Origin of the sequence: Sphingomonas sp. KR3-1, assembly GCF_040049295.1 — a bacterium.
GTDB lineage: Bacteria > Pseudomonadota > Alphaproteobacteria > Sphingomonadales > Sphingomonadaceae > Sphingomonas.
The window spans coordinates 273,102-724,900 of record NZ_JBDZDQ010000001.1; the positions used below are offsets into that span (position 1 = coordinate 273,102).

At 67.1% G+C, this 451,799-nt stretch carries 424 protein-coding genes, 5 tRNA genes and 1 pseudogene (1 of these 430 only partly in view); 184 read left to right on the forward strand and 246 right to left on the reverse strand.

The features are described 5' to 3' along the window. Positions 1 to 366, reverse strand: partial view of an Asp-tRNA(Asn)/Glu-tRNA(Gln) amidotransferase subunit GatA gene (gene gatA, locus ABLE38_RS01470; RefSeq protein WP_348972391.1) — the 5' end (the start) only. Its footprint begins 1,119 nt before the window's first position; only the first 366 of its 1,485 coding nucleotides appear in the window; it begins with the start codon at positions 364 to 366; its stop codon lies beyond the left edge, outside the window. Next, the gene (gene gatC, locus ABLE38_RS01475; RefSeq protein ID WP_348972392.1) at positions 363 to 650 is read right to left on the reverse strand and encodes an Asp-tRNA(Asn)/Glu-tRNA(Gln) amidotransferase subunit GatC; all 288 of its coding nucleotides are present in this window, start codon (positions 648 to 650) and stop codon (positions 363 to 365) included. The genes gatA and gatC overlap by 4 nt, the downstream gene beginning before the upstream one ends. A gap of 204 nt (positions 651 to 854) precedes the next feature. Between gatC and ABLE38_RS01480 the strand changes: the two genes are divergently transcribed. Beyond that, the gene (locus ABLE38_RS01480) at positions 855 to 1,964 is read left to right on the forward strand and encodes a DUF3089 domain-containing protein (RefSeq protein WP_348972393.1); all 1,110 of its coding nucleotides are present in this window, start codon (positions 855 to 857) and stop codon (positions 1,962 to 1,964) included. A 23-nt stretch (positions 1,965 to 1,987) separates the two neighbouring features. On the opposite strand, the gene ABLE38_RS01485 is transcribed toward ABLE38_RS01480, so the two are convergent. Then, the gene (locus ABLE38_RS01485; RefSeq protein ID WP_348972394.1) at positions 1,988 to 2,182 is read right to left on the reverse strand and encodes a hypothetical protein; all 195 of its coding nucleotides are present in this window, start codon (positions 2,180 to 2,182) and stop codon (positions 1,988 to 1,990) included. A gap of 155 nt (positions 2,183 to 2,337) precedes the next feature. Between ABLE38_RS01485 and ruvX the strand changes: the two genes are divergently transcribed. Continuing rightward, positions 2,338 to 2,802, forward strand: a complete 465-nt coding sequence (gene ruvX, locus ABLE38_RS01490) for a Holliday junction resolvase RuvX (protein ID WP_348972395.1) — start codon at positions 2,338 to 2,340, stop codon at positions 2,800 to 2,802. Positions 2,803 to 2,837: 35 nt separating this feature from the next. Here the strand turns inward: ruvX and ABLE38_RS01495 are convergent, their stop codons facing one another. Both ABLE38_RS01495 and ABLE38_RS01500 read right to left on the reverse strand, forming a co-directional pair. Next, positions 2,838 to 3,662, reverse strand: a complete 825-nt coding sequence (locus ABLE38_RS01495) for a hypothetical protein (RefSeq protein WP_348972396.1) — start codon at positions 3,660 to 3,662, stop codon at positions 2,838 to 2,840. Between the two features lie 65 nt (positions 3,663 to 3,727). Beyond that, a complete protein-coding gene (locus ABLE38_RS01500; protein WP_348972397.1) occupies positions 3,728 to 4,258 on the reverse strand; it encodes a hypothetical protein in 531 nt (176 codons plus the stop codon). Between the two features lie 109 nt (positions 4,259 to 4,367). Here ABLE38_RS01500 and ABLE38_RS01505 point away from each other — a divergent pair, with 109 nt between their 5' ends. From ABLE38_RS01505 to ABLE38_RS01530, 6 genes are all read left to right on the forward strand, one after another. Further along, entirely contained in the window at positions 4,368 to 5,357 is a 990-nt protein-coding gene (locus tag ABLE38_RS01505; protein WP_348972398.1) for an aspartate carbamoyltransferase catalytic subunit, read from the forward strand. A 124-nt stretch (positions 5,358 to 5,481) separates the two neighbouring features. Next, positions 5,482 to 6,669 (forward strand): dihydroorotase, encoded by a 1,188-nt coding sequence (locus ABLE38_RS01510; protein WP_348972399.1) that lies wholly within the window; start codon positions 5,482 to 5,484, stop codon positions 6,667 to 6,669. A 53-nt stretch (positions 6,670 to 6,722) separates the two neighbouring features. Then, positions 6,723 to 7,280, forward strand: a complete 558-nt coding sequence (locus tag ABLE38_RS01515; protein WP_348972400.1) for a helix-turn-helix transcriptional regulator — start codon at positions 6,723 to 6,725, stop codon at positions 7,278 to 7,280. 60 nt (positions 7,281 to 7,340) lie between these two features. After that, positions 7,341 to 7,700 carry a hypothetical protein gene (locus tag ABLE38_RS01520; RefSeq protein WP_348972401.1) on the forward strand — a complete coding sequence of 120 codons (360 nt, stop codon included), beginning with the start codon at positions 7,341 to 7,343 and terminating at the stop codon, positions 7,698 to 7,700. Between the two features lie 15 nt (positions 7,701 to 7,715). Further along, positions 7,716 to 8,222 (forward strand): hypothetical protein, encoded by a 507-nt coding sequence (locus ABLE38_RS01525; RefSeq protein WP_348972402.1) that lies wholly within the window; start codon positions 7,716 to 7,718, stop codon positions 8,220 to 8,222. A gap of 30 nt (positions 8,223 to 8,252) precedes the next feature. After that, positions 8,253 to 8,708, forward strand: coding sequence for a winged helix DNA-binding protein (locus ABLE38_RS01530; RefSeq protein ID WP_348972403.1), 456 nt, complete (start codon positions 8,253 to 8,255; stop codon positions 8,706 to 8,708). Here the strand turns inward: ABLE38_RS01530 and ABLE38_RS01535 are convergent. The 4 genes from ABLE38_RS01535 to ABLE38_RS01550 all read right to left on the reverse strand — a co-directional run bounded on the left by ABLE38_RS01535 (position 8,659) and on the right by ABLE38_RS01550 (position 10,449). Next, positions 8,659 to 8,865, reverse strand: coding sequence for a hypothetical protein (locus tag ABLE38_RS01535; RefSeq protein WP_348972404.1), 207 nt, complete (start codon positions 8,863 to 8,865; stop codon positions 8,659 to 8,661). The genes ABLE38_RS01530 and ABLE38_RS01535 overlap by 50 nt on opposite strands. A gap of 140 nt (positions 8,866 to 9,005) precedes the next feature. After that, entirely contained in the window at positions 9,006 to 9,392 is a 387-nt protein-coding gene (locus ABLE38_RS01540) for a DUF1801 domain-containing protein (RefSeq protein WP_348972405.1), read from the reverse strand. After that, a complete protein-coding gene (locus tag ABLE38_RS01545; RefSeq protein ID WP_348972406.1) occupies positions 9,389 to 9,574 on the reverse strand; it encodes a hypothetical protein in 186 nt (61 codons plus the stop codon). The genes ABLE38_RS01540 and ABLE38_RS01545 overlap by 4 nt, the downstream gene beginning before the upstream one ends. A gap of 53 nt (positions 9,575 to 9,627) precedes the next feature. After that, positions 9,628 to 10,449 carry a helix-turn-helix transcriptional regulator gene (locus ABLE38_RS01550; protein ID WP_348972407.1) on the reverse strand — a complete coding sequence of 274 codons (822 nt, stop codon included), beginning with the start codon at positions 10,447 to 10,449 and terminating at the stop codon, positions 9,628 to 9,630. A gap of 131 nt (positions 10,450 to 10,580) precedes the next feature. On the opposite strand from ABLE38_RS01550, the gene ABLE38_RS01555 reads away from it, so the two are divergent. After that, on the forward strand, positions 10,581 to 11,279 hold the full coding sequence (locus ABLE38_RS01555) for a class I SAM-dependent methyltransferase (protein ID WP_348972408.1): 699 nt from the start codon (positions 10,581 to 10,583) through the stop codon (positions 11,277 to 11,279). After that, positions 11,279 to 12,019 carry a siderophore-interacting protein gene (locus ABLE38_RS01560; protein ID WP_348972409.1) on the forward strand — a complete coding sequence of 247 codons (741 nt, stop codon included), beginning with the start codon at positions 11,279 to 11,281 and terminating at the stop codon, positions 12,017 to 12,019. The genes ABLE38_RS01555 and ABLE38_RS01560 overlap by 1 nt, the downstream gene beginning before the upstream one ends. Before the next feature lie 77 nt (positions 12,020 to 12,096). Here the strand turns inward: ABLE38_RS01560 and ABLE38_RS01565 are convergent, their stop codons facing one another. From ABLE38_RS01565 to ABLE38_RS01575, 3 genes are read right to left on the reverse strand one after another with little or no spacing between them, the layout of a single operon-like run. Beyond that, complete coding sequence (locus ABLE38_RS01565; RefSeq protein WP_348972410.1) at positions 12,097 to 13,470, reverse strand: SPOR domain-containing protein; 1,374 nt, start codon at positions 13,468 to 13,470, stop codon at positions 12,097 to 12,099. A 10-nt stretch (positions 13,471 to 13,480) separates the two neighbouring features. After that, on the reverse strand, positions 13,481 to 14,050 hold the full coding sequence (locus tag ABLE38_RS01570; RefSeq protein ID WP_348972411.1) for a hypothetical protein: 570 nt from the start codon (positions 14,048 to 14,050) through the stop codon (positions 13,481 to 13,483). Further along, on the reverse strand, positions 14,050 to 14,760 hold the full coding sequence (locus ABLE38_RS01575; RefSeq protein ID WP_348972412.1) for a ParA family protein: 711 nt from the start codon (positions 14,758 to 14,760) through the stop codon (positions 14,050 to 14,052). Before ABLE38_RS01575 ends, ABLE38_RS01570 begins: the two co-directional genes overlap by 1 nt. A 176-nt stretch (positions 14,761 to 14,936) precedes the next feature. On the opposite strand from ABLE38_RS01575, the gene ABLE38_RS01580 reads away from it, so the two are divergent. From ABLE38_RS01580 to ABLE38_RS01590, 3 genes are all read left to right on the forward strand, one after another. Next, positions 14,937 to 15,875 (forward strand): SPOR domain-containing protein, encoded by a 939-nt coding sequence (locus ABLE38_RS01580; protein ID WP_348972413.1) that lies wholly within the window; start codon positions 14,937 to 14,939, stop codon positions 15,873 to 15,875. A gap of 55 nt (positions 15,876 to 15,930) precedes the next feature. Next, a complete protein-coding gene (locus ABLE38_RS01585) occupies positions 15,931 to 16,728 on the forward strand; it encodes a MipA/OmpV family protein (RefSeq protein ID WP_348972414.1) in 798 nt (265 codons plus the stop codon). A 100-nt stretch (positions 16,729 to 16,828) separates the two neighbouring features. Beyond that, a complete protein-coding gene (locus tag ABLE38_RS01590) occupies positions 16,829 to 17,239 on the forward strand; it encodes a DUF559 domain-containing protein (protein ID WP_348972415.1) in 411 nt (136 codons plus the stop codon). A gap of 178 nt (positions 17,240 to 17,417) precedes the next feature. Here the strand turns inward: ABLE38_RS01590 and serB are convergent, their stop codons facing one another. Then, positions 17,418 to 18,296 carry a phosphoserine phosphatase SerB gene (gene serB / locus ABLE38_RS01595; protein WP_348972416.1) on the reverse strand — a complete coding sequence of 293 codons (879 nt, stop codon included), beginning with the start codon at positions 18,294 to 18,296 and terminating at the stop codon, positions 17,418 to 17,420. Here serB and miaA point away from each other — a divergent pair. From miaA to ilvC, 4 genes are all read left to right on the forward strand, one after another. Further along, the gene (gene miaA / locus ABLE38_RS01600; RefSeq protein WP_348972417.1) at positions 18,289 to 19,218 is read left to right on the forward strand and encodes a tRNA (adenosine(37)-N6)-dimethylallyltransferase MiaA; all 930 of its coding nucleotides are present in this window, start codon (positions 18,289 to 18,291) and stop codon (positions 19,216 to 19,218) included. The genes serB and miaA overlap by 8 nt on opposite strands. Before the next feature lie 80 nt (positions 19,219 to 19,298). Beyond that, complete coding sequence (locus ABLE38_RS01605; protein ID WP_348972418.1) at positions 19,299 to 21,047, forward strand: acetolactate synthase 3 large subunit; 1,749 nt, start codon at positions 19,299 to 19,301, stop codon at positions 21,045 to 21,047. 4 nt (positions 21,048 to 21,051) lie between these two features. Continuing rightward, positions 21,052 to 21,567, forward strand: coding sequence for an acetolactate synthase small subunit (gene ilvN, locus ABLE38_RS01610; protein ID WP_348972419.1), 516 nt, complete (start codon positions 21,052 to 21,054; stop codon positions 21,565 to 21,567). Between the two features lie 77 nt (positions 21,568 to 21,644). Further along, positions 21,645 to 22,664, forward strand: a complete 1,020-nt coding sequence (ilvC, locus tag ABLE38_RS01615; RefSeq protein ID WP_348972420.1) for a ketol-acid reductoisomerase — start codon at positions 21,645 to 21,647, stop codon at positions 22,662 to 22,664. Between the two features lie 36 nt (positions 22,665 to 22,700). Here ilvC and ABLE38_RS01620 read toward each other — a convergent pair whose 3' ends face one another. Beyond that, complete coding sequence (locus tag ABLE38_RS01620; protein WP_348972421.1) at positions 22,701 to 22,841, reverse strand: hypothetical protein; 141 nt, start codon at positions 22,839 to 22,841, stop codon at positions 22,701 to 22,703. 164 nt (positions 22,842 to 23,005) lie between these two features. On the opposite strand from ABLE38_RS01620, the gene ABLE38_RS01625 reads away from it, so the two are divergent. Beyond that, positions 23,006 to 23,608 carry a TMEM175 family protein gene (locus ABLE38_RS01625; RefSeq protein WP_348972422.1) on the forward strand — a complete coding sequence of 201 codons (603 nt, stop codon included), beginning with the start codon at positions 23,006 to 23,008 and terminating at the stop codon, positions 23,606 to 23,608. Positions 23,609 to 23,696: 88 nt separating this feature from the next. Here the strand turns inward: ABLE38_RS01625 and ABLE38_RS01630 are convergent, their stop codons facing one another. Next, positions 23,697 to 26,387: a TonB-dependent receptor gene (locus ABLE38_RS01630; RefSeq protein WP_348972423.1), complete on the reverse strand. Its 2,691-nt coding sequence runs from the start codon at positions 26,385 to 26,387 to the stop codon at positions 23,697 to 23,699. Between the two features lie 229 nt (positions 26,388 to 26,616). Between ABLE38_RS01630 and folE the strand changes: the two genes are divergently transcribed. The 3 genes from folE to ABLE38_RS01645 are packed head-to-tail and all read left to right on the forward strand — an operon-like array spanning position 26,617 to position 28,344. After that, positions 26,617 to 27,237 carry a GTP cyclohydrolase I FolE gene (gene folE, locus ABLE38_RS01635; protein WP_348972424.1) on the forward strand — a complete coding sequence of 207 codons (621 nt, stop codon included), beginning with the start codon at positions 26,617 to 26,619 and terminating at the stop codon, positions 27,235 to 27,237. Next, positions 27,237 to 28,001 carry an SDR family oxidoreductase gene (locus ABLE38_RS01640; protein WP_348972425.1) on the forward strand — a complete coding sequence of 255 codons (765 nt, stop codon included), beginning with the start codon at positions 27,237 to 27,239 and terminating at the stop codon, positions 27,999 to 28,001. The genes folE and ABLE38_RS01640 overlap by 1 nt, the downstream gene beginning before the upstream one ends. Beyond that, positions 27,994 to 28,344 (forward strand): dihydroneopterin aldolase, encoded by a 351-nt coding sequence (locus ABLE38_RS01645; RefSeq protein ID WP_348972426.1) that lies wholly within the window; start codon positions 27,994 to 27,996, stop codon positions 28,342 to 28,344. The genes ABLE38_RS01640 and ABLE38_RS01645 overlap by 8 nt, the downstream gene beginning before the upstream one ends. A gap of 4 nt (positions 28,345 to 28,348) precedes the next feature. Here ABLE38_RS01645 and ABLE38_RS01650 read toward each other — a convergent pair whose 3' ends face one another. Next, positions 28,349 to 29,515 (reverse strand): GGDEF domain-containing protein, encoded by a 1,167-nt coding sequence (locus ABLE38_RS01650; protein ID WP_348972427.1) that lies wholly within the window; start codon positions 29,513 to 29,515, stop codon positions 28,349 to 28,351. 87 nt (positions 29,516 to 29,602) lie between these two features. Then, complete coding sequence (gene leuA / locus ABLE38_RS01655; protein WP_348972428.1) at positions 29,603 to 31,261, reverse strand: 2-isopropylmalate synthase; 1,659 nt, start codon at positions 31,259 to 31,261, stop codon at positions 29,603 to 29,605. Between the two features lie 233 nt (positions 31,262 to 31,494). Between leuA and ABLE38_RS01660 the strand changes: the two genes are divergently transcribed. After that, the gene (locus tag ABLE38_RS01660) at positions 31,495 to 31,887 is read left to right on the forward strand and encodes a BLUF domain-containing protein (RefSeq protein ID WP_348972429.1); all 393 of its coding nucleotides are present in this window, start codon (positions 31,495 to 31,497) and stop codon (positions 31,885 to 31,887) included. Between the two features lie 6 nt (positions 31,888 to 31,893). Here the strand turns inward: ABLE38_RS01660 and ABLE38_RS01665 are convergent, their stop codons facing one another. After that, on the reverse strand, positions 31,894 to 32,115 hold the full coding sequence (locus tag ABLE38_RS01665; RefSeq protein WP_348972430.1) for a hypothetical protein: 222 nt from the start codon (positions 32,113 to 32,115) through the stop codon (positions 31,894 to 31,896). A 283-nt stretch (positions 32,116 to 32,398) separates the two neighbouring features. Between ABLE38_RS01665 and ABLE38_RS01670 the strand changes: the two genes are divergently transcribed. The 5 genes from ABLE38_RS01670 to ABLE38_RS01690 all read left to right on the forward strand — a co-directional run bounded on the left by ABLE38_RS01670 (position 32,399) and on the right by ABLE38_RS01690 (position 37,358). Then, on the forward strand, positions 32,399 to 32,656 hold the full coding sequence (locus ABLE38_RS01670; RefSeq protein ID WP_348972431.1) for an SWIB/MDM2 domain-containing protein: 258 nt from the start codon (positions 32,399 to 32,401) through the stop codon (positions 32,654 to 32,656). A gap of 87 nt (positions 32,657 to 32,743) precedes the next feature. Then, complete coding sequence (locus ABLE38_RS01675) at positions 32,744 to 32,923, forward strand: hypothetical protein (RefSeq protein ID WP_348972432.1); 180 nt, start codon at positions 32,744 to 32,746, stop codon at positions 32,921 to 32,923. A gap of 162 nt (positions 32,924 to 33,085) precedes the next feature. Further along, positions 33,086 to 34,249, forward strand: coding sequence for an NAD(P)/FAD-dependent oxidoreductase (locus ABLE38_RS01680; protein ID WP_348974434.1), 1,164 nt, complete (start codon positions 33,086 to 33,088; stop codon positions 34,247 to 34,249). 238 nt (positions 34,250 to 34,487) lie between these two features. Next, a complete protein-coding gene (locus tag ABLE38_RS01685; protein WP_348972433.1) occupies positions 34,488 to 35,891 on the forward strand; it encodes a methyl-accepting chemotaxis protein in 1,404 nt (467 codons plus the stop codon). A gap of 93 nt (positions 35,892 to 35,984) precedes the next feature. Then, entirely contained in the window at positions 35,985 to 37,358 is a 1,374-nt protein-coding gene (locus ABLE38_RS01690) for a class I SAM-dependent methyltransferase (protein WP_348972434.1), read from the forward strand. Between the two features lie 117 nt (positions 37,359 to 37,475). Here ABLE38_RS01690 and ABLE38_RS01695 read toward each other — a convergent pair whose 3' ends face one another. Continuing rightward, on the reverse strand, positions 37,476 to 37,868 hold the full coding sequence (locus ABLE38_RS01695) for a helix-turn-helix domain-containing protein (RefSeq protein ID WP_348972435.1): 393 nt from the start codon (positions 37,866 to 37,868) through the stop codon (positions 37,476 to 37,478). A gap of 78 nt (positions 37,869 to 37,946) precedes the next feature. On the opposite strand from ABLE38_RS01695, the gene ABLE38_RS01700 reads away from it, so the two are divergent. The 6 genes from ABLE38_RS01700 to ABLE38_RS01725 all read left to right on the forward strand — a co-directional run bounded on the left by ABLE38_RS01700 (position 37,947) and on the right by ABLE38_RS01725 (position 47,413). Beyond that, on the forward strand, positions 37,947 to 38,792 hold the full coding sequence (locus ABLE38_RS01700) for an SDR family oxidoreductase (protein ID WP_348972436.1): 846 nt from the start codon (positions 37,947 to 37,949) through the stop codon (positions 38,790 to 38,792). A 372-nt stretch (positions 38,793 to 39,164) separates the two neighbouring features. After that, on the forward strand, positions 39,165 to 40,910 hold the full coding sequence (locus tag ABLE38_RS01705) for a DEAD/DEAH box helicase (RefSeq protein ID WP_348972437.1): 1,746 nt from the start codon (positions 39,165 to 39,167) through the stop codon (positions 40,908 to 40,910). Then, positions 40,907 to 41,356, forward strand: coding sequence for a YaiI/YqxD family protein (locus ABLE38_RS01710; protein WP_348972438.1), 450 nt, complete (start codon positions 40,907 to 40,909; stop codon positions 41,354 to 41,356). Before ABLE38_RS01705 ends, ABLE38_RS01710 begins: the two co-directional genes overlap by 4 nt. Positions 41,357 to 41,411: 55 nt before the next feature. After that, entirely contained in the window at positions 41,412 to 43,874 is a 2,463-nt protein-coding gene (locus ABLE38_RS01715; RefSeq protein WP_348972439.1) for an aminotransferase class I/II-fold pyridoxal phosphate-dependent enzyme, read from the forward strand. Beyond that, the gene (locus tag ABLE38_RS01720) at positions 43,871 to 44,938 is read left to right on the forward strand and encodes a glycosyltransferase (RefSeq protein WP_348972440.1); all 1,068 of its coding nucleotides are present in this window, start codon (positions 43,871 to 43,873) and stop codon (positions 44,936 to 44,938) included. Before ABLE38_RS01715 ends, ABLE38_RS01720 begins: the two co-directional genes overlap by 4 nt. A gap of 126 nt (positions 44,939 to 45,064) precedes the next feature. Next, on the forward strand, positions 45,065 to 47,413 hold the full coding sequence (locus ABLE38_RS01725; protein WP_348972441.1) for an arylsulfatase: 2,349 nt from the start codon (positions 45,065 to 45,067) through the stop codon (positions 47,411 to 47,413). Between the two features lie 21 nt (positions 47,414 to 47,434). Here the strand turns inward: ABLE38_RS01725 and ABLE38_RS01730 are convergent, their stop codons facing one another. The 9 genes from ABLE38_RS01730 to ABLE38_RS01770 all read right to left on the reverse strand — a co-directional run bounded on the left by ABLE38_RS01730 (position 47,435) and on the right by ABLE38_RS01770 (position 53,721). Continuing rightward, a complete protein-coding gene (locus ABLE38_RS01730) occupies positions 47,435 to 48,448 on the reverse strand; it encodes an inorganic phosphate transporter (protein ID WP_348972442.1) in 1,014 nt (337 codons plus the stop codon). 10 nt (positions 48,449 to 48,458) lie between these two features. After that, entirely contained in the window at positions 48,459 to 49,577 is a 1,119-nt protein-coding gene (locus ABLE38_RS01735; RefSeq protein ID WP_348974435.1) for a DUF47 family protein, read from the reverse strand. 72 nt (positions 49,578 to 49,649) lie between these two features. Continuing rightward, a complete protein-coding gene (gene map / locus ABLE38_RS01740) occupies positions 49,650 to 50,423 on the reverse strand; it encodes a type I methionyl aminopeptidase (protein WP_348972443.1) in 774 nt (257 codons plus the stop codon). After that, positions 50,420 to 50,632 (reverse strand): ParD-like family protein, encoded by a 213-nt coding sequence (locus ABLE38_RS01745; protein WP_348972444.1) that lies wholly within the window; start codon positions 50,630 to 50,632, stop codon positions 50,420 to 50,422. Before ABLE38_RS01745 ends, map begins: the two co-directional genes overlap by 4 nt. 67 nt (positions 50,633 to 50,699) lie before the next feature. After that, positions 50,700 to 51,977, reverse strand: coding sequence for an MFS transporter (locus ABLE38_RS01750; RefSeq protein ID WP_348972445.1), 1,278 nt, complete (start codon positions 51,975 to 51,977; stop codon positions 50,700 to 50,702). A 150-nt stretch (positions 51,978 to 52,127) separates the two neighbouring features. Beyond that, positions 52,128 to 52,204 (reverse strand) — tRNA-Arg (locus ABLE38_RS01755). Between the two features lie 34 nt (positions 52,205 to 52,238). Next, the gene (locus ABLE38_RS01760) at positions 52,239 to 52,670 is read right to left on the reverse strand and encodes a DUF1178 family protein (RefSeq protein WP_348972446.1); all 432 of its coding nucleotides are present in this window, start codon (positions 52,668 to 52,670) and stop codon (positions 52,239 to 52,241) included. 12 nt (positions 52,671 to 52,682) lie between these two features. Further along, a complete protein-coding gene (gene grxC / locus ABLE38_RS01765) occupies positions 52,683 to 52,937 on the reverse strand; it encodes a glutaredoxin 3 (RefSeq protein WP_348972447.1) in 255 nt (84 codons plus the stop codon). A gap of 34 nt (positions 52,938 to 52,971) precedes the next feature. Continuing rightward, entirely contained in the window at positions 52,972 to 53,721 is a 750-nt protein-coding gene (locus tag ABLE38_RS01770) for a ComF family protein (protein ID WP_348972448.1), read from the reverse strand. 42 nt (positions 53,722 to 53,763) lie between these two features. On the opposite strand from ABLE38_RS01770, the gene ABLE38_RS01775 reads away from it, so the two are divergent. From ABLE38_RS01775 to ABLE38_RS01785, 3 genes are all read left to right on the forward strand, one after another. Continuing rightward, the gene (locus ABLE38_RS01775; RefSeq protein ID WP_348972449.1) at positions 53,764 to 54,609 is read left to right on the forward strand and encodes a methyltransferase domain-containing protein; all 846 of its coding nucleotides are present in this window, start codon (positions 53,764 to 53,766) and stop codon (positions 54,607 to 54,609) included. A 114-nt stretch (positions 54,610 to 54,723) separates the two neighbouring features. After that, positions 54,724 to 55,758: a hypothetical protein gene (locus ABLE38_RS01780; protein WP_348972450.1), complete on the forward strand. Its 1,035-nt coding sequence runs from the start codon at positions 54,724 to 54,726 to the stop codon at positions 55,756 to 55,758. Between the two features lie 125 nt (positions 55,759 to 55,883). After that, a complete protein-coding gene (locus ABLE38_RS01785) occupies positions 55,884 to 56,138 on the forward strand; it encodes a hypothetical protein (protein WP_348972451.1) in 255 nt (84 codons plus the stop codon). Between the two features lie 25 nt (positions 56,139 to 56,163). On the opposite strand, the gene ABLE38_RS01790 is transcribed toward ABLE38_RS01785, so the two are convergent. Then, positions 56,164 to 56,571, reverse strand: a complete 408-nt coding sequence (locus ABLE38_RS01790) for a (deoxy)nucleoside triphosphate pyrophosphohydrolase (protein WP_348972452.1) — start codon at positions 56,569 to 56,571, stop codon at positions 56,164 to 56,166. Positions 56,572 to 56,632: 61 nt separating this feature from the next. Between ABLE38_RS01790 and ABLE38_RS01795 the strand changes: the two genes are divergently transcribed. The 3 genes from ABLE38_RS01795 to ABLE38_RS01805 all read left to right on the forward strand — a co-directional run bounded on the left by ABLE38_RS01795 (position 56,633) and on the right by ABLE38_RS01805 (position 57,557). After that, positions 56,633 to 56,818, forward strand: coding sequence for a Flp family type IVb pilin (locus ABLE38_RS01795; RefSeq protein ID WP_348972453.1), 186 nt, complete (start codon positions 56,633 to 56,635; stop codon positions 56,816 to 56,818). Positions 56,819 to 56,948: 130 nt separating this feature from the next. Next, complete coding sequence (locus ABLE38_RS01800) at positions 56,949 to 57,116, forward strand: Flp family type IVb pilin (RefSeq protein ID WP_348972454.1); 168 nt, start codon at positions 56,949 to 56,951, stop codon at positions 57,114 to 57,116. Positions 57,117 to 57,404: 288 nt separating this feature from the next. After that, positions 57,405 to 57,557 (forward strand): hypothetical protein, encoded by a 153-nt coding sequence (locus tag ABLE38_RS01805; RefSeq protein WP_348972455.1) that lies wholly within the window; start codon positions 57,405 to 57,407, stop codon positions 57,555 to 57,557. 20 nt (positions 57,558 to 57,577) lie between these two features. On the opposite strand, the gene ABLE38_RS01810 is transcribed toward ABLE38_RS01805, so the two are convergent. The 3 genes from ABLE38_RS01810 to ABLE38_RS01820 form a co-directional block, all read right to left on the reverse strand. Beyond that, the gene (locus ABLE38_RS01810; RefSeq protein WP_348972456.1) at positions 57,578 to 58,525 is read right to left on the reverse strand and encodes an acetyl-CoA carboxylase carboxyltransferase subunit alpha; all 948 of its coding nucleotides are present in this window, start codon (positions 58,523 to 58,525) and stop codon (positions 57,578 to 57,580) included. Positions 58,526 to 58,721: 196 nt separating this feature from the next. Continuing rightward, positions 58,722 to 59,627, reverse strand: coding sequence for a tyrosine-type recombinase/integrase (locus ABLE38_RS01815; protein ID WP_348972457.1), 906 nt, complete (start codon positions 59,625 to 59,627; stop codon positions 58,722 to 58,724). After that, positions 59,624 to 61,432, reverse strand: coding sequence for a hypothetical protein (locus ABLE38_RS01820; RefSeq protein WP_348972458.1), 1,809 nt, complete (start codon positions 61,430 to 61,432; stop codon positions 59,624 to 59,626). The genes ABLE38_RS01815 and ABLE38_RS01820 overlap by 4 nt, the downstream gene beginning before the upstream one ends. A gap of 193 nt (positions 61,433 to 61,625) precedes the next feature. On the opposite strand from ABLE38_RS01820, the gene ABLE38_RS01825 reads away from it, so the two are divergent. From ABLE38_RS01825 to ABLE38_RS01840, 4 genes are all read left to right on the forward strand, one after another. Further along, the gene (locus ABLE38_RS01825; protein WP_348972459.1) at positions 61,626 to 62,165 is read left to right on the forward strand and encodes a shikimate kinase; all 540 of its coding nucleotides are present in this window, start codon (positions 61,626 to 61,628) and stop codon (positions 62,163 to 62,165) included. Continuing rightward, complete coding sequence (aroB, locus tag ABLE38_RS01830; RefSeq protein ID WP_348972460.1) at positions 62,162 to 63,250, forward strand: 3-dehydroquinate synthase; 1,089 nt, start codon at positions 62,162 to 62,164, stop codon at positions 63,248 to 63,250. Before ABLE38_RS01825 ends, aroB begins: the two co-directional genes overlap by 4 nt. Before the next feature lie 121 nt (positions 63,251 to 63,371). Beyond that, on the forward strand, positions 63,372 to 65,387 hold the full coding sequence (locus tag ABLE38_RS01835) for an ATP-binding protein (RefSeq protein ID WP_348972461.1): 2,016 nt from the start codon (positions 63,372 to 63,374) through the stop codon (positions 65,385 to 65,387). Positions 65,388 to 65,432: 45 nt separating this feature from the next. Continuing rightward, positions 65,433 to 67,316, forward strand: coding sequence for a M1 family metallopeptidase (locus ABLE38_RS01840; protein ID WP_348972462.1), 1,884 nt, complete (start codon positions 65,433 to 65,435; stop codon positions 67,314 to 67,316). Positions 67,317 to 67,452: 136 nt separating this feature from the next. Here the strand turns inward: ABLE38_RS01840 and ABLE38_RS01845 are convergent, their stop codons facing one another. The 9 genes from ABLE38_RS01845 to ABLE38_RS01885 all read right to left on the reverse strand — a co-directional run bounded on the left by ABLE38_RS01845 (position 67,453) and on the right by ABLE38_RS01885 (position 73,962). Continuing rightward, positions 67,453 to 68,220, reverse strand: coding sequence for an anti-sigma factor (locus ABLE38_RS01845; protein ID WP_348972463.1), 768 nt, complete (start codon positions 68,218 to 68,220; stop codon positions 67,453 to 67,455). Next, entirely contained in the window at positions 68,217 to 68,786 is a 570-nt protein-coding gene (locus ABLE38_RS01850; protein WP_348972464.1) for a sigma-70 family RNA polymerase sigma factor, read from the reverse strand. The genes ABLE38_RS01845 and ABLE38_RS01850 overlap by 4 nt, the downstream gene beginning before the upstream one ends. An 8-nt stretch (positions 68,787 to 68,794) precedes the next feature. Beyond that, positions 68,795 to 69,148 carry a cupredoxin family copper-binding protein gene (locus ABLE38_RS01855; protein WP_348972465.1) on the reverse strand — a complete coding sequence of 118 codons (354 nt, stop codon included), beginning with the start codon at positions 69,146 to 69,148 and terminating at the stop codon, positions 68,795 to 68,797. 23 nt (positions 69,149 to 69,171) lie between these two features. Beyond that, positions 69,172 to 70,119 (reverse strand): metallophosphoesterase, encoded by a 948-nt coding sequence (locus ABLE38_RS01860; RefSeq protein ID WP_348972466.1) that lies wholly within the window; start codon positions 70,117 to 70,119, stop codon positions 69,172 to 69,174. Positions 70,120 to 70,189: 70 nt separating this feature from the next. Then, a complete protein-coding gene (locus tag ABLE38_RS01865; protein ID WP_348972467.1) occupies positions 70,190 to 70,828 on the reverse strand; it encodes a 50S ribosomal protein L11 methyltransferase in 639 nt (212 codons plus the stop codon). Then, positions 70,810 to 71,151 carry a DUF423 domain-containing protein gene (locus ABLE38_RS01870; RefSeq protein ID WP_348972468.1) on the reverse strand — a complete coding sequence of 114 codons (342 nt, stop codon included), beginning with the start codon at positions 71,149 to 71,151 and terminating at the stop codon, positions 70,810 to 70,812. Before ABLE38_RS01870 ends, ABLE38_RS01865 begins: the two co-directional genes overlap by 19 nt. Then, positions 71,148 to 72,932, reverse strand: a complete 1,785-nt coding sequence (locus ABLE38_RS01875) for a cation:proton antiporter (RefSeq protein WP_348972469.1) — start codon at positions 72,930 to 72,932, stop codon at positions 71,148 to 71,150. The genes ABLE38_RS01870 and ABLE38_RS01875 overlap by 4 nt, the downstream gene beginning before the upstream one ends. Further along, the gene (locus tag ABLE38_RS01880) at positions 72,932 to 73,357 is read right to left on the reverse strand and encodes an iron-sulfur cluster assembly scaffold protein (RefSeq protein ID WP_348972470.1); all 426 of its coding nucleotides are present in this window, start codon (positions 73,355 to 73,357) and stop codon (positions 72,932 to 72,934) included. Before ABLE38_RS01880 ends, ABLE38_RS01875 begins: the two co-directional genes overlap by 1 nt. Positions 73,358 to 73,398: 41 nt before the next feature. Beyond that, positions 73,399 to 73,962 carry a CvpA family protein gene (locus ABLE38_RS01885; protein ID WP_348972471.1) on the reverse strand — a complete coding sequence of 188 codons (564 nt, stop codon included), beginning with the start codon at positions 73,960 to 73,962 and terminating at the stop codon, positions 73,399 to 73,401. Positions 73,963 to 74,073: 111 nt separating this feature from the next. Here ABLE38_RS01885 and ABLE38_RS01890 point away from each other — a divergent pair, with 111 nt between their 5' ends. Continuing rightward, entirely contained in the window at positions 74,074 to 74,445 is a 372-nt protein-coding gene (locus ABLE38_RS01890; RefSeq protein WP_348972472.1) for a hypothetical protein, read from the forward strand. On the opposite strand, the gene ABLE38_RS01895 is transcribed toward ABLE38_RS01890, so the two are convergent. From ABLE38_RS01895 to ABLE38_RS01920, 6 genes are all read right to left on the reverse strand, one after another. After that, positions 74,429 to 74,983, reverse strand: a complete 555-nt coding sequence (locus tag ABLE38_RS01895) for a lipocalin family protein (RefSeq protein WP_348972473.1) — start codon at positions 74,981 to 74,983, stop codon at positions 74,429 to 74,431. The genes ABLE38_RS01890 and ABLE38_RS01895 overlap by 17 nt on opposite strands. Positions 74,984 to 75,023: 40 nt before the next feature. Further along, the gene (locus ABLE38_RS01900; protein WP_348972474.1) at positions 75,024 to 75,575 is read right to left on the reverse strand and encodes a hypothetical protein; all 552 of its coding nucleotides are present in this window, start codon (positions 75,573 to 75,575) and stop codon (positions 75,024 to 75,026) included. Between the two features lie 81 nt (positions 75,576 to 75,656). Continuing rightward, complete coding sequence (radA, locus tag ABLE38_RS01905) at positions 75,657 to 77,027, reverse strand: DNA repair protein RadA (RefSeq protein WP_348972475.1); 1,371 nt, start codon at positions 77,025 to 77,027, stop codon at positions 75,657 to 75,659. Positions 77,028 to 77,065: 38 nt separating this feature from the next. Further along, positions 77,066 to 77,422, reverse strand: coding sequence for a GFA family protein (locus ABLE38_RS01910; protein WP_348972476.1), 357 nt, complete (start codon positions 77,420 to 77,422; stop codon positions 77,066 to 77,068). A gap of 32 nt (positions 77,423 to 77,454) precedes the next feature. Further along, entirely contained in the window at positions 77,455 to 78,240 is a 786-nt protein-coding gene (locus tag ABLE38_RS01915; RefSeq protein WP_348972477.1) for a PhzF family phenazine biosynthesis protein, read from the reverse strand. 32 nt (positions 78,241 to 78,272) lie between these two features. Then, positions 78,273 to 78,491, reverse strand: a complete 219-nt coding sequence (locus ABLE38_RS01920) for a DUF2945 domain-containing protein (protein WP_348972478.1) — start codon at positions 78,489 to 78,491, stop codon at positions 78,273 to 78,275. A 66-nt stretch (positions 78,492 to 78,557) separates the two neighbouring features. Between ABLE38_RS01920 and ABLE38_RS01925 the strand changes: the two genes are divergently transcribed. Together ABLE38_RS01925 and ABLE38_RS01930 are read left to right on the forward strand one after the other, a co-directional pair. Further along, positions 78,558 to 79,712, forward strand: coding sequence for a glycosyltransferase family 1 protein (locus ABLE38_RS01925; RefSeq protein ID WP_348972479.1), 1,155 nt, complete (start codon positions 78,558 to 78,560; stop codon positions 79,710 to 79,712). Between the two features lie 74 nt (positions 79,713 to 79,786). Then, complete coding sequence (locus ABLE38_RS01930; protein WP_348972480.1) at positions 79,787 to 80,938, forward strand: AAA family ATPase; 1,152 nt, start codon at positions 79,787 to 79,789, stop codon at positions 80,936 to 80,938. A gap of 6 nt (positions 80,939 to 80,944) precedes the next feature. Here ABLE38_RS01930 and ABLE38_RS01935 read toward each other — a convergent pair whose 3' ends face one another. The 3 genes from ABLE38_RS01935 to ubiM form a co-directional block, all read right to left on the reverse strand. Beyond that, the gene (locus ABLE38_RS01935) at positions 80,945 to 81,268 is read right to left on the reverse strand and encodes a DUF2218 domain-containing protein (RefSeq protein ID WP_348972481.1); all 324 of its coding nucleotides are present in this window, start codon (positions 81,266 to 81,268) and stop codon (positions 80,945 to 80,947) included. Between the two features lie 69 nt (positions 81,269 to 81,337). Further along, positions 81,338 to 81,847 carry a PadR family transcriptional regulator gene (locus ABLE38_RS01940; RefSeq protein WP_348974436.1) on the reverse strand — a complete coding sequence of 170 codons (510 nt, stop codon included), beginning with the start codon at positions 81,845 to 81,847 and terminating at the stop codon, positions 81,338 to 81,340. 148 nt (positions 81,848 to 81,995) lie between these two features. After that, a complete protein-coding gene (gene ubiM / locus ABLE38_RS01945) occupies positions 81,996 to 83,162 on the reverse strand; it encodes a 5-demethoxyubiquinol-8 5-hydroxylase UbiM (protein ID WP_348972482.1) in 1,167 nt (388 codons plus the stop codon). 106 nt (positions 83,163 to 83,268) lie between these two features. On the opposite strand from ubiM, the gene ABLE38_RS01950 reads away from it, so the two are divergent. From ABLE38_RS01950 to ABLE38_RS01960, 3 genes are read left to right on the forward strand one after another with little or no spacing between them, the layout of a single operon-like run. Continuing rightward, complete coding sequence (locus ABLE38_RS01950; protein ID WP_348972483.1) at positions 83,269 to 84,591, forward strand: replication-associated recombination protein A; 1,323 nt, start codon at positions 83,269 to 83,271, stop codon at positions 84,589 to 84,591. Next, complete coding sequence (locus tag ABLE38_RS01955; protein WP_348972484.1) at positions 84,584 to 84,931, forward strand: hypothetical protein; 348 nt, start codon at positions 84,584 to 84,586, stop codon at positions 84,929 to 84,931. Before ABLE38_RS01950 ends, ABLE38_RS01955 begins: the two co-directional genes overlap by 8 nt. Then, on the forward strand, positions 84,874 to 85,788 hold the full coding sequence (locus ABLE38_RS01960; RefSeq protein WP_348972485.1) for a hypothetical protein: 915 nt from the start codon (positions 84,874 to 84,876) through the stop codon (positions 85,786 to 85,788). The genes ABLE38_RS01955 and ABLE38_RS01960 overlap by 58 nt, the downstream gene beginning before the upstream one ends. On the opposite strand, the gene ABLE38_RS01965 is transcribed toward ABLE38_RS01960, so the two are convergent. Beyond that, positions 85,785 to 86,435 carry a DsbA family oxidoreductase gene (locus tag ABLE38_RS01965; RefSeq protein ID WP_348972486.1) on the reverse strand — a complete coding sequence of 217 codons (651 nt, stop codon included), beginning with the start codon at positions 86,433 to 86,435 and terminating at the stop codon, positions 85,785 to 85,787. The genes ABLE38_RS01960 and ABLE38_RS01965 overlap by 4 nt on opposite strands. Positions 86,436 to 86,537: 102 nt before the next feature. Between ABLE38_RS01965 and ABLE38_RS01970 the strand changes: the two genes are divergently transcribed. Beyond that, positions 86,538 to 86,613 (forward strand) — tRNA-Thr (locus tag ABLE38_RS01970). Positions 86,614 to 86,649: 36 nt separating this feature from the next. Here ABLE38_RS01970 and ABLE38_RS01975 read toward each other — a convergent pair. Further along, on the reverse strand, positions 86,650 to 87,438 hold the full coding sequence (locus ABLE38_RS01975) for a hypothetical protein (RefSeq protein WP_348972487.1): 789 nt from the start codon (positions 87,436 to 87,438) through the stop codon (positions 86,650 to 86,652). A gap of 373 nt (positions 87,439 to 87,811) precedes the next feature. Between ABLE38_RS01975 and ABLE38_RS01980 the strand changes: the two genes are divergently transcribed. From ABLE38_RS01980 to ABLE38_RS02010, 7 genes are all read left to right on the forward strand, one after another. Continuing rightward, on the forward strand, positions 87,812 to 99,238 hold the full coding sequence (locus ABLE38_RS01980; protein WP_348972488.1) for an autotransporter-associated beta strand repeat-containing protein: 11,427 nt from the start codon (positions 87,812 to 87,814) through the stop codon (positions 99,236 to 99,238). Between the two features lie 22 nt (positions 99,239 to 99,260). Next, on the forward strand, positions 99,261 to 100,673 hold the full coding sequence (locus ABLE38_RS01985) for a class I adenylate-forming enzyme family protein (protein ID WP_348972489.1): 1,413 nt from the start codon (positions 99,261 to 99,263) through the stop codon (positions 100,671 to 100,673). A gap of 216 nt (positions 100,674 to 100,889) precedes the next feature. Then, positions 100,890 to 101,411, forward strand: a complete 522-nt coding sequence (locus ABLE38_RS01990; RefSeq protein ID WP_348972490.1) for a sigma-70 family RNA polymerase sigma factor — start codon at positions 100,890 to 100,892, stop codon at positions 101,409 to 101,411. Continuing rightward, positions 101,408 to 102,361 carry a FecR domain-containing protein gene (locus ABLE38_RS01995; protein WP_348972491.1) on the forward strand — a complete coding sequence of 318 codons (954 nt, stop codon included), beginning with the start codon at positions 101,408 to 101,410 and terminating at the stop codon, positions 102,359 to 102,361. The genes ABLE38_RS01990 and ABLE38_RS01995 overlap by 4 nt, the downstream gene beginning before the upstream one ends. A 290-nt stretch (positions 102,362 to 102,651) precedes the next feature. Next, on the forward strand, positions 102,652 to 105,498 hold the full coding sequence (locus tag ABLE38_RS02000; RefSeq protein ID WP_348972492.1) for a TonB-dependent receptor: 2,847 nt from the start codon (positions 102,652 to 102,654) through the stop codon (positions 105,496 to 105,498). A gap of 110 nt (positions 105,499 to 105,608) precedes the next feature. Next, positions 105,609 to 106,538, forward strand: a complete 930-nt coding sequence (locus ABLE38_RS02005) for an alpha/beta hydrolase (protein ID WP_348972493.1) — start codon at positions 105,609 to 105,611, stop codon at positions 106,536 to 106,538. Continuing rightward, on the forward strand, positions 106,535 to 107,647 hold the full coding sequence (locus ABLE38_RS02010; RefSeq protein WP_348972494.1) for a pectinesterase family protein: 1,113 nt from the start codon (positions 106,535 to 106,537) through the stop codon (positions 107,645 to 107,647). The genes ABLE38_RS02005 and ABLE38_RS02010 overlap by 4 nt, the downstream gene beginning before the upstream one ends. A gap of 77 nt (positions 107,648 to 107,724) precedes the next feature. On the opposite strand, the gene ABLE38_RS02015 is transcribed toward ABLE38_RS02010, so the two are convergent. The 3 genes from ABLE38_RS02015 to ABLE38_RS02025 form a co-directional block, all read right to left on the reverse strand. Continuing rightward, complete coding sequence (locus ABLE38_RS02015) at positions 107,725 to 110,739, reverse strand: TonB-dependent receptor (protein WP_348972495.1); 3,015 nt, start codon at positions 110,737 to 110,739, stop codon at positions 107,725 to 107,727. 91 nt (positions 110,740 to 110,830) lie between these two features. Continuing rightward, positions 110,831 to 111,778, reverse strand: a complete 948-nt coding sequence (locus tag ABLE38_RS02020) for a FecR domain-containing protein (RefSeq protein ID WP_348972496.1) — start codon at positions 111,776 to 111,778, stop codon at positions 110,831 to 110,833. After that, entirely contained in the window at positions 111,775 to 112,311 is a 537-nt protein-coding gene (locus ABLE38_RS02025; protein WP_348972497.1) for a sigma-70 family RNA polymerase sigma factor, read from the reverse strand. The genes ABLE38_RS02020 and ABLE38_RS02025 overlap by 4 nt, the downstream gene beginning before the upstream one ends. A 173-nt stretch (positions 112,312 to 112,484) precedes the next feature. Between ABLE38_RS02025 and ABLE38_RS02030 the strand changes: the two genes are divergently transcribed. Next, positions 112,485 to 113,348 carry a metallophosphoesterase gene (locus ABLE38_RS02030; RefSeq protein WP_348972498.1) on the forward strand — a complete coding sequence of 288 codons (864 nt, stop codon included), beginning with the start codon at positions 112,485 to 112,487 and terminating at the stop codon, positions 113,346 to 113,348. Between the two features lie 3 nt (positions 113,349 to 113,351). Here ABLE38_RS02030 and ABLE38_RS02035 read toward each other — a convergent pair whose 3' ends face one another. The 7 genes from ABLE38_RS02035 to ABLE38_RS02065 form a co-directional block, all read right to left on the reverse strand. Beyond that, positions 113,352 to 114,035 (reverse strand): response regulator transcription factor, encoded by a 684-nt coding sequence (locus ABLE38_RS02035; protein WP_348972499.1) that lies wholly within the window; start codon positions 114,033 to 114,035, stop codon positions 113,352 to 113,354. Beyond that, positions 114,032 to 116,692 (reverse strand): sensor histidine kinase KdpD, encoded by a 2,661-nt coding sequence (locus ABLE38_RS02040; protein WP_348972500.1) that lies wholly within the window; start codon positions 116,690 to 116,692, stop codon positions 114,032 to 114,034. Before ABLE38_RS02040 ends, ABLE38_RS02035 begins: the two co-directional genes overlap by 4 nt. After that, positions 116,689 to 117,288, reverse strand: a complete 600-nt coding sequence (gene kdpC / locus ABLE38_RS02045; RefSeq protein ID WP_348972501.1) for a potassium-transporting ATPase subunit KdpC — start codon at positions 117,286 to 117,288, stop codon at positions 116,689 to 116,691. Before kdpC ends, ABLE38_RS02040 begins: the two co-directional genes overlap by 4 nt. 126 nt (positions 117,289 to 117,414) lie before the next feature. Next, on the reverse strand, positions 117,415 to 119,418 hold the full coding sequence (kdpB, locus tag ABLE38_RS02050; RefSeq protein WP_348972502.1) for a potassium-transporting ATPase subunit KdpB: 2,004 nt from the start codon (positions 119,416 to 119,418) through the stop codon (positions 117,415 to 117,417). 12 nt (positions 119,419 to 119,430) lie between these two features. After that, entirely contained in the window at positions 119,431 to 121,134 is a 1,704-nt protein-coding gene (kdpA, locus tag ABLE38_RS02055) for a potassium-transporting ATPase subunit KdpA (RefSeq protein WP_348972503.1), read from the reverse strand. Positions 121,135 to 121,146: 12 nt separating this feature from the next. Further along, positions 121,147 to 121,236: a K(+)-transporting ATPase subunit F gene (gene kdpF / locus ABLE38_RS02060; protein WP_348972504.1), complete on the reverse strand. Its 90-nt coding sequence runs from the start codon at positions 121,234 to 121,236 to the stop codon at positions 121,147 to 121,149. A 90-nt stretch (positions 121,237 to 121,326) separates the two neighbouring features. Next, the gene (locus ABLE38_RS02065) at positions 121,327 to 121,632 is read right to left on the reverse strand and encodes a hypothetical protein (protein WP_348972505.1); all 306 of its coding nucleotides are present in this window, start codon (positions 121,630 to 121,632) and stop codon (positions 121,327 to 121,329) included. Positions 121,633 to 121,813: 181 nt separating this feature from the next. On the opposite strand from ABLE38_RS02065, the gene ABLE38_RS02070 reads away from it, so the two are divergent. After that, complete coding sequence (locus ABLE38_RS02070; RefSeq protein WP_348972506.1) at positions 121,814 to 123,700, forward strand: potassium transporter Kup; 1,887 nt, start codon at positions 121,814 to 121,816, stop codon at positions 123,698 to 123,700. A gap of 138 nt (positions 123,701 to 123,838) precedes the next feature. Here the strand turns inward: ABLE38_RS02070 and ABLE38_RS02075 are convergent, their stop codons facing one another. From ABLE38_RS02075 to ABLE38_RS02125, 11 genes are all read right to left on the reverse strand, one after another. Further along, positions 123,839 to 127,180, reverse strand: a complete 3,342-nt coding sequence (locus ABLE38_RS02075; RefSeq protein WP_348972507.1) for a TonB-dependent receptor — start codon at positions 127,178 to 127,180, stop codon at positions 123,839 to 123,841. 334 nt (positions 127,181 to 127,514) lie between these two features. Next, entirely contained in the window at positions 127,515 to 128,549 is a 1,035-nt protein-coding gene (locus ABLE38_RS02080) for a LacI family DNA-binding transcriptional regulator (protein WP_348972508.1), read from the reverse strand. A 74-nt stretch (positions 128,550 to 128,623) separates the two neighbouring features. Next, a complete protein-coding gene (locus ABLE38_RS02085; protein ID WP_348972509.1) occupies positions 128,624 to 130,186 on the reverse strand; it encodes a carboxylesterase family protein in 1,563 nt (520 codons plus the stop codon). Next, complete coding sequence (locus ABLE38_RS02090; RefSeq protein WP_348972510.1) at positions 130,183 to 131,511, reverse strand: methyl-accepting chemotaxis protein; 1,329 nt, start codon at positions 131,509 to 131,511, stop codon at positions 130,183 to 130,185. The genes ABLE38_RS02085 and ABLE38_RS02090 overlap by 4 nt, the downstream gene beginning before the upstream one ends. A gap of 45 nt (positions 131,512 to 131,556) precedes the next feature. Then, entirely contained in the window at positions 131,557 to 132,564 is a 1,008-nt protein-coding gene (locus ABLE38_RS02095) for a sugar kinase (RefSeq protein ID WP_348972511.1), read from the reverse strand. Beyond that, entirely contained in the window at positions 132,561 to 133,316 is a 756-nt protein-coding gene (gene kduD / locus ABLE38_RS02100) for a 2-dehydro-3-deoxy-D-gluconate 5-dehydrogenase KduD (RefSeq protein ID WP_348972512.1), read from the reverse strand. Before kduD ends, ABLE38_RS02095 begins: the two co-directional genes overlap by 4 nt. A 92-nt stretch (positions 133,317 to 133,408) precedes the next feature. Continuing rightward, positions 133,409 to 134,251 carry a 5-dehydro-4-deoxy-D-glucuronate isomerase gene (kduI, locus tag ABLE38_RS02105; protein WP_348972513.1) on the reverse strand — a complete coding sequence of 281 codons (843 nt, stop codon included), beginning with the start codon at positions 134,249 to 134,251 and terminating at the stop codon, positions 133,409 to 133,411. 20 nt (positions 134,252 to 134,271) lie between these two features. Continuing rightward, on the reverse strand, positions 134,272 to 135,720 hold the full coding sequence (gene uxaC / locus ABLE38_RS02110) for a glucuronate isomerase (RefSeq protein WP_348972514.1): 1,449 nt from the start codon (positions 135,718 to 135,720) through the stop codon (positions 134,272 to 134,274). A 14-nt stretch (positions 135,721 to 135,734) separates the two neighbouring features. Beyond that, entirely contained in the window at positions 135,735 to 137,045 is a 1,311-nt protein-coding gene (locus tag ABLE38_RS02115) for an MFS transporter (protein ID WP_348972515.1), read from the reverse strand. Positions 137,046 to 137,081: 36 nt separating this feature from the next. Further along, on the reverse strand, positions 137,082 to 137,882 hold the full coding sequence (locus ABLE38_RS02120; protein ID WP_348972516.1) for a 2-keto-4-pentenoate hydratase: 801 nt from the start codon (positions 137,880 to 137,882) through the stop codon (positions 137,082 to 137,084). A 280-nt stretch (positions 137,883 to 138,162) separates the two neighbouring features. Next, positions 138,163 to 139,578: a glycoside hydrolase family 28 protein gene (locus ABLE38_RS02125; RefSeq protein WP_348972517.1), complete on the reverse strand. Its 1,416-nt coding sequence runs from the start codon at positions 139,576 to 139,578 to the stop codon at positions 138,163 to 138,165. Between the two features lie 192 nt (positions 139,579 to 139,770). Here ABLE38_RS02125 and ABLE38_RS02130 point away from each other — a divergent pair, with 192 nt between their 5' ends. From ABLE38_RS02130 to ABLE38_RS02140, 3 genes are all read left to right on the forward strand, one after another. Next, the gene (locus ABLE38_RS02130; protein WP_348972518.1) at positions 139,771 to 143,541 is read left to right on the forward strand and encodes a LamG-like jellyroll fold domain-containing protein; all 3,771 of its coding nucleotides are present in this window, start codon (positions 139,771 to 139,773) and stop codon (positions 143,539 to 143,541) included. Between the two features lie 14 nt (positions 143,542 to 143,555). Then, a complete protein-coding gene (locus ABLE38_RS02135) occupies positions 143,556 to 145,040 on the forward strand; it encodes a DUF885 family protein (protein ID WP_348972519.1) in 1,485 nt (494 codons plus the stop codon). Between the two features lie 71 nt (positions 145,041 to 145,111). Beyond that, the gene (locus ABLE38_RS02140) at positions 145,112 to 147,988 is read left to right on the forward strand and encodes a TonB-dependent receptor (protein ID WP_348972520.1); all 2,877 of its coding nucleotides are present in this window, start codon (positions 145,112 to 145,114) and stop codon (positions 147,986 to 147,988) included. A gap of 57 nt (positions 147,989 to 148,045) precedes the next feature. Here ABLE38_RS02140 and ABLE38_RS02145 read toward each other — a convergent pair whose 3' ends face one another. From ABLE38_RS02145 to ABLE38_RS02160, 4 genes are all read right to left on the reverse strand, one after another. Continuing rightward, on the reverse strand, positions 148,046 to 148,450 hold the full coding sequence (locus ABLE38_RS02145; protein ID WP_348972521.1) for a YbaN family protein: 405 nt from the start codon (positions 148,448 to 148,450) through the stop codon (positions 148,046 to 148,048). An 89-nt stretch (positions 148,451 to 148,539) separates the two neighbouring features. Continuing rightward, positions 148,540 to 148,625, reverse strand: a tRNA-Leu gene (locus ABLE38_RS02150). A gap of 73 nt (positions 148,626 to 148,698) precedes the next feature. Further along, the gene (locus ABLE38_RS02155) at positions 148,699 to 149,361 is read right to left on the reverse strand and encodes a hypothetical protein (RefSeq protein ID WP_348972522.1); all 663 of its coding nucleotides are present in this window, start codon (positions 149,359 to 149,361) and stop codon (positions 148,699 to 148,701) included. A 4-nt stretch (positions 149,362 to 149,365) separates the two neighbouring features. Then, positions 149,366 to 150,874, reverse strand: a complete 1,509-nt coding sequence (locus tag ABLE38_RS02160; protein WP_348972523.1) for a YifB family Mg chelatase-like AAA ATPase — start codon at positions 150,872 to 150,874, stop codon at positions 149,366 to 149,368. Positions 150,875 to 151,002: 128 nt separating this feature from the next. Between ABLE38_RS02160 and ABLE38_RS02165 the strand changes: the two genes are divergently transcribed. From ABLE38_RS02165 to ABLE38_RS02215, 11 genes are all read left to right on the forward strand, one after another. Next, positions 151,003 to 151,722 (forward strand): energy transducer TonB, encoded by a 720-nt coding sequence (locus ABLE38_RS02165; RefSeq protein ID WP_348972524.1) that lies wholly within the window; start codon positions 151,003 to 151,005, stop codon positions 151,720 to 151,722. A 58-nt stretch (positions 151,723 to 151,780) separates the two neighbouring features. After that, positions 151,781 to 152,104, forward strand: a complete 324-nt coding sequence (locus tag ABLE38_RS02170; protein WP_348972525.1) for a hypothetical protein — start codon at positions 151,781 to 151,783, stop codon at positions 152,102 to 152,104. An 87-nt stretch (positions 152,105 to 152,191) separates the two neighbouring features. Further along, on the forward strand, positions 152,192 to 152,326 hold the full coding sequence (rpmH, locus tag ABLE38_RS02175) for a 50S ribosomal protein L34 (RefSeq protein WP_086128886.1): 135 nt from the start codon (positions 152,192 to 152,194) through the stop codon (positions 152,324 to 152,326). Next, a complete protein-coding gene (gene rnpA, locus ABLE38_RS02180; RefSeq protein ID WP_348974437.1) occupies positions 152,323 to 152,664 on the forward strand; it encodes a ribonuclease P protein component in 342 nt (113 codons plus the stop codon). Before rpmH ends, rnpA begins: the two co-directional genes overlap by 4 nt. A 139-nt stretch (positions 152,665 to 152,803) precedes the next feature. Next, a complete protein-coding gene (gene yidD, locus ABLE38_RS02185) occupies positions 152,804 to 153,016 on the forward strand; it encodes a membrane protein insertion efficiency factor YidD (RefSeq protein WP_348972526.1) in 213 nt (70 codons plus the stop codon). 21 nt (positions 153,017 to 153,037) lie between these two features. Next, on the forward strand, positions 153,038 to 154,798 hold the full coding sequence (gene yidC / locus ABLE38_RS02190) for a membrane protein insertase YidC (protein WP_348972527.1): 1,761 nt from the start codon (positions 153,038 to 153,040) through the stop codon (positions 154,796 to 154,798). Then, a complete protein-coding gene (yihA, locus tag ABLE38_RS02195) occupies positions 154,795 to 155,433 on the forward strand; it encodes a ribosome biogenesis GTP-binding protein YihA/YsxC (RefSeq protein WP_348972528.1) in 639 nt (212 codons plus the stop codon). Before yidC ends, yihA begins: the two co-directional genes overlap by 4 nt. After that, on the forward strand, positions 155,430 to 155,771 hold the full coding sequence (locus ABLE38_RS02200) for a gamma-glutamylcyclotransferase family protein (RefSeq protein WP_348972529.1): 342 nt from the start codon (positions 155,430 to 155,432) through the stop codon (positions 155,769 to 155,771). Before yihA ends, ABLE38_RS02200 begins: the two co-directional genes overlap by 4 nt. A gap of 74 nt (positions 155,772 to 155,845) precedes the next feature. Next, positions 155,846 to 156,979: a hypothetical protein gene (locus ABLE38_RS02205; RefSeq protein ID WP_348972530.1), complete on the forward strand. Its 1,134-nt coding sequence runs from the start codon at positions 155,846 to 155,848 to the stop codon at positions 156,977 to 156,979. A 49-nt stretch (positions 156,980 to 157,028) separates the two neighbouring features. Next, entirely contained in the window at positions 157,029 to 158,612 is a 1,584-nt protein-coding gene (locus ABLE38_RS02210) for a methyl-accepting chemotaxis protein (protein WP_348972531.1), read from the forward strand. Positions 158,613 to 158,681: 69 nt separating this feature from the next. Continuing rightward, entirely contained in the window at positions 158,682 to 160,274 is a 1,593-nt protein-coding gene (locus ABLE38_RS02215) for a methyl-accepting chemotaxis protein (protein WP_348972532.1), read from the forward strand. Between the two features lie 139 nt (positions 160,275 to 160,413). Here ABLE38_RS02215 and ABLE38_RS02220 read toward each other — a convergent pair whose 3' ends face one another. The 3 genes from ABLE38_RS02220 to ABLE38_RS02230 all read right to left on the reverse strand — a co-directional run bounded on the left by ABLE38_RS02220 (position 160,414) and on the right by ABLE38_RS02230 (position 164,270). Beyond that, complete coding sequence (locus tag ABLE38_RS02220) at positions 160,414 to 161,697, reverse strand: MFS transporter (RefSeq protein ID WP_348972533.1); 1,284 nt, start codon at positions 161,695 to 161,697, stop codon at positions 160,414 to 160,416. Further along, entirely contained in the window at positions 161,694 to 162,137 is a 444-nt protein-coding gene (locus tag ABLE38_RS02225) for a MarR family transcriptional regulator (RefSeq protein ID WP_348972534.1), read from the reverse strand. The genes ABLE38_RS02220 and ABLE38_RS02225 overlap by 4 nt, the downstream gene beginning before the upstream one ends. A gap of 159 nt (positions 162,138 to 162,296) precedes the next feature. Continuing rightward, complete coding sequence (locus ABLE38_RS02230) at positions 162,297 to 164,270, reverse strand: alpha/beta fold hydrolase (protein WP_348972535.1); 1,974 nt, start codon at positions 164,268 to 164,270, stop codon at positions 162,297 to 162,299. 129 nt (positions 164,271 to 164,399) lie between these two features. Between ABLE38_RS02230 and ABLE38_RS02235 the strand changes: the two genes are divergently transcribed. Then, positions 164,400 to 165,062 (forward strand): glutathione S-transferase family protein, encoded by a 663-nt coding sequence (locus ABLE38_RS02235; protein WP_348972536.1) that lies wholly within the window; start codon positions 164,400 to 164,402, stop codon positions 165,060 to 165,062. On the opposite strand, the gene ABLE38_RS02240 is transcribed toward ABLE38_RS02235, so the two are convergent. Further along, positions 165,059 to 165,505, reverse strand: a complete 447-nt coding sequence (locus ABLE38_RS02240; RefSeq protein ID WP_348972537.1) for a cupin domain-containing protein — start codon at positions 165,503 to 165,505, stop codon at positions 165,059 to 165,061. The two genes, ABLE38_RS02235 and ABLE38_RS02240, sit on opposite strands and share 4 nt — an antisense overlap. Here ABLE38_RS02240 and dapE point away from each other — a divergent pair. Continuing rightward, positions 165,505 to 166,653, forward strand: coding sequence for a succinyl-diaminopimelate desuccinylase (gene dapE / locus ABLE38_RS02245; protein ID WP_348972538.1), 1,149 nt, complete (start codon positions 165,505 to 165,507; stop codon positions 166,651 to 166,653). The two genes, ABLE38_RS02240 and dapE, sit on opposite strands and share 1 nt — an antisense overlap. 81 nt (positions 166,654 to 166,734) lie before the next feature. Here dapE and ABLE38_RS02250 read toward each other — a convergent pair whose 3' ends face one another. The 4 genes from ABLE38_RS02250 to ABLE38_RS02265 all read right to left on the reverse strand — a co-directional run bounded on the left by ABLE38_RS02250 (position 166,735) and on the right by ABLE38_RS02265 (position 171,041). Further along, positions 166,735 to 168,411, reverse strand: coding sequence for an EAL domain-containing protein (locus tag ABLE38_RS02250; RefSeq protein WP_348972539.1), 1,677 nt, complete (start codon positions 168,409 to 168,411; stop codon positions 166,735 to 166,737). A gap of 82 nt (positions 168,412 to 168,493) precedes the next feature. Beyond that, positions 168,494 to 169,057, reverse strand: coding sequence for a Smr/MutS family protein (locus tag ABLE38_RS02255; protein ID WP_348972540.1), 564 nt, complete (start codon positions 169,055 to 169,057; stop codon positions 168,494 to 168,496). After that, positions 169,054 to 170,382 carry a murein transglycosylase A gene (locus tag ABLE38_RS02260; protein ID WP_348972541.1) on the reverse strand — a complete coding sequence of 443 codons (1,329 nt, stop codon included), beginning with the start codon at positions 170,380 to 170,382 and terminating at the stop codon, positions 169,054 to 169,056. The genes ABLE38_RS02255 and ABLE38_RS02260 overlap by 4 nt, the downstream gene beginning before the upstream one ends. 11 nt (positions 170,383 to 170,393) lie before the next feature. Continuing rightward, a complete protein-coding gene (locus ABLE38_RS02265) occupies positions 170,394 to 171,041 on the reverse strand; it encodes a Tim44/TimA family putative adaptor protein (protein ID WP_348972542.1) in 648 nt (215 codons plus the stop codon). Between the two features lie 162 nt (positions 171,042 to 171,203). On the opposite strand from ABLE38_RS02265, the gene secB reads away from it, so the two are divergent. Both secB and murJ read left to right on the forward strand, forming a co-directional pair. Then, positions 171,204 to 171,713: a protein-export chaperone SecB gene (secB, locus tag ABLE38_RS02270; RefSeq protein WP_348972543.1), complete on the forward strand. Its 510-nt coding sequence runs from the start codon at positions 171,204 to 171,206 to the stop codon at positions 171,711 to 171,713. 27 nt (positions 171,714 to 171,740) lie between these two features. Then, positions 171,741 to 173,309, forward strand: coding sequence for a murein biosynthesis integral membrane protein MurJ (murJ, locus tag ABLE38_RS02275; RefSeq protein WP_348972544.1), 1,569 nt, complete (start codon positions 171,741 to 171,743; stop codon positions 173,307 to 173,309). Between the two features lie 21 nt (positions 173,310 to 173,330). On the opposite strand, the gene ABLE38_RS02280 is transcribed toward murJ, so the two are convergent. Next, positions 173,331 to 173,972, reverse strand: coding sequence for a hypothetical protein (locus ABLE38_RS02280; RefSeq protein WP_348972545.1), 642 nt, complete (start codon positions 173,970 to 173,972; stop codon positions 173,331 to 173,333). Between the two features lie 204 nt (positions 173,973 to 174,176). Between ABLE38_RS02280 and trpS the strand changes: the two genes are divergently transcribed. After that, positions 174,177 to 175,166, forward strand: coding sequence for a tryptophan--tRNA ligase (gene trpS / locus ABLE38_RS02285; RefSeq protein WP_348972546.1), 990 nt, complete (start codon positions 174,177 to 174,179; stop codon positions 175,164 to 175,166). Between the two features lie 105 nt (positions 175,167 to 175,271). Continuing rightward, positions 175,272 to 176,327, forward strand: coding sequence for a CAP domain-containing protein (locus ABLE38_RS02290; RefSeq protein ID WP_348972547.1), 1,056 nt, complete (start codon positions 175,272 to 175,274; stop codon positions 176,325 to 176,327). 160 nt (positions 176,328 to 176,487) lie between these two features. Here the strand turns inward: ABLE38_RS02290 and dnaA are convergent, their stop codons facing one another. From dnaA to mutM, 3 genes are all read right to left on the reverse strand, one after another. Beyond that, entirely contained in the window at positions 176,488 to 177,849 is a 1,362-nt protein-coding gene (gene dnaA, locus ABLE38_RS02295; RefSeq protein ID WP_348972548.1) for a chromosomal replication initiator protein DnaA, read from the reverse strand. 491 nt (positions 177,850 to 178,340) lie between these two features. Next, positions 178,341 to 178,604 carry a 30S ribosomal protein S20 gene (gene rpsT, locus ABLE38_RS02300; RefSeq protein WP_183994207.1) on the reverse strand — a complete coding sequence of 88 codons (264 nt, stop codon included), beginning with the start codon at positions 178,602 to 178,604 and terminating at the stop codon, positions 178,341 to 178,343. Positions 178,605 to 178,705: 101 nt separating this feature from the next. Then, positions 178,706 to 179,515: a bifunctional DNA-formamidopyrimidine glycosylase/DNA-(apurinic or apyrimidinic site) lyase gene (mutM, locus tag ABLE38_RS02305; protein ID WP_348972549.1), complete on the reverse strand. Its 810-nt coding sequence runs from the start codon at positions 179,513 to 179,515 to the stop codon at positions 178,706 to 178,708. A gap of 59 nt (positions 179,516 to 179,574) precedes the next feature. On the opposite strand from mutM, the gene ABLE38_RS02310 reads away from it, so the two are divergent. From ABLE38_RS02310 to ABLE38_RS02360, 11 genes are all read left to right on the forward strand, one after another. Next, positions 179,575 to 180,306 carry a class I SAM-dependent methyltransferase gene (locus ABLE38_RS02310; protein ID WP_348972550.1) on the forward strand — a complete coding sequence of 244 codons (732 nt, stop codon included), beginning with the start codon at positions 179,575 to 179,577 and terminating at the stop codon, positions 180,304 to 180,306. 131 nt (positions 180,307 to 180,437) lie between these two features. After that, the gene (ubiB, locus tag ABLE38_RS02315) at positions 180,438 to 181,973 is read left to right on the forward strand and encodes a 2-polyprenylphenol 6-hydroxylase (RefSeq protein WP_348972551.1); all 1,536 of its coding nucleotides are present in this window, start codon (positions 180,438 to 180,440) and stop codon (positions 181,971 to 181,973) included. Beyond that, on the forward strand, positions 181,970 to 183,085 hold the full coding sequence (locus ABLE38_RS02320) for a hypothetical protein (protein ID WP_348972552.1): 1,116 nt from the start codon (positions 181,970 to 181,972) through the stop codon (positions 183,083 to 183,085). The genes ubiB and ABLE38_RS02320 overlap by 4 nt, the downstream gene beginning before the upstream one ends. Further along, entirely contained in the window at positions 183,082 to 183,534 is a 453-nt protein-coding gene (locus ABLE38_RS02325) for a hypothetical protein (RefSeq protein WP_348972553.1), read from the forward strand. The genes ABLE38_RS02320 and ABLE38_RS02325 overlap by 4 nt, the downstream gene beginning before the upstream one ends. After that, entirely contained in the window at positions 183,531 to 184,832 is a 1,302-nt protein-coding gene (locus ABLE38_RS02330; protein ID WP_348972554.1) for a bifunctional phosphopantothenoylcysteine decarboxylase/phosphopantothenate synthase, read from the forward strand. The genes ABLE38_RS02325 and ABLE38_RS02330 overlap by 4 nt, the downstream gene beginning before the upstream one ends. Then, positions 184,822 to 185,631, forward strand: a complete 810-nt coding sequence (locus ABLE38_RS02335) for an alpha/beta fold hydrolase (protein WP_348972555.1) — start codon at positions 184,822 to 184,824, stop codon at positions 185,629 to 185,631. The genes ABLE38_RS02330 and ABLE38_RS02335 overlap by 11 nt, the downstream gene beginning before the upstream one ends. Then, positions 185,631 to 186,077: a dUTP diphosphatase gene (gene dut / locus ABLE38_RS02340; RefSeq protein WP_348972556.1), complete on the forward strand. Its 447-nt coding sequence runs from the start codon at positions 185,631 to 185,633 to the stop codon at positions 186,075 to 186,077. Before ABLE38_RS02335 ends, dut begins: the two co-directional genes overlap by 1 nt. Beyond that, positions 186,074 to 186,436: a hypothetical protein gene (locus ABLE38_RS02345; protein WP_348972557.1), complete on the forward strand. Its 363-nt coding sequence runs from the start codon at positions 186,074 to 186,076 to the stop codon at positions 186,434 to 186,436. The genes dut and ABLE38_RS02345 overlap by 4 nt, the downstream gene beginning before the upstream one ends. After that, a complete protein-coding gene (gene moeB / locus ABLE38_RS02350; RefSeq protein ID WP_348972558.1) occupies positions 186,433 to 187,191 on the forward strand; it encodes a molybdopterin-synthase adenylyltransferase MoeB in 759 nt (252 codons plus the stop codon). Before ABLE38_RS02345 ends, moeB begins: the two co-directional genes overlap by 4 nt. A 37-nt stretch (positions 187,192 to 187,228) precedes the next feature. Next, positions 187,229 to 188,227 (forward strand): NAD-dependent epimerase/dehydratase family protein, encoded by a 999-nt coding sequence (locus tag ABLE38_RS02355; RefSeq protein WP_348972559.1) that lies wholly within the window; start codon positions 187,229 to 187,231, stop codon positions 188,225 to 188,227. A gap of 50 nt (positions 188,228 to 188,277) precedes the next feature. Continuing rightward, positions 188,278 to 189,624, forward strand: a complete 1,347-nt coding sequence (locus tag ABLE38_RS02360) for a nucleotide sugar dehydrogenase (protein ID WP_348972560.1) — start codon at positions 188,278 to 188,280, stop codon at positions 189,622 to 189,624. Positions 189,625 to 189,690: 66 nt separating this feature from the next. Here ABLE38_RS02360 and ABLE38_RS02365 read toward each other — a convergent pair whose 3' ends face one another. Continuing rightward, positions 189,691 to 190,266: a hypothetical protein gene (locus tag ABLE38_RS02365; protein WP_348972561.1), complete on the reverse strand. Its 576-nt coding sequence runs from the start codon at positions 190,264 to 190,266 to the stop codon at positions 189,691 to 189,693. A 227-nt stretch (positions 190,267 to 190,493) separates the two neighbouring features. Continuing rightward, complete coding sequence (gene galU / locus ABLE38_RS02370) at positions 190,494 to 191,366, reverse strand: UTP--glucose-1-phosphate uridylyltransferase GalU (protein ID WP_348972562.1); 873 nt, start codon at positions 191,364 to 191,366, stop codon at positions 190,494 to 190,496. A gap of 113 nt (positions 191,367 to 191,479) precedes the next feature. On the opposite strand from galU, the gene wecB reads away from it, so the two are divergent. Both wecB and wecC read left to right on the forward strand, forming a co-directional pair. Further along, positions 191,480 to 192,616, forward strand: coding sequence for a UDP-N-acetylglucosamine 2-epimerase (non-hydrolyzing) (gene wecB / locus ABLE38_RS02375; protein ID WP_348972563.1), 1,137 nt, complete (start codon positions 191,480 to 191,482; stop codon positions 192,614 to 192,616). Further along, positions 192,600 to 193,898 carry a UDP-N-acetyl-D-mannosamine dehydrogenase gene (wecC, locus tag ABLE38_RS02380; protein WP_348972564.1) on the forward strand — a complete coding sequence of 433 codons (1,299 nt, stop codon included), beginning with the start codon at positions 192,600 to 192,602 and terminating at the stop codon, positions 193,896 to 193,898. The genes wecB and wecC overlap by 17 nt, the downstream gene beginning before the upstream one ends. A 31-nt stretch (positions 193,899 to 193,929) precedes the next feature. Here the strand turns inward: wecC and ABLE38_RS02385 are convergent, their stop codons facing one another. After that, positions 193,930 to 194,865 (reverse strand): SDR family oxidoreductase, encoded by a 936-nt coding sequence (locus ABLE38_RS02385; protein WP_348972565.1) that lies wholly within the window; start codon positions 194,863 to 194,865, stop codon positions 193,930 to 193,932. A 137-nt stretch (positions 194,866 to 195,002) separates the two neighbouring features. On the opposite strand from ABLE38_RS02385, the gene ABLE38_RS02390 reads away from it, so the two are divergent. Together ABLE38_RS02390 and ABLE38_RS02395 are read left to right on the forward strand one after the other, a co-directional pair. Next, positions 195,003 to 195,581, forward strand: a complete 579-nt coding sequence (locus ABLE38_RS02390; protein WP_348974438.1) for a sugar transferase — start codon at positions 195,003 to 195,005, stop codon at positions 195,579 to 195,581. A gap of 119 nt (positions 195,582 to 195,700) precedes the next feature. Continuing rightward, complete coding sequence (locus ABLE38_RS02395) at positions 195,701 to 197,647, forward strand: nucleoside-diphosphate sugar epimerase/dehydratase (protein ID WP_348972566.1); 1,947 nt, start codon at positions 195,701 to 195,703, stop codon at positions 197,645 to 197,647. A 153-nt stretch (positions 197,648 to 197,800) separates the two neighbouring features. Here ABLE38_RS02395 and ABLE38_RS02400 read toward each other — a convergent pair whose 3' ends face one another. The 12 genes from ABLE38_RS02400 to pseG all read right to left on the reverse strand — a co-directional run bounded on the left by ABLE38_RS02400 (position 197,801) and on the right by pseG (position 210,956). Next, positions 197,801 to 198,508, reverse strand: coding sequence for a polysaccharide biosynthesis/export family protein (locus tag ABLE38_RS02400; protein ID WP_348972567.1), 708 nt, complete (start codon positions 198,506 to 198,508; stop codon positions 197,801 to 197,803). A 292-nt stretch (positions 198,509 to 198,800) separates the two neighbouring features. Beyond that, a complete protein-coding gene (locus ABLE38_RS02405; RefSeq protein WP_348972568.1) occupies positions 198,801 to 199,349 on the reverse strand; it encodes a hypothetical protein in 549 nt (182 codons plus the stop codon). A gap of 5 nt (positions 199,350 to 199,354) precedes the next feature. Continuing rightward, on the reverse strand, positions 199,355 to 200,419 hold the full coding sequence (locus tag ABLE38_RS02410) for a hypothetical protein (RefSeq protein ID WP_348972569.1): 1,065 nt from the start codon (positions 200,417 to 200,419) through the stop codon (positions 199,355 to 199,357). Between the two features lies 1 nt (position 200,420). Next, positions 200,421 to 201,542, reverse strand: a complete 1,122-nt coding sequence (locus ABLE38_RS02415; protein WP_348972570.1) for an NAD-dependent epimerase/dehydratase family protein — start codon at positions 201,540 to 201,542, stop codon at positions 200,421 to 200,423. A 156-nt stretch (positions 201,543 to 201,698) separates the two neighbouring features. Further along, on the reverse strand, positions 201,699 to 202,829 hold the full coding sequence (locus ABLE38_RS02420; protein ID WP_348972571.1) for a glycosyltransferase: 1,131 nt from the start codon (positions 202,827 to 202,829) through the stop codon (positions 201,699 to 201,701). 33 nt (positions 202,830 to 202,862) lie between these two features. Then, on the reverse strand, positions 202,863 to 204,257 hold the full coding sequence (locus tag ABLE38_RS02425) for a hypothetical protein (protein WP_348972572.1): 1,395 nt from the start codon (positions 204,255 to 204,257) through the stop codon (positions 202,863 to 202,865). 195 nt (positions 204,258 to 204,452) lie between these two features. Next, positions 204,453 to 204,965, reverse strand: coding sequence for an acyltransferase (locus ABLE38_RS02430; protein ID WP_348972573.1), 513 nt, complete (start codon positions 204,963 to 204,965; stop codon positions 204,453 to 204,455). Positions 204,966 to 204,985: 20 nt separating this feature from the next. After that, positions 204,986 to 206,308, reverse strand: coding sequence for a hypothetical protein (locus ABLE38_RS02435; protein WP_348972574.1), 1,323 nt, complete (start codon positions 206,306 to 206,308; stop codon positions 204,986 to 204,988). 100 nt (positions 206,309 to 206,408) lie between these two features. Beyond that, positions 206,409 to 207,467, reverse strand: a complete 1,059-nt coding sequence (gene pseI, locus ABLE38_RS02440; RefSeq protein ID WP_348972575.1) for a pseudaminic acid synthase — start codon at positions 207,465 to 207,467, stop codon at positions 206,409 to 206,411. 33 nt (positions 207,468 to 207,500) lie between these two features. After that, complete coding sequence (locus ABLE38_RS02445) at positions 207,501 to 209,006, reverse strand: hypothetical protein (protein WP_348972576.1); 1,506 nt, start codon at positions 209,004 to 209,006, stop codon at positions 207,501 to 207,503. Positions 209,007 to 209,178: 172 nt separating this feature from the next. Next, positions 209,179 to 209,823, reverse strand: coding sequence for a formyltransferase family protein (locus ABLE38_RS02450; RefSeq protein WP_348972577.1), 645 nt, complete (start codon positions 209,821 to 209,823; stop codon positions 209,179 to 209,181). Further along, complete coding sequence (pseG, locus tag ABLE38_RS02455) at positions 209,823 to 210,956, reverse strand: UDP-2,4-diacetamido-2,4,6-trideoxy-beta-L-altropyranose hydrolase (RefSeq protein WP_348972578.1); 1,134 nt, start codon at positions 210,954 to 210,956, stop codon at positions 209,823 to 209,825. The genes ABLE38_RS02450 and pseG overlap by 1 nt, the downstream gene beginning before the upstream one ends. Positions 210,957 to 211,040: 84 nt before the next feature. On the opposite strand from pseG, the gene hisH reads away from it, so the two are divergent. From hisH to ABLE38_RS02480, 5 genes are read left to right on the forward strand one after another with little or no spacing between them, the layout of a single operon-like run. Further along, positions 211,041 to 211,670, forward strand: a complete 630-nt coding sequence (gene hisH, locus ABLE38_RS02460; protein ID WP_348972579.1) for an imidazole glycerol phosphate synthase subunit HisH — start codon at positions 211,041 to 211,043, stop codon at positions 211,668 to 211,670. Continuing rightward, the gene (locus tag ABLE38_RS02465; protein ID WP_348972580.1) at positions 211,664 to 212,428 is read left to right on the forward strand and encodes an imidazole glycerol phosphate synthase cyclase subunit; all 765 of its coding nucleotides are present in this window, start codon (positions 211,664 to 211,666) and stop codon (positions 212,426 to 212,428) included. The genes hisH and ABLE38_RS02465 overlap by 7 nt, the downstream gene beginning before the upstream one ends. Before the next feature lie 4 nt (positions 212,429 to 212,432). Continuing rightward, positions 212,433 to 213,197, forward strand: a complete 765-nt coding sequence (locus ABLE38_RS02470) for a glycosyltransferase family protein (protein ID WP_348972581.1) — start codon at positions 212,433 to 212,435, stop codon at positions 213,195 to 213,197. Continuing rightward, positions 213,194 to 214,495 (forward strand): aminotransferase class III-fold pyridoxal phosphate-dependent enzyme, encoded by a 1,302-nt coding sequence (locus tag ABLE38_RS02475; RefSeq protein ID WP_348972582.1) that lies wholly within the window; start codon positions 213,194 to 213,196, stop codon positions 214,493 to 214,495. The genes ABLE38_RS02470 and ABLE38_RS02475 overlap by 4 nt, the downstream gene beginning before the upstream one ends. Before the next feature lie 3 nt (positions 214,496 to 214,498). Then, entirely contained in the window at positions 214,499 to 215,380 is an 882-nt protein-coding gene (locus ABLE38_RS02480) for a phytanoyl-CoA dioxygenase family protein (RefSeq protein ID WP_348972583.1), read from the forward strand. Positions 215,381 to 215,401: 21 nt separating this feature from the next. Here ABLE38_RS02480 and ABLE38_RS02485 read toward each other — a convergent pair whose 3' ends face one another. The 8 genes from ABLE38_RS02485 to ABLE38_RS02520 form a co-directional block, all read right to left on the reverse strand. Then, a complete protein-coding gene (locus ABLE38_RS02485; protein WP_348972584.1) occupies positions 215,402 to 216,706 on the reverse strand; it encodes a DUF4910 domain-containing protein in 1,305 nt (434 codons plus the stop codon). Then, on the reverse strand, positions 216,703 to 217,275 hold the full coding sequence (locus tag ABLE38_RS02490) for a GNAT family protein (RefSeq protein ID WP_348972585.1): 573 nt from the start codon (positions 217,273 to 217,275) through the stop codon (positions 216,703 to 216,705). The genes ABLE38_RS02485 and ABLE38_RS02490 overlap by 4 nt, the downstream gene beginning before the upstream one ends. Then, entirely contained in the window at positions 217,272 to 218,309 is a 1,038-nt protein-coding gene (locus ABLE38_RS02495; protein ID WP_348972586.1) for a hypothetical protein, read from the reverse strand. The genes ABLE38_RS02490 and ABLE38_RS02495 overlap by 4 nt, the downstream gene beginning before the upstream one ends. Before the next feature lie 20 nt (positions 218,310 to 218,329). Next, complete coding sequence (locus ABLE38_RS02500) at positions 218,330 to 219,508, reverse strand: N-acetyl sugar amidotransferase (RefSeq protein ID WP_348972587.1); 1,179 nt, start codon at positions 219,506 to 219,508, stop codon at positions 218,330 to 218,332. Between the two features lie 26 nt (positions 219,509 to 219,534). Then, positions 219,535 to 220,479: an aldo/keto reductase gene (locus ABLE38_RS02505; protein ID WP_348972588.1), complete on the reverse strand. Its 945-nt coding sequence runs from the start codon at positions 220,477 to 220,479 to the stop codon at positions 219,535 to 219,537. Further along, the gene (gene pseC, locus ABLE38_RS02510) at positions 220,466 to 221,641 is read right to left on the reverse strand and encodes a UDP-4-amino-4,6-dideoxy-N-acetyl-beta-L-altrosamine transaminase (protein WP_348972589.1); all 1,176 of its coding nucleotides are present in this window, start codon (positions 221,639 to 221,641) and stop codon (positions 220,466 to 220,468) included. The genes ABLE38_RS02505 and pseC overlap by 14 nt, the downstream gene beginning before the upstream one ends. Before the next feature lie 2 nt (positions 221,642 to 221,643). Continuing rightward, on the reverse strand, positions 221,644 to 222,642 hold the full coding sequence (gene pseB / locus ABLE38_RS02515) for a UDP-N-acetylglucosamine 4,6-dehydratase (inverting) (RefSeq protein WP_348972590.1): 999 nt from the start codon (positions 222,640 to 222,642) through the stop codon (positions 221,644 to 221,646). Positions 222,643 to 222,759: 117 nt separating this feature from the next. Beyond that, positions 222,760 to 224,985, reverse strand: coding sequence for a polysaccharide biosynthesis tyrosine autokinase (locus ABLE38_RS02520; RefSeq protein ID WP_348972591.1), 2,226 nt, complete (start codon positions 224,983 to 224,985; stop codon positions 222,760 to 222,762). Between the two features lie 510 nt (positions 224,986 to 225,495). On the opposite strand from ABLE38_RS02520, the gene ABLE38_RS02525 reads away from it, so the two are divergent. Together ABLE38_RS02525 and ABLE38_RS02530 are read left to right on the forward strand one after the other, a co-directional pair. Further along, the gene (locus ABLE38_RS02525) at positions 225,496 to 226,911 is read left to right on the forward strand and encodes an O-antigen ligase family protein (RefSeq protein WP_348972592.1); all 1,416 of its coding nucleotides are present in this window, start codon (positions 225,496 to 225,498) and stop codon (positions 226,909 to 226,911) included. A 1-nt stretch (position 226,912) separates the two neighbouring features. Beyond that, positions 226,913 to 228,154, forward strand: coding sequence for a hypothetical protein (locus ABLE38_RS02530; protein ID WP_348972593.1), 1,242 nt, complete (start codon positions 226,913 to 226,915; stop codon positions 228,152 to 228,154). Between the two features lie 41 nt (positions 228,155 to 228,195). Here the strand turns inward: ABLE38_RS02530 and ABLE38_RS02535 are convergent, their stop codons facing one another. The 6 genes from ABLE38_RS02535 to ABLE38_RS02560 all read right to left on the reverse strand — a co-directional run bounded on the left by ABLE38_RS02535 (position 228,196) and on the right by ABLE38_RS02560 (position 234,392). Then, positions 228,196 to 229,818 (reverse strand): hypothetical protein, encoded by a 1,623-nt coding sequence (locus tag ABLE38_RS02535; RefSeq protein WP_348972594.1) that lies wholly within the window; start codon positions 229,816 to 229,818, stop codon positions 228,196 to 228,198. Positions 229,819 to 229,904: 86 nt separating this feature from the next. Then, the gene (gene rfbD / locus ABLE38_RS02540) at positions 229,905 to 230,777 is read right to left on the reverse strand and encodes a dTDP-4-dehydrorhamnose reductase (protein ID WP_348972595.1); all 873 of its coding nucleotides are present in this window, start codon (positions 230,775 to 230,777) and stop codon (positions 229,905 to 229,907) included. Beyond that, positions 230,774 to 231,832: a dTDP-glucose 4,6-dehydratase gene (gene rfbB / locus ABLE38_RS02545; protein ID WP_348972596.1), complete on the reverse strand. Its 1,059-nt coding sequence runs from the start codon at positions 231,830 to 231,832 to the stop codon at positions 230,774 to 230,776. The genes rfbD and rfbB overlap by 4 nt, the downstream gene beginning before the upstream one ends. Beyond that, complete coding sequence (gene rfbC, locus ABLE38_RS02550; RefSeq protein WP_348972597.1) at positions 231,829 to 232,404, reverse strand: dTDP-4-dehydrorhamnose 3,5-epimerase; 576 nt, start codon at positions 232,402 to 232,404, stop codon at positions 231,829 to 231,831. Before rfbC ends, rfbB begins: the two co-directional genes overlap by 4 nt. Further along, the gene (gene rfbA, locus ABLE38_RS02555; protein WP_348972598.1) at positions 232,401 to 233,282 is read right to left on the reverse strand and encodes a glucose-1-phosphate thymidylyltransferase RfbA; all 882 of its coding nucleotides are present in this window, start codon (positions 233,280 to 233,282) and stop codon (positions 232,401 to 232,403) included. Before rfbA ends, rfbC begins: the two co-directional genes overlap by 4 nt. 105 nt (positions 233,283 to 233,387) lie before the next feature. Next, complete coding sequence (locus ABLE38_RS02560) at positions 233,388 to 234,392, reverse strand: M48 family metallopeptidase (protein ID WP_348972599.1); 1,005 nt, start codon at positions 234,390 to 234,392, stop codon at positions 233,388 to 233,390. A gap of 528 nt (positions 234,393 to 234,920) precedes the next feature. Between ABLE38_RS02560 and ABLE38_RS02565 the strand changes: the two genes are divergently transcribed. Both ABLE38_RS02565 and ABLE38_RS02570 read left to right on the forward strand, forming a co-directional pair. Continuing rightward, on the forward strand, positions 234,921 to 235,115 hold the full coding sequence (locus ABLE38_RS02565; RefSeq protein WP_348972600.1) for a hypothetical protein: 195 nt from the start codon (positions 234,921 to 234,923) through the stop codon (positions 235,113 to 235,115). A 116-nt stretch (positions 235,116 to 235,231) separates the two neighbouring features. Continuing rightward, on the forward strand, positions 235,232 to 236,005 hold the full coding sequence (locus ABLE38_RS02570; protein ID WP_348972601.1) for a metallophosphoesterase family protein: 774 nt from the start codon (positions 235,232 to 235,234) through the stop codon (positions 236,003 to 236,005). A 66-nt stretch (positions 236,006 to 236,071) separates the two neighbouring features. On the opposite strand, the gene ABLE38_RS02575 is transcribed toward ABLE38_RS02570, so the two are convergent. From ABLE38_RS02575 to ABLE38_RS02585, 3 genes are all read right to left on the reverse strand, one after another. Then, on the reverse strand, positions 236,072 to 236,668 hold the full coding sequence (locus ABLE38_RS02575) for an FKBP-type peptidyl-prolyl cis-trans isomerase (protein ID WP_348972602.1): 597 nt from the start codon (positions 236,666 to 236,668) through the stop codon (positions 236,072 to 236,074). Between the two features lie 96 nt (positions 236,669 to 236,764). Next, positions 236,765 to 236,971 carry a 30S ribosomal protein S21 gene (gene rpsU, locus ABLE38_RS02580; RefSeq protein WP_010545388.1) on the reverse strand — a complete coding sequence of 69 codons (207 nt, stop codon included), beginning with the start codon at positions 236,969 to 236,971 and terminating at the stop codon, positions 236,765 to 236,767. A 183-nt stretch (positions 236,972 to 237,154) separates the two neighbouring features. Next, positions 237,155 to 237,727, reverse strand: coding sequence for a DUF3617 family protein (locus ABLE38_RS02585; RefSeq protein ID WP_348972603.1), 573 nt, complete (start codon positions 237,725 to 237,727; stop codon positions 237,155 to 237,157). Positions 237,728 to 237,824: 97 nt separating this feature from the next. On the opposite strand from ABLE38_RS02585, the gene ABLE38_RS02590 reads away from it, so the two are divergent. After that, entirely contained in the window at positions 237,825 to 239,120 is a 1,296-nt protein-coding gene (locus ABLE38_RS02590) for an MFS transporter (RefSeq protein ID WP_348972604.1), read from the forward strand. Positions 239,121 to 239,154: 34 nt separating this feature from the next. Here the strand turns inward: ABLE38_RS02590 and ABLE38_RS02595 are convergent, their stop codons facing one another. Then, positions 239,155 to 239,862, reverse strand: a complete 708-nt coding sequence (locus ABLE38_RS02595) for a hypothetical protein (RefSeq protein ID WP_348972605.1) — start codon at positions 239,860 to 239,862, stop codon at positions 239,155 to 239,157. Positions 239,863 to 240,066: 204 nt separating this feature from the next. On the opposite strand from ABLE38_RS02595, the gene ABLE38_RS02600 reads away from it, so the two are divergent. Both ABLE38_RS02600 and ABLE38_RS02605 read left to right on the forward strand, forming a co-directional pair. Next, a complete protein-coding gene (locus ABLE38_RS02600) occupies positions 240,067 to 240,813 on the forward strand; it encodes a response regulator transcription factor (RefSeq protein ID WP_348972606.1) in 747 nt (248 codons plus the stop codon). Further along, a complete protein-coding gene (locus ABLE38_RS02605) occupies positions 240,810 to 242,078 on the forward strand; it encodes an ATP-binding protein (protein WP_348972607.1) in 1,269 nt (422 codons plus the stop codon). The genes ABLE38_RS02600 and ABLE38_RS02605 overlap by 4 nt, the downstream gene beginning before the upstream one ends. Before the next feature lie 45 nt (positions 242,079 to 242,123). Here ABLE38_RS02605 and ABLE38_RS02610 read toward each other — a convergent pair whose 3' ends face one another. The 3 genes from ABLE38_RS02610 to ABLE38_RS02620 form a co-directional block, all read right to left on the reverse strand. Next, entirely contained in the window at positions 242,124 to 242,513 is a 390-nt protein-coding gene (locus ABLE38_RS02610; RefSeq protein WP_348972608.1) for a response regulator, read from the reverse strand. 74 nt (positions 242,514 to 242,587) lie between these two features. Next, on the reverse strand, positions 242,588 to 245,053 hold the full coding sequence (locus tag ABLE38_RS02615) for an ATP-binding protein (protein ID WP_348972609.1): 2,466 nt from the start codon (positions 245,051 to 245,053) through the stop codon (positions 242,588 to 242,590). After that, positions 245,053 to 246,192: a GGDEF domain-containing phosphodiesterase gene (locus ABLE38_RS02620; protein WP_348972610.1), complete on the reverse strand. Its 1,140-nt coding sequence runs from the start codon at positions 246,190 to 246,192 to the stop codon at positions 245,053 to 245,055. The genes ABLE38_RS02615 and ABLE38_RS02620 overlap by 1 nt, the downstream gene beginning before the upstream one ends. A gap of 743 nt (positions 246,193 to 246,935) precedes the next feature. On the opposite strand from ABLE38_RS02620, the gene ABLE38_RS02625 reads away from it, so the two are divergent. The 10 genes from ABLE38_RS02625 to ABLE38_RS02670 all read left to right on the forward strand — a co-directional run bounded on the left by ABLE38_RS02625 (position 246,936) and on the right by ABLE38_RS02670 (position 258,876). After that, positions 246,936 to 248,252 (forward strand): UDP-glucose/GDP-mannose dehydrogenase family protein, encoded by a 1,317-nt coding sequence (locus ABLE38_RS02625; RefSeq protein ID WP_348972611.1) that lies wholly within the window; start codon positions 246,936 to 246,938, stop codon positions 248,250 to 248,252. Positions 248,253 to 248,275: 23 nt separating this feature from the next. After that, positions 248,276 to 249,109: a carbon-nitrogen hydrolase family protein gene (locus ABLE38_RS02630; protein WP_348972612.1), complete on the forward strand. Its 834-nt coding sequence runs from the start codon at positions 248,276 to 248,278 to the stop codon at positions 249,107 to 249,109. Beyond that, a complete protein-coding gene (locus ABLE38_RS02635) occupies positions 249,106 to 250,479 on the forward strand; it encodes a glutamate--cysteine ligase (RefSeq protein ID WP_348972613.1) in 1,374 nt (457 codons plus the stop codon). Before ABLE38_RS02630 ends, ABLE38_RS02635 begins: the two co-directional genes overlap by 4 nt. Before the next feature lie 76 nt (positions 250,480 to 250,555). Then, complete coding sequence (locus tag ABLE38_RS02640) at positions 250,556 to 251,449, forward strand: BadF/BadG/BcrA/BcrD ATPase family protein (RefSeq protein ID WP_348972614.1); 894 nt, start codon at positions 250,556 to 250,558, stop codon at positions 251,447 to 251,449. Next, positions 251,439 to 252,320 carry an N-acetylmuramic acid 6-phosphate etherase gene (locus ABLE38_RS02645; protein WP_348972615.1) on the forward strand — a complete coding sequence of 294 codons (882 nt, stop codon included), beginning with the start codon at positions 251,439 to 251,441 and terminating at the stop codon, positions 252,318 to 252,320. Before ABLE38_RS02640 ends, ABLE38_RS02645 begins: the two co-directional genes overlap by 11 nt. After that, positions 252,317 to 253,444 carry an N-acetylglucosamine-6-phosphate deacetylase gene (gene nagA, locus ABLE38_RS02650; RefSeq protein WP_348972616.1) on the forward strand — a complete coding sequence of 376 codons (1,128 nt, stop codon included), beginning with the start codon at positions 252,317 to 252,319 and terminating at the stop codon, positions 253,442 to 253,444. Before ABLE38_RS02645 ends, nagA begins: the two co-directional genes overlap by 4 nt. Positions 253,445 to 253,792: 348 nt before the next feature. Next, the gene (gene cysD / locus ABLE38_RS02655; RefSeq protein WP_348974439.1) at positions 253,793 to 254,734 is read left to right on the forward strand and encodes a sulfate adenylyltransferase subunit CysD; all 942 of its coding nucleotides are present in this window, start codon (positions 253,793 to 253,795) and stop codon (positions 254,732 to 254,734) included. Positions 254,735 to 254,866: 132 nt separating this feature from the next. Next, a complete protein-coding gene (gene cysN / locus ABLE38_RS02660) occupies positions 254,867 to 256,780 on the forward strand; it encodes a sulfate adenylyltransferase subunit CysN (RefSeq protein ID WP_348972617.1) in 1,914 nt (637 codons plus the stop codon). Then, positions 256,780 to 257,514 carry a 3'(2'),5'-bisphosphate nucleotidase CysQ gene (locus ABLE38_RS02665; RefSeq protein WP_348972618.1) on the forward strand — a complete coding sequence of 245 codons (735 nt, stop codon included), beginning with the start codon at positions 256,780 to 256,782 and terminating at the stop codon, positions 257,512 to 257,514. Before cysN ends, ABLE38_RS02665 begins: the two co-directional genes overlap by 1 nt. 210 nt (positions 257,515 to 257,724) lie before the next feature. Beyond that, a complete protein-coding gene (locus ABLE38_RS02670; RefSeq protein ID WP_348972619.1) occupies positions 257,725 to 258,876 on the forward strand; it encodes an SET domain-containing protein in 1,152 nt (383 codons plus the stop codon). Here ABLE38_RS02670 and ABLE38_RS02675 read toward each other — a convergent pair. Together ABLE38_RS02675 and ABLE38_RS02680 are read right to left on the reverse strand one after the other, a co-directional pair. Then, positions 258,873 to 260,723 carry a CHASE4 domain-containing protein gene (locus ABLE38_RS02675; RefSeq protein WP_348972620.1) on the reverse strand — a complete coding sequence of 617 codons (1,851 nt, stop codon included), beginning with the start codon at positions 260,721 to 260,723 and terminating at the stop codon, positions 258,873 to 258,875. The two genes, ABLE38_RS02670 and ABLE38_RS02675, sit on opposite strands and share 4 nt — an antisense overlap. Continuing rightward, entirely contained in the window at positions 260,723 to 262,597 is a 1,875-nt protein-coding gene (locus ABLE38_RS02680) for an EAL domain-containing protein (RefSeq protein ID WP_348972621.1), read from the reverse strand. Before ABLE38_RS02680 ends, ABLE38_RS02675 begins: the two co-directional genes overlap by 1 nt. A gap of 170 nt (positions 262,598 to 262,767) precedes the next feature. On the opposite strand from ABLE38_RS02680, the gene ABLE38_RS02685 reads away from it, so the two are divergent. From ABLE38_RS02685 to ABLE38_RS02695, 3 genes are read left to right on the forward strand one after another with little or no spacing between them, the layout of a single operon-like run. Continuing rightward, entirely contained in the window at positions 262,768 to 263,646 is an 879-nt protein-coding gene (locus ABLE38_RS02685) for a CoA ester lyase (RefSeq protein ID WP_348972622.1), read from the forward strand. Beyond that, positions 263,646 to 266,177, forward strand: coding sequence for a PAS domain S-box protein (locus ABLE38_RS02690; protein WP_348972623.1), 2,532 nt, complete (start codon positions 263,646 to 263,648; stop codon positions 266,175 to 266,177). Before ABLE38_RS02685 ends, ABLE38_RS02690 begins: the two co-directional genes overlap by 1 nt. Further along, positions 266,174 to 266,533 carry a response regulator gene (locus tag ABLE38_RS02695; protein ID WP_348972624.1) on the forward strand — a complete coding sequence of 120 codons (360 nt, stop codon included), beginning with the start codon at positions 266,174 to 266,176 and terminating at the stop codon, positions 266,531 to 266,533. The genes ABLE38_RS02690 and ABLE38_RS02695 overlap by 4 nt, the downstream gene beginning before the upstream one ends. A 41-nt stretch (positions 266,534 to 266,574) precedes the next feature. Here ABLE38_RS02695 and ABLE38_RS02700 read toward each other — a convergent pair whose 3' ends face one another. Beyond that, positions 266,575 to 275,541 carry an Ig-like domain-containing protein gene (locus tag ABLE38_RS02700; protein ID WP_348972625.1) on the reverse strand — a complete coding sequence of 2,989 codons (8,967 nt, stop codon included), beginning with the start codon at positions 275,539 to 275,541 and terminating at the stop codon, positions 266,575 to 266,577. Between the two features lie 485 nt (positions 275,542 to 276,026). Here ABLE38_RS02700 and ABLE38_RS02705 point away from each other — a divergent pair, with 485 nt between their 5' ends. Then, positions 276,027 to 276,632, forward strand: a complete 606-nt coding sequence (locus ABLE38_RS02705; protein WP_348972626.1) for a tail fiber protein — start codon at positions 276,027 to 276,029, stop codon at positions 276,630 to 276,632. Between the two features lie 64 nt (positions 276,633 to 276,696). Here ABLE38_RS02705 and ABLE38_RS02710 read toward each other — a convergent pair whose 3' ends face one another. Then, complete coding sequence (locus ABLE38_RS02710; protein ID WP_348972627.1) at positions 276,697 to 276,990, reverse strand: hypothetical protein; 294 nt, start codon at positions 276,988 to 276,990, stop codon at positions 276,697 to 276,699. A gap of 141 nt (positions 276,991 to 277,131) precedes the next feature. Here ABLE38_RS02710 and ABLE38_RS02715 point away from each other — a divergent pair, with 141 nt between their 5' ends. Then, positions 277,132 to 277,644, forward strand: coding sequence for a GNAT family N-acetyltransferase (locus ABLE38_RS02715; RefSeq protein ID WP_348972628.1), 513 nt, complete (start codon positions 277,132 to 277,134; stop codon positions 277,642 to 277,644). Between the two features lie 3 nt (positions 277,645 to 277,647). On the opposite strand, the gene glmS is transcribed toward ABLE38_RS02715, so the two are convergent. From glmS to glmU, 3 genes are read right to left on the reverse strand one after another with little or no spacing between them, the layout of a single operon-like run. Then, positions 277,648 to 279,471, reverse strand: coding sequence for a glutamine--fructose-6-phosphate transaminase (isomerizing) (gene glmS, locus ABLE38_RS02720; RefSeq protein ID WP_348972629.1), 1,824 nt, complete (start codon positions 279,469 to 279,471; stop codon positions 277,648 to 277,650). Positions 279,472 to 279,501: 30 nt separating this feature from the next. Next, positions 279,502 to 279,909 (reverse strand): hypothetical protein, encoded by a 408-nt coding sequence (locus tag ABLE38_RS02725; RefSeq protein WP_348972630.1) that lies wholly within the window; start codon positions 279,907 to 279,909, stop codon positions 279,502 to 279,504. Continuing rightward, positions 279,909 to 281,267, reverse strand: a complete 1,359-nt coding sequence (gene glmU / locus ABLE38_RS02730) for a bifunctional UDP-N-acetylglucosamine diphosphorylase/glucosamine-1-phosphate N-acetyltransferase GlmU (RefSeq protein ID WP_348972631.1) — start codon at positions 281,265 to 281,267, stop codon at positions 279,909 to 279,911. The genes ABLE38_RS02725 and glmU overlap by 1 nt, the downstream gene beginning before the upstream one ends. A gap of 343 nt (positions 281,268 to 281,610) precedes the next feature. Between glmU and ABLE38_RS02735 the strand changes: the two genes are divergently transcribed. Next, positions 281,611 to 282,285 carry an HAD hydrolase-like protein gene (locus tag ABLE38_RS02735; protein WP_348972632.1) on the forward strand — a complete coding sequence of 225 codons (675 nt, stop codon included), beginning with the start codon at positions 281,611 to 281,613 and terminating at the stop codon, positions 282,283 to 282,285. Here ABLE38_RS02735 and ABLE38_RS02740 read toward each other — a convergent pair. The 6 genes from ABLE38_RS02740 to ABLE38_RS02765 all read right to left on the reverse strand — a co-directional run bounded on the left by ABLE38_RS02740 (position 282,282) and on the right by ABLE38_RS02765 (position 285,998). After that, the gene (locus ABLE38_RS02740) at positions 282,282 to 282,689 is read right to left on the reverse strand and encodes a hypothetical protein (RefSeq protein ID WP_348972633.1); all 408 of its coding nucleotides are present in this window, start codon (positions 282,687 to 282,689) and stop codon (positions 282,282 to 282,284) included. The genes ABLE38_RS02735 and ABLE38_RS02740 overlap by 4 nt on opposite strands. 95 nt (positions 282,690 to 282,784) lie before the next feature. After that, positions 282,785 to 283,192: a DUF4019 domain-containing protein gene (locus ABLE38_RS02745; protein ID WP_348972634.1), complete on the reverse strand. Its 408-nt coding sequence runs from the start codon at positions 283,190 to 283,192 to the stop codon at positions 282,785 to 282,787. Positions 283,193 to 283,341: 149 nt separating this feature from the next. Continuing rightward, positions 283,342 to 284,346, reverse strand: coding sequence for a nucleotidyltransferase family protein (locus ABLE38_RS02750; RefSeq protein WP_348972635.1), 1,005 nt, complete (start codon positions 284,344 to 284,346; stop codon positions 283,342 to 283,344). Further along, entirely contained in the window at positions 284,343 to 285,188 is an 846-nt protein-coding gene (locus tag ABLE38_RS02755) for an HprK-related kinase A (protein WP_348974440.1), read from the reverse strand. Before ABLE38_RS02755 ends, ABLE38_RS02750 begins: the two co-directional genes overlap by 4 nt. Then, positions 285,185 to 285,466 carry an HPr-rel-A system PqqD family peptide chaperone gene (locus ABLE38_RS02760; protein ID WP_348972636.1) on the reverse strand — a complete coding sequence of 94 codons (282 nt, stop codon included), beginning with the start codon at positions 285,464 to 285,466 and terminating at the stop codon, positions 285,185 to 285,187. The genes ABLE38_RS02755 and ABLE38_RS02760 overlap by 4 nt, the downstream gene beginning before the upstream one ends. Positions 285,467 to 285,611: 145 nt before the next feature. Continuing rightward, entirely contained in the window at positions 285,612 to 285,998 is a 387-nt protein-coding gene (locus tag ABLE38_RS02765) for a hypothetical protein (RefSeq protein ID WP_348972637.1), read from the reverse strand. Between the two features lie 121 nt (positions 285,999 to 286,119). Between ABLE38_RS02765 and ABLE38_RS02770 the strand changes: the two genes are divergently transcribed. From ABLE38_RS02770 to ABLE38_RS02820, 11 genes are all read left to right on the forward strand, one after another. Beyond that, complete coding sequence (locus ABLE38_RS02770) at positions 286,120 to 287,316, forward strand: ATP-binding protein (RefSeq protein WP_348972638.1); 1,197 nt, start codon at positions 286,120 to 286,122, stop codon at positions 287,314 to 287,316. Positions 287,317 to 287,461: 145 nt separating this feature from the next. After that, positions 287,462 to 288,457 carry a substrate-binding domain-containing protein gene (locus ABLE38_RS02775; protein ID WP_348972639.1) on the forward strand — a complete coding sequence of 332 codons (996 nt, stop codon included), beginning with the start codon at positions 287,462 to 287,464 and terminating at the stop codon, positions 288,455 to 288,457. 52 nt (positions 288,458 to 288,509) lie between these two features. Next, positions 288,510 to 289,886, forward strand: a complete 1,377-nt coding sequence (pstC, locus tag ABLE38_RS02780; protein WP_348972640.1) for a phosphate ABC transporter permease subunit PstC — start codon at positions 288,510 to 288,512, stop codon at positions 289,884 to 289,886. After that, a complete protein-coding gene (gene pstA, locus ABLE38_RS02785) occupies positions 289,879 to 291,168 on the forward strand; it encodes a phosphate ABC transporter permease PstA (protein ID WP_348972641.1) in 1,290 nt (429 codons plus the stop codon). Before pstC ends, pstA begins: the two co-directional genes overlap by 8 nt. Beyond that, on the forward strand, positions 291,168 to 291,953 hold the full coding sequence (gene pstB, locus ABLE38_RS02790) for a phosphate ABC transporter ATP-binding protein PstB (protein WP_348972642.1): 786 nt from the start codon (positions 291,168 to 291,170) through the stop codon (positions 291,951 to 291,953). Before pstA ends, pstB begins: the two co-directional genes overlap by 1 nt. A gap of 11 nt (positions 291,954 to 291,964) precedes the next feature. Then, entirely contained in the window at positions 291,965 to 292,666 is a 702-nt protein-coding gene (gene phoU / locus ABLE38_RS02795) for a phosphate signaling complex protein PhoU (RefSeq protein ID WP_348972643.1), read from the forward strand. Between the two features lie 17 nt (positions 292,667 to 292,683). Then, on the forward strand, positions 292,684 to 293,376 hold the full coding sequence (phoB, locus tag ABLE38_RS02800; protein ID WP_348972644.1) for a phosphate regulon transcriptional regulator PhoB: 693 nt from the start codon (positions 292,684 to 292,686) through the stop codon (positions 293,374 to 293,376). A gap of 126 nt (positions 293,377 to 293,502) precedes the next feature. After that, entirely contained in the window at positions 293,503 to 293,796 is a 294-nt protein-coding gene (locus ABLE38_RS02805; RefSeq protein ID WP_348972645.1) for a hypothetical protein, read from the forward strand. Positions 293,797 to 293,904: 108 nt separating this feature from the next. Continuing rightward, positions 293,905 to 294,300, forward strand: coding sequence for a Fe-S oxidoreductase (locus tag ABLE38_RS02810; RefSeq protein ID WP_348972646.1), 396 nt, complete (start codon positions 293,905 to 293,907; stop codon positions 294,298 to 294,300). A 170-nt stretch (positions 294,301 to 294,470) separates the two neighbouring features. Further along, complete coding sequence (locus ABLE38_RS02815) at positions 294,471 to 295,364, forward strand: SDR family NAD(P)-dependent oxidoreductase (protein ID WP_348972647.1); 894 nt, start codon at positions 294,471 to 294,473, stop codon at positions 295,362 to 295,364. Between the two features lie 205 nt (positions 295,365 to 295,569). Then, positions 295,570 to 296,679, forward strand: a complete 1,110-nt coding sequence (locus ABLE38_RS02820; protein WP_348972648.1) for a hypothetical protein — start codon at positions 295,570 to 295,572, stop codon at positions 296,677 to 296,679. A gap of 90 nt (positions 296,680 to 296,769) precedes the next feature. Here the strand turns inward: ABLE38_RS02820 and ABLE38_RS02825 are convergent, their stop codons facing one another. Together ABLE38_RS02825 and epsC (ABLE38_RS02830) are read right to left on the reverse strand one after the other, a co-directional pair. After that, positions 296,770 to 297,108, reverse strand: a complete 339-nt coding sequence (locus tag ABLE38_RS02825; RefSeq protein WP_348972649.1) for a DUF2794 domain-containing protein — start codon at positions 297,106 to 297,108, stop codon at positions 296,770 to 296,772. Further along, positions 297,109 to 297,798, reverse strand: a complete 690-nt coding sequence (gene epsC / locus ABLE38_RS02830) for a serine O-acetyltransferase EpsC (RefSeq protein WP_348972650.1) — start codon at positions 297,796 to 297,798, stop codon at positions 297,109 to 297,111. 155 nt (positions 297,799 to 297,953) lie between these two features. Between epsC (ABLE38_RS02830) and ABLE38_RS02835 the strand changes: the two genes are divergently transcribed. The 4 genes from ABLE38_RS02835 (at position 297,954) to ABLE38_RS02850 (ending at position 302,471) form a co-directional block, all read left to right on the forward strand. Then, positions 297,954 to 298,718, forward strand: a complete 765-nt coding sequence (locus ABLE38_RS02835) for a sulfite exporter TauE/SafE family protein (RefSeq protein WP_348972651.1) — start codon at positions 297,954 to 297,956, stop codon at positions 298,716 to 298,718. A gap of 258 nt (positions 298,719 to 298,976) precedes the next feature. Further along, on the forward strand, positions 298,977 to 299,540 hold the full coding sequence (gene ahpC / locus ABLE38_RS02840) for an alkyl hydroperoxide reductase subunit C (RefSeq protein WP_348972652.1): 564 nt from the start codon (positions 298,977 to 298,979) through the stop codon (positions 299,538 to 299,540). A gap of 238 nt (positions 299,541 to 299,778) precedes the next feature. After that, on the forward strand, positions 299,779 to 301,356 hold the full coding sequence (gene ahpF, locus ABLE38_RS02845) for an alkyl hydroperoxide reductase subunit F (RefSeq protein ID WP_348972653.1): 1,578 nt from the start codon (positions 299,779 to 299,781) through the stop codon (positions 301,354 to 301,356). A gap of 209 nt (positions 301,357 to 301,565) precedes the next feature. After that, entirely contained in the window at positions 301,566 to 302,471 is a 906-nt protein-coding gene (locus ABLE38_RS02850; protein WP_348972654.1) for a hydrogen peroxide-inducible genes activator, read from the forward strand. 72 nt (positions 302,472 to 302,543) lie between these two features. Here the strand turns inward: ABLE38_RS02850 and ABLE38_RS02855 are convergent. From ABLE38_RS02855 to ABLE38_RS02905, 11 genes and pseudogenes are all read right to left on the reverse strand, one after another. Next, positions 302,544 to 302,819 (reverse strand): annotated as a pseudogene (locus ABLE38_RS02855) (type II toxin-antitoxin system RelE/ParE family toxin); the annotation flags it as partial. Continuing rightward, a complete protein-coding gene (locus ABLE38_RS02860) occupies positions 302,807 to 303,067 on the reverse strand; it encodes a type II toxin-antitoxin system ParD family antitoxin (protein ID WP_348972655.1) in 261 nt (86 codons plus the stop codon). The gene ABLE38_RS02860 and the pseudogene ABLE38_RS02855, both read right to left, overlap by 13 nt. A gap of 43 nt (positions 303,068 to 303,110) precedes the next feature. Continuing rightward, on the reverse strand, positions 303,111 to 303,551 hold the full coding sequence (locus tag ABLE38_RS02865; RefSeq protein ID WP_348972656.1) for a molybdenum cofactor biosynthesis protein MoaE: 441 nt from the start codon (positions 303,549 to 303,551) through the stop codon (positions 303,111 to 303,113). Then, positions 303,548 to 303,799: a molybdopterin converting factor subunit 1 gene (gene moaD, locus ABLE38_RS02870; protein WP_348972657.1), complete on the reverse strand. Its 252-nt coding sequence runs from the start codon at positions 303,797 to 303,799 to the stop codon at positions 303,548 to 303,550. The genes ABLE38_RS02865 and moaD overlap by 4 nt, the downstream gene beginning before the upstream one ends. Beyond that, the gene (gene pgsA, locus ABLE38_RS02875) at positions 303,799 to 304,353 is read right to left on the reverse strand and encodes a CDP-diacylglycerol--glycerol-3-phosphate 3-phosphatidyltransferase (protein ID WP_348972658.1); all 555 of its coding nucleotides are present in this window, start codon (positions 304,351 to 304,353) and stop codon (positions 303,799 to 303,801) included. Before pgsA ends, moaD begins: the two co-directional genes overlap by 1 nt. Before the next feature lie 155 nt (positions 304,354 to 304,508). Beyond that, a complete protein-coding gene (locus ABLE38_RS02880; protein ID WP_348972659.1) occupies positions 304,509 to 306,524 on the reverse strand; it encodes a glycoside hydrolase family 97 protein in 2,016 nt (671 codons plus the stop codon). Positions 306,525 to 306,547: 23 nt separating this feature from the next. Continuing rightward, positions 306,548 to 307,591 (reverse strand): cupin-like domain-containing protein, encoded by a 1,044-nt coding sequence (locus ABLE38_RS02885; protein WP_348972660.1) that lies wholly within the window; start codon positions 307,589 to 307,591, stop codon positions 306,548 to 306,550. Continuing rightward, positions 307,584 to 309,032 carry a tryptophan 7-halogenase gene (locus ABLE38_RS02890; protein ID WP_348972661.1) on the reverse strand — a complete coding sequence of 483 codons (1,449 nt, stop codon included), beginning with the start codon at positions 309,030 to 309,032 and terminating at the stop codon, positions 307,584 to 307,586. The genes ABLE38_RS02885 and ABLE38_RS02890 overlap by 8 nt, the downstream gene beginning before the upstream one ends. Further along, the gene (locus ABLE38_RS02895) at positions 309,029 to 310,591 is read right to left on the reverse strand and encodes a tryptophan halogenase family protein (protein WP_348972662.1); all 1,563 of its coding nucleotides are present in this window, start codon (positions 310,589 to 310,591) and stop codon (positions 309,029 to 309,031) included. Before ABLE38_RS02895 ends, ABLE38_RS02890 begins: the two co-directional genes overlap by 4 nt. Positions 310,592 to 310,657: 66 nt before the next feature. Then, positions 310,658 to 314,002 carry a TonB-dependent receptor gene (locus ABLE38_RS02900; RefSeq protein WP_348972663.1) on the reverse strand — a complete coding sequence of 1,115 codons (3,345 nt, stop codon included), beginning with the start codon at positions 314,000 to 314,002 and terminating at the stop codon, positions 310,658 to 310,660. 520 nt (positions 314,003 to 314,522) lie between these two features. Next, positions 314,523 to 316,067 (reverse strand): MFS transporter, encoded by a 1,545-nt coding sequence (locus ABLE38_RS02905; RefSeq protein ID WP_348972664.1) that lies wholly within the window; start codon positions 316,065 to 316,067, stop codon positions 314,523 to 314,525. A gap of 58 nt (positions 316,068 to 316,125) precedes the next feature. Between ABLE38_RS02905 and ABLE38_RS02910 the strand changes: the two genes are divergently transcribed. Then, entirely contained in the window at positions 316,126 to 317,139 is a 1,014-nt protein-coding gene (locus ABLE38_RS02910) for a LacI family DNA-binding transcriptional regulator (RefSeq protein ID WP_348972665.1), read from the forward strand. A 178-nt stretch (positions 317,140 to 317,317) separates the two neighbouring features. Continuing rightward, the gene (locus ABLE38_RS02915; protein WP_348972666.1) at positions 317,318 to 318,613 is read left to right on the forward strand and encodes an MFS transporter; all 1,296 of its coding nucleotides are present in this window, start codon (positions 317,318 to 317,320) and stop codon (positions 318,611 to 318,613) included. Positions 318,614 to 318,629: 16 nt separating this feature from the next. Here the strand turns inward: ABLE38_RS02915 and ABLE38_RS02920 are convergent, their stop codons facing one another. Then, on the reverse strand, positions 318,630 to 318,800 hold the full coding sequence (locus ABLE38_RS02920; RefSeq protein ID WP_348972667.1) for a hypothetical protein: 171 nt from the start codon (positions 318,798 to 318,800) through the stop codon (positions 318,630 to 318,632). An 82-nt stretch (positions 318,801 to 318,882) separates the two neighbouring features. After that, positions 318,883 to 319,896: a LacI family DNA-binding transcriptional regulator gene (locus ABLE38_RS02925; protein ID WP_348972668.1), complete on the reverse strand. Its 1,014-nt coding sequence runs from the start codon at positions 319,894 to 319,896 to the stop codon at positions 318,883 to 318,885. A 56-nt stretch (positions 319,897 to 319,952) separates the two neighbouring features. Between ABLE38_RS02925 and ABLE38_RS02930 the strand changes: the two genes are divergently transcribed. Continuing rightward, complete coding sequence (locus ABLE38_RS02930; RefSeq protein ID WP_348972669.1) at positions 319,953 to 320,738, forward strand: kinase; 786 nt, start codon at positions 319,953 to 319,955, stop codon at positions 320,736 to 320,738. Positions 320,739 to 320,960: 222 nt separating this feature from the next. After that, positions 320,961 to 321,821, forward strand: a complete 861-nt coding sequence (locus tag ABLE38_RS02935) for a helix-turn-helix domain-containing protein (RefSeq protein WP_348972670.1) — start codon at positions 320,961 to 320,963, stop codon at positions 321,819 to 321,821. A 344-nt stretch (positions 321,822 to 322,165) separates the two neighbouring features. Here ABLE38_RS02935 and ABLE38_RS02940 read toward each other — a convergent pair whose 3' ends face one another. From ABLE38_RS02940 to ABLE38_RS02950, 3 genes are all read right to left on the reverse strand, one after another. Beyond that, complete coding sequence (locus ABLE38_RS02940; RefSeq protein WP_348972671.1) at positions 322,166 to 342,931, reverse strand: YDG domain-containing protein; 20,766 nt, start codon at positions 342,929 to 342,931, stop codon at positions 322,166 to 322,168. Positions 342,932 to 342,942: 11 nt separating this feature from the next. Beyond that, positions 342,943 to 344,649 carry a ShlB/FhaC/HecB family hemolysin secretion/activation protein gene (locus ABLE38_RS02945; protein ID WP_348972672.1) on the reverse strand — a complete coding sequence of 569 codons (1,707 nt, stop codon included), beginning with the start codon at positions 344,647 to 344,649 and terminating at the stop codon, positions 342,943 to 342,945. Between the two features lie 328 nt (positions 344,650 to 344,977). Beyond that, on the reverse strand, positions 344,978 to 346,138 hold the full coding sequence (locus tag ABLE38_RS02950; protein WP_348972673.1) for a hypothetical protein: 1,161 nt from the start codon (positions 346,136 to 346,138) through the stop codon (positions 344,978 to 344,980). Between the two features lie 154 nt (positions 346,139 to 346,292). On the opposite strand from ABLE38_RS02950, the gene ABLE38_RS02955 reads away from it, so the two are divergent. The 4 genes from ABLE38_RS02955 to ABLE38_RS02970 all read left to right on the forward strand — a co-directional run bounded on the left by ABLE38_RS02955 (position 346,293) and on the right by ABLE38_RS02970 (position 350,717). Then, complete coding sequence (locus ABLE38_RS02955; RefSeq protein WP_348972674.1) at positions 346,293 to 347,036, forward strand: response regulator transcription factor; 744 nt, start codon at positions 346,293 to 346,295, stop codon at positions 347,034 to 347,036. A gap of 16 nt (positions 347,037 to 347,052) precedes the next feature. Continuing rightward, positions 347,053 to 348,939 carry an ATP-binding protein gene (locus tag ABLE38_RS02960; protein WP_348972675.1) on the forward strand — a complete coding sequence of 629 codons (1,887 nt, stop codon included), beginning with the start codon at positions 347,053 to 347,055 and terminating at the stop codon, positions 348,937 to 348,939. A gap of 102 nt (positions 348,940 to 349,041) precedes the next feature. Next, entirely contained in the window at positions 349,042 to 350,007 is a 966-nt protein-coding gene (epsC, locus tag ABLE38_RS02965; RefSeq protein ID WP_348972676.1) for a serine O-acetyltransferase EpsC, read from the forward strand. Then, positions 350,004 to 350,717, forward strand: a complete 714-nt coding sequence (locus tag ABLE38_RS02970; protein ID WP_348972677.1) for a gamma-glutamyl-gamma-aminobutyrate hydrolase family protein — start codon at positions 350,004 to 350,006, stop codon at positions 350,715 to 350,717. Before epsC (ABLE38_RS02965) ends, ABLE38_RS02970 begins: the two co-directional genes overlap by 4 nt. 17 nt (positions 350,718 to 350,734) lie before the next feature. Here the strand turns inward: ABLE38_RS02970 and ABLE38_RS02975 are convergent, their stop codons facing one another. The 6 genes from ABLE38_RS02975 to ABLE38_RS03000 form a co-directional block, all read right to left on the reverse strand. Beyond that, positions 350,735 to 351,121 (reverse strand): hypothetical protein, encoded by a 387-nt coding sequence (locus tag ABLE38_RS02975; protein WP_348972678.1) that lies wholly within the window; start codon positions 351,119 to 351,121, stop codon positions 350,735 to 350,737. Further along, positions 351,114 to 351,521 carry a MerC domain-containing protein gene (locus tag ABLE38_RS02980; RefSeq protein ID WP_348972679.1) on the reverse strand — a complete coding sequence of 136 codons (408 nt, stop codon included), beginning with the start codon at positions 351,519 to 351,521 and terminating at the stop codon, positions 351,114 to 351,116. Before ABLE38_RS02980 ends, ABLE38_RS02975 begins: the two co-directional genes overlap by 8 nt. A gap of 61 nt (positions 351,522 to 351,582) precedes the next feature. After that, on the reverse strand, positions 351,583 to 353,562 hold the full coding sequence (locus ABLE38_RS02985) for a TonB-dependent receptor (RefSeq protein ID WP_348972680.1): 1,980 nt from the start codon (positions 353,560 to 353,562) through the stop codon (positions 351,583 to 351,585). A gap of 96 nt (positions 353,563 to 353,658) precedes the next feature. Further along, a complete protein-coding gene (locus tag ABLE38_RS02990) occupies positions 353,659 to 354,117 on the reverse strand; it encodes a hypothetical protein (RefSeq protein ID WP_348972681.1) in 459 nt (152 codons plus the stop codon). 270 nt (positions 354,118 to 354,387) lie between these two features. Continuing rightward, positions 354,388 to 354,463: transfer RNA gene (locus ABLE38_RS02995), tRNA-Ala, on the reverse strand. A gap of 83 nt (positions 354,464 to 354,546) precedes the next feature. Further along, on the reverse strand, positions 354,547 to 354,864 hold the full coding sequence (locus tag ABLE38_RS03000; protein WP_348972682.1) for a TIGR02300 family protein: 318 nt from the start codon (positions 354,862 to 354,864) through the stop codon (positions 354,547 to 354,549). A 101-nt stretch (positions 354,865 to 354,965) separates the two neighbouring features. Here ABLE38_RS03000 and aroA point away from each other — a divergent pair, with 101 nt between their 5' ends. Genes aroA through ABLE38_RS03020 form a run of 4 tightly spaced genes read left to right on the forward strand, consistent with a single transcriptional unit; the run spans position 354,966 to position 360,402 of the window. Continuing rightward, positions 354,966 to 356,291: a 3-phosphoshikimate 1-carboxyvinyltransferase gene (gene aroA, locus ABLE38_RS03005; RefSeq protein ID WP_348972683.1), complete on the forward strand. Its 1,326-nt coding sequence runs from the start codon at positions 354,966 to 354,968 to the stop codon at positions 356,289 to 356,291. Beyond that, entirely contained in the window at positions 356,288 to 357,274 is a 987-nt protein-coding gene (locus ABLE38_RS03010) for a proline iminopeptidase-family hydrolase (RefSeq protein WP_348972684.1), read from the forward strand. Before aroA ends, ABLE38_RS03010 begins: the two co-directional genes overlap by 4 nt. A 59-nt stretch (positions 357,275 to 357,333) precedes the next feature. Further along, a complete protein-coding gene (cmk, locus tag ABLE38_RS03015) occupies positions 357,334 to 357,972 on the forward strand; it encodes a (d)CMP kinase (protein WP_348972685.1) in 639 nt (212 codons plus the stop codon). A gap of 57 nt (positions 357,973 to 358,029) precedes the next feature. Further along, positions 358,030 to 360,402 carry an HAD family hydrolase gene (locus ABLE38_RS03020; protein ID WP_348972686.1) on the forward strand — a complete coding sequence of 791 codons (2,373 nt, stop codon included), beginning with the start codon at positions 358,030 to 358,032 and terminating at the stop codon, positions 360,400 to 360,402. 38 nt (positions 360,403 to 360,440) lie between these two features. Here ABLE38_RS03020 and ABLE38_RS03025 read toward each other — a convergent pair whose 3' ends face one another. Continuing rightward, positions 360,441 to 360,719 carry a hypothetical protein gene (locus tag ABLE38_RS03025; protein ID WP_348972687.1) on the reverse strand — a complete coding sequence of 93 codons (279 nt, stop codon included), beginning with the start codon at positions 360,717 to 360,719 and terminating at the stop codon, positions 360,441 to 360,443. Between the two features lie 306 nt (positions 360,720 to 361,025). Between ABLE38_RS03025 and rpsA the strand changes: the two genes are divergently transcribed. The 3 genes from rpsA (at position 361,026) to ABLE38_RS03040 (ending at position 363,361) form a co-directional block, all read left to right on the forward strand. Beyond that, the gene (gene rpsA, locus ABLE38_RS03030) at positions 361,026 to 362,738 is read left to right on the forward strand and encodes a 30S ribosomal protein S1 (protein WP_348972688.1); all 1,713 of its coding nucleotides are present in this window, start codon (positions 361,026 to 361,028) and stop codon (positions 362,736 to 362,738) included. Between the two features lie 175 nt (positions 362,739 to 362,913). After that, positions 362,914 to 363,192: an integration host factor subunit beta gene (locus ABLE38_RS03035; protein WP_116838546.1), complete on the forward strand. Its 279-nt coding sequence runs from the start codon at positions 362,914 to 362,916 to the stop codon at positions 363,190 to 363,192. Between the two features lie 82 nt (positions 363,193 to 363,274). Beyond that, positions 363,275 to 363,361, forward strand: a tRNA-Leu gene (locus ABLE38_RS03040). A 46-nt stretch (positions 363,362 to 363,407) separates the two neighbouring features. Here ABLE38_RS03040 and ABLE38_RS03045 read toward each other — a convergent pair. Further along, positions 363,408 to 363,641 carry a hypothetical protein gene (locus ABLE38_RS03045; protein WP_348972689.1) on the reverse strand — a complete coding sequence of 78 codons (234 nt, stop codon included), beginning with the start codon at positions 363,639 to 363,641 and terminating at the stop codon, positions 363,408 to 363,410. A gap of 167 nt (positions 363,642 to 363,808) precedes the next feature. Between ABLE38_RS03045 and ABLE38_RS03050 the strand changes: the two genes are divergently transcribed. Further along, complete coding sequence (locus ABLE38_RS03050; RefSeq protein WP_348972690.1) at positions 363,809 to 365,272, forward strand: ABC transporter substrate-binding protein; 1,464 nt, start codon at positions 363,809 to 363,811, stop codon at positions 365,270 to 365,272. 20 nt (positions 365,273 to 365,292) lie between these two features. Beyond that, a complete protein-coding gene (locus tag ABLE38_RS03055; RefSeq protein ID WP_348972691.1) occupies positions 365,293 to 365,700 on the forward strand; it encodes a DUF4112 domain-containing protein in 408 nt (135 codons plus the stop codon). Positions 365,701 to 365,917: 217 nt separating this feature from the next. Here the strand turns inward: ABLE38_RS03055 and ABLE38_RS03060 are convergent, their stop codons facing one another. Both ABLE38_RS03060 and nadC read right to left on the reverse strand, forming a co-directional pair. Then, on the reverse strand, positions 365,918 to 366,640 hold the full coding sequence (locus tag ABLE38_RS03060) for a ribonuclease T2 (protein ID WP_348972692.1): 723 nt from the start codon (positions 366,638 to 366,640) through the stop codon (positions 365,918 to 365,920). Between the two features lie 11 nt (positions 366,641 to 366,651). Then, positions 366,652 to 367,497: a carboxylating nicotinate-nucleotide diphosphorylase gene (gene nadC / locus ABLE38_RS03065; RefSeq protein ID WP_348972693.1), complete on the reverse strand. Its 846-nt coding sequence runs from the start codon at positions 367,495 to 367,497 to the stop codon at positions 366,652 to 366,654. Positions 367,498 to 367,751: 254 nt separating this feature from the next. Between nadC and ABLE38_RS03070 the strand changes: the two genes are divergently transcribed. Next, positions 367,752 to 368,744, forward strand: coding sequence for a phytanoyl-CoA dioxygenase family protein (locus ABLE38_RS03070; RefSeq protein WP_348972694.1), 993 nt, complete (start codon positions 367,752 to 367,754; stop codon positions 368,742 to 368,744). A gap of 72 nt (positions 368,745 to 368,816) precedes the next feature. On the opposite strand, the gene nadA is transcribed toward ABLE38_RS03070, so the two are convergent. The 21 genes from nadA to ABLE38_RS03175 all read right to left on the reverse strand — a co-directional run bounded on the left by nadA (position 368,817) and on the right by ABLE38_RS03175 (position 386,411). Further along, positions 368,817 to 369,836 carry a quinolinate synthase NadA gene (gene nadA / locus ABLE38_RS03075; RefSeq protein WP_348972695.1) on the reverse strand — a complete coding sequence of 340 codons (1,020 nt, stop codon included), beginning with the start codon at positions 369,834 to 369,836 and terminating at the stop codon, positions 368,817 to 368,819. A gap of 78 nt (positions 369,837 to 369,914) precedes the next feature. Continuing rightward, positions 369,915 to 370,676 carry a hypothetical protein gene (locus tag ABLE38_RS03080; RefSeq protein WP_348972696.1) on the reverse strand — a complete coding sequence of 254 codons (762 nt, stop codon included), beginning with the start codon at positions 370,674 to 370,676 and terminating at the stop codon, positions 369,915 to 369,917. Between the two features lie 60 nt (positions 370,677 to 370,736). Next, positions 370,737 to 371,474 carry a DUF4230 domain-containing protein gene (locus ABLE38_RS03085; protein WP_348972697.1) on the reverse strand — a complete coding sequence of 246 codons (738 nt, stop codon included), beginning with the start codon at positions 371,472 to 371,474 and terminating at the stop codon, positions 370,737 to 370,739. Then, the gene (locus ABLE38_RS03090) at positions 371,456 to 372,325 is read right to left on the reverse strand and encodes an MBL fold metallo-hydrolase (RefSeq protein WP_348972698.1); all 870 of its coding nucleotides are present in this window, start codon (positions 372,323 to 372,325) and stop codon (positions 371,456 to 371,458) included. The genes ABLE38_RS03085 and ABLE38_RS03090 overlap by 19 nt, the downstream gene beginning before the upstream one ends. Positions 372,326 to 372,461: 136 nt before the next feature. Further along, on the reverse strand, positions 372,462 to 373,973 hold the full coding sequence (locus ABLE38_RS03095) for a M56 family metallopeptidase (RefSeq protein WP_348972699.1): 1,512 nt from the start codon (positions 373,971 to 373,973) through the stop codon (positions 372,462 to 372,464). Next, a complete protein-coding gene (locus ABLE38_RS03100) occupies positions 373,970 to 374,338 on the reverse strand; it encodes a BlaI/MecI/CopY family transcriptional regulator (protein WP_348972700.1) in 369 nt (122 codons plus the stop codon). The genes ABLE38_RS03095 and ABLE38_RS03100 overlap by 4 nt, the downstream gene beginning before the upstream one ends. Before the next feature lie 536 nt (positions 374,339 to 374,874). Next, entirely contained in the window at positions 374,875 to 375,204 is a 330-nt protein-coding gene (gene grxD / locus ABLE38_RS03105; protein WP_348972701.1) for a Grx4 family monothiol glutaredoxin, read from the reverse strand. 6 nt (positions 375,205 to 375,210) lie between these two features. After that, the gene (locus tag ABLE38_RS03110; protein WP_348972702.1) at positions 375,211 to 375,450 is read right to left on the reverse strand and encodes a BolA family transcriptional regulator; all 240 of its coding nucleotides are present in this window, start codon (positions 375,448 to 375,450) and stop codon (positions 375,211 to 375,213) included. Beyond that, positions 375,450 to 375,773: a DUF1476 domain-containing protein gene (locus ABLE38_RS03115; protein ID WP_348972703.1), complete on the reverse strand. Its 324-nt coding sequence runs from the start codon at positions 375,771 to 375,773 to the stop codon at positions 375,450 to 375,452. Before ABLE38_RS03115 ends, ABLE38_RS03110 begins: the two co-directional genes overlap by 1 nt. Positions 375,774 to 375,953: 180 nt before the next feature. After that, positions 375,954 to 376,949, reverse strand: a complete 996-nt coding sequence (locus ABLE38_RS03120) for an NADPH:quinone oxidoreductase family protein (protein WP_348972704.1) — start codon at positions 376,947 to 376,949, stop codon at positions 375,954 to 375,956. Next, on the reverse strand, positions 376,912 to 377,541 hold the full coding sequence (gene leuD, locus ABLE38_RS03125) for a 3-isopropylmalate dehydratase small subunit (RefSeq protein WP_348972705.1): 630 nt from the start codon (positions 377,539 to 377,541) through the stop codon (positions 376,912 to 376,914). The genes ABLE38_RS03120 and leuD overlap by 38 nt, the downstream gene beginning before the upstream one ends. 144 nt (positions 377,542 to 377,685) lie before the next feature. Next, positions 377,686 to 379,128, reverse strand: a complete 1,443-nt coding sequence (leuC, locus tag ABLE38_RS03130) for a 3-isopropylmalate dehydratase large subunit (protein WP_348972706.1) — start codon at positions 379,126 to 379,128, stop codon at positions 377,686 to 377,688. Positions 379,129 to 379,208: 80 nt separating this feature from the next. After that, positions 379,209 to 380,048: a c-type cytochrome gene (locus ABLE38_RS03135; RefSeq protein ID WP_348972707.1), complete on the reverse strand. Its 840-nt coding sequence runs from the start codon at positions 380,046 to 380,048 to the stop codon at positions 379,209 to 379,211. 64 nt (positions 380,049 to 380,112) lie between these two features. Continuing rightward, positions 380,113 to 380,955, reverse strand: coding sequence for a c-type cytochrome (locus tag ABLE38_RS03140; RefSeq protein WP_348972708.1), 843 nt, complete (start codon positions 380,953 to 380,955; stop codon positions 380,113 to 380,115). Positions 380,956 to 381,014: 59 nt separating this feature from the next. After that, positions 381,015 to 381,977, reverse strand: coding sequence for an NAD(P)-dependent oxidoreductase (locus ABLE38_RS03145; RefSeq protein ID WP_348972709.1), 963 nt, complete (start codon positions 381,975 to 381,977; stop codon positions 381,015 to 381,017). Positions 381,978 to 382,041: 64 nt separating this feature from the next. Next, positions 382,042 to 382,728, reverse strand: a complete 687-nt coding sequence (locus tag ABLE38_RS03150) for a ferritin-like domain-containing protein (protein WP_348972710.1) — start codon at positions 382,726 to 382,728, stop codon at positions 382,042 to 382,044. A 57-nt stretch (positions 382,729 to 382,785) separates the two neighbouring features. Then, positions 382,786 to 383,667, reverse strand: a complete 882-nt coding sequence (locus ABLE38_RS03155; protein ID WP_348972711.1) for an alpha/beta hydrolase — start codon at positions 383,665 to 383,667, stop codon at positions 382,786 to 382,788. Further along, the gene (locus tag ABLE38_RS03160; RefSeq protein WP_348972712.1) at positions 383,667 to 384,317 is read right to left on the reverse strand and encodes a 3-oxoacid CoA-transferase subunit B; all 651 of its coding nucleotides are present in this window, start codon (positions 384,315 to 384,317) and stop codon (positions 383,667 to 383,669) included. The genes ABLE38_RS03155 and ABLE38_RS03160 overlap by 1 nt, the downstream gene beginning before the upstream one ends. Next, positions 384,317 to 384,631 (reverse strand): DUF5076 domain-containing protein, encoded by a 315-nt coding sequence (locus ABLE38_RS03165; protein WP_348972713.1) that lies wholly within the window; start codon positions 384,629 to 384,631, stop codon positions 384,317 to 384,319. The genes ABLE38_RS03160 and ABLE38_RS03165 overlap by 1 nt, the downstream gene beginning before the upstream one ends. Further along, positions 384,628 to 385,695, reverse strand: coding sequence for an HAD family acid phosphatase (locus ABLE38_RS03170; protein ID WP_348972714.1), 1,068 nt, complete (start codon positions 385,693 to 385,695; stop codon positions 384,628 to 384,630). Before ABLE38_RS03170 ends, ABLE38_RS03165 begins: the two co-directional genes overlap by 4 nt. Then, positions 385,692 to 386,411 (reverse strand): CoA transferase subunit A, encoded by a 720-nt coding sequence (locus tag ABLE38_RS03175; RefSeq protein WP_348972715.1) that lies wholly within the window; start codon positions 386,409 to 386,411, stop codon positions 385,692 to 385,694. The genes ABLE38_RS03170 and ABLE38_RS03175 overlap by 4 nt, the downstream gene beginning before the upstream one ends. A gap of 270 nt (positions 386,412 to 386,681) precedes the next feature. Between ABLE38_RS03175 and ABLE38_RS03180 the strand changes: the two genes are divergently transcribed. The 3 genes from ABLE38_RS03180 (at position 386,682) to ABLE38_RS03190 (ending at position 387,969) form a co-directional block, all read left to right on the forward strand. Continuing rightward, positions 386,682 to 387,200 carry an outer membrane beta-barrel protein gene (locus ABLE38_RS03180; protein ID WP_348972716.1) on the forward strand — a complete coding sequence of 173 codons (519 nt, stop codon included), beginning with the start codon at positions 386,682 to 386,684 and terminating at the stop codon, positions 387,198 to 387,200. 101 nt (positions 387,201 to 387,301) lie between these two features. Continuing rightward, positions 387,302 to 387,598, forward strand: coding sequence for an autorepressor SdpR family transcription factor (locus tag ABLE38_RS03185; RefSeq protein ID WP_348972717.1), 297 nt, complete (start codon positions 387,302 to 387,304; stop codon positions 387,596 to 387,598). Next, complete coding sequence (locus tag ABLE38_RS03190; RefSeq protein ID WP_348972718.1) at positions 387,595 to 387,969, forward strand: ammonium transporter; 375 nt, start codon at positions 387,595 to 387,597, stop codon at positions 387,967 to 387,969. Before ABLE38_RS03185 ends, ABLE38_RS03190 begins: the two co-directional genes overlap by 4 nt. 19 nt (positions 387,970 to 387,988) lie before the next feature. Here the strand turns inward: ABLE38_RS03190 and ABLE38_RS03195 are convergent, their stop codons facing one another. After that, positions 387,989 to 388,741, reverse strand: a complete 753-nt coding sequence (locus tag ABLE38_RS03195) for a glutathione S-transferase family protein (RefSeq protein WP_348972719.1) — start codon at positions 388,739 to 388,741, stop codon at positions 387,989 to 387,991. Between the two features lie 22 nt (positions 388,742 to 388,763). Further along, entirely contained in the window at positions 388,764 to 389,384 is a 621-nt protein-coding gene (locus ABLE38_RS03200; RefSeq protein WP_348972720.1) for an SMI1/KNR4 family protein, read from the reverse strand. A 182-nt stretch (positions 389,385 to 389,566) separates the two neighbouring features. On the opposite strand from ABLE38_RS03200, the gene ABLE38_RS03205 reads away from it, so the two are divergent. Continuing rightward, positions 389,567 to 391,219: a thiamine pyrophosphate-binding protein gene (locus ABLE38_RS03205; protein ID WP_348972721.1), complete on the forward strand. Its 1,653-nt coding sequence runs from the start codon at positions 389,567 to 389,569 to the stop codon at positions 391,217 to 391,219. Positions 391,220 to 391,295: 76 nt separating this feature from the next. Then, on the forward strand, positions 391,296 to 391,535 hold the full coding sequence (locus ABLE38_RS03210) for a hypothetical protein (RefSeq protein WP_348972722.1): 240 nt from the start codon (positions 391,296 to 391,298) through the stop codon (positions 391,533 to 391,535). A gap of 63 nt (positions 391,536 to 391,598) precedes the next feature. Here ABLE38_RS03210 and ABLE38_RS03215 read toward each other — a convergent pair whose 3' ends face one another. Next, entirely contained in the window at positions 391,599 to 392,087 is a 489-nt protein-coding gene (locus tag ABLE38_RS03215) for a helix-turn-helix domain-containing protein (RefSeq protein ID WP_348972723.1), read from the reverse strand. Positions 392,088 to 392,156: 69 nt separating this feature from the next. Between ABLE38_RS03215 and ABLE38_RS03220 the strand changes: the two genes are divergently transcribed. Then, a complete protein-coding gene (locus ABLE38_RS03220) occupies positions 392,157 to 392,963 on the forward strand; it encodes an SDR family oxidoreductase (protein ID WP_348972724.1) in 807 nt (268 codons plus the stop codon). Positions 392,964 to 393,001: 38 nt separating this feature from the next. Here the strand turns inward: ABLE38_RS03220 and ABLE38_RS03225 are convergent, their stop codons facing one another. Both ABLE38_RS03225 and ABLE38_RS03230 read right to left on the reverse strand, forming a co-directional pair. Then, on the reverse strand, positions 393,002 to 393,691 hold the full coding sequence (locus tag ABLE38_RS03225) for a hypothetical protein (RefSeq protein WP_348972725.1): 690 nt from the start codon (positions 393,689 to 393,691) through the stop codon (positions 393,002 to 393,004). An 87-nt stretch (positions 393,692 to 393,778) separates the two neighbouring features. Next, positions 393,779 to 393,982: a CsbD family protein gene (locus tag ABLE38_RS03230; RefSeq protein WP_348972726.1), complete on the reverse strand. Its 204-nt coding sequence runs from the start codon at positions 393,980 to 393,982 to the stop codon at positions 393,779 to 393,781. Between the two features lie 91 nt (positions 393,983 to 394,073). Here ABLE38_RS03230 and ABLE38_RS03235 point away from each other — a divergent pair, with 91 nt between their 5' ends. Then, positions 394,074 to 394,667, forward strand: coding sequence for a class I SAM-dependent methyltransferase (locus tag ABLE38_RS03235; RefSeq protein WP_348972727.1), 594 nt, complete (start codon positions 394,074 to 394,076; stop codon positions 394,665 to 394,667). Between the two features lie 54 nt (positions 394,668 to 394,721). Here ABLE38_RS03235 and ABLE38_RS03240 read toward each other — a convergent pair whose 3' ends face one another. Both ABLE38_RS03240 and thiS read right to left on the reverse strand, forming a co-directional pair. Beyond that, positions 394,722 to 395,480: an alpha/beta hydrolase gene (locus ABLE38_RS03240; protein WP_348972728.1), complete on the reverse strand. Its 759-nt coding sequence runs from the start codon at positions 395,478 to 395,480 to the stop codon at positions 394,722 to 394,724. After that, a complete protein-coding gene (gene thiS / locus ABLE38_RS03245) occupies positions 395,480 to 396,511 on the reverse strand; it encodes a sulfur carrier protein ThiS (RefSeq protein ID WP_348972729.1) in 1,032 nt (343 codons plus the stop codon). Before thiS ends, ABLE38_RS03240 begins: the two co-directional genes overlap by 1 nt. 81 nt (positions 396,512 to 396,592) lie before the next feature. Between thiS and aroQ the strand changes: the two genes are divergently transcribed. The 6 genes from aroQ to ABLE38_RS03275 all read left to right on the forward strand — a co-directional run bounded on the left by aroQ (position 396,593) and on the right by ABLE38_RS03275 (position 401,433). Continuing rightward, complete coding sequence (gene aroQ, locus ABLE38_RS03250; RefSeq protein WP_348972730.1) at positions 396,593 to 397,027, forward strand: type II 3-dehydroquinate dehydratase; 435 nt, start codon at positions 396,593 to 396,595, stop codon at positions 397,025 to 397,027. Between the two features lie 34 nt (positions 397,028 to 397,061). After that, on the forward strand, positions 397,062 to 397,544 hold the full coding sequence (accB, locus tag ABLE38_RS03255) for an acetyl-CoA carboxylase biotin carboxyl carrier protein (protein ID WP_348972731.1): 483 nt from the start codon (positions 397,062 to 397,064) through the stop codon (positions 397,542 to 397,544). A 6-nt stretch (positions 397,545 to 397,550) separates the two neighbouring features. After that, on the forward strand, positions 397,551 to 398,912 hold the full coding sequence (gene accC / locus ABLE38_RS03260) for an acetyl-CoA carboxylase biotin carboxylase subunit (protein WP_348972732.1): 1,362 nt from the start codon (positions 397,551 to 397,553) through the stop codon (positions 398,910 to 398,912). After that, positions 398,909 to 399,247, forward strand: coding sequence for an arsenate reductase (glutaredoxin) (gene arsC, locus ABLE38_RS03265; RefSeq protein WP_348972733.1), 339 nt, complete (start codon positions 398,909 to 398,911; stop codon positions 399,245 to 399,247). The genes accC and arsC overlap by 4 nt, the downstream gene beginning before the upstream one ends. A 145-nt stretch (positions 399,248 to 399,392) precedes the next feature. Then, entirely contained in the window at positions 399,393 to 400,487 is a 1,095-nt protein-coding gene (locus ABLE38_RS03270; RefSeq protein ID WP_348972734.1) for a GGDEF domain-containing protein, read from the forward strand. Between the two features lie 67 nt (positions 400,488 to 400,554). Further along, the gene (locus tag ABLE38_RS03275) at positions 400,555 to 401,433 is read left to right on the forward strand and encodes an AraC family transcriptional regulator (protein WP_348972735.1); all 879 of its coding nucleotides are present in this window, start codon (positions 400,555 to 400,557) and stop codon (positions 401,431 to 401,433) included. Here the strand turns inward: ABLE38_RS03275 and ABLE38_RS03280 are convergent. Then, on the reverse strand, positions 401,415 to 401,966 hold the full coding sequence (locus ABLE38_RS03280) for a hypothetical protein (protein ID WP_348972736.1): 552 nt from the start codon (positions 401,964 to 401,966) through the stop codon (positions 401,415 to 401,417). The genes ABLE38_RS03275 and ABLE38_RS03280 overlap by 19 nt on opposite strands. A gap of 3 nt (positions 401,967 to 401,969) precedes the next feature. Then, positions 401,970 to 402,410, reverse strand: a complete 441-nt coding sequence (locus ABLE38_RS03285; RefSeq protein WP_348972737.1) for a PAS domain-containing protein — start codon at positions 402,408 to 402,410, stop codon at positions 401,970 to 401,972. Positions 402,411 to 402,723: 313 nt separating this feature from the next. On the opposite strand from ABLE38_RS03285, the gene purL reads away from it, so the two are divergent. The 7 genes from purL to bfr all read left to right on the forward strand — a co-directional run bounded on the left by purL (position 402,724) and on the right by bfr (position 408,629). Beyond that, positions 402,724 to 404,943 carry a phosphoribosylformylglycinamidine synthase subunit PurL gene (gene purL, locus ABLE38_RS03290; RefSeq protein WP_348972738.1) on the forward strand — a complete coding sequence of 740 codons (2,220 nt, stop codon included), beginning with the start codon at positions 402,724 to 402,726 and terminating at the stop codon, positions 404,941 to 404,943. Positions 404,944 to 404,979: 36 nt separating this feature from the next. Further along, on the forward strand, positions 404,980 to 405,387 hold the full coding sequence (locus tag ABLE38_RS03295; RefSeq protein WP_348972739.1) for a hypothetical protein: 408 nt from the start codon (positions 404,980 to 404,982) through the stop codon (positions 405,385 to 405,387). A gap of 41 nt (positions 405,388 to 405,428) precedes the next feature. Then, positions 405,429 to 406,118 carry a nitroreductase family protein gene (locus ABLE38_RS03300; protein ID WP_348972740.1) on the forward strand — a complete coding sequence of 230 codons (690 nt, stop codon included), beginning with the start codon at positions 405,429 to 405,431 and terminating at the stop codon, positions 406,116 to 406,118. Positions 406,119 to 406,146: 28 nt separating this feature from the next. Further along, entirely contained in the window at positions 406,147 to 406,584 is a 438-nt protein-coding gene (locus ABLE38_RS03305) for a hypothetical protein (RefSeq protein ID WP_348972741.1), read from the forward strand. After that, positions 406,585 to 407,817: a DUF418 domain-containing protein gene (locus ABLE38_RS03310; RefSeq protein ID WP_348972742.1), complete on the forward strand. Its 1,233-nt coding sequence runs from the start codon at positions 406,585 to 406,587 to the stop codon at positions 407,815 to 407,817. It begins immediately after the preceding gene. Positions 407,818 to 407,873: 56 nt separating this feature from the next. After that, entirely contained in the window at positions 407,874 to 408,044 is a 171-nt protein-coding gene (locus ABLE38_RS03315) for a (2Fe-2S)-binding protein (RefSeq protein ID WP_348972743.1), read from the forward strand. Positions 408,045 to 408,146: 102 nt separating this feature from the next. After that, on the forward strand, positions 408,147 to 408,629 hold the full coding sequence (gene bfr, locus ABLE38_RS03320; protein ID WP_348972744.1) for a bacterioferritin: 483 nt from the start codon (positions 408,147 to 408,149) through the stop codon (positions 408,627 to 408,629). Positions 408,630 to 408,938: 309 nt separating this feature from the next. Here bfr and ABLE38_RS03325 read toward each other — a convergent pair whose 3' ends face one another. The 5 genes from ABLE38_RS03325 to panB form a co-directional block, all read right to left on the reverse strand. Then, positions 408,939 to 409,349 (reverse strand): Hpt domain-containing protein, encoded by a 411-nt coding sequence (locus ABLE38_RS03325; RefSeq protein WP_348972745.1) that lies wholly within the window; start codon positions 409,347 to 409,349, stop codon positions 408,939 to 408,941. 104 nt (positions 409,350 to 409,453) lie between these two features. After that, positions 409,454 to 410,824 carry a ribosome biogenesis GTPase Der gene (der, locus tag ABLE38_RS03330; protein ID WP_348972746.1) on the reverse strand — a complete coding sequence of 457 codons (1,371 nt, stop codon included), beginning with the start codon at positions 410,822 to 410,824 and terminating at the stop codon, positions 409,454 to 409,456. A gap of 220 nt (positions 410,825 to 411,044) precedes the next feature. Further along, a complete protein-coding gene (locus tag ABLE38_RS03335; RefSeq protein ID WP_348972747.1) occupies positions 411,045 to 412,367 on the reverse strand; it encodes a PQQ-binding-like beta-propeller repeat protein in 1,323 nt (440 codons plus the stop codon). Continuing rightward, positions 412,364 to 413,074 (reverse strand): tetratricopeptide repeat protein, encoded by a 711-nt coding sequence (locus ABLE38_RS03340; protein ID WP_348972748.1) that lies wholly within the window; start codon positions 413,072 to 413,074, stop codon positions 412,364 to 412,366. Before ABLE38_RS03340 ends, ABLE38_RS03335 begins: the two co-directional genes overlap by 4 nt. 76 nt (positions 413,075 to 413,150) lie before the next feature. Next, on the reverse strand, positions 413,151 to 414,008 hold the full coding sequence (panB, locus tag ABLE38_RS03345) for a 3-methyl-2-oxobutanoate hydroxymethyltransferase (protein ID WP_348972749.1): 858 nt from the start codon (positions 414,006 to 414,008) through the stop codon (positions 413,151 to 413,153). A gap of 123 nt (positions 414,009 to 414,131) precedes the next feature. On the opposite strand from panB, the gene ABLE38_RS03350 reads away from it, so the two are divergent. The 4 genes from ABLE38_RS03350 (at position 414,132) to ABLE38_RS03365 (ending at position 415,703) form a co-directional block, all read left to right on the forward strand. Continuing rightward, the gene (locus ABLE38_RS03350; RefSeq protein WP_348972750.1) at positions 414,132 to 414,548 is read left to right on the forward strand and encodes a hypothetical protein; all 417 of its coding nucleotides are present in this window, start codon (positions 414,132 to 414,134) and stop codon (positions 414,546 to 414,548) included. 1 nt (position 414,549) lies between these two features. Continuing rightward, positions 414,550 to 414,972, forward strand: a complete 423-nt coding sequence (locus ABLE38_RS03355; RefSeq protein WP_348972751.1) for a hypothetical protein — start codon at positions 414,550 to 414,552, stop codon at positions 414,970 to 414,972. Then, on the forward strand, positions 414,965 to 415,171 hold the full coding sequence (locus ABLE38_RS03360) for a helix-turn-helix transcriptional regulator (protein ID WP_348972752.1): 207 nt from the start codon (positions 414,965 to 414,967) through the stop codon (positions 415,169 to 415,171). Before ABLE38_RS03355 ends, ABLE38_RS03360 begins: the two co-directional genes overlap by 8 nt. An 85-nt stretch (positions 415,172 to 415,256) precedes the next feature. Next, positions 415,257 to 415,703: a surface-adhesin E family protein gene (locus ABLE38_RS03365; RefSeq protein ID WP_348972753.1), complete on the forward strand. Its 447-nt coding sequence runs from the start codon at positions 415,257 to 415,259 to the stop codon at positions 415,701 to 415,703. A 3-nt stretch (positions 415,704 to 415,706) separates the two neighbouring features. Here ABLE38_RS03365 and ABLE38_RS03370 read toward each other — a convergent pair whose 3' ends face one another. From ABLE38_RS03370 to rplO, 19 genes are all read right to left on the reverse strand, one after another. Continuing rightward, on the reverse strand, positions 415,707 to 416,054 hold the full coding sequence (locus tag ABLE38_RS03370; protein ID WP_348972754.1) for an ArsC family reductase: 348 nt from the start codon (positions 416,052 to 416,054) through the stop codon (positions 415,707 to 415,709). Between the two features lie 318 nt (positions 416,055 to 416,372). Then, the gene (locus ABLE38_RS03375; RefSeq protein WP_348972755.1) at positions 416,373 to 416,783 is read right to left on the reverse strand and encodes a GNAT family acetyltransferase; all 411 of its coding nucleotides are present in this window, start codon (positions 416,781 to 416,783) and stop codon (positions 416,373 to 416,375) included. Beyond that, positions 416,780 to 417,034 carry a hypothetical protein gene (locus tag ABLE38_RS03380; RefSeq protein ID WP_348972756.1) on the reverse strand — a complete coding sequence of 85 codons (255 nt, stop codon included), beginning with the start codon at positions 417,032 to 417,034 and terminating at the stop codon, positions 416,780 to 416,782. Before ABLE38_RS03380 ends, ABLE38_RS03375 begins: the two co-directional genes overlap by 4 nt. Next, positions 417,031 to 417,654, reverse strand: coding sequence for a hypothetical protein (locus ABLE38_RS03385; RefSeq protein WP_348972757.1), 624 nt, complete (start codon positions 417,652 to 417,654; stop codon positions 417,031 to 417,033). Before ABLE38_RS03385 ends, ABLE38_RS03380 begins: the two co-directional genes overlap by 4 nt. Before the next feature lie 62 nt (positions 417,655 to 417,716). Continuing rightward, positions 417,717 to 418,289: a DNA-3-methyladenine glycosylase I gene (locus tag ABLE38_RS03390; RefSeq protein ID WP_348972758.1), complete on the reverse strand. Its 573-nt coding sequence runs from the start codon at positions 418,287 to 418,289 to the stop codon at positions 417,717 to 417,719. Continuing rightward, positions 418,286 to 419,461 carry a crosslink repair DNA glycosylase YcaQ family protein gene (locus ABLE38_RS03395; protein ID WP_348972759.1) on the reverse strand — a complete coding sequence of 392 codons (1,176 nt, stop codon included), beginning with the start codon at positions 419,459 to 419,461 and terminating at the stop codon, positions 418,286 to 418,288. The genes ABLE38_RS03390 and ABLE38_RS03395 overlap by 4 nt, the downstream gene beginning before the upstream one ends. A 53-nt stretch (positions 419,462 to 419,514) precedes the next feature. Continuing rightward, positions 419,515 to 421,071: a glutamine-hydrolyzing GMP synthase gene (gene guaA, locus ABLE38_RS03400; protein WP_348972760.1), complete on the reverse strand. Its 1,557-nt coding sequence runs from the start codon at positions 421,069 to 421,071 to the stop codon at positions 419,515 to 419,517. Positions 421,072 to 421,142: 71 nt separating this feature from the next. Then, entirely contained in the window at positions 421,143 to 421,751 is a 609-nt protein-coding gene (locus ABLE38_RS03405; protein WP_348972761.1) for a hypothetical protein, read from the reverse strand. Between the two features lie 47 nt (positions 421,752 to 421,798). Beyond that, the gene (locus ABLE38_RS03410) at positions 421,799 to 423,880 is read right to left on the reverse strand and encodes a prolyl oligopeptidase family serine peptidase (RefSeq protein ID WP_348972762.1); all 2,082 of its coding nucleotides are present in this window, start codon (positions 423,878 to 423,880) and stop codon (positions 421,799 to 421,801) included. A gap of 278 nt (positions 423,881 to 424,158) precedes the next feature. After that, entirely contained in the window at positions 424,159 to 424,581 is a 423-nt protein-coding gene (gene rplQ, locus ABLE38_RS03415) for a 50S ribosomal protein L17 (protein ID WP_348972763.1), read from the reverse strand. Between the two features lie 174 nt (positions 424,582 to 424,755). Beyond that, positions 424,756 to 425,292, reverse strand: a complete 537-nt coding sequence (locus tag ABLE38_RS03420; RefSeq protein ID WP_348972764.1) for a DUF2846 domain-containing protein — start codon at positions 425,290 to 425,292, stop codon at positions 424,756 to 424,758. 18 nt (positions 425,293 to 425,310) lie between these two features. Next, positions 425,311 to 425,961 carry a hypothetical protein gene (locus tag ABLE38_RS03425; protein ID WP_348972765.1) on the reverse strand — a complete coding sequence of 217 codons (651 nt, stop codon included), beginning with the start codon at positions 425,959 to 425,961 and terminating at the stop codon, positions 425,311 to 425,313. Between the two features lie 149 nt (positions 425,962 to 426,110). Further along, positions 426,111 to 427,184 carry a DNA-directed RNA polymerase subunit alpha gene (locus ABLE38_RS03430; protein ID WP_348972766.1) on the reverse strand — a complete coding sequence of 358 codons (1,074 nt, stop codon included), beginning with the start codon at positions 427,182 to 427,184 and terminating at the stop codon, positions 426,111 to 426,113. 96 nt (positions 427,185 to 427,280) lie between these two features. Then, positions 427,281 to 427,670, reverse strand: a complete 390-nt coding sequence (rpsK, locus tag ABLE38_RS03435; protein WP_010545745.1) for a 30S ribosomal protein S11 — start codon at positions 427,668 to 427,670, stop codon at positions 427,281 to 427,283. A gap of 14 nt (positions 427,671 to 427,684) precedes the next feature. After that, positions 427,685 to 428,053, reverse strand: coding sequence for a 30S ribosomal protein S13 (rpsM, locus tag ABLE38_RS03440; protein ID WP_348972767.1), 369 nt, complete (start codon positions 428,051 to 428,053; stop codon positions 427,685 to 427,687). A 396-nt stretch (positions 428,054 to 428,449) separates the two neighbouring features. Beyond that, complete coding sequence (locus tag ABLE38_RS03445) at positions 428,450 to 429,139, reverse strand: response regulator transcription factor (RefSeq protein WP_348972768.1); 690 nt, start codon at positions 429,137 to 429,139, stop codon at positions 428,450 to 428,452. A 555-nt stretch (positions 429,140 to 429,694) separates the two neighbouring features. After that, entirely contained in the window at positions 429,695 to 430,348 is a 654-nt protein-coding gene (locus tag ABLE38_RS03450; protein ID WP_348972769.1) for an adenylate kinase, read from the reverse strand. 39 nt (positions 430,349 to 430,387) lie between these two features. Further along, positions 430,388 to 431,749, reverse strand: coding sequence for a preprotein translocase subunit SecY (gene secY, locus ABLE38_RS03455; RefSeq protein ID WP_348972770.1), 1,362 nt, complete (start codon positions 431,747 to 431,749; stop codon positions 430,388 to 430,390). Between the two features lie 166 nt (positions 431,750 to 431,915). Further along, on the reverse strand, positions 431,916 to 432,467 hold the full coding sequence (gene rplO, locus ABLE38_RS03460) for a 50S ribosomal protein L15 (RefSeq protein WP_348972771.1): 552 nt from the start codon (positions 432,465 to 432,467) through the stop codon (positions 431,916 to 431,918). A 189-nt stretch (positions 432,468 to 432,656) separates the two neighbouring features. Here rplO and ABLE38_RS03465 point away from each other — a divergent pair, with 189 nt between their 5' ends. Continuing rightward, the gene (locus ABLE38_RS03465; RefSeq protein ID WP_348972772.1) at positions 432,657 to 434,348 is read left to right on the forward strand and encodes an ATP-binding protein; all 1,692 of its coding nucleotides are present in this window, start codon (positions 432,657 to 432,659) and stop codon (positions 434,346 to 434,348) included. Between the two features lie 68 nt (positions 434,349 to 434,416). Next, positions 434,417 to 434,728 carry a hypothetical protein gene (locus ABLE38_RS03470; RefSeq protein ID WP_348972773.1) on the forward strand — a complete coding sequence of 104 codons (312 nt, stop codon included), beginning with the start codon at positions 434,417 to 434,419 and terminating at the stop codon, positions 434,726 to 434,728. Between the two features lie 91 nt (positions 434,729 to 434,819). Here ABLE38_RS03470 and rpmD read toward each other — a convergent pair whose 3' ends face one another. From rpmD to rpsL, 24 genes are all read right to left on the reverse strand, one after another. After that, positions 434,820 to 434,999, reverse strand: coding sequence for a 50S ribosomal protein L30 (gene rpmD, locus ABLE38_RS03475; RefSeq protein WP_044333362.1), 180 nt, complete (start codon positions 434,997 to 434,999; stop codon positions 434,820 to 434,822). A gap of 5 nt (positions 435,000 to 435,004) precedes the next feature. Next, positions 435,005 to 435,733: a 30S ribosomal protein S5 gene (gene rpsE, locus ABLE38_RS03480; RefSeq protein ID WP_348972774.1), complete on the reverse strand. Its 729-nt coding sequence runs from the start codon at positions 435,731 to 435,733 to the stop codon at positions 435,005 to 435,007. 2 nt (positions 435,734 to 435,735) lie between these two features. Next, complete coding sequence (gene rplR / locus ABLE38_RS03485; protein ID WP_348974441.1) at positions 435,736 to 436,095, reverse strand: 50S ribosomal protein L18; 360 nt, start codon at positions 436,093 to 436,095, stop codon at positions 435,736 to 435,738. Continuing rightward, positions 436,095 to 436,628: a 50S ribosomal protein L6 gene (gene rplF, locus ABLE38_RS03490; RefSeq protein WP_348972775.1), complete on the reverse strand. Its 534-nt coding sequence runs from the start codon at positions 436,626 to 436,628 to the stop codon at positions 436,095 to 436,097. Before rplF ends, rplR begins: the two co-directional genes overlap by 1 nt. Then, positions 436,628 to 437,023 carry a 30S ribosomal protein S8 gene (gene rpsH, locus ABLE38_RS03495; protein WP_213981421.1) on the reverse strand — a complete coding sequence of 132 codons (396 nt, stop codon included), beginning with the start codon at positions 437,021 to 437,023 and terminating at the stop codon, positions 436,628 to 436,630. The genes rplF and rpsH overlap by 1 nt, the downstream gene beginning before the upstream one ends. Positions 437,024 to 437,033: 10 nt before the next feature. After that, positions 437,034 to 437,339: a 30S ribosomal protein S14 gene (gene rpsN / locus ABLE38_RS03500; protein ID WP_348972776.1), complete on the reverse strand. Its 306-nt coding sequence runs from the start codon at positions 437,337 to 437,339 to the stop codon at positions 437,034 to 437,036. Positions 437,340 to 437,358: 19 nt separating this feature from the next. Then, complete coding sequence (gene rplE / locus ABLE38_RS03505) at positions 437,359 to 437,943, reverse strand: 50S ribosomal protein L5 (protein ID WP_348972777.1); 585 nt, start codon at positions 437,941 to 437,943, stop codon at positions 437,359 to 437,361. Continuing rightward, entirely contained in the window at positions 437,936 to 438,253 is a 318-nt protein-coding gene (rplX, locus tag ABLE38_RS03510) for a 50S ribosomal protein L24 (protein WP_348972778.1), read from the reverse strand. The genes rplE and rplX overlap by 8 nt, the downstream gene beginning before the upstream one ends. Then, positions 438,253 to 438,621 (reverse strand): 50S ribosomal protein L14, encoded by a 369-nt coding sequence (gene rplN, locus ABLE38_RS03515; protein ID WP_086128650.1) that lies wholly within the window; start codon positions 438,619 to 438,621, stop codon positions 438,253 to 438,255. Before rplN ends, rplX begins: the two co-directional genes overlap by 1 nt. Positions 438,622 to 438,681: 60 nt before the next feature. Continuing rightward, the gene (gene rpsQ, locus ABLE38_RS03520; RefSeq protein WP_086128649.1) at positions 438,682 to 438,954 is read right to left on the reverse strand and encodes a 30S ribosomal protein S17; all 273 of its coding nucleotides are present in this window, start codon (positions 438,952 to 438,954) and stop codon (positions 438,682 to 438,684) included. A gap of 11 nt (positions 438,955 to 438,965) precedes the next feature. After that, a complete protein-coding gene (gene rpmC / locus ABLE38_RS03525; RefSeq protein WP_277768563.1) occupies positions 438,966 to 439,169 on the reverse strand; it encodes a 50S ribosomal protein L29 in 204 nt (67 codons plus the stop codon). Positions 439,170 to 439,173: 4 nt separating this feature from the next. Further along, on the reverse strand, positions 439,174 to 439,605 hold the full coding sequence (gene rplP / locus ABLE38_RS03530; RefSeq protein WP_086128647.1) for a 50S ribosomal protein L16: 432 nt from the start codon (positions 439,603 to 439,605) through the stop codon (positions 439,174 to 439,176). Positions 439,606 to 439,621: 16 nt separating this feature from the next. Continuing rightward, positions 439,622 to 440,329 carry a 30S ribosomal protein S3 gene (gene rpsC, locus ABLE38_RS03535; protein ID WP_348972779.1) on the reverse strand — a complete coding sequence of 236 codons (708 nt, stop codon included), beginning with the start codon at positions 440,327 to 440,329 and terminating at the stop codon, positions 439,622 to 439,624. After that, positions 440,329 to 440,706 (reverse strand): 50S ribosomal protein L22, encoded by a 378-nt coding sequence (gene rplV / locus ABLE38_RS03540; RefSeq protein ID WP_348972780.1) that lies wholly within the window; start codon positions 440,704 to 440,706, stop codon positions 440,329 to 440,331. The genes rpsC and rplV overlap by 1 nt, the downstream gene beginning before the upstream one ends. Beyond that, complete coding sequence (gene rpsS / locus ABLE38_RS03545) at positions 440,706 to 440,984, reverse strand: 30S ribosomal protein S19 (RefSeq protein ID WP_086128644.1); 279 nt, start codon at positions 440,982 to 440,984, stop codon at positions 440,706 to 440,708. The genes rplV and rpsS overlap by 1 nt, the downstream gene beginning before the upstream one ends. A 3-nt stretch (positions 440,985 to 440,987) precedes the next feature. Next, positions 440,988 to 441,839 carry a 50S ribosomal protein L2 gene (gene rplB / locus ABLE38_RS03550; protein WP_348972781.1) on the reverse strand — a complete coding sequence of 284 codons (852 nt, stop codon included), beginning with the start codon at positions 441,837 to 441,839 and terminating at the stop codon, positions 440,988 to 440,990. A 4-nt stretch (positions 441,840 to 441,843) separates the two neighbouring features. Then, entirely contained in the window at positions 441,844 to 442,158 is a 315-nt protein-coding gene (locus ABLE38_RS03555; protein ID WP_348972782.1) for a 50S ribosomal protein L23, read from the reverse strand. Further along, on the reverse strand, positions 442,151 to 442,765 hold the full coding sequence (gene rplD / locus ABLE38_RS03560) for a 50S ribosomal protein L4 (RefSeq protein WP_348972783.1): 615 nt from the start codon (positions 442,763 to 442,765) through the stop codon (positions 442,151 to 442,153). Before rplD ends, ABLE38_RS03555 begins: the two co-directional genes overlap by 8 nt. A 2-nt stretch (positions 442,766 to 442,767) precedes the next feature. Further along, positions 442,768 to 443,526 (reverse strand): 50S ribosomal protein L3, encoded by a 759-nt coding sequence (gene rplC / locus ABLE38_RS03565; RefSeq protein ID WP_348972784.1) that lies wholly within the window; start codon positions 443,524 to 443,526, stop codon positions 442,768 to 442,770. 387 nt (positions 443,527 to 443,913) lie between these two features. Then, a complete protein-coding gene (rpsJ, locus tag ABLE38_RS03570) occupies positions 443,914 to 444,225 on the reverse strand; it encodes a 30S ribosomal protein S10 (RefSeq protein ID WP_029936463.1) in 312 nt (103 codons plus the stop codon). Positions 444,226 to 444,397: 172 nt separating this feature from the next. Further along, positions 444,398 to 445,588, reverse strand: coding sequence for an elongation factor Tu (gene tuf / locus ABLE38_RS03575; protein WP_348972785.1), 1,191 nt, complete (start codon positions 445,586 to 445,588; stop codon positions 444,398 to 444,400). Between the two features lie 93 nt (positions 445,589 to 445,681). After that, a complete protein-coding gene (gene fusA, locus ABLE38_RS03580; RefSeq protein ID WP_348972786.1) occupies positions 445,682 to 447,775 on the reverse strand; it encodes an elongation factor G in 2,094 nt (697 codons plus the stop codon). Between the two features lie 101 nt (positions 447,776 to 447,876). Then, a complete protein-coding gene (gene rpsG / locus ABLE38_RS03585; protein ID WP_116838647.1) occupies positions 447,877 to 448,347 on the reverse strand; it encodes a 30S ribosomal protein S7 in 471 nt (156 codons plus the stop codon). Positions 448,348 to 448,410: 63 nt separating this feature from the next. Continuing rightward, a complete protein-coding gene (rpsL, locus tag ABLE38_RS03590; RefSeq protein WP_086129340.1) occupies positions 448,411 to 448,782 on the reverse strand; it encodes a 30S ribosomal protein S12 in 372 nt (123 codons plus the stop codon). A gap of 277 nt (positions 448,783 to 449,059) precedes the next feature. Here rpsL and ABLE38_RS03595 point away from each other — a divergent pair, with 277 nt between their 5' ends. Further along, entirely contained in the window at positions 449,060 to 449,614 is a 555-nt protein-coding gene (locus ABLE38_RS03595) for a hypothetical protein (protein WP_348972787.1), read from the forward strand. Between the two features lie 5 nt (positions 449,615 to 449,619). Then, positions 449,620 to 450,111 carry a polymer-forming cytoskeletal protein gene (locus ABLE38_RS03600; protein WP_348972788.1) on the forward strand — a complete coding sequence of 164 codons (492 nt, stop codon included), beginning with the start codon at positions 449,620 to 449,622 and terminating at the stop codon, positions 450,109 to 450,111. Between the two features lie 58 nt (positions 450,112 to 450,169). On the opposite strand, the gene ABLE38_RS03605 is transcribed toward ABLE38_RS03600, so the two are convergent. Beyond that, positions 450,170 to 450,769 (reverse strand): DUF4142 domain-containing protein, encoded by a 600-nt coding sequence (locus tag ABLE38_RS03605; protein WP_348972789.1) that lies wholly within the window; start codon positions 450,767 to 450,769, stop codon positions 450,170 to 450,172. Positions 450,770 to 450,867: 98 nt separating this feature from the next. Here ABLE38_RS03605 and ABLE38_RS03610 point away from each other — a divergent pair, with 98 nt between their 5' ends. Further along, complete coding sequence (locus ABLE38_RS03610) at positions 450,868 to 451,323, forward strand: GFA family protein (protein WP_348972790.1); 456 nt, start codon at positions 450,868 to 450,870, stop codon at positions 451,321 to 451,323. Positions 451,324 to 451,347: 24 nt separating this feature from the next. On the opposite strand, the gene ABLE38_RS03615 is transcribed toward ABLE38_RS03610, so the two are convergent. Beyond that, on the reverse strand, positions 451,348 to 451,665 hold the full coding sequence (locus ABLE38_RS03615; protein WP_348972791.1) for a DUF3140 domain-containing protein: 318 nt from the start codon (positions 451,663 to 451,665) through the stop codon (positions 451,348 to 451,350). Between the last annotated feature and the right edge of the window lie 134 nt (positions 451,666 to 451,799).

Consider the following 451,799-nt stretch of genomic DNA (forward strand, 5'->3'; position numbering starts at 1 on the left):
GAGCTTGCCCAGCATGCCCGCGCCCGCATCCCACAGCTTCTGCGAGACGGTCGATTCATAGACCGGCTTGAAGCCCTCGAGGATGTGGCTCGCCGCGGTGGTCTGCACGCCCTTGGTGCAGAACAGGTCCTTCATGCCGAGCGGCACGCCGGCGAGCGGCTTGAGCGTCTCGCCCTTCGCCACGGCTTCGTCCGCGGCGGTGGCGGCGGCGATCGCGTGCTCGGGGGTCTCGACGATGAACGCGTTGAGCGCCTTGGCGCGGCTCACCTTGACGATGAACGCATCCGCCACTTCGCGCGCCGAGAACTTGCTCGTGCGGATGCCGTCGCGCAGTGCCGCGACGCCCAGATCGGTAATGTCGCTCATTCGACCACCTTCGGCACGGTGAAGAAGCCGTGCTCGCCCTGCGGCGCGTTCTGCAGCACCGCGTCGCGCTGGGCGCCTTCGGTCACCACGTCTTCGCGCAGGCGCAGGCTGTTGGGGATCACGGCGGTCATCGGCTCGACCGACGAGGTATCGACCTCGCCGAGCTGCTCGATCCAGCCCAGGATGTTGTTGAGCTCGGGCGCGAGGCGCTCGGCATCGGCATCGCTGATCGCGATGCGAGCGAGGCTCGCCACCTTCTTCACGGTTGCGGTATCGACGGACATGGGAGGCGCCTAACAGCCACGCCTCCCGCCTTCAAGCACCGGTTGCTTGAAAGGCCGCCCCTGCGGGTCGCCAAGCCACACCTGCCGCATCTCGACCAGAATGGCCCGATCCGCAATCGCGGTTGCATCGGGCGAAATCGTGCCCCACGGGAATGCGATTGCAACAAAGCGGCTTTATGCTGCATTGCACAATGGAGAATGGGCTTGGCCCGGAAGTTCCTCTATGTCGTCGTAGGACTCATCTTGCTCGCAACGGCTGCCATGTTCGCCTATCGCCTCTGGGGCGTCGAGCTGCTCCGCCAGGCAATGGTGCCCGGCGTCGAGGTGGCGAAGCTGTCCGCGCCCGGCGACTATAGCAAGGCCGATCTCTGGCTCGCCCGGCCCGACAAGCCCGGCAACCCGGCGCTATGGACGCCCGCCGGCTTCAAGCCCGCGGACAATCCGCCGGCTGCGGTGTTCTTCATCCACCCCACCTCGTTCCTCGACCGCTCGCAGTGGAACGCGCCGCTGAACGACGCTGCCGCCAATGCCCGGGCCGAGCTGTTCCTGCGCGGCCAGGCCAGCGCGTTCAACTCCACCGGCCTGGTCTGGGCGCCGCGCTACCGCCAGGCGACCTTCGGCGCCTTCCTCACCTCCAAGACCCAGGCCCAGCAGGCGCTCGACTTCGCCTATCGCGACGTCGAAGCGGCGTTCGACCAGTTCCTCAAGGAAGCCGGCAACCGCCCGATCATCCTTGCCGGCCATAGCCAGGGCGCGCTCCACCTCACCCGCCTGCTCGCCGAGCGCGTCGCCGGCACGCCGCTGGCGAAGCGAGTCGTCGCGGCCTATGTCGTCGGCTGGCCCGTCTCGATCACCGCCGACCTGCCCAGAATGGGCCTGCCCGCCTGCTCGGGCCCGGACGAGAGCGGCTGCATCCTCTCCTGGCAGAGCTTCGCCGAGCCCGCCGATCCGTCGCTGATCCTCGACACGTTCGACCAGACCAGCGGCTTCACCGGCCAGCCACGCAAGGGCACGCCGATGGTCTGCACCAACCCGATCACCGGCAAGCCGAACGACAGCGCGTCCGCCGAGGCCAATCTCGGCGGGCTGATGCCGAGCAAGGACCTGACCAGCGCGGTGCTCCAGAAGAACCTCGTCTCCGCCCGCTGCGATGGCCGCGGGGTGCTGCTGATCGGCGCCAATCCACCGGACCTCGGCCCCTATGTGCTGCCCGGCAACAACTATCACGTGTTCGACTACAGCCTGTTCTGGGCCAATGTCCGCGCCGATGCCGAGCGGCGATTGAAGGCCAGGCGCAAGCTCTGGCCGTTCTGAGGCTCAGATCCGCCGCCGATATCTTATTTGCCTAGGTCGAGGATCGCGATGGCCGTCCAGGGTATAAGCCGCAGGCCGGTGACCGGGGGCTGCCCTTCCAAGGCGATGCCGCGCTCGTCGAACGCCGTCAGCATTCCCGAAATGGTGCCGTCGTCGTGAAAGGTTACCTTCACGGTCTTGTCGCCGTTCTGCCGGAAATAGTTGGTAAGCGCTTCCATCATAAGGAATCCTCCGCGAGAGCGTCATTCGACAATATTGGAAGTGTAGGCAGCACGTCGCCTCGCTTGCCAGTACAATTCCGTGGCGCCGCGCGATATTCCGTGCCTGAGATCCCGACTTTCGCAAGGAAGGAGATTGGGGCTAGAGGAAGCACGTGATCACCACCGTATCCGCAGACTTCCGCGCCACGCTCCCCGCCGGCGGCCGCCTGATCGGCCTCGATGTCGGCACCAAGACGATCGGCACGGCGCTGTGCGACGCCGGCTGGAGCTTCGCCAGCCCCGCCGAGCTGGTTCGCCGCACCAAATTCTCCAAGGACAAGGCCGCGCTCCAGGCGCTGATCACCGCGCAGCAGGTCAAGGGCCTCGTCATCGGCCTCCCCCTCAACCTCGACGGCACCGACAGCCCACGCACCCAGTCGACCCGCGCCTTCGCCCGCAACATGGACGATCTCGGCCTGCCAATCCTGCTGTGGGACGAGCGCTGGTCCACCGTCGCGGTCGAGCGCACGCTGATCGAGCAGGATTTCAGCCGCGCCCGCCGCGCCGAGATGATCGACAACATGGCCGCAGCCCACATCCTCCAGGCGGCGATCGACGCGCTGGTGAATGTGAGCTAGCGATTCCCCGGCAAAGGCCGGGGAACGAGAAGGCTTCACCAGCGCCGGTCGAACCGGGCGATCAGCCCGTCGAGCGTCCGCGCCACCCGCTCGCCGCGCTCCCGCATCTTGTAGGTCGTGCAATCGGCATCCACCGGCTGAAGCCGCGCGCAGAAGCGCCGCACGTCCGCGCCGAGCATCGCGACATCCGCGCCGATCCGTTCTAGATCCGCCCGCGCACGCTTCCGCGCCCGCCGGCCCAGCACGGCCTCCACTCGCCCACGATGCGCGCCCGCCGCCTCGGCAAACCCGTCCGCCAGCGCCGTCATCTCCGCAACGAACCCCAGCGACACGGGGTGTGCCGGCGCATAGCCCAGCGCGTCGTCGCCATGCACGGCATTGGCTCCCACCCGCACGGTCGCCTGCGCGAGATAGAGCCGTGCCAGCCCCGCCAGCGTGTCCTCCGCCAGCCCGACCAGCGCCGCGGTATCGGCGAGCAGCGCCGCATGCCGCTTGTCGCCCGCCGGCGCATAGACCGTCACCAGCCGGGCGAACCGCGCCGCACCCGCCGCCTGCAGCTCGATCGCCCGCCGCGCCCGGATCAGCCGCTCGAGCGGCGCCGCGCCATTCTCCCGGAAGAATTCGCGCGACAGCGCCACGACATTCTCCCCGCAATCGCGGTGCGCCTGCAGCGCCGCCAGCGCGAGCATGCGCCGCATCGGCTGCCAGCGCGCCCGTTCCACCCGGGCGAGCCACCAGGGCAGCAGCGCGAGCACGCACACCAGCCCGAGCGCGAAGAACAGCGCCCCGACCTGAAACGCCGCCCACCACGCCGGATCGCGCGTCATCCAGCCGACAAAGGAAGCCCACCACCCCTGCACGCCACGCTCCCCCCGAAACGCTAAGCGGGCCTCCACCTATCTACGTTTTGCGGCAGTCGCGAGACTCAGGCGGCGGGCCCCGGCTCCGCCGGCGGCACCACGACAAAGCAGTTCTGCGTGGATCGATGCAGGCGGTTCGGCCCGAACAGGAAAAAGCGAACCGCGTAAGGCAGGTTCGGCGCCAGCGCGTCCGTCGAAACCGGCGCGGTATAGTTCAGCGTCTCGTCGGCCACCGCGATATTCTCGCCGAAATAATAAGGCAGCGGGATCACCATCCGGTCTCCCTCAGCCAGGTGCCGGTCGATCCGCGCGAAGTCGTTGGTATATGCGCATTTTCGCGGATCGCCGTTCTGCTGGATCAAGGCATTCACGGTGGCGATCGGCGATTCATCCTCCGGGCCGATCACCAGCAACGCGTTGGAAATCCGCTTGTCGCGGAAACCCTTGTTCTCAACCGTCGTGCCGAGCAGCACCCAGCCCTTCTCGACGCTCACCGAGAGCGAGATGCGCAAATAGGCCGAGAGTTCGTCCAACAGCCGCCAGCCGAGCGCCGCCAGCCCCCCGATCGCGCCGAGTATCTGCAGGACTCCGAGCATGGCGACACCCTCCCTATCGGCACCGGAATAGCATGCGACCCAGGATAGGCGTCAAACCGCATCTCTGAACCTTGCGCCCCGGCTCCCGCAGGTCTAGGCGACGGCTTTAATGCAAGCCTCAGATCATCGCCCCGCAGCCCAGATACAGGGCCGCGCCGTCTTCCCGCACCGGCACCTCACCGGCATTGCGGGGCTCCAGCCGCACGAGATCATGTTCCTGCTCGACGAGGCCGAGCAATGGATCGAGGCGAACCGCAGCCGCGCGCGCAACGATCGCCGGCTCGACGGCATCACCCAGATCAACGCCTTCTTCGAGAATTCCACCCGCACGCTCCTCTCCTTTGAGATCGCGGGCAAGCGGCTCGGCGCGGACGTGGTCAACATGCACGCCGCGCAAAGCTCGGTGAAGAAGGGCGAGACGCTGATCGACACCGCGGTCACCTTGAACGCGATGCGCGCCGACGTGATCGTTATCCGCCACATGGCCTCGGGCGCGGTGCAGCTGATCGCCGACAAGGTCGATTGCCCGGTGCTCAACGCTGGCGACGGCTGGCACGAGCACCCCACCCAGGCACTGCTCGACGCGCTCACCATCCGCCGCCGCCGCGGCAGTGTCGCCGGCCAGCGCGTGGTGATCTGCGGCGACCTGCTTCACAGCCGGGTCGCCCGCTCGAACATGCTGGCGCTGACCTCCCTGGGTGCGGAAGTCCGCGTCGTCGCCCCCTCCACACTGATGCCGCCCGCGATCGAGGGGCTCTACGTCACGCCCTACACCGATTTCGACGCCGCGCTCGAGGGCGCCGACGTCGTGATGATGCTCCGCGTCCAGAACGAGCGGATGGCCGGCGGTTTCATCCCCTCCAGCCGCGAGTTCCATGCCCGCTACGGCCTCACGCTCGAGCGGCTCGCCCGCGCCAAGCCCGACGCGCTGGTCATGCACCCCGGCCCGATGAACCGCGGCGTCGAGATCGATTCCTCCGTCGCCGACCATCCCGAGCGCAGCGCGATCACCGAGCAGGTCGAGATGGGCGTGGCGGTCCGCATGGCCTGCCTCGACGTCCTGACCCGAGCCGAGCGCGGCGTGGAGGGCTGGGCATGACGCACATGTTACCGTCATCCCGGCGAAAGCGGGGACCCAGTTCCTCTGCTTTCCCGCTTCACAACGGTCGTATTTGGCGGTGCCCCAAGGAGCTGGGCCCCCGCTTTCGCGGGGGTGACGAAGAATGAAGATCTTTGAGAACATCAAGCCCGTCGGCTTCACCGGCGATTTCGCCTTCGACGGCGAGACCATCGCCTCCCCCGCCCCCGGCGCCGAGCGGATCGACGGCAAGGGCCTCACCCTCGCCCCCGGCATCGTCGATCTCGGCGTGTTCGCTGTCGATCGCGCCGCCTGCCGCGCCGGCGGCATCACCCGCGTCGGGCTGATGCCCGATCAGTCGCCGATCCTCGACGATCCCGGCATCATCCGCCGCGCCGCGCTGATGGGGAAGCCGGACCTGTGGGTCCACCCGCTGGCCGCCGCCACGCGCGGGCTTCAGGGCAGCGACCTCGCCGAGATGGCGATCAACGCCGGCGCCGGCGCCAAGGCCGTCGCCACCGGCCGCCGCTGGATCGCCGATGCCGGGGTGATGCGCAAGGTGCTCGCCTATGCGCAGGACTGCGGCCTCACCGTGATCGCGCATGCCGAGGATGGCGGCCTCGCCGGCGATGCGGTCGCGACTGAAGGCCTCACCGCCACCCTGCTCGGCCTCCCCGCCGCGCCCGCCATCGCCGAGGCGCTGGCGATCGCGCGCGACACGATGCTCGCCGAGGATACCGGCGCGCGCCTCCATTTCCGCCAGGTCACCACCGCCGCGGGGCTCGACCTGATCCGCCAGGCCAAGCGTCGCGGCGTGCAGGTCACCTGCGGCGTCACCCCCGCGCACTGGCTGCTCTCGGACATCGACCTCAGCGACTATCGCACCTATGCCCGCCTCTCGCCGCCGCTGCGCAGCGATGCCGACCGCCAGGCCGTCCGCGCCGCGCTAGCCGACGGCACGATCGACGTGATCGCCTCGGGCCATGACCCGCGCGGGCCCGAGGGCAAGCGCCTGCCCTTCACCGATGCCGAGGACGGCATGTCGGGCGCCGAGACCCTGCTCTCGCTCTCGCTCGGCCTGGTCCGCGAGGAGCTGCTCGGCATGGAACGCCTGTTCGAACTGCTGGCCGCCAACCCGGCGCGCATCCTCGGCCTCTACGCCGGCACCCTCGCTCCCGGCACGCCCGCCGACGTCATCCTGTTCGATCCTGAGGCGCCGTGGATCGTCGACAGCACCAAGCTGAAGGCCCGCGCCGGCAACACCCCGTTCGACGGGCTGCCGGTCCAGGGCAAGGTCCACCGCGTGTTCAAGGGCGGGCGCGAGATCGAATAGAACCGCATCGCCGGTGGTTCACGAGCCGGCCAAGCCCCGCTAAAGCGGATGCATTGGCGCATCTGCGCCGCAGGGTGGCGCACAAGTCTATGGATTCCTCAGCATTTGATCGGCTCACCGAGCGGCAGAAGGAATGCCTGCGCCTGGTCGCTGCGCCGGCCAATTCGAAGCGGATCGCGCGCGAGCTCGGCATCTCGAGCCATACGGTGGACGAGCATATCCGCGGCGCGCTGGCGACGCTGGCGGTGTCGGATCGGATGGAGGCGGCCCGGGCCTTCCTCGCGTACGAAGGCGGCCGCCCCCCTCAAATGTTGAGTAGTCAATCCGGTGGAATGGCGGCAGGCACCGGCGCCGGTCCATCAAACCCCTCGTTCGGGAAGCCGGACGAAGACCGAGACGCGACCCTGCCGGAGCTTCCGGCGCCGATGGAGGCGGTTCACCCTCCCGCGGCATCGCTCTGGCCTTCGCTCCCCTTCCCTACCCCGGGGAGAATGCGGAATGACCTAGACCGTACCGCAAGACTGTTCTGGATCGGCGCCGGCATCGCCCTGCTGATCCTCACGGCGAGCCTCTATCTGGCGCTCGCCGTCCGATATAGCGGCTCGCACTAGAGCCTTTCTCACCCACTGACAGCGAAACGCGCCGGCATGCGTCGGCGCGAAGGGGGATTTATGCGCCAACAGATTATCGAAGCCGGCCAGATGATTGCCGCGGACCTGCTCATGCTCGAGGGGCAGATTGACGAGACGATTGCCAGCGGCGGCCGCCTGCCGATGACCATGATGGCCGCCAGGGCGCATGCGAAGCTGCCCGCGTCCGTCGACCAGGAAGCCCTGCGCCACGCCGCCAAGGCCTTCGAGCTGATGGTCCAGGCGCGCCAGCACGTCGTCCAGGCCCATGCCCGCTATGCCGAGGTGCAGAAGGAGCTCGGGATGGAAAGCGTCGCTTTCGGCGACCAGTATCTTTGCCCGGGCGAAAGCGGCTCCGCGCCGAGCGAGCCGGCAATCCGCCTTGCCGCTTCGCGCGGCTGATGTTCTCGTTGAGGCTTGACCGGCCCGGACCCCGCGTGGTCCGGTGTCGGCATGTGGCACGTCATGCTCTTCTACTTTCTCCTGGCCGGGAGCTCGGCCTATGCACTGTGGAAGGGCGGCGCGCCCGAGCGCATCGCCGCGGTGATCATCCTGCTCGCCACGCTGTTCACGCTGCTGGTGGCGCCGGACAAGTCATGGGTGTTCGGTTCGGTCCATGCGGGGATCTTCCTGGTGGACCTCAGCATGTTCGTCGCGCTGGTGGCGCTCGCGCTGCATGCGGACCGCTTCTGGCCGCTCTGGATGAGCGCGATGCAGGGATTCGGCGTGTTCGGCCACATATCGGTCTGGCTGGCGCCGTCGATCAAGCCGGTCGTCTATGCGGCGACGCATGCCATAGCGAGCTACCCGATCCTGATCCTGCTAGCCTTCGCGACCTATCGCCATCTGCGCCGCGTCTCGGCAAACGGCGCCGACCCGTCATGGGCCGAACCCTCCTATGCGCCGATGCGCGCCGGAGCCTAGCGCCCGCCGACCAGATCGAGGAGGACGGCAATGCCCGACTCTCCTGAACGAGACGAAGACGACGCGCTGTTTCGTGCCGCGCGCGACCTGGTTGCGGGCGAGCAACCCGACGGGCTGCAGGCCGAGCATCTGGATCGCGCGATCGCCCGCGGCGGGATCTCCGCGCTGGACCGCGCCCGGGCGCTCTACGACCTGCGGCGCTCGCGCGAGCATTTCTTCAAGGGCAATGCCGATCTCTTCGGCGAACCCGCATGGGATATCCTGCTCGATCTCTTCATTGCCGGGGAGATGGGCAAGCAGGTGTCGGTCACCAGCGCCTGCATCGGCGCGAACACGCCGCCCACCACCGCGCTTCGCTGGCTCAGCCTGCTCGAGGAGCGCGGCCTGGTGCAGCGGATCCCCGATCTGCATGACCGGCGCCGGGCATTGATGCGCCTTACTCCGAAAGGCGATCAATCGCTCCGCGCATATCTGGAGACGTGCTGACCATTTCCGCCAGGTCGACATGCGCGCTGAGGATGTCGATGCCGGTTCCGATATGGACGGCGGCCAGCGGCTGGCCGACCGACTCGGCGACGCGAATCAGTTCTTCGCCAATCGCGATCGCCCGCCGGCACAGTTCGATCTCATGCGCAATTTCCATGGGGGGTCGGGTTTCCTTCAGCCGGGGCCGGCGTCGATCAGATATCAGCACTATGTCCGCGCGCATCCTGCCGAAAACGCGCGCTTGTGCCGTTTTGAACCCATCACGCCACGCGCCGGACCGCAAGCCCGGGTGAATCCCTATTTCTTCCGCGCCGGCTTCGCCAGATTCGCCGCCACCGCCTCCTGGATCAGCGCCGTCAGCGCCGCTGCGTCGATCTCAGCGCCTTCCGCGAAATCGATCGCGCGGCGGACATTTCCCTCGAGGCTCGAATTGAACAGCCCGGTCGGGTCCGCCAGCGCCGCGCCCTTGGCAAAGGTCAGCTTCACCGCCGCCTTGTAGGTCTCGCCCGTGCAGATAATCCCGGCATGCTCGAACACCGGCACGCCGCGCCACTTCCACGTCTCCTCCACCTGCGGATCGGCCGCGTGGATGATCGCGCGCAACCGGGCGAGCGTCTCGCCGCGCCAGTCGCCCAGCGCCGCGATGCGTTCGTCGATCAGCTCGGAGGGCGTCTTCTCGGTCATGCGTTCCTCGCCAGATAGGGCCGCGCGAACATGTAGAGCCCGGTCGGCAGCAGCACCAGCAGCGGAATCACCGCGAGCAGCCCCAGCCACTGCGCATTGCTCTTCAGGATCACCGCGACGATGTTCACGATCGCGGCGATGCTGAACACGAAACCGCTCCAGCGGTGGATCTGGCGTAGCATGGCACTCCTCTCAAATAACCATTGGGCTATGATTTCTCATAACCACTCAGTTATCAGTGAGTCAATCCCGCGGCGGAATGCCGCTCGGCCATGTAGCGCCCCGGCGAGGTGCCCAGCACCTTGCGGAACATCGTCACGAAGCTCGGCACGCTCTCATAGCCCAGCTTCGCCGCCACCTGCTGGATCGAGCTGCCGCCCGATAGCCACTTCACCGCCAGCATCACGCCGAGCTGCTGGCGCCAGCGCCCGAAGCTCATCCCCGTCTCACGCAGGATCGTCCGCGCCAGCGTCCGCTCGCTCAGCCCTGCCCGCTTCGCCCAGACATCCAGCGTGCCCCGGTCGGCCGGCGCGGCGAGCATCGCCTCGGCGATCCGGCGCAGCCGCGAATCACTCGGCATCGGCAGATGGAGGTCCTCGACCTGGGCGTGCGCCAGCTCGTCGAGCAGCACCGCCACCATCCGTCCGTTCGCGTCGCTCTCCTCATAGAGCACCGGCAAATGCGCGCAGCGGACGAGCAGTTCGCGCAGCAGCGGCGTCACCGAGATCGCGCAGCAGGTCATAGGCAGGTTCGCCGCCACCTCGGGCGCGACGAAGGCATTGTACCCCTCCAGCCGCCCCGTCGCCTTGATGCTGTGCAGCGCATCGCCGGGGATCCACACCGCGCTGCGCGGCGGCACGATCCACAGCCCGCCTTCCACCTCACAGGTCAGCGCTCCGCGATGGACGAGCAGCACCTGCCCCTTGCGATGCCGGTGCGGCTCGAGCTCGAACGCCCCGACATCGGTCATCGCCGCGCCATAGGTCACCACCGGACGCGGCACCTCGTCGGGATCGAGCCAGCTCTCCTTGTCGGCCTTGCTGGTCAGGATCGGCATGGCCAGGCCCTTCTGCGATAACTGGCCGTTTTGGATAACATTCTGTCCAACCTTCGGAATGACGCCGTTGTTGCGAGCGATTATCACTTTGCAACATCGCGGTCGAGAGCGGCCGCACGAAAGGGAAGACAGTGACGACATTGACCGACGCGCCGGTAGCCGGCCTCCTCGAAACGCTCCATCGCGAAGCCACTGCCACCGACGAGGCGCATTTCCGCGCGATGATGGACAAGGTCGAGGCGCAGGACGGCAATATCGACGCGCTGGTCGCCAATATCCTCGCCGAGGAGCGCGCCGACCTGACCGCGGTCTATCGTGGCTATGCCGGCAATTTCCTCGCCGTCTCGCCGGTCTTCGGCCGCTTCCTCTATGCGATGGCCCGCGCCCGCAACGCGAAGCGGATCGTCGAGTTTGGCACGTCGATGGGCGTCTCGGCGATCTACCTCGCCGCTGCGCTGCGCGACAATGGCGGCGGCATGCTGATCGGCAGCGAGATCGAACCGGCCAAGGCCGCCCGCGCCCGCGCCCATCTCGAAGCCGCCGGCCTCGCCGACCTGGTCGAGATCCGCGAGGGCAATGCGCTGGAGACCCTCGCCGATCCCGGCGGCCCGGTCGACCTGCTGCTCGTCGACGGCGCCTTCTCGCTCTACCTCCCCGTGCTCAAGCTGATCGAGCCGCACCTCGCGCCCGGCGCGGTGATCCTCGGCGAGAACGCCTTCGACCCCGCCTATCAGGACTATGTCCGCAACCCGGCCAATGGCTATGTCTCGCAGCCCCTCCCGGTGGATGAGGGCCGCGGCAACGAATTCACCGTAAGGATCGCCGCCTGATGCTCGCCCCCGACTCCCCCGAACGACCCGCCGCGGCCAGGCCAGGCCGGATCAGCCAGGCGCTGCTCCGCCTGCTGATGAAGCCCGCCGCGATCATCGCCAATGAGGAGCTGAGCGACCGCTTCCGCCTGATCACGATCGAAGGCCCCGCCCTTGCCGGCATCACCTGGACCCCGGGGCAGAAGCTGCAGGTGTCGATGGGCTCGGCGTTCCAGACGCGCACCTACACGCCGATCGAGTGGAATGCCGTGGCCGGGCGCACCTGCATCCTCGGCTATGCGCATGGCGAGGGTCCTGGCAGCGCCTGGGTGCGCGGTGCCCGCCCGGGCGACGCCTGCGACCTGCTCGGCCCGCGCGGCTCGCTCGACGCCGGGCGCCTGCCCGGCCCGCTGGCGGTGTTCGGCGACGAGACCGCGATCGGCCTCGCCTATGCGCTCGCCCGCAAGGAGCGCGCCGTCGCCAGCCATTTCGAAGTCGATGATGCCGAAAGCACCTGCCGGGCCGCCGAGCAGCTCGGCCTCGCGCACATCGCGCTGTACCCGCGCAGCGCGGGCGACGCGCATCTCGCCCGCATGGAGGCCGCCCTCCCCGATCTCGTCGCCTCGGGCGCGTCCTTCGTCCTCGCGGGCAAGGCCGGCACCGTCCAGCGCCTGCGCCACGCCCTCAAGCGCGACGGCGTCTCCCCGGCGCGCGTGATCACCAAGGCCTATTGGGCGCCGGGAAAGACCGGGCTCGACTAAGCCCTTGCCGCCACGACGAAAAAGGCCGGGGCGTCGCCGCCCCGGCCTTTCCTTTTCCCGATGGGAGAGGGAAACTCTTAGCGCGAAGCCACGCGCACGCCCGGCTTCACCCAGCTCGCCAGCGCGTCGCCGGCGCCGGTGCGGACGAAGCAGGTCTGGCCGCCGGCCTTCACCTGGCGGCACAGCGCGTCGGCGCCGCTGCGGTCATAGCCGCCGACCGACAGGCGATAGAAATTGCCCGCCTTGGTCGAGACCTTGGCGCCATACGGAGTCTGGCCCGAAAGCGCGGGAACGCGGTTGCCGAAGCGGCCCCAGGCGTCCTTTGCCACCGCCGGGTTCGCATAGGCGCCGAGCTGGACGTAGAAATTGCCCTTGGCCGGCTTGGCCGAGACGATGGCGACGCGCGGCGCACGCGCACCGACGGCGGCGACCGGCACCGGCGCGCGGACGGCGGCGACGGGCACCGCCTGCACCACTTCGGCGCGCGGGCCGAACACGACCCCGGCATTGGTGCCGGCAACCGGATTGGCCTCGGCAGCCGCAGCGACCTCGACCGGGGCAGCGGCAGCCGCGACGGCGGGCGCGGCCTCGGCGGCAGCCGCCTGCGCACCCGCGGGCACGCCCGGCATATAGGTATCGACCGGATCCTGCGTCGGCACGGTCTGCACCGGCTGGGTCGCGGCGGCGGCGAGCATGACGTTCTGCTGCGCGAGCGCCAGGCGTTGCGGCTGGCCGCCATCCTGCACCGGCGTCACGCCGAGCAGCGCGGCGACCTGGTCATAGGCGTTGGTCGGGCGAGCGAAGTTCACCCACTGGAGCATGCGATCGTTGACCTGGTCCGGCGCGACGTCGACCGAGGCGACCTGCTTGGCCTCCGCCCAGCGCCCCGACAGCGCGAGCGCCAGCGCCAGGTTCTGGCGGGTCTTGGCGTTGGCATCCTCGGCGCGCGCGGCGGGCTCGAGGATCTGGACCGCGGTGACGGGATCGCCGGCCAGCGCGAAGGCGAGGCCGCGGTCGCTCGCGGGGATCGAATCCTGGTGGCTCTGCAGCATTGCCCGCGCGCCCGCCCAGTCGCCGCCGGCGATCTTGGCGAGGACGAGGTTGAGCGCGACGCTGCCATTGCCCGGGTTGAGCGTCAGCGCGTCGCCGAGCGCCTGGTTCGCCGAGGCGAAGCGGCCCGAGAGCAGATAGGCCTGGCCGAGCAGCGCGCGATAGTCGCCGTTCTGCGGGTCGTTGGCGACGGCGGCCTCGGCATGCGCCACGGCATCGGCCGCCTTGCGCTTGGCGATCGCCTTGCGCGCGGCATCGGCCTCCTGGACCGCCTTCTTGGCATTAGGCGCGTCGCTCGCGAACGCCGCGAGCGCAAAGCCCTGCGTCGCGATGCCGGCCGCCAGCGTGCTTCCGGCGGCGAGCGCCGAAAGACCGATCAGGAGCTTGCTACGGGTCTTCATTGCATTGTCCTCAGCGGTGCACCGCGGGGCCGACCTGGCGCGCAAGCGCCTCGATCTCGCCCAGCGATTCGAGAAAGGCGTCGAGCGCCTCGGTAACCAGCATCTGCGCCGAACGGTTGGTGACGGCGGATGCGAGGCGCAGTCGCAAATGCCGGTCGTTGTCGAGGCGGAGCGTGAACGCCGCCTTGGGCTTCTTCGCCACTTCGCGGGCGACGCGCTCCACGGCCGCCTGGCCCAGCGCGAGGCGCGGGGCGACGGTCGGGGCCGGCGCGGTGACCAGCGTCTCCGGGGCGAGCGCCTCGGCGACATGCTCGATCACCGGCGGCTCGCTCTGGCTCAGCCGCTCGTCGAGCGCCTCGATCTGGCGCAGCACCGGCGGCTTGGCCGCGGCGGCTGCCTGTTCGGGGGTGAACTGCTGGGCGAAGCCATCATCGCCCATGTCGTTCCAGCCGAGATCGTCCTGGGCGGTCGCCGGGTTCATCCCGACGAACCCCTGGGGGCGCATCGCCGGGCGCGCCTGGCCCTTGCGGGCGAGCAGGCTGGACGAAAGCGACGCGGCGGGCTTGGGGGTGCCGAGCATCAGCTCACCACCCGGCGGCCAAAGCCACCCGCTGCACGGCCTGCGCCGAAGTGATTGACCGAAGGCGGTGCGAACACCGTGCGGCGGAAGTTCTTCTCGAGCCGGTCGTTGATATAGGTCCACAGCGCCTCGACCTCGGCGGCCGAGCGGCCCTTCGGGTCGGTTTCCATCACGGTGCGGCCGTCGATCATCGATGCGGCGAAATCGGTGCGGTGGTGCAGCGTGATCGGCGCGACGGTGCCGTGCTGCGACAGCGCCACTGCGGCCTCGCTGGTGATCCGCGCCTTGGGCGTCGCGCCGTTGACGACGAAGATCAGCGGCTTGCCGGCGCGCTCGCACAGGTCGACCGTGGCGCCCACGGCGCGCAGGTCATGCGGGCTCGGGCGCGTCGGGACGACGATCAGCTCGGCCACCGCGATCACGCTCTGGATCGCCATGGTGATGGCCGGCGGCGTGTCGATCACGGCCAGCTTGAAGCCCTGCTGGCGCAGGATCTCGAGGTCCGATGCCAGCCGCGCGACCGTGGTCTGCGCGAAGGCGGGAAGGTCCGTCTCGCGCTCGTTCCACCAGTCGGCCAGCGACCCCTGGGGATCGATGTCGATCAGCACGACCGGGCCGCAGCCCGCTCGCTCCGCCTGCACAGCGAGGTGGCCGGACAAGGTCGTCTTGCCGGACCCACCCTTCTGCGATGCCATCGCCAGAACGCGCATGAACCCCCTCGAAATACCAGAAACCCGAGGGAGCAATGCCATGCCGGCGTCTAAGAAGAGGTTAACGTGCGTGTCGCCACGGGACGCTACGCATTTCTCCTGGAGTAAGGATTTCTTTCCCCAACGATGGTAAATGGGCATTTATCCAATCTTGCGGGGGCGGGAGTCGGGATCGCATGAAGTTCGTCGGTGTCATGATTGCTGCCGGGATGGTCCTCGCCATGCCGCCTGCGCTTGCGCAGGAAAACCCGGTCAAGGCCGGGGTCGAGGCGTGGGAGCGCGGGGACTACAAGGCCGCCGTCGATCGCTGGCGCGCGCCGGCGATGAAGGGCGATTCCGACGCGCAGTTCAATCTCGGCCAGGCCTACAAGCTCGGCCGCGGCGTCCCCGCCGACCTCAACCAGGCCGAGCTCTGGTACGGCAAGGCCGCCGCCCAGGGCCATGAGCAGGCCGAGGCGAGCTATGCCCTCGCGCTCTTCGCCAACGGCAAGCGCGATGCCGCCGCGCCCTGGCTCCAGCGCGCTGCCGGCCGCGGCGATCCGCGGGCGCAGTATGTGCTCGGCACGATGTATTTCAACGGCGACATCGTCCAGAAGGACTGGGTACGCGCCTATGCGCTGGTCACCCGCTCCTCGCAGTCGGGCCTGGGCGAGGCGTCGACCGCGCTCGCCCAGATGGACAAATACATGTCGGTGCAGGACCGCCAGGCCGGCCTCACTCTCGCGCGCAAGTACGAGGAAGAGGCGAACCGCGCGCCGCTGCCAGGCAGCAACCCGCCGCCGGCGGAAGTGGCGAGCAGCAATCCCCCCGTCCGCAAGCCGCCGCGGGTCGTGACGGTGCCGGCCGTCCAGGTGCCCGCACCGGTCAAGGTCGCCGCCGCCGCGCCTGCCGCCGCGGTCCGCGACGGCGGCTGGCGCCTCCAGCTCGGCGCGTTCGGCGACCCCGGCAATGCCCGCAAGCTATGGAGCCAGCTCGGCGGCCGCTTCCCGGGCCGCTCGGTCAGCTATGTGAAGTCGGGCAGCCTCACCAAGGTGCTGGTCGGCCCCTATGCCAGCCGCGCCGAGGCCTCGGGCGCCTGTCGCGGGGTGAGCCCCTGCGTGCCGGTGAGCCAATAAGCGCGGCGCAATTTATATCGCACCTGCAACAAAACCGATCTAACGGCGTTCGACCATGATGATCCGGATCCTGGCGCTCGCGCCGCTGCTCGCCCTCACCCTGCCCGCCCACGCCCAGGAGGCGCAGGACGACAGCAAGCCGCCGCGCCGTTACCGCGTCTCGCTCGGCCCGCAATTCACGCCCAGCTATCCCGGCGAGGACAAGCTCCGGCTGAGCCCGCTGGTCGATCTCGCCATCAGCCGCGGCGACAAGCCCTTCGTCTTCGAGGCGGCGGACGAGAGCTTCGAAGTGCCGATGCTCGACGATAGCGGCTTCCAGATCGGTGCCGTCGCCAATTTCCAGGGCGCCCGCCGCCGCGAGACCACGCGCATCGCCGTCAACGAGGTCGGCTTCACCGCCGAGCTCGGCGGCTATATGCAATATTGGCTGGCCAAGCCGCTGCGCGTCCGCGCCGAGCTGCGCCAGGGCGTCAACGGCCACAAGGGCCTGATCAGCGATGCCGGCTTCGACTATGTCGCGCGCGACGGCGACAAATGGCTGTTCGCGATCGGCCCGCGCGTCACGCTGACCAACAACAAGTATCGCGAGGCCTATTTCGGCGTCACCCCCGTCGTCGCGGCGCGCACCGGCCTGTCGGTCTACCGGGCCGATGGCAGCTGGGTGCAGGCGTACGGCGCCAGCGCGACCACGACCTTCCAGTTCAGCGAGCACTGGGGCGTCTACGCCTATGCCAAGTACGACCGCCTGACCGGCGACGGCGCCGCCTCCCCGATCACCCGGGCAATCGGCAGCCGCAACCAGCTCTCCGGCGGCGCCGCGCTGAGCTTCACCTTCGGCAAGGGCGTGCGCTGAAATAGCGCATAACGCCTCTTCTATTCCCCTCCCTGAAAGGGAGGGGTTAGGGGTTAGGGGTGGATTGGCGAGCGAAGCAAAGCCGGGCTACGCTTGCACAATGCTTCGCCGCATCGATCCTGCGCTGCTCGCTCGCGCACGGGAATTGCGCAACAACCCGACCGAGACGGAGCTCGCGGTCTGGCGCCTGATCTCGCGCCATCGTCCCGCCTTCACGCGCCAACATATTGTGGCGCCGTTTATCATCGACCTTGCCTGCAGGCAGGCGAAACTCGGCGTCGAGTTCGATGGGAGCCAGCATATCGCCGAAGCCGACCGCGATGAACGCCGGTCAGCCTATCTCCGGACTAGGGGGTGGCGCGTTATCCGCCTCTGGAATTCCGAGGTGCTATCGAATCCGGAAGGCGCCGTTGAATATATTCTGGCGCAAACCGCCGAGTGCCTCGGCGGCGCTCCTCCCCAGGCTCTCGCCTCGAGGGCCGGGAGAGAAAGAAAGCAACGCTGGAACTGATCAGGCTGAAGCCGCATCGCTTCTATTCCCCTCCCTGCAAGGGAGGGGCTAGGGGTGGGTTAGAAAAGGCCGGGCTCGATGCCCGGCCTTTTCTGCTTCGGCTACCGACTGGCTGGGCTCGCTGCGCTCGCAACCCACCCCCGACCCCTCCCTTGCAGGGAGGGGAGATAGGAGAACCTCAGCCCCCCACCCACTCCCCCGCCGCAATCCCCTGCGCATAGAGCAGCGCAGTCAGATCCCCATGGTCCACCCGCACGCCCGCCGCCGCCGCGACGATCGGCTTGGCGTGATAGGCCACCCCCAGCCCCGCCTCGCGGATCATCGCCAGGTCGTTCGCGCCGTCGCCCACCGCCAGCGTATCCGAAACGTCCAGCCCCAACTCGCTGCGCACCGCCAGCAGCGTGTCCAGCTTGGTCGCGCTGTCGACGATCGGCTTCTCCACCGTCCCGTCCAGCGCGCCATCCGCGATCACCAGCCGGTTGGCGATCACGCGGTGGAAGCCGATCTCCGCGCCCACCGGCTCGGCGAAGCGGGTGAACCCGCCCGAGACCAGCACGCAGGTCGCGCCGCGCGCGCGCATCGTCTGCACCAGCGTCTTCGCCCCCGGCATCAGCTTCACCCGCTCGGCCAGGCACTGCGCGATCGCGCTTTCGGAAAGCCCCTTGAGCAGCGCCACCCGCGCATCGAGCGCCTCGGCGAAGTCGAGCTCGCCGCGCATCGCCCGCTCGGTCACTTCGGCGATCTGTGCCTTGATCCCGGCATAGTCGGCCAGCTCGTCGATGCATTCGACGGTGATCATCGTCGAGTCCATGTCCGCGATCAGCAGCGTCTTCGCACGCCCCGCGGCCGGCTGCACCGCGACGTCGGTGACGGGAAACGCTCCCTCCAGCGCCGCCCGCGCCGCATCGGGGTGCATCGCGAATTCCAGGTCCGCCGCGCGTCCCTCGTCCAGCCAGCGCCACGCTCCGGGGCCGCACTGCACCGCTGCCAGCCGGTCGGCCGCTTCGGAAAGCTGCCCAGCGGTCAGGCCATCTGCTATGAGCGTCGCAATGAACATCGGAACCCCTGATCTGCCAATGGTGGCGCTCATCGCAGGGCCGACCGCGAGCGGCAAGTCCGCGCTCGCCCTCGCGCTTGCCGAAAAGCATCGCGGCACGGTGATCAACGCGGATTCGATGCAGGTCTATGCCGATCTCCGCGTGCTCACTGCCCGCCCCAATGTCGAGGAGGAGAAGCGCGCGCCGCACCGGCTGTTCGGCCATGTCGACGGTGCCGACCCCTATTCCGCCGCGCGCTGGGCCGCCGAGGCCCGCGCCGCCATCGCCGAGGCGCATGAAGCCGATCGCCTGCCCATCCTGGTCGGCGGCACCGGCATGTATCTGCGCACGCTGGTCGAGGGGATCGCCCCGGTGCCCGACATCGATGCCGAGGTGCGCGCCGCCGTCCGCGCGCTCCCGGTCGCCGATGCGCATGCCGAGCTTGCCCGCCGCGATCCCGAGACCGCCGCCCGGCTCGGTCCCGCCGACACCAGCCGCGTCGCCCGCGCGCTCGAGGTCGTCCGCTCCACCGGCAAGCCGCTCGCCCATTGGCAGGCCGAGCGCCACGGCGGGATCGCCGGCGAGGTCCGCATCGCCCCGCTGATCCTGCTCCCCGACAAGACCTGGCTGTCCGACCGGATCGACCGCCGCTTCCGCCACATGGTCAAGGTCGCGCAGGCCGAGGTCGAGGCGCTGCTCGCCCGCACCGACGTGCCCAACGACGCCCCGGTGCTCCGCGCGATCGGGGTGCGCGAGGTCGGGCTGGCGCTGGCGGGCGAAAGCAACCTCGACGAGGCGCATTTCGCCGGCTCGCTCGCCACCCGGCAATACGCCAAGCGCCAATATACCTGGTTCCGCCGCCAGCCGCCGCCGGAGTGGGAGCGCACGGATGAGACACAAACAAACAGACTCGTTGAGCGATTCGAAACAAAGTTGCTATAAATCAGCTTGACGCGTAGTTTTCGTGCGGCTAGCAGCGCCCTTCGGCGGTGTTTCCTGCACCGCAACATGTGGAGGCCGATGTGACCGAGAAGAGTGGAGCAGACATCCTGATCGAGACGCTGAGCGATCTCGGCGTGGAAGTCGTGTTCGGCTATCCGGGCGGCGCGGTGCTTCCGATCTATGATGCGATCTTCAAGCAGGACCGCATCAGGCACATCCTCGTCCGCCACGAGCAGGCGGCGACGCACGCGGCGGAGGGCTATGCCCGCGCCACCGGCAAGCCCGGCGTCGTCCTCGTCACCTCGGGCCCGGGCGCGACCAACGCGGTCACCGGGATCACCGATGCGCTGATGGATTCGATCCCGATGGTCGTCATCACCGGCCAGGTTCCCACCGCGCTGATCGGCACCGACGCGTTCCAGGAAGCCGACACGGTCGGCATCACGCGCCACTGCTCGAAGCACAATTACCTGGTCAAGGATCCCGCCCGGCTCGAACCGACGATCCGCGAGGCCTTCTATATCGCCACGTCGGGCCGCCCCGGCCCGGTCGTGATCGACATCCCCAAGGACGTCCAGGTCGCCACCGCCCGGCGCACCGAGCAGGGGCCGATCCAGCACAAGACCTATCGCCCGCAGACCGAGCCCGATGCCGCGGCGATCGAGAAGGCGGTCGACATGCTGGCCGCCGCCGAGCGCCCGATCTTCTACACCGGCGGCGGCATCATCAACTCCGGTCCCGAAGCCTCGCGCCTGCTCCGCCAGCTCGCGGATGTAACGGGCGCGCCTGTTACATCGACGCTGATGGGCCTCGGCGCCTTCCCCGCTTCGGACGACAAGTGGCTGGGAATGCTGGGGATGCACGGCACCTACGAAGCCAATATGGCGATGAACCAGGCCGACCTGATCATCGCTCTGGGTGCCCGTTTCGACGACCGCGTCACCGGCCGGCTCGATGCCTTTTCGCCCAACAGTGCTAAGATCCACGTCGATATTGACCGGTCGAGCATCAACAAGAACGTCCGCGTCGACCTGCCCATCGTGGCCGATGTCGGTCCGGCGATGCGCGCGATGATCGAGACGTACAAACTTCGGAAGCATCCGCGTCCAGACCTGTCCGAATGGTGGACCCGCATCCGCGGCTGGCGCCAGGTCCGCTGCCTCGATTTCCAAGAGACCGACCCCAAGGTCATCATGCCCCAGCGCGCCATCCGCGCGCTGTGGGAGGCGACCAGGGATCGCGCCCCGATCATCACCACCGAGGTCGGCCAGCACCAGATGTGGGCGGCCCAGCATTTCGACTTCGAGGACCCCAACAAGTGGCTGACCTCGGGCGGCCTCGGCACGATGGGCTATGGCCTGCCGGCGGCGATCGGCGCGCAGATGGGCAATCCCGACGCGCTGGTCATCGACATCGCCGGCGAAGCCTCGATCCAGATGAACATCCAGGAGCTGGCCACCGCGACCCAGTATCGCCTGCCGGTCAAGATCTTCATTTTGAACAACGAATATATGGGCATGGTCCGCCAGTGGCAGGAACTGACCTACCAGTCGCGCTACTCGGAGAGCTACAGCGACGCCCTGCCCGACTTCGTCAAGCTGGGCGAAGCCTATGGCTGGAAGGGCATCCGTATCGACACGCGCGACCAGCTCGACGCCGGCATCGCCGAGATGCTCGCCTATGACGGGCCGGTGATCGTCGATTGCCGCGTGGCCAAGCTCGCCAACTGCTTCCCGATGATCCCGTCGGGTGCCGCCCATACCGAAATGCTGCTCCAATCGGCCGAAGTCTCGGGCGAGATGGACGACGAAGCCAAGGCGCTGGTCTGATCCCATGCATATCAAGGAAGAAGCAGTCGAGCGGCACACGCTCGCGGTCATCGTCGACAACGAGCCGGGCATCCTCGCCCGGATCGCCGGCCTGTTCACCGCGCGGGGCTACAACATCTCCTCGCTCACCGTGTCGGAGATCAGCGACGACGACCTGATTAGCCGGATCACCATCGTCACCCACGCCTCGGCGCCGGTGATGGAGCAGATCATCGCCCAGCTCGAGCGGCTGGTGCCGGTGCACAAGGTGACCGATCTCACCGCCTTCGGCCCGCATGTCGAGCGCGAGCTGGCGCTGGTGAAGGTCTCGGGCACCGGCGACCACCGGATCGAGGCGCTGCGCCTCGCCGAAGTCTACCGCGCCCGCGTCGTCGACGCGACGACCTCGAGCTTCGTGTTCGAGGTCACCGGCGGCGTCGAGAAACTGGACAAGTTCGTCGAGCTGATGCGCGACCTCGGCCTGGTCGAGGTCGCCCGCACCGGCATCGTCGCGATCGCGAGAGGGGCCGAGGCGGCCTGAAATCATAACCGTCATCCCGGCGAGAGCCGGGATCTCGTGCGGCAAGCGCACGCTCAACTGAAAGTGGGACTGAACAAATGCGCGTTTACTACGATCGCGACGCCGATCTGAACCTGATCACCGGCAAGAACATCGCCATCCTCGGCTATGGTTCGCAGGGCCACGCCCACGCGCAGAACCTGCGCGACAGCGGTGTGAAGAATGTCGCGATCGCGCTCCGCCCGGGTTCGCCCTCCGCCGCCAAGGCCGAAGGCGCCGGTTTCAAGGTGATGAGCAACAAGGAAGCCGCCGGCTGGGCGGACATCCTGATGATCCTCGCGCCCGACGAGCACCAGGCCGGCATCTACGAGGCCGATATCAAGGGCAACCTGAAGCCCGGCGCCGCGCTTGCCTTCGCCCACGGCCTCAACATCCATTTCGGCCTGATCGAAGTGCCGGCGGACATCGACGTGATCATGATCGCCCCCAAGGGTCCAGGCCACACCGTGCGCGGCGAATATGTGAAGGGCGGCGGCGTGCCCTGCCTGATCGCGATCCACCAGGACGCCTCGGGCAACGCGCATGACGTCGCGCTCGCCTATGCCTCGGGCGTCGGCGGCGGCCGTTCGGGTATCATCGAGACCAATTTCCGCGAGGAATGCGAGACCGATCTGTTCGGCGAGCAGGCCGTGCTCTGCGGCGGCGCCACCGCGCTGGTCCAGGCCGGGTTCGAGACGCTGGTCGAGGCCGGCTACGCGCCGGAAATGGCCTATTTCGAGTGCCTGCATGAGCTCAAGCTCATCGTCGACCTGATGTACGAGGGCGGCATCGCCAACATGCGCTACTCGATCTCGAACACCGCCGAGTACGGCGACATCAAGACCGGCCCGCGCATCATCACCGAGGAAACCAAGAAGGAAATGAAGCGCGTCCTCGCCGACATCCAGTCGGGCCGCTTCGTGAAGGACTTCATCCTCGACAACCGCGCCGGCCAGCCGGAACTCAAGGCCAGCCGCAGCGCCGCCAAGCGCCACCAGATCGAGCAGGTCGGCAGCGAGCTGCGCGCGATGATGCCGTGGATCGGCGCCAACAAGCTGGTCGACAAGGACAAGAACTGAGCCGACCCGCGAGGCCGGCGGGGAAACCCGTCGGCCTCAGCCGCATTCGCTTTCGAACTGCGCCAGCACCGGGTCATATTCGATCTGGGCAAGCGGGATGGTGTACTGCGCGGGTGCCGCGATCGCCCGATTTCCGCGTGGACGGCGCAGGAGCTTGAAAAAGCGCGAGATACGCATGGCGGGGACCGTTCTGCTGCTTGGCGACTGGGTAAAATCTGGCAGGCCGCCCTCCCCCGCGCCATTCAGGGCCGCTGCGTAAGTGGAAAGTCCTGATCCCAAGCTTGGTCCAGGCGCCTTTCCCGCCTAGCGTCGCCCCGGCATTCCAAAGGGGCAGGCGAAGCATGAACGATACCACCGAAGGCCATGGCGGCGTCACTCGGGTCGAAGCCTTCTCCGACGGCGTAATCGCGATCATCATCACGATCATGGTGCTCGAGATGAAGGCGCCCGCGGAGCATGGCCTCCAGCATCTCTGGGCGCTGTGGCCGGTCTTCACGGCCTATGTGCTCAGCTATGCCTATGTCGCGATCTACTGGGTGAACCACCACCGCATGTTCTCGCACGCCACGCGCATCACCAACGCGCTGCTCTGGGCGAACATCGCGCTGCTCTTCACGCTGTCGCTGGTGCCCTTCGCCACCGCCTATCTGGGCGAGCAGCATTTCAGCCATGACGCGGCGCTGGTCTATATGTGCGTGATGATGCTGCCGAGCTTCGCCTATGTCTGGCTGCAGACGGTGATCCGCCGCACCGGCCGCCAGGACGACGCCGCGCAATCCTATCACCAGCGCACGCTGCGCAAGGGCGCATTTGCCGCGGCGATCTACGTCGCCGGCATCGCCCTCACCTTCGCCTCGCCTTGGGCCGGCCTCGCCTGCGCGGCATTGGTCGCGGTGCTGTGGTTCCTCCCCAAGAGCCCGCTCGACGCGCTGTTCGGGGATTAATTCCCTCGACCGCCTTTGCAGGAGAGGGGAAAATAGAAGAGGCGCCCCGGTTTCCCGGAGCGCCCTTTCCTGCCCGAAGGCGCTTGCCTCAGAACCCGAAGCGCAGCCGCGCGCCATAGAAGCGCGGATAGCCCGGATAGCCGTTATAATTGCCCGTCTGCTCGGGCACGGCGAAGCCGGTGATGAAGTAATAGGTGTTGGTCAGGTTCTCGACATACACCTCGCCGCGGATCTTGCCGTCGTTCGACTGCAGCCCGATCGAGCCGTTGACCAGCGCATAGCCCTCGTTGCGGATCACCGTGTGGCCGGTCACCGGATCGGGGTTGCTCGAGGGGATGTCGACTTCGCTGTTGTAGCGGAAGTCGAGGTGCACCAGGCCCTTGAGCCCGGTCGAGACCTGCGGCTCCCAGGTCACCGCGCCGGTCACCGTGTTCTTCGGCTGGTTGTTGAACTGCTTGCCTTCCTGGCCCTGCAGCGGCGTGCCGGTGAAGTTGTTCGAATCGGCATATTTGGCGCTGATGTAGCTGTAGCCGAGCTGGAAGGTCAGGTCCTTTGCTGGACGGATCGTCGATTCGAGCTCGACGCCCTTCGAGATGCTCTTGTTGACGTTCTGGACGACGAAGTTGTTGCCCGAGAACACCAGCGACTGCAGGCCGTAGAAGTTCATGTAGAACGCCGCGACGTTCAGCGAGAAGGCGCGGTTCGGGCTCCACTTGGTGCCGAGCTCGAAGGCGTCGTTGGTCTCCGCGCCGAAGCGCAGGTCGCGGCCCTGCGGCCCGTTGCCGCCAAGCAGCACCGAGTCGAAGGTCGCCTGGTCGAGATTGTAGCCGCCCGACTTGTAGCCGTGATCATAGCTGCCATAGGCCAGCAGCTTCGGCGAGAACTTGTAGGCGAGCTTCACCGTGCCGGTGATCTTGTCGTCGCTGAAATTGTCCGTGTAGTGGCCGTTGAACTCGGTGTTCACCGCCGGGTTGCAGCTCAGCAGGTAGAGGTTGTTGAACAGGCCGAGCTGGCGCAGCAGGTTGGCATAGGCCGTCGCCGCGGGCTGGCCCGCACGCACCTGGTTGAAGAAGGTGCAGCTGCCGGTGTTGTTGTTGATCGATGCGTCGAGCGCCTTGCGCTCGTGGTTCCAGCGTGCGCCCAGCGTAATCGAGAAATTGTCGCTGACGTTGATGATGTTGTGGGTGAACAGCGCGAAGGCATCGGTCTTCACGCCGAAATTGTCGTTGTTGTTGCCCTGGCCCGGCGCGGAGGCGGGCAGCGGCGAGGCGGCGAGCGCGGCCAGCCCGGGGATCGGTGTCGCGTTGTAGCCCGGGATCACGCACAGCCCTGCCGGCGCCGTGCCGGCCTGGGCGCGGAAGCAGCCGACCAGCGGCGCGAGCGTGGCGCCATAGACGGCGCTCAGCGCCGCCAGGCTGTTCGGCACGGCCGGGTTCAGGAACACCGCGCCCGGGGTTGGCACCGTAGGGCCGAGCGAGCCGTAGAACTGCACGCGGCCGCCAAAGGACGGGCCGGCAAGCGCATTGAACACCGAGTCGACGAACAGATTGCCGTCATTGCCCAGGCGCACCGTGTCGGTCAGGTTGTTCTGCTCGTGCAGGTAGAAGCCGCCGACCAGCCAGTCGAGCGCACCGCCAAAGGCCGAGCCCTGGAAGCGCACTTCCTGGGTGAGGTCCTTCAGCTCGGTCTTGTAGCCGGTACGATAGGCGCGATCGATGCCCGAGAAGTCGATGTCCTGGTTGCGCAGCGCGCGCCAGTCGCGATAGCTCGTGATCGACGTCGCCTTGACCGAACCCAGGTCCCAGTTGACCTCGCTCGAGAAGCCCCAGTCGCGCACCTTCTCGCCATAGTCGCGATTGGGCGAGACGGCCTGGATGCGGTCGCTCGGATCGCCGGTGTAGATGCCGGTGCGGCCCTGCGACGCGGCGATGCCGTTGATGATCTGCGCGATGCTGCCGCGGGCGACCGAGACGGTGCCGCAGCACTGCTCGTTGGTCTCGTAATAGTCGCCGATCAGGCGGAAGGTCACGTCGCCGCTGTCGATCAGCGCCTGGCCGCGCAGGTTCCACCGGTCGATGTCGTTGAAGCGGCGATTGCTGTTCGGATCCTTGATATAGCCGTCGCGCTTCCGGTAGCTGCCGTCGAGGCGCAGCGCGATCTCCTCGCTCACCGGCCCGGTGATCGCGCCCTTCACGCCATATGCATTGTAGTTGCCGTAGCTGCCCTCGACATAGCCGTGGGTCTCGAACTGCGGCGCCGCGGTGTAGATGCTCAGCGCGCCGGCCGAGGTGTTGCGGCCGAACAGCGTGCCCTGCGGGCCGCGCAGCACTTCGACGCGCTCCAGCTCGGGAAGCTCGGAGATGGCGACGCCGGCACGCGAACGGAACACGCCGTCGATGAACACGCCGACCGCTGGCTCGAAGCCCGGGTTGTCGCCGCCGGTGGTGATGCCGCGGATATAGATGGTGGTGCCCGTCGCCGAAGACTGGCCGGTCGAGCTCTGCACCGAAGGCGCCAGCTGCTCGAGGTCGCGGATATTGTCGACGCCGGCATTCTGCAGCTCGGCGGCACCGATGGCGGTGATCGCGATCGGCACGTCCTGCACGGTCTCGTTGCGGCGCGTCGCGGTCACGACGATCTCGTTGGCGGACTGATAGCCCTGGTCGTCCGCCGTCGGGGCGGGCGTCGGGCTCGGCGTCGGCGTGCTGGTCTGGGCGAAGGCAGGCGTCGCGAGGAACAGCGTGAGCGCAGTTGCCGCGAGCAGGTCGAGCTTCTTCATCGGGTGGATCCCCTCCTTGGCTGCCGGCCGGCTTGTACCGGTCACGGCGTTGCTTTTATCGCCAGCGAAACTAACGCTGCATTTTTGAACCCGTCAACGGGGATACCGGCCGGAACTCCGCGGATTCCAGCCAATTTTCCCGGGTAGATACAGTATAGCCACACCCGGTTTCTGCGAGAATCGCAGTTGCCGTAGCGTAAAGCCGACAAGCGGCTGGGAAGAGACGAAAATGGTGCATCTCCACGACGACCCCGAAGATGGCGACATCGTCGCGGCGCCCGCCAAGATTCCGGTGCCCGACGAAGTCTCGGATGCGATCCGCACGCTGATCCGCTGGGCTGGCGACGACCCCGAGCGCGAGGGCCTGCTCGACACGCCCGCCCGCGTCGCCCGCGCCTGGAAGGAATATTGCCAGGGCTATGGCGAGGATCCCGCGCACCACCTCAGCCGCGTGTTCGAGGAAGTCGGCGGCTATGACGATATCGTCCTGCTCAACGGCATTCCCTTCCAGTCGCACTGCGAGCACCACATGGCGCCGATCACCGGCAAGGCCTCGATCGCGTACCTGCCCAAGGACCGCGTCGTCGGCATCTCCAAGCTCGCCCGCGTGCTCCACGGCTTCGCCGGCCGCCTCCAGGTCCAGGAGCGGCTGACCGCACAGGTGGCGGACTGCATCTGGGAGCGGCTTCGCCCGCAAGGCGTCGCGGTGGTGATCGAGGCGACGCATGGCTGCATGACCGCGCGCGGCGTGCGCACCCCCGGCGTCGGCATGGTCACCAGCCGCATGATGGGCGTGTTCCGCGACGATGAGCGCAGCCGCCAGGAAGTGCTCAAGCTGATGGGCTATTGATGCGGATACTCGTCACCGGCGGCGCACGGCGGATCGGCGCGGCAATCGCCCGCCGGCTGGCCCTGCGCGGCCACCAGGTTGCGATCCACCACCATAACGCGCCCGAGGATGCCGAGGCACTCCGTGCCCAGATAGAGGCCGAGGGCGGCACGGCCTGCATCGTCTGCGGCGAGCTCGCCGATGCCGCCACCGCCCCTGCCCTCATCGCCGCCGCGCGCCAGGGCCTGGGCGGCCCGATCGAAGGGCTGGTCAACAACGCCTCGCAATTCGCCTGGGACGCGCTGCCCCTCACCGATTTCGCGATGCTCGACCAGCATATGCGCGTCAATTGCGGCGCCCCCGTCGCGCTGGCCTCGGCGCTGGCGGCGCAGCCGGATCTGGACGCGGGCGCGGTGGTCAACCTGCTCGACCAGAAGCTCGCCAACCTCAACCCGGACTTCCTCACCTACACGCTGAGCAAGGCCGCGCTCGCCACCGCGACCGAGCTGCTCGCCCGCGGCCTCGCCCCGCGCATCCGGGTCAACGCAGTCTCGCCCGGCCTCACCCTGCCGAGCCTGGACCAGAGTGCCGAGGAATTCGCCGAGCATGCGCGGCAGAACCTGCTCCAGCGCCCGGTCGCGCTGGCCGACATTGCCGCCGCGGTCGAGATGCTGCTCGTCACGCCGAGCATCACCGGGCAGAACCTCTTCGTCGATTGCGGCCAGCGTTTCCTTGCACGCGACGGCGACGTGATGTTCGAAGGCCGGGAGCGCCCGATTGGCTGAGTACACGATCCTGCTCGACGGGCTCGAGGTCGTCATGGGCCTCGGCATCCACGCGCACGAGCGCGCCGCGCCGCAGCGCGTGACGCTCCACGTCGCGATGACCTGCCGCTATACCGCGCCGCCCGAGGACCGGATCGATGCCGTGGTCGACTACGATTTCCTGCGAACCGGCATCCGCAAGCTCGCGGAATCGCGTCATTTCGAACTGCAGGAAACGCTCTGCGATCAGGTCGCGGCGCTGGCCCTGGCGGATGCGCGGGTGGTCAAGGTCACCGTCCGCTCGATGAAGCTCGACGTCTATCCCGATGCGCGGATTGGCTGCGAGGTCAGCCGCAGCCGCTAGGACCCTAGGCCGCCGCCGCCGCCCGCGGCGGTGCCTGCACTATCGGCATCATCCCCCAGGCATGGAACACCGCCACGCGGTTCCGCCCCTCGCCCTTGGCACGATAGAGCGCGACATCGGCACGGATCAGCGCCTCGGCCGGGGGCTCGCCCGGCGCATAGTCGGCCACACCGAAGCTGGCGCTGAGCAAGTGATCCTCGGCCAGCGCATCGTGGCGGATCGCATGGAAATGCATGCGCAGCACCTCGGCCAGCCCCACCGCGTCGCCGGCGCTGTTGCCCGGCAGGAACACCGCAAACTCCTCGCCGCCCAGCCGCCCGACCTTGAAGCCGGTCCCGGCGAGCACATCGGCGAACAGCCGGATCACTTCGTCGCCGACATGATGGCCGTAGCGATCGTTGACGCGCTTGAAATGGTCGATGTCGCTATAGATCACCGCGCCGCCCCTGAGCGGCTCGGCGCGCACCACCTGCTCGAAGGCCTGGCGGTTGAGCACCCCGGTCAGGTGGTCGCGCTCGGCGCGCAGGCGGTAGCGGGCGATCACGCCGCCGATGATCCGCGCGAGCAGCAGGAACACGCAGGGCGGTGTCATCAGCGCCGAGGTGAGCAGCATGGCGCGCTCGATCGCGCTGACCTTGACCACGGCATAGGGAACCCACAGCCCGAATGCCGCAGGATAGAGCGGCACGCGGGCCAGGAAGGTCAGCGCGACCACTGCCAGCCCGGCGATCAGCGCATTGTCGATCGTGCCGCGCGGGTGCGTGCGGAGCAGCCGCGCCATCCCGTCCCACAGCCCCAGCGCGCAGGCGAACTGGAAGGGCGTCACCATGACGACGAACGGCGCACCGGCAGCGAGCAATAGCATCGAGAAGGCGGCGAGCCCGGCACAGGCGCCGATCACCCGCCAGTCCTGCGCGCCGCCGCCGGTCGCGATGCGCACTGCCTGGCTGAAGCAGAGAAAGGCCACCGGCACCAGCACGATCACCGCAACATGCTCGACCGGCCCGCCCTTGAGGAGCGAGAAGACGAGCATCTCGAGCGTGCCGCACAGCAGCGACGCGGCGATCCAGGAGAGCGCGGATTCGCCCCGCAGGCCGATCCGGATCGCACCCACGAGCAATGCCAGCGCTGCGAAGACGCATGCATGCACCACTGTAAGGCTGACGATCAACGCTGTTCCCCCACCGCCCAAGCTTGGGACGAAAGGCGTTAACGCCAGCCTTACTGCGTTCGATTTTTCCGATGGCCGGCCCGGCGCCTACACCCGGTTCGCCGCGCTGAGCACCGCGCGCACCGATGCGGTGGCGATGTCGGCATCGATGCCCACGCCGAACACGGTGCGGCCATCGGGCGTGCGGCATTCGACATAGGCGGCGGCCTGCGCATCGGCGCCGTGGCCGATCGCATGCTCGCTGTAGTCGACCACGTCGAGCGCCGGGCCGGTGGTGCCGGCAAGCGCATCGATCACGCCCGAGATCAGGCCGTTGCCGCGCCCGGAGATCGAGCGCGTCTCGCCGTCCACGGCGATGCGGCCGACGAACACGCGGCTGCCGGCAGCGCCGGTCTCCTCATAATCCTCGAGCACGAAGCGATCCTTGTCGCCCGGCAGATAGGTCTGCTCGAAGCGGCCCCAGATATCCGCGGCATTAAGCTCGCGGCTGGTTTCGTCGGCCAGTGCCTGCACGTGACGCGAGAAATCGGCCTGCATCCGCTTGGGCAGCTTGAGCCCCTTATCCTGCTCAAGCACCCACGCGACCCCGCCCTTGCCCGATTGCGAGTTCACCCGGATCACCGCCTCATAGTCGCGGCCCAGATCCTTGGGGTCGATCGGCAGGTACGGCACGTCCCAGAATTCGTCGTTGCGCGCTTCCTGCGCCGCGAAGCCCTTCTTGATCGCGTCCTGGTGGCTGCCCGAGAAGGCGGTGAACACCAGGTCGCCGGCATAGGGATGGCGCGGGTGGACGGGCAGCGCGTTGCAATATTCGACGGTCTGGATCACTTCGTCGATGTTCGAGAAATCCAGTCCCGGATCAACGCCTTGCGTGTACATGTTGAGGGCCAGCGTCACCAGGTCGACATTGCCGGTGCGCTCGCCATTGCCGAACAGGCAGCCCTCGACGCGGTCCGCGCCCGCCAGCAGGCCGAGCTCGGACGCAGCGACGCCGGTGCCGCGGTCGTTATGCGTGTGCAGGCTGATCACCACCGTGTCGCGGCTGCGGATGTTGCGGCAGAACCATTCGATCTGGTCGGCATAGATGTTGGGCGTCGCCGCCTCGACCGTCGCCGGCAGGTTGAGGATCAGCGGGCGCTCGGTGGTCGGGCGCAATATGTCCATCACCGCCTCGCAGACCTCGACCGAGAAATCGAGCTCGGCGGTCGAGAAGGTCTCCGGACTGTATTCGAAATGCCAGTCGGTATCGGGCTGCTTGGCGGCTTCGTCGCGCAGCACCTTGGCACCGGCCACCGCGATCGCCTTGATCTCCTCGCGGCTCATCCCGAACACGATACGGCGCCAGGCGGGCGACACGGCGTTATAGAGGTGGACGATCGCCTTCTTCGCGCCCTTCAGGCTCTGGAAGCTGGTCTCGATGAGGTCCTGGCGCGACTGGGTCAGCACCTGGACGATCACGTCGTCGGGGATCTTGTCGTCCCGCACCAGCCCGGAGATGAAGTCGAACTCGGTGGCGCCGGCGCTCGGGAAGCCGACTTCGATCTCCTTCACCCCCACCTTGCAGAGCAGCTCGAAGAAGCGGGTCTTCTTCTCGGCATCCATCGGGTCGATCAGCGCCTGGTTGCCGTCGCGCATGTCGGTCGACAGCCAGCGGGGCGCCTTGGTGATCGTGCGGCTCGGCCATTGGCGGCCGGGCAGGTTCACCTGGGGAAAGGGACGGTATTTGGAACTCGGATCGCGCAACATGACAGCTCTCTCTCGGCTGGAGACTTGGTTTGCAACTTGAATGATGCCCTTAGGGGCGTGCGCGTGCGCGTCCGGCCCCTAAGGGCGGATAAGTCGCAGACCAAGAAGCGCGTGGTTCGTCATGTTGGCGCGGACCATGGCCAAGCCGGCCAATTTTGTCCACCTCCCGCGGATGCTTTTTCTTAAAGCTTTGACCCTAGGCGAAATTTCGAGAGGGGTTCGGAGACCGATCGATGTTGCAGCTTATCTATGTCAGCACCGCGCGCGCGAATGATGCCGATTGCGCCGCGATCCTGGCGACCTCGCGCGAGAACAACGGCCGCGACGGGATCACCGGCCTGCTCTATTCGGATGGCAAGCGCTTCCTCCAGGCGCTCGAAGGCCCGGAGGATCGGGTCGAAGCCGCGCTGGCGCGCATCCAGGCCGATCCCCGCCACCGCGCGATCGTGCTGCTCTCGCGCCGCACCGTCGATCACCGCGATTTCGGCGACTGGGCGATGGCGCATCGCCTGCCGGGTGCCGATGGCGACCTGTTCCTCGCCCGCGTCGCGCAGCTCGTTGCCCAGGCCTCGCCCGATGTCCGTGCCACGTTCGAGGGTTTTGCCGAGGCGCGCCGCGCCGCCTGAGCGCGGTCAGTTGGCGTTGTCGACTGCCGCGGCTGCGCTGTTCGTGTCGTCCTCGGCCGTGGCTGCCGGCGTCGGCGCAACTTCTTCGGCCGGCGTATCGCTTGCCTTCGGGCTCGGCGTGGCGACGATCTCGGCCATGGGGGGCGGGTCGGAATAGTTGGTGCCGGTGGTCGATCCGCCGCCACAGCCTGCCAGAATCAGGCATCCGCCCAGCACCAGAACGCGCATCCCGCTTCCCCCTCTCACCGTGAAAATCCCCCTTAGCACGGCGATTTCCCCTCTCCTACCGGCCGTTTAACCCCACTTATCCCCAAAATGTCGCTCTCAGAGCCCATCTCGGCGCATCTGCTCTCTAGACAGACGCGATTTGTGACGATCAAAGGGTTGTCAGGTGAGGCGTAACACCCTCACCACGGTACATCGTAGGCGCGCAATGCGGTGCAAGGGTTCGCACAAGCCGCAGGCGCCCACGAAGGCATAGCCCGTCCAGGGCAGGAACAGGAGAAGAATTATGGCCGAGACCAAAGCACGCGGCGGTATCGCCAAGCCGGTGACCCCTTCGCCCGAGCTGGCCAAGATCACGGGCAGCGATCCCCTGCCGCGCAGCGAGATCGTTTCGAAGATGTGGGACTACATCAAGAAGAACAATCTCCAGAACCCCGCCAACAAGCGCGAGATCCTGGCTGACGACACGCTCAAGCCGATCTTCGGTGCCGACAAGGTGACGATGTTCGAGATGAACAAGCACATCGCGAAGCACGTCAAGTAAGCCGGACCGGGGCCCTGCGCCCCGCCGCTGAAAACACGAAGGGCGGGTTCCCCACGGGGCCCGCCCTTTTGCTTTAGGAGACCGAACATGGCCGAGAAGTTCGAGCGCCACCGCCAGCCCTGGCGCACCGACGAGCTGCAGAAGCTCCACACGCTCGCCAAGAAGGGCATGCCGCTGCGCGCCATCGCCAAGGCGCTGACCCGCAGCGAGGAATCGGTGAAGGACCGCGCCAAGCTCGACGGGCTGAGCATCGCCAAGCTGCACTGAGACCTGCTCGGCAGCCCCCTCCACCCGTCACCCCGGACTTGTTCCGGGGTCCACCGGGAGGCAAGTGCCGGACAAGAGGCTCTTCCACTGCAGCTGCGGCACAGTGGACCCCGGCACGAGGCCGGGGTGACGAAGGATGGTTTCACGTCTAACCGCCACGCCATGTACGACGCGATCATCCTGGGAGCCGGCGCCGCGGGGCTGATGTGCGCGCTCACCGCCGGCCAGCGCGGCCGCCGGGTGCTGCTCGTCGATCATGCCGACGCGCCGGGCAAGAAGATCCTGATCTCCGGCGGCGGGCGCTGCAACTTCACCAATATCGGCACCGCGCCGGATCGCTATCTCTCGCAGAACCCGCATTTCATGAAGTCCGCGCTCGGCCGCTACACCGCGCAGGATTTCCTCGACCTGGTCGAGCGCCACGGCATTGCCTGGCACGAGAAGACGCTCGGCCAGCTCTTCTGCGACGGCTCCGCGCGCCAGATCGTCGACATGCTGCTGGACGAATGCGATCGCGGCGGCGTCGAGCTCTGGCTCGGCGACAGCCCCCAGGTCGAGCATGCCGATGCCCGTTTCCGCGTCACCTGCGGCAAGCGCGTCGCCGAGGCGCCCGCTTTGGTCCTAGCCACCGGCGGCCCCTCGATCCCCAAGATGGGCGCCACCGGCTTCGCCTACGACCTTGCCCGCCGCTTCGGACTCAAGGTGGTCGAGCCCCGCCCCGCCCTCGTCCCGCTAACGCTCAGCGGCGAGGAAGCGTTGTTCCGCGAGCTCTCTGGCGTCTCCACCGACGTCATGGCCCGCGCCGGCAAGGCAGCCTTCCGCGAGGCCGCGCTGTTCACCCATCGCGGCCTGTCGGGGCCGGCGATCCTCCAGGTTTCCAGCTATTGGCGCCACGGCGAGAGCATCGGGATCGATTTCCTCCCCGATGCCACCCCCGGCTGGCTCACCGCCGCCAAGCGCGCGCGGCCGCGCGTCACGCTGCGCAAGCTGCTCGGCGAGGCGCTGCCCGGCCGCCTCGCCGATGCGCTCGCCGAGAAGCTCGCGCTCGCCACCGAGCTCGCCAACACGCCCGACCGCGCGCTCGACGACGCCGCGCGCCGGCTGGCCGACTGGCGTTTCACCCCCAACGGCACCGAAGGCTATGCCAAGGCCGAGGTCACCGTTGGCGGGATCAGCACCGCCGAGCTGAGTTCGCAGACGATGGAAGCGCGCAAGCTGCCCGGATTCCATGCGATCGGCGAGGCGGTGGACGTCACCGGCTGGCTCGGCGGCTATAATTTTCAATGGGCCTGGGCCAGTGGACGGGCCGCCGGACTGGCGCTCTAGCGCAGGGTTAATCCGGCATTTGCCAGCCAAGCGCGCAGCTTCCGTAACGTCCGATACCAGTTTGCCCCCAATATGGCACGGACATTACAGTAGTTTCACGTATTGAATTTCGCAGATTTGCGAATGTTTCTGCATCATGTCGCCTAAAAAGGAAGCAACCCCACTGCATCTCGGTGCGGCGGGGCCACTGCCAACAAACGGGCTTCGGGGGTCGCACCTTCCTGGAGCCATCTTCAGGATGACTTCCATGCATTGGTTCCAGGCTGACGCCCCCATTCGTCTCAAGCTGCGCATCGCCTTCAGCTCGCTGATCGGCGCGATGGCGCTCGTCGCACTCATCGCCCTTCTCGCGCCGCTGATGGTGGCGCTGCCCCTCGTCGCACTGGTACTCGGCGCCGCCGCCTTCCAGTGCACCCGCTATCACCGCGCGATCGCCGACCCCTATGTCACCACCGTGGTGCGCATGGAGGGCCTGGCCGCGGGCGACCTCACCAGCGCGATCCAGTTCACCGAATACAAGGACTGCGTCGGCCGCATGACCAAGGCGATGCTGACCTTCCGCGACAACGCGGTCGAGCAGGCCCGCCAGGCCGAGGAACAATCGGTCGCGGTCACCGGCCTCGGCACCAGCCTCGAGCGCCTCACCCAGGGCGACCTCACCGCCGAGATCGGCGCGGACTTCCCCGCCGGCTATGCGGAGCTGCGCACCAACTTCAACGCCGCGCTCGTCTCGCTGCGCGGGCTTATCGGATCGGTGATGGAAAGCACCCAGACGATCCAGACCGGCTCGAGCGAGATCGCCCAGGCCTCCGAGGATCTGGCCCGCCGCACCGAAGCCAATGCCGCCAGCCTGGAGGAGACCTCCGCCGCCGTCGCCCAGATGGACCAGCGCCTCAAGGCCACTGCCAAGGCCGCCGGCCGCACCGTCGAGCGTGCCGACGGCGCCATCGCCACCGTCTCGGGCGGCCGCGCGATCGCCGAGGAAGCCGTGCAGGCGATGACTCGCGTGGCGGACAGCGCCAAGGGCATCGACAGCGTAATCGAGGGCCTCGACAAGATCGCCTTCCAGACCCGGGTTCTCGCGATGAACGCGGCGGTCGAAGCCGGCCGCGCCGGCGAAGCGGGCCGCGGCTTCGCGGTCGTCGCCGACCTCGTCTCCGCCCTCGCCATGCGTGCCGAGGAAGAAGCCGGCCGCGCCCGCGACCAGCTCACCACCACCCAGACCGACATCGTCGCCGCGGTGGAGATGGTCGAGAAGGTCGACGGCGCGCTCGCCAACATCTCGGGCGACGTCAGCGAAGTGCACACGTTGCTCGGCCAGATGGCGGGCGACAACCAGGCCCAGGCCACTGCGATCAGCGAGATCAGCGCCGCGATCAACATGATGGACCAGGGCACGCAGCAGAACGCCGCGATGGTCGAGGAAACCTCGGCTGCCGCCCGCAACCTGGCCGGCGAAGTCATCGCACTCGGCGAGCAGGCATCGCAGTTCGATGTCGGCACCGCGGTCCGCAACCTGCCGACGCGCCCTGCCAAGCCCCGCGCCGCCGCCCCGGCCGCCTATGTCTCGCCGGTCAAGCCGCTCGCCGCGCCGCGCCCGATGGCTGCCCGCCCGGCCGCGGAGGAATGGGCCTCCTTCTGATCGGATCAGGGGCGCGCTGCCGTCAGCCAGCGCGCCCCTGACATCATTCCGTAGCGAAACCCGCCTACCGCCTCTCCTTTGCGAGGGGCGCGCATGCACGAGACGCACGGCTACGATATCTCCGTGGGCTATACCCACGGCTTCTACCGCGAGATGGCGCCCGACTGGCTCGATCTCGCCGCGCGCCTGGCCGGCCAGCCCGCGCCGCGCACCACGCCCGCCGCGCCGTTCCGCTATCTCGAGCTCGGTGCCGGCCAGGGCTTCGGCCTCTGCCTGCTCGCCGCCGCCAATCCGCAGGGCGAATTCGTCGGCGTCGATTTCCACCCGGAGCATGCCGCCCACGCCCAGCGCCTCGCCGCCGAGGCGGGGCTGGCCAATCTCCGCTTCGTCCAGGCAGACTTTCTCGACCTCGCCGCCGAATGGCCGGCCGATTTCGGCAGCTTCGACTATGTGGCGCTCCACGGCGTGCTCAGCTGGGTGCCGCCGCAGGTGCGCGCCGCGGTGATCGCCTGCATCGGCCACGCCACCCATGCCGGCAGCCTGGTCTATGCCGGCTACAACGCGCATCCCGGCTGGCTCGCCACCATGCCCTTCCAGCACGTCAGCCAGCGCATCAAGGAGACCACCGGCAACAGCGGCGACGCGGTGTTCGCCCAGTCGATCGCCCTGTTCGAGCGGCTGCGCGCCGGCGGCGCCGCGACCTTCCGGATTCTGCCCGGCCTTGCGGCGCGGCTCGACGCGGTCAAGGCGCGCGACACCGGCTATCTCGTCCAGGAATATCTCCACGCGCATTGGCAGCCCTTCTGGCATTCCGAGGTCGCGCGCGAGCTGGCGCCCGCCGGCCTCGCCTTTGCCGGCACCACGACGCTGGCTGAGACGATGCTCCCCGCCATCCTGCCGCCACCGCTGCGCCAGGCAATCCTCGACCAGCCCGACGCGCCGCTGCGCCAGGACGTGCAGGACTTCACGATCAACCAGAGCTTCCGCCGCGACCTGTTCCGCCGCGGAGACGATGCGCCCGCGCCGCAGTCGCTGGGGCAGACGCGCCTGCGCCTCCTCGCCCCGCCCGCGCCCGGCGGCACGGTCAAGATCGACGCGGCGTTTGGCGAGATCGCGCTGCAATATCCAGCATTTGCCGGAATCCTCCAGGCGCTTGGCGACGGCCCGCAAGCGATCGACCAGCTCGCCGGCCTGCCCAGCCTCGCCGAACAGGGCGCGGCCAGCGTCCGCCAGCTGCTGGTCCTGCTGCTCCATGCCGGCGTGCTCGGGCTGGCGTCGGAGACAAGCGACAACGCAGCCGCACACCGCTTCAATGCCGTAATCGCCCACGCGGCGGGGCAAGGCGCGCCGTACCGCTACCTCGCCGCGCCGGCGCTCGGCTCGGCCATTCCCGCGAGCGAGGCGGAGTTGCAGGCGTTCCGCGCAGGCACGCCGGCCGCGCACTGGCAGGGGCTGGGTGTGGCCTGACTTCCGTCGCCCAATCCGAAACGTCATCCCCGCGCAGGCGGGATCCAGAGTCAGGAAGGACGCCGCTCTGTTACCCTGGATCCCCGCCTGCGCGGGGGTGACGGAATGTGGCTAGCCCTACTCCGCCGCCAACCGCGCCGCCCGGGCCGCGCCGATCGCCGGCATGCTCGCCTCGATCCAGTCCGCCAGCCCGCGGACATGCGCCGCGGCCTCGCGCCCCATCGGGGTCAGGCTGTACTCCACATGCGGCGGCACCACCGGATAGGCGACCCGGTCGACCAGCCCGTCGCCTTCCAGCCATTGCAGCGTCTGCGCCAGCATCCGCTCGCTCACCCCGCCCACCTTGCGGCGGAGCTCGCTGAAGCGGTGCGTGCCGCTTTCCAGCACGATCAGGATCAGCACGCCCCATTGGCTGGTGACGTGCTTCAATATCTCGCGCGACGGACAGCCCGGTTCCATCAGGTCGCCGCGGCGCACGCGGGTCGAAAAGGGCTCGAGAGGGTTTTCCATACTTACCCGAATGTATGTACTTACGATAAGTAAGCAAGGCCCATATCTCGCTGTCCGTCACCACGAAGAACGGACCCAATGACCATCGCCATCACCGGAGCCACCGGCCAGCTCGGCCGCATCGTCATCGACAAGCTCAAGCAGCGCCTGCCCGCCGACCAGCTCGTCGCGCTCGCCCGCGCCCCCGAAAAGGCAGCGGATCTCGGCATCGAGGCGCGCGCCTTCGACTATGACCGGCCCGAGACCCTCGCCCCCGCGCTCGCCGGCATCGACACGCTGTTGCTGATCTCGGGCAGCGAAGTCGGCAAGCGCGAGGCCCAGCACGCGGCGATTGTCGACGCAGCCAAGGCGGCCGGCGTCGCGCGCATCGTCTATACCAGCCTGCTGCGCGCCGACACGACCACGCTCAGCCTCGGCACCGAGCATCGCGCGACCGAGCGGCTGATCGCGGCCTCGGGCATTCCCTTCACCTTCCTGCGCAACGGCTGGTATCTTGAGAATTACGCCGCCTCGGTGCAGGGCGCGCTCGCGCATGGCGCGCTGATCGGTGCGGCCGGCCAAGGCCGCATCGCCGCCGCCGCCCGCGCCGACTATGCCGATGCCGCCGTCGCGGTGCTGCTCGGCACCGGGCATGACGGCAAGGTCTATGAACTGGCCGGCGACACCGCCTTCACCCTCGCCGACCTCGCCGCCGAGCTCTCGCGCCAGACAGGCCGCGACATTGCGTACAACAACCTCGCCGCCGCCGATTACGCCGCCGCGCTCACCGGCGCCGGCGTCCCCGCCCCGTTCGCCGAGATGCTCGCCGGCTGGGACGGCGACATCGCGAACGGCGAGCTGTTCGAAGATGGCGGGACGCTGTCGAAGCTGATCGGCCACCCGACGACCAGCCTGGCAGACGGCGTGAAGGCGCTGATCGGCTAGATCGGGCCAAGCTGGTCCCCGGCGAAGGCTGGGGCCCAGTTTCGGGCTGACTGGAGAGGCGGGAAACTTGCGAAAGGCATCGCAGCAGGCCCCGGCTTTCGCCGGGGAAAGAAGAACTGGCAATGTAGGATTTGATCTGATCTATGCTTGCAGATGCACGTCCGGCCCGACTCTCTTGCCCCGCGCACGCATATGCGATTCAAGAGAATCAACATTTTCGATGCGGGGAATTTGCAGCCCCCAACCAAAAACCTCGAAAATCCGCCATTTAGTTGCTCAACCACTCGGTTGAACGACACAAAGCCACGCCGCCGGCAATCAACCTTCTTTTCGCTTGCCGTAAGGCCTCCGCATCCCCATGTGCGGTGCCTCATGTCATTTGCTGAATTCCCTGCGCTTCTCGCCGAAGCGCTCGCGTCGCGTGGTTATGCCGCGCCCACGGCCGTCCAGGCCGCCGTCATCGAACCCGAAGCCGCTGGCCGTGACCTCATCGTCTCCGCCCAGACCGGCTCCGGCAAGACCGTGGCCTTCGGCCTCGCCATGCATCCCGAGCTGCTTGGCGAGGATGGCCGGGTCGTCCCCACCCGCGAGCCGCACGCGCTGATCATCGCCCCGACCCGCGAGCTCGCCTTGCAGGTCAGCCGCGAGCTGATCTGGCTCTACGGCCCCACCGGTGCGCGCATCGCCACCTGCGTGGGCGGCATGGACGCCTCGAAGGAGCGCCGCCAGCTCAACCTCGGCGCGCATATCGTCGTCGGCACCCCCGGCCGCCTGCGCGACCATCTCGAGCGCGGTGCGCTCGACCTGTCGTCGCTGCGTGCCATCGTCCTCGATGAGGCCGACGAGATGCTCGACATGGGCTTCCGCGACGATCTCGAGGAGATCCTCAACGCCACGCCCGAGACGCGCCGCACGCTGCTCTTCTCGGCGACGATGCCCAAGCCGATCGTCTCGCTCGCCAAGCGCTACCAGAAGGATGCGCTGCGCATCTCGACGGTGGGCGAGGACCGCGGGCATGGCGACATCAGCTACCAGGCCGTCGCGGTCAGCCCGTCGGACATCGAGCATGCGGTGATCAACCTGCTCCGCTTCCACGAAGCGGAGACGGCGATCCTGTTCTGCGCGACCCGCGACAATGTCCGCCACCTGCATGCGACGCTGACCGAGCGCGGCTTCTCCGCCGTGGCGCTGTCGGGCGAGCATTCGCAGTCCGAGCGCAACAATGCGCTCCAGGCGCTGCGCGACCGCCGCGCCCGCGTCTGCGTCGCCACCGACGTGGCCGCCCGCGGCATCGACTTGCCGTCGCTCAGCCTCGTCGTCCATGTCGAGCTGCCGCGCGACGCCGAGGCGCTCCAGCACCGTTCGGGCCGCACCGGCCGTGCGGGCAAGAAGGGCACCGCCGTCCTCATCGTCCCCTTCCCGCGCCGTCGCCGGGTGGAATCGATGCTGCGCGGCGCCCGCATCAACGCCGAGTGGATCAACGTGCCTTCGCCCGAGGCCATCCGCGCGCAGGACCGCGAGCGCCTGCTCGCCGCGCTGCTCGCGCCGGTGGAAGTGGACGAGGAGGATACGGCGATCGCCGAGCGCCTGCTCGCCGAGCGTACCCCGGCCGAGATCGCCGCCGCGCTGGTCCGCGCCCACCGCGCCGCGCTGCCCGCGCCCGAGGAGATGATGGAGCGCAGCGACAAGCGCGACGATCGCCAGGCCGGCGCGCACCGCGAGGGCTTTGACGATGTCGTCTGGTTCCGCATGGACATCGGCCGCCGCCAGAATGCCGATCCGCGCTGGGTGCTCCCGCTGATCTGCCGCCGCGGCAACATCACCAAGAACGAAGTCGGCGCGATCCGCATCGGCCCGAACGAGACGGCGTTCCAGATCCCGCGCGGCATGGCGAACAAGTTCATGGCGTCCGTGGCGCGCACTGCCGAGAGCGACGAGGACGTCCGCTTCGAGCCGTCCGACGGTCCGGTCGAGGGTGGCGGTGGCCGCCCGCCGCAGCAGCGCAACGGGCCCAACCGCCCGGCCGGCCCGCGCGGTCCCGGTGGCCCCGGCGCGCCGCGTCACCAGGCCAAGCCCTATCGCAAGGCGCCGCCGGCGCGGGGTCCCTCGCACCGGTGAGGGTCCTCGTCGACGCCGACGCGTGCCCGGTGAAGGACGAGGTCTACAAGGTCGCCTGGCGCCATGAGGTGCCTGTCGTGATCGTGAGCAATTCGTGGCTGCGCGTGCCCCAGCATCCGCTGGTCAGCCGCCAGGTGGTCAGCGACGGCTTCGACGCCGCCGATGACTGGATCGCCGAGCAGGCCGGCGCGGACAGCGTGGTGATCACCGCCGACATCCTGCTGGCGGACCGCGCGCTCAAGGCCGGCGCGCGGGTGTTGTCTCCCACCGGCAAGCCCTTCACCACCAGCTCCATCGGCGCGGCGATCGCCACTCGGGCGATCATGGCCGACCTGCGCGCCGGCGGCGACCAGATCGGCGGTCCGAAGCCCTTTTCGCCGGCGGACCGCTCGGCCTTCCTCCAGGCGCTTGACCGGGAAATCGTCGCCCTGAAGCGGCTTACCTAATCTTAGGAGACGTGCAGCTAAGCTCCCCCGACGACTGAGTGGGACCATCGGGGAAATGCTGAAACTACCGCTGATTGCGCCGCGCCCGCCGCGGCTGAGCGAGATGAGTGACGAGCTGCGCGCGCTCGAGGCGAGCGGCTATTTCAGCAATGGCGGGCCCATCGTCCGCGATTTCGAGCGCAAGGCCGTCGGGCAGCTGTTCGGTGGCGAGGGCCTGGTTCTGGCGGTGTCCAACGCGACGCTCGGCCTGTTGCTGGCGATCCGCGAGGCCCGCGCCGGCCGCCCGGGCCGCTATGCGCTGGTCCCCGCCTTCACCTTCGCCGCAACGGCGCATGCGGCGCTCTGGGCGGGCCTCACCCCGATCCTGGTCGACAGCGACCCCGACGACTGGGCCGTCTCCGCCGCGGCAATCGAAGCTGCGCTCGCCAAGCATGGCGAGGAAATCGCTGTTGTCGTGCCCTATGACACCTTCGGCTGCGGCATCGACCTCGACTATTACCAGGCGCTGTCCGAGCGCCACAATGTCGGCGTGGTCATCGACGCCGCTGCGTCGCTGGGCAGCCTGGATGCCGCCGGCCGCGGCTTCGGCACCGCCGCCCGCTTCAGCTGCGTCTTCTCGATGCACGCCACCAAGACCTTCGCCACCGCCGAGGGCGGGCTGATCTACAGCGCCGATCCCGACCGGATCCAGATCCTGCGCCGCATGCAGAATTTCGGCTTCGGCGCCCCGCGCACCGCGACGCAGGAGGGCATCAACGCCAAGCTGCCCGAACTGCTCGGCCTGATGGCCCGCGCCAAGCTGGGCGAGATCGACACCGTCGCCGAGCACCGCGCCGCGCTCGACCGCACCTATCGCGAGCAGCTGGGCAACACCGTCACCTTCCAGCGCAGCCATGCCACCCGCCAGGTCGCGCAGTTCATGCCGATGCTGCTCCCGGCCGGCACCGATCGCGCCGCCGTGATGGCGCATCTCACGGAGCGGGGCATCGGCTCGGGCCATTATTTCAGCCCCCACATCGGCGAGCAGCCCTATTTCCGCCAGGCCGCGATCACGGGCACGACGCCGGTGGCCGACGACCTGTCCAGGCGCATGCTCTCGCTCCCCGTCACCGATGCGATGGACGCCAGCGACGTCGCCACCGTGTGTGAGGCGCTCCAGGCAGCACTGCGCAAGCCGCGGATCGTCGTGCCCGCGCCGCAGCCCAGGATCCTCAACACCGTGCTGATCGGCGGGGGGCCCGCGGGCGTCGCCTTCCTCATCTCGGCGAGCAAGAACGGCAAGCTGCGCGAGCTCGCTGCCGGCCTCGCCGTAATCGAACGCGGCCCCAGCCTCGGCGCCGGCGAGCTGCCGAGCTATGCCATCACCTCGGACAGCACCGCCGAGACCTTCCTCAGCGCGGTCAAGGACAATCCCGAGCCGAGCATCGCCGCGCTCATCGACCATCCGGCATCAAGGGAGATCGCCCAGTATGTCGGCAAGCTCGGCGTGCCGCTCTACCGCACCGGCCCGTTTCTCGAAGCGATGGGCCAGCGCGTCGGCGCGGTTGTCGCCGAGGCGGGCGGCAGCGTGCTGACCGCCCACGAAGTGATCGACAGCCGCCGCACGGCCTCGGGCCTGTGGCAGACCCGCGTCCGCGAGTCTGCCACAGGCGCCGAGTGCGAGTTGCTCTCGCAGAACATCGTCATCGCCACCGGCGGCTACCAGTCGGCCAGCGGCATCGCCGCCACGCCCGTTGCTGGTACCCCGCTCGGCCAGCAGGTCGGCGAACGGCTGATGCTCTGCGACGATATGCTGCGCACCGGCGGCATGGCGCGGCTGCGCGAGCGCATCGCGCACACCCGCGCGCCCAGGATCGCGATCATCGGCGCCTCTACCTCCGCCATCGCCTCCGCCGTCCTGTTGCTCAAGTCCGACATCCCGTTCGGTGCCGAGAGCCTGAGCCTGCTCCACCGCGAGGAACTGCGCCCCTGGTATCCCTCGGCCGAAGCCGCCCGCGAAGACGGCTTCACCGATTTCGGGCCCGACGACATCTGCCCGCTCTCGGGCTTCGTCTATCGCCTCGCCGGCTTCCGGCTGGAGGCGCGCGAGCTGGTGCTGCGCATGCTCCGCATCGGCGGCCGTACCCCCGATCCCCGCGTCCTGCTCCACCAATTCCGCGAAACCGATCCCGCCGCGGCGAAGATCCTTGCCGAGGCCGACGTGGTCGTCGCCGCGCTCGGCTATCGTCCGCATGCGCTGCCGCTGCTCGACGCATCGGGCGAGCGCATCGCACTTGCCGCGCATGCGCCCGGCCGCCCGCGCCTCGCTGACCAGCTCTGCCGCGTCACCGATGCCGAGGGGCAGGTGATACCCGGCGCCTATGGCATCGGGCTTGCCGCGGGCTTCGTTCCCGAGGGCCGTCTCGGCGGCGAGAAGAGCTTCAAGGGCAAGGCCAATGGGCTGTGGCAGTGGCAGAATGACGTCGGCCAGCTCATCGTCGACCAGCTGCTCGGCCAGGCCGTGAGCCTCGTCGCATGAACACCGCCGCGCCCACCGTCTCCGTCATCATGCCGGCGTACAATGGCGCGGCGTGGATCCAGGCGACGATCGATTCCGTACTGGCGCAGGACTTCGCCGACTGGGAGCTGGTGATCGTCGACGATTGCTCGACCGACGACACCCGCGAGTTGCTCGCTACGCTGGCCGATCCGCGCATCACCGTGCTCCACGCCGACGTGAACGGCGGCCCGGTCGTAGCCCGCAACATTGGCTTTGCGGCAGCGCGCGGGCGCTACATCGCGGGGCTCGACCAGGACGATCTGTGCAAGCCCGGCCGCTTCACCGCTCAGGTCGCCCATCTCGATACCAACCCCGGCACCATGCTAGTCGCCACCGCGGCCGAGCTGCTCGAGGAGGGCCGCCTGACGCCCTGGCCCGGCGACCGCCCGCTGACACCGGCGACGATCGACTGGCTGCTCCTCACCCAGAACCCGCTGGTCTGGTCCACAGTGATGTTCCGCGCCGAGGCTGCGCGGCTGCTCGATCCGTTCGAGCGTCCGCAGGTCCGCTATGCTGAGGACTTCGACCTCTATCACCGGCTCGGCCGCTTCGGGCAGATCGCCCGGCTCGACGAAGCACATCTGCTCTATCGCTGCCATCCGGGCGGCGCTTCGAAGCGCTTTGCCGAGATGATGGCCGCCAGCGCCGCGCGGGTGCTCACCGAGCGCTATCTGCCGGTGTTCGGCGAGGGCGAGGCGCTGGCGAACGCGGAATTGGTGGTGCGCTATTTCATGGCCCGCGATCCGGTGCCCGACCTCGAGACGCTCGGCCGGCTCTCGCACATCCTCGCCGCGCTCCATGCCGATCATGTCGCCCGCACCCCGCTCACCCCGCGCGAGCGGATCGAAGTGGACGGCGAGCATGCCCGGCTGTGGTGGCTGGTCGCCCGCCCGGCGCTGCGCCAGGGCGCAGTGACGCTGCGCCAGGCAATGGCCGTGCTGCCCGAAAGCGTGCACCTGCCGGCCAACGACCCGGACCGCCTGATCTCGCCGCTCATCGGCCGCGTGCGCGCGATCGGGCGCGGGCTGGGCGTGGCGCTGTAGGATAGCCACCAGAACTTCTGCGGTTGATTGTCCACCGGGCCTGCTCGCCGCCGATTTCGGGGTTTGCCCCGATAGGAACGCCATTGCTGCCGCATAGACTTGCTCGATCCAACCTGGAGACGAGTCATGCCGAACGAGCCGGAAGCGCAGACGCCCGAAATCCTCCCGCGCCCCGATTTCCATTTCACCGGCGAAGTGGGCCGCACCTATCAGGACTCCGATCCGGCTACCTTCCCCCAGCCCGTCCAGCCGCCCAAGGGCGCGCCCAACATCGTGCTGATCCTGCTCGACGATGTCGGCTTCGGCCAGTTCTCCACCTTCGGCGGCGGCGTCCCCTCGCCCACCATGGACCGGCTTGCCAAGGAAGGGCTGCGCTACAATTATTTCCACACCACCGCGTTGTGCAGCCCGACCCGCGCCGCACTGATCACCGGGCGCAACCACCATTCGACCAGCTTCGCCGGCATCACCGAGCTGGCGACGGGCTATGACGGCTATTGCTGCATTCTGCCGCGAAGCTGCGGCACGATCGGCGAGGTGCTGCGCCAGAACGGCTACATGACCGCCTGGATCGGCAAGAACCACAACACGCCGACCTGGGAGACCAGCGCCACCGGCCCGTTCGACCGCTGGGCCAATGGCCTGGGCTTCGATTATTTCTACGGGTTCAACGGCGGCGACATGAACCACTGGAACCCGCTGCTATTCGAGAATCGCGATCTCGTCCCGGCCTCGGACGACCCCGACTATCACCTGACCGAGGACCTCGCCGACAAGGCGATCACCTGGGTGCGCAAGGTGAAAAGCATCGCCCCGGACAAGCCCTATTTCCTCTATGTCGCCCCCGGCGCCACCCACGCCCCGCACCACGCCTCCAATGCCTGGGCCGACAAGTTCAAGGGCCAGTTCGATGGCGGCTGGGACGCCTATCGAGAGGCGACGATCGAGCGCCAGAAGAAGCTCGGCGTCATCCCCGCCGATACCGATCTCACCACCCGCTCCAAGGGCCTGCCCGCCTGGGACAGCCTCGCCCCCGATCAGCAGCGGCTCTATGCCCGGATGATGGAGGTCTTCGCCGGCTATGGCGCCCAGGCCGATGTCGCGATGGGCCGGGTGATCGACGCGGTGAAGGAACTGCCCGACGCCGACAACACGATCATCATCTACATCGCCGGCGACAACGGCTCGAGCGCGGAGGGCGGCATCGAGGGATCGCTGTGCGAGAACATGTTCTTCAATGGCTTCCCGGAGAAATGGGAGGACAATCTCAAGGCGATCGACGAGCTGGGCGGGCCGAAGCACTTCAACCATTTCCCCTCGGCCTGGGCGCATGCGATGAACACGCCCTTCCAATGGACCAAGCAGGTCGCCAGCCATTTCGGCGGCACGCGCAACCCGATGATCATCTCTTGGCCCGATCGGATCAAGGACGGCGGCGGGCTGCGCAGCCAGTTCATCCACACGATTGACATCGTCCCGACGCTCTACGAAGTCTGCGGCGTCACTGCGCCGAGCGTGCTGAACGGCATCCAGCAGAAGCCGATCGAGGGCGTGAGCTTCGCCGCGACCTTCGAGGACGGCGAAGCCACGAGCAATCGCAAGACCCAGTATTTCGAGCTGGGGGTCAATCGCGGCCTCTATCATGACGGCTGGATGGCCTCGGCGCCGAGCTTCGTCCCCTGGGCGCCGGTCCGCTCGGAGGATTGGGACCCCGATCAGCAGGTCTGGGAGCTGTATAAGCTCGACGGGGATTTCTCCCAGGCGCACGACCTCGCCGCGGAGCATCCGGACAAGCTGCGCGAGCTGCAGGACATGTGGTGGGTCGAGGCCGCCAAGTACAACGTCCTGCCGCTCGACTGGCGCGCGACGATCCGGATGAACGCCGAGGCGATGGGCCGCCCCTCGATGGTCGGCCACCGCACCAGAGCGGTCTATTACGAAGGCCAGACCGCGCTGCCCGACGCCGCCTGCCTGCCGATGCTCAACAAGAGCTGGACGATCACCGCTGAGATCGACCTGCCCGACGAGGAGGCAGAAGGCATGATTGTCACCCATGGCGGGCTCGAGGGCGGCTACGGTCTCTATCTGCGCGCGGGCAAGCCGGCCTTCGTCTACAACTTCCTCTCGGTCGATCGCCCCACCTTCACTTCGTCCAAGGCCCTGGGCGCCGGCCGGCACATCCTGGTCGTCAATTTCGCCTATGACGGCGGCGGCATGGGCAAGGGCGCGAAGATCACGCTCTCCAGCGATGGCGAGGTGCTGGCGGAGGGCCGGATCGAGCGATCGGTGCCGATCCAGTTCTCGCTCGGCGAAGGACTCGACATCGGCATGGACACCGGCTCGCCGATCGACTTCACCTACAAGATGCCGTTCAAGTTCACCGGCCGGATCGAGAAGGTGACCGTGGAGATCAAGCCCGAACCCGCCAAGGCGCAGGCAGGCGCAGAAGCGAAGGTGACGGAGCCGGCGGAATAGGCGCTCGCCCCCCCGCTAGGCTCAGAACAGCAGCGTGATCGCGTAGAACAGCGCGCCCACCGCCGCCGAGGCGGGAATCGTGATCACCCAGGCGACGATGACGCTGCGCGCCACGCCCCAACGCACGGCCGAGGCCCGGCGTGCCGTGCCGGCACCGATCACCGCGCCGGTGATCGTGTGCGTGGTCGAGACCGGGATGCCGAGCACCGAGGCGCCGAACAGCACGATCGATCCGGCAAGCGAGGCGCTGAAGCCCTGGTGCTGCGAGAGCTTGGTGATCCGCGAGCCCATCGTCTCGATGATCTTCCAGCCGCCGCTCAGCGTGCCCAGCGCGATCGCGATGTAGCAGGAGATCGCCACCCAGTGCGGCACATGGAATTCGCCGTGCAGATGCCCGGTCGAATAGAGCAGCACGGTGATGATCCCCATCGTCTTCTGCGCGTCGTTGAGGCCGTGGCTCAGCGAATAGGCGCCCGAGGAGACCAGGTGCAGCGTGCGGAAGCTGCGCTCCGCGGTGCGCGTGTTGGCACGGCTGAACAGCCAGGAAGTGATCAACATGATCAGCATCGCCAGGATCATTCCGATCGTCGGCGATAGCACGATGGCGATCAGCGTCTTGTTCAGCCCGGCCCATTTGACGCCGGTGAGCCCGGCATGCGCCACGCCCGAGCCGATCATCCCGCCAACCAGCGCGTGGCTGGACGAGGACGGGATGCCCTTGAGCCACGTCACGATGTTCCAGAACATCGCGCCGACCAGCGCGCCGAACACCACCGAGGGAGTGATCAGGTTCTTGTCGATCAGCCCCTGGCCGATCGTGTCCGCCACCTTGTGCAGGCTGGGGAAGACGATGGTCAGGAAATAGGCCGCGAAGTTGAACATCGCGGCGAAGGCGACGGCGTGGACGGGCTTCAGCAGCCGCGTCGCCACAACGGTGGCGATCGAGTTGGCAGCGTCGTGCAGGCCGTTGAGAAAATCGAACGCCAGCGCGACGATGATCAGGCCGATGAGCAGCGGGAGGGCGAGTTCGTACATCCCACCAGCCTCAGGCGTGGTCGATCACGATGCCATCGATCTCGTTCGCGACATCCTCGAACGCGTCGACGATCCGCTCGAGATGCTTGTAGACTTCGCGTTGGACCGAGAAGGTCAGCGTATCGACCGGGCCGAGCTCGGTGAAGGCGCGCTTGAGCCCGGCGCGGTGGATCTCGTCGGCATGGCTCTCCATGCGGACCAGCCGCTCGGTCAGCTCGTGCAGGCGCTTGCCGTGGCGGGCGACGTCGCGCAGCAGCGGCATCGCCTCGACGACCAGGCGCGCGGCATCGACGACGATCGCGACCATGTCCTGCATCTCGCGCTCGAAGCTGGTGACTTCATAGAGGTCGATCGCCTGTACCGCGGCCTGCATCTCGTCGATCGCATCGTCCATCGAGCCGATCAGCGAGGTGATCGCGCCTCGGTCGAAGGGCGTGAGGAAGGTCTCGCGCACGGTGCGCAGCATCTCACGGATGATCTCGTCGGCATCATGCTCACGCTCGATGACTTCGCGGACATGGTCGCGGTTGCCGTCCTGGACCAGCCGCGACAGCGCTTCTGCCGCCGCCGAGATGGTGACGGCGTGCGCTTCGAACAGCTCGAAGAAATTGCCGGTCTTGGGCAACAGGCGCTGGAACCAGGCGAACATGGAAGTGACTTTCGATTTCTGGGCGACGGCGGCGAGAATGCCGGTGCGCTGGGTGGCGGCCTTGAATTCGGACTGGCCGAAGGAACGGATGAGATCGCGCAGATCCTCCTCGTCGACCGCCTCGGCGGCCTCGGCGAGGCTGAACCAGCGGCGCTCGCGCTGGGATTGCTCCTTCCACGCGGTCAGCTCGGCATTGACCGCGAGAGGGAAGACATCGACGTCGATCATCAACGACGCGCCGTTGCCGCGCTTCTTGCGATAGCGATAGGAACCGATCGGCGTGGGGCACACAAGCCCGAGCACCCCGGCCTCCTCCTTCGCCTCGAGCGCGGCGGCGCTGTGCAGTGCGACGCCGGCCGGAAGATTACCCTTGGGGATCACCCAGCGGCCGCTCTCGCGCGAGGTGACCAGCATGATCCGCACGGGCGCATCGATGGCAATGCCTTCAGTGCGGTACGGCAAGGCGGCAATCTGGCGAATGGCAACGGCTCCGGGAGGGACGAGAGAGCGCGTTACAATCTTGTGTCAATGCGGTGCAAGGCCGCAGCTGCCTCAGCTGTGGACGGACGGCACCTCGCCGGGACGCAGCGTTAGCACCCGTACGCCCTCCCCGGTCACCGCGACGGTGTGTTCGAACTGGGCGGAGAGCTTCCCGTCGACGGTGACGACGGTCCAGCCATCCGCCTCGGTGCGCACCAGCCGGCTGCCCTGGTTGAGCATCGGCTCGATCGTGAACACCATGCCCTCGCGCAGCGTGAGGCCGGTGCCGGGCTTGCCGAAATGGAGGATCTGCGGGTCTTCGTGCATCTCGGTGCCGATGCCATGGCCACAATAATCGCGGACGATCGAATAGCCGGCGCGCTTGGCATGGCGCTCGATCGCATGGCCGATATCGCCGAGCCGGGCGCCGGGGCGCGCCGCGTGGATGCCCTTCCACATCGCCTCATAGGTGATACGCACCAGCCTGCGCGCGGCCGGCGCGACTTCGCCAATCAGGTAAGTCTTGCTGGAATCGGCAATGTAGCCGTTCTTCTCCAGCGTGATGTCCAGGTTGACGATGTCGCCGTCCTGCAGGACGTCCTCGCGCGACGGGACGCCGTGGCACACCACGTCGTTGCGCGAGCAGTTTAGCACGAAACCATAGCCATATTGGCCCTTGCTCGCCGGCCGCGCGCCGAGATCGCGGACGATGAACGCCTCGACCAGATCGTTGATCTCCATCGTCGTCCGCCCGGCCAGCGCCAGGCCGTCGAGATGCGTGAAGACCGATGCCAGCAGCCGGCCGGATTCGGCCATCAGCGCGACTTCGTCGGGGGATTTGATCACTCGGCGGCGACCCCGATATCGGCGGGATCCACGCCAGCCTCCCGCAGCTCGCGGACGACGATCTGCTGGAAGGTCAGCTGCGGGTTGAGCTCGCAGAGCATGCCGATCCGGATCCAGAATGCCGCCTGGGCATTGATCGAGCGATAGGAGGCCTTGCTCGCCCGGCGGAGCTGATCGTGCAGCTCATCCTCGATGTTGACGATGCCCATCAGCGATTCCCGTATATACGAATCATATATGATCCATATAGATGGCGTACGACCCGGGCAAGCCCCGCTAGACTTTCGCCCTCGCCTTGCCGGGCCTCAGCCAGAGCGACATCAATGCCACCGGCATCGTCGCGGCACCCGTCATGCCGATCACTTGCGGCACGGTGAAGCCGCGGCCGAGTAGCACGGTGGCGATCAGCACCACCGGCACCATCACCAGCGAATTGACGATGTTGTTCGCCGCGATCACCCGCGAGCGCGCCTCGGCCGGGCTCTCGACGAGCAGGATCGCGTAGAGCGGCACGACGAACATGCCGCCGGAGAGCGCCAGCCCGGCCAGGTCGACCAGGATCCGCCCGCTGCCGGGCGAGGCGAAGAACTGCGCGATGCTGGCATGCGGATGCACAACGACGAACCCGCTGGTCGCCCACCACAGGTCGATCAGGAACAGTCCCATCGCCAGCGCCGAGGCCGGTACGAACTTCGCCGAGGTTTCGCCGGCGAGCAGCCGGTTGACCAGCATCGAGCCCAGCGCGATCGCCACCGAGAAGATGACGAGGAACAGCGTCACCACATGTTCGGCGCCGCCGAGCGTGCCCGAGACCAAAGGCAGCAGTTCCGACGCGACCACTGCGCCGACGGCGAAGAACCAGCTGATGCCGAGGATTGCCAGCCAGCCATCGGGCGAATCATGCCCGGCCTTGAGCACCTGCCAGGTGCTGGTGAACGGATTGCGCGTGATCCGGACCTTGGCCAGCGGCGGCGCGGGCGTAATCGCCAGGCTGGCGAGCAGCCCGCACACCGCGAGCAGCGTGGCGATCGCGCCGGCGGCGAAGGGCGAGACGAAGCCGGCGAGCAGCTGCCCGCCCAGGATCGCCAGAAAGGTGCCGCCCTCGATCACCCCGATGCCGCCGAGCAGCTCGTCGGCGTGGAGATGCTGCGGCATGATCGAATATTTGACCGGCCCGAAGATCGTCGAATGGCAGCCCATGCAGAACAGCGCGACCAGCAGCAGCGGGATCGAGGGCAGCGCCAGCCCGGCCAGGCCGATCGCCATGAACAGGATTTCCGCCATCTTCACCCAGCGGATCAGCCGGGCCTTGTCGATGCCGTCCGCCAGTTCCCCGCCCAGCCCGGAGAACAGGAAATAGGGCAGCATGAAGATGCCGGTCGACAGCGTGGCGAGCATCGCCGACTTGGCGGGCGCATCCGCGTAGAGCGTGAAGCTCGCCAGGAACAGCATCGCATATTTGAGCGCGTTGTCGTTGAACGCGCCGAGGAACTGGACGACGAACAGCGGGCCGAAACGGCGCTTGGCGAGCAGGGAGAGGTCCGGCGCAGACATGGCGTTCCGATCAGGCATCAGGCGCAACCCCGCCCGCGTCAACCAGGTCGACGGATTTTCGACTCCGGCGGAGAATATTGCAGCCTCGCGAGAGAGGCTTGGCCGCGCCAGGCGCCGCAAGCGCGGACGCGGATCCGAACGCCAGCGAAATGGTGCCCCCGAGTGGATTCGAACCACCGGCCTGCGGTTTAGGAAACCGTCGCTCTATCCTGCTGAGCTACGGGGGCACGGCGCGCGTGGTATCGAGCCGCGCCCGGGCGGTCAATTGCATGCCTCGGGCGGGACCACCGGCAAGGGCAGCGGCGCGACCGGGACGCCCTCGTCGATCAGCGCCTTCGCCTCCGCCGTGCTCGCCTGGCCGTGGATCGGCACATGGGGCGCTTCGCCCAGGTGCATCGCCCGCGCCTTGTCGGCAAAGGCGCTGCCGACCCACTGCGAGCCCTCCAGCGCCTTGGCCTGCATGCCCGCCAACGCCGCCATCGCAGCCTTGACTGCCTCGGGCGCCGGCGCCGAGGCCACCGCATTGCCCTTGGGCGCGACATTGGGCGCCATCACTGCCTTGTCGACCTCCGCCACCCCGCACATCGGGCAGGCGACCAGCCCCGCGGCGCGCTGCGCATCCCACGCAGCGCTCGATCCGAACCATGCCTCGAAGACATGGCCGCCCGCGCATTTCAGGTCGAAGACGATCATCGCGCCGCGCGCTCAGCCGAGCAGCGGATCGAGCCCGCCGCGCCCATCGAGCGCCGCCAGATCGTCGGAGCCGCCGATATGCTTGCCGTCGATGAAGACCTGGGGAACCGTGGTGCGGCCATGCGCACGATCGATCATCTCGGCGCGGCGCGGGCCGCCCATCGAGATGTCGATCTCCTCATATTCGGCATGCTTGCCGTCGAGCAGCGCCTTGGCGCGGTAGCAATAGGGGCAGAATGCCTTGGTGTAGATTTCGATCTTGGCCATTGGTCCTTACACCTGTGGTCGCGCCGGGCACTTGTCAATCCGCGCCCTCCCCGCCTTCCAGAACGCGCGCCCAGCACAGAAGGATCACTTCGCGCGCGCCGCCGCGCTTGAGCAGCCGCGCGCAGGCATTGGCGGTTGCGCCGCTGGTATGGACATCGTCGACCAGCACCACCGTCCTGCCGGCCAGCGCCGCGCGCGCATCCGGCGCGAGCGCGAAGGCGCCGGCAACCGCCTTGGCCCGCGCGCGCGCGCCAAGGTTGCGCAGCACCGGCGTCGCGCGGGTGCGGCGCAGCAGGCCAGGTGCGAGCGGCACCGCGTGCGTCCGCGACAGGCTCGCCGCGATCAGCGCGGCCTGGTTGAACCCGCGCGACCACAGCCGCCAGCGGTGGAGCGGCACCGGCACGAGCAACTCGGCCTCCCCCGGCATCAGCCGCGTCATCGCCCGCGCCATCGTCGCCGCGCAGGCGAGCCGCCCCGAATATTTGAGCTTGAGCGCCACTGCCCGCGCCACCTCGCCATAGGCCACCGCGGCGCGGATGCCGTCATGCGGCGGCGGATCGGCGATGCACGCGGCGCAGCGCGCGCCCTCCCCCCGGTCATGGTCGAACGGCGCGTGGCAGGCGGCGCACCAGGGCGGGCCGAGGAAGCGCAGGCTGGTCCAGCATGCCGCGCAGAAGCGGTGGTCCGCCGGCGTGATCGCGCTGCAGCCCGGGCAGCGCGGCGGCAGCGCGAGATCGGCGATCCGCGCCAGAGGCTGCACGAGGGGCTGGGTCCAGCGGGCCACGCCCGCCTTGTCCCCGGCTGCGCTCCGGCGCACAAGCGCGCCATGCCCCAGAATGGACCGAGTGATTCCGCCGAGATCTTCGACCGCGCGCTGCGCCGCAAGCGCCGCGACCGCGCCGCGCGCCGCTACGAAGGCTTTCTGCGCGACCACATGCTCGAAGGCGTGGCGGACCGCCTGGCGCATGTGAAGCGCAGCTTCCACGACGTGCTCGATCTCGGCAGCTTTGGCGGCGGCTTCGAGCTGCCCGGCGCGCGCATCACCCGGATCGACGCGGGGAGCGGCTTCGCGGCGCAGGCCGGCGGCATCCACGCCGATGAGGATCGCCACCCCTTCCCCGAGGCGAGCTTCGACCTGGTGGTGAGCGTCGGCGTGCTCGACCAGGTCAACGACGTGCCGGGCGCCCTCGCCCTCGCCCGCCGCGCGCTCCGCCCCGACGGGCTGTTCCTCGGCGCCTTTCTCGGCGCGGGCACGCTGGCGACGCTGCGCAGCGCGTTCCTCCAGGCCGAGGGCGAGCGCCCGGTGGCGCGCTTCCACCCGCAGATCGACGTGCGCGCCGCCGGCGACCTGCTCACCCGCGCCGGCTTCGCGCTGCCGGTGTCGGACGTCGAGCCGCTGACCGTGCGTTATTCGAGCCTGTTCTCGCTGCTCGGCGACCTGCGCGGCATGGCGGCGACCAACCTGCTCCCGGGCACCCCACCCCTGACCCGCGGCGCGCTGGCCCGCGCGACCGAAGCCTTTTCCGACCGCGCCGACCCGGACGGCAAGACGGCCGAGCGCTTCGAGATCGTCTACCTGATCGGCTGGGCGCCGGACGCGTCGCAGCCCAAGCCGGCGCGGCGCGGGAGCGCGGTGGCGTCGCTGGCGGAGGAGTTGAAGTCCAAAAACTAAGCGCGACTATCCGACTGTCTACGCAGAAATTCGCTCCGGTTTGGAGCGAACTACGCTTGTATTGTTGGAGAATGTTCTTGAAATGTTCTAGTCGCATTAGCGAAAGTCGGCGCAATGAACAATCTCAAGAAGGACGAAAGAACGGCGTTTTCGGTCTGGATGCGAACCGGACGATGGCCGCGCAGTGTCGAGGTCAAGTTCAACCCATGGCACGATCCGCGAAATGGACAGTTCACTTCTGCGGGAATGGGAACATATTCGGGGCCGGGTAGCTCCGGATCAGCTATTCGCGGAAGCCAGAGTACCAGCAGAACCAAACCAAGTCAGGAGATACCGCCGTACCAGGAAGATCCCAGTCTGCAGGGGATCAGCACTATGGAAGAGGTGGAGGCCTGGAAAACGCAGGAGTTGGCAAAACATCCCAACACCCCAGCCCACCGCAAGCGCATCGAGGAGCAATATCAGCGATATAAGGCAGAACTTGCGAAGCAGAAACCTCGCAATACGCTGGACCAGATCGGCGACTTTGCCGCTGGCTTTGGCGAGGGAGTGTACAATGTCGGCAAAGGTACAGTCACAGGCCTGCATTCGCTTGTAACCACCAATCCAGTTACCACTGTCCGGGCGCTTGAGCATGGCATCGCTGGCGCGGTGGATGCCGCGTTGGCGGCTGAGGACACGCCTGCGTATGTCCAAATCGATCGAGCGGCGAACAAGATTGCCAACGCTTCAGCGCACGACTGGGGTTATGGTTTGGGAACGATTGGCGGCAATGCTGCACTGGCGGTAGCGCCGGGAGCGATCGCGGCGAAGGTCTCGGCTGCGACGCGTGCCGGCGAACTTGAAGCTGCCATGATTCCGAAGGGGCCGCCCAAGATTACCTGGGTGGACGAAAGTCCTACATTTCGCGGCCCGTCGAAAGAACTCGCAAAGGCTTATAACGACTCAGCTAGAGGCGCACTGTCCAATATTGTCATCAAAAAAGGGCAGGCACCGGCACTTGAGCGCACGATGGCGGATGGCACCAAACGGTACGTAAAATTTGACGGGGTAGATTATGATAGTGTGTATGGTCATGTGATGATTGACAGAAAATGGTCCCTCACGGGGAGAGCAAAGACAATAAACCAGGCTATACGTCAGTCCTAAGTATTAGAAGAGCACCATCTAATCGGAATTTGGGAAGTACCTACACGTGCTGCGCAGAGACGTGCGCTGAAGTTGCTTGCAAAACTTGGAATATCGAACATCAAAATAAGGGTTGCAATTCCACGATGATAGACCAAATTGCACGAATTATCGCCAACGTTATCCTCGCCCTGGATTATTCCGGAGAGGTTATCGATGAGGATGATGTTGTAGAAATCCTGGAACAGATGGGAGGAGACTTTCAGGAGCTCGATGTCGAATCGCGCAAGATATTGAGCGATGCTTTCCGTCGCATCGCACCTGAATATGAGGGAGAGTTTCGAGAGGCTGTAGAAACCATGCCTTATACAATGGGAATCGAGGACGAGGACGCGAGCTAGTTCCGGGCCTGCGCGCTTCTCGACATCACCCCATCCCCATCAGCGCCTCCACCAGCGGCACATCCGCCGGCGGCATCGGCAGCCCGCGCATCTCTGCCGGAGTCACCCAGCGCAGCTCGGTCGCGTGATGGGCCTCGGGCGTCCCTTCCCAGTTCCGCAAGATGAAGAGCAGCAGCAGCAGGTGCCGCCCGGCCAGCGGCTCGCTGGCGAAGGCGATGGGGCTCAGGTCTTTTACGCTAAGGGTTATTCCCAGTTCCTCGTGGAGCTCGCGCGCCAGTGCCGCCTCGGGGCTTTCGCCGGGCTCGATCTTGCCGCCGGGGAACTCCCACAGCCCGGCCATCGGCTTGCCCGGCGGGCGCTTCTGGAGGAGCACGCGCCCCTCGCGATCGCGCATCGCCACAGCAACAACCAGCAACATCTCAGGCGCGGGCATCGACACTTCGTTAAGCCTCTTTGGCTAGTTTCCGGCCATCATTGGAGAAGAAGCGCCGTCAATGCGAGCCCTGGTTCACCTTATCCGCACTGCGATCCGCGACAGCCGCGGCGCCACCGCGATCGAATATGGCCTGATCGTCGCGCTCATCGTCATCGCGATGATCGCCAGCCTGCAGGGCGTCGCCGGCACCACCATCGGCATGTGGGGCAATGTGAACAACAAGGTCGCGGCCGCCTCGCAATAACTTGGTTACGATGGCGTAACGCTTGGCCTTAGGCGTTTATTTACTTCCCCCGCGTAGTTTCGACTTGCCGAACCGGGGTTTCCTCGAGCCGGCCGGGTGAATGAAGCATTTTGAACACTGGAGACCGGTTATGATGAAGATCCGCAACTTCTTTAAGAATTCCAAGGGTGCCACCGCCATCGAGTACGGCCTGATCGCCGCTCTGATCGCCGTTGCCGCGATTGCCGCGATGCAGGGCCTGGGCAACACCCTGAAGTCGACCTTCACCAACGTTTCGTCGAGCATGAAGGTCGGCTAAGCCGAACTTTCCGACAAACGGAACGAAATCGGGCGGTGGGATTTATCCCGCCGCCCTTTCTCTTTCCGGACGAACTATTCATGGTTAAGTATTTGTACGGTATCTTGGGTGAGTCGCGCAGGCCGACCGCCATCGACTATGGCGTGGTCGCCGCGGTGATCGCCGTCGCCGCGATCAAACTGGGCTAGGCAAGCCGAGCTACGGCCAGCCGGGCTAGGGATTTTTCCTGAATCGCATAAAGCCGGGTGCTTCAGCCTCGGTACATCCCCGCCTTCCTATAAGGAGGGGATGAAACAGCTCTCCTCTCCCAAGGCGGTGACGCCGTTCGAGATCGCCCTGGTCGCGTTCCTCGCGATCTGCGCCGTGCTCGCGGTCGTGCAGGGCCTGGGCATGATCGGCGCGAGCCTGGCCGCCGCCGAGCACGTCGCCCCGGTTCGATAAGACCGGCTAGATCCGGCCCCCTAAATCCTGCCCATCGCCAGGAACTTGGCGCGGCGGGCCTGGCGCAGGCCCTCGGGCGACATCCCATCGAGCTTCTGCAGCGATTCCTCGATCGCATCGCCCAGCGCATGGACCGCGGCCCCGGCATCGCGGTGCGCGCCGCCCAGCGGCTCGCCGACGATCCGGTCGATCACCTTCAGCTCCTTCAGGTGCTGCGCGGTGACCTTCATCGCTTCCGCCGCATCGGCCGCCTTGTCGGCGGTGCGCCACAGGATCGAGGCGCAGCCCTCGGGCGAGATCACCGAATAGACCGCGTGCTCCATCATCAGCACGGTATTGCCCGCCGCGAGCGCCACTGCGCCGCCCGAGCCGCCTTCGCCCAGGATCGACGCGACCAGCGGCACGCCCAGGTTGAGGCACGCCTCGGTCGAGCGCGCGATCGCCTCGGCCTGGCCGCGCTCCTCGGCCTGCACGCCCGGGAAGGCGCCCGAGGTGTCGACCAGCGTGATCACCGGCAAATTGAACTTGTTGGCGAGCGCCATCAGGCGGATCGCCTTGCGATAGCCTTCGGGCTTGCCCATGCCGAAATTATGCTTGAGGCGGCTGGCGGTGTCGTCGCCCTTCTCATGGCCGATCACCATCACCCGGCGCCCGCGGAAGCGCCCCAGGCCGCCCTGGATGGCGTTGTCGTCGGCAAAGGCGCGGTCGCCGCCCAGCGGCATGAATTCCTCGATCAGCCCGGCAACATAATGCTTGAAGTGCGGGCGCTCGGGATGGCGAGCGACCTGCGTCTTCTGCCAGGGCGTGAGCTTGGCGTAGGTGTCCTTGAGGAGCTTTTCCGCCTTGGCCTGGAGCGGGGCGATCTCCGCATCGATATCGACGGCGCCGCTGTCCGCGGTGGTGCGCAGCTCGTCGATGCGGGTCTGAAGCTCGGCGATCGGCTTCTCGAAGTCGAGGAAAGTGGTCATCGCTGGCGGGGCTAACCTTGGTGTGGCGCCACGTCAACGAGCGGGTGTTTCTTGGGGTCCCCAGATAAGGCGCGATGCCCCCTCCAATTCGTCGCCCCGGACTTGTTCGGGGTCCACCGGGAGGCAAACCATGGGCAAGAGGCTCCACGGCATTGCTGGCGGCGCAGTGGACCCCGGCACAAGGCCGGGGTGACGGTTAGGGCTTGGAAAGCGCCTCGCCCAGCGGATGCCGCTGATTGACCAGTTCGACCAGCCGGCGGCTGTCGACATGGGTGTAGATCTCGGTCGTGGCGATGTCGGCATGGCCGAGCATCGCCTGCAGCGCGCGCAGGTCGGCGCCGCCCTCGAGCAGGTGAGTCGCGAAGGCGTGGCGCAGAACGTGGGGGCTCACCCGGTCGGGCGGGATCCCCGCCTCCCCCGCCAGCGCGCGGACGAGCTGGTAGAGCCGGACGCGCGAGAGATGGCCCTTGCCCGAGGGGAAGAGGAACGGCCGCCCCGAATCGACATGTGCGCGCCAGGCGGCCACGGCGGCGCGGGCGCGGTCCGAGATCGGCACCAGCCGCTCGCGCCCGCCCTTGCCCTTGAGGATCAGATAGGGCCGGTCCGGCGACACCGCGTTCCTCGGCAGCGAGACCAGCTCGGTCGCGCGCAGGCCTGATCCGTAGAGCAGCTCGATCAGCGCCTGGAGGCGCAGGTCGTTGGGATCGGGCGGCACCCGGGCAATGCGATCGGCGATCGCGGCGAACATCTTGTCGACATCCGCGATGCTCAGCACCTTGGGCAGCGCGCGGGAAGTGCTGGGACGCGGCAGCGCGGCGGAAGGGTCGTCCTTGCGCAGGCCTTCGTTGGCCAGGAACGCGTAGAAACGCCGCAGCGCCGCCGATTTGCGCGCGACGGTGGCACGGGCGAGCGGCTGCCACTCGGCCCCAAGCGTCTCCAGCTCCGGGCGCCCTGCCCCGCTCAGCCCGCCGCTCAGGAATTCGGAGGCGAGGCGCAGGTCGGTCTGGTAGGCGGCGATCGTGTTGGCAGTGGCGCCTGCCTCCGCGCGCATCATCTCGAGGAAGCGCTCGATCAGCGCGCGGTCTTCCCCGGCGCTGGTCAAGCCGACCGCGTGACCGCCTCCACGGCGATCATCCGCGCATAGCTGGTCATCCCCGCCGCGCGCATCGCCGCGACGATGTGGAACAGCGCCTCGGGCGTGACATTGTCCCAGACGCGCGACTGCATGCCGACCGCGGCGAGCAGCGCGACCATGCCGGTGTCGCCGCGCTTTCCGGCCGCATCGATCGCGCGGGTCCAGTCGTTCTGCGCGCCGATCTGCACGTTGAGCGCAGTGGCACCGCGCCTGGCGTCGCTCGTCTCGAAGCGGCCCAGCCCCGCGAGCCCGGCAAAGGCTAGCTGGGCGCGGCGCTGGCCAGCGGCGTCCTTGAACGAATCGAAGTCGCCATAGGCGACGGGGCCGGTGGCGCCGGGATCGGCGAGCGCGAGCAGGCCCCAGGCGACGCTGCCGTGCGGCACCACCGCGCGCCACTCCATCGCCTTGGTCTCGTAGCCGGCCGACAGCATCGAGGCGATCAGCTTCTCGGGCTCGGCGATCTTGGGGTCGGCGGGAATCCAGGACGCGGCGCGCGCGGTGAGGATCAGCCGGGCATATTGGGTGCGCGGCGTGCTCGCCTCGGCCCACAGCGTCTGGATCGCCTTGATCCGGTCCGCCACGTCGGTGTCGACATAGGCGGTGCGCAGGTCGCGGGCGACGCCGCCCTCGGTGGTGTTGGCGTCGTCGCCCTCGGCGATCTCGCTGTAGAGATCGACCAACCCGGCGTTCGAGAAGACCCCGGCAGTGGCGGCGAGCTCGGCGGCGGCGGCGCGCTGGCGCGGAGTGAGCTGCGGCGCGAGCGCCTGCCAGTAGCGGACCTGCGGGCCGGCAGTGGCGTAGAGCGAGAGCGGCACTTCCTCGCCGGCAGCGGTGGCGAGGCCCCAGCGCCAGGCGGTGAGCCGGGTGATCCCGCCCCATTCGATCGTGACCGCGCGGCGGCCCTGCGCGCCGGTGCCGAGAATCTTCTCGGCCAGCAGATTGTCGATATCGCTGACCGGCGTGCCGCCGCGCGCCTGGTCGAGCAGCTGGCCGGCCTCGTTCGGCTTGCCGGCAAGCCCTGCGCACATCGCGCGGGCGAGCGCCCAGCCGCGCTGGTGGACATATTGGTTGCCGCGATCGGCAATCCCGCAAAGCCCGCCCGGATCGGCGGAGGCGAGCGAGGCCTGCATCGCCACCTGGAGCAGCCGGGTGGAATAATTGTCGCCGTCGACGTCGTTGACCACCGCGCGCGCGGCATTGGCCTCTCCCATGCGCAGCAGCAGCCAGGCGCGCTCGGCGGCGAAATCGGCGCCGTTGATGTGCGCGGGCGTGTCGAGCGGCGACATCAGCGCGCGGCGCAGCGCGATCGAGACCCAGCGCGAGGCGACCGGGGCGGCAAGGCGCTGCATCAGCACCGCAAGCGTGCGCCCGTCCGCCTTGCCGAAAGCCTTGGCCGGGAACGGCGTGTTGCCCGCGGCGAGCGCGCCGGTGCGCGCGAGCGAATGCTTGGCGAACTCGGGCAGCTCGTAACGCGCGAGGTCGACCGGGGTGGCGGGCGCCGTTTCCTCGGCGGCCGCGCTGTTCGAAAGCGGCGCCGTGTCGTTGCCGAGCGACGGCGCGATCGTCGGCGCGGCGCTGGGCGTGGTGGCCGCGGGCGCAGTGGCGGCGGGCGCCGGGCGCGGCGCCGGCGTGGGCGCCTGCTCGGGCTGGTCGAAGCCCGGCGGCAGGATCGATTCGGGCTTGTCCTGCTGTCCGACCGCGGGCACCGCCGCGCCGGCCAGCAACAGCCCCGCAAGGGCGAGGTGGCGGCCCTTAATTGGCGAGGTTGTCAAGCGGGACCACCTTCTCCATGCGCACCGGCTCCTTCTTCGTCTCGCGGCCCGCAAGGAAGAACAGGCCGCCAACCAGGACGACGAGGACAACGATCAACGCAATGACAGAGCGGGACATGAAAACGGGTCCGGAAATTGTGAATTCGCGGGCCTTTTGCCCGAGACCCGCCCTCGCTGTATAGCCCTTCCGAACATGTTACAAACACACGCAGTGAATACCGGGTGGACGGGCAAGCCGATCGTGCTGATCGGCCTGATGGGCGCAGGCAAGACCACGGTCGGCCGGCGGCTGGCGCAGCGCATGCGCGTGCCCTTTGTCGACGCGGATCACGAAATCGAGGCGGCTGCGGGGATGACCGTGGCCGATATTTTCCAGCGCTTCGGCGAGGCGCATTTCCGCGATGGAGAGCGGCGGGTGATCGCGCGACTGGTCGATGGCGCGCCCAAGATCATCGCCACCGGCGGCGGCGCCTTCATGCATGAGGACACGCGAGCGCTGATCCTCGAACAGGCGATCGCAGTGTGGCTCGATGCCGAGCCCGCGGTGCTCGCCGACCGGGTGCGCCGGCGCGATACCCGCCCGCTGCTGCGCGGCCGCGACCCGCAGGCGGTGCTCACCGAGCTCGCCGCGCTGCGCAATCCCTACTACGCGCTTGCGCCGATCCGGGTGCCCAGCGTAGCGGCGCCGCACGACACCACCGTCGACGCGATCCTGAAGGCCCTGCATCCGTGACAATCGTACCCGTCGCGCTTGGCGACCGCAGCTATGACGTCCGCATCGAAGCCGGGCTGCTCGCCCGCGCCGGCGAGGCGCTCGCGCCGTTCGACAAGGGCCGGCGCTGGGTGATCGTCACCGACGAGAATGTCCGCGGCCATCTCGCCACGCTGCAGGCGGCAATCGGCCCGAGCGAGGCGATCATCCTCCCACCCGGCGAAGGCACCAAGAGCTGGGGCCAGCTCGAGGCACTGCTCGACAAGCTGCTCGAATTCGGCGTCGAGCGCAGCGATCATGTCATCGCGCTCGGCGGCGGCGTGATCGGCGACCTGGTCGGTTTCGCGACCGCGCTGCTCAAGCGCGGCTGCCACTTCGTCCAGGTGCCCACCACGCTGCTCGCCCAGGTCGACAGCTCGGTCGGCGGCAAGACTGCGATCAACACGCGCGCCGGCAAGAACCTGGTCGGCGCGTTCCACCAGCCGAGCCTCGTCCTCATCGACCCGACCGTGCTCGACACGCTGCCCGCCCGCGACCTGCGCGCCGGCTATGCCGAAGTGGTGAAATACGGGCTGATCGACGATTTCGCCTTCTTCGAATGGTGCGAGGCCAATGCCGCCGCGCTGATGGCCGGCGACCCCGCGGCGCGTGAAACTGCCATCGCGCATTCGGTGGGCGCCAAGGCGCGGATCGTCGCGGCGGACGAGCGCGAGACCAGCGGCACCCGCGCGCTGCTCAACCTCGGGCACACCTTCGGCCACGCGCTGGAAGCCGAGGCCGGCTTCTCGGACAGGCTGCTCCACGGCGAAGGCGTCGCGGCGGGCATGGCGCTGGCGTTCGGCTTCTCCGCGGCCAAGGGCATCTGTCCGGGTCAGGATGCCGAGCGCGTCTCCGCCCATCTCGCTGCCGTAGGCCTGCCCAACGGGCTGAAGGCTGCCGGCATCACTGCCAGCGGCGCGCGGCTGGTCGAGCACATGCTCCACGACAAGAAGATGAGCGCGGGCACCCTGCCCTTCCTGCTCGCCCGCGGCATCGGCCAGACCTATCTCGACAAGACTGTCGACCTGGGCGAGGTCGCCGCCTTCCTCGACGCCCAGCCGCGCTGAGCCTGGGCGATCGGCACGCTTCCTGGCCGAAGCCAGGGAGCCGATCCCGGCGCGCGGCGTTCTTTCAAGCTGAACTCGCAGTTCCGCCTGCGCAACGAAAACAGCAATGCTCGGGAACAAGATGGCCGCAGCGAATCGTTCGACCCTCTCGCTCGAAACTTTCGGAGACCTGGGCCGGCTGACCGCCGCGATCGGCGTGGACTCGCCGCTGGGCCCGGTATCGAGCTGGTCGGGCGCGCTCACCGCTGCGGTGCGGATGCTGCTCCCTTCCCGCGCCGAGATCGTGATGTTCTGGGGACCGGAATATTGCGCGCTCTACAACGATGCCTATGCCCCGACGATCGGCGACAAGCATCCGCGCGCGCTCGGCCAATCGGCGCGGATCTGGTGGGGCGAGCTGTGGGACGATCTCGGTCCGCTGCTCGAGGGCGTGCGCGAGACGGGCGAGACCTATTGGGCCAAGGACCGCCCCTTCTACATCGAGCGGGATGGCGGGCGCGGCGAGACGGTCTATTTCGACATCAGCTACTCGCCCGTGTTCGACGATGACGGGTCGGTGGGCGGGGTGCTGTGCATCGTCAGCGAGACGACGGCGCGCGTGCTCGCCGAGCGCGAGGCAATCGCCGACCGCAACCGGCTGTGGACGCTGGCCCGCGACCCGTTCCTGATCGCCGACGCCAAGGGCATCTGGCGCAATGTCAGCCCCGCCTGGACCGAGATCCTCGGCTGGAGCGAGGAAGAGCTGATCGGCCGCACCTCGCAGTGGATGGAGCATCCCGACGACGTGCAGCGTACGCGCGAGGAGATCGACGATCTCGCGCATGGCGAGCTCACGCTGCGCTTCGAGAACCGCTTCCGCGGCAAGGACGGCAAGTATCGCTGGTTCAGCTGGACCGCAGTGCCCGAGGGCGAATTGCTCTATTGCGTGGCGCGCGACATCACGGCCGAACGCGAGGCTGCCGCGTCGCTCGAGGCCGCCGAGGAAGCGCTGCGCCAGTCGCAGAAGATGGAGACGGTGGGCCAGCTGACCGGCGGCGTAGCGCACGATTTCAACAACCTGCTGCAGATTGTCACCGGCAATCTCGACATCCTGCAGCGCAACCTGCCCGACGATTCGCCACGCCTGGTTCGCGCGGCGGGTGCGGCAATGAACGGGGCGCAACGCGCCGCGGTGCTCACCCAACGGCTATTGGCCTTTTCGCGCCGCCAGCCGCTGGCGCCCGAGCGGATCGATCCCAACCGGCTGATCGCCAGCATGTCCGACCTGCTCCACCGCAGCCTGGGCGAGACGATCGAAATGGAGATCGTGCAGGCGGGGCGCCTCTGGCCGGTCGAAGTCGATGCGAACCAGCTCGAGAACGCACTGCTCAACCTCGCGGTCAATGCGCGCGATGCGATGCCTGGCGGCGGCAAGCTGACGATCGAGACCGCCAACACCCATCTCGACGCGAACTACACCGCGCGCGATGCCGAAATGACGCCAGGCCAATATGTGCTGATCAGCGTCTCCGATACCGGCAGTGGCATGGACGCCGAGACCCTCAATCGCGCCTTCGAACCGTTCTTCACCACCAAGGAAGTCGGCCGCGGCACCGGGCTCGGCCTGTCGATGGTCTATGGCTTCATCAAGCAATCGGGCGGCCACATCCGCATCTATTCGGAGCCGGGCCAAGGCACCACGGTGAAGATCTACCTGCCGCGCTATTTCGGCGAGGCGCCCGAGGCGCCGGCGCCGGCGCCGGTCGAGCATGCCCCCGCCGCAGCCAATGCCGAAACGATCCTGGTGTGCGAGGATGACGAGAATGTCCGCGCCTACACGGTCGATGTGCTGCGCGAGCTCGGCTATCGGGTGATCGAGGCGGGCGACGGCCCCGCGGCGCTGGCCGCGCTCGACGCCGAGCCGGGGCGGATCGACCTGTTGTTCACCGACGTCGTGTTGCCGCGCGGCATGACCGGGGCGGTGCTGGCGGCGGAGGCGCAGCGCAGGCGCCCCGCGCTGAAGGTGTTGTTCACCACCGGCTATGCCCGCAACGCGATCGTCCATCACGGGAGGCTCGATCCGGGCGTGCAGCTGCTCCCCAAGCCCTTCACCTATGGCGACCTGGCGGCGAAGGTGCGGGACATGCTGGATGGGTAAGGCCGATCAGTTGCCGTTCATCCCCGATCGGCTTAGCAGGCGGGCATGCGCATCCTCCCCGCCCTCGCCGCTGCGATCGTGATCGCAGCGCCCGCCGCCGCCCAGAACGCCAGGCCCGCCCCAATCCTGCTGACCACGCCCGAGGCCAAGGACGCATGGACGCATGCCGAGCCCCAGGTCGCACGGGTGACGCATGTCGATCTCAACCTCGGCGTCGACTTTGCCGGCAAGACGCTGTCCGGCGTGGCGACGCTCGACGTGCTCGCCGCCAAGGGTGCGACGAAGATCGTCCTCGATGTCGATGATCTCGACGTGCTCTCGGTCACCTGCCCCAAGGGCAAGCCGCTGCCCTATGCGATCGGCCCGCGCGAGACCGATATCGGCCTCGGCTCGGCGCTGACCGTGCAGCTGGAAGGCAACAAGCAGATCCTGGTCCGCTACAGGACCCGGCCCGGCGCCTCGGCGCTCCAGTGGCTCGCGCCCGAGCTAACCGCCGGCAAGGCGAAGCCCTATCTGTTCAGCCAGGGCCAGCCGATCAACAATCGCAGCTGGATCCCGACCCAGGACAGCCCCGGCATCCGCCAGACCTGGTCGGCGACGCTGACCGTGCCCGAGGGTTTCGTCGCGGTGATGAGCGGCGAGCGGCTCGACGGCGAGAAGGGCCAGGCGACGACGAACGGCAAGCGCAGCTTCCGCTTCAAGATGGACAACCCCGTCCCGCCCTATCTGATCGCGTTCGCAGTCGGCGATCTCGGCTTCAAGGCGACGGGCCCGCGCTCGGGCGTCTGGGCGGAGCCGAGCCAGCTCGATGCCGCCGCGTATGAGGTCGGCGACGTCGAGAAGATGATCGACGCGGCGCAGGCGCTCTACGGACCCTATCGCTGGGGCCGCTACGACATGCTCGTCCTGCCGCCGAGCTTCCCCTATGGCGGGATGGAGAACCCCACCCTCACCTTCCTCACCCCCACGATCATCACCGGCGACCGTTCGAACACCGATGTGGTGGCGCACGAGTTGGCGCACAGCTGGTCGGGCAACCTCGTCACCAACGCGACCTGGTCGGACTCGTGGCTGAACGAGGGCTTCACCACCTATTTCGAGAACCGGATCATGGAGGCGGTCTACGGCAAGGAGCGCGCCGCCATGTATGCCGATCTCGATTGGGACGGGATGCAGAAGGACATCAAGGATGCAGGCGGCCCGGATGCCGCGACCACGCGCCTGCACGGCGATCCCGGCGCGACCTTCGGCCAGCTCGACTATTTCAAGGGCTCGAACTTCCTCAAGATGATCGAGACGACGGTGGGCCGGCCGAAATGGGACGCCTATCTGCGCTCCTATTTCGATCGCCACGCCTTCCAGCCGCAGACCACCGCCGGCTTCCTCGCCGATCTGCGCGCCAACCTGATCAAGGGCGACAAGGCACTCGAGGCCAAGCTGGAGCTCGATCGCTGGGCCTATCAACCGGGGCTGCCCGATAATGCCGTGCACGTCACCTCTGCCACGCTGGCGGCGGTCGATGCCAAGCGCGCTGCGTTCAACGCCGGCGGCCCGGCGAGCGCGGTGCAGCCGAGCGGCTGGGCGACGCAGCAATGGCTGCGCTTCCTCACCGGCCTGCGCCGCCAGCAGACGCCGGCGCGGCTCAAGGAGCTGGACGAGACGCTGGGGCTCTCGGCCTCGAACAACGCCTATGTCCGCTCGGCCTGGGCCGAGCTGGCGATCGCCAACCGCTACGAACCGGCGCTGCCGAGCATCGAGGCGTTCGTGAAGCGCGTCGGCCGCGGCCTGCTGATCTACCCGATCTACAAAGACCTGATGGCCCAGGGCGACTGGGGCAAGCCGATCGCACGCAAGTTCTACGAGGAAGCGAAGGCGGGGTATCATCCCGGCGCCGCAGCGGGCGTGGCGAAGATCGTCGGGGCGGAGTGATATTTCACCCTCTCCCCTCGGGGGAGAGGGTGGCGAGCGTAGCGAAGCCGGGAGAGGGGCAGTAAGCGGCGCAAGCGATAAGCCTGCCGCACTCCCCTCTCTCCGGCCCTCTCCCCAGAGGGGAGAGGGAGAAGGCTCACTTGGAACCCGTCGCCCCCTGATACGCCTGCCGGAAGACCTGCAGATCGCCCGGATCGACGTCCGACACCGCCCAATATTCCAGCCCGCCATTGGTCCAGCGCACCAGCGTATAGCCCTTGTGCCGCGTCGTGCTCGTGTCGCCGAGCGACAGGCCTGTGGCGGGGCGCACGAACAGGTTTATCGTGTGCAGCGCCCGCTTGTAGACGATCGCGGCGACCGGCTTGTCCTCGATATAGTCCATCCGCCCGCCGACCAGCGGGAAGCCCTGCGCCGCCAGCTCGGGCACCGGCGGGGCGAAGTCGATCCGGCCGTTGAACCAGGGCTTCACCACATGGCGGTTCGAGGTGGCGATATCGACGACATGGCCGGCGATCAGCGAGCGGACATGGCTCTGCACCAGCTGGTCCTCGGTATCGCTGCGTGTGACCTGCGGCACCGCGACGAGCAGCGCCAGGCTTGCCGAAGCCGCGCCAGTAATGGCGCCCGATGCCCAGCGCGCACTCGAGACATGCGCCAGCACGCCGCGCCGCGCCGGCGTCGGTTCCTCGGCATCCAGCATCGCCTCGATCCGCCCGCGCAGCTCGGGCGAGGCCTCCGCGCGCGGTGCGCCCGCCATCAGCGCGCGCACCGCCTCGATCTCGTCGAGTTGGGCTCGGCACTCGGCGCACCCCTTCAGATGCGCCTCGAGCGCCACGGTGTTCGCCGCGTCGAGCTCGCCATCGGCATAGGCGTGGATCAGGCCGGGCTCAGGATGCGGGCTCATGCGCGCTTCTCCGCCGCCGGCAGCAGCAGCTCGGCGAACATCTGCCGCGCCCGTGCCAGTCGCGACATGACGGTGCCGATCGGAACCCGGGTGATGGCGGCGATCTCCTTGTAGCTCATCTCTTCCAGCTCACGCAGCACAAGCGTTTCGCGGAACGGCTCGGGCAGCCGCTCCACCGTTGCCCGCACCATCGCCGCCTCGTTCCTGTCGGCGAGCAGGCTCTCGGGGCTTTCCCGATCCACCGGCTCCTCGGTCAATTCCTCGCAAGCCCGCGTCGCGGCAATGCCGCTCAGGAAGCAATTGCGCACGATCGCCAGCAGCCACGCCTTGGGCGCCTCGCCCCGCCACGCGTCGAAGCCGCGAAAGGCGCGCAGATAGGCTTCCTGCACCACGTCTTCCGCCACACTGGCATCGCGCGTGAGGTAGCGGGCGAGCGTGAGTGCGGCGTCCATGTGCGGCAGCATCAGCCGGCGGAAACGCTCGGCCTTCGCGCGCGCAGCGGCCTGCTCCGCCGATGAGCGATCGGCGGAGAAAGCGAGCCTGGGTCGGAAAATGCTGACGCCCACCTGTCCCCTCAGCGCGCCTTGACGATCACCTTGCCCGTCATGTGCGGGTGGAGCTGGCAGAAATACGCGAACTCGCCGGCGCGGGTGAAGGTGTAGCTGAACTTGCCGCCGGTATCCAAGGCCGCCGAATGGAAGCTGCGATCGGTCGCGGTGACCGTGTGCGGATCCTCGTCGGCGTTGGTCCAGGTAACCGTGGTGCCGATCGCGACGGTGAGCACCTGAGGGGTGAAGGCGAAGCCCTTGATCGCGACCTGCACCGCCGGCGCAGGCGCGATCGCCGCGGCGGTGACCGAAACGCCGAGCCCAAGCATCGGAACCGAGAAGGCGGCAAGGAACAGCGCACGCGAAAGCGGAAAAGCCATTGGGATACTCCTGGAGGGTAGGATCAGCCGAGCGTCTGCTCGATCAGTGCGATCGGCGCGTTGCCGCGCACGAACTGCGCGGTGTGGATGCCGAGCATCGCCGGAAGCTGCGCCGCCGGCACGGTCAGGGGGCCGGGCGACGGCGCAGCCCCGGGCGCGGGCTGCGGATAGGCAGTCGAGCGTGCCGAGTGGAAGGAGACATTGCCCTCCACCTTGTGCAGGATCTGGTGGATATGGCCGTTGAGCACGGTCACCGAGCCGAAGCGGCGGAGCAGCGCCAGCGCCCGCGCGCTGTCATCGGTGCCCCAGCCCCATGCCTCGTACACGGTCCAGAGCGGGATATGGCCGAGCACCACGATCGGCGTGCTGGCAGACAAGCCCGCCAGGTCCTTCTCCAGCCAGGCGAGCTGTTCCTCGCCCAGATGCGCCATGCCCCCGGCCTTCAGGTCCGCGACATTGTTGAGCCCGATGAAGTGCACGCCATTGTGCTCGAAGCTGTACCAGCCGGTGCCCTTGGTCCCCTTGCCGTGACGGGCGAGGAAATTGGCGCCAGGCGTCTCGTCGAGCCAGTCATGCTCGCCCGGCACGAAGAAGATCGGCACGTCGAGCCCCGAAAGGATCTGCGCGGCATCGTCGAACTGCTCGGCCTTGGACAGGTGCGTGATGTCGCCGGTGTGGAAGATCAGATCGGGCTTCACCTTGAGCGCCTTGATCTTCTCGACCGCCTGCATCGCCGTCGCCCGCGTGTTCGGATTAGCGGCCTTGTCGAAGCCGATATGCGTGTCGCTGATCTGGAGGAAGGTGAAGGGCTTGGGGCTCTTGCCTGCCAGCATCGGCGAGGCCAGCGCGGTGTCGATATCGATCGACGAGGCGATGCCGCCCATCATCGTGTAGAGCGCGGCGGTACCGGCCCAGCCAGCGCAGCGGGTGAGCACGCGGCGGCGGTCAATACCTTCGTGATGATCGTCCATGATCGGTCCCTTGTGTGTTCGTCACACACCAGACCGGAGCGGGCGCGGGTTTATTCCCGGCCCCGCGAAATTATTCGAAGGCGAACACCGAAGCCGGCTTCAGCACGCCATTGTCGGTCTCGGCGAACCGATAGTCCGCCAGCACCCGCAGCCGCTCCACCGGCAGCGGCGCGCGGCGGGGATCGCCGACCAGCACGTCCACGCCCGCCGCCCGGCAGCGCGCCAGGAACGGCAACACGCGCGCAGCAGGTTCGGGATCGTAGAACACGTCGCCGGCCAGGATCAGCGCCACCTCGGGCACCGGCCCGTCGGTCAAGTCGCCGAGCACGGCGTCTACCGCCACGCCGTTCAGCGCGGCATTGAGCGGTAGCGCGGCGATCGCATAGGGATCGATATCGGCGGCCATCACCGAAGCCACGCCAGCCTTCGCCGCGGCGATCGCCACCAGCCCCGATCCGGTGCCGAGGTCGAGCACGCGTCGCCCGCGCACCATTTCCGGCCGGTCGAGCACGAACCGCGCCAGCGCCAGCCCGCCCAGCCAGTAATAGGCCCAGTAAGGCGAACCGAAATCCGCGTCGTCGGCCGCCAGCCGGCCCAGGCCGCTCGCCGGCACGGCCTTGTGCAGCACGATCTCAGGAACACCGGGCACAGGCAGCACGGGCAGCCGCGCCCGGATGAAGTCTGCGGCGTTCAGGCCGGCCGCCGCCATGCGCCGATCGCCAGGCAGATCCAGCCCGCGATCAGTGCTGCGCCGCCCAGCGGCGTCACCGCGCCCAGCCAGTGCGGGGCGCCGAACGCCATCAGGTAGAGCGTGCCCGCGAACAATGCGCCGCCCACCACGAACAGCCAGGGCGAGATCCGCTCGCCCATCCGGATCGCGACCAGCGCCGCGACCGCGTGGATCAGCTGGTAATGCCCGCCGGTCTTGAGCCATTCCGCCGCCTGCCCGCTCGCACTATGCGCGGCGAACGCGCCCGTCGCCACCGCAAGCGCGCCCGAAAGCGCCGCAAGCACCGTCACCAATCGCGTCATCCCGAGCTCTCCAGGTCGATCTCGATCGCCGCGGCCAGGCTGGCATGGGTGATCATCCCGTCGATCCCGGCGCGCAGGTCTCCGGTCTCGCGCTGCACGTCGAGGCGGGTGTTGTCGCGCTTGCGATACTCGGCCTCGGTCTTGTCGATCTCGCGCTGGTCGACACCCACCGCCTGCATCGCCTGGCGCGCCATCATCACGGCGCTCTCCAGCACCTCGCGCACCACGCCGCCCACCGGCGCACCCTTCATCTTGATCACGCTGCGCCGGTCGAAGGCGCGCACGAACACCGTCGCCTTGGGAAAGGCATGATGGACCGCCTCGAGGAACTCGGTGTCGATCTTGTCGCCGTCGTTGCAGAAGGTGATCAGCTCGGCCTCGGCGGCGCCCGCCTGACGCAGCATGTCGATGCGCAGGCCGTCGCCATAATAGACCTTCATGCCGAAATCGCCGGCGGTCTGGATCATCTCGACATCAATATCGATGATCGTCACCGGGATGTCCTGCGCGAGCAGCATCTGCGCCACCGTCTGGCCGAAGCGGCCATAGCCGACCACGACGGCGTTGGAGCCCTCGTGGCGCGGCAGGTCCAGCCCCACTGCGCTCGGCGCGGGCTCGGTGCGGATCCGCTTGGTCGCCATCATCAGGAACGGCGTGGTCGCCATCGACAGCGTGACGATCGCGCCGAAGATGCTCGCCGCCTGCCCCTCGATCAGCAGCGCCGACTGGGCCTGGGCGAACAGCACGAAGCCGAACTCGCCGCCCTGGCTGAGCAGCACGCCTAGCGCAAAGGCCTGGCGCCGCGGCATGCCGAAGACCATGCCCAGCCCCATGATGATCGCAGCCTTGGCGGCGATCAGCGCCAGCGCCATGCCGATCACGAAGAAGGGCCGCTCGGCGATCGCGTGGAGGTTGAGCGTCATGCCCACCGCGAGGAAGAACAGGCCGAGCAGGATCGAGCGGAACGGCTCGACATCTGCCTCCAGCTCGTGCCGATAGGGCGAATCCGCCAGCATCACGCCCGCGATGAAGGCCCCCAGCGCTGCCGATAGCCCGATCATCTCCATGATCGCCGCGGCGGCGATCACGGTGAACAGCCCGGCGAAGATGAACATCTCGCGCTCGCCGAGATTGCCGATCAGGCGGAACAGCGGGCGCAGCAGGTAGCGGCCCGCCAGGATTAGCCCGATGATCGCCGCCACCGTGTAGATGCCGAGCAGCCAGCCCGGCGTGCCGACCTGCCCATGCGGGTTGCGCGAGAGCGCGGCGACGATCGTGATCAGCGGCACGATCGACAGGTCCTGGAACAGCAGTATCGCGAAGGCGCGCTCGCCCAGCGGCGTGCGCAGCCGCCCGGCAGATTGCAGCATCGGCAGCACCTGCGCGGTCGAGGACAGCGCCAGCGGCAGGCCGAGCGCCAGCGCGGCGCCGATCGAGCTGCCGGTCGCGACCCACACCATACCGGCGATCGCCAGCCCGCAGATCGTCACCTGGAGCAGGCCGAGGCCGAAGATGTCCTTGCGCATCCGCCACAGCCGCGACGGGCTGAGCTCGAGGCCCACCAAGAACAGCAGCAGCGCGATGCCGAGCTCGGCGATGCCCATCTTGCTCTCGGCATCGCCGACGAGTCCCAGCACTTGCGGCCCGACCACGGCGCCCGCGACGAGATAGCCAAGCGTCGCACCCAGGCCGAAGCGCCGGAAGATCAGAACGAAGACGAGCGCGAACCCGAGCAGCGGCACATATTCGCCGAGCAGCGAAGCGTCACTGGAATGCTCCATTAGCCGCGTGCCTTTCCGGCGGCTTCGGCCACCGCCTCGAAGGCGAGCCGGATCGCGGCGTGCCGCCCGCGATGCTCGAGCGCCGGCGTAAACAGGTCGAGCCCCGGCCAGGCGGGTGGCGTCGCGCGTTCGCCGGCAAGCCAGGCGGTGAGATCGTCGCGCGCGGCTTCCAGCTCCTCGAGCGAGCGACCCACCGCATGCGCCTCCATCAGCGCCGCCGATGCCTGGCCGAGCGCGCAGGCGCGGACGACCATGCCGATCGCGGCAACGTGGCCGGCGTCATCCAATGTCACATCGACAGTGACGCGGCTCCCGCAGACTGGGGAGCGCTTCTCGGAGGAGGCCATCGCCCCCTCCAGCCGCGCCTCGAACGGCACGGAGGCCGCGAGACGCAGGATTTCGGTATTGTAGAGCGGCGCGTTCATCTCCTCCCGACTTAGGGGAGCGGCGCGCGATGCGCGACCCCCTATCGGGTAGAATTCGCCTCGGTGGCCGACTTGTTGTCATGCGCGTCGCCGAACACCGGCTCGCCCTTGCGGCGGCGATCGACGAAATCGGCGATGCTCGCGCTGGTCGCGTTGAGCAGCGGATAGGTGGTCGACTTGGTGATCCACCCCGGCCGGTTGGCCGGACCGCCGCTCACGGTATCGAACAGCAGCACGAGCAGCAGGAAGGTGATGCTGACCAGGATCAGGCCCTTGAGCGCGCCGAATCCCAGCCCGAGTGCGCGGTCGATTGGGCCGAGAAAGCTCTCGCGCGTCCGCGATCCGATCGAATTGGCGATCAGCCGCCCGCCGAAATAGGTGACGCCGACGAGGATCACGAACGATAGCACGGCGCCGCCCTGCGCGGTTCCGACCAGCCCGGCCAGCATCGCGGCCAGCGGCGTGTGGAACAGCTTGAGCGCCAGCACGATCAGCAGCCAAGCGACTAGCGCCAGAACTTCGGTGACGAAGCCGCGCAGGAATCCCAGCACGCCGGCACCGCCGATCACGAGCAGCACGATGATATCGAGCCCGGTCAAAGTCATTGGAACACGTCCCTCCCCGGGACGGCCTATAGCGGAGGACGGGGGCGGAGCGGAAGCGGGATTGCGATCCCGCGCGCGCCGCGCGATGAAGCGCGACGCAAGGGGGAAGGCATGGAACGGCCGCGTCCGATCATCTGGTTTTCGCGCTACTATCTCACGGCGCTGGCGCTGAAGACGCTGGGCACGCTGGCCGACTGGACGCACGCCAACGCCGCCGCCCTGCAGATCGGGCTGATCGTCGCGCTGCTGCTATGGTTCGGCGTGGTCCATCGCCGCTCGAACGTCGCGCGGTGGATCCTGCTCCTCGCCTATGCGCCGAGCCTGGCGCTGGCGATACTGGGCATCGCGGGGGGAGGATATATTCCGCTCACGGTCCTCTTCTATATCGCGTCGCTCGTGTTCTTCTCGGCCGCCATCGTGCAACTCGTCCGCAATCGGGTGGACGGCTGGTTTGCGAAGACGCCGCCTAGCCCTGACGCGTGATCCTGAGCGCCCAGCGGTCGTACCCCAGTTCTTCGACGCGCTTCATCACCTGCTGTGCCAGCGCCGAGGACGGCACCGCCTCGCGCGACAGCACCCACAGGTACCGCCCGCTCGGCTCGCCGACGATCGACCATGCATAGTCGTCGCCATGATCGAGCACCCAATAGTCCCCGGTATAGAGCGGCCCGAAGAACGACACCTTGAGCTTGGCGTTGGTCGCCTCGTCAGCGATGATCGCCTTGCCTTCGGAGATGCTGCGCTCGCCGTCCCGCGTGCCGGCATTGGTCACCCGGATCTTGCCATCCTCGAGCAGCGCATATTCGGCGGTGACCGCGTCCAGCCCCTTTTCGAAGCGGTTCTCGTGCCGCGCCAGTTCGTACCATTTGCCGAGATAGCGCGTCAGCTCGACCGGCTTGGCCGGCTCGGGCACCTTGGGATTGATCACCGGCGGGCGGGTGCTGCGCGAATAGAGGAAGATGCCGCCGATCGCGGCGACCGCGACGCCCGAGGCAATCGAGATGGCAGTGGAGCGCTTCATTTGGCCAATCTGGTCCGTAAGTCGCGGAAAGGATAGCCCTTCAATGATAGGGCGTGCAGCTTCGTTCCTTGTCGTTCCACAGCGGGATGATCCGCACGCGGCGCTTGCCATAATAGCTGAGGTCCATCGACACGCGCACCGGCGCGCCTTCGCGCGTGTAGATGTCCTGGTCGCCCCAGCGCCCGTTGCCGGTCTCGCAATGCCGCCAGCCCTCGCGCTGCAGCGCCTCGACCAGGCGGAAGACGGCCTCCTGCTCGCCGTTGTTCCATAGCGTCAGATGATCGAAACCGCCGGTGCCGTCGCTTCCGATCAAGTCGATGGCCGCTTCATAGGGCCCTTGCCCGGCGATCATCACCGGCGCGCTGCGGCAGCGCATGCGAATTCCGTCGAGCTGGACGCATTTTGTAAAGCCGGCGCGCTGCGAATCCGCTGCAGTGCCGCTCACCGGAAACCCGGCAAACACCAGTCGCGGCGGCGGCGTGCGGACTGGCTCCTTGCCTGCCCACAGTATCCCTCCCAGCAGCGCGGCAGCGGCCAGCGCCGGCGCCAGCATCCCGGGGCGCACCCATTCGACTGCCAGTTCGCGCAGCATCGATCTTCCCGCCTTTCGGGATACGTTATTCTATAGCATCGAGTGCAATTGCAACCCGTCGAAGCCTGCGGATGCCGCAGCTCACCGCCCGAGCAGGTGATCCACGAACTGCGCGAGCGACTTGAACCCGGCCAGCGACAGTCCGCCCTTGTCGTTGACCTGCGCGATCGGCGCCATCGCGCGGCCGAAGCCGAGCTTGGCCGCCTCCCGGCAGCGCAGCGCGCCATGCGCCACCGGCCGCACCTCGCCCGACAGCGCGACTTCGCCGAACACCACCGCGTCCGCCGGGATCGGCCGCTCGCTCAGTGCCGAGACCAGCGCCGCCGCCACCGCCAGGTCGGCAGCCGGATCCTGCACCCGGTAGCCGCCGGCGATGTTGAGATAGACTTCGCAGGTCGAGAAGCTGAGCCCGCAGCGCGCCTCGAGCACCGCGAGGATCATGGACAGCCGCGCCGAATCCCAGCCGACCACCGCGCGCCGCGGCGTCGCCCCGCTCGCCAGCCGCACGGTGAGCGCCTGCACCTCGACCAGCACCGGGCGGGTACCTTCCAGCGCGGGGAACACCACCGTGCCGGTCACGCTCTCGTCGCGCGAGGTGAGGAACAGCGACGAGGGATTGGAGACTTCCTCCAGCCCTTCGGTCTGCATCGCGAACACGCCGATCTCGTCGGTGCCGCCGAAGCGGTTCTTCACCGCGCGCAGGATGCGGTACTGGTGGCTGCGCTCGCCCTCGAAGCTCAGCACCGTGTCGACCATGTGCTCGAGCACGCGCGGGCCGGCAATGCTGCCGTCCTTGGTGACATGGCCGACCAGCACCACCGCGCTGCCGCGCTCCTTGGCGAAGCGGATCAGCTCGCCCGATGCGGCGCGGACCTGGCTGACCGTGCCCGGTGCGCCCTCGATCAGGTCCGAGTGCATCGTCTGGATCGAGTCGATGATCAGCAGCGCAGGCGGCTCGCCCTCGCCCATCGTCGTCAGGATATCGCGTACCGACGTCGCCGCGGCGAACATCACCGGCGCGCCGCCCAGCCCCAGCCGCCGCGCGCGCAGCCGCACCTGGTCGCCCGCTTCCTCGCCCGAGACATAGACGACCTTGAGCCCGCGCTGCGCGATCTTAGCGGCCGCCTGAAGCAGCAGCGTCGACTTGCCGATGCCGGGATCGCCGCCGATCAGCGTCGCCGATCCCTCGACAAAGCCGCCGCCCAGCGCGCGATCGAGCTCGGCGATCCCGGTCGAAGTCCGCTCGGGCAGCTCGATATCGGTGTTGAGCCCGGAGAGCAGGATCGCCCGTCCGCCCGACTGGAGGTTATGCCGCGCCTGGAACGGCGTCACATTGGCGCCGGCATCCTCGACCAGCTGGTTCCACTCGCCGCAATCGCCGCATTGCCCCGCCCACTGCGCGGTGACCGAGCCACAGGCCTGGCAGACATAACGCTTCTTCGGTTTCGCCATGGAGCGAGACTAGCAAGAGAACAGGAAGGGAACAACCATCAAATGCGCGGCCCCGGCCATTCCGGAATGGCGCCCGCTTCCACCACGGTCATGTTCGCGCCCTCGGTTGCGCGCACCGGCACCGCGGAGGGGTCGAAGCCATCGAGACAGAAGATGTTCACGCCGAAATGATCGGGCGCGGCGCGCTTGCGGTGGAAAACGTAGATGCCGCAGCGGCTGCAGAAATAATGGCGCGCCCGCCCGGTGTTCCACTGATATTCCGTCAGCAGCGCTTCGCCGTCCAACACCGTCAGCGCCGCCTCGGGGACCTTCACCATCAGCGCATTGCGCTTGACGCAAAGCGAGCAATCGCAGGTGGTGAGTTCGTCGATCGGATGCGAAATCGCAAAGCGCACGCCGCCGCAATGGCACGATCCCGGTTGCGCGTTCACCATGTCGCTTCCCCCTCCAGATAGAAGATGCAGCCGCCGACCAGCTCGACCCGGTCGCCAAGCATGCGGCACAGCAGCTCGCCGCCCCGCGCCGATGCCTGCCAGGCCCGGATCTCGCTTTTGCCCAGACGTTCGGCCCAATAGGGTGCAAGCCCGCAATGCGCGCCCCCGGTCACCGGATCCTCGTCCAGGCCCTTGGCCGGTGCGAAATAGCGACTGACGCAATCAAAGCCCGAATCCCCGGCCGCGGTGACGATGACGCCGCCGGCCGGCAGCGCCGCGATCGCCGCGATGTCCGGCGCCAGTTCGCGGACGCCCGCAGCATCGGTCAGACGAACCAGGAAATTGCCGCCATCCCATAGGGTCTCGACCGGCCTGGCGCGCAGTGCGGTCGCCAGCGCTGTCGGGGCGTCGCAGGGCGTGATGCTGCGCGCCGGAAAATCCATCGCGAAGCCGCTTCCCTCGCGCCGCACGGTTAGCGGGCCGCTCTTCGAATAGAAGCGCACCGATGGCCGGCCGGGGTCCAGCCGCTCCAGCACCACCGCCGCGCTCGCCAGCGTGGCATGGCCGCACAGGGGCACCTCGACGGTCGGCGTGAACCAGCGGATCTCGAAGTCCGCGCCCCGGGGCACGAGAAAGGCGGTCTCGGACAGATTATTCTCTGCCGCGACAAGCTGGAGCTGTGCCTCGTCGAACCACGCATCCAGCAGCATTATCGCCGCCGGATTGCCGGTGAACCGGCGGGTGGCAAAGGCATCGAGCTGGAAGAACCGGGCGCGCATGCCGCCTTCCTAGGGAGCGCGCACGCGCAGGGCTAGCCCGGCCGCAATTCCCCTCCGAGCTTCAATACCCTGGTCCCGCCCTCCTGCACGATCAGATAGGCCGGGTTCGCGCGCGAGCCGTTGCGCACCACTCTGGTGCCCTTGAACGTGCGCTGCACGCGCCGCTCGAAGCGTTCCTCTATCCTGCCGTGCGCGATGTCGTCGGCCCAGGTCCAATGCACCTTCGCGCCTTTTCGAAAGCTGTTCTCCATGGCCAGGACAATTCGCCACAGCCCCACAAGGTTGCCCCGTGCGCCTGCGGAAGGTATCGCGCCCGCATGAAGCCCACCGACCTCCGCGTCGCGCTGTTCAGCGGCAACTACAACTATGTCCGCGACGGCGCGAACCAGGCGCTCAACCTGCTCGTCCGCTATCTGCTCGATCACGGGGTGCAGGTCCGCGTCTATTCGCCGACCACCGACACGCCCGCCTTTCCGCCAGCGGGCGACCTGGTGAGCGTGCCGTCCTGGCCGGTGCCGGGCGGCCGCGACGAATACAAGTTCGCCAAGGGCATCAAGGCAGTGCTGCCCGATCTCGAGGCGTTCGCGCCGAACATCGTCCATGTCTCGGCGCCCGAAATCCTGTGCCACCGCGCCGTCACCTGGGCGCGCAAGAACAACATCGCCACGGTCGGCTCGGTCCACACCCGCTTCGAGACCTATCCCGCCTATTACCATATCGGCTTCGTCACCCCGCTGCTGATCCGCCTGCTCACCCGCTTCTACAACCGGATCGACACGCTGCTCCCCACCGGGCGTGGGATGGAGGAGTTGCTGCGCAGCTGGGGCGTCACGCCGCCGATGCGCACCTGGTCGCGCGGCGTGAACCATGCGCGGTTCAACCCCGAGCAGCGCAGCCTGGAATGGCGCCGCGGCCTGGGCATCCAGGACGACGAAGTCGCAGTGACCTTTCTCGGCCGGCTGGTGCTGGAAAAGGGCCTCGACATCTTCGCGGAGGTGGTCGCCGAGCTGGAGCGCCGCGGCGTGAAGCACCGCGTGCTGGTGATCGGCAAGGGGCCGGCGCAGGAATGGTTCGCCGAGCGCGTGCCCGATGCGGTGTTTGCCGGCTTCCAGTCGGGCGACAATCTCGGCCGCGCGGTCGCCTCGATGGACGTGTTCTTCAATCCCTCACTGACCGAGAGCTTCGGCAACGTCACGCTGGAGGCGATGGCCGCCGGCGTCGCGGTGGTCGCCGCCAATGCCGTCGGCCCGGTCGGCATGGTCGAGGAGAATGTCAGCGGCGTGCTGGTCGAGCCCGGCAAGGGAGCGGTCGGCCGCTATGCCGATGCGATCCAGCATTATTGCGAGGATCACGAAGCGCGGAAGGCCGCCGGCGCGGCCGGGCACCGGCTCGCCAGCGCCTATGTGTGGGACGCGATCAACCAGAAGGTGATCGACGCCTATCTCGAGACGATCGAGCGGCGCGCCGGATAAGCGCTTTGCGAGGGCCGCCACGAGTGCAATGATCGCATCGTTTCGCAGCGCGACTGTCTCGAAGGACCCTTGCTTTGATCTCGCATTTGGCGGTCGCCGGCTATCGTTCGCTGCGCAGCGTCACGATCGATCTCGGGCAGTTGACGCTCGTCACCGGCGCAAACGGAAGCGGCAAGTCTAGCCTCTATCGCTCGCTCCGCCTGCTCGCCGACACCGCGCAAGGCCGACTGATCGGCTCGCTCGCGGCGGAAGGCGGGCTGTCGTCGGCGCTGTGGGCCGGACCCGAGAAATTCAGCCGCGAGATGCTGCGCGGCACTCAACCCGTGCAGGGTACCGTCCGATCGGGCCCCGTAAGCCTGAAACTCGGCTTCTCGGGCACGGACTTCGGCTATGCGATCGATCTCGGGCTGCCCGACCCGACGCATGCGTTCAGCCGCGATCCCGAGATCAAGGTCGAGACGATGTGGACGGGCCCACTGCTCGATCGGAGCAATGCCTTTGCCGAGCGACGCGGCCCGGCGGTGCGCTTGCGTACGGCCGCCAACGGTGAATGGCGCCGCGCGATGGACGGCCTGCTGCCCTTCGATTCGATGGTCACCCACTGCGCCGATTCGGTCGACGGCCTCGAACTGCTGCTGATGCGCGAGCGGATGCGCAACTGGCGGTTCTACGACAATCTGCGCACCGACATCGATGCCCCTGCACGCCGCCCGCAGGTGATGACCTATACGCCGGTGCTCGGCAGCGATGGTGCCGATCTCGCCGCCGCCATCGCCACGATCCTTGCAATCGGCGACGCCCAGGCGCTGGAGGAGGCCGTGGACGACGCCTTTCCCGGCTCGCACGTCCGCGTCGATGGCGGCGATTACGGCATGGTCGAGATGCGCCAGCCCGGCCTGCTCCGGCCGCTTGGCGCCAAGGAATTGTCCGACGGCACCTTGCGCTACCTGCTGCTCATCGCCGCGCTGCTCTCCCCGCGCCCTCCGGAGATCATGATCCTCAACGAGCCCGAAGTGAGCCTGCACCCTTCGCTGCTCGACGCGCTGGCACGGCTGCTGATCGAAGCGTCCCGCCGCTGCCAGATCGTGCTGGTGTCGCACAGCGAGCGGCTGATCGATTGCCTGCGCCAGGAGCGAGGCGTGCGCAACGTCACGCTGGCCAAGCAGCTTGGCGAAACCCAGGCCGAAGCGGACGAAGCCCCGCGCTGGAACTGGCCGACGCGCTAGCCCCGCTCATTTCCAGTCGTATTTCAGCCCCTCTTCGCGGAACGCGAAGCGGTCGATATGGCGCTCTACCGCGCCCTTCAGCCCTTCGAGCTGCTCGGTCGAGCTGGCGTCGATACGAATGTCGAGCCCGGTCTCGGCGACGTTGAGCGTCACCACCGCATCCCCCGGATAATTGGCGCCGCGTGCATCCTTCGGGAAGATGATCGTGCCGTTCTCCGGCGTGAATTCGACCTGGAGGTTGTGCTCCCAGTGCTTGCACAGCTGCTGCAGGTAGCGGCTGGCGTGCTCGGTGGGGGCAAGCGTCTCGGCCGAAAGCGTGGTCATCGTCATAGATTTGGTCTCCATCGGCGGCGGCACGATCCCGAGCCGCCGCCTTAGCATGTCGAGCCTGGGCAAGGCTCAGAGCCGTTCGATCTTCCGTGCCGCCTCGTCGAGAATCTCCGCGACGTTGTGCAGCACATCGGCATCGACGCTTTCGCCCGCAAGGCGTTCCTGCAGCACGGTACGCAGATTGCCCATCGCCCGGCGGATCGGCCCGCCATCGGCGCGCTCCCGCACGCTGGCGAGCTGCTGGAGCCGCTCGAACAGCGCCGCCACTTCCTCGGCGCGCTCGGCAAGATGCGCGCTGCCGTCCGCGGTGATCGCGAACTGCTTCTTGGCGCCCTCACTCTTGGCCTCCTCGATCAAGCCCATGTCGTCGAGCATGGTCAGCGTGGGATAGACCACGCCCGGGCTCGGGGCATAGGCGCCGCCCGAACGCTCCTCGATCTCCTTGATCAGGTCATAGCCGTGACGCGGTTGCTCCTCGATCAGCTTGAGCAGGACCAGGCGGAGCTCGGTGCCGTCGAACATGCGGCGACGGCCGCCCCGCTCGCCATGCCCGAAGCCGCCGCGTCCGCGGCCGCCCATCGCCCACGCCATGACGAAGTCCGCTCCGCCAAAGCCGCCACGGCGGCCGAAATGCATGCCCTTGGGGCCGCAATGATGATGTCGCATAATATCTCCTGTACGACTCGTGATGCGAACAAGATATATCTTAAAAGGGTTTTGACAAGCCCTAGCGCGCCATCAAAATGCTGCGCACTCCCGAACGGAACAGCGGCAGCCTCGCGCCCAGCCGCAGCCCGGCGTGGCGCGTAATGCGCGCGACCGGGCGCTCGTCGGTGTAGAGCGTGACCAGCAAGTTGGTGCCGAGCCAGAGCGGACGCGCGACGGCGCGGTGGCCGCGCTCATAGGCGCGGATCACGGAGTCCTCGCCCGGATCGCGGCCCTGGCGCAGTGCCTTGCCGATCTCCGCAGCGAGCAGCCCCTGCCCGCTCAGCCCCAGGTTGAAGCCATGCGCCGTCACCGGGTGCATGCCCACCGCCGCGTCGCCGATCAGCGTCGTGCGGCGTGCGCCGAAATGCTTCGCCCAGGTCGTCGCCAGCGGATAGACGTGCCGCGAGCTCGCCACCTCCAACGGTCCGAGCAGGCCGGCCGAGCGCCGGGTCAGCTCGACGCCCAGTGCGGTATCGCAGAGCTTTGCCAGTCGCTCGATCTCACGCTCGGGCAGCGTCAGCACCACCGAGGACATGCCGCCGTTCAGCGGCAGCAACGCGATCGTCTGGTCATGGCCGAACCATTCGGTGGCGACTTGGTCGTGCGGCTTGGGATGGGCGGCGCGGCAGACCAGCATCGCGCGGCCGAGCCGGTTCACCTCGGCCTCGATCCCGAGTGCCTCGCGCAACGGCGAGAAGCGCGAATCCGCCGCGACGAGCAGGCGCCCGCGCACCGTCTCGCCGGTCGACAGCTGCACTTCCGCAAAGCGCCGCTCGGTCCGCGCCGAAACAACGCTCGAGCCGCAGGCGAGCCGCAGCTCGGACTGCTCCGCCACCTGCTCGAACAACGCGCGGCGGATCAGGTGGTTGGGCACCAACCAACCCAGCGCTTCGCCCGCCGGCCCCGGCTCGAAATCGAGCGCAAAGGCTGAGCGCCCGTTGCGCACCCGCGCGGCCCGTAGCGGCGAGACCCTGTCCTTCGGGATGCCTTGCCAAGCCCCTAACCGCTCTAGAATGGCGCGTGAGCCATGCGTCAGTGCGATCTCGCGCCCGTCATAGGAGGGGTCGGCCAGCGCCGCATAGGGCTGGCGCTCGACCAGGATCGCCTCCAGCCCCGTGCCGGCCAGCGACCGTGCAAAGGCCAGTCCCGCCGGCCCGCCACCCACGATGATGACGTCATAGTCCATCCGCGCATCTCCTTTGCCCGCATGATGCACCGGGGGGCGCCCGCGCCAATTGCGTTTGGTCAAAACCTGGGATGCAGAAATCGTCCGCCGCGCCTATCTTGGCGGAATGGCCGATCTTTTCGCCGCACAGGAACCAAGCTTCGCTCCCGACGCGCCGCCGCTCAATGGCCCGCTCGCCGATCGCCTGCGCCCGCAGCAGCTCGCCGATGTCGTGGGACAGGAGCATCTGACCGGACCCGAAGGCGCGATCGGGCGAATGGTCGCGGCGGGCAAGCTGAGCTCCATCATCCTCTGGGGTCCGCCCGGCACCGGCAAGACCACGATCGCCCGGCTGCTCGCCGATGCGGTGGGCCTGCGCTTCGTCGCGATCAGCGCGGTGTTCTCGGGCGTCGCCGACCTCAAGAAGGTGTTCGCCGAGGCCAAGGAATATGGCCGGCTCGGCCGCAAGACCTTGTTGTTCGTGGACGAGATCCACCGCTTCAACCGCGCCCAGCAGGATGGTTTCCTGCCCTATGTCGAGGACGGCACAGTGACGCTGGTTGGCGCCACCACCGAGAACCCGTCTTTCGAACTCAACGCCGCAGTGCTCAGCCGCGCCCAGGTGCTGATCCTCCACCGGCTCGACGCCGCCGCACTGACCCGGCTGCTCGACCGCGCCGAGGCCGCCGAGGAACGCCCCCTGCCCCTCACGCCCGAGGCGCGCGACGCGCTGGTGGCGAGCGCCGACGGCGATGGCCGGTTCCTGCTCAATCAGGCCGAGACGCTGTTCGCCGTGCGCTTCGAGCAACCGCTCGATCCCGCCGGCCTTTCCGCCTTCCTCCAGCGCCGCGTCGCGGTCTATGACAAGGATCGCGAGGGGCATTACAACCTGATCTCTGCGCTCCACAAATCGGTGCGCGGCAGCGATCCCCAGGCCGCTCTCTACTATCTCGCGCGGATGCTCACCGCGGGCGAGGAGCCGCTCTACGTGCTGCGCCGGCTGGTCCGCATGGCCGTGGAGGACATCGGCCTCGCCGATCCGAACGCGCTGGTTCAGTGTCTCGCGGCCAAGGATACCTATGAGTTCCTCGGCAGCCCCGAGGGTGAGCTGGCGATCGCCCAGGCCTGTCTCTACGTCGCCACCGCGCCCAAGTCGAACGCGGCCTATATGGCCCAGAAAGCCGCCTGGCGTTCAGCGAAGGAAACCGGATCGCTGATGCCACCGCAGAACATCCTCAATGCGCCGACCAGGCTGATGAAGGACATCGGCTATGGCAAGGGCTACACCTACGACCACGATGCCGAGGGCGGCTTTTCCGGCGACGACTACTGGCCCGAGGAAATGACGCCGCAGACCTTCTATACCCCCACCGATCGCGGCCATGAAAAGCGCATTGCCGAGCGGCTGGCCTGGTGGAGCGAGATGCGGGAGAAACGGCGGGATGGATGATTGGGACGATGCCATCGCCTATGCCCGCACGCTGCCCGATGTGGTGATGGAAAGCTGGTGGGGCACACCCTGCCCCAAGATCAACGGCAAGGGCCTGATGTCCCCGGGCCGCGAGAAGGGCAGCTTCGCCCTCCTGGTCACCAATCCCGAGAAGGAGATCCTGTTCGAGACCGATCCGGAGACCTTCTGGCAGACCGATCACTACGCCAACTATCCGATGCTGCTGGTCCGCTACGGCACCGGCAGCCGCGAGCGGATCGAACTCTACATCCAGCGCGCCTGGTGGGACCGCGCCAAGAAGCCCCAGCGCATCGCCGCGGGGATGGCGGAGCGGCCCTGAGCTTCACCGACTTCATCGCCATCGACTGGTCCGGCCAGGCAGTCGAGCGCCCCAAGGGCCTCGCCGTCGCTCGGGCCGTGCGCGGAACAGCAGCGCCCGAACTTGTCGAGCGCAACTGGTCGCGCCAGGACATTGCCGACTGGCTCGCCGAACTGGCGGACAGCGGCACGCGCGCGCTGATCGGCCTCGATCTGTCCCCGGCCTTCCCGATGGCCGATGAAGGCAGTTATTTCCCCGGCTGGGAATTCTCCCCGCCCGACGGGCCAGCGCTATGGAAGCTGGTGGAAGAACTCTCCGCCGACGACCCGCACCTTGCCGCCACCAGCTTCGTCAACCACCCGCAAGCCCGCCGCCATTTCCGCCAGAGGGAAGATTGCGGCGACCTGTTCCCGCCCGGCCGCGGCCGCTTCCGCGTGTGCGAGCATGGCCAGGAAGCGATGCGCCTCTCGCCATACAGCTGCTTCAACCTGATTGGCGCCAGCCAAGTCGGCAAGTCGAGCCTAACCGGCATGCGCGTGCTGTATCGGCTACGCGGAAAGCTGCCGCTCTGGCCATTCGACCCTCTGCCCGAAGCCGGCCCGGTGCTGGTCGAGATCTACACCGCGCTCGCCGCGCGCAGCGCCGGCATGCGCAAGGGCATCTCCAAGATCCGCGACGCGGCTACGCTGGACGTCATGCTCGCCGCATTCGGCTCGGAGCCACACGCCCCGCTCGCCCGCTATGACGATCACGCCACCGACGCGATGCTCAGCGCCGCCTGGCTACGGGCAGTCGCGGACGATCGCGCGCTCTGGACCCCGGAAGGCCTCACTCCCGAGCTAGCCCACACCGAAGGCTGGACCTTCGGGGTACGCTAGGCCAGCTGCGCCGCGATCTCGCGCAGTGCCTGCTCGAAGGCCTCGGGCGGCTGGCCGCCGGAGATCAGCCATTTGTCCTCGATCACGATCGCCGGCACCGAACTGATCCCCCGGCTCTGCCAGAGCTGCTCGGCCGCACGGACTTCCTCTGCGTAGCGGCCCGAGACGAGTATCTCGCGCGCCGCCGCCCCCTCCAACCCCGCCTTTTCCGCGGCGGCGACGAGCACGTCATGGTTCGACGGGTCCTGCTGGTCGGTGAAATAGGCGGTGAACAGCGCATGCTTGAGCGCCGCCTGCTTGCCCTCGATCTCTGCCCAGTGCAGCAGCCGGTGCGCATCGAAGGTGTTGTAGATGCGGCTGTCCGCCGTGCCGTTCATCGCGAAGCCGAGCGCGGCGGCGCGGTCGCGGATCATCTGGCGGTTGGCGGCGGACTGTTCGGGCGTCGAGCCGTATTTCTTCGCGATATGCTCGCCGATATTCTCGCCCTCGGGCGCCATTTGCGGGTTGAGCTCGAAGGGCTGGAAGGTGATCCGCGCGTCGACAGCGCCCTCGGCCCGTGCCAGCGCTTCCTCGAGCCCGCGCAGCCCGATGATGCACCAGGGGCAGGAAACGTCGGAGACGAAATCGATCTTCAGCGGGCGGGGCATTGGCGGATCCTCATCGCGGGTTCGCGCCTCATATGTGGTGCCTCAGCCTCTATGCCAACGCCCTTGACCCTCACGGGCAAACCGATCACAGCCGCATCCGACGCCGGGTTAGCTCAGCTGGTAGAGCAGCGGTTTTGTAAACCGAAGGTCGCGGGTTCGATCCCTGCACTCGGCACCATGCCGCCCAGTAGCTCGGGCTCCCCTTCCAGCCAGGTTATGGTTCCTGTGCAAGCAGCGAGACAAGGTCCGTCGTCGCGAGCGAATCCGCGGTCCATGTCCTGAAGTCCTCGATCAGCAGGGGCGTCGCGCGCACGCGCGTCGCCGGGCCGATCTCCACATAGCCCGAGGCTTCCGCACCGCGCAGCATGCCGCGGACATGCACCCGCGTCGTCGCGCTGCGCTCCGCGGCGAGCGAATAGAAGCCGGGTTCGGTCCAGCCGTCCGGCGCATCGCGCGCGGACTGGAGCAACGTGGCCAAGATGCGCGCGCCGCCAGCCTGATACAGGAAGGAGTCCACCGGGGGGTGCATCACCATCGTCTTCCGTGCCATTCCGAGCGTGCGGAGCGAAGCGCGGCGATAGCCGCGATGATAGCCCGGATCGCGCGCGATCGCTTCCTGCAGGCGCCGCTCCTCCGGCATCAGCAGCGCAAGCGGGGCATGAAACACCGAGACCCATTCGCGGTCGATCGCCAGCATCGCCTCGGTGGGGCGCAGACGATGCCGGCGGCGATCCTCCGCCATGGGGGTCTCGACCAGGTGGCCATCGGCGCGCATCTCTTCGACATAGCGCCGTACCCGGCGGTCCGGACCGATCGCCATGATCGCGGCCAGCTCGACCAGCCGGGCCACCGTCAGCCAGGTCTCTGGATCCTCCTCGCGCTCGCCCGCCGCGATGCAGATCGCCAGCATGAAGGTGACCGCGCGCTTGTACTCCGACAGCTCGCGGATCAGCCGCCGGTCCTCGCCGTAGAGCGTGGCGAGGCCATCGATCAGACTGGACACGGCGGCGTCGAACCGGGGGTGCCGCAGCAACTCTTCGGCGGACGCATAAGGGGGCAGCGGCGGAGGTTGCGAGGCCATGGCTGTCGGGGAATTCCATGAGATCGAGCTGAGACTCGATTGTATTTACAGGAAAATCCCTCCCTCGATAGCGGAATAGTACCAGTTTGTTTCGTTGAGCCATTTTGGGGCTTCCCCTAAGGGAAACACATTCCAGGGGCGATGGGGGCGCCAATGCGAAAGATATTCCACACCGTATGATCCTCGCCGGCGATCCGCCGGCGAATCTCCCAACCAAAGACTATTTGCCGCGTGTCGGGCCGCTCCCGTGCGCACGGCTTCGCATACGCGCGCGCCAAGCGCCGAGCTGAGGGAAATGAAGATGACCGTCCTGACCCCGCGCACCGCGCGCCGCGCCCGCAAGACCCTGCTCGCCACGACCGCCCTGGTCGCCGCCGCCGCGGCGCTGCCCGCCTATGCGCAGACGGTCCCTGTCCGGGGCGGGACGATCGAGGGCGCCGACCTGGTCACGGACTATCCGGGCGGCACCGTCGTCGTGAGCAGTTCGGGCAATCCGGTGACGATCACCAACGTGACGATCGAGGCCAACAACCTCGATGGCGGGTCCGACGCCTATGTGCAGAACCCCGGCACTGTCGATCAGACGATCATCCTGGCCGGTTCGAACAGCTTCACGACGACGCAGGCGGGCGGCACGGGGTTCCGCGTGGGCAACAACAATGCCGGTCTGACCGTGTCGATGACCGGCGGGACGCAGAGCTTCTCCGGCCGGTACGGCATGTACCTGACGGCGCACGGCGCGCTGAACCTGGTCAACACCGGTGGCACGCTGAATGTCTCCGGGGTCGGCCTGTACGGCCTCTACGCCTTGACCGATGCCGGAATCGTGAACCTCGACCTCGGTACGGTGAACATCACCGACGCAGGGGGCAGCGGCGTCTACGCCTCCGGCACCACCGGCGCATCCGTGGCGACCAGCGGCGGCAGCATCACGGCGGACACCGGAATCTTCGCCAGCTCGGGCGGCCTGACCAGCATCGTCTCGGGCAGCACGATCTCAGCCACGACTTACGGTATCCAGGGCAGCACGACCGGGACCGGGCATGTCGAGATCACTTCGAACGCTGCGATCACCGCCGGCAATATCGGCATCTATCTGTCAAATACGAACGGGGACACCGGCGACTTCATCCGCGCCAACGCCAACGTCTCCGGCACCACCTACGGCATCCGCACCGCCGGCAACCGTGCCACCAACGTCACCGTCGCGGCGGCGGCCACGGTGCAGGGCGGCTCGGCAGGCGTGTATCTCGGCCTCGGGGGCGGGATGGTCTCCAACGCCGGCACGATCACTGGCGCGATCGGGATCAGCAGCCAGTTCGCGGACACCAGCATCCAGAACAATGGAACGATCGCCGGCACGACGACCTATGGCGTCAACATGGCCGGCGGCACGCTGACCAACAATGCGGGCGGCACGATCTCGGGCCAGACCTGGGCGGTATCGACCGGCAGCCCCGGCGACCTGAGCATCACCAACGCCGGCACGATCACCGGCGGCACGAGCGGCGCGATCAGCGCCTCCGCCTCGGGTGCGCTGACGCTAAACCTGGCGGCCGGCTCGACGACCACCGGCCGGGTCGCGGCGGGCGGCGCCACGGTGGCGGCAACGATTGCGGGCACGCTCAACGGCGATTTCACGGCCGCCGGCGCCGGCGCCACCACCGCCACGCTGGCTGCCACGGGATCGGTCAATGGCAACGTCACCCTCAGCAACTATAACGACGTCTTCACCACTCAGGGGGGCGCCATCTCTGGCATGCTCGACGGCGGCGCGAGCTACGACACGCTCAACCTCGCCGGCGGCAGCACTTCGCTGAACATCACCGGTTTCGAGGCGATCAACCAGCAAGGCGGCACCAACACGCTGACCGGCAATTTTGCCGGTGTCTCCACCTTCGCGGTGACCGGCGGCACGCTCAGCCTGAGCAGCCCCACCGCGCTGACCACCACCCTTACCCTGAACGGCGGCACATTGCGCGCGGCGACCGTCGGCGCGTTCGGCTCCGGCCAGATCCAGGCGACGACCGGCACGCTCCAATATGGCGCGACGGGCAGCTATGCCAACGCGATCCAGCTGATGCTGAACACCGGCCCGGCGGTGCGGCTCGAGGCCGATGCCGGCGTCACCGCGACCCTGACCGGTAACATCATCCAGCAGAGCGGCCCCGGCCAGTCGCTGGTGATCGGCGGCCTCGGCACGATCGCGCTCACCGGCGCGGGCAACTGGACCAACGGCACGACGATCGACAGCGGCGCGACGCTGATCACCAGGCCCTCCACCGTCGCCGCCGGCGGGATCACCAACAACGGCACGCTGGTGTTCGACAACAGCGGCAACGGCGCGTTCAATCTCACGATCGCCGGCACCGGCAACCTGGTGAAGCGCGGCAGCGATTCGCTCACGATCGCCGGCACCAACACCTATACCGGCACGACGACGATCGAAGCGGGCACGCTCACGATCGGTTCGCTCAACACGATCGCCACCAGCTCCGCCGTGGCGCTGACCGGGAGCACCGCGGTGCTCAACCTGGGCTCCAGCGCGGAAGGCGCGGCAATCAACAACCTGTCCGGTGTCGCCGGCAGCAGCGTGACGCTCGCGGGCAAGTCGTACACGCTCGCCAACAGCGCCAACACCGTGTTCGCCGGCAACCTCTCCTCGGCCGCGCCCTTCGACGCCATGCGGCGCATCACCAAGACCGGCACCGGCACGCTGACGCTGTCCGGCGACACGTCCGGCCCGCAGGTCGGCGTCGCGATCAACCAGGGCGCGATCGCGCTTGCCGGCACCGCGTCGCTCGCCAATGCGCAGCTCGTGACGGTCGCCAGCGGCGCAACCTTCGATATCTCCGGCATCACCGGCGCGACCAGCAGCGTGCGCGACATCAATGGCGCCGGCGCGATCGTGCTGGGCAGCAAGACCCTGTCGGTCACCGCCGCCAATTACTTCGGCACCAGCACCCCGCTGACGGGCACGATCACCGGCACCGGCGGCTTCGAGATCGCCGGCGGGGCCGTCGCCTTCGGCAATGCGATGGCCTATTCGGGCACCACCATCATCCGCGCCAGCGGCCAGCTCAACCTGATGTACAGCGCCTCGCTGCTCCAGTCCGACGTGATCGTGGACGGCCAGTTGGGTATCACGGCGCCGACGACCGGAATCCGCAGCCTTTCGGGCGCTGGGCAGGTCTATCTGGCTACCAACACGCTCGAGATCAGCAACGGCGGCACCTATCTGGGCACGATCGACAACGGCTCGCTGCGCCTGACCGGCGGCGCGCTGGCGATCAACGGCTATGCCAGCCTCAACACGCTCACGCTCGACGGCGGCGACGCGACGATCGGCACGGGCGGCGCCTCGGACTATTTCAACGCCAACAGCATCGTGCTGAACAACGGCACGCTGACCGCCAGCCGCGACAATGTCACGCTGAGCAACGTCTCAGGCGCGGGCAATCTGGTGAGCGCCGGCCTGACCACGCTGCAGGACAGTAGCTACACCGGCACGACCACGGTGCAGAGCGGCACGCTATCGCTCCGGCTGGGATCGGCGATCTCGAATAGCGGCGCAGTGACCGTCAACGCACCCGGCACGCTCGAACTCGCCTATGGCAGTGAGACGATCGGCAGCCTCTTTGGCGACGGCGCGGTCAATCTCAACCAGTATACGCTGAGCGTCACCGATGGCGGCAATTTCGCCGGCGTGATGAGTGGCACCGGCACGGGCAGCCAGGGCATCGTCGGCCTGATCGTCGAGAGCGGCCAGCTGACCCTGACCGGCGACAGCACCTATACCGGCGACACGCATATCGAGAGCGGCGGCACGCTGACGCTGGGCGATGGCGGCACCAGCGGATCGCTGGGCACCGGCCTGATCCGCGTCGGCCCGGGCGGCAACCTGGTCGTCGACCGTTCGGACACGCTCTCGATCGCGGCGCTCGCCGGCGGCGGCCGCTTCCTGCAGAGCGGCACCGGCATCACCCAGCTGGACGGCAATGAAGGCTTCTACGGCGACGTGCTGGTCACCAACGGCACGCTCGCGGTGCTCGGCGCCTACACGCTCGAACAAGCGCATAGCGTCTCGCTGACCACCGCAGGCACCCTGCTCGATCTCAGCGGCGCCTCGAGCTCGGTCGGCATCGGCACGCTGTACGGCGCGGCCGGCAGCACCGTGCGCTATGGCGACGCGGGCATGCGGGTCATCATGGCCAACAACCAGGACTTCGCCGGCGTATTCGACGATGTCTCGACCGCAACGCCCGCGCCCCAGATGCTGCTCACCGGCGCGGGCCAGCTCACGCTTTCCGGCCAGAGCAACATGCGCGCCGTCGGCGTGGACGGCGCCTATGCCATCCTCAAGCTGACCGGCACCGGCTCGCTCGGCACCGGCACCGCGGTGACGATCGACAATGGCGGTACGCTCGACCTGTCGAGCCTGACCGGCACCAGCTACGCGATCGGCGACCTCGCCGGCAATGGCGGCACGGTCACGCTCGGTGCTACGACACTGACGATCACCGACGGCCAGTCCAACAGTTTCGCGGGCGCTATCCACGGCACCGGCGGGCTGCACCTGACCGGCGGCGCGATCGGCCTGAGCGGCCTGAACGACTATAGCGGCGATACGGTGATCGCCGCCGGCGCGTCGATCCTGCTCAGCGGCAACGGTTCGCTCCTGAATTCGAAGGTCGTCCTGAACGGCAGCCTCGACGTCGCCAATGCCGCGACCATTTCCGAACTCGCGGGCGACGGCACGGTCGTCCTGACCAGCGGCACGCTCTACATCGACGGCAATGGCGGCGAGAGCGCCTTCACCGGCATCGTTACCGAGCTGGACAGCGCCAACCCGCGGGACCTCGTCATCAATTCGGGCCACCAGACCGTCTCGCAGGACTGGACCTATACCGGGCTCACCGTCCTCGCCGGCAGCGCCGGCATGACGATCGGCGATGGCAGCACTCATGGCTCGCTGGCCAGCGCAGTGCTGCTGAACGGCGGCACGCTGACCGCCGACCGATCGGACACGATGACGATCCACGGCCTGTTCGGATCGGGCACGCTGCTGCAGGCAGGCGCGGGCGAGACCATCCTGGCTGCAACCAGCCAGGTCGGACCGGCCTTTGGCGGCGATGTCGTCATCGCCAATGGCGCGCTGACGCTGGCCGACTGGAACGCGCTGAGCCAGGCTAGTTCGGTCACGCTCAGCGGCGCGAACGCCGTGCTCAACACCGGCAGCAACCTCGAGATCGCGCAGATCAACAACCTGTCCGGGGTCGCTGGCAGCACGATCAATATCGGCCGCGACATCCTGCAGGTGAACAACACCCAGGACACCGTGTTCGCGGGCGCGCTGCACAGCGTGCCGGATCCCAGCCCTTTCTATGTCCAGGGCATGATCAAGTCGGGCACGGGGACGCTGACGCTTACCGGCCAGAACACGCTCGTCACTGCGATCGTCGACGAGGGCACGCTCGCGGTCTCCGGCAGCGGCGCGATCGGCGATGTCGCCTATGTCTGGCTCCGCGACGGCACGCTCGACCTGTCCGGCATCACCAACGGCGCAACCGCGTTCGGCACGCTCAACGGCGACAACAGCGACGCCATCGTCAATCTCGGCGCGACCACGCTGACCCTCAACGGCGAACCCTATGGCGGCGAGTTCAGCGGCGTCATCCAGGGCAGCGGCGGGCTGATCGTCAAGTCGTGGCAGCTGCTCGAAGGCGTCAACACCTATAGCGGCGACACGGTGGTTGATGCCGGTGCCAGGCTGGCGCTCGCTGGCATGGGCTCGATCGCCAACTCGGCTTTGGTCGTCAATGGCGTGTTCGACCTCGGCAGCGTCTATGACTCAGACAATGACGTAGTCCCCGATGTCACCATCGCCAACCTCTCGGGCAGCGGCGAAGTCAATCTGAGCGACAGCACGCTGGTCGTCGGCGGCAATGATCAGAACGCGAGTTTCTCCGGCACGCTCTCGGGCGGCGCCGGCCGGGTGGAGAAGGATGGCATCGGCACCTGGACGCTTTCCGGCACCAACGACCTCACCGACCTGTTCGTCTTCGGCGGCACCGTCGCGCTCGCCGGAAACGGCAGCCTGGGCAGCAACGCCGTGGTCGACCTGTTCGGCGATCTCGACATTTCGGGCCTGACCAATGGCGGGACCAGCATCGTCGACCTGGGTGGCTTCGGGAGCGTCAACCTCGGCGCCAACACGCTCACGCTCACCGATGGCAGCGCGAGCTATGGCGGCGTGATCAGCGGCACCGGCGGCTTCCATGTCGCGGGCGGCTACGGCACCTTCTCGGCCACGCAGCTCTATACCGGCACGACCACGATCGACGCGGGCGCCACGCTGTACCTCGTCGGCTTCGACGGCAGACTCACCGGCGCGGTACAAGTCGATGGCACGCTGGACGTATCGCTCCACGCAGGCGCCCCCTTCATCGGCGGCCTGTCGGGCACCGGCACGGTCGAGCTCCGCCCGGACCGCGATCTCACCGTCAATGGCGGTGGCAGCTTCTCGGGCTCCATCCATGGCGGCGCCGGCATGGTCTTCGCCGCCGGCACCAGCACGCTGAGCGGCACCAACGACTATGCCGGCACCACCACGATCGACACCGGCGCGACGCTGGTGCTCTCGGGCGCGGGCACGACCGGCACCGGCGCGGTGATCGCGAACGGCGCATTCGATATCTCAGGTTCCAGCACGGGCGTGAACATCGCCAATCTCGCGGGCTCCGGCACGGTGGCGCTCGGCGCGAACACGCTGACTCTCGGCTCCGACAATCTCGACAGCCTGTTCGGGGGCGTCGCCTCCGGCACCGGCGGACTGACCAAGGTCGGCACCGGCGTGCTGACCTTGTCGGGCGCCAATACCTATTCAGGCCTCACCCAGGTCGCAGAAGGCACGCTGCGCCTCGGCGCCGCTGGCGTGCTCGCCGACGATTCGACGCTCGAGGTCCGCAACGGCGCGACGCTCGACATGAACGGCTTCGACGAGACTGTCGCCGCCTTTACCATCCAGGGCAACCTCACCGGCGCCGGCACGCTGACCGCCGCGCTGTACAATTTGCTCGGCGGCGCCATCGACCACGACCTCGGTGCCGGCGCGGTCTATCAGCTGGGCGGCACGACGCTGCTGAACGGCACGTCTGCGGGCTCGGCGGTGCACGTCAATGGCGGCACGCTGGTGCTCGGCGCGGACGACCGGCTTGCCGATACGGCGACGGTGACGGTGCTTACCGGCGCGGCGCTGGACCTGCAGGGGCATAGCGACACCGTCGGCAGCCTGGCGCTGGCCGGCACGCTGGACGGCACCGGCACCCTGACCGCCGCGACCTACACGCTCGACAGCGCCCTGGTGAACGCGAACCTCGGCACCGGCACGCTGATCCAGCATTCGGGCAACTCGCTGCTGAACGGCGCGGCGGCGACCAGTGTGGTCAACATCACCGGCGGCACGCTCCAGCTCGGCGCCTCGGATCGCCTGGCCGATGCCGCGGCGGTGACGGTCGCTGCCGGCACGACGCTCGATCTGCAGGGCTTCAACGATACCGTCGGCACGCTGGCGCTGGCCGGCACGCTCTCGGGCACCGGCAAGCTGACGGCCGCCACCTACACGCTGGACAGCGCGACGGTGGATGCCAACCTCGGCACCGGTACGCTGGTCCAGCATTCGGGGACTTCGCTACTGAACGGCGCCGCGGCAACCGGAGCGGTCAACCTGACCGGCGGAACGCTGCAGCTCGGCGCCTCGGATCGCCTCGCCGACACGGCGGCGGTCAATGTCGCGACCGGCACCATCCTGAACCTCCAGGGTTTCAGCGACACGGTCGGCACGCTCGCACTGGCCGGCACGCTTTCGGGCACCGGTACGCTGACGGCGGCGACCTACACGCTCGATGGCGCAACGGTTAACGCCAACCTCGGCGCCGGCACGCTGATCCAGCACTCCGGCACTTCGCTGCTCAACGGCACTGCCGCCACCACGACGGTGAACATCGACGCCGGCACGCTGCGCCTCGGCGCTTCGGATCGCCTGGCCGATACCGCGGCGGTGACCGTGGCAAGCGGGACGACGCTCGACCTGCAGGGCTTCAACGACACCGTTGGCACCCTCGCACTCGCCGGCACGCTCTCGGGCACCGGCACGCTGACCGCGGCCAGCTACACGCTCGACGGCGCGGCAGTGAACACGAACCTCGGCACCGGCACGCTGACCCAGCATTCAGGCACCTCGCTGCTGAACGGCACCGCGGCCACTACGACCGTCAACGTCACCGCCGACACGCTCCGGCTCGGTGCCGCGAACCGCCTCGCCGACACGGCCACGGTGACCATGGCGAGCGGCACTACGCTCGACCTGCAGAGCTTCAGCGACACCGTCGGTACCCTCGCCCTCGCCGGCACGCTGGACGGCACCGGCACCCTCACCGCCTCGACCTACACGCTCGACAGCGCGACGGTGAACGCCAATCTCGGCACCGGCACGCTGATCCAGCATTCGGGCACCTCGCTGCTGAACGGCACGGCGGCGACCGGCACGGTGCATGTCGACGCAGGTACGTTGCGCCTCGGCGCGGCGAACCGCCTCGCCGATACGGCTGCGGTGACGGTGGCGAATGGCACGACGCTCGATCTGCAGGGCTTCAACGACACGGTCGGCACGCTCGCCCTCGCCGGCACGCTCTCGGGCACCGGCACGCTGAGCGCGGCGAGCTACACGCTGAACGGCGCGACGGTGAACGCCAATCTCGGCGCCGGCACCCTGATCCAGACCGGCGGTGCCTCGACGCTGCGCGGTAGCTTCGCGGGCAATGCGATGCAGCTGAACGGCGGCACGCTGACGCTCGATCGCACTGGCGCGATCACCTATGCCGGCACGCTTTCGGGTACCGGCGCGCTCGTCCAGACCGGCGGCGGCGTGTTGACGCTGAGCGGCAACAGCACGGGCTTCGCGGGCACCACTACCGTCTCGGCCGGCGGCCTCGCAGTGAACGGCCAGCTCGGCGGCACCGTCACGGTTTCGGCCGGCGCGCTCTCGGGCACCGGCAGCATCGGCGGCGCCGTCAGCCTTGCCGACGGCACGCATCTCGTCGGCGCGAATGGCGCTACCCTGTCGATGGGTTCGCTTGCCCTCTCCTCGGGCACCGCGATCGACGTGACGCTGTCCCAGCCTTCCACCGCGGCGCTCTTCACCGTCGCGGGCAACCTGACGCTCGATGGCACGCTCAACATCACCGCCCAGCCAGGCTTCGGCGCGGGCATCTACCGCCTGATCTCCTATGGCGGCACGCTCACCGACAACGGCCTGGCGCTCGGCACCGTCACTGGCGGCACGGCTGCCGGCCTGTCGGTGCAGACGGGCAATGCCGGCCAGGTCAATCTGGTCAACACCAATGGTGCCACCCTCGCCTTCTGGGACGGCGGCGTCGCGGCGAACCACGACAATGGCATCGTCAATGGCGGCGTCGGCACCTGGAGCCTCGGCACCCGCAACTGGACCGATGCCAATGGCACGATCAACGGCCCGATGCAGCCGGTGCCGAGCTTCGCGGTGTTCCAGGGTACCGGCGGCACGATTACGATCGACAACGGCGCCGGCCAGGTTGCAGCGACGGGCATGCAGTTCGCCTCGAACGGCTACACGCTCTCGGGCGGCGCGCTGGCGCTCTCGGGCGCCCAGGCCACCGTCCGCGTCGGCGACGGTACCGCAGCAGGCGCGAACATCACCGCCACCATCGCTTCGGCGCTCACCGGCAGCTCCGCGCTGGTTAAGACCGATCTCGGCACGCTCGTGCTCACTGGCGCCAACAGCTACACCGGCGGCACGATCGTCCAGGCGGGAACGCTGATCGGCAACGCTGCCTCGCTACAGGGCGGCATCCAGAACGCCGGCACCGTCACCTTCAACCAGGCGACGAACGCCAGCTTCTCCGGCGCGATCAGCGGCACCGGCAGCTATGTGAAGTCGGGCGCCGGCGCGCTCACCCTCACCGGCGCCAGCAGCAGCACCTGGCAGATCACCGCCGGCAGCCTGATCTCCACCTCGGCGCTGTTCACCGGCAACGCCGATCTGGGAGCGGGCACCAGCCTGGTCTTCGATCAGGCGGCGAACGGCACCTACGCCGGCACGCTCACCGGCACCGGCAGCGTGCTGTTCCAGGGGGGCGGCACGGTGTTGCTCACCGGCAACTCCTCGGGCTTCCTCGGCACGACCAGCGTCGCCGCGGGCAGCATGTTCTCGGTCAACGGCACACTGGGCGGCATGATCAACGTCGCGGCGGGCGGCCGCCTCCAGGGCAGCGGCACGGCGGGTTCGGCGAGCGTCGCCGGCACGATCGCGCCGGGCAACTCGATCGGCACGCTCACCTTCACCGGCAATCTCGCCCTCACCTCGGGCAGCGTGTTCGAAGTCGAGGCCAACGCCGCGGGCCAGAGCGACAAGATCGTCGTGGGCGGCACCGCCTCGATCGCGAGCGGCACTACGGTCACCGTGCTCGCGGCGAACGGCAATTATGCCGCCAACACCAGCTACACGATCCTCACCGCGGCGGGCGGCCTGTCGGGCACCTTCACCAACGTGACCTCGAACCTGGCCTTCCTGACGCCGACGCTGGCGTACAGCGCCAATGCGGTAACGCTGAACCTCAAGCGCAACACGGTCGACTTCATCTCCGTGGCGCAGACGGGCAACCAGAGCGCGCTCGCACCCGCGGTGCAGGCGCTCGGCGCGGGCAATAGTGTGTACGAAGCGGTTGCGGTGCTTACCGCGCCGGAAGCCCGGGCAGCATTCGATCAGCTCGCCGGCTCGGACTATGCGAGCGTCCGCGCCTCGCTGGTCGAGGACAGCCGCTTCATGCGCGACGCGATGCTCGCGCGCGACGAGATGGCGGGCACCGAGGGCCTTGCGATGTGGGGCCGCGTGGTCGGCTCGTGGCGCGATGTGGACGGCACCGCAGAGGCGCAGGGCTACAAGCGCTCGACCCAGGGCTTCATCACTGGCTTCGACGGTTCGTTCGACGGCCATTGGCGGATGGGCGTGGCGCTGAGCTATGGCACCGGCGAGTTCCGCACCGGAAATGCGACGCACAAGGCCGAAAGCTATCAGGCGGGCACCAGCCTGCTCGGTGCCTATGGCCCGGTCTCGATCCAGTTCGGCACTGCCTATGGCTGGAACGCGATCAATTCGCAGCGCCACGTCGCGTTCGGCGGCCTCAACCAGCTGCTCGGCGACAAGTACGATGCCCGCACCTTCCAGGCCTTCGGCCAGCTGGCAGTGAAGGGCAGCATCGGCGGCGTCGATCTGAAGCCCTTTGTCAGCCTGGCGCATGTCGCGCTGTTCGACGCCACGGTGAACGAGCATGGCGGCAGCGCGGCGTTGCACGGCGGCACCGACGGGTTCGATGCGACCTATGGCAGCATCGGCCTCAAGGGGCGGGTCGGCTGGGATCTGGGCGGGACCAAGCTCAGCATCGACGGTTCGGCGGCCGCGCGCCGCGTGTTCGGGGACCGGGTGCCGACGATCGACCTTGCCTTTGCCGGTGGCAATACGTTCCAGGCGAGCGGCATTCCGCTCGACCGGACGAGCGCCGCAGTCGATCTCGGGCTCGAGCTCGACCTCAGCGAACATATTCGCCTTGGCCTGTCGTACACGGGCACCTATGCGGATCGCTCGACCGACCACGGCGCCCGCGCCCAGCTCAGTTGGCGCTTCTGACCCTCCTTCCCGGGTGACCTGAATGTTCGACCGTCTCGTCCGCTTCTCCGCCCGCATGACGCCGCTCGCCATCGCGGTGTCGAACGGGGCGGAGCACATCGGCTACCGCGACTTCGATCGCGCGATCGACCAGGCGGCTGCGGCGCTCGACCGGGGCGGCGTGATGGGCACGGCGCTGGTAGGGATAAGCGTGCGCGACACCTATCGCCACCTGCTGCTGATCCTCGCCTGCGCCCGCCGCGGCGTGCCGACCGTGTCGCTGATCCCGGATATGGCCTGGCCGATGGTCACGCTCACCGGCGCGGCAAAGCTGCTCAGCGACGATCCGGCGCATGCGCCGGGCCTGCTAGTCGATGCCGCATGGCTTGCCGCGGCAGTGGCAGCCGAGCCTTCCGAGCTCGCCCGGGTCACGATCGATCCGGAAGCGCTCGGCCGGGTCCAGCTTTCCTCGGGATCGACCGGCGAGCCCAAGGCGGTCGGCATGAGCTGGGCGCTGATGGATCGGCGCATCGAGCACACCTGGACGCGCAACTTCGGCTATGAGCGTCTGCTCTCGCTGGTCGGCCCGGAAAGCGGCGCGCTCCCGCTGTTCCTGTGGTGCTGGGCCAAGGGCGGCACCGTGCTGTTCGGTTCGTCCGATCCCGCCATCCTCGCCCGCACGCTGCCCATCCTCCAGCCCACCGGAATGCTTGCCGCCCCGGCCCAGCTCGCGGTCGTCCTCGACGCGCTGCCGGCAGAGGCGACGCCCCTGCCCGGCCTCCAGATCGCCATCGGTGGCGCGCATGCCGCCCGTCCCTTGCGCGAGCGCGCGGCGCTGCGCCTCGGCACGGTCAACGTCACCTATGCGTCCACCGAGGCCGGCGTCTGCACCAACGGCTTCGCTGCCAGCCTGGACAGCGAGACCGCGGTCGGCTGGATCACCCCCTGGTCCGAGATCGAGATCGTCGACGAGCAGGACAATGCCCTGCCGCTCGGCAGCAGCGGCCGCGTGCGTGTGCGCGGCTCCGACGTGGCGAGCGGCTATATGGGCAGCAGCGGTTCGGACGATCGCTTCCGCGACGGCTGGTTCTATCCGGGCGACATCGGCGCGATGGACGCGCGGGGCATGCTGCGCATCGAAGGTCGCGAGGACGAAGTGATGAACTTCGGCGGCCAGAAATTCCTGCCCGGCGCGCTGGAAAACCCGGTGGCGCTCGTCCCCGGCATCTCGGGTGTCGCCGCCTTCGCGCTCGAGGATGCGCAGGGCATCGCCCAGCCCTGGCTGGCGATCGTCCGCGACGGCGATATCGACGAGGGCGCGATCGGCCGCGCGCTGGCGATGCCCGAGCTGCCGCCGGTGCGCATCGCCTACATCGACGCGCTGCCGCTCACGCCGCTGGGCAAGGTACGCCGCGAAGTACTCCGGGAAGCGGCACGCCAGCTGAAGGCCTCGTAGGAGCCGCCACTTCGCCGGCACCGCGCCGTAGAGGCCGCCGGCGCAGAGCCCCAATCGCAAAAAAGATCCCGCAACCTGGCGGGAATTTTCTTTCCCATGTCTCATACATGGCAGAACGAGAATTCAATCTCGGCGAAGGAGGGGGTTACGCCAGGGGAGGCAGACAAGCAGCTTGCGCAAAGGCGCCGGACCGCGGCCTGGGTCGCGCGGGAGATCGTGCCCCATGAAGTGCGGATCCGCCGATGGCTTGCGCGCTCGCGTCTCTCGCTCGAGGACATCGACGAAGTCATGCAGGAAGCCTATTGCCGCATCGCCATGCTACCCTCGGTCGATCATATCGACCAGCCGCTCGCCTATATGTTCGCCACTGCCCGCAACCTGCTGCTGCGCCGGCTGAAGCGCCAGCATGTCGTGGTGCTGGAGGCGCTGAGCGACATCGAGACCTGGCAGGACGAGGCCACCCCTTCCCCCGAGGAACAGGCGGCGAGCCGCATCAGCTATGAGCGCGTGCTGGCGATCATCGGGCGCCTGCCCGAACGCTGCCGCAAGATAGTCGAGCTGCGCAAGATCGAGGGCTGGTCGCAAAAGGAGATCGCCGCCCATCTCGGCATCACCGAAAAGGCAGTCGAAAAGCAGGTCTGGACCGGCGTCCGCGCCATCCGCGATGCCTGGACTCAGGCCGAGACGCAGAGCGAATATCGGATGCTGGGCGGCGAGCGGAAGGAGGCCCAGTCATGACCTCGGCCCGCTCGAACGAAGCCAGGGACGCAGCGGCGCAGTTCGTCGCGCGCATGGATAGCGGCAACTGGACCGACGCGGATGAGGCCCTGCTCCAGGCCTGGCTCGCCGAGGACCCGATGCGCCAGGGATTGCTGCTCCAGATGCAGGCGCAATGGCTTGCGCTCGCCCCGACCGCTGCCGAGGCCGACTTGCCTTTCGAGGAGGATGCCGAGGAAGCATCGCTTCGCTGGGCGCGCCGCGGCGTTCTCGGCGGCCTGGTGGCAGCTTCGGCCGCGGCGGCCTTTGTCGGGCTGCGCTGGAGCGGCGCTCCGGCCGAATATGCGACCCGCCTGGGCGAGATCCGGCGACTGCCGCTCTCGGACGGATCGGTGATGACGATCAATTCGGGCAGCAACCTGACCGTCGCGATGGCGAAGCAGGCGCGCCAGGTCGAGCTGACCCAGGGCGAAGCCTGGTTCGAAGTGGCCAAGGACGCGCATCGCCCCTTCGTCGTCGCCGCCGGCAATGTGCGCGTCCGCGCCGTCGGCACGGCTTTCTCGGTGCGCCGGCGTGAGACGGGCGTGGAAGTACAGGTCACCGAAGGCGTGGTGGAAACCTGGTCCGACGGCGACCAGAGCCTGCACATGCGGCTGGTGGCGGGCGACCGCGCGATGATCAGCGCCCATGCGGTGGTCGACTACGAGACCGGCATTTCCTCGTCGGTCGATCGGGCGCTGGCCTGGCGCAGCGGGATGATCGACCTGAACGGCCGAACGCTCGCCGCCGCCGCGGAGGAGTTCAACCGCTACAATCCACGGCAGATCATCATCGCCGACCCCCGCATCGCGCGCGAAGAGTTCGACGGCCTGTTCCGCATCAACGATCCCGAAGGCTTTGCCGAAGCCGTGAAGGCAAGCCTCGGCGTGTCGGTCGATCTCAGCGAGCCTGGTCTGATCCGCATCAAATGACGAAATTTATTTCGAAAATGCCGGAAGGATTTTTCTGACACCGGTATCTAAAAATCAGCGCGGATAAAAATCCGCCCGACAAAAAATGGGGAGGGAAAATGCGTAATTCCACTTTGCGTGGAGCCTTGTTCGCGTCTTCGGCGATCGCATGCATTGCAGCGTCGCCGGTTCGAGCCGAAGCTCAGACCCGACAGTTTTCCATCGCGGCGCAGTCCGCCGAAACCGCCATCAGCCAGCTTGGCCGCCAGGGCGATATCCAGATCATCGCGGCACGGCGCCTGACGCGTGCCGTGCGCACCAATGCAGTGCGCGGCGAGATGAGCGTCGACGAAGCCCTGAACCGCCTGCTCGCCGGCACGGGGCTGATGGCGCGGCGCACCGGCCCGCTCTCCTATGCGATCGTCGTCAACGCAACGCCGCCCGCCACGCGGCACACCGCACCAGCGATCTCTGCCACGCCCGCAGCGAGCCAGAGCGCGAGCGTGAATGTGTCGCTGCAGGCCGCGCCCGCGGTCGAGGCGCAGGCATCCGACCAGGAAGAGCCCGCCGCACCCGAGATCGTCGTCACCGGCTTTCGCGGCAGCCTGGAGAAAGCGCAGGACCTGAAGCGCAAGGCGATCAACCTCACCGAGAGCATCCTGGCCGAAGACATGGCCAAGATGCCCGATCTCAACCTGTCGGAATCGATTCAGCGCCTGCCCGGCGTGGCGATCTCGCGCGAAGGCGGCGAAGGCCGCAACATCACGTTGCGCGGCTTCTCGCCCGACTTCACCCGCACCACGCTGAACGGCATGGAAGTGCCCGCCAGCAGCGACGGTCTCGATTCCGGCGGCTTCACGATCAACGCCGGCCGCGCGTTCGACTTCCACGTCTTCGCATCGGAGCTGTTCAACCGGATCGACGTCCAGAAGACCCAGCGCGCCTCGATCGAGGAAGGCGGCATCGCCGGCACGGTCGACCTCTACTCCGCCAAGCCGTTCGACTTCAAAGGCTTCCACATCGTTGCCTCCGCGCAGGGCGGCTATAATGCGATGACCCGCAAGGTCGACCCGCGCGCGACGCTGATGGTCTCCGATACCTTCGCGGACGACACGATCGGCATCCTGCTCTCGGCCGCCTATTCCAAGCGCACGGTCTACCAGGAAGGGTTCGCCAGCGTCCGCTGGACCTCGCCCTTCGTCAATGGCGACAGCTGGGCCAATAGCAACCCGACCGTGACCGGCACGCCGGCCAATTGCGGCGCGGCCAATCGGCTCGACTGCCTCTGGGCACCACGGCTGCCGCGCGCCGATTTCTTCGGCAACGACCAGAAGCGCCTCGGCCTGACCGGCTCGATCCAGGTCAAGCCGGTCGACGGCATGAAGATCAGCTTCGACGCGCTTTTCTCGCAGCTCGACAACGACCGCTACAACTACAACTCGATGGAGTGGCTGCTGACGCACGGCCCGGCGGGCAATTTCGTCGGCCAGACCCCGGTGTCGTTCACGATCGCGCCCGACGGCAAGGAGCTCGTCGCGGCATCCTTCAACGACGTGACCTCCTGGTACGAGAGCCGGCACCAGACTTCCAAGTCGCAGTTCCAGCAATATGTGCTGTCGGGCGACTATCAGATGTCCGACACGCTGAAGCTCGATGCCATGGTGGGAAAGGCGCGTGACGCCGCCGATCGCACCGAGCTGCGCTTCTATGCCCGCTCGATCCCGCACTTCTATTCCTACGACTATAGCGACAGCGTCGACGTGGCGAAGGTGAGCTATGGCAGCTACGATCCGAACAACGTCAGCAACTTCATCGATGCGACCACGCCGGCGAACCGCCTGAACAACGTCGTGAAGGACAATTTCACGGCCAAGGCCAATCTGACCTTCCAGAAGGGCGCCTTCACCGCGCTGCTGGGCGTCGCCCATAATCGCCGGCTCGTCGGCTATTCGGAAGCGCAGGGCAATTTGCCCGGCTTCGCGCCGCAGAACTATCTGACTGCCTTCCCCATCCCGCATTTCGGCGACGGGGTCGTCGACGGCGGCCTGCCGACCTTCGCCGTGATCGATTTCGACAAGATCGAGAGCTCCGGGCTGATCTCGTCGAACTACACGACGAACGTCGCCGCCGGCTGGGAAGTCGTCGAGAAGACGACCGGCGGCTATGGCGAGGTAACTGGCGAAGTCGCGATCGGCGCGATGAAGCTGCGGCTCGACGGCGGCGTGCGCTATGTGCGCACCGACGTGTCGTCGAGCGCGGTGATCGCCGGCTCGCCCGTCACGGTGGGCCGCCACTACGACAATTTCCTGCCCTCCTTCAACGCGGCGCTCAACGTCACGCCGGACCTCGTGGCGCGCTTCGCCTATGCGCGCTCGATGACGCGGCCGGGCCTCGCCGCGCTCAACATCGCCGCCCCGGTGTTCGAATACACGACGCGCACCGTCAGCAATCTCGGCGACCCGAACCTGAAGCCCTATCTCTCGAACGACTTCGACGTCGGGCTGGAATGGTATTTCAGCAAGGGCGGCCTGATCGCCATCGGCGGGTTCAAGAAGAACATCATCAGCTCGCTGACGACCTCGGTCGTCCAGCAGATGGTGCCGACCGAGTTCTGGGCGGCGATCTATGCCGATCCGCGCTACAGCCCGTCCTACAATGCCGATCCGAAGACGGCGCAGTACACCTTCTACAAGACGATCAACGCGCCCGGCGGCAACAGCGTGACGGGGTTCGAGGCGACGCTCAACCTGCCCTTCACCTTCCTGCCCGGCCTGCTGTCGAACCTGGGCTTCGCGTCGAACTACACCCATGTCCACGCGCGGGATTCGACCGGGCTCTCGCCCAATTCGTATAACTTCACCGGCTATTACGACACTGGCAAGATGGGCCTGCGCGTCTCGGTCAACAAGCGCGACGACTATCTGCTCAGCGAGCCCGGCGGCAACGGCCATGTCCAGGAACGCAAGTACGGCCCGACCCAGGTCGATCTCTCGGCCTATTACAACCTCACCAAGCGGCTGAGCCTCAACGTCCAGGGCATCAACATCACCAACGAGAAGGAGCGCATCTACGGCACCGGCGACGGGTCGCAGTATCTGGTGCGCGAATTCTCGAAGACCGGCGCGCAGTGGTTCGTGGGAGCGCGCTACCAGTTCTGATACCTTCCGGGGCCGTCGGCGCCCTCCCACCGACGGCCCTCTTTTTCACGCGCGGAGTGCATGCATTGTCGAACCTGAGCATTCTGGCATGGGCTCTCGCCGCCGCGGCCATGATCCCCGGGGCGGCCGCCCAGCGCGTCGTCGATGACAGCTACACGATCGGCCAGCGCTTCGAGCAATATCGGGACAAGTATCCGGGCATCGCCTGGGCACCCGTCGTCTGGCGCGAAGGCCAGGCCGTGCGCTTCGACCGGCCTTACAAGAATACCGGCTCGCGCGACCTGCATGTCGATGTGTTCAAGGCCGCGCCCGGTTCTCCCGCCAGGCACCAAGGTATCCTGCTCGTCCATGGCGGCGGCTGGAGCGCCGGCAACAAGAATCACTTCTACGCGCTGGCGAACCTGCTGGCGCAGCGCGGCTACGCCGTGTTCCTGCCCGAATTCCGCCTGTCGCCCGAAGCGCCCTATCCGGCGGGGATGATCGATATCGGCGACGCGCTCGCCTGGGCGCGTGCGCATGCGGCCGAGTTCGGCCTGACCGCCGACCGCATCGCCGTTGGCGGCGCCTCGTCCGGCGGGCAGATGGCTTCGCTCCTGGCCTATGCCGGGCCCTCCGGCCTGTTCGGCGACGGCAAGGATCGCCGCGCAAACGCACTGATCGACCTGGACGGCGTGCTCGACTTCACGCTGCCGGAGACGCTGAAGTTCGAGAACGCCGCCGGCGAGGGCTCCCCTGCCGCGCGCTGGCTGGGCGGCTCTTACGAGCGTGCCCCCGCAAAGTGGCGCGAGGCGAGCGCCGCCAGCCATGTCGGCCCCGATGCGGTGCCGACGCTTATCGTCAGCAGCGGCATCCCGCGCTTCACTCAAGGCAAGGACGGGGTAATCGCGGCGCTGGACCGGTACCACATTGCCCATCGCGCGTTCGCGTTCGAGAACGCACCGCACGACTTCTGGCTGTTCGAGCCCTGGCTGCCGCGCGCCGCCGCGGAGATCGACAGCTTCCTCTCCAGCCTTGCTGCCAAGGAGCCTGTGGCGAAGTGATCCGGCATGTCTTTGGCGCCCTGGCGGTGGCCGTCGTCCTCGCTCAGCCCGCAGGCGCATCGCCCCGCGTGCCGGGCACCCTCGCCGTCAAGCCGGCCTGCGGCAGGGCTTCGGCATCCTGCTACACGTCGATCGCCCTCGCCCTCGAGGCGGCTGCACGCGACACATCCGGACGGTGGATCACGATCCGTGTCGCCCCCGGCGACTATCGCGAGAAGCCCAATATCACCCGCGACCGCATCCGCCTTGTCGGCAGCGGCGCGGGCAGGACTCGGCTGCATTTCGATGCGGTGGCGCAGACCGCCAAGGCCTATCACCGCGCCGGCTGGGGTACGCCCGGCTCGGCCACCCTCACCATCGATGCCAAGGACGTCGTCGTCTCCGGCCTGACGGTGGAAAACGACTATGACTATCTCGCCAATGACCGGCTGGCCGATGGCGATCCGGGCAAGATCGGCAATCCGCAGGCCGTCGCGCTGCTGCTCGATATCCATAGCGACCGGGTTCGCCTCGAGCATGTGGGCCTGCTCGGCTATCAGGATACGCTGTTCGCCAATGGCGGGCGGGCGCTGATCCGCAGCAGCCTGATCGCGGGAAATATCGACTTCATCTTCGGCAACGGCCAGTTGCTGATCGAAGACAGCGAGATCCGCTCGCGCCGCCGCAGCGCCCCCTATTTGGCGGGGGAATTCCAGTCCTTCATCGCCGCGCCCTCGACGCAGCTCTCGCAGCAGCACGGCATCATATTCTATCGCTCGCGCCTCACGCGCGAGCAGGGGGTGCCGGACGGCGCCGTCGCACTCGCCCGCCCCTGGCATCCGACGACGAGCTTCGCCGATGGGCGCTATGCCGATCCGAAGGCGGTGGGGCAGGTTTCCTTTATCGACTGCGTCATGGGGTCCCATATCCATCCGGATCACTGGACCGTGATGAACGGCACCGCGCGCGCCGGAACCATGACGGACGTGTTTCGCCCGCAGGATTCGCGCTTCATGGAAGCCGGCTCCCGGGGACCGGGTGCCGTTGCCCGGGACATCGGCATGTCCTGGAAGGGGCAACGCGATATCCGCAGGATCAAGGCCGACTTCTTCTTGAAATGGCGCTTGTAGGCCTGTCCGGCTCGCAGCGCCCTGGTAGAGCGTGAGGCGCCGGCGAGTGCCTCCCCCCGCCGGCGCCCCGTGCATCCTCAGAACTCGGCGCTGAAGCCGAAAGTGAAGGTGCGGCCGCTCGTCGTGTAGACGTCGGTGCGATAGGCATCGATGCTTTCGAACTGGCGGATCGGCTCGTTCGTCAGGTTGATGCCCTCGGCGATCAGGCGCACGCCCGGCAGAACGTTCACATGCGCCTGGAAGTCGACATTGTTGGTCGCGCGGATACCGGCACCGGCATTGACGTACGCATTGCTGGCGCCCGTCAGATACTCGCTGCGATAGGCATCCGACACGCGCACGCCCCACACCTTGTTCTCGTAGTAGAGCGTCGCGTTGAACGCCCATTTCGAGAGGTTCGGCAGCGGCAGCACGCGCGACTGGGTGACGTTGTTGGTGGTGTAGAACGCCGTGTAATGCCCGTCGAACCAGGTGCCGTTGCCGACGAAGCCGAGATGCTTGAGTGTGCCCGGCAGGAAGGTGAAGTCGTGCTGGAACGCGACCTCCACGCCCTTGATGTCGGCGCCCGGGCCGTTGATCGGCTGCGAGACGTCATAGGGGGTGTTGGCATCCTGGCCTTGGATCAGCAGCGAGAGCGGCAGCCCGGTCTGGCCATAGGGGATCTGCTTCGTCGACGAGGTGATGAAGCTGTCCATGTTCTTGTAGAAGAACCCGACCGAGGCGAAGCCATGGCTGTCCATGTACCATTCCGCCGAGCCTTCGACCGAGGTGGCCTTGTAGGGCTTGAGGAACGGGTTGCCGAGGCTCAGCGAGCCGCCGTTCGGGCGCGTGGTGATCGATCCCGCCGCGGCCAGGTCGCCCAGGCCCGGACGGTTGACGTTGCGGCTGGCGCTCACGCGCAGCACCACCTGCTTCGACACGTCGAGCGCCACATTCGCCGCCGGCAGCCAGCCGTGGCTGTTCGTGCCGATCGCCACGGGCGTGAACCCCGTGCCGGTCGCCAGATGGCCCGACGAGATCAGGTCGGTCGAGTAGTAGCGCAGGCCCGCATTGGCGCGCAGACGCATGCCGCCCAGCATCGTGTCGAGGTCGAACTGGGCGAAGCCGGCCCAGGTCTCTTCGTCGACGCGGTAGTCGCTGCCCGCCTGGAGGTTGGCGGCGGTCAGGTCGCGCTTGTCGCCGATCAGCGCATAGGTGCCGTCGACGTTGCCGACGATGTACTGGACCTGGGTGTCGACCGCCACCGTGTCCTTCAGGCTGTTCGGGATCGTCGTGAGCGTCGGGGTGTTGTGGAACACCTTGTTCGCCCAGGTATAGCCGCTGTTGATGAAGTGCTTGTACTCGCCGCCGGCCTTGAAGGTCAGCGCATCGTTCAGCGCATAGGCACCGTCCAGCTTGCCGGTGGCATAGCTGTTGGTGATCTTGTTCTCCTGCACGTCGAGGCGCTGGAGCTGCCAGTTGTTCGGATCGGTCAGGCTCTTGTCATAGGTGTTGACCGGGATCGTCGGGCGGTCGTCATAGCTGAAGGCGAAGTTCTTCGCTTCCATGAACACCTTGTCGAACACCGGCTGCGCGAAGTCCGATTCCTCGTAGCCGCCCAGCGCGCGGACGGTGAAGCGGTCGGTCAGCTTCCACTCGGCATTGACCACGCCCTGGTAGAAGTCGGTGTGGTTCTTCACGATGTGGTGCTCGGAGCGCAGGTCGATGCCGGTGAAGCTCGCCGCGCGCAACGTGTTGGTGCCGTCGATCACTGCGCTCTGGATGACCTGCGCGCCGTTGATCGTGGTGCCGGTCAGCGGGTTGGCGCCGGCGGTGGCGAGCGCATAGTCGTCGCGATAGTCCCACAGCCGCCCGTAGAGCAGGTCGACGTCGAGCTTGAAATTGTCGCCCGGGTGATATTGCAGCGACGAGGTGACCCCGAGGCGCTTGCGATCGGTGTACCAGCTCGACGGCGACTGGGCGGTGGGCTGCCACACGCCGTTCAGCAGCTTGGTGCGCGTATCTGCATCGATGTTGGGCCCGATATTCGCTGCGGCATATTTGGTGAGGCCCCAGCCCCAGTTACGATAGCCATATTCGTTGTTGCGGATCTGGCTGTAGGCGACCGAGATCAGCGCGCCGAAGCTGTCGCCATGCGTCGAGGCCAACGCGACGACGCGCGGAGTGACGCCGCTGGTGTTGCTGTTGGTCTGGCCCTTGGCCGAGACGACGAACTTCGAGCCCTGATAGTCGAACGGCCTGGCGGTGGAGAGCTGCACCGTGCCGGCGATACCGCCCTCGTCCTGCTCCGCCGCATAGGACTTCTGCACCGCGACGCGGTTGAACAGCTCGGAGGCGAACAGGCTGTAGTCGAACGAGCGCGAACGGCTGACCGCGCCGCGATTGTCCATGCCCGACGCGGTGTTGCCCAGCACTTCCATGCCATTCAGCTGGGTGCGGGTGAAATCGGCGCCCAGGCCGCGCAGCGCGATCTGGCGGCCTTCGCCGGTGTCGCGGGTGATCGTGATGCCGGGAACGCGCTGGAGCGATTCCGCCAGGTTCAGGTCGGGAAAGGCAGCAATATCGGTGGCGACGATGTCGTCCTCCGCGCCCACCGCGCCGCGCTTGAGCCGCTGCGCTTCGGTCAGGCTCTGGCGAAAGCCGGTGACGACGATTTCGCTGACGGGCTCGGCCTGCACCTCGGCGGTCGTGGCCGGCGCGTCCTGCGCGATCGCAGCCTCACGTGGCGCGGCGGCAACCGGAGTCAGCCGCGGCGCGGGCGCCTTGGCGGCGGGCTTCAGCACCACCACGCTGCCGCGCATCGACGCGACCAGGCTGGTGCCACGCAGCAGCTGGTCCAGCGCCGCGCGCGTGGTTAGCGCGCCGCGCACCCCGCTCGTGCGGCGCCCGGTCACCGCCCCCGGCGCAACCACCACCTGCAGGCCGGTGACGCGCGAGAATTCGGTGAGCGCACCGCGCAGGTCCGACGCGGCGATGTCGAAGCGCATCGCGCGGGTCGCTGCGGCGTCCTCCTTCGGATGCGCCTGCGCGATGGCCGGCGTGGCGAGCGCAATGGCCAGCGTGAACAACGAAACCCCCTTGATCTGATTCATGTCTTCCTCCGCTCCGGCGCGAGTGCGCCTTCGTGGGGAAAGACGGGCGGATATCTTCAGCTGGACAAAAGAATTTTGTTGCAGTGCAGCGTCATTCGAATGACGATTTCGCGTCACCCTCGGCGGTCGAAATCAGGCGCAGCTGATCCTTCTGGCGGGCGACGCGGAAGCCATAGACCTCGCCCATCGCGCCGAGCAGTTCCTCGGCATCGTCAAGCTTGAATCGGCCCGACAGCGGCAGTCGCGCCAGGCTGGCCGGCGGCGGTGCGATGACCGGCCCGCCGCGCCGGTTGAGCGCCTCGACCAGCTCGCCGAGCACCATGTCGTCGGTATCGACCCATGCCTCGCGCCAGTCCTGCTGGCTCGCATCGAAGCGAGTCGGCTCCAGCGCCCGCCCGCCCGCGAAGCTCGAACGCCAGCCGGCCGGCACGACGATATCGCCGGTGCCGCCGCCGAAGCGCACCTTGCCGCGATAGACCGCGAGCTTCACCAAACGCTGGCTGAGATCGATCGAGAAGGCGGTGCCCAGCACGCGGGTGCTCGAAGCGCCGGCGCGTACGGTGAACGGGCGGCTCTCCTCGTGTGCGATGTCGAAATAGGCCTCGCCGCGGCGCATCTCGACCGCGCGCGTCTTGCCGTCGATCGTCACGTCCATGCTGGTCGCTCCGTCGAGCTCGACGCGCGACCCGTCGGCGAGCTGCACGGTGCGCTGCTCGCCGCGCCGGGTCTCGATATGCTGGACGAACGGCGCCGCGGCCTCGAACACGCCGCTTTGCCAGCTGCCGATGCCGACAGCGGCCACCAGCGCCAGCGCCACGCCGCCGCCGATCGCGCGACGCCGGCGATCGCGCATTGCGCGCACTTCCTCGTCGGAGAGGCGCCCGATCGCGGCGACTTCGCTCAGCGCTTCGCCGAATGCGGGATCGTCGAGCATCGCCTGGATGTCGGTCGCGGCCGGCGGCGGTGCGTCGGCCAGCGCGCCCTCGTCCTCGCGCATCGCCCAATAAGCGGCCTCGCGCAGCGCGGCGCGGCGGCTCATGCGCCACCGCCCGCGGGCAGGCCACGGCGCTCGAGCGCGTAGCGCAGGTCGGCGAGCGCCCGCGTGCAATGCTTGTCGACCGCCGCCTGGCTCATGCCTAGATCGGCCGCGACCACGGCGCCCGGCACCCCATCCAGCCGGCGGCGCAGGAATATCTCGCGGCGCAACGCCGGCATCACCTTGAGCGCCCGCACCAGGATGTCGATGCGCTGGCGATAGTCGAGCACCTCGTCCGCGCGCGGCTGCGGGCAGGCGATGTCGTCGGCCAGCTCGGCCGCGGGCGGCAACGCGCGCAGGCGGCGGAAATGGTCGTGCACGAGGTTGCGCGCCACCGCGAAGCAGAAGGCGCCGGCATTGGCGATGTGCCGCTTGCGGCGATAGTCGTACAGGCGGAGATAGGTTTCCTGGACGATATCCTCGCCCTCGATACCGTCGCGCAGCCTGCCGGTGACGAAGCGGTGCAGCGCCTGGCGCAGCGCGGCATCCTCGGCGGCGCTCGCACGCCGCTCGGCGACCGCGGTCATCTCGTTCATGACGCGGATTCCCGTGGCGAAAGCCGGGTCGGCATGCCCATCATGATTGTCCCCGGACCCTGGATCGTTTCGATTCGCATGTTCCGGATAGGCCGCGTCCGTGAAGCGCGGATGACACATTTGGCGCCTAGGCGAGCCGCCAATCGATTTCCGGAGGTCCGATGCGTTCCTTGATGTTGGCGCTTGCCCTGCTGGGCCTGACGGCGAGCGCGCCGGCGCCCGAGCACCCGCAGTTCAGCATCGGCGCGATTGCCGACGCGCAATATGCCGAGGAGCCCGACAGCGGCCAGCGGCTCTACCATACGGCGCCGGCCAAGCTCGCCGCCGCGATCGCCGATTTCAACCGGCAGAAGCTCGATTTCGTCGTCCATCTCGGCGACTTCATCGACAAGGACTGGGCGAGCTTCGACGCGATGCTGCCGATCGTCGCGCGCTCGCGCCACCCCTGGCACTTCGCGCTCGGCAATCACGAATTCGCTGTCCCCGACGCGTACAAGCCGCAGCTTCCCGCGAAGCTCGGCATGCCGGCGCGCTACTACAGCTTCGAGCGCCACGGCTGGCTGTTCGTCGTCACCGACGGCAACGATCTCAGCAGCTATGGCTGGCCCGAGGGCAGCCCGCAGCACAAGGCCAGCATGGCGCTCCACGAACGGCTCTATGCCGACAAGCCGCTCTGGGACGGCGGGATCGGCGACGCGCAGCTCGCCTGGATCGATGCCCAGCTCGCCGCCGCGGACAAGCGTGGCCTGAAGGTCGCGCTGCTCTCGCACTTCCCGGTCTATCCCGAGAACCCGCACAATTTGTGGAACGCGCCCGCGGTCATGGCCGCGATCGAGCGCCACCTTTCGGTCAAGCTCTGGCTCGACGGGCACAATCACGATGGCAATTACGGCGAGCATGCCGGCGTGCATTATGTGAACCTCAAGGCGATGCTCGATACCGAGGATACCTCCTACGCCCGGCTGGACTTCTTCGCAGACCGGATCGAGATCCGCGGCACCGGGCGGCAGCAGGACATGGTCCTGAAGCTGCGCTGAGCCTCAGGCCATCAGCCGATAGCCCACCCCCGGCTCGTTGCGGATCGCCGAGGGCGTGCCGGGGTCCTCCTCTAGCTTGCGCCGCACTCCGCGCGCAGCGACGCGAAGATATTCGACGTCATGCTCGTGCCCCGGCCCCCACACGGTGCGGAGCAGCTGGCTGTGCGTCACCACGCGGCCGGGATGCTTGGCGAGCTCCGCCAGGAAGCCGAACTCCTTGGGGGTCAGGTGCACCTCTTCCCCGCCCTTGCGCACCAGCCGCGCGGTCAGGTCGATCTCGACCATGCCGAACTTCACCACGGGCGCCTCGGCCTCGGCCGACAGCCGATGGCGCAGCGCCGTGCGGATGCGGGCGAGCACTTCCTCGGTATCGAACGGCTTGGTGACATAATCGTCCGCGCCCAGGTCGAGCGCGGTCACCTTCTGGTCGGTCGCGTCGCGCGCCGAGACGACCAGCACCGACGCGCCAGCCGCCTTGAGCAGCGGGACCAGCTCCAGCCCGTCGCGATCGGGCAGCCCCAGGTCGAGCAGCACTGCCTCGGGCTTGTCGATCTGCATCGCGCTCAGCGCATCGCGCGCGGTCGCCGCCTCGATCACGCGGTAGCCGACCCGCGCCAGCCCGGCGCCGAGCAGCCGGCGGATCGCAGGCTCGTCGTCCACGACCAGGATCTTGGCCTGCTGGCTCATTCGCCGGCGCTCGCCTTGCGGAGCAGTCCTTCCGGAAAGCGTATCGTGAAGATCGCTCCCGCCGGATCGGCGCGGTTCGCGGCGGACACCGAAAGCCCCATCGCCTCGGCAAACCCCTTGACGATTGCCAGTCCCAAGCCGGTCCCGCCCTTGCGGTCCGATCCCTCGATCCGTGCGAAGGTCTCGAAGATCCGCGCCTCGTCGCCGGGTGGTAGGCCGGGGCCCTCGTCCATCACGCTCAGCGTCATGCTGCCCGGCTGGCGGCGCGCCTCGATCGTGATCGGCGAGCCGGGATCGCCATATTTCCCGGCATTCTCGATCAGGTTGATCAGGCAGTGATGAAAGAGCTGCGGATCGAGCGAGACGAACGGCAGCTCGGGCGAGACGTCGAACCGCACCGGATGCCCCTCCAGCACGCGGCGCAGGTCATGCACTGCGCCCGCCACTGCCTCGGCCAGGTCGACCGGCTCGATCGACTGGTGAAGCGCGCCCGCCTCGATCCGGACCATGTCGAGCAGGTTGGCGACGAAGCGATTGAGCCGCTCCGCCTCCGACCGTGCCGCGGCGAGCTGCTCGCCCTGCCCTTCGCTTTCCGCGCGCATCTCGCCGAGCATGCCCAGGATCGTGGTAAGCGGCGTGCGCAGGTCGTGGCTGACCGAGGACAGCAGCGCGGCGCGCAGCCGGTCGCGCTCCTTGAGCTGCGTCACCGTCGCCATCTCGCTTTCCAGCGCGATCCGCTCGAAGGCGAGCGCGGCCTGGTCGAGCAGGCTGAGCAGCAGCGGCAGCTGGTCCGATCGCAGCGGATTGCCGGCATCGCTGCGCGCCACGCCGAACACGCCGAGCACGCGCCCGCCGGCAGCAAGCGGGTGGAACAGCCATTCCGAAGCAGTCAGCGTGTCCGATCCGCGCCCGGCCGGGCTGTTATGGTCGTACGACCATTGCGCCGCGGCCTGCTCGATCATCTCGAGCCGGTCCTCGGGCGGATAAGCGGCGCGGAGCGCCAGCTGGCCGCGCTCGGGCAGCAGCAGCACCGTGCTGACGTCGAGCAGCCGGCCGACCTCCGCGCACAGCGTCTGCCCCAGGTCCTCCTGCGTGCTCACACCGGTCAGCAGCCGCGCGAAGCCCGCCAGCGTGCTGTTCTGCGCGGCGCTGCGCTGTGCGAGTTCGGCTTGCGCCCGCACCCGCGCGGCAAGCTGGCTCGAGACGACCGCCACGCCCATCAGCACCAGCACGGTGATGATGTTCTGCGGGTCCTGGATCGTGAAGGTATGGGTCGGCGGGATGAAGAAGAAATTGTAGGCGAGCGACGAGATCAGCCCGGTCACCACGCCCGCGCGCACGCCGTAGCGCGTCGCCGCGACCATCACCGGCAGCAGGTAGAGCAGCCCGATATTGGTGATGTTGCCGAACGAGAACAGCGTCGCGCCCAAGAGCGTGACCGCCGCCACCAGCGCCAGCGAGATGGTATAGTCGGTCGGCGAGCCCCAATTGGCGCGCGGGCGCTGCCGGGGGTGCGGCGCGGGCGTCTCGAGCATCGGCAGCACGTGCACCGCGATGCCCGGCGTCTCGCGCACAAGTCGGTCGACTACCGATCCGTGACGCAGCTCGAACCAGCGAGAACGCGCCGATTTGCCCACGATTAGCTGCGTCGCCCGCGCCTCGACGGTGAAGCGTTTCAATCCTTCGAGCACAGATTCCGCAGGCACCGATGCAACCTGCCCTCCCAGCTGGCTGGCGAGGTGCAGCGCCGAGGCGACCTGGGCATTCTCGGTATCCCCGAAGCGCGCCGTGCGCGGCGTCTCGATATGCACGGCGGTCCAGGGCGCGCGTAGGCCGTCGGCGATGCGCTTGGCGGCGCGGACCAGCTCAGGCGCACCCGGCAGCTCGCTCACCGCCACAACCAGCCGCTCGCTCGCCGCCCAGGTGCCCGCCAGCGCATGCGTGCGGAGATAGTCGAGCATCTGCGCATCGACCGCCTGCGCCGCCCGGCGCAGCGCCAGCTCGCGCAGCGCGGTCAGGTTCGACTTGGAGAAGAAATGCCCCAGCGCCCGCGTTGCTTCCTCGGGCACGTAGACCTTGCCCTCGCGCAGCCGCTCGATCAGCTCGTCGGGCGGCAGGTCGACGATCTCGATATCCGCGGCCTCGAGCACACGATCCGGCACCGTCTCGCGCACCCGCACCTTGGTGAAGCTGGCAACGACGTCGTTCAGGCTCTCGATGTGCTGGATGTTGACCGTCGAATAGACGTCGATCCCCGCCGCGAGCAGCTCCTCGATATCTTGGTAGCGCTTGTCGTGCCGGCTGCCCGGCGCATTGGTGTGGGCAAGCTCGTCGACCAGCACCCGCTGCGGCGCGCGCGCCAGGATCGCGTCGAGGTCCATCTCGGCGATCGTCCGGCCATGATAGTCGACCGGCCGGCGCGGCACGATCTCGAGCCCGTGGACCAGCGCCTCGGTCTCGGCCCGGCCATGCGTCTCGACCACGCCAATCACCACGTCCAGCCCCGCCTTGCGGTGCGCCGCCGCCTCGGTGAGCATCTCATAGGTCTTGCCCACCCCCGGCGCCGCGCCGAGGAACACCTTCAGGCGGCCGATGCCCTCCTGCGCAGCGGCGCGCAGCAGGGCATCGGGATCGGGTCTCTGGTCCGCGTCGCTCACCGGGTGGCTTGTGCGCCCTTGGGCACTTGCTTGTCGAGGTCGCGATTGAGCGCGAGCACGTTTACCCGATCCTCGCCAAGAAAGCCGAGCAGCGGATGCTCGACATGCGCCTGTACGATCGCCCGCACCTTGTCCGCGCTTGCGCCCCGCGCACCGGCGACGCGTGCCACCTGGTAAAGAGCCGCCTCGGGGCTGATGTCAGGGTCGAGCCCCGAGGCGGAGGTGGTCACCAGATCGGCGGGAACCGAGTTTCCTGGTGCAGTGCGGATGGTGGCAACGTCCTTGGCCACGCGGTCGGACAGCGCCTGCGAGGCCGGACCGAGGTTCGACCCGGCCGAGGCGCTGGCGTCATAGCCATTGGCGCCGGCTGCCGAGGGGCGGCCATGGAAATAGTCGGGGCTGGCAAAGCCTTGGCCGAGCAGCTCCGAGCCGCGGACCTGTCCGCCCTCGACGATCAGGCTGCCATTCGCCTGGTGCGAGAAGGCGAGCTGCCCGACGCCGGTGAGCGCCGCCGGATAGGCGATGCCGAGCAGCGCGGCGAACAGGATCGTCAGGACGATTGCCGGACGAAATGCGGTGGTGAAGTCTTTGAGCACTGGTTTCTTCCTTCCTAGCCACTCCCCTTCGGGGGGGGGTGGGGTGGGGCCTGTCCGCGAGGTCGGGTCTCGTTGAGACACTGCCCCGCCCCCAACCCCTCCCCTGAAGGGGAGGGGCGATTACGGTCACGCCAGCCCCAACCCGGACACGACCAGGTCGATCAGCTTGATTCCGACGAATGGCGCCAGCACGCCGCCCAGCCCGTAGATGCACAGGTTGCGTGCCAGCAGCGGCCCCGCGCCGATCGGGCGATACGTCACGCCCTTCAGCGCCAGCGGCACCAGGCACGGGATAATCAGCGCGTTGAAGATGATCGCCGAGAGGATCGCGCTTTGCGGGCTCGCCAGCTCCATCACGTTGAGCACGCCGAGCGAGGGATAGAGCACGATGAACATCGCCGGGATGATCGCGAAATACTTGGCGATGTCGTTGGCGACCGAGAAGGTGGTCAGCGCCCCACGCGTCATCAGCAGCTGCTTGCCGAGGCCGACAATCTCGATGAGCTTGGTCGGATCGCTGTCGAGATCGACCATGTTGCCCGCCTCGCGCGCGGCCTGGGTGCCGGTGTTCATTGCCACGCCGACATCGGACTGGGCCAGCGCCGGCGCGTCGTTGGTGCCGTCGCCGCACATCGCGACCAGCCGCCCGCCCTGCTGTTCCTTGCGGATCAGCGCGAGCTTGTCTTCGGGCGTCGCCTCGGCGAGGAAATCGTCGACCCCGGCCTCGGCCGCGATCGCCGCGGCGGTGAGCGGGTTGTCGCCGGTGATCATCACCGTGCGGATGCCCATCCGGCGCAGCTCGCCGAACCGCTCGCGCACGCCGGCCTTCACCACGTCCTTGAGCGCGATCACGCCGAGTAGCCGGCCGTCCTCGGCCACTGCCAGCGGCGTCTGGCCCTGGCGCGCAATCTCCTCTGAGATGCGGCGCAGCTCCTCCGCCCCGGCCATGCCGGGATTGGCGCGCAGGATCGCGTCGACCGCGCCCTTCTGGATCAGCGTCGCACCGAAGCGGACGCCCGAGATGCGGGTCTGCGCGGTGAAAGGAATGATCTCCGCCGTGTTCGGCAGCTCGCGGATCTCGACCGCATATTTGCCCTGCGCCAGCGTCACTACCGAACGGCCCTCGGGCGTCTCGTCGGCCAGGCTGGCGAGCAGCGCGGCACGCGCCAGTTCGTCGGTTGTCACCCCGCCCAGCGGGCGGAAGTCGCTCGCCGCGCGGTCGCCGATCGTGATCGTCCCGGTCTTGTCGAGCAGCAGCACGTCGATGTCGCCTGCTGCTTCCACCGCGCGGCCCGACTTGGCGAGCACGTTGAAACGCACCAGCCGGTCCATCCCCGCGATGCCGATCGCCGAGAGCAACGCCGCGATCGTGGTCGGGATCAGCGTGATCAGCAGCGCGGCTAGGATCGCCACGGGTATCTGCCCGCCCGCATAGGCGGCGAAGCCCGGGATGGTCGAAACCGCGATAAGGAAGATGATCGTCAGCCCGACGAGCAGGATCGTCAGCGCGATCTCGTTCGGGGTCTTCTGGCGCTCGGCACCTTCGACGAGCGCGATCATCCGGTCGAGAAAACCCTGGCCTGGTTCCTGGGTGATGCGGACCTTGATCCGGTCCGAGATCACCCGCGTGCCGGCGGTCACGGCCGAGCGATCGCCGCCCGCCTCGCGGATCACCGGCGCGCTTTCGCCGGTGATCGCGCTTTCGTTGACCGAGGCGACGCCTTCGATGACCTCGCCATCTGCCGGGACAAGATCGCCGGCCTCGACCAGCACGACATCGCCCTTTTTGAGCTGCGAGGCCGGGACGGTCTTGCCGTTCGGCAGCCGCGCGGTCAGCTCGGACTTGGTGGCGCGCAGCGACGCCGCCTGGGCGCGGCCCCGGCCCTCGGCCAGCGCCTCGGCAAAGGTGCCGAACAGGACGGTGAGCCAGAGCCAGACGATCAGCTGGATCTGGAAGCCCAGCGACAGGCTGGTGCCGCCGAGGAACAGCAGCACGGTAAGCAGGGTCGCGACCACCGCGGTGGTGAAGAGCACAGGGTTCTTCACCAGCTCGCGGGGGTTCAGCTTCTTGAATGCATCGCCGATGGCAGGGCCGATCAGGGCGGGCGTGAACAGGGTTGCGGTCGTCATGGAACAAGGACCTCAGAAGAGCTGGCCGTGGATCATCGCGAGATGATCGGCGATGGGACCGAGCGCGAGGCTGGGAAGGAAGGTGAGCCCACCCAGCACCAGGATGATGCCGACGAGCAGGCCGATCCAGAGCAAGCCCGTGGTCGGGAACGAGCCCGCGCTTTCCGGGTGCACCTTCTTCGCGGCCAGGCTGCCGGCGATGGCGAGCACGGGGACAGTGATGAAGAAGCGGCCGACCCACATCGCGACCCCGAGCAGCCCGTTGTAGAAGGGCGTGCCGGCGGTCAGGCCCGCGAAGGCCGAGCCGTTGTTGGCGGCCGCGGAGGTGAAGGCGTAGAGGATCTCGGTGAAGCCGTGCGGCCCCTTGTTGAGCGGCCCGGCAAGGCCCGCCGGCAGCACCGAGGCGATCGCCGTGCCGCCCAGGATCATCAGCGGCAGCACGGCGATCGCCAGGACAGCCAGCTTCACTTCGCGGCTCTCGATCTTCTTGCCGACATATTCCGGCGTCCGCCCAACCATCAGGCCCGCGACGAACACCGCGAGGATGGCGAAGAGCAGGAAGCCGTAGATGCCCGCCCCCACGCCGCCGACCACGACTTCGCCGAGCTGCATGTTGAACAGCGGCACCAGCCCGCCGATCGCGGTCAGGCTGTCATGCATCGCATTGACCGCGCCGCACGATGCCGCGGTGGTCACGGTGGCGAAGAGCGCGCTGGCGGCCACGCCGAAGCGGACCTCCTTGCCTTCCATGTTGCCGCCCGCGACGCCGAGATGGTGGAGCACCGGGTTGCCCGCGGCCTCCTGCCAATAGGTCACGCCCGCACCGATCAGGAACAGCGTCAGCATCGCGGCTAGGATCGCCCAGCCTTGACGCGTGTTCCCCACGGCCTTGCCGAAGGTATAGGTCAGCCCGACGCCGAGCACGAAGATCGACAGCATCTGGATCAGGTTGGTCAGCGCGCTCGGGTTCTCGAACGGGTGCGCGGAGTTGGCGTTGAAGAAGCCGCCGCCATTGGTGCCGAGCATCTTGATCGCTTCCTGCGAAGCGACCGGACCCAGCGCGATCGACTGTTTGGCGCCCTCGAGCGTGGTCGCATCGACCAAAGCGGTGAAGGTCTGCGGCACGCCGCTCGCGATCAGGTAGAGCGCATAGACCACGCAGATCGGCAGCAGCACGTAGAGCGTCACCCGGGTCATGTCGGCCCAGAAATTGCCGATCCCGCTCGCCTGCTTGCGGGCGAAGCCGCGGAACAGCGCGAAGGCAATGGCGATGCCGGTCGCGGCCGACAGGAAGTTGTGGATGGTCAGCCCCAGCATCTGGCTGAGGTTCGAAAGTGCCGCCTCGCCCGAATACCATTGCCAGTTGGTATTGGTGGTGAAGCTGATCGCCGTGTTCATCGCGCCGTCGGGCGTGAGCCCGGCGAGCCCGCGCGGGTTCATCGGCAGCATGTCCTGGAAGCGCAGCACCAGATAGGTGAACAGCAAGGTGGCGAGCTGGAACGCCATCATGTGCAGGGCATAGCGGCGCCAGCCCTGCTCGGCGTTGGGATCGACTCCGGCGAGCTTGTAGAATCCGCGCTCGACGGGGCCGAGCACGACATGGAGCGGCGTGCGCCGTCCTTCATAGATGGCGAAAAGCCAGGTCCCCACCGGCTTTGCCAGCGCGACGAGGATCAGGGTGAAGACGAGGATCAGCATCCAGCCTTGGACGGTCATGGCGAAATCCGATCAGAAGCGCTCGGGCCGGACGAGCACGGCCACGAGGTAAAGGAGCAGGCCAAGGGCAGTGACCCCGGCAAGGATGAGCGGCAGGTTCATGATTTCCTCCTCAGGCCTGGTCGCAAAGGCGGACACAGGCGAGGGTCAGCAGGAACAGCCCTGCGAGCACCCCCAGCCAGATCAGGTCGTTCATGGGTGTTTCCTCTGTTGGCGGTGGTCGAAGCGGATGTGGCGGGGCGGCACCGGGATCAGCCGGAACAGGCCCGGCCCCTCGGCCAGCAATGCCCAACCCAGCGCCCAGGCGATGACGGAGGCCGCCGCCTCGCTGAACTCGGCCGGGCGGGCAGCGTGCAGCGGCGGGCGGTGCATCGAGACGGTCAGTGCCCACACCGCCAGCGCGCAGAGGCCAAGCAGCAGCACGCCGCCGAACCGCAGCCCGATCTGGGCTGCCCAGCCGCCCTTTCCCCTCTCGAGACGGCGAAGAAACGCCCGCACATCGAAGCTCCCGACACCAGTGTTGCGGGCCGCGATGTGGGGCGGAGGCCAGTTAAGGTTCCACGGGGAAGTTCGGCCACCGCATAAAGATTCCGTAAAATCATTGGCGGGCGCGCCGGGGCGTGAATATTGGGCGGGTTCGACGGCGCCGAAGGCGGTGCCGCAGAACGAAAGGCTCGCCTTGAACGCGACGCACCCGGCCGCACACGGCCATCAGGACCGGCTCGACACGCTCGCGGTGGGCGCGATCGGCGTGGTGTTCGGCGATATCGGCACCTCGCCGCTCTATTCGCTCAAGGAGAGCTTCATCGGCCACCACCCGCTGGCGGTGGACCGGGCGCACATCTTCGGCGTGCTCTCGCTGATCTTCTGGACGATGATGCTGGTGGTGACGCTCAAATATGTCGTCATCATCCTGCGTGCGGACAACAAGGGCGAAGGCGGCAGCCTGGCGCTGCTCGCGCTGATCGCGCGCAAGCTGGGCGAGACGCGCTGGACGCCCTGGGTGACCATCCTCGGCGTGATCGCCACCGCGCTCTTCTATGGCGACGCGATCATCACCCCGGCGGTCTCGGTGCTCTCGGCGGTGGAAGGCCTGGCGACGGTCGAGGACCAGCTCGCCCAGCTCGTGCTGCCGATCAGCATCCTCGTGCTGGTCGGGCTGTTCATGATCCAGTCGCACGGCACTGCACGCGTGGGCCGGCTGTTCGGCCCGGTGATGGTCTTCTATTTCCTGGTGATCGCGGTGCTCGGCGCGCTCGGCATCGCCAAGAACCCCGAGATCCTCTGGGCGCTCAATCCCTGGTACGCGCTCAACTTCTTCCTGCTCGATCCGCTGCTCGCCTTCCTCGCCTTGGGATCGGTGGTGCTGGCGGTGACCGGTGCCGAGGCGCTCTACGCGGACATGGGCCATTTCGGCCGCAAGGCGATCATGGTCTCCTGGCTCTACATCGCCTTCCCCTGCCTGATGCTCAACTATCTCGGCCAGTCGGCGCTGCTGCTGGGGAGCCCGGAGGCGGTGCAGAATCCCTTCTTCCTGCTGGCGCCCGACTGGGCCCGGCTGCCGCTGGTCATCCTCGCGACGATGGCGACGGTGATCGCCTCACAGGCGGTGATCTCGGGCGCGTTCTCGGTGACGCAGCAGGCCGTGCAGCTCGGCTTCCTTCCGCGCCTGCGCATCCTCCACACCAGCGCCAAGGCCGCGGGGCAGATCTATGTCCCGCTCACCAACTGGTTGCTGCTCGGCTTCGTCATCCTGCTGGTCCTCGGCTTCCGCAGCTCGAGCAACCTCGCCGCGGCCTACGGCATCGCGGTCACCGGCACGATGTTCATCACTGCCTGCATGATGGGCGTGCTCACCTTCGCGGTGTGGAAATGGCCGCCCGTGCTGGCCGGGCTGGTCACCGGCGGCTTCCTGCTGATCGACGGGCTCTATTTCGCCTCGAACGTCACCAAGGTTCCCGATGGCGGCTGGTTCCCTCTGCTCGTCGCGGCGGTGGTGTTCACGTTGCTCACCACCTGGGCGACCGGGCGCCGGCTGGTCCGCGCGCGGCTGCACGAAGGCGCGGTGCCGATCGCGCTGTTCATCAAATCCGCCGGCCATTCGGTGCAGCGCGTCCCCGGCACCGCAGTGTTCCTCGCCAGCAGCGACGACATCCCGCCCGCGCTGCTCCACAACCTCAAGCACAACAAGGTGCTGCACGAGCGCGTGGTGGCGCTGACCGTGGCGATCGAGCAGGTCCCGCACGTCCCGCCCGAGGCGCGCAGCGAAGTGACGCCGCTGGGCCAGGGCTTCTACCGGATCGTCCTCCATTATGGCTTCATGGACGAGATCGACATCCCCGCGGCGCTGCGCACGCTGGGAGACGTGGCGGGCGGCGCGTTCAAGCCGATGGAGACCAGCTATTTCCTCGCCCGCCAGACGCTGATCCCCTCCGCGCGGCCCGGCATGGCGCTATGGCGCGAGAAGCTGTTCGCCTGGATGGTCCGCAATGCCGAAAGCGCGATGGAATTCTTCAAGCTGCCGACGAACCGCGTGGTGGAGCTGGGCAGCCAGGTGGAGATCTAGCCCCGGATCGTCCCCCCGCCCCCAGGCACAAAACGGCCGGCGCACGGAGGCGTGGCGCCGGCCAGGTATCCGAAAGCAAGCACCCGGGAAGAATGGAGCGGCGCCGCTGGCACCGCCCCATCCCCTCCCCCCGAAGGTTCAGAAGGTCATGCGCAGGCCGGCGGTGATGATCCGGCCGGTGCTGGCATAGGTCTGGCTCACCGGGTTCGCCGCATACATGGTGCGGTACTGCGGCGAGTTGGTCATGTTGCGGCCCTCGAGCGAGAGCTTGGCGAAGTTGGTGACGGCATAGGACATCGCGAAATCGATGTTCAGCTGCTCTTCGTTGTAGCCAAAGTCCGCAAGCACCGGCGAGTTGCAAGGGCCGCCGGCGACGGTGGTGGTGCCCACCGAGCAGGTGCCGCTCGCCAGCGGGAAGCGGTTGACGTAGCGCGCGCGCCAGGCGCCCGAGACGCGGGCCGAGAACTTGCTGTCCTCGTAATAGAGCGTCGCGTTGAACGCGTCCGGCGAGGTGTTGAGGAACGGCCCCTCGGCATAGGTGTTCACTGCCGTGCCCGAGGTCGTGGTGGTGGTGTTGAGCACCGTGCCGGTCAGATAGCTCAGGCTCGAATCGATGTGCGTGTAGTTCGCGATCACGCCGAAATGCTTGAGGAAGCCCGGCAGGAAGAAGAAGTCGCTCTGCAGATTGACTTCGACGCCCTTGATCGTGCCGCCCGGCGCATCCTGGAACTGGCGGATCGCCCAGGTGCCGCCGGCGACGGTATAGGCATTCAGCCCGGCATTGGTGATGAAGCCCAGCACCTGCTGGTACAATGCCGGCTCGAACACGGCCGAGAGCGGCGCCTCGAGCGCGACCTGCTGCGGGAAGCTGTCGATGTTCTTCTTGAACAGGTTCACCGCGATCAGGCCGTTATGCTTGAAATACTTCTCGACGCTGAGGTCGAGGTTGGTCGCGCGAAACGGGTTGAGATAGGGGTTGCCCACGGTCAGCGACGGTGCCGCGCCGCTGGTGGCGATGCTCGAGCTGAACGCCGTGGTGCCCGGGGTCAGGCTCGAGAGCTGCGGGCGCGACATCACCTTCGAGGCGGCGAAGCGGACGAGCAGGTCGTCCATGACCTCCCAGTTCGCGTTCATCGAGGGCAGCCAGTCCCAATATTCGTTCTTGGCGGTCACCGCGAGGCCGGAGACGCCGTCGGAGCCGCCGACATTGCCCGAGCCGAACACGCGCGTGTTGGCGACACGCAGGCCGGCATTGCCGCGGAACGGGCGGCCGAGCAGGTTGACGTTGTAGTCGACCTGGAAATAGCCCGACACGTCCTGCTCGGTCACGCCGCCCTTCTGGCGACCGTCGACCGAGGCGCGGAAGTCACCCCATTTGTTCACGCAATTGCAGTTGATGCCGAACTGGTTGATGAACTTCTGGGTATCCGGCGCATAATAGCTGGTCGGCGTGCCCGCCGAGACGTTCAGGCCCTGGCCGAAGCTGATCGTCCGGCCGAGGTCGGTGATGTTCAGGTGCGATTCCGCCAGCGTCGGGTTGATCGCCTCGATCGACTGGGTGCGGCGGCCCTGGTTGCCTTCGTAGTTGAACTCCTTGGCCGTGCCGCCGAACTTGATCGACATCTCGGGCAGCGCGTCGAAGGTGAAGTTGACGCGCGCCACCTTGAACTCGTTGTCCACCGTGTTGGTGAAGTAGCGGATCGTCGACAGGCCCTTCACCAGCGTCCAGCTGTTCGGGTTCGCCACGTCGAAGCCGGGGCTGAACACCGGCATCTTGTCACCGGCGCGATCGTCGAAGGTGTAGTTGTCCTGGTCGATCGCGTTGAATTCGGTGAGCATGCCCACCGCGCGGAACTCGGACTTGGACCAGCCGCCGGTCGCGTCGGCATAGAAGTTCGGCGCGAACTCCTGGTGCACGTTCAGCGTCACCTGCTTGAAGTCGGTGCGGCCGAACTGCGTGTCCGAGAAGCTGCGCCAGTCGACATCGTCGAGCACCATATAGTCGGCCTGGCCGGCGCTGTTGACGTGCGCGGCGCGGATCTTGGTGTTCGGACGGCCGAGCAGCTCGTTGTAATAACCGGTCTGGTTCGCCGTCGCGACATAGCCGGGCGATGCCGGATTGTTGTAATAGTCGAACGGGTTGAGGTTGTTGGGGTTCATGCTGTTCAGATAGCCGGGCAGGATCACGCCGCCCGTAAGGCCGGTTCCCGCCAGATCGCCGTTGCAGTCGATCGTCGCGCTCGGCACGCAGTTCGGATAGAGCGCGACGCGATCCGCATTGCCGTTCGTCGTGCCGACGGCGCGCAGGCCCGCGGTGCCGACGCCGAGAACGCGGGCATTGGTGCCGTTGCGGTTGAGGCCGATCGGTGTGATGCCGGTGCTGTCGCTGTTCTGGTCGTAGCGCGAGAACACGCCGTCGAGCGTGATCTCGGTGCCGGCGCTCGGCTTCCACTGCATCGTCGCGGTCGCGCCGATCCGCTCATAGTCGAGATACTGGCGGCCGATCGAGGGCAGGCCCGGGATGATCGTGGTCGGCGTCACCGCGGCATAGGCGGCCGGGTCCGAGCCGAAGGTGGGGCCGGTGCCCTGGTTGCTGGGACGGGCGAAGCCGAAGACGTTCGGCGTGACGCCGAGGATCTGCGAGTTGCGATAGGTATATTCGAACACGCCGATGTTGCGGCGGTAGGAATCGATCTGCTGCTCCTGCTTCTGGTAGGCGCCCGAGACCAGGATGCCGAAATTGTCGGTCACCCGCACCGAGGCGAGGCCAGTGAAGCGCGGGTTGAACGACTTGCCGTTCTCGCGATATTCGGCCTCCGCGCCGACTGCGAAGCGGTTCTTCTTGTAGGAGAGCGGGCGGCCGGTGGTCAGGTCGATGATCGCGCCGAGCGAGCCTTCGTCATTCTCCGCCGCGGTCGACTTGGTGACCTTGATCCCCCCGAACAGCTCCGAGGCGAAGGTGTTGAAGTCGAAGCCGCGCGAGCGGTTCGCGCCGGCGTCCGACTGGTTGCCGCCGGCGATGTTCTGCGCATCGGCGCCGTTCAGACGAACCGCCTGGAAGTCACCGCCCAGGCCGCGCACGGTGATCGTGCGGCCCTCGCCATTGTCGCGGTCGATCGAGACGCCCGGCAGGCGCTGGATCGATTCGGCCAGGTTCGCGTCAGGGAAGTCGGCGATGTCCTCGGCCGTGATCGCATCGACGATCTGGTTCGAGTTGCGCTTGATGTTCACCGAATTGGCAAGAGAAGCGCGGAAACCGGTGACAACGATGCTCTGGCCCTGGTCCTGGGCCTGTTCCGCATCCTGCGGCGCCGCCTGGCTGCTGTCCTGCGTGGCCGTCGCAGCGACCGCGGCGCTTGCCTCGGCGGTCTGGGCCCGGGCGGGGGCGGTCATCAGCAGGGCAAGGCCCAAGGCGCCCAGCGCGGTCGTGCCGCGGAGCGCGGTGCGGCGCGCAGCCAGGGTGTCAACGGTAGAAAACATCGATTCCTCCCCAAGGTCTTTTCATCGACAAGCACTGGTCGATGCGCCCAATGGAGCCCGGAATCAGGGTGCGACACAGCAGCGCGGCAAGCAGCTCGCACCGCTCCCGCAAGAACCCACCATGTCGCGACTTGCCCCCTCCCACGCCCCGTTTGCGAATCTTCATGCTCGCTTGGGCGCAAGCGTCTCAGTCACGCTTGTTCAGCCTCTTGATCACGCCTGAAATGGGTTATGTCAACCGGTGTCATTAACCCGGGCGTCACAAAACGGGGATTGCGGCATTTCAGCAACATCGGAGAAATGCGGCCGTGCAGCGCCCTCTCCGAGGCCGGAATCAGCCCTCCCGCGGCGGCGCGACCGAGGCGCGGTGGATCAATGTGGAGGGGAACAGCGAGGGCTCTTCCACCGCGTTGCCGTCATCCCCGAAGAAGTCGGCGAGCAGCTTGAGCGCGGCCGAGCGTGCCATCGAGATGATCGGCCAGTGCACCGTCGTCAGCGGCGGCCAGATGTGCGAGGCGATCGCGGTATCGTCGAAGCCCACCAGCGACAGGTCCTCGGGCACGCTCATCCCGCGGCGGCGCGCGGCATGCAGCGCGGCGGCCGCCATCTCGTCGTTCGAGCAGAAGATCGCGGTGGGCCGGGGCGACAAGTCGAGCAGCCGGTCCGCCGCGGCCAGCCCGGTCTCGAACGTGTAGTTGCCGTCGGCGATCAGGCTGCGCGGCAGCTTGATGCCCGCCACCTCCAGCGCATTCTCGAAGCCCTTGCGCCGCTCGCGAGCCGAGCGAAAGCCGTGCGGGCCGGCGATCAGGCCGATGCGGCGATGGCCGAGCGCGATCAGGTGGTTCACCGCCTCGGTGACCACTTCGCTGTCGTTCGAAGCGACCATGTGCTCGGACGAATCCAGCGTCGCCGAGCCCATGCGGACATAGCGGATGCCGAGCTCGCGGCAGAGCTCCGCCACCATCTCGTTCTCCGAGACCGGCGGCAGGAACATCACGCCATAGAGCCGCTGGCGCTCGAGGAAGTTGCGCACGTCCTCGAGCATCGTCGAGCTGCCGCGATCGATCGGGCGGACGATCAGCTCGAACTCGGTGTCGCGCATCGCTTCGAGCATACCGGCCTGCACGTTCATCACCATCTGCGCGTTGGGATTGTCGTGGATCAGCCCGATCAGGAAGTTGCGACGCAGCGCCAGCGCGCGCGCCTGGACATTGGGGACATAGCCTAGATCCGCGATCACCTGCTCGACCTTGGCGCGCGTGTCGCCATTGAGCAGCGGCGAGCGATTGATCACTCGGCTGACAGTCTTTTTGGAGACGCCGGCAATACGCGCGACGTCGTTGATCGTGGGCTTTCCGGTTCTCTCCATTGCGCGAGCATAATGGCTCATGGGACAAAGCGATACGCTATTATCGACAACGCAATCAGGAAACCGGTGTCAACTTAGCTCCCGGGCTGGATGTACGGCACCCTGCCCCATAGTTCGCGCTCCCATTTGCGGGGATCGTTCATCACCCGGCTGCTGGCGTCGAAAAGCATCGTCGCGCGGTGCGGCAGCGTATAGGGCGTCCAGGGCGCCAGCCCTTTCGCTGCGGGCCGCCCGGTGCGCGCCAGCGAGGCGAAGGCGCCCATAACCTGCGCGCTCAGCTTCTGCGCCGCCGGCCCGGTGCCGGTGAACGACCCCGGTGCGTCGAGCGTGCCAAAGGCGAGCGCGATATCCATCGTGTGCGGCGCGCCGCGCTCGGGCCTGGTCGGCGATTGGAAATCGACCTGGTAGACCCAGGTCGCCTTCGCCCCCGCCGCGGCCCGCGCATCCGCCTCGAGCAGCTGCCCCGGCCAGCTCCGTCCAGCGGTGGTGGCGCGGTAGAAGAGCTGTTCCACGCTGTCGGTGGGGAAATGCGCGCGATACTGGGCCACCACCCATTCGGGCAGCAGGTCCATGCGCAGCTCCGGCGCCATTCGGGCGGCGATATTGTCCCAGGTCAGCCCCTTCACCTTGGTCGAGCCGGGATCGATGAAGGCACGCGTCTCGTCATGCGTGTTGCCCAGGATCATCGGGATCGCCAGGCTCTGCGGATTGGCGTCGGGCCAGAAGGGGTGGCGTGTCAGCCATTTCATGTCGAGCACCGGCCCGAAATAGACGCCGCCGCCCAGGATCGGATCGGTCGCGTCGAGCGCATCGCCCAGCTTCTCCACCGGCATGTCGAGCAGGGGCTGGAGATTGTCCTCCTGCACCCCGAGCTTCGCCAGATAGGCCTGGGCGCGCTTCGTCGCGTTGATCGGCCCCGAAGCGGTGACCTGCTGCCCGCTCATCGTCGCGCAGCTGTGGAACAGCCCCTTGGCGGCCGGCATGCCCATCAGCGTCGCGATCTTGGCGCCGCCGCCCGACTGGCCGAACAGGAAGACGCGGCTGGGATCGCCGCCGAACGCCGCGATATTGTCCCGCACCCATTGCAGCGCCAGGATCAGGTCGAGCTGTCCCAGATTGCCGCTATCGACAAAGCGCGGGTCGAGCCGGGCGAGATAGAGATAGCCGAGCGCGTTGAGCCGGTGGTTGACGGTCACCACCACCACGTCCTCGGCCGCCGCCAGCCTGGCGCCGTCGTTGAGCGGCACGGTGACGCTGCCGTTCGAATAGGCGCCGCCATGGATGTAGAGCATCACCGGGCGCTTCGCCGCGAGCACGGCGCCCGGTGTCCAGATGTTGAGGAACAGGCAGTCCTCGGAGGCGCGCTGGTCGCCCTTGCCCTGCGGACAGATCGGGCCGAATTCGTGCGCGGGCACGCGCAGACCCGGCGTGGCGAAGGGCATGGGCGCGCGGAAGCGCGGGGCATTGCCGTAGCGGATGCCGCGGAAGCGCAGCATGCCGCCGTCCAGCCGGTCGCCCTCGAAGCGCCCTGCCCGCGCCTCGACCACCGCATCGCCCGGTACCGCGTGCGCCATCAGCGGCGTACCCGCCAGCGCGATGCCGCCCGCCATCACCGTACGCCGCGTCACGCCGCTCATTGCCCTGCTCCCGTCATGATCTGCCCCGTCGCTTCCTCGATCCGGCCGATCGCCTCGCGGGTGAGCGCAGCCTGGCGACCCGCCTCCTCGGCCTCGCCCGCCAGCCGCCCGACATGATCGCTGATCGTCGCGATCAGCGCGGCGATCTCGCGCGAGGACACAGCGGTTTCGTCGATCGAGGCGAGGATGCCCGACACGCTCGCCATCTGGCTCTCCATCGCCCCCGACACCGCGCGGACGCGGGCCAGCAGCTCGGTGACGATCGCCAGGATCGCGCGGTTGGTCTCGGCCATCGCGCCGCTTGCCGCCTGCGCCTCGCGGATCGTCTGGGTGATGCCGCCCGTCGCCGCCGCCGCCTGGTCGGCGAGCGTGCGCACTTCCTGCGCGACGATCGCGAAGCCGCGCCCGCTCTCGCCCGCCCGCGCCGCTTCGATGCTGGCGTTGAGCGCGAGCAGCTTGGTTTGGTAGGCGATACCGGAGATGAGCGTGATCACGCCTTCGATCCGCGCAGTGTTTGCCGAAAGGCTCTCCGCGCTCGCCGCCCCCTGCGAGGCAATCGCATCGGCATTGCCCGCGACTTCCGCCGCTGCCGAGGCATCCTCGCGGGCGCGCTCATAGGCCGAGATCAGCCCCGCGGCGTTCTGCGCCGATTCACCCATCGCCACCGCCGCCTGGTCCGCCGCGGAGGCGACTTCGGTGGCGGGCTTGCGCAGGCTCAGCAGGTCGGCGGCGGTGCGTTCGGTGAACTGGACGATCTCGCGGCTCGCCCGTGCAGTGCTGGCGATCGAGTCCTTGAGCTCGGCGCGGACCTCGGCCAGTTCCTGGCGGCGGGTCGCCTGCGCGCGCAGCCGGGCGATCTGGCGCAGCCGGCTGGCGATGATCTCGAACTCGATGACTCCCAGCCGCTGGGTCGCGCGCGTCAGCCGCTCGAGTTCGGCGGGGTCGTCGCACAGCTCGAAGAACACCGCATGGCCGCGCATCTGCGCCGCTAGCATCGAGGCCGCGACCGTCGCGAAGTCGAGCCCGCCTTCGGCGATGCGATCCGCCTCGGCGGTAAGGAGGTCGATCCAGTCCTCGTCGATCGGGCGCGACATCTTGGCCCGCGCATATGCCACGCGCCCCTCGACGACCGAATCGGCCACACGCCCGCCGCCGCGCCGCTCGAGCAATTCGCGCGCGACGCTGCTCATATGGGGCTCGAGGAAACGCCAGGCCGCGTGCAGTTCGCGCTCGAACAGGTCGTCTATGCCATAGGCGCGCCGCAGATCGGCCAGGTCACGCCGTTCAAGCGCCGGCTCGGCGCCAATCGCGAAAATCTCTTCCATCGACCGTCCCCACCCTGGCCGGGGCGATTTTTCGCCTCCGGTCGATCAACGGCGAACGTCGAGTCCGCCTTCCCCGAATGCTGCCAGATCGGCGCGCGTAAACAGGCTCGCATCTCCTGGTAGCGAATGTTTTAACGCGGTCAGCGCCAGGCCTGCATGCGCCGCAGCCTTCGCATCGCCCGGGCTCTCGAGCAGACCATGCAGCACGCCCGCCGCGAAGGCATCGCCGGCGCCGATACGATCGACGATGCCGGCGATAAGAACTTCGTCGGTCTGGTAGCCGGCCGCGCGCGTGTCGACGCGTGCCGAGACGCGGTGACTGTCGGCATCGTCGACATGCCGCGCGGTGTTGGCGATCGTCTGGAGCTTCGGGAAGGCCGAGAACGCCGCCTCCGCCGCCTCGCGCCGCCGATCGGCACCGTCGCCCGAGAATTCACGGCCCAGCAGCAGCGAGATGTCGCGGTGATTGCCGAACAGCAGGTCGGCATGGCCGATCAGCCGGGTCAGCACCGCCCGCGGATCGCTGTCCCAGCTCTCCCACAGCTTCGCCCGGTAATTGCCGTCGAACGACACCGGGATGCCGCGTGCGCCCGCCGCCTCGGCAGCGGCAATCGCGGCAGCCGCCGTGTTGTGGCCAAGCGCAGGGGTGATCCCCGACAGATGCAGCCGGGTGGCGCCTTCGAGCAGCGCATCCCAGTCCCAGCTCTCGGCCGGGCGCTGGGCGAACACCGAGTATGCGCGATCATAGACGACCTCGGAGGCGCGCAGCCCCGCGCCCGGCGTCAGGAAATACAGTCCAAGCCGGCCAGGCTCGGAAATCACCGTCGAGGTATCGACGCCGCGCCGGCGCAGCTCGCCGATCACCGCGCCGCCCAGCGGATTGTCCGAGACGGCGGAGATCATCCGCACCTTGTGGCCCAGGCATGCCAGGCCGGTGGCGACATTCGCCTCGGCGCCGCCGACATTCACGTCGAGCTTCGGCGTCTGCAGCAGCAGTTCGCGCCCCGGGGGCGAGAGCCGCAGCATCAGCTCACCGAAAAAGGCAATGCTCATCGCGCCAGCCACCCGCCGTCAACGGCCAGGATATGGCCCTGGACATAGTCCGAGGCCGAGGAGGCGAGGAACACCGCAGCGCCGCCCATGTCGGCCGGATCGCCCCAGCGGCCCGCCGGGATGCGCTCCATGATCGAGCGGTTGCGCTGCTCATCCGCCTGCAACGCCGCGGTGTTGTTGGTGGCGATATAGCCCGGCGCGATCGCGTTGACGTTGACGCCTTTGGCCGCCCACTCGTTCGCGAGCAGCTTGGTGAGCCCGCCGATGCCCGACTTCGAAGCCGTGTAGCTCGGCACGCGGATGCCGCCCTGGAAGGTCAGCATCGAGGCGATGTTAATGATCTTGCCGCGGCCCTGCTTCACCATGTGCCTGCCCGCCGCCTGACAGAGGAAGAACACCGACTTGAGGTTGGTGTCGACCACCGCGTCCCAATCTTCCTCGGTGAAGTCGAGGCTGTCGGCACGGCGGATAATCCCCGCATTGTTGACCAGGATGTCGAGGCCGCCGAGCTTATCCACAGCTTCGTCCACAACCCTGTCCACAGGCTCGATGGTCGCGAGATCGGCCGAGATGATCTCGGTCTTGCGGCCGAGCGCACGGACCTTCTCCACCGTCTCCTGCGCCGGCGTGCGGCCGACCGCGGCGATATCCGCACCCGCGGCGGCGAGCGCCAGCGCGATGCCCTGGCCGATGCCGGTATTGGCACCGGTGACGACCGCGACGCGGCCCGTGAGGTCGAAGGGATTGGTCATGCGCTCTCTCACTCCCCTGCCTGCAAGGGAGGGGTCGGGGTTTGGTAATTGGAAGAGCGCGGGCAGCCATGGCCGCCCGCCCTCAGTTCGACTTACGCCAGCTGGCAGATGTCCAGCACGTTCATGTCGGTATAGTCCTGGTTCTCGCCGGCCATCGCCCAGATGAAGGCATAGGCCTTGGTGCCGGCGCCCATGTGGATCGACCAGGGCGGGCTGATCACTGCTTCCTCGTTCGCCATCACGATGTGGCGGGTCGCCTCGCCTTCGCCCATATAGTGGAACACGCGGTCCTTCTCGAGGTCGTCGAGCTCGAAGTAGAAATAGATCTCGCTGCGGCGCTCATGGATGTGCGGGGGCATGGTGTTCCACACCGAGCCGGGCTTGAGCACGGTCAGGCCCATCACCAGCTGCGCGCTGTCGCACACGCCGGGGATGACCAGCTGGTAGATCGAGCGCTCGTTCGACTCTTCGAGCGAGCCGCGGTCGAGGCGGTTGGCATCGGCGATGCCGAGCTTGCGCGTGGTGAACGCCTTGTGCGCCGGGCACGACGCCAGATAGAAGCGCGCGCCCTCGCCCGCGAATTCCACATCCTTGGCGCCCATCGTCACGTACAGGCAGTCCTTGTTGCCCAGCGCGAAGGTCTCGCCGTCGACGGTGACGGTGCCCTCGACGCGGCTGACATTGACGATCGCCAGCTCGCGGCGCTCGAGGAAGGGATGCCCGGCCGCCGAAGCCGGCTCGGTCTGCGCGGGCAACTTCACCGGGACGCCGGCCACCGCGACGCCGCCGATCACGAAGCGATCGGCATGCGTGTAGTTGAGCACGCACTCGCCGTCCCGGAACAGGCCGTCGATCAGATAGCGGTCGCACAGCTCCTCGTTCGAGACGCACTCCATCATGTCGGGGTGCGTGGCGTAATAGGTACGGTCGAACATGGGGGACTCCGTTGGTTGGATCAGGCCGCGGCGGCGACGGGCGCCGGCGCGGGTTGGTCGAGTTTATAGGCCTTGCGGACAAGGCCGTTGGTGAGTTCGTGGGCCAGCTCCGCGGCTTCCCAGTCGAGCAGCCGCCCCTCGGCGACCAGCTTAGCCAGGAACCCGCAATCGACTCGCCGGGCGACGTCGTGGCGCGCCGGGATCGAGAGGAAGGCGCGGGTATCGTCGTTGAAGCCGACGGTGTTGTAGAAGCCGGCGGTTTCGGTCACCTGCTCGCGGAAGCGGCGCATGCCCTCCGGCGAGTCATGGAACCACCAGCTCGGGCCGAGCTTCAGGCACGGATAATGGCCCGCCAGCGGCGCCAGTTCGCGGCTGTAGACCGTCTCGTCGAGCGTGAAGAGGATGATCGAGAGATCGTTCGAGGTGCCGAACCGGTCGAGCAGCGGCTTGAGGCCGTGCACATAGTCGGTGCGCATCGGGATGTCCGCGCCCTTGTCGCGGCCATGGCTCTCGAACAGCCCGCCATTGTGGTTGCGGAAGGAGCCCGGATGGATCTGCATCACCATCCCGTCCTCGACGCTCATCGCCGCCATCTCGGTCAGCATCTGGGCGCGGAACAGCTCGGCGTCGCTCGGCGTCCAGTTGTTCGACAGGATCGTGCGGAACAGCCGCTCGGCCTCGTCCTTGCTCAGGTTCGCGGTCGCCGCGGTCGGGTGGCCATGATCGGTCGCAGTGGCGCCGGCAGCGCGGAAATCGGCGCGGCGCTTGCGGTGCGCGGCGAGATAGCCGTCCCAGCTGTACACGTCCTCGCCGGTCTTCTCGGCGAAGATCTTCATCGCACCGTCGAACTGCTCATGCTCGACATCGATCACTGCATCGGGGCGATAGGTGGTGACCACCCGGCCGTTCCAGCCGCTGCCCTGGATCGCATGGTGCGGCGAGAGGTCGTCCTGCGGTCCCTCGGTGGTGGCGAGGAAACCGATGTTGAACCGGTCGAACAGCGCCCGCGGCTTGAACGCGTCGGTCGCGAGCTTCGCGTTGATCGTGTCGTAGTAATGATCCGCCGTGCTCGCATCGAGCGCCACGTCGAAGCCGAACACCTCGCCGAACACATGGCCCAGCCACATCGCCGAGGGCGTGCCGCGGAACAGATAGCTGTGCTCCGCGAACGTGCGCCACGCCGCGCGCGGATCGGTCGCCGGCATGCCAGCCTTGCTCGGCACGCACAGCGCGTCGAGCGACACGCCCTGCGAATAGAGCATGCGGTAAATATAGTGATCCGGCGAGAGCAGCAGCTCGGTGGCGTTGGACCAGTTGGCATTGGTCGAGAACCAGGTCGGATCGGTGTGCCCGTGCGGGCTGATGATCGGCAGCCCAGCCACCTCGGCATAGAGCGCCCGCGCGATGCTCCGCGTGCGGTCTTCCGCCGGAAACAGCCGGTCGGGGTCAAGCTTCAGGGGCCGGGCCATCGATCAAATCCTCCTTAGACGACGTCGACGCGCTTCAGGCGCGGCGACAGCAGGTGGATCGAAAGCAGCGCCAGGAAGTAAGCCGCACCCGCGACGATGAACAGCGGCGCATAGCTGCCGATCACGTCGAGCACATAGCCGGCATATTTCGAGAAGAACATGCCGCCGACCGCGCCGATCGTGCCGCCGATCCCGATCACCGAGCCCACCGCATAGCGCGGTACCAGGTCCGAAGGCAGGGTGTAGAGCGTCGCCGAGAAGCTCTGGTGCGCCGCCGCGGCCACGCCGACCACGAACACGCTGATCCAGAGATTGCCGTAGAAGGTGGTGAACATCACCGGCAGCACGAAGCAGGCCGAGATCAGCATGGTGATCTTGCGCGCGCTGTTGACGCTCATGCCCGCGTTCATCAGCCGGCCCGAGAGCCAGCCGCCCGCGACCGAGCCGACATCCGAGATCAGGTAGATCGCGCCCAGCGCGATCGCCGCGGTGGGCGAATCCCAGCTGGTCAGGTTGAGGTGATATTCCTTGCCCAGCCAGCTCGGCAGCCAGAACAAATAGAACCACCAGATCGGGTCGATGAAGAACTTGCCGAGTGCGAAGGCCCAGGTCTCGCGCGTGACGAGCAGCTTGCCCCACAGGTTCTTGACCTTCACCACCGGATCGGCCGGATCCTGGGTAATGTAAGCGAGTTCTTCTGCGCCCACCTTGGGGTGATCGGCGGGCTTGTCGCGGAACACCGCGAGCCAGGCGATCAGCCAGGCGATGCCGAACACGCCGGTGACGACGAAGGTCATGCGCCAGCCGATCGCGGGCACCAGGGCCCAGATCAGCAGTGGGGTGAGGATCGCGCCCACGTTCGAGCCAGCGTTGAACAGGCCGACCGCAAAGGCACGTTCCTTGGCAGGGAACCAGTCGGTCACCGCCTTCACGCCCGCCGGGAAGTTGCCCGATTCGCCGATGCCCAGGCCAAAGCGCGCCAGGGTGAACTGCATCACGCTGTGGACGCCGCCATGAGCGACATGCGCGATCGTCCAGATCACGACGGCGATGGCGTAGCCGAAGCGCGCGCCGATCGCGTCGACGATCTTGCCGAAGCCGAGATAGCCGATGGCGTAGGCGAGCTGGAAATAGAAGACGATGTCGGCATAGTTGGTCTCGGTCCAGCCGAGCTCCTTGGAGAGATCGGGCTTGAGCACCGCGATCATCTGCCGGTCGACATAGTTGATGGCGGTCGCCGCGAAGAGCAGCCCCACGATCACCCAGCGATAGCGCCCGATGCGCGACGCCGCGCCGGAGACCACTGCCTCCCCTGAACTCGCCATTACTCTCTCCCCTTGTCTTTTTCCGCGTTTCGCGACTCAGTCGTAGATGCCGACGATACGGCACTTAACGCTGTAGTCCTGCGCGAACCGCGCCTCCACCAGCTCGCCGACGCGAACGGGGTGGACGCCCGTCACCGCGCCGGTGGAGATCCACTGGCCCGGCGCGAGCGGCAGCTGCCGGTTGGCAGCAAGCTCGAACAGGAAGCGGACGGCGCCGAACGGTCCGTCGAGCATCGTGCTCGCGGTCGCCTCGCCGGCCACTTCGCTTTCGATTGTTAGCGCTACCGGCCACTCAAGGAAATCCGTGCCGCGCGGAATTTCCGCGCCGATCACCAGGCCGTTGTTGTTGCCGAAGTCGGAAACCGTCACCGCCGGGCCGTGCAGGTTGATGCCGGGAAAGGGCGAGCTCGCCACTTCGATGCCGACATGGATCGCATCGACATATTCCGCGACTTCCGCGTTGGTCCAGGCGCGATCGAAGCTCTCGGGCAGCTGGCCCAGGCGGAGCAGATATTCCGCTTCGCCCGCGGCAAAGCCGTGCTCGAACACCGGCATCTCGGGCACTTCGCCCTCGCCCGGCTCGACAATCGAGTCGGCGAAGATCGGGCCGGTCAACCGATTGGAGCCGAACGTGGCGTCGAGCGGCTCGGGGATCTTGCCCACTTTCCAGCCGGCGACCCGGTCGCCGAACAGGGCGATCGCGCGTTCCTGGATGCCATAGGCCTCCTCGAGCGTGCCGGGCAGCTCGCCCGGATAGTCGATCAGCGCATTGCCGGTGTGGCGGGCCGAAACAAATGCTTGGGCGATGGCCTCGGCCGGTTCCCGTCCTTCAATCAACGCAAATTCCCCATGTTGCAGGTCGCGTGAGAGCCCTCGCCATGCCCGGCCGCACAAATGCAGCCGCGCCCGACATCGCTGCCCCGCCCCGCTTCACCTGCCCCAAACCGCTCGCCTCCTGCAGTCTTGGGCTCTGGATGAAGACAGGCCGGAACCGGTGCCGGACCATGTCGAGTAACTTGCGCGCGATCTCCTCTCCGAGTGGCCGCGGCCCGGCTTTGTGCGGGTCCGCGGAATGTCGAATGATGCTACCGGTGTCAGGGGGACGCGTCAACGCACCTCAAGCGAGTTGATCCGCCAATGCCCCGTTTATCCGCACATTTTCGAGGCGGAGCCCCTCGGTGTACCGGACGATGCTCGGCTGGGCGACCCCGTCGAAACTACAGTCCCTCAGCGTGATCCCGGTCACCGGTGCGCCCGGCAGGCCCTGGCTGTCGAGCACCCGCACTGCGTTCTTCACGCGCAGTTGCTCGATCACGATGTTGCGCAGCTTGGGCACGAACGGTCCGTCGGCGCCTTCCTCATAGTTGAAGTCGCAAGTGATCGCGGCCTTGCCGACCTGGCCGACATCGAGGTTGCGATAATAGAAATTCTCGAGCAATCCGCCGCGCAAGGCGTTGTTCTTGAAGCGGATCGCGTACCAGAGGTCGGGCGAGTCCATCACGCAGTCCTGCGCGAAGATCCAGCGCGCGCCACCCGAAATCTGCGAGCCGACCACCACGCCGCCATGTCCCGCCTTCATCCGGCAATTACGGATCAGGATGTTCTGCGACGGCCGCGCCAGCCGGCGGCCATCGGCGTTGCGCCCCGAATTGACCGCGATGCAATCGTCGCCTGTGTCGAAAATGCACTGCTCGATCAGCGCGCCATCGACCGATTCCGGGTCGCACCCGTCATTGTTCGGCCCGTGCCCCAGGATATCGAGCCCGCGCACGATCAGGTTGCGGCAGAGCACCGGATGCACCTGCCAGAAGGGTGCGCCGCGCAGCTTGACGCCCTCGATCAGCACATTCTCGCAGTCATAGGGCTGGACGAAGGCCGGGCGCAGGAAATCGCCCTCGCCGAACACCCGCTGCTCCACCGGCACGCCGCGCTCGGCCATGTCGAACAGCCGCGCCCGCGCCTTGCGCTGGTCGGGCATGCCCTCGCGCCAGCCATGATCGACCGTGCCGCCCCAGGGGCCCTTCCACGCCCACCAATGCTGCGCGTCCGCCTGCCCGTCGAGCGTGCCTTCGCCGGTGAGCGCGATGTTCTTCTGCTGCCGCGCATAGACGAGCGGCGAATAGTTCATCAGCTCCATCCCTTCCCAGCGCGTGAACACGATGGGGTAGTGCGCGGGATCGGTGCTGAAGAGCAGGGTCGCGTCGCGGGTGACGTGCAGGTTCACACCCGATTTGAGGTGCACCGCCCCGGTCAGGAAGCGCCCTGCCGGCACCACCACCCTGCCCCCGCCCGCCGCGCTGCACGCCGCAATCGCCGCGGCGATCGCGCGGGTGTTGAGCGTGGTCCCGTCGCCCTTGGCGCCGAACGCGGTGATGTCGAAGTCACGCGCGGGGAACACCGGCGCCTTCACCGTCCGGGCGATCGCGGCCGCACGCGCCCAGGGGTCACCTTCGGCGGCAAAAGCGAATCGCGGCGCCAGCCCCAGGGCGGCGCTCGCGCCGGCATGGCGCAACAGGTCACGGCGCGAAGCCATCGGCAATCTCCCCTCGGTCCGGCCAACAGTTGCTAGTTTTGACACCGGTTGCCGCGAAGCTGTCGCTTCCGCACGGCAGCGTCAAGCGGACATGCTCCGGAAACGATAAAGATATTGCCACCGGTGTCAGCCGACGCCATGCTTGACACAAGGGACGCACAAGACCGTCCTGTCCGTTCAGAGAGGCATGTCATGATCCGCACTTCGGCAACCAGCATCGCCCTGGCCTGGGCGCTCGCGCTCGGCGCCGGCCCCGCCGCTGCCCAGGCCGGTGACGACGGCCTGCTCTTCCGCGCCTCGGGCGACAGGAGCGGCACGGCAGAGAAGGCCGCCGGCGATCCGGTTCCCAATTTCCAGTCCAAGGTTACCAGCGTGCCCGATGGCGCGATCGGCGGCGCCTTCCGCTGGGCGGACGACGGCTATATCGCCTGGAACGCGCCGGGGAACATCGAGGCGCAGCGCGGCACCCTTTCCTTCTTCTGGCGGTCGCGCGATCCGGTCGGCGAAGCGCCCTTCGTGATCTTCCGCGTCGGTTTCGCCGATCACACCAGCTGGGACATGGCGTTCCTGCGCATCGATTGGAACGGCCACGGCTTCGATGCCTTCGTGACCGATGCGAACCTCTCGCGCGTCCGCGTCTCGTTCAAGATGCCCGCGCTGCCCGCGCCCGACGCCTGGCACCATATCGCCTTCGCCTGGGACGAGGCGGTGGGCGTGCGCCTGTTCGTCGACGGCAAGGAGGCCGCGCGCAAGGACCAGAAGGCAGATCTCGACGCCGGGCTCGACCAGTTCGGCCTCGCCGCGCGGATCATGGCACCGCACCAGGTGCAGAGCCGCTACAGCTTCATGCGCGGCAGCGATGTCGACGAGATCCGCGTCTATGACCGCATGCTCGATCCCGCCGGCGTGGCCGCGCTCGCCGCCAAGGCCGAGCCCGCGCCCTCGCCCGCCCCTGCGGATGCCGGCAAGCGCGCCGCCTGGCTCCACCGCTTCGGCTGGGACAGCGCCTCGCCGCCGGTGCTCGCCGACAAGGTCACCAGCGTCCGCAAGGTCGAGTTCGCCGATGCGAAGGACCTGAAGGAGCGCAACTGGAAGGGCGTCGACGGCATCGCCGAGACGACCTGGCCCGGCGTCTACAACCGGTCGAAGCTCCCCGGCCGCGACGATTATTTCGAGCTGCCCGACTGGAACGTCTATGTCGAAGGCGGCAAGGCCTATACGCTGACCGTCCCCGCCACCGAGAAGTTCAACCGCGTCGAGATCCGCGGCGCCGCCTATGGCGCGCTCGACTATGCGCCCGAGGGCAAGGATTTCCGCAGCCTCGCCAAGCGCCCCCAGGGCGTCGTCCGCAGCGTCACGTCGCTCGGCGAGGCGCAGGGCGGCACGCTGCGCTTCACCAACCTGATGCAGGAGCAGCCGATCCAGGAGCTCTGGGCCTATGATGTCGGCACCGCGAAGGAGCCCGAGGGCAGCTTCAAGCTCAGCTACACGGTAGACGCCAAGGTCTCCGCCGATCTCGCCGCGCTCGACGGGCTCAACCGCTTCATCAAGGGTCGCTACCCCGCCGACGAGCAGAATACCGTGCTCGCGCTGCCGCCCGGTGCCGGTTCGGCCGCCGCCGGCGCGGGCAGTGCCGCCGCAACCGGTGCCGCAAAGCACGCCGAGGGCGCGATGCCGATCGTCCACGTCCTGATCCCCTCGGGCTTCGGAGACGCCTATCCCGGCCGCGCCCTCGCCCGCGCCTGGAATTATGGCTGGGAAAACACCCGCGACGGGCTCGACGGCATCGCGCTCGACATTCCCGCGCTTAAGGCGACGCCCGGCAAGGACGGGCTGATCCCGCTCAACATCAAGGTGAAGGACCCGATCTGGCCGGGCCGCGACATGATCGACCTGTCGGTCTCGGTCCGCCCCGGCGAGGCACGCACGCTGTGGCTCGACCTGCGCGACCGCATCCTCACCAATGACAGCCTTTATCTGGGCGTCGCCTCCGCCGCGCCCGACTTCGGCCCCGCCTCGCTCGACGGCATGAACATCCGCCTGGTGTTCAAGGACCGCGCCGCGGCGCTGCCCGAGCACATCGCCGACCGGTTCAACCAGGTGAAGGACAATTGGGGCTTCCTGGTCGAGGAGCACACCGCCTCGAAGCGCGCCGCGCTTTATCGCCGGGTGTTCGCCGATGTCGCCGATCTGCTCCGCGTCGATCCCGACAATGCGGAGGCCCGCCGCTATTGGGCGGACATCAGCTACGGCGCGCAGAACCTGCCCGAGTTCAAGCAACTCGAAGCGCCCGCCGGCGTGCCGCTCTGGGCCTTCCGCCAGCTCGAGGACCTCAAGATCACGCGCCAGTTCGTCAACTGGTGGATCGACAATCGCCAGGTGCCGTACGGCGATTTCGGCGGCGGCATCTCGGACGATACCGATCTCACCCAGCAATGGCCGGGGCTGGCGCTGATGGGCGTCGATCCGGACAAGATCAACGCGTCGCTGCGCGCGCTGTCGGACGCGGTCTACACCAACGGCATGCGGGTGAACGGCCTTGGCTATATCACCACCGACGAGCTCCACGCCTATGAGGAAGGCCTCAACAGCGATGCCGAGCGGCTCTATCTGAACTGGGGCGAGCCCAGGGCGATCGAGCGGCTGATGGCAACTTCCAAGGCGCTCGAGGGCGTGATCCTCCGGAACCCCGCCGGGCACATGCACTTCGCCTCCAACTGGTATGGCGGGCGCAAGATCTACCGCGAGGGCTCCTGGGAATGGCAGAAGCCCTACAGCTTCACCGTGATGCACGCGCCGATCCTGGTCGGGCTGTACAACGGCAATGCGGAAGCGCGTGGCCTCGTCACCGGCGTGACCGACGGCTGGCTGGCGCATGGCAAGCAGGACGCCAAGGGCAACTGGACCTACCCCAACGAGATCAACTGGCGCACCGATGCCGAGCGCGTCGGCGACGGCGGCGGCGTGCCCACCCCCTATCAGTCCGCCTGGGCGGCGTGGCGCTTCACCGGCGACGCCAAGTATCTCGCCCCGGTGCTGAGCCGCACGGCGAAGAGCGGCGCCGGCTCGGTGCAGGACCTCAACGAGAACGTCATCGCGCTGCTCGGCGCCGACAAGGACTGGGCCAAGTCGCTCACCGCCAAGGCGCAGAAGGGCGGTGCCTTCGAGCAATGGGCCGCCTGGGACGCGACCGGCGACGTCAAATATCTGGAGTCGCTTCACGCCGCCGCGATCGAGGACAAGGCTCAGCGCCAGTACATGTACACGGAGGGCCATTGGTGGTCCGACCGGGTCGACCAGCCCAACGAGATCCTCCAGCGCGAGCGCCTGGGCGGCATCGCGCTCCGCCGCAACCAGACCTGGCCGGGCAATGCGGTGAGCTGGCGCTTCGACGATCCCGAGGGCGCGCTGAAGACCGCGATCCTCGTCCCCGGTGCGACGCCGGACCATTTCAAGGTGATCGCCTACAACACCGGCGACACGCCGCAACCGGCCGAGATGACGACCTGGAACGTCGCGTCCGGCGATTGGGAAATGGTGATCGACGGCAGCACCATCCCGCTCCATCTCGAGCGCAGCGCATCGACCCGCATCACCTTCGCCCCGCACGCCACCACCGAGATCGAATTCACGCTGAAGACGCGCGGCGAGGACGTCGCCACGCGCCCCGATCTCGGCATCGGCAGCGACGATGTCGTGGCGAAGGGCGGCAAGCTCGCCGTAACGGTCCACAGCCTCGGCGCAATCGCCACCGCCAGCGGCACGCTGACGCTCGAGGACGCCGCGGGCAAGGCACTCGCCACTGCAACCATCCCGGCCCTCGCCGCGCCGCTCGACCTGACGCCCAGGGCCGCGACCGTCCGCCTCGCCTTGCCCAAGGGCGCCGTCCGCGTGCGCGTCGCGCTGCCGGGCAACGCGCCCGAGGTGACGCAGCTCAACAATGTGGTGGCGCTGCCCCGCTGAACCGGAGGATCGTGATGCGCCGCCGTCAGTTCCTCGCCGCCGCCAGTATCGCCGCGCTCCCGCGCGTGGCGCTGGCCGCGCCGAATCGCGATGCCGAGCTGCGCGCGGCGCTCGACGGCCTCGCATCGCTCGACACGCCGACGGCCAGGCTCGCGCGATTGAAGGGCTTCGATACCGCGTCGCTCTCGCCCTCGCCCCGGATCGACCTCGAGACGGTGCGCGCCGGGCTCGCGGTCGACGCCAGGCTCGTCGCGCGCTTCCCGATCGGCAAGCTCGGCCGTTCACCCTATGCGGTCTCGCCCAATGCCGGTGCGTGGCGCGAGAAGGACGCCAACGCCCCGCGCATCGACGCCGAGACCGACCAGCTCCGCGCCGATGCGGCGCGCGGCGTGATCCTGCCCTCACCCCTGCTCGAAAGGACTCGCAAGGGCGTCGCGGAAGCCGCGGCCAGGGCTTCCGGCCCCTCCGCCGACGCGTTCCACCGCCAGGCCGCGAGCCTCGCCGACCTTGCCCCCAGGGCACCCGCCGAGCCTGGGGTCAGCCGTTTCCCCGGCGGCGCCGATTATTTCGCGCTGCTGCTCGAGCGGCATTTCGGCGCGGCCATCGCCCCGGCGGAGGCCGAGCGGCAGATGCTCGCCGCCGCGCGCAGTCTCACCGCCCGCGCCGACACCGTGCTCAAGCGCCTCGGCTACACCAAGGGCAGCGTCGGCGCGCGGATCCGCGCCGCGTTCCGGGACCCGCACTTCCTCTACAGCGACGACGATACCGGCCGCGACCGCGCCTTGGCGGACATGAACTCCTGCTTGGCCAGGGTGCCATCGCGCCTGCCCGCGCTGTTCGGCCCACTCCCGCCCGAATGCCGCAACGTCTCCGCGGTGCGGATGACGCGGCAGGAGGAAGCCGAGGGCAAGCAAGGCTATCGCACCGTGCCCACCCCGAGCACGCCCGGCGCCTATTACCCGGATCTCAAGCGCATCCGCGAGCGCCCGAGCTGGACGCTGCCCGCGGTCGTCCATCACGAGCTGCTGCCTGGGCACATGATCCAGCTGCCGATCGAGGCCGCCGCCGATCCACACCCCCTGCGACTCGAATATGCCCCGGCCTTTGCCGAGGGCTGGGCGATCTACACCGAGCAGCTGATGGCCGCCGAAGGCGCCTTTGCGGGCGACGATCATGGCCTTCTCGGCCATTTGCACTGGATGTTGTTCCGCATCGGCCGCGGACTGGTTGACACCGGTGTCCATATAAGACAGCATTCGCTTGCACAGACGAGCGAGAAGCTTGCGACATTGCAGGGAGAGGCAGCTTATTTCGCGCCGATGGCGCAGGATATCGAGCGTATCTGCATTGAACCCGCCATGCGCGCCGCAGAGGCGCTCACCTGGCTGGGCCTGGCACGCTTGGGCGCGGATGCGCGCCACAAAGGCCTGGAAACGCTCAGGAAATTCCATCGCGAGACTCTCGCCAACGGGCGCAGGCGCTTTGCGATGCTCAGTTAGGCCGAACGGGATCGGCTTTCTCGCAAGCTGGCGAACACAAGCCGGCTGCATCTACACTTGGGAGACGGATAATGTTGAAGGTAAAGCTCGGGCGAGGCTTCTGGTCCGCCGGTGTCTCGCTCGCGGTGATCGCGGGCGCAACGGTCGCGGCGCCTGCATTCGCGCAGGATGCGGCGCAGAACACCCCCGCCGATAGTGACGCCCAGACCGACAATACGATCATTGTTACCGGTTTCCGCGGCAGCCTTGCCCGCGCGCTCCAGTCGAAGCGCGAAGAGAATGGCTCGGTCGACCAGATCCTTGCCGAGGATATCGGCAAGTTCCCCGATCTCAACCTGTCCGAATCGATCCAGCGCGTCCCCGGCGTCGCCCTGGCGCGTGACGGCGGCGAAGGCCGCACCATCTCGGTGCGCGGCCTCGGGCCGCAGTTCACCCGCGTCCGCATCAACGGCATCGAAGCGCTGACCACCGCCGGCGGCGCCGATGCCAGCGGCGGCACCAACCGCACCCGCGGCTTCGATTTCAACGTCTTCGCATCGGACCTGTTCAACTCGATCACCGTGCGCAAGACCGCGGATGCCTCCACCGAGGAAGGCTCGCTCGGCGCCACCGTCGATCTGCGCACCGCGCGTCCGTTCGACTACAAGGCCGGGCTGACGATCGCCGCCTCTGCCCAGGCGAGCTACAACGACCTTGCCCAGAAGGCCAGCCCGCGCGCCGCGGGCATGATTTCGTGGCGCAACGCGGACGAGACCTTCGGCGTCCTCGCCTCTATCGCCTACACCAAGCGCAAGCTGATCGAGGAAGGCTATTCGACCGTGCGCTGGGCCAAGGGCTCGGCATTCGCCCCCGGTTTCGAGAGCGTGCTCGGCACCACCTGCGTCAACACCGGCGCCGGCGGCGCGAGCGGCACCACGGTGACGCCGGTCCCGCAGAACTGCGCCGACGCCAACGCCGCGCTCCACCCGCGCTTCCCGCGCTACGACTATTATATCGACAACCAGGAGCGCCTAGGCGCCACCGCATCGATCGAGTTCAAGCCGAGCGACAGCACCCATATCGTCATCGACGGCCTCTATGCCGACTTCAAGGCGACCCGCGAGGAGCGCTACCTCGAGGCGCCGTCGTTCAGCGTCGCCGGCGCCTGCACCGCAGCCACCCGCCCGACCAGCTGCGGCCTCGCCGATACCGACGTGACCGCGATGACGATCACCAACGGCATCATGACCAAGGGCACGTTCAACGATGTCGACCTGCGCGTCGAGGATCGCTTCGACGAGCTCGACACCAAGTTCAAGCAGATCACCTTCGACGGCACCCAGGAGTTCGGCGACTCGCTGAAGCTCAACATCCTCGCCGGCTGGTCCGAATCGAACCACACCAACCCGGTGCAGAACACGCTCACCTACGACCAGTATAATGTCGACAATTACAGCTTCGACTATACCAATGGCCGCGCCCCGACCTTCAACTTCGGCACCGCGCAATTGACCTCGCCCACCGCCTGGGTGCTCAGCCAGATCCGCCTGCGCGCGGCATCGGCCAAGAACACCTATGGCACGGTTGCAGGCGCGCTGACCTGGAAGGCCACCGACGGCCTCGATTTCGAGGTCGGCGCCGGCTACAAGCGCTACAAGTACCAGACCACCGAGCTGCGCCGCTCGAACGGCACCACCGCCAACCTCGAGACGCAGATCCCGGCCGCCGTCGCCGCGATCCCGCTCGCCAACTACAGCCAGACCGTCTCGATCCTCGGCCAGAGCTTCCTCGCGCCGAACTATTTCGTCGCGGAATCGCTGCTCAGCCTGCGCGACCCGACCATCTATGGCGGCGCGTTCAAGCTCGGGCCGGAGCCGGCGCTCGGCAACAATTCGCAGATCGAGGAGAAGGACACGAGCGCCTATGCGCAGATGAACTTCAAGCATGATTTCGGCAGCTGGAAGATCCGCGGCAATGCGGGCCTGCGCTATGTCAGCACCGATCAGGCCTCGACCGGCTTCGGCTTTGTCGGCGGCACGCTGAACCAGGTGACCGCGGGCCAGAAATATGACGACTGGCTGCCGGCGGTGAACCTGGTGATCGAGCCGACCGACAAGCTCGTCCTTCGCCTCGCCGCCGCCAAGGTGATGGCGCGCCCGAACCTGTCGAACCTGACACCCGGCGTCTCGGTCTCGATCTCGGGCGCCAACCGCACCGTTACGGTGGGCAACCCCGCACTGCTGCCGTTCCGCGCCAAGACCTATGACGCCGCGCTCGAATATTATTTCGACTCCGGCTCGATCCTGTCGGTGGCGGTGTTCCAGAAGGACATCTCCACCTTCGTCCAGACGCAGAGCTACACCGGCGCCTTCACCGGCAACCCCTTCGGCCTGCCGGACAGCCTGGCGACCGCCGCCTGCGGCGCCACCGCGAACTGCAGCCCGGCGCTCAACAACTGGACCTTCAGCTTCCCGGCAAACACGCCCGGCGGCAAGCTCCAGGGATTCGAAGTCAACTTCCAGATGCCGATGAAATTCCTGCCGGGCTTCCTCAAGAACACCGGCGTGCTGCTCAACTACACGGGCGTGAAGTCGGACATCAAATATCTCAACTCGGCCGGCGTGGTGGTGGTCACCGCGCCGCTCACCAACCTGTCCAAGCGCTCGGCGAACGCCACGGTCTATTATGAGGACAAGGTGTTCAGCGCCCGCCTGTCGGGCGCCTATCGCAGCGACTATCTGACCACCGTTCCGGGCACCGAGGTCGGTACCACCGTCCAGGGCACGCACGGCGCGTTCAACCTCGACGCCTCGGCGCAGATCACCCTCACCGATCAGTTCAAGCTGACTTTCGAGGCGGTGAACCTCACCGACACCTATCAGGACCAATATATCGAGCCGGGCGACCTGATGTCGGTCTATCACCATACGGGCCGCGAGTTCCTCGCCGGCGTCCGCTTCAACTACTGAGCTTCGCCTCCGCGAACCCCTCTGGCCGCTGCGTCCCCCGACGCGGCGGCCATTTTCTTATGGCCGCGCGCGCGGTGCCGGCCGGCTGAGGATGAACGCGGCGCAGGCGGCCATGACCAGCGCGACGATCAGGTCGACGGCGATCGTCGGCCGCGCCGTCCACCAGAACACCGCATAGCCGAACGCGATGCCCGAGCAGGCGAAGATCTTGGCCTTGCGCGGGATCGCCCCTTCCTCGCGCCAGGCGACCAGCGTCGGCCCGAAGCGCTTGTGGGTGAGCAGCCAGGTCTCGAGCCGCGGCGAGGAACGCGCAAAGCAACCCGCGGCGAGGATCAGGAAGATCGTGGTCGGCATCAGCGGCAGCAGCGCGCCGATGAACCCCAGCGCCACGAAGAACAGCCCGAGCGCGATCCACAGCGGCCGCGTCAGCCGGCTGCCCGGCCTGTCCTGCCCCTCATCCATGCGGCGCGTGCGTCATTCTGGCCCTCGAAAGCTGCGAATGATTAGCAATATCCAAGGAGATAGGAGGAAGCAATCGCTCGGGACCGCTTTGGTACGGGTGGTCGGACTCGAACCGACATGTTGTTGCCAACGGCGGATTTTGAGTCCGCTGCGTCTACCATTCCGCCACACCCGCATGCCGTTCCGGCACGGGGCCAGCATCGACGAAGCGCCGCTATACGTAGGGCTTCGTCAGATTTCCAGCGGGTTCAGCAGGGTTCGCCAAGCGGCCCTGCAAGCGCGGGGAAATCGGGGCGGTTCGACGTCGGAGCCGGCAAGTCGATCACGGCGCTTTCGATCCGCTCGTAGACCATGAGTTCCGAAAGCACGACGCCGTTCACCCGCAGCGCAATCTGGCCGGAATCGTATCGTCCAGTCATGATTTTCTCGCTCAGCGTCGCCAAGCGGGCACGCGTCCCGGACGTCAACGTGACCCGCAGGACCGGATTGTCCACGATATTCAGCGCGGGCTCCGTGCGGGCGACCGTCTCGCGACATAGCCGCAGCGCGCCGATCCACACGCCCTGCCGCATGGGAAGGATTGCCTGCTCGAAGATGCGTTCGGCCTCGGAGATTGCGGCGTCGAAGCGCGCGATCTCCACATTCCGGCGCTTAGCGCCGCATCGCAGGTGCAGGCGCATCTCCTCCACGATGTCACGCTCCGCTTTCGCACCCCACACTTGCAGGGCGGACCAGCTGAGTCGGAAATAGCGCTGATCGCGCCGCGCAAATTCGTCCTCGTTGTGCTGCGATTTTCCGGAACAATATTCGACGCGGAACAGCGCCCGGGAGGCAACCGTGAGCGCCGGCTCCAGGGTGGGTGGCAGCGCGAGTTCGCGGTCGGTCGCGAGGATCAGGGCGAGCGCCAGCATACCCTCAACTCCGCGGCGCCTGCCGCCGATAGCTCAGCGCCTCGGCCACATGGATGCGCCCCACCCCCTCAGCCCCCGCCAGGTCGGCGATCGTCCGTGCCACCCTCAGCACCCGCGTATAGCCGCGCGCCGACAGCCGCATCGTCTCCGCCGCCTGGGCGAGCAGCTTGCGCCCCGCCTCGTCCGGCGTGGCACACTCCATCAGCACATCGCCCTCCGCCTCGGCATTGGTCCGCACCGCCACCTCGCGGTACCGCCCCGCCTGCACCGCCCGCGCCTCCGCCACCCGCGCCGCGACGTCTGCCGATCCCTCCGCCGGCCGGTCGAGCACCAGGTCCGCCGCGGTCACCGGCTGGACCTCGACATGCAGGTCGATCCGGTCGAGCAGCGGCCCCGAGACCTTGGCCTGGTAGTCCGCGGCACATCTCGGCGCCCGCGCGCACGCCAAAGCCGGATCGCTCAGATGCCCGCAGCGGCAAGGGTTCATCGCCGCAACCAGCTGCACCCGCGCCGGAAAGGTCACGTGCGCATTGGCCCGCGCCACGCTCACCACCCCCGCCTCGATCGGCTGCCTGAGCGAATCGAGCACCGCGCGCTGGAATTCGGGCAGCTCGTCGAGGAACAGCACGCCGAGATGCGCCAGGCTCACCTCGCCTGGCTTGACCTTGAGCCCGCCCCCGGTCAGCGCCGCCATCGAGGCGCTGTGGTGGGGGCTGCGGAACGGCCGTGCCCGGGTCAGCCGCCCGCCGTTCAGCGTCCCCGCCACCGAGGCGACCATCGAAACCTCCAGCGCCTCGGCCGCGTCGAGCGGCGGCAATATCCCCGGCAGGCACGAGGCAAGCAGCGACTTGCCCGCGCCCGGCGGCCCGCACATCAGCAGATTGTGCCCGCCCGCCGCGGCGATCTCGAGCGCGCGCCGCGCCGTCTCCTGCCCCTTGACCTGGGCGAGGTCGGGCCCGGCGACCGGCGCCTCGACTTCGCCCGCCGCGGCGGCGGGGAGCAGCTGGTTGCCCTTGAAGTGGTTGAGCAGCGCGATCAGGTCGGGCGCGGCGACGACTTCCACCTGTCCGGCCCAGGCCGCCTCGGCGCCCTGCGCGGCGGGGCAGACCAGCCCCTTGCCGATCTCCGCGGCGTGGAGCGCGGCGAGCAGCACGCCGGGGCTCGGCGCGATCCGCCCGTCCAGCGCCAGTTCGCCGACCACGACATAGCCCGCCAGCGTCTCGGCATCGACCACGCCCATCGCGCCGAGCAGCGCCAGCGCCACCGCCAGGTCGAAATGCGATCCTTCCTTGGGCAGGTCGGCGGGCGAGAGGTTGAGGATGATGTGCTTGGGCGGCAGCGCCAGCCCGATCGCGGCCATCGCGGCACGCACCCGCTCGCGGCTCTCCGCCACCGCCTTGTCGGGCAGGCCGACGACGACGAACTTGGGCAGCCCGGCGACGAGGTTGCACTGCACCTCCACCGCGCGCGCCTCGAGCCCCAGATAGGCAACCGTCGAAACGCTCGCGACCAAGCCTGCGCCCTCCCCCAAGAGCCGCCGACGATAGCGGGCCTTTCCTCCGGTGCGGGCGGGGATGCCACCGTTATGGAGCAAGTGCCCCGCGCATTGCGGGAAGGCCCCGCCCGCCTTAGCCTGCCGCCATGCGCCGCTCGCTCACGCCCGCCCATCGCAGCGCCTCGGCCCTGGCCGCGGCAGGCGCGCTGGTGCTGGTCTTCCTGCTGCTGCGCAGCGGGCTGGCGGTGATGCTGTCGCCGGCGGCGCAGGAACGCCCGCTCCCCGTCGACTTCGTCGCGCTGCCGCCGCCGGCGCTGCCCAAGGTCGTGCCCAGCCCGATCCCGCCCAGAGCGCATCGCCTCGATCCCGGCGCGCCGGCGCCGCTCCCGGCCCCACATGAGGCGCCCACCGCCACGCTCGCGCCGCTCGCTCCCGCCGCACCGGTCAGCGCACCGGTAGCCGGACCCGGCGGCAGCGGTGTCGGCACGGCCCAGGGCAGCGGCGGCACCGGCGCGGGTGGCATCGGCGGCGGCTCCGGCAGCGGAATCCCCGCGCCCGCCCCGCCCAGGCCGCGGCTGGTGCCCCCCGATTGGGTGCGCAAGCCCAGCCCGGAAGACCTGCGCCGCCTCAACCCGCCCGGCGCGCAGGCGATGAACCAGAGCGGCGACGTGGTCCTCGCCTGCCATGTCCTGGCGACCAGGCGCGCCGATCGCTGCCGCGTGGTCCGCGAGACGCCGCGCGGCTATTTCTTCGGCGCCGCCGCGCTCGATGCCTCGCGGGACTTCCGGATCAACCCGCCGATGCGCGGCGACGCCGTCGATCCCGATGCCTGGGTGGTGATCCCGGTGCATTTCGCCAACGATTGAACTCGTCCCGCCGCAACACCGTCTTGCACGGGCAACACACGCTTCCCACTTCTCCAACATGGCACACACGCGCAGCCCGCTGGTCCGCACGGTCCTGGTGATGACGGGGTTCTTCCTGATCGCCCTATCGCCGGTCGTCGGCATCCTGCCCGGGCCGGGCGGGATCTTCGTGTTCGCCGGCGGCCTGGTGCTCCTCCTCCAGAACGCGCAATGGGCCCAGCGCGCCTTTGCCCGGATGAAGCGGCGCTGGCCGCGATTCGGCCACTATGCCGATATGGCGCTGCGCCGCAGCAGCGCGCGGCGGCGCCGTCTGCGCGAAAAGGAGGCGAAAATTGCCCGCGCAGAGGCCGAACTGCTCGGTTTGGGGCACACAACGCGTTGACTCGCGCACAACGTCCCACTATGGGCACCCGACACGCGGCCGCCCCTGTGGTGGCCCTTTTACGTTCTAGATACTTGAGGATGAGCGATGAAGCGGACCTTTCAGCCGAGCAACCTGGTGCGTGCGCGCCGGCACGGCTTCCGCAGCCGCATGGCGACCCCGGGCGGCCGCAACGTGATCCGTGCCCGCCGCGCCCGCGGCCGCAACAAGCTGTCGGCCTGAACCCGACCGCCGTTGCGCGGCTTACGCAGCGCAAGGATTATCTCGCAGCAAATGCAGGCAAGCGGGCTCCCATGCCCGGCTTTGTCCTGATCGTGCGTGCGCGTGACGATGCCGATCCGTTGATGCGGGTCGGCATTACCGTATCCAAGAAAGTCGGCAATGCGGTGATCCGCAACCGGATGAAGCGCCGCTTCCGCGCGCTCGTCCGCGAAGTGCTGCCCGACGCGGGCGTGCCCGGCGCCGATCACGTGCTGATCGGCCGCAACAGCGGCATCGAGCGCCCGTTCGACGATCTCAAGGCCGAGCTGGTCAAGGCGCTGGGGAAGGTCAAGCGGTGATGCGGTGCATCCTGACGCGCCACTCTTTCTCCCCGGCGAAGGCCGGGGCCCAGCCCAGATCACATGACACGCGCGGCAGCGCGTCTGGGATTGAGAGCCGAGTCTGGGCCCCGGCCTTCGCCGCAGAAAGGATTTGGGCATGATGGCGAAGCTCCTCATCCTGCTCGCCCGTGCCTGGCAGGTCGGCCCCTCCGTCATCCTGCCGCCCAGCTGCCGCTACCAACCCAGCTGTTCGGCCTATGCAATCGAGGCGCTTCGCCGCTATGGGGCTGTCAAAGGCAGTTGGCTCGCCGTCCGGCGGATCGCCCGCTGCCACCCATGGGGCGGCCACGGCTACGACCCAGTGCCATAAGTTTTTCCGGGGAATCGGTACGTGAAGGAAGACCAGAAGAATTTCGTGCTGTTCGCGGTGATCGCCGCGCTGCTGCTGTTCGCGTGGCCGATGGTCACGCACTGGTTCTTCCCGCAGCAACAGCCGTCCTCGACCCAGATGGTCAACGGCAAGCAGGTCGCCAAGCCGGTGACCGGCACCACGCCGGCCGCCGACACCCCGGCCGCGGTGCGCGACCGCACCGTCGTGCTCGCCGAGGCGCCCCGCGTCGCGATCGACACGCCTGCGCTCAAGGGCTCGATCAACCTGAAGGGCGCGCGGATCGACGATCTCGTCCTGCCCAAATATTCCGAGACGGTGGCGAAGAACTCGCCGCCGGTGCACCTGTTCTCGCCTTCAGGCACCAAGGGCGCCTATTTCGCCGGCTTCGGCTGGATCGCGGACGGCGTCCAGGTTCCGACCAAGGACACCGTGTTCAAGGCCGACGGCACCGTGCTGAAGCCGGGCACCCCGGTCACGCTGACCTGGGACAACGCTACCGGCCAGCGCTTCGCGATCCGCTTCGCGGTCGATGAGAACTACCTGTTCACCGTCGATCAGTCGGTGGCGAATCTCGGCACGGCGCCGGTCTCGGTCCGCCCCTATTCGCTGCTGTCGCGCACCGGCGTGCCGACCGATCTCGATAGCTGGACCAACCATATCGGCCCGCTCGGCGCCTTCGCCAACGGTGCCAATTACGACATCAGCTACAAGAATCTCGAGGGCGAGGAGCCCGGCTTCTTCAGCAAGATGTTCGGCACCAGCGCCAAGGCCGGCGAGAACGCCTTCAACGTGAAGGGCGGCTGGATCGGCTTCGGCGACAAATATTGGCTGTCGGCGCTGATCCCCGATCAGAAGCTCCAGGTGAACTCGGCCTTCCGCCCCGCCCAGGGCGACACCTTCCAGGCCGATGCCGCGCTGCCGACGATCGCGATTCCCGCGGGCAAGGCGATCACGACGACGAGCCATGTCTTCGCCGGTGCCAAGGAAGTCCGCGCGCTCGACCACTACGAGTCGACGCTCGGCGTCGCGCATTTCGGCAATGCGATCGACTGGGGCTGGTTCCAGATCCTCGAAAAGCCGATCTTCTACTATCTCGGCTGGCTCTTCCATCTCGTCGGCAATTTCGGCGTGGCGATCATCCTGCTGACGATCACCATCCGCGGCCTACTCTTCCCGATCGCCCACAAGCAGTTCGAGTCGATGGCTCGCATGCGCGTCATGCAGCCGAAGATGAAGGCGCTGCAGGAGCGCTACAAGGACGACAAGCAGCGCCAGCAGCAGGAGATCATGAAGCTCTACAAGGAAGAGAAGGTGAACCCGCTCGCGGGCTGCCTGCCGATCCTTCTGCAGATCCCGATCATGTTCGCGCTCTACAAGGTGCTGCTGCTCACGATCGAGATGCGCCACCAGCCCTTCGCGCTGTGGATCCACGATCTCTCCGCGCCCGATCCGGCGACGATCCTCAACCTGTTCGGCTATCTCCATTTCACCCCGCCGGGCTTCCTGGCGATCGGCGTGGTGCCGGTGCTGCTCGGCGTCTCGATGTTCTTCCAGATGAAGTTCAACCCGGCGCCGATGGACGAGGTCCAGAAGCAGGTCTTCGCGATCATGCCGTGGATGCTGATGTTCATGATGGCGCCGTTCGCGGTCGGCCTGCAGCTCTACTGGATCACGTCGAACTGCATCACCATCCTGCAGCAGCAGTGGCTCTATTCGCGCCACCCGGTGCTCAAGCAGCCCAAGGAAAAGGCGGCCAAGTGAGCAGCTTCGACGACGATCAGATCGAGGCCGCGCGAAAGATCTTCGCCGGCCCGATCACGTTCCTAAAATCGGCCCCCAAGCTCGAGCATCTGCCCAATCCGGTGGTGCCCGAGGTGGCGTTCGCCGGCCGCTCGAACGTGGGCAAGTCGTCGCTGCTCAACGCGCTCGCCAATCGCAACGGGCTGGCGCGCACCTCGAACACGCCGGGGCGCACGCAGGAGCTCAACTTCTTCGACGTGGGTGAGCCGCTCCGCTTCCGCCTCGTCGACATGCCGGGCTACGGCTTCGCCAAGGCGCCGCGCGACATGCTGCGCCAGTGGCGCTATCTGGTGAACGACTTCCTGCGAGGGCGCGACGTGCTCAAGCGCGCGCTGGTGCTGATCGACAGCCGCCACGGCATCAAGGAAGTCGACAACGAGATCCTCGACATGCTCGACGCCGCGGCGGTGAGCTACCGGATCGTCCTGACCAAGGCGGACAAGATCAAGGCGAGCGAGCTGGCGGATGTCCGTGCCCGCACCGAGGTCGAGGCCCGCAAGCGCCCCGCCGCGCATCCGGACATCATCACCACCTCGTCCGAAAAGGGCATGGGCATCCCCGAGCTGCGCGCCGCGGTGCTCGAGGCGATCGGTTGAGCGGGGCGGAAGCCCTGCTCTTCTCCTACGGCACGCTCCAGCTGGCGAGCGTGCAGCTGAGCCAGTTCGGCCGCCTGCTCGAGGGCAGCGACGACGTGCTCCACGGCTATCGCCAGATCGAGATCACGATCCGCGACCCCGACGTGCTCGAGGCCAGTGGCATCGAGGTCCATCTCGCGCTCGTCCCCGACGACGACGCCCCGCCCATCCCCGGCAAGGTCTTCCGCCTGGCGCCCGAGGAGCTGGCGGCGGCGGATGTCTATGAGAGCGAGAACTACGCGCGCGTCGCCGCCCCGCTGGCCTCCGGGATCACCGCCTGGGTGTACGTGAAGGCATAGGGCACGCAAGCAGCGGCCCTTTGACCTCCCTCCGCATCCGCGCCACACTCTCCGCAATCGGAGGGGATCGCATCATGACCACCGCGCCAAGCGCACCCGCCCGGCTGGCCGGGCTCGACCTGTTCCGCGGGCTCACCGTCGCCTGCATGGTCATCGTCAACACGCCGGGCAGCTGGGACCATGTCTGGTGGCCGCTCGATCATGCCGAGTGGCACGGCTTTACCCCCACCGACCTGGTCTTCCCCGCCTTCCTCTGCGCGATGGGCGTGGCGCTCGGCCTCTCCTTCCCGCGCACCGTCGACGGCAGCGCCTGGACGCGCATCGTCCGCCGTTCGCTCCTCCTTATCGCGATCGGCTGGGCCTGGCAGATGCTCGCCCGCCCCGGCCTGGCCGACTTCCGCGTCTTCGGCGTGCTGCCGCGCCTCGGCCTCTGCTACGGCCTCGCCGCCACGCTGGCGATCCTCACCGGCTGGCGGGACCAGCACGGCAAGGTCCATCTCGGCGCCCGCGCGCTCGGCATCGCCAGCATCGCGCTCCTGCTCGGCTATTGGGTGCTGCTCAGCTTCGTCCCCGTCCCCGGCCATGCCTCCGGCGACCTCAGCCCCGCGGGCAACCTCGCCGGCTATGTCGACCGGATCGCGGTGACCACGCACCACATGTACCGCTACGGCACCGACGAGGCCGGCAATATCGTCTATGATCCCGAGGGGCTGCTCTCCACCCTGCCCTCGCTCGTCAACGTCATCCTCGGCATGCTCGCCGCCTTGCTGTGGAAGCGCGACCCCGCCCGCGCGACGATGCGCATCCTGCTCGCCGGCATCGCCCTCGCTGCGATCGGCTATGCCTGGTCGTTCGGCTTCCCGCTCAACAAGAAGCTGTGGACCAGTAGCTTCGCGCTATGGACCTCGGGGCTCTCGGCGATCCTCTTCGCCGGCTGCATCGCCGCTTCCCGCTCGGCGGCCGTCCGCACGGCGCTGTGGCCGCTCGACGTGCTCGGGATGAACGCGATCCTCGGCTACATGCTCTCGCTGCTGCTCTCGCTCGCCGCGCTGCGCACCGGCTTCCAGCTCTGGGCGTGGAACGGGCTCGCCGCGCTGATGCCGGGCAACCCGCTGCTCGCCTCGTTCCTCTTCGCGCTCGCCGTGCTGCTGCTCGTCCTCGCCTTGCTCATCCCGCTGCACCGCCGCGGCATTCACCTCAGGCTATGATAAACGCGCTGGTAACCATCCCGCGCTAGAAACCTTCCTGATGGGGAAGGTGAGCCAAGCAGCCCTCGAACGGGCATTCTGGGGCAAATGGGCCGAGCTGCCGCCGCGGCTTATGCGCGCGCACAGCGTGGCGATCCAGCGCGGCTATCCGGTCTCCTTCGCCGCCAGCGTCTTCGTCAGCATCGTGCTGACGCTGATGGTCCACGCGCACGGCTATTTCGCCTGGCACATCGCCGTGCTCGCGCTGCACCTCGCGATCAACGTCGCGGTGCTGGTGCGCTGGCGCGACGGCAAGGCGCGCGACTGGTGGGTCGACAGCAGCCCCCACACCCTGCGCGCCACCGTGATCGAGGCCGCCGCCGTCTCGCTCGGCTGGTTCCTGCTCCTCGCCACGCTCGGCCTCGGCGCCAGCGACAAGGAGCTGATCGTCACCACCACCTCGATCGCCGGCGTCGTCGCGATCGGCGCGCTGCGCTATGCCCCGCTCCCGCCCGCCAGCCTCGCCTGGCTCGGCGTCGGCGTGGTGATCTGCGCGCTCTACGCCATCTTCGCCAACATTCCGGCGGGCGTGTTCGTCTTCCTCGCCGTCTTCGTCGCGCTGCTTGCCCGCACCGTGATCGGCCAGGCCCAGCTCGTCACCGATCAGTTCGCGCAAGGCGAGGCGCTTGCCCGCGCCGCCAGCGACCGCGAGCTGCTCCACGCCACCAGGCAGCAGGAGGAGCTGCAACAGGCCGCCGCCGCCGCCGAGGCCCGTCACCGCGCCCAGGTCGACAACGAGCGCGACCGCCGCGCCGAGATCGCCCGCATCGCCGAGCGCTTCGAGCGCCAGTTCGTCGCCGCGATCAGCGAGCTCGCCGCCGCCGCCGAGCAGACCCGCAGCTCGGCCGAGGGGCTGGCCGCCACCACCATTGCCACCGGCGACCAGATCCGCGGCGTCGCCGATCGCGCCGTTCGCGCCGACACCGGTGCCGCCACGCTGTTCGAGGAATCGGCCAATCTCGGCCGCAGCCTCGCCACCGTCGAGGCGAGCATCGCCGCCCAGGCCGAGACGACCGAGCATCTCTACGACCTGTCGCGCTCCGCCGATTCCCGCTTCGCCGTGCTCGCCGGGCACAGCGCCAGTGTCGGCAACATCGCCGACATGATCGCCGAGATCGCCGCCCGCACCAACCTGCTCGCGCTGAACGCCAGCATCGAGGCGGCGCGCGCCGGCGATGCCGGCCGCGGCTTCGCGATCGTCGCCCAGGAAGTGAAGAGCCTCGCCGCCCAGACCGCCAACGCCACCGGCGACATCCGCTCCCAGCTCGAGCGCATGGCCGGCGCGGTCAATGCCACCACGTCGATCGTCGGCGAGATGCGCGAAAGCTTCGATCGGATCGGCCAGGTCGGCGGCGCGGTCGGCCAGGCGATCGCCAACCAGGGCGACGTGATCCGCTCGATCCAGGCCTATGCCGGCACCGCCGCCGCGCTCACCGCCGATCTCCAGGCCGGTGCCGCCAGCGCCGAGCGCGCGACCGACGCAGCTGCCCGCACCACCACCGAGATGGACGCTGCCACCGATACGCTGGTCGGCCAGGCGCGCCACCTGCTCGGCGAGATGCAGGGCTTCCTCGAGACGCTGCGCGCCGCCTGAGCCGCAAATCACGCAATATCTGTACAAGTTCGCAGCTATCGCCGCGGCACGGCCTATAATATGTCTGGAATGTACGCCCGGCGCCTCTCTACCCTGCGCCACTTGTTCTACGGCAAGTGGGTCGCGCTGCCTGCGGAGCTCACCCGCACGCAGATGATGGTCGTCGCGCGGGCATTTCCCGTCACCTATCTGATGTCGATGATCGTCGGCGTGCTGGTGATTCTGTCGATCAGCCACGGCCCCTATCTGCCCTGGCGCCTCGCCGCGTTCGGGCTGCACGTCGCCATCTTCACCGGCATGCTGATCGGCTGGAAGCGGCACCGCGACAATGACTGGCAGATGGCCACGTCGCGCGCCGGCGTGCACGCAGCGATGCGCCGCGCCGCGCTCGCCGCCTTTGCCTGGACCAATTTCCTCGGCGCTGCCGGCCTGGGCGCGCATGGCGACGATCTCGCGGTCAACGCCGCGGTGATCACCGGCGTGATCGCGCTCGGCGCGTTGCGCTATGCCGCCTCGCCGCCGGCCAGCCTCTCCTTCCTCGTCACCGCGATGGGGACCGCGGTGGTCTACACCGCGCTGTGGTCGATCCCGACGACGACCTTGCTGTTCCTCGCCGTGTTCGCGCTGATGCTCGCGCGCATCGTCCTCGAGCAGGGCGCGCTGGTCCATGACCAGTTCGAGTCCGGCCAGGCGCTCGCCAAGACCGAGGCCGAGCGCGACGTGCTCGCCGCCACCGCCCAGCGCGAGGAGTGGCAGCGCCAGGCCGCCGCCGCCGAAACCCGTCGCCTCGTCATCGAGGAAAGCGAGCGCACGCGCCGCTTGCAGCTCCAGGAGATCGCCCGCGAGTTCGAGCATGGCTTCGCCCAGGACATCACCGATCTCGCCGCCGCCGCCGCGCAGACCCGCCAGTCCGCCGCGGTGCTGATGCGCGGCACGCGCGAATCGCAGGAGCAGGTCAGCGGCGTGGTCGGCCATGCCCAGCAGGCCGACATGGGCGCCGCGGCGCTGCTCGGCGAATCCGACAATCTCGGCCAGTCGCGCGCGACGGTCGAGATGCGCATCGCCGATCAGGGTGCCACCACCGCGCGGCTCCATGCGCTGTCCCAGGCCGCCGAGGAGCGCTTCGCCAAGCTGGTCGACTATGCCGGCGCGGCGGGATCGATCACCGATCTGATCGGCGAAGTCGCCGAGCGTACCAACCTCCTCGCGCTCAACGCCTCGATCGAGGCGGCGCGCGCCGGCGAAGCGGGGCGCGGCTTCGCCGTGGTCGCGCAGGAAGTGAAGAGCCTCGCCGCCCAGTCGCAGCTCGCCGCCCGCGACGTGCGCCGCCGGCTCGAGGAGATCGCCGCCGCGATCGACGGCACCACCACGATCGTCGTCGACATGCGTCAGGGCTTCGACCAGATCGACGAGGTCGCCTTCGCCGTCGAGCAGGCGATGCGCCACCAGGGCGACGTGATCCGCTCGATCCAGGACTATGCCGGCACCGCCGCGACGCTGACCGCGAAGCTGCAGGGCAACGCCGCGGTCGCCGAGAGCGCGACCAGCGCCGCCGCCTGGGCGACCGGCGAGCTCGACACGGTCACCGCCGACCTGGTCGATCGCGCGCAGGGGCTGATGCACGAGATGCGCAGCTTCATGACCAACCTGAAGGCGGCGTAGCACTTCTTCTCCCTCTCCCCTCCGGGGAGAGGGCCGGGGAGAGGGGAAGTATGTCTTGATCCGATGCCGAAGAGCTGAGAACGCCGAGTCCAGGCCCCTCTCCCAACCCTCTCCCCGGAGGGGAGAGGGCTAAGGAAATCTAAGCCACCGCCACCCGCGCCCCAGGCCCCTCGCGCCGCGCCGCCAGGATCGCCACCGCGGCCACCAGCCCGAACGCGCCCGCCACCAGGAACGCCGGTGTGTAGGTCCCCGTCCAGGCACGCACCGCGCCGGCGCCGAACGCCGCGGTTGCCGCGCCGATCTGGTGCCCCACCATCACCCAGCCGAACACCACCGGCGCATCGCGCTCGCCGAAATGGACGTTTGCCAGCTTCACCGTCGGCGGCACCGTCGCGATCCAGTCCAGCCCGTAGAAGATCGCGAAGACCAGCAGGCTCGACGCGCTGAAATCGAGGAAGGGCAGCGCGAGCAGCGAGAGCCCGCGCAGGCCATAATAGACGAACAGCAATTTGCGCGGATCATAGCGGTCGGTCAGCCAGCCCGAGGCAGTGGTGCCGAACAGGTCGAACAGCCCCATCAGGCTGAGCAGCCCCGCCGCCTGCACCGGCGCGATGCCGTGGTCGCCGCAGAACGCGATCAAATGCGTGCCGACCAGCCCGTTGGTGGTCAGCCCGCACACGAAGAAGGTACCGAAGAGCAGCCAGAAGGTCGGGCTCTTCGAGGCACGGAACAGCGCGGTGAAGGCGAGCGCGGGCATCGCGGCCTGCTTCATCGGCGGCGGCGGCGCGCTGGCCTCGGTCTCGCCGAAGCGGCGCACGCCGACATCCTGCGGATGCTCGGGCATGAACAGGAAGACCAGCGGGATCACGCAGGCGCTGGCGATCGACACGGCGAGCGCCACCGGCCGCCACGCGCCGCCTTCGGAGAGCCAGGCGAGCAGCGGCAGGAAGACGAGCGCGCCGGTCGCGGTGCTCGCGGTGAGCATCCCCATCACCAGGCCTTGCCTCGTCGCGAACCAGCGATTGACCACCGCGGCGCCGAGCACCGAGGCGACTGCGCCGCTGCCGATGCCGGAAAACACGCCCCAGCTCAGCACATATTGCCAGGGTTCGGTCATCCACAGGCTGGCGAAGGTGGCGGCGGACATCAGCGCCAGCCCGGCGAGCATCGTCCGCTTGATCCCGAATGACAGCATCAGCGCGGCGGCGAAGGGGCCGACCAGCCCGTAGAGCATGATTCCGATCGCTGCAGACGCGGAGATGGTCGCGCGGTCCCAGCCGAAATGCTGCTCGAGCGGCAGCATCATCACGCCCGGCGCCGAGCGCAGCCCCGCCGAGACGAGCAGCGCGACGAAGGTGATCGCCGCGACGATGCCGGCATAGCCGCGGGTGCCGAGCGGCAGGCGCGACAGGATCGCGGTCATGCCCTGGCGCCCGCGCGCTCGATGCCCTGGCTGAGCGTCTCGATCCCCGATTTCATGACTTTCCACAGCGCCGTGCCAACTTCCGCTTCCACTCGGTGCTGCATTGCCGCCCAATCGGGCTCCGCGGCATGGAGCGCCGCCCTGCCCGCCTCGGTCAGCCGGGCGGCCTTGCTCCGTCCCGCGCCGGGCGTGACCTCCACCCAGCCGCGCTTCTCGAGCGGCGCGATCGCGCGGTAGAGCGAGCTGCGGTCCATCTCGAGCTGCTCGGCGAGGCGGCTGAGCGCCAGCGGCTCGCCCCGCGCGATATGGCGCAGCAGCGCGAACTGGGCGATGCTCATGTCATGCCCGGCCAGCGCCGCGTCATACAGGCGGCCGGCGACGCGCGCCGCCTTGCGGAGCAGGGTGCAGGCACAGGCGGGCGGAAGTGGCTCGTGATGCATGCGCATCATGTATACGCATCACGCTCGTACCGCAATGCCGCATATGCATCATGCATATGCGGCAATATTAGGCATATGCATCATGTATACACATCATGCATATGCTCGCGGCTCAGAAACCCACCGTTCGGTGTATCCCCAGCCTGCTTAGGTGTCCGGTCAGGCCGGATTATACTTGGCCAAGAAGGCCTCCAGCGCCTTGAGGAACTCGAGCCGGTCCGCCTCCCGACTGAAATGGTGGTCGCCCTCGGGCTGCTCGATATAGGTGGCGTTCTTCCCCGCATCCTTCAGCCGTTTGGCCAGCAGCCTGGATTGCGAGACCGGCACCGTGCGGTCCTTCTTGCCGTGCACGATCAGGATGGGGGTGGAGAATTGCTCCGGGAAGTTGAGCGGCGACACGCCCTTCAGGTCTCCCACCTGCCGGCGCAGCCAGTCCTGCCGGGCGCCGGAGCCGAGGAAGTTGCTGTTGAAGCGCAGCATCCGGTTGAGGTCCGAGACGCCGGCATAGGCGACCGCGCAGCGATATTTCGAGCCGTCGCGCTGCGCCGCGCGCATCGCCGCATAGCCGCCATAGGAGGCGCCGACCATGCACACCCGCTTGGGGTCGGCGATCCCCTGCTTGGCGAGTTCGGTCACGGCGTCATCCAGGTCGTCCTGCATCGCCAGTCCCCATTGCCCTTGCCCCTTGCGAGTGAACTTGGTGCCATAGCCCGAGGAGCCGCGGTAATTGGGCTGGATCACCACATAGCCGCGATCGGCGAGGAACTGCGCCCACCAGTCCCATTCCTCGGTGTCGCGCGCATAGGGGCCGCCATGCGGCATCACGATCAGCGGCGCATTGCGCGCCTCGCCGCTCGGCAGCGTCATCACCGCCGCGATCTCGAGCCCGTCGCGCGCCTTGTAGCGGATGGTCTTCACCCGGTGGAGCAGCTTCAGGCCGATCGTCGCGTTGATATTGCCGATCGCGGTCATCGATTCGTCGGCGGCGCGGTACAGGAAATAGGCGCCCGGCGCCGAGGCCGCGCCGACATGCACGATCACCGCGCTGTGATCGTCGTTCATCGAGACGATCTCGGGCTGGCCGCCCTTGATCATGCCGTCGAGCTTGGCCTGCAGCGCAGTCATCGCCGGGTCGGTCCAGGCCGTCCCGGGCTTGTCGCGGTTCACCTCGATGCCGAGATAGCCGAAGCCGGTGGGATCGCTCCACACATCGCCGATGTCGAAGCCCTTGGCTGCGAACAGCTGCTTGCCGCGCTCCAGCTTGGTCAGGTCATATTCGTAGAGCGCGGAATAGCCCTCCGCATCGTCGTCGATGATCAGCGCCTGGTTGGGATCGCTCTTGAACAGCGTCGGCATCTCGATCGATTCGTCGATCGACGTCGCCCGGTCGATCACCTTGAAGGGCTCGCCGCGCTGCTTGCGATAGTAGAGCCGGCGCTTGCGGCCATCGTCGGACATGCCATAGCCCATGCGGACCACGCCGTTGCCGTCGGCATACCAGTTCCACACATCGGCGAGCCCGGGCTGGACCAGCCTGGTCTTGCCGGTGGTGACGTCGATCTCGTCGGCCCGCGGCCAGAAGGCCTGCTCGTTGCTGTAGATCGAGTTCTGCGACCCCAGCAGGATCCGCGGGCTGCCGTCGCGCGCCACCCAGAGCAGGTCGGAGGCGTTCTGGCCGGCGGTGTCCTTGTTAAGCTTCACCATCTTGGTGCCGTCCGCCCGCACGCCGAAGCTGCGCGTGATGTACCATTCCTCGTCCTCGACCGGCACGGTCTGGCCGATGCCGACCACGAGCCAGTCCGCATTGACCCAGCGCCACCAGTTCAGGTCGGATTCGCCCAGGCCAATGATCACCGGCTTGCTGCCGTCGAGCGGATAGATGCCGAAATACTGGACGCCGTGCACCGCAATGCGCGCCGCGATCTTGTCGCCCTTGGGCGAGAGCGAGGGCGATTCGATCGCGGGAAGCTCGGCGAAGACCGTGGTCTCGTAGTGGACGGGGCCCTTGGGCGCAGGTGCGGCAGCAGGAACCGGTCCCGGTGCCGGTGCCGTCTGCGCCCACGCGCTCGCGGAAACGCCCGCCCCGATCGCCGCCACGGCCAATGCCGCCGGCCCGAACCACTTGCTGCGCATGATCCCCCCACTCTTTGCCCGCCGAATTCTTCGAGCGATTTCGTTACGTTGGCAAGACAGTGTTCGCACCGTTTCGAAAGCGCCGCCCACGCGATTGCCCCGGGCGCACCGCCAAGCTATCCCCCAGCCATGAAGCTCTACATCGGCAACAAGGCCTATTCCTCCTGGTCGCTGCGCGGCTGGCTCGCGTGCAAGCAGGCGGGGCTGCCCTTCGAGGAAGTGGTGGTCCCTCTTTACGACCAGGATTGGGAGAAGCGCCGCGAGGGCGACGAGTTCGCCCCCTCCTCGGGCAAGGTGCCGATCCTGTGGGACGGCGACGCCGTGGTGTGGGACAGCCTGGCGATCGTCGAATATCTCAACGACAAGACCGGCAACGCCAAGTTCTGGCCGGAAGACCCGGCCGCCCGCGCGATGGCGCGCTCGATGGCGGCGGAGATGCACTCCGGCTTCGCCAATCTGCGCCGCAAGCACGGCATGAACATCCGCCAGGTCTATCCGCCCAAGACGCCCGACGCGGACGTGCTGCAGGAGATCGCCCGGATCATGGAGCTCTGGGCCCAGGCCCGCGCTCGCTTCGGCGGCGAAGGCCAGTTCCTGTTCGGTGAATTCGGCGCAGTGGACATCATGTTCGCGCCGGTAGTGACCCGCTTCGTCACCTATTCGCTCCCCGTTGCCCGCTTCGCCCCTGCCTATATGAACGCGGTGCTCCAGCACCCCTTCATGCAGGACTGGATCGCCGGCGCGCAGGAAGAGGATTGGGTGATCCAGCAGTTCGAGATGGATCCGGCCTAGAAGCCGCTGCCGTCCTTCCGCCGATATCCCTGCTCGACGCTCCAGTGCATGTCGACGTCGGGATAATGGCAGTCACTCGCCACCGGGCGCCCAACCGCGATGTACACGCAGGGTGCGTCGCTGCGGTTCTGCAGAACATGGCCGTTCCCGTCATTCTTGGGAAACGCCGCGATGTCGCCCGGGCGCATCACCGCCTCGCCGCAATCGTCGACCAGCACCGCCTCGCCCGACAGCATCACGACGAACTCGTCCTCGCCCTCGTGCCAGTGCCGCTGGGCGGACCAGGCGCCGGGTTCCAGCGTCACATGACTGAACCCGGTGTCGGTGATCCCGCTGGCGGGCGCCAGCCGGCGATACCAGCGGCCCTGCACCGGTCCGGCATGTTCCCTCGGATAGCCAGTCGCATTGGTCTGCGGGATTGCGTCTAGGTCGAGCTTGGGCAATGCCACCTCCGATCATGCCGGAGACCATCTTGCCCGACCCCATCGAACTCACCAAGGCCCTGATTGGCGCCGAGAGCGTCACCCCGGCGCGCGGCGGCGTGTTCGACGTGCTCGAGGCAGCACTCCTCCCGCTCGGCTTCAGGGTCGAGCGTTTCGTCGAGGGCGAGGCGCCGGACGGCCCGGTCGAGAACCTGCTCGCGGTGCGCGGCGGCAGCGGCCGCCACTTCGCCTTTGCCGGCCATCTCGACGTCGTGCCGCCGGGCAAGGGCTGGACGACGCCCGCCTTCGCGCCTGAGGTCCGCGGCGACTTGCTCTATGGCCGCGGCGCGGTCGACATGAAGGGCGCGATCGCCGCCTTCGTCGCCGCGGCGGCCAGGGTCGAGGGCGGCGTGACCACGCTGATCATCACCGGCGACGAGGAAGGCCCCGCCACCTTCGGCACGCCACGGCTGATCGAGCGGATGGCCGAGCGCGGCCTGCTGCCCGACATGTGCCTGGTCGGCGAGCCGACCTCGCAGCAACGGCTCGGCGACATGATCAAGATCGGGCGTCGCGGCTCGACGGTGATCGACATCACCGTGCCCGGCAAACAGGGCCATGTCGCCTATCCGCACCTCGCCGACAATCCGATCCCCCGCCTGGTCCGGGCGCTCGCCGAGATCGACGCGATCGTGCTCGATCAGGGCAATGCCTGGTTCCAGCCCTCGAACATCGAGATCATCGACCTGGCCGTCGGCAATCCGGCCACCAACGTCATCCCTGGCGAGGCGAAGGCGCGGATCAGCATCCGCTTCAACGACCAGCAATATGGCCCCGACCTGGTCGCCCGGATCGAGGAGATCGTCCAGCGCCACGCGCCGCTCGGGATCGTCAAGGGCCGCGTCTATGGCGAGGCGTTCCTCACCGAGCCGGGCGCGCTGTCCACGCTGGTGGCCGGCGCGATCGAGGCAAAGCTGGGCGTGACGGCGGAGCTGTCCACCACCGGTGGCACGTCGGACGCGCGCTTCCTGTCGAAGCTCTGCCCGGTGGTCGAGTTCGGGCTTCTGAACGCGACGATGCACAAGCTCGACGAAGCGGTGGCGCTGCCCGATCTGCTGGCGCTGGCCGACGTGTACGAGGAGATTCTGAGGCGGGCGCTCGACACCTAACCGTCATCCCGGCGAAGCCGGGATCTCAGGCGAAGGCGCGATACGGCAGGAGATCCCGGCTTTCGCCGGGATGACGGATAGCTACCCCGCGATCCGCTGCGGCTCCACGGCGCGGGCCCATTCGAGGAAGGCGTCCTCCTCCATCGGTGTCGCCACGGCATAGCCCTGGAGGATGTCGCAGCCGATCACGCGCAGAACGGTGGCTTGGTCGTCGCTCTCGATGCCCTCGGCTACCGCCTCGCAGCCCAGGCCATGGATCAGCCCGATCACCGCTTGGGCGATGGTCCGCGCCTCGGCGCTGTCGGCGACATGCTCGATCAGGCTGCGGTCGAGCTTGATCCGGTCGATCGGCAGCGTGCGCAGCCGGGCGATGTTGGAATAACCGGTGCCGAAATCGTCGATCGCGATCGTGGCGCCGTCGGCGCGCAATTGGGCGATCGCCTCCAGCACTTCGCTCGAGCAATGCATCGCCAGCGTCTCGGTGATCTCGAGCTCGAGCAAATGCGCCGGCGCATTGGCCGCCAGCATCGCCTCGCGCAGCTTGCGGAAGAAGCTGGCATGGTCGAGCTGGCGCGGGCTGATGTTCACCGCCATGCGCTGCTCGACGCCCAGCCGCCCCCAGCGCGAGATCGTCTCGGCCACGCTCTCCACCACCCATTCGCCGATCTCGACGATCAGGCCGGTCTCCTCGGCGCGCTGGATGAAGGTGCCGGGCATCTTGAGCCCGTCCGGATGGCGCCAGCGCAGCAGCGCCTCGGCGGCGACGATGCGGCCCTCCGCGGCGGAAACCTGGGGCTGGTAGACGAGCGTGAACTGGTCCTTGTCGACTGCCTCGCGCAAGTCGCTCTCCAGCCGCGCGCGATCGGCGATCTCGGCCGCGAGGATTTCGGTGAAATGCTCGGCGCGGCCGCGACCCATCGCCTTGGCGTGGTACATCGCAGCATCGGCGGCGCGCATCAGGTCGTGCAGCGTCGTGCCGTGCTCCGGGCGCAGCGCGATGCCGATCGAGGCGCCGATCGACACTTCCTGGTCCGACAGGTCGAACGGCTCGGACAGCGCATAGAGGATGCCCCGGCCGATCCGCTCGGCTTCGCGCACATGGCGCAGCGTCGGGAAGAACATCGTGAACTCGTCGCCCGCCAGGCGGCCGATCAGCGGCGGACGCGCATCCGTCTCGGCGGCGAAGCGATCCGCCACCGCGCGCAGACGATTGGCGACCATGCCGAGCAGTGCATCGCCGGTGGCGTGGCCCATCGTGTCGTTGACGTGCTTGAAGCGATCGAGATCGATGAAATAGAGCACCGCGACATTGCCCGGCGGCAGCTCGGCGAGCATGCGCTCGGCGGTGCGGCGGAAATTGGTGCGGTTGGGCAGCGAGGTCACCGGATCGAACATCGCCAGGCGCTGCACGCTCTCCAGATTGGCGTGGAGCTGGCGGAACAGCCCGTCCATCGCGCGGGCGAGCGTCGGCACCGATTCGTGCACCTGGGGCGGGATCCCGCTCTGCAGGTCGCCATTGGCGGCGCCCTGGAGCCGCTCGATCGCGGAGTCGATCGCCTCGGCAGTGGAGGCGATGCTGCGCTCGGCCGAGGCCCAGCACATCACGCCGCATATGATCGCTGCGATCAGCGCGCGGCCGGCACTTTCGATGGTGATGGCCTGGGGCGTCGAGGCGGCCGCCAGCGCCAGGATGAACGCCACGGCTCCTGCGCACATCGCAAAGGCGATCGCACGGCTCTTGAGCGAAAATCCTTCCACTGTGCTCGCTCTTCCCCCCACAGGAATCCTGCGCGCGCCGGTCGCACCCGGAACGCGATCCCGGATAAATCGCAGACAGAAGTTAAGATTTTTCTCGAGCCCGCCGCAGCACGATGTAGAGCGCGCCGGCGCCGCCGTGGCGCGGATGCGCGTTCCTTACGGCAGCGATACGATCCGCATGGCGCGACGAGGCGAGCCAGTCGCCCACCGCTGCGCGGATCGCTCCGCGGGCGTGCGGGCGCTCCGATTCGGGGCGCGGCGGCTTGCCGGTGACGAGCAGCAGCACGCGGTCGCCTCGCCCGATCGCGACGTCAAGCCCGAAATCGAGCCGGTCATAGGCCGCGGAGAGGCTGTGGCCATGCAGGTCCACGGTCGATTCCGGCGAGACGAGGCCGCGCGACAGGCGCCGGTCCCAGGAGCCGTCGAGCGTGTTGGCGGCTTCCCGGCGCGCCGGCGCGGGCGCAGGCGCGACGCGGGGCGGCGGCACCCGCCCCTTGGGCTTGGCCGGCGCGGGTGCGGGCGCCGGCACCGGCTCGGCGGCCTTCTCGATCGCCTCGACCGACTTGACCGGGCGCGCCTTGATCGGCGTCACGCTGGCGATCACGCGTTTCCACAGCGCCGCTTCCTCGGGCGCGAGGCGTCTCACCGCTGGCGGGTCGGCGCCGGGATCGAGCCAGCGATCGGCGCGCCGCCAAGCTTGCTCAGCGTGCCCACCGGCAGCAGCAGCCAGGCGGTACCGTGCGCGTTCATGCCGCCCGCGATCGCGCGCGCATCGTCGCCTGCGCCCCAGAAGGTATCGACGCGGTTGGGGCCCTTGATCGCCCCGCCGGTATCCTGGGCGATCCACAGGCCATTGGCCTCGGCGCGGTCCATCGAGAGGAACACCGGCGCGCCCAGCGGCACGAACTTGGGATCGACCGCGGCGCTCACCTGCCCCGTGACCGGCAGCCCGAGCGAGCCGTTCGGCCCCGCGCCCTTCAGCTCCTGGAAGAACACATAGCTCTTGTTCTCCCACATGATCTGGCGCCCCTCCTCAGGGTGCGCGCGCAGATATTCGATGATGCCCTGCATCGATGCCTTGCCCGGCTGGAGCAGCCCGCGGTCGCGCATCAGCGCGCCGATGCCGACATATTCGCGGCCATTCTGCCCGGCAAAGCCGATCCGCATCACTTGTCCGTCGGGCCCGCGAAGCCGGCCCGAGCCCTGGATCTGGAGGAAGAACAGCTCGATCGGGTCGGCCGCCCAGGCGATCTCCAGTCCGCGCCCGTCGAGCGCGCCCTGGTCGATGTCCTTGCGGTCGAAATAGGGAAGGAAGGTCTTGCCGGCCACGCGGCCGCGGATCTTCTTGCCCTTCAGGTCGCTCGAGAACTGGCCGAGATCGACCTCGATGATGTCGTCGGGCTTGCCATAGACCGGCACTTCATAGCCCGGGCGCTTGTGGCGCGATCCGGCGATCTCGGGCTCGTAATAGCCGGTCGCCTGGGCGCGGCCGTCGGCGACCTGCACTGTCTCGAACCAGCGGCCGAAAAAGGCGTGCGCGTCGCGCTCGGGCCAGGTCTTGGCGGCGTCGCAGACCGGCTGCCAGTCGCTGCCCTGGGTGAGCCCGCTCGCGTCGGTGCGGCGGACCAGCGACGGGCAGCTCAGCCGGAACGCGACCAGCGCGCGCGCCGCGGCGTCGTCTCCGAGCGGCAGCATGTCGAAATCGGGGCCCGGCACCAGCCCTGCCACCGATGCGCTGAGCGTGCCGGCGGGCGCAGCCGGGGCCGGCACCGCGGGCAGCGGCGTCGCCGGGATCGGCTGGCGGACGGCGGGATTGCCATGCGGCTCGGCCACGCGCGGCGCCTCGCGGGCCGGCTCCCGCGCTACCGTCCGCGGCGGCGGCCGGTATCCCGGCTCCACCGAATGCGGCACCATGCCGCCCGAGCAAGCGCTCAACAGCGCCGCGAGCGCGACTCCCCCCCAGATTCGCATGTATTCGCCCCTCAGGCTTCGTCGGTCTCGACGAGCTTCCAATTGGGATCGTTGCTGCGCAGGCTGCGCGCGAACGTCCAGATATCGTGCGTCTCGACCGCGTCGCTCAGCGAGCCGGCGACGACATTGCCGTCGCCGTCGCGGGTCACGGCGGCGATGTCCGCGTCGAAGCGAACGGCGATGCGCGCGACCTTGCCTTCCACCGAGGCTTCCGAGATCAGCGCGCGCTCGATCGCGACCAGGCGATTCTCCAGCACATGGCCGGCCGTCTTGCGCTCGGCGATCGCCTGGGCGAAGCCGGCACGGACCTCGTCCTCGACGAGCCAGGCGAGCGTGTCCTCATCGCCCTTCCAGAATGCCTCAAGGATCATCTTGTAGGCGCTCTTGGCCCCATCGATGAACTGGGCGACGTCGAAGCTCGGATCGGCGGCGATCACTGCCTTCAGTCCGCTTTCCGCGCCATTCTCGATCACGCGGGCACCCGCCTCGCGCACGTCCGCGGCCTGCTGGTCGACCGTGCGCGGCAGCGGCGGCACCGCCACGCGCTCCTCGCTCGGCTTGGGCAGCGCTTGCTCATGGCCGGTGCGCTTGCCGAGCACGGCATAAAGACGGAGCGCCAGAAAGCCAGCTACCATCGCGAACAGGATTATCGTGTACACTACGCCTCCAAACGCTTCGCCGGTTAACATAGGCCCAAGTGGCGCGGGTTTCAAATCGGCCCGAATCCGCCGGGAATTGAAACGCATGCGCCCGCCTGCTAGGCGCGCAGCCGATCCAACGCTTCAACAGCGTGAAACTTTCCGGAAAAGAGGTAGATTGAAATGGCCGAGAACGACACGATCGCCGAATTCGGCGAGCCCGCAGCGAATGGCGAAGATACCGCCCCCGCCGTCGGCCTGCTGTCGCAATATGTGAAGGACTTCTCGTTCGAGAACCCCAACGCGCCGGCGATCTACCAGAACCAGACCGCGCCGGCGATCGACGTGCAGTTCAACATCGGCTCGGGCAAGGTTGCCGACGACGTGTTCGAAGTCGTCCTCAAGATCGAAGTCCGCGCCCAGGCCGAAAGCCAGACCGCGTTCATCGTCGACCTGTCCTATGCCGGCCTGTTCGGCATCCGCAACGTGCCCGAGGGCGAAGCGCTGGACGGCTTCCTGCTCGGCGAGGCGCCCCGCCTGCTCTTCCCGTTCGCCCGCCGCGTGCTGGCCGACGCCGTCCGCGACGGCGGCTTCCCGCCGCTGATGCTCGAGCCGATCGATTTCGGCGGCATCTACCTGCAGCAGCGCGGGATGAACGAAGACGGCATCGGCGAGCCGGCGGGCCAGGCCTGATCCACCGTTAAGGGAGGGGGGAAGGCGATGAAGCTCGCCCGCAGCCTGGGCTCGGTCGGCGGGCTCACGCTCGCCAGCCGCATCCTCGCGCTGGTCCGCGATTCGCTCCAGGCCCGCTATGTCGGCGCGAACTTCGCGTCGGATGCGTTCCTCGTCGCCTTCCGCCTCCCCAACATGTTCCGCGCCTTCTTCGCGGAGGGCGCCTTCTCGTCGGCGTTCATCCCGATGTTCAACCGCAAGCTCGCCGAGCATGACGGCGAGCGCGGACCTGCGTTCGACTTCGCCGAGCGCGCCCTGGCGGTGCTGTTCGCCTTCCTCGCGGTGATGACGGTGGCGATGCTCGCCGCCGCCTGGCCGCTGACCGCGGCGCTCTCCGGCGGCTTCCACAAGCAGCACCCGACGCACGACCAGCTCGCTTTCGCCGTCGCGCTGAGCCGGATCACCATCCCCTATCTGATGCTGATCTGCCTCGCCTCGCTGCTCGGCGGCATCCTCAACTCGCTCGACAAGTTCTGGGTCAACGCCGCCGCGCCGATCCTGCTCAACATCGCGATGGTGACCGCCCTGTTCGTCTTCCACGGCACGCCCGAGGAGACGGCACGCGCCCAGGCGATCTCGATCCCGATCGGCGGACTCGTCCAGCTGCTCTGGCTGGGGATCGCCTGCCGCGCCGCCGGCGTGTCGCTGCGCCCGCGCCTGCCCCGGCTCGATCCCGAGGTGCGCCGTCTGATGAAGCTGATCCTTCCCGCCGCGCTCGGCGCCGGCGCGGTGCAGCTCAACCTCGTCATCTCCACCGCGCTCTCGGGCTACCTGCTCGGCGAGGGCTCGATCTCGTTTATCTACTACGCCGATAGGCTCAACCAGCTGCCGCTCGGCATGATCGGCATCGGCCTCGGCACGATCCTGCTCCCCACCATCTCGCGGCTGCTCCGCGCGGGCGAGGATACCGAGGCGATGGAGACGCAGAATCGCGGGATGGAGCTGGCGCTGCTCCTCACCTTGCCCGCGATGGTCGCGCTGATCGTCGCCGCCGAGCCGATCGTGCGCGGCCTGTTCGAGTACGGGCACTTCACCGCCGACGACACGGTCAAATGCGCCTGGGCGCTCGCCGGCTTCTCGATCGGCCTGCCCTCCTATGTGCTGGTCAAGGTGCTGACCCCAGGCTTCTACGCCCGCCAGGACACGCGCACGCCAGTGCGATTTGCGATGATCTCGGTCGCCGTGAACATCGTCGCCAACCTCGCGATGATCCCGCTGATCGGCCATGTCGGCCCGCCGCTGGCGACTGCGCTGTCGTCCACGGTCAATGTCTGGATGCTCTATGCCGAGCTCAGGAAGCGCGGGCATTTCGTCGCCGACGCGCAGCTGAAGCGCCGCCTGCCGCGCCTCGCGCTGGCCGCGGTGCTGATGGGGCTGGCGATCTGGGGCTTCGACCGGCTGCTCGATCCCTGGCTCAGCGGCCTGCTCTGGCAGCGCTACGGCGCGCTGGTCGTCCTCGTCGGCGCCGGTTGCGCGATCTACGGCGTCGCCTGCTTCGCCACCCGCGCCTTCCGCCTGTCCGACCTCAAGGCGCTGATGCGGCGGCGGCGCGCTTAGCACGCCACCGCCGCAGGCAGCTCACTTCTTGGCGGCAGTCGTTGCCGGAACGGGTTCCGGCGCCGGCTCGGCCGGCCGCGCGCCCGCCTTGCCGATATAGGGCTCGACCTTCCCTTCCTCGACCAGCACGTCGAGATTGGCGACAAAGGCCTGGTCGAACATCGCGGTCAGGCCCTGGTGCGAGAACTTCTCCTGCCGCGACGTCGCGGTGGTGGTCGTGGTGGCGACGACCTTCTGCGCCGCGCGATCATAGACCTGCCAGTCGACGATCAGGATCATGTCGCCCTTCTCGCCGTTCACAGAGCTGCACAGGTTGATCGTGTCCGGCTTCACTGTGGCGCCGAACAGATAATCGGCCTTGTTCTGATCGCTAGCGCCAGCGAACATGTCCGCCGAGGTGGTGATCGGCGCGAACCCGCGCGCCTTCATCCGCTCCGAGAACAGCCGGTCGAAACGCTCATAGTCCTGCGTCTTCTTCTCGCCGTTGAGCTTCCACTTGGACGGGAACACGCACAGCGTGCCGCCCTTGATCTTGCCCTTGATCGGCGTCTCGGTGTCCATCACGACCTTGCTCAGCTGCACCGTTTTCCCGGCAGTCTGGGCGGCGCTGGGCACGGCAATGAAGACGGCGCCCGCAGCGAGCGCGCCAAGAACCTTACGCATTGGATATCCCCCCCTGTTAACCAGGCGGACGCTAATTCGCGATCTGGCCCTTCGCAAGCGGCTGAAAGCACCGCTTCCCCCCGGCCCTACGCGTCGCTAGAGCGTCCCCGTCCCTGGCATCATTGTGCGGCTGCGTCCCCGCCGTCTCGGACCCGCGGCCCGTCCAAAGGCCGAACGGTCAGCCCGGGCGTGGAAGGAAAATACATGCGCGTCGTCTCCGGCATCCAGACCACCGGCAATCTCCACCTCGGCAACTACCTTGGGGCGATCAAGAACTGGGTGGCGATGCAGGACCAGGGGGAATGCCTGTTCTTCCTCGCCGATCTCCATGCGCTGACGGGCAATATCAGCCCCCAGGAGCTCGCCAATTCGACGATCGAGATGGCCGCGACGCTGCTGGCGTCGGGCATCGATGATCGCGCCATCCTGTTCAACCAGGCGCGCGTTCCCGCGCATGCCGAGCTGTGCTGGATCCTCAACGGCACCGCGCGCATGGGCTGGCTCAACCGCATGACCCAGTGGAAGGACAAGGCCGGCAAGAACCGCGAGGGCGCGAGCGTCGGCCTGTTCACCTATCCGGTGCTCCAGGCCGCCGACGTGCTGGTCTACAAGGCGACGCACGTGCCGGTGGGCGAGGACCAGAAGCAGCATCTCGAGCTGGCGCGCGACATCGCGGCCAAGTTCAACACCGACTATGCAGTCGATCTGTTTCCCCTGCCCGAGCCGTTCATCTCCAAGGCGGCGCCGCGGATCATGAGCCTGCGCGACGGGAGCGCAAAGATGAGCAAGTCCGATCCGTCGGACCTCTCGCGCATCAACCTGTCCGACGATGACGACACGATCGCGCAGAAGTTCAAGAAGGCGAAGACCGATCCCGAGCCCCTGCCCGATTCGTTCGATGCGCTTGCCGAGCGCCCGGAGGCGAAGAACCTGGTGACGATCTTCGCCGCGCTGTCGGACCGCGATCCCCAGTCGGTCGTCGCCGAGTTCGCGGGCCAGGGCTTCGGCGCGTTCAAGCCGGCGCTGGCCGATCTCGCCATCTCGGTGCTGTCCCCGGTGCGCGCGCGGCTTGACCAGCTGCTCGGCGACCGTGCCGCGGTGGGCGCGCAGCTTGCCCGGGGGGCGGAGCGCGCCACGGCGCTCGCCGCGCCGACGCTGCTCGCGGCCCAGCGAGCCGTCGGCCTGCAGGTCTGATGCTGCATCTTCTCCGGCGAGGCGCGGAACCGTTACGGATGGTTCACTATCTTCGCCGGGGAACCCTTACGCATACCCCCGGGTTTCTGAGCGCGGAGAGTGCCCATGCGTAGACTGATTCCCGTGTTGCTCCTCGGGAGCGCCCTTGCAGCCTGTAGTAGTGGCGGCGGTGGTAGTGGTTCGGATGGCGGCGGCACTGTCGTCACTCCTACGCCGACGCCCGCACCGGGGTCGACCCCGACGCCCACGCCGACCGTCTCGCCCACGCCCACCCCGGTCAGCAGCGAGCCGGCCAGCGGCGCCGATTTCTTCAGCTCGATCGCTTTGCTCTATTCGGCCCAACCGAACATCGCCGCCTGCCAGGCGGGCACGCTCAAGCCCGAAGTGGCGCAGCGCGTGCTGGCGACGCTCAACGATATCCGCGCCCACCACAACCTGCCGGCGGTCACCTATGCGCCGGCGGACGAGCCCGCCGTCCAGCAATCGGCGCTGATGATGGCCGCCAATGGCGCGCTCAGCCACAATCCGCCGACGAGCTGGCTGTGCTACACCTCGGCGGGCGCCACCGCCGCGGGGCAGAGCAACATCTATCTGGGAACCGGCGGGCTGCGCTATTCGCAGGACGCCGACATCATGATCGGCTGGCTCACTGACACCAACAACGTCACGGCCAACAATATCGGCCACCGCCGCTGGCTGCTCTATCCGTTCCTCTCGACGATCGCCTATGGCCGCGTCGCCGGCACCTGGCAGACGAGCAACCGTGCCGACGGCGCGTCGATCAAGGTGATCAACTCCACCCAGAACACCGCCGGCCCGCTGCCCGATTATGTCGCCTATCCGTTCCAGGATTATCCGGCGAAATATTTCGACACCTCGGCGCTGCTATCGTTCAGCGTGATCGCCAACAAGACCTCGAACTTCGGCGCGAACAGCTCGGTGAGCTTCGCCAACGCGGTCATCACCGTGAAGGCGCGCGGCGGCGCGATGCTCACCGTGTCGAACCAGTCCTGGGACAATGAGGGCTATGGCCTGCCCAACAGCGTGCAGTGGAACGTGGCCGGGCTCACCGCCAACACCATCTATGACGTGACGATCAACAACGTCACGGTCAGCGGCGCAGCGCGCAACTACAGCTATTATTTCAAGCTGGTGCCCTGAGCGAACCGCCTGGCGATTATGTCTAGACATAAAAAGGCCGGAGCCCCTTGGGCCCCGGCCTTTTCGATAATCAGGGTGGAGGCGTGACCGATCTGCGTTGCCCCGCTCTCAGCTCCTCCACCCTGCCCTCCCGGGGGACGGGAGGGATTATATCCCCCGCTTAGCCTTCGAGCGTGCGCATCAGCGTGCGCACCGCGGTGTCGATCTCGACGTCCTTGCCGCGCAGCTCCTCGATCCGCTTGACCGCGTGGATCACGGTCGAATGGTCGCGGTTGCCGAACTTGCGGCCGATCTCGGGCAGCGAGCGCGTGGTCAGGCGCTTCGCCAGGTACATCGCGATCTGGCGCGGCCGGGCGATCGCCACGGCGCGGCGCTCGGAGATCAGGTCGATCTGCTTGACCTCGAAATGCGCCGAGACCGCGCGCTGGATCTCGTCGATCGTGATCCGGCGCTGCGCCGACCGCAGCACTTCGCCGAGAACATTGGTGGCGAAGTCGATCGTGATGACCTCGCCGTTGAGCTGGGCATAGGCGACGAGGCGGTTGAGCGCGCCTTCGAGCTCGCGGACGTTGGTGGTGATCCGTGCGGCGAGCAGGTCCATCACTTCGTGCGGCATCGTCACCGCCGGCATGTCCATCAGCTTGCGGCCGACGATCGCGCGGCGCAGCTCGAGCTCGGCCGGCTTGATGTCCGCGACCAGGCCCGATGCTAGGCGCCCGGCAAGGCGCGGCTCGAAGCCCTCGAGCGCCTGGGGCGCGCGGTCCGCCGCGATCACCAGCTTCTTGCCCGAGGACATGAACTCGTTGACGGTGTGGAAGAATTCCTGCTGCGTCGCGTCCTTGCCGCCGATGAACTGCAGATCGTCGATCATCAGCAGGTCCACCGAGCGCAGCCGCGCCTTGAACGCGTGCGTGTCCTTGTTGCGCAGCGCCTGGACGAACTCGAACATGAAGCGCTCGGCGGTCACGTAGATCGCAGTCGCTTCCGGATTGGCTTCCAGGAACGCATGGCCGATCGCGTGCATCAGGTGCGTCTTGCCCTGGCCCGTGCCGGCGTGGAGGTAGAGCGGGCTGAAGCGCGGGCTGCCCGGCTCGGCCATCGCCTTGGCGGCGTTGCAGGCGACGCGATTGGTCGCGTCGATCACGAAGCGCTCGAAGTTGAAGCGCGGGTCGAACTGCGGGCGCTCGGCCGGCGCGGAGGTCGCCGCAGCCACTGGCGCCGCATCGGCGCTCGCCGCCGGTGCCGCGCTCAGGACGCGCTTGGGCTCCTCGGCGATCGTCTCGATCGACACGTTGCGCACCGCCGGGATCTGGCCGCGGAACTCGAGCAGCAGCCGCTCGGCATAGTGATTCTTGACCCACTGGGTCATGAACGCCGACGGCAGGCCCAGGCGCACGATCTCGGCGTCGCTGCCTTCGATCAGGACCACCGGCTTCAGCCACTGGTCGAAAAGGCGCTGGCCCGCGGAGCGGCGCAGGTTCGCGCGCACATGCGACCATGCCTTGGCAACCGCAGCTTCCATTCCGTCCCGCTCCAAGGCTTGAACCTGAGTCACCGTGACGCACCCCTCCTTCGCGGGAAGCTGTCTGCATCCCGCGCGCCAATTCGATCCGACATGAAGCCCGCCCGCACCGGACATCCCCGGTCATGGTGCAGTGGGCCGTACACCCGAGTGAGCTCGCCCCCCGGATACCCCGGCGAATCTCGCCTGGGAGGTCTGTTTTAGGGACGGTTTTTCGAGTCGAGCAAGGGGGCGGGATGTAAAGATTCTGAAATAGTTTTGTTGACTCGCCCTAACCCACGGAAATGCGTGGCACCCCCTTTATACACCCCTGAAATCCAAAGATTTTATCCCGCGGAACACCGGTTTCAACATGGCCAACCCGATGCGACTCGCGCGTTTCCTAGGGTTCCAGGATCGTAACCATGATTCGTTCCGCATCGCCCGAAAAACACGACAAAAACCCCGCGGAACCGGGGTCCCGCGGGGCGTTTGTTACGGAAAAGTTACGATTATGCCAGCGCTTCGACGCGCTTGTTGAGACGCGCAAACTTGCGCGAGGCCGTGTTCTTGTGGAGCACGCCCTTGGCAACGCCGCGCGCCATTTCCGGCTGCGCGGCGGCGAGCGCGGCAGCGGCCGCAGTCTTGTCGCCGGCTTCGAGGGCCGACTCGACCTTCTTCACGAAGGTGCGGATGCGGCTCACGCGGGTGCCGTTGATCTCCGCACGACGCGCGTTGCGCCGGATACGCTTCTTCGCTTGCGGCGTATTCGCCATGCCGTCTCGTTCCTAGCTCGTAAATGTTTAGGGCGCGGGGAACATGCCTCCACGCCCGGAAAGACGGGCCCCTTAACGCTACCCGCGATTCGGGTCAACCTTTAGGACTGGCATTTCGGGCACCAAAAGGTCGAACGGCCCGAATCCACCCGCCGCTCGACCAGCCCGCCACAGCCACAGGGCTCGCCTTCGCGCCCATATACCCGCCATTCCTTGGCGAAATAGCCGAGCTCGCCGTCCGGCCGGGCATAGTCGCGAATCGTCGAGCCGCCCGCGGCGATCGCGCTCTCCAGCACCTCGCGAATCGCCGTCACCAGCTTCTCGAGCTGCGCCTTCGAGATCGTCCCCGCTTCCCGCACCGGCGAGATCCGCGCGAGGTAGAGCGCCTCGCACACATAGATATTGCCAAGACCCGCCACCACGCGCTGGTCGAGCAGCAGCGCCTTCACCGGCGCCACCCGCCCCTTGAACACCCGCGCGAGATGCGCCGCGGTGAAGTCCGGCCCCAGCGGCTCGGGCCCGAGCGCAGCAAAGGCCGGCCAGGCCGCCAGCTCCGCGGTCGGCACCAGGTCGACCGAGCCGAATCGCCGCGGATCGTTGAGCGCGAGCCGGTGGTGTCCGGTCTCCAGCACCATATGGTCGTGCTTGCCGATCTCCTCGGGGTCGATCCGCCAGCGCCCGGACATGCCGAGATGGAAGATCAGCGTATCCCCCCGATTTGTCTCGATCAGCCCATATTTGGCGCGCCGCCCCAGCCCGGTGACCGTCGCCCCGGTCAGCCGCTGGCCCAGCCCTTCGGGGAAGGGCCGGCGCAGGTCGGCGCGGTGCAGGGTGACGCGGGTGATCGTCTCGCCCTGGAGCACGGGCTCCAGGCCTCGGACGGTCGTCTCTACTTCGGGCAGCTCAGGCATATGCCCTCCCTAGCCGCCAGCCCTTCCTTCGTCGAGAAACGCCCGCTAGAGCCGCTCGCATGACCGACACCGTCTCCTTCGGCTACGAAGACGTGGCCCCCGAGGAAAAGACCCGCCGCGTCGGCGAGGTCTTCTCCAGCGTCGCGGCCAAATACGACCTGATGAACGATGCCATGTCGGGCGGCCTCCACCGCCTGTGGAAGGACAAGTTCGTCCGCCGGGTGAAGCCGCGCGCCGGCGAGCACATCCTCGACATGGCCGGCGGCACCGGCGACATCGCCTTCCGCATGGCCCCTTCGGGCGCGGCGATCACCGTCGCCGACATCAATCCCGAGATGCTCGCCGTCGGCGTCGAGCGCGCCGCCGAGCGCGGGATCGACGGCCTCGTCTGGAGCGAGGCCAATGCCGAGACGCTGCAATGGCCCGACAAGTTCTTCGATGCCTATACGATCGCCTTCGGCATCCGCAACGTCACCGACATCCCCAAGGCGCTCCGCGAGGCGCACCGCGTCCTGAAACGCGGCGGCCGGCTTTTCGTCCTGGAATTCTCGACCACCCAGTGGCCGGGCTTCGCCGAAGTCTATGACGCCTATTCGCACAAGCTCGTCCCCAAGCTCGGCCAGCTTCTCGCCGGCGATGCGGAGAGCTATCGCTACCTGATCGAATCGATCCGCCGCTTCCCGCCGATGCCCGAGTTCGAGCGGATGATCCGCGAGGCCGGCTTCACCCAGACCAAGGTCGAGCCGCTGCTCGGCGGGCTGGTCGCGATCCATTCGGGCTGGAAGATTTGATGGCCGACCTTCTTAGGCCCCTCCCCTTCAGGGGAGGGGTTTGGGGTGGGGCCTGTCCGTCTCACCGAGCCCGGCGCCTGTGGCACTGCCCCACCCCAACCCCTCCCCTGAAGGGAAGGGGCTAGCCTCGCATGACCGCACCCGCCGTCCATCTCTGGCGCCTGCTCAAATGGGGCCGCATCCTGGCGCGTCACGGCGCGCTGCGCGGCATCGAGCAGGACCCGCACACGCCCAAGCAGGTTCGCCGCGTGGCGCGCATCGCCCGTTTCGGCGCGCGCGTGCCCAAGGTGCCGCGCTACGCCGATGCCTTCCAGGCGATCGGCCCCGCGGCGATCAAGCTCGGCCAGACGCTCGCTACCCGCCCGGACCTGGTCGGCGACGAGGCCGCGCACGACCTGCTCCGCCTGCAGGACGCGCTGCCGCCGCTGCCCTTCCCGGTGATCCGCCAGCGAATCGAGGCAAGCTACGGCCGCCCGCTCGAGACCTTCTTCGCCGCGTTCGATGAGCATCCCGTCGGCGCCGCCTCGATCGCGCAGGTCCACCGCGCGATCACCACCGATGGCCGCCAGGTCGCGGTCAAGGTGTTGCGCCCGGGCATCGAGACCGAATTCGCCAAGGCGATCGACACCTATGAATGGGCCGCCGCCCAGGTCGAGAGCATGGGTGGCGAAGCCTCGCGCCTGCGCCCCCGCCTGGTCATCGAGACCTTCAAGCGCTGGACCGCACGCGAGCTCGACCTGCGCCGCGAAGCCGCTTCCGCCTCGGAGCTGGCCGAGGGCATGCAGGCCGAGCCCGATTTCATGGTCCCGCAGATCGACTGGCAGCGCACCACCGGCAAGGTGCTGGTGCTCGAGTGGATCGACGGCATCAAGCTCTCGCATGTCGAGCGGCTGGTCGAGGCCGGCCACGACACCACGATCCTCGCCAGCCGGCTGATCAAGGCGTTCCTGCGCCAGGCGATCGCCGAGGGCTTCTTCCACGCCGACATGCACCAGGGCAACCTGTTCGCGCTCCCCGACGGCCGCATCGCCGCGATCGATTTCGGCATCATGGGCCGGATCGATCGCCGCGCCCGCGTCTGGCTCGCCGAGATTCTCTACGGGCTGATCACCGGCAACTACAAGCGCGTCGCCGAGATCCATTTCGAAGCCGGTTACGTGCCCCCGCACCACAATGTCGCCGAGTTCGCCACCGCCTTGCGTGCGGTCGGCGAGCCGATGCGCGGCCTGCCGGTCAAGGACATGTCGATGGGCGCGATGCTCGACGGGCTGTTCTCGATCACCCGCGACTTCGACATGCAGACCCAGCCGCATCTCCTGCTGCTCCAGAAGACGATGGTGATGGTCGAGGGCGTGGCGCGCACACTCGATCCCGATATCAATTTGTGGGACGTCTCCGCCCCGTTCGTGCGCGAATGGATTCGCACCGAGCTGGGCCCCGAGGCCAAGATCGCCGACCGGCTGGTCGAGGACATCCGAACCCTCGCCCGCCTGCCCGATCTGATCCGCAACATCGAGCTGCGCTTCCCTGCCCCTGGCGGCGCCCCGCCCTCGCCGCCGCTCAAGGAGATCGAGCGGATCCGCGTCGTCGGCGGCTGGCGCTATGCGCTGGTCGCGGTGTTCTCCGGCGCGGTCGGCGCTGCGATCATGATGTATTTCCTGTCGTGAAGCTGCCCGCGGTCCAGTGGCTGGCGGAACCGACGCGCTTTGCCGCGTTCAGCCGCTCGCGCGCCCGGGTCGTTCTGGGCGTGCTTGCGCTGTTCCTACTGCTCTCGCTGACTGCGCTGATCGCCATCGGACCGCCCGCGGTCAGCCACGATCCCACCAAGCGCGCCGACGACCAGAGCGATGTCGTGCTCTATGAGAGCATCGTCGCCGGCGTGCAGCATGGCGGCCCCTATTACGAAGTCACCGCGGACGCGCTACGCGCCGGCAACTACCCCCTGCGCCCCTTCGTCACCTTCCGCCTGCCTGGCCTCGCGATGACGCAGGCGCACCTGCCGCGCCCCGTGATCCTCGGCCTGCTCTATCTGCTCGTCTTCTCGGTCTTCGCCGTCTGGGCGATCAAGCTTCGCGCCGGCATGACGCGCTGGCCGCCGGTGGCGATCGGCCTCACCCTGCTGTTCGGCGGGCTGATGGCCTTCGTCCAGCCCGATCTCTGGGCGTTCCACGAGATCTGGGCCGGGCTGCTCGTCGCGCTGGCGCTCGGCATCCGCAAGCCGGGCCGCTGGATCGAGGCGGTCGGCATCGCGCTGGTCGCGATGCTGATCCGCGAGACCGCCGCGCTGTTCGCCCTCGTCATGCTCGCCACCGCCTGGTTCGAGGGCCAGCGGCGCGAGGCGATCGGCTGGGGCGTGGCGCTCGCCTGTCTCGCGGTCGCGCTTGGCTTCCACGCACATGCCGTGGGCCAGGTCACCACCGCCGCGGACCCGGCCTCGCCCGGCTGGACGGGCCTGGGCGGCTATGGCTTCTTCGCCAAGGCGATGGTGCTGTCGACCGCGCTACAGCTCTTCCCGATGGCGCTGGCGGTGCTGCTGTTCACCCTTTCGCTGTTCGGCTGGGCGGGCTGGCGCGATCAGGCCGCCGGCCGCGTCTTCCTCACGCTGGCCGCGTATGGCGTCGCGCTGGCGCTGTTCGCCCGGCCCGACACCTTCTACTGGGCGCTGATGGTCGCCCCGCTCTCGCTGATCGGCCTGGCCTTCGTGCCCGATGCCCTGCGCGACCTGTTCCGCCAGGCGCTCGACAGGCGTAGGATCACCGTGACAAAGGTAGTGCGATGAACGGCAGCGATCGGCCTCCGGCCTCCCTCTCCTCCGCCTGGCTGGGCGGCGCGTTCGCCATTGCCGCCTTCGCGCTCCTCAGCCATCTCGGCATGATCTTGGTGATGACCTCGGGTGCCGCGCTCGGCGCCGCGCTGCAGTTCGCGCCGAATTTCCTGCTCTATGCCGTGGCCGGCGCCGGCGTGATGATGCTGTTGCTCGTCGCGATCATGCACTTTGCCGAAGCCGGGAACACTCGCCGATCGCTCCGCGCCTGGCTGATCGCCGGGCTGATGGTAAGCAGCCCGCTCGCCTTGTTCGGCCTGCTCGCCGCCAATATGGGCGATCCCGTGGAGGGCGCGCCGCTGTTCGACTATCGTACGCTGATAGCGCCCGCCTTCTTCCTCACCTGCGGGCTGGTCGGCGGCGCCACTGCCTTTCGCATTCGCCATCGGAGCTGGAGCCGATGATCACGCGCATCCTCCTGATCGTCGGCGGCGGCATCGCGGCCTACAAGGCCTGCGAGCTGATCCGCCTGTGCCGCAAGGCTGGAATCGAGGTGAAGTGCGTGCTCACCGCCGGTGGCCAGCATTTCGTCACCCCGATGACGCTCGCCGCGCTCAGCGAGAACCAGGTCTACACCAACCTGTTCGACCTCAAGGACGAGGCCGAGATGGGCCATATCCAGCTCAGCCGCGAGGCAGATCTCGTCGTTGTCGCCCCCGCCACCGCCGATCTGATGGCCAAGATGGCCGCGGGCATCGCCGACGATCTCGCCACCACGCTGCTGCTCGCCACCGACAAGCCCGTGCTCGCGGCCCCGGCGATGAACGTCCGCATGTGGCAGCACGCCGCCACCCGCCGCAACGTCGCCACGCTGCGCGGCGACGGCGTCACGGTGCTCGAGCCGGACGAGGGCCCGATGGCCTGCGGCGAATATGGCCCGGGCCGCCTGCCCGAGCCCGAGGCGATCCTGGAGGCGGTGCAGACCTTCTTCGATCCTCCCCGGCACGGGGAGGGGGACCAAGACTCGCAGCGGCTTGGTGGAGGGGGCTCTCCACAAATATCGTCGCCTACGGATCTCCCCCTCCACCATGCTTCGCACGGTAGCCCTGCCCCTTCCGGGGAGGGGCAGACACTCACCGGCAAGCACATCCTCGTCACCGCCGGCCCCACCCACGAGCCGATCGACCCGGTGCGCTACATCGCCAATCGCTCCTCGGGGAAGCAGGGCTATGCCATTGCCGGCGCGCTCGCCGCTTTAGGGGCGAGGGTCACGCTCGTGTCCGGCCCGGTTGCCCTCGCCACGCCGCCCGGCGTGACGCGCGTCGATGTCGAGACCGCGCAGGAAATGGCCAATGCCGTGGCGCAAGCGCTGCCCGCCGATGCCGCGGTGATGGTCGCCGCCGTTGGCGACTGGCGCGCCGAGGCGGCTGCGCAGAAGATCAAGAAGCAGGGCGGCGCCCCGCCGACGCTCGAGCTTTCCGAGAACCCCGACATCCTCGCCATGCTCGCCGCCAGCCCGCGCCGGCCGGGGCTGGTGGTGGGCTTCGCCGCGGAAACCGAGCAGGTCGTCGAACATGCCACCGCGAAAAGGAATCGCAAGGGCGCGGACTGGATTGTCGCCAACGATGTTTCGGGCGATGTGATGGGCGGTGAAGCCAATGCCATCCATCTCGTCACCGCCGACGGTGTCGAAAGCTGGGAAAGCCTGCCCAAGGACGAAGTCGCCCGCCGGCTTGCAGCGCGTATCGCCGATGCGCTCTAAGCTGGCGCTGCTGCTCGGCGCGGGCCTCGCTGCCTGCGCGCCTGCCACTGGCCCCGGCACTTCGCCGGCCGCTCCGGCCGCAAGCCTATACACCCAGAGTTTCGGCAATATCCCGGCCAGGCAGGTGCGCACGCTGATCGTCGTGCTCCACGGCGACGCGCCTTTCGCCAAGCCGGACTATCAATATGCGTTCGCCAGAACCGCCAGTGCGGCGGTTCCGAACAGCATCGCCGTCGCGCTGCTCCGCCCCGGCTATGAAGACCCGCAGGGCCACCGCTCGCCCGGCGAGCGCGGCCAGACCACCGGCGACAATTATACCGCCGACCGTATAGATGCAGTCGCCGAAACCGTCCGGCGTCTCCAGCACCGCTACGGCCTGGCGCGCACCGTGCTGGTCGGCCATTCGGGTGGCGCCGCGATGGCCGCGGACCTCGCCGCGACCCATCCGAACCTGGTCGACGGCATCGTTCTTGTCTCCTGCCCCTGCGCGCTGCCCGAGTGGCGCCAGCATATGAAGACCGTCTCGCCCACGCCCCTATGGGATGCGCCGGTGACCAGCCTCGACCCGGTCAAGCTCGTCGGCGGCATGTCGCCGCCGCTGCGCGCCGCCGTGCTGGTCGGCGCCGACGACAAGACCACGCCGCTGCGCTTCTCGCGCCTCTATGCCGAGGCGCTGTCGCTGCGTGGCATCGCCACCGATTTCCGTATCATCCCCGGCAAGGATCACGAGCTGCTCGGCGATCCCGAAGTGCTCTCCGCGCTCCAGCGCCTTGCCGGCGCCCTTCCTGGAAAGTCCTGATGCTCGCTCCGATCCGTATCGCCGTTCAGCGCCTGCCCCATGGCGAGGGCCTGCCGCTCCCGGCCTATGCGACCGCGGGCGCGGCGGGCATGGACGTGGTCGCGGCCGAGGACCTGGTCCTTGCCCCCGGCGCGCGTCATGCCGTGGCCACCGGCTTCGCCATGGCGATTCCGCCGGGCTATGAGGTCCAGGTCCGCCCGCGCTCGGGCCTCGCGCTCAAGCACGGCATTACCTGCCTCAACACGCCCGGCACGATCGACAGCGACTATCGCGGCGAAGTGAAGGTGATCCTCGCCAATCTCGGCGACGCGCCCTTCCCGATCGCCCGCGGCGAGCGGATCGCGCAGCTGGTGCCGGCGCCGGTCCAGCACGCCGATCTCGACGAAGTCGCCTCGCTCGACGAGACCGTGCGCGGCAGCGGCGGCTTTGGGTCTACCGGCAGATGATCGGCCTGCTGCTCCTCGCCGCCGCGCAGACCGCGCCGCTCGACTGGGACGCGCTGCCGCCCCTGCCCTGGCGCGCGCCGCCGCTGGTCACGCCCGAGATGCACGGCTTCGTCCAGCGCGAAGTGACGCTGCGCAAGTGCAGGACCGACAAGCCGGGCGAGCTCGCCGTGCCGGTCGCGGTGCTGGTCGACGAAAATGGCGCGATCCGCACCACCGTGCCGCGCGCGATCAGCTGCCCCTCGGTCGAGCAATATGCCGCGGCGCTCGCCGCCGGCTTCGCACGCAACAATCTGCTCCCGCGCCCCGGTGCCGGCGAGCAATGGTACCGCGCGACGCTCACCTTCACCTGGACCAAATGAGCCTCACCGACGCGGAGCTGGAGCGCTACGCCCGTCACATCGTGCTGCGCGAGATCGGCGGAGGCGGGCAGATGCGGCTGAAGGCAGCGCGCGTGCTGGTGATCGGTGCGGGCGGTATCGGCTCGCCGGCAATCGAATATCTCGCGGCCGCCGGTATCGGCACACTCGGCGTGGTCGATGACGACACCGTCTCGCTCTCCAACCTCCAGCGCCAGACGCTCTACGCTACCGCCGATGTCGGCCAGCCCAAGGCCCAGGCCGCCCGCAGCCGCGTCGCCGCGCTCAATCCGGAGATCGCCTTCACCGGCTTCGAGCAGCGAATCGATGCCGACAATGCCGCCGCGCTGATCGACGACTTCCGCCCCCATGTGATCCTCGACGGGTGCGACAATTTCGCCACCCGCCTCGCCGTCGCGGATGCCACGCTGCGCCACCGCGTTCCCCTGGTCTCCGCCGCCGTCTCCGAGTTCGAGGGACAGCTCGGCGTGTTCCGCGGCTGGGAGGCGGGCAAGCCCTGCTACCGCTGCTTCGTCGGCCACGATCCCGAGCGCCCCGGCATCAGCTGCGCCGAACAGGGCGTGCTCGGCGCGCTCACCGGCGTGATGGGCAGCCTCGCCGCGCTCGAGGCGCTCCGCGCGATCGTCCCCTTCGGCGAGGACCCTGCAGGCAAGCTCCTCCTCGTCGATGCGCTCGCCTTCCGCTTCCGCACCCTCACCTTGCCCAAGGACCCCGGCTGCCCCGCCTGCGGCACCTGACTGGACTTCGCCGCCGCCTTGAGGCACGTCGCGCCGCATGACGCGCGTCCTGGTTACCGGCTCGGCCGGCTTCATCGGCTTCCACACCGCCAGCAAGCTCCTCCAGCGCGGCGCCACCGTGCTCGGCGTCGACAATTTCAGCGCCTATTACGACGTCGCGCTCAAGGAAGCGCGCAACGACATTCTGTCGAACCACCCGGACTTCACGGCTGCCCGCGTCTCGATCGACGACATGGCCGCGTTCGGCGAGGCCTGGGCCGAGTTCCAGCCCGATGTGGTGATCCACCTCGCCGCGCAAGCGGGCGTGCGGCACTCTATCGACAACCCGGAATCCTATGTCGCGGCGAACCTGATCGGCACCTTCAACGTGCTGGAGCTGGCCCGCCAGCACAGGACCGGCCACCTGCTCGCGGCCTCGACCAGCTCGGTCTATGGCGCCAACACCGACATGCCGTTCACCGAGACGCAGCGCACCGCCACCCCCTTGAGCTTCTACGCCGCCACCAAGGGCGCGACCGAGCTGATGGGGCACAGCTATGCGCATCTCTTCAAGACGCCGATGACCTTCTTCCGCTTCTTCACGGTCTATGGCCCCTGGGGCCGGCCGGACATGGCGCTGTTCAAGTTCACCAAGGCGACGCTCGCCGGCGAGCCGATCGATGTCTACAACAACGGCAACATGGTCCGCGACTTCACCTATGTGGAAGACCTCGCGGAATCGATCGTGCGGCTGACCGAGGCGGTACCGGGCGACACGCCGGTGGAGGGCGACAGCCTCTCCCCCGTCGCCCCCTTCCGCGTCGTCAATATCGGTGCCGGCCAGCAGACCCAGCTGATGGACTATATCGGCGAGATCGAGCGCGCGCTCGGCCGGCAGGCGATCAAGAACTTCATGCCGATGCAGCAGGGCGACGTGCCCGCCACCGAGGCCTCGCACGCGTTGCTCAAGGCACTCACCGGCTATGCGCCCGCCACGCCGCCGAGCGAAGGCGTCCCCGCCTTCGTCGCATGGTATCTCGAACATTATCGAAACTGAAACTCCTGCCCCCGCATGAAGGCGCGAGAGCGTATTTCACTGGGGTTTCTATGAGCATCGAATGGCCCGCCCACGGTTTGAAGCTGCAGGCGCGGATCGAAAGCGGCACGGCGATCATCGGCGTGATCGGCATGGGCTATGTCGGCCTGCCGCTCGCCGTCGCCTTTGGCGAAGCGGGCTGCCCCGTCTTCGCCTTCGACGTCGACCAGCCCAAGATCGACGCGCTCGACGCCGGTGAGAGCTACATCAAGCATATCGATGGTGCCCGCATCGCGCCGCTGGTGCAGAACGAGAAGCTGCGCGCCACCGCCGATCTCGGCCGGCTCGGCGAAGCGGACGTGGTGCTGATCTGCGTCCCCACCCCGCTCACCCGCCATCTCGAGCCCGACCTCAAATATGTCGAGCTGACCACCCGGGCGATCGCCAGGACGCTGCGCCGCGGCCAGCTCGTCATCCTCGAATCGACGACCTATCCCGGCACCACCAGGGAAGTGATGCAGCCGATCCTCGAGGCCGAAGGTCTCGTCGCCGGCAAGGACTTCTTCCTCGCCTATTCGCCCGAGCGCGAGGACCCGGGCAACCCGACCTTCTCGACCACCAAGATCCCGAAGGTTGTCGGCGCCGACGACACCGTCTCCGCCAATCTGGCGCTCGCGGTCTATCGCCACATCGTGCCCCAGGTGATCCAGGTCTCGTCCGCCGCGACGGCAGAGGCCGTGAAGATCACCGAGAACGTCTTCCGCGCGGTCAACATCGCGCTGGTCAACGAGCTCAAGCTGATCTTCACCGCGATGGACATCGACGTGTGGGAAGTGATCGACGCGGCCAAGTCCAAGCCGTTCGGCTTCATGCCCTTCTATCCGGGCCCGGGCCTGGGCGGGCACTGCATCCCGATCGACCCGTTCTACCTCACCTGGAAGGCGCGCGAGTACAACCAGCACACCAAGTTCATCGAGCTGGCTGGCCAGATCAACGCGGACATGCCGCAGCATGTCGTCCGGGTGATGGCCGATACGCTCGACGCGCGCTTCGGCCGCGGCCTGCGCGGCGCGCGCATCCTGGTGCTCGGCGTCGCCTACAAGAAGAATGTCGAGGATATCCGCGAGAGCCCGTCGCTGCGCCTGATGGAGATGATCGAGGCGCGCGGCGCCACCGCCGACTTCCACGACCCGCACGTCGCCCAGATCGACAATACCCGCGAGCACCCGACGCTCAATTTTCGCCACGGCGTGGCCTGGGACGAGGCCGAGATCGCGAAGTATGACGCGGTGCTGATCGCCACCGATCACGATTCGGTGGACTATGCGGGGCTGGCCGCCAACGCCCGGCTGATCGTCGACACCCGCAACGCCTGCGCCCGCGCGGGCGTGGTTTCGGACAACATCGTCCGCGCCTGAACGAAGGGCGGGCCCGTCTCCGGGCCGGCGTCTTCAGCCCTGACCGGGCTTCAGCGCGCCGCCGCCTCAATAGGCGAGGTAGAGATGCGCGGTTTCCTTGGTCTGGCCGGCCAGGGAGCGCGTGAAGATCTCGCCGCGCGCCGGATGCTTGTCCGGCCCCACCTTGCCGGCGAACTCGAAATAATGGACGAGATCGACGCTCTTGCCGCCAATCCCCCATGCCTTGAACGCCGTCTTGGTCTCATCCGAATAAGGCAAGGCGTTGCGCACCCCTTCGAGTACCAGCGCGCATAGGTTGGGATAGCGGCTCTTGGCGTCGAACGTCGCCAGCACGAAACGCGCCGGCTTGCCGTCGATCTGCCCGCTCCACTGGCGCACGCTCTGCGGCTTGGCGAAGCTGTAGTTCTTGTCGATCGCCCGCGAGACGCTCATCTTCGCCAGGTCGACGCTCGGCGCCGCGTCTTCCTTCCAGGCGGCGTCGCCCGCCAGCGCGGCAAGCCGGTCAGCGGGGTTGAGGCCCGGAACGAGGCAAACCCTGGCGAAGCTTGCCACCGCGCTCGGATATTCCGCTTCCTGAGCATGCGCGCTTGCGAGACTTCCGATCGCCAGCACCAGGCCTGCAAATGCCTTGATAGTCCGCATGATTTCCCCCTCTTTCCGCCAGCCTATCGGAGGCGGGAGGCCGGGTCACGCGCCCGATGCCGCCATTTCGGACAGGTCGCCTTGCAATGTAGGATTTCCTCTGATGTCGTCGTGCCGCGGCGCTCGTGCCGCCGCTCTTTGACATTGGGAATAGCGCGCCATGGCGCATCGAGGGCGATGGGCCGCCCTCGCGCGTAGATGTCGATGCTTTTGTGACTTTCCGCGGCTCAGCCGGGACAGCGGCTCGTCATGAAATCGCGAATCGCCGGTGCGATGTCCTCGCGTTCCAGCGCCACCGCGATGTTCGCCTGGATGAAGCCAGCCTTGTCGCCGCAATCATAGCGCACGCCGTCGAAGGTGACGCCGTGGAACAGCTGCGAGCCGATCATCTGCGCCATCGCGTCGGTGAGCTGGATCTCGCCGCCCGCGCCCTTCTCCTGGCCTTCGAGCACGCGCATCACTTCGGGCTGCAGGATATAGCGGCCGATCACGGCGAGGTTCGACGGTGCGGTGCCGCGCTGGGGTTTCTCGACCAGGCCCTTCACTTCGCTGAGCGCGCCATTGCGGGCACCCGGCGTGATGATGCCATATTTGTCGGTGGCTTCCTCGGCGACTTCCATCGCGCAGATCAAGTTGCCGCCCACCTGGTTATAGGCGTCGACCATCTGCTTCAGGCAGCCGGGCTTGCCCAGCATGAAGTCGTCGGCGAGCAGCACCGCGAAGGGCTCATCCCCGACGATGTCGCGGGCGCACCACACCGCATGGCCCAGGCCCATCGGCTCCTGCTGGCGGACATAGGCGACCGCGCCGGGCTTGAGGCGAGTCGCGTCGAGGATCTCGAGCGACTTGCCGCGGGCAGACATCGTCGTCTCGAGCTCGTAGGCGATGTCGAAATGGTCCTCGATCGCGCTCTTGCCGCGGCCGGTGACGAAGATCATCTGCTCGATGCCGGCTTCAAGCGCCTCGTCCACGGCGTACTGGATCAGCGGGCGATCGACCACCGGCAGCATTTCCTTGGGAAGCGCCTTGGTGGCGGGCAGGAAGCGGGTGCCCAGGCCGCCCACGGGAAACACGGCCTTGCGCAGCGGCTTGATGGTCATTCGGGAAATGCCTCTTCAAATCAGTCGTGCGCCAATAGCGGTGGCCGCACGCTTTCGCAATTATCTCCACCGCCGTAACCACATGGTGAGGGGATGCCACTAAGGGAGCGGGAATGACTGGAACTAGCAAGCGCGTCCTCCTGATCTTCGGCACTCGCCCCGAAGCGATCAAGCTCTTCCCCGTCGTTGGTGCGCTCGCCGCCGTGCCGGGGCTCGACGTCCGGACCTGCGTCACCGCGCAGCATCGCGGGCTGCTGGACCAGGTGCTGTCGATCGCAGGCCTGACCCCGGACATCGATCTCGACCTGATGGAGCCGGGCCAGACGCTCGACCAGCTCACCGCGCGGCTGCTCACCGGCCTGGGCAAGGTGATGGACGAGGAAAAGCCCGACCGGGTGATCGTCCAGGGCGACACCGCCACCGCCATGGTCGGGGCGCTCGCGGCCTATTATCGCAAGGTACCGGTCAGCCATGTCGAGGCAGGCCTGCGCTCGGGCGACATCTACCAGCCCTGGCCCGAAGAGGTGAACCGCCGCATCGTCGCGCCGATCGCGGACCAGCATTTCGCGCCGACCGACACCGCCGCCGACGCGCTGCGCCGCGAGAATATCGATCCCGCCACGATCCATGTCACCGGCAACACGGTGATCGACGCGCTGCTCGCCACGCGCGCCCGGATCGAGGCCGAGCCGGAACTGGCCGCCGGGCTCGATCCGATCGCCGCTCGCTTCGCCGGCAAGCGCATCGTCCTCGTCACCACCCATCGCCGCGAGAATTTTGGCGGCGGCATGGAAGATATCGCGCGCGCGCTCGGCCGCATTGCGGACCGTGAAGACACCGCGATCCTCTTCCCGATGCACCCCAACCCCAACGTCGTCGCGGCGATGGAAAGCGTGCTGGGCGAGCGGCCCAACGTCGCCCGCATCGCGCCGCTCGATTATCCGCACTTCATCCGTGCGCTCGAACTCTGCCATGTCGTGCTCAGCGATTCGGGCGGGGTGCAGGAAGAGGCCCCCGCACTTGGCAAGCCGGTGCTGGTGATGCGCGAGACCACCGAGCGCCCCGAAGGCGTTGTGGCCGGCACTGCAAGGCTGGTCGGCACCGATCCCGACCGTATCGTTTCCGAAATCTCAACCCTCCTCGACGTACCCTCCGCCCATTCGGCCATGGCCCGCGCCCACAATCCGTTCGGCGACGGCCATGCGTCCGAGCGGATTGCGGGGATCGTCGCACATGGTTTCGGATTCTGAGCTCAAGGTCTGTGTTCTCGGCCTCGGCTATATCGGGCTTCCTACGGCGGCAGTGATCGCGCGCACCGGCGCGAAGGTTCTTGGCGTCGACGTCCACCAGTCGGTGGTCGACACTGTGAATTCGGGCAAGGTCCATATCGAGGAGATCGACCTGGACGGTCTGGTATCGGGCGTCGTCGCCCGCGGCAGCCTGCGCGCCTCGCTCCAGGTCGAGCCGGCCGACGTCTTCGTCATCGCCGTCCCCACGCCCTTCGGCGAGAACCACGCCCCCGATATCGGCTATGTCCTCAAGGCTGCGACCAACGTCGCGATCACGCTCAAGACCGGCGACGTGGTGATCCTCGAATCGACTTCGCCGGTCGGCACCACCGAGAAGGTTGCCGAGCTGCTCGCCCAGCTTCGCCCCGATCTCAAGATCCCCGGTCACTGCGTGGGCAGCGCCGATGTCGCCATTGCCTATTGCCCCGAGCGCGTGCTGCCCGGCCGCATCCTCGTCGAGCTGATCGACAATGACCGGGTGATCGGCGGCATCACCCCGCGTTGCGCCCGCAAGGCGCTGCAATTCTATCGCCGCTTCGTCCGCGGCGCCTGCGTCACCACCACCGCCAAGGCGGCGGAGATGACCAAGCTCACCGAGAACGCTTTCCGCGACGTCAACATCGCCTTCGCCAACGAACTGAGCCTCGTCGCCGAGAAGATGGGCGTCGACGTCTGGGAAGTGATCCGCCTCGCCAACCGCCACCCGCGCGTCAACATCCTGTCGCCGGGCCCGGGCGTAGGCGGCCACTGCATCGCGGTCGACCCCTGGTTCCTGGTCAGCGCCGCGCCCGAGCAGACCCCACTGATCCGCACCGCCCGTGAAGTGAATGACGGCAAGACCGATTATGTCATCGGCCATGCCGGCGCGATGATCGAATCGAACCCGCAGGCGAGCGTCGCCTGCCTCGGCCTCGCCTTCAAGGCGAACATCGACGATTTCCGCGAGAGCCCCGCGCTCAAGGTCGCCGCGACGCTGGCCGAGCGCTTCGGCGAGCGCATCCAGATCGTCGAGCCCTATGCGAACACCCTGCCCGATCAGTTCAACGGCACCGGCGCCGGACTGATCGATATCGACAGCGCGATCGAGAGCTGCGGCATCTTCGTGGTGCTGGTCGACCACGACGTGTTCAAGTCCGTCCCGCTCGACGAACGCGCCGACAAGCAGGTCTATGATACGCGCGGCATCTGGCCGGATCAGCCCGCAAGCACAGGCGCTGGCGCCCCGCTGCGGCTTGCCGGGTAGCCGTCAGGCCGAACCGCTTCGGGCCGGCACGTTAAATCGCCCTGTCTTCGACTGCAGATCGCAAGCCCGCCCGGAGGGAGACAGGCGGGGTCCAACCCAGCTTCTCACGTGAATCCGAAATATCGACCTGGAGATTGCCGACCAGCCGGTCGACAGCGGACTTCTTCCCGGCGAGCCCCGCAATGAGGCTGAGGACGCCTGTGGGCAAAGGCAACAACCGTGGCTTCTTTCCCATCGCCTCGGCCAGCAGCTTCAGGAGGCCGGTCGTCGAGACATCCTCGCCGTCAGACACGAGGAAGGTGGCATTGGCTGCGCCGGGATGGGTCAGCGCGACGCCGATCAGACTTATGAGATTATCGATCCCCACCAGACTGCGACGGTTTTCCGATATGCCGCCGAGCGGGAGGGGAATGCCGCTGCGTACGGCCTTTATCAGTGAGCGCAGATTGCCCTTTACGCCCGGACCATAGATCAATGGCGGCCGAATGACCGTGACCTCCATGTCCCGCTTGCGGGCCACCTCGAAAAGCGCCGCCTCGGCCTCCTGCTTGCTGATCCCATAGGGGTCGCTTGCCTGGGGAAGGTCGGTGGATCGGAATGGCTGATCCGGCAGGGTGGCCTCGCCATTCACCTTGATCGTGCTCAGGAAGATGAAGCGCTTCACGCCGACGTTCGCTGCGGCCTCAGCCAGCGCCAGCGTGCCTGCGGTGTTCACGCGGCGGAATTCGGACATCGGGTCCTCGGCCGTATCATGCATCATGTGGACGCGGGCGGCGAGATGGACGACCGCGTCGACACCCGAAAGCAGCGACGGCCAGTCGGCAGAGACGATATCGTCAATTACACGCTCATTCGCCAGCCCCTGGGGACTGCGCACCATTGGCACCACCACATGCCCTTCGGCGACGAACTGCTCGACCAAGGGACGCCCAACGAACCCTCCCGCTCCGACCACTGCGATTCGCATTTGAAAATTCGCCCACGTTGAATGTTTGATCCCGAGTCACTAGGACGCCGTACAAATCGTCGGCGGTGCCCTCAACCGGTTAGTGGCTGCTCGAGCTCGTATCGGGTAAAATGGTTTTGAAGACAGCGGATTCCAAAATGCCTTCCCACAGCTTCACCAAACGCGTGCTCGACGTTGCACTATGCTTGGCCGCGGCACCGATCGCCGTTCCCTTGTGCATGCTGCTGCTGATCGCCATCCGCCTCGAATCGTCTGGCGCCCCCCTGCTGATACAGCGGCGGGTTGGACGGGAAGGCCGGGTGTTCCCCATGTGGAAGCTGCGCACCATGTTCGCGGACACCGCAGACCTGCCCTCCCACCAGGTCGGAGCAGCGCGGATCACGCGATTGGGACGAATCCTGCGCAAGCTTAAATTCGACGAGCTGCCTCAGCTTGCCAATGTGCTCGTGGGTCAAATGTCGCTGATTGGCCCACGGCCCTGCCTTCCCAGCCAGCAAGAACTCATCGAGGCGCGCCGAATCCGCGGCGTCCTTCAATATCTGCCGGGGATTACCGGTCCGGCGCAGCTGATGGGGGTCGACATGTCCGAACCGGTGCGCCTTGCCGAGATCGAGGCGGAATATTGTGCCCGCGCTTCGCTTCGATCTGACCTGCAGCTACTGATCCGGACGGCGCTCGGGGCCGGCAGCGGCGATGCGGCCCTGAAGAGGCCTTGAGGCCGCCATGGCCAGCACGGGCACAGCTATTTCACAGCGCCAATCGGCTCATATTCTCTTTTTTGGACGCGGCGGTTGGCAAGGCATGTCGTGCCAGCCAGCGGGGGAACTAGCCTCTTATGATTGAAGGCCTCTCGAAGGGTATTCTCGCACTGCCACGCGTCGCCAAGCGTGCGATTGCCGTCGGCGCCGATGCCGGCATGTGCGCACTGTGCGTCTGGATTGCGCTTTACCTTCGCCTCGGCGACTGGGTCTCGCTTCAGGGCGCGCAATGGCTGGCAGTGGTCGTATCGATTCTTCTCGCGATCCCGATCTTCATTGTCTCGGGCCTCTACCGCGCGATTTTCCGCTATTCGGGTTCGGCCGCCCTCATAAGCCTCGCACAGGCGGCGATTGTCTACGGTACGCTCTACGCATCCGTCATCACCCTCGTCCATATCGACAGCATTCCGCGCACCGTGGGTGTGATCCAGCCCCTGTTGCTGTTCCTTTTCGTCGCGGCCTCTCGCGTCATGGCCACCTGGCTGCTTGGCGACGGATATGCGCAGCTGCGCAAGTCGGCTTCGCGCCAGGCCGTGCTGATCTACGGAGCCGGATCCGCCGGAAGGCAGCTCCATCGCGGGCTCGCCGCGACGCCGATGCGCGTCGTCGGATTTATCGACGACAATGAAGATCTGCACCGCCAATCGCTGATGGGCATCCGCATATATGCGCCGGCCGAGATCGAGGAGCTTGTCGAGCGGCTGGACGTAACATGTGTCCTGCTCGCAATCCCTTCGGCAAGCCGGCGCCGGCGCATCGAGATCATCGAGATGGCGCGCCAGCTAGGCATCGCGGTTCGCACGATTCCGGGCCTCGACGATGTCGCCGCCGGCCGTGTCGAAGTGAGCGAAATCCGGGAGCTCGAGATCGACGACCTGCTCGGTCGTGACGCCGTGGCGCCGGACCCGGAACTGCTGGAACGCAATACCCGCGGCAAGGTCGTGCTGGTAACGGGCGCCGGCGGCTCCATCGGAAGCGAGCTTTGCCGGCAAGTGCTGTTCTCGCGTCCGACGTCCCTGCTCCTCGTGGATAGCAGCGAAGTCGCGTTGTACTCGATCCATCACGAGCTCGAGGCGCGGCGGCGCAAGAGCGGTGACACCGTCGAGATCATCCCGTTGCTTGCCTCAGTGTCCGACGCGGCGCGGATGCGGGACATCATCGAAGCGTGGCACCCGGAAACGATATACCACGCCGCCGCCTACAAGCATGTGCCCCTGGTCGAGCACAATCCGCTCGAGGGGATGTGGAACAACGTGTTCGGAACGTTGACCGTCGCCACCGCGGCGCGTGAGGCGGGCGTGCCGCAATTCGTCCTGATCAGCACCGACAAGGCCGTCCGCCCAACCAATGTGATGGGCGCAACCAAGCGGCTCGCGGAGCAAGTGCTGCAAGCGATGGCGACGAGTTCACCAGGTACGTGCTTTTCCATGGTTCGCTTCGGCAATGTCCTGGGCTCGAGCGGATCGGTGGTCCCGCTGTTCCGGCGCCAGATCCAGGCGGGCGGTCCGGTTACGATCACGCATCCTGATATCACGCGCTATTTCATGACCATTCCCGAGGCTGCACAGCTGGTCATCCAGGCCGGTGCGATGGCCCAGGGCGGTGAAGTCTTCGTGCTCGACATGGGTGAGCCGGTCAAGATCATCGATCTCGCGCGGAAGATCATCGAGCTTTCCGGGCTGAAGATAAGGGATTCGAGCTCGCCGGACGGCGATATCGAGCTAGCCTTTGTCGGCCTGAGGCCGGGTGAAAAGCTGTATGAGGAGCTCCTGATCGGCAACAATCCGGCCTTCACCAGCCACCCGCGCATCATGAAGGCGAACGAGCATTTTATCGCGTGGGAGGAGCTCAGCGCGCAGCTGGCCAAGCTCCACGCCTCGATCGCCGCGCGCGACGTTCTCGCCGCGGTATCCAAGCTGAACGAGCTGGTTCCCGAATTCCGCCCGGACAACAACCTCGTCGACTGGGTCTATCGGCAAGCCCAAAGCAGCCTTTCGGAGCCCGGGCGCCTCGCCGGCAACTAAGTCGATAGCGGCAGCGCTTCGCTATCGCCGCGCGGCGCATTCGACGATCCAGCCCGGTCCGTCACGCGGTTAGCGGCGCCTGGTCGCAGTTTGTCACGGATATGGGCCGCCAGAGGAAGGAGCGGCGCTCGCCGCCCCTTCGCTGACCCTTCGTTACTGCAGCGCCACCACCAGCGGCGTCGTCAGCAGCGGCAAGACCGAGAGCAGGTCCTTGAAAATGTGACGCGCACGCGAGTCACCGACCATCACGATGTCGTTGGCGAAGACCTCGGGGTCTGCGTAAGCCCCCTGCCGCAACGCCTTCAGGTTATACAGCGCCGCATAGGTCTTGCCCTGGACCGTCCGGAGCACGACCACGTCGTCCAGCTTGGCAAATTCGGTCGTGCCCTTGGCCGCGGCGACTGCACGGAGCAGCGACATGTGACCAAGCACGGGGTACATGCCGGGCTCCTTCACCTCCCCGTCGACAGTCACCACCTGACTGACCGTTTTGGTGAGGTTGATCGTCACTTGCGGATCGCGGATGTAGCGCGCACGAAGACCATTCTCGATAAGCTTGGCGACTTCCGCAGGAGTCTTGCCGCTGGCCTCGATCGTGCCGACGAACGGAAAGCTCAGCCTGCCGCTGGCATCCACCTGAATCTCGCGCTGGGGAATTTCGTTGATCCCCACCACGTCGATCGAAAGCTCGTCGAACGGGCCGATATAATAGGGCCGCGCCACTGCCGTCAGGTCCGTACGATCCGGCGCTGGCATCGTGGTGCCTTCGAGCCGGGTGACGCTGCCATCGGGTTCAATGCGCGAGGACGCACACCCGCTCAGCAGCAGAGACCCCACCAAGATCAAGCGAATATTGAGCATGCCAGCACTACCAATCGGATCGAGCGATTCATCCCCCCGCTCCAGTTAAAGGGAGCGGCCTGCGAGCGGCTCGGTTACGCTGGACCCTCGTCAAAGGCAAGCCACGGCATGCGGCCGCAGCCAGCTCCGCGGCGCCTGAATACGCTGGTCAGAGGGTCGTCAATCTCCCTTGCGGCCGACGCTGCGCGGCTACCGCCCATCCGCTGGATTGGTGGCTTGCAGGCCGGCCGGCTCAGCAAGAAGCCGGCACCGACCGAACGGTGACACCCTCTCGCTTTGCCACGGGCTGGGCTCAGCTCTCGTTAGGGCGTCGCTTCAGCGGTGACGGCTTGGCCGGAACCCCCGCCAACATGCTGTTCGGCGGCGCTGACTTGTTCACCACGGCATTGGCGGCGATGACGCATCCGTCCCCGATCGTGATCGCCCCGATCACCCGCGCGCCGGACGCGATGAAGACATTGTCGCCGACGACCGGCCTCCCCTCATAACTGAACATGATCTCCTTCGCGCCGAGCGTCACCTGATGGTAGATGACTGCATGGTGCCCGATTGACATGGCGCCGATGACCGTGCCCGAGGCGTGTGGCATGTAGAAATGCGATCCGATCTCGCAATTCGATGCGATCTCAATGCCGTGGAGATAGAAATTCACCCAGGTCAGCACTTTGGCGACCGGCCTCAATCGCTTTTCGTGAAGCCAGCGCGACACGCGATAGATACCCACCGGGGCACAGCGCGGCACCAGGAAATTGCGCCAGAGGTGATAGCTGCGCGGCCGCTTGCCCGCGCGCCCCGTGTAGAAATAATGGCGCTCGAGATCGGATTTCAGAAGCTCGATCAACCCCATTATTTCGGGTTCCCCGTCCCCGCGGCACCATCGCTACCCATGAGTGAGTCCACCCATCCGGCGAGGCTGTACTGATAATACAGCTCTTGTGGCAGCGGCCGATAGGGCGTCTTCAGAAATTCATCCGGCAAGCTCGGATTGGCGCGATCGATCACATGCATGTTCTGGGAATCGTAGAAGGGATAGTCCCGCACATGCGTGTTCGTCGTGATCAGCTTCTTCCCCGAACCCAGTGCTTCGAATGTCCGCATCGTCAGCCCCATCTGGTGCGGATGCTCGATATCGACGATCGCACGCGATTTCCGGAATACCTGCTGCACCTTCGCGAAACCCAGCGTCTCGTACTTGAAATCATCCCGCCGGGCACGCTTGAATGCCGGATTCATCAGCTTCTCGGCGTAGAACACCCATGGCGCCTTGAGGAACAAGTACCAGTATGGCTTCACCTCCGTTCCCAGCGCCGCGCCTAGGGTGGAAATGATATGATACCGATCCGAATGGGCGGTACCGATGAAGCTCAGGTCGTATTCGGGTTCACCATCGGCCGGTGTCTCGAAGCCCGGCGCGAAGAATAGCGGCCGCAACCGCATATCATATTGCTCGGCAGCTTCCGGATCGAACGTCACCTTATCGTCGAAATAAGGCAGGAGCGCCGGGGCCGATGGCCGGTTGCGCATCGAATCCCAGATATAGAACAGGAAGCGCGCGCGCGGCATGCGTGCGCGCAACGCGGCGAGCAGACGCGTCGATACCGTCACCCCGTTGAGCACGAAGACCTGCGTATATTCCTTGTTTCCCAGTTCCGCCAATTTCCTGAAATAGTAGCGGTCGGCAAAGGGCATGATGGCAGGCCGCATATAGCGGGTGGCAGCACTCATGATCGGGGTATCGAAGGGGCGATCGAGAAGATAGTCGACCTCCGCTCCGCGCCTGCGGAGCTCGTCGGTTATCTGTTGCGCGTAGCCGAAATCGCGCACCGCGATGAACAGAATGCGCTGCCCCGCCAGGGAGCGACCGCGCTCTGCCGGACCGACATTTTCCCGAAGCGCCGCAACGTCGTCCATCTCATGCCCCCATGAGCTTGCGCGCGCGCAGCTCGGCCGCGGCCTGTTCCGATTTGTCCACATGGACCGGCTGTGACCCCGCCCAGACACAGAACCGTGAAAGGCCGTCGGCGAGCGAGACCCTGGGCTCGAACCCGAGCAAGCGGCGGGCCTCGGTGAGATCGGCAAAGCAGTGGCGGATATCGCCGACGCGATACTGACCCGTCACGCGGACCGGCACGTCGAAGCCCCCGGAGGCGAGTAGCTGATGGACAAGATCGAGAACCGTGGTCGGCGCACCCGCACCCAAGTTCATCACGACGCCGTCCGGAAGATCGGCGTCCAGCGCTGCGACGAGACCGTCGACGATATCGTCCACGTGCACGAAGTCGCGCGATTCAAGGCCGTCTTCATAGACCGGGATTTCCATCCCCTGCCGCGCCCGGTTGAAGAAAATCGAGATGATGCCGGTATAGGGGTTCTGGAGCGACTGCCCCTCGCCATAGACATTCTGGAATCGAAAGATGACGGGCTTGAAACCAAGCGCCGGGCCAGCCGCGCGCAGCAGCAATTCCTGAGACGCCTTCGTCGCTGCATAGATCGAGCCGGGGAAGAAAGGCAGGTTTTCCGGCGTCGGAACCGCTTGAAGAGCGGATCCGTCCGCGCCAACCGGTTCCCAGGCATTCGCGGCAAGCTGCTCCGGCGTGCGCGGCGATGGCTGGATCAGCACGTCGGGCCGGCCCGGCGCGACATAGGCTCCTTCGCCATAGACGCTGCGGCTGGAGGCCAAGATCACGCGCTTCGGCTTTCGATCGGCAGCAGCGATCGCTTCGATGAGGGCAGCGGTCCCCAGCTCGTTGACGCCGACATAGTCTTGCACGCGGTACATGGATTGCGCCGTGCCGGTCTCGGCCGCCAGGTGATAGACCGCCTCGCACCCCTCGATCAGCTCCGGATTGCGCGCCAGGTCGCGAACATCCATCCGGAAGAAGGTTGCCCCTTCGGGCAGCACGACCTGCGGCAATGCGCCGTGGATTTGGGTCGTCAGGCTATCCACCAGGACCACGTCATGTCCCAGGCCGCGCAAGCGCCGCCCCAATGCCTGGCCGATGAAGCCCAGGCCTCCCGTCACGACAATCTTCATCAGTAGAGCCTTCGCATCTGCGCGTTTCAGTCCAGCCGAGGCTCGCCCCGACATCCACATCATTTATCTAATTGAGATTATTGACTTATCATTGCCCATGCCGGTGAAGTGCCGGGGCGCCCCCACATTCCATAGCTCTATTCGCATACAGCCGCGCTACAATCCCTCGGTCAGATAGCGCCACAGTGCCGGCCAATCCCTGACGAACGGTTGCTCGGGCAGGGCCGCGACATTCCCCTCCGCCTTCCATCGGCCGCCAACCATTTCGACAAACGCATCGGACCAAGCTCGCGGGTCATTCGGCGGCAAGAAGCTGACATTGCCATAGGTGCCGGTGGTCTCGCGCGCATAGGGCAGCGCCGCCACCAGCAGGGGTTTTCCAAAACCCTTGGCCTCGGTGATCGGCAGACCCCATGTCTCCAGGCGCGAGGGGAAGAGGACAACGTCGCAATCCTCATACTCCGCGGCCATTTGATCGCGATCCTGCCGCCCTATGAAGCGGACGCCTTGCACGCCTGCATAGCGGCGCACCAGCTCCCGCGCCCATCTGTTTTCACTGCCATCCAGCGTCATCCGGACATCGATCTGCTCGGCGACCTCGGCAGGCAGCAGCTTCGCCGCCTCGCAAAGGACTTCCATGTTCTTGAACACGCGGGGAAGCGACGGATAGAGCAAGCGCAGCGGGCGCCCCGGCGTGGGCACCCTTGGCGGCTTCCCCTCGGGAATGGCCGAACCCGCTTCTTCCGGCTCGGCCGAAACCAGTCCGGGATAGGCAACGACGATGTTCGGATGGCCGGTCTTGCGCCGAAAGGCGTCGCGCAGCCAGGATTGCTGCACGATAACGGCATAGTTGCGCCGGATGAACAGCGCATAGAGACGCATGTACAGCTTGTTGAACAGGAAGAAGCGCGGATCGAACCGCGCCTCGGTAAGGCTCGGTCGATAGAAGGGGGACGGATTGTGGCAATAAACCGCCTGCCGCCGCGCCTGGACACACGGAGTCACGTCGTGCAGCGACACCCAGAGATCGGGCTTCAGCTCACGCGACAGGGCGGCAAAGCCAGACCATTCGAGCCGCAGCCGGTTCAGCCAGCTCGCCTTGGACTCCGGGAAGGCGATCGCATGCACCCGATCACTCTCGATGAGGCTCTCACTGTGCACGAGCGCCGTAATCCGCCATTCCTTGCCCAGCGTTGCCGCAGCGCTCTCCAGGCCCTCGAGCAGAATCGTAAGGGGTCCGCCCTCCGTAAAATTGACGGCCGATACGACGAGGTGACGGGAGGTCATCTTCACTTCCAGGGCGCGGCGCGCAGCGACTGACTACGGCCGGCCGATAGCCGAGTTGGCAGGACCGGTCAAAGCAGGTGGGACCGCCGTATAGCGCGACCTCAGTTGGAATCTGGTGAGCAGCATCGGGATGACGTTCATCGCGATATAGGCGCCCACACCGTACGCGAACGCGGGAAGAAAGGCGCCACGCATAACGAACGTCAGGTAGAAGGAAAAATACAGCGCCGACGTCCGGTCAACGGCGCCGCCGCGATTTACGAAGTAATCGAGCCTCTGCGAATAGCCGCCCAGCGCCATTGCATAGAAGAGGACGCCGACGACCCCGAAGTCGACAAAGCCCTCGGCCGGGAACGGAAACGAGATGTTGGTGAACCACAGGCCGTGATTCAGCACCAGATAGTCTCCCAGCATCTGCCCGCTGGAGATCGGCTTGTCTGCCCACATCCCACGAGGGAAGAAGAACAGCAGCGCACCCAGCAGCTGGCGCCCGAGCTGCAATCCTTCCGTTTCGACAAACTGGATCGCGGCGACAACATTTGCCCATGCATCGTAGTGCATGTCGACGAAGTGCCCGCGGATTTCCCTCGATATGTTCTCGAAGTTGAGCAGGTCGCCCCATGAATCGATCGGATTGTTGATGAAGATCGCGGTGATGGGGAACACGAACAGAAGCGCCGAGCCCACCAGCACGAAAACGCTGCCAGAGCTGATCCGGTTCTTCCACACCAGGAGAAAGAGGATCGAGAGATAGACCGGGCCAAGGGCGTTTCTGCGATCCATGAGGATGTTCTTGGTCATCAGGGTGAGCAGAATGAGAAAGCCAATGACGATCAGCGATCGCTTCATGTTCTTTCTGCATAGATAGAAGCCAAGCGTGGCGAAGGGCACCACGAAGGCCACCTTGTGCCTGATCGTGATGAGGATATCGCCCACCATTGCCGCATCGTCGTCGATCGTGACCGCAGAGGTTCGCATTGTTTCGAACGCCCAGGCCGCCGCGAATACGGACAACAGGACCAAAATCGGAAAAGCGCCCTGAATCTTCTCATCGCTGATTTTCAGCAATGGTTTATGAACAACGGCGATCCTTCTTTTATAGACGATGAGGAAAATTGCCGTGAACAGGAAAATGAAGATATTCGCCAAAATCATCTGACTGAATGGTGGGTTATAATTGTTGATCAGCGTCTCTCTATACTCGATGATCTGATAGATCGGCGCGACATAGAAGAACAGGAGAAGAAATATATTTACTGTCGCGTAAGCGGGGCCATAATCTTTCTTGAGCAAGCTCGTCCACGACATGTAGGCAAAAAGAATGCCATTCAGATAGAAAGAGAATGCCAGAAGATAGTCGCCCTCTCCGATAAGAGAAAAGGGCAGCCCAATCATGTAGCACAGCAAAATCCACCAGAAAGCCGTCATCTGCCTCTCAATTACACAAATTCTTCGAACACGGCTCGCTGAACACCGCACCCGCAATCACCATCAGCGACAGGCCTCCAGTTCGCCACTCATCCCCGTGCGGGACGACCCTCTGATCGACGATTCCTGACCGCCCAGCGCCTGGCCTTCCCCTACAGAAGCGCCGACTTCGGCGCAATCGCCGTGCTAGCAGCCTTAGCCTCGAGCGGCCTTGGGCCCCGGCAACAGACGTGGGCTTGCGCCGACCACGATGCTGTGTGGCGGGACGTCCTTGGTGACCACGGCGCCGGCGCCGATGACTGAATATTCGCCCACCGTCACACCACCCAGCACCATAGCCCCTGCCCCCACCCACACGCCTCGCTTGAGCGTGATCGGCCGAGACACGTGCGGATAGGGCAAGGGCTGGGTCAGATCGAGGCTCGCGGTTTCGATCAGGACGCCCTGAGAGATGCGGACATAATCCTCCAGCACCACCTTCGAATGCGCACCGATCGTCGAAAGCGGGCCGATCATCACATGATCGCCGATCGAGATGTTCTCGACATATTTGAACATCGTCGACAGCGAGAACGACAGGTTCTTCGCATCGGGAAACAGGTTGCGAATCCGGCAATAGGTCCGCCAAGCGGTCCAATAGAACTCGGCGCGGTCGATGCCCCTGCTGAGCAGCCTGAACGGCAAGCTCGTCGCAATCTTCATCATCATAAGGTCCCGCGTAGCTCCTGCTATCGGCGCTGCCTCGTGAGCAGCCAATATTTGACCAAGAAATCCAGAACCGCCGTGGCTACGAAAGTGCAGGCAGCACCGGCAATGCCCAAGAGCGGCACGATGAGGATGTTGACGAGCAACGCCAGCGGAATGAGTATCAGCGACACGCGCATCAAGTCGCTGTCGCGGCGCCGGGCGTAAAGGCTGAGATGCACGACCAGCCCGGCGACAAGGATCACATTGCCGAACAGCAGAACGTAGAAGACCGGCAAGTCCGCGACATAGGCCATCTTGTTCATCTGCCGCAGCAGGAACGGCAAGCCAATCGCCAGCGAACCCGAAATGCTGACCGCGAGCACCATCGCCCATCCGAACATTGCCCGCCGCACGCGGCTCTCGGCGGCGCGGTCGTCCTGCTTCGCCGCGAGGAGCAGCCGCGGCAGCATGACCGAGATCACGCCCGTCTGGACGAAAGTGACCATCGTGTTGGCGAAACTCTGATAGAAGGACAGGACGCCGACCGCCGCCTCCCCCATCACGCGCTGGACGATGAACCGATCGGAATAATATTGGACCTGGGTGAGCATCGCCACGACGAAATAGTGCCGGGCGCTGAAAAACGCGCGTGAAAGCCAAGCCAGCCGGTACGGATGGAGCGTCCTCAGATAGGCACGGATGGACCAGAAACCGAAGAGGCAGGCGAGAATCCCTCCCCCGAGCCAGCCCAGCAGGATCGTATCGACCGGCGCCACGCGATGCCCGGTCAGCAGCATGATGATCGGGAAGGGCATCCAGGCCGCGCCCCGTATGAACTGCAGGAGATTGGAGGCGACGGGACGCGACAGCACCAGCAGATACCGACCCAGCTCCTGCCCGAAGGTCTCGAGCAAGATGATTGCGGCTAGCAACAGGAAATTGAATTTGCCGGCGATGCCGAGCCAGAATGTAAAACCCCAGACGATCGGCACCGCGATGCCGAATATGCCGGCCAAGGTCAGCAAGTGGCTCTGAATGTGCACCCCACCATGACCGCTGGAATGGTCGGAAACTATCTCTCGCGTAGTAAAAGTATGTATCTCCAGGCCGATGATATAAATCGCTATCGTAACTATCGTTACCAACAGCGCGTAGATACCGACGGTGGAGGTATCGGTGAACTTCGCCAGCACGACGATGAAGGCGAACTTGCCGAACAACAGAAATGCACGCAGTCCGATCGAGATCAGGCCCGCGACAGCCGCATGTCGTCCCTTGATCAGTCCGGCCGCTCGCCCTTCGAACAGGCGTCGCGGTGCCCCGGCAAGCCGGACGACGGATTCAGATAGCGTCCGGCGCATCATCAGCAGCGGCGAGCCAATCCGCGCGCCAGCCGAGCGGCATGATTGCGCCCGATGCGCATCGCGACGGCGTTTCGACTATGCTGAAAACACGGTGAGTGCTTCACTCAAACAGCTGCCATGCGAGCGCCGTCCCGCGTGCGATCGGTTGCCGGGCGTGCTTGCCGAGGACATCCGGCAGGAAGCGCGGCTGCAAGCCATAGCCGGGCCGGATCGAACGGATATTCTCCCGCGTCAGCGCCTCGCCCTCCGCAATGTCCTTCACTGCATATAGCGAACGGCGGAAGACGACATTCTGCGCTTCAGCAGGCTGCACGCGGTAGGAGACCTTGCCGAGCGACACCCAGGCGTTGCGGCAATCCTCGGTCAGCCGGCGGAACTCGTCCGGCTCGAGGCTGAACGCCGCGTCGGGTCCGCCATCGGCGCGGGCCAGGGTGAAGTGCTTCTCGATCGCCACCGCGCCGAGCGCGACCGCCGCGACCGAGGTCGCGGTCCCGTGGGTATGGTCGGAAAGCCCGCAATGGACGCCGAAGGCTTCGGCGAGGTGCGGGATGGTCCGGATATTGGCCTGATCGGTCGGCGCCGGATAGGAGCTGATGCAATGGAGCAGGATCAGGTCCTCGCAGCCATTCTCCCGGGCCGTGCGCACCGCGCGCTCGATCTCGCCCAGGCCGGCAAGGCCGGTCGACATGATCATCGGCCTTCCCTTGCGGGCGACATGGGCGATCAGCGGCAGATCGACGATCTCGAACGAGGCGATCTTGTAGATCGGGGCATCGAGTTCCTCGAGCAGGTCGGCCGAAGTTTCATCGAACGGCGAGGAGAAGATCATCACGCCCCGCGCGCGGCCGCGCTCGAACAGCGGCTTGTGCCAATCGAAGGGCGTGTGCGCCTCGCGATAGAGGTCATAGAGTGTTCGTCCATCCCACAGGCCGCCCTTGATCTGGAAATCGGGCAGATCGCAATCGATCGTCAGCGTATCCTGGGTGTAGGTCTGCAGCTTGATCGCGTCGCAGCCGGTATCGGCAGCCGCGTCGATCATTGCCAGCGCTCGCTCGAGCGAGCCGTTATGGTTGCCCGACAACTCGCAAATGATGAAAGGCGGGCTGTCCGGCCCAATCTCGCGGTCGCCGACCTTTATCGACTTTCGACTTCCGGTCATCATCTACTCCACAATCGGCACGTTAAACTTGGACTAGTCGCCTGGCAGCGTAGCGGCATTTTCGCCCGTTGGCCCCGAGAGTTTCCCCAACAGGACACGGGCGACCTGGTCAATAGCAGCAGGATCCTGCAGCGACCCCTTGAAGCTGAAAGCACCCTCGTCGAGATACTCGACATAGGCGGCCATGGCCTCGACGATCCGCTCCGGATCGAGCGGCTCATACGCCATCGCCCAGTCCAGTGCAGCGTCGAGATCGCCGAAATGCTCGACCATCCGGACATTCGGGAAATAACCGTAGATCACATCCCCCAGCGCGACCACCGGCTTGTTCAGCAGCGCCGCTTCGAAGCCGAGCGTGCTCGTGATGCAGATCACTCCAATCGCCTTCCGCGCAAGCAGCTTCGCGTTCAGCTCGGGCGCGACGAGTTCGACATTCGGCAACGCGGCAAGGTCGCGATAAAAGGAAAGCGGCTGCAATGCCGTCGCCGAAGGATGCTCCTTGACCACCAGCTTGACCCCGACTGGCAGCCGGAACGCAATCGCCCGGATGACGCTCATCTCGTCGATATAGTCCGGAGCGAGCACCGAAGTGCTAGCCTCGGGATGGAAGTGCAGCGGATAGAGGAAGTACCTCTCCCCTTGCACCTTGGCCTGGAACAGCTTGGTCACGGCACGGAAGCGCAGCCGGCGTTTCACCTGGCGCCGGAACATCGCCCAGGAGACGAGCAGCGGGTCGCCAACCTGGTAGGCCAGTCCCATGTCCTCGCGGTGCGTGCGGCGATAGCGCAGCGCCCGCGTGAACCGGTCGAACTTCTCGCGATTGGCGTATTTGGAGATCAAGCTGGCCGCCATCAGCGACGCGCCATCCCCGCCCTTCTTCATATAATCGGGGGTCTGGTTGTCGATCGAGGCGATGTAGTCCTCGGCAATCTGCCGCGTTTCCGCACGGACGCCTTCCCGTAGAACCTTGGTGAGCAAGTCGCCGAGCGCCACATGATCCCGCAGCGACCCCGTCGGGCTGACTTCGATGTAGCGGCCGGGAATGCGCCCGCCCTGCACGCTGAAGAACGGGATGCCTCGACGCTTGGCCGCACGATAGGCCGCAATCGCGAAGCTGTTGCTGATCGGCTCATAGACCACCGCATCGGGCTGGATCTCGTCGAAGGTCTTCTCGAAGAACGCCTCCAGCAACGCCAGCAGGTCCCCGTGGCCCAGGCTGCCGCTCTTCGTGAGCGGCGGCGTGAAACCATAGGTAAGGAACCGGTCGAAGTCGGATAGCAGCGAGCTCCAGGTGAGATCGGACGAAGGCCGCAGCGTCGCCCCCGACCGCTTCCATTCCTGGCAGAAATCCGTGAAATAATGGCTGTCCGGCAAGTTATCGCCCTGGCCGCTCAGCACGTCGGTAACGCGCGAATCCAGCACATAGCTCACCGTCGCCCCAACCTCGCCGAAAGCCCGGCCAAGCTCTGCGAAATACTCTCTGCTGAACGGGGCAGAGTTTATCAGAAGGACGAATTTCTTTTGGGTCGAGGCGGCCATTATCTACGCTTGTGCAATGGAGTGACCGGAGGCCATGCCGAAGAGGCGGCGTGCGCTTGCCACAGGGTTCATCTCCATCAGCAGCTGGACGCCGCCAATGGCGCGGCCGAGCAGGTAAAAGCGGACGGTTTGACTGTCAACCGGCGCCGGACCAAGGGTTGCCGGCGACGATCTAAAGATCCTCGGCCTTTGCGATCGCCAGTGTGTAACGCTGGCCGCGCATCTCGAACCAGGCGGGATATCGCTGCGGGTCCGCGATCCGTAGCAGGTCGAAGATTTCCGAGATGCTTTGCTCGGGCTTTACTTCACTGTCCGCAGGGCGGCGGCGCGGATAATAGCTGGGCTCACCCTCCTGTGCCCTGGCCCTAGCCGTCCGGCAATTCGCGAGCGCCCAGTGCATGAGCCCGGTCGTTGCTTCCGCGATCCGGCCCTGGATCTCGTCATTGAGCTCGGTTCCGTCGAGTGCGATCGTATCGATCCGCCAGATATCGCCGGTATCGACGCCCTCCCCGGCATCGATCAGCGCCAACGGCAGCTCGTTCTCACCCTCCAGCACCTGCCAGACCAGCGGCGACCAGCCCCGTCCCTTCGGCAACCGGCTGCCATGAACCACCAGCGTATAGGCGAAGCGGTCGCGCACATCCTGCTTCACGATCTGATGGCAAGCAATCAGGAACAGGAAGTCTCCCTCCGCCACTTCGGCGACGTCTCGCACCAGCGTGACCTCGGCGCGATCCGCGACTTCCGCCATCCAGCGATCCAGCCACGCGTTCACGGGATGCACGGGGTCGCTGCACAATATCGTCACGCGGTCCATCAAACGGCCTTTCCCATCGAGGAGGCATCGATACCTTCAAGCAACCGCGCGGCCACCGCCGAGGCACCAGTGCCGTCGCAAATCGCAGCGGATGCGCGGGCCAGCTCGGCGCGGTAGCCGGAATCGCCCGCAAGACGGCTAATCGCGGCTTCGATCCCAGCGAAATCCGTATCCCGGATCAAGTCTATGGCGCCCGCCGCGGCAAGCTTGGAGGCTATCGTCCGCTGGTTCCCGGCGATGGCAAAGGTGAGCGCGGGCAGCCCCAGGCAGCAACGCTCCCAGCTGGTAGTTCCCGCAGCACCGATCGCGAGATCCGCCTCGACCATAAGCGCGCAGACCCGATCGGTGTCGACATGCAATGTAACACGGGGACTTTCGGCGGCGAACGCGAGCAGAGCGGGGAGCGTCGGCGCCGCGCTTCCCAGCACGATGTCGATCTGCGCTTCGGTGACCGCCAGCGCCGCGCGCGCAACGACCTCGGTCAGCGCCCCGACATCCGTCATGCCCAGCGAGATCAGCACCCTGTCCACTCGCCCCGCCTGCAGATGCCGCGCCAGCGCCTCGGGTCGCGCGCGGGCGAATTCCGGCCGCAGCAGTGCGTAACGCGCGCCAATCAGCAGTTCGGTATCGGGCCCCACGAGCGGGCGATAGTCGGCGTCCTCGCGGCCATAGGTCTGGTCGAGGAGCAACTCGCAGTCGTGCGGGCGGTTGGCGAGATCGTCAATCACCGCGATCCTTCCGGCATGGGAACGCAATGCGGCTTCCCAGCACCGGTCCAGTCCATAATGATCGAGCACCAGCCAGTCGCAGCGCAATCCCGAGAGGCAGGCCGCGGTTCGGGCGGCATCTTCCAGCTGCATCGGCTCGGGCCAGTTCGCGCGATCCCAGTCGCTTGCGTCACGTGAAGATCCGCGCACCGGCTCGATCTCGATCAGCCTGACGCCCGCGTCACCCAAAAGCGCGCGAAGGGGTTCGGTGATCGCAGCAGCGATGAAAGTGACGCCCCACCCCGCGGCCAGCAACCGCGCAGCCAGCGTAAGGCAGCGCATCACGTGCCCACCGCCCATCCGAGCCGAGGCATCCACGCGGAATGCGACCTGTATCGGCCGGCCTGGGGTCTGCTCCACTGCCATAGCGGCGGCGATGGCAGCACTTGCCTCGCACTGGCAACCCCCTATAGCCAAAACAACGTCGGCAACCGAGCACTTCACACTCAAATGACTTCGGACCCAACCATAGGGATCTTGCGGATGCCGATGGGCAATCTGCGCTCGGCATATAACGCAGTGTATCAGAATGGCTTCGACCCCATCTTCGTCGATGGGAACGGCGATTTCGACGATATCACCCATCTCATCGTCCCCGGCGTCGGCAATTTCAGCGCGGTGATGGGACATCTCGAAAGCAAGGGCGTCGCGGATCGCATCCGCGCTTTCGCGCAGACTGGCCGACCGGTACTAGGGATCTGCGCCGGGATGCAGCTTCTCGCCGAACGCGGGATCGAGGGGGGAGACACCCCCGGGCTCGGCTTGGTGCATGGCCGCGTCGAGCGCCTGCCCGAGGATGGGCAGCTATTGCCCCATGTTGGCTGGAGCACCGTCAAGTTCCGCTTCGCTCATCCCGTGCTCGAGGACGTGAAGCCGGGTCGCGATTTCTACTTCGTGCACAGCTACGGACTGTTCACGGACCATGACGAGGAATTCCTTGGCGAGACCGAATATGGCGTGGCATTCGCCTCTATCGTCGCCCGGGGCAATGTGATCGGCTTCCAGTTCCACCCGGAGAAGAGCCAGGCGAACGGCCTCAAGCTGATCGAGAATTTCTGCCTTTGGGACGGCAAATGCTGAAGAAGCGCATCATCCCCGTTCAGCTGCTACTCGGCGGTCGCCTGGTGAAGACAGTCAAGTTCGGCGAATGGCGCGATGTCGGCGATCCGGTGAAAAGCTCGGGCGTCTACAACTCGCAATATGCCGACGAGCTCGTGTTCCTGAACATCGCGCGCGAGAATCGCTCGATCAACGAACTCCGCTCTGTGATCGAGCGCGTGTCCGAGGTCAGCTTCATGCCGATGGCGATGGGCGGCGGCATCAATTCGGCGGCAGACGCCGCTGAGCTCATCCGGACCGGAGCCGACAAGGTCGTGATTAACAGCGCCGCTTATCGCGACCGCGCGTTGATCAGCGCCACCGCCGACACCTTCGGCGCCCAGGCGGTTATCCTGAGCATCGACGCGCGCTGGGACGAGCAAGCCGCGCGCTACCGGCTCTATTCCGATTGCGGCCGCATGCGTGAAGATGTCACGCTGGAGGATCATGTCGGGCGCTGCATCGAGGCCGGCGCCGGCGAAGTGATGATCCAGTCGATCGATCGCGACGGCACGATGCAGGGTTATGACATCGAGCTGATCCGCCAGACCAAGGCGGTGGCGACCATCCCGGTGATAGCGGCGGGCGGATCGGGCAATTACGACCATTTGAAGGACGTGTTTCTGGAGACGGATGTCAGTGCAGTCGCATGCGGCAGCCTGTTCAACTTCTCGGATTCCAATCCGATCCGCGCCAAGGCTTTCCTGACCAACTACGGTCTCAACTTCAAGGTTGTCTGACCCCATGATCCTTGCCGTCCTTCAGGCCCGAACCTCTTCGTCGCGCTTGCCCGGGAAGGTATTGCTGCCGGTGGCAGGCAGGCCCATGCTCGAACGCCAGATCGAGCGGCTGCTGCGTGCGAAGCTGATCGACAAACTGGTGCTGGCGACAAGTGACCGGCCGGAGGACGCCGCCGTCGCCGAACTCGCCGACCGGCTCGGGATCGAAAGCTATCGCGGGTCGCTCGACGATGTCCTCGATCGATACTATCAGGCCGCCGCCCCCCATGCGCCGCAGCACGTGGTGCGCGTCACCGGCGATTGCCCCCTGGCTGATTGGGAGGTGATCGACCGCACGATCGCGTTCGCGGCCGAAGGCGGATACGACTATGCCTCGAACACGATCAACCCGACTTGGCCCGACGGGCTCGATGTCGAGGTGGCGACCTTCGCCGCAATCGAGACGGCGTGGCGCGAGGCCGTCCGCCCGCTCGAGCGTGAGCATGTGATGCCCTTCATCACCAGCCGGCCCGAACGCTTCAGGCTCGGCTCCTACGAGAACGACCGGGATATGTCCGCACTGCGCTGGACGGTGGACGAGCCGGGGGACTATGCCTTTGCCTGCGCGATCTACGACGCGCTCTATCCCGCCAACCGCGCCTTCACGACCGCCGACATCCTCACCCTGCTGGAGGCACGGCCGGACCTCGCCGACCTCAACACAGGCTTCGCGCGTAACGAGGGCCTGCTGAAATCCGAACAAGCCGAGATCGAAAGCCAGAGCAAATGAAGAACCGTGTCACTCGCGACTACACCGCTTCCGAAGACCTGCTGGCCCGCGCGCTGCGCGTAATTCCCTTGGGCGCGCAGACCTTTTCGAAGAGCCTGACCCAATATCCGCGCGGCGCGGCGCCTTTCTTCGCCACCCATGCCAAGGGATCGCGCACCTGGGACGTCGACGGGAACGAATATATCGACTTCAACAGCGCATTATGTGCGGTAACGCTCGGTCATTGCGACCCGGATATCAACGCCGCCGTCGCCGCGCAGCTCGAAAAGGGCACGATCTTCACCATCTCGAGCGAGATCGAGATCGAAGTCGCCGAGAAGATCATAGAGCTGGTGCCCTGCGCCGAGATGGTTCGCTTCGGCAAGAACGGGTCGGACACCACTTCCGGCGCGATACGCGCAGCGCGCGCATTTACCGGACGCGACCGCGTTGCCGTGTGCGGCTATCACGGCTGGCAGGACTGGTACATCGGCTCGACCGCGCGCAACAAGGGCGTGCCGAACGCGACGCGCGATCTCACCCATCCCTTTCAGTACAACGATCTCGCTTCGCTCCGTGCGGCGCTCGAGACACATCCCGGCGAATTCGCCGCCGTCATCCTCGAACCGATGAACACCACCTGGCCCGCCGAGGGCTTCCTGCAGGGCGTTGTCGATCTGGCGCGCGAGCATGGCGCAATCTCGGTGTTCGACGAGACGATCACCGGCTTCCGCTTTGCCAAGGGCGGCGCGCAGGAGCTGTTCGGCGTCACCCCGGACCTGGCCTGTTTCGGCAAAGGGCTGGCGAACGGCTATCCGCTATCCGCCGTGGTGGGCCGTGCCGATGTTATGGCCGAGTTCGAGCATGTCTTCTTTTCCTTCACCATGGGCGGCGAGATGCTGTCGTTGGCGGCGGCCAAGGCGGCAATGGCGAAGCTGGAACGCGAGAATGTGCCGGCGGCGCTCGAACGCCAGGGCACGCGCCTGCTCGACGGCGTGAAGGCGCTGATCGAGAAACATCGCTGCGCCGATTTCCTGGGCATCGTCGGCCATCCGAGCTGGACCTTCCTGACCATCGCCGAGCTCCCCGATGCCAAGGGTTTCGAGCTCAAGACGCTGTTCCTTCAGGAAGTACTGGCCCGCGGCATCCTGATGGTGGGCACCCACGTCATCTCGTTCGCGCATAGCGATGCCGATATCGACGCGCTCCTCGCGGTCTATGACGAGGTCTTCCCGATCTTGCGCGACGCCCGCGCCGACGGCAACGCAGTGGAGCAATTGCGTTGCGAGCCACTCCAGCCGCTCTTCAAGGTCCGCTGAATCATGGCGAAACTCGACTATATCGTGAACCCGTTCTGGGGCTTCCACGGCATCCGGCACATGGCGCTGCTGCGCTTGCGCGACCCGGGCAAGCGGGCGGCCGTGGGCCGTTTCCTGGCGCGGATGAAGCCGGCCAAGATCGAGGCTGGCCAGGAAGCGCTCCAGCAGGCAGGCGAGCTGCAGCGCGACGGCTTCGTGATGCTGCCCGGGGCCTATTCGACCGAACTGCTAACCGGGGTCCGCGACAAGCTCCTCGCCCGTGAATGCTTCGATCCCTATCACCCCGAACGCGGTACATTCGCGCTCGATGATGCGCCGGCCGAGGCGAACGTCGTCAACGTCCTCGAGCCCGAAACCATCCCGGAGGTGATCCAGATCGCCAACGATCCAGCCGTGCTGCAGGTCGTGTCCGAATATCTGGGCTGCCGGCCGCTGATCAACGACCTGGAGGCATGGTGGTCGCTTCCCGACCGCCCTGCGCCCCGCGAGGCGCAGAACTTCCACCGCGACAACGACGCGATCCGCTTCGTGAAGCTGTTCATATACCTGACCGATGTTGGCGATGCCGATGGCCCGCACATGTTCGTCAAGGGCAGCCATCGCTCCCAGAAGCTGCTGGCAGAAGGCGTCCGGTTGACCGACGCGGAAGTGGAAGCCGCGCACGACGCCGACGAGATCATGCGCTTTACCGGCCCCTTCGGGACGACCTTCCTGGAAGATACCTTCGGCATTCACAAGGGCGAGCTGCCTAAGGCAAACCGCCGCCTGATCCTCCAGGTGCGCTACACGCTCATCCCGTCCTGCTTCGTCAAGAAGGGCACGTTGAAGGCCGATCCGACCGGCTACGATCCCTATGTGAACCATTGGATCAAGGCGCGCGGGTAACCCTCCCGCGCGACGATCCGCCTAGTCTACGAAGCTGATCGCGCCGGTGTCTCGGAACTTGGTGAAATAATCCAGCACCTTGTCGAACGGGAGCTTGTGCCGCTCGGCGATCTCCAGCAATCCGATCTGGCCGTCGAGATCGCGGAACATGTCGATCATCAGATAGTGCCAGTCATATTGCGCTCCCCGGCCCGGACTGTCGCGCTCCGCCGGATTGTAATATCGCTGATACAGGTCGTAGCGCGGGTGGCTGAGCCCGAGGAGGCCCTCGAAATGGCGCTGCAGACGGTGATTATGGTCGAGCGACTGGCATAGCCGCTCCAGGATGGTCACCGTCTCCTCCAGCCGCGCATGGGGCATGATCTCGGGTACGTCGCGGCTCGTGTGATACTCTGGGAAGGGATAGCGCGTGAGAGAGATCGTCGGGATTTCATAGCCCGGCGCCTCGAAGATCGTCTCGTCATTGCCATAGACGCGGCGGAACGGCCCCTCGACGAACTCGCCCTGTACCGAGCGCAGCGCATTGCGCCCCGCCAGATCGATCTCCGTATCCCCCGGATAGCTCAACTGAAGTTTCATCGGCGCGTCATTGCCAACCGACTTGAGCATCACGCCATATTTGAGCTTGGCCACCCGATCCTTGGGGAGCGAATCGAGCCAGAAGAACGAGCCGAACAGTTCGGGCGAGACCAGTAGCGTGTAGGTCAATTTGCGATCGCTGCGCTTTGCCAGCCGCTTGAACAACTCGATACCGCAGGCAACGCCGGAGAGATCATCGTTCGCCTGCCCGGGGTGGCAACTGTGCGCGTGGAAGAATACTTCCTGGTCGCTCGAACCGGGCAGCGTAAATTCGAGCGCGCGCAGATGGCCCGGCTGCTCGACCGCTTCGATGATCACCTCATAGTCGCCCTCCTCCAGCGCATCGAACAGCACCTTGGGCACCGAGAAGCCCCATTCGCGCTCGAGCGGACGGAAGAAATGCGTGCAGTGAAAGACCAGGTCCTCGGGCCACTCGTTCGAATAGACGAGATGCTCCTTCAGCTCTTCGAGCTGCACCGTCTTGTGCACCGAAGGCGAGTAGCCGGCAACGCCGAGCGGATGCGCCCGGCCGTCATAGATCAGCTTGCCGTCCTTGCGGATCTCGGCCTTGCCATAGTGCCAGCTATTGGGGATTCCCCAGCCATTCTTCTCGGTACCGCTGGCGAAGGAGCGCACCTCGAACGGCAGCTCCTCCTGCAGCCGCGCGACCAGCCGGTCTCCATCGGGAGAGACCGGCGCCATGTCCCACATGTAGACGTCTTCGATGACCTTGCGGATCGTGCTCAAGCGGGGACTTCCTTGGGGTTGATCTTGCCGAGGCAGACGCCGTCCTGGAACTTGCCGTCGGAGAGCCAATGGTTGCGGAGGATGCCTTCGCGGGCATAGCCGCACTTCTCGAACGCGCGCGACGAGCCTTCATTGTCGGCATAGGCGCCGGCAGTGCACCGGTGCAGTCCGACCTGATCGAACGCAAAAGCGGTCAGGATGCTGATCGCTTCGCTCGCAAAGCCTTTCCCCCAGCTGGCACGATCGCCGATCAGCAGGCCGATATCGGCATAGCCGTGATGGGGATTGATCGGCCCCAGTTTGATGTTGCCGATATGCCGGCCACCATCCTTGAGGAAGATGCCGGTGAAGAGATTGTACGGGTCTTCCGCCATCGCCGCGACGAAGCCGTGCAGGCTCTCCATCGTGTGCTCGTAGAAGCGCGATTCGAGATAGCGGTTGATCTCGGCCGAATTCATCCACTGGAGATATTCCGCGGACACATCTCCGGCGTTCAGGCGGCGCAGATAGATGCGTTCACCTTCGATATGCGGGTCGCGCGTCGCATCGAGGTTGAGCTTGAGCGTCATGGTAGCGTCCTCTCCACTACGGGTCCCGACGCGCTGTAGACGATCTCGGAAGCGAGCGCTTCGTCGAGCACGGCGGCGGGCGTGACAAATCGGCTGCCGATCGCGATCGCGGCGGTAAGGTCCGCGCCATCCTCGTCGAAAACCTGAGCCACCCGCACCGCACCATCGGCAAGCGCGATCCATACGCCGCGCGCGTCGTTGCGGAATACCAGTCCCTTGGCGAACGGATGAAAGCTGCCTTCCTCGCGGCGCGCGCCCTTCAGGAACACGCGGCGCTGGCGCCAATAGGTGGAAGCACCGAGATACGGATCGCCAAAGGCGCCGATGAAGCGATCGACCTCGCTTGCGGTGCACGACCAGTCGATCCAGCCGTGAACCTTGGTGTAGAGGAACGGGAAGTAGCTCGCATTAGCCTCGTCGAGCGTACGCTGCTCGAAATGCTCGCCGCGCTCGACCTGGTCGAGAAACGCAGCGACGAACGCCCGCTCCTGCGCCACCGCGGTAGCAAAATAGTCCTGCGGCGTGCGCGCAGTGTCAGGCTGGCTGTAACTGCCGCTTCTGATCAGCGGGCCACGGTGGAAGGTTTCTTCTCCACCGAGCACCACTTGGAGATTGCAGGTGCCGCGGCGGTCGTCGTTGAGGATCTGCCAAGTGTAGTGCGCTCCGCCCCGATATTCGGGCAGCGCTATCCCCATGAAGTCCAGCAGCCGGCCGGCAAACCGCGCGGAGAAATCGGGGGTGAAGCTCCAAGCGGCGCCGAACGCAATTCCCAGCGTACGCGCGCCGGCAAAGGCCAGCGCGACGGGATCCGCGTTGATCTCCTCGCTCGAATGCCAGGCGGTGCCGGTGCGCGCGAGCACCTGTTCGAGCGTCTCTCCTTCAGGATTGACGATATCGGCCAGGTGCCGCGGACTGGTGAACAGCTTCACTTCCCAGGGTCGCCGCGCGAGCTCGGGGAGCAGCGCGGCGACGATCCACGATCCGCCGAACAGCGCGAGCCGCTCGACCGGTCCGAAATGCATTTCGTCGCTCATACCCGGCCCCCTGCGCGCACTCAGCTCTTCTTCGCGTCGGCAGAATCCTCGCGATACCAGCGATCGAAGTCCCAGGTCTTCGGGGCCCATTCATTCTTCTGGAAATCGGGCTTGTTCGGCGGAACCACCGTATTGCCGACGATCTCGTTGAACTCGGATTCGGACAGGCCGACATAGTCCAGGAATAGCTCGAGCGAGGGCGGCTTGCGCCCTTCGAACTGGTCGACCAGCTCCTGCCCATGCTCCTTCGTGATGCGGCCATTGCGCAGATCGAGCGCGACCATCTGGCTCACGCGGCTATATCCGCGCTTCAGATATTTGATGTAGTCGCGCATGCCCTGCATGTAGCATTCGATCTTCTCGTAGGGATATTCCTCCCACGGCATGCCTTCGACCTGGTCGCCCTTCCAGCCGAGCTCCTCCTGAATGATGCCAACGTTCTTCTTGACGTCCCAAGGGATGTAGGAGCCAAGGCACACCGAATTGTAGCGCAGCTTCTTGAGGTCACGCAGATTGGGATAGGTGTAGGGCAGCAGATCGCGCGGCTCGACCGGGAAGTCGTCCTTGATCATGCCGTACATGTCCTCAGCGGTGATGCCGAGGTTCACGAAACGATTGAAGCGGGTCTCGTCAACCTGCTCGATCTCGTCATCGGCATAATCGTAATATTGCGTGTATTCCGAAGACGGCTCGCCCCAGAACACCAGCGGCACGTTGAACTTCACCGCGATGTGCATCGGGTAGGAGAAGATGCCCGTGTGGCAATGCCAGCAGAAATCGCCCTTGCGACGCAGCGCTTCGAGCATCAGCCGCTTGGCCAGCTTCCAGTTCGGAGTGAAGCTGATGACATCGCAGCCCAGCTTCTTGAAGGTGCGGATGTTGTTCTCTTCGAGCGTGTCCCGCATGAAGCCATGATCGAAACGCACGACGAGCGGCTTCAGCTTGTACTCGTTGATCAGGTACCACAGCGTGTACGTCGAATCCTTGCCACCCGAGAATGGCACGATGCAGTCGTAATCATGCTTGCCGCGGTGCTGTTCGACCAGCGCATCGAGCTGCAGCTTGCGCGCCGCCCAGTCGATCTTCTCGTCGCGAACGACCTTGTTGCGGCAGACGTTGCACGTCCCCTTCGTGTCGAATTCGATCGTCTCATAGGTTTCGGGCAGCAGGCAGGCGCCGCATTTCTTGAGCTCGTTCACGTCAATCCTTTCAATGCAGCCTGGCTCTAGACGAGCTCCGCCCATCTCGACGGATCGAGATGACGCGGATCCAGCGCCACGCTGCTGACAAAGTCGGCCGGTTGATACGCTCCCTGCCCAGATTGGGTGGCAGAAACAATATCTTCAAGTTCGGGCGCTGAAGTGACCCCCACGATGAAGCGGTCGATCCTGGTCTCCGCGAGCGCCAGCCGAAGCACACCCTGGATCGGCGTGAGCCCTTGCCCGCTCGCCCAGCTACGCATCTCGGCGACCGCATCACGCAGCACGCCGAAGCGCGGCTCGATCAGATCGGGCGATTGCAGCAACAGACCCTGCAGGAACAGCGAGCGCGCATGGACTTCGACCCCGACGGCGGCGAGCCGGTCGAGCTGACCGCCATCGATCAACCGCCGGTCGAGCGGGTTGAAGGGGACTTGGACGATCTCGATCGGATAGCGGTCGAGCGCGGCGTCGATCTGGCGGCCATGATAGACCGAAACGCCGATCTTGCTCGCGAGCCCCGAACTGCGCACTCGCTCCATCGCACGCCAAAGCGCATCGCCATGCGGCCCCAGCAGATCCTCCACCTCGTGGAAGAGCAACGCATCTACCGAGGGTCGACGCAGCCGATCGAGCGACATGGTAAGGGTCGCATCCAGAACATCAACGGCTTCCCCGGAGGAGGCTGCCGCCGAGAATTTCGGGGTCTTGGTGACGACACGAAAAGCGTCAGCGACCCGCGTGCTGCCGATCACCGCTTCCGAATCGCCATAGAGATGGGCGGTGTCGAGCGTATCGATCCCCGCTTCGGCCGCGGTCAGGCAGATCTGCTCGACTTTATCCTGCGCCGGCCGTCCCGCGCGATTGGTTATGCCGTAATCGAGTCCGAACTGTACGGTGCCGAGTCCGATCCGAGACGCGGAGGACCGCGCCTCGGGCAGGCTACTGTCAGGCAAGTCAGCAGGTTTCACCGGCGACTTCTCCAATCGCGGCGACCACGCGATCCTGCTCGTCATCGGTCATCGCAGCGAACATCGGGATCGAAAGCGCGCCATTGTAGAAGCGCTCCGCGGCTGGAAACATACCGCGCTCGAACCCCAGCTGCTGGTAGTAGGGCTGGTGATGGATGGGGATATAGTGGACCTGCACCCCGATGCCGCGCGCGCGCAGCCCGTCGAACCAGGCGCGGCGGAGCGCCCCGTCATTCGCCGGGTCGAGCTGGATCACGTAGAGATGCCAAGCCGACACCGCTCCCGTGCCGCGCACGAGCGGCGGGCGAGTCAGCGGGGCCGAGGCGAGCAATTCGTCATAGCGGTTCGCGATCTCGTTGCGGCGCTCGATGAAGGGCACCAGCCGCTTCATCTGGCTCACGCCCAGGATCGCTTGCATGTCCGTGATCCGGTAATTCAGGCCGAGGCTGTGCTGCTCATAGTACCAGCCGCCCGCGTCGGGCTCGACCAATCGCGCGCGATCCTTGGTGATCCCGTGCGAGCGGAAATCCTGGAGCCGGGTCGCCAGCTCCGGATCCCGGGTCATCGCCATGCCGCCCTCGGCGGTGGTGACTATCTTGACGGGGTGGAAACTGAACACCGCGATGTCGCACCAGCGGCAGCTGCCCACCGCCTCGCCACCCTCGCCGCTTCCGCCGATCGCGTGGCTGGCATCTTCGATGATCTTGATGCCATAGCGCGAACACAAGGCATGGACGCGCGCCTGATCGTGCGCGCGGCCGGTGTACAGCACGGGGATCAGCACCTTGGGCAGCGTGCCCGAGCGCTCGGCGTCGATCAGCTTGGCCTCCAGCGCGGCGGGATCGATGTTGCCCGTATCCGGCTCGACATCGACGAAATCGATCGTAGCGCCGCAATACAGCGCGCAATTCGAAGACGCGACGAAGCTGATCGGCACCGTCCACGCGATATCGCCGGGGCCGACCCCCAGCGCGAGGCAGGCGATGTGCAGCGCCGACGTCGCGCTGTTCACCGCGACGGCATAGGGCGCATCGCAGGCGGCCATGACGGCCTGCTCGAAAGCAGGGATGGCCGGCCCCTGCGTCAGCCAATCGGACTTGAGCGTCGCGACGACCGCCGCAACGTCTTCGTCGGAAATGTCCTGCCGGCCATAGGGGATCATCGTCAGATCTTCCCGATCTTGCCGGCGTTGTCGCGCACCCAGGTCCGAAGGGCGTCCGGGCTCATCCATTCAGGGTTGTTGTCGCTGGTATAGCTGAAGCCCTCGGGCACCTTCTTGCCGTCCTTGATGCGGCTTTCGCTCTCGCCCCAATTGTTGATCGCGGGAAGAATCTTGAAATGCTCGGGATATTCGTAGGTGAAGTACGAATCTTCCTCGCTGATCATCTGCTCGTGCAGCTTCTCGCCGGGGCGGATGCCCACCACTTCGTGGCGCGCCTCGGGCGCCAGCGTCGTAGCGACGTCGGTGACCTTCATCGACGGGATCTTCTTAACGTAGATCTCGCCACCTTCCATATCGTCGAAGGCGTGCCAGACGAGTTCGACGCCCTGCTCGAGCGAGATCATGAAACGGGTCATGCGCTCGTCGGTGATCGGCAGCACGCCCTTGTCGCGGATCGACATGAAGAACGGGATCACCGAACCGCGCGAGCCCATCACATTGCCATAGCGGACGACGCCGAACCGCGTCCCTTCGCCCCCCGCATAGGAATTGCCGGCAATGAAGAGCTTGTCGGAAACCAACTTGGTGGCGCCGTACAGATTAGCCGGGCTGCTCGCCTTGTCGGTCGAGAGCGCGACGACGCGCTTCACGCCCTTGTCGATGCAAGCGTCGACAAGGTTCATCGCGCCGGTGACATTGGTCTTCACGCACTCGAACGGATTATATTCCGCCGTCGGCACGATCTTGGTGGCCGCCGCGTGGACGACATAGTCCACGCCATCGAGCGCACGGTACAGGCGCTCCTTGTCGCGGACGTCGCCGATGAAGAAGCGGACGCGCTCGTCGTCCTTGAACAGCTTGGCCATTTCCCATTGCTTCATCTCATCGCGGGAAAAGATGATGATCCGCTTCGGGTTATATTTGGCCAAGGTCATCGGCACGAAAGTGTGCCCAAAGGAGCCCGTGCCCCCGGTAACCAGAATATTCGAATTTTCCTTCATGGGGAAAACAAGCCCTCGAATAGTGCAACAGTTCTTACGGGAGACCTGCCGTATCTACGGTGGCCTGCCACGGCGTGAAGATATCCGTGATTGATATCCAGGCTGGCGGCTAGCCGGTCATTTTTCGGAATCGGAGCCGGAACCGTAGCCATAGCCGTAACCATAGCCATAGCCATAGCCTGCCTGCCGGCGCTGCAGCTTGGTCAGCACGACACCAAAGACATGCGCATGGACGGCGTGCAGGCGCGCCAGCGAAGCCTTGATGCCCCGGATTGCCACGCCATCGGCCTCCACCACGAACACGCCGCCCTCCACGGCACGAACGAGCAGGGGCGCATCTGCCAGACCCAGAATGGGCGGCGAGTCGATCACGACGTGGTCGAAATGCTCGGTCAACTGATTGACCAGCAGGATCATGCGATCGCTGCTCAGCAACTCCGCGGCGCTCGGCGGGGTCGGGCCCGACGGCATCAAGCTCAGACCCTTCACGCCAGTCGGCTGCACGAACTGCTGCCAGTTGTTGTCGCCTGCCAGGAAATTGCTGAGGCCGACAGTGTTGGGCAGGTTCGCAAACGCGTGCATCGACGGCGCGCGCATGTCCGCATCGACCAGCAGGACGCGCTTGCCGGTACGCCCCAAGATGGTGGCGAGTGCGAAGCTCGTGGTGCTCTTTCCTTCTGCCGGGCGAGTGCTGGTCACCATCAGCGAACGCGGCACGCCGTGATCGGAAGAGAATGCCAGGTTCGACCTTATGCTGAGATAGGCTTCGGATAGCGCCGATTTCGCATCCTGGAGCTGCTTGAGCGTATCTTCGCCTTCGACGTCCGGCACGCTGCCCAGCAGCGGCACCTGCAATATGCGATTGACCTGCGTGGGATCTCGAAGCCCTTCGTCGATCTGATCGAGCGCGAAGGTGGCGACCGCCGCGAGACCGAAGCCTGCAACGAGCGCGAGCGCGAGATTGATGATCAGGCTCGGAGCGGACGGGTGATCCGAAACACGCGCCGTATCGACCACTGCGATGTTGTTTGCGCCGATACCGGCGACGCCGATCTCCTTGTAGCGCTGCAGCAGGCCATCATAGAGTTCGCGGTTGGTATCCGCCTCACGCTGGTAGATGTTGTACTGGATGCTGTCCTGCTGCTGGCGGTTGAGCCCGGACTTCAGCCCGTCGACGCGCTGCCGGAGCTCCGCCTCGCGCTGCACGGCCGCCCCATATTCCGCCGATCGGCTGTTGAGGACACGCCCTTCTTCGCGGGCGATGCTCGTATCGAGGACCTTGAGCTGCTCGGCCAGTTCCTTCGCGGCGGGATAACCTGGCTCGAACCGAACCATCATCTTGGAATATTCCGCCGCGACTTCCGCACGCTTCTGCCGCAGCTGGTTGATTGCCGCGTTGTTGAGCGCCTCCGTGTTCGCGCCGCCATTTCGCTGGTCGGCGCGGCTCTCTGCCGCGATCCGATCGGCGGTAGCCGCTGCCAGCGCCGCATTCAGCGCTTCGAGGTCGCTCGATACCAGCGTCCGCTCGACTTCCGTACGGCCCTCGGCGCTCTTGCTCTTGCCCAGCGCGACAATGCCCTTGGCCGACGCATAATTGACGAGGTCGCGTTCCGAGGTCTCTAGCTTAACGCGGAGATCGGCCAGGCGCCCCTCAAGGAATTTCCGCGCATCGGCAGTGGAAGCGAAGCGCCGGTCCATGCTCTGGAGGATGAACTGCTGCGCCCAGGCGTTGGCGATGTCGGCCGACAGGGTCGGCGAGCCGCTCGTATATTTGATGTCGACCAGCGAAGATCCGCGGATCGGCAGGATCGAAACATGGTCGAGCAAGAGGTTTACAGCCATTTTCTCGCGCTTCTGGCTTTCGCCAGCGCTAAGCGCTTGCCCGGCCTTGCTCGAAAAAAGGCCCTCGTCCAGATTGACGCCGTGCGCCTTGAAGAAGTCACCGTTGGTGCCGAGATGAAGGCCCCGCGCGACGCGCTCTGCCAGAGACCTGGCTTGGAGCAACGAATATTGCGTCTGATAGAATTCGAGATCGCGATCGGCTGCGGAGGATTCGAGACCCTCGACATTGGTTACCTTCTTCTGATCGCGACTGATTTCGATCCGAGCCGTCGCGGAATATTGCGGCGCAGCAAGCAGCGTCGCCAGAAGACCTATCGCCAGGGCAGCAACGATGATCCCCGCGATAATCCACTTCCACCGCAGCACAACCTGCCAATACTGCAACAGCAGCGGCGGTGCGAAAGACGCCCGCTCCTCAAACTGCCCCTCGGTTCCTGCAGACCCAAACGGCACGGCAGCCGATCCAGGCGACGTTGATTGCAACATACGATCCTTGTCCACGACCCAGTGCTCGGCCGCCAGTTAATCCTCTGGGCACGAAGCTAGTCCCGCATGTCGGCCCGCCCGCCCGGCAGCTAGCTTAAAGCCATACCCAGCGCCACCCCCTTTGTATTCGCCGAAACTTTCCCGCAACCAGCCCAGGACATGCGCTCCGGCTTCATCAGATTATAAATACGGCCGGAAAACAATGTTGTAGCAACATGGCACCGGCGAGCCATCGGCGCGAGCGCGACGCATTAGATCGCCCCGCCGCGTCCTTCCGCAACAGCACACTGGACCACGACAACCCCGCGTCGGGCGACGATCGGCTTGAGGCGGAGGCTTGCAAAAAAGAGTCGCCCGAGATAGCCCGAGCCTCCGAAGTAGAGGAAAACCGATCCTCTTCCCGCGCGACGAGTGCCTGAAGAACCGTTTGTCTATCTACTCTATCCCAGCACCTTGCGAACCGGATGCGCGCGGCCCTGCAAATGCCGCAGCAACAACATTGCAATAATTATTTTGGGCCAAGCTATGAAGGCGATGTCGAAGTACGGGACCAGGCCCAGCGCGATATTCTGGGTTACCCTGTCTTTCCTTTTAGTTGTCTCTTTCACTGGCGGCGCCTCGCGTTTCGACGAGCAGTCCCTTATCGTCCTGAGGCCATTGTCGATTTTGGCATGCGCCTTCGCCATGCTTACCTTTCGACCGGAGGACCTGACTGGCCGCACCTGGCTGTTCATGGGATTTGGCGCGATGTTCGCCTTGTCCCTCCTCCATCTCGTGCAGCTGCCGCCTTTCCTTTGGCGGAGCCTGCCCGGCCGCCAGGAACTGGCGCAGATTGATGCTCTTTCCGGGCTCGGCGCGCTCTGGCGCCCGCTCACGCTCACGCCAATGAACGGCTGGCACGCCCTGAGCGCGCTCTTCGCGCCACTCGCGGTCCTGCTCCTCGGAATCCGGTTGAAGCGCGAAGACCTCTATCGCTTCCTGCCTTTCGTAGTCCTGCTCGGCGCGCTCTCCGGTTTGTTCGGCTTGCTGCAGGTGGTCGGTAGCCCGACGGGCCCGCTTTACCTGTACAGGGTCACCAATAACGGAAGCGCCGTCGGCCTGTTCTCCAATCGCAACCATGCCGCACTATTCCTCGCAATCATGTTTCCGCTCCTGGCGGCATGGGCGTCGCTGGGCGATCACGGCATGATGAGCCGCAAAGCCCGCTTGTTCGCCGCTGTCACGATGGGCTTGATCCTGCTCCCGTTGATCATGGTCACGGGCTCGCGATCCGGGCTCATCCTGTTGCTGATCGGCCTGATCGCCTCCCTGCTTATCTATGGCATCACCCCGCCGGCCGGCATCGCCAAGCGATCGGGATTGCGGCTCTACGGCGTATTGGCGGCGAGTGGGCTCGCGGTGGCGCTGCTCGGGTTGCTGACCTTGCATTTCTCCAGGGCCGAGGCAGTCAGGCGTCTGTTCGACGCTTCCACAACGGGCGATGACCGACTGGATTTCTGGCGCGTAAGCCTTGAAATGCTGTGGAAATATTTCCCGTTCGGATCGGGTTCGGGCTCATTTGCCGAGGCTTACCAGATCGTCGAGCCAAGCTATCTGCTCAATCAATATTATCTCAACCACGCGCATAATGACTTCATCGAGGTCGCCGTCACGTTCGGCCTTCCGGGGATCATCCTCGTCGCCGCCGCGGCCTTTTTTTACGTCCGGCGGACGATACATCTATGGTTTTACAGAGACGCCAGATCCCGGTCCGTGAAAATCGCGCGAACTGCCAGTGTTGCGATATTCATGATCGCGGTCGCCAGCCTGTTCGATTATCCATTGCGGACCCCGATGCTGGCGTGCGTCTTCGCGCTGTTGAGCCTTTGGTTCGCCGAAGCGGGGCGAAAGGCGAAAGCGGAAGCTGCCCCTCCCAGCACAACGATCAAGACCGAGGCTTGATATGGCGAAGCGCACAAAGCGGTACGACATCCGTGCCACCCTCATGCGAATTGGCATCGCCCGCCTCGTCGGCGCCTCGGCCGCCGGGCTGATCGGGGCTTGGCTGGCCCTGGCACTCGCCGTCTCCGGTGTCGCGCGCACCCAAGATCCGGCGTCTGCCCTAAAGTTCATGCCGAATGAGAGCCTGGCCTTGGCCGGCCGCGCCGAGCAATTGCTCCTCGCCGCTCCCGAGGATCCGCCAAAGGAAGCGCAGACCCTCGCGTTGGCCGCACTGCGCCAGCAGTCGCTGAACCCGAAGGCGCTGCACGTGCTCGGCTATTACATCGCTGCGAAGGGCGACGAGAAGACTGCCAACACCTACATCCGCGCCGCGGCGAGCCAGTCGCGCCGGGACATCCTCGCCCAGTTCTGGATGATCGAGGATTCGGTGAAAAAGGGCAACGTCGAGGATGCGCTAGTCCACTACGATATCGCCCTGCGGACGAAGCCTAACACCAACGTAAAGCTGTTCCCGATCCTGCTCGGCGCGCTCGACGATCCCAATATCCGGGCGGCCCTGAGCCCATATATCCGCAACGACCGGAGCTGGGCTCCGGCCTTCCTGGTTCACGCGGACGCAAACAGCAGCAATTTGCCCGCACTCGTCGATCTCGTTCTCGAGTCCGGAGGGCTCGGCGATCCGGAGGCAGCCCACAGCCAGAATCTCGAGCTCCTTCAGCGCCTGGTCAACGAGAAGTATTTCGCTGAAGCGCGGCGGCTATATTCGCGCATGCCTGGCGCCACCGTTGCACAGCTGGCCCAAGTCGGCTTCGCCCCGTCAGACCGCAATGGTCAGTTCGGCGCGATCGGCTGGCAGGTTAAGAGTGAATCGGATTCCGGCGCCAGCTTCATGGTGGGGGACGACAAGCGAACGATATTGTCGATCTTCGCCAACGCCGGGACCACGGCGACCGTCGCAACCAAGATCCTGTATGTCCGCCCCGGCAGCTATGATTTTGCGGCGCGGCTTTCGAAGCTCGACGGAGGCGAAGGCAGTACCGTTCGCTGGCAACTGCGCTGCCCGGCATTCCCGGGCAATCAGCCCGTCTGGTCACTCGACAGCGCCAATACCTCCCCCGGGGCCATCCTGACCGTGCCTGCCGGTTGCCCCGTCCAGTTCCTCGACATCATCGCTTCCGGGGGGAGCGGGCAAGATGGGCTGGAGACGACCATCCTCGACCTCTTCCTGCACCCACGAGGCTGACGCGCCTGCGCGGTCCAGCGTAGCGGGAAAAGGTCGATCCCCTATAGATACTCGATACCGACAACGCCCTTGATCACCTCCGGCGCGCCAGCGAACTTCAGCATCAGCGGCGTGCCGGACGGAATCTGGAAACCCATTTCCAGACCGATATCGCCCTCGGCGAACCGATCGGCGCCCGCCCGGAGGGTAGCCTGGCCGTAGCTGGTCGTGTCGGCCTGGTCGCGCAGCTCGACCGTCAGGGCATGCCCCGCCGCCTGGAAACGCCGGATGACGATGCGCATCAACATCGTGTGATCGGGCAACGGAATCAGCGCCACGCTCGTTCCACCCTGAGGCAGGCTCCCGCTCGGGCCACGCACATACATGTATTTGGGATGCACGGTGGCGGGAGCGGCCAGGCTGCAAAGGCGCTGTTCAACGACCGCCTCGACGCCCGCCCCGCTGTTGTCCGGAGTGATGGTAACGCTGTGCTGGTCGTGCGTATTGACGCGTGCTCGCACATCCTCCTCGTACGTGATCGACTTGGTATTATCCAACCGGATGTTGGCGGAGTGGGTGGCGGTCACGCCGTCCACAACGCCGACGATGCGGCCGCCCCTGGCCTTGCAATTTTCAAAGGTCAGCGAGCAATGCGCCCAAGCGCGCGCATAGATCACTGCGGAAGGAATCGCGCCGCGATGCAGAATGGTGCAGTCGCGGAAGGTGGTGGTCGGCTGATTTGTACCAGACACGTAATGGGCGTCGATCCGGTCCACGAACGGGACATGCGCTCCGCCTTCGTCTTCCAGTTCTATCCGCACACCGTCGAACGCGATCATATGCGCTGGACGCTGGACGCTTCCCGCGACCTCGAGCTGATAAAAGACCAGCCTGCCGAGGAAGATCATGGACCCGCCCGTCCATTTAACGAAGGTTCCCCGCTTCAACCAGAAAGCGGAAGCGAGCCTGACATCGCGCTTCGTGGAAAGCTCGCCATTTTCCCAATTGCAGTTGACGAAGTTCCAGTTCACCGCCTGCTCGTTATTGTTGTCGAGAAGGTAATAGCATTGTGAGAACTGGCATTTGTCGAAGTAGAACTCGCTGGCCATCCATGAGCCGGTCACCACGAAACAGCGATAGAAGGCGGCGAACTCGCAACGCTCGAATTTCCAGGATCGCAGCGGATTGCCGGTCTGACTGATGGTGAACGCGGCCTGGTTCGCATCGACGCCCTGCGAAGATCGGAACGCCAGATCCCGAAAAGTAACGGCCCGGCCGCCCGAACATCTTATGGTGGCAGTGCTGCCGTCAAAAATGATCTCGGTTCCCGCCCCCGCCCCCGAGATCGTGAGGCCGACCACACCCGCAGCCGGTGCGAGGTCGAGGGGGCCGGTGATGCGATAGCGCCCGGGGGGCAGCTTTATCTCGCCCGCAACCGCGCGGCCGATCCCGTCATTCTGCCCGGTCCGGGATGCGATCGCCGCGCGCAGGATGGCCGCCAGATCGTCGGCAACGCCATCCGCGACCGCGCCATAGTCCTGGACTCTCACATGATCATCGATCCTGCGCAGTGCGCCCGCGGGAGCCATCGGTGCCGACTGCGAAGCGGGAAGCGCTTCGCCCGCGCGCGGCGAGGCGGAAGCTGCGGACGATCGTCCCACGCCCAAACCCAGCCACGCCGTCATGCTGCCCCATAGCAGCGACCGGCGGGATACATCGGTTCGGTCCTGACTCATCCTGCTACGCTCCGATGCGTGGCCCTCCCAAGCGGCTAGGGCAATAACCTGTCCATAGTCTGGGCGAGCGAATGCCGCCATTGCGGTACACACATGCCGAAAGTCTCGGCAAAGCGAGTGCAATCGAGACGCGAATTGGCGGGCCGTGTCGCGCGTGTTGGATAGTCGCTGGCGGGAATGCCCCGGACCTCAGCCGAAGGCCCGCCGCGCTTGGCACTTTCCGCGAAGATCGCTCTAGCGAAGCCCGCCCAGTCCGTTTCGCCCGTTCCGGCGAAATGATAGACGCGGTCGCGGCCCAGCAAGTCACCGCCCCGCCAAGCCTGCGCGACCCCGAGCACCGCGTCGGCGATGTCGAGCGCCGAGGTCGGACAGCCATGCTGATCCGCGACGATGTTGAGCGTGTCCCGATCGACGGCAAGGCGCAGCATCGTCTTGACGAAGTTGGCGCCGAACGGGCTGTACACCCAGGCAGTTCGCAGGATCGCATAGGGCGCACCTGCGGCCGCGACTGCCAGCTCGCCAGCCAATTTGCTAGCACCATAGACGCCAAGCGGACTTGTCGGATCGTCCTCGCGCCAAGGCCGTTCCAGGCTGCCGTCGAAGACATAATCGGTCGAAAGATGGATGACTGGTGCCCCGATCGCCGCGGCCGCGCGCGCGAGCACGCCCGGCCCCTCCCCGTTCGCCAACATCGCCAGCTCGGGTTCGTCCTCAGCCTTGTCCACCGCGGTATAGGCAGCGGCCGAGACGACCAGCGCCGGCTGGACGCGCGCTACGGTCTGTTCGATGCTGGCAGCATCGGTCAGATCCAGTTCCGGACGCCCCGCGAAGACCACTTCGTGCCCCACGGCCCGTTCAGCCAGGCTCCGCGCGACCTGCCCCTCGCGGCCGGTGACGAGGATCCTCACTCGGACGTGCCTAGCCGCTCGCCGGCATAGCTGCCGGAGCGGATTGGCTCCCACCACCAGCGATTGTCGAGATACCAGTCGATCGTCCGGGCGAGCCCGCTTTCGAAATTCTCCTCAGCCTGCCACCCCAGCTCGGTTTCCAGCTTGGTCGCGTCGATCGCATAACGGCGATCATGCCCCGGCCTGTCGGTCACGAAGGTGATGAGCCCACGCCGCGGACGACCGTCCGCGAGCGGCATGCGCGCATCGAGCAGATCGCAGATCGTCTCGACGACCTGCAGGTTGGTCCGCTCATTGCGGCCGCCGACATTGTAGCTCTCACCGACCTTGCCGGTGGCAAGCACCAATTCGAGCGCTTTGGCGTGATCTTCCACGAACAGCCAGTCGCGGACATTCTCGCCCTTGCCGTAGACCGGCAGCGGCTTCCCCTCGAGCGCGTTGAGGATGACCAGTGGAATCAGCTTTTCCGGGAAGTGATACGGGCCATAATTGTTCGAGCAATTGGAGAGCACCACCGGAAGGCCATATGTCTCGTGCCAGGCGCGAACGAAGTGATCCGACGCCGCCTTGGAGGCCGAATAGGGAGAGGACGGAGCATAGGCCGTATCCTCCGTGAAGATGCCCTCCTCGAAGGGCAAATCGCCAAACACTTCATCCGTGGAGACGTGGTGGAAGCGGAAACCGCGCCGCGCCTCCCCTTCCAGCCCGCGCCAATATTCCAGCGCCGCCGAAAGCAGGCGGAAGGTGCCTACGACATTGGTTTCGACGAACGCGCCGGGACCGTCAATCGAGCGATCGACATGGCTCTCGGCGGCGAGGTGCATGATACCTTCCACCTTCTCCTCGCGCAGCAACGACAGAACCAGTGGCACGTCCGCGATGTCGCCTTGCACGAACCGGTGGTTGGGAGCGTTCTCGATACCCTTAAGGCTCGCCGGATTTCCGGCATAGGTGAGCTTGTCGAGATTGATCACCCGCACACCCTTGCGGACCAGATGCCGCACCACGGCCGAGCCGATAAAGCCGGCCCCCCCGGTAACGAGAACTGTGTTCATGCAGGTCGACCCTCGTATTCGAACGGCGAATCGAAATCGGCGAGTGGTAGCGCTGCCTCATCCTTGGCGGAAAGCACCGGCGCGCTTCCCAGGTCCGGCCAATCGATACCAAGCGCCGGATCGTTCCACAGGATCGCGTGCTCGTGATCCTTCGAATAGGGCGCGCTTACCTTGTACATGACTTCAACGTCCTCGGTGAGCGTCATGAAGCAATGGGCAAAGCCAACCGGGACGAGCAGCTGATTCCACTTTTCGGCCGAAAGCTCGCAGCCGACCCATTTGCCGAATGTCGGGGACCCTTTGCGGATATCGACGGCGACATCGTAGATCGAGCCGCGCAATACGCGCACCAGCTTGTCTTGCGCGACCGGGGGCAGCTGAAAGTGCAGCCCGCGGATCGTGCCGCGCTCGGCGGAAAAGCTCTGATTGTCCTGGATCCAGTCGATATGGATCCCCTCCGCCTCGAAGGCGGAGCGCTTGTAGACTTCCGAGAAAAAGCCACGATGATCGCCGAACTTGGCCGGAGTCACTTCGACAATATCGGGAATGGCCAGGCGACGGAAACCGGTCATGCGGCGCTCTCCACGCGGCGGCGGAGATAGTCGGCATAGCCGGTCTTGCCGAGTTCGGAAGCGCGGCGCAGCACCGCCTCGCCACTCAGCCAGCCGAGCTCCAGCGCGATCTCCTCGGGGCATGCGATCTTGATGCCGGTACGGTGCTCGATCGTGCGCACATAGGCGCTCGCCTCATGCAGGCTCTCATGCGTGCCGGTGTCGAGCCAGGCATAGCCGCGCCCCAGGCGAGTGATCTGCAGATCGCCGCGCTCCATATAGATGCGATTGACGTCCGTGATCTCAAGCTCACCGCGAGCCGAAGGCCGGATCGACCTGGCGATATCGACCACGTCCCTGTCGTAGAAATAAAGCCCCGTGATCGCCCAGTTGGACTTTGGCGCGAGCGGCTTCTCCTCGACGCTGGTCGCACGGCCAGTTTCGGGATCGAAGGAGACCACGCCATAGCGCTCCGGATCCTCCACATGATAGGCAAAGACATTCGCCCCCCCGGCCGCGGCATTGGCTGCGGCGTCGCGGCATTTTTCGCCCATCTTGTCGCCGTGATAGATATTGTCGCCGAGGATCAGTGCACTGGGCCCGCCCTCCAGAAAGTCGGCGCCGATTATGAAGGCTTCCGCCAGCCCGTTGGGCTGCGGCTGCGCGGCGTAGGAAAAGTTCACGCCATAGTTGCTGCCATCGCCAAGCAGTGCCTGGAAAAGGGGCAGATCTCGCGGCGTAGAGATGATCAGGATGTCACGAATCCCGGCAAGCATCAGCACCGAGAGGGGATAATAGATCATCGGCTTGTCAAAAACGGGCAGCAACTGCTTCGAGATCGACAGGGTGGCGGGATATAAACGCGTGCCGCTTCCCCCGGCCAATATGATGCCCTTCATTCCACCTCCCCGAGAAATCGACGCCCAACTACTCACCGACGTATCTCGCCGCAACCATTTGCGGCGCGACGCCGCCGCTTCCCCAGCCTAGGGTGCAAGAGACGTTCAATGCGCGCGCACCAGGATCGATTGCCAGTCGCCATCCAGCGGCTTGTCGCGCTCCGCAATCAGCGCTGGCACGACCGGCCGAACGGAAAGCTGCTCGACCTTGGCAACCTCCGCCTCCAGCGTGGCGACACGGTCCCGCCAGGCCGGATGCGAGCGGCTGAGCAAGATCCCTCCAGCCTTGCTCGGGCCGAAATGCCGCCAGAAAGCCACCGGCGCCCGCGGCGACAGGCCGGCATTAGCGAGCAGATAGACGGACAGGATGTCTGCTTGCACCTCGGTCTGGCGGAAATACTTCACATTCGCGCCAAAGCCCGAGAGCAGGCCATAGTCGACGCCCCGCGCCTCCAGCCGGTCGCGATGATGCAGGATATTGTGCGCAAACTCGTGGGCGATCACGGCAGCAATCTGGTCGTCCGGATAGGCGTCAAGAAAGCCCGACCCGATCTGCACCATCGTACCGTCGGCCGAAGCCCCGAACCCGCCATCCAGCGCGAGCTCGAATCGTGACTTGCACGCCCTTATCGGCTGGAGCGTGACCTGAACCCGCGTGCCGGCGCGAATCACCTCGACCGGAATCGGCGATTCGGCTGGCAGCGCGGCGATTGCAAACTGGGCTGCGACCAGCTTGTCGGTCGTGCCCGGCTTGCCGCTCAACCCCGCGATCTCCACCGAACCGACCCGTACCAGCGAATCATCCGGCCGCAGTCCAGCGCGTTCCGCAGGGCTGTCCGGCACGACCCCCTCGATCGCGACCGGCGTAGCGAAACCAAAATGGGCCTTGGCCGATTCGCGCTTGTCGGCATCGAACTGGTCGAGCGTATGAAGCTGCATACCCGTGCCGGCTTCGATTCGGTCGCAGAGCGGCGCATTGGCCAGGGCCAGCCTCCAGCCGATGCCGGCGACCTTCAGGTCGGCGGCGCGCACCGCCTCGAACAGCGCGGAATCGTCGGCGTGGGCGGGAACCCCGGCTGTGAACACTCCGCACGCGACGACGAACAGCATAAGGCGTTGGCGCGGTGCGCGACTGCGAAACAGAGATTTCATGCCTCGCTTTCTACGAGGTCCCGGTGCCATCGCCAAACCGCAATCAGCGGATTCGCGGTTAGCCGACAAGCATGAAAGGGCTCTGGCTTCGCTGTCGATTCGGCACCCTAGATTTTGCGGCGCAACTCATCTGGAGGCGGGCAACTGCAACAAGATCGTCACAAATAACCCTCTCTAACCATCACGAAACACGCTCATTTCGGCGAAGACACTTCATTAACCCCCTTGGCGATATTGGTGCGGCGCGTTAAGGACGGTCCCGTAACCACTTGGGCGGGTCGGCCGGGTGCGAACCTGAGCTGAGGTAAACTTGGCCGGGGTGTTGCGAATGGGTCACGACGGGAACTTTCTCGCCGTTGCCAAGGTTTGAGGTGTTGCGACTGGATTGGTCCTGTGTCATAGGACTGCCTGACGAGAGCACCAGAGCTCGAAAGAGGGAGAAAAAGAGTGTTCACTAAGCTTCTTACGGCCGCTGCTATCGCGTCGATGGCAACTGCTCCTGTTCTGGCCGCTCCGACGAGCGCTTCCAAGCTGTCGCTGTCGGGTGTTCGCACCGCGACCGCCAGCAAGAAGAAGAGCGAGCTCGCTCCGGCCGTCCTGATCGGCGTTCTCGCCACCGTCGCCATCATCGGCGGCGCGGTGATCCTGGCCGACAGCGACGACTCGCCCGACAGCCCGTAGTCTTTGACTGCGTAAGGCAGAGTTTCGAAGTGGCGGCCTAACGGCCGCCACTTTTTTATTGCCTGATCGTCGCCGCCGGTACCTCGGCCAGTACATTACGGACGTTCTCAGCCTCTATGTTCGCAAAGCTCTTTCGGGCCCGCCCTTCGGCACCAGCCGAACCAGAGGGCAACATCCCTGACGGCCAGCGCGTCTATGCTGTCGGCGATATTCATGGCCGACTCGATCTGCTGAAAATCTTGCTCGCGCAGATCGAGGCAGATGATGCCCGTCGCCCGGCGGCAGCGACGACGCTGATCTTCCTGGGCGACCTTATCGATCGCGGCCCTGCATCGGCGCAGGTGATCGAGCATTTGCGGCGCTTCGCCACCGAACGTCCCGCCGGCAGCACGCGCTTCCTAACCGGCAATCACGAGGAGGTGTTTCTCCAGAGCCTGGAAGGCGACGAGAAGACGCTGCGTTTCTTCGCCAAGATCGGCGGCCGCGAGACTATCCTCAGCTACGGCTTCTCCGAAGACGAGTATGCGGCATTGGACTATGCCGAGCTACTCTTCGAATTGCAGGCCAAGGTGCCGGCCGAGCACCGCGCGTTCCTCCAGGGCTTTGAGGACATGATCATCCTGGGCGACTATGCCTTTGTGCACGCCGGCATACGCCCCGGAGAGCCACTATCGCGCCAACACCTCAAGGACCTGCGCTGGATCCGCAACGAGTTTCTCGAGCACAAGGGAGCGCATGAGAAGATCGTGGTGCACGGCCATACGATTGCCGAGGATGTCGAGGTTACCCGCCATCGGATCGGGCTGGACACGGGGGCCTATGCGACCGGCAAGCTCACTGCGATGGGCTTTGAGGGCAACCAGCGCTGGGTGATCGACACCGCTTCCTGAGCGAGGCAGTCTCCAGAAACAAAAAAGCCGGCGGAGCGATCCGCCGGCTTTTGCTGTTCGTGAGGCTTACTGGCCCTCGGGAGCGCCCTGCGGCGGGCCACCCGGAGCACCACCACCGCCCTGTTGCTGCTGCATCATCTGCTGCTGCATCATCATCTGCTGCAGCATCTGCGCGGGGACCAGTTCCGACATCTCGACGTCGAAGATCAGCACGCGCTTGGCAAGCGGGCTCGGCGGGGCACCCGGCGCGCCATAGCCGAGGCTCGGCGGCACCCAGAAGCGGTACTTGGACCCCTTCTTCATCAGCTTCACGCCCTCGGTGAACCCGGGGATCATCGGCTGGCCGACCTGCATGCGCATCGGCGTCTCGGGCTGGAATTCCTTGCCGTCGTGCAGCACGCCGTGGATCATCAGCGCCGCACCGTCGCCCTCGGCGGCGTTCGGGCCCGAACCCGGGGTCAGCACCTTGTACTGGAGCCCCGAAGCCGTGGTCTGAACGCCCGACTGGCTCTTGTTCCAGTTCAGGAACTGCTCTTCCGTGAGATACTGCGTACCCGTCCAGGCCAGAGCGACCGCAATCGCGATCGCCAACACCAGACCGGCCCAGAGCCAGACCTTGTAGCTGCGCTTGACGGGCTGGAGCGGAACGGCGGTCACGGACATGCGAGAAGCTCCAGGCGCGGGTATTCGACTACCCGAAAGTCACGAAAGTCACGACAGCTACGCGCGCGAGGATCCGGCGCGCAGCGAATCGCGAGATCACCGGGCGCTGTCGCGCTCCATGCGCTTGCGCTCGAGCTTGCGCGCACGGCGAACCGCGGCGGCACGCTCGCGAGCACGCTTCTCGCTGGGCTTCTCGTAGTGACGGCGGAGCTTCATCTCGCGATACACGCCCTCACGCTGCAGCTTCTTCTTGAGTGCGCGCAGTGCCTGGTCGACGTTATTGTCGCGAACGATGATCTGCATAAACCCGTCAGTGCTCCGGTCTATTCAATAGAAAAGGGTTCGCCGGAACGCGGAGTTGCGGCGTCGTGGCGGCCACCTAACAGCGCAATTCCTATTTTACAAGGGCGTGGCGCGGCGAAATGCACCCGAAACCCGGTGATGCGGCCCTGAGGCAACACCGCGGAGCGCCAAAAGCCCCTGCCCTCAGCCCGCGGCCTTGCCCTGACAGAGGCCGATCCGCTTGCCATAGACGCGCAGCCGGACTGCGGCATAGTCCGCGCTGCCCTTCTCGCCGGTCTTCTGATCGACGGTCACGTCATAGCCCTGCTTGGCCATGGTGCCGGTGTAGACGAGCCGGGTCCTGCTGCCGTTCGCCTGGGTGCACTGGATCTCGATATCGACCTTGCCGCCCTTCTGGACATAGCGCGGGAAGGTGCAGCTGCCCGCGACCTTCTCGAGATTGGAGATATCGATCGGCGCGAGATCCGACGCGGTCTGGCACTTCACGGCATGGCGCACGGCCTGCTTCGCCGATGCCATCTGCGCATCATAATTGGCGCCGGGAGCGAAATCGGCGGAGAGGAGCTGCGTGCCCGATTCCCAGGTGCCGGGCTGCATCAGCGGCTTGGAGCGCGCCGCCTTGGTGAGGCCGGAGACTTCCTTCATCGACGCGTTCTGCACATCGACCTCGCCAGTGGCGGCAGCCTGACGCTCGGCCGCGCTCTGGCAACCGGCCAGCGCCAGGGCGCCGACGAGCAGGAGGGCACGCTTGTCCATGAATTTCCTCTCCAAATTCCCGAACTTCCCCACAGCCGATCCCGCAGCCAAAGACAAGCCCGCTTTTGGAGCGGGCATCCGCCGCTATAGTGGCGCGATGACGAGCATCGATGTAGGCGCCCCGCCTCGACCTGCCCCGCCCCACCGCCTGCGCTCGATCCTGGGAGGATCGGCGGGCAACCTGGTCGAATGGTATGACTGGTATGCCTATGCGGTGCTGGCGAGCTATCTCGCGCCGCATTATTTCCCCAAGGGCGCCAGCCAGGACATCAGCGCCTGGATCGTCTTCGCGATCGGCTTCTTCATGCGGCCGATCGGCGGCTGGCTGATGGGCATCTATGGCGACCGGCGCGGGCGCAAGGCGGGGCTGACCCTGTCGGTGACGCTGATGTGCGCCGGCTCGCTGCTGATCGCGCTGACCCCGAGCTATGCCGAGATCGGCGTGGCGGCGACGGTGGCGCTGGTAGCGGCGCGGCTGCTTCAGGGACTGAGCCTGGGCGGCGAATATGGCGCGAGCGCCACCTATCTTTCCGAAATGGCGGGCAGGAAGCACCGCGGCTTCTTTTCCAGCTTCCAGTATGTCACGCTCATCTCTGGCCAGCTCGTCGCGCTGGTCGTGCTGCTCGTGCTCCAGGCAGCGATGAGCGAAGCGGACCTCAAGGCATGGGGCTGGCGCATCCCCTTCGCGGTGGGCGGGATACTCGCGCTCGGCGTATTCTGGCTCCGGCGGCGGCTCGCCGAGACCGAGAGCTATGCGAAGCGCGACACGGGCAAGCAATCGAGCGCGCTGGCGCTGTTCCGCGAGCATCCGCGCGAGGCGGTGGTGGTGATGCTGCTCACCGCGGGCGGCACCCTCGCCTTCTACGCCTATACGATCTACCCGATCGCGTTCCTCAAGAAGACTGCGGGCTTCTCGGACAGCGCGACGACGCAGGTGAATGCCGCGGCGCTTTTCGTGTTCATGGCGATCCAGCCGCTCGCCGGCGCGCTGTCCGACCGGATCGGGCGCAAGCCGCTGATGATCGGCTTCGGCGTGCTGGGGACGCTGCTGAGCTATCCGATCTTCGTCGCGATGGAGGGCGCGCGCGACGCACTGACCGCCTTCCTGCTGATGACCGGGGCACTGGTGATCGTCACCGGCTACACCTCGATCAACGCGGTGGTGAAGGCCGAACTGTTCCCCGCGCACATCCGCACATTGGGGGTGGCACTGCCCTATGCGCTGGCCAATGCGTTGTTCGGCGGCACCGCGCCGACGGTGGCGCTATGGTTCAAGCAGGAGGGCTGGGAGCGCGGCTTCTACTGGTACGTCACGGCGATGATCGCGGTGTCGCTGGTCACCTATCTGCGCATGCGGGACACTGCGAAACATTCGCAAATCCTCGAGAATTGAGGTGTTATTGCTAATCGTTAGCATACCGGTTGCGCTAGGTGACGACAATGTCAGCCGGGGCGAGCTTGATGGTCGTTTGTCTGGTGTTACCGGGATATTCGACCACGATCGTGACGTTCCAATCTCCCATGAAATACTGGTAGCATTCCGGCGCCGTGCCAGCGCAGCGGGAGGCCGACGAGACCTTGCGCGCCGCAGTGCGGAACGCGGCTGCACAATCAAGCTCCTTGTCCTCGCAGTGTAGCGTGACGCCAGCGCCGGCTTGGACATCGACTAGCGCCTGGGCAAGGCGTGACAGGGCGAACGAGACATAATGGTCACCCTCCCGGCTCGACACCCAGGCACTTTCCGTACCACCGAGGCTCGCACACGCCTTTCGGCGATCGGCGAGGCTGTGCGAGCCTGGAAGGTCGAGATATCTATACTGGACTTCAACCGGCTTGACGCCTTCCGGCTCGTAGCGAAGATTCTTGCCCGAGCCGATCTGGGCGTAGGAAACCTCAATGACGTCGCGCCGACAAAGCTCCCGCTCGAGTGACGGATAAGGCTTCGTCGCAATTCCCGTCGTCGACGCCGGCCCCGTCAAAATCGAAGCGAGGTCCCGGCGCACCAGAACTTGCCGGGCGGCAGGCGAAAGCTTCAGCCGCGCCTCGTGAACAAGCGTGACCCGCGTTCCAGCGATCACCGCGGGCACAGCCAAGGCGACGGTAGACAACAGCAATACTGCGCGGAGCATACGCATGAGGCCTCCCCCTATTGGAGGGTCACGGTATTCCCATTTCAAACGCGGACAATTGCGATTGTTGGTTAGCGGTCTCGCAGTATCCACCCTTGCGAGAATTCTGCGACAAACCCTTGCGGGTTCCGGCGCACGGCTCCGTCTGAATGTTTCCGCGCGTTGCAGCCCTGCAATACCGACGTCAGGTCCGCGCGCTATTTCAGCGACATGCAACAAGCTGCTATAGCCCTGGCCTTGGACCAAGAACCCCGCCTTCTCATCGTCGATGACGATCCCGGCATCCGCGAGCTGACCGCGGCGTTCCTCTCGCAGCACGGCTATGCCGTCGACACCGCCTCGGGCGGCACCGAGATGCGCACGCTCACCGCGCGGCACGACTATGCGCTGATCGTGCTCGACGTGATGATGCCGGGCGAGGACGGGCTCGCCATCCTGCGCTCGATGGATCGCGAGACCGGGCCGGCGGTGATCCTCCATTCGGTGATCGGCGAGGATATCGACCGGATCGTCGGGCTCGAGATGGGCGCCGACGACTATATCCCCAAGCCGGCCAACCCGCGCGAGCTGCTCGCCCGCATCCGCTCGGTGCTGCGCCGCAGCCAGGGCGACCGCGGCGCGCCCGCCACCCTGCCCACCCGCGCCTTCCTGCGCTTCGCCGGCTGGCGGCTCGATCCCGTGGCGCGCCAGCTCTGGGATCCGGACGATGTGATCATCAACCTGAGCGACGGCGAATTCCGGCTGCTGCTCGCGCTGGTCGAGCGCCCGCGCCGCGTGCTGACCCGCGACATGCTGCTCGACTTCTCGCGCGGCCCCCAGGCCGAGCATTTCGACCGGGCGATCGACGTGCAGATGAGCCGGCTGCGCAAGAAGCTCGCCCGCCCCGGCTCCGAAGACCTGATCCGCACGATCCGCAACGAAGGCTATATGTTCGTCACCGAGGTGACGACCAAGTGAAGCGTCAGTCGATTGTCGTTCCCATTGTCCTGCTGGTGATCGCCGCGGCACTGATCGCGACGACGACGCAGTTCGTGGTGATGTTCAATGGCCCGCCGCCCGGCCCGGGCTTCGGCCCGCTGCCGCTTACCCGCCTGGCGGAGGCGCTGCGCAGCGGCCAGGTGCCGCCGAGCGCGGCGAACAAGGTGGTGCTGACCCGCGGCTCCGCCGACGAGTTCGGTCGCGCCGACGAGCAGCCACTGCCCGCGCGCGATGCCGCGATCGCCCGGATGGTGGGCGTGCCGGTGGCGCGCATCCACGGGCTCTACCAATTCCCGGCGCGTGATCCCGAGGAGGATCTGCGCGGCAGCTTCACCGTGGCGCTGGAGATGCCTGACGGCTGGCTGATCGCGTCGAGCGGCCAGCGCCCCTCCTTCACCCAGTGGCATATGCGCCGGCTGGGCGCGATGCTGGTCACGCTGGCGATCCTCTCGCTGCTTGCCTGGGCAGTGACGCGGCGGATCTCGCGCCCGATCCGCGACCTGGCCGGCGCGGCGAAGCGCGTGCGGCTCGGCGCGCGCCAGCCGATCCCGCACAAGGGCCCGCGCGAAGTGCACGAGCTCGCCCGCGCGCTCGATTCGATGCAGGAACGCATCCTCCACGAGGCGGAGAACCGCAGCGCGATGCTCGGCGCGATCGCGCACGACCTGGGCACCCCGCTCTCGCGCATCGCCTTCTGGGTGGAGCGCCTGCCCGACGATTCCCGGCTGCGCGCCGAGGCGGACATCGAGGAAATGCGCGCGATGCTGAAGGCCGCGCTGAGCTTCACGCGCGACGGGCGCGACGGCGCGCCGCACGACAAGCTCGACCTGGGCAGCCTGATCGAGAGCCTGGTCGACGATCTCTACACTGCGGGATCGCCGGTGAGCGTCGAGGCCGGCCCACGCGCGGTGGTGCGCGGCGACAGCGCGGCGCTGCGCCGGCTGTTCTCCAACCTGATCCAGAACGCCGTGCGCTATGGCGAGCGCGCGCGGCTCGGCTGGAGCCTGCACGAAGGCAAGGTCGACGTGCTGGTGGAGGATGACGGACCCGGCTTCGACCTGGCGCGCGCCGAGGCGCTGTTCGCTCCGTTCGTGCGCGGCGAGGCGTCGCGCAACCGGGAAACGGGCGGTACCGGGCTGGGCCTGGCGATCGTCCGCTCGATCGCCGAAGCGCATGGCGGCGAGGTGATGCTGGAGAATCGCCCTGGCGGCGGCGGGCGCGTGCGGGTCCAGCTGCCGGCCTGATCTGCACCATCGGGCAGCCCGGCGAAATGTCGACGGGCGCGATCCCTAGAGGATCATGCCCCCGCCGCCGCGGATCGCGAGCACGCGGCCGATCGAATCGAACAGCGCGTCCATCGCCACCGGCTTGAACAGCACGTCGTCGGCGCCGACCGCCATGCAGCGCTCGCGCAGGTCGACCGCGGTGTCGGCGGTCACCACGATGATCGGCAGCTCGGCCTTCTCGTCGGTGCGCGCGCGGATGCGGGTGATCGTCTCGAACCCGTCCATGCCGGGCATGCGCAGGTCGACCAGCACCACATCGAAGCTCTCGGCGTCGAGCATGGCCAGGCCTTCCTCGGCCCAGCTGGCCTCGGCCATCGTCGCCCCCGCAACGTCGAGCATGTCCTTCACGACCCGACGGTTCATCGGGTCGTCCTCGATGAAGAGGATGTTCATGCCCGCCCGCTCTGGGCGACCGGTTTCCTCAAAGTGCGCGCGACCGTTTTTGTCATGTCCGGTGTGCTATCGCCCTACGCCGCCCGAGATACAAGCGGATCGCTGCCGCCCGCTTTCGAATTTGCTTCCGCAAGCGTAATGATAGCATTAATGAGCGCCGCGCCGGTAACGGGTTTTTCGATGACTGTGCCGCCACTTGCGGCAATCAGCTCATCAAGCGTCTCCGGATCGGGCTTCAGCCACAGGATGAAATGCGCCGTGTCTTTTCCGGCGGCGCGCAGGATGCGGAGCGCCGCTGCGGGCCCATCGGCCTCCGCCTTGAGCGTCGCTTCGTCGGCAAGCAGCTGGGTGACACCACCGGCATCGAGCATCGTCACGGCCTCGGCGACGCTGCCGGCGAAGCGCAGCCGGGTGACGCGCGGCTCGAGCAGAGTGCGCAGCATCGAGCGGGCGATGGGGTTCTTGTCGAGCACCACCAGGTCGGTCCCGCCGGTCACTTCGCTCGCGGCCACCGCCTCGGGCGCCTCGGCGGGGATATAGGGCAGGTCGAGGATGAAGCGCGAGCCCTGGCCGTCTTCGCTCTCCACCCGGATGTCGCCGCCGAGCGCCCGGGCGAGGTTGCGGCAGATGGCGAGGCCTAGGCCGGTGCCGCCGAAGCGGCGGGTCGTGCTGGTATCGACCTGGCGGAAGCTTTCGAAGATCTCTTCGAACTTGGCCGCGGGGATGCCGATGCCGGTATCCTGGATGACGAGCTTGAGCCGGCGCGTGTCGCCCTCGCCCTCGGCGACTGCACGTAGCGTGACGCCGCCCTTCTCGGTGAACTTGATCGCGTTCGAGAGCAGGTTGAACACCACCTGGCGCATGCGCGCGGCATCGCTGACGATCCAGTGCGGGGCGTGGCTGAGCTCGAGCCTGAAGCTGAGCCCCTTGGCACGCGCCTGCTCTTCCCAGAGCCGGGTGACTTCGGTGAGCATCGCGCACAGGTCCATCGGCGCCGCCTCGACCGCGAGATTGCCGGTCTCCATCTTCGCGACGTCGAGAATGTCGTCGACCAGCGCCCGCATGGTGACGCCGGCGCCGTGCACGATGCCGATCCGCTCCCGGATCGGCGCCTCCAGCTTCGGATCCGAGAGCATGACCTGAGTCATGCCGAGGATGCCGTTCAGCGGGGTGCGGATCTCGTGGCTGGTGGTCGCCAGGAACTCGGTCTTGGCCTTGAGCGCCTTTTCGAGCGCGGTGTTGGTCTCGCCGAGCACCACGTTGGCGGCGCGCACCTGGTTGCGGCTGCGGCGGATCGTGACGAGGCCCCAGCCGAGCGCGGCCATGACGATCACCGTCGCCGCGCCGATCAGCAGGAACATGATCAGCAGGTAGCGGCCCCGGCGCTCGGCTTCCTGCGCCTGGAGCTGCAGGATGCGGTTCTGCTGCTCGGCATAGTTGAACTTGGCCGCCATCAGCGCGGCGCCGGTGGTGGTCGCGACCTTGGAGGCCTCGTCGCCCAGCCGCTTGGCCGCCTTCAGGTGCTCGAGCGCATCGCGCGTCGCGCCGGCACGATTGAAGATCTCATAGGCGTACAAATGATCGTTGCGGAACTCGACCGAGGTCTTCGCGAGGTCGAAGCCAGCGAACGCTTCGCGGATCAGGCGCACCGCCCGGCCATCGTCCCCGCGCTCGGAGGCGAGCACGGCCGCGGTCGCGAGGAGATGGCGGTGCAGCAGGTCGGCGTCCGCGCCCTTCAGCAGCTCGAAGCCGCGCGCGATCAGCTTGTCGGCAACGTCGAAATGCTTGAGCACGACCTGGCTGCGCGCATAATTGCTGAGGATGCGCGCTTCGAGCACAGGCTTGCCCAGCTGGCGCGCGATGCGGATCGCCGCTTCATACTCCACCCCGGCTTCGACATTGCGGTCCATCGCGAACAGCACGTTGCCGCGATTGTTGTGGAGCGAGAGCGAGAGCACCGGATCGCCGTCATAGATGTCGGCGGCCTGGCGGAAATATTGCTCGGCGCGGGCATTGTCGTTGGCCGCGTTGTAGAGCGAGGCGATGTTCTGCAGGGCGATCGCCTGGCTGCGCGGTTCCTTGACCTCGCCGAATATCCGGAAGGCGTTCTGATAGCTGTCGAGCGCGCGCACCGCCTGGTCGCGCGCCATGAACAGCGTGCCCTGCGACATCAGCAGGTCGCCGCGCAGCTTGATCGGTTCCTGGATCGACTGGATCGCGGCAAGCCCGTCGGCGAGCAGCGGCTGCGCCTTGGCGGGCTCGTCGTTGCGCAGATGCGCCTCGCCGGCGAGCCAGCGCGCCGTGGCATGGGCGAGCGCGCGCTGCCGCTGATCGGGCAGCGCCTGGGCCAGCTTGTCGATCGCGGCGGCGTGCCGCAGCGCCTCCGCCTGATCGCTCATCATGCTTTCCTTGGCGGCCTGGATCTCGCCCGCGATCGCCGGCGAGAATTCGGGCGGCGCGCTGGCCGGCGCCTGGGCGAACGCCGGGACCGCGACGAGCAGCGCGGCCGGGATCAGGCAGGCGTGGAGCAGCGCGCGCATCAGGCGCGCTTCCAGAAGCTCTCGGGCCGGACGAACGACGCCGGGCCGTTCGCGTTGTCGAGATGACCCTCGTCCGCCATGAACTTGCGGAATGCATCAAGGCCGAGCGGACGCGAGATCAGGAAGCCCTGGACCATGTCGCAACCCATCACGCTGAGCAGCGCCAGCGCGGACGGCGTCTCGACGCCCTCGGCGGTGACTTCCATCTCCAGCGCATGGGCGAGATCGATCGTCGAGCGCACGATCAGCGGATCGCGATTGCTGCTGGTGAGCTGCATCACGAACATCTTGTCGATCTTGAGCTCCTTGGCGGGCAGCTTCTTGAGATAGGCGAGCGAGGAGAGCCCGGCGCCATAATCGTCGATCGCGAGCGTGACCCCGCTGTCGGCGAAGAACTGGAGGTGACGGATCGCGCTCTCGGGATCGCGGATCACCGCGGTCTCGGTGATCTCGAAGCCCAGCTTGGCGTCGGTCGCGGCCAGCATCTCGCACACTTCATTGACGAAGGCGGCGTCGGCGAGGAGCTGGCCCGAGATGTTGACGAAGAGTAGCAGGTCGAAACCATCGGCGCGCAGCTGACGCTGATCCTCGATCACCTGGCGCAGCGTCCACAAGGTCAGCGTCGAGATCTCGCCGGCCTGTTCCGCTACCGAAATGAAGTCGCCCGGCAGGATCAGTCCGCGGGTGGGATGCTGCCAGCGGACCAGCGCCTCGGCACTGGCGATCTCCTGGCGGCGGACATGCACCTTGGGCTGATATTGCAGGAACATCTCGCCATTGGCGATCGCCCGCGGCAGCTCGCGCATCAAGGTAAGCTTGTCGAATGCGAGATCGGCGCGGGTGAGGTCAAGCATCACCACCCGGCCCTCCTCGCGCGCCTGCTCCAGCGCGGATTCGGCAGCCTCGGCGAGCAAGACTTCGTCGTCTTCGACCGAGGGCGCGGCGGAGACGCCGAAATGCATCTGGAGCTGATAGGGCTCGCCATCGAGATCGATGCTGCGCAGGAAGCCCTTGCGGATCTGTTCGATCTCGTCGGCCGCCGCCTCGGGCGTGTCCCGCTCGAAGGCGATCTCGACTACCGAGCGGCTCGCCGCCGAAATACGGACATCGGGCACCAGCGCCGTGATTCGCCGCGCCACGTCGAGCACCAGCGATTCGGCGCGTGCGCGGCCCAGATGGCGACGAAGCGAGGAAAAATTCGCAATCTCGCAAAGTCCGAGAATGTGCCAATATCGTCCATCGACATGGCGATCGTTACTTGCCCGGTGCAAACCCGCGCGCCGGAGGCCGGCACCGCGCGGTCGCGAGCGGCGTTCCTCACGGCCCTGCAAGATATCCTGGATTTGCGCAAATTCCCTCGCGATTTCCACGTTTTCCGTGGAATTCGCGACCGCGCTGGATCCAGCGCTGGCCGAGGTCAACAAAGGCTCATTGCGTGCCGACATGCCCGATCGATCTAGGCCGCGACCCTTGAAGGAACGGTTAAACCACGGCGCCGAAAGACTTTCGATCGCGCCAATTCCGCAGAAATCCTGATTGATTCAATGTTAAGCAGTCTTTAACCATCCGAATCGCGCATCCGTGCGCACCGATGGGAGACTAAAAATGTTCGCGTTCTTCACCCTTCTGTTCCGTGACGGCGGCGGCGGCGACGACATCCGCCCGTTCTAAAGGAACGTTCATCCGGGCCGGCGGTGGAGCGCCCTCATTCGAGGGCGTGCTGACCGGCCCGGACGACAATTGAAAGGCGGCCGCGAGCCGCCTTTTTTGTTGCCCGCAGGTTTCTCGCTTCCCGCGCCGGAGAGGACTGCCGCGCAGCCCCTTGCCCCGCGCGCAGGCGTCGCTATCTGCGCTTCAGACTTTCTTCCCAAGGGGATCCACATTGCGCATTGCGATGATCGGCACGGGCTATGTCGGCCTGGTTTCCGGTGCCTGTTTCTCGGACTTCGGCCATGAGGTGGTCTGCGTCGACAAGGATGCGCGCAAAATCGAACTGCTCCACCAGGGCGTGATGCCGATCTATGAGCCCGGGCTCGATGCGCTGGTCGCCTCCAACGTGAAGGCCGGCCGCCTCTCGTTCACCACCGACCTGGCAGAGGGGGTCAAGGGCGCCGACGCGGTGTTCATCGCGGTGGGCACGCCGAGCCGCCGCGGCGACGGCCATGCCGATTTGAGCTACGTCTTCGCCGCAGCGCGCGAGATCGCCGAGAACCTGACCGGCCCTGCCGTGATCGTCACCAAGTCGACCGTGCCGGTGGGCACCGGCGACGAAGTCGAGCGGATCATGCGCGAAGTCGCCTCGGGCGCCGGCGCGAAGGTCGTCTCCAACCCCGAATTCCTGCGCGAAGGCGCCGCGATCGAGGACTTCAAGCGCCCCGATCGCGTCGTCGTCGGCACCGATGACGAAGATGCCCGCGAAGTGATGCGCGCGATCTACCGCCCGCTCTCGCTCAACCAGAACGCGCCGATCCTGTTCACCGGCCGCCGCACCAGCGAACTGATCAAGTATGCGGCGAACGCGTTCCTCGCGGTGAAGATCACCTTCATCAACGAGATTGCCGACCTGTGCGAGGAAGTCGGCGCCGACGTGCAGGAAGTCGCGCGCGGCATCGGCATGGACAACCGCATCGGCGGCAAGTTCCTCCACGCCGGCCCCGGCTATGGCGGCTCGTGCTTCCCCAAGGACACGCTGGCGCTGCTGAAGACCGCGGGCGACAACGAGACTCCGCTGCGCATCGTTGAGGCCACCGTGCAGGTGAACGACGCCCGCAAGCGCGCGATGGGCCGCAAGGTGATCAAGGCGATGGGCGGCGACGTGCGCGGCAAGACCGTCGGCATCCTCGGCCTCACCTTCAAGCCCAACACCGACGACATGCGCGACGCGCCGAGCCTCTCGATCGTCGCTGCGCTGGAGGATGCCGGCGCCACGGTGAAGGCCTATGATCCCGAGGGCTTCGAGCAGGCGCGGCCGCTGCTGCCGAACGTCGAGTTCAGCGAGAGCGCCTATGCCGCGGCGGACGGCGCCGATGCGCTGGTGATCGTCACCGAGTGGGACGCGTTCCGCGCGCTCGACCTCGGCCGGATCAAGTCGCTGCTCAAGACGCCGCTGCTCGTCGACCTGCGCAACATCTATCCGCCCGTCGATGCGGAGCGCGCCGGCCTGACCTTGGTCGGCGTCGGCAAGCCGCACCGCGGCTGAGCTGGCCCGAAGGGGGACGAAAGATGAAGGCCAGCCTGCTGCAGATGACGAGCGGGATCGACCCTGCCGCCAATGCGCGCGTCATTGCCGAGGGCGTGGCGCAGGCGGCGGCGGAGGGCAGCGCGATGCTGTTCACCCCCGAAATGTCCGGCCTGCTCGACGGCAATCGCGCGCGCGCAGCCGAGCACGTCGTGGCCCAGCAAGAGGATCGCGTGCTCGCCGCGACACGCGAGGCGGCGGCGAAGCATGGCATCTGGGTGCATCTCGGCTCGCTGGCGGTGAAAGCGCCTGAGGCTGGGTGCGACAAGTTCCTCAACCGCGGCTTCGTGATCGATGCCAGCGGCGAGATCCGCGCCAGCTATGACAAGCTGCACCTGTTCGACGTCGATCTCGCCACCGGCGAGAGCTGGCGCGAGTCCAATACCTATTGCCGCGGCGAGCGCGCGATCGTGGTCGATACGCCGATCGGCAGGCTCGGCCTCGCCATCTGCTACGACATGCGCTTCCCCGATCTGTTCCGCGCGCTGAGCGATGCGGGAGCGACCGCCCTCGCCGTCCCCGCCGCCTTCACCCGGCCGACCGGCCAGGCGCATTGGCACCTGCTGCTGCGCGCCCGCGCCGTCGAAGCCGCCGCCTTCGTGATCGCGGCGGCGCAGACCGGCACGCATGAGGACGGCCGCGCCACCTATGGCCATTCGCTGGTGATCGATCCCTGGGGCGAGATACTGCTCGACATGGGCGAGGAAGCGGGGCTCGGCAGTGCCGAGATCGACCTTGCCCGGGTCGAGGACGTGCGCTCGCGCGTTCCCGTGCTGCGCCACCGCCGACCGATCCCTCCCGTCGAGACCTTCGTATGAGCACCAAGACCGAAAGCAACAAGGCGTCGGCCCCGATCGAGGATCGCCAGCAGCTGATCGATTATTTCGCCGGAGGCGAGAAGGCGAAGGACCGCTGGCGGATCGGTACCGAGCACGAGAAGTTCGTCTTCTCAACCGGTGACCACCACGCGTCGAGCTATGACGAGCGGGGTGGCATCCGCGACCTGCTCGGCGAACTCACCCAGTTCGGCTGGACGCCGGTGACCGAGGGCGACAATGTCATTGCCCTCGCCGGGCCTGACGGCACGGTGAGCCTGGAACCCGCCGGCCAGCTCGAGCTTTCGGGCGCGCCGCTCGAGAATCTCCACGAGACCTGCAACGAGACCGGGCGTCACCTCGAGCAGGTGAAGCAGGTCGGCGACAAGCTCGGCATCAACTTCCTCGGCCTCGGCATGTGGCCGGACAAGACCCGCGCCGAGCTGCCGATCATGCCCAAGGGCCGCTATGGCATCATGCTGCGGCACATGCCGCGCGTCGGCTCGATGGGCCTCGACATGATGCTGCGCACCTGCACGATCCAGGTGAATCTGGATTACGCCACCGAAGCGGACATGGTGCAGAAGTTCCGCGTCGGGCTGGCGCTGCAGCCGCTGGCGACCGCGCTGTTCGCCAATTCGCCCTTCACCGAGGGCAAGCCCAACGGCTTCCTCAGCTACCGCTCGCACATCTGGTCGGACACCGATCCGGCGCGGACCGGCATGCTGCCCTTCGTATTCGAGGAGGGCTTCGGCTATGAGCGCTATGCCGAGTACGCGCTCGATGTGCCGATGTACTTCGTCTACCGCGACGGCAAGTATATCGACGCCGCCGGGCAGAGCTTCCGCGACTTCCTGAAGGGCGAGCTGCCCGCCTATCCCGGCCACAAGCCGACGATGGACGACTGGGCGGACCATCTGTCGACAGCCTTCCCCGAAGTGCGGCTCAAGACCTTCCTCGAGATGCGCGGCGCCGATGGCGGGCGCTGGGGACGGATCTGCGCCCTCCCCGCCTTCTGGGTGGGCCTGCTCTACGACCAGGGCGCGCTCGACGCGGCGTGGGACCTGGTCAAGGGCTGGTCGATGGAAGGCCGCGAGACGCTGCGCAGCGCCGTGCCGAAGCTGGCCCTCGACGCGCCGCTGCCCGGTGGCGGCACGCTCAAGGATATTGCCGGCGAAGTGCTCGACATCGCCGCGGCGGGGCTCAACGCCCGCGCCCGGTTCAATGCCTCGGGCGACAACGAGAGCGGCTTCCTCGATCCGCTGCGCGAAGTGGTGCGCACCGGCAAGGTGCCGGCGCAGGTGCTGCTCGATCGCTTCAATGGCGACTGGGCCGGCGACATCAGCCGGGTCTATGAGGAAGCGCGCTTCTAGAATCCATGCCCCGGGTCTATGGGCTGGCCGCCGCTGGGCATGGCGCAGCCCCGCTCGGCTGCTGTAGGGAACGGATATGGCCTATTTCCTCGGCATCGACGCGGGCGGCAGCCATTGCCGCAGCCGCCTGACCAATGCGGACGGCGAGATCCTCGGCACCGGCGAAAGCGGCCCGGCCAATACCCGGATCGGAATCGAGCGGCTGCACGCGGTGCTGCGCGACGTCGCGGCGCAGGCGATCTCGGCCGCCGGGCTCGATGACGCCCAGGTCGCGGAGATCCGCGCCGGCATGGGCATTGCCGGCATCACGCGAACCGGCATGCGCGAGCAACTTGCAGCGCTCCCCTTCCCTTTCGCCGACATCGCCTTCGTCACCGACGCGGCGATCGCCAATCTCGGCGCGCACGGCGGCGCGGAGGGGGCGACGCTGATCATCGGCACGGGCAGCATCGCCGAAGTGCGGGTGGGTACGACCAGCTTCGCGATCGGCGGCTATGGCTTCCCGATCTCCGACGAGGGCAGCGGCGCCGCGCTCGGCCTGAGCGCGATGCGCCACGCGCTGCGCGCGCTCGACGGCCGCAGCGAAGTGACGCCGCTCAGCAGCGCCGTCACCGCGGGCTTCGGCCATGATACCGCCCGCGCCGTCGCCTGGATGGATGCCGCGACGCCGAAGGACTATGCCGCCTTCGCCCCGCTGGTGATGGACTATGCCGAGAACAACGACGCGATCGCCCGCTCGATCGTCGAGGACGCCGCGCAGCATATCGAGCGCTTCATCGAGACGATCTTCAACCGGGGCGCGGTGCGCTGCGCGCTCGCCGGCGGCCTGGCGATGCGCATGAAGCCGTGGCTGCGCGCGCGCACCGTGGCGCGTCTCACCGACGCGATCTCCGACCCGCTCGACGGCGCACTGCTGCTCGCGGGCCTGCCTGCCGCCGCACTCCCGACCCGGAAACCCGATGCCGACTGAAGCCACAGACCCCCGCTACCGCGAGATCGATCGCTGGCCCACCGAGATCGCGGTGGAGGCGATGCTGGAGGCGCAGCTGGCGGCGATCGCGGCGCTGAAGAGCCAGACCGGCGCGATGGCGGCCGCGATCGAGGCCGCGGCAGACCGCCTGCGGCGCGGCGGCCGGATCGCCTATGCCGGCGCGGGCACCTCGGGCCGGATCGGCGTGCAGGACGGCGTGGAGCTCACGCCCACCTTCAACTGGCCGTTCGAGCGGCTGGTGTTCCTGATCGCCGGCGGCCCGGCGGCGCTGACCCGCACCCAGGAAGGCGCCGAGGACGACCGCGAAGCCGCAACACAGGCGGTGAAGACCGAGGAGATCGGCCCGGACGACGTGCTGATCGGCGTCGCCGCGAGCGGGCGCACGCCCTATGTGATCGCTGCGCTCGAAGCTGCCCGACTGGCCGGCGCGCTGACCATCGGCGTCGCCAACAATCCCGACGCGCCGGTGCTGCGTGCGGCCGAGCATGCGATCCTGGCCGATACCGGCAGCGAGGTCGTCGCCGGCTCCACCCGGATGAAGGCAGGCACCGCGCAGAAGGTGACGCTCAACCTGATCTCCACCGGGATCATGTTGCGCCTCGGGCTCGTTCACCACGGGCTGATGGTCAACATGCAGGTCTCCAACGCAAAGCTGCGCCAGCGGGCGATCCGCATGGTCGGCACGCTGGCGGGCGTCGAGGCCGGCCCGGCCGAGACCGCGCTCGATGCCGGCGGGCGCGACATCAAGCGCGCGGTGCTGGTCGCCCGCGGGCTCGCCCCCGCCGATGCCGACGCCCGGCTGGAGCAGGCGCAGGGCAGCCTGGGCGCGGCGCTGGACGGCCTGGCATGAAGGCACTCGTCAACGCGCGCATGTTGCTGGCCGATGGTTGGCGCGACGACGCGTGCGTTGTGGTGGAAGGCGAGACGATCGCCGCGATCCTGTCCGCGCCGCCGGCAGGCGCGGCGGTGACCGATCTGGGCGGCGCGACGCTGCTCCCCGGGTTCATCGACGTGCAGGTCAATGGCGGCGGCGGGCTGCTGTTCAACGACGCGCCCAGCGTCGAGACGATCCGGGTGATCGCCGAGACCCATCGGCGCTATGGCACCACCGGACTGCTCCCCACGCTGATCAGCGACGATCTCTCGGTCGTCGAGGCCGGCATCCGCGCGGTGGACGCGGCGATCGAAGCGGGCGTGCCCGGCGTGCTCGGCATCCATATCGAGGGGCCGTTCCTCAATCCGATCCGCCGCGGCATCCACAGCGAGAGCAAGATCCAGAAGCTGCAGGACCAGTTCCTGGCGCTGCTGGAATCGGCCCGCCACGGCAAGACGCTGGTGACGCTCGCGCCCGAGGCGGCAACGCCCGAGCAGGTGGCGCGGCTCACCGCAGCTGGCGTGATCGTTTCCGCCGGCCATTCGGACGCGACCTATGAGCAGGTCCGCGACGCGATCGACAATGGGCTCACCGGCTTCACCCACATCTTCAACGCGATGTCGCCGCTGCTCAACCGCGCGCCGGGCATGGTCGGCGCGGCGCTGGAGGATCCGGAGGTGTTCGCCGGGATCATCGCCGACGGCCATCACCTCCATCCGGCAACGCTGCGCGTCGCGCTGCGCGCCAAGGGCCCCGAGCGGGTGATGCTCGTCACCGACGCGATGCCGAGTGTCGGCAGCGACGAGACCGTCTTCCTCATCCATGGTCGCGAGATCCACCGCGAAGGCGACCGGCTGGTCGGCGCGGACAACACGCTGGCGGGCTCGACCCTCACCATGGCGGGCGCGGTGAAGGGGATGATGGATCAGGGCCGCGTTGGGCTGGACGTCGCGGCGCAAATGGCCTCCGCCACGCCGGCGGCGTTCCTGGGGCTGAGCGACAGGCTCGGCCGGATCGCGCCGGGCCATCGCGCGGACCTGGTGCTGGTGGATGACGCGCTGGACGTGCAACGCAGCTGGATCGGCGGCCAGCCAGACTGAGCTTCGTCGTGCCGAATGGGTTCCGTATCGATCAGCCCGGGATCGGCGCGGGCTCCGCGTCGGGGATTTCGGATGCGGGCGGCGCGTGCCGCGGCGCCTCGAATGGCACCATCGACCAACCGTCAAAAGCAAATGCCCGGGGCGCGATGGGCTCGCGCGCGGCTTCCTCTCCCTCTTCTCGCATCGGTCTCTCCGACTCATTGCTGCGGTATCAGATGCTTAGCGCATCGCGCCGCGCTTGGGAAATCGCCCCGCCGCGCGCATGCCGGTATCCGTCGCTAAACATTATCTAGATCGCGCGGGGCCGACCGGCTTCCTAAATCGCCCACCATGCTGCATTCCGGGAACATGACGGAGACACAGGCCAATGGCGCGACTGCGGGGCTCACGCCCGCGCGCCTGACGCATCTCCAGCGGCTCGAGGCCGAGAGCATCCACATCCTGCGCGAGGTCGTCGCCGAGGCCGAAAGCCCCGTGATGCTCTATTCGATCGGCAAGGACAGCGCGGTAATGCTGCACCTTGCGCGCAAGGCCTTCTACCCGGCGCCGCCGCCCTTCCCGCTCCTCCATGTCGACACGACCTGGAAGTTCCGCGCGATGTACGATCTGCGCGACAAGGCGGCGCGCGATGCCGGCATGGAGCTGCTCGTCCACAAGAACCCCGAGGCCGAGGCGCTGGGGATCAACCCGTTCGATCACGGCGGCCGCCATACCGACATGTGGAAGACCGAGGGGCTCAAGCAAGCGCTCGACAAATATGGCTTCGACGCAGCGTTCGGCGGCGCGCGGCGCGACGAGGAGAAGAGCCGCGCCAAGGAGCGCGTCTTCAGCTTCCGCACCGCCTCGCACCGCTGGGATCCGAAGAACCAGCGCCCCGAGCTCTGGCACCTCTACAATGCCCGCAAGGAGAAGGGGGAGAGCATGCGCGTCTTCCCGATCTCCAACTGGACCGAGCTCGACATCTGGCAATATATCCTCGCCGAGGGGATCGAGATCGTCCCGCTCTATTTCGCCGCGCCGCGCCCGACGGTGGAGCGTGACGGGCTGCTGCTGATGGTCGATGACGAGCGCTTCCGCCTGAACCCCGGCGAAGTGCCCGTGGAGCGATCGGTCCGCTTCCGCACGCTCGGCTGCTACCCGCTGACCGGCGCGGTGGAGAGCGAGGCGGATACGCTGGAAGCGGTGATCCAGGAGATGCTGCTCACCACCACCAGCGAGCGCCAGGGCCGCGCGATCGACCACGACCAGGCGGCGAGCATGGAGAAGAAGAAGCAGGAGGGGTATTTTTGACCCGCCACGTCATGCGCAGCTTGACGAAGGGTCAACCCCCGCGAAAGCGGGGGCCCATCACCTGCGCCCGCCTCGCTTGCTGCAACCCCACGAGATGGGTCCCCGCTTTCGCGGGGATGACGGTTTAAGATTATGACCTCCTACCGCCCCGACGCGCTCATCGCGTCCGACATCTCCGCCTATCTCCAGCTCCACCAGAACAAGTCGCTGCTGCGCTTCATCACCTGCGGCAGCGTCGATGACGGCAAGTCGACGCTGATCGGGCGGCTGCTCTACGATTCGAAGATGATCTTCGAGGATCAGCTCGCCAGCCTCGAGGCCGACAGCAAGCGTGTCGGCACCCAGGGTGGCGAGATCGACTTCGCGCTGCTGGTCGACGGCCTCGCCGCCGAGCGCGAGCAGGGCATCACGATCGACGTCGCCTACCGCTTCTTCGCGACAGAGAAGCGCAAGTTCATCGTCGCCGACACGCCCGGCCACGAGCAATACACCCGCAACATGGTGACCGGCGCCTCGACCGCCGACCTTGCCGTGATCCTGATCGACGCGCGCAAGGGCGTGCTCACCCAGACGCGGCGCCACTCGTACCTGTGCCACCTGCTCGGCATCCGCCACATCGTGCTGGCGGTGAACAAGATGGACCTGATCAGCTACGACCAGGCCGCGTACGATGCGATCGTCGAGGACTATCGCACGTTCGCGCAGAGCATCGGCATCACCAGCTTCACCCCGATCCCGATCTCGGGCTTCAAGGGCGACAACATTGCCGGCATGAGCGAGAACACGCTCTGGTATACCGGCCTCTCGCTGCTCGATCATCTCGAGCGCGTCGAGATCGATGCGGATGCCGATGCCGCGCGGCCCTTCCGCATGCCGGTGCAGTGGGTGAACCGCCCCAATCTCGACTTTCGCGGGTTTGCCGGCATGATCGCGGCGGGCAGCGTGAAGCCGGGCGACAAGGTGCGCATCCTGCCATCGGGCCAGACCACCAGCATCGCCCGGATCGTCGCGCTCGGCGGCGACCGCGCGGAAGCGGTGGCGGGCGAGAGCGTGACGCTGACGCTCGCGGACGAAGTCGATTGCTCGCGCGGCGACGTGATCGCCGTAGCGGACACCCCGCCCCAGGTCGCGGACCAGTTCCAGGCGACGCTCGTCTGGATGGACCAGACCGAGTTGCTGCCGGGCCGCGCCTATTGGCTCAAGCTCGGCACGCAGACGGTGAGCGCCACCGTCCAGCCGCCCAAGCATCTGGTGTGCGTCAACACCATGGCCGAGCTCTCGGGCAAGACGCTCGCGCTTAACGATATCGGCGTGGCCGAGGTCTATACCGACCGCGGCATCGTCTTCGAGGCCTATGCCGACAGCAAGGACCTGGGCGGCTTCATCCTGATCGACAAGGCGACCAATGCCACCGTCGCCGCGGGCATGCTCAACTTCTCGCTGCGCCGCGCGCAGAACGTCCACTGGCAGGCGGTGGAGATCAACCGCGACGCCCATGCCCGGCAGAAGCGCCAGGCGGCGCGGCTGCTGTGGTTCACCGGGCTCTCCGGCTCGGGCAAGTCGACGATCGCCAACATGGTCGAGAAGCGGCTGCACGCGCTCGGCAAGCACAGCTTCCTGCTCGACGGCGACAATATCCGTCACGGCCTGAACAAGGACCTGGGCTTCACCGATGCCGATCGGATCGAGAATATCCGGCGCGTCGGCGAGGTCGCCAAGCTGATGACCGATGCCGGGCTGATCGTGCTCACCGCGTTCATCTCGCCCTTCCGCGCCGAGCGCGAGCTGGTGCGGGCATTGCTGCCCGAGGGCGAGTTCTTCGAGATCTTCGTCGACACACCGCTGGAAGTGGCGGAAGCGCGCGACGTGAAGGGCCTCTACAAAAAGGCCCGCGCCGGCGAAATCGCGCACTTTACCGGCATCTCCAGCCCCTATGAGGCGCCGATCAACCCGGAGATCCGCGTCGACACGACCAAGGAGACACCCGAGGAAGCCGCCGAGCGTATCGTCGAGGCGATCATGGGCACCTGGAGCCCGGTGATTTGATGACGCCAAATCTCCTGCAGGACGCCGAACTCGCCCGTGATATTGCCGAAGAGGCAGGGGCGCTGCTGCTACGCATTCAGGCAGAATGCGCGGGCGGCGACAAGGGCGACCGTGAGGCCAATGCGCTGATCCTCGCCAACCTCGCGCTGGCGCGGCCCGACGACGCGATCCTGTCGGAGGAATCGGCCGACGATCCCGTGCGCCTGCGCGCGCGGCGGGTGTGGATCGTCGATCCGCTCGACGGAACCCGCGAGTTCGCCGAGCGGCGCGAGGATTGGGCAGTGCACATCGCGCTCGCCATCGACGGCAAGCCCGTCGTGGGCGCCGTCGCCCTGCCCCGGCTCGGCTGCACGCTTTCCAGTGACCAGCCGCCGGCCCTCCCCGAAGGCGAATTGCCGCCACGCATGCTCGTCAGCCGAACGCGCCCCAGCAAGCTGTGCGAAGGCGTGGGCGAGCGGATCGGTGCGGTGCATATCGGCATGGGCTCGGCCGGCGCCAAGGCGATGGCGGTGGTACGCGGCGAGGCGGAGATCTACCTCCATTCGGGCGGGCAGCACCAATGGGACAATTGCGCGCCGGTCGCGGTCGCGCTCGCCGCCGGGCTCCACGCCTCGCGGATCGACGGCTCGCCGATCGTCTACAACCAGCCGAGCACGAGCATCCCGGATCTGCTGATCTGCCGCAAGGAATGGGCGCCGATCGTGCTCGAAGCGGTGCGGGACTGCGGGCTCTGAGCCCATTCCGTCATCCCGGCGCAAGCCGGGATCTCAGGCGATGGTGCGGGGCAAGCGCCCACGAGATCCCGGCTTTTGCCGGGATGAAGAATGTGAACTTCGCGCGCTAGGTGACTCCTCTCGACTCCCAGCGACTCGCGGATTCCACGCGAGTCGCGCGTAGACGACGATTCCAGAAGATGGTAAACGCCCCGTTTGGGAGGGAGCGTTTTGACCGCCGATATCTGGTTCTTGCTGGCGATCGGATTCAGCTTTGCGGGCTATGCGACCTACCTGATCGGGCTGCGTCGCGAGCTGGTGGAGCCGAACCGTGCGTCGTGGCTGATCTGGAGCGCGGCGACCACGCTCGAGGCGCTGACCTATGCCGCGGTGAACCCCGGTGCGCCGCAAGGCTGGGTGTTCGCGGTCTCCTCCGTTGCCTGCATCCTCGTCACGCTCAGCATCTGGCGGCGCTCGGCCTGGGCTGCGCCGTCGGGTACCGAGACCTTCTGCATCGCCGCCAGCCTGACCGCGCTGGTGCTATGGCTTGTCTTCCGCGAGGCCTTCTGGGCGCACATGCTGGTGGTCGCCGCCGTGCCGGTGAGCTTCTGGCCGACCTGGGCGAGCGTATGGACCGATCGCAGCCGCGAGCGCTCGCCGGCTTGGGGGCTGTGGACCTTCGGCGACCTCGCCACCTTGCTGGTCGCGGTGCGCGGCGCGGAGCTCGGCGTGGCCGAACTCGGCTATGTCGTGGTCGAGTTCCTCTGCCATGCCAGCGTGTGGTTCCTGATCGGCCTGGCGACGATCAACCCGCTGCGCAGCTTCGGCACGCGCCGGGGCGGGCTGGTCTGGCTCGATCGCTACCGTCCTTCGAACAATCTCTTCAAGGTGGGCGACAACCATCTGGGCAAGGCCGTGTTCGCCGCAAGCGGCTTTGCCGAAGGCGATGTGCTGATCGAGTTCACCGGCCGCCGTTTCCGCGCCGACCAGATCCCCAGCCTGATGCGCGGCCGCGGCGACCGCTTCGTCCAGGTGACGCCCGATCACTATATGGGCCCCTCCGGCCGGATCGACGATCTGGTCAACCATAGCTGCGATCCCAATGCCGGGCTGCGCTTCACCGATCAGGGCGTGTTCCTGGTCGCGGTGCGCGCGATCCAGCCCGGCGAGGAGATCGCCTGGGACTATTCGACGACGCTCCGGGAATCGAACTGGCACATGATCTGCCAGTGCCGCGCCGAAGGCTGCCGCCGGGTGATCGGCAATTTCGACAGCCTCGATCCCGATCGCCAGGAGTGGTTCCGCGCGCGCAACCTGGTCGCGCCGTATCTGCGGCGCAAGGACGACGTGACGGGGCCGCGAAGGGTTGCGGGGCGGCGCTAGGCCGCGATGCCGCTCGGCTGGGCGAGTTGCGCGGTGCCCAGCGTCAGGATCGCCTTGGCGCCCGTTCCCTTGCCGTCGCTGACCAGCTCGAGCTTGCCTTCCATCGCCAGCATCGAATTGGCGCACCAGTGCAGCCCCAGCCCGCCCGACTTGTGCGCGCGAGTCGAGAAGCCGCGCTGGAACAGCGTCGGCGCCTGGGCGGGATCGAAGCCTTCGCCGTCGTCGCGGATGTGGATCTCGGTCACGTCGCCCTTGGCGTGGATCGTCACGGCGATCGAGCCGCTGTTGCGCCCCGCCGCGGCGATCGCCTCGGCGGCGTTGGCGAAGAGGTTGCCGACCACCTGGCTCAGGATCACGCGGTTGGCCATCACCCGGTGCGTGGCCGAGGGGAAGCTGAACGCGATCGAAGTCCCGCCCGAATAGCGCGCGATCGTGGCGTTCTGGGCGACGATGTCGGTGATGTCGCAGGCGTCGAGCGGCGGCCGCTCATGCGCGGCTTCCTGCTGCTGGCCGATGATCTCGAGCACATGGTGCAACGCCTCGCGGCCGACCGCGATCTGGCTGCGACGGTCCGAACGTTCCTGCTCAATGCTTTCGATCGCGGCGGCGAGGAAGGCGACGAGCTTCTGGCGGCGCACCGCCGGCACGTCCTCGTTCGCCAGCTCGGACAGCGCGCGGTCGAGGAGCGCGCGGTCCATCGGCGCGCCGGTGCCCAGCCCCTGGCTCATGATCGTGCTGATCGGATTGAGCGCGTTGCGGACATTGTGCATCACCGCCACCGCGCTCTCGCTGCGGCCCAGGGTGAAGCTCTGCACCTCGAGCTGCTCGCGCAGGTCCTTGAGCTGCTTGAGCATCGAATTGAAGCTGGTGACCAGGCTGCCGATCTCGTCGTCGCGCTGCTTGTCGGTGAGGATGCCGAGCGTGCCCGAGGCGCGGACCACGCCCATATGCTGCTCGACGCGCTTGAGCGGCGCGAGCACCAGCCGGGCTATCATCCGGCGCAGCGCGAGCAGCACGATCGCCAACAGCACCGACGACCCGATCACGGCGAGCAGCAGCATGCGCGTGCCGAGCGTCGAAAGGTCGCGCGGGACCGTATAGGTGGCGGTGGCGACCGAGCGGCCATCGGCGCCGGGGATCGGCACGGCGATGCGGGTGCGGCTGGCGCCCGGCGTCTTGGTGACTTCGGCGACGGGATTGTCCAGCGCCAGGCTCGCCTTGAGCTGGAGCAGGGTGCTGAGCTGCGCGGCCGTGACGGCGCGGGCCATCAGCACATAGCCGCGCGGGGCGCCGCTGCCGTCGCTCTTGCGGACCTGCGCGATGCCGACCGCGGCGAGCGTGTTGCCGAGGCGGATGAAGAAGCCGGCGGAGCTCTGCCCCTTCAGCGCATGCGCGAAATCGAGCCGGGCGATCGTGTCGGCCAGGCGCGCGCGCATCGCCGGGACGTCGGCCTGCTTCTCCAGGTCGAGCCAGCGCGCGATCACGATCGAGCGGTCGGGCCGGACATAGGCCATGCCGTTGACGTCGAGATTGACCATGGCGAGCGTCGAGAAGCTCTCATTCTCGAAGGCGCGCGTCGGATTGGCCATGTAATCGTAGGACGAGGTCCAGTCGCCATAGTCGCGCACCGCATTCTCGACCTTGGCCGAGACGTCGTGGACCACGGCCTGGGTGCGCGCGACATGCGCGTCGACCGCGGCCCGTTCGAGCTGGTTGAAACTCGGCGTGATGACGGAGACGAGCAGCAAGGTGAGCGCAGCGGCGCCGACCACGCCGACGCCGGTCAGGATCAGGACCAGCTTCGCGCCGAGCGACGCCGGCGCCTTGAGGCGCCCCGCGACCGCCATCAGCCGTGCGTCCCGTTGCTCAGCTCGACTTCGGGCTCCTCGCTGCCCATGAAGCGGTTGTTCGCCAGCACCAGCGCGTCTTCGGCGTCCATCGGGCGGGCGAGATAATAGCCCTGCATGTGACTGCAGCCGGCCAGGCGGAGCGCCTGGAGCTGGGCCTGGGTCTCGACGCCTTCGGCGACCACTTCCATGCCCAGCGCGCGGCCGAGATGGATGACCGAATGGACGATCGCGGCGCTCTCGCGCTCGCGGCCCATGCCATCGACGAAGCTGCGGTCGATCTTCAGGCAATCGAGCGCGAAACGACGGATATTGTAGAGGCTCGAATAGCCGGTGCCGAAATCGTCGAGCGCGATGCGGAAGCCCATCTGGCGCAGCTTGAACAGCGTCTCGGCGGCGCGCTCGACATCGTCGAAGATCGCCGTCTCGGTGATCTCGATCTGGAAACGGCCCGGCTCGACCCCGGCGGTGGCGACGCGCTCCATGATGTGCGCGACGAAATTGTGGCGGCGGAACTGGCGCGGCGAGAAGTTCACCGAGACATATTGCCCCGGCCAGGTCTTCACCGTCTCCACCGCGCGATCGATCACCCAGTCGCCCAGCTCGTGGATCAGGTTCGATTCCTCGGCGATCGGGATGAACATGCCCGGCGAGACCATGCCATATTCGGGGCTGCACCAGCGGATCAGCGCCTCGAAGCCGGTGATCTCGAGCTGGTCGCGGCCGACGATCGGCTGGAAGACCAGCTTGAGCTCGCCCTTGGCGATGGCCTCCGAAAGCCCGCCTTCGATCTGGCGGCGGAAGCGGATCGATTCATCCATCGCCTCGTCGAACAGGCGGACCATGCCGCGGCCGCTGTGCTTGGCCTCGTTGAGCGCCAGGTCGGCGCGGCGCATCACGTCGATCGGATCGTGGATCGTGCTCGGCGCGACGACCATCAGGCCGACCGAGGCGCCGCCCTGCACCGAATGGCCGAACACCTTGAAGCTGATCGAGACCGCCTTGAGCAGCCGCTCGGCGATCATCTCCGCCTCGTCCTCGCCCGTCACCGGGTAGAGCATCGCGAATTCGTCGCCGCCCAGCCGGGCGACGAAGCCGTCCGCCGGCACCTTGTCGCGCAGGATCTCGCAGACCATGCGGATCAGCTCGTCGCCGGCGAGATGGCCGAGCGTGTCGTTGACGATCTTGAACCGGTCGAGGTCCATCATCGCCATCGCGAAGCACTGGTCGCCCTTCACGGCCTGGCCGAGCATGTGGAGGAAGGAAAGGCGATTGGGTGCGTCGGTCAGCGAATCATGGTTGGCCATGTGGACGGCGCGCGATTCATTCGCGGCCAGCTCGAGCTTCTGCTCCTCGAGCAGGGCGATCGCGCCGCGCAGCTTGCCATCGGCTTCCCAGCGATGCGACAGCGCCGTGGCGGTCTGCATCACTTCCTCGGCCTGGAAGGGCTTGGCGATGTAGAAGATCTTGTCGGCCGGACCGGCGGCGCGGCTGATGTCGAGCGGCGAGAAATCGGAATAGCCGGTGACGATCACCAGGTTGATGTCCGGATCGAGCGCGCGGATGCGGCGGGCAGTTTCCTTGCCGTCGATGCCCGGTGGCATGCGCACGTCGATGAACGCGACGGCGAAGCGCTCGCCCTTCTCGATCGAATCCTTGATCGCCTCGACCGCGTCGAGCCCCTGGTTGAAATGCGCGCAGTCGAATTCGAGCGTATCGTTGGCCGGTTCGGGCTCGGCAGCGGCATCGTCATCGCCGAAAAGTTCGGCCGCCATGGCATTGAGCGCGCCGGCATTTCCGCCGCTGCGTGCCCCGAACACCTGGCGATACGACGCGTGCATCGCCGGTTCGTCGTCCACGATCAAAATGCGCACGTGCCTGTGTCCCCTCGCTCAATCCTGCAAACGGGGTAAGCGGACAGCGTTAAGGAGGCGTAAAATCGTTACGCCCGCGCAGGCGAAATGCGGCGGCAAAGGGTTAAGGCGCGGCACAGTTTACCCGCCTCCCCCAGCAGTTTAGCAAGGACGGATAACAGGAGGATGTTTTGACCGAAGTGCTTGCCGCCCGATCCTTGTTGTTCGCGCCGGGGGATTCCGAGCGCAAGCTGGCCAAGGCCGGGGCGAGCGGAGCGGACCTCGTGCTGCTCGATCTCGAGGACGCGGTGGCGCCGCCGAACAAGGCCGCGGCGCGGGCGCTGGTCGCCGAGCACCTCCGGACGGCGCCCCGCGCGCAGCCGCAATGGGTGCGGATCAACCCGCTCGATACCGGGCATGCGCTGGCCGACCTCGCCGCGATCGTGCCTGGCGCTCCGGACGGGATCATGCTGCCCAAGGCGACGCGCGTCGAAGCCGAGCTGCTCCATCACTACCTCACCGCGCTCGAGGCCGCGCACGGCCTGCCCCAGGACAAGATCCGCACGATCGTGGTGGCGACCGAAACCGCGCCGGCAATCTTCGGCCTCGGCAACTATGCCGGCTGCCCGCGCCTCGCCGCGCTCACCTGGGGGGCGGAGGACAGCGCGACGGCGCTGGGCGCGACGCACAACCGGGACGAGAGCGGCGAATATGACTTCCCCTACCAGGTGTTCCGCGCGCTTGCGCTCGCCGGCGCCGCGGCGGCGGGCGTGACCCCGATCGAGACGATCCATGGCGACTTCCGCGATCTCGACGGATTGGAAAAGGTCGCAACCAAGGCACGCCGTGCGGGTTTCCGCGGGATGCTTGCCATCCATCCGGATCAGGTTCCGGTGATCAATCGCGCCTTTTCGCCGAGCTCAGCCGAAATCGAGCGCGCGAACCGCATCGTCGGCGCCTTCGCGGCCAATCCCGGCGCCGGCACGATCGGCCTCGACGGCGAAATGCTCGACATGCCGCACCTCAAGCGCGCCCAGGCCGTGCTCGCGATGCGGCGCGACGAGGCCTGATGGCCAATACGCCTGCCGAACCGCTCCCGGTGGGCGAAGACGAATTCCGCCTGATCGCGGACAGCGCTCCGGTCGCGGTATGGGTGACGCGGCTCGATCGCCGGCGCAGCTTCGTCAACCGCGCCTATGTCGCGTTCCTGGGCGTGTCCTATGAAGAGGCGCTGGAGTTCGACTGGCGGCAGATCATCCACCCCGACGACGCTGCCCGGCTGCTCCAGGAATCGATCGCCGGCGAGGCCAGCCTGGAGAGTTTCGCGCTCGAGGGCCGCTATCGCAGTGCCCAGGGCGAATGGCGCTGGCTGCACTCCACCTCGCAGCCCCGCCGCGACGCGCAGGGGCGCCATATCGGCTTCATCGGCGTCGCCCATGACGTGACCGAGGCCAAGACCGCCGAGCTCGCCCTGCGCGAGCGGGAGGCGCAGCTTTCCGCGTTCATCAACCAGACCACCGCCGGCTTCGCCCAGGTCGACATCGCGGGCAACTTCACGCTGGTGAACGATCGCTTCTGCGAGATCGCCGGCTGGAGCCGCGACGAGCTGATGGGCATGACGATGCAGGCGATCACCCATCCGGACGATCTCGGCCGCAACCTGCCGCTGTTCGAGCACGCGGTGCGCGACGGCACGCCCTACACGCACGAGAAGCGCTATGTCCGCAAGGACGGTGGCGTCGTCTGGGTGAACAATTCGGTGGCGGTGATCCGCCGCGCCGATGGCGAGCCGTTCGGCGTGCTCTCGGTGACGCTCGACGTGACGCAGCGCCGCGAAGGCGAGGAAGCGCTGCGCAAGGGCGAGGAGACGCTGCGCCTCGCCACCGAGGCGGCCGGCATGGCGACCTGGGAACTCGATCTCGAGACGATGGAAGGCAGCTGGTCGCCCAACCGCTTCGACCTTCTCGGCATGCCGCGCCGGCCCGATGCGCGCGGCAGCTTCGAGGAATGGCTCGACCGCGTGCACCCCGACGACCGTGCCGCGGTCCAGGAAGCGGCGCTGCGCTGCTTCACCGAAGGCACGCCCTACACGATCACCTATCGCATCCTGCGCGCCGATGACGGGGCCGAGCGCTGGCTGCAGAGCCATGGCAGCCGCATCGATTATGGCGACAGCCGGCCCAGCCGCTTCGTCGGCGTGTCGTTTGACGTCACCGATCGCAAGCGTGCCGAGGATGAGCTGCGCCGCAGCGAGGAAGGCACCAGGCTGGCGATCGAAGGCGCCGGCATGGCGACCTGGGAGCTCGATCTCGGCACGATGGAAGGCGAATGGTCGGCCAATCGCTTCGACCTGCTCGGCCTGCCCCGCACCCTGGACCTACGCGGCACGGTGGAAGAGTGGCTCGAGCGCGTCCATGGCGAGGATCGCGATCGGGTCGAGGCGGCGGCGCGGCGCTGCTTCGACGAGGGAGTGGCCTATGCCATCGAATATCGCATCTGCCGCGCCGACGATCGCAGCGAGCGCTGGCTGCAGAGCCATGGCAGCCGGATCGACTTCGCCGATGGCCGGTCGAGCCGCTTCGTCGGCGTCTCGTTCGACATCACCGATCGCAAGCATGCCGAGGAGCAGCTGCGCGAGAGCGAGGCGCGCTTCCGCACGATCTTCGAGCAGGCCAACGACTTCCTGATCACCACCACGCTCGACAACCGCGTGACATCGGTCAACCCGGCGGTTCTGGAGGCGATCGGCTATTCCAGGGACGAGATCATCGGCCACTCGATCGCCGAGTTCATGGATCCGGACCAGTTCGCGATCAGCATGGACGCGTTCAACCGCAAGCTCCAGCATGGCGGCTCGACCCGCCTGACCGTCAAGCTGCGCGCCAAGGACGGGCGCGAGCTGATCTGGGAAGTCAATTCGCAGCTCAGCCTCGATGACCAGGGCCACCCGGTGGCGCTGCACGCGATCGGGCGCGACATGACCGAGGCGAAGCGCGCCGAGGCGCATCTGCGGCTGCTCGTCGACGAGCTCAACCATCGCGTGAAGAACACGCTGGCGATCGTGCAGGGCATCGCGCAGCAGAGCTTCAAGGACGATGTGCCGCCGCGCCAGGCCCGCGCCGCGTTCGAAGGGCGGCTGGCGGCGCTGTCCGAGGCGCACAATTTGCTCACCCGCGAGCATTGGAGCCTCGTCTCGATGCGCCAGATCATCGACGACGCGCTGCGCCCGCATGGCGGCGATGCCGGCCGCTTCACGCTCGACGGTCCCGACCTGACGATCCTGCCCAAGACGGCGATCAGCCTGGCGCTGGCGATCCACGAGCTGGCGACCAATGCGGTGAAGCACGGCGCGCTCTCGCGGCCCGAGGGCCGGGTGGCGATCGCCTGGCAGCGCGTGCGCGAAGGCGGTCCTGCGCGGCTCACCATGCGCTGGGAAGAGCAAGGCGGCCCGGCGGTCACGGTGCCGACCCGGCGCGGCTTCGGCACCCGGATGATCGAACGTGGCCTCGCCGCCGAGCTGGGCGGCACGGTTAAGATCGATTTCAGCCCGAAAGGCCTCATTTGCACCGTCGATGCCCCCCTCCCCGAGGGCGCCGAATGAGCCCCCTCCAGGGCCTCCGCATCCTCGTCGTCGAGGATGAGCCGGTGGTGGCGATGTACCTCGAGGACCTGCTCGACGCGCTGGGGTGCGAGACGATCGGGCCGGCGAGCCGGCTGGCCGATGGGCTGGCGCTCGCCGAGGCCGGCGGGTTCGACGCGGCGATCCTCGATATCAATCTGGGCGGCGAACGCAGCACGCCGATCGCCGAGACGCTGCGCGCCCACGGCGTGCCCTTCGCCTTTGCCAGCGGCTATGGCAATCCTCCCGAGGGGTTCGGCGAAAGTGTGCCGATGCTCGAAAAGCCCTATCGCGAAGCGCAGGTCGCCAGCGCGCTCGAGCAGATCCTCGGGCAATAAGGCTTCGGGGCCGCGCAAGGCGGCCCCGAGCCCCTCTCCGATCAGAACTGCTTCGACAGCCGGAGCTGCAGCGTGCCTGCCTTCTCGCCCTGGCCCGTGCGCAGGCCGGTCTCGAAGTCGAACGACCAGCCGCCGCGCAGGATGTCGAAGCGCGTGCCGATGCTCAGCTGGAGCTGCTCGCGCTTCCAGCCATTGCCCGCCAGCGCATAGGCCGCCGCACCCGGGATATCGGCATAATCGAGCCACTGCGCGTCGACATCGGCGAACTCATGGTTCCACTCCGCGCGGACCCGCGGGGTGATCGAACCGAAGCTCACCTTCTGGCGATACTCGAAACGGGCGCCGAGCGTGCCGGTCACCGAGCGAACATCACGCGCATCGAAGCGCAGATTGTACCGCCCTGCTCCGGTCTCCGTATAGGCGTCGAGGTTCGCATCGAGATACTCGCCGCGGCCATAGATCGACCATTGCAGCGCACCGGTGGTGCGATCGGCACCGAGCGAGATCGCCGCCACCGTGTAGCTGCCGTCGCGGCTGCCGCGCGCCGTCGCGTCCACCGCCGCGGCAAGGCGCCGGGTGGTGAAATCGAGCTGGCCGCGGCCGATCACGCCATCGACGAACATCCCGCTGGCCGGCTCGAGGCTGGCATAGGCCGCGTAGAGCGTGCTCGTGCTGCGCACCCGCGCCGCCGTGCCGATCTCGCTGGTGTCGCTGCCATAGCCGCCGCCCACGCCGACCACCACGCCTTCGGCCAGCTTGATGTCGGCGCCGGCGCTCAGGCCCGCCGTGGTGGCCGTGACCTTGCTGCGATCGGTGGTCTTGTCGCGCGTACCGATGTCGATCGCACCGCCGGCCCAGGTCGCCACCGAGCCTATCCGCCGAGTGCCATCGCCTCCGTCTGCATCGACCGGCTTGCCCGGTGCCGCCGCCTTGCCGCCCGGCGTGCTGCCGGCGACCACGCCGGTGCCGCTGGTCATGACGTTGCGGTCATAGCCGAGCTGGGTCGAGCGCGAGAGCGGCGAGTTCGGATCGTTGGCGAAGCGACCGATCGCAGGATCCTCGCCCGACATGCGCATCCGCTCGGTGATCGCCAGGCCCCAATCCTTGTCGTCGGGGCGCTGCATCGGCGCCGAGCCGTCGCGCGAGGCGAGCGAGACGCCCATCGCCATGCCGGCGGTGCCGCCACCATGATGGAGCTGCTCGGTGCGGCGCATGAAGTTGGACACCTGCGCCCGGGCGAAGCGACGGGTCGCCTCGGACTGGGCATCGCTGATCGCACCGACATTCGGATCGTTGCGCGGATCCGGGCGGGCCTGGACCGTCAGCGTCACCGTCGACGGTGCCGAGGCGCCATAGGCGTTGCTCAGCGTGTAGGTGACCACGATCGTGCCGCCGAAGCGGTTGTTCGGCGTCACGTCGAGACGGTACCCCCCGCTCGCCGCGACGATCGCCGTGCTGGCCGAATTGGCCGGCGAGACGCTCACCACGGTTGCGCCGGTGAACGGCCCGCGCTGCGCGCCGTCGGTCAGCATCACCGAGACCATCTGGCCGTCACCGGCCGTCGCGGTCTTCGGCGTCGCCACCGGGACGCTGCCGACCACGGTGATGGCAACGGTCCCCGGTGCCGAGGTGCCGCCCGGGCCGGTCGCCGTGAAGGTGAAGCTGTCGCTGCCGACATAGCCGGCGGCCGGCGTGTAGGTGGCGATATAGGGCGTGACCGGCGCCGCGACCGCACCCGGCAGCGGGCCGGCACCGCCGCTCAGCGTGACTGTGCCATGTGCCGGCTGGCTGGCGATCTGGATCGACGTGTAGACGCCGGTAACCAGCGACGAGAGGTTGATCTGGACGCTGGTGCCGGTGGTGGTGGTGCTGCCCGCAACCGTGCCGGTGCCCGGCTGGGCGGCCGGCGGCGGCGGTGTCGCGACGTTCAGCCCAACGGCCGCCTCGCTCGAGGTGCCGCCCGGACCGGTGACGGTGTAGCCGAAGCTGTCCGCGCCGTAATAGCCGGTGGCGGGAACATAGGTGACCACGTCGCCGCTCACCGTCGCGCTGCCATGCGTCGGCGGCGTGCTGATCGTCAGCGTTGCGTGCACGCCGGTGACCGAGCTCGACAAGTCGATCGCGGTGCCGGGGCTGTTATAGGCCACCGCCACGCCGCTGCGCGCAGCGCCGACCGGAGCGGCCGGTGTCGCCACCGTCAGGTTCACCGTCGCCGGTGCGGAGGACCCGCCAGGCCCGGTCGCCGTGTAGGTGAAGCTGTCGGCACCGTAATAGGCCGCGGCGGGCGTGTAGGTCACCACGTCTCCGGCAATCGTCACCGTGCCGTGCGACGGTGCCGTGCCGATCGCGATGCTGCTGTGGACACCCGTCACCGAGGCAGAGAGGTCGATCGCAGTCCCGCTGCTCGCATAGGGCACTGCGACACCGCTCTTGTCGGCCGCCGTGGGTGCCGGCGGCGTCGCCACCGTCAGGCTCACCGTTGCCGGCGCGGAGGTCCCGCCCGGGCCGGTCGCCGTATAGGTGAAGCTGTCCGCACCGAAATAGGTGGCAGCGGGTGTGTAGGTCACCACGTCGCCCGCGATGCTTACCGTGCCGTGCGCCGGTGCCGTGCCGATCGCAATGCTGCCATGCACGCCGGTGATCGAGGCGGAGAGGTCGATCGCGGTGCCGGTGCTCGCATAGGGCACCGCCACGCCGGGCTTGTTCGCCGCCACAGGCGCCGCCGGGGTAGTAACGCTCAGGCTGACGGTGGCGACGTTCGACGGGCCGCCGGGCCCGGTCGCCGTGTAGGTGAAGCTGTCCGCACCGAAATAGCCGGTCGTGGGCGTGTAGGTCACCACATCCCCGGAGATGCTCGCCGTGCCGTGCGCCGGCGCGGTGCCGATCGCGATGCTCGCGTGCACGCCGGTGATCGAGGCAGACAGGTCGATCGCGGTGCCGGTGCTCGCATAGGGCACCGCCACGCCGGGCTTGTCCGCCGCCACCGGTGCCGCCGGCGTCGCCACCGTCAGGCTCACCGTCGCCGGTGCGGAGGTCCCGCCCGGGCCGGTCGCCGTGTAGGTGAAGCTGTCCGCACCAAAATAGGTCGCCGGATTGGGCGCGTAAGTCACCACATCGCCCGCGATGCTCACCGTGCCATGCGCCGGTGCGGTGCCGATCGCGATGCTCGCGTGCACGCCAGTGACCGAAGCCGACAGGTCGATCCCGGTGCCGGTGCTCGCATAGGGCACCGCCACGCCGGTCTTGTTCGCCGCCACCGGTGCCGCCGGCGTCGCCACCGTCAGGCTTACCGTCGCCGGTGCGGAGGTCCCGCCCGGGCCGGTCGCCGTGTAGGTGAAGCTGTCCGCGCCGTAATAGGTCGCCGGGTTCGGCGTGTAGGTCACCACGTCGCTTGCGATCGTCACCGTGCCGTGCGCCGGCGCCGTGCCGATTGCGATGCCCGAGTGCACCCCGGTGATCGAGGTCGACAGGTCGATCGCGGTACCGGTGCTCGCATAGGGCACCGCCACGCCGGTCTTGTCGGCACTCACCGGTGCCGGCGGCGTCGCGACGTTCAGGCCCACCGTCGCCGGCGAGGACGTGCCGCCGGGGCCGGTGGCCGTGTAGGTGAAGCTGTCCACGCCGTAATAGTTGGTGGCGGGGGTATAGGTCACGACGTCGCCCGCGATGCTCACCGTGCCGTGCGCAGGCGCGGTGCCGATCGCGATGCTGCTGTGAACGCCGGTGATCGACGTCGAGAGATCGATCCCGGTGCCGGGGCTGTTATAGGGCACCGCCACGCCAGGCTTGGCCGCCGCGGTGGGTGCGGCAGGCGTCGCCACCGTCAGACCCACCGTCGAGACGTTCGACGTCCCGCCCGCGCCGGTCGCGGTGTAGGTGAAGCTGTCGGTGCCGAAATAGCCCGCGGTCGGCGTGTAGGTCACGACATCGCCCGCGATGCTGGTCGAGCCATGCGTCGGCGCCGTGCCGATAGCGATGCTGCTGTGAGGTCCGCCGCTGATCGAGGCCGAGAGATCGATTGCCGTGGCGGTATCATACGCCACTGCCACGCCCGGCTTGTTGGCCGTGATCGGCTTGTCGATGAAGGTGAACGCGCCCGGCGTGGGCGAGGTCTGCCCATTGACCGTGACCGTCACATTGACCGCGCCCGAGCCGGTGGCTGGCGCAGTGACGGTGAGCGAGGTCGGGCTCGCCGCGGTGACGGTGCCGGCAGCGGCACCGAAATTGACGGTGTTGTTGCCCGGCGCCGTGCTGAAGCCGGTGCCGCTGACCGTCACCACCTGGCTGACCGGGCCCGAAGGCGGCGAGACGCCGGTAACGGTCGGCACGACGACGAAGCTGTTGCCCGGCGTCGACGGGGTGGTCGGATAGCCGCTGGGCGTGAAGGCGCCCAGTGCCAGCCCGGCGCTCGAACCTGCGGTCGTGCCGGTATAGTCCAGCGTAACGGTGCAGCCGCCCGCGGGGATGGAGAAGCCGTTGAACTGGAAATTCGCGCCCGCATCCGAGCCGCTGGCACCGCACGAGCCGCCCAGCGCCCCCCGAGTGAGCAGCGCCGACCCGCTGAGCAGCGGCGCGATGTTCGGCGAAGCCGAGGCGTTGGGGTTGGTGAAGGAGAGCGTGGCAGTGCCGGTGGCGCCGACACCCAGCGTCGACGGTGCGAAGCTCAGCGTCGCACCGATCGCGCCCGCCGCATTGACCGTGAAGCTCTGCTGCGCCTGCGTCGCCGCGTTCCAGTTCGAATCGCCGGCCTGGTTGGCGTCGAGCACGCAGGTACCGGTCGACACGAAGGTCACCGTATTGCCCGAAAGCGCGCAGCCGGTGCTGGCACCGTCGAGCGTGAAGCTGACCGACAGTCCCGAGGATGCCGTGGCGCTAACGGTATAGGACGCGCCGCCGACACCCACACCGACCGGCGCAGTCGAGGTGAAGCTGATCGTCTGGGTGCCCTTGGCGATGGTGACGGTGGTGACCGGCGTGTCCGCGGTCACTGCCGGGCCCTGGCTGTCGGTCGCCCGCACGATGTAGCTGAAGGTGCCCGCAACCGTCGGCGTGCCCGAGACGGTGCCCGTGCTCGCATTGAGGGTGGTGCCCGGCACGAAGGCGCCGGCGCTGAGCGAATAGGTGTAGGGCGCAACACCGCCCGAGGCCGGGTTGGCCTGGCTGTAGCTGGCGCCGACCGCGAGGCCCGTAGCCGCGTTGTTGGTGATCACCAGATTGGCCGGCGTCACCGTGAAGCTGCGCACCACGTCGCTCGCCGCATTCCAGTTCGCGTCACCCGCCTGGCTGGCGGTGACCGAGCAGGTGCCGGTCGCCACCAGCGTGAGCGTGGTGCCCGAGACCGTGCAGACGCCCGTCGTGGTCGAGGCGAAGCCGACCGTCAGCGGTGAGGTCGTCGTTGCCGTCAGCGTCAGCGGCGAGGCCGAGAGCGAGGCATTGCTCAGCGCCGCAAAGGTGATCGTCTGGCTGCCCTTGGCGATCGTTCCCGAGACGGTGGCACCCGTCGCGGTCACCGGCGTGCCCTGGCTGTCGGTCGCCTGGATGGCGTAGCTGAACGCGCCCGCGGTATTCGGCGTGCCCGAAACCGTGCCGTTCAACATGTTGAGCGAGGTGCCGGCGGGCACCGCACCCGAGGCGAGCGCATAAGTGTAGGGCGAGGTGCCGCCTGAGGCCGGGTTGGCCTGGCTGTAGCCGGTGCCGACAATGGTGGCGGAGGGCGCGGCCGGCGTCACCACCAGCGTCGCCGGCGTCACCGTGAAGCTGCGCACCACGTCGCTCGCCGCATTCCAGTTGCTGTCGCCCGCCTGGCTGGCGGTGAGCGAGCAGGTCCCGGTGGTCAGCAGCGTCACCGAATTGCCCGAGACGGTGCAGACGCCGGTGGTCGTCGAGGCGAAGCCGACCGCGAGGCCAGAAGTGGCGCTGGCCGACAGCGTCAGCGGCGAGGCCGAGAGCGAGGCATTGCTCAGCGCGCCGAAGCTTATCGTCTGGGTGCCCTTGGCGATGGTGACGGTAGTGACCGGCGTGTCCGCGGTCACTGCCGGGCCCTGGCTGTCGGTCGCCCGCACGATGTAGCTGAAGGTGCCCGCAACCGTCGGCGTGCCCGAGACGGTGCCCGTGCTCCCGTTGAGGGTGGTGCCCGGCACGAAGGCGCCGGCGCTGAGCGAATAGGTGTAGGGCGCAACACCGCCCGAGGCCGGGTTGGCCTGGCTGTAGCTGGCGCCGACCGCGAGGCCCGTAGCCGCGTTGTTGGTGATCACCAGGTTGGCCGGCGTCACCGTGAAGCTGCGCACCACGTCGCTCGCCGCATTCCAGTTCGCGTCACCCGCCTGGCTGGCGGTGACCGAGCAGGTGCCCGTCGCCACCAGCGTGAGCGTGGTGCCCGAGACCGTGCAGACGCCCGTCGTGGTCGAGGCGAAGCCGACCGTCAGCGGCGAGGTCGTCGTTGCCGTCAGCGTCAGCGGCGAGGCCGAGAGCGAGGCATTGCTCAGCGCCGCAAAGGTGATCGTCTGGCTGCCCTTGGCAACCGCGACGCTATAGTTGTTGGCCACGGTGTAAGGGCCGCCGCTGCCGACCGTCGAGCTGTCGGTGGCGGTCACGGTGAAGTTGAAGGTGCCGGCCGTGGTCGGCGTCCCGGTAAGCGCGCCACCTGCAGACAGCGTGGTCCCCGTGGGGACGGTGCCGGTGGCGACATAACTGTACGTCGACGTGCCGCCGCTCGCGGTGAAGGTCTGCGAATAGCCGGTGCCGACGGTCGCGCCGGGCAGCGCGCCCGCGGCGGGGCTCATCGACAGCGTTGGCGATGCGATGGCGAGCGTCAGCGAGCCGCTCGTCTGCGTGAACGGCCCGGTGCCGAGCGAACTGTCGGTCACGGTCGCCGTGAAGGTGAAGTTGCCGCTCGACGCCGGCGTACCGCTGATCGTGCAATCGGGATTGAGCTGCGTGCCCGAAGGCAGCGCGCCCGACGCCAGCGTGGTGCTGCACGTATAGGGCGCGCGGCCGCCGGTGGTGTTGATCTGCACGCCCGACAGCGCGATGCCGCGCGTGCCGCTGCCCGCAAGGCTGCTCGCCAGCGTCGGGTTGCTGACCGGCACCGTCACCGTTGCCGGCGCGGACGTGCCGCCGCCATTGGTCGCGGTGAAGGTGAAGCTGTCATTGCCACGGAAGCCGGTCGGCGCGGTGTAGGTCACCAAACCCGCGCTGCTGATCGACACCGAGCCGCCCTGGGCGGTCGTCGCCGAGCCGACGGCGTAGGCGGTCGGGCTGTTGGTCGCGTGGCCAGCCACGCTGAAGGTCGTGCCCGACACGTTGTACGCCACCGCCGACGCCGTGAAGCTGCTGGCGACCGGCGTGGGAGTGACCGTGAAGGTGTTGGTGTTCGAGTTCGCACTGACCAGCCCGTCCGCGTTGGTCGCGGTGGCACGGAAATTGTGCGAGGTCGCGGACAGTCCCGTCGGCTGCACCTTGGTCCAATTGCCCGCACCGTCCGACGTGGTCGTGCCGATCGACGAGCCGTCGACATAGACGGTGACGGTCACGCTCGCGTCGGACGTGCCGGTATAGTTCGGCGTGGTCGTGCCGATGGTCGATCCGTTGGCCGGCGTAACCGCCACCGGCGCGTTCGGCGGGACGCTGAAGATGAACTGGTTGCCCGGTGCACTCGCGCTGGTACCGCCCGAAGTCGTCACCACGACATTGACCGTGCCGGCCGCATGGCTCGGCGATACCGCGGTGATCTGCGTGGCGCTGTCGCGAACGAAACTGCCGGCCGCGGTTCCGCCGAAGCTGACGGCGGTGATGTTGTAGAAATTGGTGCCGGTGAGCACGACCGAAGTGCTGCCCGCCGTGCTGCCGGTGCTCGGGGCGAGGCTGGCGACCGTCGGCGCATCCTGCGTGATCACGAAGTTGGTGATCGCTTCGTTGGACTGCGTGTAGGCCGACGCAGTGCCGCCATTCGCGCCGGTCACCGAGCTGTCGGTGATATCGACATTGAAGCTGTAGGTGCCAGGTGTAGTCGGCGTGCCGGTCAGCGTGCAGTTGCTGTTGAGCGTGACGCCCGCCGGCAGCGCCGCCGATCCGCCGTTCAGCGCGCAGCTATAGGGCGAATTGCCGCCACTGGGCGTGACGGAATAGCCCGACAGCGCCGTACCGACTTTGGCATTGGCTCCGGTAAGCGACGCGGTGATCGTCGGGTTGCCGACGCTGACGGTGACCGTGGCCGGGCTGGAGTTGCCGCCACTATTGCTGGCGATCGCGAAGAAGGTGTCGTTGCCGCGATAGCCGACCCGGGGCGTATAGGTCGCCACGCCCGAACTGTTTATCGTCACGCTGCCGCCGCCGGTGGTGGCCGCGCTGGCGCCATAGGTCCCGCCCGAAGCATTCGAGACGGTGTAGCCGGTCGGCGAGTTCTGGACATTGCCGCCGCTGCCGACGTCGATGTTGGTCGCCGTGGTCGTGCTGGGATTGTAGGCGACGGTCGAGCCATAGGTGAAGCTGCTGAGCGTCGGTGCCGAGGCTGCGGGCGTGCAGGTCGCCGTGATGTTGACGACACCGGAGGCGTTCACCGCGCCACCGACCTGCGAAACCGAAATGCCTGCGGCAACCGTTCCGGCAGGAATCGTCCCGCTGTTCGACGCGCTGGTTACCGACGAGACGCTGGCGGCAGACAATGCCGTCGTCGTGCCGCCGGTCGAATAGCGCAACTGCGCGCGGATATTGTTCGATCCGGAATGCGAAGTCGCCGTGATGGTAAAGCTGATGACGTCGCCGGCCGTGAATGAATAAGTGGTGGTATCATTCGGGGCGAAATGATCCAGGCCGATATTCGCTGTTTCGGTATATGTCGTATTCGAGCGGACATATTGCAGGGTCGACGAGGAATCGGAATCCTTTGCGGTCGTGCTCGTGACCGAGCCCGTCGTATACGTCGTCGAGTGGTTGAGCACGCCGCTGTTGACGGCATTGCAACCAGTCGAAGCGGCATGCACGGCGACCGGAAGTGTCGCACTGCCCATGGCGGCGACGCCTATCAGGGTCCGGAAAATCTTCGCGCTTAGCCGGAGTCGCGGCGCGGATCGAGAAGCGCTCTGCCCATCGAGATTCAGAAACGGAAGCGCAATTCGCTTCGCAGAAGCGCGAAGCGTGCGCGTCAACCCACTGTTCACTGGACCGAACTCCCCCGAATAGTCCGACTCGCTTCATAGCGACAATCGACCAATGAACAAGTACTTGCCTGGTTTCATATCGGGATGAAACCGTTTTGGTTCTAACTTGGCTCGCCAAAACAGAGTCATTTCGGCAGTTAAATCATAATTCTATTGCACAGCGCTTCATTGCACGCGTTTATTGTGCACTGCAGCTAGACTAGCTTGTTCCGCTATGCCGATCACGCCATCCCGCAATGATTTCACTACGTGGCGCGAGGCGGACGACCCAATTGTTGCCGTAGCTTAACGAACATCATTACTACTCAACCGGGGAGGTACGTATGGATCCGTATATGGGCCAAATCATGCAGGTCGGCTTCAGCTTCGCACCGAAGGGCTGGGCGACCTGTTCGGGTCAGATAATTTCCATTTCGCAGAGCACCGCGCTCTTCTCGCTCCTCGGCACCATCTATGGCGGCAATGGCCAGTCGACCTTCCAGCTGCCCAACGCCGGCGGCCGCGCCTTGATCGGCACGGGGCAGAGCCCGGGCACCTCCAACTATGCGCTCGGCCAGATTTCCGGCACCGAGAACGTCACGCTCACGACGCAGCAGATGCCGATGCACAATCACAATGCCATCTTCGTGCCCAGCGGCGGCGTGACGCCGCAGGTCCAGGCGATGTCGGGCATCGCCTATGGCACCGAGACCGCGCAGCCGACCGATGGGTGCTTCCTGGGAACCGTGTCGGAGCCGGACACTTCGCCGCGCCTCTTCGTCCCGGCCGGGACGACGGGCGGCACCGCGGTCAACATCGGCGGCGTGAGCATGTCGGGCGCCTTTGGCGGTGCGGTCAACGTCGCCATCAATGGCGGATCGCAGCCCTTCGGCATCATGCAGCCCTATCTGGCGATCACCACGATCATCGCGATGCAGGGCATGTTCCCCTCGCGCAACTGATCCGTCGCCATCGACAGGACCGGCCGCGCGGAGCAATCTGCGCGGCCGTTCTCTTTGGCGGATCTCAGGTGAAGATCGCCTGGTAGTGGCGCAGATTGGCGGAAGGCTGAAGCTGGCTGATGAAGATGTTGTACGGCCCGCCTTTGCCGCAATCGAACTCATAGGTCTCGTCGAGCAGGAAGACATGGGCAGGCGCATCGAAGAACAGCGAGAAGGGCTCGCGGAAATCGAGCGCGCGGGCGAAGGGCGGGCGCCGCTCGATGCGCTCCAGCGTCAGCTCCACTGCCGTCGGCAGCGTGTTCACGCGGACCTTGCGGCCCACCCAGGGCTCGAAATCCTCCGGCTTCAGCAACTGCATGCTCTCTCCCCCAAGCTGTCTTGCCGCGCACCCTGCCGCGTTGTGGAGGCAAGGTGAAGCGGGCAAAGTCCTGAAATGGATGCATTGGCGACAGGCCCTGCATGGACGGCAGCCTTGCCGCGCTTCCCTCGTCGTCGCGGGGTGCCGCTCGACGATGCACCGTTGCGGAGCGCAGGGATCCGGCTTCGCGCCGCCGAGCAGCATGACCTCCCCGCCCTCGCCCGTCTGCACGCATTGTGGCGGATGCCCGAGTTGCTGGTCGCGCCGTGGAGCGCCGCGCAGAAACAGGCGTTCCTCGACGAGCAGTTCGCCCTGCAGCACGCCCATTATGTCCGTCACTTCGCGCGGGCGGACTTTTGGGTTATCGTTGAGGGAGGGGCTCATGCGCCGGTGTGCGGGCAGCTCTATCTCGACCGTTCGCAGGCCGAATGGCGGCAAATCGCGGTGCTACTCGGCCCCGATCTGCGCGGACGGGGCGTAGGATCGGCGATATTGCGCTGGATCCAGCACGCCGCGACCGCGGCGGGCGCGACCGGCATCACCCTGCATGTCGGCATCACCAACCCGCAGGCGCAGGCGCTCTACCGCCGGCTCGGCTTTGTCGACCTGCCCGGCGGCGACGGCAGCAACCTGCCGATGCGCTGGACGCCCTGAGCGCTATTCGACGGTGACCGACTTGGCGAGGTTGCGCGGCTGGTCGACGTCCGTGCCCTTGGCCACCGCGACGTGATAGGCGAGCAGCTGCACCGGCACCGCATAGACCAAAGGCGCGATCAGCGGGTGGACCTTGGGCATGGTGATCGTCGCGACGCAGCCCTCGCCCGCCGCTTCGATCCCGTCATAGTCCGAGATCAGGATCACCTTGCCGCCGCGCGCCTGCACTTCCTGCATGTTGCTGACGGTCTTCTCGAACAGCGGACCCGAAGGGGCGATCACGATCACCGGCACGGCATCGTCGATCAGCGCGATCGGGCCATGCTTCATCTCGCCGGCGGCATAGCCCTCGGCGTGGATATAGCTGATTTCCTTGAGCTTCAGCGCGCCTTCCAAAGCGAGCGGATAATCGGTGCCGCGACCGAGATAGAGCACGTCGCGCGCGGCGGCGACCACGCCGGCCATCGCCTGGATCGCCTCGTCATAGGCAAGCGCGCCGTTGAGCGCCGCCGGCGCCTCGGCAAGGTGCTTGACCAGCGCCCGCTCATCGGCCTCGGACAGCCGGCCCTTGGCCTTGGCGAGGTTGGCGGCGAGCGCGGCGAGCACCGCGAGCTGGCAGGTGAACGCCTTGGTCGAGGCGACGCCGATCTCGGGCCCGGCATGCGTCGGCAGCAGCAGGTCCGCCTCGCGCGCCATCGAGCTGGTCGGGACATTGACCACCGCGGCGATCGTCTGGCCCTCGGCACGGGCATGGCGCAGCGCCGCGAGCGTGTCGGCGGTCTCGCCCGACTGGCTGATGACGATCATCAGCCCGCCCTCCTCCATCACCGGCGCGCGGTAGCGGAACTCGCTGGCGACATCGAGGTCGACCGGCACGCGGGCGAACTGCTCGAACCAGTATTTGGCGACCATGCCGGCATAGAAGCTGGTGCCGCAGGCGACGATGGTGACGCGCTTGACCGCCGACAGGTCGAAGTCCGGGATCGGCAGCGTCACCTTCTCTTCCATGCGCTGGAGATAGGCGCGCAGCGTCTGGGCGACGACGATCGGCTGCTCATAGATCTCCTTGAGCATGTAGTGCCGGTGATTGCCCTTGGAGACGAGCTCGCCGGTGACGCCCGAAATGGTGATCGGGCGCTCGACGGGGTTGTTGTCCTTGTCGAAGATCTCGGCGCCGCCCTGCGTGATGACGACCCAGTCGCCTTCCTCAAGATAGGCGATGCGCTGGGTGAGCGGAGCGAGCGCCAGCGCATCGGAGCCGAGATAGGTCTCGCCATCGCCATAGCCGACGACCAGCGGCGAGCCGAGCCTTGCACCGACCAGCAGGTCCGGGTGCTGGCGGAACAGGATGGCGAGCGCGAAGGCGCCGTGCAGGCGCGGCAGCACGTCGCGCACGGCATCGGCAGGAGCCATGCCCGCCTCGACCTTCTCGCTGACCAGGTGCGCGACGACTTCGGTGTCGGTCTCGCTCTCGAACTTGCGGCCGCGCGCGATCAGCTCGTCGCGCAGCGTCTTGAAGTTCTCGATGATGCCGTTGTGGACCAGCGCGACTTCGCCGGTGGCATGCGGATGCGCGTTGTTCGTGGTCGGGCCGCCATGCGTCGCCCAGCGGGTATGGGCGATGCCGGTGGTGCCGGGCAGCGGGTTGGCCGCCAGCTCCTTGCCGAGATTGACCAGCTTGCCCGAGGCGCGGCGGCGCTCGATCCGGCCATCGACATCGGTGGCGATGCCGGCCGAATCATAGCCGCGATATTCGAGGCGCTTGAGCCCGTCGTACAGCCGCTCGGCGACGTCTTCCTTGCCGACGATCCCAACGATTCCGCACATGCTTTGGGTGTTCCTGCTTGAGCCCGGCGATCAGCCGAGGATTTCGATCTGGTCGATGGAATCGACCGCAATACGCGTCTGGAAATGCGAGCCGATCGGCACGCGGCGGGCAGTGCCCTTCACGCGCACCCGCTTGCCGACCAGCTTGTCTTCGGGATAGCCGCCAAGCTTCTGCTTCAGCGCGGCGATCGCCGCCGAATGCAGCTCGATGGTGAGGTTGCCGGGGTCCCGATAATTGGCCGCCGAATTCAGATAGACGTTGAAGCCGCCGGCACCGGCCGATGCGACGACGTACTCGAACACGCCCTCCACCGCGCCGGTCTTGGATGCGGCGACTGCCTCGATCGTCTGGACCGGGTTCATCGGCGCCGCGGTCTGCGCGAGCGCCGGCGTGGCGAATATGAGCGAAAGGATCGCAACCTGGGTCCGCATACGCATCACTTCTTCGCCGCCTCCTTCTTCGCCTTCATCGCCGCGCGGAACTTGCGCGCCCAGCCCGGCTTCACCTGCTGTTCGGCCCGCGTGATCCCGAGCGCATCGCTCTCGACATCGCGGGTGACCACCGATCCGGCGCCCACGATCGCGCCGTCACCGATCGTGACCGGCGCGACCAGTGCGCTGTTGCTTCCTACAAAGGCGCCGTTTCCTATGACTGTCCGGTACTTTAAAAATCCGTCATAATTGCAGGTGATCGTGCCCGCGCCGATATTGGCCCCCGCCCCCACCGAGGCGTCGCCGATATAGCTGAGATGGTTCACCTTGGCGCCCGGGCCGATCACGGCCTTCTTCACCTCGACGAAATTGCCGACCTTGGCGCCCTGCTCCAGCCGCGCGCCGGGGCGCAGGCGGGCATAGGGGCCGACATCGGCGCCCGACAGGATCTCGGCGCCTTCGATATGGCTGAAGGCGCGGAGGGTGACGCGGTCCGCCACGCTTACGCCGGGGCCGAACACGACGTTCGGCTCGATCGTCACGTCGCGGCCGACCTGGGTGTCATAGGCGAACCACACCGTCTCCGGCGCGATCAGCGTGGCGCCCTCGACCATCGCGCGGGTGCGGCGGCGCTGCTGCCACTCGAACTCGAGCCCGGCCAGCTCGCCGCGGCTGTTCACCCCGGCGACCTCGATCGCATCGGTCTCGACCCCCACCGCGAAGCGCCCCTCGGCGCGGGCGAGCTCGACCAGGTCGGTCAGGTAATATTCGCCGGCGGCGTTGTCGCTCCTGAGCTGGGCGAGCAGGCGGAACAGGTCCGCCGAGCGCACCGCCATCAGGCCGGAATTGCAGAGGGTCACCGCCCGCTCCTCGGGCGTCGCGTCCTTGTACTCGACGATCTTCTCGAGCCGGCCATCGGCACCGACGATCACCCGGCCATAGGCGCCCGGGTCGGCGGGGCGGAAGCCGAGCACGACCACGCTGGGGCCGCCCTCGCCGTGCAGCGCATCGAGCATCCGGCGCATCGTCTCGGTGGTGACCAGCGGCACGTCGCCATAGAGGATGAGGACATCGCCCTGGAAACCGGCAAGCGCCGCCTCCGCCATGCGCACGGCATGGCCGGTGCCGAGCTGCTCGGCCTGCTCGGCGGTCTCGACGCCGAGCGGATGGACCGCCGCCTCGACCTGCTCCTTGCCCGCGCCCACCACCACGACCTCGCGCTCGGCGCCCAGCGCCTTCACGCTGTCGATCAGGTGAAGCAGCATCGGCCGCCCGGCGATGGGATGGAGCACCTTGTGGGTGTCCGACTTCATCCGGGTGCCCTTGCCGGCCGCTAGGATGATGGCTGCAATCGGTGCGGTCATTGGTCTCTCCGTTAGGGTGTGTACCCGGTCCCCGCAATGGCCGTGATCGCCCAGAGAAGGCCGCTGGCAAGGAAGGTCGCGCAGTCGCGTAGCGGCGCTACGCGCAAGCGATCCTGACGCCGTCCAGCGGCCTTCCCTGGGCGACCCCTTCGGGGCGGGCGGCTTTTGACGCACAGCGGCGTCTCTCGTCGGTCACGATGCAAAGGCATCGCTCCCTCCTCGTTCCTACCTGTGCGCCAAAATCCGCTCCGTCACGACCGTTGCGGGGACCGGGTACACACCCTACCGCCCCTGCCACGATCGTCTTGCCAATTCCATAGCCGTGCTGGCAGGCAGCACCGCGATGGCTGATTTCCCCTTCGATATCGTCGGTTTCGACCTGGACGGCACGCTGATCGACACCAGCGCCGACCTGGCCGGCGCCGTGAACCACGCGCTCGACCTGGCCGGGCGCCCCCGGCTCGACATGGCGGCGGTGATGACCATGGTCGGGCGCGGCGCCAAGCATATGCTGGAGCAGGCGCTGGAGGCCTCGGGCGGCTATGACGAAACGCTGATGGCGCGCGTCTATCCGGCGCTGCTCGACTGGTACCGCGACCATGTTGCCGACCAGTCGCGCCCCTTTCCGGGCATGATCGCGGCGCTCGACGACCTTGCGGCGCGCGGCGTGACGCTGGCGATCGTCACCAACAAGTTCGAATATCTCGCGGTGAAGCTGATCGAGGAACTGGGCTTGGCGCCGCGCTTCGCGACGATCATCGGCGGCGACACGATGGGCAAGGGCAATGCCAAGCCCTCCGCCCTGCCGATCCAGGAGATGATCCGGCGCTGCGGCGGCGGGCGCGCGGCGTTCGTCGGCGATTCGATCTACGACACGCTGGCGGCGAAGAATGCCGGGGTGCCGAGCGTCGCGGTCCGCTTCGGCTTCCTCGCCCAGCCGGTGGAGGAGCTGGGCGCCGACGCCGTGATCGACAGCTTCGACGCGCTGGTGCCGGCGCTGGCGCGGCTGGGCGCCTAGTTCAGCGCCTGCCCGTCGGCGCTGACCCGGTAGCCGGCGAGCGAGGGCTTCTCGCCATCGATGCGGAAGGTGAGCTTCTCGCGCGCCAGGCCATGCTCATATTGCACGTCCTGGTCGAGCACCACGAAGTGGCGGCCGTTGGTGAAATTGTCGTTCCATCCCGCGGTCTTGGCCCATTGCTCCCGCCCGAGCCGGGCATGCACCGCGCCGAGCCGCTTGAGCCATTTGTCCTGCGGCGTGGCGGCGCGCAGGTCGGGCGCGGCCTGAGCATAGGTATCGGCGAACCGGCCGGCATTGAGCATGTGGTGGAAGCTGGTGGCGGCATCTTCCGCCGCGGGAACGGCCTTGCCGATCGAACAGCCCGCCAGCGCCAGCACCGCCGCCGACATCCCCAGAATACGCATGCGCCCGCTCCGTCCGTTTTGCCGGCGCCCTTGCCATTGGAGGGGAGCGATGTCGATGGAATCACGCGCGTTTTTGCGCTGGCGGAGCGGCCGGGCTAGTTCGCGATCAGCGCGTTCGAGTTGACGTGATATTCCTGAAGCACTGCCTTGCCGTCCGCAATCGAATAGGCGAACTGCTCTTGCGCGGTGCCGTGCTCATATTGCGCTTCCTGGTTGAGCACGATGACATGGTCGTTGGTGTTGAAATTGTCGTTCCAGCCCACCGTCTTGGCCGAGCGGAGCTTGCCAAGCTTCTTGTGCACCGCGCCGACGAGCCCGAGCCATTGCGCCTGGGGCGTTGCGCTGCGGAACTGCGGCGTGGTGTTCTTCCAGGTCTCATCGAGCTTCCCGGAATCGAGCAGTTGATGGAAGCGAACGGCCTCAGCCTCGGCAACGGGAAGGTCCTTGCCGATCGAACAGCCCGAAAGCACCAGCGCCGCTATGGCGATCCTCAGAACCCGCATCGATTTCCCCCTAATTCCTGACCCCGGGCAGACTGCCATTGCGGCGAAGCGATGTCGACGCGCCAGGTGCGATTTCCCTGCCAATGCAATCCACTATGCGGCATCCTCTCCACATCGCAAGAATTTGCTCCCGTTATGTTTCAGGCGGTTCAGCCGAGCGGGCGATGGCCCTTGCGGTATTTGGTCCACAGGTGGCGGGCGAGCATCGCGGGGGGCATGCGCAGCCAGTGCGAGCGCAGGTAGAAGGCCTGGCGGAGGAGCTTGCGGGTCTGCCGGCCCCAGCCGTCGCGCGCGGTGAGGCGGCGGAGATAGAGGCGGTCGACCAGGGTGAGGCGGCCGGCCTCGACCGGGGTGCCGTACAGCGCGCGCGACAGGCGCAGGGCGCGGGCCATTTCGGCCTCGAGGCCGTGGTGCCGGGCGCGGTCCGTCAGGCCGGCCGGCACTTCGGACGCCAACAGGCAGTGAATGTCCCAAAGGTTGCGCATGCCGCCGGCCAGATCGCCATCGGCCAGGAGGTGCGCGACCGCGTGCACCAGACGGTCCGGCGCCGAAAGGATGCACAGCCCGTTTTCGAGCGGCTCGGCATCCCGCAGCAGCGCCAGCGGGTCCGGGCGGATTTTCGCGGTACGCGGCAGGATCGTGTGGTGGACGTCGATCATCCGGTCGCGCTCGCGGTGGATGAGCGGGGGCAGCTCGTGCATCCAGCGCCGGTAATAGGCGTCGTCATAGGGATCGGGCTTCACCCATTCCCAGCCGGCGGCGATCAGCGCGGCCTCGACCGCGTCCAGCCGCTCGCGGGGGACCAGGATGTCGAGGTCGCCAATATTGCGGCCGACCGAGGGCGCCAGGCCGGCCGCGGCGAAGGCGGTGCCCTTGAGCAAGACCACCGGCACGCCCAGCGGCGCCAGCGCGCGGCGCGCCATCTCGGCCTCCCACAGCGCGGCGAGGCGGACCTGCCCGGCGGAGGCGATCGCGTCGTCGACCAGGCGCTGGACCTGCGCCGGCAGCGCGAGCCCGTTCAGGCGGTGCGCGAGCGTTCCCGCCATCTGCTCCGCCCGCGCGACGGCGAACAGCTCCGTCCACTCCGCGGGCCGGAAGCCAAGCGCGGTTTCAGGCGCGCGCAGGGCATGGGCGAGGCGCCAGCCGGGGCTCATGCGAGCGCCTCGACCAGCGCGATGCCCGCATCGGTGTCCGGATAGTCGATCGCGCGGGCCGGAACCGTCCGCACGAGCCGGGTCAGCGCCGCGAAGCCGCGCTCGGCCAAATGGACATAGTTGGTCGAGGCCTGGGTAAGGCGTACGAACGCTTCGCTCGGCGGCACCGGGCGCTCGGCCGCCGCGAAGCCGAAGCGGGGAAACAGCAGCAAGGCGGGCTCGGCGGGCAGCTGCTGGGCCCGTATTGCTCGAGCATCGGGGACCAGATGGCGGATGTCGCCCTTGGGCGTGCCGGCGAGCAGCGGGCCGAAGCGACCCTGGGGGTGCGCCGCCTGCGCCACCGCGATGGCCTGGTTCTTGAGGCCGATCAGGCGGGGAAAGGCATGCGCGAGCCCGGTGGCGGGGTCGATCAGCACGAATTCGTCGCCCATCAGCCGCCAGCCGCGCGCCATCAGCAGCGCCGCGAGGGTGGACTTGCCGGCGCCCGAGATGCCGGTCATCAGCACCGCCCGCCCGTCCCGCTCGACCGCGGAGGCGTGGAGCAGCAGGTAACGGCGCTGGGCGAGCGCCATCTGCAGGTTCATCCCCATCTCGGCGGCGAGCAGCCCCTGGGCGAGCGGCAGCGGCGCGGCGTCGGGGATGCTGTAGTCGCCGCCGATCATCACCGCGGGGCGCAGGACCCTGCGCCACGGGCGCGCGGCGAAGAGATGGACGTTGAAGTCCGGGATCTCGGGCCTGGGATAGTCGCGGTAGAGCGCCTCGAGCTGCGCGATCGGCGCGCGCCAGTCGCTGCCGATGCGGAAGCCGACCGGACCGATCGCGAGATGCGCGACGTGCCTCATGGCCATTTCACAAGGCGCTCGACCAGCCCGGCCTCGACCAGCTCGTCGAGGCGCGTGGCGAGCGCGGCGGGATCGGCATCGAGCAGGTCGTAGCGTTGGCCGAGGCGGGCGAGGAGCTCGTTTACGCTGAGCTGGTCGCTGCCGAGCGCCTCGAGCATCTCGGGGACCGGCGCATCGACGACATGGGTGATGCCCGAGGCGCGGTGATAGATCAGCGTGAGCGCGTCGAGCGGGACGATGCGGAGCGTCTCGGGTGCGGCAGCGCGGTAAGTGGTCATACGCCCGCCCCCACCGTCACCCCGGCCTTGTGCCGGGGTCCACGGCGCCGCACCGGAGACGCTAGAACCTCTTGCCCATGACTCGCCTCTCGGTGGACCCCGGCACAAGGCCGGGGTGACGAGGGCGGGAATGGGGCCACGGCGCTCAGCCGCGCGGCATCTGCAGCGAGGCGAAGCAGGTGAAGCCGCTGGTGCCCGATTGCAGGCGGCGGATATAGTTGGTGTAGGCGCGGCTCTGTTCGTAGGTCGTGCCGGGCAGCGTGCCGCCACCCAGCGCGGTCTTGACGTCCTGCGCCTTGAACGGCGTGCCCGCCGCGGGGAAGGCGCCCGGGGTGCCGGCGGGGACGAGCTTGCCGTCGGCCGCGACATACTGGCCGGCGCGGCCGGGATCGGGGACCGGGATCTCGCAGTTCATCACCGAGGCATTGGTCTGCGCCAGCGCCGGGCGGATCGAGACGATCGCCGACGCGCTCGCCGCGCCGATCATCAGCGCGCGGCGGCTTGCCTTCGGGAGTTGGTCTTCGTCTGCCATAGCCGCTTGTCCTGCGCCCGCCGGCGTTTCGCAATCGTAAATTGCGGGACACCGCCCTTCCCCGGTCATTCGCGCGAAAGCCGGGTGACGAACCAGCGCCGCGCCCCTAGAAGAGCCGCGAATGCCCTATTCTTCCGGTATCAAGGCGCTCGTGGCGCTCGGCATCGCTGCCGCGGGGGCGCTCGCGGGGCTGTTGCTCAGCGGCGACGTGCAATCGAGCCTGGTGATGCTGGTGTGCAGCGTGGCCGCGGTGCTGGTCGCCACGGCCGGCGGGGAGACGGCCGGGCCGCTCGACGCGGCGCCGAGCGTGGCCGAGGGGCCGGGCATCGCCGAAGTGCTCGATGCGATCGCCGAGCCGGTGCTGCTGATCGCCGATCGCCGGGTGATCGCCGCCAACCCGCCCGCGCGCACGCTGCTGGGCGAGCATATCCTGGGCGAGGACGTGCGCATCGCGATCCGCCACCCCGCCGCCGCCGAGCGACTGATGAACCCGAGCGACGAGAACCCGAGCGCGCCGATCCACCTGGTCGGGCTGGGCACGCGCGACCAGCGCTGGGAGATGCGCGTGACCGCGCTGGCCGATGGCCGCCGGATCGTCCACCTGATCGACCGCACCGGCAGCTATGCCAGCGAGCGCATCCGCGTCGACTTCGTCGCCAATGCCAGCCACGAGCTGCGCACCCCGCTCGCCTCGCTGCTCGGCTATGTCGAGACGCTGGAGGACGGCGCCAACGAAGATCCCGGGCTGAGCAAGCGCTTCCTCAAGATCATGCACGACGAGGCGCGCCGGATGCAGCGCCTGATCGACGACCTGATCTCGCTGAGCCGGATCGAGGCGGAGAAATATCGCGCACCGGACAATCCCGTCGCGCTCGACGAGCTGATCGACGAAGTGTGCCTCGAGCTTTCGGGCGCGCCGCGCGCGGCCGATGTGGTTACCGAGATCGCCGAGACCCAGCCGGTGCGCGGCGATGCCTCGCAGCTGAGCCAGCTGCTTCACAACATCATCGGCAATGCGATGAAGTATGGCCGCGAAGGCACCCCGATCCTGGTCAGCCTGGTGCCCGAAGGCGATACGATGGTGCGGCTGACCGTGACCGACCAGGGCGAAGGAATCGCTCCCGAGCATCTGCCGCGGCTGACCGAGCGCTTCTACCGCGTCGATTCGGGGCGCAGCCGCACGCTGGGCGGCACCGGCCTTGGCCTGTCGATCGTCAAGCACATCGCCGAGCGGCACCGCGGCCGCTTCGACATCGCGAGCACCGTCGGCAAGGGCTCGACAGTGACGGTGCTGCTGCCCATCCACCGCCAGCCCTGACCCCCTGTGTCATGAACCTGTCACGCTAGAGGCCGAAGGGCGCCGCTGGGGGGCGACCGTCCAGGCGCGTGCCCGCGATTCTTTTCAATCCCAGGGACAGGAGACGGCGATGCTTGGCAGACTTGCGCTTTTCGCGTTTTCCGCAGTGGCTCTTTCGGCTTGCGACGGCGGCACCACCCGCCCGATCCGCGCCGTGGGGTCCTCGACCGTCTTCCCCTTCACCACCGCGGTGGCCGAGGCATTCGTCAACCAGGACAAGCGCCGCGCCGCGCCGGTGATCGAATCGATCGGCTCGGGTGCGGGCTTCCGTGCGTTCTGCGAGGGCGTGGGATCGCAATTCCCCGATATCGCCAACGCCTCGCGCCGGATGAAGCGCACCGAATATGACACCTGCCAGAAGAACAATGTCGGCGAGATCATGGAAGTCGAGATCGGCCTCGACGGCGTGGTGCTGGCCGAGAGCAACAAGGGGCCGCGGCTGAAGCTCACCCGCAAGGACCTGTACCTCGCGCTCGCCGCCAACCCGATGGGCAAGCCGAACACCGCCAAGACCTGGCACGACGTCAACCCGTCGCTGCCCAACATCCCGATCTATGTGATGGGCCCGCCCTCGACCAGCGGCACGCGCGACGCCTTTTCGGAGCTGATGCTCGAGCCGGGCTGCCTCGAGGCCTATCCCGAGGCCAAGACGATCAAGGCCGGCGCCGATCCCGCCAAGTTCCAGGACGCCTGCCTGCGCATCCGCGACGACGGCCCCTATGTCGACAAGGGCGAGAACGATAACCTCATCGTCCAGGGCCTGAGCCAGAACCCCAATGCGCTGGGGATCTTCGGCTATTCCTATCTCGAGGAGAATATCGACCGGCTGCACGGCACGCCGATCGAAGGCATCGAGCCGACCAACAACGACATCGTCACCGGCAAATATCCGGGCGGCCGCCCGCTGTTCATCTATGTGAAGAAGCGCCACATCAAGGCGGTGCGCGGGATGCAGGATTTCCTGACGCTCTATTCGACGATGTGGAAGCCCAAAGGCGAGCTGACCAAGCGCGGGCTGATCGCGGCGCCGAGCGAGGTGCAGGACAAGTCGGCGGAGATCATCGACAAGGGGATTGCGCTCGATCCCGCCCAGTTGCACTGAACGAGGACATCATCTCCCATTCTTGCGAATCCCGACTTGAGTTGACGTCCTGGTGAATGTCTTCGCGCTCCTGTTCGTCGTGGCCGGCCTTGGCCTGATCGGCTGGCTGACGGCGCGCGCCCGCGCCGTGCGGTTCGACCGCGGCGGACAGAAGCGCCTCCACTCGCTGCCCTCGCAGCACGGCTGGTACGTCGCGATGTGGACGATGCTGCCGGCGCTGCTGTTCATCGCGGTGTGGAGTTCGCTGAGCCCGGCGCTGATCAAGGAACAGGTGCTCAAGGCGCCGGCTGCGGCGCAACTCTCGGACTTCGCCTTCGAGCGCGACACGGTCCTTGGCGAGGCGCGCGACGTGGCGCTCGGCCGGGCGGACTCGACCTTCGACCCCACCGCCGAGGCGCTGGTCGATCCGATGCGCGACGCGATCCGCTTCTATGGCTGGACCGGCACGGGCATCGCGATCCTGCTCGCCTTTGCCGGCGGCGCCTTCGCCTTCACCCGGATCAGCCCCGCCTTCCGGGCGCGGACGCGGGTCGAGCGCGGGCTGATGCTGATCCTGCTGATCGCCTCGCTGATCGCGATCCTGACGACGCTCGGCATCTTCCTGTCGCTGTTCTGGGAATCGATGCGCTTCTTCGCGGTGGTGCCGCCGCAGGACTTCCTGTTCGGCACGCATTGGAGCCCGCAGCTGATCGACCCGGCGAGCCCGGGCAAGTCGCTGGGCGCGGTGCCGCTGTTCTGGGGGACCTTCTTCATCGGCGCGGTGATCGCGATGCTGGTCGCGATCCCGTTCGGGCTGATGAGCGCGATCTACCTGACCCAGTACGCCGCGCCGCGCGTGCGCCGCTGGATGAAGCCGATGCTCGAGATCCTCGCCGGCGTGCCGACCGTGGTCTATGGCTATTTCGCCGCGCTGACCGTGGCGCCGGCGGTGCGCGACTTCGCGGTGATGCTCGGCATGCCCTTCGCCTCGGCCGAGAGCGCGCTGGCGGCGGGGCTGGTGATGGGGGTGATGATCATCCCGTTCGTCTCCTCGCTCGCCGACGACTCCATCGCCGCGGTGCCCGATGCGATGCGCGACGGCAGCCTGGCGATGGGCGCGACCAATTCGGAGACGATCTCGCGCGTGCTGCTGCCCGCGGCGCTGCCGGGCGTGGTGGCGGGCGTGCTGCTCGCCGTCTCCAGAGCGATCGGCGAGACGATGATCGTGGTGATGGCCGCCAGCGGCGCCGCCAACATCACGCTCAACCCGTTCGAGAGCGCCACGACGGTGACCAAGCAGATCGTCGACCTGCTGACCGGCGAGAGCGAGTTCGACAGCCCCAAGACGCTGGCCGCCTTCGCGCTGGGCCTGACGCTGTTCGTGATCACCCTGCTGCTCAACATCGTCGCGCTGCGCGTCGTCAAGCGGTACCGCGAAGCCTATGAATAAGCCCGCCGCCTCGCCCGCGCCCGAGCGCGCACCGACCGACTGGAAGGCCGCGGCGATGCAGAAGCGCATCCGCCGCCGCTATGCGGCCGAGCGGCGCTTCAAGCTGTTCGGGATGCTCGCGGTGATCCTTTCCGCCGCGTTCCTTGCCTTCCTGATCTTCACCATGGTGGCGAACGGCGCGCGGGGCTTCGTGCGCAGCGAAGTGGCACTGACCTTCGACTTCCCCAAGCTGGGGATGGCGATCGACCGCGCGCACCTGTCGACGCCGGGCGCCGACCTGGCGCTGTCGGGCGCCGGACTGCAGGACAAGGTCGAGACCGCGGCGCTGGGCACCGGCGACACCTCGCTCGCCGCGAACAGCGCCTGGATCACGGTGCGCGAGCGGATCAAGGCGCATCCCGCGATCCTCGACGGCCCGGCGACGATCTGGGTGCCCGCCTCGACCGCGATCGAGATGGGCGCGCGCGGCCAGGGCGCCGGCAAGGCCGACGCCGAGCGCCTCCGCCAGGCCGGACGGCTGCGCAGCGGCTTCAACTGGGGCTTCTTCAGCGAGAGCAACTCGAACGATCCGGTCGCGGTGGGCATCTGGGGCGCGCTCAAGGGCTCGCTGCTGACCATGCTGGTCACCTTCCTGATCGCCTTCCCGGTAGGCGTGCTCTCGGCGATCTACCTCGAGGAATATGCGCCGAAGAACCGCTGGACCGACCTGATCGAGGTGTCGATCAACAACCTGGCGGCGGTGCCGTCGATCATCTTCGGCCTGCTCGGGCTCGCGGTGTTCCTCGGCACCTGGCAGATCGGCGGGCACACCTTTGGCCCGCTCTTCCCGCGTTCGGCGGCGGTGGTCGGCGGGCTGACGCTCGCGCTGATGATCATGCCCGTCATCGTCATCGCCAGCCGCAACGCGATAAAGGGCGTGCCGCCCTCGATCCGCGACGCCGCGCTCGGCATCGGCGCGAGCCGGATCCAGGTGGTGTTCCACCACGTCCTGCCGCTCGCCATGCCCGGCATCCTGACCGGCACGATCATCGGCATGGCGCGCGCCCTCGGCGAGACCGCGCCGCTGCTGCTGATCGGCATGCGCGCGTTCATCGTCAATCCGCCGCACGGCTTCACCGATCCAGCCACCGTGCTGCCGGTCCAGATCTTCCTGTGGTCCGACGAAGTCAGCCGCGGGTTCGTCGAGAAGACCAGTGCGGCGATCATCGTGCTGCTGGTGTTCCTGCTCGCCATGAACGGGCTCGCCATCTATCTTCGCAACAAGTTCGAGACCCGCTGGTAATGACCGACGCCTCCCCTTCCCCGCTCGGCGCGCACAAGATGTCCGCACGCGGCGTCAGCGTGTCCTATGGCGACAAGCAGGCGATCCGCGACGTCTCGATCGACGTCGACATGGATCATGTGACCGCGTTCATCGGCCCGTCGGGCTGCGGCAAGTCGACCTTCCTGCGCACGCTCAACCGGATGAACGACACCATTCCGAGCGCGCGGGTGATCGGCGACATCACGCTCGACGGCGAGGACATCTATTCGCAGGCGATGGACGTGGTGCAGCTGCGCGCCCGCGTCGGCATGGTGTTCCAGAAGCCGAACCCCTTCCCCAAGTCGATCTACGAGAATGTCGCCTATGGCCCGCGCATCCACGGCCTGGCCGCCTCCAAGGGCGCGCTGGACGGGATCGTCGAGCAGTCGCTGAAGCGCGCCGGCCTGTGGGACGAAGTGAAGGACCGGCTGAGCGACAGCGGCACGGCGCTTTCCGGCGGCCAGCAGCAGCGCCTCTGCATCGCGCGGGCCATTGCGGTCGATCCCGAAGTGATCCTGATGGACGAGCCCTGCTCGGCGCTCGATCCGATCGCCACCGCCAAGATCGAGGAGCTGATCCACGAGCTGCGCGGCAAATATGCGATCGTGATCGTCACGCACAACATGCAGCAGGCGGCGCGCGTCAGCCAGAAGACCGCCTTCTTCCATCTCGGCCAGCTGGTCGAATATGGCGACACCGACAATATCTTCACCGCGCCGAGGCAGGAGCGGACGAAGGATTACATTACCGGCCGATACGGCTAGGAGTTAGCGTTATGGCGACCAGCCACGAACATACCGTCAAGGCGTTCGATCAGGACATCGGGCAGCTGCGCGCGCTCATCTCGCAGATGGGCGGCCTCGCCGAACAGGCGATCGAGGATGCGATGCTGGCGCTTTCGCGCGGCGACGCCACGCTCGCCAACGAAGTGCGCCTGAAGGACAAGCAGATCGACGCGATCGAGGCGGAGCTGGAAAAGCTCGTCGTCCGCGTCATCGCGCTGCGCGCGCCGATGGCGGATGACCTGCGCGAAGTGATCGCCGCGCTCAAGATCGCCGCGGTGGTCGAGCGGATCGGCGACTATGCCAAGAACATCGCCAAGCGCGTGCCGCTGATCCATGCCGAGGGCGAGGACCGGATCGAAGTCGTCTCGATCCTCCCCGCAATGGGCCAGCTGGCGGCGGACATGGTGCACGACGTGCTCGACGCCTATTCGGCGCGCGATGCCCAGGCAGCGGTGCGGATCTGCGCGCGCGACAACGCGCTCGACGATTTCTACGATTCGATCTTCCGCACGCTGGTGACCTATATGGTCGAGAATTCGAAGACGATCAGCCAGGTGGCGCACCTGCTGTTCGTCGCCAAGAATCTGGAGAGGATCGGCGATCACGCCACCAACGTGGCGGAGATGGTCTATTTCGCGGCGACAGGCGATTACATGGCCGAGCGCGAAACCGGCGAAACCCAAGCGAACTGAGCGGGGAACGGGGAAACATGGCCCGAGTGAAGATGCTTCTCGTCGAGGACGACGCCGCGATTGCGGAGCTCGTCGCCTATCACTTCAAGCGCGAAGACTATGAGGTGAAGCACACGCCAGACGGCGAGGAAGCCTTGCTTCTCGCCAAGGAAGCGACGCCCGACATCGTCCTGCTCGACTGGATGGTCGAGGGGCTTTCGGGGATCGAGGTCTGCCGGCGCCTGCGCCGCATGCCCGAGACCGCGAACGTGCCGATCATCATGCTCACCGCGCGCGGCGAGGAGGAGGACCGGGTGCGCGGGCTCGAGACGGGCGCGGACGATTACGTGACCAAGCCCTTCTCGCCGCGCGAGCTCGTCGCCCGCGTCGGCGCGGTGCTGCGCCGCGTGCGCCCGGCGCTGGCCGGCGAGGCGCTGATCTATTCGGACATCGAGATGGACACGGTGGGCCACAAGGTCCGCCGCGGCGGCGAAGTGGTCCAGCTCGGGCCGACCGAGTTCCGGCTCCTGAAGCACTTCCTCGAGCATCCCGGCTGGGTGTTCTCGCGCGAGCGGCTGCTCGACGCGGTGTGGGGGCATGACAGCGACATCGAGAGCCGGACCGTGGACGTCCACATCCGGCGCCTGCGCAAGGCGATCAACCACGGCAACCGGCCGGACATCATCCGCACCGTGCGCTCGGCGGGGTATGCGCTCGACGCGGGGAATTGAGGGTACCCTCCCCTCCCTGCACGGGAGGGGAGCTCGATGAAGCCGATTTAACGAAACCATCCCCCTGCCTCCGCGTTGCTGGGTCCGGGCGTACCGAACGCGCCCGGTTCCCAGGAGAACTCCCCCATGAAACTCCTTGCACTGGCAGCCGCGCTGACGCTCGTCACCGGCGCGGCCCACGCGCAGACCTCTGCCCAGAAGGCGCAGTCGCCGACCAACAACGAAGCCAGCAAGATCGGCGGCTATGCCCCGACCGCTCCGCTGTTCAGCGGCGGCGTGGCGCCGCCCCCGGGCACCCAGGTGGTGTTCGTGCCGAACACCCAGACCCCCACCGAAGCCTTCCCGCCGCCGGCGCCGAAGGAGAGCTATCCGATCTGCAAGCGCGGCCAGTTCGACGGCTGCCGCCAGCGCGGCGGCTGAGCGCGAACCGCCCTTTTTACGGGACGAAAATGTGCCGGGCGCGCAACGTTGCGCCCGGCACATGCGTTTCGGGGCGTGAAGGCGGGGGATGAAGAGAGGAAAGCTCGCATGAAGTTCTTGCTCCTGGCATCGGCCCTGGCGTTTGGCGGCACCGCCATCGCGCAGGACATGCCCCAGACCGCGCCGCAGACCACCCCGGCTCCGGCACCGACCCCGCCGACGCCGCCGGTCGACACCCCGGCAACGCCGACGGCTCCGGCCGAGCCGGCAATGCCGGCTACCCCCGAGGCGGCGCCCGCCCCGGCGACCAACCCGCCGCCCGCGGCACCGATGACGCCCGCGGCCCCGGATGCGGCGACCGCGCCCACGCCGCCGGCTCCCCCTGCACCGCCGGCCGCGCCCGACGCCACGGCAGCCGCTCCCGCCGCGCCGATGCCTTCGGACCCGAAGAGCTATCCGCGCTGCTCGAAGACCATCAAGGACCATTGCCGCCAGGGGCGGTAGTTTTCCTCGCCGTCACCCCGGCGAAAGCCGGGGTCTCGTGCGGCTCCTGTCCCGCGCCACCGCCGAGATCCCGGCTTTCGCCGAGGTTACGGTTGTGGGGCGGGATAACGGTTAGGGGTTGCGAGGCTCCCCGCCCCGCCTAAGCTCCCTCCGACAACGGGAGAGCCGCAATGACCATCGACTTCAAGGACCGCGTCGCCATCGTCACCGGGGCCGGCGGCGGGCTGGGCCGGGGCTATGCACTCGAGCTGGCGAAGCGCGGCGCCAAGGTGGTGGTCAACGACCTGGGCGGCGCGCGCGACGGCACCGGCCATTCGGACGCGGCGCTGAAGGTGGTCGAGGAGATCGAGGCGCTGGGCGGCGAGGCGATCTCGAACGGCGGCAGCGTCACCGACTATGCCCACATGGTCGCGATGGTCGAGGCGGCAAAGGCCAAATGGGGCCGGATCGACATCCTGATCAACAATGCCGGCGTGCTGCGCGACAAGAGCTTCGCCAAGATGGAGCCCGAGGACTTCAAGTTCGTCGTCGACGTCCATCTGATCGGCTCGGCGAACTGCACCAAGGCGGTGTGGGAGACGATGCGCGAGGCGAATTACGGCCGCATCCTGATGACCGCCTCCTCGACCGGACTGTTCGGCAATTTCGGCCAGGCGAATTACGGCGCCGCCAAGCTCGGCCTCGCCGGGCTGACCAAGACGCTCTACCTCGAAGGCGCGAAATACGGGATCAAGGTCAACACGATCGCGCCGGTGGCCGGCACGCGGATGACCGAGGACCTGTTCCCCGAGGAAGCCTTCAAGGCCTTCGCGCCCGAGAATGTCGCGCCCGCCGCGCTGTTCCTGGTCAGCGAGGATGCGCCGACCAACATGATCGTGGGCGCCGGCGGCGGCGTGGTCCAGGCCGCTTATGTCACGCTCACCCAAGGAGCCAAGCTCGCCGAGCTAACGCCCGAGGCGGTGCAGGCGCAATGGGGGCAGATCACCGACCGGACCGGCGAGATCGTGCCCGGATCAGGGGCGGAGCAGACGATGCTGATCCTGAGCAAGCTGCAGAAGGGGTAAACCTTCCCCTTCCCCGTCATCCCCGCGACGGCGGGCACCCATCTCGTGACGGCGCAACAGATACGGTCGTTGTGTTTGGGGATAGTCCGGGAGATGGGCCCCCGCTTTCGCGGGGGTGACGGATTGGAGGCTGGGGTTTAGCGCCTCACCGTATTGCTTCACTAACACACACATGGTATATCGTCCCCAACAGGAGGAGACTGCCATGTATAGCGAAAGCGATCTGGCCAGCGCCGTGGAAGCGGGGGCGCTTTCGCCTGCCGCCGCCAACGCGCTGCGCAACTATGTCGCCGAGCGCCGATCGGCGCCTGCGGTGGACGAAGAGCATTTCAAGCTGCTCACCGGCTTCAACGACATCTTCGTGGCGATCGCCGCCGCGCTGATCCTCGTCGCCGCGGCACGCATCGGCGCCTATTTCGGCGTGATGCTGATCGGCGCGGGGCCGGAGGAGCGGATGGTCGGCGGCAACATGATCGGCGGGGGCTTCGCCGTGGCCGCGACCAGCTGGATGCTCGCCGAATATTTCACCGCCCGGCGCCGGATGGCGCTCCCCTCGATCCTGCTCATGCTCGGCTTCACCGGCGGCGTGGCGGCGGGGCTTGCGGGCATCTTCGCCGCCAACATCCCGTGGATCGAGGAGCAGATGCACCTCGCCTCGGACCTGCAGAAGCAGCAGCTCGCCGGCGGCGTTGCCGCGGTGGTCGGCCTGCTGACCGCGGCGGCGACCTGGATCCACTGGAAGCGCTTCATGGTGCCGATCACCGTTGCGGCGGGGGCCATGGCGATCGTCGGCGTCGGCGTGGCGCTGGTGCTCGCCTTCGTGCCCCAGGCGAAGGACTGGGTGAACGAGATGCTGCTCGTCGCGGGCGTGGCGATGTTCTTCTTCGCGATGCGCTGGGACATGAGCGACCTGCAGCGCCGCACGCGCCGCTCGGACGTGGCCTTCTGGCTGCACCTCGCCGCGGCGCCGCTGATCGCGCACCCGGTGTTCCACATGCTCGGCGTGTTCGACGGCGAGGTGACCGGCCCGATCGCGGCGGTGGTGATCGCGCTCTACCTGGTGTTCGCCTTCGTGGCGCTGGCGGTCGACCGGCGCGCGCTGCTCGTCTCCAGCCTGATCTATGTGCTCTGGGCGATGTATGCGCTGTTCCAGGCGACCGGCGCGGTCGAGCTGGCCGCCGCGCTCACCGCGCTGGTGATCGGATCGGCGCTGCTGCTCCTCTCCGCCTTCTGGCAGCCGATGCGCCGGATCGTGGTGAGCCTGCTCGGCGGGCTCGAGGAGCGGCTGCCGCCCACCCAGATCGTCACGGCCTGACACCACTCTGTGCCGTGGCGCGGAAAGTCAGGTCCCCAGCCCGGCTTTCCCATTGCTGCCCCTCCCGTGCCCCGGCGCGGGAGGGGTTTTTCATTCCTCGACCAGCTTCATCAGCCGGCGTTCGACCGGCGCGAGGACGGGGCCCAGCTCGTGGCCGCGCTTGAGGATCATGCCGCCCTCGCCCACCAGCAGCCACATGCCTTGGCGGTTGCGCAGGCTCGGGCGCTTCTCGATGCGGAATTCCGGGCGCTCGGCGGCGCGGCGGAAGGCGGCGAAGACCGCGGCGTCGGTATCGAACGACATCGCATAGTCGCGCCAATGGCCGGCGGCGACCATGCGGCCGTAGAGATCGAGGATGCGGGTGAGCTCCAGGCGCTCGAAGCCGACCTGGCCGGGACGTCCGATCGGGAGCGGCGTGACGGTACCCATCTAGGCGCTGTCGCGCTGCTCCCCGGCCGCGTGGCGCTCGGCGAGCACGGCGTCGAGCCGCTTGCGCATCGCCTCCAGCTCGCAGCGCATGATCTCGAGCTTCTGCGTGGCGGGATCGAACAGCTCGCTGCACGGCGTGCCATAGGGGACGAAGCCCTTCTGCCACTTCTCTGCCTCGACCAGGGTCGGCTTGGCCGGGATGCCGACCATCACCGCGCCTTCGGGCACGTCCTTGGTGACCACCGCATTGGCGCCGACGCGGGCGCGCTCGCCCACCGTGATCGGCCCGAGCACCTGCGCGCCCGAGCCGAGGATCACGCCGTTCAGCAGCGTCGGGTGGCGCTTGCCGGCCACGCCATTGTCCGGACTGGTGCCGCCCAGGGTGACGCACTGGTAGATCGTCACGTCGTCGCCGATCTCCGCGGTCTCGCCGATCACGACGAAGCCGTGGTCGATGAAGAAGTTGCGGCCGATCCTGGCGCCGGGATGGATGTCGATCGCCGTCACCCAGCGCGACCAGTGATTGACCACACGGGCGAGGAAATAGAGGCGCGCGCCGAACAGCGCATGCGCGATGCGGTGATAGCCGAGCGCCCAGACGCCCGGATAGAGCAGGATTTCCGCACGGGATCGCGGCGCGGGATCGCGCGCCTTGATCGAATCCAGATACGCCACCAGGCGCTGAAACATGGCCGGTCCCCTTTTGTGGGTGTCCACATAATAGCTAAACCACCGGAATTCCAGAACAGCCCATCCTGCGCTTTGCCGCGCTAAACAGGATGTATCTTGTTGGAACTTGCGGGGCCGGTCATCCATTCCGTCCCGGCCCAACCTTCAAGGTGCGAATGATCTTTGGAATAGACCTGTCCGCCCTGTTGCCGTTCGTGGCCGTCGGCTTCGCCGCCCAGATGGTGGACGGCGCGCTGGGGATGGCCTTTGGCGTGATCAATTCGACCTTGCTGGTGAGCGTTATGGGCGTGCCGCCGGCGCACGCCTCCGCCATGGTCCACACCGTCGAGACCTTCACCACCGCAGCGTCGGGCGCCAGCCATGTCTGGCACAAGAACGTCAACTGGAAGCTGTTCGGCCGGTTGCTGATCCCCGGCGTGATCGGCGGCGTGCTCGGCGCCTATGTGCTGAGCAGCGTCGACGCCTCGGTGACGCGGCCGTTCGTGATGACCTATCTCGCGAGCATCGGCATCTACCTGCTCTACCGCGCCTGGCGCGGGACGGTGGAGCCGCGCGAGCCCAGGATCATCGAGCCGCTCGGCCTGGCCGGCGGGTTCCTCGATGCGGCGGGCGGCGGCGGCTGGGGACCGGTGGTGACCAGCAACCTGCTCGTCCAGGGCGCGAGCCCGCGCACCACGATCGGCACGGTGAACACGGTGGAGTTCTTCCTCACCGCCACCGTCTCGGCCGCGTTCATCGCGACGCTGGGCTGGGCGGCGTTCACGCTGCAGACGGTGGGCATCCTGATCGGCGGGCTGATCGCCGCGCCGTTCGGCGGATTCCTGGCGAAGCGCGTGCCGACGCGCGCGCTGATGGCGCTGGTCGGCGTGCTGCTGACGATCACCAGCGCCTATTCGGTCTATGCCGCGCTGACGCATTGATCGCCCCGGCTCGCGCCGGCCAAATCTTTGCAGTGCAGCAGTTTTCGTTGTCGGCGTCCGGTCTCCAGCATGCGTCTGACTTTGGTGTGCAGCCCATAACTGCACAGCATTGCATATAATTCACGGGATCAATCAATTTGTCGCAACTGATCGATTAAAGCGATCACCCCGAACGGGCTTTCCAATTTCACATTGCGACGCAGCAACCCTATCTGCGGCATTGCAACAACAACCCCCGTTCCGGAGGAATACCAAGCAATGGCTCTCATCGGCAGCACCATCAAGCCGTTCACCGCGCAGGCCTTCAAGGAAGGCAAGTTCGTGCAGGTCACCGACGCGGACACGAAGGGCAAGTGGGCGGTGTTCTTCTTCTACCCGGCCGATTTCACCTTCGTGTGCCCGACCGAGCTCGAGGACCTGGCGGATATCTACCCGCAGCTCCAGAAGATGGGCGTCGAGGTCTATTCGGTGTCGACCGACACCCATTTCAGCCACAAGGCCTGGCACGACACCTCGCCGGCGATCGGCAAGATCAACTACTACATGCTGGGCGACCAGAACCACGTGCTGTCGACCAACTTCGACGTGCTGCGTGAGGGCCAGGGCCTGGCCGATCGCGGCACCTTCGTCGTCGATCCCGAGGGCGTGATCCAGCTGGTCGAGATCACCAGCGAGGGCGTCGGCCGCAACGCCGCCGAGCTGCTCCGCAAGATCAAGGCCGCGCAGTACATCGCCGCGCACCCGGGCGAAGTCTGCCCCGCCAAGTGGGAAGAGGGCGAAGCCACGCTGGCGCCGTCGCTCGACCTGGTCGGCAAGATCTGATCCCCCAGACGCCCGTTAGCCCCCTGGCGGGCGTCCATGCGGCCCGGGACGGCAGGTTTCCTTTCGTCCCGGGCCGTTTTGTATCCAGCTCGCCGCCCCGGCCTGGTGCCGGGGTCCACCGAGCAACCGGCGACGCCGCCAGCGCGTGTGCTGACGGCCTCCCCAAACAGCCACCGCCGATATCTCGCGGCGCGGTGGACCCCGGCACAAGTCCGGGGTGACGAAGAAGGAAAATACCATGCTCGACGCAAATTTGACCCAGCAGCTCAAGGGCTATCTCGCGAACATCCGCGAGCCGATCGAGCTTGTCGCCTCGCTGGGCGACGATGCGAAGTCGCGCGAGCTGGAGGCGCTGCTGAACGAGATCGCCGCGCTCTCGGACAAGGTGTCGGTCGTCCGCACCGATGACGATGCCCGCAAGCCGAGCTTCCTGATCCACCGCACCGGCACCGATATCGGCGTGCGCTTCGCCGGGCTGCCGATGGGGCATGAGTTCACCTCGCTGGTGCTCGCGCTGCTCCAGGTCGGCGGCCATCCGAGCAAGGCCGCGCAGGAGCTGATCGAGCAGGTCAAGAACCTGGACGGCGACTTCACCTTCGAGACCTATTTCTCGCTCTCCTGCCAGAACTGCCCGGACGTGGTGCAGGCGCTCAACCTGATGGCGGTGCTCAACCCGCGCATCCGCCACGTCGCGATCGACGGCGGACTGTTCCCGGCCGAGGTCGAGGAACGCAAGGTGATGGCGGTGCCGACCGTGTTCCTCAACGGCGAGCCCTTTGCCAGCGGCCGGATGGAGCTGGAGCAGATCGTCGCCAAGATCGACACGGGCGCGGCCAAGCGCACTGCAGCGAAGATCGCGGCCAAGGACCCGTTCGAGGTGCTGGTGATCGGCGGCGGGCCTGCCGGCGCCGCGGCGGCGATCTACGCCGCGCGCAAGGGCATCCGCACCGGCATCGCGGCGGAGCGCTTCGGCGGCCAGGTGCTCGACACCATGTCGATCGAGAACTTCATCTCGGTGCCGCACACCGAGGGGCCGAAGCTCGCCGCGCATCTCGAGCAGCACGTCAAGGACTATGACGTCGACATCATGAACCACCAGCTCGGTGCGAAGCTGGTTCCGGCCAAGCACGAGGGCGGGCTGCACGAGGTCATCCTGGCGAGCGGCGCCTCGCTCAAGGCGCGGACCGTGATCCTCTCGACCGGCGCGCGCTGGCGGACGATGGGCGTGCCGGGCGAGGAGGAATATCGCAACAAGGGCGTGACCTATTGCCCGCACTGCGACGGCCCGCTGTTCAAGGGCAAGCGCGTGGCGGTGATCGGCGGGGGCAATTCGGGCGTCGAGGCGGCGATCGATCTGGCCGGGCTGGTCGCGCACGTCACGCTGATCGAATATGACAGCCAGCTGCGCGCCGACGCGGTGCTGCAGCGCAAGCTCGGCAGCCTGCCCAACGTCAAGGTCATCACCTCGGCGCTGACCACGGAAGTGGCGGGCGACGGCGAGAAGCTCACCAGCCTGACCTACAAGGACCGGAGCCACGGCACCGAGCACCAGGTCGAGCTCGAGGGCATCTTCGTCCAGATCGGGCTGGTGCCGAACACCGAGTGGCTGAAGGATGCGATCGCGCTGTCGCCGCGCGGCGAGATCGAGATCGATGCGCGCGGCGAGACCTCGCAGAAGGGCATCTTCGCGGCGGGCGACTGCACGACGGTGCCGTACAAGCAGATCGTGATCGCGATGGGTGCGGGCTCGACCGCGGCGCTCTCGGCGTTCGATTACATGATCCGGCTGCCGGAGGAGTTGAGCGAGGCGGCGTAACCTACTTTCCCCTCCCTGAAAGGGAGGGGATCAGGGGGTGGGTTAGAAAAGGTTGGGGCTCAATGCCCCGGCCTTTTCTTTACCGCGCAGGAGAATGCTCGCTGGCGCTCGCAACCCACCCCCAACCCCTCCCTTTCAGGGAGGGGAGACTGCTTGGCTTCATCGCTGCAGCCACTATATATCCGCCATACAATCGACACAGGCGATCAATGGCGCAGACCACCTATCTTCCGACGCTCAAGCAGCTCCAATATCTGGTCGCGCTCAAGGATCATGGCCATTTCGGCCGGGCGGCGGAGAGCTGCTACGTCACCCAATCCACGCTTTCCGCCGGCATTCGCGAGCTGGAGACGCTGATCGGCGTGGTGCTGGTCGAGCGGACGCGGCGGGTGGTGCGCTTCACCCCCCTGGGCGAGCGGATCGTCGACAAGGCGCGCCGCGTGCTGCGCGAGGCGGACGAGCTGGGCGACCTTGCCCGCGCCGCCGGGCGGCCGCTCTCGGGCGAGATGCGGATGAGCGTGATCCCGACGATCGCACCCTTCCTGCTGCCGCGCATCCTGCCCCAGCTGCGCCGCGACTATCCCGACCTGAAGCTCTATCTGCGCGAGGAGACCAGCGGCCAGGCCTGTGAGGGGCTGCACCATGGTCGCACCGACTGCGTGCTGCTTGCCCTCCCCTATGCGTGCGGCGACGTGGAGAGCGCAGGGCTGTTCGACGACCGGCTGTTCGTCGCCTATCGCGACGGCGAGATGGACCCGAGCGCCTCGATCCGCCCGGCCGAGATCGACGAGACGCGACTGCTGATGCTCGAGGACGGGCATTGCCTGAAGGAACACGCGCTGGCGGCCTGCAACCGCCCCGAGCTGCGCGCCGAGGCGACGATGCTGGGCACCTCGCTGCACACCATGGTGCAGATGGTCGACAATGGCCTGGGGGTGACGATGCTGCCCGAGATGGCAGTGGATGCGGGAATCCTCGACCATACCCAGGTCAGCGCACGGCCGCTGGAGGCGGAGAATGCCTCGCGCAAGATCGCGCTGGTGTGGCGCAAGGCGTCTCCGCGGGAGCGGGACTTCCGGCTGCTGGCGGAGGTGTTGAAGGAAGCGCGGCCTTAGTCCGAACGCGCGAAAGCTTCGCGAAGCGGGCCTAAAAGCTTCGCGAAGCGGGCCTAGCTGCTGCATGCGCTCGTGGAGGATTGTCACGATGCCGATATCGCCGTCCTCAAGGACACGCCAATAGAGCAAGTGATGTTCGTAGCGGGAGCAACAGCCTGCGACCCCAAGCTCAGTAGGAATCGTACGCCACGGACTCGCACGCTCGGCAATCTTCGCGATATGCGCGAGCATACCGTCAAGATATGCGACCGCCTGGGCTTCGCCCCACCTTGTACGCGTGTAGTCGAAAATCTCGTCGAGCCGCAGCTCTGCCCGAGAGAAGAGCCGATAACCGCTCAAGCCTGCCAACGCTTGCGCGCACGTTCCAGGAAGGCGTCGCGATCAAAGGGCTTGGCATCGCTGTCAGGCGCGGCAAATGCCTGCTGCAGTTCCGCCTTCAATGCTTCGAACCGCGCCTGCTCGACCCGATCCTTGTCCTGGCGAATCAGGTGACGGACATATTCGCTGGCATTCTCGTACAGGCCGTCCTGTCCGATATTCTCGGCGATGAACGCTTCGAGCGGACCGTTCACGCGAACATTGAGGGTCGTGGCCATGGGCGCCTCCTATGTCACGATATAGTGGAATATCGTGGACGCCTCAAGCTTGCCAGCGCTTGGCGGCCAGCGCGTCGCTCTCGCGGGCCTCTACCCAGCTCGCCGCCTCCCCGCGCCACTCGCGCTTCCAGAAGGGCGCATCGGTCTTCAGCCGGTCAATCAGATAGGCACAGGCGTCGAGCGCTTCGCGGCGGTGCGCGGCGGCGGTGCCGATGAAGACGATGCGCTCGCCGACCTCCATCCGGCCGGTGCGGTGGAGGATCGTCACGCCGAGCAGGTTCCAGCGGTCCATCGCCGCCTCGGCCAGGACGCAAAGCGCGTCCTCGGTCATGCCGGGATAATGTTCGAGCTCGAGCGCGGTGATGCCGTCGCCGCCGCGGACCACCCCGGTGAAGCTCGCCACCCCGCCGGCGCCGCGCTCCTCGAGCGCCGACAGCTCGACGGCCAGCTCGATCGGGGCGGAGTCGACCGAGACGCGGATCATCCGCCGGTCACCGGAGGGAAGAGCGCGACTTCCTTCGCGCCGTTCAGCGGCGTGTCGAGGGGAACGAAGCGCTGGTCGAGCGCGGCGCGCAGCTTGGCGGGATCGGCAAAGGCAGCGGCGTGGCCGGGGCTTTGCCGGGCGAGCCAGTCGACGAGGTCGGCGACGCTCCGCACCGCCTCGGGCGGGTCGACATGCTCCTGCCCTACCCCGACGGCCTCGCGGACCCAGGCGAAGTAGAGCAGGTCCATCAGGTGTCCATGTGCTTGAGGCCGACGCGCAGATAGTCCCAGCCGGTCAGCAGCGTCAGCGCCGCCGAGACCCAGAAGGCCGCCGAGGAGGCCTGCCACAGCCAGGCCAGGTCGGGCAGCGCGCCCGAGAGGATCAGCCCGCCGAGCGCGACCAGCTGGAGCATCGTCTTCCACTTGGCGAGGCGCGAGACCGGCAGCGAGACCTGGATGCCGCCAAGGAACTCGCGCAGCCCCGATACCGCGATCTCGCGCATCAGGATGACCAGCGCCGGGATCAGGTTGAGCTCGGCGATCACCCCGCGCCCGGCGAGGATCAGCAGCACCGCAGCGACCATGATCTTGTCGGCGATCGGATCGAGGAACACGCCGAGCTTGGAGACCGTCCCCTGCGCGCGGGCGAGATAGCCGTCGAAATAATCGGTGACGCCCATCAGGCAGTAGATCGCGAAGGCGATCCCGTAGCCGAGCCGCCATTCGGGCCACCACAGGAAGGCCGCGAGCAGCGGGACGGTGATGATGCGCGACAGGGTGAGGATGTTGGGCAGCGTCAGCATATCGGGTGCTGTACCACCGGAAAAGCGCTTGGGGGAGACATCGCATTATTTCCGTCATCCCCGCGGAGGCGGGGATCCAGAGCCAGAAACAGCTCGCCTGCGACTCTGGATCCCCGCCTTCGCGGGGTGACGAAGGGGGATGCTGAAAGAAGGTTCTATTTCAGCAGCTTGAAGCGGATCGCCTGGCCGCCGCCGGGGGCCAGATCGACGCTGAGCGTGTCGGCGCTGGTCAGCACGCGCTTCTCGATCGCATAGGCCACCGGGTTCTTGATGTAGTCGGCGTCCGCCGTGTCGCGGTAGATCTGCGCCTCGTAGCGCTTGCCGGGCGCGAGGAAGTCGAGCTTCACCGGCAGCTTGCGCGCCATCTCGTCGGTGATCGCGCCGAGATACCAGTCGGGCTGACCACGCTGCTGGCGGGCGACGACGACATAGTCGCCGATCTCCGAGGCGAGCGTCTTCGTCGTCTCCCAGTCGGTCGGCACGTCGCGGATGAACTGGAAGGCGTCGAGATGCTTCTCGTAATTCTCGGGCAGGTCCGCCGCCATGTGGACCGGCGAGTAGAGCACGACATATTCGGCGAGCTCTGCGGCGAGCGTCGACTGGTTGCGCTCGGTGAGCACCGACTTGCCATGCTCGATGTCGAAGATGCCCGGGGTGAAGTCCATCGGGCCGCCGAGCAGGCGGGTGAACGGGATGATCGTCAGATGCTCGGGCGGGTTGGTCGGGCGGCCCCAGGCGTTGAACTCCTGCCCGCGCGCGCCTTCGCGGCTCACCCAGTTCGGCCAGGTGCGGCGCAGGCCGGTATCCTTGACCGGCTCGTGCGTGTCCATCGTGATGTGGCGCGCCGCGGCGGCCGCGATCACCTTGAGGTGGTGCTGGACCATGAACTGGCCGGCGAACCATTCCTTGCCGCCCTGGCGATCGAGGATGTCGCCCGAGTGGCGGACATAGCCGGTCTTCACCGCGGGCACGCCGACCTTGGCATAGAGATCGAGCGCGGCGTCGAGCTGGTTCTCGTAGTTCACCACCGCGCCGGCGGTCTCGTGGTGGCCGATCAGATGGACGCCCTTCGACTTGGCATAGGCGGCGAGCATCGGCAGGTCGAAATCGGGGTACGACTTGGTGAAGCTGAACTTGTCGCCATTGTCGATCCACTCGCCGTCCCAGCCCTGGTTCCAGCCTTCGACGAGCACGCCGTCAAAGCCGTATTTGGCGGCGAAATCGATGTAGCGCTTCACGTTCGCGTTGTTGGCGCCGTGGGTGGGGCCGCTGCCCCAGGTGGTCTTGTTGAGGTGCATCTCCCACCAGACGCCAACATACTTCCCCGGCTTGAACCATTTCTGGATGTCGGGGAGCTTGCTCGGCTCGTTCAGGTTGAGCTCGATCCGACTGTCCGCCAGGGCGCCGGGCGTGGTGCCGATCAGCACCGTGCGCCAGGGGGTGGTGAACGGGCCGGTCTTCTTCGCGCCGATCCCGTCGGGCCAGGGCATCAGCCAGGCGGTGAGCGTGCCGGCGCCGTCGCCGCGCAACAGCATGCTGGGGAAGTCGACCAGCGCCGCCTCGTGGATGGAGAGATAGAGGCCGTTGTCGCCCTTGAGCGTCAACGGCGTCTCGGCCAGCGTGATGCGGCGCGCGTCGGTCTGGGTGTAGAGATACTCGTCGCGCTCCTGGCCGAGGCCCTGATACCACCAGGCCTGGTACGCGCCCTGCGTCTTGAACTGGGTGCGGTCGGCGGTGACGCCGACCTGCGCGCCCGCCGGGATGCCGGCATAGCCATAGCGGAAGCCGATCCCGTCATCGAAGATGCGGAAGGTGACCTGCATCGCCTTGTTGAGCGCGGTGTCGCCGGCGATCGTGACGGCCAGCTCGTTGTGGTTGTCGCGGATCAGGCGCTGCTCGCCCCAGGGCTGCTCCCAGTTCGAGTCCGAGGACGCGCGGCGGACATCGGTGATCGCCGTGTAGCGCGCATCGAGCTCGCCGGCGAAGCTGAGGCCGAGATCGGACGGCGCGATCACGACCTGGTCGCCGCGCTTCACTTCATAGTGCGCCCGGCCGCCTTCGACCGACACGCAGACTTCGAGAATTTTGCCGGGCGACTGGGCGCACTCCGCCGCCAGGGCCGTGCCGGGTGCCGCCAGCGCGAGAAGCGCAACGAGGGTACGAGAGATCATCCGGTTTCTTTCTTGTGGGGAGGTCATGATTTGAGGAAGGCGGCGCGCAGGCGCTGGCGGAGCGACGCGCGCTCGCCGGCGCGCATCGTGCCGAGGGGCCCGCGCTGCGCGGGCGGGATATGCGCGGCGCCGTCGTCGCCGAAGACATGGGCATCGAACATCGCCCGCCAATAGGCGCGCTCATGCGGCGGCAGGTGCTTGTAGGCGAGCAGCGCGGCGAGGAAGACGTCGTTGGGCTGCTCCAGCCCCACCGCATCGTCGCCCCACCAATAGTTCACCATCGCGTTGAACGGGCCGATCGAGCTGACATGATGCCACCAGCTGCGCGGGATGAAGAGTGCATCGCCGGGATCGAGAAAGGCGACGCGCGCCGTCGCAAGCGCATCGGCGAAGCGCGGGAAGCGCGCCAGGTCGGGCGCCTCGGGATCGACCAGCGAGAGCGGCGGCGGGTTGTCGAGCGGGCCGACATAGAGGTTCGCGACCTGGTCGGGCGGGAACAGCAGGAAGCGGCGGCGGCCGGCGATCACGCAGGCGAGGTTATGGTCGCGGTCGTTGTGCGTGCGCGTGTGGACCGGCCCGCCGACCCAGAGCCGCGGGCCGACGCTCGCCGGCAGCAGCGGCATCGGGTTCTGTGCGACGAAATCGGGCATCTGCGCCGCCAGCGGCAGCATCTGGATGGCGACATAGGGTGCGTTCTCCTCGCCGGCGAGGCGCAGGATACGGTCGAGCGCGTCGCCGAGGCGCGCGCTGCGCCGCGTGAAGTTGAACTCGCTGAGATCCGGGCCATAGCCGAACTTGCCGGCCGTGCGCGCCGGCGCTTCCATCACCGGCACCGCGGCGCCGCGGTCGAGGCCCTTCAGATAGGCGCAGAGCGTCCCTGCCCCCGCGCGGCCGGCGGCGAGCGCAGGCCAATGCGCCAGCAGGCCCTTGAGCACCACGGGCACGCCGGCATCGACCAGCGCGGCGAGATCGGCGGGCGGCGGCGCCGCGCGTGCGGATACGCGCGGCAGGGCGTCGAGCGGGCTCGCCTGCGCGGAATCGTCGGCGTGGCGCAAGGGTTCAGCCATGGGCGAGCCCGGCGAGCCAGTCGCTCTGGGTCGGCTGGCGCAGCACCTGCTCGCGGACGAAGCCGAGCATGCGGCGGAACTGCGCCTTCACTTCCTCGGGGGGGACCTGATCGATCGCCGGCGGCCAGCTTTCGGGCTCGACACCATGGCCCAGGAACAGCGCACGCCAGCTGTCGGGCGGGAGGTTCTCTTCCTCGAACGGGGCGAGCTCGGCGCGGGCGCGGAACAGCGCGAGCATATGCGCGAGATCGGGCGAGACCTGGGTCTCGCGTGCTGCCTGCCAGAACGGCCCGGCATAGCGCGCGAGCGCATAATGCGCGGACTGGAAGTCGCGCAGGCGGTCGAGCGCCTCAGGCGTGGCGCGATTCACTTCGGCGCGTTCGGCCTCGAAGCGCGTGGTCGCGGGGAAATCGGCGAGGAGCTGGACCAGGCCCAGCTGCAGGCCGAGCAGATCGAGGCCGTGGATCGGATCGAAACGCGCGCCGAGCGTGACCGTGTTGCCCGTCCAGGGCGTCACCGGCCGGCCAGGATCGAGCGCGCGGACCTGCGCACCCGCGAGCGGCAGCCCGGACGCGGCACTGGCTGCCTGGAGCGCCTCCTCGTCGCTCGCGTCCGCGCTCGACCAGGCATGGGTGACGAAGGTCGCCGGGCGGCCGGGGTGGAGCGCGGTCCAGCCCGCGGGGCCGGCGCGGTTCTCGGCGTAGACAGGCAGGTTGGCAAAGGCCGGGCCGGCAGCGGTGAGGACGCGGTCGGCGGGGAAATGCGAACGCCAGCTCAGCTGCTCCGCGCCCAGCACGCCGCTGGCATCGACATAGAGATCGGCGGTCAGGCGGCGCCCGTCGCCGAGTTCGAGCGCGGCAATCCCCTCGCCTCCGCGCGCTACCGTCAGCGCATCGGCGCCGTGGACCGTCGCGCCGTGGCGGATCGCCGCCTCGCGCAGCAGCCGGGCATAGGGGATCGCCGGCAGATGATAGCCATAGTCGCAGCGGCCATAGATCTCGCTCTCCGCGTCGGGGAACATGAGGCGCCCCTGGCGCGCAGCGGCGGCGGTGAGCGAGAAATCGTCGAGCGGCACGTTCAGGCCATAGGCGCGCGCCTTGACCCAATGGGCGAAGAAGTCGCGCCCGCCAATCTGGGTGCCGGCCGAGCCATAGGCGTGGAGAAAGGGCGGATTGGCGCCGGCAAGCTCGATGAAGTTCTGGCCGAGCGTCAGGCTCCCGCCCGTCGCCCGCAACAGCCCGGCTTCGTCGATGCGCAGCTGGTTGTGGAGCGCTTCGAGCGCCGGAAAGGTGGCATAGGCATCAACGGGGGCAAGCGCGCTGGGCAGCTCGACGGCCTCGACCGTCACCCCCGACGGACCGAGCCCGCGGGCGAGCGCAGCGGCGGTGAGCCACAGCGGCGCATCGCGGCCGGCGACGATCACGGTGAAGGGCATGCTCATGCGACCACCGCCCGGTCTTCGCCGCCACTGCGGCCGGCGGCGCAATAGCTGGCGATGAACTCGGCATGCGGGGGCAGTGCCGCCGCGTTGGTGGCGATGCGCTGGCGCAGATCGGCGAGGCGCTCCACGACTTCATCGAGCGGCAGGCGGTCGGCCAGGCGGTCATGCGCCTGGGGCAGGACTCCCTGCCCGATCAGCACCGCCAGCCAGCTGTCCCGCGAGAACAGCCCGAGCGTGTAGTCGGGCGCACGACCGCTCGCGCGGAACAGCGCGATCTTGTGCGCCAGGCTGTCCGGCAGCGTCATGGTGCGGACATGGTCCCAGAGCGGTTCGCCGTGCCGGGCATTGGCGGTGTAGTGGAGCACCAGGAAGTCGCGGGTGCGGTCGTAATGGACCTCGAACAGCCGGTTGAACTCGGCGGCGAGGCGCGGATCGAGCGGGCGGCCGGGCGTTGGCATCAGGTTCGCCAGGTCCATCACCGCGGCCTGGATCAGGAAGATGCTGGTCGATTCGAGCGGCTCGAGGAAGCCGGACGAGAGCCCGATCGCGACGACATTGCCCTCCCAGCCGCGCGCGCGGCGGCCTGCCTGGAAGCGCAGCACGCGCGGATCGGCGAGCGGGGCGCCGTCGATCGCGCCGAGGATCGTCTCGCGCGCCTGCTCCTCGCTGCAGAAGCTGCTCGAGAAGACATAGCCGTTGCCGGTGCGGTGCTGGAGCGGGATGCGCCAGGTCCAGCCACCGGTCTGCGCGGTGGAGCGGGTGAAAGGCGTGATGCCGGCGACGCTGGTGCAGGGCACGGCCATCGCGCGGTCGCAGGGGAGCCATTCGCTCCAGTCCTGCCAGGCGACGCCCATCGCGCCTCCGAGCAGCAGCGAGCGGAAGCCCGAGCAATCGATGAACAGGTCGCCTTCGATGCCGGCGCCGGATTCGAGGCTGACGCTTTCGACCAGGCCGGTCTCGGCGTTGCGCGCGACGTCGACGATCTTGCCTTCGATCCGCCGCACGCCGCGCTGGGTGGCCCAGCCGCGCAGGAACTGGGCGTAGAGCCCGGCGTCGAAATGATAGGCGTAGGAGAAGGTCGAGCGGATCGAGCGCGTGTCTTCGTTGGGCAGGTCGAACACGCCCTCGCGGCACATCGCCACGGCGAAGCTGGTGTCGAACCAGTCGCCGGCGTCATGGCCGGCGGCGCGGGCGCGCTGCCAATGATGCTGGAAATCGACGCCGCCCCAGCGCTCGCCGAAGCTGCCAAAGGGGTGGACATAGCGGCCGCCGGGCCGGTCCCAGCCCACGAACTCGATGCCGAGTTTGAAGCTGCCCTGGGTGGCGGCCATGAACGCGGCCTCGTCCAGCTCGAGCATCGCGTTGAACTCGCGGATATGGGGCAGTGTGGCCTCGCCCACACCGACCGTGCCGATCTCGTCGGACTCGATCAGCGTCAGCGCGTAATCGGTATTGGGAAGCAGGCGGGTGAGCCCGGCCGCAGCCATCCAGCCGGCGGTCCCGCCGCCGACGATGACGACGCGCAGGGGCGTCGCATTAGGGTTCGACCTGGGCTGCATGGCACCCGCTCGCGATAGAAAAAAACGGCGCCGCCGGGAATGAAGGAACGGCGGCGCCGAGAGGGGTTAGAACTTGAACCGGGCGCCGAAGGAGACCCGGCGATCGACCTTGCTCCAGTTGGCGTCCCGGTAGACCGGCGTGGCCCCCGGCGTCTTGCTGGAGTCACCGAAGATCTGCTGCTCGTAGACGCTGGTGGTGCCGAGCAGGTTCGAGCCTTCGATCGATAGCTCGATCCACTTGGTCACCGAGAAGCGCGCCGATCCGTCGAGGAAGCCGGCCGCCTTCGAGAACACCGGCAGGCCGATGCAGCAATCGAGGTTGTTGGTGAGGAAGCGCGACCGCCAGTTATAGGCGAGGCGCAGCGCCACCGGACCCTTTTCGTACAGGGCCACGGCGTTGAAGGTGTGCTTCGAGATGCCCGCCAGCTGGTGGGAGTCGATCACCGTGCCGCGGCCGCCCGAGACGTCGAGGCCCGCGCCATAGCCGGCGGTGCCGCCGCTATCGAGCGCACCCTGCGTCACCAGGTTGGAGTTGGTGATGCCCGACTGGTCGACAAAGGTGTAGTTCAGCTGCGTGCCGAGGCCGCTGAGCAGGCCCGGCAGGAAGTCGAAGAAGGTCTGGTACGCGACCTCGAAGCCCTTGAGCGAGCCGCCGTCCTTCACGTTGCGCGGGCCGCGCAGCAGCACTTCCTGCGTCGAGCCGTTGTTGGTGAAGCTGCGGGTGAACTCGCCGTACGAGATCGTGTTGTGCAGCTTCTTGTAGAAGGCGTCGAAGGTGAACGAGCTGCTACGGCCCATGTAGTGCTCGAACGAGATGTCGAACTGGTCCGCGGTCAGCGGCTCGAGCGCGGCATAGCCGGCCTCCGCCCGGAACACGAAGTTGTAGCCCGTGATCGTGCCCGCCGAATTGCGGACGATATAGGGCGAGCTCGCGCTGCCGTCGATCACCGGCCCGGCGATCGAGACGAAGTTGCGCAGCAGGCCGAAGTCCGGCCGCGACATCGCCCGCGAATAGCCCAGGCGCAGGAAGGTCTTGTCGCTGAAGCCCAGCCGCAGGTTGAAGCTCGGCAGCCAGTTCTCGTAGTTCGCCTTGAACGTGTTGGGCGTGCCGCCGCCATTGGCGAAGGCGATCGTGTTCGCAGTCAGGAAGCAGAACGGATTGACCACCCAGCCCGACTGCAGCGGGCCGCCGCAGGGCGAGCCGCTGAAGGTGGTGGTCGGCGGGAAGCCGACGCTGCCTTCGGAGCGGATATCGGTGCGGATGTAGCGCAGGCCGATATTGCCCTTGATGTTGACGCCGCCGATGTCCTTGTTGTCGCCGCCGAAGCGCAGCATCGCATAGGCTGCCTTGGTCTTCTCGTCGACGTTCATCACTTCCGACGGGAGGTAGCAGCCCTCCACGGTCGCGTCGGGACGGTCGCAGATCGGCGTCCAGCCCGGCGAGATCGGCGAGTTGGTGGTCGGGCCGCTCAGCGCCTGCACCAGCCGGGGCATGTTCTCCAGCGTGGCGCGGTTGAGATAGACCAGCGAGCCATTGTCATAGACGTTGCCGTCGAAGAAGTTGCTGCCGAGGCTGGTCGATTCCCAGATGCCCGCGCCATAGCCCTTGAAATCGGGATGGCCGGCGGCGCAGGCCGGATAGGCCCCGCCGGTGGTATTGTCGATGTTGAAGCCCGGGCCGTTGCAGTTCCACGACGCGGCGACCGGCGTCCAGTTGAAGGTCGAGTAGCGGACCTGCTGGCTGCGATCGGCATAGCGCACGCCGACCTTCAGCGAGTCGACCCAGCTGCTGTCGGCGAAATCATAGTCGAGGTCGCCGCGCAGCGCGGTTTCCTTGGCGTCGTTGTCCTCCATGTGCGCCTGGATGAACGGCAGCCAGTAATTGTGCGGGTTGGAAAGGCCGCCCGACGCGTAGTTGACGTTCGAGCCCGGCAGCAGCTTGATGTTCGGCGTGCCGTTGCTGTCGACGCTGTACTGGTAGTTGGCCATCGAGCCGGTGGCGACCAGGATGTCGTTGTTGGTCGTGCTCGCCCAGATGTGCTGCGCGTCGAGGTTGACGTGCAGGCGGTCGGTCGGATCCCAGCTGATATTGCCCGAGATGTCCTGCGTGCGCTCCTTGTGATCGAAGTTGCGCGCCTCGTTCTGGAAATAGAGGCCGTCCTGCAGCGTGGTGCAGACCGAAGGTGCGGCGCAGTTGTTGACGAACGGCAGGCCCGGCACCGCCGAGCCGGTGTTGATCGCATCGGCGGTGCTGCTCCAGCTGCCCGCCCAGCTGCCATGCGCCTGCGTGACGATGCCCGACTGAAGCATGCCGTCCGGCCCGAAGGTCAGCGTCGAGCCGCTCGCCGGCCCGAGGATCGTGGTGGCACGCGGATTGAACGCCGCCGCGCCATAGGCGCCGTTCTCGAAGATCGCATGGCTGGCCCGCTCAAGCCACTTATTGTGATATTCGGAGTTGGTATATTGCGTGGTCAGGCGGAAATTGCCGGCATTGTTCTCATACTGGCCGGCGAACGCCATGCCCTGGCGCGTGCGATCATAATCAACCTGCGAATAGCGGATGCCGTCGGGCACATAGGCCCAGCCGCTGCCGCCGAACGGATTGGCGGTGCAGCCGACGGTGCCGTTCGCATTGAGGGTCGCGCCGGCCGAGCAATAGGTGTCGATCTTGTCCATGATCACGCTCTCGGTGCGCGTGATGACATGGCTGCGGGCATAGTCGGCCATCAGGCCGAACTTGCCGATCCCGGTCTCCCAAGTGTCGCTGATCAGACCGGAGAACTCGCCAGTCCACTTCTTCGAGCGATCGCCATAGTCCGCCTTGACGTTGCCCGAGGCGACCAGGCCCTTCTGGTCGAACGGAAGCCGGGTGCGCAGGTCGACCGTGCCGGCCAGGCCGCCCTCGATCATGTCCCCTGTCTGGTTCTTGTAGGCGTCGACGCCCGCCATCAGCTCGGGCGAGACGTCGTTGAAGTTGAGCCCGCGATGGCTGTCGGCCGAGAAGCTGTCGCGGCCGTTGAACTCGGTGCGCACGAAGGTGAGGCCGCGGATGAGCACGCCGGTGGGCTCGCCCGAGGGGTGCGTCGAATCGTCGGTCGATTGCATGCGCGAGGTGGTGATGCCCGGCACGCGCTGGAGCGCACCCGACACCGAGGTGTCCGGGAACGAGCCGATGTCGGACGCGGTGATCGAATCGACCACGGTCTCGGCGTCGCGCTTGCGCATCTGCGCGGTCTCGAGCGCCTTGCGGACACCGACGACGAGGATCGTCGGCTCGTCGCCCTGGCTCGCCTCGGGCACGCTGCCCGACGATTGTGCCGACGCGGTCTGCGCCTGCGCGGTGCCGGCAAAGCCCATCAGGGCCATGGCGGCGAGCGAGGCACCGCCCCGCAACATGGTGATCTGCTTCATAATCCTCCCTCCGTTCGCCCCTTGGCGGAGCTGTTGCACGCGCAGCGACACGGGGCCCCCGCCCCGCGCCGCGGCGTCAATCTCGATGCTGGTGCGTGAAGACGCGATCGCGCGAAACGCGCGCACGGCCAGGCCGCACGCTGATGCGCTGAATCGCTAGCCGGCGCTGCCGTGCTTTCCCCAAGACACCCTCCTTGGTGCCGGCGACGCTCCCTGGCGCCGCCATCCACCGCGAATTGCCCGATCCGAAGGCGCGAAATGCCAACGGCCCTGTCGGGCGATCCATTTGCGTAACTTTGCGTAAATTGAGCATGATCGCAAGAGGGAAATTTTCGGAATAATTTCGTCGATCATATCATTATAAAATAACGATATTCTCCCATATTTGCGCTTGCTGAACCCGATTTCGCCCGGCCGGAAGTGAGTCGCACAGCGCAATTTTGCCTTGCATGTTATGCAAGTTTTGCACAAACAGGCGCCCGTGATGCAACGCACTGCAAACGCACGCGCCTTCGAGGTGTCAGGGACGGACGCCGGTATCGGCGCTGCGCGGCAGCGTGAGCGCGAAGCCGGCGGCGATCAGCAGCGCGGCGGCGGCAAGGACCAGCGCATATTCGGCCTGGCCGTGAAAGACGCGGCCGACCAGCGGGCCGAGCATCGTCGAGGCGACGAGCTGGGGGATCACCAGGAACATGTTGTGGATGCCCATGTACACGCCGGCCTTGCCGGGCGGCACGCTGCCGGCGAGCATGGCATAGGGCATCGACAGGATCGCCGCCCAGGCGAGCCCCACCCCGATCATCGGCAGCCACAGCGCCGTCGGATCCCGGACGAGCAGGAAGCCGAACAGCCCGGCAGCGCCGAAGACGAGGCACAGCGCATGCGTGGCGCGGCGGCCGAGCCGCTCGCCGATGCGCGGCAGCAGCAACGCACCGAGCGCGGCGACGCCGTTATAGCCAGCGAACAGCACCCCCACCCAGTCCGCGGCGGCGTTGTAGCCCGGCGAGGTCGGATCGGCGGTGCCATAGTGGCGCAGCGCCAGCGCCGGCACGGTGTAGATCCACATCGCGAACAGGCCGTACCAGGTGAAGAACTGGACCACGGCGAGCCGCTTGAGCAGCGGCGGCATCGAGCGGATGTCCTCGACGATCTCGAGCATGCCGATCGACGTGCGCCCCAGCCGGCGCAGGCGGACCACCACGGCCTGGAGAAGGCCGAACAGGAAGGTGATGCCCGCGACGACATAGATCTCGCGCTTCCACCCGGCGAGTGCGGCGGCGCCGGCGATGGCGAGGCCCGCGGCCATCCAGGCGATGCCGTGGCGGACCAGCGAGGCGGCGCGCGCCGGCGAGAGCATATGCGTCGGCCGCGCCGCCTCGGCCAGCACCGGCGGCGGCGCGCATTCGCGGGTGGTGACGATCGTCCAGCTCACCGCGACGAGCAGGCAGACGCCGCCGATATAGAAGGCGGTGCGCACCGATTGCGGCAGCAGCCCCGGCTCGGGCTGGCCGCTCAGCCCGCCCCAATGGACCAGCATCCAGGGCAGCGCCGAGGCGAACACCGCGCCGATGCCGATGAAGAACACCTGCATCGCGAAGCCGGCGGTGCGCTGCGCCTCGGGCACCTTGTCCGCCACCAGCGCGCGGAACGGCTCCATCGCGATGTTGATCGAGGCCGTGAGCACCCACAGCATCAGGCTGGCGGTCCACAGGCTGCGGGCGTTGGGCATCAGGAACAGCGCGAGCGCGGTGCACAGCGCGCCGGCCAGGATATAGGGGCGCCGGCGGCCGAGCCGACCGCGCGTGCGGTCGCTCAGATGGCCGATGATCGGCTGGACGAGCAGCCCCGTCGCCGGGCCGGCGATCCACAGGATGGCGAGGTCGTCGAGCTCGGCGCCGAGCGTCTGGAAGATGCGGCTGGTGTTGACGTTCTGCAGGCCCCAGACGATCTGGATGCCGAGCAATCCGAAGCACATGTTCCATATCTGCAGCAGGCTGAGGCGCCCGCTCGGCGGCGCGGCGGCGGGCACAGCGTCCAGCGCCTCGCTCGGCCCGCCTGCTTGCAATGGAACCCCCTCGATGCGTTAATCTGGCCGTATTCGGCTTTCCTCAAGCTTGGGCACAATGGGCAGCAGTAGCAACAACAATACGACGCTGCAGGATCTTGCAGAGCTGGCAGGCGTGTCGATCTCGACCGTGTCGCGGGCGCTCAACGATCATCCGCTGATCAGCGCGCGTACCAAGCAGAAGATCTGGGCGCTGGCACGCGACCATGACTATCCGTTCCGCCCCTATATGCCCGCCGCACCGGTGGGTGCCGAGGGGACGATCGTGATCGTCACGCCGTTCATGCGTGGGCGACCTTTGCCACTTTCGCACCCCTTCTTCCTCGAGCTGCTCGCCAGCATCGGCGAGGCGGCGCGCGCGCGCGACTGCGACTTCACGGTGAGCCACACCACGCCGCACAATTACGAGGACCTGCTCACCACCACCACGACAAGCCGGGCGAGCGGCGTGATCTTCCTCGGCCAGTCGATGCTGCACGACGCGTTCAACCAGCTCGTCGACACCACCGCCAATTTCGTGGTGTGGGGGGCGCAGATGGCCGGGCAGCGCTATTGCTCGATCGGCTCGGACAACCAGCTGGGCGGGCGGCGCGCGACGGCGCACCTGGCGCGGCTGGGGCGCAAGGCCATCCTGTTCCTGGGCGGCACCGACCCCGAATCGATGCAGCGCAAGCGCGGCTATGCCGAGGCGCTGAAGGAGGCCGGGATCGAGATGGATCCCAAGCTGGTGGTGCCGGTGGATTTCGAGCTCGAATCGGCCGACGCGGCGGTGAGCCGGCTGCTGCGGCGGCACGTGCATTTCGACGGGATCGTCGCCTCGTCCGACCTGATCGCGCTCGGCGCGATCCGGGCGCTGCGGCGCGCGGGCGTGTCGGTGCCCGAGGACGTCTCGGTGATGGGCTATGACGACATGCTGCTCGCCCGGCTCTCCACCCCGGCGCTCAGCACGATCCGCCAGGACACGTTCGAGGCCGGGCGCCAGCTGGTCTCGCGCATCCTCGATCCTTCGCCCGATCCCAGCGCCGAGCGGCTGCCGACCGACCTGATCGTGCGCGAATCCTGCGGCGCCTGATCCTTCCGCCGTCATCCTAGCGAAAGCCGGGACCTCGTGCGACTCCTGTCCCGCGCTTGTCGCCTCGGATCCCGGCTTTCGCCGGGATGACGGCTATTGCCTTGCCGCGGCACCTTCCGCTCGGCTATGCCCGCGCCTCAAGCAGCGGGAAAACCCGCATACAGAGGTAGGTTAGCTTATGGACGGTGCCGCGCTCGGGTTGATGCGGGAGCGCCGATTCCTCCCCCTTTTCGTCACGCAGTTCCTCGGCGCGTTCAACGACAACCTCTTCAAGAACGCGATGATCTTCTTCGCGACCTACCAGATCTTCAACTCGGTCGAGGACGAGACGCGGTTCAGCGCGATCGCCACCGGCATCTTCATCCTGCCCTTCTTCCTCTTCTCCGCGCTCGCAGGCCAGCTCGCCGACAGCTACGACAAGGCGAAGATCATGCGGATCATCAAGGCCGCCGAGATCGGCATCATGACGATCGGCGCCTCGGGCATCTTCCTCAAGAACCTCGAGCTGATGCTCGTCGCGCTGGTCGGCATGGGCGTGCACTCCGCATTCTTCGGCCCGATCAAATATGCGATCCTGCCGCAGCACCTGAAGGAAGACGAAGTGCTGGGCGGCACCGGCATGGTCGAGGCCGGCACCTATATCGCGATCCTGTGCGGCACGATCGCCGGCGGCGTGATCAGCGCGCACGCGGCGGGCTTCGCGGTGGTGGGCGTCGCGGCGATCGGCTGGTTCGCCTCGCTGCGCATCCCATCGGCCCCGCCGCTGACCAAGCTCAAGATCGACTTCAACATCTTCCGCGCCTCGTGGCGGCTGATCTCGGCGACGATGCACATCCGCCGGCTCTATCTGGCGATCATCGCGATCAGCGTGTTCTGGACGATCGCCGCCGTGCTCGGCGTGCTGTTCCCGCCGCTGGTGAAGAACGTGTTCCACGCCCAGAAGGACGTCGCCAGCGTGTTCCTCGGCATCTTCTCGGTGGGCATCGCGATCGGATCGGTGATCATCAACCGGCTGCTCAAGGGGCATGTCTCGGCCAAATACGCGGTGCGCTCGGTGCTGGGGATGATGGTGTTCGTGATCGGCTTCTACGTCACCGCGCATGTCTGGCCAGTGAGCGAAGGGCCGCTGATCAAGACCGCCGAGTTCGTGACGATGCCGATCGGCTGGCTGGTGCTCGCGCTGCTGATCGCGATCGCGATCACCGGCGGCATGTTCGTGGTGCCGCTCTATGCGTTCCTGACCACCACGGTGGAAAAGTCGCAGACCGCGCGGACGGTGGCGGCGAACAACATCGTCAATTCGGGCTTCATGGTGTTCGGATCGGTCGGCATCTTCGGGATCAGCAACATCCCCGGCGTCGGCGTGGCCGAGTGCCTGCTGGTGATCGTGCTGCTCTGCCTCGCCTCGGCCTGGTGCGCGAACCGGCTCTACAAGGCCGAGAACGCGCCCCACGCGCCCGACGTGCTCCCCTGAGCGGGCAACGTTGCCGTCAGGCGATGAAGGTGAAGAAGCAGACGAAGAAGGCCGTGAAGCTCAACGCGAAGAGCTTCACGTCGCTGTCGTCGCGCAATTTGCGCTGTTGCGCCACGGCGATGCGCACGTGACGGCGGAACGGGTGGCGGCGGGGCGCGTAGCCCTCGAGCAGGAGCTGGCTTTGCATGACCAGCAGTTAATAACTTCTTAACTTTTCCCGCCAGCGTTACCTTTAGTTAACCGATGTCCGGCGTTGGGACGGCAATTGGTTAGCGCGGCGCCGGCCCCGTGCTCGCCCGCACCACCAGCTTGTGCTCGAGCGTGACGCGCGGCAGGGGCGGCGCGCCGGCGAGGATCAGTTCCGCCGCGGCGGCGGCCAGCTCGTGCACCGGCTGGCGGATCGTGGTGAGCGGCGGCCATACCGCGCGGGCCAGGTCCGAATCGTCGAACCCCGCGATAGAGAGCTGCGCCGGCACCTCGATGTCGCCCTCATGCGCAGTGGCGAGCGCGCCGGCCGCCATGTCGTCATTGCCGGCGAAGATCGCGGTCGGCCGCTCCTCGAGATCGAGCAGCACCCGCGCCGCGGCGGCACCGGAGGCGAAGTCGTTCTCCGCGGCGGCGACCAGCGCCGGATCGAAGGGGATGCCATGCGCTTCCAGCTCGGCCTTGTAGCCGGCGAGGCGATCGGCGGAGGAGGCGTGGCTCTCCAGGCCGCGGATCATGCCGATGCGGCGATGGCCGAGCCCGATCAGGTGACGCACCAGCTCGCGCGCCGCGGCGATGTCGTCCATCGAGGCCGACATGCCCGCCTGCTTGCGCGTGCCCGGCGCGATCCGGACATAGGGCAGCCCGCGCCGATCGAGCTCGTCGAGCAGCGCGGTCGCCTCGGTGACCGGAGGCGAGAGGATCAGCCCGTCGAGATGCGTCTCGTCGATCAGCGCCAGCACGTTCGAGACGAGATCGGGCGACTGGCTGTCGATCGGCTGGAGCAGCAGCCGGTAGCCGAGCTCGGTGCAGCGCTGCTGCGCGCCGGTCTGCACGTGATAGATGTAATAGGGGCTGGGGTTGTCGTAGAGCAGCCCGACCTGGAAGGATTTGCGCCCGGCGAGCGTGCGTGCGGCGTGGCTCGGCCGGAAGTTCAGGCGGGCGACGACTTCCTCGACGCGGCGCCGCGTCTCTTCGCTGACATGCTTCTCGTTGTTGAGGACGCGGCTGACGGTCTTGAAGGACACGCCTGCGATCTTCGAGACTTCCTTGATCGTCGGACGGCTGGTCACATGCATTCCCCGCCGGGAAAAGCGGCCCGGCCTTTCACCTGCCATATTTGACAGCGCTGCCAATGCGCAAGCTAAGATACGGCACGATGGACGTGGTGCCTCCCCTTCCCGCTGCCGAATGGATCGCCGCACGGCTGCGCCCCGGCAGCCGGCGGCCCTTCGTGCTGGGGATCTCGGGCGCGCAGGGCAGCGGCAAGTCGACGATCGCCCGCGCCCTCGCCGCGCGCTTCGGCTGCCCGGTGCTGTCGCTCGACGATCTCTATCTGGACGGTGCCGCCCGGCAGCGTCTCGCGGAGACGGTGCACCCGCTGCTGCGCACCCGCGGCGTGCCGGGCACGCACGACGTCGCGGCGGGGCTGGCGGCAATCGAGGCGCTGGCGCACGGCCCCGTGTCGCTCCCGCGCTTCGACAAGGCGCGCGACGAGCCCGGCGCAGCGGAACCGGTGCCCGGACCGGCGGAGATGCTGATCCTCGAGGGCTGGTGCCTGGGCGCGCGGCCGCAGGCGGAAGCGGAACTGGCCGCGCCGATCAACGACCTGGAACGGACGCAGGACCCGGACGGCCGCTGGCGGCGCTGGGTGAATGATCGGCTGGCCGGCGACTATCAGGCGCTATGGGCCCGGATCGATCAGCTCGTCTTCCTCGAGGCGCCCGGCTTCGCGGTGGTCGCCGATTGGCGAATCGAGCAGGAACGCGCCGCGGATGGCCCGATGCGGGACGAACAGCTCCGCGAATTCGTCCAATATTATGAGCGGCTGACGCGCCATCTGCTGCGCCATGGCAGCGAATGGGCGGACCTTACCCTGCGGCTTGACCCGTTTCGGCGGCTAAAAACTGATCTGGGTTAATCAAGCCCCATTTGGGTGCCCCTTACGCAAAATTCACGTGCGGTGGAATGTTTCTCACTATAATGGACCAGCCGTAACCAGCGGGAATTCAACGCAAACCCCAGAAACAAACAAACCTTGGAGTTTAGTTTGTCGTCGCAGCCTCTTCGCATTCATCGATATTCGACGGCAGATGTTGAGCCCCGGGACCGCCACGATGTGTGGCTGAACCACTGGCCGAATATGGCTCCGCTCTATCACACCGAGCCGCTCGAGCAGTTCCGGGTATCGAGCAGCATCGCGCAGCTCGGCGACGTGACCCTGGCCTATGTCGATATCGCCAGCCAGCGCTGGAAGCGCGACAAGCGGCTGGTCGATAGCGGCAATGATTCGCTGGCGCTCACCGTCAATCTGGACGGCAAGGCCGCAGGCGTGGCGGGCAAGCGCGAATGGGTGCAGATGCCCGGCTCCGCGATCCTCGTCGATCGGTCGCAGACCAGCGACCATGTATCGGCCGGCGGCCGCAGCATCGCGATCAATGTGCCGCGCCAGATGGCGGCCGAGGCGGGGCTCGACGTCACCAGCCTGCACGGGATGACGCTGAACCCGGCCGAGATCGCGATGTTCACCTCGCATGCCCTGCAGGTGCGCGAATTGCTGCCCAGGCTGACCGAAGGCGATGCGCCGCTGATCGGGCGCACGATGCTCGACATGCTGGTGCTCTCGCTGAAGGCGGCGGACCGGACCGAGGCCCGGAGCTTTCGCGAGGATCCGGCGACCTTGCTGCTGCGCGCGCGCAGCGAGATCAACGAGCATCTGGGCTCGCCCACGCTCACCGTCGCCAATCTCTGCCGCCGCCTGGGCATCTCGCGCAGCACGCTGCACCGGCTGTTCGAGGAGCAGGGCGGCGTCCAGGCCCATATCCGCGACATGCGGCTGGACGCGGCGCGCCAGGCGCTGCTCAATCCCGCCAATCCCGAGCGGATCGGCGACCTGGCCGAGCGGCTGGGCTTCAGCGACGCCGCGCATCTGAGCCGGCTGTTCAAGGCGCGCTTCGGCGAGACTCCCAGCGATTGCCGCGGGCGATCGGCGCTGGGCCGCTAGGCTTTCCGGCCGGCTGGCACACCGATCCAAGTCGGTGGCACGCACGTTCAACGGAATATTGGCCCGATTGTCCTAGGGAAATCCGCGAAATCGGCGTGTTTTGGCACGCGGAGATCGGCTTCTTGGGAGGCCGCGTCTCGATCCGAGGAGTGGGTCCCTCTCTTCCGGACCTTGCCGCCGCAACGGCCTTCGGGGGGAGCCGGAGAGCCCGTGCAGGGGGACTGCATGGGCTCTCACCGATACCCGCAGCACGGCGCAGGGGCCTAGTCTCCCACTCCGCCCGCACGCGGTATCCGCCCGAAAGGGCCGAGAGCCCGCGCAGGGGGACTGCGCGGGCTCTCTTGCTACTTGTCGCCGTCGCTGCCCGCGCCCTGCGCGCCATCGCCCTCGAGATTCCGGGAAGGGTCCTGGTTGACAGAGAAGCGGATGCCGACATTGACCCGCAGCATCTTGAGGGCATCGCTCGCATCCGCGCCCGACTGGGTGAAGCTGATGGCGAGCGTGCCGGGCACCACGGTGAGCAGGTAGTTGGCGGAGAGCGCGAGCGTCCCCAGCCCGATCACATACCGGCCCGCCTGCTCGCCAGCGTCGCGGGCCAGCGCGCCGCTGAACGCATCGCCATTCACCAGCGAACCCGTGGTGACGCTGTAGCCGAGCGCCGGATCGGGCTGGCCGAAGATCTTGGTCGCGTCCTTGGCGGTGACCGTGATCGATCGGCGGGCGATGTCGGCAGTGACCGCCGCGCCCGACAGGCTGACGGTGTAGTTCGCCGCGTCGACCCCGCTCAGCGCCAGCCCGCTCACCTGCACCGCCTTGCCGGTGCCGGCATTGGCATCGGCAAAGCGATAGGTGGCCGCGCCGCTGACCGTGTCGCCCGAGATCACGCCGGTAAGCGCGATCCGGCCGGTCGCGGCGGTGGTGCCGTCATAGGTGCGGCCGTCTGCCGTGGCCGTGGCGGTGATCGCGCGCGGGGTGATCGTCGCGGTGCCGGTGGCGGTGCCGCCGATCGTGTAGTTCGCCGCGTCCGCGCCGCCGAGCGTCAGGCCGCTGGCGGTCGCAGTGCGGCTGCCGGCATTCTTGCTGTCGAACGCGATGCCGGTGCTGCCCACGGTCACCTGGTCGCCCGAGAGCACGCCGTTCAGCGCGAGCGTGCCGGTGGCCGCCGCGGTACCGTCATAGACACGCCCATCGGCGGTGAGCGTGGCGCTGATGGCCTTGGCGAGGATCGTCGCCAGCGCGGTCGCGCTGCCGTTCACCGTGTAGTTGGCAGCGTCCGCGCCGGTCAGCGCGATACCGCTGGCGGTGGCGGTGTGGCTGCCGGCGTTCTTGCCGTCGAAGGCGATGCTCGCGGCGCTCGCGCCGACCGCATCGCCGGAGATCACCCCATTGAGCGACAGCGTGCCCGTGGCGACGCTGGTGCCGTCATAGGTGCGGCCATTGGCGGCCAGCGTCGCGGTGATCGCCTTGGCGAGGATCGACGCCAGCGCCGTGGTGCTGACGTTGACGCTGTAGTTGCCCGCATCGGCGCCCGATAGCGCAATCCCGCTGGCGGTGACGGTCTTGCCGGTGCCGGCGTTCTTGGTGTCGAACGCGTAGCTGCCCGCGGCGCTGACCTGATCGTTGCCGATTACCCCCGCGAGCGACAGCGTACCGGTAGCGGCGGTGGTGCCGTCATAGCTGCGATCGCTGGCCGCCAGCGTTGCGGTGATCGCCTTGGCGAGGATGTCCGCAAGTGCAGTCGCGCTGGCGTTGACCGTGTAGTTGCCCGCATCGGTGCCGGAGAGGGTGATGCCGCTGGCGGTGGCGGTGCGGGTGCCGGCGTTCTTGCTGTCGAACGCGATCGCGCCTGCACCCGCGCTTACCTGATCGTTGCCGACCAGCCCGTTCAGCGCGAGCGTGCCCGTCGCGGCGGTGGTGCCGTCATAGGTGCGCGCATTTGCGGTGAGCGTGGCGGTGATCGCCTTGGCGAGGATATCGGCCAGGTCGGTCGTGGTCGCGCTGACGATATAATTGCCGGCGGAAGCGCCCGAGAGAGTGATGCCGCCCGCGGTGACGGCACGGGTGCCGGCATTCTTGTCATCGAACGTCATGCTGGCGGCATTGGCGGTCACCGTGTCACCGGCGATCACACCGTTCAGGGTCAGCGTGCCGGTGGCGCCGGTCGTGCCATCATAGGTGCGGTCATTGGCGTTCAGTACCACGCTGATCACGCGCGGATCGATAATCACCGTGCCAGGGACGAAGGCGAAGCTGTAGCCCATCTCCGAGGCCAGCGAGCCAAGCGACGCATAGGCGAAATAGGTGCCGGCGTTGCTGCCGACGCCGCTGATATCGGCGGCGCCCGACCAGGCATCGGCCGCGCTGTCGCCGTGCACCAGGCCGGCGACCGTCGCAGTCACGGTCGGCGCAGTGCCGTCATAGACGAGGCGCAGGCTCGACGGCGTCACCGTCAGCACCGGGCGATAGCCATAGACGAAGCGGTTGCCCGCGTTCGGCGCGGCGGCGAAGCCGAGCGTGCCGAAATCATAGGCGTCGCCATAATAGCTGGTGCCCGCCAGCCCGCCGAAATCGTTGCTCGGATCGGAATGGCCGGGATTGCCGCCGGCCTGGGTGTAGACCAGCCAGCGGCCGGCCGAGGCCGACAGCGCGTCGGCCCCGCGCAGGTTGGTGAACAGCCCGTCCGAAGCCAGCGTGATCGCATCGCCGGCGGCACTCGAGACGATCCGGCCATTGGCGGTGAGCGTCATGCCCCCGTGCGAGGCGATCACCGCGCTGCCGCCGCCGGCATCGACCTGCCCGTCGACCGCCAGCGCGATGTCGTTGGCGAGCGAGAAGCCGTTGCTCGAGAACTGGCCGAGCGCGGCAATCCGGTTGCTGCCGTTCAGCTGGGCGGGACCGAAGATGCCGCCCTCGAGCCGCTGGGCACGGATACTGGTGCCGGTGCCTTGAGCGAGCCCGGCGTCCGAGTAGAGCGCCACCGTACCGTTCGCGACATCGACATTGCCGTCGAGCGCGATCGCAGGCGCGTTGTAGAAGGTGAAGTCGCCATTGTTGACGGTCACCGTGCCGAGGCTTGCGACATGCGAGGCGGTGGCGCCGAGATCGACATCGCCGCTCACCGCCACCACGCCGAGCGTATTCGCCGAGACGCTGGTGCCGGCGATGCCGCCCGCCGCGGTGAGCGCCACATCGCCACCGGTAATGGTGCCGAAGCGCAGGCTGCCGGCACTCGCGCCGAGATTGATGACGAAATGGCCCGAGAGATCGCCGGTGGTGACGTCGCCCTGGCCGAGGATGTTGATGTGGCCGGCATTGGTGGTCACGTCACCCAGGGTGAGCGTGCCCGAAGGCCCGTTGACCACGACTGCGCCGATCGCGGCGATATCGCCCAGGGTGAGATCGCCGGTGCGCGTCCGGATCTCGACGGTGCCGCCGTTGATGTCGCCGAGACGATCGGCAGAATAGAGGTTGAACGCCAGCCCCAGGCCCGCATGCACGTCGGTCGTCAGCGACGTGCCGGCATTGCTGAAGACATTGGTGCTGGCGATCGAGAGATCGTCGATCGCGCCGAGCAGCAGGCCTCCGCCCGCGACGAGCGAGAGTGTGTTGGCGCCGGTGCCGGTCAGCGTTGCGCTGGCCAGCGACAGGTCGCCGGCGGCGTTCAGGCTGATCGCACTGCCCGCCTGCAGATGGCCGATGTTGAGCAGGCCCTGCGCGGCGGAGATCGAGATCGCGCCGCCAAAAGCGAGGTCAGTCGAGCCGAAGTCGAAATTGCCCACCGTGTCGGTGATCGTCGCCGAGCCGGTCCGCGCGCCCCCCGCCGCCAGCGCATTGCCTGCGAAGTCCCCGGCGGTGAGGATATAGTTGCGGCCAATGCTCAGCGAATTGGAGATCCCGGCCGCGCCCGTGCCGGCGTCGATCGTGACATCGCGGCCCGTCACCTGCTGCAAGCTGACGCCCTGGCCGATCGCCGTGACGTCGCCGGTGGCATCGAGGATCAAGCCGCCGGTGATCGCGCCGCCCTGCGCCTCGACATGGATATCGCCCGAGGAAGCGAGCCAGCCGGAGGAATTGAGGTTGCCCGCGGTGTCGATAATCGTGACATCGCCCATGCGCGTGGCGCCGCCGAACAGGGTCGGGCTGAGCGTGAGGCTGCCAAAGTCCGCCGCGGTCAGCGCAAAACTGCCGCCGCTGCTCTCCGCATCCATCAGCGTCAGCACACCGCCGGCCGATGCTGCGATATCGTGGCCAGCCAGCGTGTAGATGCCCAGGTCGCCAGAGGTCACGCGCACATCGACATTGCCGCTGTTCGAGGCGACGGTGTCGAAGATGCCGCTCATGTCGAGCAGATTGACCGTGACGTCGCCGCCCAGCGAGACGACCGTCCCGCCGCCGCTGCCGCAACCGCAGCCCGCCAGCGTGCCGCCCGTCACGACCGTGTGCGTCGCGCCCGCAGTTGCTCCCGCATCGGCGCCGAGCGTGACATTGCCCAGCGCGACCAGCGCGAAGCCGTCCATCGCGGTCAGGCTGCGCACCGTCGCGGTGCCGCCCGCGCTGAACTGGCCGCCACCGGTGAGCGCGATCCGGTCGATCGCAAGATCGCCATAGGCGCTGACGGTCGCGTCGCCGGCGGCATCCAGCGCCGCCACCGTGATCCCGCCGGTGTTGCTGTACAGCTCCAGGTCGCCGCCCGAGCCGATCCCGGCCGCGCGGATCGTGCCGGCCTCGGCATAGAAATGGGTGCTGCCATAGAGGTTGGGAACGGCGGTGGCGTCCAGCGTGCCGGCGGCGAAGAAGTCGACATAGTCGGTGGTGAACCCGCCGCTGCCCAGCGTCAGGTCGCCGTCCGCTGCCACGAGGTCGATCGAATAGCCCGTCGCCCGGTTCACGGTGAGCGAGCCGCCCTCGAGATAGGCGGATGCGGCCTGGTTGGTGGCGAGGAGCGCGTCGATCGTGAGATCGCCGCCGCCCAGCACGTTGATGTCGACGCGATCGCCGGAGACCTGGCCGAGCGCGGCGGAGTGATCGAGGTTCACCGACGCCCCGGTGCCGCCGAGCACGTTGACGGTGCCGGTCGAACCGGCGGCGCGCTCCAGGTAATTGTCGCTGGCGATGCCGAGATAATCGTCCGCGCCGAGCACTGCGATGCCGGTATCGGACTGGATGGTGAGGTCGCCCGTCGCGCCGGTAAGCGTCGCCTGACGCAGGATCGCGTCGCCGTTCACCGCCGAGACAAGCAGATCGGCCCCGGCAGTGGCGTAGCCGACGCGCGCGTCCCCGTTCCGAGCGGTGGCCGAAACTCCGAGCCCGGCAGTGACGAAGCCGCCCACCGCAACCGTGTCCGCATCGAGCGTGACATTGCCGGCAGTGCCGGTGGCGCTGAACAGCGAGATGCTGCCGCCGCTGCTGGTCAGGTTGACGCTGCCGGCCGCCAGCAGGTCCTGCAGGTCGATGGTCGGCGCATCGATGCTGATCGAGCCGAGATTGGAGGTGACGCTGCCGTCGTCCACCAGGCCGGCCGCGGTGAGGTCGATATCACCGTTATAGCTGAGGTTCAGGCCGCCAAGGGACAGGCCGCCCGCGGCATTGATCGTCCAGGTGCCGGTCTGCGTGCCGGGCAATGCGAGCGGGCTGAGCGCAGCGGAAGAGAAGCTGGCGCCCTCCAGCCTATAGTCATGGCCCACGATCACGAAGTCGCGGACGTCGATCGTGCCGTTGCTGGCGAACAGCGCGACATCGGCGCCGCCGAGCCCGCCGATGCCGATGTCGCTGGCATGTATCTCGACATTGCCGGTCGCGCCGAGCTGGACGCCGGGATCGGCGTCGAGCGCACCGCCCGCGACGGTGATCAGGATGTTGCCGCTCGCCCCCATCGAGCTCGGCAGGAAGAGGTCGCCGGTTTCCTGGATGATCGTCAGGTTGGCGATGCCGCAATTGCAGGGCGAGAGCGCGCCGGCGCTGAAGCCGGTGTGGCTGAACAGCGTATAGTCGCCCGAGACCTGGGCGCTGTTTACATTGACCGCGCCCAGCACCGAAGAGAGCGACACGCTTCCGCCCGAGACGCTGTCGAGCAGCAGGTCGCCGGTATTCGCCTGCGCCTGGATCGTGCCCAGCGCGTTGATCGAGACTGCCTGGTCCATGCTGTCGAGGTTGACGGCCGCGCCGCCCGCCCCCGCGTTGATCGTCACGCTGCCCGTCGCACCGTTGAACAGCAGCGCATTGGCGGCAACGATCCCCGCCGCGTTGCTCGCACCGAACGTCACGCTGTCGCCGCCGAAGACCATGTTGTGGCCGTCGCCTTCGCTGTCGTTGCCGCTGGATCCGATCGAGGCGCCCGTGATCGACACGGCACCCAGGGCGCCGACGGTGATGTCGTCGCCTGCCCGCACGGTAAACAGGTTCACCGCGCCGGATTGGCTGGTGACCGAGACATCGCCTTCGGCGTCGATCGCCGAGGCAATCGCGATGTTATTGTCGGCGGCGAGCGACAGGTCGCCGGCCACGGTGATCGTGGGCGCGCCGATTGTCAGGCCGCCGCCGGTCACGGTGACCCGCGCATTGCCCGGGCTGTCGAGCGAAGTGAGGGTCAGGTCGCCGATATTGTTGACGTCGATGTCGCCGGCGAGCGTGCTCAGCGAGAGCGAGCCGATCGCGTTGTTGCCGAGCAGCGTGATGCCGTTCTGCGCGGTGAGCGTGGCCGAAGCCGCGTGGATCACCCCACCGGACTGGGTGATCTCGCCTGCGGTCGAAGCCAGGACGACCGCATCTGCGACGATGTCGGTGGTGATGTCATAGGTCGCGGCCTGCGAGAAGCTGAACAGCGTCGGATCGATCAGGCCGAGCCGCAGGATGTCCTGACCGGAAAGAACGACGTCGCCGACGGCCTGGACGTTGAGCGTGCCGGTGTGCAGCACGCCGGCCGCGCTGTTCTGGATCGCCGGGCCGCTCGCCAGCGTGCTGATCAGCGAGATGCTGTGGCTGCGGTCGGTGCTGACATCGGCATCGATGGTCAACGAACGATCGGTCGCGACCGCAATGTCACCGTTCGCGGCGGTGATCGCGCCCAGGGTCGAGATATGGTTGGCGCCGGTCAGCAGGAAGTCGCCGGTCGCGCTGCCCTCGATCCGGTCCGAGGCAATGAGGCTGCCGCCCGCCTGGGTGACTGCGCCATTGTTGGCCGTGAGGAACAACACGCCGCCGCCCGACTGGACCGTGCCGGTGAGGTCCACCGACGCCGCGCCGAGACCGACATGGCCGCCCGCCAGGATATCGCCGAAATGACCGACAGTGTCGGTACCGAAATTCAGGCTGACATCGCCCGTGTTGCTTTCGGCACTGATCGTTCCACTGATCGCGGAATGCGCGCCCGAGTTGCTGATCGTGCCGCTTGCATGAAGCGCAAGGTCGCCATCGACGGTCGCGTTGTTCAGGTAGATCGCGCTGCTCGACGCCGTGACGCTGGCATTGCCGTTGAAATTGAAGTTGAGCTCGAGCGCGCTCGCCGGGGTGGTGATGTTGCTCAGCGTCGCCGTGCCGGCGCTGCCGGTGTTGCTGACGCTGATCATCTGTGCCCGCAGCGCGCCGCCGGCGGTGGTGAGCGCGAAGTCGGTCGCCAGCCCCGAGCGGACAAAGGCGATGCTGTTGGTCGCGTTGATGTAGCCGGTGATGGCGGTCTGCCCGACGGCGAGCGAGATATTGTCGCCGAAGAGATAGCCTAGGCGACCGATCTCGTTGTCGCCGGTCAGCTCGATATCATCGCCGGTGGCATCGACGTTGAGCAGGTTGGCCTTGACCGACCCCGCGGTGATGCGGCCGACGGTGAGATCGACCGTGCCGGGGGCCGAGATCAGGTTGCCGGCCACGATGTTCGACGTGGTGATGACCGTGATGTCGCCGGCCTGGGTCGTCAGGTGGTCGATATAGTTGAAGCTGCCGCCGTTCAGGTTGATGCCGCCGGCCGCAGTGATGTCGATGATGTTGGCGGTGAACAGGGCGCCAGGGTTGGTGACGCTGCCGGTGTCCGAATAGAGGCCGAACTTGCCACCGACGACGCTGTTGGTGCTGCCCCAGAGCTCGATGTCGCCGACGTTGCGGAAGAGGAAGTCGCCGCTCGTGGTGGCCCCGCCGAGCTGGCCGACGGTGTTGGCCTGCCGCAGGTCTGCGCTGCCCGCCGCCACGATCAGCGACTGCCCGCTGATCGCGCCACCGGTCTGGTTGATGCCCGAGCTGCCGTTCAGCGTGACCGTGGTGCCGGCAGTGATGTCGTCGGTCAGTTCATAGGCGATCGAGCTGTTATAAGTCAGCTCGGTGCCGGCGCTGAGCTTGCCGATCGTATCGATCGCATTGCCCTGGTTGAGCGAGAGCGAGCCGTGCGCCGAGGCCGTGATCGAGCCGCCGGCCATCACGTTCGACTGCCAGATATTGCCGTTGAGCGAGGTCAGGTCGATCGCATGGGTGCCGGCGTTGATCTGGTCGATGACGAAGCTGCCGTCATTGACGAAGGTCACGTCGTCGCCGAACAGCCGGATGCTGCCGCCGCCGTCGATCAGGTTGGTGGCGCCCAGGTCGATGTCGCCCGCGGCGGTGATGTCGAGCCAATAGCCCTTGATCCGCCCGCCGGTCTGGCTGACCGCGCCGCCCGCGTTGAGCGTCAGGGTGTCGCCCGTGTCGATGTTGCCGGTCAGGTCGACCGCATCGAGGCTCGTGATGTTGATGTGGCCGTTGGTGCTGAACGTGCCGAGCGCGGCGATGTGGTTGGTGCCGCCGGTCAGGTCGAAATCGCCGGAGCTGGCGCCGTTGAGCAGGTTGGCGGTGATCGAACCGGAAGTCTGGCGGACAAAGCCACCGGGCACGGTCCCGCTGAGCGTGACGGTGTCGCCGCTGATGTCGCCCTGGATATCGAGCCCCCAGCCACTGAGCGTCACGTCGCCGGTGGTGGTCGTCGCGCCGTAGACATAGCCCATGCTGCCGCTGAGCGAGATGCCAGTAGCGGCCTGGACGGTGATGCCGCCGCTGTTGACTGCTCCGCCCGCCGCCATCGAGATCGCGCCGTTCAGGCTGGTCAGGAAGGTCTGATACATCCCGTTCTGGATGGCACCCGAGATGGTGAAGCTCTCGTCGTTGGTGAACGAGAGCTGGTAGCCGCTGAACCCGCCGAGCGAGGCGACATGATTGGCGGTGCTCAGGTCGACATAGCCGCCGGTGAGGTTCAGGGTCAGCTTGTCGGCGATGATGTTGCCGCCGGTGACGTTGTCGCCGTTGTTGATCGTGACGGTGTGACCAGCGGCGTCGATCTGGTCGATCTGCAGCGCCACGGTGTTGCGCAGGCTGAGGTCCGAGCCGGTCGAGATCAGGCCAATGCGGCTGATCTGGTTGCCCGTGTTGTCGAGCACGACATTGGTGCCGGTGGCCGAGAAGGTACCGGCGAGGATCGAGGTGCCGGCCAGCTGAGTGACGCTGCCGGTATCCGAGATCATCTCGACGATGTGGCCGGCGGCGCTGATGTTGCCGAGCGCGAAATCGCCGGTGTTGCGGAAGCGCAGGTCCTTGCCGTTCGAGTTCAGCGTCGCCTGGCCGACCTGGTTGTGGTTTAGCAGGCTGATGCCGTTGGCGGCCCCCACGCCGCTCGTCGCCTCCAGGAAGTCGCTATGGATCGCCCCGGTGCCGACCTGGGTGATGTCTCCGCCCGCAACCAGCTTCACTAGGTCGTGCGCGGTGATCTCACCATCGAGCGTCAGGCCCGTGCTGGTGCGCAGCGAGATGCCGTCGAGCGCCGCGACGTCGTTGAGCGTGCCGATCGTGTTGAGCTGATCGAGCACGACGTCGCCGCCGACCGCGCTGGCAGCCAGCCGATCGGCCGAAATGGCGACCGTCTGGGTGATGTCGCCCGTGTCCGCGGTGAGCGAGAGCAGGCCGGGCGCATTGACGGTGCCGAGCAGGATCGCGTTCGCCGAGCGGAAGAAGATGTTGCCGTTGTTCGAGGAGAAGGAACTGGCCGTGGTGCTGCCGACATTGTTGGCCATGTCGAGCCGGATCAGCCCGTCGGCCGACGAAGTGACGTTGCCGGCGGTGATGATGCCGCCGCTCTGCGTAAGCCCGCCATAGCTCGAGTCGAGCGTCACCTGCTGCCCCGCGGCAGTGACATTGCCGGTGAGCTCATAGCCCAGGAAATTGTTGAACGAGATGCCGCCGGAGACTGCGTTCGACAGCCCGGTGATCTCGCGGATGTTGTTGTTCGCGTGGAGCTGCACGCCGGTCTGGGCACTGACGCCAAGCGAGTTGGCGGAGATTATGCCGGCAGGAGCCTGGCTGACGGCGCCGTTGACCGAGGTGAGCGAAACCGCCTGACCGGTCGCGGTGATGCCGCCGTCCACGCGCAGATCGCCGCTGTTGACCAGGACGATGCCGCCGCTGGTGCTGTTGGTCGCCTCGGAGATCGAACCGATCGTGTTGCCCGAATTGCTGAAGTCGATGCCGGTCGCAGCCTGGAGCTTGACGTAGCCGACACCCAGCGCAGTGGACTGAGTGATCGATCCGGTATCGGAGATCAGCGTCAGCAAACCCCCGCCGTAATAGAAGCTGAAGTCGCTGTTGGCGACGATGTCGCCCTGGTTGCGGAACGCGATCGAGAGCCCGCTCGAGTTGAGATAGTTCCCGGTCGCGCCGACCTGGTTCGCGCCGAGCAGGCTGATGTCGCCGCCGGTCGCCGAGATGTAGTTGGCAATGACTCGCCCGCCGGTCTGGGTGATCGCGCCGTCGGTGGACAGGCCGATGCCGGTGGCGGCGGTGATCGTCCCGGCGCTCTGGCTGAGCGTGTGGCCGCTGAGCTCGATGCCGCCCGCCGCGGTGATGTCGCCGACGATGTTGAGGTTCGCGCTGGAGGCGTTGATCTGGATGTCCTCGCCGCTCTCGATCGCGTCGAGATAGTTGAGGTTCGTGAGGTCGAGGTAGAAGTCGCCCGCAGCGCTGCCGGTGAGCCGGTTCGCGCTGAGATAGCCGTTGCTGTAGATCGCGCCGCCCGAATAGAGCGCCAGCGTGCCGCCCACCGTGCCGTTGTTCATCGTGATGTCGGCGGGCGTATTCACCGTCAGCGAACCGCCGACCGACAGGCTCGGTGCGATCGTGGTGACGAGCGCCGAGCGTAACGTCGCGTCGCCCGTGACGTTCAGACCGAAGGTGCCGACGAGATTGGCATTATCGAGGATGGCCGAGGCGTTGGTGCCGGTAGTCGTGACGTTGAGCCGGTTCGCGGTGATCACATTGCCGGTCGCCTGGCTGAGGCCGTCTTCTGCCGTGATCAAGACAGTTTGTCCGGCCGCGGTGACGTCGCCTTCCAGCGTCACATTGCCCAGCAGATTCAGTGCGATGCCGCCACTGCCGCTGTTGGTGACAGCGCCGAGATGCTCGACGGCTATCTGCCCGCCGGCGCCCGCACCCGAATAGATGCCGTTGGCGGCAGAGAGGGTCAGGGTGTCGGCCGAGGACGAGCCCGCGCCGGTGAAATTGATGTTGCCGTACGAGGTGATCGTGGCCGCGCCGGTGGCGTTGAGCCGCAGGTTGAGATCGAGATACGACAGGAAGCTGCCGCTGCCCATCTCGATATTGGCCTGGCCCCCGACCATGTTGATGACATTGCCCATGTCGAGCGTGCCGGCGGTGATCAGGTTCAGGTTGTAGGTGTTGATCGAGCCGGCCTGGCCTTGGGTGATACCGGCGGAATTGGTGATCGTGGTGGTGCCGCCCACGACGATGTTGCCGTTCAGGCCCAGCACGCCGCTGGACAGATCGGCGTTGGCGGTGAAATCGTCACGAACGTTGATCGAGCCCAAGCTCGCAATGTTGTTGGCACCCAGCGTCACGCCGCCGTCGGAAGTGGTAAAGCCCAGGTTGGCGGCGGTGATCGTGCCGCTATCCTGGAGGAACGAGCCGCCCGCGACGTAGAAGGTGACGTACTGGCCAGCGGCCGCGACGTTGCCAGCTAGGTGCATGTCGCCACCGCTGGAAGCGATGCCTAGCGACCCGCCGCTGGCACCGCTTAGGGTCAGCGAGTCGATATACTGGATCGAATTGGCGGCCTGGTTGAGCTGCAAGCCATCGACCGCCGATGCGGTGAGGTGGTTGGCCGTGAGCGTGGAGCCGTTTTTCTCGTAGATCTGGCCGCCAGCGGCGAGCGAGACATGGTCACCGCTCACATTGCCCTGGATCTCGAAGCCGTCGATATCGCGGAAGCTGACGTCGCCGGTGGCGGTGAGCGCACCCAGCGTATCGACGTCGTTGCCCGCGCCCAGCGTGATCGCGCCCGCGCCGCCACCCGCGGTAGCATAGAGCGACGCGGCCTGGAGCGTGCCGCTGGTCTGGGTGATCGCGCCCTGCGCACCGAGCGTCAGCCTGCCGCCGACGCTGATGTTGTTGAGCAGGCTGAGCGACGTGCTGCTCGTCGTGATCGTGGCGTCGCCCGAGGCGCTGACGACGCCGAGATAGGTGAAGCTGTTGGCAGCATTGCCGAAGCTGATGGTGCCATGCTCGGCCAACGCGGACAGCGCGGTGGCGGCTATGGCGCCCGTCGCGGTGATCGAGCCGTTGTCCGAAGTCAGCGCGAGGTTGCCGCCCGAGGTGAAGCCGCCCAGCGCGTCGAGGTCGATCGATCCGGCGTTGCGCAGGATCAGGCCGCCATTCGTGGCGACCGAAACCGAGCTGCCGGTGCTGTTGAAGCTGTTCGCACCGTTGAAGATGATCGCGTAGCCGCTCAGCGCGATGGTGTTGGCCACGATCCGGCTGGTGGTGCCTACCTGGCTCAGGTTGCCCACGCTGGTGAGGTGGACGTCGTCGCCCTTGATCGTGCCGTCGAACTGCGAGATCGAGCCCGTATTCGCCCGCAGGTCCACAGTGCCCAGCGCGCTCGTGCCGGCGGTGACGTCACCGAGGATCTGGAAGCTGTTATTGTCGGTGAAGCGGACGCTGCCGGAAGTGGTGACCAGCTTGCTGACGCTGTTCACGTCCGTATTGAACGTGAGGTCGATCGCGCCGCCAGCGGTGAGCGACAGATCGCTTGCCCGGATATAGGCTCCGAGCACGCCGCCCGCCGTAGTGACGACCGCGTTGCCCGTGGTGCTGATGCTCAGGTCGAGCGTGGACGTGCCGACATTGTTGAACGTGACCGCCCCGCCGCCGGTAGAGGTGCCGCCGAAGCTGCTGAGGCTGTTGTTCTTGTCGAGCGTGATGCTACCGGCCGCGCCGATGACCACGGTGTTGCCGGTCACGATGCCGCCGCTCTGGGTGATCGAGCCGGCATTGGCGATCAGGCTGGCGGCGTTGAAGGTGCTGGTGGCGGTCAGGTCGATGTTGCCGTCCGAGACCAGGGTGAAGCCGCTGCTGACGGAAGACGCACCCAGCTTGATGTCGCCGGCGGTATAGACCGTAGCATTTACCGCCGAGACGGTGAGCGTGTCGGCATCGACCTTGCCATGCGGCGTCGTGACCGAGCCGACCGTGGTGGTGCCGGTGGTGATGTTGCCGGTGCTGGCAAGCGCGACGGTACCAGGCGCGGTGATGTCGCCCTCGATGGCGAAGCCGCCGGTGTCCGCGATCCGGATGTCGCCGGTGCCGGTGGTCAGTCCGGATAGTGTCGTGAAGTTGTTGGCCTGGGTCAGATTGATGCCGGTGGCGGCATGCGCAATGAGCGAGGTGACGGTGATCGCGCTCGTCTGGCCGATGCTGCCCGTGTCGGAGGTGAGCGTGAGTGTGCCGACGCTGTTCGCCGTACCCGGCAGCGTGATGCTGCCGAGGTTGCGGATGGTGACGTTCTTGCCGTTGCCATGGCCGAAATCGAGCAGCTGGCCGAAATTGTTCGCGCCGCCGAGCAGCAGGTCGCCGTTCGTACCGGTGTAGAGCCGGTCCGCGGTGATCGCACCGCCGGTCTGGTTGACCCCCTGCGTGGCATAGATATTGACGCCGCCGCCGGTGATGTCGCCCGTCAGGCCGAGCAGCGAGTCACTGAAGATGTCGATATCGGTGCCGCCGGTGTTCTTGGCGGTCAGGTCGCCGAGCGAACCGATGTGATTGTTGCCATAATTGAAGACGAGCTTGCCGTTGGTGGCAGTGGCGCTCAGCCTGGCGGCATTGATCGGACCGCCGATGATGTCGCCGGTATCGGAGATCAGCGTGGTGTAATGGTTGCTGCCGGCCTGGTTGGCGGACCCGCTCATGTTGATTGAGCCGACCGCGCGTAGGGTCAGGTCGTGGGTGACGGTGTAGGTGTTGATCGACGGGATCTCGTTCGCGCCGAGCAGCGACACATCGGTACCGCGGAGGCTCAGGCCGTTATCACCCGCCACCACCGTGGCGCTTGCGTCCTGCGTCACCGACTGGGCGGCATCGAGCTCGACGCCGTAGCCGCTGATCGTCCCGCTATTCTGCAGGAGCGAGCCCAGGCTCGAATTGAGGCGGATCGAGTTGCCGCTGTTCCCGCCAGCCGCGGTGACGTTGCCGTCCAGGTTGATGTCGCCCTGGTTCTCTACGTCGATAAAGCCGTCGGCGACGGTGAGGTAACGATAGCTGCCGACATTGATGGTGACGGTCTGGTCGTACAGACTGATTCCGGTGCCTGCCGTGATCCCAACCGAACGCGCGATCACGTCGCTGTTGTTGCCGGCCGAACCTCCCGCGTTCACGGTGAGATCACCGCCGGTGTTCACCATGAAATAGACGTCGTTGTCGCCGGTCAGGTTGACGTCGCCGCCATTGGTCGAGGTCGCCCAGATGAGCGCATTGCCGGCGCTGACCAGGTCGATCCCGCCCTTGGCCGTGGCGTAGGTCACGCCGCCCACGCCATTGTAATTGACCGAGACCGTGCCGCCATTGGTCGTGATCGCGCCACCGGTGGTTTCGAGGATCAGGTCATGATTGCCGGTGGTGACGGCGCCGGTCAGCGCGATGTCGCCATCGGTGCCCAGGTAGAAATTGCCGCCGGAGGTCAAGCCGCCGCCCGAGGTATCCACCGCGCCGAGCTTGATGTTACCGATCGCGCTCAGCGAGACTTCGTCGCCAGCGGTTACCGCCAGCGTGTCGGCGGAGAGATGGCCGGTATAGGTTTCGATCGCCCCGCCCGAGCTGAGCGAGACGCTGCCCGGCGTGGTGATGTCGCCATAAATGTCGAAGCCATCGGCTTCGTTGAAGGTGATGTTGCCGCTCGAGCTCTGCAGGCCGGTCACGCGACCGACATTGTTCCCTGCATAGTCGAGCACGATGTCGCCAGCCGCGCTGGCATTGAGCGTGCCGGCCGTGAAGAGGCTGCTGAAGATGGTCTGGCTGATCCCGCCTGTGTCGGAGGTCAGGGTGACCGTGCCGTCCGGCGCCTCGATCTGATAGTCGAGCACGATGGCGCCGACATTGTGCAGCGTGATGTCGTGGCCGGTGCCGCTGTCATACTGGTCGGTGTCGAGCCGGCCGACCACATCGATCTGGTTGGCCCCGGTCAGCGAGATATTGCCGTTGGTGATGACGTTGAGCCGGTCGGCATCGATGATGCCGCCGGTCTGGCTGAGCCCGGTATTGCCGTAGAGGCTGATGTTCCGGCCGGTGACATTGCCGGTCAGCACCATGTTGCCATTGTAGGTGGTCAGCAGGATCGACTGGCCGGCAGTGATGGTGCCGAGCGAGGCGAGCGTGCCGGCGAGGCTAATGGAACCCGCCGCGTACGCAGTCAGACGGGAGGTAAGGACCCCCTCGTTCGTGCTGTTGATGTTCCCCGTATCGGAGATGAGGATGAGCGCGCCGCCCGAGCCGTACCCGAAGCTGCTGAAGCCGGGGCTGAGATCGATACTGCCATAGTTGCGCAGCGTCAGGTTGCCGCCAACCGCCAGGCCGATGATGTTGGTGAAGTCGTTGGCCTCGCCCAGCGTCACATTGCCGTCGACATCGAGCGACAGGTTGGTGGCGTGCAGTGCGGCGCCGGGGGCCTGGCTGATCGTGGTGTCCGCGGCCAGCGCGATCGTATCGGCGGTGAGCGTCGTGCCCGCGCGCTGGGTGATCGCGCCGCCGATCGAGCTGAGGGTCAGACTGTTGCCGGTCGCATCGGTCGATTGGCTGATGTTGAAGCTGCCGACATTGGTGAACGCGATCGCGCCACCCGCGCTCAGCGTGCCGAGATTGGCGACGACGTTGTTGCGCGTCGCGCTGATCCCACCGGTCGCCGAGAGGTTGAGCGTATCGGCGGCGATCCCGCCGCCGGTCTGGTTGATGCCGCCGGCGATATCCGAGATCGACACCGTCTGGCCCGCGGCAGTGATGAAGCCGGTGAGGCTGGTGCCCAACCCGCTATAGTTGACGATGTTGATGCCGCCGCTGGTCGTGTTGGTGATCGTGCCGAAATTCTGGATGCTGTTGTTGCCGGAAGGGGAGCCGCCCGGCAGGTTGATGCCGGTGACCGCGCTCAGATTGGCCGTGCCCGCCGAGAAGGAGCCGTTGGTGCTCTCGGTGATCGCCCCGCCCGAGTTCAGCGAGACCGTGCCGAAATAGACGGGCTGATCGATCAGGAGATCGGCGGTGGTGTTGAGCGAAAGCGTGCCATTGCCCGAGGTGGCGATGAGCTTGTGGATCCGGTTCGCCTGGTTGAGCGTGACCGAACCGCCGCCGACGGTGATCGCGCCGAGATAGTCGACGTCGATGATGCCGCCGCTCTGGGTGATCGAACCCGGGCCGGCGGTGCGCAGCGAAACGCCGCCGGTGAGGGCTGTGGTCGCAGTGATGTTGCCCGCGATGTCGAAACCGTTGGCATCGCGATAGAGGATGCCACCGTTGGTGCTCGACGCCCCGATGAGCGTCGCGATGTTGTTGCTGGTGCTGTTGAGGAGCACGTCGCCGACGCCGCTCAGGAAGAGCTGGTCCGCAAGTACGTAGATGCCGGCGCCGTTGTTCTGGGTGATACCACCGGTGTTCGAGGTGAGCCTGAGCGTGCCGCCCCGGGCGTCGATCAGGCCATCCAGCGTGATGTCGCCGGCATTGCGGAAGGCGATGTTGTGGCCGGTGGTGAACAGGTTGGCGTTGAGCCCATCCACTGTGCCGACTGCGTTCAACTGGTCGATCGAGATGCCGCCATTGGCGGTGGCGGTGAGATGGTCCGCCGTGATCGTCGTGCCGGTGTTCTGGATGATCCCGCCATTCTGCGCGAGCAGGGTCAGATTCGTGGCGGTGATGTTGCCGGTCAGGCTGAAGCCGGTGCTCGAGGTGCCGATCTCGATATCGCCGCCCGCGGTGAGCGTGCCCAGTGAGTCGATCTGATGGCCGCCTCCGCCAAGCAGTATAGAGCCGTTCACCGCCGAGGCGGTGAGCTTCGAGGCGGTGACGATATTGCCGGCGGTGATGTCGCCGGTGTCCGAGGTCAGGCTCAGCTGGCCACCCGAAGAGTAACCGCCGCTGTTGCTCGGATCGAGGTTGATGCTGCCCAGGTTGCGCAGCGTCAGGTCGCCGCCGACGTTGAGATTCGCGATCGACTGGAAATTATTGGCGCCGCCCAGCGAGACATTGCCGCTGCTGCTGAGCGACAGCGCGTCGCCGGTGATCGCGCCCGAATTCTGCAGGATGCTCCCGCCCGCGTTCAGGCTGACGGTGCGGCCCGTGCCGCCCGCGGTGACGTCGCCATCGAGCTTGATGTCGCCGGCAATGTCGACGCTGATCGAGCCGTTGGTGGTCGCGAGACCGCTGAAGCTGCCGATATCGACGGTGTAGCCGCCGCCGCTGGTCAGGCTGATCCCGGTGCCCGCGCTGATCGACAGCGAACCCACCCGCACATCGCTGTTGCTGATCGCCTGCCCATGCGCGTCGACAATGAGGGCGCCGGTGGTGCTGGCCCCGAACCGGAGATCAAAGTCGCCGGCGAGATGGATGTCGCCGCCACCCGTCGAGACCGCCCAGAAATTGGCGTAGTTGTTGCTGACCAGACTGATCGCGCCCGAGGCGCTGACGTCGGTCTCGAAGGCCGAAACCGTGCCGCCATTGGTGGTGACCGCGCCGTTGCTCGTCGTCAGGCTCAGGACGCTGGCGCTGTGGACGGCACCGGTCAGCTCGATATCGCCGTCGCTATTCAGGATGAAGTTGCCGCCGCCGACCGAGCCGCTGTCTACCGCGCCGAGCTTGAGATTGCCGGCCACGTTCAGCGTGGCGGAGCTGCCGGAGGTCAGTTCCAGCGTGTCGGCGGAAAGATGGCCGGCGCTGGCGGTGATCGCACCGCTGGTGTCGAGATGGACCAGGCCCGCCGCGCTGATATCGCCGGCGATATCGAAGCCATCGTCTTCTTTGAAGCTGATATTGCCCGTCGCGCTCGTCAGGCCGGTGACGCTGCCGACCTTGCTCACGATGTAAGTCGCATCGTCGAGCAGGATGTCGCCATGCGCCTCGACGTTCAGCGTGTCGGCGACGAAGCCGCCGTACACCCCGACGTTACCCTCGTCCGAGATCAGCTTGAGCGTGTGGACGGGAACGAGCCACGTGTTGGGAGTACCAGTATCGACGTACAGATCGCCGACCGAGCGTATCGTGACGTTGGCGTTGGTGCCCCAGCTGAAGTAGGGAAAAGAGCTGAACCGGTTCGCGCCGGTTAACAGCAGGTCGGTACCGGCAATTGCCTCAAAAACACTATTGCTTCCCTGAACACTCGCGCCGCTGTCCTGCTTGATCGCGTAGGTGGCGCGGAGTGAAATGTCGGCTCCGAAGATTGTGCCGGCGGCCTGGGTGAGCGTGCCGTTCGGCGCGACCAGTTCCACCCGACCGACGTCCGCTCGGCCGACATCCCCGTCGACCGTGAAGTCGCCGTTGTTATAGACAGAGACGTTCGTGCCGATCAGCCGATGATAGGTATCGACAGCGACGGTGTTGCCATTGCTGCCGATCTGGATGTCGCGAGCGGCCTCAGCGGTCAGCGAACTGGCGGTGAGGCCGGGGCCCACGACGACATCGCCACTCTCGCCATACAGGCTGACATTGCCGAGCGCACCGTGGAGGTAGAGTTTCATCGCGTCGCCGCGAATCCGCACATTGCTGCCGGTGCCGCCGGTGGCCATCGAAACAAGGCTCTGGTCGCCCAGATGGTTGCCCGTCTGGTTCAGGTCGATCCCGGTGACGGCGTTGAGGGTGAAGCTGGTGCCCAGGCTGATCGTGCCGCTGGTCTGCCGGATCGCGCCGCCCCGCGAAGTGAGCGACAGCGCGTTGCCCGCATGGATAACGCCGCCGAGAACGAGATTGCCGTCCATCGCGAGCGTGATGTTGCCACCCGCGCTCAGATCCCCGAACTCGGTGTAGCCGCCGTCGGAGCTGAGGTTGATCGCGCCGCCCGCGGTCACGAACAGCCCGCCGGAGTTCAGTGCGTTCGTGCCCGAAGACGTCGCATTGCCCCCGACGGTGAACCGCGCGAGCGAGAAGGTGTTCACCTTGAAATCGAGATTGCCCGTCGCGTTGACCGTGACGCGCTCGCCATCGGCGGAATTGGCGGTGAGGCTGGTGAAGCTGTTGGCGCCGCCCAGGTCGATCTCGCCGGCGGCATTGGCGACGACGGCGCCGCCGCCCGAAATGAAGCCACCCGTCTCACGGATCGCGCCGGCATCCGCAGTCAGCGTCAATGTGTCGCCGAGCAGCATCCCGAACTCGTTCGACAGCGTGATGCCGCCGGTCGCGTGGACCGTCACCGCCCCCTGGGACTGGCCGTAGCCGATATTGGCGTCGCCAATGACCTTGAACGACCCACCGCCGCCCAGCGACAGCTCCAGGCTGCCAGAGCTGATCGAGCCGGTGGTGGTATCCATGAAGCCACGCGCGCCGAGCGTGACCTTGCCGGGCGCACTGATCGCGCCGGTGAGGATGACCCCGTCCTCGTCGCCGATATAGGCGAGGTCGCCCGTGACAGTGGTGAAATCGCCGAGCTTGTCGACCTTGTTGGCGCTGAACGAGTTGAAGTTGATGCCCGTCTGCGCACTGGCGGTCAGCGTGTCCGCCGTGATCACGCCGGCGTACTGCTTGATATCGGTATTGTCGCTGTGGAGATTGACGGTGGCGCCGGTCTCGCCGACATCGCCGCGCAGCAGCACGTTCTCGGACGCGACGAAGTCTACCTTGGGACCCGCGACCGACCCGCCATAGGTGGTGACGTATCCCGCCCCGACGTTGGCAAGCGGCGCCGCCGCCGCGACGCCGTTCACGATATCGTGGTTCGCGCTGAGCACGATCGCGCCGGTCTCGTCGGTCCCGACCGTGGTGGCGCTGATCGTGCCGGTGTTCATGATGCTGGCCACCAGGCCCGGCTTCGAGACCGCCGCGACGAACACGCGGTTGCCGCTGATGTCGCCCGCCAGGTTGATCGCATCGGTGCCGGAAGTGCCGGCGCCGTCCGCCACCTCGAAGCTCAGCAGGTCCATGTCGTCGGTCGAAGTCGGCCGGAAGCTGATCTGGTATTTGGACGCCGAGCCGACGAGCACATTGCCGCCGTCCTGCGCCGAGATGCTCGACCCGGCCTCGGTGGTGACCACCGGCGCCACCAGCGCGATCGCGCCGCCATGGCTGGCGATCTGCGCGCCGTTCTGCACGGTGATGTTGCCGGTCCCCGCCCCGGTGAAGCCGAAGCTGGTCGAGCTGCCGTCGAGGAAGCCGCCGGCGCTGCTGTCGGTCGCGCGATCGAGCGCCGCGGTGGTGACGAGCAGGCCGCCGGTGCTCACCCGCGCATTGGCGCCGATCACCACGCCATTGGCGTTGTAGATCCAGATATTGCCGCCGGTCGTGCCGCCCGCCGAGCCGATCGTGCCGTTGAGGTTGCCGTTGATCGTGCTGCCCGCGCCGCCCACGCGGTTGAGCACGATGTCGCTGCGATTGGCGAAGACGAAGTTCGCGGTATCGCCGCTGTTGATGTCGAACTTGTCCCAGTCGATCACCGTGCGCGATCCGCCCAGCGTCACCGTCGTGGTGTTGGGCACCGATTGGTCGATCGACGGCCCCGCGCCGTTGCTCTGCGCAGGGGTTGCGCCCTGGACGAGCTGCGCCTGCGCGGGCGCGGCCCAGAATGCGGCGAGCGCGAGCGCACCAAAGGCCGAGGTGGTGAACAGGCGGCTGCGGCGGCGGGGGGCGGACATGATCATATCCCTCAGAAAATCGAGGCCGAAAGGCTGACAAGGAAGCGGTCGCCGGGCTTGGGCGCGGTCGGCGCCACCCGGTCGAAGGGGTGCGCCCAGGCGGCGTCGAGCGAGAGCCACGGGCCGATCTGGGCGCGGATGCCGTAACCGGCGGAGCGCAGCGTCACCTGGTCGGCGCCGGGCCCGATATTGGTCAGCCGCACCGCGTCGAGGAACGCATAGGGCCGGAAGGCCGAGCGCTTGGCAAAGGCGAAGGGCGCGGTGCTGATCTCGAGCGTCGAGCCGAGCGCGCGGTCGCCCGAAGCCGCCGACGGATCATAGCCGCGGCCGATCGAGAGCGTGCCGGCGCTGAACTCCTCGTACGAGAGCAGCGGCGTGTCGGTATATTGCCAGCTGGTCGAGATGCTGGCGGTGAGCGGGCCGAACAGCCGCGCGGCGACCTGGACGTCCGCGCGGACCACGGTAGCATCCGGACGGCCGCCGAAGCGCGAGGCAAGCGGATTGCCGAAGGGCGTGGCGCCCAGCCCGTCGATCCCCTTGCGCAGCTCGATCGAGCCGGTCGCCGCCACCGAATGCGCGGCGAGCTCGCGCGGCGCGACATGGCCGTCGAGCCGGGCGTAGAACACGCGCAGCTTGTCGTCGGTCAGGGTCGCGATGCCGCCGCCGAAATCGACCTTCTGGTCGATCCATTCCAGCCCGCCGGCCACGTTCAGATTGTAGCGGCGGTGGCGCAGGATCGGGTAGGTCAGCCGGGCATTGCCGGCAAAGCTGTTGCCGATCAGGTCGAGCGGCTTGAGCGCCGCGCCCGGCCGGGTCCGCGCGAACGAACCGGACAGGTCGAGCTGGAGCCCCTCCCCGCCGATCTTGAGCGTCTCGGTTGCCTGGATGACGCGCTGCTCGGGGCTGGCGAGCGTGCCATAGCCGACGATCGAGGTGCGCTCGCCGAGTGCGGTGAAGCTGTTGTAGTCTACCCGCGCGGTGGCGAGGTCGCGGCCGATCGACTCCGAGCCGTAATTGTTGATCGCGAAGCTCGCGGTGACCGGGGTGCGCGACACCGCGATGTCGAGATCGACTGCGCCATTGCCGCCCGGCGCCTGCCTGAGCGAGGCCTGGACGACCACGCCCGGCACGTCCGAGGCGAGCAGCAGATAGCGCTGGGCGACATTGAGGTCGAACGGCGCCAGCCCCTTGAGTTTGTCGAGATAGCGCGCGACCTGGCGCTGCGCCGGCCCGGCATCGCCGTGATAGCTGACCGACTCGACATGCGCCTCGGTGACCGAAAGGATCAGCCGGCCATCGGCGATGCGCTGCTCGGGAATGGTCACCGCCGCCAGCACGCCGCGGCGCAGGTAGAGCGCGGCGAGCCGGTCGCGGATCGTGCAGGCCGCGGACACGGGCACCTGCTTGCCGATCAGGTCGGCATAGGCGAGCGCGACCCGCTCGTCCGACAGCGCGAGCCTGCCCGCGCCCTGGATATCCACCCCGGTCAGCGTGAGCTTCAGGTCGCTGCCGGCAAAGGGACACGGCCCCACTTCCATGTCGCGGAACAGCTCGCCGCGCGGGGCGGCCGGCACCGGCGCCTGTTGCGCCGGATTGAGCTGCTGGCGCGAGGGCAGCACCTGCGCCGCCGCGGGTGTCGCGAGCGCGGTCCCGGCAAGCAGCAACAGCCCGGTAAAGGCCTTGGTCCCCAGGGCAGCATGCGGCGCGGCATTCGGCATCGATCGGCCTTCGTTCTTGCGAGAAATGGAAACTGGGAGGTCGCGGGTCCCCACGACCCGGGCCAGCGATCCTGCGCGCGAAAGGTACCGCAGCTGCCGGGAACCGTCTGTCGCTACTAATAGTGACAGCAGCGGAACGACGCCGCGGAATGTGCGGGCTCCGCCGCGGCGCACGCGGTGCCCTGGCCGGAAAACTCCAAACCCCATTTTGACGCAGCTCCCCCCGCGCTCGGGCAGGCTCAGCCCGAAGCATGCGGCCTAGGCAGCGGCTCGGGCGGGGAATAGCTCCCATATGGGGCTATTCTGGATCGGCGTTTTGGAGGTGCGGCTAGAGCCGAATCGACGGCACCGACATCGCCAGGCGCACCAGGTCGAGCTGGCGGTGGCAGCCGGTCTTGGACTGGATCGTCTTGAGCCGGGTGCGCGCCGTCGAAAGCTGGATGCCCAGCCGCTCCGCCGCATCGGCAAGCGGCACGCCATCGACCACTTCGGCCGTCAGCCGTTCCTCGGCGGGCGACAGGCCGAAGCGCCGCGCGATCCAGGAGATCGCACCGGGCGGCGTGTCGTCCGGATCGGAGACGATCAGCAGCAACTGCCCTGGCTGGGTGCGCAGGCCGAACTCGGCGGCGCAGGCGATCGGCCACAGCATCGCGTGCAGCGCCGAGGCGCCGTCCGTGCGCGGCAGCATCACGCCCGAGAGCTCGGCCGTAGCCAGCGCCGGGGCGTCGGCCATCGCCCGGCAGGCGGCGATCGCGCCCTCGAGCGCGCGGCTGCAGCGATCGTCCCGGCTGCGCGGCTGGCCGAGCCGGTTGAGCAGGATGCCGTCGCCGCGCGCGACCAGCGCCTCGGCCCGGCGGTTCATCACCGCCACGCGCCCGTCGCGATCGAGCACGAAGGCGGCGTGGCCCCAGCTGTCGAACAGCGTCTTGGGCGCGAGCAGCGCCGATTGCGCCTCGGCCAGCGTACGTCGCAGCTTGAAGGCGCGCTGCAGGTGCGGTGCCAGCAGCGAGAGCAGCGCCATCTGGTGGTCGCGCCGCGCTTCGTCATTGGCCTTGTCGGAGAAGGAGAGCGAGGCCCAGCCCTCGGGCTCGCGCTCCAGCACCATGCCGGTGCCGTAATGGCCAAGGCCGTGCGGCAGCATGAAATCATTATAATGCTCGGTGCGGAACAGCTCGGCGTCGCTGATGATCACTTCGGTCCGCACCGGCCGGCCGACCTGGTTGCGCGGCACGAAATCGACATAGGGGCTGTGCGCGAAGAAATAGGCCGCATAGTCGCGCAGCGCCGCCTCGGGATAGTTGACCAGCACGTTCAGGTCCTCCGCCGCGCCGCTCGCCTCGTGGCTGAACATCATGATCGTCAGCTCGGGATAGATCGCCTCGATCCGGTGGACGAGATCGCGCCATAGCCGCGGATCGAGCGCCGCCTCGTAGATGCCGCCGACAAGCTCGGCGACGAGCATGGGGGTCAGGGGTTCCGGACCTGGCATGGGTGCGACTCGTTTTATCTTCCCAAGTTGGAAGATACTCTGGACATGGCTCAGGAACAAATTGTAACGGCAGCGAAATATCGCGTATGTCGCTATTTCTAGGGACAAGCACCGGACCGATGCGATGGTACAAGTGCGAAAGCAGGGCGTAAGCATGCGCCCATCCGATCGCCGCACCGGCCGCGCTGCGGAGCGCGGGCCGCCCCAGGAAGCCCCGATGGCCGATGCCGCCCCGTCGCAGTTGAAGGTCGCGCTGGTCGAGGACGACATCGTCTTCCAGAACAGCTTCGCCGCCGCCGTGGGCCATGCGGGGGACATCCAGCTGATCGGCATGGCGCACAATGTCGCCCAGGCGCGCAAGATGCTGGCAGGCGATCCGCTCGACGTGCTGGTCGTCGATCTCGGCCTGCCCGATGGCTCGGGGATCGACGTGATCCGCGACGCGCACGCCGCCTGGCCCGATTGCGGGATCATGGTGAGCACCACCTTCGCCGACGAGAAGCACGTCATCGCCTCGATCGAGGCGGGTGCGGCGGGCTATCTGCTCAAGGACAGCTCGCCCGAGAAGATCGCCGACGAGATTCGCGCGCTCCATGCCGGCGGCAGCCCGATCAGCCCGCGCATCGCCCGCCAGATCCTGCTGCGCTTCCGCCCCAGCGAGCCGGTGCCCAGCGCGGCGACGATCGCCGCCGCGGAGCCGATGGCCTCGCCGCTCTCCCCGCGCGAGCGCGAGGCGCTGGAGCTGATCACCAAGGGGTTCAGCTATGACGAGATCGCCGAACTGATGCTGGTCTCGCGCAACACGGTGATGACCTTCGTGCGGCGGATCTACCAGAAGCTCGAGGTCACCTCGAAGGCCGAAGCGATCTTCGAGGCCCGCAACCATGGCATCCTCTAGGACGCTGCGGTCCGTATTGCTGTATTCCGGGCTGGCGCTGCTGGTCCTGCTCGCCTGCTATTACGGATCGCGGCCCCAGGGCATCCATCTGACCCGCGCCGAGCTGCTGGTGCAGGATACGCTCGGCTATCCGCCGCCATCGCGCACCCAGGATTGGCGCACCCTGCCGAACCAGTGGCAGCAGGTCCCCCTGCCCCACGCCCCGCGGCCCAGGGTGGTGCCGGGCGCGGGCGACGGCGGGCTGCTGCCCACCCGGACGAGCTGGTTTCATTTCAGCCTCGGTCCCGCCCAGGCGGTGCCGCCGCATTCCTATATCTACATCCCGCGATGGAAGACCGACGGCGAGCTCGCCATCTATGTCGACGGGCGGCTCTTCTATCAGACGCACGCCAACCTTCAGTGGAACGGATCGAACCGGCCGCTGTGGATCCCGCTCGAGGAAGCCGCCGAGACCACGCCGCCCAAGGACATATTGATCCGCATCCGCCATGTCCGCGGCATCGGCGGCGCGCTCTCCACGCTGTGGATCGGCGATTATCGCCAGCTCGCCCCGGCCTATTACATGCGCGCCTTCTTTCAGGCCGAGCTGCCCTATATCAGCTCGGCGCTCTTCCTCGCGACCGGAGTGTTCGCCTTCCTGATCTGGCTGCGCGCACGGCGCGAGACGCTCTATCTCTACTATGCGGTGATGACGCTGGTGACCTTCCTGCGCGTCATGCACGCCTATATGGGCGCGGACCGGCTGCCGATCTCCGATGCCTGGTTCGGCTGGATCACGGTCAACTCGGTCGGCTGGGCGGTGCTGATCATCCACCTGTTCCTCACCGCGCTGCATCATCACCATGTCCGGGTGCTGACCTGGATCATCGCGCTGATGTGCGTCGGTTTTGGCGGGATCACCCTGCCGCTGTTCGAGGGCACCACCGACGCGACGATCATCTCGCCGCTGATGTACCTCACCATGGTGTCGGTCGGTGCGGTCACCTTCGCGCTGCACATCGCCTGGAGCCGCCGCGCCGGCACGCTCGAGGGTGCCGGCCTCGCGATCTGCGGCCTGCTCTCCTTCCTGCTCGGCGCGCGCGACATGCTGCTTCAGAACAACATCATCGATATAGAGAGCCTTTTCGTCTCGTTTTACGCGCAAATCGCCCTGATAATCGCCTTCAGCCAGATCATGCTGAGCCGCTACCTCCGCGCCATGAAGGCGGTTGGGGAAGCCAACGTCGTGCTCGCCCGCAGTCTGGCCGAGCGCGAGGCGCAGCTCAACGCGAGCCATCTCAAGCTGCGCGAGATCGAGCGGCGCGAGGTACTGTTCCAGGAGCGCCAGCGGCTGATGCAGGACATGCATGACGGGCTCGGCTCGTCGCTGGTCAGCGCGCTGCGCGTGGTCGAGCACGGGCATATCGACGAGGCGGAGATCGCCCAGCTGCTCAAGACCTGCATCGACGACCTGAAGCTCACCATCGATTCGATGGAGCCGGTGGAGACCGACCTGCTCCTGCTGCTCGGCACGCTACGCTTCCGCCTGCAGCCGCGCCTGGAAGCGACCGGCATCCGGCTGCGCTGGGAGGTGCGCGACGTGCCGCCGCTCGGCTGGCTCGACCAGCGCCACTCGCTCCACATCCTGCGCATCCTCCAGGAGGCCTTTACCAACGTGATCAAGCACGCCGGCGCCAGCGAGATCGTGGTGACTACCTCGGTGCGCGACGGCTGCGTGCGCGTGGGCGTGGGAGACAATGGCAAGGGCTTCGATGCGCGCAGCACGGCACAGGGCCGCGGCCTCGGCAACCAGGCGCGGCGGGCCGAAGTGATCGGGGGCCGGATCGAACTCGAATCGACCCCAGAAGGCACGCGGTTCACGCTGCTCCTGCCTGTCGAAGGCGCCGGGGCTAAGGCGTGCTAGCCATCCATCCACGCCTGCATCTTCGCGCAGGCCAAATTTTCCTTTGCTGACAATTCCTATCAAGCCAGGGGATTTTAAACGGACCCAGTCGAGGCGAGTCCGATGCGTTCTTCTGCCAGCCTTTCCGATTTGCCCTTCGCCGCCGAGATCGGCGAAGCGGTCTCCGCGCTCAACGCTGTGCGCTCCGGTTGGCGCGCGCGGCAGGCGAGCCGGCGCAGCGTCACGCGCTTTCCCGTGCCCGCCGAGCTCGCCCGCGCGATCGAGCATCTCTCCGCCGCGCTGTTCCCTGCCCGGCTCGGCGGCTTTCGCGGCGGCACCGCGCGCGAGGACGACTTCGTCGCGGACCGTCTCGGCCAGGCGCTGGGATTGTTGCGCGAGCAGATCGCGCATGAGCTCGACTATTGGCAGGCCGAGGCCGCCACGCCCTTCGATCCCGACCAGCCCGACGCGATCACTCGCCTGTTCGCCGCGACGCTGGCCGAGATTCGCGAACTGGTCGACGCCGATGTCGATGCCGCCTTCCAGGGCGATCCGGCGGCGCGCAGCGCGGACGAGATCCTGGTCAGCTACCCCGGCGCGCTCGCCATCCTCCATCACCGTATCGCACACCAGCTCCACACGCTCGGCGCGGTGATCGTTGCCCGGGTGATCTCCGAGCTCGCCAACGCCCGCACCGGCATCGACATCCACCCGGGCGCGACGATCGGGCCGAGCTTCTTCATCGATCACGGCACCGGCGTAGTGATCGGCGAGACCGCGATCATCGGACGCGGGGTGCGGCTCTACCAACATGTCACGCTCGGCGCGCGCAGCCCGCTCGGCCTCGCCCCTGCCGGCCCGCGCACCCATCATGCGCGCCATCCGATCGTCGAGGACGACGTCACCATCTATGCCGGCGCGACGATCCTAGGCCGAGTGACGATCGGGCGCGGCAGCGTGATCGGCGGCAATGTCTGGCTCCTCGACGACGTGCCGCCCGAAAGCGTGGTGGTGCAGCCCGAGGCGATCCGGCTCGGCCCGGCGGACCGCGACGCGCTCTCCGAACGGCTGGCGGAGCATGGCGCATGAGCCCGCTGATCGGCGTGCTGTGCTGCAACGAAGTCGCTGAGCGGCCGATCCAGGCGGTGGCGACGCGCTTCATCCAGCCGCTGGCGGAGATTTCGGGTGCGACGGTGGTGCTGATCCCCGCTGTGCCCGGTGCCTGCGATCCGGCCGCACTCGCCCGGCGGCTCGACGGGCTGCTGCTCACTGGATCGCGCTCGAACGTCGCCGGGCATCGCTATGCCGGGCCCGAGATCGCCGGCGACCGGCTGGATGAGGCGCGTGACGAAGTGGCGATCGCGCTGGCCGGGCGGATGATCGATGCGGGGCGCCCAGTCTTCGGCATCTGCCGCGGGCTGCAGGAGCTGAACGTGCTGTTCGGCGGCACGCTCAGTCGCGGCCTAACCGCCCATCATCACGCGGACGACGGCCTGCCCTATGAATCGCTCTTCGAGCATGTTCATGACGTCGAGCTGCGCCCGGGGGGCCTGCTTGCCGGCCTCACCGGCGCGCGCCGCATCCGCGTCAATTCGGTCCACCACCAGGGCATCGACCGGCTCGGCCGCGGCCTCGAGCCCGAAGCGCACGCCGCCGAGGACGGGCTGGTCGAGGCCTTCTCCGCTCGGCCCGTGGGCGCCCCGGTGCTGGCCGTGCAATGGCACCCCGAATGGGATGCGGCGCGGCGGCCGGAAAGCCGCGCGTTCTTCCGCTATGTCGGCGAGGCGCTGGCGGCCTGAGGCCGGCGCATCCGGGGCTAGCGCCCTCGGCATCGCCAGCACAGACCGGGTACCTCGACGATAGCGGTGGCCGCCCTGAAACCCCGCACGGCAGCGAGGCGATCGAGCGCTTCATGGACCCCGGTGCCCTCGACTTCGCACAGCGCGCCGCAGCGCCGGCAATGCAGGGCAATTATGGCCGCCGCAGACACCGCGACATAGGCCCGGGCGATCCAGATCTTGCGCGCCAGGCCGCGATCGACCAGGCGCCGGATCGCTCGAAACACCGCGCTGAGCGGCGCGGCCTGCCCCTCCGCGCGCAGCAGCTCCGTCAGTTGCACGCCGGTCAGCGGCTCGGCCCGCTGGCGCAGGATGGCGAGGACGATATCCGGCAAGCGGTCCGCGCGCGGCGCACGCTCAGCCATGGGGATGCTCGCGGTGCCGCAACCGCCAGTTGACGAGATGCGCGACGACCAGCGCGACGCTCCCGGCAACCGTCACCGGCGCCTCGAACGGCCCGCCAATAACGATCAGCGCGCCAAAGGCGAGCAGGCCGAGGCCGGCTCCCCCCGCCAGCAAGGGCAGCCACGCCCGATGCCGCGCCCTCCCCAGCAGCAGCGCGACGCCCGAACTCGGGATCGCAGCGCCGAGCAGCCAGACGTGCAGGCTTTCGGGCAGCGCGACCAGTTTCGAAAATGCCGGCAACAGGGCGAAGACCAGCGGGAGCCCCGCACAGTGTATCAGACACAGCGTCGAGGCGCCGACTGCCGCCCGCTCGGTCCAATCCGCGATGGGCGCGCCGGCTGCCTGCTGTCCGCAGTGCATGCCATTTCTCCAGATAGGCGCGACCCGCCGTCACGCAGGCGCGCGACGGCAGGTCGGCGGCTCAGAACGCGGCGCGGAGCATGAAGCGGACGGTACGGCCCGGCATCACGACATCTTCCTTGTTGAACGCGGACGCGTTGCGGATCACGTCATTGGTCAGGTTCTGGCCGACGACGGCGAGTTCCAGGCCGGGATGGCTCCTGAACGGCCGCACGGCGAGGTTGGCGCTCAGATTGTTGTAGCCGTCCGTCGGCGTGTCGAAGGTTCCGAACTTGTCCTGCTCGCCGACGTGCATCAGCAAGAAGCCGGCATCGAACAGCTCGCTCTTCCAGCCCAGACCGCCGCCGATCCGATAGGGCGGGATGCGCGGCACATTGTCGCCGTTGTCGAGCTTGGCGCGGGTATAGTCGCCCAGCACACGCGCCTCGAGGCCCCCAGTGGCGGTCTTCACCAGCTGATAATGCGCCGCGCCTTCCAAGCCCCAGAAGCGCGCGCCCTGCTGGCCATAGTTGAGCTCCTTCAGCTCCTCGCCATCGCCTACCACGCAATTGCCGTCGTCGCCGCAGGTGCGCCCGGTCAGGTTGCCATAGATGTAATTGTGGAACCAGGTGCCGTAGACGCTGCCTTCGAAGCGGAACCGGCCCGAATTGATCCGCACCGTGCCCTCGAGCGAATTGGCACGCTCGATCTTCAGCGCGGGATCGCCGGTCTCGAAGGTCTGCGGACCGTCATGCCCACCACGCGCGAACAGCTCGGTGATCGCGGGAGCGCGGCCGGTGCTCGAGAAAGTCACGCCGAACTTCACCCCCGGTGCTGCGTCGAGCAATGCCCCGATCGCGCCGCTCACCGGCGTGAAGTCGCGCCTGGTGAACTGGTCTGACGCGGGCGTGCCTTCGATATGCACCGTCTCGATCCGGCCGCTCGCCTGCAGGTGCAGCGCGCCGATCGGCACCTCGGTGAAGAGGTATGCGGCTTCGCTCTGCGAGGTTGCCGGCGAAAGATAGGCGCTGTCCTCGCCGATCGCCGAGAAGTCGCGGTGCCCCACCTGGATGCCGAGCGCCGTCTTGTCGAGGAAGCCGATCCGGCCGAGCAGCAGCTCGGCGCGGCTGTCGAACTCCTTGTTCTTGAAGGTGGTGTTGATGGAGCCGTCCGGGTTCTTCTCGTCATGCGCATAGTCGCTGTAGCTCGCGTCTACCGAAAGCGACTGCAGCGCGCCGCCGCCGAGATCGAAGGACGAGCGGCCGATCACCTTGGTCTGGCGCATGTCGATATAGGCGGTGTCGGCGGGTATGCCGTATTGCGTGTCATAGTGGATCACGGTGGCGCCGACATGGCTGCCGGCATCGGGCCCGAAGAAATAGGAACCGCCCAGCGCGCCGCCCCAACCACGGATGAAGGAGTTGCTCTGGGTACCGAGCGGCGTCTCGTAATCGCCGGCGTGGCGGTAGAAGCCATCGGCATGGAGCGCGAGATCGCCCGCCTTGGCGTCGACCAGCCCGGCGGTCTGCCAAGTATCGGCATTGGTCGCGTAGCTGCCGCTCAGTTCACTCGCAAGGTCCTGTGTCGGCAAGGCATTGGGCACGCGGTTATTGAGGACGTTGACCACGCCGCCGATCGCCTGGCTGCCGTAGCGCAGCGTCGCGGCGCCGCGCACCACTTCGATGCGCTGCGCAGAGAGCGGATCGATCGGTACGCCGTGATCGGGCCCGATATCGGACACGTCGGAAGCGCTGCTACCGTCCTCGAGCATGCGCACCCGCGTTGCGTCCATGCCGCGGATGATCGGCCGGCTGGCGCCCGAGGCGAAGCCGGTGCCGGCGATGCCGGGCACCTCGGCGAGCGAATCGGCGATGTTGCCGCCGCCGGCCTGGAGGATCGTGTCGCGATCGACCGTGGCGACGATGGTCGGCGTTTGCGAGCCGAGCGGCGATCCGGTGACGACGATCTCGCTATTGGCGGGCTTGGGATTGGTGTCCTGCGCATGGGCAACGGCAGGAAGCAGCGCGACCAGGGGCACGCTGGCGAGAAGAAGATGACGCATGATGAAACTCCAGGAACCTTGGCATGGATTCGCGAAGCGGAATCCAGGTGTCGCGGGGAGACGCCGAACGACGCCCCTTCCTCGCGAGGGTGATGTTCAGGCTTGGAGCTGGATCGGTGGCGCGCGGCTGCGCCAGGCATGCGAGGGCTTGCGCACGGCGTCTACAAGCGATGCGGCTACGGCCTGCCAGGCGGCGGCAGGCTCCGGCGGCGTGAGCGCCACCGGCGTCGGCAGCAAGTACAGCCCGCCATGCGCGATCTCTTGGCAGATCGGGCATGTAGCCGGCGTGTCGGACGAGTTCTTGCCCGTGTCGGACCGGACGGCGGCGGGGCTTGCCTGGCCGGAAACCGCAGCGCCATAGGCGGCGGGCTCGAAATGCAGATGCGTCTGCGTGACGAAGCTCTGCCAGCAGAACGCGAGCAGCGCGGTGAGCAGCACGGCTGCCCAGCGCGCCCGGAGCTTGCCGCGCAGCGCGCCCGGCCGCCACGCCAGGGAACGCCCGGCACTATCGCCGGTACGCCGCACTCCTGAAGGCTGGTCGCCGCTCCGCATCATCTAAATCGTCGATCGTCCGTCGGCGCGGGAGGCGCCTGGCGCATCGGATATGTTACACCATATCCCATGTCAATCGAACTACGGTACCGCACAGGAAAGCCGGAGGAAGGAAGCTGCGCGTTTCGCGCCGACGGAGCGGCACAGGCATGCGTGGGATTTCGCATCACGCCGAGCAGTTCGGCCGTCCTGCGAACTCCATCAGGTGCGCAGCAGGCAAAAGAAAAGCCCGCTTTCCCGCCAGGCGCGGTACTCACAGGCTTTCGGGGAGTTTGGTGGAGCCGAGGGGGATCGAACCCCTGACCTCTGCAATGCCATTGCAGCGCTCTCCCAGCTGAGCTACGGCCCCAAACCCCGGGAAGACGGGCGCTCTAGATGCGCCCTTCGGGTCTGGCAAGGGCCTTTTTCAGGCCCCTGCCATTTTCCCGAAAATTACTGCTCGTCGTCGTCGCCGCCGGTCTCGACGCCCAGATCGTCGTCGCCGCCCAGATCGACGTCGTCGTCCGGCGAGGGCTCCTCGTCGTCGGCGCCGATGTCCAGATCCTCATCGCCAAGATCGGAATCCTCCGTCTCGACCTTCTCCTTCTTCACTGCCTCGAAGGGCAGCGGCTGCTTGGACTTGAGAATCGGCTCCGGTTCCCAGCTGAACGAGCAGCTGATGCAGGTCACGGGCTCGTCCTTGGTCAGATCATAGAAGCGCGTTCCGCACTTCGGGCACGCGCGCTTGGTGCCCCATTCCGGCTTCACCATGTGTTGCCTCTTCGCCTTTCAAATTTCGGATTTCAGGATGTTGTCCCGAAAAGTGGGGGGCGCCTTGCCATGCCGCAAGGGCGCTGTCAAAGCCCGGCGTCATGTCCGCTTCCCCTCCCCGCCCGCTCGCCGTTTCCGCCCGTGGCCCCCTGAAGGGCCGTGTCGCCGTTCCCGGAGACAAGTCGATCAGCCATCGCTCGCTGATGTTCTCGGCGCTGGCGGTAGGCGAAAGCCGGATCGAAGGGCTGCTCGAAGGCGAGGATGTGCTGGCCACTGCCGCCGCGATGCGCGCGATGGGCGCGACGATCACGCGCGGCGATGATGGGGTTTGGACCGTCCAAGGCGTCGGCGTCGGCGGGCTGCTCCAGCCAGAACAAGCGCTCGACATGGGCAATTCGGGCACATCGACCAGGCTGCTGATGGGCCTGGTCGCCAGCCATCCGATTACCGTGACCTTCACCGGCGACGCCTCGCTCTCCAGCCGCCCGATGGGCCGCGCGATCGAGCCGCTCAGCCAGATGGGTGCCGAGTTCACGTCGAGCCCGGGCGGCCGGCTCCCCTTGATGCTGCGGGGTATCAATCCAGCGGTGCCGATCACCTACACGCTGCCGGTGGCCTCGGCGCAGGTGAAATCGGCGGTGCTACTGGCCGGCCTCAACACCCCGGGCATCACCCGCGTGATCGAGCCGGTTCCGACACGCGACCATAGCGAACGCATGCTGCGCGGCTTCGGTGCCGAGCTGACCGTCGAGGACAGTCCCGAGGGCAAGATCATCTCGATCCGCGGCGAGGCCGAGCTCAAGCCGCAGCACATCGTCGTGCCGGGCGATCCTTCGTCGGCAGGCTTCTGGATGGTCGCGGCGTCGATCGTGCCGGGTTCGGACATCATCATCGAGAATGTCTGCATGAACCCCACCCGCACGGGCCTGATCGAGGCGCTGCGGATGATGGGTGCGTCGATCGAAGCGGTCGATTCGCGCGAGGTCGGTGGCGAGCCGGTCGCCGATCTGCGCGTCCGCCACGCGCACTTGAAGGCGATCGAAGTGCCGCCCGAGCTCGCCCCCAGCATGATCGACGAATATCCGATCCTGTTCGTCGCCGCCGCGGTGGCCGAGGGGCGCACCGTGGCGCGCGGCGCGCATGAGCTGCGCGTCAAGGAATCGGACCGGATCGCCACGATGCGCGCCGCACTCGAAGCCAATGGCGTGATGCTCGAGGAGTTTGACGACGGCCTGGCGATCACCGGCACCGGCGGCGCGCCGATCCCGGGCGGTGGCGCGGCGATCTCCAGGCTCGACCACCGCATCGCGATGAGCATGACCGTCGCCGGCCTCGCCGCCGCCGCGCCAATCGCGATCGACGATGTCACGCCGGTACAGACCAGCTACCCCGCTTTCTTCGATGTGTTGGACAGCCTGACCGCATGACCCAGCTCGGCCGCCGCGCTTTCCTCGGCGGCCTTGCCGCAGGGGCCCTCGCCCTTCCCGCGTGGGCGCGGGTGCGCGAGGACATCCGCTTCAAGCCGGACCAGGAGCACATGATCCCGGTCGAGGGCGGCAGCGTCTATGTGCGGGTGAACGGCGACCTCAAGGGGCCGCGCCCGCCGCTGATCTATGCGCATGGCGGTCCCGGCGGCGACCATTCCGGGCTGCTCCCGCTCACCGCCCTGGCCGGCGAGCGCGCGGTGATCTTGTGGGACCAGCTCGACAGCGGCCGCTCGGATGCGCCGCTCGATCCGAAGAACTGGCGCGTCTCGCGCTTCGTCGACGAGATCGACCGGATCCGCGACGCGCTCGGCATCATGCACTGGCATGTCGGCGGCGGCAGCTGGGGCGGCACGCTGGCGATCGAATATGGCGCGCGCCGGCGACCGGACACCGCGAGCCTGATCGTCCAGTCGCCGCTGGTCTCGACGAAAAGCTGGATCGCCGACGCCAACCTGCTCCGCTCGCAGATGCCCACGGAGGTGCGCGGCACGCTCGAGAAATGCGATACCGCCGCCCCGCCCCCGGCCAAGACCTGCGAGGCGGCGACCTGGGATTTCTACCGCCGCTATGTGATCCGGTCGCAGCGCCCGGACGGCGTGGCGGCATATCGTGCCCAGGCGCCGCGCAATGCCGGCGACACGCTGTACAACCGGATGTGGGGCAAGGCCGAGTTCGTCTCGACCGGCACGCTGCGCGACTATGACGGCGAACCGCTGCTCGCGAAGCTCGACGGGCCAAACACGCTGTTCGTCTGCGGCGAATATGACGAGGCCCGCCCAGAAACCGTGTCCCGCTTCGCCGCGCAGGTGCCCGGCGCCACCTTCAAGGAGGTGATGGGATCGGCCCATTCGATCCTGTCCGACCAGTCCGAGGCCTATCTCGCCCTGTTGCGCGGCTGGATGGCGCGCCACGACGCCATTTGATGCGGATTCGTGTCCGAATCGCTTGACGCCGCGCCCGCGTGCCGCGAACGCTCAGACATATGATCATCGCAGTCGACGGACCGGCAGCCTCTGGTAAGGGCACCATCGCGCGCGCCCTCGCGCAGCATTACGGACTGCCGCATCTCGATACCGGGCTGCTCTATCGAGCCGTCGCAGCCACCGTGCTGCGCGAGGAGCTCGACCCGGCCAGGGAAGCCGACGCGGTCTCGGCCTGCAGCTTTGAAGACTATTTGCTCGACGATCCCTGGCTGCGCACCGATGAGGTGGGCAAGGTCGCCTCGGTGGTATCCGCGCATCCGCTGGTCCGAGCCGCGCTGCTCAACCGCCAGAAGAAATTCGCGCGCCAGCCCAGCGGCGCGGTGCTCGACGGTCGCGACATCGGCACGGTGATCGCGCCGGACGCGGACGTGAAGCTGTTCGTCAAGGCGACCCCGATGATTCGTGCCCAGCGCCGCCATCTCGAGCTGCGCAAGCACGGCATCCTCACCAGCCTCGACAAGGTGCTGGCGGACATCCGCGCGCGCGACGAACGCGATTCCAAGCGCAGCGAAGCGCCGATGCTGCAGGCGCCCGATGCGGCGCTGCTCGACACCAGCTTCCTCTCGATCGATGCCGCCGTGCAGCGCGCCATCGCCATCGTGAACGGCAAGATGCACGCGACCGGCCAGGCTGGTTAACGCCTTTCTAACCATGACTGCTCAGTATTGTCCTGGAGGAACCCCGGGGGATTACCAATGCAGATGACGGTGCGCGCTTTCGAGATCGAAGGCCTGCTGGACAAGGCGCCTGAGGGCATCGAGGTCCTGTCGCTGGACTGTTTCGACACGCTGATCTGGCGCAACACCCATGCGCCGACCGACGTGTTCGCCGATCTTCCCGTAGCCGGCGGCGGTATCGAGCCGCGCATGTGGGCCGAGACCCAGGCCCGCAAGCGCGCCCGCGTCCGCGACGGCGCCGCCGAAGTGAGCCTGGAAGAGATTTACGGGCAGATGCTCGGCGATACCGGCGCCGCGCTCGATGCCGCGATCGACCGCGAGCTCGAGATCGAGGCGCGCCACGCCTTCGCCTTCGCCCCCACCGTGGCGCTGATGCGCGAGGCCAAGAAGCGCGGACTCAAGCTCATCATCGTCTCCGACATGTACCTCAACGAAGCCCAGCTGCGCGCGCACATCGCCGGCGCGGCGGGCGCGGACGTGCTCGCGCTGATCGATCGGGTCTTCGTCTCGAACATGTATGGTGAGGGCAAGCGCGACAATCTGTTCCGCCATGTGCTGAAGGCGCTCGGCGTGTCGGGCGACAAGGTCCTGCACGTCGGCGACAACCGCGCCGCCGACCACGACGCAGCACATGAACACGGCATCCACGCCGTCCATCTGCTCCAGTTCGACGCCGAGGCCCAGGGGCGGTTGCGCATGGAAGCGGCGACGGCGCTGATGCTCGATCCCGCGGCCGGCACCACGCGCCCGATCGCCCAGCCCCACCGCGCCCAGGTCTCGCTGCGCCGCTCGGACGCGCCCGAATATGCGCTGGGCCACGACGTGCTCGGGCCCTGCCTCACCACTTTCGCCCATTGGCTCAAGGAGGAACTGGACGCCGCCTCCGCCGCTGCAGGCCGGCCGGTGCGCCCGCTCTTCGTGATGCGCGACGGCTATCTGCCCTGGCGCGTGTTCGACATGCTCTATCCCGAAATGGGCGCCGCCAAGGTGGAGCTCAGCCGCTTCGTCGCGCTGCGCGCCAGCATCTCGAACGAGAAGGCGCTGAACGACTATCTCGACGAGTGGCTCGATCGCCTCCCCGCCCATTCGATGGCGCGCCAGCTGATGCTGTTCCAGCACGAATGCGCCAAGGTGATGAAGATCGCCGATCCCGAGGAGCGCCGCACCGCGCTCGCCCGCTGGGTGCGCAAGGACCGCGACATCCAGCAGAAGATCTTCGCGCGCCGCACCGCCTTCCTGCAGAAGATGATCGCCCATCTCAACGCCGCGGGCGTGGCGGAAGGCGACGCAGTGATGCTGGTCGACATCGGCTATAACGGCACCGTCCAGAACCTGGTCGCCCCGGTGCTCGCCGAGGCAATGAACCTGTCGGTCGGCGGTCGCTACATCTTCCTGCGCGAGAAGCGCCAGACCGGGCTCGACAAGCGCGGCATGATCGATGTCCGCAACTTCGATTATCGCACGCTCCACGCGCTCTCGCGGTCGATCGTGGTGGTCGAGCAGCTCTGCAACGTCGAGCAGGGATCGACGATCGACTTCACCGCCGAGGGCGAGCCGGTACGCGAGGAGACCGATGCCAAGGCTGCGCACAGCGCGACCCGCGACGCGGTCCAGGCCGCCTGCCTCGATTTCGCGCGGCTGGCCGGCCAGGCGCAGGTCCGCGCGCCGCATGCCGACGATCTCGACAGCCGCTGCCGGAGCGCCGCCGCCACCCTCGCCCGCCTCTTCTTCCTTCCCAACGCCCAGGAAGTCCGCGTCTTCGAGACGTTCGACTATGACTTCAACATGGGCAGCCGCACCGTGGAGACGCTGGTCGACAAGGATCGCGGGCGCGACGGCCTGCGCCGCCGCGGCCTGACCTTCTACAACGAGCAGCTGCCGCAGTTCATGTCGGCCGAGCTCCAGGCGCAGGGCCTTCCGGTCAGCCTCGCCAACTTCACGGCCTCGCGCTTCAAGCTCGATCTGCGCTCCACCGATTTCGAGGTGGGCGGGATCCAGGTGCCGGTGATCCTCGCCGGCGCGGCGCAGCAGGGCGTGATGGACTTCACCGCCTGGCCGACGGCCGAGGGCTATTACCAGCTGCGCGTGCCCGTTGGGGCGCAGCGCCCGGTGATCGCCGTGCAGCTCGGCCAGATCTGCGAATGGGTGCAGGTCGACGAGTTCGGCTTCCTGTCGATCGAGCAGATGAAGGAAGGCAAGACGAGCATCACGCTCCAGGCCCAGGCAACGGCGGATGCGATGGACCAGATGGGCCCGGGCCTGTTCCGTGCCAATCCCACCGGCGTGCTGATCGCCGCGCCGCCGCCGGGCGACGCACCGATGATCCTCTCGCTGGTGTTCCGCCCCGTCGTCGCCCGCAAGGCGACCGCAGAGCTGCGCGTCGCCGCCTGATCCTGCTGCCTTCCCACCCACAGGAGGGAGGCGCTACCTCAACGCCGGATCTCGATGTCGCCGCCGCCCTGGTTCGGCTCGGTGAAGCCGCGGATAATCTGGAGCATGCCTTCGGTGCCGAACAGCTGGTAAAGCGTGGAAAGCCCCTGCGAGAGATCGCCGCCAAAGGCGACGGAAAAGCGATCGAGTCGGCAATCGGCCATGTCGACCGGGCCGCCCGAATATTCGAGCTGGACGTTGGTGAACCGGCAGTTGCGATAGGTGTTGCCGTCCAGCGTGACCGTCACGCCGTCGAAATGCTCGTTCTCATATACCATCGTGATTCTCGCGTGGCTGGTCTCAAAGCCCGCACCTCGCATCCCCATCGCCGCTTCGCAATGCTTGCGGCAAAAGCCGGTTTCCGCTAAGGCGCGCGCGTCCGGCGGGCGTCTGCTCGCGGAGGAAGGCGCGGAGGGGCGACTCTCTCGCGCCCTTTTCGCTTTAATCGGCGTCTAGCTTTTTCCTCCGCCTGCATGCGTGCAACGGGCGCCGTGACCGGCGATCGGCCGCCACGGCAAATCTGGCCCAAAGACCGCCGGACCCAACCGGTTGGCCGGAAAAAACTGAAGTAGGAACTCTAACACATGGCCACTACGGCAACCCCGAGCCGCGACGATTTCGCGGCACTGCTCGATCAGACCCTCGGCGGCGCAGAAAGCTTTGAAGGCCGCGTCGTCATCGGCACCGTCACCGGCATCGAGAACGACCTCGCCGTCATCGACGTCGGCCTGAAGTCGGAAGGCCGCGTGCCGCTGCGCGAATTCGCAGCGCCGGGCCAGAAGGCCGACCTGAAGGTCGGCGACGAAGTCGAAGTCTATGTCGACCGCGTCGAGAACGCCAATGGCGAAGCGATGCTCAGCCGCGACCGCGCCCGCCGCGAAGCCGCCTGGGACAAGCTCGAGGGCGAGTTCGCCAAGACCGCGCGCGTCGAGGGCGTCATCTTCGGCCGCGTCAAGGGTGGCTTCACCGTCGATCTCTCGGGCGCCGTGGCCTTCCTGCCCGGCTCGCAGGTCGATATCCGCCCGGTGCGCGACGTCACCCCGCTGATGGACATTCCGCAGCCCTTCCAGATCCTCAAGATGGACCGCAAGCGCGGTAACATCGTCGTGTCGCGCCGCGCCGTGCTCGAAGAGACCCGCGCCGAGCAGCGTTCGGGCCTCATCCAGAGCCTGGCCGAAGGCCAGATCATCGACGGCGTCGTCAAGAACATCACCGATTACGGTGCGTTCGTCGACCTGGGCGGCATCGACGGCCTGCTGCACGTCACCGACCTGAGCTACAAGCGCGTCAACCACCCGTCGGAGATGCTCAACATCGGCGACACGGTGAAGGTGCAGATCATCCGCATCAACCGCGACACGCAGCGCATCTCGCTCGGCATGAAGCAGCTCGAGAGCGATCCGTGGGATGGCGCCGCCGCCAAGTACCCGGTCGGCGCGAAGCTGTCGGGCCGCGTGACCAACATCACCGAGTACGGTGCGTTCGTCGAGCTCGAGCCGGGCATCGAAGGCCTGGTCCACGTCTCGGAGATGAGCTGGACCAAGAAGAACGTGCACCCGGGCAAGATCGTCTCGACCTCGCAGGAAGTCGAAGTCGTGGTGCTCGAGGTGGACGCCGAGAAGCGCCGCATCTCGCTCGGCCTCAAGCAGGCCCAGGGCAACCCGTGGGAGGCCTTCGCGGCTGCCCATCCGGTCGGCACCGAAGTCGAGGGCGAGGTCAAGAACGCCACCGAGTTCGGCCTGTTCATCGGCCTGGACAACGACGTCGACGGCATGGTTCACATGTCGGACATCGCCTGGGGCATCTCGGGTGAGGACGCGCTCAACCTGCACCGCAAGGGCGAGGTCGTTAAGGCCATCGTTCTCGCCGTGGAGGCCGACAAGGAGCGCATCTCGCTCGGCATGAAGCAGCTCGAGCGTGGTGGCGTCGCCGCTGCGGGCTCGACCACTTCGGCCGACCGCCTGAACAAGAACCAGGTCGTCACCGTCACCATCCTCGAAGTCCGCGACGCGGGCCTCGAAGTGCAGGTTGGCGAAGACGGCGCGACCGGCTTCATCAAGCGCACCGATCTCGGCCGCGACCGTGACGAGCAGCGTCCGGAGCGTTTCCAGGTCGGCCAGAAGCTCGATGCGATGGTCACCGGGTTCGATCGTTCGAAGAAGCCGACCTTCTCGGTCAAGGCGATGCAGATCGCCGAAGAGAAGCAGGCTGTTCAGCAGTATGGCTCGTCCGATTCGGGCGCGTCGCTGGGCGACATTCTCGGCGAGGCCCTCAAGGCCCGCAACGAGAAGAACTAAGAACCTCGACGGGGAGCGGCAAAAAACCGCTCCCCGTTTCGGTTATAACGCAATATCATAGGTTAACAGCAATCTGCGGGTTGATGCAGATTGCATAACGGGGCTAGAGAACCCGATCAGGGATTGAGCGCGTGCGTGGGGGGATAGCCACCGCATGCGCAAAGGGAGGTTGCGGATGATCCGCTCGGAACTGGTTCAGTTGCTCGTGCAGGACAATCCGGGCCTTTCGGTCCGTGAGGTCGAGAAGATCGTGTCGGTCTTCTTCGACGAGATCGTCGGCCGGCTCCAGGAAGACGGCCGCGTAGAACTGCGCGGCTTCGGCGCCTTCTCCACCCGCGCCCGCGACGCCCGCACCGGCCGCAACCCGCGCACCGGCGAGACGGTCGAGGTCGATGCGAAGCGCGTCCCTTATTTCAAGCCCGGCAAGGAAATGCGCATCAAGCTCAACGTCTGACGCGGCCCGCCCTTCGGCGACCCGCGCTATGACGTGCCATGCTTGACGATGCCGCGCGCATGCGCTTCGTGCAGCGCAGGATGCGGACGTGGCGGAACCGGTAGACGCCGGAGACTTAAAATCTTCTGCCCTTCGGGGCGTGCGGGTTCGAGTCCCGCCGTCCGCACCAGCCTTCGCCAGCCCTGGAAACCGGGGCCGGCGTCAATGGCCAGGCCCTAGGGGCTGTCGGGATCGTCATCCTGGGTGGCGATGATGACGCCGCCCGCGACGATCGCAACGATGCCGATGATCGCGATGATCGGCGCGCCGGCAATGTCGGACTTGTGCTTCGACGCGGTAGCCGCCCGCAGCGACAGCTTGGAAGCCGGCGCACCCGGCGCGGCGAGCGCCGGCGTTGCCGCCAGCGAGACAAGGGCGGCGGCCGCGGCCGCCTGACTCAAGATACGCATACGCAAGACTCCCTTTCGAGACGCAATCCAGAACAATTGCGCATCGCCGCAGGTTCCAAGCGCTGCAGCGCAGCACGACGAAATGTTGCTGGATTGCGACAAGCCTGTGGGGTTGGCAGGTGCCGCCAGGGGCCATACACCGGCCGGACGCTGCCCGGATTTGCCTGATGCACTCTCGTTTCCTCTGCCTGCTTCCCCTGCTCGCGCTCGGCGCGTGCGGCGGCGGCGCGGGGCAGCGGCGCGACAATACCGCCGTGGTGGTCAGCGCGATCGGTGCCGGCAGTGCACTCGCGGATCCGGACAGCGGCCCGCTCGACCCCGCCCGGCGCGCGCTGCTCGGCGCCACGGCCCAGGGCCTGGTGCGCTTCGACGCCGGCGGCCAGATCGAGCCGGGGCTGGCCGAGCGCTGGATCGTGATCGACGACGGCCGCAGCTACATCTTCCGACTGCGCGACGATGCCAGCTGGCCCGATGGCACGCCGGTGACCGCGGAGGAGGTCGTCCGCACGCTGCGCCGGGTCATCGCGCCGCGCTCGCACAACAGCCTCGCCCCCTTCCTCGCGGTGATCGACGAGATCGTCGAGATGACGCCGCAGGTGATCGAGGTGCGCCTGAAGCGGCCGCGGCCCGATCTGCTCAAGCTGTTCGCCCAGCCCGAGATGGCGGTGTTCCGCCTCGACAAGCTCGACGGCAGCGGCCCGTTCCGCGCCGCGGCGCGCGGCGGCGGAATTACCCTGCGCCCGATCCCCGATCCCGGCGAGCCCGAGGACGCCCCCGCACTGCGCCCCCAGGAGACCCTGCTCTTCCGCGGCGAACGCGCCGGCGCGGCGGTGGCGCGGTTCCGGGAAGGGCAGTCCGACCTGGTGCTCGGCGGCAGCTTCGCCGACTGGCCGATCACCGAGGCCGCGGGCATCGCCCAGCCCAACATCAAGCTCGACAACGCGCTCGGCCTGTTCGGGCTCGCCGTGGCTTCCCGCCAGGGCTTCCTCGCCGATCCGGCCAACCGCGCCGCCATCGCCATGGCGATCGACCGGGCGGCAGTGACGCACCAGGTCCATCCCGACTGGGCGCCGGTGGAGACGGTGCTGCCCAGCCAGCTCGATTCGGCGAGTCCGCCGACGCAGCCGGCCTGGGCGCCGCTCAGCATCGACCAGCGCCGCCAGAGCGCCCGCACCACCGTCGCGGCGTGGAAGCGCGGGCATCCCGGCCCGGTGCCGATCCGCATCGCCCTGCCCCCCGGCCCCGGCGCCACCTTGGTCTGGGCGCGGCTGGCCGAGGCACTCTATGCGATCGGGCTCTCCCCGGTCCGGGTCGGCCATGACGCCCCGGCCGACCTGCGGATCGTCGACACCGTCGCACCCTATGACAGCGCGCGCTGGTTCGTCGCCACCGCCTGCCAGCCCTGCTCGAGCGATGCCGAACTGCTGGTCGAGGCGGGCCGCGACGCGCCCGATCTCGACGCCCGCGCCCACCGCATCGCCGAGGCCGACGCCGCGCTCACCGCCGATGTCGCCTATATCCCTATCGCCCAGCCCTTCCGATGGTCTATCGTCGCGCTCAGACTCCAGGCCTGGCAGGGGAACGCTCGCGCCTGGCACCCGTTGAACCACTTGCGCAACGAGACGAGGTGAACGTGGCAAAGACGACGCGGATGGCAGCAGGACTCAGCACCAAGGGGCTGCCGCTGGGCCGCCACGCCGCCGACGTGCGTCGCCGGATCGAGGCGATGGAGCATCTGCTCGAGCGCTCCTTCGTCATCCCGGGGACCAAGCAGGCCTTCGGCCTCGACGTGATCCTCGACCTCATTCCCGGCATCGGCACCTCGATCGCCGCCGCGATGGGCGTCTACATGGCCTGGGAAGCCCGCAACCTCGGCATGCCCAAGACCACCATCCTGCGCATGATGGGCAATGTCGGGTTCGACTGGCTGCTCGGGCTGATCCCCTGGGTGGGCGCCATCCCCGACTTCTTCTTCCGATCGAACTCGCGCAACCTGAAGATGATCAAGCGCCACCTCGACAAGCATCATCCGGGCACCAGCACGATCAACCACGGCTAGTTTCCTACAAGCAGCACCGCCGCGACTCGCCGAAACCGGATTTCCGGCGGCGAAAGGTCACGAAAGCCGCGACACTCAAAGGGCCTGCCCCTCCCCGCTGCGCGCAACATAGCTTCGCGGCGCTGATCCTATCGTTCCTACAAGCCAAAGAGCGGCCGGGCAGCACGCCCGGCTGCGCGAGCCAAGCAGGCGAAATCCTACATTGCAAGCGGCGCCCTCAGCGCCGGCCGACGCCCCGCCAGATCCTGAGCGCATTGCCGTCGGCCGCGCCGCCACTGCCGGGCTTGCACGCCTCGTAGCGCAGCCCCTTGTCGAGGCAGAGCCAGAGCTCGTCGAGCCAGTCCTCCTTGGTCACCGTCACGCGGATCGCATTGGCGGGGATGCCGGGATTGGCCGCGGCGAAGCGCGCCTTGAACTGGCCGATGGTCAGGTCGGCGCGCGACAGCCGGTCCATGTCCGGATAGCGGACCTTGTCGTAGAGCCGCTTGGCCGTGCCGAAATAGCTGGCCGGCGTCATAGCGGTGCAGGTGCCGTGCTTGGCCCATTCATGCTGGATGAGCTGGGCCGAGGGCGTGGTGCACAGCATCGGCCTGATCTGCGCGGGCGGCAGGATGCGCGTGTCGGCGCAATATTGCGGCCAGGTCTTGCCCTCGCCGTCCGGCCACAGGCCGTGCAGGCTGAAGCCGAAGCGCGTGGTGGCGCCGCAGCGGAAGCGATTGTCGGGATCGTCGCCATGCGCGCGGCACAGCCCCGGATTCCAGGTCAGCGCCAGCGTGTACGAGCCGATCGGCAGGATCCGGCGCGGCTCCCTGGCATTGGGCAGCTCGGCCAGCGGACGGCCGGGATTGAGCGGCGCGCGGCACATCAGCGCCTGGGCCGAGGCGATGCCCGGCAGCAGCGCCAGGCCCGAGCCGAGAATTCCGAGAACTATTTTGCGCATCGCCACGCTCCTCATGCCTGCCCGAAATCCAGCCCGATATCGGCGGCGGGCGCCGACTGGGTGAGCCGGCCGACGCTGACATAGGTCACGCCCGTTTCGGCGATGCCGCGGATCGTGTCGAGCCGCACGCCGCCCGAAGCCTCGGTCGGCACCCGGCCGGCGACCAGCGCCACCGCCGCGCGCAGCGTCTCCGGACCCATATTGTCGAGCAGCAGGTGCGTGGCGCCCGCCTCCAGCGCAGGCGCGATCTGGTCGATCCGGTCGACCTCGGCGATGACCCGCTCGATCCCCGCGGCCACCGCGCGGCGCACCGCCTCGCCCACCGATCCGGCGACCGCGACGTGATTGTCCTTGATCATCGCCGCGTCCCACAGGCCCATGCGGTAGTTGGTCGCGCCGCCCATCCGCGTGGCGTATTTCTCGAGCACGCGCAGGCCGGGCAGCGTCTTGCGCGTGTCGAGCAGCGTCGCGCCGGTGCCGGCCATCGCGTCGACATAGGCGCGCGTCATCGTCGCGATGCCGGAGAGGTGCTGCACGGTGTTGAGCGCCGAGCGCTCGGCAGTGAGCAGCGCGCGCGCCTTGCCGCGGATGCGCATCAGATCGGTGCCGGCCGGCACCTGCGCGCCATCCTCGACCAGCCGATCGATCTCGGCATCGGAATCGAGCGCGCGGAAGAATGCCTCGGCGATCGGCAACCCGGCGACGGTGATCGCGTCGCGGCTGTCCATCACGCCGGTGAACATCGCATCGGCGGGGATCACCGCGGCGGAGGTGATGTCGCCGATGCCGCCCAGATCCTCGGCGAGCGTGGCGGCGACGAAAGCGTCGAGATCGAAGCGGTCGAGCGTGAAGGTCATGCGCAGCCCCTTAGGAGCCGCGCCCGGCAGCGGCAATGGCGCGATCGCCCTGCCCCGCCGCCGCGCCCAAAGTGAAGGCAGTCGCGCATGATCGTTTCACTTTGCCCTGGGCCCCGGTGCGGGATCGGAATCGGGCCGGAAGCGAGGATCATGCGCCATCCCGCCATGGCAGCAGACGAAATCCTACATTTCAAGAGCCATTGACCAGGGCAAGCGGCATTGACCCGAGGTACCCCGCCGGGTCACGATCCGCCATGGCCGATGCCGAACCCGCCCTGCTGCCTGAGATCCGGGGCCTGCACACCTATTGGGAGCGGCGGATCCGCTACCAGCCCTCGCCGCCCGAGGACTGGATCGCGGACAAGCTGCTGCTCGACGCGCTCGGCCTCGGGGTCGAGCAGACCCATAGCTTCTTCGCGGAGCAGGCGCCCGACTTCGAGACGTTCGGCCGCTGGATCGTCGCCACCGCCGGCCCGCCCGATCCGCTGGTGATCGCGCGCTATCATGCCGCGCTGGACGGCGCCCCGCCGCCGCCCGAGATCGCCGCACGCCTGGCCGCGATCGACGCGATGCCCGACACGCTGGATGCCGCCGACCTCGCCCATTGGGAGGCGCAGGGCTATGTCGTGCTGCGCGGCGCGATCACGCCCGAGGAGGTCCGCGCCGCCGCCGACCTGTTGTGGCGCGCGGTGGGCGCCGACCCCGCCGATCCGGCAAGCTGGTATTCGGCGCGCGGCCAGGGGATGATGGTGCAGCTGTTCCAGCATCCCGCGCTGGAAGCGGTGCGGCGATCTGCGCGGGTGCACAAGGCCTTTGCCCAGCTCTGGGGGACGAGCGACCTGTGGCGCCGCATCGACCGGATGAGCTTCAACGCGCCGCTGCGCCCGAACCGCGGCTTCGGCCCGCCGCGGCTCCACTGGGACACGAGCCTGGTGCCGCCGATCAGCTTTGCGACGCAGGGCGTGCTCTATCTGTCGGACACGGCCGAGGACCAGGGCGCGTTCGAGCTGGTCCCCGGCTTCCACCACGGGCTGCTCGACTGGCTGGCGGGCCTGGGCGACGCCGATCCGCGCGCGGTGGACCTGAGCGACCGCGCGGTGCGCGTGGCGGGACGCGCCGGCGACCTGGTGATCTGGCGGCACGACCTGCCGCACGGCGCCAGCCCGAACACCGCCGCGACGCCGCGGCTGGCGCAATATGTGAACTTCTATTCGGCGCAGATGGGCGTGCAGCCGGAGTGGCGGTGAGGGAAGGCTGGGAGGCATCGACAGGATGCTCTCCCCGGCGAAGGCCGGGGAAAGACGAGGTAAGGAGGGCGCCTAGTCTCCCTTGGTCGGGTCGCCGCCGATCGCGCCGAGATCGCCCTGGCCCACCGTGGCGCTCGCCATCTCGAGCATCCGGTCGAGGCTCTTCTTGGCCTCGAGGCGCAGGCCCTCCTCGATCTCGACGCGCGGCTCGAGGTCGCGCAGCGCGAGGTAGAGCTTCTCCATCGTGTTGAGCGCCATATAGGGGCAGATATTGCAGTTGCAGTTGCCGTCGGCACCGGGCGCGCCGATGAAGTTCTTGCTCGGCATCGCCTTCTGCATCTGGTGGATGATGTGCGGCTCGGTCGCGACGATCAGCGTGTCGCCGGCCATGCCCTGCGAGAATTCGAGGATGCCGCGGGTCGAGCCGACATAATCGGCATGGTCGAGCACGTGCGGCGGACATTCGGGATGCGCGGCGACCGGGGCGCCGGGGTGCTGCGCCTTGAGCTTGAGGAGCTCGGTCTCGCTGAACGCCTCATGGACGATGCACACGCCCGGCCAGAGCAGCATGTCGCGGCCGATCTTGCGCTTGAGATAGCCGCCGAGATTCTTGTCCGGGCCGAAGATGATCTTCTGCTCGGGCGGGATCTGGGCGAGGATCTTTTCGGCCGAGCTCGACGTGACGATGATGTCGCTGAGCGCCTTCACCTCGGTCGAGCAGTTGATATAGGTCAGCGCGATGTGATCGGGATACGCGGCGCGGAAGGCAGCGAACTGCTCGGGCGGGCAGCTGTCCTCGAGCGAGCAGCCGGCATTCATGTCGGGCAGCACCACGATCTTCTGCGGGCTGAGGATCTTCGCGGTCTCGGCCATGAAGCGCACGCCGCAAAAGGCGATCACGTCGGCATCGGTCTCGGCGGCCTTGCGCGAGAGATCGAGGCTGTCGCCGACGAAATCGGCGAGGTCCTGCAGCTCGGGCTTCTGGTAATAATGGGCGAGGATGACGGCGTTGCGCTCCTTGCGCAGCCGATCGATCTCCGCGCGGAGATCCAGCCCGCTCAAGCTGCCGCCAATGCCGTTACGCGCGTCCATGCCTAACACTCCCTTGCCCGCGCCGCACATGGCCCGGCGCGGACGCGGGTTCAAGGCCCCAGAGCTGGGCCGCGAGACTTAGGGCCAGTGCGCGGCCATCGGACGATCGGCGCCCGGCGTGCCCGCCAGCACCGTCCGCACCGCGGCTTCGCCCAGCGGCGAGAAGGCGATCGCCTGCGCGACCAGGAACGTCCCCGCCATCGCGGCGATGCCCCAGAGCCAGGCAGGGTGCACCCGGCGGGTGCGGACCAGGTCGCCGGCGATGCCGATCAGCGGGAAGACCAAAGGCGCGACCAGCGCCGCCGCCGTCCACGACCAGGGGATCATGAAGGGCATCGGCAGCAACCGGCCGAAGCCGGGCCCGGTGATCGTCGCCACCGCGCAGATCATCAGCCGGCGATGCCAGTCCGAAGGGCCGCGCACGCTCACCGCGGCGGCGACCAGCCCGGCGAAGCAGAGCAGCCCGGCGGGGTTGCCGATCAGGAACTCGGGCGCCGCGAAGAAGGGCGGCCCGCCATGCGTGCGCATCGAATGTAGCGTGATCGCCAGCCCCATCGCCACCATCATCGGCACCCAGACCAGCGAAATCCAGCCGAGCCGGCGGTGCAACGCGACGTTGCCGGTCGCGACCAGGAAATTCTGCGCGAGGAAGATCGCCAGCCAGCCCATGAAGACGAAGGCATGGACATGGTAGATCAGCGGCAGCGCGAAGCTCGACCGGCCCATCGCCAGGTTGAGCGAGAAGCCCGCGACGATCACCACCACCATCGCGATCGACAGGATCAGGAAGAAGCGGTCGCGGCGGGCGACGCGCGACATCGGTTCGGCAAGGGTCGCCATTGCTCAGTCCCCCAACTGAAAGCTGCAATGGCGCGAAGCTATCGCGTTTGGCGCTGCCGCTCAACGGCTGCCGTTGAGCACGTCCTCGGGCCGGCGCGATTCGTCCCAGCGCTCGGTCGGGCGATTGGCCTCGTCGGGGAAGAGCACCTGGACGCTGGCGTCGATCCCGGCGGCCTTGAGCGGCATGACGAAGCTGCTCTCGATCGCCTTGCGCGTCGCGTCGCGCGCCATGCGCATATAGGGTGCCGACTGCGCCTGCTTGAGCAGCTCGACCTGGCCGGCCCTGCGGTTGGCCTCGTCGAGCTTGCCGCCGACATCGGTGACCGAGAGCAGGATGCCGCCATTGTCATACTGGCGGATATTGTTGAGATCGACCGCAGGATCGGTGGCCTCCACCGGCGGCAGGGTGACGGTCAGCCGCTTGCTGGCGGCATCCCAGATCACATCTTCCTGGCGCAGCTTCGACAGATCGACTTCGTAGCGCACGCTGCCCGGCATGATCATCGTCTTCTGCGCGGTGAAGCCGAGCTGGCTCTGCTTCGACGTGACCACCGCGACGAACTTGGCGGCGAAGGCGGACAGGCGGTTCTGCTCGCGCAGCCCCTGCAGGCTGGCCTGGGCCACCGTCTCGGGCGTCGGGCCCTGGAACTGCCGTCTGATCGTGTCGCCGACGAACCAGAAGCCCGTGCCGAGCATCAGCGCGATCGCCAGCAGGATCAGCAGCGTCACGCCGAACAGCCTGAGGCAGCCGCCGCCTTCCTTGCCGGTGCCGCCCTGCATCACGCCGCCATCTTCCACGCATCGCCCTCCTCGATGACGAGTCCGCGATCCCGGAGGTCGATCAGGTGCGCGAGCACCGATCGGCCGGCGGCGCCGTTCAGCCGGGGATCGAGCCCAACATACATGCGCGCGACCATGTCGGGAACCGCGTGCACATCTGCCTTGAGCAGGCGCAGGATCTGGCCCTCGCGCTGCTTGCGGTGGCCGATCAGCCCGCGGACGAAGCGGTGCGGCCTTTCGATCGGCTCGCCGTGCGCGGGGTAATAGATGCGGTCCTGCTCGCGGGCCATCAGCCGGTCGAGGCTGGCCATGTAGGACGCCATGTCGCCGTCGGGCGGCGCGACCACGGTGGTCGACCAGCCCATGACATGGTCGCCGCTGAACAGCGCGCCGCTCTCCGGCAGCGCGAAGCAGAGATGGTTGGAGGTGTGGCCGGGGGTGGCGACCGCGGTCAGCGTCCAGTCCGGGCCGGCAACGCTCTCGCCGTCCGCCAGCACGCGATCGGGGGCATAGCCGGTGTCGAACGCGGCGTCGGCGCGCGGGCCGGCATCCTCGAGCGTCAGCGGCGCGCAGCCGATGATCGGCGCGCCGGTCAGCGCCTTGAGCGGCGTGGCGGCGGGGCTGTGGTCACGGTGGGTGTGGGTGCACAGGATCGCCACCAGCGGGCGCCCGGCGATCGCGGCGATGATCGCTTCGATGTGGCGGGGATCGTCCGGGCCGGGATCGATCACGGCAAGCGCGGTGGTGCCGACCAGATAGGTCTGCGTGCCGGTATAGGTGAAGGGCGACGGATTGGGCGCCAGCAGCCGCGTGACCAGCGGATCGAGCGCAATGGCCAGGCCGGTCGGGGCATCCGCGATGATGTCCATGGTGCCGAGATGGCCTTTGCCGCGCCGCAGCGCAAGGGCGGAAACGAAACGGGGCCGGCCGCGAAGGAGAGCAGCCGGCCCCGTCCGAAAAGACGCTCGCGAAAGGGGCTTAACCCGAGCGCCCTTCCCCTCCGAGTCAGTTGTCGTCGGTGTTCTTCGCGACTTCGGCCATCGCCTCGTCGATGCCCTTCAGCGCCTTGGCGCGCTGCTCGGCGCTGAGGTCCGGCTGGCTCTCGATCGAGCGGCGGGCCATGCGCAGGCCCATCATCGCGGACTGCATGCCGAACCGCTTCGAGTCGAAGGCGACCTTCTGGGCGTCGACCGTGATCTTCTCGATCCGGTTCGAGCAGATGATCATCACCTTCTTGCCGTCCTTCTCGAAATTCTCGACGACCGGCTTGTCGGTGTTGCCCGCGCACTTGCCGTTGCGGATCTCGGGAACCTCGACGCGGATGCGGTCCATGTCGGGCATCACGGTCTCGGTCGAGGTGCCGTCGGCGTGGACCATCACCATCTTGGTGATGCGCTTGCCGTCCTTGCCCTTGCCGTCCTTGCCGTCGTCGCTGATGCGATAGACCTGGGTGTGGACGCGGACCGGGCCTTCCGGCGCCTCGGGTACCGCAGCAGGGGCAGGCGCGGCGACGGGCGCCGGGGCAGCCGGCGGCGCCGGCACGTCCTGGCCGAGGCTGAGGCCGGTGACGTTCTCCACCTTCACCTTGATCTGCTCGGCGGCCTGGGTGCCCGAGGCAGTGAGCCCCAGCGCGGCGAGGCCGAGGGCACCGGTGCCGAGCAGGCCGGCAGCGAGACGTGCGGGGGAATTCTTGTGGGTCTTCGAGAGCATGCGGAGCCTCCCTTTAACTTCGTTGATGGTGTGCAGGTGACATGCCGCCGAGACCGCACCCCCATGCGCGGACTTGACGATCGCACGGCCATAGGCATGGCGCAGTGCCTGGGCGCGGCCGGCGAGCACCAGGGCATCGCAGGCCATTTCCTGGTCGGCACGAAAGGCACGGAAGGCCTTCCAGGCGACCGGATTGAACCAGTGGAGAGCGAGGACGATCAGCGCGGCCCAGTTCGCGATCAGATCGCCGCGGACATGATGGCCGAGCTCATGGGCGAGCGCGAGATCGCGCTCCTGCTCGTCGTAGCGCTCGGTGAAGTCGCACGGGAAGGCGACATATTTGCGCAGCACCCCGAAGGCGAGCGGGCCGTGCACTGCGTCGGTCTCGATCACGCGGACCTTGCCTTGGGCAACGGTGCGATCGACACGGGCGGCCTTGAGCAGCCGGGCGCAGTGCCGGCGATGCGCGATCAGGTGATAGGCGAGGAAGAGCAGCGCGCCGGCCACCCACAACAGCCCCACCACCATCAGCCAGCCGAAGCTGCCTTCCGCCCCGGCCGAGGGCGCACCGCCCAGCGGCTCGACGACATAGACCGCGACGATGTCGCTCGCGGCGCCCACCGGCGCGGCGGCCTGTTCCCGCCAGCCCTGGGGCAGCGACGGCATCAGCAGCCGCACCGCCGGCAGCAGCCACAGCGCATAGGCGACATTGGCGCCGAATGCCTTGCGCACCGGCCCGCGCAGGACGAGCACCAGCACCATCAGCAGCGTGCTGGCGACGAGCGTTTCGATTGCCCAGCTGATCATTGCTTGAGCTCCTTCAAAAGGGCCTCAATCTCGGCGATGTCCTGGTCGGTGAGCTGGTCGCGCTCGGCGAGATGGGCGACCAGCGGCGTGAGCTTGCCGCCGAACAGCCGGTCCATCAGCTTGCGCGATTCCCCGGCGACATAATCGCCGCGCGCCACCAGCGGGCGATAGAGGTAGCGGCGCCCCTCTTCCTTGTGCGCGATGATGTTCTTGGCGAGCAGGCGCCCTAGCAACGTCTTGACCGTGTTGGCACTCCAGTCGCGCTCGGCGGGCACCCGCTCGGCGACTTCCTGCGCCGAGAGGGGCGACTCGTCCCACAGCACTTCCATCACGGCGTGCTCGGCGTCGCTGATCCGTTCGGTCATCGTTTCCCTCTTTCGTGACTACTTGTGTAATCGTCACGATTACGTCTGTAGTCAAGCGGGTGAACGCTGGCTGAACGATCTGACGGGCCGTCCGGTGCGCCACCCCGCCTCGCGGGGTTCACAACGGGAGAAATGCTCGAAAACTGTCGAAATTGCTTACAGGTGCGATGGCTGGTTAAAATGCGCTAACCACCAAAGCCACGTAAATCTGCGGTTCTGCGGAACTGGCACGGGGTCTGCAAAGTATAAGGCACCCCAAGCGTTCAACGCTTCATCGGGTGGGTCGACCGCTTCTTCCCCGGTCTCGCGTCGACCCACCCAACCCGGGTTTCCCAACACATCGACACCTTGACGCCGTGACGTCACGCCATGGCGTCGTGCTGCCATGACGTCATGCGCCAGCGACCGTTCCCGGCCTCCAGGGCACCGCCAATATCGAATATGCCGAACCGCGGCAGGCGCACCGCAACGCGCCGATGGGTTCGCAACCCTGGAAAGGTGGCCCCCGGCACAAGGCCGGGGTGCCAGCGTGGGGTTCAGGCCGCGGTCGCGCCCTTGTCCGCGAGCAGCTGGCCGAGCTCGCCGCTCTCGAACATCTCCATCATGATGTCCGACCCGCCGACGAACTCGCCCTTCACATAGAGCTGCGGGATGGTCGGCCAGTCGGAGAACTCCTTGATCCCCTGGCGGATCGCCTGGTCCTGGAGCACGTCGACGCTCTCGAACTCGGCACCTAGATGGTTGAGGATCGCCACCGCGCGGCTGGAAAAGCCGCATTGCGGGAACAGCGGGCTGCCCTTCATGAACAGCAGCACGTCATTGGCTTCGACCAGCGCCTGAAGGCGTGCCTGGGTATCGTCGGTCACTTGCTTCTACTCCTCGACAGGCGCTTCAGTGGTGAGCTGGAGCGCGTGCAGCACGCCGCCCATGCGCCCGCCGAGCGCAGCATAGACCGCCTGGTGCTGGCGCACCCGCGGCATGCCCTTGAACATCGGCGCGACCACGCGCGCCGCATAATGATCGCCGTCACCGGCGAGATCGGTGATCTCGACCCGGGCATCGGGGATGCCGGCCTTGATCAGGTCCTCGATCTCCGTGGCGGCCATCGGCATCAGACTTCGCCCATCAGCTGGCGGCGCGCCTCGACCGACTGCTCCTCGAGCGCGTGGCGCACGGTAGCCTCGTCGGTCTCGATGCCGGCGGCGAGCAGGTCGCCCAGCACCTTGCGGATCACGTCCTCGTCGCCCGCTTCCTCGAAATCGGCCTGGACGACGGCCTTCGAATAGGCGTCAGTCTCTTCCGGGGTCAGCTTCATCTGCGTCGCGGCCCACTGGCCGACTAGCTTGTTGCGGCGCGCGGTGACGCGGAAGGCCATGTCCTCGTCGCGCGCGAACTTCGCCTCGAATGCCTTTTCGCGATCGTCGAACGTGGTCATTGCAATCCCCTACTGGCGTTTGGTGCGGAGATAGGGGGGCGATGCGCGTAGGGCAAGCAGCCGAAAAGCCCCTCCCCCTCGGGGGAGGGGTTGGGGTGGGGCCTATCCGCGAGCGGAAGTCTCGGTGAGACACCTTCCCCAGCCCAACCCCTCCCCTGAAGGGGAGGGGCTTAAAAGGGCCTAGACCCTCACCACGACCTTCCCGATCACCGCGCGCGCCGCCATCTTGGCGATTGCCTGCCCGGCATCGGCCAGCGCGAAGGTCTCGGTGACCCTGGGCGAAATCCGGCCTTCGCCCCAGAGCCGGAAGAGATGCTCGACATGCGCGGTGTTCGCATGCGGATCGCGCGCCGCGAAGGCACCCCAGAACACGCCGCACACGTCGCAGCTCTTGAGCAGCGTCAGGTTGAGCGGCAGCCTGGGGATGCCGGCGGGGAAGCCGACGACGAGATAGCGCCCTTCCCAGGCGATCGATCGCAGCGCCGGCTCGGCATAGTCGCCGCCGACCGGATCGTAGATCACGTCGGCGCCCTGCGGGCCCAATGCGGCCTTGAACTGGTCGGCCAGTGCCTTGGACTGGTCCTTGTCGAACGGTGCGCGGCCATAGACGAGCGCCTCGTCCGCGCCCGCCGCCCTGGCCGCCGCCGCCTTTTCCTCCGAGGAGACCGCCGCGATCACCCGCGCGCCGAACGCCTTGCCGAGCTCGACCGCCGCCAGCCCGACGCCGCCGGCTGCACCCAGCACGAGCAGGTTATGCCCCTCGCGCAGGTGCCCGCGATCGAGCAGCGCGTGGATCGTCGTGGCATAGGTGAGCAGCAGCGCCGCGCCTTCCTCGAAGCTGCGGCCCTCGGGCAGGCGAAACAGGCGCACCGCCTCGATCGCCAGCTTCTCGACCAGCCCGCCATGGCCGGTCACCGCGATCACCCGGTCGCCGACTTCCCAGCCGGTCACGCCCTCGCCGACGCTCTCGATCACGCCGGCGATCTCGCCGCCCGGCGCGAAGGGGCGCGGCGGCTTGAACTGGTATTTGTCCTCGATGATCAGGAAGTCGGGATAGTTGATCGCGCAGGCCTTCACCGCGACGACGACCTGCCCCTTGCCGGCCACCGGATCGGGGATTTCCTCGAGGATTAGAGTATCAGGTCCGCCCGGTTGCTTCGAGAGCAGTGCCTTCATTCGCCGTCTCCACCGCGATCCACGGGCGGCTTTGCGCCATCCCGGATTCGAATTTCGAAATCGCGGTATCTTGTGCCAGCGTCATGCCGATCTCGTCCAGCCCCTCCATCAGGCATTGGCGACGGAAGGCGTCGAGCGCGAAGGGGAAACGGTCCTGGAAGGGCGTGGTGACGGTCATCGTCTCGAGGTCGACGGTGATCTCGTCGGTCTTGGCGACTTCGACCAAGCGGTCGACCGCGTCCTGCGGCAGCACCACCGGCACGATGCCGTTCTTGAACGCGTTGCCCGAGAAGATGTCGGAAAAGCTCGGCGCGATCACCGCCTTGATGCCCAGGTCGGCGAGCGCCCAGGCGGCATGCTCGCGGCTCGAGCCGCAGCCGAAATTGTCGCCGGCGACGAGCACGGGCGCGCCGGCATAGCGCTCGTCGTCGAACACATTGCCCGGCTGCGCGCGGACGCTCTCGAAGGCGCCCTTGCCCAGCCCCTCGCGCGTCGTGGTCTTGAGCCAGTGCGCGGGGATGATGATGTCGGTGTCGATATTCTTGGCGCCCCACGGATAGGCGCGGCCAGAAACCTGGCGAACTGCTTCCATTACACAACCTCCCGGATCAGCGGGCGGCTGCGATCTCCGCCTTCGTCTCGATAACCCTGCCCGTCGCGGCATAGGCGGCCACCAGTCCGCTCAACACCGTGCCCGCAACCAATGCGATAAGCGCCCGCTTCATGTACCATCCCCTTACGCATCCGCCGACATCAGCTCCCTGACATCGGTGAGGCGCCCCCGGATCGCCGCTGCCGCCGCCATTGCGGGTGAAAGCAGGTGCGTCCGCGCCCCAGGACCCTGTCTTCCTACGAAATTCCGGTTCGAGGTGGAAGCACAACGTTCGCCGGCGGGGACCTTGTCCGGGTTCATCGCGAGACACATCGAGCAGCCCGGCTCGCGCCACTCGAAGCCGGCCTCGGTGAAGATGCGGTCGAGCCCCTCGGCCTCGGCCTGGCGCTTGACCAGCCCCGAGCCCGGCACGATCAGCGCCTGGCGGACGCGATCGGCGACGTGATGGCCCTTCACCACCGCGGCGGCGGCGCGCAGATCCTCGATCCGGCTATTGGTGCACGAGCCGATGAAGACATGCTCGATCGGCACGTCCTCCATCCGCGTGCCCGGGGTCAGGCCCATATAATCGAGCGACTTCTGCGCGGCGACGCGCTTGGCGGGGTCCGCGAAGCTCTCGGGATCGGGGACGAAGCCGGTGATCTGGACGACGTCCTCGGGGCTGGTGCCCCAGGTGAGCGACGGCGCGATGTCGCTGGCCTGCAGCACGACGGACTTGTCGTAGCGGGCGCCGGCATCGGTCGGCAGCGTCTTCCAGTAAGCGAGCGCGCGTTCCCACGCCTCGCCCTTCGGCGCCATCGGGCGGCCCTGGATATAGTCGAAGGTCGTCTGGTCGGGCGCGATCAGCCCCGAGCGGGCGCCGCCTTCGATCGACATGTTCGAGACGGTCAGACGCCCCTCGATCGACATGTTGCGGATCACGTCGCCGGTGAACTCGATGACATAGCCGGTGCCGCCCGCCGCGCCGATCTTGCCGATGATCGCCAGCACGACGTCCTTCGGGCTGACCCCGAAGCCGAGATTGCCGTCGACGCGGATCTCGAGCGTCTTGGACGGGGACAGCAGCAAAGTTTGCGTGGCGAGGACATGCTCGACCTCGCTGGTGCCGATGCCGAAGGCCAGCGCACCGAGCGCACCATGCGCGGAAGTATGGCTGTCGCCGCAGACGAGCGTCGTGCCCGGCAGCGTAAAGCCCTGCTCCGGGCCGATGACATGGACGATGCCCTGCCGCGCATCGAGCGCGTCGATATAGGGCACGCCGAACTCGGCGACGTTGCTGCGCAGCGCCGCGAGCTGGCCCGCGCTCGCCGGATCGGCGATCGGCAGCGCATGGCCGGCGGCATCGACGCGGGCGGTGGTCGGCAGGTTGTGATCGGGCACCGCGAGCGTAAGGTCCGGGCGGCGCACCGGCCGCCCCGCCGCGCGCAGGCCGGCAAAGGCCTGGGGGCTGGTCACCTCGTGAACGAGATGGCGGTCGATATAGATCAGGCAGGTGCCATCGTCCCGGCGCTCGACGACATGGTCGGCCCAGATCTTCTCGTAGAGGGTACGCGGTTGCTCGGTCATGATGTCGGCGCTCTAATCGATTCTTGCGCGAGAGCAAGCCTATCCGCAACTTTCCGTCGCAGCCCTGCACGATCTGCGCGTTACTTGCCGGCCATCTGCTTGTCCGCTTCGCCCTTCAGATAGGTCTGGATCGCGGCGATTTCATCATCGCTCAGCGCATGCAGCGATTCCCTAGCGACGCCGCTCATCAGCCCGAGGTCCGGCTTGCCCATCCCCACGCCGGTGCGGAGCAGCTTGCGGAACGCCGCTGGATCATAGCTCGCCGCGATCGGGGCCAGCGCGGGCGCGGTCTGGCCCTCCACGGGGTTGGGCTTGTCGAGCAGATGGCAGTCGGCGCAGATGCTGGCGTAGAAATAGCGCCCCCGCTCGGCCGGGCGGTGCGCCGGCGCGACCTTCTCGGGATGGACGCTCGGCGCCAGCCCGCCGGTGAGCATCCCGAGGCGCGGCATCGGGCCGAACGCCGTGTCGGTCAGCGAGTCCTTGGGGCCCGGCTTGAGCGTGCGCAGCCAGGCGATGATCTTGCCGAGATCGTCGTCGGCGAGGTTGCGGTGCGCGCCGGTCGACATGATGAACAGCGTGCTGCCGTCCTTCTTCACGCCGTAGCGGATCAGCCGGACCAGCTCGTCGTTCGAATAGGAGGCGATCTTCCGCGCGATCGCGGGCGGCGCGATCGTGCCGCCCAGCAGGTCGCTCGACCAGACCAGCCCCTGGCTCTCCGGACCGTGGCAGCCGCGGCAGCCCTCGATCGTCGCCAGCCGCCCGCCCTCGGCGATCGCGGCAGCGTCGGTGGGGATCGCGATGTGATCGACCGGCACCGCATGGCTGCGCCCGATCACCCATTGCGAGCCGCCATAGAGGATAGCGGTCAGCACGACGACGATACCCACCAGCGCGACAGCGATACGGCCCAGGATGCGCATCCGATTCCCCCCAACAGTCCCCGCAGGACTGGCTATCAGTTTCGTTGCGCCTCCGCCACGACCGCTATTTGGCCGGCGTCTTCGCCGCCTCGGCCTGCAGATAGGCATGGAGCGCGGCGACCTCGTCATCGGTGAGATGCGACAGGTCGCCCTTGGCCACGCGGCCCATCAGCCCCAGGTCGCGCGGCGACAGGCCGATACCGGTGTGCAGCAGCTTGCGGAACGCGGGCAGGTCATAGGCGGGCGCCACCTCGAGCAGCGGCGGCACGCGGCGGCCATCGTCATGCGCCTCGCGCGGCTCGGTCAGCGAATGGCAGCCGGCACACACGGTGCTGGCGATATAGGCGCCGGTATCGGCGGGGCGCTTCGCCGTGGCACGCGGCGTCTCGATCACTTCCTGCTTGAGGCCGCCGGTCAGGATGCCGAGCCGCGCCAGCGGGCCGAAGCTGAGCGTGTCAGTGCGGTCGGCAGCGGAGGGCTTGAGCGTGCGGATCCAGCCGATGATCCGGGCGACATCCTCGTCGGCGATGCGCGAATGCCCCTCGATCGGCATGACATAGACGCCCTGCCCGTTCCGCTTGATCCCGTGATGGATCAGCCGCGCCAGCTCGGCATCCGAATAGCTGGCGGCGACGCGCGCCAGCGCCGGCGTGGCGGCGTGGATCACGCCGGGCACATCGGCGAGCAGCACGCCATTGCCGTTCGGGCCGTGGCAGCCGCGGCACCCCATCGCAGAGGCGATCCGCCCGCCCTCGGCCACGCCCGCGGGCGAACGATCCGCGACGATATTGGGCAGCGCCACGGCGTGGCTCTTGCGGATCGCCCATTCGGACCCGCCATAGATCACCGCCAGCGCAAGACAGGCGACGGAAACGAGCACCAGCAGCCCGCGAACGACCCAACGCATGAAGAAATCCCCCGAAACGCTTGTGTTGTATCAACAAAACACAAGGCGCCGGTGGACCCTTATCCCACGCCTGGTTCTTCCTTCGGCGAAATATAATCCGGATCATGCGCGAAGGGCAGCGCCGCTTTTCGCCGAAGCGACTCCAGCACCGTCCCGAAATCCGTCTCACACCGAAAGCCGAGCAGTTTCCCGGCCAGCGCCGCGTCATAGACTCGGCCGATGCTTTTCGGAAGTTCCCACCCCTTTGCGCGGTATAACTCGAACGCATCGGGGAAATGGCGCGCGATTACTGCCGGCGCGTCGCGTTTTAGTGCGGCGCATTCTTCGCGCGAGAACGGCGTCTGCGCCGATACGATGAAGCTGCCGAAGCCGATTTCCGGCGCCTTTTCAAGCGCCACCAGATGCGCGCGGGCTGCGTCCTCCACCGTCAGGCGGCGGTGGAGCAGCTCGTTCGCCTTCATGTTCTCGCCCGAAAGCGCGCGGTGGGTGTCATCCTCCTCGGGGAAGAAGCGGCTGGTGCGCAGCACGACGCAGTTGAGGCCGTCATTCAGCCAGGCGAGCCGGCAGAGCTGCTCGGCGGCGAGCTTGGTGACGCCGTAGATGTTGCGCGGTTCGATCGGGCCCGATGCCTCGTCAAGCCACACCGCGGCCTCGCCCGCCTCGTCGCGGATCGCCTGGCTGATCATCAGCGAGGTGGTGGAGGTGAAGACGAACCGGTCGTGCCCGGCTGCAGTGGCGGCCTCCAGCAGGTTGAGCGTGCCGGTGACGTTGACGTCGATGAACGCCTGCGCCGGATAGCGGGCGATGTCCGGCTTGTGCAGCGCGCCGCCATGGATGACCGATTCGATGCCCCGCTCGGCGAAGATCCGATCGACCAGCGCGCGATCGGCAACCGAGCCGATCATGTCGGTGTCCGCGCCGGGGGCAATGTCGAGCCCGGTGACGGCGTGACCGTTTGCCCGCAGCAGCGGCGCAAGGAAGCGACCGAGCCAGCCGGATGAGCCTGTCAGGAGGATGCGCATTGGGGCGATCTAGCGGAGGCCCAACCGTACCGATAGCCCCTCCCCTGAAGGGGAGGGCTTTGGCTCAGACCAGCGCCGGCACCGGCGACGCCTTCACCTCGGCGGCTTCCTCATGCGAGTCCTGCCATTCGGTGCGGCGCTTTACCCACGGGTTCAGGAACAGCGCCGGCAGCTTGAGGAACAACAGCTCGGAATGGATGAACGTGTCGATCCCGCGCTCCCACCATTTGGGGTCGCGCTTGCCGTTCGCCTTGAGCCAGCCGTCATAGGGCGCCCAGTGGCTCGGCTCGTCCTTCTCGATGATCCGGAAGATCTTCATCAGCACCTTGTCGCCGGTGACGAGCGGATGCTTGAGCAGGATCTCGACCTGCTTGTGGCCGCGCTGCTCGGTGAGCGAGATCACCCGGCAGAGCTTCTCGAACTGGTCGTCCTCGGCGATGATCCGCTGGGTATCGAGCTCGTCGATCGTGTGGCGGAACATGATCTCGACGAAGCGGTCGATATGGCCGCAGGTACGGTCGACCTGGAGCGGCATCTTGCCTTGCAGCTCGAACCAGCGCTTGAACATGACGTAGTGCTTGCGCTCGTCGGCGCGGTGCTTCTCGATGTCGGCGATCAGCTGATGGTCGTCGGGCGCGCGCGCCTTCACTGCCTCGAGCACCCGGTCGATGCTCGTATAGCCGCGATGTTCGTTGTAGATGTAAATCGAGCCCAGCAGGTCGAGATAACGGCGGCGGAACCAGGCTAACATGGGGTTAGCCCTACGCCTTCGCGGGGGCCGCCGCCAGCGAAGAAACATTAATTCGCGTCAAGGTAATTTCCGGTCGAGAAAGGCGACGCTGTCCGCCAGCACCGGTGCCTTGCCCCGGAACGGGACCGACAGCGCCATCGCGACCTCTTCGTGGCTGAGCCCGGGATAATTGCGCAGCTCGACCGGCGCGCCCAGCGCCTTGAGCCGCGCCGCCAGATTGATCGCGTTCTTCGGCCGCACCACGGTATCGCGGCTCGACGTGACGAGCAGCAGCGGCGGCGCATCGGCGCGGGCGAAGTGGAGCGGCTGGGTCATCGCCGGATCGGCGACGCCCTGCATCGCATCGATCGCGCGCTTCGACGTGAAGGGCGCGAAGTCATAGGGTCCGGAGAGCCCCACTCCCGCCTTGACGATGCCGGGATCGACGCCCTCCGCCACCAGCCAGCGCCGGTCGAGCGCGAGCATCGCCACGGTATAGGCCCCCGCCGAATGCCCTGCGAGCGCGATCCGGCTGGGGTCGCCGCCAAATTCGGCGACATGGTCGCGCGTCCATCTGACCGCCTCAGCACCGTCCTGGAGGAAGGCGGGGAAGCGCACGCCCGGCACCTTGCGATAATCGGGCGCCACCACGACGAACCCGGCCTTGGCAAAGGCGCGCGCGGCGAAGGCATAGGCGGCGCGGTCGCCCTTCACCCATCCGCCGCCATACCAGAAGATCAGCACCGGCCGCCTGCCGGGCCCCGCGCCGGCGGGCCGCCACACGTCGAGCGTCTGGCCGTGCGTGCCGAAGGCGATCGCGCTGCCCGGCCGGCTGGTGCCGCTACCGCCGCCAAGCGCGGCATCCGCCAGCGACAGCAGCCCGGGCGGCGAGACGAGCAGCGCCAGCGCCAGGCCCGCGAGCACCAGCGCCAGCACGGCGCCCGCGGCCCAGCGCCACATCAGGCGGTGGCCAGCGCGACTTCGTAGTTCGCCGTGGTCTTCTCCGCGACTTCCGCCTCGGTTACGCCCGGCGCCAGCTCGATCAGGCGGAAGGGCGAATTGTGGTCGGGCCGCTGGAACACGGCGAGATCGGTGATGATCATGTCGACCACGTTCTTGCCGGTGAGCGGCAGGCTGCACCCCGGCACGAACTTGGGGCTGCCGTCCTTGGAGTTGTGCTCCATCACCACGATGATCTTCTTGACGCCGGCGACCAGGTCCATCGCACCGCCCATGCCCTTGATCATCTTGCCCGGGATCATCCAGTTGGCGATGTCGCCGGTCTCGCTGATCTCCATCGCGCCGAGCACGGTCAGGTCGATATGCCCGCCGCGGATCATCGCGAAGCTCTGCTCCGAGCCGAAATAGACCGATTGCGGCAGCTCGCTGATCGTCTGCTTGCCGGCGTTGATCAGGTCGGGGTCGACTTCGTCGTCATAGGGGAACGGCCCGATGCCGAGCATGCCGTTCTCGGACTGGAGCGTCACCTCGACGCCCGCCGGGATGTGGTTCGCCACCAGCGTGGGGATGCCGATGCCCAAATTGACGTAGAAGCCGTCCTGCAGCTCCTTCGCGGCGCGGGCCGCCATTTCATCGCGGGTCCAGGCCATCAATGCACTTCCTTGCCAAGATCGGTGGGAGATTCGCGCTCGGCATCGAAGCCGAGCCAGATGCGGGCGAGCGCCTCGCTTTCGCTGATGCCGACCGCGTTCGCCCAGGCGCGCGCGCCGTGGCGGATGCAATCGACCATCGCGATGCCGAACACCGCGGGATCGGGGTTGAGCGCGCCGGGATCGACCAGGCACGTCGCCTGGCCGCCGGGCTTGTGCCACATCCGCAGGAACTCGCGGCTGCCCTGGAGCAGATGCGCCGCCCCCGAGATGTCGAGCTCGTCCTGGAGCTTGCCCTTGCGCCCGAAGCTCATGGCTTGGCCTCGGCCGGGTCGGCCCATTGCTTGTCCCTGGAGAACACCTCGTCCATCCCGCCCTTCAGGCCGGTGCCGTAGACGGGGTTGGGCAGGATGAACCAGCCATGCCCCCAGAGCGGCGCGATCAGCGTGTTGCCGGTGGTATTGCGCCGCGCCGAAGTCGGCAGGTCCTTGGCGTTGAACAGGTCGCTGAAGTCGCCGAGCTGGTCGCCGCCCATCGCGACGACGCAATAGCGCTCGGCGATCTTCCAGCGGCGCTCGTCCTTGCCGCCGGGGGCACTGTCGTCGCGCAGGATCAGCGTGTCGCCGATCGTCACCGGGCCGAGCCCGGCATTGTCGAGCGCCTGAGCCGTGAACGCCGCGGTGCTCGCCGAGCGATTGGAGTTGAAGATCACGGTGATGCCGTCGCCGCGAATCGCCGCGATCGTCTCGGCGGCACCGGGCACGGCATCGACCTTGTCGGCACCGGTCTGCTCCCAGCGCGTCCAGCGGCCCTGGTCATAGCCCGGCCCCCGGCGCGCCGCATCGCTCTCGAAGCCGAGATTGAGCAGCACGGTCTCGTCGACGTCGAACACCACGGCCATCGGACGCTTGCCGCAGGTCTCGAACTTGGGCGAGGTCAGCGTCGAATCGCGCGTGAGCACCACCGAGCTGATCTGGCTCTTGTCGCGGCGGAAGCGCAGGTCGTTGTGGATATAGGTCCACAGCGCCGCATAGGCCTGGAGGCTGAGCGCCGAGGCTTCGCCCGAGCCATAGAGGAACTGCATCTCGGGCGGCACGCTGCCCGGCGCGGGCGCCGCCGGGGTGGCGGGAGCCGCAGGGCCGCCATTGGGCGCGGGCAGCGCGGTGAGGCCGGTGACCTGCACCGTCTGGCCGTCCTCGGTCCGGTAGACCTGGCCCGGCTTGAGCGCCGGCGCTGGCTTTTCCTGCTTCTTCCTGTGGCTGTCCTGCTGGGTCTTGACGACGCCCGCCGCCGCCGCGATCGGCACCGCGGCGGCGATGCAGCCCGAAAGGCTGGTCGCGGCGAGCGCCAGGCCCGCTATCAGGGCGACGCGGCTCATGCCGCCTCGCGGGGCCGGGTCGTCCGGAACTCGATCTTCTTGTCATAGGGGCTGCCGACGATCAGCCGCTTCACATAGATCCCCGGCAGGTGGATCTGGTCGGGGTCGAGGCTACCCACCGGCACCACTTCCTCGACCTCGGCGACGCAGACCTTGCCCGCGGTCGCCATCGGCTGGTTGAAGTTGCGCGCGGTCTTGCGGAAGATCAGGTTGCCGCTCTCGTCGGCCTTCCAGCCCTTGATGATCGACAGGTCGCTGCGGATGCCGCGCTCGAGGATGAACTCTTCCGGTCCATTTGGGCCGTCAAAGACCTTCACTTCCTTGCCCTCGGCCACTTGGGTGCCGACGCCGGTCTTGGTGTAGAAGCCCGGGATCCCCGCCCCGCCCGCGCGGCAGCGTTCGGCCAGCGTGCCCTGGGGGCAGAATTCCACCTCGAGCTCACCGCTCAGATATTGCCGCTCGAACTCCTTGTTCTCGCCGACATAGGAGGAGATCATCTTCCTGACCTGGCGGGTGCGCAGCAGCTTGCCGAGCCCCTCGCCGTCGATGCCGGCATTGTTGCTGGCGATGGTCAGGTCCTTGGTGCCCGCGTCGCGGATCGCGTCGATCAGCCGCTCGGGGATGCCGCTCAGGCCGAAGCCGCCCGCGCAGATCGTCATGCCGTCGAACAGCAGCCCTTCCAGCGCTGCTGCGGCGGTGGGGTAGAGCTTCTTCATCGGCGATTCTCTCCTACGGGCTGACGCGCGGATAGTCCGGCGCCCGAGCCCCGGTCAAGCGAACCTGAACCGACTTTCAACTTCGCTGCACCGCCGCATTGGGGGCGAGGCAAAGCTGAACCCAAGGTGACCGACTATGGTGGTGTGGCACAAAGGCAACACGGTTTGGCTGTAGCAAAATTGACATATTGCACTGCGGAATCGAGCGCCTACGTAGAAGCCCGGATGGCCGTCCGATCTGAGTAAATAAGTCCAAAGGTAGGAAATATAATGCGAATTCTCGCAGTGTCCGCGCTCGCCCTCGTGGCAGCCACCGCAGCTCCCGCTTTCGCGCAGGATAGCGCCGCGCCGTTCAACGGCCCGCGCATCGAAGCCGAGGGCGGTTGGGATCATGTCGGCTCCGAGGGTTATGGCCGTTCGGGCTTCGTCTATGGCGGCGCCATCGGCTACGACAAGCAGTTCAACAACATCGTGATCGGCGCCGATGCCGAAGTGACCGGCGCGACCACCAAGGACAGCGGCGTGGAAGCCGGCCGTGACCTCTATGTCGGCGGCCGTGCAGGCGTCGTCGTCGGCGGCTCGACGCTGCTCTACGGCAAGGCTGGCTACACCAATGCCCGCGTCGCTGCCGGCAACTTCAGCCAGAACAACGACGGCTATCGCCTCGGCGCCGGCGTCGAGCGCGACTTCGGCCGCTTCTTCGGCAAGGTCGAGTATCGCTACTCGCGCTACGAGAAGATCGACCTGAACCGCGACCAGGTCGTCGCGGGCGTCGGCGTTCGCTTCTAAGCGACCGACAAATCCGGACAGCAAGGGGGCCGCGCGGGCTACTGCGCGGCCCTTTTGCATGCCCGCTTGACTCATTTAGACACTTCGCTAAATATCGAATCATGAGTTCGGTATTCAAAGCCCTGGCCGACCCGACGCGGCGCCGCGTGCTTCAGCTCCTGCGCAAGGGGCCGATGAGCGCAGGCGACCTCGCCGATCAGTTCGACGTCTCCAAGCCGACGATGTCGGCGCACTTCGCAGTGCTGAAGGAGGCGGACCTCGTCCATGCGGAGAAGGCCGGCAAGTCAGTCATCTATCACCTGAAGCTGTCGGTGCTCGAAGAAGCACTGCTCGGCTTCGCCCATTCGTTCGGGCTCGGCGCGGAGACGCCCGAGCCAAGCAAGGAGACTGCACGATGAACAAGGAACTCGCAGCGGGCCTCGGCTGGTGCGGCGGCATTCTCGCGCTGTCGATCGGCTCGGTCGTCGCGCGCAAGCTGGGCTATATCGACCAGGACACCGTGCTGCGGCTCGTCCTCGGCATCAACGGGCTGATGATCGCCTGGTACGGCAACCGCATTCCCAAAAAGGTCGTCCCGAGCATCCGCGCGCGCCAGGCGCAACGCGTCGCGGGCTGGTCCCAGGTGCTGAGCGGCCTCGTCTATACCGGGCTATGGGCATTCGCGCCGATCCCGGTGGCGACGATCCTGGGGACCGCCACGGTCTTTGCCGGCGTGGTGGTGACGCTCGGCTATTGCCTGTCGCTGCGGGACCGCGCCAGGACTGCCTGATCGCCCGGCGCCTGACCGCTCAGCCCGCCGGCCCGTCGTCCAGCATGATCGACCGGTGCGGCGTGCGGTCGCCATAGCTCTGCTCGGCCACCTTGGCGCCCGCGGCGCGCAGCGCATCGGGCCGGTCGATCGAGCGGACGCCGGTGATCGCCGCCTCGAACTTCATCGTCCCCGCGAACGCCGGCACCGCACGCACCCGCTCCATCCAGCCGGCGGTGCGCGGCCAGCGCCCGGCATCGATCTCGAACCCGGCGAGCGAGGCGTTGCGGAAGAAGCAGGCATAGGTGATGTCGGCGGTGCAGACATGGTCGAACAGGAAGCCCTCGCCCGGCGCCCGTGCCTCGATCCAGTCCAGCGCTTCGGGCAAGTCGCGCGTCGTCACCTGGTCGATCAGCGCATGATCGGGCTCGCGCTTCCAGACATAGGGGACGATCGTCTTCTGGTAGAACAGCCGCCAGATGATCAGGTCGCCGAGCCGGCTGTCGGCAAACTCCTCCATCCAGCGTGCCCGGGCCCGGTCCGCGGCGCTCTTCGGCATCAGCGGCGGCTCGGGCCAGCGCTCGTCGACATATTCGGCGATCACGGTCGAATCGTTGAGGATCAGATCGCCCTCGATCAGCACCGGGATGCGGCGCAGCGGGCTGACTTGGGTGAACGCATCGGTGCCGAAGAACGGCACGATCGGATCGAGTTCATAGTCGACGCCCTTATGATCGAGCGCGACGAACACTTTCCGCGCATAGGGCGAGACGTGGTTGCCGATGATGAGCATCTAGCCTCTGAAACTATTCCGTTCAGAGCCCTATCTCGAAAAAGCGCATGGGACCATCGTCCTCAACATCCTCCCAAACCGGCTCACAGGTCGCCGCCCTTGCCAGGAATGCGGTCAGGCTAGGCGCCATCACCCGTCGCTCATCCTCATCGCTGCCGGTCAGAATGATCTGGCCAGGAGTGCCGCCTTCGACTGGCGAGAGATCGACCGCATAAGCGTTGCCGCCGCCGTCGATCGCGAATCCGAACCAGCCGCGCCGCCAATATTCTCGCGCAACGGGCGGATCGCCGGGACGCAGTGTGATAAACTCATTGGGGTCAGTCTCGTCGCCCCAATCATCGATGACGTCCTCCCAGACCTGATAGTCGCCCACTGCCTTGGCAAGCGGGACGAACTCATAGCCGCCAAACAGCGGAGTCACGATCTTGCCGGGCGCAGGGTCCGCGATATCGCCAATGTCGACCTGCCCGTCCGCCCACAGGTACAGCGCCCGCAAATCGTCGGGCAGGCGAAAGCCGATTTCCGCCTCCGCTGCCGCGATCGCAGCTTCGGTCGCCGGCGGATTGAGATGCGCCTTGGCGGCGAAGCCTAGATCGCCCAAGTAAACGAGCCACGTGTCGAGCGCCGATTGGAAATCTTCCATTTCGTTCCCCTTTCGTACTCATCTTCGTAAGGGGTTGCCGCGGTTATTGGAACCGGCCAGGAGGCCAGAAGCCTCCGGACCGGACATTGTTCGACCGGGAGTCCCCGCCATTGCCTCCGTCTATATGCCAGCAATGATCACACGGGTTGGTCCCGCGCCCGTGCCGGGCTAGGACCGCTCCCATGACCGCGAAACGCACCGGGGGCCGGATCCTCGTCGACAACCTCGTCGCACAGGGCTGCGACCGTATCTTCCACGTGCCGGGCGAGAGCTTTCTCGCCGTGCTCGACGCGCTGCACGACGTGCCGCAGATCGACGTGGTGACCTGCCGCCAGGAAGGCGGGGTGGGCTTCATGGCCTGCGCGGACGGCGCGATGACGCAGCGGCCGGGCGTCGCCTTCGTCACGCGCGGTCCGGGCGCGACCAACGCCTCGATCGGCGTGCACGTCGCGATGCAGGATTCGCAGCCGATGATCCTGTTCATCGGCGATGTGGACCGTTCGATGCGCGACCGCGAAGGCTTCCAGGAAGTCGATTTCCCCGCGATGTTCGCCCCGCTCGCCAAATGGGCGACGCGGATCGAGGATGCGCGCCGCATCCCCGAATATGTCGCCCGCGCCTATGCCGTCGCCACCTCGGGCCGCCCCGGTCCGGTGGTGATCGCGCTGCCCGAGGACATGCTGTGCGACGTCGTCGAGGCAGTGGACCGCCCCGAGCTCGCCCCGCCGCTCCAGGCGCCCGATGCCTATGATCTCGACCAGATGTTCGAGATGCTCGCGGCTGCCCAGCGCCCGATCGCGATCGTCGGCGGCGCCGGCTGGGACGCCGAGGCCGGCGAGGACTTCGCCCGCTTCGCCGAGCGCATCGCCCTGCCCGTCGCCGGCGCCTTCCGCCGCCAGGATGCGATCCCGAACGCCTCGCCCGCCTGGGCCGGCAATCTCGGCTACGGTCCGAACCCCAAGCTGGTCCAGCGGATCAAGGATGCCGACCTGCTGCTCGTGGTCGGCGCCCGGCTCGGCGAGGCGACGACGGACGGCTATGCGCTGATCACGCCGGACCACCCTGGCCAGACGCTGATCCACGTCCATCCGGACCCGAACGAGCTCAACCGCGTCTATCTCGCCGACCTGCCGATCTGCGCGCGGCCCTTCGAGTTCGCGGTCGCCTTGGCAGCGGAGGACGAGGTCGAGCTTCCGAGCTTCGATGCCGCCGCCGCGCATGCCGAGTGGCTCGAATGGTCGACCCCCCGGCCCCGCGACGGCGTCGCGCTCGATCTCGGCCAGTGCGTCGCGGCGATGCGCGCGGCGATGCCGGCGGATACGATCGTCTGCAACGGCGCCGGCAATTTCTCGAGCTGGTGGCACCGCTACTGGCCCTATGCAGCGCAACCGAGCCAGCTCGCCCCCACCGCCGGCGCGATGGGCTACGGCGTGCCCGCCGCGGTCGCCGCAGCGCTGCGCTTCCCGAACCGCGCCGTGGTCGCGCTGGCCGGCGACGGCGACTTCCTGATGAACGGGCAGGAGCTCGCCACCGCCGTCCAGCACGACGCGAACCTGATCGTCCTCCTGGTCGACAATTCGACCTATGGCACGATCCGCATGCACCAGGAGCGCGAATATCCCGCGCGCCTCTCGGGCACGACGCTCCGCAACCCCGATTTCGCCGCGCTCGCCCGCGCCTATGGCGGCTGGGCCGAGACGGTGGAGACGACCGCCGAATTCGCCCCCGCGCTCGACCGTGCGCTCGCCCGGACCGGCCTGCGCCTGCTCCACCTCAAGACCGATATCGAGTTCATCACGCCCGGCCTCACGGTCTCCGGGCTGCGCGGCAAATAAACCCGCCGGGCCGCCGCTTCGGCACGCCCGCGCCCGCTATAATGCTGGGCACAGGGGTTTTCGAAGAGGCGAGTAGATGGGCTGGCGGCACCTGCATGTCGGGCGCAAGGGCGACAATCTGACCATCCAGAACCGGCAGGTCTGGCGGGAGGAATGGCGCTGGATCAACGCCGAGACCGTGCGCCTGCCCGATCCGATGATCGGGTCTGACATCCTCTCGCACATGATCTGCGAGATCGGCCCGAAGACGCGCCCCGCCCGCTTCGCCGCGGTGAAGCTGCAGAGCGACCTGTGGAGCTTCTACGTCCCGGATTGATTGGGGCCGCGAGGCTTCCCCTTACTTCACCCCGGCCTTCGCCGGGGTAAAAGAGCCCATAAACTAATCCAGCAGCCAGCCGCGCTTCGGCGCCGCGCCGCTGACCACAGGATCGTCCGGCTGGGCCAGGCGCAGCTTCGCGCTCGCCAGCGGCTTGCCGGTGAGCCGATCGACCACCACCGGCTCGACCAGCGTCTCCGTCTCGGTATCGACCAGCCGCGAGGTCCCGCCCGCGCCATTGTGGCGCCGGCCCCATTCGCCGATCACGTGCAGCACCGGCAGGAAATCGCGCCCGGCCTCGCTCAGCACATATTCGTCGCGCGGCGGGCGCTCGCTGTAGCGCCGCTTCACCACCAGGCCCGCCTCGCCCAGCGCGCGCAGCCGCGCGGTAAGAATATTGGGCGCGATCCCCAGGCTGACGCGCAATTCCTCGAACCGGCCGAGCCCGAGCGACAAGTCGCGCAGGATCAGCATGCTCCACGCATCGCCCACTTTCTCCAGCCCCCGGGCGACCGGGCAGCAGGTCCGCGATTTTTCTTCGAGCATGTCCATTGCATAATGATAGTGACTTACTATTAAAATGCAAGCGACTCGATCTCCGGGCCGCACCGGAGACCCATCATGACTGTTTCCTCGCTCGGCACCGCCCTCATCACCGGCGCATCCACCGGCCTCGGCGCCGTCTATGCCGACCGGCTGGCCCGCCGCGGCTACGACCTGGTCCTGGTCGCACGCGATGCGGCGCGCATGCAGGCGCTGGCCGAGAAGCTGACCGCCGAGACCGGCCGCAGCATCGAAGTCCTCCCCGCTGACCTGACCGATGGCGACGACCTCGATCGCGTGGCCGGGCGCCTTGCCGCTGACGACACGATTACGCTGCTGGTCAACAATGCCGGCATGTCGCTCAACGGCGGGCTGCTCGACAACGAGGCGCCGGCGATCGAGCGGCTGATCGCGCTCAACATCACTGCGCCCGCGCTGCTCGCCGCCGCCGCCGGCAAGGCGTTCAAGGCGCGCGGGCGCGGCGCGATCATCAACATCGCCTCGGTCCTCGCCTTCGCGCCCGAGATGTTCGACGGCACCTATTCGGGCAGCAAGGCCTTCCTGCTCAACCTTTCCCAGTCGCTCGCCGCGCAGCTCGAGCCCGAGGGCGTGCGCGTCCAGGCGGTGCTGCCCGGCGCGACCCGCACCGAGATCTGGGAGCGCTCGGGCAAGGATGTCGACAGCTTCCCGGCGGAGATGGTGATGGACGCGGGCGACCTGGTCGACGCCGCGCTGGCCGGCTTCGACCAGGGCGAGACGGTGACGATTCCGCCGCTCGCCGATGAAGGTCTGTATCTGGCCTATCGCGACGCGCGGCTGGCGATGGGCCCGCACCTCTCGAAGCGCGAGGTGGCGGCGCGCTATCGCGAGGTGGTTGCGGCCTGACCCTTTAGCCGTCACCCTGGCGAAAGCCGGGGTGACGGTCAGGGAGCGGTCGCCAACCCCGCCGCAATCTCCTTCCAGACCGCATCGCGCTTGCGCCGCAGCAGCGCGACCGCTGTCCGCCCTTCGCCATCGGCAATGTCGCCCCGCGCGCCGGCCTGCACGAACATCGCGAAATGCGCCGCGTCGCTGCCCTTGCTGAGCATCCGGTGCAGCGCGGTCCGGCCCTGCTTGTCCTGCGCGTCGGGGTTCGCGCCGCCGAGCAGCAACTCCTCCGCCGGCCCGAACTTGCTCCACCCCACCGCGCCGAGCAGCGGCGTGTCGCCGCGCTCCGCGCCTTCCTCGATGTCCGCGCCATGCTTCAACAGCAGTCGGATCGTCGCGCGATCCTCGTTCCAGGCCGCGGCGAACAGGCAGAAGTTGGGGGTACAGCCGAGCGTCAGCAGATGCTCGGCCAGCGCGATATTCTGCCCGCGCGCCACCGCGAACCACAAAGGCGTCGCCCGCCACGTGCCTTCGGTGAACGCCGCATCGTCCAGCCCCAGGCCGAGCCCAAGCAGCAGGTCGGCCATCGCCGGCGGCGTGCCCGGCACCGAACAGGCGAGGTGCAGCCAGCCCCGCCCGCGATCGTCGCGCACGGCGAGCAGGTCGGGCCTTTCGGCAAGCCCGTCGCGCACTTCGTCCATACGGTGACGGCGGATGCTCTCGGCAAGGCTGGTCTTCGAAACCATGGCGGCATCCTAGCTGCCCCCCGCACAAACGAAAGGGGCCGCCCCGGTCTCCCGGAGCGGCCCCAAATGCCTTGCCGGCACGTAAGCCTAGATGTCGTCGCCGAGCGCGCCCTTGACCGAGCCGATGAACTGCTGGCCCTTGCCCTTCAGCTCCTGGCCCTTGCCCTCGGCATCGAGCTTGTCGTCGGCATGCGTGCGCTGCGGATCGGCCGGATCGCCGGCTATCGCCTGCTTCGCCTTGCCAACCATCTCGTTGACGTTGCCCTTGATCTTGTCGGTAAGTTCGCCCATGATTTCAAACTCCTGGCCGCGGATCGGCGCTTGGTCGCGCCTGTGATCCGTACATGTTCAACAACGGTCCGCGCCGGATTTGGGTTCCGCCATGCCCGACCGGATTGCTGGCCATTACGAACGCCATGCGCATGCCTTCGATCATGAGCGCCGCAAGCGCTTCGTCGAGCGCGCCTGGATCGATCGCTTCCTGCTCGGCGTGCCGAAGGGTGCGCCGGTGCTCGATCTAGGCTGCGGCGCGGGCGAGCCGATCGCGCGCTACCTGATCGACCGCCGTCATCCGGTGACCGGCGTCGACCTCTCCGAGGAAATGATCGCGCTCTGCCGCACGCGCTTCCCGCGCGAGCGCTGGCTGGTCGGCGACATGCGCAAGCTGGCGCTCGACACGCCGTTCGGCGGCATCGTCGCCTGGGACAGCGCCTTCCACTTGCCCGCCGACGACCAGCTCGCGCTGATCGCACGCCTCGCGCCCTGGCTCGTCCCGGGCGGGGCGCTGTTGTTCAACACCGGCGACGCGCGCGGGACGGCGATAGGCCAGCAGTTCGGCGAGGAGCTCTACCACGCCAGCGCCGATCCGGCCGAATATCGCGCAGTGTTCGCGCGGACCGGGCTGTTCGAGGTGGCGTTCGCGCCCAGTGACGCGGCGACGGGAAGAGCGGTGTGGCTGGTGCGGAAGCCGCACTAGAGCGGGCTTCCCACTTCTTCGTCACCCCCGCTTTCGCGGGGATGACGGGATTGATCAGGGCGCCACCTTCTGCAGGAACGCGATCACCGCGGCCCAGGCCGGCTCCGCGCCATCCTTGTTCTTCGCGCGCAGCAGCGTGGAGGAGCCGTGGACCCCGCCCTGCTTGGGCACGAACTGCGCCTTCTCGCCTGGCACTGCCGCCAGGATGTCGTGCGCCGCGTCGATCTCGTGCCCGTCCTGCGCCGAGGTGGCGAACACCGGCGCCTTCACCCTGGCCGCGGCCCGCGCCACCAGCGTCTTGTCGTCGAAATATTCGCCCGGTGAAAACGCCATCACCGCCTTGACCTGGCCGGGATGCTCGGCGGCGAGCAGGAAGACGAGCGACGCCGAATAGCTGCTGCCCCACAGGATCACCGGCAGCTTCTTGTCGCCGGCCCAGGCGAGCGCCGCCTCCAGGTCCTGCTTGGCCGCGAGATAGTCCGCCGATTTCCCGAGCGTCTTCACCGTCTCGTTGCCGCCGAACAGGTCGCCGCCGGCACGCTGGTCGATGCGCAGCGAGCTGTACCCCCAGGTCGCCAGCCGCGGCGCGATCGTCGCATACTCGTCCTTGCCCGATCCCGCCTGGTGGAACAGCAGGATCAGCGCCTTGGGCTTGTCGGTGCCGGTATAGACGCCGGCCAGCTTCACGCCGTCCGCCGCAGTGAGCGTCACCGCTTCGGCGGAGATCGCCCGCGCTTCCTTGGGCACGTTCGAAGGCTTGGGATGGCAGGCCGAAAGCGCGAGCAGCGCAAGCGCACCCGCAGCCGCGCGCATCAGATCAGCCCCGCCAGCGGGCTCGACGGATCGGCATAGCGGCGCTTGGCCATCCGCCCGGCGCGATAGGAGAGCCGCCCGGCCTCCACCGCCGCCTTCATCGCCGCCGCCATCAGGATCGGGTCCTTGGCCTCGGCGATCGCGGTGTTCATCAGGATTCCGTCGCAGCCGAGCTCCATGCCCACCGCCGCGTCGCTCGCCGAGCCGACGCCGGCATCGACCAGCACCGGCACCTTGGCGCCCTCGACGATCAGCCGGATCGTCACCTGGTTCTGGATGCCCAGCCCCGATCCGATCGGCGCACCGAGCGGCATGATCGCCACGGCCCCGGCATCCTCCAGCCGCCTGGCGGCGATGGGATCGTCGACGCAATAGACCATCGGCTTGAAGCCTTCGTTCGCCAGGATCTCGGTCGCGCGCAGCGTCTCGACCATGTCCGGGTACAGCGTCCGCGCCTCGCCCAGCACTTCGAGCTTCACCAGCTCCCAGCCGCCCGCCTCGCGCGCCAGCCGCAGCGTGCGAATCGCCGATTCGGCATCGAAACAACCGGCGGTATTGGGCAGGTAGGTGATCTTCTTGGGGTCGATATAGTCGGTGAGCATCGGCGCCTTGGGATCGCTGACGTTCACGCGGCGGACGGCAACCGTGACGATCTCGGCGCCGCTCGCCGCGACTGCTGCGGCGTTCTGCTCGAAATCCTTGTACTTGCCGGTGCCGACGATCAGCCGCGAGCGGAAGGTCTTGCCGGCGACGCTCCAGCTGTCCTCGTCCACCGGGCGGCCATGATCCACGCCGCCGCCCGCGACCGGATGGTCGCCACCGCCGACAAAATGGACGATCTCCAGCTCGTCGCCGTCTTCAACGATCACCTGGTCGAGCGTCGAGCGCGGCACCACTTCCAGGTTGCGCTCCACCGCCAGCTTGGCGGGCACCAGCCCCAGCTCCTCGGCCAGCTGCGCGATGGTCAGCCCGGCGGTGACGCGCTTGTGCTCGCCATTGACGGTGATGGAGACGGTGCCGTCGCTATGCATGAAATGTCCTTGGATATTTGATCGGGAGCGCCGGCTCATATAGGGAAGCCGCTCCCGCGCCCGCAACCGAAAGGCTAGGCCTTGGCCGATACGATCTACGTTCTCAACGGTCCCAACCTCAACCTGCTGGGACTGCGCGAGCCGGAGATCTACGGTTCGGACACGCTCGACGACATTGCGGGACGCCTGGAAGACCGCGCGAAGGAGCTGGGGCTCGAGATCGACCTGCGCCAGTCCAACCATGAGGGCCATCTGGTCGACTGGCTGCACGAGGCCCAGGCCTACAAGGCCAAGGCCGTGCTGCTCAACGCCGGCGCCTTCACCCATACCAGCCTGGCGCTGTACGACGCGATCCGCGCGATCAGGACGCCGGTTCTGGAAGTCCATCTCTCCAACCCGCTCACCCGGGAGGAGTTTCGCCACCACAGCTATGTCGGCATGGCCGCCAAGGGAACCATCGCCGGTTTCGGGGCGCTATCCTACATGCTTGCGCTTGAAGCCGCCGCGCACCTCTGACAAAGGGCGCGGTTTCATCGGAAGACGAGATCAAATGGCAGATAAGAACGACAAGACGGGCGCCATGCAGGTTGATATCGACCTGGTGCGGCAGCTCGCCGCCGTGCTGGACGACACCAATCTCACCGAAATCGAAGTCGAGGACGGCGATCGCAAGGTTCGCGTCGCGCGCACCGTCCAGGCTGCGCCCGCGATCATGCAGGCGCCGATGGCCGCGCCGGTCGCGGCTCCCGTGGCCGCTGCGCCGGCCGCCGCTCCCGAGGCGCCTGCCGCCCCGTCGGCGCTGAACGCGGTCAAGTCGCCGATGGTCGGCACCGTCTATCTGGCGCCCAACCCCGAGGCGGCGAACTTCGTCTCGGTCGGCCAGCAGGTGAAGGCCGGCGACACGCTGGTGATCATCGAGGCGATGAAGGTGATGAACCCGATCCACGCCACCTCGGCCGGCACGGTCAAGGCAGTCCTGGTCGACAACGGCCAGCCGGTCGAGTTCGACCAGCCCCTCGTGGTTGTCGAGTAAACCCAAGTGCCCGAGATCAAGAAGCTCCTGATCGCCAATCGCGGCGAGATCGCCCTGCGCATCCACCGCGCCTGCCACGAGATGGGGATCAAGACCGTCGCGGTGCACTCCACCGCCGATTCGGACGCGATGCACGTCCGCCTCGCCGACGAGGCGATCTGCATCGGGCCGCCGAGCGCGTCCGAGAGCTATCTCAAGATCGACCGGATCATCGCCGCTGCCGAGATTTCCGGCGCCGATGCGATCCACCCGGGCTATGGCTTCCTCTCGGAGAACGCCAAGTTCGCCGAGATCGTCGAGGCGCACGACATCATCTTCGTCGGGCCCAAGCCCGAGCATATCCGCACGATGGGCGACAAGATCGAGGCGAAGCGCACCGCCGGCGCGCTCGGCCTGCCGCTCGTCCCCGGCTCGGACGGCGCGATCAGCGATGTCGAGGAAGCCAAGCGCATCGCCGAGGCGGCGGGCTATCCCGTGATCATCAAGGCCGCGTCGGGCGGCGGCGGCCGCGGCATGAAGGTCGTCACCAACCCCGCCGACCTCGAAGCGCAGATGCTCCAGGCGGGCAGCGAGGCGAAGGCCGCCTTCGGCGACGCCACGGTGTACCTCGAGAAGTATCTCGGCAACCCGCGCCACATCGAGATCCAGGTGTTCGGCGACGGCAATGGCAACGCCATCCACCTGGGCGAGCGCGACTGCTCGCTCCAGCGCCGCCACCAGAAGGTGCTCGAGGAAGCCCCCTCGCCCGTGCTCTCCACGGAAGAGCGCAACCGCATCGGCGGCATCTGCGCCAAGGCGATGGCCGACATGGGCTATCGCGGCGCCGGCACGATCGAGTTCCTGTGGGAAAACGGCGAGTTCTACTTCATCGAGATGAACACCCGCCTGCAGGTCGAGCATCCGGTGACCGAGGCGATCACCGGCCTCGACCTCGTCCGCGAGCAGATCCGCGTCGCCGAGGGCCATGGCCTGACGCTGCGCCAGGAAGACGTGCAGTTCCGCGGCCATGCGATCGAGTGCCGCATCAACGCCGAGGACCCGCGCACCTTCGCGCCCTCGCCGGGCCTGGTGAAGGGCTATCACGCGCCGGGCGGCATGAACGTCCGCGTCGATTCGGGCCTCTACACCGGCTACAAGGTGCCGCCTTACTACGACTCGATGATCGCCAAGCTGATCGTCTACGGCACCACCCGCCAGGGTGCGCTCCGGCGCCTGCGCCGCGCGCTCGAGGAGTTCGTGATCGACGGGATGAAGACCACCATCCCGCTCCACCAGGCGCTGCTCGACGACCCCGACTTCCAGAAGGGCGACTATACGATCAAGTGGCTCGAGGAGTGGCTGGCGCGGCAGGACGACGTCCAGTCGTGAAAGCCACGATCTACCACAATCCCCGCTGCTCGAAATCGCGCGAGGCGCTGGCGATTCTCAACGAAACGCCGGGCCTCGGGGTCGAGGTGGTCGAATATCTCAAGACCCCGCCGAGCCGGGCGACGCTGAAGGATCTCTACGCCCGCGCCGGCATGACCGCGCGCGAGGGGCTGCGCATCGCAGAGGATGCCGCCAAGCCTCTGAAAGGCGCGGAGGATGACGCGATCCTCGATGCGATGGCGGCCAATCCGATCCTGATCGAACGCCCGCTGGTCGTCACCGAAAAGGGCGTCCGCCTCGGCCGCCCGCCCGAGAGGATCCGCGAGATTCTCTGAGGCCGCCCTACTCAAAATGGCGATTCCCGCCCGGGCATAATCATTACGTTAATGACACATGCCCCATAACCCTGAGCGGGGAAGGGTGGGGAATCGGAATGTTCGTCAAAGTCGGTACCGGGAATCGCGCGATGGAGCGGCGGGCATGACCCCCTCCCCCGGCACCACCCTCGATCGCCTCGCTTCCTGGTTCCGCGGTCGCGAGGATGACGACAGCATCGCCCCCGCCCCCGATCGCCAGGCCTCGCACCGCATCCGCTACGAGCAGATCGGCGCCTTTCTCGATCGGCACGGGCTCGAGCCCAGCACGGTCAATTTCGATTTCGCCGGCCGCTTCCTCGACGGCGCCGATTCGCGGCTGATGCAGGTCGCCCGCGCCGTGCTCGACAAGCGCGGCAGCTTCACCGATCACGATGTCGAGCGGATCATGGAACGCCGCGCCGCCGAGGATACCGCCGGCAAGCTCGAGGCGCTGAGCCGCGAGCTCGAAGGCAAGGTCGCCGAGTGCCTTGCCGCCGTGGGCGACGCCACCGATTCGACCAGCGCCTATTCCACCGCGCTCGATGCCGCCGCCACCCAGATGGCGAGCGATCCGGGCGAGGCCTATCGCCGCCTGCTCGAAGTCACGCTCGAAGTCGCCGAGACCACCCGCAAGATCGGTGGCCGGCTCGAGCGGACCTGCAAGGACACCCGCAAGCTCCGCGCCGATCTCGAGCGCGCCAAACGCGCCGCCGAGGAGGACGAGCTCACCGGCCTGCCCAATCGCCGCGGCTTCATGGCGCGCGTCGAAAGCGCGCTCGCCCGCCCCGAGACGCGCCCGCTCACCCTGGCGCTCTGCGACATCGACGATTTCAAGACGATCAACGATCGCCACGGCCACCATACCGGCGACCGCGTGCTCCGCTTCGTCGCGCAGCAGCTCCAGGCCGCGCTCGGCCGTCACGTCGTCGTCGGCCGGCACGGCGGCGAGGAATTCGTCTGCCTGTTCGAGACCAGCACCGTCGAGGAAGCCGCCGACCTGCTCGACATGTGCCGCCAGCGCCTGCGCGACCGGGCTCTCCGCGACCAGACCAGCGGGCTGTCGATCGGCCGGATCAGCTTCTCGGCCGGCGTCGCCGCGATCACCAGCGACGCTGCCCCCGCGCTGCGCCTCGCTGACGAGCTGCTCTACGCCGCCAAGCATGCCGGCAAGGACCGGGTGGTGACGGTGACGACCGCGGAGACCTCGGCAGCGGCATAACCGCAAGATCGGTCAGGCATCCCCTGCCCCACCCGCGCCATAGCCGGGTGGCAGGGAGACCCAAGTGATGCCTACCGATGCCCGCCAGACCTATCTCGCCCGCATGGCGCGCGCGCTCGACCATGTCGACGCGCAGCTCGATGCGGACCTGAGCGTGGAGGCGCTGGCGGGCGTCGCGGCCTTCTCGCCCTTCCACTTCCATCGCCAGTTCGCCGCACTGTTCGGGATCAGCGTCCATCGCTACGTCCAGCTCGCGCGGCTCCAGCGCGCGTCCTTCGCGCTCGCCTATCGGAAGGATGCGGTGCTCGACATCGCGCTCGATTCCGGGTTCGGCGGGCCGGAGGCGTTCGCCCGGGCGTTCCGGCAGCGGATCGGCCAGAGCCCGAGCCAGTTTCGGCACGGGCCGGACTGGGCTCCCTGGACCGCGGCGCTCGCGCCGCTCGAACAGGCCAGGAGCCAGCACATGATCCCGAACTATACCGACGCCGACGTGACCATCCTCGACTTTCCCACCACCCCGATCGCGCTGCTCGCGCATCGCGGCGATCCGATGACGGTGGGCGACACGATCCGCCGCTTCATCGACTGGCGCCGCGCCAACGGCCTGCCGCCGGCGAAGAGCGCCACCTTCAACCTGCTCCACAATGATCCGGACGGCGTGCCGCCTGAGGAGCACCGCATCGACATCGCCTGCGCTACCGCCAGCGTCGCGCCCAACGATATCGGCGTGGTCGCCGGCGAGATCCCGGCGGGGCGCTGCGCGATGGTGAGGATGACCGGCCCCGGCGACGACCTGCGCGGACCGGCACACTTCCTCTACGCCGACTGGCTGCCCCGCAGCGGCGAAGAGCTGCGCGACTTCCCGATGTTCGTGCGGCGCGTGAAGTTCTTCCCCGATGTGCCGGCGAACGAGGCGGTGACGGAAATCTACTTGCCGCTCAGCTGAGCCCGCCAGCGCCGCCAGTTGCGCAGGAACTGGTAGATGTGCAGCAGGATCGCCCCGGCGAAGAGCAATGTCATGCCCAGCTCGAAGATGCCGGCGCCGGGGCTCTTGTAAAATTCGGAAACGCTCTGCCAGGCCCAACTGCCCAGGACCGCGACCCAGATCAGGTTCGCGACCAGCGATGGCTGCGGCACGCCCTCGTCGGGCCTGTCCAGCATCCGGGTCTCCGCCGCTCTGCCGACCACGCCATCGGCGTAGACGAGCGTCACTACCAGCGCCGTGTTCGCCACCACCGCGAGCGCGATCCCGAACGCCTGGACGTCGCCGCCCTGCCAGATCATCCAGAGCGGCAGCGCGGCGCCGAGCAGCACCCAGCCGACCCAGACCAGCGGATTGGCGACGATTTGCCGCCACTCGGCGACCAGCGCCTCGACGTCGCCCGGCTCGAAGCGCACCGCGCCCTCGCGGACCCAGTAGAGATAGGAATCGCCCTCGGGCACGAAGCGGCTGCGGAACCAGCGCTCGAAAATCGGCATCGATCACCCCCTCTTCAGGTGCGTGATATCCTGCTTGAGGCCGTAGAGATACGCCGCCCGCCCGTCGCGCACCTCGACATCGGCGGTCACCCGCATCCAGCGCGTCTCGCCGTTCGGGCGGCGGATCTCGGCGTCGAAGGTGAAGCTGCCGCAGGTTGCGATCGCCGCGTCGCGCAGCCGCGCGAGCTCGGCCTGCGATTCCCGGCTGTACATCGCCACCACGTCGGCGCGGCGCACCGGCTGGTCCGAAGGCAGGCCGAACAGCTCGAACACCCCCGGCGTCCAGCGCAGCGAATCATCGGAAAGATCGCACTCCCAGGCCGCGGGCATCGGCGCCAGCACCGCGGGCGCGCTGTCCGGTACCACATGCAGTTCCCGCGCCCAGCCCATCGGCACGCGGCCGGCGCTGGGTTCGGCAACCCGGTCTATCCAATGGCGCGGCACACAAACCCCAGTTCCGTTGTTGCCCCTGTGCTACGCCTTCAATGGTTAATGTCCAGTCTGGAACGGCTGCGCCGAATCGATCTTTAAATGTAGGATTTCATCTGCTTGGCTGTGCAGCGATGCAGAAGCCTCACCCCTCCCTCGTCCGTGATCCCCGCGCTGCGTGGGGGCAGGCTCGCGCGCGCGTGAATGTCGATACTTTAGTGACTTTCTGCGCTCGCCCGTGCGCAGGGACTGTCAAGGGATTCAACATTTCTGCCACGTCCCCACTCGGGGGTGACGCGGGCAGGCGCCCTCGCTATGGGCTCGTCGCATGACTGACATCACCCCCGAGATCGTCGCCGAGCACGGCTTCACCCCCGAGGAATATGAGCGCGTCCTCAAGGCGATGGGCCGCGAGCCCAATCTGACCGAGCTGGGCATCTTCTCGGTGATGTGGTCCGAGCACTGCTCGTACAAGTCGAGCCGCATCCACCTGAAGAAGCTGCCGACCACCGGCCCCCAGGTGATCTGCGGCCCGGGCGAGAATGCCGGCGTGGTCGATATCGGCGACGGCCAGGCGGCGATCTTCAAGATGGAGAGCCACAACCACCCGTCGTACATCGAGCCCTATCAGGGCGCGGCGACCGGCGTGGGCGGCATCCTGCGCGACGTGTTCACGATGGGCGCGCGCCCGATCGCCAACATGAACGCGCTGCGTTTTGGCCGGCCGGATCACCCCAAGATGAAGCACCTCATCGCCGGCGTGGTCCACGGGATCGGCGGCTACGGCAATTGCGTCGGCGTCCCCACCGTCGGCGGCGAGGTCAATTTCCACAAGGCCTATGACGGCAACATCCTCGTCAACGCGATGACCGTCGGCATCGCCGATACCGACAAGATCTTCTATTCGGCCGCCAGCGGCGTCGGCAATCCCATCGTCTATGTCGGCTCGAAGACCGGCCGCGACGGCATCCACGGCGCGACCATGGCCTCGGCGGACTTCGGCGAGGATTCGGAGGAGAAGCGCCCCACCGTCCAGGTCGGCGATCCCTTCACCGAGAAGCTGCTGATCGAAGCGTGCCTCGAGCTGATGGCCTCGGACGCGATCGTCGCGATCCAGGACATGGGCGCCGCCGGCCTCACTTCCTCCTCGGTCGAGATGGCCAGCAAGGGCGGTGTCGGCATCGAGCTGATCATGGACGACGTGCCGCAGCGCGAAACCGGCATGACGCCCTACGAGATGATGCTCTCGGAGAGCCAGGAGCGCATGCTCATGGTCTTGAAGCCCGGCCGCGAGGATTTCGCCAAGGCGATCTTCGAGAAGTGGGAGCTCGATTTCGCCGTCATCGGCCATGTCACCGACACCGGCCGGATGGTGCTCAAGTGGAAGGGCGACACCGTCGCCGACATTCCGCTTGCCCCGCTCGCCGACGAAGCGCCGCTCTACGACCGGCCGCACGTGCCGACGCCCAAGCCCGCCGAGCTGGCCGACGTGCCCGAGTGCACCGATCCCGCCGCGGACCTGCTCAAGCTGGTCGGCACCCCCGATCTCGCCAGCCGCCGCTGGATCTGGGAGCAATATGACCACATGGTCGGCGGCGACACCGCGCAGCGCCCGGGCGGCGATGCGGCGGTCGTGCGCGTCCACGGCACCGACAAGGGCATCGCGATCACCACCGATTGCACCCCGCGCTATTGCTTTGCCGATCCCGTAGAGGGCGGCAAGCAGGCGATCGCCGAGGCCTGGCGCAACCTCTCCGCGGTCGGCGCGACGCCGCTGGCGGTGACCAACTGCCTCAACTTCGCCAATCCGCAGCGCCCCGAGATCATGGGCCAGATCGTCGGCTGCCTCGAAGGCATGTCGGAGGCCTGCCGCGCGCTCGACTTCCCGATCGTCTCGGGCAACGTCTCGCTCTACAATGAGAGCAAGGCGACCGGCGGCGGCTCGGCGATCCTGCCGACCCCGGCGATCGGCGCGATCGGCCTGCTCAAGGACTGGTCGAAGAGCGTCACCATCGGCTTCAAAGGCACCGGCGACATCCTCATCGCGGTCGGCGAGCGCTCGGGCCATCTCGGCCAGTCGCTCTATCTGCGCGAGCTGCACGGCCGTGAGGACGGTCCGCCGCCCGCGGTCGACCTGATGGCCGAGCGCCGCGCCGGCGCCTTCATCCGCGCCGCGATCTGCAGCGGCGCGGTCAGCGCCTGCCACGACGTCGCCGATGGCGGCCTGGCGGTCGCCGTCGCCGAGATGGCGATGGCCTCGGGCATCGGCGCGATCCTCGACCAGGCTCAGCCCTTCGGCGTCGCCGAGAGCTTCTTCGGCGAGGACCAGGGGCTTTATGTGGTAACGGTGAAGGACGAGGCGCTGGCCGACTTCCTCGTCGCCGCGGACCGCGCCGGCGTGATCGCCGATCCGATCGGCCGCACGATCAAGGACCGGATCATCTTCGAGCTGGAGGATGGCGATTTCTGCCTGGCCTTGACCGATCTCAAGGCGGCACACGAAGCTTTCTTCCCAGAGTTGATGGGGGCAGACGCCGCCCTGGCATGAGGTTCGCGCCGGGCCGGCAATGGAGGGAGGTCATCGATGACCGAAGGCTATTCCGGCACGCCGCTGGCGCAGAAGCTGGGGCTCAAGCCCGGCATCCGCGCCTGGTTCTGCAACATGCCCGACAGCGTCCGGGCAGAGATCGATCCCCGGGCGCTGGGGATCGAGGAATATGAAGCCGCGTCGAGCGGCCTCCAGGCCGCGCATATCTTCGTCACCGAGCGGGCGAAGCTGGAGCGCGAGCTGGAAGCGCTGCTCGCCCTGATCGACCGGGGCGGCTTCATCTGGGTCTCCTGGCCCAAAAAGGCGGCCGGGATGGAAACCGATGTCACCGAGGACGTTATTCGGGAAGTCGCGCTGCCCAAGGGTCTGGTCGATATCAAGGTCTGTGCGGTCGATACTATCTGGTCCGGGCTCAAATTGGTGATCCGCAAGGAAAATCGCTGAGCGCCTCCGGGAAAGCTCGTAGTGCTGGGGAGGCTCTCGCAATGGCATTATTCGGCATGGCCGAGCACGAATCACTGCCGTGGCAACCCTATCCGGAGTTGACCGACGACGCGCGGATCGAGCGCGCGCGCACGTTTCTGAGCCATATCGCCACCCGCCGCAGCTGCCGCGCCTTCAACGACCAGCCGGTGCCCCGCGAAGTGATCGAGGCCGCCCTGCTCGCCGCGGGCTCGGCCCCTAGCGGCGCCAACCGCCAGCCCTGGCATTTCTGCGTGATCGAATCCTCCGAGGCCAAGGCGACGATCCGCGTCGCGGTGGAGGAGGAAGAGCGCCAATTCTATGCCGGGCTCGGCGGCTCGGCCTGGCTCGGCGCGGTCCGGCCACTCGGCACCGATGCCGACAAGCCCTATCTCGAAGTCGCGCCCTGGCTGATCGCGGTGTTCGCCCAGCGCTATGCCGACGCGGACGAGCGGGACGAGGCGCGCAACTACAATGTCACCGAGAGCGTCTGCATCGCCACCGGGCTGCTGCTCGCCACGCTGCACGCCGCCGGCGTCGCCACCCTGGTCCACACCCCGCACCCGATGCGCTTCCTCAACCGCGTCTGCCGCCGGCCGGACACCGAGCGCCCGGTGCTGCTGATCGTCGCCGGCCATGCCGCGGAAGACGCCACGGTGCCCGCCGCAACCGCCAGCAAGAAGCCGCTGGAGGAGATCAGCTCCTGGCTGTAGCGTCCGGCACGGACGAGGGAGGGGTATCATGGCCGCACGCCGCATCGCTCTGGCGACGCTGATCGCCGGCACACTCGACATTGCCGCGGCCGCGCTGATGGCGATGCGCGCCGGCCGGACGCCCGACAAGATGCTGCGCGGCGTGGCGAGTGGCCCTTTCCCCGACGCGGTGCATTGGGGCGCCGGCGGCGCGGTGCTCGGCCTCGCCGTGCATTTCGCGATCATGGCGGCGATGGCCGCCGTCTTCGTCCTCGCCGCCGACCGGCTGCCGCAGCTCAAGGCCCGCTGGCTGACCGCCGGCATCGGCTACGGCCTCGCCACCTGGGCGGTGATGAACCTGGTGATACTGCCGCTGCGCTGGCCCGCTTTGTTCCCGCATCTCGACCTGCAGAGCGTCGCGACCGCGCTCTTCTGCCACATCGTGCTGGTCGGCATTCCGATCGCCTGGGTCGCGGCGCGGCGCTGAATGGAGACGTCCGCCGCAGCGGCGCGGCTTCCCTCGCTGGATATCGTCCGCGGCGTGGCGGTGCTGGGCATCCTGCTGCTCAACATCCTCTCCTTCGCCCTGCCCGAGGCCGCCTATGTCAATCCGCGGGCCTATGGCGGCTGGCACGGCCCCGATCTCGCCGCCTGGGCAGTCAACTTCGTGCTGTTCGACGGCAAGATGCGCGGGCTGTTCTCCTTCCTGTTCGGCGCCTCGATGCTGCTGGTCATCGAGCGGGCCGAGGCCACGGGGCAAAGCGCCGCCCAGGTCCATTACCGGCGGATGGCGTGGCTGCTCGTCTTCGGCCTCGTCCATCTCTGGCTGGTGTGGAAGGGCGACATCCTCGCCCATTACGCGCTGATCGGGATGATCGCCTATGCGATGCGGCACCAGCCGCTCTCCGGCCTGCTCGTGCTCGGCACGATGCTCGCGGCGCTCGGCCTGTTCACCTTCGCCAACCTGCCGTTCGACGTATCGCAGATGCTGTGCTGCCACCCGGACCCGGCCCGGCTCCACGACTATAACCTGTCCTTCGGCCTGCCCGCACCGAGGGACATCGCCGCCGACCTCGCGCTGTACCGCGGCGGCTATGGCGCGATCCTCGCCGATCGGCTGCACGACAATTCGGCCTCGCCGCTGTCGCTGGTCGGCTTCTACGGGCCCGAGACGCTCGCCTATATGCTGTTCGGCATGGCGGCGCTTCGCAGCGGGATGCTGCGCGGCGAATGGAGCCGGGCGCGCTATGTCCGCTGGCTGCTGGTCTGCTGGGGCATCGGCCTGCCCGCCTTCGCCGCGCTCGCCTGGTGGCAATGGGCGACCGGCTTCGGCCTGATGACGATGGCCGCAGCGGTGCCGCTGGAGGCGCTGGCCCGACCGGCGATGATCGCCGGCTGGATCTGCCTGATCCTGCTCCTCGCCCGCCCTGGCGGCACGCTGACGACGCGGCTGGCGGCGGCCGGGCGGATGGCCTTCACCAACTATCTCGCGACCAGCCTGGTCTGCACCGCGCTCTTCTACGGCTATGGGCTGGGCTGGTACGGGCACCTCAGCCGCTGGCAGCTCTATCCGGTGGTCTTCGCAGTCTGGGCGCTCATACTGCTCTGGTCGAAGCCCTGGCTCGCCCGGTTCGGCTATGGCCCGCTCGAATGGGCGTGGCGCAGCCTGGCGCGCTGGCAAATCCAGCCCCTCCGTATAAATGCGAGTGCCTCGCAATAGTCTTGCGAATCAGTGTCAATAGCCCTACCTCTCGAATCACGAGGCGAGAGGGTCTGATGGTCGTTTGCGTTTGCAATGCTCTGCGGGAACGGGATGTGCGCGAAGCCGCGCGTAGCGGCGCGACCAGCGCCTGCCAGGCCTATCGGGCGCTCGGCTGCCAGGCGAAGTGCGGCCAGTGCGTGCCCTTCGCGCGCGAGATCATCGCCCAGGAACGTGCTGCTGCGTAACAGTCGCAACAGCGAAGAACCGCAGAAATCAGCCATTTTCCGACTGTCCAAGGCGCCGGCCCGCGCCTATGTTACGCCCCTGAAATCAGGAAGGCACGTGGCATGAAGGGCGATCCCAAGGTCCTCGACTATCTCAACGAGGCGCTCAAGAACGAGCTGACCGCGATCAACCAATACTGGCTGCACTATCGCCTGCTCGACAATTGGGGCGTCACCAAGCTCGCCGAGCTGGAGCGGCACGAATCGATCGACGAGATGAAGCACGCCGACAAGCTGGCCGAGCGCATCCTGTTCCTCGACGGCCTGCCCAATTTCCAGCTGCTTGGCCGCCTGCGCATCGGCGAGACCGTGGAGGAGATCCTCAAGGCCGATCTCGCGGTCGAGATGGAAGCCATCCCGCTGCTGCGCGACGCGATCCAGCATTGCGAGAGCGTGCGCGACTATGTGTCGCGCGACCTGTTCGCCGATATCCTTGAGAGCGAGGAAGAACATGTCGACACGCTTGAGAAGCAGTTCGACATGATCGCCCGCATGGGGCTGCAGAACTACATCCAGCTCAACAGCGAGCCCGCCGAAGCGAGCTAGAGGCTTCCTACAGCGACCGCCCCTGCGACTCGCCCAAAGCGCGTTTCCGGCGGCGGAAAGTCACAAAAGCATCGACATTCAAGGAGCGGCGCCCCTTCCCGCCCGGCGCAACATGGTTGCGCGCGGGTGCTCCTATCTTTCCTACAGAGTCAAAGAGCGGCCGGGCCCAGGCCCGGCTGCGCGAGCCAAGCAGGCGAAATCCAACATTGCAAGATAGCGGCCAGCCCGGCGAAAGCCGGTGTCTAAGGCAATCGCGCGGGAACGAGCCGCACGAGATCCCGGCTTTCGCCGGGATGACGGAATTTGGTCTCAGCCCGCCAGCGAGCGGCGGCCGAACACCGGGCGGCGCTCCACCAGCGGGTTCGATTCGCGCTCGAGCAGCGACAGCGTTTCCTCGAACAGCGGCCGCAGCGCCACGACATGCTCGAGAATGGTGGTCGGCGTGTCCTGGCGCTCGATGCAGGCGCGTGCGCTCATCTCGATCGTCTCGGCCAGGTCGCCCAGCGGATCTGCACCGAATTGGCGCGATTCGCCCTTCAGCGTGTGCGCCGGGATCACCATCGCGGCGGCATTGTTCGCGCGCATGGCTTCCTCGATTCGCGCGACCGACTTGACGCCGTCCTCGCGGAAATATCCCAGAATCCGCACGAAATTGGCGCCGAGATCGGCTCGCGCCTGCGAAAAGCTGTCCCAATTCACCAGCTGCACATTGCCGGTCATCGCGTCATTCCCCTACGCCGCCCCTCGAGCTTGGGACAGATTTAGGGCCTGTGTGTAAACAGCCGGTTGATTTGTGATAAGTTCGTTACGGATACGATCCGATTTCAGCTCTTCTCGTGATCGAACGGATTCTTCGGCGCGCGCAGGCTGAGGCGCACCGGCACTGCGCCGAAATCGAACTCGCGGCGCAGGCCGTTGATCAGGTAGCGCTGATAGCTCGTCGGCAGCAGGTCGACGCGCGTGCCGAACAGCACGAAGCTGGGCGGACGCGACTTGTTCTGGGTGATGTAGCGCGGCTTGATCCGCTTGCCGCCGGGCGCGGGCGGCGGGTTGGCCTCGATCGCGCGCTCGAACCAGCGGTTGAGCTGGCCGGTCGAGACGCGGCGCGACCAGGCATCGCGCGTCTCGAAAGCGACCTTGAGCATCGTGTCGAGCCCCTTGCCGGTGATCGCCGAGACGGTGAGCAGCGGCACGCCCTTCACCTGCGCCAGCCCCTCGTCGAGCGCGGTCTTCACGCCGTTGAACAGGCTGGAGGCGTTCTCGGCCACGTCCCATTTGTTGAGCACGATGATCAGCGCGCGCCCTTCCTGGAGCGCGCGATCGGCGATCTTGAGGTCCTGTACCTCGAGCCCGCGCGTCGCGTCGAGCAGCAGCACCACCACTTCGGCGAAATCGATCGAGCGCAGCGTGTCCATGACGGAGAGCTTCTCCAGCTTCTCCTCGACCTTCGCCTTCTTGCGCATGCCCGCAGTATCGATCAGGCGGACCGGGCGCTTGTTGCCCTCGAAATCCTCCCATTCCCAATCGATCGCGATCGAATCGCGCGTGATCCCGGCCTCGGGCCCGGTGATCATCCGGTCCTCGCCGAGCAGGCGGTTGACCAGCGTCGACTTGCCCGCGTTCGGGCGGCCGACGATCGCCAGCTTGAGCGGCGCATTGGGATTGTCGGGATCTTCCTCCTCGACTTCCTCTTCCTCGCGATCGACGTGCGGCAGCAGCGCCTCGAACAGGTCGGCCATGCCCTCGCCATGCTCGGCCGAGAGCTGGACGGGATCGCCGAAGCCCAGCGCCATCGCCTCGATCACGCCGGTCTCGCCCGCGCGGCCCTCGGCCTTGTTGGCGACGAGCACGATCGGCCGGTCGGTCGAGCGCAGCCAGCGCGCGATTTCCTCGTCGAGCGGCACCACGCCGGCGCGCGCGTCGACCAGGAACAGCGCGACATCGGCTTCCTGCACCGCCGCCTCGGTCTGCTGGCGCATGCGGCCGGGGAGCGTCGCGACGTCCTCGTCCTCATAGCCGGCGGTATCGATGATGCGGAATTCGAGCCCGAGCAGATGCGCATCGCCCTCACGGCGATCGCGCGTCACGCCCGGCTGGTCGTCGACCAGCGCGAGCCGCTTGCCGACGAGCCGGTTGAACAGCGTCGATTTGCCGACATTGGGCCGGCCGATGATCGCGACGGTGGGCAAGGGCATAAATGAAACTCTTCTCGGATCGGTGACTAGCAAAACGGCATATAGTGCAAAAAGCAACGGGCGGGGCCTTTCGACCCCGCCCGCCTGCCATGGCCAGGACTTGGTTGAGGACTTGTATTTCCGTCGTCATCCCGGCCTTGCGCCGGGGTCCCGCTGCCTTGTCCTCAGTAAGAAGAAGCGGGCTCCCGGCTCAAGGCCGGGATGACGATCATTCAGCTGCTTAACGGAACGCGGTCAGGCGCCCCTTGTCGTCCAGAATATACAGTGTGTTGTTCGCCACCACCGGCTCCAGCGAGACCGGGTCCTTGAGCTCGATCGTCGAGCTCACGCTGCCGTCCGCCGGCGAGACGAACGCGACTTCGCCGTGGGTATTGGCGAGGATCAGCTTGCCGCCCGCCAGGACCGGGCCGACCCAGCCATAGGGGTTCTTCGGCTTCTTGGGGTTCTTGTAGTGGGTGAGCTGGGCGATCCAGCGCACCTTGCCACTGGTGCGCGACAGGCAGAGCAGCCGCGCATCGTCGGTCACCACGAACAGCCACTCGCCCGCCACCCAGGGGGTGGAGATGCCGGCGATGTTCTGCTCCCACATGCGGTTGCCGGTGGCGATGTCCATCGCGACCATGCGGCCGCCCTGGCCCACGGCATAGACGCGGCCCTGGTCGATCACCGGCTCGGCATCGATGTCCGACAGCGACGACACCGAGGTGCTCATGCTCGAGCGCGACAGCACGTCGCTCCACAGCGAGCGGCCATTCTCGTAGCGATAGGCATTGAGCTCGCCCGACGAGAAGCCGGCGATCACCGTGCCCTGCGCCGAGGCTGGCGCCGCGACGCCGAACACGCCCTGCGATTCGAGGCTGGCCGAAGCGGTCCAGGCCACGTCGCCGGTTTCCTGGCTCAGCACGAAGAGCTGGTTGTCCTGGGTGACGACATAGATGTTGCCGTTGGCGAGCGTCGGGGCGCCGCGCAGCGGGCCGCCGGGGCGCTTGCGCCACAGCTCGGCACCGTCGGCGATGTTGAGCGCGACGACGTCGCCCAGGCCGTTGGTGGCATAGGCATGGTCGCCCGAAACGCTGACGCCGCCGCCGAAGCGCGCGGTCTTGTTGCCCTCGGCCTTCACGGTCGGGGCCGACCACAGGTCGTTGCCGCTGTCGGCCGACATCGCATGGACGACGCCATCGGTGTCCATCACGAACAGCTTGCCGCCGGCGATCACCGGGGCCGCGGCCAGGCGCTCCTTCTTGGAGGTCTTGGCGACCTGCTTGCTCCAGGCGCGCGCAGGCGTCGCCGAAAGCGCGAGATGGCCCATCGACTTGGAGGCGCTGCCGCCCGGCTGCGTCCACTCCTCGTTCGCCGCCGCCTCGGGCACGATCACATCGACATTCACCAGCGACTTGTCGCTGGTGATGTCGTTCTCCGACATCAGGATGGGAACGCGTTCGCCGAGCACGGGCGTCTTCTTGCCCGAACCCTTGAATACCCCGCAGCCGCTAACCAGCGCGAGTGCCGCAAGGGCCCCAGCCACCCTCAGCTTGTTGTTCATTGAGCCTGCTTTTCCTTAGACTGATCAAGGACCTCGATCCCCAATACGCTCGCCAGCTGAACCGCGCGTTGCCGCGTGGTGTCGGGCACATTCTCACCGCCCTGGGCGATCTGCTGGAGCAACTTGCCGGCCTCGGCGCGCTTGCCGAGCTTGATCTGCGCGGTCGCGACCATCTCGCCGGCGCTGCCGAACCAGGCCGAGTCCGGCTTGGCCAGGCCCTGGAGGCGCGAGACCACCACTTCGGGCTTCAGCGTGTCATATTCGGTGGCCGTCTGGCGCAGCAGGGCATAGTCGCGATAGGGCTGCGCAAAGGCGCTGTTGCCCGCCACCGCGGCGAACTTGGCGGCCGCGCCCTTCGCGTCCTTCTTCTGCAGCAGCAGATTGGCTTCGACGATCGCCGCCATTGCCGCATAGCCGTTGCCGCCGCTCGTCGCGAGCGTGGCCAGCTGCGGGTTCGCCTTGTCGAGCTGGTTCTGCTCGATCTCGCGCAGCGCCGCGTCATATTGCTCGCCGCGCGCGCCCTGGGTGCTCGCGGTCTGGTGCTGCCAGAACAGGAAGCCGGCGACGGCGACCAGGAACACGATCACCGCAGCGATGATCACGCGTCCATATTTCTGCCAGATGCCGATCACCTGCGAGCGGCGATATTCCTCGTCGACTTCGCGCAGGAAGGCTTCGTCTGTCGTGCCGGAGGGGGGAAGCGCCAAAATCTACCTCATGCGTCTCTTGCGGGCGCGGAACCTAGCCGTGCCGTGCGGGAATCGATAGCCGCTCGGTAGCCCGTCAATCCCGCGGCGCATAGACCTGATCGGGTCCCGGAAAGGCCCGGGACCGAACATCGGCGGCATAGGTTTCAACCGCGGCGGAAATGCGGCCAGCCAGATCGTCATATTTCTTCACGAACCGGGCGGTGCGCTCGAACATGCCGAGCATGTCGTCGATCACCAGCACCTGGCCGTCGCAATCGGCCGAGGCGCCGATGCCGATGACGGGGCACGACACCGCCGCGGTGATCTCCCGCGCCAGCGTCTCGACCACGCCCTCGACCACGAGGCCGAACGCGCCCGCCGCCGCGATCGCCCGCGCATCGTCCAGAATCTGGGCATGCTCGGCATTGCTGCGCCCGCGCGCGCCATAGCCGCCGAGCGCGTTCACCGCCTGCGGCGTCAGGCCGACATGCCCCACAACGGGAATCCCGCGCTTGGTCAGGAATTCGACCGTCGGCGCCAGCGTCTCGCCGCCTTCCAGCTTCACGCCGGCCGCGCCCGTCTCCGCCAGCACTCGCGACGCCGAGGCGAAGGCCTGCTCCGGGCTGGCTTCGTAGCTGCCGAACGGCATGTCGACGATCACCAGCGAATGCCAGCTGCCGCGTACCACCGCGGCGCCGTGCGCGATCATCATCTCGAGCGTCACCGGCAACGTCGAGGGCAGGCCGTAGATCACCTGGGCCAGGCTGTCCCCCACCAGCAGCACGTCGCAATGCGGATCGAGCAGCTGCGCCATCCGCGTCGTGTACGCGGTCAGCATCACGATCGGATCCTTGCCCTTGCGATCGCGGATCGCGGGCACGGTGAGGCGCTTCATCGGCGCCGGGGTCGGGTTCGCGCGGCTCGTGGCCGTATCCATGGTGACGTGCGACATGGCCGGTCTCTAGCCGCTCGAAACCCCGCCCGCCAGCGCCGAGCGGGCATGAAGTTCGAATCACTTGACTCAATGTTCAATATTTATAACATTGAGGTAGAAATTTCGAACTTGAGGTGAAACATGCCATTCAAGGAAAAGATCGCCTGGATCTCGGTGATCACCACCGCGCTGGTGTGGGGCGGCTATTTCGGCTTCATGCTGGTGACCGGCGGCAAGCTGCACGGCGCAGTCTATTTCGTCGGCTTCATCGGCGCGGTCATCATCCAGACGATCCTGATGATCGTCGCCGCGACCGTCACCGCGGTGCTCGCCCCCGCCGATGCCAGCGCCGGCGGCGACGAGCGCGACCGCGACATCGCGCGGCGCGCCTATGCGCTCGCCTATCCGGTGCTGATCACGCTGGTGATCTGCGTCGCGGGCAGCGTCCATCTCGGCTTCGACAGGATCGATATGGCCTATGGGATCATGGGCGCGATCGTGATCGCCGAGATCGTCCATTATGCCGCGCAGATCGCCGGCTACCGTCGGGGGAACTGAGATGGCATACCGCGAGAAGGCCGCCTGGCTCACGCTGGTCTGCATGGCCATCGCCTATGGCGTCTATTTCCCGCTGATGGCGCTGCGCGAGACCCCGCCGACGCTGTTCGACATCCTGTGGACCTTCGGCATCGTCGCCGGGGCCCAGGCGGTCGCGGTGATCATCGGCCATATCGTCCTCGCCGCCCAGGCCCCGGGCGCCGCGGGCCGCCGCGCCGACGAACGCGACAAGGCGATCGCCCGGCGCGGCGCGTCCGCGGGCTATTATGTGCTGATGGCGGGCACGATCCTGGTCGGGGTGGTGATGCCGTTCACCGAGCCCGCGCCCAAGATCGTCAACACCGCGCTGCTCGCGATCGTCCTTTCCCAGGCGGTGAGCCTGATCCTGATCGTCACGAGCTATCGGAGGGGCTGGCATGGCTAAGGTGGTCAACCAGGTGCGCACGCTGCGCTTCCTCGCCGGCGAGATGACCCAGGCCGAGCTGGGCGAGAAGATCGGGATGACTCGCCAGACGATCGCGGCGATCGAGCAGGGCAAATATTCGCCCTCGCTCGAAGCCGCCTTCCGGATCGCCAAGGTGTTCGGCAAGCCGCTCGAGGACGTATTCAGCTGGGAGGAATAGTCCCGCGACCCGGATCGGAAATCTCGACACTTGCGCAGGAGGCGAACAACGCTAGCGTGGTTGGCGCCAGATTGGGGGAATCAGCATGCGCCTAGCCTTGTTCGCACTCGCCGCGCTCGTCGCGCCGCACGCCGCTTCGGCGCAGACCTGGCGCCTCGCCGCCTATTCGAACCAGGCCCCGCAAATGGCCTATTTCGTCGATGTCGATTCGGTGCGCCGCAACGGCAATGTGGTGACGTTCAAGCAGCAGACGATCTACGAGACGACGAGCCCGACGCGCGATTTCGATCGCTCGATGCTCACCCGCTCGGCCGATTGCGCGGCGATGACCTCGTCCATGCGCGACAGCAGCTTCTATGTGCGCGGCACCTATCTCGATACCGAGGCCGGCCCGAGCGAGGCGACGCTGGCCAAGCCGGGCACCGTGCTGCTGACCATGCTCAACACGGTGTGCGGGCGCGGCGACTATTTCTCGGCGCCGGTCCCGAACCCGGAGATCTGGGTGCTCGAGAAGTTCCGCAACGGCTTCTGAGGACTAGAGCAGCGCCTTGGCGTAAAGCTCCGGCTTGAAGCCGACCAGGATGCCGCCGGGATATTCGAGCACCGGGCGCTTGATCATCGAAGGCTGGGCCCGCATCAGCGCCGCCGCCTTGGCCGCGTCGATCCCCTCGCGATCGGCGTCGGGCAGCTTGCGGAAGGTGGTGCCGGCCCGGTTCAGAAGCACTTCCCAGCCGACCAGCCCGCTCCACCGCGCCAGCCGTGCGGCATCGATCCCCTCGGCCTTGTAGTCGTGGAAGGCATAGACGACGCCGTGCTCGTCCATCCAGGTCCGCGCCTTCTTGATCGTGTCGCAATTCTTGATGCCGTACATGGTGATCGTCACGGGGATGCGTCCTCGGTTGCTCGCGGGCTCGAGCCCCGGATAGCGCGCTTCGCCGCGGAAGCCAGCGTGCTTTCGATTGCGACACGGCGGTGCGCAAGCCCTTGCAATGTAGGATTTCGCCTGCTTGGCTCTCGTGGTCGGGCGCCTGCCCGGCCGCTCTTTGATTTGTAGGAAAGATAGGATCCCGCTCGCGCAAGGATGTTGCGAGATGCGGCGCGCTTGCCCGAACCGAGTCAACCCAAGCGGCGCAAGAACCCGCCATTGGATCGAACTTCGAGAACTTTGGCGAGTCGCACGACGACACGCTGTAGGACGCAGCTAGTCCTTCAGGAACCGTCCCAAAGTCACCACGCCCTGCGGCTCGAGCCCCAGCGCCGCGTAGAAGCCCAGCGCCGCTTCATTGCCCTCGCGCACCATCAGCTGGATCTTGGGGCAGCCGCGTGCCCGCAGCCAGTCTTCGGCTGCGGCCATCAGCCTGCGGCCAAGGCCCGTGCGGCGGGCGCTTTCCGCCACCGCGAGATAATAGACCCAGCCGCGATGCCCGTCGTCGCCGATCATCACGCTACCGCGCACCCCGTCCTCGCCTTCCGCCACCAGCACGGTAGAGGTGGCGCCCGCCAGCGCACGGTCGAAATCCTGCACGGGATCGTTCCACGGCCGGGTAAGCCCGCAGGCATGCCATAGCGCGATCACCGCCGCGCCATCCTCGCTGCCGGCCGCGCGGATCATGCCTTCGCCCGTGCGATGCGCCACAGCGTCACCACCCCGATCAGCAGCCACACCACGTTGAGCGCGGCCGAGGGGATCGCGCCGTTCCAGCCGCTGTTGAGCACGAAGCAGGCCGCACCGACCACGTTCATCCATTGATAGGCGCGCGACTGGCCGGTCAGCCGCCCCGACGAGAGCAGCAGATAGGCCACCAGAATCAGCCCCGCGCCGGTCCAGCCGGCGATCTCGATCAGCAGTCTTCCGGTGGTCATCGCGCGATGCAGGTCACGCCGGCCCAGAGATTGGTCACCTTGCCGTCTGGCGCATCCGAGCTGAGCAGGCCGGACAGCTCGCCCATCGTGAACTCGTGCCCGATCGTCGTCTCGCCCACTTCCGCCGGGCCGGCCGCCTCCAGCGCCTTGCGCGTCATGCCGATGCCGATCCCGTTGCCGGTGGTGAACTTGCCGTTCTCGCGCCCGTCCAGGTCCCAGCCGGCGAACTTGCCGTCCTGGAAATAGAGCGAGAGCCCGTCGCGGAACGCCGCATAGCCGAGCGCTCCGGCGCCGCAATCCTGGTTGGTCGCTTCCTCGATCGGGTTGCCGAGCGCGGCGGTGAGCATCTTCACGGCATCCGCCTTGGCGATGCCGAAGCTGGCATGGCGCGCCGAGCCATTGGGCAGCACCAGGGTAAGCTCGTCGGGCGCCAAATTGACCGCGACGCCCGGCGCGTCTTCGCTGGCATTGGCGATATTGGTCTCGTGCGCGGGCGGCACGATGATCTCGGTCTCGTTGGCCTCGACGCTCTTGTTCTCGACCGGCTTCTTGATCTCGGGTGCGCAGGCGGCGAGCAGCCCCAGCGCGAGCAGCACGCACGGCAGCAGCTTGTTCGTCATCCAACTTCCCCTTCCCCGGTCCACGGGCATTTTCTCATCATCGCGCCGCGCCCGCAATCACTTCAGGCGAGCGCCGCCACCGGTTCACGGCGAAAGCAGCCCGTCTGGTGGTCGTTCACCAGCCCGACCGCCTGCATCCACGCATAGACGATGGTCGGCCCGACGAACTTGAAGCCGCGGCGCTTCAGCTCCTTCGAGATCGCCTCGGAGAGCGGCGTGGTAGCGACGAAGCCGTGGCCGGGCGACTGGATCGGCTTGCCCTCGACAAAGGCCCAGCAGAAGTCGGCGAAATCCTCGCCGCGCTCCCGCATCTCGCACCAGATCTGCGCGCCACGGATCGTCGCCTCGATCTTGGCGCGGGCGCGGACGATGCCGGGATTGGCCATCAGCCGCTCGACATCCTCGGGCCCGAACGCGGCGACCTTGACCGGATCGAAGCCGGCGAATGCTTCTCGGAACGCCTCCCGCTTGCGCAGGATGACGATCCAGGCGAGCCCGGCCTGGAAGCCCTCGAGCATCAGCGTTTCCCAGAGTTCCCGGCTATCCCGCACGGGCACGCCCCATTCGGTATCGTGATAGGAGCGGTTGAGCGGATCGCTCACCGCCCAGGCGCAGCGTTGCAGGTCGTCGGTCATTCGCTCCTCACTGTCTCGCCGATGCGCACCTCGGCCAGGCCGAGCCAGTCGGCCATCCGCGCAAGCTCCACTGCCAGCCGCGCCTCGGTGTCGCCCGGCGCGCCCGGCTCGAGCGTGATCCGGTGCGCGAGCAGCCGGCCGTTCTGGCGATCGGCCTTGAGGTCGACCCGGGCAGTCAGCGCCTCGTCCATCAGGAAGGGCAGCACGAAATAGCCGTGCGTCCGCTTGTCGGCGGGCACGTAGATCTCGATCCGGTAGCGGAAGCCGAACAGCCGCTCGGTGCGGCTGCGCTCCCAGACCAGCGGATCGAAGGGGGCAAGCAGCGCGTCGCCGGAGATCCTGCGCGGCAGCCTGGCATCGCGGTGCAGCCAGGCCTTCTGGCTCCAGCCCTGGACCTGGACAGGGAGCAGCACGCCGGCCTCCTCAAGCTCGGGAATGGCGTGGTTGGCTTCCTCGGGCTTGAGCCGGAAATAGTCGCGCAGGTCCGCAGCGGTGGCGACGCCGAGCGCGCGGGCGCTGCGCTCGATCAGCGCGCGCTGGGCCGTGGCGGCATCGGGCGTAGGCAGGTCGAAAATCGCCCGGGGGATCACCCGCTCGCTCAGGTCATAGACGCGCTCGAAACTGTTCCGCCGCGTCGCGGTGGTGATCCGGCCCGACCAGAACAGCCATTCGAGCGCGAGCTTGGTCTCGCTCCACTCCCACCAGCCGCTCTGGCTGCCGCCATTGTCGAAGTCGGAAGCGGCGAGCGGCCCTTCCGCGGCGATCCGTTCGAGAACGCCATCCGCCTCGCCCCGGCGGTCATGCGCGAAGCTGCGCAACCCCTTCCAGCCGATCTCGCCGCGCTCGGCCCGCGCCATCCGCCAGCGGAACAGCGGGTGGAGATCGACCGGCAGCAGCGACGCTTCGTGCGCCCAATATTCGAAGAGCTTTCGGCTCCGCTTCGGCCCCCAGGCATCGCGCTCGAGCAAGGTCCGGTCATAACAGCCCAGCCGCGAGAAGGCGGGCAGATAGTGCATCCGCGTCAGCACGTTGACGCTGTCGATCTGATGGAGCCCCAGCCGCTCGACCGTTCGGCGGAGCTGCGGCGCCCCGACCTTGGCCGGGTGCCGCACGCCGAAACCCTGGGCCGCCAGGAAGATGCGGCGCGCCTGCTTCAACGAAAGGCGCGTCACTCTTTTGCCTCCAGTCACCCGCGGAACATAACGGGTACCTTCTTAGCGGGTTTTCATTCCCATTCAATCGTGCCGGGCGGCTTCGAGGTGTAATCATAGGTCACCCGGTTCACGCCGCGCACTTCGTTGACGATGCGCGTCGCCACCCGCGGCAGGAAGCCGCCGGGGAACTCGAACGCCTCGGCGGTCATGCCGTCGATCGAGGTGACCGCACGCAGCGCCAGCACCGAATCATAGGTGCGGCCATCGCCCATCACGCCGACCGAGCGCACCGGGGTCAGCACCGCAAAGGCCTGCCAGATCGTGTCGTACAGCCCGGCGTTGCGGATCTCCTCGAGGTAGATCGCGTCGGCCTTGCGCAGGATGTCGCAACGCTCCTTGGTGACTTCGCCCGGGATGCGGATCGCCAAGCCCGGCCCCGGGAAGGGATGCCGGCCGACGAACGCCTGGGGCAGCCCCAGCTCGCGGCCGAGCGCGCGAACCTCGTCCTTAAAGAGCTCCCGAAGGGGTTCGACGAGCTGCATGTTCATCCGCTCGGGCAGGCCGCCGACATTGTGGTGGCTCTTGATCGTCACCGAAGGCCCGCCGGTGAAGCTGACGCTCTCGATCACGTCGGGATAGAGCGTGCCCTGCGCCAGGAAATCGGCGCCGCCGATCTTCTTCGCCTCGCCCTCGAACACGTCGATGAAGGTCTTGCCGATGAACTTGCGCTTCGCCTCGGGATCGGTGACCCCGGCGAGGCCGCTGAGGAACAGCGTCTCGGCGTCCACATGGACGAGCGGGATGTTGTAGCTGTTGCGGAAGAGTGAGACGACCTGCTCGGCCTCGCCCGAGCGCATCAGGCCGTGATCGACGAACACGCAGGTGAGCTGGTCGCCGATCGCTTCGTGGATCAGCACCGCCGCCACCGCGCTGTCGACGCCGCCCGACAGGCCGCAGATCACCTTGCCGGTGCCGACCTGGGCGCGAATCTCGGCGATCTTGGTCGCGCGGAACTCGGCCATCGTCCAGTCGCCGGTGAGGCCGCAGACGTGGCGGACGAAATTGGCGAGCAGCCTGGCGCCGTCGGGCGTGTGGACTACCTCGGGGTGGAACTGCATCGCATAATAGCGGCGGTCGTCGTCGGCGATCACCGCGAAAGGCGCGCCGGCGCTGTGCGCCACCGGCCGGAAGCCGGGGGCGAGGTTGGTCACCTTGTCGCCATGGCTCATCCACACCTGGTGGTTCTCGCCCTCGTGCCACATGCCGTCGAACAGCACGCAGCCATCGTCGATCTCGATGAAGGCGCGGCCGAACTCGCCGCTGTCGCCGAGCTGCACCGTGCCGCCGAGCTGCTGCATCATCACCTGCTGGCCGTAGCAGATGCCGAGCACCGGCAGGCCGGAGTCGAAGATCTCCTGCGGCACGCGCGGGCTGCCTTCTTCGAGCACCGATGCGGGCGAGCCCGAGAGGATGATGCCCTTGGGCTTCATCCGCGCGAACGCCTCGCCGGCGGTGGTGTAGGGGGCGATCTCGCTATAGACACCCGCCTCGCGCACGCGGCGCGCAATCAGCTGGGTTACCTGGCTTCCGAAATCGACGATGAGGATGGAATCTGCATGCTGGTCCATGCCCAGCGCGCTTAGCCAGAACCGGCGCCGGGGGGAAGGCCGGCGCGGAGATTATTCTTGGGCGGTGTCGATCAGTTCGCGCCAGCGGCCGATTGCAGGCCCTCGATCGTCACCACCGGCTCGGCACCGCGGCGCAGCGCGCAGCGGAAGCCATGCGCTTCGCGGTCCTGGTCCCGATAGCCGCGCGAGAGCTGGAGCTGCCCCTTCACCAGCCAGCTCTTGCCATTCCACACCGTGCTGGAGACGGCGGAAACCTGTGCCAGCCGGGCATAATGCGCGCCCAGGCTCTCAGCTTCCATCGCGCAGCGATCGGCGGCGGCGTCCTCGTCATAGAGCCCGTCGAAGCGCGCCGAATCGGGCGCAGGCGTCTCGGCGATGGGACCGCTGCCCGGCTCGACCGGCTGCGGCGCGCTGGTCACGCCCTCGGGCCCGACATCGGCGACCCGCTCGGGCGGCGGCGCATCATAGCTGGTGTCCTCGCGCTGCTTCTTCTTGCTGCTCGATACCAGCGCTAGCAGCCCGCCGACGACGAGGCCGCCGACGATCGCATCGCCCACGTCGAACTTGTCCTGCTTGTGCCGCCGGTGCTCGGGGTGCCAGCTCTGCGCCTGGGCGGGCATCGCCAGCCCCGCCATCGAAAACGTGGCAACCGTGACGCACGCAAGTTTCCCCACACCCATTGCCGCCTCCGTTACTGTGACGGAACGAAACTAGGCATGCATGCCTGTCACGCGGCTGAACGGCTTCGGGTGGCCTTCACGTCAAGGCCGGTCCACTTCGCGGTGAACGCCCAGATGTCCGCCGCCTCGTCGATGATCTTGTCGGTCGGCTTGCCCGAGCCGTGCCCGGCGCGCGTCTCGATGCGGACGAGGTGCGGCTTGTCGCCGATATCGGCATGCTGGATCGCGGCGACATATTTGAAGGTGTGGCCGGGCACCACGCGATCGTCGGTATCCGCCGTGCTCGCCAGGATCGCGGGGTACGACACGCCCGGCTTGATGTTGTGATAGGGCGAATAGGCCAGGAGCGTGCGGAAATCGGCTTCCTTCGACGGATAGCCATAGTCGTCGACCCAGTAGCGCCCCGCGGTCCAGCGATCGAAGCGCAGCATGTCCATCACGCCGACTGCAGGCAGTGCCGCAGCGAACAGCTCGGGCCGCTGGTTGACCACCGCGCCGATCAGCAGCCCGCCATTGGAGCCGCCCTGGATCGCGAGTTGGCCTTCGCCTGCGATGCCTTCGCGGATCAGATATTCGCCCGCCGCGATGAAGTCGTCGAAGCTGTTCTGCTTGTTGGCGAGCCGGCCGCCATCGTGCCACGCCTTGCCATATTCGCCGCCGCCGCGAATGTTGGCGAGGACGAACACCCCGCCCTGCTCGAGCCAGGCGAGCCGCGAGGCGGAGAAGCCCGGCGTGTAGGACACGTTGAAGCCGCCATAGCCCCAGAGCAGGGTCGGCGCCGGGCCGGTGGTCGCCTTGCTGCGGACGATGAACATCGGCACCTGGGTGCCGTCCTTCGACGCGAAGAAGCGCTGCTCTACGCGGTAGTCGGCGGGATCGAAAAGGAGCCTGGGCTGGGCCCAGGGCGTGCTGATGCCGCTCACCATGTCGTAGCGATAGATCGTCACCGGCTCGTTGAAGCTGGTAAAGGCGTAGAAGGTCTCGGGATCGTCGGGTTCGCCGCCAAAGCCCGAAGCGGTGCCGACGCCGGGCAGCGCGACCGGGGCGAGCGGGGTGCCATCGAGCGCGTAGCGGCGCACTTCGGTCCGCGCGTCGACCAGATAGCTGGCGATCAGCGTGCCGCCGATGATCGCCGCACCTTCCAGCGTCGCCTCGTCTTCGGACACGAGATCGGTGGCAGCGGCGCCCGCCGCCACGTCCATCGTCACGATCTTGTGGCGCGGTGCGCCCTTGTTGGTCACCCAGTAGAAGGTCGTGCCGACATTGCCGGCCAGTCCCCAGCTATGCTCGAGTTCCGCGATGAGCACCCGCGGCGCAAGCGCCGGGTCCTCCAGGTCGATCAGCGTGATCCGGTAGCGGTCGTCGGTGCCCTCGCTGGTGGTGATCACCAGCCAGCGCCCATCGTCGGTGATCTGGGCATAGTGGCTCCATTTCGGCTGGTCGGGGGTCTCGTAGACCAGCCGATCAGCGCTCTCGGGCGTGCCGAGCGCATGGAAATAGAGCTTGTGGTTCTCGTTGAGCGCCTGGAATTTCTCGTCCGCCGCCACCTCGGGATAGCGCGAATAATAGAAGCCGCTGCCGTCCTTGGCCCAGACCGCCGACAGCGCGAACTTCATGCCGTGGACGACATCGCCGGTGTCCTCGCCGCTCGCGACGTCGAGTAGCCTGGCGACGCGCCAATCGGTGCCGCCGTCCTGCACCGCATAGAGCAGGTAGCGGCCATCCTCGGAAGGCACCCATTCGGAGAGCGCCGTGGCGCCGTCCGCCGACCAGCCATTGGGATCGAGCAACACCCGCCCCTCGCCCTCCAGCGCATCGCGCACGAACAGCACCGCCTGGTTCTGCAGCCCGCTATTGTGCATGTAGAAATAGCGGCCGCCCTTTTTCTGCGGCACGCCGAAGCGCTCATAGTCGAACAGTTGCTTGATGCGCGCCTTGAACCAGTCGCGGCCGGGCAGCGTGGCGAGATAGGCGTCGGTCACCTCGTTCTCGGCCTCGACCCAGGCGGCGACCTCGGCATCGCCCCGCACGTCGTTCTCGAGCCAGCGATAGGGATCGGCGACCTTCACCCCGAACTGCTCCTCCACCATATCGACACGGCGAGTCTCGGGATACGCGAACTGGGTCACAAGGCTCTCCGACTGGATCTTTGCCGCAGGCCTAGCGCCCCGGAGCCGCCGCGCTCAAGCGAAACCGAGGCTGGATGTCGCGGAAACGGCCCAGATCAGCGCGCCGAGCGGCGCCAGCGCCATGCCGGCCGAAAGCCAGGCGCCAAGGTTGGAAGAAGCATTCCTGTTCATGCCGCGGATATGGGAACCTGCACGAACAGGAAATCTTTCGGACCTGAAACGAAAAGGGCGGCCGCACCTGGTGCGACCGCCCTTCCCTATCTCGTTTGCGCGGCCGATCAGGCGACGGCATCGAAATCCTCGTCGGCCATCACCGGGCCCGAATCCTGGCCCTTGGCAGAGACGTCGCGGTCGACGAACTCGATGATCGCCATCGGCGAGGCGTCCGAAGCGCGCGGGCCGGTCTTGATGATGCGGGTATAGCCGCCGTTGCGATCGGCATAGCGGGTCGCCAGCACGTCGAACAGCTTCACCAGCTGCGCATCGTCGAGCAGACGGGCATGGGCGAGGCGGCGGTTGGACAGGCCACCCTTCTTGGCGAGCGTGATCAGCTTCTCCACATAGGGACGAAGCTCCTTGGCCTTGGCGACGGTGGTGGTGATCTGCTCGTGCTTGATGAGCGCGGCGCTCAGGTTGCGGAACAGCGCAATGCGGTGGGCCGAGGTACGCTGCAGCTTACGGCCGCCAACACGATGACGCATGGTACTTCCTTCAGTTCGTTCGGGGGCCGTATCAGGTACCCCGGACCAGGCAGCGATAAGGGCCGCTGCCCATAACCCTTTGCGAATTTCGCGAAGGCGCGCCCTAAGCGGATTCGGGCGCGAAAGTCAAGCCCGGAGGGGCGGAACGGCCAGGCCGCCCCGCCCTTTCCACGATTACTGCTGCGGCGCGGCCGGCGCTGCGGGTGCCGGAGTCGCGGGGGCCGGACCGCCGGCGAGCGCCGCGGCGACCTGCTCGGGACGCAGCGCGCCGACGCCGGGGCCCATGTCGTCGGCATCGACCATCTTCAGCTTCTTGGCGCGGAACTCCGCCTCGGTCGACGGACGGATGTCCGGACGGCCGACCATGATGCCCATCTTGATCTTGCAGGCGGCATACTGCGTCTCGTCGGCCTCGACCTCGAGCGCCAGCATGTCCTTGGCCTCGCTCTTCACGGTGAACTCGTGACGGCCCGGCTCGGTGACCATGATGAAATACTTGCCAGCGCCGAGCGAGCTGACCTTCTGGCCCTTCTCGTTGACCGAGCAGCCGATGGCGAAGCCGGTGCCGCCAGGGCGGTAGAACACGATCTGGCCCTTGCCGGCGGGCGGCGCAGGGATGGCGATCGGCGCGACGTCCTTGTCGCCGGCGATGGCGGGCGTGGCGACCGCCGTCAGTGCGACCGCGGCGGCGATGGTGAGCTTGGTGAACATGGTTTCCCCCTCCCTTGCTTATTGAACCGATTGCGTTGCCGGCAGCGCCGCAGGTGCGGCCTCCGGCACGGGCGCCTGCACCGGCGGCGCGAGCGTGAAGAGCTCGGCGGTCTTGGCCTGGGCCAGCGTGCCCGACGGCACGTTGACCTCCCCGCCCTTAATCATGAAGCCGATCAGGCTGAGCCCGGGCGCCACCGCGGCGCTGGCCATGTTGATCGAATCGACCGTGCCGGTCTTTGACTTGCCGTTCGGCGAGACCTGCATGCTGCGCAGCCGCAGCTGGCGGCCGCAGACTTCGAGGAAGCGCGCCGCGAGCACCAGCTCGCCGCCGGCGCCGCTGCCGCCCGCCCGCTTGGCGTGGATGACTTCCCCCCGGCCACTGGCGCCCGCCGGGAGCAGCTCGACTCCGTCGACGATGATCGGTGCGGCGAGCCGAAGTGCGAAGAAGGCACCCGGCATGCTGATCTTGCTGCCCAGCGGCTCGAGCATCTCGACGGTGACCGGCGTCAGCGCCGGAATGGTCAGCGACGGCTCGCAGGCCGGGCCGGGCGGCAGCGGCGCTGCCACGGCCTGGATCGGCGCCGGTACCGTCGTCGTTTGCGCCGCGGCGCCTGCAGGCAAGAAGCCGCACGCAAGCGCGGCGCCCGCCAGGAAAAGCTGCCAATGCACGGAAATGCCCCCCGAAATTCCCCCGAAGGCAAATTATGGCGCGCGGTGTCATTTGACAAGCGGAACGATTGCTCCGGAATGAAGCAAAAGCAGAAGGGCCGCCCCTTTCGGGACGGCCCTTCGCTTGTTCCTCGCTTCGGATCCTGGGCTTAGCCCATGATCTCCTGCTCGAGCTTCTTGGCCATCTCTTCGATGTTCTCGGGCGGCCAGCCCGGGATTTCCATCCCGAGGCGGAGCCCCATGCTCGAAAGGACTTCCTTGATCTCGTTGAGCGACTTGCGGCCGAAGTTCGGCGTGCGCAGCATCTCGGCTTCGGTCTTCTGGACCAGATCGCCGATATAGATGATGTTGTCGTTCTTGAGGCAGTTGGCCGAGCGGACCGAAAGCTCCAACTCGTCGACCTTCTTCAGCAGGTAGCGGTTGATCTGCGACGCGTCGCCCGAACCGGTATCCGCAGCGCCGCCGGCAGCCGGAGCGGCCATGCCGATCGGAGCCGAGCGGGTGATCGCCGAATCGTCGAAGTGGACGAACAGCGCCAGCTGGTCCTGCAGGATGCGCGCGGCATAGGCCACGGCGTCCTCGGGGCTGATCGTGCCATCGGTCTCGACGCTCAACGTGAGCTTGTCGTAGTCGAGCTCCTGGCCGACGCGGGTGTTCTCGACCTTGTACGAAACCTGGCGAACCGGGCTGTACAGGGCGTCGACCGGGATCAGACCGATCGGCGCATCGGCCGGACGGTTCGACGCGGCGGGGACATAGCCCTTGCCGGTGTCGGCGGTCAGTTCCATGTTGAGCGTCGCGCCATCGTCGAGGTGGCAGATGACGAGATCGGGGTTCATCACCTCGATGTCACCCGACACGGCGATGTCGCCAGCCTTGACCTCAGCCGGGCCAGTGGCCGCGAGCTGGAGGCGCTTCGGGCCTTCGCCCTGCATCTTGAGCGCGATCTGCTTCACGTTGAGGACGATGTCCGTCACGTCCTCGCGAACCCCCGCCAGCGAGCTGAACTCGTGGAGGACGTTCTCGATCTTGATCGAAGTGACCGCGGCACCCTGCAGCGACGAGAGCAGCACGCGGCGCAGCGCGTTGCCGAGCGTCAGGCCGAAACCGCGCTCGAGCGGCTCCGCCACGAAGGTCGACTTGCGCTTGGGATCGCCACCGGGCTTCTTCTCGAGGCCGTTGGGCTTCTTGAGTTCCTGCCAGTTCTTAGCGTTGACCGACACGGGCTTTCCTCATGTTGGGCGGGACTTGAGGCCATCCCGCCAGGTAATAACTGCAAGACCGCGGACCCGCCTCAGGGTCCGCGGTGCAAGCAGGATTTAGACGCGACGACGCTTCGACGGACGCACGCCGTTGTGCGGGATCGGCGTCACGTCGCGGATGGACGTGATCTGGAAGCCGACCGCCTGCAGCGCGCGGAGCGCCGACTCGCGGCCCGAACCCGGGCCCTTCACTTCAACCTCGAGGGTGCGCACGCCGTGCTCGGCGGCCTTGCGGCCCGCGTCCTCGGCGGCAACCTGGGCTGCGTACGGGGTCGACTTGCGCGAGCCCTTGAAGCCCATCATGCCGGCCGACGACCACGAAATGGCGTTGCCCTGGGCATCGGTGATGGTGATCATCGTGTTGTTGAAGCTGGCGTTCACATGGGCGACGCCGGCGGTGATGTTCTTGCGTTCGCGACGGCGAATACGCTGCGGTTCACGTGCCATGGTTCAGCCCTCCCTTACTTCTTCTTGCCGGCGATCGGCTTGGCCTTGCCCTTGCGGGTGCGCGCATTGGTGTGCGTGCGCTGGCCACGGACCGGGAGGCCCTTACGGTGACGGAGACCGCGGTAGCAGGCCAAGTCCATCAGACGCTTGATGTTCATCGCGGTCTGGCGACGCAGGTCGCCTTCCACGGTGTAGCCGGCGTCGATCGCTTCACGGATCTGCAGCACTTCCTGGTCCGAAAGGTCCTGGACGCGGCGATCGTCGGCGATGTTGAGCTTGGCGGTGATTTCCTTGGCCTTGGTCGCGCCAATGCCGTGGATATACTGCAGCGCGATAACGACGCGCTTGTTGGTCGGGATATTTACACCCGCAATACGTGCCATGGAATTTGTTCTCCCAGCTCCACGGGACGCCGCATGGCAGCTCGCGTCCCATCTCGTAGCGTTGTTTCCGAAATGCAGTGGCACGACGAGCGCACAAGGACGCCGCCGGACACCGGTGTTTCGGAAGATGGGCGACATATGCGTCCGCCAACGCTGAGTCAAGCGTTGCGGGCAAGCCTTTTGCCGGAAACGGACTCATACACCATCCTGACCCCGCCGCCAAGCAGCCCGCCGGGGCGCCTGTCCCCCGATGCGACGTTCAACCGGGCGGTTGAACGATTCGTTGAATCTCTTGACACACCTACGCATGCGCGAAGGGCTTCGACCCCACTCCTCCAGAGAGCAGGCGAAATCCTACATTGCAAGCCTGGCGGCACCTGCAACGTGGCGCAGGCGCTATCCCTCGACCGCGAGGCGATAGCCGGCCCCGCGCACCGTGTGGAGGATCGGCGCGGCGCCCTCCTCGAGCTTGCGGCGCAGGCGGCCGATATGGACGTCGACGACGTTCGATCCGGGATCGAAGCGGCAGTTCCACACGCTTTCGAGCATCATCGTCCGCGTGACCACCTCGCCGGCGTGCCGCGCGAGGAATTCGAGCAAGTGGAACTCGCGGGCGACCAGCGGCACCGCCCGGCCGCCCCGCGCCACCGTGCGGCTGAGCAGGTCGATCTCGAGATCGCCGACGACGATGCGAGTCGCTTGCGCCTCGCCGGCGTCGCGCTCGGCCCGGCGCAGCAGCGCGGCGATACGCGCGCGCAGCTCGGCGAGCGAAAAGGGCTTGGCGAGATAGTCATCGGCGCCGGCAGTGAGCCCGGTCACCTTGTCGTCGACCGTGCCGAGCGCGGAGAGCATGATCGCCGGCGTACGCAGCCCCTGGGCGCGCAGCTCGGCGAGCAGCGACAGGCCGTCCATGCCCGGAAGCATGCGATCGAGGATCCACAGGTCGAAATCGCCCTCGGCAGCGCGCGCCAGGCCCGCAAGGCCCTCGCTGCAGGTCTCGATGTCGAGCCCCTCGGCGTCGAGGCCGCGCAGCACGAAGTCGAGCGAGGCGGCATCGTCCTCGACGATCAGGATGTGGTGCGTCACGACCATCCTCCGCCCTGCCATGAGAAGGGCGGCCGGCGAACAAGGGGGTGTCCGCCGGCCGTTGCGTCGATGCCAGGGCAGCATCGGCGACTTCAGGGGCCGCAGGGGCGCCATGCGCTCTTCCCGGCAGGCTCGGCGCGGACGGGGGCATGTCCGGACAAGCGCGGCGGCGGCGATCACGGGGCGGAGATCGATGCCGAGCCGGGAAGAGCAACCGGGGCAACCGCATGCGGGTGACCTAAGCTGCTGGCCAGCAGGTGCCGGCCATGGGCTTCTGATAGCCGCCAGGGGTGCCCGAGGCGGTGACCGGGGCATGACAAAATCGTAATGTTGCGGGGGTGGAATTGGGGCCCGGGCTTGCCTCGGGAAGGGGCCATTCGCGCGGCGAATGGTGGAGGCGCTCGCCGGGCACCGGCGCGTCGCGCCGGCCCCTCCACCACGCCCTGCGGGCGCGGTCCCCCTCCCCGAGACAAGCTCGGGGAGGAATTGTGTGGCTCCCAAACGAAAAGGGCGCGGTATTGCTACCGCGCCCTTCGCAAACGGGTGGCTGGGCCGTCAGGCCTTGCCGTCGAGGATCGCATCGATCTGCGCGCCGACTTCGGCGATGTCGGCCATGCCGTCGACTGCGCGCACCAGGCCCTTGGCCTCGTAGATCGGCAGGATCGGCGCGGTCTTGGCGCGATATTCGGCCATGCGGGTGCGCACGGTCTCTTCATTGTCGTCGGGGCGGCGCTTGAACTCGTGATGCCCGCAGACGTCGCACGTGCCCTCGACCTTGGGCAGCTTGAACTTGTCGTGATAGCCGGCACCGCAATTGGCGCAGGTGAAGCGGCCGGTGATGCGCTCGACCAGCGCATCCTCGTCGACGACCAGCTCGATGACGAAATCGAGCGCACGATCATGCGCGTCGAGGATCTCGTCGAGCGACTCGGCCTGCGGCGCCGTGCGCGGATAGCCGTCGAAGATCGTGCCCTGGTCGACGGACAGCGTGCCGAGCTTCTCGTCGATCAGCGCCGAGACGATCTCGTCGGAAACCAGCGCGCCCGAGTCCATGACCTCCGCGACCTGGTGGCCGAGCGGCGTATCCGCCTTGCGCGCAGCCCGCAGCATGTCGCCCGTGGAGAGCTGGACCATGCCGCGCTCCGCCTCGAGCCGACTAGCCTGGGTGCCCTTGCCGGCTCCCGGCGGGCCCAACAGGATGATATTCACTAAGCCTATCCCCTCAGTTTCGGCCAGTTCGGGCCGCGCTCAGCGCGCGCGGCCCTTCAGCTTCGCCTTCTTGATCAGGTCGCCATACTGGTGCGCCAGCAGGTGCGACTGGATCTGAGTCACCGTGTCCATCGTCACGTTGACGACGATGAGCAGGCTGGTGCCGCCCATCAGGAACGGAATGCTCATCGACGAGAACACTGCTTCGGGAACGAGGCAGATGATCGTCAGATAGGCCGCGCCGATCACGGTGATGCGGGTGAGCACGTAATCGAAGTACAGCTCGGTGTTCTTGCCCGGGCGGATGCCCGGGATGAACCCGCCATAGCGCTTGAGGTTCTCGGCGGTCTCCTCCGGATTGAACACCACGGCGGTGTAGAAGAAGGAGAAGAAGATGATGCCGAGGCCGTAGAGCGACATGTAGACCGGCGAACCGTGGCGCAGCCACTGGTTCATGTTGATCACCACGTCGCTCCACCAGTTCTCGCCCGCGGTCATGTTGCCGGCGAACTGGGTGATCGTCAGCGGCAGCAGCAGCAGCGACGAGGCGAAGATCGGCGGGATCACGCCGGCGGTGTTGAGCTTGAGCGGCAGGTGGCTGCGCTCGGCCTGCACGCCCCTTGCGGTCTGCCGCTTGGGATACTGGATCAGGATGCGGCGCTGGGCGCGCTCCATGAAGCAGATGAACAGCACGAGCACCGCCACGCCGACGATGATCGTCAGCAGGCGCAGCGGATCGATCGAGCCGGTGCGGCCGCTCTCGAACAGCTGGACGAGCGTGGTGGGCAGGCGGGCGACGATGCCGGCCATGATGATCAGCGAGATGCCGTTGCCGATGCCGCGATTGGTGATCTGCTCACCGATCCACATCAGGAACATGGTGCCGCCGATCAGCGAGACGACCGCGCCGATGCGGAAGATCATGCCGGGCTCGACGACGGGCTGCAGGCCCTGCTGCGCGCCGAAGCTCTCGAGGCCGACGGCGATGAAATAGCCCTGCACCGCAGTCAGCGCGACGGTGCCGTAGCGCGTATACTGGTTGAGGCGCTTGCGGCCGCTCTCGCCTTCCTTCTTGATCGCGTTGAGCGTGGGGCTCAGCGAGGTGGCGAGCTGCACCACGATCGAGGCAGTGATGTAGGGCATCACGCCCAGCGCCACGATCGACATGCGATTGAGCGCGCCGCCGGTGAAGTTGTTGAAGAAATCGAGCACACCGCCCGCCGTCTGCTGCGCGAGCAGGTTGAGCTGGGTCGGGTCGACGCCCGGAAGCGGCACGTAGCTCAGCATGCGGAAGACGATCAGGGCGCCGAGGGTAAACCACAGACGCTTCTTGAGGTCGGTCGCCTTGGCGAACTTCGCCAGGTTGATGCTGGAAGCAAGTTGATCGGAGGCGGAGGCCATGTTGTCTTAGGTCCCGGAAACAGAAACGGCGGATGAGCGTTTCCGCCCCCCGCCGTTCATATAGGGTGTCCAACCCTCAGGGCAATCTGTCCCCGGCCCAGGGCTGGGGACAAGTCACCGAACGGCGTGATGCTGGGCCCCGGCGCGCGGCCGGGGAACAGCATGGTTACGCCTTGGCGGCGGCCTTCTTGGCTTCCTTGTCCGCGGCGCGGACCTTCTGCACGACGCGGTGCTTGGCCTTGGCCTTCTCCGCCGCCGGCACGATCTCGGGGATCGTCACGGTGCCGCCAGCCTTCTCGACCGCCTCGACCGCGCTCTTCGACGCGCCGGCAACGGTGAAGTTCAGCTTGGCCTTGAGCTCGCCCTTGGCGAGGAGGCGGACGCCGTCCTTGCCGCCACGGGTCAGGCCCGCCGCGTTCAGCTCGGCCTGGGTCAGGTCAGTCGCGGTCAGCTTGCCCGAATCGATCGCCTTCTGGATCGCGCCCAGGTTCACCTCGGCATAGTCCTTGGCGAAGATGTTGTTGAAGCCGCGCTTCGGGATGCGCATGTGGAGCGGCATCTGACCGCCCTCGAACCCGTTGATCGAGACGCCTTCGCGGCTCTTCTGACCCTTCTGGCCGCGGCCAGCGGTCTTGCCCTTGCCCGAGCCGATGCCGCGTCCGACGCGGATCTTGCGGTGGCGGGCGCCCTGGTTGTCGGTGAGTTCGTTAAGCTTCATGATCGTGCACTCGCTTTCGCTTTTGTCGCGCGTTGTAAGGAAGCGGGGCCCATAGCGGCGGGATCGCGCTTTGTCACCCCTGTTTTCGTGCAGGTGCCACGGCGTCCGCCCGCGGTTCCGCCCGCCGCACCTACCCCGTATAAGATCGAACTTGCCGCCCTTTCGGCAGACCGCGCAAGGTGCACGGCGATGAAGATTTTCTGGACCATCCTGCGCCAGCCAGCAGCGCGGATCGTCGTCGCGGCGGCGATCCTGTTCGTCGTCATCGCCTGGATCGCAGTGATCTGGCAGATCCAGGAAGACCGGGCGGTCGCCATCCAGTCGGCCTCGCGGGAGAATCGCAACCGGGTCGTCGCCTTCGAGCAATATGTCCGGCGCACGCTCGAGCTGGCGGATCTCGCCACCGAATATCTGGGCGAGCACTATGGCAGCCTGGTCGCCCCTGTGGGCAGCGCGGCGCCCAAGCTGATCACGCTGCCCCGCTATTTCGGCCCGATCATCACCGGCGCGGAGATCGCCGACCGCGACGGCAATATCCGCTTCACCACCAAGCAGCGCGGGCCGGTCAATGTGAAGGACAAGCGGGTGTTCCGCGAGCTGGAGAGCGCCCCCGGCGTCGCGCGGGCCGTCTCCGACCCCAACGAGGCGCTCGATTCGAAGGGCGCGGTGGTGCTGGTCGCCCGCTCCTGGCGCGACGCACACGGCGCCTTTGCCGGCGCGGTGGCAGTCGATGTGCCGACCGACCGGTTCGTCGATTTCAACGCAGGGCTGCGCTACCGGCCCGAGGACCTGATCTCGATCATCTCGCTGCGCGGCATCACGCTGGCGCGGCGCGAAGGCGACGTCGTGAGCTGGGGGCAGAACCTGAACGACACGCTGGTGATGCAGCACCAGAAGGCCGCGCCCAATGGCGAATATTGGGGGCCGAGCGCGATCGACGGCAAGCGCCGGCTGTTCAGCCACCAGCGGCTCGCCAACTACCCGATCTTCGTCACCTCGGGCATCGGCGAGAGCGACATCTTCGCCCCGGCCCGGCAGCGCGCGCGCTGGTTCCTGATCCTGGTCTCGGCGCTGACCCTGGTGGTGGGGGCGCTGCTCGCGCTCTATTTCCGCCACGTCTCCAATCAGCAGCAGGCGCAGCGCCGCTTCGATGTGATCCGCGACGAATTCGCCCATAGCGCCCGCGTGTCGTCGCTGAGCGAGATGGCGGGCGGCCTGGCGCACGAGCTCAACCAGCCCCTTGCTGCCGCATCGAACTTCCTTTCGGTGGGCGAAATCCTGCTCAAGGGCGACGGCTCGCGCGAGGCCGCCGCCGCACAGATCGGCCAGGCACGCGGCCAGATCGCCCGCGCGGGCGACATCATCCGGCGCATCCGCGACTATCTCGCCAAGGGCAGCGCCGAGATGCGCATCGAGCCGATCGACGACGTCATCAACGACGCCATCGAACTGGCGCGCGGGGCAAAGGTCGCTCCCTCGGCGCGGATCACCTATTCCGGGATACAGCCGCCGATCCGCGCGCTGATCGACCGGATCCAGATCCAGCAGGTGCTGGTCAACCTGATCCGCAACGCCGAGGAGGCGATGGCGCATTTGCCGCTCGAGCAGCGCGCGATCCGCATCACCAGCACGATCGCATCGGACGAGTTCCTCAAGATCATCGTCGAGGATACCGGCCCGGGCTTCCCGGAGGCCGTCTTCGCCCAGATCAACATGCCCTTCATCTCCACCAAGGCAGGGCACGGCCTGGGGATCGGCCTGTCGATCTGCCGCAGCATCATCGAAGCGCATGGCGGCGTGCTGCAGGCGGAGAACCTGGCGCGCGGTGCGATGGTCTGCTTCACCGTGCAGCGCGACCCGACGGTGCGCGCTGCGGCGTGAGCGGCGACTTGTCCGGCTTTGCCCGGGAACGCCGTCTCTCCTCGTGAAATCCAGCGAGGAGAAAGCACGTGATCCGCAAGACCATCATTGCCGCCGGCCTTATCGCGATCAGCGGCGGGCTGGCCGGGACGGCGTTTTCGCAGAGCGGCAAGCCCATTACGGTCTCGAACGCGAAGCCGGTCGAGATGAGCCCGGCCCTGGTCCTCGACGTGCGGATCGATCGGCTGGAGAAGGACGTCGGCACGCTGAAGGAGCGGGTTCAGCTCCTGTGCGATACCGTGGCGAAGCAGGGCGCAGCGCTCAAGAGCATGCAAAGCTCCGGCAACAGCCAGAGCGTGGTGATGCAGCCCGCCCAGGGCATCAAGGGCAGCTGCCTGTAGGGAACGCGCCACCGGGAGGCACCGGCAAACGAAAAGGGGCGACAGTCGCCTGTCGCCCCTTCCCTGTTTGTCGCTGGCAGCGGACGAAGGCTTAGCCCTCGAGCACCTTCACCATGTGCGGCAGCTTGCGGATCATGCCGCGGACCTCGGGGCTGTCTTCCAGCTCCGAGACCTTGTGCATCTTGTTCAGGCCAAGGCCGATCAGCGTTGCGCGCTGATCCTTGGTGCGGCGGATCGGCGAGCCGATCTGCTGGATCTTGATCTTCGCCATGTCGCTTACTCCGCGATCGCGGCTGCATCCGCCTCGGCGGTCTGCGAACCACCGCGGCCGAGCAGGTCGGCGATCTTCTTGCCGCGCCGCTGGGCGACCGACTTCGGCGAAGTCTGGTCCACCAGCGCCTCGAAGGTGGCGCGGATCATGTTGTAGGGGTTCGACGTGCCGACCGACTTGGTCACGACGTCGGCAACGCCCAGGCTCTCGAAGATGGCGCGCATCGGGCCACCCGCGATGATGCCGGTGCCCTGCGGCGCCGAGCGGATGGTCACGCGGCCAGCGCCGAAATGGCCCTTGCCGTCGTGATGCAGCGTGCGGCCTTCCTTGAGCGGAATGCGGACCATTGCCTTCTTGGCGGCCGCAGTCGCCTTCGAGATGGCTTCCGGCACTTCGCGCGCCTTGCCATGGCCGAAGCCTGCACGGCCCTTGCCGTCGCCCACGACGACCAGCGCCGCGAAGCCGAAGCGCTTGCCGCCCTTCACCGTCTTCGAGACGCGGTTGATGTGGACCAGCTTCTCGATCAGCTCCTCGCCGCCGTCCTCGGCACCCGGACCACCGCGACGATCGTCGCGACGGCCACGGTTGCCGTCACGGCCGCCACGGTTGTTGCCGCCGCCGGGGCCGCCACGGCCGCGGCCACGGCCACGACCCTGCTGCTCCTGGGGCGCACCGGCGTCCGGAGCCGCCTCGAAGCCCGCGCCTTCCGGCGCCTGGTTGTTTTCGTCAGCCATTCTCAGAACTCCAGCCCGCTCTCACGAGCGGCATCGGCCAGCGCCTTGACGCGGCCATGGTAGAGGAAGCCACCGCGGTCGAAGACGACCTGCGTGACGCCGGCTGCCTTGGCAGCCTCGGCAACGCGCTTGCCGACTTCCTGCGCCGCGGCGATGGTCGCGCCGGTCTTGCCGCGCACGTCCTTCTCGAGGGTGGAAGCCGATGCGACGGTCTTGCCGGCGGCATCGTCGATCACCTGGGCATAGATGTGCTTGCCCGAGCGATGGATCGAAAGACGCGGACGACCACCGGCACGTGCACGCAGCGACGTACGGTTGCGGCGACGACGCTTCGCGAAAAGCGAGAGACCCTTGGTGCTGATCACTTCTTCTTCCCTTCCTTACGGAAGATGAACTCGCCGTCGTACTTGATGCCCTTGCCCTTGTACGGCTCAGGCTTCCGCCAGCGGCGAATCTCGGCCGCAATCTGGCCGACCTTCTGCTTGTCGATGCCCGAGATCTCGACCGTGGTCTGATCCGGGGTCTTGACCTCGATGCCTTCCGGCACGTCGATATCGACGTCGTGCGAATAGCCGAGCTGAAGCTTGAGCTTCTTGCCCTGCGAGTTCGCGCGGTAGCCGACGCCGGTGATCAGGAGCTTCTTGGAGAAGCCCTCGGTCACGCCGGTGACGAGGTTCTGGACCAGCGTGCGCTGCATGCCCCAGAAGGCACGCGCCTGCTTGGTCTCGTTCGCCGGCTTCACCAGGATGCCGCCGTCCTCGAGCGTGTAGCTGATCTCGTCGCGCAGGTTGAGCGAAAGGGCGCCCTTGGGGCCCTTCACGTTCAGCACGCGGCCGTCGATCGTGGCGGTGACGCCTGCCGGAACCGTGACCGGCTTCTTACCGATGCGGCTCATCAGAACACCTCCGCGAGCACTTCGCCGCCGACATTCTGCTCGCGCGCTTCCGCGTCGGACAGAACACCGCGAGGCGTCGAGACGATCGTGATGCCGAGGCCGTTGCGGATACGCGGAAGCTCCTGCGAGCCCGAATAGACGCGGCGGCCGGGCTTCGAGACGCGCGCGACGTGCTTGATCGCCGGCTGGCCCTCGAAATACTTCAGCTCGATGCGGATGCCGGCCGCGGGGCCCATCTGCTCTTCGCTGTAGCCACGGATATAACCCTCGCGCTGAAGAACGTCGAGGACGCGCGCACGCAGCTTGCTCGCCGGCGTAAGGACGGAGTCCTTGCGGGCGCGCTGGCCGTTGCGGATGCGGGTGAGCATATCACCCAGGGGATCGGTCACTGCCATGTGTCAGTCCTTACCAGCTCGACTTGGTGACGCCGGGGATCAGTCCCTTATTGGACAGATCGCGCAGCATCACGCGTGCGAGACGGAACTTGCGGTAATAGCCGCGCGGGCGGCCGGTCAGCTCGCACCGGTTACGGATGCGGGTCGGATTACCGTTCCTGGGGATCTCGGCCATCTTGAGGCGCGCGATGAGACGCTCGGTCTCATCGAGGCTCTCATCGTTCGCGATCGCCTTGAGCTTCGCATACTTGCCGGCGTACTTCTTCACCAGCTGCTTGCGACGCTCGTTCTTATTGATGGAACTCAGTTTCGCCATGACTTAAGTTCTCTTTCCCTTACGCTGCCTGCTTCGCTTCGCCGTCCGCATCCTGCGGGAACGGGAAGCCGAAGAGACGGAGGAGCTCGCGAGCTTCTTCGTCGGTCTTGGCGGTGGTGGTCACGATCACGTCCATGCCGCGCACCTTGTCGATGCGGTCATAGTTGATCTCGGGGAACACGAGCTGCTCCTTCAGGCCACAGGCATAGTTGCCACGGCCGTCGAAGCTCTTCGGGTTCAGCCCACGGAAGTCGCGAACGCGCGGAAGCGCGATCGTGATGAAGCGGTCGAGGAACTCGTACATGCGCTCGCGGCGAAGGGTGACCTTCACGCCGATCGGCATGCCCTCGCGCAGCTTGAACTGCGCGATCGACTTCTTCGCCTTGGTGATGACAGGCTTCTGGCCGGCGATCAGCTCCATTTCGGACGCTGCCTGCTCGACCTTCTTCTTGTCCTGCGTCGCTTCGCCCACGCCCATGTTGAGCGTGATCTTGTCGATCTTCGGCACTTCCATGACGTTCTTGTAACCGAACTTCTCGGTCATCGCCTTGGCGATCTGCTCGTCATAGAGCTTGCGCATGCGCGGCGTGTAGGAATCAGCCATTGATGACCTCCCCGGTCTTGACGGCGACGCGAACCTTCTTGCCGTCACGCTCTTCGAAGCGGACGCGCGTCGGCTTGCCGTCCTTGGTCACGTGCGCGACCTTGGACACTGCCATCGGCGCTTCCGAACGCTCGAGACCGCCCTGCGGGTTGGTCTGCGAAGCCTTGCGGTGACGCACGGCGATGTTGACGCCCGACACGACGACCTTGCCGTCCTTCGGGAGCGCCTTGACGACCTCGCCGGTCCGTCCCTTGTCCTTGCCGGACAGGACGATGACCTGGTCGCCCTTCTTGATCTTGGCAGCAGCCATCACAGCACCTCGGGGGCGAGCGAAATGATCTTCATGAAGCCCTTCGAGCGCAGCTCGCGGACCACCGGGCCAAAGATACGGGTGCCGATCGGCTCCTCGTTCTTGTTGACCAGGACGGCAGCGTTGCCGTCGAAGCGAATCACCGAGCCATCGGCGCGGCGGACGTCCTTGGCGGTGCGGACGATGACGGCGCGGTGCACGTCACCCTTCTTCACCTTGCCGCGGGGAGCAGCTTCCTTGATGCTGACGACGATGACGTCGCCCACGGAGGCGAAGCGACGCTTCGATCCGCCCAGCACCTTGATGCACTGCACCCGCTTCGCGCCGCTGTTGTCAGCGACGTCGAGATTGGACTGCATCTGGATCATCGATCCGGTTCCTTCTCGTTCGGCCTTCCGGGACCTGCCCGGTGGTTCCAGTTAAAAAGATTAGGCGGCGGCGTCCGACTTGGTCGGGGTCGCGTGGGTGTTCACCCGCTCGATCACCTTCCAGGTCTTCAGCTTGGAGATCGGCGCAGTCTCTTCGATGCGCACGGTCTCGCCGGCCTTGTACTCATTGCCCTCGTCATGGGCATGATACTTCTTCGAGCGGCGGATGATCTTGCCGTAGAGCGGGTGCTTCACCTTACGCTCCACCAGCACGACAACCGTCTTGTCGCCCTTGTCGGAAACCACGTTCCCGGTCAGCACGCGCTTCGGCATGGTTTCGTCCTTTACTTGGCAGCCGAGCGCGAGCGCTCGTTCTGCAGCGTCTTGATACGGGCGATGTCCCGACGGACCTCGCGAACGCGGCTCGGCTTTTCGAGCTGGCTGGTCGCGGCCTGGAAACGGAGGTTGAACGCCTCGCGCTTCAGGTTGCCGAGCTCGTCGCTCAGCTGGTCTTCGGTCTTCGCACGAAGATCGGTAGCCTTGGTCATTCTATCAACCCTCCAGGTGCGAGGTATCGCCGAGGCGAGCCACGACCTTGACCTTGATCGGCAGCTTCATCGCCGCACGCTCGAACGCTTCCGCGGCGAGCGGGCCGGGAACGCCGTCCAGCTCGAACAGGATGCGGCCCGGCTTGACGCGGGCGACCCAGAATTCCGGCGAGCCCTTGCCCGAGCCCATGCGGACTTCAGCAGGCTTGGACGAGACCGGCACGTCCGGGAAGATGCGGATCCAGAGACGGCCCTGGCGCTTGATGTGACGGGTGATCGCGCGGCGAGCCGCCTCGATCTGACGGGCGGTGATCCGCTCCGGCTCCATCGCCTTCAGGCCATACGACCCGAAGTTCAGCGCAGTGCCACCCTTGGCGTCGCCATGGATGCGGCCCTTGAAGGCCTTGCGGAACTTGGTGCGCTTCGGTTGCAGCATTGTTCTGTCCTAACCCTTAGCGACGGTCGTCGCGCGCCGGGCGAACGCCCGTCGTCTGCGATTCCAGGTTGAGGCGATCGGTCGCCATCGGATCGTGGCCGAGGATCTCACCCTTGAAGATCCACACCTTCACGCCGCAGACGCCATAGGCGGTGTGCGCTTCGGCAGTGGCGTGATCGATGTTCGCGCGCAGCGTGTGCAGCGGAACGCGACCCTCGCGATACCATTCCGAACGGGCGATCTCGGCGCCGCCGAGACGGCCGCCGCAGTTGATCCGGATGCCCTCGGCGCCGAGACGCATCGCTGACTGCACCGCGCGCTTCATGGCGCGGCGGAAGGCGATACGACGCTCGAGCTGATCGGCGATGCCCTGGGCGACGAGCTTGGCGTCGACTTCCGGCTTGCGGATCTCGACGATGTTCAGGCTCACGTCGCTCGAGGTCATCGCGCTCAGCGTCTTGCGCAGCTTCTCGATGTCCGAGCCCTTCTTGCCGATGATCACACCGGGACGGGCAGCGTAGATCGACACGCGGCACAGCTTGGCCGGGCGCTCAATCACCACCTTCGAGATCGCGGCCTGGGGCAGCGTCTCGACGATGTACTTGCGGATCTTGAGGTCCTCCATGAGGAGCCGGCCATAGTCGGCGCCCTCGGCGAACCAGCGGCTGTCCCAGGTGCGGTTGACCTGGAGGCGAAGGCCGATCGGGTTGCTCTTGTGACCCATTATGCTTCTTCCTGCTCGCGGACGACGATGCGAAGACGGCTGAACGGCTTCAGGATGCGGGTGGACTTGCCACGGCCGCGGGTCGCGAAGCGCTTCATCGTGATCGACTTGCCGACCGAAGCCTCGGCGACGACGAGCGCGTCGACGTCGAGGTTGTGGTTGTTTTCCGCATTGGCGATCGCCGAGGCGAGAACCTTGCGCGCGTCGACGGCCATGGCCTTGGTCGAGAACTGAAGGATGTTCAGCGCGTCCTCTGCCTTCTTGCCGCGGATCAGGCCCGCGACGAGGTTCAGCTTCTGGGCTGAACCACGGATCTGCGTGGCGACGGCAAGGGCTTCCTTGTCACCGACCTTGCGGGGGGCTGCAGGCTTGCTCATTAGCGCTTACCCTTCTTGTCGGCAGCGTGGCCCGGGAAGAACCGGGTCGGCGCGAACTCGCCGAGCTTCATGCCGACCATGTCCTCGTTGACCGAGACCGGGACGAACTTGCGGCCATTGTAGACGCTGAACGTCAGGCCGACGAAGTCCGGCAGGATCGTCGAGCGGCGCGACCAGGTCTTGATCGGACCGGCGCGGGTGCCCTGCTCCTGCGCGGTCTGCGCCTTCTTGAGCAGGTGGAGGTCCACGAAGGGACCCTTCCAAACGGAGCGAGCCATGGTTTAGCCCTTCTTCTTCGCGTGACGGCTGCGGATGATCATCTTGTCCGTCGCCTTGTTGTGGCGGGTGCGCGCACCCTTGGTCGGCTTGCCCCACGGCGTGACCGGATGACGGCCGCCCGAGGTCCGGCCTTCACCACCGCCGTGCGGGTGGTCGACCGGGTTCTTCGCAACACCGCGGGTTAGCGGGCGGATGCCCTTCCAGCGGTTACGGCCAGCCTTGCCAAGGTTGGTGTTCTGGTTGTCCGGGTTGGACACCGCACCGACCGTCGCCATGCAATTGCCGTGGATGTAGCGCTGCTCGCCCGAGTTCAGGCGAACGATGACCATGCCGCGGTCACGACCGACGACCTGCACATAGGTGCCTGCCGAACGGGCGATCTGGCCGCCCTTGCCCGGCTTCATCTCCACGTTGTGGACGATGGTGCCGACCGGCATCTGGCCGAGTTCCATGGCATTGCCCGGCTTCACGTCGGTCTTCTTGCCGGCGATCACCTTGTCGCCAACGCCGAGGCGCTGCGGAGCGATGATGTAGGCGACGCGGTCCTTGCCCGCTTCGTCCTTGCCGTAGTTGACCAGCGCGATGAACGCGGTGCGGTTGGGATCATATTCGATCCGCTCGACGGTGCCCTCGACGTCCCACAGGCGGCGCTTGAAATCGACGATGCGATAGCGCTGCTTGTGACCGCCGGCGATGCCGCGCGAAGTCACGTGACCCTTGTTGTTGCGGCCGCCGGTCTTGGTCTTGCCCTCGGTCAGAGCCTTGACCGGACGACCCTTGTACAGGGCCGAACGGTCGATCAGGATCAGGCCGCGGACGCCAGGCGACGTCGGATTATAATTCTTGAGTGCCATCGCCTCAGATTCCCGTCGTCACGTCGATCTGGTCGCCATCGGCGAGCGTCACGATCGCTTTCTTGATGTCCGAGCGCTTGTAGGGAGCGCCCTTCCACTTCTTGGTCTTGCCCTTCTGGACGATCGTGTTGACGCCCGTGACCTTGACCGAGAACAGCGCTTCGACAGCGGCCTTGATCTCGGGCTTGGTGGCGTCGCCGGCGACCTTGAACACAACGGCGTTGTGCTCGGAGACCAGAGTCGACTTCTCGGTGATGTGCGGCGCGACAATCACGTCATAGTGACGGTTGTCGATCGCGGCTGCCTGCTTCTTAGCCATTGAAGCGCGCCTCCAGCTTCTCGACGGCAGCGCGGGTCAGGACCAGCGTGTCGTGCTTCAGGATGTCATAGACGTTGGCGCCGACCGCCGGCAGGACGTTGACGCCCACCAGGTTGCGGGCCGCGAGGAAGCCGTTGCCGGCCTCACCGTCGATCACCAGCGCGGTGCGACCGGTGCCGAGCTTCGCGAACTGCGCCTTCAGCTCCGCCGTCTTGGCAGTGCCGAACGCGTCGAGGACGACCAGCGAACCCGCCTTGGCGTGGCTGCTGAGGGCCATCTTCAGGCCCAGCGCGCGGATCTTCTTGTTCAGGCCGGGATTGAAGTCACGGACGCGGGCGCCGTGTGCCTTACCACCACCAATGAACACCGGAGCGCGGCGATCGCCGTGACGGGCGGTACCGCCGCCCTTCTGGCGCCCGAACTTCTTGCCCGAGCGGGCGACGTCAGCACGCTCGCGAGTGCCGCGCGCGGTGGCGCGACGCTTCTCGAGCTGCCAGGTGACGACGCGGTGCAGGATGTCGGCGCGCGGCTCGACGCCGAAAACGGCCTCGTTGAGCTCGATGTCGCCCGATGCCTTCGCGTCGAGGGTTTGAACCTTGACCTTCACGTTCAGCCCTCCTGGCCTTCGGTCGCCTCGGGAGCCTCGACCGTGTCGGCCGGGGTTTCCGCAGGGGCGGTGTCGTTGTTGTTAGCGACCTGCTTCAGGCCGGCCGGGAACGGCGCATCGGCATGACGGTCGACCTTGACGGCGTCCTTGACGAACAGCCAGCCGCCCTTCGAGCCAGGGACCGAGCCCTTGACGAAGATGAGGCCGCGCTCGACGTCGGTGCCGACGATCTCGAGGTTCTGCTGCGTGCGGAACTTGTCACCCATGTGACCGGCCATCTTCTTGTTCTTGAAGACCTTGCCCGGATCCTGGCGCTGACCGGTCGAACCGAGCGAGCGGTGCGAGACCGAGACGCCGTGGGTGGCGCGCAGACCGCCGAAGCCCCAACGCTTCATGCCGCCCGCAAAGCCCTTGCCCTGGGTCTTGCCCTGGATGTCGACGAACTGGCCGGCGACATAGTGGTCGGCCGAAATCTCGGCGCCCACTTCGAGCAGGCCGTCCGCGTCGACGCGGAACTCATGGACGACAGCCTTGGGCTCGACTTCGGCCTTGCCGAAGTGGCCGCGCTGCGGCTTGGCGACATTCTTGCTCTTCGCCGTGCCGGCGCCGAGCTGGACGGCCGTATAGCCGTCACGATCCTTTTCGCGGACGGAGACGACCTGAACGCCTTCGAGTGCCAGAACGGTGACCGGCACGTGGCGGCCGTCGTCCTGGAACAGGCGGGTCATCCCCAACTTCTTCGCGATCACGCCAGTGCGCATGACCAGTTGCTCCTATGCATAGGCACCCGAGGGGGAATTCCCACGGGTGCGTGCCTCAGCCCGAAAATATGATGCGAGCCCCCGTCCGGGCTGAACCCCTCTCCGAAGAGAGAGGCGACGGGGGACGCAGACCCGGTTCTCCGAAGAGGCCGGCGGTATCCCTATCGCGATGTGAGTGCGCCCTGGGCGCCCTCCTGTTCCTTGCTTTGGATCGGGATCGATCCGGTGGAGGAACCTGGCGAATCCCCTTCGAGGGAATCGCGAATCTCGTGTGGAGGCGCGCCTTTACGTCAGCAGCGCTTCCCTGTCCACCCCTTCACCTGCATTCCCCTGCGGGAATGCGCCGGAAGGAGAAAGCCCCCGCTTTCGCGAGGGCCCTCAGCTGGCTCAGGCCAGCTTGATCTCGACATCGACGCCGGCGGCGAGGTCGAGCTTCATCAGCGCGTCGACCGTCTGCGGGGTCGGCTGCACGATGTCGAGCATGCGCTTGTAGGTGCGCACCTCAAACTGCTCGCGGCTCTTCTTGTCGATGTGCGGACCACGGTTCACCGTGAACTTCTCGATCTTCGTCGGAAGCGGGATCGGGCCACGGATGAGAGCGCCAGTGCGACGCGCAGTGTCGGCGATGTCGCCGGTCGCCTGGTCGAGCACTCGGTGATCGAACGCCTTCAGGCGAATACGGATATTCTGCGTTTCCATGTCCCTACCAATGCGAAAGAGCGGGGCCCGTTGCCGGACCTCTATGCTGTACCCAAAAACCGAAGGCGCGCCATTACAGCGGCCCACATTAAAAGGCAACCGCCCGACACCCCTTTTTTAGGGTGCCGGGCGGCTGTGTACCTAGTTCAGGCCTTGCGGCCGGAACGCAAGCTTACTTCTGGATCTCGGCAACGACGCCGGCACCCACGGTGCGGCCGCCTTCGCGGATCGTGAAGCGCTGGCCGACGTCCATGGCGATCGGCGCGATGAGCTTGATGCCCAGCGCAACGTTGTCGCCCGGCATCACCATCTCGGTGCCCTCGGGCAGCTCGATCGTGCCGGTGACGTCGGTCGTGCGGAAGTAGAACTGCGGACGATAGTTGGCGAAGAACGGCGTGTGACGGCCACCCTCGTCCTTCGACAGCACGTACACTTCCGACTTGAAGTCGGTGTGCGGCTTGATCGAACCCGGCTTGGCGAGAACCTGGCCACGCTCGACTTCGTCGCGAGCGACGCCGCGGATCAGCGCGCCGACATTGTCGCCGGCCTGGCCCTGGTCGAGCAGCTTGCGGAACATCTCGACGCCCGTGACGGTGGTCTTGCGGGTGTCGTGGATGCCGACGATCTCGACTTCCTCACCAACCTTGATGATGCCGGTCTCGACGCGGCCGGTCACCACGGTGCCGCGGCCCGAGATCGAGAACACGTCCTCGATCGGCATCATGAACGGCTTGTCCAGCGGACGCTCCGGCTGCGGGATCGACTCGTCGACAGCGGCCATGAGGGCGAGGATCGCTTCCTGGCCGAGCTTGGCGTCCGAACCCGAGAGAGCGGCGGTCGCCGAACCACGGATGATCGGAATGTTGTCGCCGTCGAACTCGCGCTTGCTGAGCTCTTCGCGGATTTCCATCTCGACCAGCTCGAGGATTTCCTCGTCGTCGACCAGGTCGACCTTGTTGAGAAAGACCACCATGGTCGGCACGCCGACCTGGCGGGCGAGCAGGATGTGCTCCTTGGTCTGCGGCATCGGGCCGTCGGTCGCGGCGACCACGAGGATCGCGCCGTCCATCTGCGCGGCACCGGTGATCATGTTCTTCACATAGTCAGCGTGGCCCGGGCAATCGACGTGCGCGTAGTGGCGGTTGGCGGTCTCGTACTCGACGTGCGCCGTCGAGATGGTGATGCCGCGCTCGCGCTCTTCCGGAGCCTTGTCGATGTTGGCGAAGTCGACGGCAGTGCCGCCCGACGTTTCAGCCAGAACCTTGGTGATCGCGGCGGTCAGCGACGTCTTGCCATGGTCGACGTGGCCGATGGTGCCGATGTTGAGGTGCGGCTTGTTCCGCTCAAACTTTGCCTTCGCCATTGTTTTCCTACCTTCTGAGTCAAATTCCGCGTCGCTCAAGGGACTCGCCGGAAGGCGAGCCCCATAGCGGCTGATTTTGGGTTACGCCAGCCGTTAAGCCAGCTTCGCCTTCACTTCGTCGGCCACATTCGGCGGCACTTCGTCGTAATGGCTGAACTGCATGCTGTACTGCGCACGGCCCTGGGTGAACGAGCGCAGCTGATTCACATAGCCGAACATGTTCGCCAGCGGGACCATCGCCTCGACCGTCTGCGCGTTGCCGCGGCTGTCGGTGCCCTGGATCTGGCCACGGCGGCTGTTGATGTCGCCGATGACGTCACCGAGATAATCCTCGGGGGTGACGACTTCGACCTTCATCACCGGCTCGAGCAGCTTGATGCCGGACTTCTGGGCCGCTTCGCGCATCGCTGCACGGGCGGTGATTTCGAAGGCCAGCGCCGACGAGTCGACGTCGTGGTACGCACCGTCATAGAGCAGCACTTCGAAGTCGATGATCGGGAAGCCGACCAGCGAACCGGTCTGCGCCGTCTCGCGGAAGCCCTTCTCGATCGCCGGGATATATTCCTTCGGAATATTGCCGCCCTTGACCTCGTCCTTGAAGACGAAGCCCGAACCGCGCTCGCCCGGGGTCAGCTTGACCTTGACGCGGCCGAACTGGCCGGTGCCGCCCGACTGCTTCTTGTGCGTGTAGTCGATGTCGACCGGCTTCGCGAGATACTCGCGATACGCCACCTGCGGCGCGCCGACATTGGCCTCGACCTTGAACTCGCGCTTCATGCGGTCGACCAGGATCTCGAGATGGAGCTCGCCCATGCCCTTGATGATGGTCTGGCCCGATTCGTGATCGGTCGAGACGCGGAACGAGGGATCCTCGGCGGCCAGGCGGTTGAGGGCGATGCCCATCTTCTCCTGGTCGGCCTTGGTCTTCGGCTCCACCGACAGCTCGATCACCGGCTCCGGGAACTCCATGCGCTCCAGGATGATCGGGTTCGCCGTGTCGCACAGCGTGTCGCCGGTCGTGGTCTCCTTGAGGCCCGCGATCGCGACGATGTCGCCGGCGCGCGCCTCATCGATGTCCTCACGCGAGTTCGCGTGCATCAGGAGCATACGGCCGATCTTCTCCTTCTTGTCCTTCACCGAGTTCAGATACTGACCCTTGGTGAGGGTGCCCGAATAGATGCGGGCGAAGGTGAGCGAGCCGACGAACGGATCGTTCATGATCTTGAAGGCGAGCAGCGAAAGCGGCGCCGAGTCCGAAGCCGGACGCGAATCCGGGGTCTCGCCGTCGAGCTTCACGCCCTGCACGTCGGGGATGTCCAGCGGCGAAGGCAGATAGTCGACAACGGCGTCGAGCAGCGGCTGCACGCCCTTGTTCTTGAACGCCGAGCCGCAGACGATCGGCACGAACGCCATCTCGAGCGTACCCTTGCGGATCAGCTTCTTGAGGTCGGCGACCGACGGCTCGTTGCCCTCGAGATACGCTTCCATCAGCGCATCGTCCTGCTCGACGGCCATCTCGATCAGCTCGCTGCGATACTTGGCGGCCTTTTCCTTCAGGTCGTCAGGGATCTCGGCATATTCGAACTTCGCGCCCAGGCTCTCTTCGAGCCAGATGATCGCGCGGTTCTCGACCAGGTCGACCAGGCCCTTGAAGCCGCCTTCGATGCCGATCGGGAGATACAGCACGGCCGGGCGCGCGCCCAGGCGATCGATGATCGAGTCGACGCAGAAATAGAAGTCGGCGCCGGTGCGATCGAGCTTGTTGACGAAGCACATGCGCGGCACGCCGTACTTGTCGGCCTGGCGCCACACGGTCTCCGACTGCGGCTCCACGCCGGCAACGCCGTCGAAACAGGCAACCGCACCGTCGAGCACGCGCAGCGAACGCTCGACTTCGATCGTGAAGTCGACGTGGCCGGGGGTGTCGATGATGTTGATCAGGTGCTCTTCACCCTTGCCCTCTTCCGCGCGCCACTTGCAGGTGGTCGCCGCCGAGGTGATGGTGATGCCACGCTCCTGCTCCTGCTCCATCCAGTCCATCGTCGCGGTGCCTTCGTGCACTTCGCCGATCTTGTAGGACTTGCCGGTGTAGTAGAGGATGCGCTCGGTCGTCGTCGTCTTGCCGGCGTCGATGTGCGCCATGATGCCGATGTTGCGATAACGCTCGAGGGGATGGCTGCGGGCCATGACCTGGTTTCCTTAAGGATGTGGGGAGCCGGACGATCCGGCTCCCCGATATGTAGGAACGAAAATTTCCAGCGCCAGTCGTCCCGGCGCTGGAGAAAGACTTACCAGCGGTAGTGGCTGAAGGCGCGGTTCGCTTCGGCCATGCGGTGGGTGTCTTCGCGCTTCTTCACTGCGTTGCCGCGGTTGTTCGAAGCGTCGAGCAGCTCGCCCGAGAGGCGGGCCGACATGGTGTTCTCGCTGCGGTTGCGGGCCGAAGTGATCAGCCAGCGAATCGCAAGCGCCTGGGCACGCTCCGGACGAACCTCGACCGGAACCTGGTAGGTCGCACCGCCGACGCGGCGGCTGCGGACTTCGATGCCCGGCTTGATGTTGTTCAGCGCGTCATGGAACACACCGATCGGATCGCGCTTAGCGCGCGCTTCGACGGTTTCCATGGCCGAATAGACGATGCCCTCGGCAACGGACTTCTTACCGTCCAGCATGACCGAGTTCATGAACTTCGAAAGGACGATATCACCGAATTTGGGATCCGGCAGGATTTCGCGCTTTTCTGGGCGACGACGACGAGCCATCTTGAATTTCCTTCTAAACCTTCAGCGTGTCCGGAACCCGTCCGGGGCTTACTATGGCTGTGATTACTTCGGACGCTTGGCGCCGTACTTCGAACGCGACTGGCGACGATCCTTGACGCCCTGCGTATCGAGCACGCCGCGCAGGACGTGGTAGCGAACGCCGGGAAGATCGCGGACACGGCCGCCGCGGATCAGCACAACCGAGTGCTCCTGAAGGTTGTGACCTTCGCCCGGGATGTAGCTGATGACTTCGCGCTGGTTGGTCAGGCGGACCTTCGCAACCTTGCGGAGCGCCGAGTTCGGCTTCTTCGGAGTCGTCGTGTAGACGCGGGTGCAGACGCCGCGCTTCTGCGGGTTCTGCTCCATCGCAGGGACCTTCGACTTGGTCTTCTGCAGTTCGCGGCCCTTGCGGACCAGCTGGTTAATCGTCGGCATGAAGCCCTTCACCTTATGTTACCGGCGTGGCCGGCGGTTACTTTGCTGGAACCCTTGTTTGAGAATACGAAAAGGCCCCGGGTGTCCTCGACCCCCCGGGCCATTGCGTCTCCAGCAACGTTCAGCTCTTGCCCCAAAAGGAATCGCGACCGGACGTGCCGGTCCCTTGTGGAACGGGGGCGCCTATAGCGAGGGGGACCGGGCGGGTCAACCGACTCGCCATAAGCCCGCGCGAGGATAACAGTGCGTCAACTTCCCGCGGCGTAGAGCGTGGGAGATGGTTCGTTACGTATCCCGATTCAAGCCGCTCGCCGCCGCGCTCGCCGCGCTGCTGGCCACGCTCGCCCTCGGCCTGCCCGGCCCGCCGCTCGCCGGCGCCGCGCACCTGCTCGGCTGGGAGCTGTTCGGGCTGGCGATCGTGGGCGGTGCCGGCGTGCTCGCCTGGCACCTCGCCCAGCTCACCGCGCTGCCGCCGGCGTCGCTCGCCCGGGCCGCGCTCCCTGCCGCGCTGGTACCGCTGGCGGTGTTTCCGCAGGTCGGCGCGCTCGCGCTGCTCGTTCCCGCGGCGCTGGCGCTCGCCCTGCCCCGCATCGACCGATTCGCCGCAGGCCTTACCCTGCTCGCCGCGCTGCTGGCACTTGCTCCCGGCGCGCTTGCCGGCAGTGCCGCCAGCGCAACAATGCTCGCCGCCGCGTGGCTTTGCCGTGCCCGCTGCCCCGCCGCCAACGACAATCCCTCTCTGGAACGCCTGTCCCGCTTTTGGCCGGTGCCTGTTCCTGCACGTTATGGTAGGCAAACAGCCGGAGATTCGGGGTTCGATTCTGGGGAGTAGCGTTAATGTTCAAGGGCAATGATCGTGGTCGTGATCGCGACGAGCGTCCGGCGATGCCGCCGGCACCGCCGCAGCAGAGCGGCAGCACCGCCAAGCGTGGCATGTTCTCGGTGATCGGTCCGGACGTGACCATCACCGGCAACGTCACCGCCTCGGCAGACCTGCACATCGACGGCCGCATCGAAGGCGACGTCAATTGCGGCAGCCTGGCGCAGGGCGCCGACAGCCAGGTGTTCGGCAACGTCACCGCCGAGACCGCCCGCCTTGCCGGCGCGATCGAGGGCACGGTGCGCGTGCGCATGCTCACCATCGAGCGTTCGGCGAAGATCACCGGCGACGTCGAATATGAGAACATCACGATCGAGAATGGCGGCCATATCGACGGCCGCCTGAAGCATATGAGCACCGTGCAGGCAGCGGCTGCACCTGCGGCACCCGCCGGCCCGCGCGCGGTCGAAGCGGCGCCCTCGCCCTTCGCGGCGGCGGCGAACGAATAGGCTCTGGTCACCGGGAAGCCGAAAGGGCGCGTTCCTCACGGGGAGCGCGCCCTTTTCGTTACAGGCTGCGCGCCTTGTCGAGATGCATCTGCACGATCGGCGCGATCGTCGCGGCGAAGGCCTTGAGCTCGGGCACCGTGCCGGTCGCGGCATAATCCTGCACCGCCGCCAGCGTCTTCTCGTGCGCGACCACCTGCTGCGCCTTGTAGGCGGTATCGAAATCGGCACCCGTAGCCTGGCGCAGCGTGGCGAGGTTCGCCTCCTGCTCGGCGCTGAGCCTGGGCGCGGGCGTGATCGCCGGGGTCGCGCTGGCGGCGGCGGCCTTGAGCTTGGCGGTCGAATCGGTGTGCGCGGTCACCATCATCCCGCCAAAGTCCTTGAGCGCCTGCGTGGTCGCCTTTTGCAGCGCGAGCTTGCCCGCGGCCACTTCATAGGCATCGCTGGCGCCCGCGGCGTCGGCAAAGGCCTGGCCGGTCGTCACCTCGGCCCCGGTCATCGCGTTGACCCCGGTGCCGGTCGCGTTGGCGTTGACGCTGTTCTCGGGGATCACCGTGTCGTTGGCGACGATGTTGTCGACCGTGGTGACCGGCTCGGAGCCGCCACAGGCGCCGAGCGCGAATGCCGGGCCCAGGCCGATTGCGAAGAAGTATCTGTGCATGCGGGCATTCCCTCTGTTTTGCAGAAAGGAACGCGATCCTGGGGGCGCCGTTCCGGTTTCCATGCCACGATGCGGCGAATTGAACGGGGAGATGACCGATGACCGACGGGACCGAAGCACGCGAAGGCGGCTGCCGCTGCGGCGCGCTGCGCTTCCGGCTGAGCGGCGCGCCCTTCCTCACCAGCGCCTGCCACTGCACCGGCTGCCAGAAGATGACCGGCAGCGCCTTCTCGCTGACTGTTACCGCGCCGGCCGAGGCCTTCGAGGTGCTGCAAGGCGAACCGGTAATCGGCGGGCTGCACGGGCCGGTCGCGCATCATTTCCACTGCGACCGTTGCAAGAGCTGGGTGTTCACCCGCGCCGAGGGGATGGACTGGTTCGTCAACATCCGCACGACGATGCTCGATGCACCCGACCAGGAACCGCCCTTCCTCGAGACCTGGACCAGCGAGAAGCTCCCCTGGGCGGAGACGCGGGCCACGCGCAGCTATGAAGGCAATCCCGACTGGACTGACTGGGACGCACTGACGAAGGAATATGCGACGCGGGGCTAGCCCCGGTCGAGAATGGCCGCTCGCTCAATCCTTCAGCGGATCATGCCCCCAGTTCATCAGCGAATAGCGCCAGCGTGACGTGGGGATGCGGTATTCGTCGTGCGGCCCCTGCCCCCGATGCCGCGCGACGAAGCCGACCACCTTGCGCATATGGGCATAGTCGCCGCCGGCGAGATCGGCCTTCTTCGTCCGCAATATGCCGACGATCCGCCGGCCCGAGGCATGGCCGACGCTTTCGCCGCCGTCGCGCTTGAAGCCGACCTTGCGGCTCTCCTCGGTCTCGAGCCATTCCTCGATCTCGGCCGGCGCCATGTTCACCGCGGCGTGGAACTTGCGCCACACTTCCTCATGATCGTCACGCTGGGCACCGGCTTCTCCATTTCGGGCTGCATTCCCATCCGCAACGGACCTCTCTCCGCTCAGTTTCCGCGCCGAATCAGATTATTATCGCCTTGTCGCCCGCGAGTCTGTTTCGC

Bases quoted from the DNA above. Each gene is read 5' to 3' on its own strand.
- ABLE38_RS02740 (WP_348972633.1), bottom strand. From the start codon at position 282,689: ATGCGTATTCTGGGGATGTCGGCGGCGGTGCTGGCGCTGGCGGGCTGT.
- ABLE38_RS01935 (WP_348972481.1), bottom strand. From the start codon at position 81,268: ATGACGATGACCACGCTTTCGGCCGAGACGCTTGCCCCCACCGAGCAC.
- ubiB (WP_348972551.1), top strand. From the start codon at position 180,438: ATGACCGCACCCGCCGTCCATCTCTGGCGCCTGCTCAAATGGGGCCGC.
- ABLE38_RS01785 (WP_348972451.1), top strand. From the start codon at position 55,884: ATGATAGACCAAATTGCACGAATTATCGCCAACGTTATCCTCGCCCTG.
- ABLE38_RS01520 (WP_348972401.1), top strand. From the start codon at position 7,341: ATGCGCCAACAGATTATCGAAGCCGGCCAGATGATTGCCGCGGACCTG.
- ABLE38_RS03120 (WP_348972704.1), bottom strand. From the start codon at position 376,949: ATGAAGGCACTGCTCTCGAAGCAACCGGGCGGACCTGATACTCTAATC.
- ABLE38_RS02970 (WP_348972677.1), top strand. From the start codon at position 350,004: ATGAGCCCGCTGATCGGCGTGCTGTGCTGCAACGAAGTCGCTGAGCGG.
- ABLE38_RS02770 (WP_348972638.1), top strand. From the start codon at position 286,120: ATGCCCTATTCTTCCGGTATCAAGGCGCTCGTGGCGCTCGGCATCGCT.
- ABLE38_RS02805 (WP_348972645.1), top strand. From the start codon at position 293,503: ATGAAACTCCTTGCACTGGCAGCCGCGCTGACGCTCGTCACCGGCGCG.
- ABLE38_RS03420 (WP_348972764.1), bottom strand. From the start codon at position 425,292: ATGTTCACCAAGCTCACCATCGCCGCCGCGGTCGCACTGACGGCGGTC.
- ABLE38_RS02560 (WP_348972599.1), bottom strand. From the start codon at position 234,392: ATGCTGTTCGTCGTCGCGTGCGGAGTGTTCACAGCCGGGGTTCCCGCC.
- ABLE38_RS03360 (WP_348972752.1), top strand. From the start codon at position 414,965: ATGGCTAAGGTGGTCAACCAGGTGCGCACGCTGCGCTTCCTCGCCGGC.
- trpS (WP_348972546.1), top strand. From the start codon at position 174,177: ATGCGCGTCGTCTCCGGCATCCAGACCACCGGCAATCTCCACCTCGGC.
- ABLE38_RS02695 (WP_348972624.1), top strand. From the start codon at position 266,174: ATGAGCCCCCTCCAGGGCCTCCGCATCCTCGTCGTCGAGGATGAGCCG.
- ABLE38_RS01700 (WP_348972436.1), top strand. From the start codon at position 37,947: ATGACCATCGCCATCACCGGAGCCACCGGCCAGCTCGGCCGCATCGTC.
- ABLE38_RS01585 (WP_348972414.1), top strand. From the start codon at position 15,931: ATGATGATCCGGATCCTGGCGCTCGCGCCGCTGCTCGCCCTCACCCTG.
- ABLE38_RS02835 (WP_348972651.1), top strand. From the start codon at position 297,954: ATGATCTTTGGAATAGACCTGTCCGCCCTGTTGCCGTTCGTGGCCGTC.
- wecB (WP_348972563.1), top strand. From the start codon at position 191,480: ATGACTGGAACTAGCAAGCGCGTCCTCCTGATCTTCGGCACTCGCCCC.
- ABLE38_RS03275 (WP_348972735.1), top strand. From the start codon at position 400,555: ATGCCTACCGATGCCCGCCAGACCTATCTCGCCCGCATGGCGCGCGCG.
- pseI (WP_348972575.1), bottom strand. From the start codon at position 207,467: ATGACCGGAAGTCGAAAGTCGATAAAGGTCGGCGACCGCGAGATTGGG.
- ABLE38_RS01805 (WP_348972455.1), top strand. From the start codon at position 57,405: ATGAAACAGCTCTCCTCTCCCAAGGCGGTGACGCCGTTCGAGATCGCC.
- ABLE38_RS03070 (WP_348972694.1), top strand. From the start codon at position 367,752: ATGGCCGATGCCGAACCCGCCCTGCTGCCTGAGATCCGGGGCCTGCAC.
- ABLE38_RS02310 (WP_348972550.1), top strand. From the start codon at position 179,575: ATGACCGACACCGTCTCCTTCGGCTACGAAGACGTGGCCCCCGAGGAA.
- panB (WP_348972749.1), bottom strand. From the start codon at position 414,008: ATGTCGCACGTCACCATGGATACGGCCACGAGCCGCGCGAACCCGACC.
- rpsG (WP_116838647.1), bottom strand. From the start codon at position 448,347: ATGGCTCGTCGTCGTCGCCCAGAAAAGCGCGAAATCCTGCCGGATCCC.
- ABLE38_RS01695 (WP_348972435.1), bottom strand. From the start codon at position 37,868: ATGGAAAACCCTCTCGAGCCCTTTTCGACCCGCGTGCGCCGCGGCGAC.
- ABLE38_RS02495 (WP_348972586.1), bottom strand. From the start codon at position 218,309: ATGAGCGACGAAATGCATTTCGGACCGGTCGAGCGGCTCGCGCTGTTC.
- ABLE38_RS03045 (WP_348972689.1), bottom strand. From the start codon at position 363,641: ATGCGTATCTTGAGTCAGGCGGCCGCGGCCGCCGCCCTTGTCTCGCTG.
- fusA (WP_348972786.1), bottom strand. From the start codon at position 447,775: ATGGCCCGCAGCCATCCCCTCGAGCGTTATCGCAACATCGGCATCATG.
- ABLE38_RS02390 (WP_348974438.1), top strand. From the start codon at position 195,003: ATGCCTTCCCACAGCTTCACCAAACGCGTGCTCGACGTTGCACTATGC.
- ABLE38_RS03175 (WP_348972715.1), bottom strand. From the start codon at position 386,411: ATGAAGAAGCTCTACCCCACCGCCGCAGCAGCGCTGGAAGGGCTGCTG.
- ABLE38_RS03385 (WP_348972757.1), bottom strand. From the start codon at position 417,654: ATGACGAACAAGCTGCTGCCGTGCGTGCTGCTCGCGCTGGGGCTGCTC.
- ABLE38_RS01550 (WP_348972407.1), bottom strand. From the start codon at position 10,449: ATGCCGATCCTGACCAGCAAGGCCGACAAGGAGAGCTGGCTCGATCCC.
- leuA (WP_348972428.1), bottom strand. From the start codon at position 31,261: ATGTTGCGCGATCCGAGTTCCAAATACCGTCCCTTTCCCCAGGTGAAC.
- ABLE38_RS02665 (WP_348972618.1), top strand. From the start codon at position 256,780: ATGACGCCAAATCTCCTGCAGGACGCCGAACTCGCCCGTGATATTGCC.
- ABLE38_RS03160 (WP_348972712.1), bottom strand. From the start codon at position 384,317: ATGGCCTGGACCCGCGATGAAATGGCGGCCCGCGCCGCGAAGGAGCTG.
- ABLE38_RS01660 (WP_348972429.1), top strand. From the start codon at position 31,495: ATGTTGCAGCTTATCTATGTCAGCACCGCGCGCGCGAATGATGCCGAT.
- ABLE38_RS02415 (WP_348972570.1), bottom strand. From the start codon at position 201,542: ATGAAGATTGTCGTGACGGGAGGCCTGGGCTTCATCGGCCAGGCATTG.
- rplC (WP_348972784.1), bottom strand. From the start codon at position 443,526: ATGCGCACTGGCGTGATCGCGAAGAAGTTGGGGATGACCCGCCTGTTC.
- ABLE38_RS02815 (WP_348972647.1), top strand. From the start codon at position 294,471: ATGACCATCGACTTCAAGGACCGCGTCGCCATCGTCACCGGGGCCGGC.
- ABLE38_RS01725 (WP_348972441.1), top strand. From the start codon at position 45,065: ATGCCGAACGAGCCGGAAGCGCAGACGCCCGAAATCCTCCCGCGCCCC.
- rfbC (WP_348972597.1), bottom strand. From the start codon at position 232,404: ATGACCGGTTTCCGTCGCCTGGCCATTCCCGATATTGTCGAAGTGACT.
- ABLE38_RS02950 (WP_348972673.1), bottom strand. From the start codon at position 346,138: ATGCCAGGTCCGGAACCCCTGACCCCCATGCTCGTCGCCGAGCTTGTC.
- ubiM (WP_348972482.1), bottom strand. From the start codon at position 83,162: ATGGACTATGACGTCATCATCGTGGGTGGCGGGCCGGCGGGACTGGCC.
- ABLE38_RS02330 (WP_348972554.1), top strand. From the start codon at position 183,531: ATGATCACGCGCATCCTCCTGATCGTCGGCGGCGGCATCGCGGCCTAC.
- ABLE38_RS03115 (WP_348972703.1), bottom strand. From the start codon at position 375,773: ATGACCACGTTCGACGATCGCGAAAAGGCATTCGAGGCGAAGTTCGCG.
- rpsM (WP_348972767.1), bottom strand. From the start codon at position 428,053: ATGGCACGTATTGCGGGTGTAAATATCCCGACCAACAAGCGCGTCGTT.
- ABLE38_RS01640 (WP_348972425.1), top strand. From the start codon at position 27,237: ATGCGGATACTCGTCACCGGCGGCGCACGGCGGATCGGCGCGGCAATC.
- ABLE38_RS03300 (WP_348972740.1), top strand. From the start codon at position 405,429: ATGGCATTATTCGGCATGGCCGAGCACGAATCACTGCCGTGGCAACCC.
- ABLE38_RS02755 (WP_348974440.1), bottom strand. From the start codon at position 285,188: ATGAGGCACGTCGCGCATCTCGCGATCGGTCCGGTCGGCTTCCGCATC.
- ABLE38_RS01780 (WP_348972450.1), top strand. From the start codon at position 54,724: ATGAACAATCTCAAGAAGGACGAAAGAACGGCGTTTTCGGTCTGGATG.
- rpsS (WP_086128644.1), bottom strand. From the start codon at position 440,984: ATGGCTCGCTCCGTTTGGAAGGGTCCCTTCGTGGACCTCCACCTGCTC.
- ABLE38_RS02615 (WP_348972609.1), bottom strand. From the start codon at position 245,053: ATGCGCGCGCTGCTCCACGCCTGCCTGATCCCGGCCGCGCTGCTCGTC.
- guaA (WP_348972760.1), bottom strand. From the start codon at position 421,071: ATGGACCAGCATGCAGATTCCATCCTCATCGTCGATTTCGGAAGCCAG.
- ABLE38_RS02410 (WP_348972569.1), bottom strand. From the start codon at position 200,419: ATGGACGACGTTGCGGCGCTTCGGGAAAATGTCGGTCCGGCAGAGCGC.
- ABLE38_RS02890 (WP_348972661.1), bottom strand. From the start codon at position 309,032: ATGAGCATGCCCTTCACCGTGATCGTCGCCGGCCGCGATGCGCCGCTG.
- der (WP_348972746.1), bottom strand. From the start codon at position 410,824: ATGCCCTTGCCCACCGTCGCGATCATCGGCCGGCCCAATGTCGGCAAA.
- ABLE38_RS01825 (WP_348972459.1), top strand. From the start codon at position 61,626: ATGTTACAAACACACGCAGTGAATACCGGGTGGACGGGCAAGCCGATC.
- ABLE38_RS02475 (WP_348972582.1), top strand. From the start codon at position 213,194: ATGAAGAACCGTGTCACTCGCGACTACACCGCTTCCGAAGACCTGCTG.
- rpmC (WP_277768563.1), bottom strand. From the start codon at position 439,169: ATGACCAAGGCTACCGATCTTCGTGCGAAGACCGAAGACCAGCTGAGC.
- ABLE38_RS02945 (WP_348972672.1), bottom strand. From the start codon at position 344,649: ATGCCGAATGCCGCGCCGCATGCTGCCCTGGGGACCAAGGCCTTTACC.
- moaD (WP_348972657.1), bottom strand. From the start codon at position 303,799: ATGGACCTGCTCTACTTCGCCTGGGTCCGCGAGGCCGTCGGGGTAGGG.
- ABLE38_RS03110 (WP_348972702.1), bottom strand. From the start codon at position 375,450: ATGCCGATGGCCGCCACGGAGATCGAGGACCTGATCAAGGCCGGCATC.
- ABLE38_RS03090 (WP_348972698.1), bottom strand. From the start codon at position 372,325: ATGGACATCATCGCGGATGCCCCGACCGGCCTGGCCATTGCGCTCGAT.
- ABLE38_RS01880 (WP_348972470.1), bottom strand. From the start codon at position 73,357: ATGAACGCGCCGCTCTACAATACCGAAATCCTGCGTCTCGCGGCCTCC.
- ABLE38_RS02810 (WP_348972646.1), top strand. From the start codon at position 293,905: ATGAAGTTCTTGCTCCTGGCATCGGCCCTGGCGTTTGGCGGCACCGCC.
- ABLE38_RS02675 (WP_348972620.1), bottom strand. From the start codon at position 260,723: ATGGCGGTCGCGGGGCGCCTCAAGGCGCCGGCGTCGCTCGGCGCGAAG.
- ABLE38_RS03605 (WP_348972789.1), bottom strand. From the start codon at position 450,769: ATGCACAGATACTTCTTCGCAATCGGCCTGGGCCCGGCATTCGCGCTC.
- ABLE38_RS02225 (WP_348972534.1), bottom strand. From the start codon at position 162,137: ATGCATCACGAGCCACTTCCGCCCGCCTGTGCCTGCACCCTGCTCCGC.
- ABLE38_RS02980 (WP_348972679.1), bottom strand. From the start codon at position 351,521: ATGCACTGCGGACAGCAGGCAGCCGGCGCGCCCATCGCGGATTGGACC.
- ABLE38_RS01870 (WP_348972468.1), bottom strand. From the start codon at position 71,151: ATGACGCGATTGGTGACGGTGCTTGCGGCGCTTTCGGGCGCGCTTGCG.
- ABLE38_RS01890 (WP_348972472.1), top strand. From the start codon at position 74,074: ATGGAACGGCCGCGTCCGATCATCTGGTTTTCGCGCTACTATCTCACG.
- ABLE38_RS01840 (WP_348972462.1), top strand. From the start codon at position 65,433: ATGCGCATCCTCCCCGCCCTCGCCGCTGCGATCGTGATCGCAGCGCCC.
- ilvN (WP_348972419.1), top strand. From the start codon at position 21,052: ATGCATATCAAGGAAGAAGCAGTCGAGCGGCACACGCTCGCGGTCATC.
- ABLE38_RS01530 (WP_348972403.1), top strand. From the start codon at position 8,253: ATGCCCGACTCTCCTGAACGAGACGAAGACGACGCGCTGTTTCGTGCC.
- ABLE38_RS03375 (WP_348972755.1), bottom strand. From the start codon at position 416,783: ATGATCCGCGCGGCCGGCAGCGAGGATGGCGCGGCGGTGATCGCGCTA.
- rpmH (WP_086128886.1), top strand. From the start codon at position 152,192: ATGAAGCGGACCTTTCAGCCGAGCAACCTGGTGCGTGCGCGCCGGCAC.
- kdpF (WP_348972504.1), bottom strand. From the start codon at position 121,236: ATGAACCTGCCGCTCATCCTTGCCGGGGTCACTGCCCTTGGCCTGCTC.
- ABLE38_RS02725 (WP_348972630.1), bottom strand. From the start codon at position 279,909: ATGCGTATGCGGACCCAGGTTGCGATCCTTTCGCTCATATTCGCCACG.
- thiS (WP_348972729.1), bottom strand. From the start codon at position 396,511: ATGCATAGCGACGGCACCGTCTCCATCACCGTCAATGGCGAGCACAAG.
- ABLE38_RS03335 (WP_348972747.1), bottom strand. From the start codon at position 412,367: ATGAACAACAAGCTGAGGGTGGCTGGGGCCCTTGCGGCACTCGCGCTG.
- ABLE38_RS01510 (WP_348972399.1), top strand. From the start codon at position 5,482: ATGAAGATCTTTGAGAACATCAAGCCCGTCGGCTTCACCGGCGATTTC.
- galU (WP_348972562.1), bottom strand. From the start codon at position 191,366: ATGACCATCAAGCCGCTGCGCAAGGCCGTGTTTCCCGTGGGCGGCCTG.
- ABLE38_RS02025 (WP_348972497.1), bottom strand. From the start codon at position 112,311: ATGAACGAGATGACCGCGGTCGCCGAGCGGCGTGCGAGCGCCGCCGAG.
- ABLE38_RS03050 (WP_348972690.1), top strand. From the start codon at position 363,809: ATGCACTCTCGTTTCCTCTGCCTGCTTCCCCTGCTCGCGCTCGGCGCG.
- ABLE38_RS01865 (WP_348972467.1), bottom strand. From the start codon at position 70,828: ATGGCGGCGGCCGGCCTGAACGCCGCAGACTTCATCCGGGCGCGGCTG.
- ABLE38_RS01540 (WP_348972405.1), bottom strand. From the start codon at position 9,392: ATGACCGAGAAGACGCCCTCCGAGCTGATCGACGAACGCATCGCGGCG.
- ABLE38_RS02645 (WP_348972615.1), top strand. From the start codon at position 251,439: ATGCCGACTGAAGCCACAGACCCCCGCTACCGCGAGATCGATCGCTGG.
- ABLE38_RS02765 (WP_348972637.1), bottom strand. From the start codon at position 285,998: ATGGCAGACGAAGACCAACTCCCGAAGGCAAGCCGCCGCGCGCTGATG.
- ABLE38_RS02470 (WP_348972581.1), top strand. From the start codon at position 212,433: ATGATCCTTGCCGTCCTTCAGGCCCGAACCTCTTCGTCGCGCTTGCCC.
- ABLE38_RS02420 (WP_348972571.1), bottom strand. From the start codon at position 202,829: ATGACCTCCCGTCACCTCGTCGTATCGGCCGTCAATTTTACGGAGGGC.
- ABLE38_RS03140 (WP_348972708.1), bottom strand. From the start codon at position 380,955: ATGCGTTGGGTCGTTCGCGGGCTGCTGGTGCTCGTTTCCGTCGCCTGT.
- rplE (WP_348972777.1), bottom strand. From the start codon at position 437,943: ATGGCTGATTCCTACACGCCGCGCATGCGCAAGCTCTATGACGAGCAG.
- ABLE38_RS01940 (WP_348974436.1), bottom strand. From the start codon at position 81,847: ATGGGCGGCCGCGGACGCGGCGGCTTCGGGCATGGCGAGCGGGGCGGC.
- ABLE38_RS01875 (WP_348972469.1), bottom strand. From the start codon at position 72,932: ATGGAGCATTCCAGTGACGCTTCGCTGCTCGGCGAATATGTGCCGCTG.
- rpmD (WP_044333362.1), bottom strand. From the start codon at position 434,999: ATGGCGAAGATCAAGATCCAGCAGATCGGCTCGCCGATCCGCCGCACC.
- secB (WP_348972543.1), top strand. From the start codon at position 171,204: ATGGCCGAGAACGACACGATCGCCGAATTCGGCGAGCCCGCAGCGAAT.
- ABLE38_RS01995 (WP_348972491.1), top strand. From the start codon at position 101,408: ATGACCTCGGCCCGCTCGAACGAAGCCAGGGACGCAGCGGCGCAGTTC.
- ABLE38_RS03365 (WP_348972753.1), top strand. From the start codon at position 415,257: ATGCGCCTAGCCTTGTTCGCACTCGCCGCGCTCGTCGCGCCGCACGCC.
- ABLE38_RS02860 (WP_348972655.1), bottom strand. From the start codon at position 303,067: ATGGCCACGACCCTCAATGTTCGCGTGAACGGTCCGCTCGAAGCGTTC.
- ABLE38_RS02215 (WP_348972532.1), top strand. From the start codon at position 158,682: ATGTACGCCCGGCGCCTCTCTACCCTGCGCCACTTGTTCTACGGCAAG.
- yidD (WP_348972526.1), top strand. From the start codon at position 152,804: ATGATGGCGAAGCTCCTCATCCTGCTCGCCCGTGCCTGGCAGGTCGGC.
- ABLE38_RS02435 (WP_348972574.1), bottom strand. From the start codon at position 206,308: ATGATGCGCCGGACGCTATCTGAATCCGTCGTCCGGCTTGCCGGGGCA.
- ABLE38_RS03170 (WP_348972714.1), bottom strand. From the start codon at position 385,695: ATGAGCCGCGTCGCCCTGATAGCGGGCCTGGCGCTCGCCGCGACCAGC.
- rpsT (WP_183994207.1), bottom strand. From the start codon at position 178,604: ATGGCGAATACGCCGCAAGCGAAGAAGCGTATCCGGCGCAACGCGCGT.
- ABLE38_RS03310 (WP_348972742.1), top strand. From the start codon at position 406,585: ATGGAGACGTCCGCCGCAGCGGCGCGGCTTCCCTCGCTGGATATCGTC.
- ABLE38_RS02355 (WP_348972559.1), top strand. From the start codon at position 187,229: ATGACGCGCGTCCTGGTTACCGGCTCGGCCGGCTTCATCGGCTTCCAC.
- ABLE38_RS02895 (WP_348972662.1), bottom strand. From the start codon at position 310,591: ATGCAGCCCAGGTCGAACCCTAATGCGACGCCCCTGCGCGTCGTCATC.
- ABLE38_RS02525 (WP_348972592.1), top strand. From the start codon at position 225,496: ATGAAGGCGATGTCGAAGTACGGGACCAGGCCCAGCGCGATATTCTGG.
- ABLE38_RS02325 (WP_348972553.1), top strand. From the start codon at position 183,082: ATGAACGGCAGCGATCGGCCTCCGGCCTCCCTCTCCTCCGCCTGGCTG.
- ABLE38_RS03145 (WP_348972709.1), bottom strand. From the start codon at position 381,977: ATGCGCATCCTCCTGACAGGCTCATCCGGCTGGCTCGGTCGCTTCCTT.
- kdpA (WP_348972503.1), bottom strand. From the start codon at position 121,134: ATGACCGTCCAAGGCTGGATGCTGATCCTCGTCTTCACCCTGATCCTC.
- ABLE38_RS03025 (WP_348972687.1), bottom strand. From the start codon at position 360,719: ATGGTATATGAGAACGAGCATTTCGACGGCGTGACGGTCACGCTGGAC.
- ABLE38_RS01980 (WP_348972488.1), top strand. From the start codon at position 87,812: ATGAAGATGACCGTCCTGACCCCGCGCACCGCGCGCCGCGCCCGCAAG.
- ABLE38_RS02335 (WP_348972555.1), top strand. From the start codon at position 184,822: ATGCGCTCTAAGCTGGCGCTGCTGCTCGGCGCGGGCCTCGCTGCCTGC.
- ABLE38_RS02140 (WP_348972520.1), top strand. From the start codon at position 145,112: ATGTTGAAGGTAAAGCTCGGGCGAGGCTTCTGGTCCGCCGGTGTCTCG.
- wecC (WP_348972564.1), top strand. From the start codon at position 192,600: ATGGTTTCGGATTCTGAGCTCAAGGTCTGTGTTCTCGGCCTCGGCTAT.
- ABLE38_RS02915 (WP_348972666.1), top strand. From the start codon at position 317,318: ATGGACGGTGCCGCGCTCGGGTTGATGCGGGAGCGCCGATTCCTCCCC.
- epsC (WP_348972650.1), bottom strand. From the start codon at position 297,798: ATGTTTCAGCGCCTGGTGGCGTATCTGGATTCGATCAAGGCGCGCGAT.
- ABLE38_RS02155 (WP_348972522.1), bottom strand. From the start codon at position 149,361: ATGCTGGCGCTCGCCCTGATCCTCGCGACCGACCGCGAACTCGCGCTG.
- ABLE38_RS02880 (WP_348972659.1), bottom strand. From the start codon at position 306,524: ATGATCTCTCGTACCCTCGTTGCGCTTCTCGCGCTGGCGGCACCCGGC.
- ABLE38_RS03600 (WP_348972788.1), top strand. From the start codon at position 449,620: ATGTTCAAGGGCAATGATCGTGGTCGTGATCGCGACGAGCGTCCGGCG.
- ABLE38_RS03135 (WP_348972707.1), bottom strand. From the start codon at position 380,048: ATGCGCATCCTGGGCCGTATCGCTGTCGCGCTGGTGGGTATCGTCGTC.
- ABLE38_RS02490 (WP_348972585.1), bottom strand. From the start codon at position 217,275: ATGACGCTCAAGCTCAACCTCGATGCGACGCGCGACCCGCATATCGAA.
- ABLE38_RS02290 (WP_348972547.1), top strand. From the start codon at position 175,272: ATGCGTAGACTGATTCCCGTGTTGCTCCTCGGGAGCGCCCTTGCAGCC.
- ABLE38_RS02990 (WP_348972681.1), bottom strand. From the start codon at position 354,117: ATGATGCGGAGCGGCGACCAGCCTTCAGGAGTGCGGCGTACCGGCGAT.
- ABLE38_RS01950 (WP_348972483.1), top strand. From the start codon at position 83,269: ATGGCCGATCTTTTCGCCGCACAGGAACCAAGCTTCGCTCCCGACGCG.
- ABLE38_RS03225 (WP_348972725.1), bottom strand. From the start codon at position 393,691: ATGGTTTCGAAGACCAGCCTTGCCGAGAGCATCCGCCGTCACCGTATG.
- ABLE38_RS03205 (WP_348972721.1), top strand. From the start codon at position 389,567: ATGACCGCGAAACGCACCGGGGGCCGGATCCTCGTCGACAACCTCGTC.
- ABLE38_RS02910 (WP_348972665.1), top strand. From the start codon at position 316,126: ATGGGCAGCAGTAGCAACAACAATACGACGCTGCAGGATCTTGCAGAG.
- ABLE38_RS03035 (WP_116838546.1), top strand. From the start codon at position 362,914: ATGATCCGCTCGGAACTGGTTCAGTTGCTCGTGCAGGACAATCCGGGC.
- ABLE38_RS02235 (WP_348972536.1), top strand. From the start codon at position 164,400: ATGAAGCTCTACATCGGCAACAAGGCCTATTCCTCCTGGTCGCTGCGC.
- ABLE38_RS01955 (WP_348972484.1), top strand. From the start codon at position 84,584: ATGGATGATTGGGACGATGCCATCGCCTATGCCCGCACGCTGCCCGAT.
- ABLE38_RS03055 (WP_348972691.1), top strand. From the start codon at position 365,293: ATGGCAGCAGGACTCAGCACCAAGGGGCTGCCGCTGGGCCGCCACGCC.
- ABLE38_RS01685 (WP_348972433.1), top strand. From the start codon at position 34,488: ATGACTTCCATGCATTGGTTCCAGGCTGACGCCCCCATTCGTCTCAAG.
- ABLE38_RS01575 (WP_348972412.1), bottom strand. From the start codon at position 14,760: ATGCGCGTTCTGGCGATGGCATCGCAGAAGGGTGGGTCCGGCAAGACG.
- ABLE38_RS03000 (WP_348972682.1), bottom strand. From the start codon at position 354,864: ATGGTGAAGCCGGAATGGGGCACCAAGCGCGCGTGCCCGAAGTGCGGA.
- ABLE38_RS01620 (WP_348972421.1), bottom strand. From the start codon at position 22,841: ATGCGTATCTCGCGCTTTTTCAAGCTCCTGCGCCGTCCACGCGGAAAT.
- ABLE38_RS02360 (WP_348972560.1), top strand. From the start codon at position 188,278: ATGAGCATCGAATGGCCCGCCCACGGTTTGAAGCTGCAGGCGCGGATC.
- murJ (WP_348972544.1), top strand. From the start codon at position 171,741: ATGAAGCTCGCCCGCAGCCTGGGCTCGGTCGGCGGGCTCACGCTCGCC.
- ABLE38_RS01810 (WP_348972456.1), bottom strand. From the start codon at position 58,525: ATGACCACTTTCCTCGACTTCGAGAAGCCGATCGCCGAGCTTCAGACC.
- ABLE38_RS03350 (WP_348972750.1), top strand. From the start codon at position 414,132: ATGCCATTCAAGGAAAAGATCGCCTGGATCTCGGTGATCACCACCGCG.
- ABLE38_RS01590 (WP_348972415.1), top strand. From the start codon at position 16,829: ATGCTTCGCCGCATCGATCCTGCGCTGCTCGCTCGCGCACGGGAATTG.
- rpsQ (WP_086128649.1), bottom strand. From the start codon at position 438,954: ATGCCGAAGCGCGTGCTGACCGGGAACGTGGTTTCCGACAAGGGCGAC.
- mutM (WP_348972549.1), bottom strand. From the start codon at position 179,515: ATGCCTGAGCTGCCCGAAGTAGAGACGACCGTCCGAGGCCTGGAGCCC.
- ABLE38_RS02170 (WP_348972525.1), top strand. From the start codon at position 151,781: ATGGCACACACGCGCAGCCCGCTGGTCCGCACGGTCCTGGTGATGACG.
- ABLE38_RS01895 (WP_348972473.1), bottom strand. From the start codon at position 74,983: ATGAAGCGCTCCACTGCCATCTCGATTGCCTCGGGCGTCGCGGTCGCC.
- ABLE38_RS01795 (WP_348972453.1), top strand. From the start codon at position 56,633: ATGCGAGCCCTGGTTCACCTTATCCGCACTGCGATCCGCGACAGCCGC.
- ABLE38_RS02610 (WP_348972608.1), bottom strand. From the start codon at position 242,513: ATGAACATCCTCTTCATCGAGGACGACCCGATGAACCGTCGGGTCGTG.
- ABLE38_RS02570 (WP_348972601.1), top strand. From the start codon at position 235,232: ATGTTCGCAAAGCTCTTTCGGGCCCGCCCTTCGGCACCAGCCGAACCA.
- rplB (WP_348972781.1), bottom strand. From the start codon at position 441,839: ATGGCACTCAAGAATTATAATCCGACGTCGCCTGGCGTCCGCGGCCTG.
- pseC (WP_348972589.1), bottom strand. From the start codon at position 221,641: ATGATCCCCTATGGCCGGCAGGACATTTCCGACGAAGACGTTGCGGCG.
- rpsA (WP_348972688.1), top strand. From the start codon at position 361,026: ATGGCCACTACGGCAACCCCGAGCCGCGACGATTTCGCGGCACTGCTC.
- ABLE38_RS02825 (WP_348972649.1), bottom strand. From the start codon at position 297,108: ATGGGTACCGTCACGCCGCTCCCGATCGGACGTCCCGGCCAGGTCGGC.
- ABLE38_RS03185 (WP_348972717.1), top strand. From the start codon at position 387,302: ATGAGTTCGGTATTCAAAGCCCTGGCCGACCCGACGCGGCGCCGCGTG.
- ABLE38_RS02710 (WP_348972627.1), bottom strand. From the start codon at position 276,990: ATGCAGTTGCTGAAGCCGGAGGATTTCGAGCCCTGGGTGGGCCGCAAG.
- ABLE38_RS03095 (WP_348972699.1), bottom strand. From the start codon at position 373,973: ATGATCAGCTGGGCAATCGAAACGCTCGTCGCCAGCACGCTGCTGATG.
- ABLE38_RS02630 (WP_348972612.1), top strand. From the start codon at position 248,276: ATGAAGGCCAGCCTGCTGCAGATGACGAGCGGGATCGACCCTGCCGCC.
- ABLE38_RS02590 (WP_348972604.1), top strand. From the start codon at position 237,825: ATGACGAGCATCGATGTAGGCGCCCCGCCTCGACCTGCCCCGCCCCAC.
- phoB (WP_348972644.1), top strand. From the start codon at position 292,684: ATGGCCCGAGTGAAGATGCTTCTCGTCGAGGACGACGCCGCGATTGCG.
- ABLE38_RS02005 (WP_348972493.1), top strand. From the start codon at position 105,609: ATGATCCCCGGGGCGGCCGCCCAGCGCGTCGTCGATGACAGCTACACG.
- ABLE38_RS02115 (WP_348972515.1), bottom strand. From the start codon at position 137,045: ATGGCGAGTTCAGGGGAGGCAGTGGTCTCCGGCGCGGCGTCGCGCATC.
- ABLE38_RS02900 (WP_348972663.1), bottom strand. From the start codon at position 314,002: ATGAAGCAGATCACCATGTTGCGGGGCGGTGCCTCGCTCGCCGCCATG.
- ABLE38_RS02690 (WP_348972623.1), top strand. From the start codon at position 263,646: ATGGCCAATACGCCTGCCGAACCGCTCCCGGTGGGCGAAGACGAATTC.
- ABLE38_RS02345 (WP_348972557.1), top strand. From the start codon at position 186,074: ATGATCGGCCTGCTGCTCCTCGCCGCCGCGCAGACCGCGCCGCTCGAC.
- ABLE38_RS01835 (WP_348972461.1), top strand. From the start codon at position 63,372: ATGGCCGCAGCGAATCGTTCGACCCTCTCGCTCGAAACTTTCGGAGAC.
- rpsL (WP_086129340.1), bottom strand. From the start codon at position 448,782: ATGCCGACGATTAACCAGCTGGTCCGCAAGGGCCGCGAACTGCAGAAG.
- ABLE38_RS03270 (WP_348972734.1), top strand. From the start codon at position 399,393: ATGACCCCCTCCCCCGGCACCACCCTCGATCGCCTCGCTTCCTGGTTC.
- dnaA (WP_348972548.1), bottom strand. From the start codon at position 177,849: ATGGAAGCTGCGGTTGCCAAGGCATGGTCGCATGTGCGCGCGAACCTG.
- ABLE38_RS02705 (WP_348972626.1), top strand. From the start codon at position 276,027: ATGGGCCAAATCATGCAGGTCGGCTTCAGCTTCGCACCGAAGGGCTGG.
- rpsH (WP_213981421.1), bottom strand. From the start codon at position 437,023: ATGGCAGTGACCGATCCCCTGGGTGATATGCTCACCCGCATCCGCAAC.
- ABLE38_RS02260 (WP_348972541.1), bottom strand. From the start codon at position 170,382: ATGCGAATCTGGGGGGGAGTCGCGCTCGCGGCGCTGTTGAGCGCTTGC.
- ABLE38_RS02735 (WP_348972632.1), top strand. From the start codon at position 281,611: ATGGCTGATTTCCCCTTCGATATCGTCGGTTTCGACCTGGACGGCACG.
- ABLE38_RS02585 (WP_348972603.1), bottom strand. From the start codon at position 237,727: ATGGACAAGCGTGCCCTCCTGCTCGTCGGCGCCCTGGCGCTGGCCGGT.
- accB (WP_348972731.1), top strand. From the start codon at position 397,062: ATGGCAGATAAGAACGACAAGACGGGCGCCATGCAGGTTGATATCGAC.
- moeB (WP_348972558.1), top strand. From the start codon at position 186,433: ATGAGCCTCACCGACGCGGAGCTGGAGCGCTACGCCCGTCACATCGTG.
- ABLE38_RS02940 (WP_348972671.1), bottom strand. From the start codon at position 342,931: ATGTCCGCCCCCCGCCGCCGCAGCCGCCTGTTCACCACCTCGGCCTTT.
- kduD (WP_348972512.1), bottom strand. From the start codon at position 133,316: ATGACCAATCCCTTCGACCTCACGGGCCGCGTCGCGGTCGTCACCGGT.
- glmU (WP_348972631.1), bottom strand. From the start codon at position 281,267: ATGACCGCACCGATTGCAGCCATCATCCTAGCGGCCGGCAAGGGCACC.
- ABLE38_RS03315 (WP_348972743.1), top strand. From the start codon at position 407,874: ATGGTCGTTTGCGTTTGCAATGCTCTGCGGGAACGGGATGTGCGCGAA.
- ABLE38_RS02130 (WP_348972518.1), top strand. From the start codon at position 139,771: ATGATCCGCACTTCGGCAACCAGCATCGCCCTGGCCTGGGCGCTCGCG.
- ABLE38_RS01665 (WP_348972430.1), bottom strand. From the start codon at position 32,115: ATGCGCGTTCTGGTGCTGGGCGGATGCCTGATTCTGGCAGGCTGTGGC.
- ABLE38_RS02280 (WP_348972545.1), bottom strand. From the start codon at position 173,972: ATGCGTAAGGTTCTTGGCGCGCTCGCTGCGGGCGCCGTCTTCATTGCC.
- ABLE38_RS02035 (WP_348972499.1), bottom strand. From the start codon at position 114,035: ATGAGCCAGCAGGCCAAGATCCTGGTCGTGGACGACGAGCCTGCGATC.
- ABLE38_RS01965 (WP_348972486.1), bottom strand. From the start codon at position 86,435: ATGCCCCGCCCGCTGAAGATCGATTTCGTCTCCGACGTTTCCTGCCCC.
- ABLE38_RS02145 (WP_348972521.1), bottom strand. From the start codon at position 148,450: ATGGATGAGGGGCAGGACAGGCCGGGCAGCCGGCTGACGCGGCCGCTG.
- ABLE38_RS02535 (WP_348972594.1), bottom strand. From the start codon at position 229,818: ATGACGGCGTGGCTGGGTTTGGGCGTGGGACGATCGTCCGCAGCTTCC.
- ABLE38_RS03355 (WP_348972751.1), top strand. From the start codon at position 414,550: ATGGCATACCGCGAGAAGGCCGCCTGGCTCACGCTGGTCTGCATGGCC.
- ABLE38_RS01720 (WP_348972440.1), top strand. From the start codon at position 43,871: ATGAACACCGCCGCGCCCACCGTCTCCGTCATCATGCCGGCGTACAAT.
- ABLE38_RS02920 (WP_348972667.1), bottom strand. From the start codon at position 318,800: ATGCAAAGCCAGCTCCTGCTCGAGGGCTACGCGCCCCGCCGCCACCCG.
- cysN (WP_348972617.1), top strand. From the start codon at position 254,867: ATGACCTCCTACCGCCCCGACGCGCTCATCGCGTCCGACATCTCCGCC.
- pseG (WP_348972578.1), bottom strand. From the start codon at position 210,956: ATGGCAGTGGAGCAGACCCCAGGCCGGCCGATACAGGTCGCATTCCGC.
- ABLE38_RS03390 (WP_348972758.1), bottom strand. From the start codon at position 418,289: ATGACCGACGACCTGCAACGCTGCGCCTGGGCGGTGAGCGATCCGCTC.
- ABLE38_RS02015 (WP_348972495.1), bottom strand. From the start codon at position 110,739: ATGAATCAGATCAAGGGGGTTTCGTTGTTCACGCTGGCCATTGCGCTC.
- ABLE38_RS03165 (WP_348972713.1), bottom strand. From the start codon at position 384,631: ATGAGCTTCGGGCGCAAGGGCAAGCTCCAGGACGAGCTCGACATCTCG.
- ABLE38_RS02760 (WP_348972636.1), bottom strand. From the start codon at position 285,466: ATGACCACTTACCGCGCTGCCGCACCCGAGACGCTCCGCATCGTCCCG.
- ABLE38_RS02030 (WP_348972498.1), top strand. From the start codon at position 112,485: ATGTTGGCGCTTGCCCTGCTGGGCCTGACGGCGAGCGCGCCGGCGCCC.
- rplO (WP_348972771.1), bottom strand. From the start codon at position 432,467: ATGAAGCTTAACGAACTCACCGACAACCAGGGCGCCCGCCACCGCAAG.
- ABLE38_RS03080 (WP_348972696.1), bottom strand. From the start codon at position 370,676: ATGGCGACCCTTGCCGAACCGATGTCGCGCGTCGCCCGCCGCGACCGC.
- rfbA (WP_348972598.1), bottom strand. From the start codon at position 233,282: ATGAAGGGCATCATATTGGCCGGGGGAAGCGGCACGCGTTTATATCCC.
- ABLE38_RS02885 (WP_348972660.1), bottom strand. From the start codon at position 307,591: ATGGCTGAACCCTTGCGCCACGCCGACGATTCCGCGCAGGCGAGCCCG.
- pseB (WP_348972590.1), bottom strand. From the start codon at position 222,642: ATGAAGGAAAATTCGAATATTCTGGTTACCGGGGGCACGGGCTCCTTT.
- ABLE38_RS02635 (WP_348972613.1), top strand. From the start codon at position 249,106: ATGAGCACCAAGACCGAAAGCAACAAGGCGTCGGCCCCGATCGAGGAT.
- pstB (WP_348972642.1), top strand. From the start codon at position 291,168: ATGACCGACGCCTCCCCTTCCCCGCTCGGCGCGCACAAGATGTCCGCA.
- miaA (WP_348972417.1), top strand. From the start codon at position 18,289: ATGAACATCGGAACCCCTGATCTGCCAATGGTGGCGCTCATCGCAGGG.
- ABLE38_RS02165 (WP_348972524.1), top strand. From the start codon at position 151,003: ATGCGCCGCTCGCTCACGCCCGCCCATCGCAGCGCCTCGGCCCTGGCC.
- purL (WP_348972738.1), top strand. From the start codon at position 402,724: ATGACTGACATCACCCCCGAGATCGTCGCCGAGCACGGCTTCACCCCC.
- rpsE (WP_348972774.1), bottom strand. From the start codon at position 435,733: ATGGCTGACGAAAACAACCAGGCGCCGGAAGGCGCGGGCTTCGAGGCG.
- ABLE38_RS01485 (WP_348972394.1), bottom strand. From the start codon at position 2,182: ATGGAAGCGCTTACCAACTATTTCCGGCAGAACGGCGACAAGACCGTG.
- ABLE38_RS01900 (WP_348972474.1), bottom strand. From the start codon at position 75,575: ATGCTGCGCGAACTGGCAGTCGAATGGGTGCGCCCCGGGATGCTGGCG.
- ABLE38_RS02445 (WP_348972576.1), bottom strand. From the start codon at position 209,006: ATGGCCGCCTCGACCCAAAAGAAATTCGTCCTTCTGATAAACTCTGCC.
- ABLE38_RS02020 (WP_348972496.1), bottom strand. From the start codon at position 111,778: ATGAGCCGCCGCGCCGCGCTGCGCGAGGCCGCTTATTGGGCGATGCGC.
- ABLE38_RS02930 (WP_348972669.1), top strand. From the start codon at position 319,953: ATGCGCAAGCTAAGATACGGCACGATGGACGTGGTGCCTCCCCTTCCC.
- ABLE38_RS01750 (WP_348972445.1), bottom strand. From the start codon at position 51,977: ATGTCTGCGCCGGACCTCTCCCTGCTCGCCAAGCGCCGTTTCGGCCCG.
- ABLE38_RS02820 (WP_348972648.1), top strand. From the start codon at position 295,570: ATGTATAGCGAAAGCGATCTGGCCAGCGCCGTGGAAGCGGGGGCGCTT.
- rplV (WP_348972780.1), bottom strand. From the start codon at position 440,706: ATGAGCAAGCCTGCAGCCCCCCGCAAGGTCGGTGACAAGGAAGCCCTT.
- ABLE38_RS02125 (WP_348972517.1), bottom strand. From the start codon at position 139,578: ATGGCTTCGCGCCGTGACCTGTTGCGCCATGCCGGCGCGAGCGCCGCC.
- ABLE38_RS02600 (WP_348972606.1), top strand. From the start codon at position 240,067: ATGCAACAAGCTGCTATAGCCCTGGCCTTGGACCAAGAACCCCGCCTT.
- ABLE38_RS01505 (WP_348972398.1), top strand. From the start codon at position 4,368: ATGCAAGCCTCAGATCATCGCCCCGCAGCCCAGATACAGGGCCGCGCC.
- kduI (WP_348972513.1), bottom strand. From the start codon at position 134,251: ATGTTCGACCGTACCTATTACGCCACGCACCCCGACATGATGGAGTGC.
- ABLE38_RS01790 (WP_348972452.1), bottom strand. From the start codon at position 56,571: ATGCCCGCGCCTGAGATGTTGCTGGTTGTTGCTGTGGCGATGCGCGAT.
- ABLE38_RS02925 (WP_348972668.1), bottom strand. From the start codon at position 319,896: ATGCATGTGACCAGCCGTCCGACGATCAAGGAAGTCTCGAAGATCGCA.
- hisH (WP_348972579.1), top strand. From the start codon at position 211,041: ATGACTTCGGACCCAACCATAGGGATCTTGCGGATGCCGATGGGCAAT.
- ABLE38_RS03215 (WP_348972723.1), bottom strand. From the start codon at position 392,087: ATGGACATGCTCGAAGAAAAATCGCGGACCTGCTGCCCGGTCGCCCGG.
- ABLE38_RS01675 (WP_348972432.1), top strand. From the start codon at position 32,744: ATGGCCGAGAAGTTCGAGCGCCACCGCCAGCCCTGGCGCACCGACGAG.
- ABLE38_RS03200 (WP_348972720.1), bottom strand. From the start codon at position 389,384: ATGGAAGATTTCCAATCGGCGCTCGACACGTGGCTCGTTTACTTGGGC.
- rplP (WP_086128647.1), bottom strand. From the start codon at position 439,605: ATGCTGCAACCGAAGCGCACCAAGTTCCGCAAGGCCTTCAAGGGCCGC.
- cmk (WP_348972685.1), top strand. From the start codon at position 357,334: ATGATCATCGCAGTCGACGGACCGGCAGCCTCTGGTAAGGGCACCATC.
- nagA (WP_348972616.1), top strand. From the start codon at position 252,317: ATGAAGGCACTCGTCAACGCGCGCATGTTGCTGGCCGATGGTTGGCGC.
- ahpF (WP_348972653.1), top strand. From the start codon at position 299,779: ATGCTCGACGCAAATTTGACCCAGCAGCTCAAGGGCTATCTCGCGAAC.
- ABLE38_RS03010 (WP_348972684.1), top strand. From the start codon at position 356,288: ATGACCCAGCTCGGCCGCCGCGCTTTCCTCGGCGGCCTTGCCGCAGGG.
- ABLE38_RS03210 (WP_348972722.1), top strand. From the start codon at position 391,296: ATGGGCTGGCGGCACCTGCATGTCGGGCGCAAGGGCGACAATCTGACC.
- ABLE38_RS02080 (WP_348972508.1), bottom strand. From the start codon at position 128,549: ATGGAGAGAACCGGAAAGCCCACGATCAACGACGTCGCGCGTATTGCC.
- ABLE38_RS03235 (WP_348972727.1), top strand. From the start codon at position 394,074: ATGCCCGACCGGATTGCTGGCCATTACGAACGCCATGCGCATGCCTTC.
- ABLE38_RS02975 (WP_348972678.1), bottom strand. From the start codon at position 351,121: ATGGCTGAGCGTGCGCCGCGCGCGGACCGCTTGCCGGATATCGTCCTC.
- rfbB (WP_348972596.1), bottom strand. From the start codon at position 231,832: ATGAACACAGTTCTCGTTACCGGGGGGGCCGGCTTTATCGGCTCGGCC.
- ABLE38_RS03155 (WP_348972711.1), bottom strand. From the start codon at position 383,667: ATGTGGCGCTGGGCCGCGGGCGCCGTGCTGGCGCTGGTGCTCGCGGGC.
- ABLE38_RS01705 (WP_348972437.1), top strand. From the start codon at position 39,165: ATGTCATTTGCTGAATTCCCTGCGCTTCTCGCCGAAGCGCTCGCGTCG.
- bfr (WP_348972744.1), top strand. From the start codon at position 408,147: ATGAAGGGCGATCCCAAGGTCCTCGACTATCTCAACGAGGCGCTCAAG.
- ABLE38_RS02575 (WP_348972602.1), bottom strand. From the start codon at position 236,668: ATGTCCGTGACCGCCGTTCCGCTCCAGCCCGTCAAGCGCAGCTACAAG.
- ABLE38_RS03150 (WP_348972710.1), bottom strand. From the start codon at position 382,728: ATGTTAGCCTGGTTCCGCCGCCGTTATCTCGACCTGCTGGGCTCGATT.
- ABLE38_RS02365 (WP_348972561.1), bottom strand. From the start codon at position 190,266: ATGCGGACTATCAAGGCATTTGCAGGCCTGGTGCTGGCGATCGGAAGT.
- ABLE38_RS02595 (WP_348972605.1), bottom strand. From the start codon at position 239,862: ATGCGTATGCTCCGCGCAGTATTGCTGTTGTCTACCGTCGCCTTGGCT.
- cysD (WP_348974439.1), top strand. From the start codon at position 253,793: ATGACGGAGACACAGGCCAATGGCGCGACTGCGGGGCTCACGCCCGCG.
- ABLE38_RS02700 (WP_348972625.1), bottom strand. From the start codon at position 275,541: ATGGGCAGTGCGACACTTCCGGTCGCCGTGCATGCCGCTTCGACTGGT.
- ABLE38_RS01500 (WP_348972397.1), bottom strand. From the start codon at position 4,258: ATGCTCGGAGTCCTGCAGATACTCGGCGCGATCGGGGGGCTGGCGGCG.
- ABLE38_RS01855 (WP_348972465.1), bottom strand. From the start codon at position 69,148: ATGGCTTTTCCGCTTTCGCGTGCGCTGTTCCTTGCCGCCTTCTCGGTT.
- ABLE38_RS03180 (WP_348972716.1), top strand. From the start codon at position 386,682: ATGCGAATTCTCGCAGTGTCCGCGCTCGCCCTCGTGGCAGCCACCGCA.
- tuf (WP_348972785.1), bottom strand. From the start codon at position 445,588: ATGGCGAAGGCAAAGTTTGAGCGGAACAAGCCGCACCTCAACATCGGC.
- gatC (WP_348972392.1), bottom strand. From the start codon at position 650: ATGTCCGTCGATACCGCAACCGTGAAGAAGGTGGCGAGCCTCGCTCGC.
- ABLE38_RS02085 (WP_348972509.1), bottom strand. From the start codon at position 130,186: ATGAGCGGCGTGACGCGGCGTACGGTGATGGCGGGCGGCATCGCGCTG.
- ABLE38_RS02640 (WP_348972614.1), top strand. From the start codon at position 250,556: ATGGCCTATTTCCTCGGCATCGACGCGGGCGGCAGCCATTGCCGCAGC.
- ABLE38_RS01580 (WP_348972413.1), top strand. From the start codon at position 14,937: ATGAAGTTCGTCGGTGTCATGATTGCTGCCGGGATGGTCCTCGCCATG.
- pstA (WP_348972641.1), top strand. From the start codon at position 289,879: ATGAATAAGCCCGCCGCCTCGCCCGCGCCCGAGCGCGCACCGACCGAC.
- ABLE38_RS02220 (WP_348972533.1), bottom strand. From the start codon at position 161,697: ATGACCGCGATCCTGTCGCGCCTGCCGCTCGGCACCCGCGGCTATGCC.
- ABLE38_RS01775 (WP_348972449.1), top strand. From the start codon at position 53,764: ATGCCCCAGAATGGACCGAGTGATTCCGCCGAGATCTTCGACCGCGCG.
- secY (WP_348972770.1), bottom strand. From the start codon at position 431,749: ATGGCCTCCGCCTCCGATCAACTTGCTTCCAGCATCAACCTGGCGAAG.
- dapE (WP_348972538.1), top strand. From the start codon at position 165,505: ATGCCACCTCCGATCATGCCGGAGACCATCTTGCCCGACCCCATCGAA.
- ABLE38_RS03240 (WP_348972728.1), bottom strand. From the start codon at position 395,480: ATGCGCGCGGCTGCGGGTGCGCTTGCGCTGCTCGCGCTTTCGGCCTGC.
- ABLE38_RS02135 (WP_348972519.1), top strand. From the start codon at position 143,556: ATGCGCCGCCGTCAGTTCCTCGCCGCCGCCAGTATCGCCGCGCTCCCG.
- ABLE38_RS03295 (WP_348972739.1), top strand. From the start codon at position 404,980: ATGACCGAAGGCTATTCCGGCACGCCGCTGGCGCAGAAGCTGGGGCTC.
- ABLE38_RS03405 (WP_348972761.1), bottom strand. From the start codon at position 421,751: ATGGGTGTGGGGAAACTTGCGTGCGTCACGGTTGCCACGTTTTCGATG.
- ABLE38_RS01670 (WP_348972431.1), top strand. From the start codon at position 32,399: ATGGCCGAGACCAAAGCACGCGGCGGTATCGCCAAGCCGGTGACCCCT.
- dut (WP_348972556.1), top strand. From the start codon at position 185,631: ATGCTCGCTCCGATCCGTATCGCCGTTCAGCGCCTGCCCCATGGCGAG.
- serB (WP_348972416.1), bottom strand. From the start codon at position 18,296: ATGTTCATTGCGACGCTCATAGCAGATGGCCTGACCGCTGGGCAGCTT.
- ABLE38_RS01715 (WP_348972439.1), top strand. From the start codon at position 41,412: ATGCTGAAACTACCGCTGATTGCGCCGCGCCCGCCGCGGCTGAGCGAG.
- ABLE38_RS03230 (WP_348972726.1), bottom strand. From the start codon at position 393,982: ATGGGCGAACTTACCGACAAGATCAAGGGCAACGTCAACGAGATGGTT.
- ABLE38_RS01920 (WP_348972478.1), bottom strand. From the start codon at position 78,491: ATGGAGAACAGCTTTCGAAAAGGCGCGAAGGTGCATTGGACCTGGGCC.
- ABLE38_RS02095 (WP_348972511.1), bottom strand. From the start codon at position 132,564: ATGAGCATTGCCTTTTTCGGTGAGCTGATGCTGCGGCTCTCGCCCCCG.
- ABLE38_RS02745 (WP_348972634.1), bottom strand. From the start codon at position 283,192: ATGCGGGTTCTGAGGATCGCCATAGCGGCGCTGGTGCTTTCGGGCTGT.
- ABLE38_RS01985 (WP_348972489.1), top strand. From the start codon at position 99,261: ATGTTCGACCGTCTCGTCCGCTTCTCCGCCCGCATGACGCCGCTCGCC.
- ABLE38_RS02395 (WP_348972566.1), top strand. From the start codon at position 195,701: ATGATTGAAGGCCTCTCGAAGGGTATTCTCGCACTGCCACGCGTCGCC.
- ABLE38_RS03020 (WP_348972686.1), top strand. From the start codon at position 358,030: ATGCAGATGACGGTGCGCGCTTTCGAGATCGAAGGCCTGCTGGACAAG.
- ABLE38_RS02430 (WP_348972573.1), bottom strand. From the start codon at position 204,965: ATGATGATGAAGATTGCGACGAGCTTGCCGTTCAGGCTGCTCAGCAGG.
- ABLE38_RS03465 (WP_348972772.1), top strand. From the start codon at position 432,657: ATGAAGATTTTCTGGACCATCCTGCGCCAGCCAGCAGCGCGGATCGTC.
- ABLE38_RS02205 (WP_348972530.1), top strand. From the start codon at position 155,846: ATGACCACCGCGCCAAGCGCACCCGCCCGGCTGGCCGGGCTCGACCTG.
- ABLE38_RS01800 (WP_348972454.1), top strand. From the start codon at position 56,949: ATGATGAAGATCCGCAACTTCTTTAAGAATTCCAAGGGTGCCACCGCC.
- ABLE38_RS02230 (WP_348972535.1), bottom strand. From the start codon at position 164,270: ATGCGCAGCAAGTGGTTCGGGCCGGCGGCATTGGCCGTGGCGGCGATC.
- rplX (WP_348972778.1), bottom strand. From the start codon at position 438,253: ATGGCTGCTGCCAAGATCAAGAAGGGCGACCAGGTCATCGTCCTGTCC.
- ABLE38_RS03280 (WP_348972736.1), bottom strand. From the start codon at position 401,966: ATGCCGATTTTCGAGCGCTGGTTCCGCAGCCGCTTCGTGCCCGAGGGC.
- phoU (WP_348972643.1), top strand. From the start codon at position 291,965: ATGGCGACCAGCCACGAACATACCGTCAAGGCGTTCGATCAGGACATC.
- ABLE38_RS02865 (WP_348972656.1), bottom strand. From the start codon at position 303,551: ATGATCCGCGTCTCGGTCGACTCCGCCCCGATCGAGCTGGCCGTCGAG.
- ABLE38_RS01845 (WP_348972463.1), bottom strand. From the start codon at position 68,220: ATGAGCCCGCATCCTGAGCCCGGCCTGATCCACGCCTATGCCGATGGC.
- ABLE38_RS01885 (WP_348972471.1), bottom strand. From the start codon at position 73,962: ATGACTTTGACCGGGCTCGATATCATCGTGCTGCTCGTGATCGGCGGT.
- ABLE38_RS02480 (WP_348972583.1), top strand. From the start codon at position 214,499: ATGGCGAAACTCGACTATATCGTGAACCCGTTCTGGGGCTTCCACGGC.
- ABLE38_RS03595 (WP_348972787.1), top strand. From the start codon at position 449,060: ATGGTTCGTTACGTATCCCGATTCAAGCCGCTCGCCGCCGCGCTCGCC.
- ABLE38_RS03305 (WP_348972741.1), top strand. From the start codon at position 406,147: ATGGCCGCACGCCGCATCGCTCTGGCGACGCTGATCGCCGGCACACTC.
- rpsN (WP_348972776.1), bottom strand. From the start codon at position 437,339: ATGGCGAAACTGAGTTCCATCAATAAGAACGAGCGTCGCAAGCAGCTG.
- ABLE38_RS02935 (WP_348972670.1), top strand. From the start codon at position 320,961: ATGGCTCCGCTCTATCACACCGAGCCGCTCGAGCAGTTCCGGGTATCG.
- ABLE38_RS02400 (WP_348972567.1), bottom strand. From the start codon at position 198,508: ATGCTCAATATTCGCTTGATCTTGGTGGGGTCTCTGCTGCTGAGCGGG.
- rplQ (WP_348972763.1), bottom strand. From the start codon at position 424,581: ATGCGTCATCGTGTTGGCGGCCGTAAGCTGCAGCGTACCTCGGCCCAC.
- ABLE38_RS02450 (WP_348972577.1), bottom strand. From the start codon at position 209,823: ATGGACCGCGTGACGATATTGTGCAGCGACCCCGTGCATCCCGTGAAC.
- nadC (WP_348972693.1), bottom strand. From the start codon at position 367,497: ATGACCTTCACGCTCGACCGCTTCGATCTCGACGCTTTCGTCGCCGCC.
- ABLE38_RS03190 (WP_348972718.1), top strand. From the start codon at position 387,595: ATGAACAAGGAACTCGCAGCGGGCCTCGGCTGGTGCGGCGGCATTCTC.
- ABLE38_RS03380 (WP_348972756.1), bottom strand. From the start codon at position 417,034: ATGACCACCGGAAGACTGCTGATCGAGATCGCCGGCTGGACCGGCGCG.
- ABLE38_RS01560 (WP_348972409.1), top strand. From the start codon at position 11,279: ATGCTCGCCCCCGACTCCCCCGAACGACCCGCCGCGGCCAGGCCAGGC.
- ABLE38_RS01570 (WP_348972411.1), bottom strand. From the start codon at position 14,050: ATGCTCGGCACCCCCAAGCCCGCCGCGTCGCTTTCGTCCAGCCTGCTC.
- ABLE38_RS02850 (WP_348972654.1), top strand. From the start codon at position 301,566: ATGGCGCAGACCACCTATCTTCCGACGCTCAAGCAGCTCCAATATCTG.
- ABLE38_RS02385 (WP_348972565.1), bottom strand. From the start codon at position 194,865: ATGCGAATCGCAGTGGTCGGAGCGGGAGGGTTCGTTGGGCGTCCCTTG.
- ABLE38_RS01915 (WP_348972477.1), bottom strand. From the start codon at position 78,240: ATGCGCGCCCGGTTCTTCCAGCTCGATGCCTTTGCCACCCGCCGGTTC.
- kdpB (WP_348972502.1), bottom strand. From the start codon at position 119,418: ATGACGACCGCAACCCTGTTCACGCCCGCCCTGATCGGCCCTGCCATC.
- rpsK (WP_010545745.1), bottom strand. From the start codon at position 427,670: ATGGCACGTGAACCGCAGCGTATTCGCCGTCGCGAACGCAAGAACATC.
- epsC (WP_348972676.1), top strand. From the start codon at position 349,042: ATGCGTTCTTCTGCCAGCCTTTCCGATTTGCCCTTCGCCGCCGAGATC.
- glmS (WP_348972629.1), bottom strand. From the start codon at position 279,471: ATGTGCGGAATCGTTGGGATCGTCGGCAAGGAAGACGTCGCCGAGCGG.
- ABLE38_RS02955 (WP_348972674.1), top strand. From the start codon at position 346,293: ATGCGCCCATCCGATCGCCGCACCGGCCGCGCTGCGGAGCGCGGGCCG.
- rpsJ (WP_029936463.1), bottom strand. From the start codon at position 444,225: ATGGAAACGCAGAATATCCGTATTCGCCTGAAGGCGTTCGATCACCGA.
- ABLE38_RS01565 (WP_348972410.1), bottom strand. From the start codon at position 13,470: ATGAAGACCCGTAGCAAGCTCCTGATCGGTCTTTCGGCGCTCGCCGCC.
- rpsU (WP_010545388.1), bottom strand. From the start codon at position 236,971: ATGCAGATCATCGTTCGCGACAATAACGTCGACCAGGCACTGCGCGCA.
- uxaC (WP_348972514.1), bottom strand. From the start codon at position 135,720: ATGGCCCGGCCCCTGAAGCTTGACCCCGACCGGCTGTTTCCGGCGGAA.
- nadA (WP_348972695.1), bottom strand. From the start codon at position 369,836: ATGGACGCGCGTAACGGCATTGGCGGCAGCTTGAGCGGGCTGGATCTC.
- rplN (WP_086128650.1), bottom strand. From the start codon at position 438,621: ATGATCCAGATGCAGTCCAATCTCGACGTCGCTGACAACAGCGGCGCG.
- ABLE38_RS03195 (WP_348972719.1), bottom strand. From the start codon at position 388,741: ATGCTCATCATCGGCAACCACGTCTCGCCCTATGCGCGGAAAGTGTTC.
- ABLE38_RS03325 (WP_348972745.1), bottom strand. From the start codon at position 409,349: ATGACCGGCAATGTGCAGCTGGTGAATTGGGACAGCTTTTCGCAGGCG.
- ABLE38_RS02425 (WP_348972572.1), bottom strand. From the start codon at position 204,257: ATGACGGCTTTCTGGTGGATTTTGCTGTGCTACATGATTGGGCTGCCC.
- ABLE38_RS01680 (WP_348974434.1), top strand. From the start codon at position 33,086: ATGTACGACGCGATCATCCTGGGAGCCGGCGCCGCGGGGCTGATGTGC.
- ABLE38_RS02565 (WP_348972600.1), top strand. From the start codon at position 234,921: ATGGCAACTGCTCCTGTTCTGGCCGCTCCGACGAGCGCTTCCAAGCTG.
- ABLE38_RS01690 (WP_348972434.1), top strand. From the start codon at position 35,985: ATGCACGAGACGCACGGCTACGATATCTCCGTGGGCTATACCCACGGC.
- leuD (WP_348972705.1), bottom strand. From the start codon at position 377,541: ATGGAAGCAGTTCGCCAGGTTTCTGGCCGCGCCTATCCGTGGGGCGCC.
- ABLE38_RS03555 (WP_348972782.1), bottom strand. From the start codon at position 442,158: ATGGCTAAGAAGCAGGCAGCCGCGATCGACAACCGTCACTATGACGTG.
- ABLE38_RS03060 (WP_348972692.1), bottom strand. From the start codon at position 366,640: ATGCGCAAAATAGTTCTCGGAATTCTCGGCTCGGGCCTGGCGCTGCTG.
- ABLE38_RS02075 (WP_348972507.1), bottom strand. From the start codon at position 127,180: ATGTTTTCTACCGTTGACACCCTGGCTGCGCGCCGCACCGCGCTCCGC.
- rplF (WP_348972775.1), bottom strand. From the start codon at position 436,628: ATGAGCCGCATCGGTAAGAAGCCGGTCACGGTTCCGGCAGGCGTCACC.
- ABLE38_RS01630 (WP_348972423.1), bottom strand. From the start codon at position 26,387: ATGAAGAAGCTCGACCTGCTCGCGGCAACTGCGCTCACGCTGTTCCTC.
- ABLE38_RS01535 (WP_348972404.1), bottom strand. From the start codon at position 8,865: ATGGAAATTGCGCATGAGATCGAACTGTGCCGGCGGGCGATCGCGATT.
- ABLE38_RS01760 (WP_348972446.1), bottom strand. From the start codon at position 52,670: ATGATCGTCTTCGACCTGAAATGCGCGGGCGGCCATGTCTTCGAGGCA.
- leuC (WP_348972706.1), bottom strand. From the start codon at position 379,128: ATGACCGAGCAACCGCGTACCCTCTACGAGAAGATCTGGGCCGACCAT.
- ABLE38_RS02465 (WP_348972580.1), top strand. From the start codon at position 211,664: ATGCTGAAGAAGCGCATCATCCCCGTTCAGCTGCTACTCGGCGGTCGC.
- radA (WP_348972475.1), bottom strand. From the start codon at position 77,027: ATGGCGAAACCGAAGAAGCGTTATGTCTGCCAGGCCTGTGGCTCGGTC.
- ABLE38_RS01745 (WP_348972444.1), bottom strand. From the start codon at position 50,632: ATGGGCATCGTCAACATCGAGGATGAGCTGCACGATCAGCTCCGCCGG.
- rpsC (WP_348972779.1), bottom strand. From the start codon at position 440,329: ATGGGTCACAAGAGCAACCCGATCGGCCTTCGCCTCCAGGTCAACCGC.
- ABLE38_RS01860 (WP_348972466.1), bottom strand. From the start codon at position 70,119: ATGGACGATCATCACGAAGGTATTGACCGCCGCCGCGTGCTCACCCGC.
- ABLE38_RS03220 (WP_348972724.1), top strand. From the start codon at position 392,157: ATGACTGTTTCCTCGCTCGGCACCGCCCTCATCACCGGCGCATCCACC.
- ABLE38_RS02750 (WP_348972635.1), bottom strand. From the start codon at position 284,346: ATGAGCCCCGGCTGGCGCCTCGCCCATGCCCTGCGCGCGCCTGAAACC.
- ABLE38_RS03610 (WP_348972790.1), top strand. From the start codon at position 450,868: ATGACCGACGGGACCGAAGCACGCGAAGGCGGCTGCCGCTGCGGCGCG.
- ABLE38_RS03100 (WP_348972700.1), bottom strand. From the start codon at position 374,338: ATGACCGAACGGATCAGCGACGCCGAGCACGCCGTGATGGAAGTGCTG.
- ABLE38_RS02985 (WP_348972680.1), bottom strand. From the start codon at position 353,562: ATGCGTCATCTTCTTCTCGCCAGCGTGCCCCTGGTCGCGCTGCTTCCT.
- grxC (WP_348972447.1), bottom strand. From the start codon at position 52,937: ATGGCCAAGATCGAAATCTACACCAAGGCATTCTGCCCCTATTGCTAC.
- ABLE38_RS01925 (WP_348972479.1), top strand. From the start codon at position 78,558: ATGAAGCCCACCGACCTCCGCGTCGCGCTGTTCAGCGGCAACTACAAC.
- pgsA (WP_348972658.1), bottom strand. From the start codon at position 304,353: ATGCTGACGCTGCCCAACATCCTCACCCTGTCGCGCATCATCACCGTC.
- folE (WP_348972424.1), top strand. From the start codon at position 26,617: ATGGTGCATCTCCACGACGACCCCGAAGATGGCGACATCGTCGCGGCG.
- ABLE38_RS02530 (WP_348972593.1), top strand. From the start codon at position 226,913: ATGGCGAAGCGCACAAAGCGGTACGACATCCGTGCCACCCTCATGCGA.
- ABLE38_RS01545 (WP_348972406.1), bottom strand. From the start codon at position 9,574: ATGCTACGCCAGATCCACCGCTGGAGCGGTTTCGTGTTCAGCATCGCC.
- ABLE38_RS02090 (WP_348972510.1), bottom strand. From the start codon at position 131,511: ATGGAAGAGATTTTCGCGATTGGCGCCGAGCCGGCGCTTGAACGGCGT.
- ilvC (WP_348972420.1), top strand. From the start codon at position 21,645: ATGCGCGTTTACTACGATCGCGACGCCGATCTGAACCTGATCACCGGC.
- ABLE38_RS01625 (WP_348972422.1), top strand. From the start codon at position 23,006: ATGAACGATACCACCGAAGGCCATGGCGGCGTCACTCGGGTCGAAGCC.
- aroA (WP_348972683.1), top strand. From the start codon at position 354,966: ATGTCCGCTTCCCCTCCCCGCCCGCTCGCCGTTTCCGCCCGTGGCCCC.
- ahpC (WP_348972652.1), top strand. From the start codon at position 298,977: ATGGCTCTCATCGGCAGCACCATCAAGCCGTTCACCGCGCAGGCCTTC.
- ABLE38_RS01730 (WP_348972442.1), bottom strand. From the start codon at position 48,448: ATGTACGAACTCGCCCTCCCGCTGCTCATCGGCCTGATCATCGTCGCG.